The organism is Achromobacter sp. JD417 (genome assembly GCF_041879325.1).
Taxonomy (GTDB): domain Bacteria; phylum Pseudomonadota; class Gammaproteobacteria; order Burkholderiales; family Burkholderiaceae_B; genus Achromobacter; species Achromobacter mucicolens.
On sequence record NZ_CP087159.1, the window covers coordinates 1,533,268 to 1,988,254 of the forward strand.

Genomic DNA, 454,987 nt, shown 5'->3' on the forward strand with positions numbered 1-454,987 from the left:
CGGGCGATGCGCGCGAAGCGTTCTCGCTGCGCCTGGTGGACGGCCTCAATGCGGGCACCATCGCGGGCGTCGTGTTCGGCGTGGCGGCGGTGTTCCTGGCCAACCGGCTGCTGCCCGCCGACATGCCCGGGCGCCAGGTCTGGGAGGTGCGCGCCTTCTTCATCGCCTGGGGCCTGTCGCTGGTCTATGCGTTTCTCTTCCAGCGGCGCAAATGGCAGGACCTGCTGGCGGTGGCCGCCGCCGCGCTGGCCCTGGTGCCCGTGGTCAATGCGCTGACCACCCACCGGCACCTGGGCGTCTCGTTGCCGCAGGGCGATTGGGTGATGGCGGGTTTTGACCTGACGTGCCTGGCAAGCGCCCTGTTTTTTGCATGGATGGCGCAGAAGGCTGCCCGGGCCCGCAAGGCGCCCGCCAGATCCGCGGGCAAGCCGCGCGCCGCGCGTGCCCAGGCAGTCAAGTCCGCTGCCGCTGCGCCTGCCCCGAACGACCCCGCCGTTCCGGCCGCCGTGCACCGCACCGCTTTCGAACCGCGAGGTGATACGCCATGACGCTTGCCGCCTTCTGCCTGGCCTATGCCGGGTTTTCCGCTCTGTGCCTGGCCATGGACCGTCACTACGAAGATCTGTTCGACCGCGCCTTGCCGCGCCGTCATCGGTTGCCGTTGCGGCTGTTCGGCTGGACGGCGCTTGCGTTGTCGCTGTGGGCGTCCGCGGCGGTCTGGGGCTGGAGCTACGGGACGGTCGAATGGATCGGCATTCTCAGCATCGCCGGCCTGCTGCTGATCTGGTTCCTGACCTTCCGTCCGCGCGCGGCGCTGACCGCGGGCGGCCTGTGCGCGCTGGCCGCGCCCGTGCTGGCGGTCTGGTAGGCGCGGGCTGCGTTGCGGCCGGGCAGGGCCGCGCTGCGGCACGTTACACTGACGGCTTCCCCTAGCAACCGCCTTCTCGCCTCATGAATACCCGCGTCCTTACCGGCATCACCACGACTGGAACCCCCCATCTCGGCAACTACGCGGGCGCGATCCGTCCGGCGGTGCAGGCCAGCACGCAGCCCGGCGTCGACGCATTTTTCTTTCTGGCGGACTACCACGCGCTGATCAAGTGCGACGATCCGGCACGCGTGGCGCGCTCGCGCCTGGAAATCGCCGCCACCTGGCTGGCGGTCGGCCTGGACGCCGAACGCGTGACGTTCTACCGCCAGTCGGACATTCCCGAAATCCCCGAACTGAGCTGGCTGCTGACCTGCGTGACCGCCAAGGGCCTGATGAACCGGGCGCATGCGTACAAGGCGTCGGTCGACCAGAACGTGGCCAAGAACGTGGATCCGGACGACGGCATCACCATGGGGTTGTTCTCGTACCCGATCCTGATGGCGGCCGACATCGTGATGTTCAACGCCAACAAGGTGCCGGTGGGCCGGGATCAGATCCAGCATCTGGAAATGGCGCGCGACATCGCGCAGCGCTTCAACCACCTGTACGGACGCGACTATTTCTCGCTGCCGGAAGTGGTCATCGAAGAAGACGTGGCGACCCTGCCGGGCCTGGACGGCCGCAAGATGTCCAAGAGCTACAACAACACCATTCCGCTGTTCGAAGGCGGCAAGAGCGCATTGCGCGCCTCGGTGATGCGCATCGTGACCGATTCGCGCGAGCCCGGCGAACCCAAGGATGCCGAATCCTCCCACCTGTACACGCTGTACCGCGCGTTCGCCACGTCCGAGCAATCGGCGGCGTTCCGTCAGCAGCTCGAAGCGGGCATGGGCTGGGGCGACGCCAAGCAGGCGCTGTTCGAGCACCTGGAAGCGCTTCTTGCGCCGATGCGCGAAAAGTACGTCGACCTGATGGCCAATCCGGGCCGAATCGAAGACATCCTGCAAGCCGGCGCTGCCAAGGCACGCAAGCTTGCCGTGCCCTTCATGCAGGAACTGCGCGAGGCCGTGGGCCTGCGCAACCTGAGCGCAGCCGCCACGGCAGGCAAGGGCGCGCAGGGCAAGAAGGAAAAATCCAAGGGCGCGCGCTTCGTCAGCTTCCGTGACGAGGACGGCGGCTTCCGGTTCCGCCTGTTGGCGGCCGACGGCGAGGAACTGCTGTTGTCGCAGCGCTTTGCCGATCCCAAGGAAGCGGGCGCCCTGATGCGCCGGTTGCAGTCCGAACCCGCTGACAGCGTCCTGCAGGCGCAGGCAGAGGGCTATGCGGCGGTGATCGATGGCGTGACCGTCGCCACCGCGCCCGAGGGCATGCAGGGCGAGCCCGCGGCGCGCCTCGCCCGCACCCGCGAAGCGCTCTTGTCGCTGGCGCAGGAATAAACGGCAACTGAAGACGGCGCGGGCAATCCGCGCTGTCGCGCATGCAGTTCAGCTGCTTGCTCCATTAGCAGTGCAAAAAAAATCCCGGCGCATCGGGCGCCGGGATCTGGATATGGCAGCGGATTGGCAGATCAGCGCTTGAGCTTGGCGAACGCGTCGGCCATGGCGCTGTTCATCGATCCGGCCGCGCCACCCGCGTTGCGGCCGCCATCGCCCTGACGGCGGGGACGATCGCCGCCCTTGGGCGCATCGGCGCTGCGGCGGGCCGGCGCGGCGGTGTCGTTCAGGCGCATGGTAAGCGCCACGCGCTTGCGCGCGGCGTCCACTTCCAGCACCTTGACGCTGACCGTCTGGCCCACACGCACCACATCGCGCGGATCCTTCACGAACTTCTCGGCCAGCGCCGAGATATGCACCAGGCCGTCCTGGTGCACGCCGATGTCCACGAACGCGCCGAAGTTGGCCACGTTGGTCACCACGCCCTCCAGCACCATGCCGGGGTACAGATCGTTCAGCGTTTCCACGCCTTCCTTGAACTGCGCCGTCTTGAACTCCGGGCGCGGGTCGCGGCCGGGCTTTTCGAGTTCGGCAAAAATGTCCTTCACGGTGGGCAGGCCGAAGCGCTCGTCGGTGAAGTCGGACGGCGACACGCCCTTCAGGGCCTCGCGCTGGCCGATGATCTGCTTCACCTCGGTCTTGATCTTGGCGACGATGCGCTCGACGACGGGATAGGCTTCCGGGTGCACCGCCGACGCGTCCAGCGGGTTGTCGCCGTTGGGGATGCGCAGAAAGCCTGCGGCCTGTTCAAACGCCTTGTCGCCAAAGCGCGGCACCTTGCGCAGGATGTCGCGGGTGGGGAACGCGCCGTTCTCGTCGCGGAAGGCGACGATGTTCTTGGCCAGCAGCGAATTCAGGCCCGACACGCGGGCCAGCAGCGCGGCCGATGCCGTGTTCACGTCCACGCCCACCGCGTTCACGCAGTCTTCGACCACCGCGTCCAGCGAACGCGCCAGTTCGCGCTGGTTGACGTCGTGCTGGTACTGGCCGACACCGATGGCCTTGGGGTCGATCTTGACCAGTTCGGCCAGCGGGTCCTGCAGACGGCGTGCAATGGACACGGCGCCGCGCAGCGTGACGTCCAGGTCGGGGAATTCCTGCGCGGCGGTTTCCGATGCGGAATACACCGAGGCGCCTGCCTCGGAGACGACGACGCGGGTGACCTTCAGGTCGGGGAAACGCTCCATCATGTCGCCCACGAGCTTTTCGCTTTCGCGCGAAGCCGTGCCGTTGCCGATGGCGATCAGGTCCACCTTGTGGCGCGCCACCAGCGCGGCCAGCGTGTTGATCGTGCCGTCGCGATCGCGGCGCGGTTCGAACGGGTACACGGTGGTGGTGTCGACGACCTTGCCGGTCTGGTCGATGACCGCGACCTTGCAGCCCGTGCGAATGCCGGGATCCAGGCCCAGCACGGCCTTGGGACCGGCGGGGGCGGCCAGCAGCAGATCTTTCAGGTTGGCGGCGAACACGCGGATTGCCTCGGCTTCGCCGCTTTCGCGCAGGCGGCCGATCAGTTCGCTTTCGAAGGCGGTCAGGAGCTTCACGCGCCAGGTCCAGCGGCAGACTTCACCCAGCCAGCGCGCGCGCGGCGTGGCGTCCAGCGCGAAAAGACCGTTGCCCAGCTTCAGGAAGTTGGCGATGCGGGCCACGCACGGATGCGGCGTCTGCGCTTCGAGGTCGGCTTCCAGGCCGAGGCGAAGTTCAAGCACGCCTTGCTGACGGCCGCGCAGCAGCGCCAGGATGCGGTGCGAGGGCAGGGTGCGCAGCGGCTCGTTGAAGTCGAACCAGTCGCGGAAGTTGGCGCCTTCGGTTTCCTTGCCTTCGATCATCTTCGAGTACACGAGGCCGGTGGACCACAGGTGCTCGCGCATGTCGGCCAGCAGGTCGGCGTTTTCCGCGTAGCGTTCGGCCAGGATGTCGCGCGCGCCATCGAGCGCCGCCTTGGCGTCGTTGATGGAGGCTTCGGGATTCAGGTACTGCGCGGCCAGGGCTGCTGGATCGCAGGCGGGATCGGCCAGGATGGCGTCGGCCAGGGGTTCCAGGCCGGCTTCGCGGGCGATCTGGGCACGCGTGCGGCGCTTGGGCTTGTACGGCGCGTACAAGTCTTCGAGGCGCTGCTTGGTGTCGGCCGAAGAGATTTCCTGCTGCAGTTCGGCCGTCAGCTTTCCTTGCTGCGAAATGGATTCCAGGATGGCGCCGCGGCGGTCTTCGAGCTCGCGCAGGTAGCCCAGGCGGACTTCCAGGTTGCGCAGCACGGTGTCGTCCAGACCGCCGGTCGCTTCCTTGCGGTAGCGGGCGATGAAGGGCACGGTCGCGCCGTCATCCAGCAGTTCCACCGCCGCAGCGATTTGAGAGGCGCGGGCGCCCAGCTCGGTGGCGAGCTGCGCGACGATGCGGGCGTTGTCGACGCCGGCGGCGACGTTCGTGATAGTGGAAGTTTCAGACATCTCTATACGACGGCAAAAAGGGAAAACAAGGGGCGGATTGTGCCATAAGCCGTTGTTACGGAACGTGGCAGAAGGGACTGATCCGTCCCTCTGCCAACGGCGTTGCGGCAGGCCGCAAGCCGGAAAACGACGCGGCAGCGGGTATCATTTGGGGCCCTACACAAGGCTGCTGTAATGCTGGACCTGGACATATCCGAATTCTTTGACGAGGACGGGCCGCTGGCCACGGCCTTGCCCGGCTACAAGCCGCGTCCATCGCAGGTGGAACTGTCGCAGGCCATCGGCCAGGCCATCCAGGACCGCGCCACGCTGGTGGCCGAGGCCGGCACCGGCATCGGCAAGACCTGGGCGTATCTTGTACCGGCCTTCATCCAGGGCGGCAAGGTGCTCATCTCCACCGGCACACGCACCCTGCAGGATCAGCTCTTTGCGCGCGACCTGCCGCGCGTGCGCGCGGCGCTGGCCGCGCCCGTGACGGCCGCGCTGCTCAAGGGCCGCGGCAACTACGTGTGTCATTACCACCTGGAGCGCCTGCAGGGCGACGAACGCGCGCTCAAATCCCGCTCCGAAATCCAGCAGCTGCGCCAGATCCAGGTGTTCGCGGGCATCTCCAAAACGGGCGACCGCGGCGACCTGGCGCAGGTGCCCGAAGACGCCGACATCTGGCAACGCGTCACGTCCACCCGCGAAAACTGCCTGGGCCAGGAATGTCCGCGCATCCGCGACTGCTTTGTCGTCAAGGCGCGCCGCCAGGCACAAGAGGCCGACGTCGTCGTCGTCAACCACGCGCTCTTCATGGCCGACCTGATGCTGCGCGAAGAAGGCGTCACGGACCTGCTGCCCGAAGCCGACACCGTCATCTTCGACGAAGCCCATCAATTGCCCGACACCGCCACGCGCTTTCTGGGCAACAGCGTGTCCACGCACCAGCTCATGGATTTTGGCCGCGCGCTGGAAGTCGCGGGGCTGGCCTACGCGCGCGAAGCCGCCAAATGGAGCGACGTCAGCCGCCAACTGGAAACCGCCGCGCGCGAACTGCGGCTGGTCTGTGCGCCGCTGGACAAGATGCCGGGCCGCAAGGCCACGTTCGAGGCCATACCCAACCCCGAGGAATTCGACGTCGCGCTGCTGGCGCTGCGCGAGGCCGTGGACAGCGCCACCAAGGCGCTGGGCGCGGTGGCCGAAAAACACCCGGACCTGCTCGCGGCCGCGCGCATGGGGGCCGAGATCTCGGTCAAGCTCAAGCGCTGGGCAACGCCCGGCCGCAGTACCGGCGTGCACGACGAAGAGGGCTGGGGCCGCGACGACCAGGCGCCCGTGCAAAGCCCACTCGGCGACGGTCCCTCCACGCCTGCGGCCCTGCTCGAAGGCGCGGCGCTGGCCGAGCAATGGACCGGCCCGGCCGTGCGCTGGGTCGAGCACGGACTGCACCACGTGCGCCTGCATTCGGCGCCGCTGTCGGTGGCGCAGGCCTTCTCCAAATTCCGCAAGCCTGGCCAGGCCTGGATCATGACCTCGGCCACGCTGTCGGTGAACGGTGAATTCACGCACTTCACCAGCCAGCTTGGCCTGGAGTCCGCGCGCACCGGCAAGTGGGAGTCCCCGTTCGACTACCCCGAGCAGGCGCTGCTGTTCGTGCCGCGCGGCATGCCCGAACCCCAATCGCCGCAGTTCCTGGACCGCTTCGTGCAGACCCTCCTGCCGTTGCTGGAGGCCAGCCCGGGCGGCACGCTGGTGCTCTGTACGACGCTGCGCGCCGTGGACAAGGTGGCCAATCTGCTGGCCGATGCCTTTGACGATGCGGGCCATGACTGGCCGCTGCTCAAGCAGGGCGAGGGCACGCGCCGCGATCTGCTCGACCGCTTCTGCAAGCTCAAGCACCCGGTGCTGGTGGGCAGCGCCAGCTTCTGGGAAGGGATCGACCTGCCGGGCGACGTGCTGACGCTGGTGGCGATCGACAAGCTGCCGTTCGCGCCGCCCGACGATCCCGTTATCGAGGCCCGTCTGCGCGCCTGCCGCGCGCAGGGCGGCAACCCGTTTGCGGAATACCAGCTTCCGGAAGCCGCCATTTCGCTCAAGCAGGGCGCGGGCCGGCTGATCCGCACGGAATCGGATTGGGGCGTGCTGATGGTGGGTGACGCCCGGCTGGTGGAAAAGCCCTATGGCAAGCGCCTGTGGCGCGGTCTGCCGCCATTTGCGCGCACGCGCGAGCTGGAAGAGGTGCTGGCGTTCTACCGTCGCAAGCGCGGACCGGACGACGAATAGACCGGCGCAAGGAGCGCGGCTCCAGGTGGCGCCGCCCGCGCCGCGCAGGCAAAAAAAAGCCCTTCAATATTGAAGGGCTTTTCTCTTCCCATGCGAGCGGAATCAGTGGAAGGGATTCCACCAGCTCTTGTCGGCCTTCAGGCCCTTGGTGCGGAACTCGCTATTCGGGAAGTTCTTGTCGTAGACGCGCTGCGCGTCGTTCTTCAGGTCGGTCATGTTCAGTTTGTCGTACGACTGAACCATCAGGTAGAGCGCCTCTTCGGTGGCGGGGGCGCCCTCGAAGTCGGTGATGACGGTCTGCGCGCGGTTGGCGGCGGCCACGTAGGCGCCACGCTCGTAGTAATAGCGGGCGACGTGGACTTCGTTCATGGCGATGGTGTTGACCAGCCACGCCACGCGCTTTTCGGCGTCGACGCTGTATTTGCTTTCCGGGTAGCGCTTGATCAGCTCGGTAAAGGCGTCATAGGACGCGCGCAGGCCCTTGGGGTCGCGCTCGGCCGGGTCCTGGCCGGTGAGGTTGCTCATGAAGGCGCTGGCCGGCGTGAAGTTGATCAGGCCCTTCAGGTAGAGCGCGTAATCGGTGCCGGGGTGATTGGGGTACAGCTGCTGGAAGCGGTCGATGGCGGCAAGCGCCTGTTCGTTCTCGCCGTCTTTCCAGTTGACGTAGGCCAGTTCAAGCAGGGCCTGCTGCGCGTAGACGCCGAAGGGGTAGCGGCTTTCGATGGCGGTCAGGCGCTCGCGCGCTTCCTTCCAGCCGCCCGACGACATTTCGGCCTTGGCGTCCGCGTAGAGTTGTTCTGCGCTCCAGTTGGTGGTCTTGTCGTACTTGCTGTCCGCCCCGCTGCAACCAGCGATGACGATGACGGCAAAAAGCGCGATGACCACGCGCAAAACCGACCCGCTGCGGGATGCGGGGTTCGAGGGAGCTGCAGGGTGGTGAATCACGAGAATCGTATCCTTGGTGTTAGCATGGCAGGCTGATTATATGATTTGTCTCCATGTCTGATACAGCCGCCCGCGCAGATCTTGTTTCCGACGAGAGCGCCGACGAAAATCTCGACGAATCCGGCCGCCCCGAGCCGCAACTTGTAACCGTGCCGTCGGCCACGCGCGCTGACCGGCTGGACAAGGTCCTGGCGGGCCTCTTGCCCGACCATTCCCGCAATCGCCTGCAAGGCTGGATCGAATCCGGCAACGTCCTGGTCAACGGGACGCCGGGCAAGATCCGCCAGACGGTCGGCCCTGGCGACGAACTCACCATCTGGGCCCAGCCCGCGCCCGACGCGCAGGCCTTCACGCCTGAACCCGTGGAATTCGGCGTGGTGGCCGAAAGCCCCGACTGGATCGTCGTCAACAAGCCGGCGGGCCTGGTTACCCACCCGGGCGCCGGCAACTGGAGCGGCACGCTGCTCAACGGCCTGCTGCATCGTTATCCGGAACTCGCACAGGTCGCCCGTGCGGGCATCGTGCACCGGCTGGATAAGGACACCTCCGGCCTGATGGTGGTGGCCCGCAACGAAATCGCCCAGACTCACCTCGTGCGCCAGCTGCAGGCACGCACCATGGGCCGCGAATACGTGGCGCTGGCGCACGGATGGCTGGCCGCTGCGGGCAAGGTCGACCGCGCCATCGGGCGCGATCCGCGCGTGCCGGTGCGCATGAGCGTCGAGCGCCCCGTCGCGCCCAAGCCGGCCATCACCAATTACGCGCCGGCCCGCCGCGGCTCGGTCGATCCGGGCGGGCGGGTGACCGAAGTGGTGTGCCGGCTGGAAACGGGGCGCACCCACCAGATCCGCGTGCACATGGCGAGCCTGGGGCACCCCCTGCTGGCCGACACGATCTACGGCGGCAAGAACATCGCGGGGGCAGAGCGCCAGATGCTGCACGCCCGCGCGCTGCATTTCGACGACCCGGGCGGCAAGGGCGACGTCCAGTTCGCCGCGCCCGTGCCTGCCGACATGGCGCAGGTCCAGGAGAACATTGCATGGAACGCCTGATCGCAGGCCTGCCCGTCGTGACGGGACCCGACTGGCAGGGCGTGAGCTACTTTTGCACGACCCGCGCCGGCGGCGTGGGCGTGGCTCCGCACGACACCCTCAATCTGGGCCTGCGTGCCCAGGACAATCCCGAGGCCGTGGCCGAGAACCGGCGCCGGGTTTGCGCCGCAGTGTCCGCCGATCCCCTCTGGTTGCGCCAGGTTCATGGCAGCGAGGTCGTCGACGCGGACGCGCCGGACGTGCCGGCCGAGCCCGCGGTCGACGCCAGCGTCACGGCCCAGCCCGGCCGCGTGCTGGCTGTCATGGTGGCCGATTGCCTGCCGGTGGTCATTGCCGATGCCGAGGGCACGGTGCTGGGTGCGGCGCACGCCGGCTGGCGCGGCCTGGCGGGCGGGGTGCTTGAAAACACGCTGCAGGCCATGCGGGCCAAGGCGCCGCAGGCGTCCGGCTGGCGCGCCTGGGTCGGACCCGGCATCGGGCCGCAACACTTTGAAGTCGGGCAGGACGTGCTGGACGCGTTCACCGCCGACGATCCGGCGACGACGCGCTTTTTTGCGCCGCGCCCCGGCCTTGCCGGCAAATGGCTGGCCGACCTCGCCGGATTGGCCGATTTCCGGCTGCGGCGTGCCGGGGTACAAGAAGTGTCCCTCAGCGGGGAATGCACGGTGACCCGCGCGGACCGGTATTTTTCCTACCGCCGTGACGGCGTGACCGGACGCATGGCGCTGCTGGCCTGGTTGAGCCCGGTTTGACGCCGCGCAAAGGCCGGGGCCGGGCTTGCGTTTTACCGTAGTAAGCCTCCTTGTATACCCGCATTGACAGTCCTGAACCCGGAATGCAACATCAATCGCGAAGTTTCGATAACAAGGTGTCGAAGTGAATGCCAATCTCTCCGCAGGTCCCATTCCGGTGAGCGTGGCACCGGAAGTCCTGGCTGACATCCAGGCAGAGTTCTCGCGCGAATGGCAACGCCTTTGCGACGATGCCCGGCGTGGCGCGCTGGCGCCGCCGTCCGATCGCCGTTTTTCCGGCGACGCCTGGGCGGCGAATGCTTCGCACCTGCTCCTGGCGCACACGTATCTGTTGTCCGCGCGCGCCATGCAGCGCATGGTCGATGCCGCGCAGGTCAGCGAGCCGATGCGCGACCGCCTTCGATTCTCGATCATGCAATGGGTCGACGCGCTGTCGCCGGCCAATTTCCTGGCGCTCAATCCCGATGCCCAGCAGTCCATCGTCGAAAGCGCGGGCCGCGCGCTGAACGAAGGGCTGGCCAATCTGTTGGGCGACGTGCAGAAGGGCCGCATCACCCAGACCGACGAGTCGCAGTTCGAGATCGGCCGCAATGTGGCCACGACGCCCGGCGACGTGGTGTTCGAAAACAAGCTGTTCCAGCTGATCCAGTACGCGCCCTCGACCGCCACCGTGTACGACCGGCCGCTGGTCATCGTGCCGCCGAACATCAACAAGTTCTACATCCTGGACCTGCAGCCCGAGAACTCCTTCGTGCGTCACGCGGTGGGGCAGGGCTACACGGTCTTCCTGATTTCCTGGCGCAATCCGGTCGCTGCCGATACCGACGGCGTGGACCGCGCCACCTGGTCCGACTACCTGGACGACGCAGTGCTGCAGGCGCTGCGCGTGGCCAGCGACATCACCAAGCAGCCGCAGGTCAATGCGCTGGGCTTTTGCGTGGGCGGCACGATGCTGGCCTCGGCGCTGGCGCTGGCCGAAGCGCGCGGCGAGCACCCGGTGGCGTCGCTGACGCTGCTGACCTCGCTGCTCGATTTCCACGACACCGGCATCCTGAACGTGTTCGTCGACGAGGCCCACGCGCTGATGCGCGATCATCAATTGGGCAACGGCGGGCTGATGCCGGGCCGCGATCTCGCCACCACCTTCTCGTTCCTGCGGCCCAACGAACTGGTCTGGAACTACGTGGTGGGCAACTACCTCAAGGGGCAAAAGCCTCCGGCCTTCGACCTCCTGTTCTGGAATGGCGACAGCACGAACCTGCCGGGGCCTTTCTTTTCCTGGTATTTCCGCAATACCTACCTCGAGAACAATCTCAAGGTGCCGGGCCGCGCGCAGGCCGCCGGGCTGCCGCTGGACCTGACGCGCCTGCGCATGCCCGCCTATATATTCGGCTCGCGCGAGGACCACATCGTGCCTTGGGTGTCGGCCTACGCGTCCACGCAGGTGCTTCGCGGACCGCAGCGTTTCGTGTTGGGCGCGTCCGGCCACATCGCGGGCGTGGTCAATCCGCCCGCCAAGAAGCGCCGCAGCTACTGGGTGGCCGATGCGCTCGAACAGCAAAGCCAGCCGCTGCCCGGCGACCCCAACACCTGGTTTTCGCAGGCGGTGGAGCATCCCGGCAGCTGGTGGCCCGATTGGACCGGTTGGCTGGCAGGACATTCGGGCAAGCAGATCAAGGCGAGGGCAAAGGCAGGCAACGCCAAGTACCGGCCGATCGAGCCGGCGCCTGGCAGATATGTAAAGGTCCGGGCGGCCTGATACCGCGCACCGCGGTCCGGTCTCCGGCATAAAGATGTTTAATCAACGAGGCGTCCGTCGCACACAGGAGGAAGTCCAATGAGCGGAAAACTGGCTTACGTAACAGGCGGGATGGGCGGGATCGGCACCTCTATTTGCCAGCGCTTGGCCAAGGATGGCTTTCGCGTCGTGGCAGGTTGCGGCCCCAGCCGCAACTACCAGCAATGGCTGGATGAGCAGGCCGCACAGGGTTTTACGTTCTACGCGTCGGTGGGCAATGTGTCCGATTGGGACTCCACCGTAGCCGCCTTTGAAAAGGTGACGGCCGACCTCGGGCCGGTGGATGTGCTGGTCAACAACGCGGGCATCACCCGCGACGGGTTGTTCCGGAAGATGAGCGCCGACGATTGGCGCGCGGTCATCGACACCAACCTGAACAGCCTGTTCAACGTGACCAAACAGGTCATCGACGGCATGGTCGAGCGCCAGTGGGGGCGGATCATCAACATCAGCTCGGTCAACGGCCAGAAGGGGCAGTTCGGCCAGACCAACTACTCCACGGCAAAGGCCGGTATCCATGGGTTCACGATGGCGCTGGCGCAGGAAGTGGCCAGCAAGGGTGTGACCGTCAACACGATCTCGCCGGGATACATCGGCACCGACATGGTTCGCGCCATCCGGCCGGACGTGCTGGAAAAGATCGTTGCCACCATTCCGGTGCGCCGCCTTGGCACGCCGGAGGAAATCGCCTCCATGACCTCGTGGCTGGCGTCCGACGAATCCGGCTTTTCGACCGGCGCGGATTTCTCGCTGAACGGCGGCCTGCACATGGGCTGACGCGACGTGGGCCGCCCCTGGGCGGCCCGCTGGCGCTGTACGGCTTCGGGCAGAGGGCCGTACGGCATTACACTCACATTATTCGAAGCCTAAAGAGATCGCCCGATCCGGGGACAACCATGACGCAAGCACAACCCGGCGCCAGCCTGCGCCTGATTAAAAAATACCCCAACCGTCGTTTATACGACACCCGGACCAGCACCTACATCACCCTGGCAGATGTCAAGCAACTGGTCCTGGCCAACGAGGAATTCCAGGTCGTCGACGCCAAGAGCAGCGAAGACCTCACGCGCAGCATTCTCTTGCAGATCATTCTTGAAGAGGAGAGCGGCGGCATGCCCATGTTCTCTTCGAACATGCTGTCGCAGATCATCCGCTTCTATGGCCACGCCATGCAAGGCATCATGGGTTCTTACCTCGAGAAGAACATCCAGGCCTTCATGGAGATCCAGCAGCGCATGGCCGAGCAGTCCAAGGGCCTGTACGGCAGCCAGTTCGGGCCGGAAGCCTGGACGCAGTTCATGAATGTGCAGACGCCGATGCTGCAGAACATGATGAACAACTACATCGACCAGAGCAAAAATCTGTTCGTGCAGATGCAGGACCAGATGCAGGATCAGACCCGCGCCATGTTCTCGACCTTCCCGTTCACGCCGGGCAGCAACCCGGGCTCCGGCCGCAAGTAAACCCGCCGGATGCCGGGCCGGTGTGGCCCGCCGCATTGCAAAAAAGCCGCCTTGGCGAATGCCATGGCGGCTTTTTGCCAATTGACTGAACGCAATGATCCGGCACTTTTAGTTGGCCCAGGTTCAGGGTTGTGTCAGCAAAATCCACTAAATTAATGAAAACGGTTCTTGTTTGTGTTTTGAGAGCCGCTATTTTCTTTTGTGTCTCAAGGATTATGCACATGATCAAGAAAGCCTTGGCGCTGGCCATTGTCGCGTTGAGCGTGTCCGCCGCCCATGCGGCCGAATACCCCATCGGCAAGCCTGTCGAGAAGGGCGGAATGGAAATCGGCGCGGTGTACCTGCAGCCGATCGAAATGGATCCGCCCGGAATGATGCGTCCGGCCAAGGATTCCGACGTGCACCTGGAGGCCGACATCCACGCCACCGCCGGCAACAAGACGGGCTTTCCGGAAGGCGAATGGGTGCCTTACCTGGTCGTGAACTACGAGATCCAGAAGGTCGGCAGCCAGAACGTCCAGAAGGGCACGTTCATGCCGATGGTCGCCAACGACGGCCCGCACTACGGCGAAAACGTAAAACTGGAAGGCCCGGGCAAGTACAAGCTCAAGTACACGATCCTGCCGCCGACCGCGAACAAGATGAGCCACTTCGGCCGCCACGTCGACAAGGAAACCGGGGTAGCCGACTGGTTCGAGCCGTTCGACCTGGAATATGAGTTCGTGTACGCCGGCACCGGCAAGAAGGGCGGTTACTGATCGTGCGCCGCCTGCTTCGCGTACTTGCCGCAATGCTGATCGGCCTGGCCGGCGTGGCGGGCATGGCGCCCGCGCAGGCGGACGAGCTGCCCACGTTCACCTTGCGGTTCAAGCCCGACGGCACATTCGAGCCCGCCACGCTCGAGGTCCCGGCGGGCCGCTTCAAGATCGAACTCATCAATGAAAGCAATGAGCCGGTGGAATTCGAAAGCATTCCCCTGCGCAAGGAAAAAGTCCTGGGACCGGGGGTGAAATCCTTCGTGGTCATCACCATCTCGCGTCCGGGCGAGTATCCCTTTTTTGACGACTTTCACCAGAGCGTGAAAGGCACCTTGGTCGTCAAGCCCAAGGAATAACGCGGCACCAAAGCATGGAACAGGTACTTTTCATCGTCTGGCGCGAAAGCGTCGAAGCCCTGCTCGTGGTGGGCATCCTGTACACGTGGCTGCGCGCCACGCCGGAAGGCAAGCGCGGCTTGCCCTACCTGTGGGGCGGCGTCGCGGCCGGGCTGGCGCTGGCCGTCGCGCTGGCGCTGGTGCTGCTGGGCGTGTCCTCCTGGCTCAGCGATGAGGGCCAGGAATGGTTCCAGGCCATCATGTCGCTGGCGGCGTGCGCCCTAGTGGTGCAGATGGTCGTGTGGATGAAAAAGCACGGCCGCACGCTCAAAGGCGAGCTCGAAAGCGGGGCGCGCGCGTCCGTGGCGAACGACAACTGGTGGGGCCTCCTGGTGCTGGTTGCCATCGCCGTCGCCCGCGAAGGCAGCGAGACCGTCGTGTTCCTGTACGGCACGGTGTCGGCGGGCGAGGGCGGCAGCGACATGCTGATGCTGGCCGTCGCCGGCGTCGCGGGTTTCGCCGTGGCGCTGCTGACGTTCTGGCTGCTGCAACTGGGCGGCAAGCTCATCACGTGGCGCCGCTTCTTCTTCGTGACCGAAATCCTGCTCCTGCTCCTGGCCGGCTCGCTGCTGGTGGGCGGGCTGGATCACCTGATTTCCCTGGATGTCCTGCCGACCCTCGTGGACCCGGTGTGGGACAGTTCCTGGCTGCTCAGCGACAGCACGGGCGTGGGCAAGGTGCTGGCCGACTTCGCGGGTTACCGCGCACTGCCGGCGCTGACCTCGGTGCTGCTGTGGGTGGCTTACTGGATCATCGTCTGGGCGCTCCTGCGCTGGGCGGGCGGACGGCCCGCACCCGTGGCCGCCGCCCGGGGAGCATCCTGATTCCGGTTTTGTTCCGGACTGAATATTTGAAGGTTTGACCATGGCTGCTGCACTCGGGAGGGCAACCTCCCGCATCGCCGACTTCCTCCGTGACCATGCCCCGCTGTTGCGCAAGCTGCAGTGGGGCATTGTCGCGTTGTACGCGTTCCTGCTGATCGTGCCGGCGCTGCTGCCGCTGCCCGACAACGCGGCGTCGGTGTTCAACAACCTGACCGTCGTGGCGCAGTTTGCGTTCTGGGGTGTGTGGTGGCCGTTCGTGCTGATCTCCATGCCGATCCTGGGACGCGCCTGGTGCGGCTGGCTCTGTCCGGAAGGCATGCTGACCGAATGGGCCAGCGAGCGCGGCCAGGGCCGCGCCATTCCGAAATGGATGCGCTGGGGCGGCTGGCCGTTCGTGGCCTTCGCGTTGACGACCATCTATGGGCAGCTCGTCAGCGTCTACCAGTACCCGCTGGCGGTGCTGGCCGTGCTGGGCGGCTCCACGGTGGCGGCCATGATCGTCGGCTGGCGTTACGGCCGCAGCAAGCGCGTGTGGTGCAAGTACCTGTGCCCGGTCAATGGCGTGTTCAATCTTCTGGCCAAGCTGGCGCCGTGGCACTTCAAGGTCGACGAAGAAAAGTGGCGCCATCCGGTCATCCGCATCGAACCCATCAACTGTGCGCCGCTGGTGCCGCTGCGCCACATGAAGGGCGCGGGCGACTGCCACGTCTGTGGCCGCTGCAGCGGCTATCGCGGCGCCATCGCGCTGACGCCGCGTTCGCCCGAGGAAGAGATCGTTCACGTGGCCGATGGCGATCCGTGGCAAACGGCGTTGCTGTGCTTCGGCCTGATGGGCATTGCGATCGGCGCGTTCCTCTGGAGCGCCAGCCCCTGGTTCGTGACGGCCAAGCAGTGGGCCGCGACGTGGCTGGTCGAGTACGACATCCTGTGGCCGCTGATGGACAACGCGCCGTGGTTCATCCTGACCCATTACCCCGACGTGAACGACAGCTTCTCGTGGCTGGACGGCGCCGGCATCCTGCTCTTTGTCGTCGGCGCCACGGTGTGCGTGGGCGGCGCGACGTTCCTGTCGCTGTGGATTGCGGACCGCATTGCGCCCGCTGCACCCGTGCCGCAGGCGCCCCTTAATTCCCATGCTGCCCATGCACCGGTATCGCGCTGGGGGCGGGCGGGCTTGCACAAGCTGGCGCAGGCGCTGATTCCGTCGGCCGGCATTGGCGTGTTCCTGGGCCTGTCCGCCACGACGATCACGTTGCTCAAGCATGAAGGCGTGCAGGCGGCATGGGCGACGCCGGTCCGGTTCACGCTGCTGACGCTGGCGGTGCTGTGGACGCTGCGTCTCTACGCCCGCTTGCTGAACGCGCGTCCGGTTGGCATGGCGCGCAAGCTCGGCGCCGGCCTGGTGCTGGCGGCAGGTCTGGTGCCGTTCTGCATCGCGTGGGTGCTGTTCTTCGCGGTCTGGTAAGCGGGCGTGCCAGCGCTGCGATAAAGTTGGGGACCGCGCCGGCGTTGCCGGCGTCATCCCTTTCAGCTTTTCGCCATGGCCACTTACGCGTTCCGACTTCTCAACGTCTTTGCCGATTCGACATTCAGCGGCAATCAGCTCTGCGTCTTTGAAGACGCCCGCGGCATGGACGACGCCACCATGCTCAATCTCGCGGCGCAATTCAATCTGTCCGAAACCACGTTCATCCTGCCGTCCGAGCGGGCCGACGCGCGCGTGCGCGTCTTCACGCCGGGCTTTGAAATGAAGTTTGCCGGGCATCCGGCCATCGGCACTGCGCAGGTCGTGCGTGACCTGCGGCAGGCCGAAGACGCGGTGACGCTGGAGTTTCAGGCGGGCGTCGTGCCCATGACTGTCCAGGGCGATGCCTGGACCTTCACCGCGCCTTGTCCGGAAGGCGTGCGCACGGCCACGCCGGCGTTGGACCGCGCGGGCATCGCGCAACTGATGGGACTGTCGGAGGAGGACCTCGCAGCCGACCCGATCTGGGTCGACACCGGCGCGGACCAGTTGCTCGTGCCGGTTGCCGACGTGGATGCAGTGCGGCGCGCGGTCCCGGACGTGTCGCTGCTGAACCGCTGGCAGGCCAGCGCGCTGGGGCGCAAGACGATGTATCTGTTCGCCTTCGACGAAGGCAATGTCCAGGCAGGGCGGCAGGTGGTGGTGTCCCGCTATTTCTATGCCAAGCCCGGCGGCGGCATCAACGAAGACCCCGGCACCGGTTCGGCCTGCGCCAACCTGGGCGGCTGGCTGCTGCATCGCAAGGCGGCGCTGCCGGCCAGCGTGCTGGTCGAGCAGGGGGACCAGACCGGCCGTCCATGCCGCCTGCTGCTCGATGTCCCGGCAGACGGCCGCATCCTGGTCGGCGGGCGCGCCCTGGAAATCGGGCGCGGGACTGTCACGCTATAGCATTGGCGTTTTCCGGATCGCGAACGTGAAAACGGCGCCTGTGTTTGCACAGGCGCCGTTTTCAAATCCGGCGTCGAAAGTTCGATGCCTGATTACTTGCGGTTCTTGGCCGGATCAACCTTGATGTTGTTCTTGACCTGCTTCACGCCCTCGACGCCACGGGCAACCGTTGCGGCATGATCCGCTTCGGCAGCGGTACCGACCGTACCGGTCAGCGTGGCAACCCCGTTGTTGGTTTCAACAGCGATTTCCAGGGCGCTCAGCTGCTTGTCGGCCACGAAGGCGGCCTTGACCTTGGTGGTCACGGTGGCGTCGGACGCGTATTCACCCACGGACTGTTTCGGCTTGCCGTCGTCGGCGGCAAAAGCCATGGAAGTGAAGACAGCGCCCGTACCCAGTGCGGCGGCGGCGATCAGCTTGCGAATTTCCATAGTAATGCTCCTTTTTATTGGTGTTCAGCGCGTTCGAGACGCAATGACTAACTAAAAACGTTCAGGTGCTCGTTCTATTTCTTGCGGAAGGCGCCGCCCAGAATGGACAGCAGTGCCAGAACCAGAAAGACGAAGAACAGGATCTTGGCAATCCCCGCGGCGCCGGCGGCGATGCCGCCGAAACCCAGGACAGCCGCGATGATCGCGATGACGAAGAAAACTACGGCGTAATGCAACATGACAGCTTCTCCTGGTGTTTATGTAGATCAGGGATTACGGTCGAAGAAATCCCGGACTTCCTTTTGCGCCTCTTCCTTGGTCTTGCCGTAGCGCTCCTGGATCAGACCAGCCAGGCGTTCGGCATTGCCCTCGGTGCGGGTCAGCTCGTCGTCGGTGAGTTCACCCCAAGCCGCCTTGGCCTTGCCCGTCAGTTGCTTCCACTTTCCGGCGATGATGTCGTTGTTCATGGTGACCTCTCTCTGGTTACGTGCGGCGGCAGGTTCATGGCCTATGAAGCTGCCGTGACGCGGTGTGTTGGGTACTGATCAGCTAGGTTCTAAGCTACGAGTCGCCCCCTGGGGCTGTCAAACGACGCTGTGGAGAAATGTAACTGCGCCCATGTGGAAAAAGCCCCGTGTTTGAGACGAGAAATCGCGTCCCGGGAGCGATAGGGCCGAGTTACATTTGAGCAACGATTTGACCCCTTTTGAGCGCGGCTGGTAACCGATCCGCTCGAACGCCAGCAATGGCGCGGGTGGCCGGGCGGTCCGCGGGCCGGTATAGTCCACGAGGAACCGGCTGGCGGTTCGACACACCCGAAGGGAGAAAGCCCGCATGACAAAACGACTTTGCAGCGCGATCTTGCTGGCGCTGGGCGCCATGGCTGCGGTGGGATGCACCCATGTGACCGACAGGTATCAGGCTTCGGCGCCCGTGGCCGCGCCGCAGGGCTAAGGCGGTCAGGACAAAAAAAACGGGGCGCTTGAGCGCCCCGTCTTCGTCCCGCGACCCGGTCAGGGCTGCGCGATGCGCTGGGCGATGTGCGCCAGCGCTTCTTCCACCTGATCCACCAGGATCAGGCACAGATCGCCCGGGTTCAGGCGCGACAGCGCCGTGTCGATGGCCAGGAACTCGCCGTGGATCTCGTCGATGTGCGTGGTGCGGCTCGCGCCCACCAGGCCCTGCTGCAGCAAGGCCAGCACTTCGCCGTCCTCGCGGCCGCGTTGGCATTGATCCTGGTAGAGCAGCACGTCGTCGAAGGCGGCGCCCAGGATCTCGGTCTGCATGCGGATGTCTTCGTCGCGGCGGTCGCCCGCGCCGCTGATGACGACCGAGCGGCGCTTGGCCGGCATGGCGTCCACCGCGCGCACCAGCGCCTGGATGGCGTCGGGATTGTGGCCGTAGTCGGCGATCACGGTCGCGCCGCGGTAATCGAACACGTTGAAGCGTCCCGGCGCCGTCTGCGCATCGTTGACGAACGTGGCCAGCCCGCGGCGCACCACGTCCCAGCCCAGGTTCAGCGCCCATGCCGCCGCAATCGACGCCATCGCGTTCTCGACCTGGAAGGTGATCGTGCCGTTGCGGGTGAGCGGAATCTCGGCCAGCAGGAAGCGCACTTCGTCGGCGCCCTGCGCCGCGACGATGGCATCGCCATCGCGGTACACCGACCGCAGGCCTTGCGCGCGGTGCGTGGCCAGGACGGGATGATTGCGGTCTTCGGCAAAGTAGGTGATCGCGCCCGGGCAGCTCGACGCCATTTCGGCCACGATCGGATCGGCCGCGTTCAGCACCGCCATCCCGCTGGGATGCACATGCTGGACGATCACGCGCTTGACCACGGCCAGGTCCTCGACCGTGCTGATGTAGCCCAGCCCCAGGTGATCGCCCATGCCGATGTTGGTGACGATGGCGACGTTGCAGCGGTCGAACGCCAGCCCTTCGCGCAGGATGCCGCCACGCGCGGTTTCGAACACGGCGGCGTCCACGTCCGGATGCATCAGCACGCTGCGCGCGCTGCGCGGGCCGCTGCAGTCGCCGGTGTCGATGCGCAGGTTGTCCACGTACACGCCGTCGGAGTTCGTCATCCCCACGCGGTTGCCGGCCACGCCCAGCAGATGCGCGGTCAGGCGCACCGTGGTGGTCTTGCCGTTGGTGCCCGCGACGGCCACAACCGGGATGCGGCCGTCCTCGCCGTCCGCGAACATGTTGGCGATGATGGCTTCGCCCACCGCGCGGCCCTTGCCGAACGAGGGGTTCAGGTGCATGCGCAGGCCGGGCGCGGCGTTGACCTCGACCACGCCGCCGTGCTGCTCTTCGAGCGGGTAGTGCACGCTTTCGGCCACCACGTCCACGCCGCAAATGTCCAGGCCGATCATGCGGGCCGCGGACACTGCGCGCGCCGCCATTTCCGGGTGGACCTCGTCGGTCACGTCGGTGGCCGAGCCGCCCGTGCTGAGGTTGGCGTTGTTGCGCAGGAAAATCAGCGTGCCGGCGGGCGGCACGGAATCGGCGTCAAAGCCTTGTTTTTTCAGCGTCGCCAGGGCGATGTCGTCAAAGCGGATCTTGGTCAGCGACGTGGCGTGGCCATCGCCGCGCAAGGGGTCGGCGTTGACCTGATCGACCAGTTGGCGGATCGTGTGCTGGCCGTCGCCCGTGACTTGCGGAGGATCGCGGCGCGAGGCCGCCACCAGCGCGCCGCCGACCACCAGCAGGCGGAAATCGTGGCCGGGAATGTAGCGTTCGACGATGACCTCGGAACTGATTTCCTCGGCCACTTCAAAGGCCTGGACCACGCGCTCGCGGGTCTCGATGTTGACCGCGACGCCGCGGCCCTGGCTGCCGTCGCGCGGCTTGACCACGACCGGACCGCCCAGTTCCTGCGCCGCTTCCCAGGCCTCTTCGGCGCTGGTCACGGAACGGCCCATCGGCACCGGCACGCCGGCGGCGTCCAGCAGCATCTTGGTCAGGTCCTTGTCTTGCGCGATGGATTCCGAGATGGCGCTGGTCAGGTCGGTTTCCGCGGCCTGGATGCGGCGTTGCTTGCTGCCCCAGCCGAACTGCACCATGCTGCCTTGCGTCAGGCGGCGGTAAGGGATGTTGCGCGCCGTGGCGGCGTTCACGATGGAGCCGGTGCTGGGCCCCAGGCGGACGTCTTCGTCCAGTTCGCGCAGGCGCTTCAAGGCGTCGGCGATGTCGAACGGCGTGTCATCGAGCGCGGCGCGCACGAGGTCCTGGGCCAGTTCCATGGCCAGCTTGCCGACTTCTTCTTCGCTGTACTCGACCACGACCTGGAACACGCCGGGCTCGATGGTGGAGGCCGTGCGGCCGAACGTGACGGGGCAGCCGGCGTGCGCCTGCATCGTCAGCGCGACGATCTGCAGCACGTGCGCGATCGACACCGCGCCCTGATGGCCTTCGGGACGCAGCAATCCGGTCTGCGGCAGGCGCGCGCGCAGGCGCGCTTCGAACTCGGGCAGGTTATCGATGGAGCATTCGGCATCGCCGCAAGACACGATGGCCTCGATGGCGGTGTTCTTGCTCCACAGGTTGGGGCCGCGCAATGCTCGGATACGGGAGACTTCCATGGCAGGGTTTCCTGTCGTCTGGCGCGCGTCCGCCACGGGGGGCGGACGCGTGCGCAATAGTGTCAGTGTTGTTGGATCCAGCGGCGGACCAGGTCGATGGTCGGGCCGGAGAACGCCTCGTCGGACTGCAGCAGGGCGAAGTCGCCGCTTCCGATGCCATCGAGCACGCTGGCGATGGCCTTGCCGTGGTCAGGCTCTTCCTGGATGTCCTTGACGCGGCTGCCCTGCGCCAGGCCCTGGCGCAGCAGCGCGCGCGCCTCGCCCTCGGGACGCTTGCTGCGCACGGTCGTGTCGTCGTAGAGGACCACGCGGTCGAATGCGTCGCCGAGCAGCTTGCCTTGCTCGATCAGGTCCGCGTCGCGGCGGTCCGCGCCGGCCGAGTAGACCGCGGCGCGCTTGCCGGAAGGAAACTGGTCGATGGCGGCGATCAGCGGGCGCAGCGCCGACGCGTTATGCACGTCGTCCACGACGACGGTCGCGCCATTGCGCTCGAACAGCGTGAACTGCCACGGGGCATCCGCCTGATCGATGTCGAAGGTCTCGATGCCGGCGCGGATCAATTCAACGGGAATGTCCAGCGCCCAGGCCGAACCCACGGCCGCCAGCACGTTCTCGACCTGGAAGGCCACGCGGCCGCCGTGCGTCAGCGGAATGGCGGCGACGTCGGCCAGGCGTTCCTCATGGCTGCCTCGGGCCAGCACGATGCTGCCGTCGCGCACGAACACCGCGCGCCCGTCCTGGGCCAGGTGCTGCACGATGGCGGGCAGGGCGGGGTCGATGCCAAAGAAGATCACGGAACCGTCGCAGAGCTCGGCCATTTCGACCACGCGCGGATCGCGTGCATTCAGCACGGCCACGCCATCGGGCAGGACGACGTCGACCTGCGTGCGGAACACGTTGAACAGGCGCTCGGTTTCGTTGATGTCGAAGTCGCCCAGATGGTCGCCGTCATCGATGTTGGTGACGACGCCGACCTGGCAGCGGTCGTAGGCCAGGCCTTGGCCCAGGATCACGCCGCTGTCGTTCTCGATGACGGCGGCGTCCACGTTGCGGTTCATCAGAAGGCGCGTGCCCGACGCGTAGTCGGCGCGGTCGCCCTTTTGCACCAGGCGGCGGTCCAGATACAGGCCTTCGCTGCACGCCAGGCCCGTGCGCTTGCCCGACAGGTGCAAGAGGCGCGCCACCAGGCGGGCGACGACGGTCTTGCCGTTGGTGCCGGTCACGCCGACGATGGGAATGCGGCCAGCCTCGCCCTCGGGGAAGAGGTGATCGACGATGGCGCGGCCCACGGGGCGCGGCGCGCCGTCGGCGGGCTTCAGGTGCATCAGGAGACCCGGACCGGCGTTGACTTCGACAATGGCGCCGCGCTGTTCGTCCAGGGGGCGCGTAATGTCTTCGGCCACCAGGTCCACACCGGCAATGTCCAGGCCGACGATGCGTGCCGCGAGCGTCACGGTGGCCGCGACGCTGGGGTGAACGCGGTCGGTCACGTCGAATGCGACGTTGCCGCTGCGCTGCACCAGCACGCGCTGGCCCTCGGGCGGAACGCTGTCTTCGGTGAGGCCCTGGCGCGCGATTTCCAGCCGGGCGGCGGAATCCAGGCGCACAAAATTGAGCGGATGGTTCTCGGTGCGGCCGCGGCGCGGGTCGGTGTTGATCTGGCTGTCGATGAGTTCGGTGACCGTGGACTTGCCGTCGCCCGTGACCCACGCCGGTTCGCCGGCGGCAGCGGCGACCATGCGGTTGCCCACCACCAGCAGGCGGTGTTCGTTGCCCAGCACGAAGCGTTCGACGATGACGCCGCTGCCTTCGTCCACGGCGACGCGGTAGGCTGACACCACTTCCTCGCGGGTCGTCAGGTTGGTGAAGACGCCGCGGCCATGGTTGCCGTCGTAGGGCTTGACCACCACGGGCAGGCCGATGTCTTCGGCGGCGTCCCAGGCGTCTTCCTCGCTGTCGACCAGGCGCCCTTCGGGCACCGGCACGCCGCAGGTCGACAGCAATTCCTTGGTCAGGTCCTTGTCGCGCGAGATGCCCTCGGCGATGGCGCTGGTGCGATCGGTCTCGGCCGTCCAGATGCGGCGTTGCGCCGAGCCGTAGCCGAATTGGACGAGGTTGCCCTCAAAAAGGCGGATATACGGAATGTCGCGGTCGTCGGCCGCATCCACGATGCACGCGGTGCTGGGGCCGAGGCAATGGCGGTCGACCAGGCTGCGCAGCTTGGCGACGGTGGCGGACACGTCGAACGGGCGGTCCTCGATGGCGGCCATGACGAGGTCGCGCGCTTCGTTCAGCGCGGTGCGGGTGACCTGTTCCTGCCAGGCGCGAACCACCACTTTATAGACGCCGCGCTTGGAGGTTTCGCGCGCCTTGCCGAAGCCGCCGCGCAGGCCCGCCAGGTTCTGCAGTTCAAGCGTGACGTGCTCGAGAATGTGGCCGGGCCAGGTGCCTTCCTTCAGGCGGGCCAGAAATCCGCCTCGCACGCCGGGGCTGCACCGGTGCTCGATCAGGGTCGGCAACCATTCGGTCAGGCGCTCATAAAATCCGGGAATCGTGTTGGAGGGGTAGTCCTCCAGTTCGCCGATATCCACCCATGCTTCAAGGACCGGACGATACGTCCAAATGTTCGGGCCGCGCAAAGCCACGACATCGATAAATTCAATGTCTTTCTTTTTCATGTTTTAATTCGCTCGAGAAGCAGGTTGGCACGCGCGGACGCCCCTATGCAAGACCGCGATTTTATTGGGGTTGCGCCTTAAGAATAATGCCAACGAGTGGGGGATCCCAGATGTTCCTAATTAGAAAAATCGGCTGATACTATACGACGCCTTCATGGCGTGAACTCGTGGTGTTGTAAGGAAGGGACACGTTTGCCGCCCCTGGCGTCAAACCGGTTGCCGCCTAGTAGGGCAGAGTCCTGGCCCGGTATGCGTTCCAATGAAAAAACCAAACCTGCTTTCCGGCCTTGCCGACGCATTTCCTGCCCGCTGGCGGGATGAAATCCGCACCGAACTGGCGGATGACGAAACCCTTCTGGCCTGGGTCGAAATGGACCTCGATCAGCGCTTGAAGTTCCAGCCGGGACTGGTCGCCGTCACCGATAAACGGCTGATCGCCCGCCTTCCCGACGATTCCGGTTGGGAATCCTGGCCATATGGCCCCCAACTGAAGCTATCTCTCAGCGACCATGCCGGCGCCGCCGTGCTGGAACTGCATGACGACAGCGCGCGCCTTGCCGTCTGGCGGTTCACGCTGGCGTGCAATCACGCGGCGTTGCGGCTTTTGGCGCAGTTTGAAACCCAGCAGTCCATCCGTTTGTCGGGCAAACAGGCCGAAGCGCTGGAAGAGCGCACCTGCACCATCTGTAATAACGTCATTCCCGCGGGCGAGGAAGAATGTCCGACCTGCAACCAGGAACAGGCCGCGCCGTCGACCACCTGGGCGCTGCTGCGGTTGTGGCGGTTTGCGCGGCCCTATCGCGGCCCGCTGTTTGCCGGCTTTCTGCTGACATTGCTGGGCACCGCGGCCACGCTGGTGCCGCCGTACCTGACGATGCCCTTGATGGACGACGTGCTGATCCCGTTCCAGAACGGCGCACCCATCGATTACAGCCTGGTGCGCCTGTATTTGGGCGGTCTGCTGGGATCGGCGATCCTGGCGTGGGGGCTGGGCTGGGCGCGCACGTACATTCTGGCGTGGGTCAGCGAACGCATCGGGGCCGATCTGCGAACCACCACTTACGCGCACTTGCAGCAGCTTTCGCTTGAGTATTTCGGCGGAAAGCGCACCGGCGACCTGATCTCGCGCATCGGCAGCGAAACCGACCGCATCTGCGTGTTCCTGTCGCTGCACCTCTTGGACTTCGCCACCGACATCCTCATGATCGCCATGACGGCGGTCATCCTGATCAGCATCAATCCGTGGCTTGCGCTGGTCACGCTGGTGCCGCTGCCGTTCATCATCTGGATGATCCATGCCGTGCGCGACCGCCTGCGCCACGGCTTCGAAAAAGTCGACCGCATCTGGTCCGAGATCACCAACGTGCTGGCCGACACCATTCCCGGCATTCGCGTGGTCAAGGCGTTTGCGCAGGAAAAACGCGAGGTCGCGCGCTTTCGCGAAGCCAACAACCGCAACCTGGAAGTCAACGATCGCGTCAACACCACGTGGTCGCTGTTCTCGCCCACCGTCACGCTGCTGACCGAAGTCGGTTTGCTGGTGGTGTGGATCTTCGGCATCTGGCAGGTCTCGCAAAAGCAGATCACCGTGGGCGTGCTGGCCGCGTTCCTGGCGTATATCGGGCGTTTCTACATGCGCCTGGATTCCATGAGCCGCATCGTGTCGGTCACGCAAAAGGCCGCTGCCGGCGCCAAGCGCATCTTTGACATCCTGGACCATGTGTCCAGCGTGCCCGAGCCGCAAAACCCCGCCAAGCTGCCGCACATCAATGGCCGCATCGAGCTGCGCGACGTCGGTTTCCGCTATGGCAACCGCCAGGTCATCCGCGGGCTGAACCTGACTATCGCGCCGGGCGAAATGATCGGGCTGGTGGGACACAGCGGTTCCGGCAAGAGCACGCTGATCAACCTGATCTGCCGCTTCTACGACGTATCCGAAGGCGCGGTGCTGGTCGATGGCGCCGACATCCGTTCGGTACGTGTGGCCGACTACCGCCGCAATATCGGGCTGGTGCTGCAGGAGCCGTTCCTGTTCTTCGGCACCATTGCCGAGAACATCGCCTACGGCCGGCCCGACGCCACCCGTGACGAGATCGTGGCCGCGGCGCGCGCCGCGCATGCGCACGAGTTCATCCTGCGCCTGCCGCATGGCTACGACTCGCTGGTGGGCGAACGCGGTCAGGCCTTGTCGGGCGGCGAACGCCAGCGCATCTCGATCGCGCGCGCGCTGTTGATCGACCCGCGCATCCTGATCCTGGACGAAGCGACGTCGTCGGTGGACACCACGACCGAGAAAGAGATTCAGAAGGCCCTGGACAACCTGGTGCGCGGCCGCACCACGATTGCGATTGCGCACCGCCTGAGCACGCTGCGCAAGGCCGACCGCCTGGTGGTCCTGGACCGCGGCCAGATCGTGGAGCAGGGCCCGCACGAAGAACTGATGGCCCGCGAGGGCGCCTACTACCGCCTTTATCAGGCGCAGGCGCGCCAGGCGGAAGCCGACGCCCAGGCGTCGGGCAGCGAAGACATGGCCGCGGTGGCCTGACGCGGAAACGGAATAACCTCGCCATGACCTTGCCGTTCTTTCAATTGCGCCGCAACGCCTTTGGCCGCCTGGAGTTCCAGTCCGCCGACGGCGAATCGCATGAAGGCGTCCTGCCGGTGCGCGCCTTCCCGATCAGCGAGGCGGGCCGCGGCCTGTCGCTGGTGACCAGCGACGGGCACGAGCTGCTGTGGATTGAACACCTTTCCGACGTCCCCGCCGAGCCGCGCGCCCTGATCGAAGAAGAACTCGCCAGCCGCGAGTTCATGCCCGAGATCCGCAAGCTGACCAGCGTGTCCACCTACGCCACGCCCAGCGTCTGGAAGGTCGAGACCGACCGCGGCGCCACCTCGTTCACGCTGCGCGGCGAAGAAGACATCCGCCGCCTGTCCGCGCAGACGCTGCTCATCGCCGACAACCACGGCATCTTCTACCTGGTGCGCGACATCCAGTCGCTGGACAAGCACAGCCGCAAGCTGCTGGACCGGTTTCTCTGACGGTTCAGGCGGGCTTTCTAAAGTCGGTGTCAGACACCCGGGGATAGCGGCTTCAGCCTGCGCGCGTGTTTCAGGGGTGTCAGACACCTGGCAGAATATGCACATTCCAGGGGTTTCTACACCGGGCAACACTCTCAAGCGTCTGATACGGGGCAACGCTCTCAGGTGTCTGAACACGCTCATCGGTCCGCTTGTAGCGATAGCTAATCACTACAGTGGCCAAGATACAAGGTGTCTGACACCCTGCAGAGATGGACTTCAACTCGCCCGTGCGCATCATGGGTGTCTGACACCGCTGCGGCCGCGCGTTACCGGCATTACGCACCCGGCCCCTTGAACGGCGTGTGCGATTCCAGTTCCCCGAGATAATCCGTCACTGCCGCGGTTTCCTCGTCCAGGAAGTTCTGGATCGCCTCGGCAAAACCCGGGTGGGCCACCCAGTGCGCTGACCACGTTGGCGTAGGCAGCAGCCCGCGCGCCATCTTGTGTTCGCCCTGCGCGCCGCCTTCGAAGCGCGCAATGCCATGCGCGATGCAATACGCGATCGACTGCATGTAGCACGTCTCGAAATGCAGACCCGGCACGTATTCCGTCGCACCCCAGTAGCGCCCGTACAGGGCGTCGCCGCCCGCCAGATTCAGGGCGCACGCCACCGGCTCGCCGTCGCGTTCGGCCAGGATCAGCACGAAGGCGTCGGGTTGGTCGCGATGGGCACGCTCGAAGAACTCGCGGCTCAGGTAGGGCGGGTTGCCGTGGTTAAAGTAGGTGCGGCAGTAGCAGCTGTAGAAGAAATCCAGTTCTTCCATGCCAATTTCGCCGCCGCGCAGCCAGCGGAACGTGAGGCCCGCCGCCGCGACCTTCTTGCGGTCCTGGCGGATCTTCTTGCGCTTGTCGTGGCTCATGGCGGACAGGAACGCGTCGAAGTCGGCGTAGCCCGCATTGGTCCAGTGAAACTGCACGCTCTCGCGGATCATGAAGCCGGCTTCCCGCAGCGCACGCACGTCGGCGTCGATGGGAAAGAGCAGGTGCAGCGACGACACGTTGACCTCTTCGGCAAACGCGACCAGCCCGCGCACCAGCGTGGCGCGGTCTTCGTCGTTGGCCGCCAACAGCCGCGGGCCGGTGACCGGCGTGAACGGGATGGCCGACAACAGCTTCGGGTAGTAGCGCATGCCGTGCCGCTGGAAGGCGTCGGCCCACGCGTAGTCGAACACATATTCGCCGCGCGAATGCGACTTCAGGTAGAGCGGCACCGCACCGGCCAGCACATCGTCCCGCCACAACGCCATGAAATGCGGCGCCCAGCCCGTCTGGCGCGACGCGCAGCCGGTCTCGTGCAGCGCCAGCAGAAAGGCGTGGCGCAGAAAAGGCTGATCCCCGGCCAGCGCGTCCCATTGGCGGGCGTCGATGCGGGACAGATCGGTTTCCAAGGTAAGGCGCAAGGGATCCATCCGCGAATGATAAAGTCTTCGGCTACGCCTGGCGTGCAAGCCATGGCAATGACAGGGATTTGAGGCGCCCAGGCGGCGCCCGGGAACGACGGCAACATGGACAGCAGCAAGACGGCCCCCGGCGGGCAGGAGGACGATGCGCGTTGCATCCGCGCGCAGGCGCTGGCGGCGCTGGCCGCCACGGCATGGCCCGAGAAGCTGGCGCGCGTGCACGCCATTGCCGACGATGCGCGGCTCGATTGCGCACGCGTCTTTGCGCCGGTCGCGGGATTGCCCGGCCGCCCGCCGCGGCCCGAACTGGTCCCGCCGGCCCAGGTCAGCCAGCGTTCCATGGCCACGCAGGAGGGCCGCGCGGCGCTCTTGCACGCGCTGGCCCACATCGAGTTCAACGCCGTGAACCTGGCGCTGGACATCATGTGGCGTTTTGCCGGCATGCCCGAGGCCTTCTACCGCGACTGGCTGCGCGTGGCGCGCGAAGAGGCGCTGCATTTCGACCTGCTGCGCCAGCGGCTGGACGCGCTGGGATTCGCCTATGGCGACTTTCCCGCGCACAACGGCTTGTGGGACATGGCCGAGCGCACGCGGGACGACCTGCTGGCGCGCCTGGCGCTGGTGCCGCGCACGCTGGAAGCGCGCGGTCTGGACGCGTCTCCCATGATCCGGAACAAGCTGGCGGGCGCGGGCGATGCGCAAAGCGCCGCCATCGTGGACATCATCCTGCGCGACGAGATCGACCATGTCGCGATCGGCAATCACTGGTACAAGCAGCAGTGCGCGCTGGCGGGCAAGGAGCCGGTTGCCTGCTACGCGGAACTGGCGGCGCGCTATCAGGCGCCCCGCCTGCGTGGCCCCTTCAACCTGGAGGCGCGGCGCGCCGCGGGATTCGACGACGACGAGCTTGCCGCGCTGCAGGCCGGCTGATTGGAAGACGGAAAGATGAACATCACGATCGACGCCCTGCTGACGGGCGCGGTGCGGCCGCTGGGCGATTCGGGACGCGACAGCGGCATCGACAAGCAGCCGGTTGCCGAACGGCGCTGGCTGGGCCTGGAAGGGCTGGACGGGGACGAACAGGCGGACCGGCGCTTTCATGGCGGCCCGGAAAAAGCGTTGCATCACTATGCGCGCGATCACTATCCCGCGTGGCGCGAGGCGCTGGGCGAACGCGCCGTACTGCGTGCGCCCGGCGCCTTCGGCGAGAATCTTTCCACGACCGGCCTGACCGAAAGCGGCGTGTGCGTGGGCGACATCTATCGCGCGGGCACGGCGCTGATCCAGGTGTCGCAGGCGCGCCAGCCATGCTGGAAACTGGACCACCGGTTCCAGCACAAGGGCATGGCCGCGCAGGTTCAGGCCAGCGGCATGACGGGCTGGTATTACCGCGTGCTGCAGACGGGCTGGCTGTCGGCTGGCGACACCCTCACGCTTGCGCAGCGGCTGCATCCGCAATGGACGCTGGCGCGCGTGCAGGACATCCTGAACCGCCGGGTGCTCGATCCCGACGTGCTGCACGCGCTTGCCGCGTTGCCCGAACTGTCGCCCAACTGGCGTGCGCTGTTTGAAAAGCGCGCCCGTGCCGGTGAAGTCGAAGACTGGACGCGGCGCCTGCAAGGCGATACCGCGATCGCACCTCCCAAGGAATCCCAAGCATGAAATCCCTGTTGAGCGGCGCCCGCGCCGCGGTAACGACCGCCGCGCTGATCCTGCCCGCGCCTGCGGCGCTGGCCGCCGACTCCTTTGCCGCCTGCCTGTCGACACTGCGGGCGCCCGCCTTGAAGGCCGGCGTCTCGGGCGCGACGTTCGACACGCACACCGCCCAGCTCGTGCCGGACATGGCGGTGATCGATCTGCTGGACGCGCAGCCGGAATTCAAGACGCCCATCTGGGACTACATGGCCGGCCTGGTGGACGACGAGCGCGTGGCCGACGGGCAGGCCGGCATGGCGCGCTGGCAGGCCGAGCTGGACCGGGCCTCGGTGCGCTATGGCGTGGACCCGGCCACCATCGCCGCGGTGTGGGGCGTGGAAAGCAATTTCGGCCGCACGCTGGGCGGCCGGCCGTTGCTGACCTCGCTGTCCACGCTGTCCTGCTATGGCCGGCGGCAGGCGTATTTCCGCGGCGAGTTCTTTGCCACGCTGAAGATCATCCAGGACGAGCACATTGCGCCCGAGCGTCTTGTCGGATCCTGGGCGGGCGCCTTCGGCCAGACCCAGTTCATGCCGTCCACCTACCTGCGGCTGGCGGTGGACTTTGACGGCGATGGCCGCCGGGATCTGGTCGACAGCGTGCCGGATGCGCTGGGGTCGACGGCCAATTTCCTCAAGCGCGCGGGCTGGAATCCGGGACTGGTCTGGGGCTATGAGGTCAAGCTGCCGGCCGGGCTGGATACAGCCGGGGCAGGCCGCAAGAACAAGCGTCCGATGTCCGCGTGGGCCAGACAGGGCGTGACGCGCGCCGACGGGCAGGCGTTGCCGGCGGGCGACACCCCGGCCGGGCTGCTGCTGCCGGCCGGCCGCAACGGCCCGGCGTTCCTCGTCACGCGCAATTTCGACGCCTTGTACTCGTACAACGCGGCCGAAAGCTACGCGCTGGCGATCGCGCATCTGTCGGACCGCCTGCGGGGCGGCGGTCCGCTGTTGCAGGCCTGGCCAACGGACGATCCTGGCCTGTCGCGCGCCGAGCGGCGCGAACTGCAGCGCCTCTTGATCGCCCGGGGTTACGACCTGGGCGAACCCGACGGCATGATCGGCGCCCGTACGCGGCAGGCCTTGCAGGCCGCCCAGCGCGAATTGGGACTGCCGCCGGACGGGCGCGCGGGCCAGAAGGCGTTGAAGGCGCTGCGGGCATCGGCGGCCCCGGCCAAAGGGTGAACCGGATCGCGTGGCCACGAGCGCGATTTACAACTTTTGCAAAGTCGTCGCCGGCGGCAACAGCATTGACGCACACCGCGCTTTTCATGGGCCTATACTGATTTCCCGACTTTTTCAGGAGCGCGGCAATGAGCCTATTGGACACTTTGGCCTCGATGGCCGGCGGCGGTCAGCAAGGCGGATCGGCCTCGCTGCTGCCCGCGCTGATCGAACAACTGAACAAGTACCCCGGCGGCCTGACCGGGCTGATCGCCAGCTTCCAGAAGGGCGGACTGGGCGAAGTCGTGGCGTCATGGGTGGGCACGGGCCAGAACCTGCCCGTCAGCCCGAGCCAGCTCGGCGCTGTGCTGGATCCCGGCGTCGTGAACGAACTGGCCGCCAAGACGGGGCAAGACGAGAGCGCCGTGCTGGATTCCCTGTCGGCCCTGCTGCCGCAACTGGTCGATAAGGCCACGCCCGACGGCGCGGTGCAACCCGGCCAATCCTTCAACCCGGCCGATCTGCTGGGTTCGCTTTCGGGCATCTTCGGCAACCGCGGATAAGGGCAGGGCAGTCTTCTGGAACATCCGCAGCTCAAGTCCCCCCTGCGCCGGCGCCTGTTTCAGGCGCTGGCCATCGGCGCGCTAGCGCCCTTGGCGGCATGCTCGCCGCCGGTTTCCGTAAATGCCACGTTTCTGCAGCTCTGGCGCAGCCACGCAGACCTGACGCCTGACGACTGGCGGCTGCGGCTGCGCAGTTTCCGCCGGCTGGGCAGCCGCGAGATCTTCCTGCAATGGACCGGCCTGGAAGGCGGGCGGCCAGACGACTGGATGGCGCCCGGCGCGCTGCTGGACACGCTGTTCGACGAAGCCGCGCACCAGGGCCTGGGCATCCACGTCGGCCTGCCGTACGACCAGCGCTGGTGGGACGTGCTGGCCCGCGCCGACACCCCTGCGCTGGCCGCCTTCCTGGAGCAGACGCGCGAGCGCGGCGTCGCGTACATGCGCGAATCCGGCTGGAACCAGCGCCGCGCCTTCCGCGGATGGTATCTGCCGTATGAGCTGGAACAGTACAACTGGGCGTCCGACGAGCGGCAGTCGCTCTTGCTGCCGTGGCTGGACGCGCTGTCGCGCGCGGCGCTGGACACCAGCAGCAGCGTGCCCTGCATCTCCACCTATTTCAGCCGGCTGCCGGGCAACGGGTCGCTGGCGACGCTGTGGAGCCGCATTCTGGACCAAGTGGGTATCCATCCCATGATTCAGGATGGCGTGGGCGTGGCGGGGATGGACAACCTGCGCGCGCTGGCGCCGCTGCACGACATGCTGCTGGAACGCCGTGCGTCGTTCGACCTGATCCTGGAGCTCTTCGAGGAACTGCCGTCAGGCGCGACTGACGGCTCGACGTTCAAGGCGCGTTCGGCCGACTTTCCGCGGGTGTACGAGCAATGGGAAGTGGCGCGCGGCTATGGCGCCAAGCGCATCGTGGCTTTCGCGCTGGACCCGTGGGTGATCGGCGATACGCCCGAGGCGCAGGCCTTGATGCAGGCCTGGATGGACGCGCGCGTCTGACGCGCGCCGCGTCAATTGAAGCTGCGGCCGATGATTTCCAGCATGACCTCGCTCGTGCCCCCGAAGATGCGCAGCGCGCGCGCGTCGGCCCAGGCGCGGCCGATGCCGTATTCCGCCATGTAGCCATACCCGCCGTACAGCTGCAGCAGGTCGTCCAGGATGCGGCCCTGCATCTCGGTCGCATTGAGCTTGGCGATGGCCGCCGTCGTGGCGTCCAGCTCGCCTTCCATCATGCGCGCCAGGCAATCGTCCAGAAACACGCGCAGCATGACGCTCTGCGCGCGTGCGTTCGCCAGCTTGAAGCGCGTGTTCTGGTAGTCGATCACGCGGCGGCCAAACACCTTGCGCTCGCGCGTGTACTGCGCGGCCTCATCCAGCATCCCTTCCTGCGAGGCCGCCGCGCGGAGCGCAATGGCCAGGCGTTCGCGCGCCAGTTCGCGCGTCATGATCTCGAACGCCTGGTTGAGCGGACCCAGCAGGCAATCGGCCGGTACGCGCGCGTCGTTGAAGAAGAGCTCGCAGGTGTCCTGGCTGTGCTGGCCGATCTTGTGCAGCGGCCCGCCCTTCGTAAAGCCGGGCAGGTTTTCCTCTACACAGAAGAGCGACAGCCCGCGCGCGCCCAGGTCCGGATCGGTGCTGGCCAGCACGATGGCCAGGCCCGCGTTCACGCCATTGGTGATGAAGGTCTTTTGCCCATCGAGTACGAAGTGGTCGCCATCGCGCCGCGCGCGGGTGCGCACGGCCTTCAGGTCGCTGCCCGCATCGGGCTCGGTCAGCGCGATGGCGCCGATGGTCTCGCCGCGCGTCATGGCGGGCAGCCAGCGTTGCTTCTGCGCGTCGGTGCCGACGTTCATCAGGTACGGCGCGACCATGTCGGAATGGATCGAAAAGCCGATGCCCAGGAAGTTCGCACGGGCCAGTTCCTCGATCACCACGGCCGCATGACCGAAGTCGCCGCCCGCTCCATAGGGGTCCGGCAGCGCGCAGTTGAGCAACCCCTCTTCGCCAGCGCGCCGCCACAGCGCGCGCGGCGTTACGCCGGCGGCTTCCCATTCGGCATAGTGGGGTGCGATCTCGCTGGCAATGAAGCGCTTGACCTGGTCGCGAAAGAGTTCGTGGTCGTCCCGGAATACGCGGCGCATGACGGTGTCTTCCTATTTCTTGTACGGGTCCGTGCCGCTGGCTTGCCCGCGCAGCACGGGGGCTTCTGGCGTGCCGGTCAGGAACAGGCTGTAGTGGTCGCCGGGTTGCAAGGCCGGCAGCGGCATCGCCTTGGACGCGGCGGCGCCGCAGCCGGCGGCCAGCGTCGCGCTGACCGGATTGATCGCGCGCGCGGCGGACGCGCCGGGCTCGACGTCCTTGAACAGGACGGGGCCAGACGGGCTGACGGACAACTGTCCGGCCGGGCAGTCCGTCGCCAGATTGTAAAAGCGCAGCTCGGCCTTTAGCGCATCCTGCGCGCCGGCGCTATCGTCGATGACGCTGAAGGACAGCCTGCCGCCGTCGCGCCGCGGCACCAGCGTGCTGAACGTGTCGGGCGCCACCTGCAGCGTGCCGGCCAGCTTGCCGTCGATGCGCACGTCAAAGGGCTGGTTGCCCTTCACGATGGCGTAGGTGGTGGCTTGCCGGTCTGGGCCGATCTCCTGCACCGGGCCTTGGGCGACCTGCGCCTGCAGCGGATTCACGTGCGGATTGACCACCCGCACGAACGAGGACCCCGCGGGCGGCCGGGCCGCATACAGTTGCGCCAGCACGCCTTCGGCGGCGGCGCTGGCGGCGCAGGTCGCCATCGCAAGGGTGAGGGCCAGGCTAAAAGAGGTGCGAGTCATGCTTGCGGCTCCGTTTTCTTGCTAAGGCGCGTTTCAAGATACAGCCGTTCGAGCTGCTTGCGGTCTGCCTTGTCGGTGCTGGTGGTGGGAAAGCGCGGGCACGCCACCAGCTCCGAGGGAATCATGTAGGGGGGCAGACGGCGGCCCAGCGTGTGCTTCCAGTCCGCCAGTCCGGCCGGCAGCGGCTGCAATCCGGTGGAGGGGGCGTGCGGGCCGTCGCCGCTGCCCGCGGGTTCCGCAAAGCCGATCAGGCGGACAATGGCGCCGTCGGGCCGTCGCAGCGCCACCGTCGCGCCGGCGCGCACGCCAGGCAGCGCGGCGATGGCCGCGTCGATCTCCGCCAGTTCGATGCGGTAGCCGTGCAGCTTGATCTGGTCGTCGATGCGGCCGCGGAACGTGACCAGCCCTTGCGCGTCGATCTCGCCCAGGTCACCCGTGCGGTAGCCGCGCTTGCCGCCGCGCGTGAACATGCGCGTGGCGTTCAGATCAGGGCGGTTCAGGTACCCGCGCATGACGTGATCGCCCGCGATGCTGATCTCACCGTTTTCGATGAACACCTCGGCATACGGTTTGGCGCGTCCGATGGGAAACGGGTTGGGCGCCGCCGCGCGCAGCGCCGGATCGATCTCGACCCAGGTGGTCGAGCAGGTGGCCTCGGTCGGACCGTAGGAATTGACGATGCGCACCTGCGGAAAGCGCTGCCACAGTTCTTCGGCCAGGGCAGGGGTTAGCGATTCCGCCCCGAAGACGAAGACGCGCAGGTCCGGCAGGTGGGCATGATCAAAATCGGGATTGAACAATTGCTGCCGCACGAACGAGGGCGTGGAGGCCCAGACGCTGATGCGGGTGTCGGCCAGGTACTGCACGAACGCATCGCGCTCGGCGATGGTCTCGCGCGGGCACAGCACGCAGGTGCCGCCCAGCGCCAGCGCGCCGACCCAGTTGAACAGCGAGAAATCGAAGCTGAAGAGCATCTGGTCCATGAAGACCGGCGCCGCGCCCAGCGCCAGGCAGTCCGAGATCCAGCCGGCAAAGCGCGACACGCTTTCGCGGCCGATCTGCACGCCCTTCGGGTCGCCCGTGCTGCCGGACGTGAACATGATGTAAGCGAGGCCTTTCTCTTGCAGCGGTGCGGCGGGGGCCTGGGCAGCGGTAAAACGCGCCGCTTGCGCGTCGTAACGCAGGCCGGCGCGCACCAGTTCGCCGATGCGCGCGATGCGCTCGGGCGGGTTGATGACGTCGACCGGCACGAAGGGCACGCCCAGTCTCAGGCAACCCAGCATGGCCACCAGAAACGCCGTCTCCTTGTGGCCGGTAATCACCAGCGGCGTATCGGCGTGTGCGCCGGCCTGCCGAGCTGCCTGTTCCCAGGCGTCGGTGGCCGCGCGTAGCGCGCCCCAGGACGTCGGCCCGCGCGCGTCCACGACGGCGATGGCATCCGCGCCCTCCTGCGTGTCGGCGAAGTCGAAGGCATTGAAGTCGAAACGCATGGTCCGGCCCTCCGGTGGCGGCGCGTCAGGCGCGGCGGTGTTCCGCAATGAAGGCGGCCAGCGTGTGCACCGATTCCAGATGCACGTCGATCTCCGTGGGCGGGATCTTGCAGCCGAACTCGCGCTCGACCGCCAGCGCCACGTCCACCGCCGCCAGCGAATCGACCAGCCCCGACTCGATCAGCAGCGTGTCCGGATCGACCTGCGTGAGGATGATGCCTTCGACGAGTTGCGCCACTTTGGCTTCGATAGCGTTGATGTCCATGTCATGCTCCGCGACCTTGCAGGGTCAGAATTGGAAATAGAGAAACCGGGCTTCCTTGTGCAGATTGGCCAGGCAGAAAACCAGCAGCACCAGCATCACCGCCATCCATGCCAGGTTGGGGCGCCACCGCATGAAGGGCTGCGGGGCCTCGTTGGGCTTGAACAGGGCGGGCGACCACCGGCCCAGGATCTGATGCGAATTGGGTGCGAACCATGCGATGGCCAGCAGCACGACAGCATAGATGAGCTGCATGTGGTGTCCGGCGATGACGCGCCAGGCGTCGCCAAAGGCCAGGCCGGCAACGTGGGCGGACAGGTCCAGCGGCTCGACGCCGCGCGCGCCCGCCATGCCCTGCACCAGCAGCATCGCGTCGCCCACGCCGTGCGCGCGGAAAAAAGCCTGCGCGACCAGCACCGCGACGAAGGTGATGAGCACGCACAGCGCGCGCGTGGCGGCGTGCGTGTTGCGGGCGGCGGCGGGCTTGCGGCCCACGACGAAGATGCGCCAGGCGTGGTTCACGGACAGGTACATGGCGTGCAGCAAGCCGAACACCACGAACTGAAAGCCCGCGCCGTGCCACACGCCCGCCAGCGTCATCGTGAACAGGGTCGGCAGCGCGATGCTGCCCGCAAAACCGCCCAGCGTCTTGAGCCCGGCTGACCCGACCGGCAATTCGCGATTCGTGCGCCATTTGTTCACGGCCACCGCCACCGGGTAGTACAGGTACGCGGTGATGTAGCGCGTCAGCGTCATGTGCCAGCGCGCCCAGAATTCGATGATGTTGCCCGCCTTGTAGGGCGAATTGAAATTCAGCGGGAAGCGGATGCCGAACATCTTCGCCAGCCCCAGCGCCATGTCCGAATAGCCCGAGAAATCGAAATACAGCTGGAGCGCGTAGCACAGGCTCGCGCCCCACGAGCCGAAGAACTGCAGCTCGCCCGGCGCCGCAAAGCCCGCGTCGGCGTACGGGGCGATGCCATCGGCCAGCAGCACCTTCTTGGCCAGCCCGATCACGAACAGCATGGCGCCCACCGACAGGTTCTCGGCCCGGAACCGGTAATTTTCCGGCTGGGCAAACTGCGGCATCATCTCCTTGTGATGCAGGATGGGGCCGGCAATCAGGTGCGGAAAGAACGTCACGAACAGCACGTAGCTGAGCAGGCTGCGCTCTTTCACGACGCCCGCCTTGCAGTCGAGCAGATAGCCGATCTGCGTGAACGTGAAGAACGAGATGCCCAGCGGCAAGATGATGTCGTCCGCCGACGCGGCGGTCATGCCCAGGTCGTTCAGGAAGTTGAGCAGCGTCGCGAAGTACTTGTAGTGAAACAGCAGCGCCAGGTCCGCGCCCACGCCCAGCCCCACGATCAGGCCCTGCAGCCGTGGCCGCCCCGCGTAGTGCAGTATCAGCTGGCTGACGATGTAGTTGAAGGCGATGGATCCGGCCAGCAGCACGACGAACTGCGGATTCCACCAGCCGTAGAAGACGAGCGAGGTCAAACACAGCCATAGCGCCGCCAGACGCACGTTCAGCGGTCCCAGCGCGTAATACACCGCCAGCGTGACGGGCAGGAAGATCAGGAGGAACAGGTAGGAATTGAATAGCATCGTGGTTCGCTACGGGATGCGGGCCAGCAGGGCTTGTTCGTCCGCGGTCAGCGGCAGCGACAGGGCGTTTTCCGAGAACTCCCAGATGACCAGCTTCAGGCTGGCGGGCCATTGCGCGCGCTGGCCCAGCGCCATCGTCAGCGCGCCCGAAAACTGCCCGCCATCCAGGCTCATGTTCCAGACCTCGCGCGACAGGCCCATGCCCAGGCGCTCGGCGAACTGGCTGCGGCGGCCATTTGAGCTGCCCGCCAGCAGCACCTCGACCGGTGGCGGCTCGTCCAGCAGGCCACCGCTACGCACGGGTTCGATCTTCGCTTCGGACACCGCTTCCAGCGCGGGCCGCCATCCGGGCGGCGCGTTTTCAAGGCCTGCCAGCACGATCAGGTCGCCCATGCGCGGCTGCGGCGCGGACGCCGGCTCCGTCTTGAAGGCCTGCGTGCCCGGTCCGTTCAGCAGCGGCAAGGCGGCCTCGGCCACGCGCGTGGCCGAGGCCTGCGCACCCTGCGCGTTCATGTGCACGTCCGTTCGGAAAAAGCGCGGCGCGGGGGCGGCCAGCAGCGCGTCGCGCAGGTCCACGAAGGGCACGCCTTCCGCGCGCAGCGCGTCCTGCCAGGCGTCCAGCGTCCGGCGCATCGGTTGCGACACCGGCAGGCCGCAAAGCTGGCCGGCCTCGATGCGCGATTTGTCCGGCACTGCCACCACCAGCACCTGTACCTGTTTGGCGCGCAGCTCGCGCACCCAATGCCGCATCAGGCGCAGGCGATCGTCAAAGACATGGACGCCCGGGGGCGGGCGCAGTCCGTCGCGGTAGAACAGCCACTGCGGGCAGCCCATTGCGACCTGCCCGCCCAGGTCGCCGAAGAGGCGGTAGCGCAGGGCCGCGTTCCAGGTGTCGACGTCGGCCTGGCGCGGCAATGCCAGCGCCTTGTTCAGCGCGGCGCCGGCCGAGCCGTCCAGCCAGGCGGACGGCGACACGGCAACCGCGCCGATGCGCGCCTGCACCAGCCGCCAGCCGCCCCATCCCAGGCCGACGGCGAGCAGCAACGCCACCACCCACGCGGTCAGCCGGTGGCCGCTCGCCTCCGGGCCGCTCGCCTCCGGGGGGGCGGCGCGCCGCCGGCCGGCGTCCGATTTTTCCGGCGCATTCACGCGCTTACTTCCCGATCGCCGCTTTCATGCGCGCACGCCAGGTGTCGGCGCTCATGATCGAGGCGTTGTCCCACAAACCGCGCGCGTCGGGCCCTTGCGCATAGGTGGGTTCGAACATCTGCCACACCAGCACCTGCGGCTTGTTCTGCTTGAACGCGGGCGACTCCAGGTATTCCAGCAGCATGATCCAGTGGCCCACGTTGCCGGGTTTCCAGTTGACCGACACCGGACGATCCAGCGCGTTGGACAGCTTCTGCGGAAAGCCGAAGTAGGGCTGCACCATGCTGTGGCCGGTGACGTGCACCGGCGCCGGCGTGTCGTCCAGCAGACTCTGGTTGTCGGCCTGACGGCGCACGGTGAACGTCTCGCGTCCGGCCTGCTTGCGCTGATCCGGCGTCAGGAAAAGCTCGGCCAGATCGCCATAGCGGCGTTCGTTGACCACGCTGCCCAGTTGCATGCCGGTGCCCGGCTTGCCGGCCAGCGTCTTCACGTCCGTCTTGATGAGCTGCGCCAGCGCGTCGGCGGTGGCGTCCGCGGCAGCCTGCGTCCAATGCTGGTCCGTGCGGTAGAACACCTCCTGGCCGCTGCGCTTGACCCCCTGCAGCACGGCCTCGTCGTCGACGGTGGAGATGCCCGCCTGCTTGAGTTTGTCCTGGATGGTCTGGTAGCGCTTCTTCACGTCGGCGCTGAGCGTCTTGCCGTCCGGCAGCTTGTCCTGATAGAAGAGGGTCTTGTCGGGCAGCACCAGCACTTCAAGCTGGATGCCCTTGGCCGCCAGCGCGTCGCGCGTCTCGCGCACGAGCTGCGTGGACGCGTCGATGCCGCGCATGTCCACCTGCGTCAGGCTGCCCCAGCCGGGAAAGAGCCAGTTGTCCTTGCCCTGAATGACGATGGACGAGGCCTGCTGGGCCTGCGCCGCTGTGGCGCACGCCGCCAGCAGGACGGCCGATGCCAGCGCGCGCGCCGCGCCGGGCAGGGCGCGTTTCGGAAGACGGGTTGCATGGTGCATGGATGAACTCCTTGTGTTGCGGATCGGCGTGCCGTCAGTACGACAGGGTCAGGTTGATGAACAGGCCCTTGGCCCGGTCGGCCTGCCCGCCGCCGATGTTGAAGCGGTATTGCGTCGTCAGGTCCAGATAGGACATGGGCGCGGTGTAATGGCCTTCGCGGAACCAGTAGCGCAGGTTGAAGCCCGGGCCGGCGCCCATCGACCACGAAGTCGTGTCGCCCAGCAGCCGGTAGGAATCGGCGCCATCGATGTCAAAGCCCGTGACGCGGTTCTTGTTCCACAGCCAGTCCGCGCCGATGACGGCATAGGGAAAGAACACCAGCCGCTCGCTGATCGCGTCCAGCCGATAGCTGCGTCCCACGCGCAGCTCGCCAGCGCCGAACGCCTGATCGCGCTTTAGACGGCCCGACGACTTCTCGCCGTCCACGCCGGTCGCGTTGTCGCGCAGCCAGAACTTCGCGGGCATGTCCTGCCAGGAATAACCAGCCTGCACATAGCCTTCCATCGTGAACCAGTCGGGACGGTCGATGCGCAGTGTTGTGCCTTCGTACAGCCCGTAGGTCACGTAGGCCAGCCAGCCGCCGCTGCCGGCGTCCGTCTGGTAGTGCGCGGTCTGGTTGTCGCGGTTGAGCGCGCAGCGCAGCGCCGACGGGTCCGGGCTGAACGTGCCGCGGCGCGTGGCGCTGCCCAGGTTGAACTGGCGCTCCAGGCCGAACGTCAGGCCCACTTCGGTGGATGGAGTGAAGCGCATGCCCAGCGACCCGATGGTGGTGGGAATGCCCGAAATGCCTTGATTGGTGGCTCCGGCGATGTCGACCGTGCCGCCGCACGGGTCGGACACGGTCTGGCTGGCGGTCCGGCCGCCTTTGTCGTACAGCGTGTTCGACAAGCGCCCGTACAGTTCGAAGGTGCGGGTCGACGAATTCAGGAAGTCGGATGGGCGCCAGAAGATTTCGGTGGTGCTGAACACCGCGTCGCCGGGCACGGTGATGGCTGCGCCGCCCAGCCCCGACGATGCGGGCCGCGCGCCGCGGTAGCCGGCCGAAAAGTAGCCGCCCCATTCGCGCGACAGGCCGCCGATGGCGTTGCGGGTGTCGAACCGCTGCTGGGGCGTGAGGTCCAGCTTGCCCGCGTCGTTCTCGTCGATGGCGGTCTTCAGGCGATCGACCGCGCCGCGCTTGTCTCCCGTGCCGGCCAGCGCATAGCCTTCGTCCAGGATCACCGTGGGCGGCGCCTTGCCGGTCGCGCGCGCCGCCTGGAAGTCCTGCAGCGCCAGCTTGGGCTGGCGCATGCGCTGGTGCAGATAGCCGCGCTGCATCAGCAGCGCGGGATCGTCCGGCTGCGCGGCCAGCGCCTCGCTCATGCGCGTATTGGCCTCGGCCAGCTGCGCGGCGTTGCCCGCCGCCAGCGTGGTGGTCAGGAGGCGCTGGTATTCCTTGTTGGCGGGATCCTGTTCGACGGCCTTGCGCGCCTGGCCGATGGCTTCCTGGTAGTCCTCGCGGGCATAGGCGGCGTAGGCCAGCGAGGCCGGGCCGCCGCTGCCCGCCGCGTCCGACGGCAGTAGTTCGCACGAGGTGCCGTACGGCGTGTCGCGGCAGTCCTGCACGGGCGCGGGATAGTTCGCCAGCGTCAGGGTGGCGGGAACGGCAGGGCGCGCGCGGGCGCGCTTGATGCGCTGCGCCGCGGCCTCGTCGTTGCCGCCCAGCGGTTCGATCAGCGCCAGCGCGCGCGCGTTGTCGCCGGCCGCCAGCGCGGCGTCGGCCGCGATCAGGCGCACATTGCGCCGCTGTTCGTCGTCCAGCCAGTCCTGCTTGAGCGCCGCGTCGAAGTCCGCGTCGGCCGCTTGCGTCTTGCCCTGGCGCTGGCGCAGATAGCCGCGCAAGAGCAGCGCCACGGTGTTTTCGTCGTCCTGCTGCATGGCGTCCGTGGCGGCCGCCTCGGCCGCTTCAAGCTGGTTGTCCAGCATGAGGGCCGTGATGAGCAGCAGGCGGTGGCTGGCGCTGTCCGGCGCCAGCGCGACGGCCTGCCTCGCCAGGGGCACCGCATCGCCTGGACGGTTCGCGATCAGCGCCTGATAGCCTTCTTCGGCGGGCTTGACGGCCATGCGGCGCTTGAGCGTCTGCTGCCGCGCGGCCAGATCGTTCTTGTTCGGCGCGCCCAGCGCCAGGGCCTTGGCGGCCGCCGCCTCGGCATCGGCGTACTTGCCCTGCGCTTCCAGCGCGTCCAGCCACAGCATGGCCCACGCGCCCTGTTTGGGATCGATGCGAAACGCGCGCTCGGCGCCGCGCTCGGCGGCGGGATAGTCCGCGCGGTTGTAGTCGGCGTACGCGCGCGTGGCGATGGGAAAGCCGCGCTGGTAGGCGCTGCTTGGCCGGGGGGCTGAAGCGGCCGACGCACCGGCAGCGGGCGCGGCGGGGCTGGCCGCAGCCGGGCGCAGATTCGCGCGCGCCTGGCGCAGGGCGGGTGTGTCCAGGCCGCTGGCGATCGCGTCAGCCGCCGCCTTGTCGGCTTCCTGGATCTTGCCCTGCTTCTGCAGCGAATAGATCAGCAGCAGGCGCAGGCGCTCGACGTCCGGTCGCAGCACGATGGCCGATTCGGCCTGCTGCTGCGCCAGCACGTAGTTGCCGGCGTCGTAGTTCCGGTAGCCCTCGTCGGCAAACTGCCACGCGGCGCCCTCCAGCGGGGCCTCGGCCCGGGACTGCGCCTGCACGCTCACAGGCGCCGCGGCCCAGACACAGGCCAGGGCCGCGGACAGAACGAGCGATCGGGGAAAGGACGTCATGGAACTGAGGGTTTGGTCGGGGGCGCGGCCGGCGGTTCGCCTTGCCCGGCCTGTTGGAATCGGATGGCTTCGTGCAGCGTGCTTTCGTCCAGCCATCCCTGTTCGGTCAGGATCTGGCCCAGGGGTTTTTTCTCGCGCGCCTGGATCTCCAGCGCCTGCTCCAGCGTGGACTGGTCGATGGCCTGCCACGACAGCAGCAGCTCGCCCAGGCGCTGGCGCTGCTGCGCCAGCTGATCCGTGGACGGGAAATCGTGCATGGTCTTGTCCCACGCCAGCCGCTTGCCCGTGAGCAGGTGGCCGATAAACAGGCGCCAGGCCCGGGCGGCTGCCATGGCATTGATGAAATTGCCGACGATCATCCGCGGAACCGAGAGCAGGGCGTGCTCCCAGCCGTACATGCGGCCAACAAAGTAAGCGCGCTGCACCACGCGCAGCAGCAACGCCACGGCGTTGGCCCACATCAGCGTCACCAGCCAGCCGCCGGGCCGGAAGTACGACGGGTAATACACCGTCCACCACCCAAACAGGTCGGCCAGGTAGAAGACAAAGAAGTTCGCCAGCAGCACGTAGGCCAGGATGGCGATGAAGGACGTGACCAGGCCCTTGCGATCGCGAAAGAGCAGGTACTTGGTCGCCAGCGACCCCGTCCATCCCACCTGCTGCCAACCCTGCAGCCCGATCCCCAGCGTCCAGCGCGCCTTCTGCCGGTAAGCGGTGCGGAAGGTGTTCGGAAAGTATTCGCGCACGCCCAGCGGCATGCGCAGCGGCGCGATGCGTTCCTTGCCCATGCCGAACCACGATTGGCGGCGTGTCACGTACTCGACCGGGAATTTGCCGAAGATCTGGCGCATGCCGCGCTGCGCCAGGCGCGCGCCGATGTCGTAATCCTCGGTCAGCGTGTCCGTGTTGAACGGCTGGTTGTTCGTCTCGGCGGCCAATTCCACCAGCGCCCGGCGCGAAAAGCACGTGCCCACGCCCGCGGACGGCACCATTCTGGACAGGCTCTCGCGCACCACCAGGTCCTTGGTGTGCCATTCCGCGAACTCGTCCATGTAGGTGCCCGCCACCAGCTCGTACCAGTGCCGCTCCAGCGACGTCACCGGCAGCTGGATGAAATCGATGCGCGGCAGCAGGTAGTTGTAGTACTTCAGTTCCAGCGGGTGCAGCACGTCTTCGCTGTCGTGCAGGATCACGCCGGCAAACGGCGCGGGCTGCCTGGCGTCCTGCGCGAAGATCGCCTGCACGATCCAGTTCAGGCAATCGGCCTTGCAGGTCGGGCCGTCGTGCGGCACCTCCACGCGGACCAGCTGGCGATATCGGCGCCGCATCCGCTCCACTTCCTTGATCGTTCGCTCGTCGTTCTGGTAGGTGCCCGCGAAGATCATGTAGTTCTTGTATTCCAGCGTCGACACCATCGTTTCCAGCATCGACGCGATCACGTCGTACTCCAGCCAGGCCGGCACCATGATCGCCAGCGGCTGCTCTTCCTTGGCGCGCAGTTGCTCCGCGGTAAGCGGCGCGTAGCGGCGCTTGACCGTCAGCCGGCGCCGCAGCTCGCGCACCCAGTACCAGCCGTCGATGAACAGGTCATCCAGGCTGGACAGCAGGATGATGACGCCCACCACGGCGGTCACGACCTCCAGCCCGCGGTAGTAATCCGCGATCAGGTAGGGCCAGTAGAGCGAGGACATGTCGACCGGGCCTTACTTCGAATCCTTGCTCTTCCTGCGGCTGACGCGCATCGCGAAGATCAGGATCAGAAGCAGCATCAACAGGCTGATGCTGATGGCCGGCACGCTCCACGAGATATACCGCCGCCATTCGAAGAAGGCGCTTTCACCCGCTCCGGGCGGATGGCTCGCGTCCGGATTGTCGCTGTCGATCCATGCCAGCGGACCCGCCGCGCCGATGATCGCGATGTTGCCGCGATTGAGCACGAAGGGCGCGTCCGTCATGCCGGGCTGCTCGCCCAGCGTGTGCCACAGCACGCCGTCCTGGCCCCCGGCGCTGACGACTTCCGCGGTGCTCAGTTTTGCCAGGCCGGAAATGTCCAGCCACGTCGTGTCCTTGCCCGCCACCTGCAGCTGCTTGCGGTCGGTGACTTTGACGGCAGGCTTGGCGCCTTCCACCGGCAGCTCCATCGCCAGGAAGGCGCGCGCCGGTTTGACTGCCTGGCCGGCGGGCGACACCGCCAGCTCGGCGCGCGTGGCCGATACGCCGCTGGCCGCGGCGATGCCGATCACCCGCTTGATGTTGGCGGGCGCGTCGGCCAGATAGCTGTCGGGAATCAGCACCTGCGGCGATCCTGCCATCTGCGGCAACAGGCCCACGAAGGTGCCGTCCGGCTGCGACTTGCCGGGCTTCACAAAGCTGGTCGGCAGCACGTTCACGGGATAGCCCTGCGGAATCTCGTTGCAGTCCACCGACACGGACTGACGCTGAAACGTCACGCGGACCGCATTGGTCACGCCCAGCGCATAGCCCGGCACGCGCGCCGTCAGCCGCTCCGGCCGCCCATCGGCCTCCAGTTGCCTGGCGCCCAGCAGGATGCCATTCCAGAACACCGAGGCCACGGGGCGCGTGGACGACGCGCCAGGCGCTGCCGCCACGTCCATGACAAGTTCATCCGGCGCGCGGCCATCGCTTGTCACGGCAGCCAGCGGAAACGAGGTGTTCCAATCCCCGCGCGCCACCACGTCAAAGCTGGCGGACGAGCCGCCCAGCGCCGACAGGCGCACGCCGCCATCCGGAAGGGACTGCGGCGGGACGGCCGTTTGCACCTGCACCTGGCGGCTGGCCAGGATGCGGCGCCACGCGGTGTCGAAGACCCCTGCGCCTTGCGCGCCCGCATCGGCCGCAATGGCAATGACCGCCTGCCGGCCCAGGGACATCAGCCGGATCTCCTTGGACGGCAGGCCGGCGCCCGCCAGCGGCATGCGCTGCTGGCGCCACGCCTTGAAGGCGTCCGCGGCATCGGGGTCCGAGGCCAGTTGGGCCTGCAAGGCGTCCAGCGCCTCGCTGTATTTTTGCGTCAGCGCCGCGTCGGCAATCACGACATCGCCGGCCACGGCCGGCGCGCCCATCACCAGCAGGGCGCCGATTTCCGCCGGGTTGGCGAGCTTGTGGGTCTCCTTGCCCGTCACCGCGGCAAACGCCGGCACTTGCGCCAGGCCGGCAGGCGCTTGCAAGCCCCGCGTGTCCACGTCCTCGCCCACCGCCGGAAAGGCCCTGACCGCCACGCGCTTGCCGCTGCGCTCCATCGCCACACCCATGCGCCAGGCGCTGTCAAAAGCCTGCTGGTCCAGCTTTTGGCCGGCGACCATCAGCACGGGTTTGCCGGGCAACGAGCCCCATGCATCATCCAGGCTGTTGATCGCGGATGCGTCATAGCGATAGGTCAGCCGCGTCTGCGGCGAGATGGTCAGGGCGTTGCCCGTGGCACGGTTGCTTTCACAATGGCGCAGCGCGATGTCGGACTGCCAGTCCACGCCCACGCGCAGAAATCCGGACTCGCGCGTGCGCCGCTCGACGGCCAGCGTCCGGCTGGCCGACCCGTCGCCATCGGCGATGCGCTGCGCGGCTTGCGGCACGCCGTCCAGCCACAGCACCATGCTGGTCCGGCCCGGCTCACCCTTGGTGTAGTGCGCGTCGAAATCCAGCCGGGCGTCCGTGACCGGCACGCCGCGCGGCACCGGCATATAGAACTCCTGCCGCGCATCGCTGTTGGACAGGACCACGGGCTCGTTGATGCCCAGGTCCTCCAGCGTGGTGCTGCGCGTGACCATGTCGTCGCTCTGCAGCCGGCGCAACGCGTCGCCGGCCGGACTGGCCATCGCGGCCAGCGGCGCCAGCAGCCCCGCCGCGATCAAGGCGCGGCACAACGTACGGACATCGGTGGCTTGTGAGGAGAGGGGCATGAAGACTCCGGGCAGGAAGGGCATCGCGGCAAGCATCAGAAGGAGGAGGGGGCGGTAGCGTGGGGAGCGAATTCGGAGACGGCGCGGCCGCAAAGCGCATCGACGATGCGCTGGCTGGCCTTGCCGTCGCCATAAGGATTGATCCGCCGCGAGAAGGCGCCGTGCAGCGCGGGGTCATCCAGCAGGCGGTTGACCTCGGTGACGATGCGCCGCGTGTCGGTGCCCACCAGCGCCACGGTGCCGGCCTGCACCGCTTCGGGGCGCTCGGTCACGTCGCGCATCACCAGCACCGGCTTGCCCAGGTAAGGCGCTTCTTCCTGCACGCCGCCCGAGTCGGTCAGGATCAGGTGAGAGCGCTGCATGAACCAGACAAAATCCAGGTAATCCAGCGGGTCGATCAGGTGGACATTGGCAAGCCCGGAGAGTTCAGCCAACACCACGCCGCGTACCTGCGGATTCAGGTGCACCGGGTACACGATCTGCAGATCGTCTCGTTGCGCCAGTTCGGCCAGCGCCGCGCAGATGTTGCGGAACCCCTCGCCAAAACTCTCGCGCCGGTGGCCGGTCACCAGCAGCAGCCGGCGGTTCGGGTCCAGCCATGCATACCGCGTCTGCAGCATGCGGGTGAGCGCACTGCCGGCGGTCAGCTTGGCGCATGTCATCGCCAGCGCGTCGATCACCGTATTGCCGGTCACCGTAATGCTGCCCGCCAGGTTTTCGCGCAACAGGTTGCCGCGCGATTGCGCAGTCGGCGCGAACAGCAGGTCGCCGATTGCATCGACCACGCGCCGGTTCATTTCCTCTGGGAAGGGCATCGCCAGATTGCCCGTGCGCAGCCCGGCCTCCACATGACCGATGCGCACGCGCCGGTGAAAGGAGGCCAGCGCGCAAGCCGATGCCGTGCTCGTGTCGCCATGCACCAGCACACAATCCGGCTTTTCCGCCTCCAGCACCCCGTCCACCCGGCTGATCAGGCGGGCGTACAAGCCGTTCAACGTCTGGTTGGGCACCATGATGTCCAGGTCGTGCTGCGCCTTCAACTCAAACAGCGACAGCACCTGATCCAGCATCTCGCGGTGCTGGCCGGTGACGCACACCACGCTTTGAATCCGCGGCTCGTGTTGCAACGCGGTAACCAGCGGAGCCATCTTGATGGCTTCGGGACGCGTGCCGAATATCGACAGCACTTTCATAGCGAGAATCGGCCTCCCCACGCCCGCGGCATTTTCTTGCGTTCATTTTGTCTTGAAAGCATTCGTAATATGTGTCGAACTATGTCATCAGTCCGGCGGCATTGTCTGGGTGGGCGATCCCCGTTGCACGATCACGCCGCAGGCGCGGCAGACACTTCATCCAAAATTTGGGGTCGAAACCTGGGCGGTCCTTTCTGCCGGCAAGATAAAGCATGAAACAATAAAATTTCGTTATGAACGCCCGCGTCCACGGCGCCGTTTCAAGCGGACGGAGAGGTTGCGTTGCAAAAGGGGGCGGTTGCAAGGATAATCACGATTAATTCTTATTTAGATTTCCGGGCGTCCCAGGATGGTTCGAGGTTCTTCTACCGCCGTGGCCAGCGACACGCCGTCTTCCCAGATCGAATCCCTTTACTCCCACCATCACGGATGGCTGCATGGGTGGCTGCGCCGCCGCCTGGGCGATTCGTGCGATGCGGCGGACCTGGCGCACGACGCCTTCGTGCGGCTAATCCAGAAACCCCGCCGCTTCGATAGCGCGCCCGAAGCCCGCGCCTATCTGCGCGCCATGGCCAACGGCATGTGCGTCGACCTGTGGCGCCGCCGCCAGATCGAGCAGATGTGGCTGCAAGAACTGGCCGCGCGGCCCGAAGCCCTGGCGCCATCGGCCGAACATCAGGTCATCGTGATCCAGGCGCTGCTGGAAATCGACGGCATGCTGCGCAGCATGCCGGTCAAAGCCGCCAATGCGTTCGTCATGGCGGTCGCCTGCGAAATGTCGGATAAGGAAGTGGCGCTGGAGCTGGGCGTGTCCACCCGCATGGTGCGCAAGTACGTCGCCCAGGCGATGCTGCACTGCCTGATGCTGGAAGCGCGGTCCGTGGTGGCCGATGCGCTGGCGCATCCGGCGGCGTCCGTGGGAACCGGTCCGGCATGAGGCACACGGAATCAGCAAGAGGACCGGCATGAACGGCTTGCTGCCGCCGGCCGAACCCTCGCGTCAGGCGCTGGAGCAGGCCGCAGAATGGTTTGCGTTGCTGCGCTCCGGCGAGGCCACGGCCGACGAGCGCCGGGGCTGGCAGACCTGGCTCGATCGCGCGCAGGAAAACCGGACCGCGTGGCGCTACGTCGAGCGCATCAGCAGCCATTTCCAGCCCGTCCAGACCAGTCCCAGCCGGGACTCGGCCGCCAAGGGCTTCTGTGCCGCCAATAGCCGCATGGCGCGGCGCCGCCAGATGCTGCTGGGTCTGGCTGCGCTGGCCGGCACGGGCTTGTCCGGGCTGGCGGCCTGGCGTCTCACGCCTTTGCCAGGTGCGGTGCTGGCCTGGACGGCGGATTACCGCAGCCCGACCGGCGAGGTCCGCCGCATTGAGCTGGCCGACGGATCGGTGGTCTGGCTAAGCACCGGCAGCGCGTTCGACGAGGATTACAGCTCAGGCCTGCGCCGTCTGCGCCTGTTGACCGGTGAAATCTTGATACAGACCGCCGCTGACCCGGCGCGTCCATTTGTCGTCGATACACCACAGGGGCGCGTCCGTGCCCTTGGCACCCGCTTCACGGTCCGGCTGGAAGGTGACGAGACCCTGGTCGCCGTCTACAAGGGCGCCGTCCAAGCCCGCACTGCCGCTACCGGCAGCACCCGCGTCGTCCATACAGGCGAGCAGACGCGTTTCACGGATGCAATGGTCGCCGCCACGCAATCGGCCGATCCCGCTCGCGAAGCCTGGGCGCGCGGCATTCTGGTGACCAACGACACGCCGCTTTCCGACGTCGCCAGCGAATTGCAGCGCTATCGCGGCGGCGTAATACGCGTCGCGCCTGAGATCGCGCATCTGCCAGTCATCGGCAGCTATCCCGCCACCGACCCCGATCGGGCGCTGACCATGCTGGAAGCGGTTCTCCCGATCCGCGTCCAGCGCACCTTGCCGTGGTGGATCAGCATTCAGCCAAGAAGCGGCCCGCCCACCGGCCGCTGACGTGAACCCCGCGCTGCCAAGGCGCACCTTCGCACCCGTGGCGGCCAACGTTTGGCTCAACCCTGCGGCCGCCATTGCAGCGGCTCCCGCCCCCGCATTGCAAAAAACTTCTCCCGCCCGGTTCCGCTTTTGAGGTTCTCGTTCGATTCCCCTAATGAGAGCGAATTCAATCGCTCGGCTCGTCGATAAACCTCATCGGAACCTAAGTTCGTCATGCCCCGTCATTCAGTCCCCGCCGCCGTTTGGCCGCCCCTGTCGCTTCCCCGCCTTGCAGGCGGCTTTCGCCTGACCCGCCCGGCGTGCCTCGTGCAACTGGCGATTGCGGGCGGCGTGGCGGTCCTGGCCGGGTGGGCGCCCGACGCCGCCGCGCAGACCGCGATCGTTCAACCGCCTGCGCCGGCCTCCGCGCTCGCGTCGCGGCACTATGACATTCCCGCCGGCCCGCTGGGCACGGTGCTCGCGCGCTTCGCCAGTGAATCGGGCGTGCTGGTTGCCGGCGCCGGCGAGCTCGCGCAAGGCCGCCACAGCCCCGGCGTGTCGGGCGACCTGACCCCTCAGGCTGCTCTGAACGCCTTGCTGGCCGGCACCGGTCTGGCGGCTTCACCCGCGCAAGGCGGCAGCTATGTGCTGCAGCGCGCGGCGCCGGGCAGCGGCGTGGCGACGCTGGCGCCCGTCACGGTGCAGGCCGACGGCGTCGGCGCGACGGAGGGATCGCACAGTTACGCCATGACCGGACCCCTGTCCTTTGCCACGGGCCTGCCGCTCACGCAGCGCGAGACGCCGCAAACCATCAGCGTCATGACGCGCCAACGCATCGAGGACGAGGGCGTCGACAGCATCGAGGCGCTGCTGGATCGCACGGCCGGCATCTCGGTGCAAAACATCGGCACCGGCCGGTTCTCGATCCTCTCGCGAGGCTACAACATCGACAACTACCAGTTCGATGGCGTCCTGACCGCCACCGACATCGTGTCGCAGAACATCCCGCAGAGCCAGACAGACCTGGCGATCTATGACCGGGTCGAAGTCCTGCGCGGTGCAACCGGCCTGCTGACCGGCGCAGGCGATCCTTCGGGCACCGTCAACCTCATCCGCAAGAAGCCCACGCGTGAATTCCAGGGCTACGTCAGCGCGGGCGCCGGCACCTGGGGCCGCGGCCGCGGCGAGCTGGACGTGGGCGGCCCCATCAACGAGGCCGGTACGTTGCGCGGCCGCTTCGTTGCCGCGCACGAGCAAGGCAACACCCATATCGACTACTACAAGGAAAACAAGACGGTCTTCTACGGCGTGATGGAGGCCGACCTGACGCCCGACACGCAGCTCACGGCGGGGGTCGACTACCAGAACAACGATCCGCGCGGACAGTCGTCGTCCGGCCTCCCGCTCTTTTACAGCGATGGCCAGCAGACCGATTTCAAGGCATCCGACAATGCGGGTGCACGCTGGAACACCGACGAACTCAAGGTCTACAACGCCTTTCTGAATCTCGAGCACAAGTTCGCCAATGACTGGAAGCTCAAGTTCTCGGGCAACTACCTGCACGGCAAACGCGAGTTCTCGTCGGCCGACGCCAGTTGGGGTTTCGTCGAGCGCAACACGGGCGATGGCGTGCTGTTCTATGGCGGCCTGGGCAGCGCCCGCCAGCGCCAGACCGGCTTCGACGTGCAGGCAGCCGGACCATTCGAGTTGTGGGGGCGGCAGCACGAGTTCGTCGTGGGGATGAATTGGGCGCAGTTCAAGAACTATCACCAGCCAGCCGATGACGACATCGAAGGCCGTGCCGTCAACATCTACGACTGGGGCAACGACACGCCGAAGCCGAACGTGTCTGGCCAGAAGCTCATGGACTACGACGGCTGGCAGAAGCAGCAGGGCGTCTACTCCGCGCTGCGCCTGAGGCCCGCGGATGATCTGGCCGTCATCGTGGGGGCGCGTGTCAGCAACTACCGCTACAAGCTCTCGCAGATCTATACGTCGCCCGAGTGGGCGCGCAACAACAAGATCACCGAGATGAGCGAAAGCGGCGTCGTTACGCCTTACGCCGGCGTTGTCTATGACCTGAACGACCAGCATTCCGTCTACGCCAGCTACACCAGCATCTTCAAGCCACAAAGCGCCCGCGACCGCGACGGTAACGTGCTGGACCCGCGCACCGGCGACAACTACGAGATCGGCTTGAAGAGCGACTACTTCGGCGGCCGCTTGACCAGCGCCATCGCGCTCTACCAGATCCGCCAGGACAACCTGGCCGAAGTGGACGAGGGCCAGTTTGTGCCCGGCACGGTGCGAGAGCCGGCCTATCGCGCCGTCAGCGGCGCCAAGACGTCTGGCCTGGATGTCGAGCTCAACGGCGAACTGGCCCCCGGTTGGCAGGCGGCGTTGAGCTACAGCTACAGCATCACCCAGGACGGCGCGGGCGAAACCATCCGCACCATCTTCCCGCGCCACATGGCCAAACTGTGGACCACCTACCGCCTGCCCGGCGCATGGCATCGCCTGACCGTGGGCGGCGGCGTCAACTGGCAAAGCCGCATCTACTACAGCGCCACCACCTGGTCCCTGCCCGGCGTGACCCTCAAGGGCGAGCAGCCGGCCTACGCCGTCGCCAACCTGATGGCGCGCTACGACTTCAACCGCCAGGTCTCGGCCACGCTGAACCTGAACAACGTGTTCGACAAGAAATACCTGCAGGGTCTGGACTCCACGTTCTACACCGGCATCTACGCGCCCACGCGCCACGCCATGCTGACAGTGAAGTACCAGTTCTGACGCGGGGCGCCGACTCGGCCGCCGGATGGGGGCGGGCTGACGCGGGCAGCCCAATGCGAGTAAGGTACGGGGAAGGCCTTATTGCCCGGCACACCGGCCTGTGCCGCCAGCAGGAACCCGCACACCATGAAGACACATCACGCAGCGCTGCGGCTGCTCCTTGCCGGAGCAGCCCTCGCAGCCCTCGCATCCCTCGCAGCCTGCGCCGACACGCCGCAGCAACCGCGCAGCAACGTGGACTACCGCAGCCGGCCGTTGGATTCCCCGGCAGGGGCAGAATCCAACCCGTCCGGTCAGCGCCTGACCATCCAGTCCGGCGAGGGCGAACGCTTGAATCTGCCGTGGTTCATCGAGGGCGCGCAAGACTGGATCAACCGGCAGTGACGCCGCAATGCCGGCGGGCCCGCCAGGCTCAGACGAAAAAAATCCTCAAGGATCTGCATCCTTGAGGATTTTTGGTTTCAGCTGACGTTGCTGAACGGAATTTGGTGGAGCCGGGGGGAATTGAACCCCCGTCCGCAAGCCCTCCGCAACCAGTTCTACATGCGTAGTCGATTTATTTGGTTTTAACTTTGGACTTAGCCAACCGACAGGCCGGACCAAAGCGATTCACGTAATTTAAATCTGAGCCGTGTGACCCCAGCGCAGACCGATTCCTTGTGAATGTCGCTGCTGCGGTTCGAGGGTTACCCCCCTAGGAAGTTGCCTTCCTCCGCCTGACCCAAGGACAGATCAGTGCAGCGGCTCACCGCTTAAGCGGCGAGAGCGAAACGCTCGTCGTTGGCGTTTGTAGTGTTCCAGTGGTTTAACGAGCGTACTGGTGCTCGGCATGCCCTGAGTTGTTTCGCGACCCACGTCGAATCCGGATCGGCCCCAAGAACTTCCTATTGTACTGTCAAACGCAATAGCCTGCCATCGCGCAATTGCCCGCAGGAATTGGCGTGGCGGCCAGGACACGGGCGCCGGCTCAGACGGCGTTGGCGCACGCCGCCTTGGACTGCCGCCGGCCGCGCGCCGCCGCCATCATCAGCGCGGCCAGGCCCACGGAAACCGCCACGATGATGGCGGCCGCGCCGCCCAGCGCCGCCAGGCCGTAGTGGTCGATCACGTGCCCGCCCACCACGGCGCCCAGGCCGATGCCGATGTTGGCGCCCGAGATGTTCAGCGATGCGGCAAAGGCGGGCGCTTCGGGGGCGGACTTCATCAGCCGCACGTGGCAGACGATGAACAGCGCGGCCTGGGCGATGCCCCAGATTCCCAGCGCCACGGCCAGCAGGCCATGCGACTGCATGGCGGGTGCAACGAACGTCAGGCCCACGGCCATCAGCGCCGAAAAAAGGGCCGTGGCGCCCAGCGGGCTGCGGTCCACGAGGCGCCCGCCCAGCGTGTTGCCGGCCAGTCCGATCGCGCCGAACGCCATCATCGTCCAGCCGACGGTCTCTCCGTCAAAACCGCCCAGGCGCTCGAGCATGTCGGCCAGGTAGGTGTAGGCGGTGAACATCCCCGTGAACACCAGCAGCGACAGCAACACGTGACTGACCACCATGGGATCGCGCAGGATGCGCAACTGCGTGACCAGGCGCACGCTGTCGGCCCGGACGCGCGTGCTGGGAAAGGTCAGGAGCAGCAGCAGGGCCTTGGCGAATGCCACCGCGGACAGCACCCAGAATGCGGCGCGCCACCCGAAGGCGTCCGAGATCAGCACGCCGATGGGAATGCCGAACACCGTGGCGGCCACGATGCCGAAGGCCACCGTCGAGATGGCGCGTCCGGCGCGTGCCGGTCCCACCAGTTCCACGGCGGTGGCGCTGGCCAGCGACCAGAACACCGGCAGCGCCAGCGCCGGCACGAAGCGGGCGATCGCCATGATCCAGATGTTGGGCGCCACGGCCGCCAGCGCATTGGACAGCCCAAACAGCACCAGCACGCCGATGAACAGGCGCTTGCGCTCCATGTTGGCCATGAGGGCGGTGAGCAGGGGGCCGGTCGCCGCGACGGTGAAGGCGAACAGCGTCACCAGCAGGCCGGCCTGGGAAACGGTCACGTTCAGGTCGCGGGCAAGGCCGGGCAAGAGGCCCACGATCAGGAACTCGGTGGTCAGGATGGTGAAGCCGGCGGCGGAAAGAAGCAGGATGGGCAAAAGCATAGGCATTCCTTGGGCGCGAGGCCGGAAGGCGCCGCGCGTGCAGGGAGTTGAAGGCAAGGTCTAAAAGGTCTGGCGTGCGCCACGCCAGGCGGGCGGGGCACGGTGCGACGGGACGCTGAGGGCCGTCAGCACGGGGAAATCGCTGCGGCCTGCTTGGGCCGCGACGCCGGCATGCGCCGGTAGCGAAGCGATCCGAAAAAGCCGGAGCGCGGTGTACGGTTCACACTTTAGGGGAGATTGCGGGGCGGATAAAGCCCCGGCGTCCGGATAGATTGTTCGGTCAGTTGCGCTAATAAAACCGAACAGTGGCGGGCACCAGGCAGGTGCGGGCGCCGCCCCGGCGGGACGGGCAGCCGCCGGGCCGCCCGTGCGCGACGGTCAGCGCAGGTCGCGCGGCAGCAAGGGCTCGATGGCCGCCCACAATTCCGTGGGCGAATTGGCGCAGGTTTCCGCCTGCCAGGCGATGACGTTGTCTTCTTCGCCCACGTAGCCATAGGCAGCCGCCACGGCGGGCATGCCGGCCGCGTGGGCAGCCTGAATGTCACGCAAGTCGTCGCCGACGTAGACGCAGCGGTCGATCTCAAAGCCCGCTTCGCGCGCGGCGTGCTGCAGGGGCAGGGGGTGGGGCTTGGCGTGTGCGGTGGTGTCGCCGCAAACCAGCACGGCGCTGTCGCGCGTCAGGTCCAGGAATTCGACGATCGGCAAGGTCAGGTAGGTGACCTTATTGGTGACGATGCCCCACGACATGCCCCGATTGCGGATATCGGCCAGCAGTTCCTCGATGCCCGGGAACAGCTTGCTGTGCACCGTCGAGCTGGCGGCGTAGTCTTCCAGGAACTGCAAGCGGGTGGGCTCGTAGTCCGGATGACCCGGTTGCAGGTCCAGCGCCACGCGCAGCAGGCCTCGCGCGCCCTGGGATGCCACGGGGCGCAGCGCCTCGTATGCCATTGGCTCCAGGCCGCGGCGGGTGCGCTGACGGTTCGCGGCGGCTGCCAGGTCGGGGGCGGTGTCGGCCAGGGTGCCGTCGAAATCGAACAGGATCAGGGCGCTCATTTACGGGTAGCCATCAGGTAGTTGACCGAGGTGTCGGACGACAGCGAGTAGATCTGGGTGATCGGGTTGTATTCCATGCCGCGCATGCTCACCGGCTCCAGCGCGGCGCCGCGCGCCGCGGCCGACAGTTCGCTCGGCTTGATGAACTGGTCGTAGGTATGCGTGCCGCGCGGCAGAAGGCGCAGCACATATTCCGCGCCGATGATGGCGAACACGAAGGACTTGGTGTTGCGGTTCAGGGTCGAAAAGAACACCCAACCGCCCGGTTTCACCAGGGTCGAGCACGCGCGCACGATCGAGGCGGGATCCGGCACGTGTTCCAGCATTTCCATGCAGGTCACCACGTCGTACTGGCCGGGTTGCTCGGCGGCCAGTTCCTCGACGGGCACCTTGCGGTACTCAACCTTCACGCCCGATTCCAGACCGTGCAGGCGCGCGATCTTCAGGGACTTTTCGGCCAGGTCGATGCCGGTCACCTCGGCGCCGCTGCGGGCCATGGCTTCCGACAGGATGCCGCCGCCGCAGCCCACGTCCAGCACCTTGCGGCCCGCCAGGCTGCCCGCGCATTCCTGGATCCACTCCAGGCGCAGCGGATTGATGGCGTGCAGCGGCTTGAACTCGCTTTCGGGATCCCACCAGCGGCTGGCCAGGGCGCTGAACTTGTCGATTTCGGCCTGGTCGGCGTTGACGGAGGCTTGCGCGGTGTCGTGAGTTTGCGTGTTCATGGGCGGTCCGGCGTAAGGCGGCTCTATATATAGAGGGGTTCCCCCCGCGCTAGGCGAGGAGAGGGCTCGGCGCTGCACCCGTCGGGCGCGGCGCAGGCGAAAAAAAGGGCCTCGCTATGCGAGGCCCCTTTATTGTAGCTAGTCCAGCAATTACTTGCGGCTACCCACGATTTCGATCTCAACGCGACGGTTCTGGGCGCGGCCTTCCTTCGTCTTGTTGGAAGCGATCGGCTGCAGTTCGCCCTTGCCTTCCGTATAGATACGGTTGGGGTCGATGCCCAGGCTGACCAGGTAAGCCTTGACCGAAGCGGCGCGGCGCTCGGACAGCTTCTGGTTGTACTGTTCGGTACCGATCGAGTCGGTGTGGCCGACGGCGATGATCGTTTCCAGATCGATGGTGCTGGCTTGCTGAGCGACTTGCTGCAGCAGTTGGCGACCTTCGGGCTTCAGGGTCGACTTGTCGAAGTCGAAGAACGTGTCAGCATTGAACACGACCTTTGCCGCCATCGGGGCCGGCTTCGCCTTCTGCTGGGCAACCGGGACGCCGTCGCAACCGGGGATGCCGGTGGCCGGGGTCCAGAAGGCATCGCGCCAGCACAGTTCGTTCGTACCGTTCTTCCAAACGTTACCGAACGGGTTGCGCCAGTTGTCCACGGTTTGCGCGGAAGCTACACCAGAGGCCGTGACGGCGGCGAAGGCGAGCGCCAGAGCGAATTTGGAGGGTTTGTTCATGTTTCTCCTCGTTGAGCTTGAAGCTGGATAAGTGACTCGCAGCGAACCCCCGCCGCATATCAGGAAAACGGGGCCAGTATAGCAACGCCAAGAGCTGGTTCAAAGGAATAGCTACTGGGTTTCCTGCGTGCTGGAAACAATCTTAAGGCATTTGGGGGGCTTTGGCTTCCCTGGACAGGCGCATTAATGCTGGATATGACGTTTTCGGCACTCCTGCCGTTTCCCATGTTGGTTTTTGACAACAGGGCCGCGGGGCGCGGGTGGGCTTGGCCGGGCGGCGTTTCCAATCGATCCGTCGCGGTCCGCTTGCGGCGCCTTCCGACGGCCCATCCGACCGGTCCCTCAATCGAATGATAGAATTTCCTGTTTACCCGGCCCGGGTTCCTCCTTACACGATTCTGTCGTTATATATATGGATTCCTTTGCCAAGGAGACGCTTCCGGTATCGCTGGAAGAAGAGATGCGCCGCAGTTACCTCGATTACGCGATGAGCGTGATCGTCGGTCGGGCGCTACCGGATGTGCGGGACGGCTTGAAGCCCGTCCACCGGCGCGTGCTCTACGCGATGCACGAGCTGAACAACGACTGGAACCGCGCCTATAAGAAGTCCGCGCGTATCGTCGGGGACGTCATCGGTAAGTACCACCCCCACGGCGACCAGTCCGTCTACGACACCATCGTCCGCATGGCGCAGGATTTCTCCATGCGCTACATGCTGGTCGACGGCCAGGGCAACTTCGGTTCCATCGACGGCGACAACGCCGCCGCGATGCGTTACACCGAAATCCGCCTGGCCAAGATCGCGCACGAGCTCCTGGCCGACATCGACCAGGAAACCGTCGATTTCGGACCCAACTACGACGGTAGCGAACAGGAACCGCTGCTGCTGCCGTCGCGCCTGCCCAACCTGCTGGTCAACGGCAGCTCGGGCATCGCGGTGGGCATGGCCACCAATATTCCGCCGCACAACCTCCAGGAAGTGGTCGACGGCTGCCTGTATTGCCTGCGCAATCCGGCGTGCACGGTCGATGAGCTGATCGAGCTCATCCCGGCGCCGGACTTCCCCACGGGCGGCATCATCTACGGCATGTCCGGCGTGCGCGAAGGCTATCGCACGGGGCGCGGGCGCGTCATCATGCGCGCCAAGACGCACTTCGAAGACATGGAGAAGGGCAATCGCCAGGCGATCGTGATCGACGCGATTCCCTACCAGGTCAACAAGAAGACGCTGCAGGAACGCATTGCCGAGCTGGTCAACGACAAGAAGATCGAAGGCATCTCCGACATCCGCGACGAGTCGGACAAGGACGGCATGCGCCTTGTCATCGAGCTCAAGCGCGGTGAAGTGCCCGAGGTCGTGCTGAACAACCTCTACAAGAACACCCAGCTGCAGGACACCTTCGGGATGAACCTGGTGGCGCTGGTCGACGGCCAGCCCCGCCTGCTCAACCTGAAGCAGATGATCGATTACTTCCTGCAGCATCGCCGCGAAGTGGTCACGCGCCGCACGGTGTTCCAGTTGCGCAAGGCCCGCGAGCGCGGCCACGTGCTGGAAGGCCTAGCGGTGGCGCTGGCCAACATCGACGATTTCATCGCGATCATCAAGGCAGCGCCGACTCCGCCGGTCGCCCGCCAGGAACTGATGGCGAAGTCCTGGGATTCGTCGCTGGTGCGCGAAATGCTGGCGCGCGCCGACGGCGACACGCCGGGCGGGCGCGCGGCGTTCCGTCCGGACGACCTGGGCGCCGAGTTCGGTCTGCAGGGCGATGGGCTGTACCGCCTGAGCGACACCCAGGCCCAGGAAATCCTGAACATGCGCCTGCAACGCCTGACCGGGCTGGAGCAGGACAAGATCGTCGGCGAATACAAGGACATCATGTCCACCATCGCCGACCTGCTGGACATCCTGGCTCGTCCCGAGCGCATCACGACGATCATCAGCGAAGAACTGCAGGCCATCAAGGCCGAGTTCTCGACCGGCGCCAAGGATTCGCGCCGTTCGGAAATCGAACTGAACGCGACGGAACTGGATACCGAAGACCTGATCACGCCGACCGACATGGTCGTGACGCTGTCGCACGGCGGCTACATCAAGAGCCAGCCGTTGTCCGAATACCGTTCGCAAAAGCGCGGCGGACGCGGCAAGCAGGCCACGGCCATGAAGGAAAACGACTGGATCGACCAGCTCTTCATCGCCAATACGCACGACTTCCTGCTGTGCTTCTCGAACCGCGGCCGCGTCTACTGGCTGAAGGTCTGGGAAGTGCCGCAGGGCACGCGTAATTCGCGCGGCAAGCCGATCGTCAACATGTTCCCGCTGGCCGAAGGCGAGAAGATCACGGTGGTGCTGCCGGTCAAGGAATTCAGCGAAGACCACTTCGTCTTCATGGCGACCTCGCGCGGCACGGTCAAGAAGACCCCGTTGTCCGACTTCTCCAACCCGCGCAAGGCCGGCATCATCGCCGTCGACCTTGACGATGGCGACTACCTGATCGGCGCCGACCTCACGGACGGCAAGCATGACGTCATGCTGTTCTCGGATGCCGGCAAGGCCGTGCGCTTCGACGAGAACGACGTGCGTCCGATGGGCCGCAATGCCCGCGGCGTGCGCGGCATGATGCTCGAAGACACGCAGACCGTCATTGCGCTGCTGGTCGCCGGCGACGAAACGCAGACGGTGCTGACCGCCACCGAAAACGGCTACGGCAAGCGCACGCCGATCGCGGAGTACACGCGCCACGGCCGCGGCACGAAGGGCATGATCGCCATCCAGACCACCTCGCGTAACGGCAAGGTCGTGGGCGCGGTGCTGGTCACGCCCACGGATGAAATCATGCTCATCACCACTGGCGGCGTCCTGGTGCGCACCCGCGTCGCGGAAATCCGCGAAATGGGCCGCGCGACGCAGGGCGTCACGCTGATCAACGTCGACGACGGCAGCACGCTGTCCGGCGTGCGCCGTGTCGTGGAAAGCGATGCGGACGACGACGGCGAACTGGACGAAGACGGCCAGCAAGCCGGTGGCGACGAGAGCAGCGACGCAGCAGATTCGACGGAACCTACGGAGCAATAATGGCCCGCCCCTGGAACTTCTCGGCCGGCCCCTCGGTCCTGCCCGAGGTGGTGCTGCAGCAAGCCGCTGCAGAAATGTTGGACTGGCACGGCAGCGGCATGTCCGTGATGGAAATGAGCCATCGCGGCAAGCATTTCGTGCAGATCTGCGATGAAGCAGAGTCCGATCTGCGCGACCTGCTGGGCCTGCCGGCGGACTACGCCGTCATGTTCATGCAAGGCGGCGGTTCCGGGGAAAACGCTATCGTTCCCATGAATCTCATGGGACGCCGCGGCGCGCCGGCTGCGGACTTCGTCGTGACGGGCCATTGGTCCAAGCGCTCGTACAAGGAAGCCGGCCGCTACGGCAGCACGCATATCGCGGCCAGTTCCGACCACGCCACCCAGATCGACGGCCGCGAGCAGGCGCCCTTGACCTGGGTGCCGGCTGCCGACACCTGGCAGGTGCGCAAGGAGTCGGCCTACCTGCACCTGTGCAGCAACGAGACCATTGGCGGCGTCGAGTTCCTGAATTGGCCCGACACCGCCGACCTGGGCGCGCCCGACGTGCCGCTGGTCATCGACGCTTCCTCGCATTTCCTGTCGCGCCCGATGGACGTGACGCGCTGCGGCATGATGTATGCCGGCGCGCAGAAGAACGCTGGCCCGGCCGGCGTCACCATGGTCATCGCGCGCCGCGACCTGATCGGCCAGGCATTGCCGATCTGCCCGTCCGCGTTCGACTACGCCAACGTGGCCGCCGAACACTCGCGCTACAACACCCCGCCCACTTTCGCGATCTACATCGCGGGCCTGGTGTTCAAGTGGGTCAAGGCCAACGGCGGCGTGGCGGGCATGGAAGCGGCCAACAAGGCCAAGGCCGACCTGCTGTACGGTTATCTGGACAGCACCAGTTTCTACCGCAATCCCATTCACGCGCCCGTGCGTTCGCGCATGAACGTGCCGTTCGTGCTGCATGACGAGTCGCTCAACGACGCCTTCCTGAAGGGCGCCGAGGCAGCGGGCCTCACGCAGTTGAAGGGCCACAAGAGCGTGGGCGGCATGCGCGCCTCCATCTACAACGCGCTGCCGCTCGAAGGCGTGAAGGCGCTGGTCGAGTACCTGAAGGACTTCGAGCGCCGCCATGGATGAAGAGCTGCAGCGCAAGCTGCTTCCCCTGCGCAAGCGTATCGACGACCTCGATGCGCAAATCCTTGATCTCCTGTCGCAGCGCGCCCGCGCCGCGCTGGAAGTGGGCGAGGCCAAACATGCGGCGCACGCCGATGGCCCCGTGCTGCGGCCCGAGCGTGAGGCCGAAGTCATCCGCCGCCTGCAGCAGATCAATCCGGGTCCGTTTCCGAACGCCGGCGTGGCGTCGGTCTGGACCGAAATCATTTCCGCATGCCGCGGCCTTGAGCGCGGCATGACGGTCGCGTTCCTGGGCCCGCAGGGTTCGTTTTCGGAACAGGCCGCGCTGGAACACTTCGGCCATGCGGTGCAGAAGCTGCCTTGCGCCTCGTTCGACGAAGTCTTCCGGGCCGTCGAGGCCGGGCAGGCCGACGTGGGCATGGTGCCTGTCGAGAATTCGACCGAAGGCGCCGTCAACCGAAGCCTGGACCTGCTGCTGAACACCCCGCTCAAGATCCTGGGCGAGCGTTCGCTGGTGATTCGTCATTGCCTGATGTCGCAATCGGGCAGCATGGACGGCATCAAGACCATTTCCGCGCATCCGCAGGCGCTGGCCCAGTGCCAGGGCTGGCTGACGCGCAACTATCCCGATGTCGAGCGCGTGGCCGCGTCCAGCAACTCCGAAGCGGCGCGCGCTGCCGCCGGGGATCCGACCATCGCGGCGATTGCCGGCGATGTCGCGGCGCCTGCCTGGAACCTGCAGATCATTGCGGCCGGCATCCAGGACGACCCGCACAACCGCACCCGCTTTCTGGCGATCGGCAACATCGAGCCGCTCGTCAGCGGCAAGGACAAGACCAGCCTGATCCTGGCCGTGCCCAACCGCGCGGGCGCCGTCTATGAAATGCTGGCGCCCATGGCCGCCAACGGCGTGTCGATGACGCGCTTCGAGTCGCGCCCGGCGCGCACCGGCCAGTGGGAATACTATTTCTACGTCGACGTCCTGGGCCACCGGAACGACCCGAATGTCGAGCGCGCCCTGGCAGCCCTGCAGGCGCAGGTAGCCTACCTCAAAGTGCTGGGCTCGTACCCGGCGCAGTGAATCCCTGATCATGACCCACGCATCCAAGCCCCTCGTTGCCCCCGCGCACGTCAGTGCCATTGCCCCGTACCAGGCCGGCAAGCCGATTGAAGAACTGGCCCGCGAGTTCGGGCTGGATCCGGCCACCATCGTCAAGCTGGCTTCCAACGAAAACCCGCTGGGCATGCCCAAGTCGGCGCGCGCGGCCATGCTGGCCGCCGCCGAATCGCTGGCGCGCTATCCGGACCCCAACGGTTTCGACCTGAAGGCGGCGCTTGCCGAACGCTATGGCGTGCCGATGAACTGGATCACGCTGGGCAACGGTTCCAACGACATCCTGGAAATCGCCGCGCTCGCGCTGCTGGAACCGGGCACGTCGGCGGTGTACGCGCAGCACTCGTTTGCGGTCTACCGCCTGGCCACGCAGGCGCGCGGCGCGCGCCACATCGTGGTGCCCGCCGTCGACCACGGCCATGACCTGGATGCGATGTTCGAGGCGATCGCCGACGACACGCGGCTGGTGTTCATCGCCAACCCGAACAACCCGACCGGCACTTTCGTGCCGGGCGAGAAGGTCGCCGAATTCCTCGAACGCGTAGAGGCCGCCCACGGCGACCGCGTCACCGTTGTGCTGGACGAGGCCTACAACGAATACCTCGACCCCGAATTGCGCTTTGACAGCACTGCACTGGTGCGCCGCTATTCGAACCTGATCGTGTCGCGCACGTTCTCCAAGGCCTATGGCCTGGCGGGCCTGCGTGTCGGGTTCTCGGTCGCGCAGCCCGGCCTGACCGATCTGCTGAACCGCGTGCGCCAGCCGTTCAACGTCAACACGCTGGCCCAGGCCGCCGCCATCGCCGCGCTCGGCGATGCGGACTACCTGGAAGAAGCCTACGCCTCCAACAAGGCGGGCAAGGCCCAGCTCTGCGCCGCGTTCGACAAGCTCAACCTGCGTTATGTGCCCAGCTACGGCAACTTCGTGCTGGTCCACGTGGGCGACGCGCCGCGCATCAATCTTGAACTTCTCAAGCGTGGCGTCATCGTGCGTCCGGTGGCCGGCGACGGCCTGCCGGAGTGGCTGCGCGTGTCCATTGGACTGCCCCATGAAAACGCCCGGTTCATCGACGCCCTGACCGCCATCCTGACCGCATGAACGACGCGTTACCTTCTTCCGATCAGGGGGCCGCGGGCCCCCTGATTCCTGTGTTGGCAGTGGTTGGCGTCGGCTTGATCGGCGGTTCGTTCGCGGCGGCCTTGCGCCAAGCCGGGCAGGTCGGCAAGGTGCTGGGCGTGGGGCGCAACGCGCAGTCGCTGGAACGCGCCGTCGCGCTGGGCCTGATCGACGAGGCCGTGCCAGCGGAAACCGCGGCCGCCCAGGCGGATCTCATCATGCTGGCCACGCCGGTTGGCGGCCTGACCAACGTGCTGTCGCAGATGCGGCCGCACCTTGCCCCAAATACCATCCTGACCGATGGCGGCAGCACCAAAGCCGAGGTGGTCGACGCCGCGCGCGAGGCGCTGGGCGACCGCATTGGGCAGTTTGTCCCGGGCCATCCCATCGCGGGCGCCGAGCGTACCGGGCCGGAGGCGGCGGACGCCAGCCTGTATCGCGGTCGCACCGTCATCCTCACGCCCGTACCGGAAAACCAGGCAGCCGCCCTGACGCTGGTGCGCCGGGCCTGGCAGGCCTGCGGCGCGGACGTGATCGACATGGAGGCAGGCGCGCACGACCGTGTGCTCGCGTCGGTCAGCCATCTTCCGCATCTGCTTTCCGCGGTGTATATGGAACAGGTGGCCACGGCCGCCGACGCCCAGACCCGGCTTGACCTGGCGGGCAGCGGCTTTCGCGACTTCACCCGTATCGCCGCCGGATCGCCCGAGATGTGGCGCGACATCTTTCTGTCCAACCGCGACGCGATGCTGGCCGAACTGGCTGCGGTGCGCGGGGTGCTGGACCGTGCCGAGCGCGCTATTGCCGATGGCGACGGCGAGGCTTTGCTGACGTTGCTGGACACGGCGGCGCGTGCGCGCCGCGGCTGGCGCAAGGAGTAGTTCAATGGGCGCTTTGCCTTACCTCGATCTGCCGCGTGTGCGGCGCGCGCAGGGCATGATGGCCTTGCCGGGATCCAAGAGCATTTCCAACCGCGTGCTGCTGCTGTCGGCCATTGCCGAGGGCACGACCGTCATCACTGGCCTGCTGGACTCCGACGATACCCGCGTCATGCTGGCTGCGTTGCGCCAGCTGGGCGTGCAGGTGTCCGACCTGGACGCCGGCCGCGTGACGGTGCAGGGCGTGCGCCGCTTTCCGGTCGAAAGCGCCGACCTTTTCATGGGCAATGCCGGCACTGCGATTCGCCCGCTGACGGCGGCGTTGGCGCTGATGGGCGGCGACTACCGCCTGTCCGGCGTGCCGCGCATGCACGAACGCCCCATCGGCGACTTGGTCGACGCGCTGAACGCGCTGGGCGCGCGCATCGACTACCTGGGGCAGCCGGGCTATCCGCCGCTGCACATCGGCCGCGGCGACATCGCCGAGAACGCCGTGACGCGCGTGCAGGGTTCGGTGTCCAGCCAATTCCTGACCGCTTTGCTGCTGGCCGCGCCGCTGCAGGCGGCGCGCAGCGGCAAGCCGGTGACCATCGAGGTCGTCGGCGAGCTGATCTCCAAGCCCTATATCGAAATCACCCTGAACCTGATGGCGCGCTTTGGCGTGCTGGTGCAGCGGGACGGCTGGAGCCGCTTCGTGGTGGAGGCGGGCGCGGCTTACCGGAGTCCGGGCGAGATCGCCGTGGAAGGGGACGCATCGACGGCGTCGTATTTCCTGGCGCTGGGCGCCATCGGCGGCGGCCCCGTGCGGGTGACCGGCGTGGGCGCCGACAGCATCCAGGGCGACGTGGGATTCGCGAGCACCCTGGCCGACATGGGTGCCAAGGTCACCTACGGCCCGGGCTGGATCGAAGTCTCGGGTGTGCAGGTCGCTGACGGCGCGCGCCTGAAGGCTTTCGACACCGATTTCAACCTGATTCCCGACGCCGCCATGACGGCCGCTGCGCTGGCCCTGTATGCGGACGGCCCCTGCCGGCTGCGCAACATCGGCAGTTGGCGCGTCAAGGAGACGGACCGCATCCACGCCATGCAGACCGAGCTTGAAAAGCTGGGTGCACGGGTGGAATCCGGCCCCGACTGGCTGCAGGTGACGCCGCCGGCGCAGGACGCCTGGCGCGATGCGCACATCGGCACCTGGGACGACCATCGCATGGCCATGTGCTTCTCGCTTGCGGCGTTTGGCCCGGCGGCGGTCCGCATTCTCGACCCCGGTTGTGTCAGCAAGACGTTCCCGGGTTACTTTGACGTCTACGCCGGCCTGGTGTCGGCCTAGCGCAGCATGGCATCCATGACTTCGACAGCTTCAACTTCCGCCTCACCGGCCCCGGTCATCACGATCGACGGCCCCACCGCCTCCGGCAAGGGCACCGTGGCTCATCGCGTCGCCAAGGCGCTGGGCTGGGCCGTGCTGGACAGCGGCGCGCTGTACCGCCTGACCGCGCTGGCCGCCATCAACCGCGGCGTTGCCGCCGAGGACGAGCCGGCCGTGGCGCGCGTGGCCGAGACGCTGGATGTGCGTTTCGAGGGGCCCCACGTGTACCTCGAGGGCGCCGATGCGGGCCATGACATCCGCCGCGAGGAAGTGGGCAATTTCGCGTCCCGCGTGGCTGCCTTTCCCGGCGTGCGGCAGGCGCTGCTCGAGCGCCAGCGCGCCTTCCGGCTGCCGCCAGGCCTGGTCGCGGACGGCCGCGACATGGGCACCGTCGTGTTCCCGGATGCGTCCCTGAAGGTCTTCCTGGTGGCCGACGTTGTCGCCCGGGCGGAGAGGCGGCGTAAGCAGTTGATCGAAAAGGGAATTTCTGCTAATCTAGACGACCTTTTGCGGGATATGCGCGAGCGTGATGCGCGCGATACCGGGCGCGCCACCGCGCCGCTCGCTCCCGCAGCAGATGCACACGTGCTGGATTCGTCCAACCTGACAATCGCAGAAACGGTGCAGGCAATACTGGATTTTTGGCAGCAAGCCAGCCAGTGATGCGCGACGCAGCACTTAAAGCAGTTTTTTGATTAGGCCCTGCTCAAGCCAGGCGACTCCCCCACGGGCCACCCCGCAAGGGTCAGCCAGCCGGCAGGTATTTTGACTCCACTGTGGCGGGCAATCCGCTGCGGTGTGTTCTTAACGGCCATTTCGGCCCAATGGATTTCAACCCCATGTCTTCCGTTTCCACTACCGCCACCGGCGGCGAAAGCTTCGCCGACCTTTTCGCACAAAGCCTCAAGAGCCAGGACATGAAGTCCGGCGAGGTCATCAGCGCCGAAGTCGTGCGCGTCGACCACAATTTCGTCGTCGTCAACGCCGGCCTGAAGTCCGAAGCGCTGATCCCCCTGGAAGAGTTCCTGAACGACCAGGGCGAGCTCGAAGTGCAACCCGGCGATTTCGTCTCGGTGGCCATCGATTCCCTGGAAAACGGCTACGGCGACACCATCCTGTCGCGTGACCGCGCCAAGCGCCTGTCGGCCTGGCTGCAACTGGAAAAGGCCCTGGAGAACGGCGAACTGGTTACCGGCACCATCACCGGCAAGGTGAAGGGCGGTCTGACCGTCATGACCAACGGCATCCGCGCGTTCCTGCCGGGTTCGCTGGTGGATCTGCGTCCGGTCAAGGACACCACCCCGTACGAAGGCAAGACCCTCGAATTCAAGGTCATCAAGCTCGACCGCAAGCGCAACAACGTTGTGCTGTCGCGTCGCCAGGTGCTGGAAGCCAGCATGGGCGAAGAGCGTCAAAAGCTGCTCGAAACCCTGCACGAAGGTGCCGTGGTCAAGGGCGTGGTCAAGAACATCACCGACTACGGCGCGTTCGTCGACCTGGGCGGCATCGATGGCCTGCTGCACATCACCGACATGGCCTGGCGCCGTGTGCGTCACCCCTCCGAAGTCCTGCAAGTGGGTCAGGAAGTCGAAGCCAAGGTCCTCAAGTTCGACCAGGAAAAGAGCCGCGTCTCCCTGGGCGTCAAGCAGCTTGGCGAAGATCCGTGGGTGGGCCTGGCTCGCCGCTACCCGCAAGGCACCCGCCTGTTCGGCAAGGTCACGAACCTGACCGACTACGGCGCGTTCGTTGAAGTCGAAGCCGGCATCGAAGGCCTGGTCCACGTGTCCGAAATGGACTGGACCAACAAGAACGTCGACCCGCGCAAGGTTGTGACCCTGGGCGAAGAAGTCGAAGTCATGGTCCTGGAAATCGACGAAGACCGTCGCCGCATTTCGCTGGGCATGAAGCAGTGCCGCCAGAACCCGTGGGAAGAGTTCGCCACGAACTTCAAGCGTGGCGACAAGGTCCGCGGCGCCATCAAGTCGATCACCGACTTCGGCGTGTTCGTCGGCCTGCCCGGCGGCATCGACGGCCTGGTCCACCTGTCCGACCTGTCGTGGACGGAAGCTGGCGAAGAAGCCGTGCGCAACTTCAAGAAGGGCGACGAAATCGAAGCCGTGGTTCTGGGCATCGACACCGACAAGGAACGCATCTCGCTGGGCATCAAGCAGCTGGAAGGCGACCCCTTCAACAACTTCGTCGCCACGTTTGACAAGGGCGCCGTGGTTCCGGGCACCATCAAGTCGGTCGAAGCCAAGGGCGCCGTGGTTACGCTGTCCGTGGACGTCGAAGGCTACCTGCGCGCTTCCGAGATCTCCTCGGGCCGCGTCGAAGATGCCACCACCGTGCTGTCCGCCGGCGAGAACATCGAAGCCATGATCGTCAACATCGACCGCAAGACGCGTTCGATCCAGCTGTCGATCAAGGCCCGCGACAACGCCGAAACCGCCGACACGATCCAGCGCATGTCCGACGCCAGCGCTTCGTCCGGCACCACCAACCTCGGCGCGCTGCTGAAGGCCAAGCTGGACCAACAGCGCAACGACGGTTAATTCGTGACCAAGTCGGAGCTGATCGCCGCCTTGGCGGCCCGCTATCCTCAGCTGGCCGCCCGCGACACCGATTACGCGGTCAAGACCGTACTTGATGCAATGACCCAGGCGCTTGCCTCGGGTCAGCGCATCGAGATCCGCGGTTTTGGCAGTTTTTCGTTGTCGCAGCGGTCTCCCCGTATCGGTCGCAATCCCAAATCCGGCGAGCAGGTGCTGGTGCCTGGCAAACAGGTGCCGCACTTCAAGGCAGGCAAGGAATTGCGCGAACGGGTGGACCTGGTCGGCGGCAATGACGAGGACGCTCAATCCTCCGGATCGAGCGAGTCGATGCCGTCTTCCATGGCAGGTTTGCACGCCATGCATTGACGCGTCGGCCAGGCAGAGCTGCCTTCGGGCAGATCGGACCGCGAACGAAGCCCCTTGAGAAATCAAGGGGCTTTGTTTTTGTGGCGCCCGTTCACGCGTTCGTCCCTCCTTCGCATTCGCTGTCCGGGCTCCGCCTTGGGGCTTTTTTTTCTCTCGCCGTGAAGACGTCGCTTACAATTGACGGTCTCGAATCATCTGGAGCATGCGCCATGCGCTATCTCGTCTGGGCCCTGCGATTGCTCGTCTTTGTGGCGGTGTTGATGTTCGCCTTGAAGAACACCGACCCCGTCGCCGTGAAGTTCTACGCCGACTACGTCATCCAGGACGTCCCGCTGATCGTCGTCATGCTGGTCGTATTCGTGCTTGGCGCGTTGTTCGGGCTGCTGCTGACCGTTCCCGCAGCGCTGCGCCGCCGCCGCGAGGCCATCCGCCTGCGCCGCGAACTGGATCGCATCCAGGCCGCCGCCAACGGCACCACGCCCGTCGTGCCCCCCGAAGCCGTCGCTCCCATGTCGCCGCTGTGACATCGCGCCGGCTTTTTTGCACCGAATTACCGCATGAGTCCGAATAGTGGATTTTGAACCTTGGTGGTTGATTTTCGTCCCGGTGCTGTTCGCGCTGGGCTGGCTGGCCGCGCGTTTCGATATCCGGCAGATGCTTCGGGAAACGCGCAGCCTGCCTGACTCCTATTTCCGCGGGCTCAACTTCCTGCTCAACGAAGAGCCGGACCGCGCCATCGACGCGTTCGTCGAGGTCGCCAAGCTGGACCCGGAAACCACGGAGCTGCACTTTGCCCTGGGCAGCCTGTTTCGCCGCCGCGGCGAAATGGAGCGCGCCATCCGCGTGCATCAAAGCCTGCTGAACCGTTCCGACCTGCCGCAGGCCGAGCGCGAACACGCCCAGCACGAACTGGCGCAGGACTTCCTGAAGGCCGGGATGCTGGACCGGGCCGAAAGCGGTTTCGAGCAGCTCAAGGACACGCGTTATGCGTTGCCCGCGCTGCGCTCGCTGATCCGCATCTATGAATCCGAACACGATTGGCCGCGTGCGATCGAGGCCGTCAAGACCTTGCAGGGCCTGGTCGACGAGCCCGTCCCGCAAATCGTGCACTACTACTGCGAGCAGGCGCAGACCGCGTTGGCGGCCAAGCCGGCCGACGTCGAAAGCGCGCACAAGGCGCTGGACGCCGCGGACCACGCGCTGACCACCACCGAGGCCGCCTCGAGCAAGGGCGCCAAGGTGCGCACCGCCATGCTGCGCGCGCGCCTGGCGCTGATCGAGCAGGATCCCAAGCGCGAAAGGCTGTACCTGGAATCGGTCATGACCGATGCGTCCGAGTACGCCGGGCTGGTGGCCGAGCAGTTGCTGGCGAACTATCGCAACGCCAACCAGGCCGCCGCGGGCCTGGACTTCCTGCAAAAGCAGTATGGCCGCCATGCGTCCCTGGATCTGTTCAACGTGGTGTTCCGGGAACTGCGCGTGCAGCAGGGCGCGGCGACGGCATGGGCCTTCGCGCGCGGCGCGCTGCGCAGCCATCCTTCGCTGCTCGGCCTGGATCGCCTCCTGGAGGCCGAGCTGGCCAACGGCGACAGCGATGGCGACCACGGCCCGGTGCCGGGCGCGGACCTGACCCTGCTGCGCAGCCTGATCCACAAACACACGCAACGTCTCGATCGCTACGCATGCCGCAATTGCGGTTTTCAAGCGCGTCGCTTCTACTGGCAATGTCCCGGCTGCAACGCCTGGGAAACCTATGCGCCGCGCCGTCTGGAAGAACTTGAATGAACTCTTTTCCCGCCGAAGCCATTTCGCGTAGCCGCGTGCTCGTGGTTGGCGACGTCATGCTGGACCGCTACTGGTTCGGCGAAGTGGAGCGCATCTCCCCCGAAGCGCCGGTGCCGGTGGTGCGGGTCGCCCGCCGCGAAGATCGTCTGGGCGGCGCCGCCAACGTGGCGCGCAACGTGGCCGCGCTGGGCGGCCATGTCACGCTGGTCGGCGTGCTGGGTCAGGACGAGGCCGGCGACAGCGTCCGGCGCCTGTCCACCGAGGCCGGCATCCAGGGCGACCTGATCGCCGACAACGAACTGCACACCACCCTGAAGATGCGCGTCCTGGGCCGCCAGCAGCAACTCTTGCGCGTGGATTTCGAACAGCATCCCTCGCAGGCGTCGCTGGACGCCGTGGACGCGGCCCTGGCGCGCCACCTGGCCAACCACGACATCGTCGTGCTGTCGGATTACGCCAAAGGCGTGCTGACCCGCGTGGAGTCTTTGATTGCGCTGGCGCGCAGCGCAGGCATCCCGGTGCTGGTGGATCCCAAGGGCGATGACTACTCGCGCTATCGCGGCGCGACCCTGGTCACGCCCAACCGCTCGGAAATGCAGCAGGCGGTCGGCCGCTGGAATTCCGAAGCTGAATTGACCGATCGCGCGCAGCGCCTGCGCGCGGATCTGGACCTTGAAGCCCTGCTTGTGACGCGGTCCGAGCAGGGCATGACTTTGTTTTCCGATGCGGGACGCGATCACACCGATGCGCAGGCGCACGAAGTGTTCGACGTGTCCGGCGCGGGCGACACCGTGCTTGCCACGCTGGCGGTCACGCGCGCCATCGGGCTGCCGTGGGCCGAGGCCATGGGCTGGGCCAACAAGGCCGGCGGCATCGCCGTGGGCAAGCTGGGCACGTCCGTCGTCACCGCCGCGGAATTGGCAGGAGAATCCTCATGATCGTCGTTACCGGAGCCGCGGGCTTCATTGGCAGCAACCTGGTTCGCGGGCTCAACCGCCGCGGCATCGAAGACATCATTGCCGTCGATGATCTGACCGAAGGCGACAAGTTCGTCAATCTCGTCGATTGCAAGATCGCCGACTACATGGACAAGGACGACTTTCGCCGCCGCGTCGCCGACGGCAGCCTGCCCGATATCCGCGCGGTGCTGCATCAGGGCGCGTGTTCGGACACCACCGAGCGCAACGGCCGCTACATGCTGGACAACAACTACCGCGTCACGCTGGAACTCTTCGAGTTCTGCCAGACGCGCCGCGTGCCGTTCCTGTATGCGTCCTCCGCGGCCGTGTACGGCGGGTCGACGACCTACGTCGAGCATCCCGACAACGAAGGCCCGCTGAACGTCTACGGCTATTCCAAGCTGCTGTTCGACCAGGTGCTGCGCAAGCGCATGGGCAGCCTGACGGCGCAAGTCGTCGGCCTGCGGTATTTCAACGTGTATGGCCCGCACGAGCAGCACAAAGGCCGCATGGCGTCGGTGGCCTTCCACAACATGAACCAGTTCCTGGAACACGGGCACGTGAGGCTCTTCGCGGGTTGGGACGGCTACGTGGATGGCGGCCAGAGCCGCGATTTCATCTCGGTCGAAGACGTGGTCGCGGTGAACCTGCATTTCCTGGATCATCCCGAACAATCCGGCATCTTCAACTGCGGCACCGGCAAGGCGCAGCCGTTCAATGACGTGGCGGCCGCGGTGGTCAACACGCTGCGCGCCGAGCGTGGCGAGGCCGAGCTGACGCTGGCGCAGTTGGCCGAACTGGACCTGATCCGCTACATCCCGTTCCCGGACGACCTCAAGGGCCGCTACCAAAGCTACACGCAGGCCGATGTCACGCAGCTTCGCGCCGCCGGCTTCACGGCGCCCATGCGCGATGTGCAGACGGGCGTGGCCGAATACGTGCGCTACTGGCGCGCCCGCAAGTAATCCTTCCGGCAGCCGATCCGACAAGGCCACCGCCATGCGGTGGCTTTTTTTCGCCTGCGTGGTTGCCGGGCTGGATGAATTGATTCACTCGCCGGGCGCGGCGCGGGGCGGCGCCCGATGATGGGAACAAGGCGCGGCAACCGCTGCGCTCCGACCCGTCAGGAGAACCCATGAATCCCTTCGTCCATTCCACCGTTGCTCGCCATCTGCCGCTGGCGCCGTGGCGCCGCGCGCGTCCGGCCGCGGTGCCCGCTGGCCCGCGCGCGGGCCAGCGTGCGCTGCGGCAGGCGCTTGGCGCCTTGCTGCTGTCCGCCGGCCTTGGCGTGGCCGCGCCGCCCGCCCAGGCCGTGGATATCAACCAGGCCACCGCGGCCCAGCTTGAAGGCCTGCGGGGCATCGGCCCGCGCACCGCCGACATCATCGTGCGCGAACGCGAACGCGGCGGCCGTTTCGAATCGCTGGACGACCTGACCGAGCGTGTGCGGGGCATCGGACAGAAAAAGGCGCAGGCGCTTCAGGCGGCCGGCCTGACGATCGGCGCCGCGGGCGCCGCGCCGAAGTCTGGGGCGGCAGCCGCGCCCGCAGCCCGCGCGGCACCAGGAAAGGCGGCTGCGGCAAAGTCTGCCGGAGCGTCCACGGCGGGCGGCGCGCCGGTCCCGGCCCGCGCCAAGCCCTGAGCCCGGCGATCCGGCGATCCGGCGATCCGGCGGTCCGGCGATCCGGCGGTCCGGCGATCCGGCGATCCCGAGGTCCAGCGATCCGGCGATCCGTCGATCCGGTATCCCCGCATCCCGGCGATGCGGGGAGCCCCTGGCGCGTGCGCGGCTTTTGGGGCCGCGCGGCGCCGGGCGGAGTTATGATCGACCGCATGACTACTACCTACCCCACCATCGAGCAGACCGTCGGCAACACGCCCCTGGTGCGCCTGCAGCGCATTCCCGGGGCGGCGGGCGACGCGCGCGGCAATGTCATCCTGGCCAAGCTGGAAGGCAACAACCCGGCGGGATCCGTGAAGGATCGCCCGGCCTTGTCGATGATCCAGCGCGCCGAAGAGCGCGGCGACATCAAGCCGGGCGACACCCTCATCGAAGCCACCAGCGGCAATACCGGCATTGCGCTGGCCATGGCGGCCGCCATGAAGGGCTACCGCATGATCCTGATCATGCCGGACAACCTGTCCGTCGAGCGGCGTGCCGCCATGGCGGCGTATGGCGCTGAGCTCATCCTGACGCCGGCCGACAAGGGCGGCATGGAATACGCCCGCGACCTGGCCACCGAGATGCAGGCCGATGGCCGGGGGCTGGTGCTGGACCAGTTCGCCAATCCCGACAATCCGCGCGCGCACATTGAAACCACGGGCCCGGAACTCTGGAATCAGACGGAAGGACGCATCACGCACTTCGTCAGCGCCATGGGCACCACGGGCACCATCATGGGCGTGTCTACGTACCTCAAGTCGCGCAACCCCGCCGTGCAGGTGGTGGGTGCGCAGCCGGCCGAAGGATCGCAGATTCCGGGCATCCGCAAATGGCCCGAGGCCTATATGCCCAAGATCTTCGACCGCAGCCGTGTGGACGCCTACGAGTCCATCCAGCAGTCCGAAGCCGAAGCGATGGCGCGGCGGCTGGCCGCCGAGGAAGGCATTTTCGGCGGGATCTCGTCTGCCGGCGCACTGGTCGCGGCCCTGCGGGTTGCCGAGCGCGTCAACGATGCGACCATCGTGTTCATCGTGTGCGACCGCGGCGACCGCTATCTGTCCACGGGCGTCTTCAACTGACCTGCTGGCTGGCCCGCGCGGGATTGCGTGGCGTGCCGTCCAGGACAAAGCGGCAATCCCTTGAATGAAAAAACGCCCCGGCGGTTGAATCCGCCGGGGCGTTTGTCCACCCGCGCGGCAGCAGTCACCGCGCGGGCAAAATCGGCGCGCGCACGATCATCGCGTCACGCGGGCCTCGATCTCGGTGGCCAGATCGGCCACCGACGTGGCGTAAAAGTAGCTGCGGTTGTACTTGGTGAGCGCAAAGAAGTTGGGCGTCCCCACGCGATACTGTGCCGTGCCGCGCATTTCCTCGACCAGATCCACCACGCCCAGCGGCTGGCTGACCCAGCCATCGCTGGATGCGCCGGGCTGCAGGCGCGAGCCGGCGGCCTTCAGCGTGGTCCAGCTTTGCTTGGGCTCCAGGCCGCCGTCCACCAGAGCGGTCGGGTCGGCGGGCAGCACTACCGGCGCGAACACCGGCAGGCCGCGCTGCCAGCCGTGCTGTGCCAGGAAGCTGCCCACGGACATGATGGCGTCCTGGGTGTTGTTGGTCAGGTCGATATGGCCGTTGCCGTCGCCGTCCACGGCGTAATGCATCACGCTGGTCGGCATGAATTGCGGCATGCCGATGGCGCCGGCGTAAGACCCCTTGGTTTCCAGTTCCAGCTTGTCGTTCATGACGAGCGTCAGGAAGTCGGCCAGCTGGGTGCGGAACATCGTGGCGCGCTCGGGTTTGGCCGGGTCCGGGTAGTCGAAGGCCAGCGTGGCCAGCGCGTCCAGCACGCGGAAATTGCCCATGTTGCGGCCATACAGCGTTTCGACGCCGATGATGGAGGCGATGATCGGGGCCGGCACGCCAAAGCGTTGCGCCGCCTGATTCAGCAGGTCGCGGTTTTCGTTGTAGAACTCGACGCCCCAGGCAATGCGCTTGGGTTCGACGAAGCGGGAGCGATAGGTCAGCCAGCTGCGCCAGACCTTCTTGCCGGGTGGGGAGGGCGCGATGAGCCGCGCCACCGTGGCGTTGTAACGTGAGCTTTCCAGCGCCTGGACCATCGGCGCCAGCGGCAGTTGACGCTCGGCGGCCAGGTTCTCGACGAAGGTGCGGACGTCGGGCCGCAAGGCGCCGGATGGCGTCAACGTGGCGGGCGCGTCGTCCGCGAGTTCGGGGCCGAGCGTCGGCGTGCTGGGCCCGATGCGGATGGCGGGCGTCCCTGAAGCCTGAGCGGTCTGGGAAGCGGAAGGAGAGGAGGTTGCTGCGGTGGGAGTGGTGGTGGAGCACCCCGCCAGCAGGGCAGAAAGCGCGCCGAGTTGCAGTATTCGCCGACAGATGAACATAATCTTCCTTATGGAGACCATGTATCTTACCCACCCGGCATGCCGCTTGCATGAAATGGGAAGCTGGCATCCGGAAAGCCCCCAGAGGCTGGACGCCATCTCCGATCAGTTGCTCGCAAGCGGATTGATGCCTTATCTGGATGACCGGCAGGCGCCCCAGGCGTCCCGCAATGACCTCTTGCGTGTGCACACTGTCCAGTACCTGGACAGTTTGCAGAAACATACGCCGGACCAAGGGTATTACCCTATCGATCCCGATACGCTCATGAATCCGCACACCTTCGAAGCGGCGTTGCACGCGGCGGGAGCGGGGGTGGCGGCGGTCGACGCCGTGCTGGGCGGCGAGGCGCGAACGGCTTTCTGCGCCGTGCGTCCGCCCGGGCACCACGCGTGCCGGTCGCAGGCCATGGGCTTCTGCTTTTTCAACAACGTCGCCATTGCGGCGCAGCATGCCATGGACTTTCACGGCCTGACGCGCGTGGCGATCGTCGATTTCGACGTCCATCATGGCAACGGCACCGAAGATGTCTTTGCCGGGGACGATCGGGTGCTGATGTGCAGCTTCTTCCAGCATCCGTTCTTTCCCAATAGCGGCGCGGATCATCCGGCCGCCAACATGCTCAATGTGCCCGTGCCCGCCTACACGGCTGGCGCCGCGGTCAGGACCATCGTCACGGACACCTGGCTGCCGCGGCTAGAGGCCCACCGTCCGGAATTGATCCTTGTGTCCGCGGGGTTCGACGCCCATCGCGAGGACGACATGGGGCAGATGGGCCTGGTGGAGGCGGACTACGCCTGGATCACCGAGCAGCTGGTCGAGGTGGCCGATCGCCACTGTCAGGGCCGGATCGTGAGCACGCTCGAGGGCGGTTACAACTTGTCCGCCTTGGGCCGCAGCGTGGTCGCGCACATACGGGCGCTGGCGAAGCTGTAGAATCAGGAAAAAATTGTGCAATGCGATCCCGGCGCATGCCGGGTCATTATTTTCCAATTGGAGGCAGCGGGATGAAGGTGTTGGTACCTGTCAAGCGCGTCGTTGACTACAACGTCAAGGTGCGCGTCAAGTCTGATCAGACCGGCGTGGATATCGCCAACGTGAAGATGTCCATGAACCCCTTTGACGAGATCGCCGTCGAAGAAGCCACCCGCCTGAAGGAAAAGGGCGCGGTCGCTGAAGTCGTGGCGGTTTCTTGCGGCGTTGCGCAATGCCAGGAGACACTGCGTACCGCCATGGCCATCGGCGCCGATCGCGGCGTGCTGGTCCAGACCGATGCCGAACTGCAGCCGCTGGCTGTCGCCAAGCTGCTCCGCGCGCTGGTCGATAAGGAACAGCCCCAGCTCGTGATTCTGGGCAAGCAAGCCATCGACGACGACGCCAACCAGACGGGCCAGATGCTGGCCGCGCTGCTGGACTGGCCGCAAGCCACGTTCGCCAGCAAGGTCGAACTGGCCGACGGCAGGGTCACCGTGACGCGCGAAGTCGACGGCGGCCTGGAAACCCTGTCGCTCAAGCTGCCCGCCATCGTGACCACCGACCTGCGCCTGAACGAGCCGCGCTACGTCACGCTGCCGAACATCATGAAGGCCAAGAAAAAGCAGTTGGACACCGTCACGCCGCAAGACCTGGGCGTTGATCCCGCGCCCCGCCTGAAGACGCTGAAGGTCAGCGAGCCGCCCGCCCGCAAGGCCGGCATCAAGGTTGCCGATGTCGCGGCGCTGGTGGACAAACTCAAGAATGAAGCGAAGGTGGTCTGATCATGACGACGCTGGTTATTGCCGAACACGATAACGCTCAACTCAAGGGCGCAACCCTGAACGCCATCGCCGCCGCCGCCAAGATCGGAGGCGACGTGCACGTGCTGGTCGCCGGCGCCAACGCGCGCGCCGTGGCCGACCAGGCCGCCCAGGCCGCCGGCGTGGCGAAGGTCCTGCTGGCCGATGCCCCGCATCTGGCAGATGGCCTGGCCGAAAACATTGCGGCGCAGGTGCTGGCCGTGGCCTCGAGCTACAGCCATATCCTGTTCCCGGCCACGGCCTCGGGCAAGAACGTGGCGCCGCGCGTCGCCGCCAAGCTCGACGTGGCGCAGATCTCCGACATCATCGGCGTCGAATCCGCCGATACGTTCCAGCGCCCGATCTACGCCGGCAACGCCATTGCCACCGTGCAATCGGCCGACGCCGTCAAGGTCATCACCGTGCGCACGACCGGCTTTGACGCGGTTGCCGCGCAAGGCGGTTCCGCCTCGGTCGAAGACGCTGCCGCTGTCGCCGACTCGGGCCTGTCCACGTTTGTGGGCCGCGAAGTCGCCAAGAGCGATCGTCCCGAACTGGCCGGCGCCCGCGTCGTGGTGTCGGGCGGCCGCGGTCTGGGCAGCGCCGAAAACTTCAAGATCCTGGATCCGCTGGCCGACAAGCTGGGCGCCGCGCTGGGCGCTTCGCGCGCCGCGGTCGACGCCGGCTACGCGCCGAACGACTGGCAGGTTGGCCAGACCGGCAAGATCGTCGCGCCGCAACTGTACGTGGCCGTCGGCATCTCGGGCGCCATCCAGCATCTGGCCGGCATGAAGGACTCGAAGGTCATCGTCGCGATCAACAAGGACGCCGAGGCGCCGATTTTTGGCGTGGCCGATTACGGCCTGGTGGGCGACCTGTTCACGGTCGTTCCCGAACTGACCAACGCGCTGTAAACCGCAGCGCAGGCGTCAATCAGAACCGCGGGCGTGACGCCCGCGGTTTTTTTTTGCGCGGTTTGTTTTCGGTTTATCCGCGCCGCAAAATTGTCAAAAACGTTTGATTTTCGCAAAGACTCTGCTAACGTAACCGGCGCGCTACCCCCTGTTTGCGAATGTGCTTGACCTGTACAGAACGAAGGAGATTCGTGATGGAATGGTTCTTTGACACACTACGTAAGTACCCGGAGCTGGCGATTTTCCTGACCTTGGGTCTTGGCTATTGGATCGGCGCCAAGAAGATCTTCGGCTTCAATCTGGGCGCAGTAACGGGAACTCTGTTGGTGGGCGTACTGGTCGGCCAGCTCAACATATCGATTGCCCCCATTCTCAAGCAGGTGTTCTTCCTGCTTTTCCTCTTCGGTCTCGGCTACGGCGTAGGACCGCAATTCTTCCGCGGCATGAAAAGCGATGGCCTTCCTCAGGTCATCTTTGCCGTCATCATCTGTGTGCTCTGCCTGCTGGTCACTTGGGGGACCGCGGTTGCGTTCGGCTTTGACGCCGGCACCGGCGCGGGATTGCTGTCGGGCGCGCAGACCATTTCTGCGGTCATGGGCGTGGCCACCGACACGATCAACGGGCTGTCCGTCGATGCCGCCACCAAGAAGCAGTGGATCGACAGCATCCCCGTCGCGTATGCGGTCTGCTACATCTATGGCACGGTGGGCAGCGCCTGGCTGCTGGCGTCCCTGGGCCCGAAGCTGATGCGCGTGGACATCGTCAAGGAATGCCAGGAATACGAGGCCAAGATGTCCGGCGGGGCCGATTCAATGGAACTGTCGGGCTACCGCAAGTTCACGGCGCGGGCCTACCGGCTGGACAACTCGGACTACGTCGGCAAGACCGTTGGCGACCTCGAGGCGAAATTCGTCGACGCCCGCGTGTTCGTCGAACGCATCCGCCGCGGCGACCAGATCATCGATGCCGACTCGGGCACGGCGCTGCAGGCTGGTGATGTGCTGGGCGTGACCGGACGCCATGACGCGCTGGTGCTGCAGGCCTCGGGTCTCATCGGCACCGAGGTCGAGGACCGTGACGTCATCAACCTGCCCGCCGAAGTCGTCGAAGTCGTGCTGACCAACAAGAACGTGGCCGGCAAGACGATCAAGGAGCTTGCCGATAACGAGACGGTGCGCCAACTGGGCCGGGGCGTGTTCCTGCGCAAGGTCGTGCGTGGCGGCCACGAGATGCCGGTCAACTGGGGCCTGAAGCTGGACCGCGGCGACCGCCTTTTCATGCTGGGCGCCAAGCGCGACGTCGAACGGGTCGTGGGCAAGCTGGGCTACGTGGACCGCGCGACCAACCAGACCGACATGGTGTTCGTGGGTTTCGGCATTTTGCTGGGCGGGTTGTTCGGCACGCTGGTGCTGACTGTGGGCGGAATTCCGATCACGCTGTCCACTTCCGGCGGCGCGCTGATTTCAGGGCTGGTGTTCGGCTATCTGCGCTCCGTGCATCCGACGTTCGGGCGTGTGCCCGAGCCGGTGCACTGGTTCCTGACATCGGTCGGCCTTACCGCGTTCGTCGCCGTCGTGGGCATCGTGTCCGGACCGGGGTTTGTACAGGGCTTTCAGCAGTTGGGCGCCAAGCTCTTCATCGCCGGTGTCATTGCCACCAGCATTCCGATGATCCTGGGCGTGCTGATCGCCCGTCATGTCTTCAAGTTCCATCCGGCCATTGCGTTGGGGGTCTGCGCCGGTGCCCGGACCACGACCGCGGCGATCGGCCAGATCACCGAGACGGCGAAGAGCCAGGTCCCGGCGCTTGGCTACACGGTGCCTTATGCCATCGGCAATACCCTCCTGATCATCTGGGGCATTGTCATCGTCATGCTCATGGCCTAGCGGGACAGCCCCGCAAAGCCGCGGCGTGCGGGTGCTACAGAGAAGAAAAGCGCGGCAATCGTAACGGCGCCGGTCTTCACCGCGCCGGCCAACACGCACATCAGGAGTACACAAAATGGCTTCCACTGCGCCCGTCACCGTCAGCCTGGCCTCGGCCTTGAAGACCACGCGTTCCCATCAGCGCGACCTGGAACAGTTGTCTCCGTTTGAACTGAAGGACTATCTGATCACGCTGGCCAAGGATAGCCAGCAATCGGCCGCCGCCTCAATGCTGAACGCGGGCCGCGGCAATCCCAACTGGATCGCCACGGAACCGCGGGATGCGTTTTTCCTGTTGGGCCGGTTTGCCATGAAAGAGGCGCGCCGGGTGCGCGACGAAGGCATTCTGGCGGGCATGCCGGCCAAGAAGGGATGCGCCGACCGGCTGCGCAAGTTCCTCTCCAAGCACAAGGGTGAAGACGGCTACGACTTTCTGGTCGGGGTGCTGGAATACGGCGTGAAGATCAAGGGGTTTGATCCGGACGAATGGATCCATGAACTGACCGACAGCATCATCGGCGACCACTATCCCGTGCCTCCCCGGGCGTTGGTGCACATCGAGCAGATCATCCATGACTACCTCGTCAAGGAAATGTGCGATGGCCGACCGCCCAAGGGCAAGTTCGATCTCTTCCCGGTGGAAGGCGGCACGGCGGCCATGTGCTACATCTTCGATTCGCTGATGGTCAACGGTCTGCTCAAGCAGGGCGACACCATCGCGCTGTTCCTGCCCACGTTCACGCCCTACATCGAGATCGCGCACCTCGAGCGCTTCCAGTTCAAGATCGTCGGCATCAACGCCAGCAGCATGCGCGCCGACGGCACGCACGATTGGCACTATCCGCCCTCGGAAATCGCCAAGCTGGAGGATCCCAAGATCAAGCTGGCGGTCACGGTCAACCCCAGCAACCCGCCCTCCGTCGCATTCAGTCCCGTCGAGATGAAGCAGATCGTGCGCCTGATCCGCAAGAATCCCGACCTGGTGCTGGTGACCGACGACGTCTATGGCACCTTCGTGCCGAACTTCCGGTCGCTGATGGCCGAGGTGCCGCAGAACACCATCTGCGTGTACTCCTTTTCAAAGAATTTCGGCTGCACTGGCTGGCGTCTGGGCGTCATCGCCACGCACGAGAACAACACGATGGACCGGCGCATCGCCGAGCTGCCCGCAGCGTGGAAAAAACGGCTGGACAAGCGCTACAGCGCCATGACGATGGAGCCGGAGAAATTGAAGTTCATCGACCGCCTGGTTGCCGACAGCCGCGATGTTGCCCTGAACCACACGGCCGGCCTATCGTTGCCGCAGCAGGTGCAGATGGGCTTTTTCGCGCTGTCGCATCTGCTGGACCTGAAGGACGCCTACAAGCATCTGACCATGCAGATCGTGCGCAGCCGGCGCGACGCGCTGTGGCGGGGGCTGGGCATTCCGATGCCGCCGGAAGATCCGATGCGGGGCTGGTATTACGTCGAACTGGACTTCATGGTCTGGGCCAAGGTCATGTACGGAGACGCCTTCTGCAAATACATGATCGACAACTACGAACCGGTGGACTTTCTGTTCCGCCTGGCGGAGAAGTCGGGGGTCGTGCTGATGGACGGCGGCGGCTTCGGCGGCCCGCCGTGGTCGATCCGGATTTCGCTGGCCAACCTGGACGACGGGGACTACGCCAAGATCGGCAAGTACATGGTCGAATCCGCGACCGAATATGTCGAGGCGTGGAAGTCGTCTGAACTGGTGCGTTCCGGCCCCACCGCGGGCAAGGGCCAGACGGTCAAGGCATCTGCCGCCAAGAAGCGCGTCCCGGCTGGCAAGACGGCGGCCAAGAAGGCCGTGAAGAAGGCGGTGAAGAAGGCCGATACGGCTGCGAAGTCGGCAAAGAAGGCCGCCGTGAAGTAGGCGGCCGCAACGCAGGCAACAACAGGGCGGCGTGAACTCATGACGTGTTCGGTCGGGTTTTTCAATAGCGTCCCCATCGCGGTGTTGTTCGTCACGGTGGGCTTGGGATACCTGATCGGCAAGCTGAAGGTCGGGCCGATACAGCTAGGCGGGGTGTGCGGCACGCTCATCGTCGCCCTGCTGATCGGCCAGACGGGCTGCCAGATGCGCGGCGACCTGAAGGAAGTCGCGTTCGCCCTGTTCATCTTTGCCATGGGCTACTCCGGCGGCCCGCAGTTCTTCGCCAACCTCAACCGGTCCAGCCTGCGCTTTGTGGCGCTGCCGCTGATCGAGGCGGTACTGGTGTTGACGATCGTGCTGACGGCCGTGCGGCTGTTCGGGCTGGATGCTGGCACCGCCGCGGGACTGGCGGCGGGCGCGGCCACGGAATCGGCGGTCGTGGGCACCGCCGCCGAGGCGCTCAAGCACCTGGGGCTGCCGGAGGCCGAGGTGCAGCGCATGGAGGCCAACATCGCGACGGCCTACACGCTGACCTACCTGGTGGGTCTCATCAGCATCGTGTTCTTCACCAGCCAGGTGGCGCCCGCGCTGCTGCGCATCAACCTGCGCGAGGCGTCCAAGGCGCTGGAGGCCCAGCTGGGCGCCACGCCCGGCGACAACGACGAGGCCAGCCTGCCGACACTGCCGCGTCTGGTGGGACGCGCCCACGTGGTCAAGGACGTGGACGGCAAACGGGTCGCCGACGTGGAGGCCCAGTTGGGCGGACGTACGGTGGTCAGCCGCGTCCTACGCAATGGCGAGGCGGTCGATGCCACGCCCGATTATGTGCTGGCGACCGGCGACATCGTGGTGGTGCTGGGACTGCGCCGTTTTGCGCTGCGGGCCGGATCGGTGATCGGCCCGGAGATCCAGTTGCCCGAGGCACATGCGGACGACCTGCAATTGAGCGAGCTGCAAGTCATCGTCAGCAAGAAGACCGTCAATGGTCACACGGTGGGCGAGCTGGCCAAGCGCCCCAACGCCCGGCGCGCGCGGGGCGTGTTCCTGCAATCCATTACGCGGTCGGGGCACGTGCTGCCCCTGACCCCCGCGACGGTCGTGCAATACGGCGATCTGGTCACCCTGGTGGGCGCGGAGCCGGAGCTGTCCGAGGCGGGTGCGGCGCTGGGATCCGAACTGCGCCGCAGCGGCGTGACCGACCTGGTCTTTCTGGCGTTCGGCATTCTTGCCGGGCTGATGATCGGCAGCCTGGGGGCAAGGCTGTGGGGGATTCCGGTATCGCTGGGCAGCGGGGGCGGGGCGCTGGTCAGCGGCCTGGTGTGCGGCTGGATCAATGCGAAGCGGCCGTCGATCGGACACATGCCGGCCCATGCCGTGCAATTGCTCAAGGACCTGGGACTGGCGATCTTCGTGGCCTGCGTGGGCCTGTCGGCCGGGCCGGATGCGCTGTCGCTGATCCGCGAGCATGGGGCGGTGCTGCCCTTGATCGGCCTGTTGGTGTCGCTGGGGCCCGCGTGCCTGTCACTCTGGGTGGGGCACAAGCTCTTGAAGATCGAAGGGCCGCTGCTTGTGGGCGCCATTGCCGGGCAGCATGTCAGCACGCCGGCCATCAGCGCCATCCTGACGGCCAGCGGCAGTTCGGTGCCCCTTTTGGGTTACACCGTGACGTACGCCATCGCGAACGTGCTGCTGCCGGTGCTGGGCCCGATCATCGTGTCGCTGGCCTACCACCTGAGCTGAGGGTCTTCGGCCCCGGGGCGAGGCAGCGCAAAGGCTGCTGCGAATATTGCATAAGGTTATATGACTTGCGTATTTCCCCGCCTGTTGGTTTGATGGAAGAATCGTTTCACACGCGGTCACCGCCGCCCCGAAACGCGATTGCCCGCTGCGGTCCACGCCGGACCGGCGGCCGGTCCCATCAACTGAATCCCGTACAGGAGACATCATGAGTCAACTACGACTGGGCGACACCGCCCCTGATTTCGAGCAGGAATCCTCGGCTGGCAAGATCCGCTTCCACGAGTACCTGGGCAACAGCTGGGGGGTGCTTTTCTCGCATCCGGCCGATTTCACGCCCGTCTGCACGACCGAGCTGGGCTACACCGCCAAGCTGGCCGACGAGTTCGCCAAGCGCAACGTGAAGGTTCTGGCCCTGTCGGTCGATGGCGCCGATTCGCACGCCAAGTGGATCGAAGACATCAACGACACGCAATCGACGACGGTCAACTTTCCGATCATCGCCGACAAGGACCGCAAGGTCTCCGAGCTGTACGACATGATCCACCCGAATGCCAGCGCCACGGCGACCGTGCGTTCGGTGTTCGTCATCGATCCGAACAAGAAGGTCCGCCTGACCATCACGTATCCCGCCAGCACGGGCCGCAATTTCAATGAGATCCTGCGCGTCATCGATTCGCTGCAACTGACCGACAGCCACAGCGTGGCCACGCCGGTCAATTGGGAAGACGGCGACGACGTGATCATTGTTCCTTCCCTGCAGGACGAAGCGGTCATCAAGGAGAAGTTCCCCAAAGGCTACAAGGCCGTGCGTCCGTACCTGCGCATCACGCCGCAACCGAATAAGTAAATACGAAAAACAGGGGTGCGCGCTGCCGCTTCAGCGCGCCCGATAACCACCCGGACCGCCGCAATCTTCATAGAGGATTGCGGCGGTTTTTCGTTGCTGGGACGCGCGTCCTATATGCCTCTTGGCGATGAGCAATCAAAAAATGATTCGTTCCGTTCAGATCGGCCTGCCCGCAAACTTGCCTCCACATTGCAGATCACAGGGAGCAGGGCATGTCTTTCAGGAAAGCCGGTTGGTTGGCCGCCTTGGCCGCAGTCACGGTGTCGTTTGCCGCGATGCCGCCCGCGCAGGCACAGCAGAAGCAGACGCTGTTGAACGTGTCCTACGATCCGACGCGCGAACTCTATCGAGCCATCGATGACGCCTTCGTCAAGCAGTACAAGGAAAAGGCCAACGTCGATCTGACGATCCGCCAGTCGCACGGCGGTTCCGGCCGCCAGGCACGTTCGGTCATCGACGGGCTGGAAGCCGACGTGGTGACGCTGGCGCTGGCCTACGACATCGACGCCATTGCCGACCGCGGCCTGCTGCCCGAGAACTGGCAGACCCGCCTGCCGCAGAACAGCTCGCCGTACACGTCCACCATCGTGTTCCTGGTGCGCAAGGGCAACCCCAAGCAGATCAAGGACTGGGACGATCTGGTCAAGGACGGCGTGCAGGTCATCACCCCGAATCCCAAGACCTCGGGCGGCGCCCGCTGGAACTACCTGGCCGCGTGGGCCTACGCGTTGGAAAAGAACGGCGGTAGCGAGGACAAGGCGCGCGCCTTCGTCGGCGACCTGCTCAAGCATGTGCCGGTGCTGGATACCGGCGCGCGCGGCGCCACCACGACGTTCGTGGAGCGCGGCGTGGGCGACGTGCTGCTGGCCTGGGAGAACGAAGCGTTCCTGGCCCTGGAGGAACTGGGCCCGGACAAGTTCGACATCGTGGTGCCGTCGCTGTCCATCCTGGCCGAACCGCCGGTGGCCATCGTCGACAAGGTCGTCGACAAGAAGGGCACACGCGCCGCCGCGCAGGCCTATCTGGAATTCCTGTACACCCCGGCCGCCCAGGAAATCATCGCCAAGAATTACTACCGTCCGCTGGACAAGACGGTCGCCGCCAAATACGAGGCGAAGTTCCCCAAGGTCAAGCTCGTCACCATCGACGACAAGATCTTCGGCGGCTGGCGCAAGGCGCAGAAGGACCACTTCAGCGACGGCGGCACCTTCGATCAGATCTACCAGCCGCAGAAGAAATAACGGCATCACGTTCGGACGACGGCCATGACTTCAGCCTCGAACCCGGTGGCAAACGGCGCGCAAGCGCCTTTTGCCGCTCGGCGCAACAGCCCGGGGGTGCTGCCCGGATTTGGCATTTCCATGGGCTACGCGGTGCTGTATCTCAGCGTGCTCGTGCTGATACCGCTTGCCGCCTTGCCCATCAAGAGCGCCGGCCTGGGTTGGCAAGGCTTCTGGGACGCGGTCACCGCGCCGCGGGTGCTGGCCTCCTACAAGCTGACCTTCGGCGCGTCGTTCATTGCGGCGCTGGTGAACCTGGTGTTCGGCACGGTGGTTGCCTGGGTGCTGGTGCGCTACCGCTTTCCCGGCAAGAAGATCCTGGACGCGCTGGTCGACCTGCCGTTCGCGCTGCCGACGGCTGTGGCGGGCATTGCCCTGACCGCGCTGTACTCGCAGAAGGGCTGGCTGGGCGGGCCGTTGTCGGAATGGTTTGGCCTGAAGGTGGCGTTCACGCCGCTGGGCATCGTCATCGCGCTCATCTTCATCGGCGTGCCGTTCGTCGTGCGCACGGTGCAGCCGGTGCTTGAAGACTTCGAGCGCGAAATCGAAGAGGCCGCCGCCAGCCTGGGCGCGGACCGCTGGCAGACCTTCCGACGCGTGCTGCTGCCGACCATCACGCCCGCGCTGATGACGGGGTTTGCGCTGGCGTTTGCGCGCGCGGTGGGCGAGTACGGATCGGTGGTGTTCATTGCGGGCAACATGCCCATGGTGTCCGAGATCACGCCGCTGCTGATCATTTCCAAGCTGGAGCAGTTCGACTACGCCGGCGCGGCCGCCATCGCGACCGTGATGCTGGTGCTGTCGTTCGTGCTGCTGCTCGTCATCAATCTGTTGCAGGGCTGGCAGGCGCGCCGCGGCCTGGGGAGGCTGTCATGAGCGCATCGGATCGTCCCGCGCATCTGACCGAGCCGCGCTGGGTGCGCGGCGTTCTGCTGTTCATCGCGCTGGGGTTTCTGGCGCTCTTTCTGCTGGTGCCGCTGGCGGCCGTGTTTGCCGAGGCCTTCCGGAAGGGATGGGCGCTGTACCTGGACGCCATCGTCGAACCGGACGCGCTGGCGGCGATCCGTCTGACGCTGCTGGTCGCGGCAATCGCCTTGCCAGTCAATCTGGTGTTCGGCGTGGCGGCCGCCTGGGCCATCACCAAGTTTCAGTTCCGCGGCAAGCAGTTCCTCATCACGCTGATCGACCTGCCGTTCTCGGTCTCGCCCGTGGTGGCCGGTCTGGTGTTCGTGCTGCTGTTCGGCTCGCAGGGCTGGTTTGGCGAGTGGCTGCAGGCGCACGACATCAAGATCGTCTATGCGGTGCCCGGCATCATTCTCGCGACGTTGTTCGTGACGTTCCCGTTCGTGGCGCGCGAACTGATCCCGCTGATGCAGGCGCAGGGCAGCGAGGAAGAGCAGGCCGCGCTGACGCTGGGCGCGAGCGGCTGGCAGATCTTCTGGCGCGTGACGCTGCCCAACATCAAGTGGGGCCTGCTGTACGGCGCCATCCTGTGCAACGCGCGGGCGATGGGCGAGTTCGGGGCGGTGTCGGTGGTGTCCGGGCAGATCCGGGGGCTGACCAACACGATGACCCTGCATGTGGAGATTCTCTACAACGAATACCAGTATTCCGCGGCGTTCGCCGTCGCCTCGCTGCTGGCCTTGCTGGCGCTGGTGACCCTGGTGGCGAAGAACGTGGTCGAGTGGCGCAACGCGCGCCTTCTGCAGAGCGCCGACCAGCCGGTGGAGTATCCCGGCCCCGCGGTTGCCATCAACCCGGCTGCCGCCTGACGGGCCGGGCAAGGAGACATAGGCATGAGTATCGAAGTACGCAATCTATCCAAACGCTTCGGCCAGTTCCGCGCGCTGAACGATGTGTCGCTGCACATCGAGACCGGCGAGCTGGTGGCGCTGCTGGGGCCGTCGGGCTGCGGCAAGACCACGCTCTTGCGCATCATCGCCGGGCTGGAATCGGCCGATTCGGGCAGCGTGCTGTTCGCGGGCGAAGACGCCACGGCCGTGGACGTGCGCCAGCGGCAGGTCGGATTCGTGTTCCAGCACTACGCGCTGTTCAAGCACATGACGGTGTTCGAGAACGTGGCCTTCGGCCTGCGCGTCAAGCACCGCTCGCAGCGTCCGTCCGAGGATCAGATCAAGCGCAAGGTGCATGACCTGCTGAGCCTGGTGCAACTGGACTGGCTGGCCGACCGCTATCCGGCGCAGCTGTCGGGCGGGCAGCGCCAGCGCATCGCCCTGGCGCGGGCGCTGGCGGTCGAGCCGCGCGTGCTGCTGCTCGATGAGCCCTTCGGCGCGCTGGATGCCAAGGTGCGCAAGGAGCTGCGCCGCTGGCTGCGGCGGCTGCACGACGAACTGCACGTGGCCAGCGTGTTCGTCACGCACGATCAGGAAGAGGCGCTGGAAGTCTCGGACCGCGTGGTGCTGATGAACGCTGGCCGCATCGAGCAGGTGGGCACGCCGCGCGAGGTCTGGGAAAGTCCGGCCACGCCGTTCGTCTACGGATTCCTGGGCGACGTGAATCAACTGCAGGGCACCGCCACGCGCGGGGTGTGGGAAGGCGCCGGCCTGTCGCTGCCGGCCCCGGAACTGGCGCAGGCCGACGCGCAGCGCGCCACGGCCTACGTGCGGCCGCATGAGTTCGAGGTCGAGCGCTACCGCGCCGGCGCCGAGGGCATTGCCGTTCGGCTGTCTCACGCCTATCTGGCAGGCCCCAGCGCATACCTGGAACTGGCGCGCCAGGACTCGGACGCCATCATCGAGGCCGAGGTGCCCGAATCCCTTTATCAGCAACTGAATCTGCAGGATGGCGAGATCCTGCTGGCGCGTCCCCGGCGCGCCCGTATTTTCGCGGTGCAACCATGACCACAACGGAAGTTACTTCAGAACTTGAACCCGCACTGGCGGCGCGCTGGCGCGACCTGACCGGGCGGCTGGCGGACATTCGCCGGCGTTACCCGGACGCCGCGCTGGCCTCGTCGTTGGCGGCCGAGGACATGGTGCTGACGCATGCCATCTACAGCTCGGACCTGGATCTTGAGGTCTTCACGCTGGATACGGGGCGGCTGCATGCCGAGACGCTGGGCGTGCTGGATGCGGTGCGCGAACGCTACGGCCGCGAGATCACGGTGTACCGGCCCGTGCAGGCAGCGGTCGACGAACACGTCGCCGCGCATGGCGCCCATGCCTTCTACGAAAGCGTCGAGCTGCGCAAGGCCTGTTGCCAGATCCGCAAGGTCGAGCCGCTCAAGCGCGCGCTGGCCGGCCGCGGTGCCTGGATCACCGGGCAGCGGCGCGCGCAGTCCACGACGCGCGGCGAGCTGCTGCTCGAAGAGGACGACAAGACCTTCGGCCTTTACAAATTCAACCCGCTGGCCGAGTGGAGCGAGGACGACATCTGGTCCGCCATCCGCGCGCTCGGCATTCCCTACAACCCGCTGCACGACCAGGGCTACCCGTCCATCGGTTGCGAACCCTGTACGCGCGCCATCCGCCCCGGCGAGGACCTGCGGGCAGGGCGTTGGTGGTGGGAATTGTCCGACTCGAAGGAATGCGGCCTGCACGCGGGCAACCGGGTCATCACCATTGCGGCGCGCGCCGATTGAGCGCGGCCATGAATTCAAAATCGTTTTAGGGGAAAACCTATGTCTGCTGTTATTCAACGCAGCCACCTGGATTGGCTGGAATCGGAAGCGATCTTCATCCTGCGCGAAGTCGCGGCCGAATGCGAAAAGCCCGTCCTGCTTTTTTCGGGCGGCAAGGATTCCGTGGTGCTGCTGCGCCTGGCCGAAAAGGCCTTCCGGCCCGGCCGCTTCCCGTTTCCGCTGATGCACATCGACACCGCGCACAACTTCGACGAGGTGATCGCCTTTCGCGATGCCCGCGCGGCCGAGCTGGGCGAGACGCTGATCGTGCGCAGCGTCGAGGATTCGATCAAGCGCGGCAGCGTCGTGCTGCGGCGCGAGACCGACTCGCGCAATGCGGCCCAGGCGGTGACGCTGCTGGAGGCCATCGAGGAATTCGGCTTTGACGCCTGCATCGGCGGCGCGCGCCGCGACGAGGAAAAGGCGCGCGCCAAGGAACGCATCTTTTCGTTCCGCGACGAGTTCGGCCAGTGGGATCCCAAGGCCCAGCGTCCCGAGCTCTGGAGCCTGTTCAACACGCGCGTGCATCGCGGCGAAAACATGCGCGTCTTCCCGATCTCGAACTGGACCGAGCTGGACGTCTGGCAGTACATCCAGCGCGAGCAACTGGCGCTGCCGTCGATCTATTTCGCGCACGAGCGCGAGGTGGTGCGCCGCAAAGGTCTGCTGGTGCCCGTCACCCGCTTGACCCCGCCGGCCGAGGGCGAACAGGTCGAACGCCTGTCGGTCCGGTTCCGCACGGTGGGCGATATCTCGTGCACGTGCCCGGTCGCCTCCGACGCCAGCGACACCATGGCCATCATCGCCGAGACCGCCGTGACGGACATCACCGAGCGCGGTGCCACGCGCATGGACGACCAGACTTCCGAGGCCTCCATGGAGCGCCGCAAGAAGGAAGGCTATTTCTGAACGACAAGACGCGCCGGCGCATGCCGGCGTCTGGGGACCCTCATGAACGCACTGAACGATTCCTTTCTTTCCGGCGCCGACACCGGCGTGCTGCGCCTGATCACGGCGGGCTCCGTCGACGATGGCAAGTCCACGCTGATCGGCCGCCTTCTGTATGACAGCAAGGGCGTATTTGCCGACCAGCTCGATGCGATCTCGCGCGCCAAGCACAAGCGCGTCGCGGGCGACGGCATCGATTTCTCGCTGCTGACGGACGGCCTGGAAGCCGAACGCGAGCAGGGCATCACCATCGACGTGGCGTACCGCTACTTTTCGACGCCCACGCGCAAATTCATCATCGCCGATGCGCCGGGGCACGAGCAGTACACGCGCAACATGGTGACAGGCGCATCGACCGCGGATGTCGCGGTCATTCTCATCGACGCGACCCGCGCCGCCGACGGCAAGCTGCTGCCGCAGACCAAGCGGCACAGCACCATCGCGCGCCTCTTGGGCATACGCCACATCGTCGTCGCGGTGAACAAGATGGACCTGGTGAACTGGGACCGCGCCGTGTTCGAACGCATCCGCGACGCCTATGCGGACCTGGCCGGCAAGCTGGGTATCGCGCACTTCGACGCGTTGCCGTTGTCGGCGCTGAGCGGCGACAACGTCGTCACGCTGTCCGGCAAGACGCCCTGGTACGACGGGCAGCCGCTGCTCGCGCTTCTGGAGTCGCTGGATTTGTCGGGCGACGGCCGCGCGTTGCCGCTGCGCTTTCCGGTGCAGTGGGTTGCGCGTCATGGCGGCGAGCGCGCCGATGATTTCCGCGGCTACGCGGGCCGGCTCGCCAGTGGCGTGGTGCGCCCGGGAGACGCGGTGACGGTGCAGCCATCTGGCGTGACGGCGGTGGTGCAGGAAGTGCGCGCCTTTGACCGCACGCTTGATGAAGCGGTGGCGGGCGACTCCATCACGCTGGTGCTGGACCGCGATGTCGACGTGTCGCGCGGTGACGTGATCGTGCACACGGCCGCGCCGGCGCAGGTGTCGCGCGAGTTCGAAGCCGAGCTGTGCTGGCTGGACGCGCAGGCCTTGAATCCGGCGCGCAAGTATCTGCTCAAGTCGGGCACGCGACTGACGTCGGCGAAGGTGCGTGCGGTGCTGTCGCATCGGGACATCCACGAACTGCAGGAAGTCGAGAACACCGAAGGCACGCTGCGCATGAACGACATCGGACGCGTGACGCTCACCACGCGCGAGTCGCTCGCGGTCGATCGCTACGACGATGTGGCTGCAACCGGCGCGTTCATTCTGATCGACGAGGCCACGCATCAGACGGCTGCCGCCGGCATGCTGCGGTAAGCCGCAATCCGGGGCGAAATCGCTGAATTTTGCCCCGAATTTTCATGTTGTTTTTCGTCCAAACCTAATGTTGGCGCGGGTTCCCGGGCGATATCGCAAGATGAAATCGAATTGTTCAGACGATGTCTTCTTCTTGCGGTAAAGTTGGGCTGTCTTACGAAAAGGCTTTTGGTGCTTGTCAAAACCACTGTGTTTTTGTACAGTAGTTTTTATGGCACGCACCGATCATTCTTTTCCCGCCGGTTCTGGGTCCCCGGCTGCCGCCCCCGCCGCCTTGCGCGGTCGGGGTGCGGTTACTAATGTTCGGCATCGCTTTCAGCGCGATGACCGCGTCCAGGTCGACGATGGCTGGTCCGCTTCCGGTCTGCCGGCCGATTTCATCGACTCCGTCCCCGATAACGCGCCGGACGCCAGCGATGCGGTCCGCTCCCCCGTTATCCCCATCCTGCCCGACACCCGCTGCGCGCCGCCCGCACTCAAGACCACGGTCACTGCGGAAGAAGCGCGCAAGATCCTGTCGCGCAACGATTCCCCGGACATTCCCTTCGACGTCGCCGCCAATCCGTACCGCGGCTGCGAGCACGGTTGCGTGTATTGCTATGCCCGGCCCACGCATTCCTACCTGGGCTATTCGCCCGGGCTGGACTTCGAAACCCGGCTGGTGGCCAAGGCCAACGCCGTGCAGGCACTGCGCGCCGAACTGTCCCGGCCCGGCTACAAGCCGTCGCCCATCAACATCGGCTCGGCCACCGACGCCTACCAGCCCATCGAGCGCGACTGGCGCCTGACGCGGGGCATGCTCGAGCTCATGCTCGAAACCCGGCATCCGGTCACCATCGTCACCAAGAACGCGCTGGTCGCCCGCGACCTGGACCTGCTGGCCGCCCTGGCGCAGCAGAACCTCGTGGTGGTCTACATCAGCATCACCACGCTGGATGCCGGCATGGCCCGCACGCTGGAGCCCCGCGCCGCCGCGCCGTGGCGCCGCCTTGAAGCGGTGCGCAGCCTGACCGACGCCGGCGTGCCGGTGGGCGTGCTGGTGGCCCCGGTCATTCCGTTCATCAACGACGAATCCATGGAACACATCCTCCAGGAGGCCAAGGCCGCCGGCGCGCACTACGCCAGCTTCACGGTCCTGCGCCTGCCCTGGGAGGTCAAGACCCTGTTCGAAGACTGGCTCAACGCCCACTATCCGGACCGCGCGCAGCGCGTGTTGCATCGCATCGAAGACCTGCGCAACGGCCGCCGCAACGATCCCAACTTCGGGTCACGCATGCGCGGGACGGGCATCTGGGCCGACCTGCTGCGCCAACGCTTCGCGGTCGCCACGCGCAAGCTGGGGCTCAACCGCACGCGCCTGTCGCTCGATTGCAGCCGCTTCGCGCCGCCCGTGGGGCCTGGCGCGTCAGCGTCGCTTTTCGACGCTGCGTCCGCGGCTGTGGTTGCGGTTCCGCCGGGTGATGCCGGCGGCGCCGACTCCGATTTCCCATCCCCGGCTGGCGCGAAAGCGTCTTCAGGGGTCCCTTTTCCTGGTGGTTTGCCCGCGGTCGGCGGCGCGTACGGGCGCGGTGCGCGCCAGTTGCGCGCCGTGGCCGCCGGCCAATTGTCTTTGTTCGACTGACCGCAGGCTGCTGTTGCCTCGGGTGCATGCCAGGGCGAATCGCCTCGGCGCTGGAACGTTTATCCAAGGAGTTCCCATGAACACCGCTGATTTTTCCGTCCTGCAGGATGAGCTCGCCGTTTCCCTGAACCCGCTGCGCCGCGGCGCCAACCGCGCCCGCGCGTTCTGCGCCAGCCTGACGGGCATGGCCTTGCCCTGGAGCGGTTCGGCCTCTGGCCCGCGCACGCGTGCCACCCGCATGCCCGCCCGCTGGCCGTTCCCGCCGGCGCCCACGCCTGAGGAAGTGGCCATCAGTCCTGCGGCAGGCGGTCCTGCGGCAGGCGCTCCCGCGGTCGACACCCCGGCGAGCGTTTCGGCTCCGGCTCCGGCCGCCGCTCCCGTTCCCGCAGCCGTGCCGGTCGCCTCGGGCGCGCGCGATCACAGCATCGGTGACGCCAAGGCTCAGCCCGTTGCCAACCAGCTCACCATGAAAGCCATGATCACGGACGTCGTGCTGGTGTTGGCCTGGGGCGCAATGATTCCCGGCCTGATGTGGTTGGGCGTGGCGGGCGGATTCTGAATACGCTGCCACGCGGCGGTCAGCTCGATCCCAACAGGATCACGCCCGCCAGAATGGACACGCAACCGGCCAGACGGCCGACGCCCACTTTTTCACGCAGCAGGAACATGCCGGCCAGGGTGCCGAGCATCATGGACATTTCGCGGGCAGGGGCCACCAGGCTCAGCGGCGCGCCGTTGCGCAATGCATACAGCACCAGGATGTACCCCAGCGGCGACAGAAAGCCCACGGCCAGCGCCAGATGCCAATGTCCGCGCATGGATTCCCACGAATGCGTGGGGCGGCGCAGCATGTGGGGCGTCATCATCGCGGTGCGGGTTACACAGGTGAACCAGTCGAACAGCACCGGGCTGATCAGCAGCACTTTCACGCCGTACGCGTCCACCACCGTATAAGCGGCGATGAACAGGCCGATCACCACACCCCAGCGCACGCCGATCCACGCCTGCGGCTGCTTGAAGATGGCCAGCCGTCCCTGGGTGGCGATCAGCAGCACCCCGGCGACCACGCACAGCATGCCCGCAATCCCGGTGTGGGTGGCTGGCTCGCCCAATAGCAGGAAGGCGCCCGTGGTGGAAAGCAGCGGGCCGGTGCCCCGGGCAATTGGATACACCACGGACAGGTCGGCCACCTGATAGCCGCGTTGCAGGCACAGGCTGTAGCCCAGATGCAACAGGCTGGACGCCAGGATTGCCCCGACGACGGGCCAGGTCCAGTTCATGCCGTCGTGCATCAACACCCAGATCACCCAGGGCGCATACAGCACCGAGGCGCACAGGCCGTACGCGAAGACGAAGGGCGCGCCCACCATGGCCGCGCGCTTGGCAAGGAGGTTCCACGTGGCGTGGGCCATCGCCGCCAGGACGACCAATAACAGGGACGAGTACGACATGGGGGAACAGCGTCAGATGACGTGTTTGTTACAGGGAGTTGGAAGGGTACCGCAAACCATGCTCAAGCCGCACATGTTACCCGAGGCCTGGCGGAATTTTTGGTGTAGAATCATCGGTTTGCCAAATCTCATCCTCTGCTTGCGGCATAGCACTCACAATACTGAACGGCAAAAGTATTACCCCGCAAAGGCATGATGATCTAGGAGTTCACATGAACCTCATCGCTATCCTGGAACAGGAAGAAATTGCCCGTCTGACCGGCGGTCAAGCCAAGCCTGAATTTGCTCCTGGTGACACCGTCATCGTGAGCGTCAACGTTGTCGAAGGCACCCGCAAGCGCGTGCAGGCTTTCGAAGGCGTTGTGATTGCCAAGCGCAATCGCGGTCTGAACTCCGCGTTCACCGTGCGCAAGATTTCGTCGGGTGAAGCCGTGGAACGTACGTTCCAGCTGTACTCGCCGCAAATCGCCAGCATCGAAGTGAAGCGCCGCGGCGACGTGCGCCGCGCCAAGCTGTACTACCTGCGCTCGCGCTCGGGCAAGTCGGCTCGCATCAAGGAAAAGCTGGTCAGCAAGCAAGCCAACGCGGCTTGATCGCTTATCGGTACACGGCCCTGCCAGTGTCGGACGTACACGCCAACCCGCGTTTCCGTCCGGCACGGGTTTCCGGGTTAAAAAGGCACCTGCGAGGGTGCCTTTTTTCTTATTTCTGAGCCGTATGTCTGATTCCTCGTCTTCCGCGCGGCCCCGACGGCCGCTGGCGCGTCCCGGCTTCGATCCCGCGACGCAACCGTGGGTGGTGGCCAACGAATCGCTGCCGCCCGTGCCGACCCGCCTGCTCACGCCGGACTCGCTGCGAGGCACGCTGAGCCAGCCGTCCACCTGGACGCTGGAGTTATCGCGTGACAACGATCTGCGCTATCCCGGGCGAGAGGGCGCGCCGGTGCCTGCCGCCGTGCTTATTCCGCTGGTGACCCGTGACGAGGGCGTGAACATCATGCTGACGCAGCGCGCGGCGCATCTGCATGATCACGCGGGCCAGATCAGTTTTCCCGGGGGTCGCATCGAGACCAGCGACGCCACGCCCGTGGCGGCGGCGCTGCGCGAGGCGCAAGAGGAGACCGGCTTGCCGGCCAATCACGTGGAAGTCCTGGGCAGCATGCCGCCGTACCTGACGGCGACCGGCTTTTCGATCATTCCCGTCGTGTCGCTGGTGCGGCCGGGGTTCGAATTGGCGCCCGATGCGTTCGAGGTGGCCGAGGTGTTCGAGGTGCCGCTGTCGTTCCTGATGGACCCGGCCAATCACCGCCTGTACGAGGCCCGGCTGGATGATGGGCGGGTGCGCCAGTATTACGGCATGCCCTATGGCAAGCATTTCATCTGGGGCGCGACCGCGGGAATGCTGCGCAATCTTTATCACCTGCTGCGCCACGGATTCACGCCGCGCTGACGCGCCTGGGGCAGGGCTTTTCGTGACCCGCACACGCTGACGGCCCCGATTGGGGCCGTCTTCAATGGCGCGGCGCCAAGCGTCAGTAGCGTTGCTGGCCCGCCAGGTTTTCCTCAAGGATGCGTTCGTACAGCGCGTAGCGAGCAGGATCGATCCTGCCGGCCTGCAACGCCGCCATCACGCCGCAGCCGGGCTCGTGGCGGTGGGTGCAGTTGTAGAAACGGCATTCCTCGATGGGCTGCGTGAACTCCGGAAAGCCGCGGATGATGTCGTCACGGGTCAGGTGATGCAGCCCGAAAGCCTGGAAGCCCGGCGAATCGATCAGGTCGCCGCCCGGCGCCGGCAGATGGTAGAGCCGGGTGCTGGTGGTGGTGTGCTTGCCCATGTCCAGCGCGGTGGAGTGCTCGCGCGTGGCAGCGGCGGCGTCCGGCACCAGTGCGTTCAGCAGCGTGGATTTGCCCATGCCGCTTTGCCCCAGCAGCAGGTTGGTGCGGCCAGCCAGGCGCGGCGCGAGCAGGGTGTGGACCTTTTCGGGCTCGAGCGCACTCAGTTCGATGACATCCACGCCCAGCGCCGCGATGGGCGCAAGCCGCGCGCGGGCGGCCGGCAGCTCGTCGGTCAGGTCTGTCTTGTTCAGGATGATGAGCGGCGCGATGCCCGCGCTCCATGCGCCCGCCAGGGCTCGGCCCGTCAGGTCGTCCGAAAAGGTGGGCCGCACGGCCACGACGATCAACAGCTGGTCCACATTGGACGCAAACTGCTTGGACCGCATTTCGTCGGAACGATAGAGCAGGTTGCTGCGCGGCAGGATGGCGTCGATGGCGCCTTCGTCCTTGCCTTGCGGCGTGATCTTGACCCGATCACCCACCGCGGCGCCGGTCTTCTTGCCGCGCGGGAAGCATTTGCGTAGCGCGCCGTCGGCCAGTTCCACGGTGTAGTGGCGGCCATGCGCGGCGATGATGCGGCCTTCCATTGGCGCGCTCATGCGGCGGCCGCCATCAGGTGGCGGATGCGCACGGCGGCAGGCGGGTGACTGTCATAGAAGGCGGAATGCACGGGGTCGGGCGTCAGGGTGGCGGCGTTGTCGTCGTACAGCTTGACCAGCGCGGAAACCAGGCGGTCCGGCGAGCTTTGCTCGGCGGCATAGCGGTCCGCTTCGAATTCGTCGCGGCGGGAATACCAGCTGGCAAGCGGCGTCAACATGAAGGTGAATACGGGAATGACCAGGAAGAACAGCAACAGGGCCATGGCGTCGTTGCGGCCACCCAGTTGCGGCAGCACGCCCAGGCCCACGTAGAACCACGGTTGCTGGGCGACCCAGCCCAGGATGGCAAAGAACACCAGCGCGGCGGCAAAGCTGAAGACCACGCGCTTGATGATGTGACGCTTGGCGAAATGCCCCAGCTCGTGCGCCAGCACGGCTTCGATTTCGTCGGCGTTCAGGCGGGCGAGCAGCGTGTCGAAGAACACGATGCGGCGGGATTTTCCGAAGCCCGTGAAGTAGGCGTTGCCATGCGCCGAGCGGCGCGAGCCGTCCATGACGAAGAGTCCGTTCAAGGCAAAGCCGCAGCGCTGGGCCAGGCGCTGGATGCGGCCGGCCAGTTCGGGGTCGGAAAGCGGCGTGAACTTGTTGAAAAGGGGGGCAATGAACATCGGGTAGATGATCAGCAGCGCCAGGTTGAACACCGTCCAGAGCGCCCAGGCCCAGATCCACCAGTAGGCGCCTGCACTGCCCATCAGCCACAGCACTGCGGCGGCCAGCGGCAGGCCCAGCACGGCGGCGACCAGGAGGCCCTTGAGGGCATCGGCCACGAACAGCCCGGGCGTCATGCGGTTAAAGCCAAAGCGCGCTTCCAGCTTGAACTGGCGCCAGAGCGTGAAGGGCAGGCCCAGCAACCCCAGCACCAGCGCCACGGTCACCAGCAGCAGCATCTGCCGCACGAAGTCGTTGCTGGTAAGCTGGCTGACCGCAAGGTCGATGAACTGCAGCCCGCCCAACAGCGTCAGGGCGACCAGCACGAGGGCGTCATAGGTGCGTTCGAGCATGCCCAGCCTGACCCGCGCCACGGTGTAATCGGCCGCCCGTTGGTGGCTGGTCAGCCCGATGCGATGGGAGAATTCCGCAGGCACCTGGTCCCGATTGCGGGCGACGTGGCGGATCTGGCGCGACGCCAGCCACATGCGCACGGCAATATCGGTCAGCAGGAAGGCAACGAACAGCAGTGTGAACATGGGCAATGCGTTTTGCTCAAGAAGGGATGTGCGAAAATCGCGTGTTTTAAAGGCAAATTATATGGCTGCGAACGAAAACCGCCTGATCTGGCTCGACATGGAAATGACGGGGCTGGACCCCGAGAAAGAACGGATTATCGAGGTCGCCGTCGTGGTGACCGAGCCTGACCTGACGGTCGTCGCCGAAGGGCCGGTGATCGTGGTGCACCAGTCCGACAGCCTGCTCGACGCCATGGACAACTGGAACAAATCCACCCACGGCAAAAGCGGGCTCATCGACAAGGTCAAGGCCTCCACGGTGTCCGAGGCGCAGGCAGAGGATACGCTGTTGGCGTTCCTTGCGCAGCATGTGCCGGCCGGAAAATCGCCGATGTGCGGCAACACCATCGGCCAGGACCGCCGTTTCATGTTTGCGTACATGCCGCGCCTGGAACAGTTCTTCCATTACCGCAACCTGGACGTCAGCACGCTCAAGGAGCTGGCGCGCCGTTGGGCCCCCGCCGTCTACAAGGGATTCGAGAAAAAGAGCCGCCACGAAGCGCTGGCCGACATCTACGAGTCCATCGACGAACTCAAGTATTACCGCGAGCATTTCCTGAAGGTCTGAGACCGGCGGCGGGCCGCCGGGTTCCAAACGACACACGGCCTTGCCGCCGCGCTTCGCTTATGCCGTCCTACTCCGTCGCGCAGATCCGTCTTGCAGAGCAGCGCGCCCTGGCATCCGGGCGCACCCTGATGCCGCTTGCGGGCGCCGCGGCCGCCAACTTCGTTACTGCGCGGGTTCCCGCGAAGGCCTCGGTGCTTGCCCTGGCCGGTCCCGGCAATAACGGCGGGGACGCGTTGGAAGCGGCCACGCTGCTGCTGGCGCGGGGCTTCGATGTCCATGTGGTGCTGCCTTCCGGCCCCGGCAAGCTGCCCGCCGACGCTGCCCGTGCCTGGGCCGGCTGGCTGGCCGCAGGTGGACAAGCGCGCACGCACGACGACCTGCCTGATGGACCGTCCCCTGATCTGGTGATGGACGGCCTGTTCGGCATCGGTCTGAACCGTCCCCTGGATGCCAAATGGCAATCCCTGATCGATGCGGTCAATGCCTTGCAGGTGCCGGTGCTGGCGCTGGATGTGCCCAGCGGCATCGAGGCCGACAGCGGGGCGGCGCTGGGCCGCCCGATTCAGGCGCGCTGGACGCTATCTTTCATTGCGGTCAGCCGCGGGCTGTCGCTTCCCGGCGCGGGACGCGCGGCCGCCGGAGAGTGCCACGTCGATACGCTGGGCGTCGTCATGCCCGCCGACAGCGCAGACCGCTGAGCTGCCGCACGGGGGGCTGTCAGGCCGGCCGTCCGCCAAACCGGGTTTCGACCTCGGGCGACAGTGGGCGATAGCGTTCGTTGTCCTGGCCGGCCAGGGCATCCAGGTGGATCTCGGACGGATCGAATACCTTCCAGTAGAGCCGGCCGCATAGGTCGCGGGCGGCGTGGCCGGGCCAGTTGTCCGGCAGCATGGGGGCGGGAAGCTGCGGGTCGTGCAAGACGATCCGGCGCCAGCTGTGCAGCACCATGACGCGGACGGTAAAGGCGTCTGCGGGCGAGGGCGCGTCGTCCAGCAGCTTTTCCAGCGGGCCGAAATTGCGCGAGAACTGCCGGTATTGCTCGGCCACGTCGTCCAGGTTCCAGCACTGGGTGGCCAGGCTGGCGATGGGCAGCCCGCCGGCCCCGGCCAGATCGCGGGCCGACAGCACCAGGGCGCGGTCCGGAATGCCCAGCTTCTCAAGAATCTCGTGCGCGGCGCGCGCCTCGGTGTGCGGATGCGCAAACAGCCCCGGCGCGATCATGCCGAAGCCTTCCCAGGTCAATTCGCGGCGCAATTCGCCGCGTTCAGCCAGTCCGTTGCCCGTGCGGGGCAGCGCGACCAGCGTCCATTCCCCGTTCCATTCCTTGGCGCCGCCTTCGTAGATGCGTTGCGACGCGTGCGACGTATATCGCGCGCCTTGCTCGGAGATCAGGTACAGGCTGCGCCGGCCGTGCCGTTCGGATTGCAGCCAGTTCTGCGCCACCAGGCGAAAGACGCTGGTGCGCAGCAGGCGTTCGTTGATGCCCAGCGGGGCGAGCAGCTCGATCAGGCTGCCCAGCCAGATGGCGCCGCCGTGGGGCGCGAGCGCATCGCCCAGCACGCTGACGCAGAGCGATTTCGCGCGGGGCGGATCGCTTTTCAATAAGCGGGACAGGGCGCGTTCCAGGGGCGACTGAGGGTTTGCCATAAGGAGGGCCGCGGACGGCCGATATCGGGATGCTGGATATGATACATAAATCCAATGTGATACAGATTTGAGTTTGACAATGAATTTTTTGTATTAAATAATCGATCCATGACATGACGGCACTGCGCAGCGTTTGCTTTGCGTTTTCGCAAACCGTCTCAAGGAGACAACTATGTACGCTCAACTCGTCGAAACCGGCGTCAAGCAGGTCAAGACCGCGGACCAGCTTGAAGGCCTGGAACAGACGTTCCAGCGGCGCATCGACGACGGCGTCCGCATCGAGGCCAAGGACTGGATGCCCGAGGCCTACCGCAAGACCCTGGTTCGCCAGATCTCGCAGCACGCGCACTCGGAAATCGTGGGCATGCTGCCCGAAGGCAACTGGATCACCCGCGCGCCGTCCCTCAAGCGCAAGGCCATCCTTCTGGCCAAGGTGCAGGACGAAGCGGGCCACGGGCTCTACCTGTATAGCGCCGCGGAAACCCTGGGCGTGTCGCGCGACGACCTGATCGACGACCTGCACGCCGGGCGCGCCAAGTACTCCAGCATCTTCAATTACCCCACGCTGAGCTGGGCCGATATCGGCATGATCGGCTGGCTGGTCGACGGCTCGGCGATCATCAACCAGATTCCCCTGTGCCGCTGTTCGTACGGCCCGTACGCGCGGGCCATGGTGCGTGTCTGTAAGGAAGAGTCCTTCCACCAGCGCCAGGGCTATGACCTGCTCATGCAGATGTGCCTGCACGGCACGCCCGAACAGAAGGCGATGGTGCAGGACTCGCTGAACCGCTGGTGGTGGCCGGCCCTGATGATGTTCGGCCCGTCGGATGCGGATTCGCCCAACAGCGCCCAATCGATGGCCTGGAAGATCAAGCTCTTCTCGAACGACGAGCTGCGCCAGAAGATGGTGGACCAGACCGTGCCCCAGGCCGAGTACCTGGGCCTGACCGTCCCCGATCCTGACCTGAAGTGGAACGCCGAGCGCGGTCACTACGACTTCGGCGAAATCGACTGGACCGAGTTCTACGCCGTGCTCAAGGGCAACGGCCCCTGCAACCGCGAACGCCTCGCCGCGCGCGTCAAGGCGCACGAGGATGGCGCCTGGGTGCGCGACGCGCTGGTCGCCCACGCCGAAAAGCAGTCCGCCCGTAAAGCCGCTTGAGGTGGTTCCCCCCCCCCGGAGCGCTGCGCGCTTCCCCCCCAGGGGGGCGCCGCAGCGGACCGGCGGAGCCCGGATCCGCGCGGCCCCGCTGGCCCTTGCTGGCGCGTCGGGATCGGTCAAATTTCTGGCATTCGCAGTTCCCAATTTCATTTATTGCAGACCGTCGGCGCCATGCGCCCCGGCATTAGAGGAAATCCATCATGAGCAAAGACTGGCCTCTGTGGGAAGTCTTCATCCGCAGCCAGCACGGCCTGGCGCACAAGCACGTGGGCAGCCTGCATGCCCCGGATGCGGAAATGGCGATCAATCATGCCCGCGACGTGTATACGCGCCGCAACGAGGGCCTGAGCATCTGGGTGGTGCGCGCCTCCGATATTTCGGCCAGCAGCCCGGGCGACAAGGATCCGCTGTTCGAGCCGGCCAACAGCAAGGTCTACCGGCATCCGACCTTCTTCCCGATGCCTGAAGAAATCAAGCACATGTAAGGCGGGTGGGGTAGACATGGATAAAGCACTCTTTGAATACCTGCTGCGTCTGGGCGACACGTCGCTCATCCTGTCGCAGCGGCTGGGCGCCTGGACGGGCCACGGTCCGATCCTGGAAGAAGACCTGGCGCTGACCAACACGGCGCTGGACCTCCTGGGCCAGGCCCGCATGTGGCTGACGCTGGCCGGCGAGGTCGAGGGCGCGGGCCGCGACGAGGATGCGCTGGCCTATCTGCGCGACGCGCACGAATTCCGCAACGCGCTGCTGGTCGAGCGCGACAACGGCAACTACGCCGACACCATGGCGCGGCAATTCCTGTTCGACGTGTGGCATTACTTCCTGCTGCAGCGCCTGGAGACGTCCGCCGACGAGCGCGTTGCGGCCATCGCGGCCAAGTCGCTCAAGGAAGTCACCTATCACGTGCGGCGTTCCTCCGACATGGTGGTGCGTCTGGGCGACGGCACGGCCGAAAGCCACGCCAAGATGCAGGCCGCCATCGACGACGCGTGGCGTTTCACCGGCGAGCTCTTCGCCGATGACGCCATCGACCAGGACCTCGCGGCGCGCGGCATCGGCTGTGAGCTGGCCGCGCTGCGCCAGCCCTGGCTTGCGCACGTGCGCGAAGTGCTGGAAGAAGCCACCTTGACGGTGCCCGACGAGGCGGCCGCAAACCACGCGGCGCACCGCGGCGGCCGCCAGGGCAAGCACACCGAGGCGCTGGGCTACGTGCTGGCCGAAATGCAATATCTGCCCCGCGCCTACCCGGGAGCGACGTGGTGAACGCGCTCGCGCCCATTTCCGCCGACCAGGTCTACGCCTGGCTGCAGGAGGTTCCCGATCCGGAGATCCCCGTGCTGTCCGTGGTGGACCTGGGCGTGGTGCGCGACGTGTCGTGGGACGGCGACGCCTGTGTCGTCGTCATCACGCCAACCTATTCGGGCTGCCCCGCCATGCGCGAAATCACGCAGGACATCCGCCAGACGCTCGAACGCCACGGCGTGCCCGAGGTCCGGGTGGAAACGCGCCTCGCGCCCGCCTGGACGACCGACTGGATGACCGAAAAAGGCCGCGAGGCCCTCAAGGGTTACGGCATCGCGGCCCCCGCCGAACGCGCCATCGACATCTCGGGCATCAGCCGCCGCGCGGCCGCGCCGGCCATCGCCTGCCCGCGCTGCGGGTCGCGCGACACGCGCCTGGTCAGCAATTTCGGGTCCACGTCGTGCAAGGCGCTGTATCGCTGCGTCTCGTGCCGCGAGCCCTTCGATTATTTCAAGACTCACTAAAGAGTGGTTTCGAGATGAGCCAGAACCAATTCCATGCTTTGAAGGTGGCGTCCGTCGCGCGCAACACGCGCGACGCCGTGGTCGTGACCTTCGACCTGCCCGAGGCGCTGACGGAAGAATTTGCCTTCCAGCCCGGCCAGTACCTGACGCTGCGCACGCAGCTCAACGGCGAAGAACTGCGCCGTTCGTATTCGATCTGTTCGGCGCCGCGCGACAAGCTCCTGCGCGTGGCGATCAAGAAGGTCGACGAGGGCGTGTTCTCAAGCTGGGCCAATCACGAACTGCAGCCTGGCCAGACGCTCGAAGTCATGGCGCCGGCCGGCAACTTCACGGTTGACTTCTCGCCGGAGAACCAGCGCCACTACGTGGCCTTCGCGGTGGGTAGCGGCATCACGCCTGTCTTTTCGCTGGTCAAGACGGCGCTGTCGACCGAACCCAAGAGCAAGTTCACCCTGTTCTTCGGCAACCGCGCGTCGTCCGCGGTGCTGTTCCGCGAGGAAATCGAAGACCTGAAGAACCTGTACATGGACCGCTTTTCGCTGGTCTACGTCATGAGCCGCGAGACGCAGGACATCGAACTCTTTAACGGCCGCCTGGACGGGGACAAGGTCGATCAGCTCATGTCGGCCTGGATGAGCCCGGAGGATATCGATTACGCTTTTGTGTGCGGTCCCCAGACCATGACGGAGAGCGTGGTCGAACGGTTGCAGGCGCGCGGCATCCCGAAGTCGAACATCAAGTTCGAACTCTTCGGCGCGCCGAAGGGCCCGCGCGCGCTGCGCACCGGCCAGGACGCCCGCCAGGCGCCCGGCAAGGGGCAGTGCGAGGTCACCGTGGTGCAGGACGGGCATAGCCGCATGTTCGTCATCGACAAGAACAAGGACAGCGTGCTGGATTCGGCGCTGGCGCAGGGCATCGAACTGCCGTATTCGTGCAAGGGCGGGGTGTGTTCCACCTGCCGCTGCAAGGTGATTGAAGGCGAGGTGGACATGGACGCCAACTTCGCCCTTGAAGACTATGAGGTCGCGCGCGGGTTCATCCTGAGCTGCCAGAGCTTCCCGGTCAGCGACCGGCTGGTTATCGACTTCGACCAGGAAACCTGACCCGGCGCGCGCCAGGCAAGCATTCAAATCTTATTGGAGAGACAAGCGTGTCCCAGAAATTCTTCGAACGCCACCAGCCCCTGCTGGAACAATCCCTGGCAGCCGCCGCGCTGCGCGGCTACTGGAGCCCGTTTGCCGAGTCGCCCAGCCCGCGCAACTATGGCGAGACCGCCAACGACGAGGGTCGCGCCGCCTTTGAAGCCCTCAAGGGCAAGCCCTTTCCGCTGAACCTGCACGATGCCGACGGTGTCGTGGGCGGCGAAAAATCGCCCTATGGTTTCGACCTGGGCATCACCTATCCGCGCGTGCCGGCCGACAAGCTGATCGCCGCTTCCAAGCGCGCGCTGCAAGACTGGCGCCGCGCCGGTCCCCACGCCTGGGTGGGCGTGTCGCTGGAAATCCTGGCGCGCCTGAACAAGCTCAGCTTCCAGATCGCCTACGCGGTCCAGCACACCACCGGTCAGGGCTTCATGATGGCCTTCCAGGCCGGCGGCCCCCACGCGCAGGACCGCGGCTTCGAAGCCGTCACCTACGCCTGGCAGGAGATGTCGCGCATTCCGGGCGTCGCCGTCTGGGAAAAGCCGCAGGGCAAGAACGATCCCATCCGCATGGAAAAGCACTTCACGGTCGTGCCGCGCGGCGTCGCGCTGGTGATCGGCTGCTCGACCTTCCCGACGTGGAATGGCTATCCCGGGCTGTTTGCCAGCCTGGCGACGGGCAATACCGTCATCGTCAAGCCGCACCCGGGCGCGATCCTGCCGCTGGCCATCACCGTGAAGGTGGCGCGCGAAGTGCTGCAGGAAGCCGGCTTCGATCCCGATGTCGTGCAGCTTGCCGCCCATGAAGCGGGCGACGACACCGCGCAGAAGCTGGCCCTTGACCCGGCGGTCAAGATCGTCGACTTCACCGGCAGCACCGCCAACGGCGACTGGCTGGAGAACAATGCGCGCCAGGCCCAGGTCTACACCGAGAAGGCCGGCGTGAACCAGGTCATCATCGATTCGACCTCGGACCTGAAGGGCGTGGCCCGCAACCTGGCGTTCTCGCTGGCCCTGTATTCCGGCCAGATGTGCACGGCGCCGCAGAACATCTACGTGCCGCGCGACGGCATCAACACGCCCGAAGGCCGGGTCAGCTTCGACGACGTGGCCGCCGCGCTGGGCGTGGCGCTGGAAAAGGTCGGCGCCGATGCCGCCAAGGCCGTCGAACTGACGGGCGCCATCCAGAACGAAGGCATCGTCGAGCGCATCGAGAAGGCGCGCGCCTTGGGCCTGCCCGTCGTGGCCGACAGCAAGACGCTGGTCCATCCGCAGTTCGAGAACGCGCGCGTGCGCACGCCGCTGCTGCTGCGCACCGAGGCCGGCAACCCGGCGCTCAGCCAGGAGTGGTTCGGTCCCATCGCGTTTGTCGTGGCCACCGATTCCACGGCGCACAGCATCCAGCTGGCGCGTGACAGCGTCATCGAGCACGGCGCGCTGTCCCTGTCCGCCTACACCACGGACGAGCGTGTGGCCGAGCAGATCCAGGACGCCGCCGAAGTGTCGGGCGTGTCGTTGTCGCTGAACCTGACCGGCGCGGTGTTCGTCAACCAGACCGCGGCCTTCAGCGACTTCCACGGCACCGGCGCCAACCCGGCGGCCAACGCGGCGCTGTCGGACACGGCGTTCGTCTCCAACCGCTTCCGCGTGGTGCAAACCCGCCGTCACATCTAAGCCGGGCGATCGCACATGACCTACCAGGATATTCAATTCGACCTGTCCGGCGGCATCGCGCGCCTGACGCTTAACCGCCCGGACAAGCTCAACAGCTTCACGGCCAACATGCACGCGGAAGTGGCCGACGCGCTGACCCGCGTCGAAACCGAAGGCGCGCGCGTGCTGGTGCTGACGGGCGCCGGCCGCGGTTTCTGCGCCGGCCAGGACCTGAGCGAGCGCAAGCCCGCGCCCGACGGCACGCCGCCCGATCTGGGCGAGACCGTCGACAAGTTCTACGCGCCGCTGGTGCGCCGGCTGGGCGCCTTGCCCATGCCGGTCGTGGTGGGCGTGAACGGCGTGGCCGCGGGGGCGGGCGCCAATCTGGCGTTTGCGGGCGACATCGTCATCGCCAAGGCGTCGGCCAACTTCATCCAGTCGTTCTGCCGCTTGGGGCTCATTCCGGATACGGGCGGCACGTTCGCGCTGCCCCGTCTGGTGGGCCGCGCCCGCGCCATGGGCCTGGCCATGCTGGGCGACAAGCTGAGCGCCAAGCAGGCAGAAGAGTGGGGCCTGATCTGGCAATGCGTGGCCGACGAGGAATTCGACGCCGCGCTGGAGCGCCTGGCCACGCATTTCGCGGCCGCGCCCACCAAGGGCCTGGCGTTCACCAAGCGGGCGCTGCAGGCCAGCCTGGGTAATGACCTGTCCACGCAGCTGGACCTGGAACGCGACATGATGCGCGAACTGGGCCGCAGCGCCGACTATGCCGAAGGCGTGGCCGCATTCCTGGGCAAACGCGAACCGCAGTTCAAGGGGCAATGATGGGCGTTCATGTTCCCCCCGTTGAAGTGCCGGCCGATCCGCAGGAACTGGCGCAGGCCGTGGGCTCGGTGATGTATGCCGGCGACGCGGCCTCGCAAGGCCTGGACATGAAGATTGAGGAAATGGCGCCGGGCTACGCGCGGCTGACCATGCGGGTGCGCCCCGACATGCTGAACGGCCACAAGACCTGCCACGGCGGCTTCATCTTCGCCCTGGCCGACAGCGCCTTCGCGTTCTCGTGCAATTCCCGCAATGTCAGCACCGTGGCGTCGGGTTGCACGATCGACTATCTGGCGCCGGGATTCGAGGGCGACCTGCTGACCGCCGTGGCCCAGGAGCGTTCGCTCGCTGGCCGCACCGGCGTCTACGACGTCACCGTGACCAACCAGGACGGCCGCAACGTGGCCTTGTTCCGGGGACGTTCGTACCGCATCAAGGGCCAGATCGTCGGGACGCCCACGGACGCCTGACTGCATTACAGAACCAAAGAGAAGAGAGACATCATCATGCCCAACACCATGAGCAAGCCGGGACTGGATCCTATCGAGCATGCCAGCCAGGACGAGCTGCGGGCGCTGCAGCTGGACCGCTTGAAGTGGACCCTCAAGCATGCGTACGAAAACGTGCCGCACTACAAAAAGGCGTTCGACGAAGCCGGCGTGCACCCGGACGACCTGAAGCAGTTGTCCGATATTTCGAAGTTCCCGTTCACCACCAAGAAAGAGCTGCGCGAGAACTATCCGTTCGGCATGTTTGCCGTGCCGCGCGAGCGCATCTCGCGCATCCACGCGTCCAGCGGCACGACCGGCAAGCCCACCGTGGTGGGCTACACGCAGGGCGACCTGGACAACTGGGCCAACCTGGTGGCCCGTTCGATCCGCGCGGCGGGGGGCAAGCCCGGCGACACGGTTCACGTGGCCTATGGCTACGGGCTGTTCACGGGCGGCCTGGGCGCGCACTACGGAGCCGAACGCCTGGGATGCACGGTCATTCCGATGTCGGGCGGACAGACTGAAAAGCAGGTCCAGCTGATCAATGATTTCCGTCCGGACATCATCATGGTCACGCCTTCCTATTTCTGCAACATCCTGGAAGAGCAGCGCCGCCAGGGTATCGATCCGCGTCAGAGCTCGCTGCGCATCGGCATTTTCGGCGCCGAACCCTGGACGGGCCAGATGCGCGCCGACATCGAGGCCGAAGCCGGCATCGACGCCGTCGACATCTACGGCCTGTCCGAAGTGATGGGCCCGGGCGTGGCGAGCGAATGCGTCGAGACCAAGGACGGTCCGGTCGTCTGGGAAGATCATTTCTACGCCGAGATCATCAACCCGGACACGGGCGAACCGGTGGCCGACGGCGAACCGGGCGAACTGGTGTTCACGTCGCTGACCAAGGAAGCGATGCCCATCGTGCGCTACCGCACTCGCGACCTGACCCGCCTGTTGCCGCCCACGGCGCGCAGCATGCGCCGCATCGGCAAGATCACCGGCCGCAGCGACGACATGCTGATCGTGCGCGGCGTGAACATGTTCCCCACGCAGGTGGAAGAACTGGTCCTGAAGATCGCGCAGCTTGCGCCGCACTACCAGCTGGTGCTGAGCCGCACGGGCAACATGGACGAGCTGGAGATCCTGACCGAAGTGCGCGCCGAGTTCTCGGGCCTGTCCGACGCTGAACGCGCCAACTTGGGCAAGCAGTTGCAGCACGCGGTCAAGACGCACATTGGCGTCAGCGCGCGCATTCAGGTGTCGGATGCCGGACATGTGGAACGCACATTGACCGGCAAGGCGCGCCGGGTGATCGACAAGCGTCCGAAGTAAAAAAAAGCAGCCGCAAGGCTGCTTTTTTTATTGCGCCGTCACTACTGCCCCACGGTGCGCAGGATCCGCCGGTACCAGAAGTGCAGCAGGGCGGCCGACAACGCCAGGCCGAACATGGCCATCAGCCACATGCTGCCGGCGCCTTGCGGCGATCCCGGCACCAGCAGGTCTCGCAGGCCGTCGATGCCGCCCTGGCCGGGACCGAAGCCGAACCACCAGCCGCCCACCAGTCCCACGCCGGCCAGCGCGACCGTCTGCAGGATCAGCGGCACGACGGCGATCTTGTAGGCGCGCAGCAGGTACGAGTTGATGCACTGCATCGAATCGAACAGATGGAACAGCGGCAGGACGGCGAGCAACGTGGTCGCCACGGCAGCGACCGCGGCGTCGTCCGTGTACGCGGCCAGGATGAGCGGTCGGCCGATCAGCAGCACTGCGGCCGTCAGCAGCGCGCCTATCAGGCCCAGCGCCAGGCCGGCCATGCCGGTGCGGTGCGCATGCGCGTAGTTGCCCGCGCCGATGGCCTGCGCCGTCAGCGCGGCGGTCGCCACGCCCAGCGCCATCGGCATCATGTAGCAGAGCGCGGCCAGGTTCGACATGATCTGATGCCCGCCGGTCACGAAGGTGCCCTCGCGCGCCACCAGCAGCGCCATGAAGGTGAACGCCGACACCTCGACCAGGTAAGATCCGCCCATCGGGACGCCCAGACGCAGCAGTTCCTTGAGCGCCTTCCAGTCCGGCTTGCCGATGCGCAACTGGAAACGGCGGTAGTAGCGGTCGTGCGTGATCACCCACAGGCCCAGGCCCAGGCTCATCCAGGACACCACGGCCGTGGCCAGCCCCGCGCCGGCCGCGCCCATCGCGGGCAGGCCCAGCTTGCCGTAGATGAAGATCCAGTTGAACAGCGCCTTGAAGCCGATGATGGACAGGTTGATGGCCATGACGAGCTTGGGCCGCGACACCGCGGTGCCCAGCGCATAGATGGTGCGGAACACCAGCGCGGCGGGCAGCGCCAGGACCAGCGCCTGCAGGTAGGACGCGATGCGGTCGCGCACGCCGGGGGCAACATCGCCCGACATGAAGAGCCACATGTCCGGAAACAGCATCAGCACCGCGCCCACGACCGACAGGCCAAGCGCCAGCCACACGCCCTGGCCCCAGCTTTTGCCGACTTCCAGGTTGTTGCCGGCGCCGAATTGCTGCGCCAGGATCGGGATCAGGGCATGCACGACGCCCATCAGGCCGACGAAGATCGTGATGTAGATGGAAGCGGAAAGCGCCATCGCCGCCAGGTCGTCGGGGCTGGAATGCCCCGTCATGGCGGTGTCCAGCACGCCGAACGAAATGCTGGCCCACTGGCTGATGAGCACGGGCCAGGCCTGCTTGAGGATCCCGCGCAGGGTGGCGCCGAAGGTCATCGGCGCCGTCAAGGCAGGGGTCATGGCTTGGCGCCGGTGCGCAGCAGGCGGAAGGTTTCGGAACGGTCGGCGCGGCGGCCGCCTTGCCAGAGGACTTCGGCGCCTTCGCTGTAGGCAGCGGTGCCGTCGCGCAGGCTTTGGTTGGTGGTCTGTTGCAGGACCAGCGTGCAGCGCGTGTCGAACGGGAACGACAGGTTGTTGAAGATGAGGAACGAGGCGCGTTGCCCGCTGCCCAGGCTCAAGCCGCGAATGCACTCGCCGGGACGCTTGTGCTGCGCGATGGCCTCGGCCAGTTGGCCCGACACGGTGCGATAGCTGCGCGCGTAGTCCACCGCGGGTTGCCACAGCAGCACCAGCAGGATCCAGGTCACGGTCAGGCCGCCAGCCGACAGCACCGTGCCGCGCCACAGCGCCTGCGGGCGCACGCGCAGCCGCCATACGACCAGGACGATCCACCCCAGCGTGAAAAGGACGGCCAGGGCAAAGGCCACCCACGAGATCACGGGCTCATAGCCGGTGGTCTGGCGGGCGATGTTGCGGGAAATCTGCGCCGGCCAATGGAAATGCAGCGCCACCCAACCGAGCCAGGCGGTGGCCACGGTCAGCGAAAAGCACATCACGGCAAACCAGTCCAGCGTGTTCACCACGCCACGGCGCAGGGTGGGCAGCGAGAACGCGCCCAGCACCGCGCACGGCACGGCCAGCAGCACGAATTCGGAGTCGCCGGCCTCGTCCACGAAGAACAGGATGACGGTTGAGCACGCCAGCAGCATCAGGGGCACCCAGATGTGCGGGGCATGGATCCAGGCACGCCAGCGCCAGATGGCCAGCAGCGCCAGCGGCCAGGTCGGCCACAGGTACCACGGCAGGTCGCGCAGCGTGCGGGCGGCGTCGTGCAGGCCCGGGATGGCGAACGACGACAGGTTCCAGGTCTTCCAGTTGCGGATCCAGTATTCGCTGCCCTGGCTGGCAGGGATCCACCAGGCGAGGATCAGGCCGGCGGCCAGCACTGCAGCCCAGAGCAGCCAGCGCTTGCATTTCCAGAGCGGGCTGCGCGGATAGAAGGCCAGCGCCGCACCGATCATGATGGGCAGGGCGCCGACCCAGCCGCGCGTCAGAAAGCTGGCGGCCAGCGCGATGCCCAGCGTGGTGGAGCCGGTGACGGGGCGGTCCACGGTGCGGGCCAGCGAATAGAACGCCAGTGCCTGGCAGGCCATGATCGCGGGCATGACCGTCGTTTCATGCGTGCGCTGCAGGATGCCGACGGTGGCGAGCAGCAGCAGCAGGGCGGCGTCGGCCAGCATGCGGCCATAGTCGCGGGGTTCGGGTTCGCCGCCGAAGGGCAGCGCCAGCGGCTGGGCCTCGGCGCGGCGGCCAAGCAGATACGTGCCGTACCAGACGCTCGAGGCCGTGATGCCAAACCACAGCAGGTTGGGTAGGCGGCCGGCGGTGATGTCGCCGATGAACGGGCCAAACAGCCAGATGCTGATCGCGCCCACCCACGTGATCAGCGGACCTTCCTCGGCGTGGGCCAGATGCCCCACCTGCGGCAGCAGCCAGGTCAGGCCGCCTTCGCGGATCGCGGTGATCATGGTCGCCAGTCCAACGGCGTCGTCGGTTTTCCACGGGTCGCGCATGAACAGCCCGGCCACGATGTAGGCCAGGGACAGGCCCAGCAGGATGAGGCGGGGCAGTTTTGCGGTGGCGACCGACGTCAGCCGGGCCGGGGTGGAAATGGAAAGTGGGGACACGGGCGTTAATGTAACCGAGTGGTCGGAATGCGCCACCCCCTGACCGATTGTCCGGCGTCAAGGGGGGAAAAAAAAGCAGCCCGAAGGCTGCCTTTTTGCTGTGACTCCCGCAGGAGCAACAGGATCAGGAAGCGGACTTGACCGTGCCAGCAGTGCGGGCGAAGCGGGCGCGGAACTTTTCCACGCGGCCGGTTTCGACGATGCGGGTCTGGGCGCCAGTGTAGAACGGGTGCGATTCGGAGGTCACGTCGCACTTGAAGAGCGGGTACGTCTTGCCGTCGAGTTCGACGGTTTCGCGCGTCTGGACGGTGGAACGGGTGATGAACTTGTTGCCCGTTTGCAGGTCGGCGAAGACGACTTCGCGGTATTCGGGGTGAATGCCTTCTTTCATGGTGCTTTCCTAGACTCGGTCGAGTCTTTTTCAAGAGTTAGGGTCGCCAGCTACAGCTGCCTGGGTTGGGTTTGCCTACACCCAATGGCGCGACAGGCGCTAGCCACGTATCCAAAAAGTAACCCCGCATTCTAGCACGCGATATTGCCCTCGGCCAGCCGTAAGTGGTCGCCTGGGCCAGCCTGCGGCCCGGGCGCCTTGACGCGAGAGAACGTCAGAGATCCGTGCGCAGCTTCCAGATTTCCGGAAACAGCACGACTTCCAGCATGCGCCGCAGGTAATCCACCCCGGACGTGCCGCCCGTGCCGCGCTTGAAGCCGATGACCCGTTCGACCGTCGTCACGTGGCGAAAGCGCCACAGCCGGAAGGCATCTTCCAGGTCGGTCAGCTTTTCGCCCAGCTGGTACAGCGCCCAGTAGCGGTCCGTGTCGCGGTAGACCGCCAGCCACGCGGCTTCAACCGCCGCAGACGCCTGATAGGGCTGCGTCCAATCGCGCTCCAGGTAGTCCGCGGGAATGTCCAGGCCATTGCGCGCCAGCAGCCGCAGCGCCTCGTCATACAGGGACGGCGCCTCGTAGGCGCTCTGCACCTGGGCCAGCAGGTCGGCGCGGTGCGAGTGCGGCTTGAGCATTGCCGCGTTCTTGTTGCCCAACAGGAATTCGACCTGGCGGTACTGGTAGCTCTGGAATCCGCTCGACCGCGCCAGATAGGGACGCAACGCGGAGTATTCGGGCGGCGTCATGGTGGCCAGCACGTCCCAGGCGTGAACGAGCTGCTCCATGATCTTGCTGACGCGCGCCAGCATCTTGAAGGCGGGCTGCAGACGGTCCGCCGCCACGCTGGCGATCGCCGCGCGCAGCTCGTGCAGCATCAGCTTCATCCACAGTTCGCTGGTCTGGTGCTGGATGATGAACAGCATTTCGTTGTGCTCGGGCGACATCGGATGCTGGGCGCCGAGCAGTTCGTCCAGATGCAGGTAATCGCCGTAGGTCATGTCGCGCGCGAAATCGAGCTGCGCTTTTTCCTGGTGGACGATGTCTTCGGGGCGTTCGTTCTGGTTCATGCGCGGCCTCCGGGGCAGGGCGGGGCGGCGCGGCGGGCGGATGCGGGCAGGGCGCGCCAGTGGGGCGCGAAAAGCAATTCCATGGTCGATTCTCCGGGCGGGGCAGCTGCAGTCGCGCAGCCGCTCCCAGGCAGGCAAATCAGCCTACAGTTCGCGCAGGACCGCGCGGACCGGGCTGGCATCGGCCTGGACCAGCGCCAACGGCAAGGCGATCAACTCGTAATCGCCTTCCGGCACGTCGTCGAGCACCAGGTTCTCCAGTACCCGCATGTCATGCCGCAAGATCGTGTGGTGGCTGTCCAGGGTCTTGCTGGAAGCGGGGTCGATGCTGGCGGTGTCCAGACCGATCAGCATGACGCCGCGTTCGGCCAGCCATTCGATCGTCTGGGGCGCGTAGGCGGAGAAATCGTCCGTCCACCAGTCCTGCGCGGCATGCTTGGCGGTGCGCACCAGCACGCGGGGCGGCAGGTTGTGCGCCGCATGGGCAAGGTGATCGATGGTGATGAGCGCGCCGCAGTCGATCGCGTGGATGACGCGGCAGGGGCCCAGGAAGGGTTCAAGCGAGACCGCGCCGATGGCTGCGGCCCCGTTTTCGTAGTGCAGCGGGGCGTCGGCATGCGCACCGATGTGCGGCGACAGCGTGATTTCGCTGACATTGACCGGACAGCCAGGCGTGAGCGACCACTTCCATTGCTGGCGGTACGGCGTGTCGCCCGGAAACACGGGCGATGCCGTCGAGACGGGCGGGGAAATGTCCCACAGGCGTTTCATGGCAGGCAAGAAGGGTCGCGAGGGCCGAAATTAGGTTAAGCCTAAAACAATATCGGCCGGTAGTCTAACGGAATTCCGGCCCGCGTTGCGGTCAGAGGCAGCCCAGCTCGGCCATCGACAGCGCCGAGCCGCCCGCGACGATCAGGTGGTCGACGAGCCGGATGTCCACCAGCGCCAGGGCTTGCTTCAGGTGCCGGGTGAAGCTCTGGTCAGCGGCGCTTGGCGAGGCCACGCCCGATGGATGATTGTGCGCCACGATGAGGGCCGCCGCGTGGTGGCGCAAGGCTTCGCGCACGACCTCCCGGGGGTAGACCGCCGCCTGCGACAGCGTGCCCCGTGCCAGTTCGCCGGTGGCGATCAAACGCAGCTGGGCGTCCAGGTAGAGCGCGATGCAGTGCTCGACCTGGCGATGCCCGAGCGCCGCCTTGCAGTATTGCTTCACGCGGGTCGGGTGGTTCATGGCGATGTCCCTGACCAGGTCTTCTTCCAGCGCCCGGCGCGCCAGTTCCAGCAAGGCCGCCAGGGTGCAGGCCTTGGACGAGCCCAGGCCGGCGACGGCCATCAGTTCCTCGGGCGAGGTGCTTAAAAGGCCGCGCAGGCCGCCGAACCGGTCCAGCAACTGGCGGCATAGATCCACTACATTCAGCCCCGGAATGCCCGTGCGCAGGGCGACGGCAAGCAGCTCGGCGTCCTGGATGGATGCGGCCCCGTGGCGCAGCATGCGCTCTCGGGGACGGTCTTGTTTTGGCAGCCGGACGGACAATTTCATAAGAGGCTCTAAAATCAGGGTTTACTCAAATACCCATACGGTGGCAGATCGTGAGCATCGCCTCTAATGAAGTGAACGTTTTGGTCCGTCCGGATTCCTACCTGACGCTGCACTACCGCATCACGCTGGCGTCCGGCCCGGGCGCGGGCTCCATCTTCACGGACACCTTCGACGGGCGGCCCGGCACGCTGCAAATGGGCAGCGGCCAATGGGCGCCCGGCCTTGAGGCCGCATTGGTCGGCCGCGCCGAAGGCGACAAGTTCAGCGTCACCATCGAGCCCGCCGATGCCTATGGCGACCGCAACCCCGAACTCATCCAGCGCGTCACGCGCGCCATGCTGGCCGAACACGCGGGTCCGGATGCCACCTTCGAACCCGGCGACCTGGTCGAATTCACCGCGCCCAACGGGGGCCGCTACTCGGGCGTCCTGAAGGAAATCAACGACGACTCGGCCCTGTTCGATTTCAACCACCCGCTGGCGGGCATCAGCCTGAAAGTGGACGTCGCGCTGCTGGGAGTGCTTTGATGAGCCAGGCTGTCACCGCCTCCGACGCCGAAGTCCTGCTGGCGCAGCCGCGCGGCTTCTGTGCAGGCGTGGATCGCGCCATCGATATCGTCGAGCGGGCCATCGAGCTGCACGGCGCGCCCATCTATGTGCGCCACGAGATCGTTCACAACCGCTATGTCGTCGAAGACCTGCGCGTCAAGGGCGCCATCTTCATCGACGAGCTCGAGGACGCCCCGGCGGGCGCCATCGTGGTGTTTTCGGCGCATGGCGTCTCCAAGGCCGTGCGCGCCGAAGCCGAATCGCGCGGCCTGCAAGTGTTTGACGCCACCTGCCCGCTGGTCACCAAGGTCCACATCGAAGTCGCGCGCATGCGCGCGGCCGGCCGCGAGATCATCATGATCGGCCATAAGGGCCATCCCGAGGTCGAGGGCACCCTGGGGCAGGCGCAGGGCGGCATGTATCTCGTCGAAACCGTCGAAGACGTGGCCGGCCTTGAAGTCACGGACCCGGAAAACCTTGCCTTCGTCACGCAGACCACGCTGTCGGTCGACGACGCGGCCGCCGTGTCGCAGGCGCTCAAGGCGCGCTTTCCCAACATTGCCGAGCCCAAGAAGAGCGACATCTGCTATGCGACGCAGAACCGGCAGGATGCGGTCAAGGTCATGGCGCCTGAATGCGACCTGGTGCTGGTCGTGGGCAGCCCGAACAGTTCGAACTCCAACCGGCTGCGCGAAGTGGCCGAGCGCAAGGGCGTCGCGTCCTATCTGATCGACGGCGCGGATTCCATCGATCCGGCCTGGCTGGCTGGCCGCAAGCGCATTGGCGTGACCGCGGGCGCCTCGGCGCCGGAAGTGTTGGTGCAGCAGGTGATTGCGCGGGTCAAGGAACTGGGCGCCGTCTCGGTGCGCAAGATGCCGGGGCTTGAAGAAAACGTCGCGTTCCCGTTGCCCAAGGGCTTGTCGCGCAAGGCGGCCCAGACCGAATCGCTGGAATGAACAAGCGCCGCCCACGCGGGCGGCGCTACAAGAACACCGAGGAGACTTCATGCAGCTCTACAGCTACTTCCGCAGCTCGGCCGCTTATCGCGTGCGCATCGCCTTGAACCTGAAGGGCTTGCCCTACGAATATGTGCCGGTCCATCTGCTGAAGGACGGCGGCCAGCAGCTGTCGGCCGATTACCGCAAGGTGAATCCGACCGCGCTGGTTCCGGCGCTGGTCGACGGCGATGCGGTCATCGGCCAATCGCTGGCCATCATCGAATACCTGGAAGAAACCCATCCCCAGACGCCGCTGCTGCCGGCCGACGCCATCGGCCGCGCCCGGGTGCGCGATCTGGCGCTGGGCATTGCCTGCGACACGCATCCGTTGAACAACCTGCGCGTGCTGAAATACCTGAAGCACACGCTGGGCGTGGACGAAGCGGCCAAGACCGCCTGGTACAAGCACTGGGTGCATCAGGGGCTCGAAGCCCTGGAAGCCCAGTTGGCCGGCTCAAGCGCCACGGGCCAGTTCTGCCACGGCGACACGCCCACCATCGCGGACCTGTGCCTGGTGCCGCAAGTGGCGAATGCGCAGCGCTTCGAGTGTGACCTGTCGGCCATGCCCAATGTGCTGCGCATCGATGCGGCGTGCCGGGCCTTGCCGGCTTTCGAAAAGGCCGCGCCGGGCAACCAGCCCGACGCGGAGTGACACAGCGGCCGGTCAGCCGATCTGCACCGGCACGAAGATCTTGTCTTCGCCCCGCTGCACCAGCAAGGCCACGGTCTTGCCCGCCTTGGACAACTCGGCCTTCACCTGGCCGACGTTGTGCACCGGCACACCATTGAGCGACAGCAGCACGTCGCCGGGCTGAATGCCAGCCTTGGCGGCGGGGCCGGCCGAACGTTCGATCAGCAAGCCTTCCGCACCGGCCTCCTGTTGCTCCTGCGGGCTCAGGGGGCGCAGCGCCAGCCCAAGCTGGCCGCGCTGCACTTCCTGGCCGTCGGCCGACGCCTGCGTCTTGTCCTTGGGCACGCCACCCAGCGTCGCGACCATTTCCTTCTGCCCGCCATTGCGCCACACGTCCAGCTTGATCTTCTCGCCGGGGGCGGCCATGGTGATCGTGGAAGCCAGGTCGCCCGACGACACGATGGTCTTGCCGTCGATCTTGCGCACCACGTCGCCCGGCTGCAGGCCGGCCTTATCCGCCGCGCTGCCCTTTTCGACGCTGGACACCAGCGCGCCCGACGGCGAATCCAGCTTGAACGAATCGGCCAGGTCCTGGTTCACTTCCTGGACCGTCACGCCCAGGCGCGCATGCTGCACCTTGCCGTGCTCGAGGATCTGGTCCTTGATTTTGTAAGCCAGGTCGATGGGGATCGAGAACGACAGACCCTGGAAGCCGCCGGTGCGGCTGTAGATCTGCGAGTTGATGCCCACGACTTCGCCGCGGTCGTTGAACAGCGGGCCGCCCGAGTTGCCGGGGTTCACGGCCACGTCGGTCTGGATGAACGGCACCGACGTGTCGTCCGGCAGCGAGCGGCCCTTGGCGCTGACGATGCCGGCGGTGGCGGTGTTCTCCAGGCCATAGGGCGAGCCGATGGCCAGCACCCATTCGCCCACCTGCAGCTTGTTGACGTCGCCCACCTTGACCACCGGCAGGTTCTTCGCCTCGATCTTGATGACGGCAACGTCGGTCTGCGGATCGGCGCCCAGGACCTTGGCCTTGTACTCGCGGCGGTCGGTCATCTTCACGGTCACTTCCTTGGCGTCCTGGACCACGTGCGCGTTGGTCAGGATGATGCCGTCCGAGCTGACGATGAAGCCCGAGCCTTCGCCGCGCATCGGCACTTCACGGGCCGGCGCGCGGCCGCGAGAGCCGGGAATCTGGCCAAAGAACTGGGCGAACGGGTCGTCGCTCTCGTCGGCGGACACCTTGCGTGTGCCACTCACGCTGATGTTGACGACGGCCGGACCGGATTCGCGCGTGATCTGCGCGAAATTGGGCGGCACGGACGCGCTGATCGGCTGCGAAGCCGCGGTGGGGGCGTCGGCAGCCATCGAAACGCTGCCGGTCAAGGCAGTGGCACCTGCGCCGCCAATGGCGCCGGCGGCCAGCAGCGCCATGATGAGGCGCGAGGGTTTGATTTGCGTGGTCTTCATGTCGGCTCCTGCGATCATGTTGGGGACATGGCGCTATCTTCAGGCCCGACACTTAGGGGAAACTTAAGCAGGGAAATCCACGCGCGCGCGCAGGCCCTGGCCGGCAGGCGGATCTTCCAAAGTGATGGTGGCGCCGTGGCGGTCGGCGATGGTGCGCGCGATGGCCAGCCCCAGCCCGCTGCCATGCGTCGTGTTGCCTTCGGCGCGATAGAAGCGGTCGAACACGCGCTCGCGTTCGTGGACGGGGATACCCGGGCCCGCGTCGTCGATCAGCAGCGAGACCCGGTCCGGCGTGCGGTCCAGGCGGATGCCGACGCGCCCGCCGGCAGGCGAGTGCTTGATCGCGTTGTCCAGCAGATTGCGCGCAAGCAGCACCAGCGCATCGCGATTGCCGCGCACCTGCACCTGCGTCTCGCCGTCCAGCGCAATGTCGATGGATTTGGCGTTCGCCTGCGGCAGTGTCTCGGATATGGCCTGGCGCAGCACGTCGGCCATATCCACGGGCGCAAGCGGCGTCTGCGACTGCGCGCCTTCCTGGCGCGCCATCGACAGCAATTGCTCGACCAGCCGCGTGGCGCGATCGATGCCCGCGGCCAGGCGCTGCTCGGCAACCTGGCGGGCCTCGGGGTCGGTTGCGCGCTGCAGCGCCTGCATCTGCAGGCGCAATGCCGCCAATGGCGAGCGCAATTCGTGCGCCGCGTCGCCCACGAATTGCTTCTGTTGGGCAAAGGCGCCGCGCATGCGTTCGAGCAGCAGGTTCATTTCTTGCACCAGCGGGCGGATTTCATCGGGCAGGCCCCGCACGCTCACGGGCGACAGGTCTTCGGGCTGGCGCGCGGCCACTTGCGCGCGGGCGCGCTTGACCGGCCGCAGCGACCAGCTCACGACGCACCAGATGATCAGCATCAGCAGCGGCGCGGCCGCGGCGATCGGCGCGACGGTGCGCAGGGCAAGCGCGCTGGCCATGTTCTTGCGCACGCGCATGTCCTGCGCCACCTGGATCACCTGGAAGGGCGTGGCCAGCGAATACACGCGGTAGGTCTCGCCCTCGAGCCTGGCATCCGAAAACCCCAGCACGATCTGGCTGGGCAGGCGCAGGCGGGAGCGCGAATTGAAGACCCGCAGGCCGTCCGGCGTCCAGATCTGGATGATGAGATCGTCGGCAACCGGCGAACCCGCCCCACGCGCGTGCGTCGGCCCCGTGCTGAGCAAGCCGTCGCCGGTGCCCAGCGACAGCGCCGTGCGCTGCAGCAGCGAATCGAAGATGTCGTCGGCTTGCGCCAAGGTGCTGCGGTAGGCGATTGCGCCTTGCACCAGCGCGCCGACCGCGATGGCGGCCAGCAGAAAGAAAAGCAACCTGGCTCTCAGCGAGTAGCTAAGCGGAATGCTCATGTTTTGGGGATGACATAGCCGACGCCTCTGACGTTCTGGATCAGGTTCGGACCCAGTTTCTTGCGCAGGCCATGAATATAAACCTCAACGGCATTGCTGCTGATACTCTCCTTCCAGCTGTAGAGTTTTTCTTCGAGCTGGGCGCGGGAGAAGATCATGCCGGGCCGGGCGATCAGGGGTTCCAGCACCGCCCATTCGCGGGCGGTCAGCGTGACCGGCGAGCCGTCGACCATGGCGGCATGGGACTGCGGGTCGATGGTGATGCCTTCGTGTTCGAAGATGGGTTCGGCCCGGCCCGCGCTGCGGCGGATCAGTGCCCGCATGCGAGCCAGCAGTTCGTCCACGTCGTAGGGCTTGACGATGTAGTCGTCGGCGCCGGCGTCCAGTCCCGCGATACGGTCGCTGACCGCATCGCGCGCGGTGGCGATGAGCACCGGCGTGCGGTCCTTGCGCGTGCGCATGTCGCGCAGCAAGTTCAGCCCGTCGCGCTTGGGCAGGCCCAGGTCGAGCAGGACAAGGTCGTAAGGATCGGTGCGCAGCGCCGAGTCCGCCGCGCTGCCGTCCCGGACCCAATCAACGGCGTAGTGTTCCGCGCGCAGGCAGTCCAGCACGCTTTCGCCGATCATCGTGTCGTCTTCCACGAGAAGAATGCGCATGGTTTTTTCCGCTGGGGTGGTCCAAGGGGGTTGGACGCGCGGCGATTGGCCCGAGTTCCCGGCTGGGGCGGGGCGGGCAGGACGAGGATAGGGGGCGGAAATGAAAAAAGCAGCCCGAGAGGGCTGCTTTTTGGAAATCTGGTGCCGGCAATAGGAGTCGAACCTACGACCTTCGCATTACGAATGCGCTGCTCTACCAACTGAGCTATGCCGGCAAGACCATTTGCTTTTGTTTCTGGACCAAGCCGGAAAGCGCTAAGCAAAACATCTTTTTTCTTTCCTGTTCGCTGCCTTTTTTGGGGCCCGATCTGGAAAGACCGAAATCATATCAGAGTTTTTTCGCGATGGGAAACAAGGAGTGAAAAAAATCTGGAAAAACATGGCGTTTGCACGCGATGAATTTTTAGTTCATAATTTCGGTCTTGGCAGATCCCCGATAGCTCAGTCGGTAGAGCGACGGACTGTTAATCCGCAGGTCGCTGGTTCGAGCCCAGCTCGGGGAGCCAAAAGAATGTTGGGCCGCTCACGCAAGTGAGCGGCCCTTTTGGTTTTTGCGGCGTGGCGCCGTTGCGCGTCCATCAAAGGGTCGAATCGGCATGAGTGACGACAAGCGCGTGGGCGTGACCGTGGTGTCCGGCTTTCTGGGCAGCGGAAAGACGTCGCTGCTCAATCGCCTGCTGCAAGAGCCCGCCTATGCCAACGCGGTGGTCATCGTCAATGAATACGGCGATATCGGGGTCGATCATCATCTGGTCCGGCTCGCCCCGGACAATGTCGTGTTGGTCGAGGGCGGCTGCCTGTGCTGCGTCGTCAGCGGCTCGGTGGTCGACACCTTGCGCGATCTGTTCATGTCGGCGCTCGGGCGCAAGATCAAGCCGTTTCGGCACGTCGTCATCGAAACCAGCGGCCTCGCGGATCCGGCGCCCATTCTCTTCACGCTCAAGCATGACCGGTTTCTGGCCGAACGCTACGTGTACCGGGGCGCGATTGTGGTGGTGTCGGCGACGCATGGCGCCGGGCAGCTGCAGACGCAGCCCGAGGCGGCCCGGCAGCTGGCGCTCGCCGACACGGTCGTCGTCAGCAAGTCCGACCTGGCCGATCAGGCGCAAGTGCAGCAGGTCGAGCGGGCGATTGCCGCCGTCAATCCCGGCGCGCGGCGGTGCGTGCAGCGGCCGGACGAGCCGCTTGCGCTCATGCTGCGCGAGGCGCCGGATCTTTTTGCGCGGCAGGATGGCGTGATTGCCGCCAATTGGCTTGCGGCCTTTTCCACGCTCCCGGGCGCTCGGCATGCGGGCGTGGGCAGTGTGTCGATCACGTTGCAGGCGCCCGTTGGGCGGGCAGCGTTTCTGGCGGGCATCGCCCGGATCCAGGAGCGCTATGGGCAGGGCTTGCTCAGGATGAAGGGGCTGATCTGCTTCGAGGGCGAATCGACGCCCTGCGAGGTGCATGGCGTTCATGGCGAGTTGTACCCGCTGCGGGCCTTGCGCGCGTGGCCGGACGAATCGCGCGCGTCGCGGCTGGTGCTCATTGTGCGGGGCGTGGCGGAGACCGAAGTGGCCGGGGCCGTGCGCGAGGCGCTGGGTCAGCCCGCGGCCTGATCCTTTCGAAGGACCCCGTTTCATTGATCGATATTCCGTTGCGGATGCGGCGCGGAAATACGGTATAACCGGTACGGTCTGATGCCCGTGCCGAGACGAAGATGGATCGACTGAAAGCCATGCAGGTGTTCGTCGAGGTTGCCGACCGGGGCAGCCTGTCGGCGGCGGCCGTCCATCTGGACATGTCGCGGGCCATGGTGTCTCGCTACCTGGCCGAGATGGAGCAATGGGTCGGCGTGCGGCTTCTGCATCGCACCACGCGGCGTCTGAGCCTGACGCCGGCCGGCGCCGAAACGCTGCCGCGCTGCCGCCAGATGCTGGATATGGTCGGCGACCTGCATAGCGCCGTCGCCACCCCCGAAGACACGCCGCGCGGCCTGCTGCGCATCACCACGAGCATGTCCTTTGGCGCCCGTCACCTGGCGCCGGCTGTCACCGACTACGTCAAGCGGCACCCCGGCACGTCGGTCGACCTGATGCTGGTGGAGCGGGCGGTCAATCTGGTGGAAGAGCGTGTGGATCTTGCCGTGCGGATCACCAACGACCTCGATCCCAACCTGATTGCGCGCAAGCTGGCCGTGTGCCGCTCGGTGGTTTGCGCATCCCCGGAATATCTGGCGCGCGAAGGTGTGCCGGCGCGCATCGAAGATCTGTCATTGCGCAACTGCCTGACGCATTCCTATTTCGGTAAAAGCCTCTGGCGTTTCGAACGCGACGGCGAGCCGGTCGATGTGCCGGTCGGCGGCAACATCAGCGCCAATGAAGTGTCGGTGTTGTCGTCCGCGGCGGTGGAGGGGGCGGGCATCGCCATGTTGCCCACCTATTACGCGGCCGAATACATTGCGTCCGGCAAGCTGCAGGTCATCCTGCGCGAGTGCAAGCCTCAGGAACTTGGCATTTATGGCGTTTATGCGTCGCGCCGGCAAATGCCGTTGATTTTGCGCTCGATGCTGGATTATCTTGCCGAGCGGCTGGGATCGGCGCCGTGGGACAGGCCGGCAGCCTAGGCTCCGGGTGCGCCGCAGCTTGAGAGCGCAATATATGGCGGTATAATTTGCCGGCATTTGACCTTAAAAAACCTAAGAATCATTCCGGCCTGGTGGCAGGTCGGCGCAATCCGCAGCGCGGCTCGGTTTGCGCATGGGGGTGTGCCAGTGGGCGTGTCTGTCTGGCAGTGGCGCTATTGCGTCGCGCGGCTGTGGCCGATGCCTGTTGGTTCTAGTCTTTGCTATCAATAATTTCGCGGATAACGCTTGGTGCCGGTGGTTCCGGCGCGTTCCGCAGCCATATTGGCGACCGGCGTCGGCATAGCTGGCGCCCGCTTTTCCAGATTTTGCTCAGACCGGATTTTGCTCAGACGTCCGCCGCTGCTGCGCAGCAGCGGCAGGCGTTCCGCCTTATGGGCGCCGGCGCGCGGTGGTAAACAGGAACCCAGTGACAATTTCGCAAGCCAACATCGACTGTTGCGCCGCCGCTCATGCGGCGGCCCGGGTGTTTGCGCGCGAAGATGCCTGCTGTCGCGGGTTCGTCCGCAATTCGAATGCCGGTTTCTCGCGCATTCAATTTGGCCGCGCAAATGAAAAAGGCCCGGCGAATGCCGAGCCTTCATCGAATTGGTTGCGGGGGCAGGATTTGAACCTACGACCTTCGGGTTATGAGCCCGACGAGCTGCCAGACTGCTCCACCCCGCGTCTGAGAAAAGAATATTAACCTTATTTTAAACCAAGCGCAAGTTAGCCCCTTTTTGAATTTGGATGTCGATGAACGATAGCGAGGCAATACTCGTGCTGGAAACCGCGCTGCTGTGCGCGGTGCAGCCGATGCAGATTTCCGATATGCGCAAGCTGTTCGGGGATGATGAACAATTCGACAACAGTGCCGTGCGCCGGCTGCTGGAGACGTTGCAGGCCAACTGGGCCGACGGCGGGTTGGAACTTGTGCAGCTTGCCTCCGGCTGGCGTTTCCAGAGCCGCCCCAGCATGCAGCGCTATCTGGAGCGTCTAAGCCCGGAAAAGCCGCCTAAATATTCCCGCGCCGTGATGGAAACGCTGGCCATCGTGGCTTGGCGCCAACCCGTGACGCGCGGGGATATCGAAGACATCCGGGGCGTGACGGTGTCGTCGCAGATCGTCAAGGCCCTCGAAGACCGTGGCTGGATCGAGGTGATCGGCCATCGTGACGCGCCGGGACGCCCCGCGCTGTTCGGCACCACGCGTCAGTTCCTGGACGATCTGGGGCTGCGCGCGCTGGACGAGCTGCCGCCGCTGGAAACCGCGCACGCGGCCGCTGCACTCGCCGGGCTGGACCTGGGCGAAGTGCAGCAGGTGCTGGGCGAGGGGCCGGAACAGGCCGAAGGCGAGGGCGCCGCGCCAGCAGGCGAGGCGGCCCAAGAAGGTGCCACGCTTGGCGCCGATGGCGCAGGGCCAGGCTCGGATGTTGAGCCGGACCAGGCGGCGCCCGAAGGCGAAAATCTGCCCCTGGCTGGCCTCGACGAACAAAACCGCGAGAACCTCCCTGTTGCGGAATTGTCTGTTTCGGAAGACGAGGCCCCCATGGCGGCCATCGATAGCGTAGAATCCCAGCTTTCGCGCACAGAAGAAGGCGCGGATCCCGCCGACGAATCCACCGTCCGGGAGCAAGCCGAAGGCTTGTCCAATACGCCGCTCTCGTCCGATCTTCCCGACGACAGGGCTGGCAACGACATTTCCGATATGGCCGCCGATGCCTCCGAGGCCGGTGCTGCAAAGGAAAGAGTCGAGAACGCAAAACACGCGGAACCGACTGACCCGACTGACAAGACCGATGCCGAGGCCCCTGGCGACGCCAGGCGTGAGCCCGTTCATGGTCTTGGCGGGGCTGTTCAGCCCGACGCCGAAGCCGCCGACGCGGCGCCGGAAGAGGCGGACCCCGAACGGTCCGGGTCTGGACCGGATTCGGCGTCCCCAGATGATGACGAGCCTGCTCCCGGCAGGCCTACCCAAGTTTGAAATTCGGAGCTGTCCCAGTGACAACGAATACAGCAATACAGGACGACACCCCCCGTTCGGATGACGCCGTTGCCGGCGCGCCGGAATCCTCTGGCGCGCGCGAACCGGCCGCCGAAGGCGATGCCGGCGCCCGCGGCCGCGGCCGCAAACTGAGGACGCCGTTCCGCCGCCGTCGTGGCGATGCCGCCGCCGAGCAGGCCCCCGCCGCCGAAGGCCAGGCCGCCGCGCCGGCCGCGCCGGTCGAGTCCGCGGACTCCCGTGGCGGCGAGCAGGAGGCCGAACAGGCCCTGTCCTACCTGGACACGGCTGACCGCATGGAACAGCGCCTGGGCAAGTACCTGAACAGCGAAGCGGTCATGCCCAAGCTGCACAAGGTGCTGGCCGACGCCGGCATCGGCTCGCGCCGCGAAATGGAAGAACTGATCGTGGCGGGCCGCGTGTCCGTCAACGGCGAGCCGGCGCATATTGGCCAGCGCGTGGGTCCCAACGACCAGGTGCGCGTCAACGGCAAGCCCATCATGCGCGCCAACACCAAGAAGCCGCCGCGCGTGATCCTGTATCACAAGCCCGCCGGCGAGATCGTCAGCCACGACGACCCCGGCGGTCGTGCCAGCGTGTTTGCGCGTTTGCCCAAGCTGCGCACCGGCAAGTGGCTCTCGGTGGGCCGCCTGGACTTGAACACCGAAGGCCTGCTCATCTTCACGACGTCGGGCGACATGGCCAACCGGATCATGCACCCCCGTTATGGCACGGAACGCGAGTACGCCGTCCGTGTCCTGGGTGAAATGGACGAAGCGCAGCGCCAGTCGCTGGTGGACGGCATCGAACTCGAAGACGGTCTGGCCGCGTTCGGCGCGCTGGATTATCTGGGCGGCGACGGCAGCAACCGCTGGTATCGCGTCACGCTGCAAGAAGGCCGCAACCGGGAAGTGCGCCGCATGTTTGAAGCGGTTGGCGTCACGGTCAGCCGCCTGATCCGTACGCGCTTTGGCGATGTCGTGCTGCCGCGCACGCTGCGCCGTGGCCGCTGGGACGAACTGGATGCGTCTCTCGTGACCGCGCTGATGGTGCAACTGGGGCTGTTGCGTGACGACGACGATTCGTCCGGCAACCGCCGCCGCTCCAAGCAGCCGCAATCGCATGACAGCGCGCTGCCCCCGGGGTTTGGCACGCTGGACCGCAATGGCATGAATGGCGCCCGCATCGGGCGCCGCGGCAAGCTGCAGGGCGGCGGTGTGGGCAGCGCGGGTCAGGCCGCGGCGTGTCCGTCCGATCCGTTCGGCACCGGCCTGATGATTGCTGGCGGCTATGCCAACGGCCATCCGCTCTCGGGCGAGGGCGGCTTCGGCAATCGCAAGGGCAAACCGGGTTCGCGGCCCGCTGGCGCCGGCAAGCCCGGTGGCAAGGCGGGCGGTAAGTCGGGCGGCAAGGCGGGTGGACGCTCGGGCGGCAATGCCCGTGGGCCTCGCGCCGCAGCGAACGCCGGCCCGGGTAATCCGATGGCCAGCAGCCCGGCGGGCGGCAATGTCGCAGGCGTGAACCCGGCGGTTGGCGGCATGGCGGAAGCGCCGGCTGGCGCGGGCCGCAGGCCCGGCGGCAAGTCCGGTGGCAAGCCGGGCGGCGGCAAGCCGGGCGGCAACAAACCGGCAGGCGCGCGCGGCGGCAATGCGGCGCGCGGGGGCAAGCCGGCTGCCGGCGGCCGCGGCGGCAACAAGGCCGAAGGCGCACGCGCCGGCGGCAACAACAAGGGTCCCGGCGCGGGCGGCAAGCCGCGCACGCCGCGTGCGGGCGGCGCCCGCAGCGAAGGCGGTCAGCGGGGCGACGATTGGCAGCCGCGCAGTGCGTCGGCGCACGAATCCCGCTTGGGTGTCGTGGGTGGCGGCCGCGGACGCCAGGGCCGATGATCCCCGCAGGGCGGCCCGCTGAGCGCGCTGCCGCCCCGCATCCGTCCCATATAAACGTAAGCCCGTGACGAATCAGGCGATTTTCCCGTTTATCTGGTAAAATCAATGGTTTTCATGGCTTCGCGTCATGGCTTTTTGCTGGATGCACTGGTTTCTCAAGTGCGCTTTACCGCAAAAAGCACGTCGGCTGCATGTGTGCCGACCGGGCGCTCGGCTTTGTGCTGGCGTGTTGGCGTGCCCAGGGGCGCTGCTTGCAGCAGTCTCGTTGGAGCGAGCCGCTATCTGCGGACGGCGCACAGGCGCCACGGCATTGATCCCGACCCCGGCCAGACCTGGGCGGGCAGTCAGGACGGCGCAAGCCAAAAATTAGGTCGCAATATAGGGCACTGCCCAGCATTGCTCCTTACGTGCAGTAGGGAAGCGGCTGGGCTCTGTGCAATATCGGTGGGCTGGGCGTGCAGCCCATTTTTTTTGAGTATATGGCTGATTTATTCGCATTGACCGAAGAGGCTCTGGCCGGCATGGACGTCGAACTCGTCGACGTGGAACGTGCCGCCCTGGGTCTTTTGCGCGTCACGATCGATCGGGTCGGCGGTGTGCGCATCGAAGACTGCGAGCAGGTGTCCCGCCAATTGTCGCGGGTCTATGAGGTCGAGAACATCGACTACAAGCGCCTCGAGGTCGGGTCGCCGGGCGTGGATCGCCCGCTGCGCACCGAGGCCGAGTTCCGCCGGTTCGCAGGCGAGCGCATCGAAATCAAGCTGCGCGAAGCATTGGACGGCCGCAAGGTCTTCTCGGGCACGTTGACCGTGCCGGAAGACGACGCCGCTGCTTCCGACGCGGCTGCTGGCATGCACAAGACCGTGTTCGGTCTCGAATTTGAGGCAAAAAAGAACGAAGTCCAGGTGTTGAATTTCACGGTCGAAGACATCGAACGTGCAAAACTGGATCCCGTTCTGGATTTCAAGGGCAAAAAGCGATGAGTCGCGAAATTCTTCTGTTGGTCGATGCCTTGGCGCGTGAAAAGAACGTCACGCGTGACGTCGTGTTCGGCGCTCTCGAAAGTGCGCTGGCCTCGGCCATGAAAAAGCGCTTCAAGGATGATGCGGACATTCGTGTTTCCATCGATAGGGAAACGGGAGACCACGAAGGCTTCCGCCGTTGGCTGGTCGTGCCCGACGAGGCTGGCCTGCAAGAACCCGACAAGCAGGAAATGCTGTCGGATGCGGAGGAAATCGTCCCCGGCATCAAGGAAGGCGAGTACATCGAAGAGCCCCTGGAGCCCATCGAATTCGGCCGCATCGGCGCCCAGGCCGCCAAGCAGGCGATCCTGCAAAAGATCCGCGACGCCGAGCGCGAACAGGTGCTGAACGACTTCCTGGACCGTGGTGAAACCATCGTCTCCGGCACGATCAAGCGCATGGACAAGGGCGACGCCATCGTTGAAACCGGCAAGATCGAAGCGCGCCTGCCGCGCTCCGAAATGATCCCCAAGGAAAACCTGCGGGTTGCCGATCGCGTGCGCGCCTTCGTGTTGCGTGTGGACCACGCCGCGCGTGGCCAGCAGGTCATCCTGTCGCGCACGTCGCCCGAGTTCATCCGCCAGCTGTTCGAGAACGAAGTGCCCGAGATCGAGCAGGGTCTGCTCGAGATCAAGGCTGCTGCCCGCGATGCCGGCGTGCGTGCGAAGATCGCCGTCGTGGCATACGATAAGCGTATCGATCCCATCGGGACGTGCGTCGGCATGCGCGGTTCGCGCGTGACCGCCGTGCGCAACGAACTCGGCGGCGAGCAGGTCGACATCGTGCTGTGGTCGGAAGACCCCGCGCAGTTCGTCATCGGCGCGCTGGCGCCGGCCAACGTCGAATCCATCGTCGTCGATGAAGACAAGCATGCGATGGACGTCGTGGTGGACGAGGAAAACCTGCCGAAGGCCATCGGCGCCAAGGGCCAGAACGTGCGCCTGGCGTCCGAACTGACCGGCTGGCAGATCAACATCATGACGCCGGAAGAAAGCCTGAACCGCCAGGAAGTCGAGCGTTCGGGTCTGCGCACCACGTTCATGAGCAAGCTGGACGTCGACGAGGAAGTCGCTGACATCCTGATCGACGAAGGATTTACCGGTATCGAGGAAATCGCCTACGTGCCCATGCAGGAACTGCTGGAAATCGAGGCGTTTGACGAAGACACCATCAATGAGTTGCGCGCCCGTGCCCGCAATGCGCTGCTGACCGAGGCAATTGCCCAGGAAGAGCGCCTTGAGACCGCACAGGATCTGCTAGAACTCGAAGGCATGACGCCGGAACTGGCCGCCAAGCTGGCCGAGCGTCAAGTGCATACGCGTGATGATCTGGCCGAATTGGCAACGGACGAACTGGCGGAAATCGCCGGTCTGACCGAACAGGAAGCCAGCGATCTCATCATGCGTGCCCGTGCCCATTGGTTTGACGAAGAATAACCATAAGGACACGGGTCTGCGGTGGAGGATGCTGCCGCTTCGTCCACCGCAAGTTCACGTTGTTTGTAATAGCTGCCTATAGGGAAGAGAGAGCCTAATGTCGAGTAATACCGTCGCCCAGTTCGCTACCGAGCTGAAAATGCCTGCCAACGTGCTGCTGGATCAGCTGCGTTCGGCTGGCGTTGACCTCAAATCGGTTGACGATTCCGTCACCGACAGCGACAAGGCGAAATTGCTCGAATCGCTGCGTCGCGCACACGGCGCAACCGAAGGCAAGAAGATCACGCTGACGCGCCGCCAGACTTCCGAGATCCGGCAAGCCGACGCCACGGGCCGTTCGCGCACGATCCAGGTCGAAGTGCGCAAGAAGCGCGTCTTCGTCAAGCGCGACCCGTCCGAACTCGCCCTGGAGCAGGCTGCCTCGGCCCGTCCCGAAGAGGAAGCTGCCGAGCAAGCCGCTCCGCAGGTTTCCGCTCCGGCTGCGCCCGCAGTGCCCGAGGCGCCCGCCGCCGCCGAACCTCGCGAAACGGCGCCTGTAGAGGCCGAAGCTCCCGCCCAGGCCGAAGCGCCGCAGCAGGAGCCCGCCGCTGTCGAAGCCGCCGCCCCGGCCGAAGCGCCCGCGGCAACCGAATCCGTCGCGGCCGAAGCTCCCGCCCCCGTCGAGGCCCAAGCGCCCGAAGTTCAGGCCCAGCCTGAACCCGAACCGACGCCGGCGCCTGCTCCTGCCGAGCCCGTGGCCGAAGAGGCCAAGCCCGAAATCAAGACTGAAACCACCGAGCCCAAGGCTGAAGAAGCCAAGCCGGAACCTGCTGTGCTAGCCAATAAGTCCGAAACATCTTCCTCCCAGGCCGCCGCGCCTGTCGCCCAGGCGCAGCCTGCCGCGAAATCCGAATCCGTGAAGCCCGCCGCCAAGCCCGAGGCCGCCGCGCCCAAGGCAGCTTCCCGCGCCGACAATCGTCGCGCCGGGCCGCCGCTGGCCGCTTCCGCCACGACCGCTGGCCGCGACGAAGCCCGCCGCGCCGCCGAGGCCGAGGCCGCCGCGCTGCGCGAAATGCTGAACCGTCCCCGCAAGGTGCTGCGCGCGCCGGAACCGGAAGCGCCCGCTGCCGCGCCGATCTCCGGCACGCTGCACAAGCCCGCCGGCAAGCCCGGCGCCGCGCCTGCGGCCAAGAAGGACGCCAAGCCGGCCGCGCCTGGCGCCAAGAAGACCATCAAGACCGCCGAAGTGTCGTCGACCTGGTCGGACGATTCGTCGCGCAAGAAGCCCGCCGACAAGCCGGCAGCCCCGGCCAGCCGCGATGGCTGGCGTGCAGGCGGCAAGGGCGGTGGCAAATCGGGCGGCCGTGGTGGCCGCAACCAGCAGAACGACCGCCGCAACGAGCCGGCGCCGCAGGAATTCATCGCACGTGAAGTTCACGTGCCGGAAACCATCAGCGTCGCCGACCTGGCCCACAAGATGTCCGTCAAGGCCGCCGAAGTCATCAAGCAATTGATGAAGCTCGGCCAGATGGTCACCATCAACCAGGTCCTGGACCAGGAAACGGCCATGATCGTGGTCGAAGAACTTGGCCACGTCGCGATCGCCGCCAAGCTGGACGATCCGGAAGCCTTCCTGGACGAATCCGCCACCCAATCCGAAGCCGAACAGCTGCCGCGCGCGCCGGTCGTGACCGTCATGGGCCACGTCGACCACGGCAAGACCTCGCTGCTGGACTACATCCGCCGCGCCAAGGTTGCCGCGGGCGAAGCCGGCGGCATTACGCAGCACATCGGCGCCTATCACGTGCGCACCGAGCGCGGCATGGTCACCTTCCTGGACACCCCGGGCCACGAGGCGTTCACCGCCATGCGTGCCCGCGGCGCCAAGGCGACCGACATCGTGATTCTGGTGGTTGCCGCCGACGACGGCGTGATGCCCCAGACGCGTGAAGCCATCCACCATGCCAAGGCTGCTGGCGTGCCCATCGTCGTGGCCGTGACCAAGATCGACAAGCCCGCCGCCAACCCGGACCGCGTCAAGCAGGAACTGGTTGCCGAAGAGGTCGTGCCGGAAGAATACGGCGGCGACGTGCCGTTCGTGGGCGTGTCCGCCAAGACTGGCCAAGGCATCGACGATCTTCTCGAAAACGTGCTGCTGCAAGCCGAAGTGCTGGAACTGAAGGCGCCGGAAGACGCGCCCGCCAAGGGCTTGGTCATCGAGGCCCGTCTGGACAAGGGCCGCGGCCCGGTCGCGACGATCCTGGTGCAGAGCGGCACGCTCAAGCGCGGCGACGTGGTGCTGGCCGGCGCGAGCTTTGGCCGCGTGCGCGCCATGCTCGACGAAAACGGCAAGCCGATCCAGTCGGCCGGACCGTCGATCCCCGTCGAGATCCAGGGCCTGACCGAAGTGCCGGCCGCCGGCGACGAACTGATGGCGCTGTCCGACGAGCGCAAGGCGCGCGAAATCGCGCTGTTCCGCCAGGGCAAGTTCCGCGACGTCAAGCTGGCCCGCCAACAGGCCGCCAAGCTGGAATCGATGTTCGACAACCTCGGCGAAGGCACCCAGACCCTCACCCTTATCGTCAAGACCGACGTGCAGGGTTCGCAGGAAGCGCTGGTGCAATCGCTGGTCAAGCTGTCCACCGACGAAGTGCGCGTTCAGGTCGTGCACGCCGCCGTGGGCGGCATCTCGGAAACCGACATCAACCTGGCCATCGCCTCGCACGCCGTCGTCATCGGCTTCAACGTGCGCGCCGACGCCAGCGCCAAGAAGCTTGCCGAGAACAACGGCATCGACGTGCGCTACTACAACATCATCTACGACGCCGTGGATGAAGTTAAGGCCGCCATGTCGGGCATGCTGGCGCCCGAGAAGAAGGAAGAAATCATCGGCCTGGTCGAGATCCGCGAGGTGTACAGCATCTCCCGCCTCGGCAACATCGCCGGTTGTATGGTGCTCGATGGCATCGTGCGCCGCGATTCCCAGGTCCGCCTGCTGCGCAACAACGTGGTTCACTGGACGGGGCACCTCGAATCGCTGCGCCGCTTCAAGGACGACGTCAAGGAAGTCAAGTCGGGCTTCGATTGCGGCCTGACGCTGCGCGGCAACAACGACATCCAGGTGGGCGACCAGCTGGAAGTCTTTGAAATCAAGGAAATTGCGCGCACGCTGTAAAGCAGGCGCCAGGCATTGTTAATGAGCCGTCACAAGTCCAAAGCCATTCCCGGCCGCAATCTGCGGCTGGCCGACCAGATCCAGAAGGATCTGGCCGGGATCATCCAGCGCGAGATCGACACCAAACGCGCTGGATTGATCACGATTTCGGGTGTGGAACTGTCGACCGACTACGCGCATGCCAAGGTGTGGTTCACGGTTTTGGGCGCCGAGCCCGAAGCCGCCGCCACCTTGCTGAACGAGAAGGCCGGCTGGCTGCATTCGCAGCTCTACAAGCTTTTGCACATCCATACCGTCCCCACTTTGCGCTTCTTCCACGACGAGCAAGTCGCTCGTGGCATCGAGATGTCGATCCTCATCGACCGCGCAAACCGCCCCGGCCCGCACTCGGGCGTACCCGACGAGCCAGAAGACCAGTCCTGATCGGGCTGTCGTCACTGCTTCATTTTTTTCCGGATTCCGACGATGGCTAAACGACGCGGGCTTGCGCTCGACGGTGTGCTGTTGCTTGATAAACCCGTGGGTTTGTCGAGCAATCACGCCTTGCAGCGCGCCAAACGCGCCATGGATGCGGCCAAGGCCGGCCATACCGGCACGCTGGACCCCTTTGCCACCGGCTTGCTGGTGTGCTGCATGGGTCGCGCCACCAAAATTTCCGGCGCGATGCTTGACGCCGACAAGGCATATCGCGCTACGCTGCAATTTGGATCGGAAACCGATTCCGGCGACCTGACGGGCAACGTCACGGCGACCGCCGAACCCGGTTTTACCGTCGAGGAACAGGCGCTGCGCGACGCGCTGTCACGTTTCTCGGGCACCATCGAGCAGATTCCGCCGATGTACTCCGCGCTCAAGCGCGACGGCAAGCCGCTGTACGAGTACGCCCGCGCGGGCATCGAACTGGAGCGGCCGCCGCGCCAGATCACGATATACCGCATCGAGCTGTTGTCCCTCACCGGGACGCAGGCAGAGATCGATGTGGCTTGCAGTAAAGGCACATACATCCGAACACTGGCCCAGGACATCGGGCGCGTGCTGGGCTGTTTCGCCCACCTGACGGCGCTGCGGCGCACGCACGTCGGGCCCTTCTCTCTGGAACGCGCCGTTGAACTGGAAGCCTTGCAGGCCATGCCAGACCCGAAGCAGGCATTGCTTGCACTGAACGAATTGCCGGAGGGCTTGCTGCCCTCCACCCTGACCTTAAAGGACTCGCTATGACTCGCGCCTTGCGCAACGTCGCCATCATCGCCCACGTGGACCACGGTAAAACCACCCTGGTCGACCAGCTGCTGCGCCAATCCGGCACCTTCCGCGAAAACCAGGCGCTGACCGAACGGGTCATGGACTCGAACGACCTGGAAAAGGAACGCGGCATCACGATTCTGGCCAAGAACTGTGCCGTGGAATACGAAGGTACCCACATCAACATCGTCGACACCCCGGGACACGCGGACTTCGGCGGTGAAGTCGAGCGCGTGCTGTCCATGGTCGACGGCGTGCTGCTGCTGGTGGACGCGGTCGAAGGCCCGATGCCCCAGACCATTTTCGTGACCCGCAAGGCGCTGGCACTGGGCTTGAAGCCCATCGTCGTGGTCAACAAGGTTGACCGTCCGGGCGCCCGTACGGATTTCGTCATCAACGCCACGTTCGATCTGTTCGACAAGCTGGGCGCCACCGACGAGCAGCTGGACTTCCCGGTCGTGTACGCGTCGGGCCTGTCCGGCTACGCCGGCCTCACGCCGGATGTGCGCGAAGGCGACATGCGTCCGCTGTTCGAAGCCATCCTGCAGCACGTGCCGCAGCGCGAGGACGATCCCAACGGTCCGCTGCAGATGCAGATCATCTCGCTGGACTACAACAGCTACGTCGGCAAGATCGGCGTGGGCCGCATCAACCGTGGCCGTATGCGCCCCGGCATGGAAGTGGCCTACAAGTTCGGTCCCGACGGCCAGGGCGGCCGCGGCCGCATCAACCAGGTGCTGAAGTTCCATGGCCTGGAGCGCATCGTGGTGGACGAAGCCGAAGCCGGCGACATCGTGCTGATCAACGGCATTGAAGACCTGGGCATCGGTTGCACGGTGATGGATCCGGCCAACCAGGAACCGCTGCCGATGCTGCGCATCGACGAGCCGACGCTGACCATGAACTTCATGGTTAACACGTCGCCGCTGGCGGGCCGCGAAGGCAAGTTCGTGACCAGCCGCCAAGTGCGCGACCGCCTGGACCGCGAGCTGAAGTCCAACGTGGCGCTGCGTGTGCGCGACACGGGCGACGACACCGTGTTTGAAGTGTCGGGCCGTGGCGAACTGCACCTGACCATTCTGCTGGAAACGATGCGCCGCGAAGGCTACGAGCTGGCCGTGTCGCGTCCGCGCGTGGTGTTCAAGGAAATCGACGGCGTGAAGTGCGAGCCGTTCGAATCGCTGACCGTTGACGTCGAAGACGCCCACCAGGGCGGCGTCATGGAAGAGCTGGGCCGCCGCAAGGGCGATCTGCAGGACATGCAGCCGGACGGCCGTGGCCGTACGCGCCTGGAATACCTGATCCCGGCCCGCGGCCTGATCGGCTTCCAGAACGAGTTCCTGACGCTGACGCGCGGCACGGGCCTGATGAGCCACATCTTCCACGAATACGCGCCCATCAAGGAAGGCTCCATCGGCGAGCGCCGCAATGGCGTGCTGATCAGCCAGGACAACGGCGACGCCGTGGCCTACGCACTGTGGAAGCTGCAGGATCGCGGCCGCATGTTCGTCAACCCGGGCGATGCGCTGTACGAAGGCATGATCATCGGCATCCACAGCCGCGACAACGACCTGGTCGTGAACCCGATCAAGGGCAAGCAGTTGACCAACGTGCGCGCCTCGGGCACCGACGAAGCCGTGCGCCTGGTTCCGCCGATCCAGATGTCGCTGGAATACGCCGTCGAATTCATCGACGACGACGAACTGGTCGAAATCACCCCGAAGTCGATTCGTCTGCGCAAGCGCTACCTGCTCGAAAACGAGCGCAAGCGCGCCGCGCGCGAATCCGCGGTCTAAGCTTGCAGGCGGCAGCCTGCCGCCAACAAGCCCGGCCAATGAAAAGCCGCGCACCTTTGGGTGCGCGGCTTTTTGCATGTTGGGCGGGTGCCAGACATCGCAGGACGTGGCACTACCGGCTTACGAGGCGCTGTGCTGGTGCCGGTATTCCTGCGTGCGTCCGCCATAGCCGTAGGCGGCAGCGCGCGCGTCGATGACGTGCACATAGGAGCATTCGTGCAGCTCGCCCAGGATGTCCGCGAAAGCCGCGTAGATCTCCTTGATGAAGCGCGCTTTCTCGGCCTTGGTGTTGGTCTCGTCCGTCACGCTGATATCCAGATGGAATGCGTTTTTGCCCAGTTCCGACAAGGGACGCCCGCCGATGAACCAGAGGTCGTGCGCAATGTGCTGCAGCGTGATGGCGATGACGGGCAGTTTTTTTCCGAGGACGGACTGGGTCAGTGCGGCGACGGACTCGACGATGCGGTGGTCGATGGCGGCATCGGGCGTGCCGGAACGATGGATGACGATGTGGGGCATGACGGCTCTCCGGGTGGGGTAGGTACGGCGTCAGTGTAGAAAGCGCATTGACATCGGAAAAGCGGGAATTTACGATTTCATCCATCGTATTTGCCGTTGGATAGCCATGAGCGGATTTGACCTGGACCAACTGCGCACCCTGGTTGCCGTGCTGGACGCGGGCAGCCTGACGGCAGCCGCGCCCAAAGTGTTCCTGTCGCAGTCTTCGGTCAGTGAACAGATGCGCAAGCTGGAGGACAGGGCGGGCCAGCCGCTGCTGGTGCGCGGCAAGACGGGCGTGCGGGCAACGCCCGCCGGCCAGCGCCTGCTGGCGCATGCGCGCACGATCCTGGCCCTGAGCGACGAGGCCTACCGCGACCTGCGCGGCGTGGCGCTACGCGGCGAACTGCGGCTGTGCATCACGGATTACTTCCGCCCGGGCGACGTCGCGCGTCTGCTGCGCCGGCTGAACGAGCAATACCCGCAGGTGCGGCTGCACGTCACCATCATGAAGAGCGGAGCGATCGAGGCCGCTTACGAGCGCGGCGAGATCGACGTCGGCATCTCCATGGTCATCCAGGAGCGGGGCGCGGCGCGCGGCCGGGCCGATGGCGCGCTACTGCGGCGCGAACCGCTGCTGTGGATGGCAGCCGAGGGCGCGGCGCCGCCGCTGGCCGAACCGTTGCCCTTGCTGGCCCTGCCGGAGACGTGCGCCTTGCGCCAATACGTTGAGCGGCTGTTGTCACGCCGCAGCCTTCCTTATGTCGTGTCGCACGAGGCGTCCGGCGTGGCGGGATTGCAGCTGGCGGTGGCGGCGGGACTGGGCGTGGCGTGCCTGAACGAATCGGCGCTTGGCGCCGGCATGGCGCGGCTGCAGGCGCCTGGCCTGCCGGCGTTGCCGTCGGTGGAATTCCGGCTGCTAGCGGCCCGCCCCGGCGAAAGCGAGTTCGTGGAGCTGGCGCGCGAGGCCATCGTCAAGGCCATGACCTAAGTCACTGCCTTGACGATGGCCAGCCGCGCCCGCGGGGCATGCGGCCCCGGACGGGCGTGCGGGATCAGGCGGGAAGGGACGGGGCGTATTGCTCGTCGGACATCACGCGTTCGTGGAACTCGACCACCTTGCGCACGACCTTCACGGGATCGTCTTCGATGATGAAAAGATCCAGGTCATGCGCGCCGATCATGCCATTGCCGAGCACCTGATCGCCAATCCATTCGGCAAGGCCCGACCAGTACTCGCTGCCGACCAGGACGATGGGGGCCGGGGGGACCTTGCCGGTCTGGATGAGCGTCAACGCTTCGAAGAGTTCGTCCAGGGTGCCAAAGCCGCCCGGCATCGCCACGTAGGCGAAGCTGTGCATGAAGAATGCCGCCTTGCGAGGGAAAAAATACTCGAAGGACAGGCTGATGGTCTGGTATTCGTTGTTGTGCGCTTCGTGCGGCAGGCTGATGTTCAAGCCGACGCTCGTGCCTCCTGATTCGAATGCGCCTTTGTTGGCGGCTTCCATGATGCCGGGGCCGCCACCCGCGATGACGGCAAAGCCTGCTTCGGCCAAGGCCGCGGCAATCGCGATGGTGGTTTCATAGTACGGGGAATTACGGCTGACTCGTGCGCTACCAAAAATGCTGACTGCGGGCCCGATGTGTGCGAGCTTGTCTGCCGCCGTCCTTATCTCTGACATAATCAGCGGAATTTGTTTGCCGGCGGGTGTATCCATATCTGCCTTTGTAACCATGAAAAAAACCTTATTACTGGTCGACGGTTCAAGTTACTTGTACCGCGCTTTCCACGCTATGCCTGATTTGCGCAACGCGCAAGGCGAACCTACGGGCGCGATTTACGGCGTGGTCAATATGCTGCGCAAGCTTGTATCGGACTATAAGGCAGAGTATGCCGCATGTATTTTCGATGCTCGCGGCAAGACTTTCCGGGACGACCTGTATCCGGAGTACAAGTCGCACCGTCCGCCCATGCCCGAAGACTTAGCAGCACAAATCGATCCCATCCATCGCGCGGTGCGCGCGCTGGGCTGGCCGGTGCTGGCCATCGAGGGTGTCGAGGCCGACGACGTCATTGGCACGTTGGCACATCGTGCCGCGCAGCACGACGTGCACACCATCGTCTCTACGGGCGACAAGGACCTGGCGCAGCTGGTGAACAGCCACGTCACCCTCGTCAACACGATGAGCGGCGAGGTCCTGGACGAGGCCGGCGTCGTGAACAAATTCGGCGTGCCGCCCGACCGTATCGTGGATTACCTGATGCTGGTGGGTGACACGGTCGACAATGTGCCGGGCGTCACCAAGGTGGGCCCCAAGACGGCCGCCAAATGGATTACGGAATTTGGCTCCATCGACAAACTGGTCGAAGGCGCCGAGGGCATCAAGGGGGTGGCCGGCAACAACCTGCGCGAGGCCATTCCCAATTTCCCGCTGACGCGCCAGCTTCTGACGGTCAAGTGCGATTGCGATCTGACCGGGCACGTCGGCGGCGTCGATGACCTGACGCCGCGTGCGCGCGACGACGCGACGCTGACCGAACTGTACGAGCGCTACGGGTTCCGCACCTGGCTGCGGGACCTGACCGGTGACGCCGAGCGCGTGCCCGCGGGCGATGCCCGCATCGCGCACGAGGCGCCGGCCGCGCCCGAGACCACCGACTACCGCATCATTTCCGACTGGGCGGCGTTCGACGCCTGGATGGAACTGGTGCAGCAGACTGCGCTGGTTGCGCTGGATACCGAAACGACGTCGCTGGACGAAATGCAGGCCCGGCTGGTGGGCTTGTCGATGTCGGTTGCGCCTGGCGTGGCCTGCTACATCCCCGTCGCGCATCGGGGGCCGGATGGCGCGGTCCAGTTGCCCAAGGACGAGGTGCTGGCACGGCTCAAGCCGTGGCTGCAAGACCCGGCACGCGCAAAGCTGCTGCACCACGCCAAGTACGACACGCACGTTTTTGCCAACGAAGGCATCCGCCTGGCGGGCGCAGCCGAAGACACCATGCTTCAGGCCTACGTGCTGGAGTCGCATCGCGGCGTGGGCTTGAACGACCTGGCGCAGCGCTTTTTGGGCCGCAGCGGCGTGTCGTACGAGGATCTGTGCGGCAAGGGCGCCAAGCAGATCGGTTTTGACGAGGTGGCGGTCGACAAGGCCGGGCATTACGCGGCCGAGGACGCCGACTTCACGCTGCAACTGCATCAGGTGCTGCGCCCGATGGTCGCCGCCGACGCGGGGCTGGAGCGCATCTATCGCCTGGAAATGCAGGTGTCGGCGGTGCTGACCACCATCGAGCGCAACGGCGTGAAGGTCGATGCCGCGGAACTGGGCCGCCAGAGCAACAAGCTGGGGCAAGAGATGCTGCAGCTGGAGCAGAAGGCCTACGAACTGGCGGGCCAGCCGTTCAACCTGAATTCTCCCAAGCAGCTGGGCGAGATCCTGTTCGGCCGCATGCAGCTTCCGGTGGTGCGCAAGACCGCGAGCGGCGCGCCGTCCACGGACGAGGAAGTGCTGAGCAAGCTGGCGCTGGACTATCCGCTGCCGCAGGTGCTGCTGGAGTACCGCGGGCTGTCCAAGCTGAAGTCGACGTACACCGACAAGCTGCCGCGCATGATCAATCCGGCAACGGGCAGGGTGCATACGCATTATTCCCAGGCCGCCGTCATCACCGGGCGCCTTGCGTCATCCGATCCCAACCTGCAGAACATTCCGGTTCGCACCGAGGCCGGCCGGCGCGTTCGCGAGGCGTTCATTGCCGAGCAGGGCATGCTGCTGTCCGCGGACTATTCGCAGATCGAGCTGCGCATCATGGCGCACGTCTCGGACGATGCCAACCTGCAAAGCGCCTTCGCGGCGGGCGAGGACATCCACCGCGCCACCGCCTCCGAAGTGTTCGGCGTGCCGCTGGAAGGCGTGACGACCGATCAGCGCCGTGCCGCCAAGGCCATCAACTTCGGTCTCATCTACGGCATGGGCGTGTTCGGCCTGGCATCCAACCTGGGCATCACGCGCGATGCCGCGCAGGCCTACATCGACCGCTACTTTGCGCGCTATCCGGGCGTGGCGATGTACATGGAGAACACGCGGCGCCTGGCGCGCGAGCAGGGCTACGTGGAAACCGTCTTCGGACGCCGGCTGCAGTTGCCGGAAATCCGGGGGGCGTCGGGTCCGCGCCGCCAGGGCGCCGAGCGCGCGGCGATCAACGCGCCCATGCAGGGCACGGCGGCCGATCTCATCAAGATGGCGATGGTGGCGGTGCAGGACTGGCTGGACGCCGAAAACCTGAAGACGCGCATGATCATGCAGGTGCACGATGAACTGGTGCTGGAAGCGCCCGACGACGAGCTGCAAGTGGTCAAGGAAGCGCTGCCGCGTCTGATGTGCAACGTGGCGACGCTGCGCGTGCCGCTGGTGGCGGAAGTGGGCGTCGGCAAGAACTGGGAGCAGGCGCACTAGGCTTTGATGGGGCTGGGCCGTCTTCGGACGGCCCATTTCCGGTTTTTGGTTTGAAACAATATAATGTTGCGCTTCCCCCCGCCTTATTCTCCCCCTCATGTTGCTGCTCTGGGTTCTGCTCGCCACCATCACTGGCGGCCTGATTGCCGTCCTTATCGCGAGCTGGCTCGCGTACAAGGTCTTTGCCAAATACCTGCATCACATGGTGAGCCTGTCGGTGGGTGTGCTGCTGTCCGTGGCGCTGCTGCATCTGCTGCCCGAGGCATTCGAGACCGGGGTCGGCAACGCCCACGTGCTCTTCGGACTGATGCTGGCGTCGCTGATCGGCTTTTTCGTGCTGGAGAAGATTGCGCTGCTGCGCCACAGCCATCACCACGAGGGCGACGGCCACCACCATCACAAGGGCCACGACCGCCACGAGGCGGGCCGCGGCGGGATGCTGATCCTGATCGGCAGTTCGCTGCATAACTTGTGTGACGGCGTGCTGATCGCCGCGGCGTTCCTGACCGATCCGCTGCTGGGCGTGCTGACGGCCGCGTCGATCATCATCCACGAAGTGCCGCACAAGCTGGGCGACTTCGTGGTGCTGCTCAACGCCGGCCTGCGCCGCCGCCGCGCCTTTGCGCTGATTCTGTTCACCAGCTTGTGTTCAGCGGTCGGCGGCATAATAGGGTACTTCGTGCTGCAGCAGGCACAGGAGTGGACGCCGTACATCCTGGTGATTGCCGCCAGCAGCTTCCTGTACATCTCGGTGGCCGACCTGATGCCGCAGATGCACGAGCGGGTATCCCTGTCCGATGCCGTCCCGCAATTGCTGCTGGTCGGTGTGGGCGTGGCGCTGATCTACAGCGTCACGACGTTGATGCACCACGGGCACGACCATGACGCACACGCGGATCAAGGCGTGTCCCAGGCGGAGCACGGCCACCGGCACTAGCGCAGGTGGCGCGGCGGGGATGGCCGGCTTTCGTCGACCCAACCAAGGAGTTCTCCATGAGTTTTTCCACCGCCGCCGGCAATGTCGCCCCCACCGTGATCCACACGGACACGCAGGGCCTGGTCCACGGGGATTTCAAGCTTCCCGTGACGGACGGTTCGATCGACGCGTATTACGCCGCGCCCGAAGGCCAGCGTGATCTGCCGGTCGTGCTGGTGATCCAGGAAATCTTCGGCGTGCACGAACACATCAAGGACATCTGCCGCCGGGTGGCCAAGGCCGGTTACCTGGCCGTCGCCGCCAACCTCTATCAACGCCAGGGCGACGCGTCGGTCTATACCGATATCCCGAAGCTCATTTCGGAAATCGTCAGCAAGGTGCCCGACGAACAGGTGTACGCCGATCTGGACGCCAGCGTGGCGTGGGCCGCCGCCAATGGCGGTGACGCGCGCCGCGTGGCGGTGACGGGTTTTTGCTGGGGCGGCCGCCTGACCTGGATGTACGCGGCGCACAATCCGGACGTGAAGGCGGGCGTGGCGTGGTACGGCAAGCTCAGCGTGGGCCACGGTCCGCTCATCAAGCGCGTCGCGCTGGACGTGACCCACGAGCTGCACGGCCCCGTCCTGGGCCTTTACGGCGGCCGTGACGCCAGCATCCCGCTGTCGGACGTGGAAACCATGAAGACGAAACTGGCCGCCGGCAACGCCGCCGCCAAGCAGTCCGAGATCGTGGTCTACCCCGAAGCCGACCACGCGTTTCTGGCGGACTACCGGGCCAGCTACCACCCCGAGGCCGCGATGGATGGCTGGAAGCGGATGCTGGAGTGGTTCAAGCGGTATCTGTAAGGCGGGGAGGGTGAGCCACCAGGTTGGCCCACCGGATGTGCCCGATGCAAACGAAAGCCGACCCGTGGGTCGGCTTTTTCGTGCGTCAGCGTGCTTGGGACGGTGTCAGACCCCCGGCGTTGGCGGCTTACCTATTCACTATTCAATTGCCCGCCTCGCGCAGGCGGCTGGGCAGGAGCTCGCCGTGGCGGGCCAGCAAGGGGTACGCCGCCGCGCCCACCAGGTGCGAGTTGATGCCCTTCATGTCCCTCAGGATGTCCAGGTACAGCGCGCCCACTTCCGCGGCGTCGACCTGACCGGACTTGATCTTCTGCAGGTGAGTATCGGCCGCCTGGGTTTCGATCGTGCGAAAGCGCGCCTTTTCGCCGGCCAGCGAGCGCGCCTGGCGCAGGTCGTCGTTCACGAAGAGTGCGGCGGCCGTGCGTTGGTTGGCGATGAGCTGGCCCAGGGTGTCGTCCAGGCTGGCGCGTTGCTCGGGCGAGAACGTCCAGCCCTGCTTGCGCAGCTTGGCCACGTGGCTCAGCAAGCCGTGATGCGCGATATCGCCCGCGTGGCCGATGTTGCTGGTGAACGCCAGAATGTCGTCCAGCCGCTGGAGGTCCTCGCGCGTCATGTTCTCCTGGTCCAGTGTCGCCAGGTAGGTGGTGATGGCGTTTTCCAGCTTGTCCAGCGCGCCGTCCAGCTGGCGCGCCTGCACCATGCGGTGGCGGTTGTCGCGCTTGAAGCCGGCCCGCGCGTAGAGCAGCAGCGTCTGCAGCATGTCGGCCATGCGCAGCGCCTCGCGCGCGGCATTGCCCAGTGCCACGGCGGGCACGTCGTGGGCCCATTCGTCCAGGTATTGGGGGCGGGACGGGTCGTTCGGGTCGGCGCGCTTGGGCAGCCAGCGGGTCAGCAGCGCGGCGTACGGCGTCAGGATCGGCAGGAAGGCCAGGGCGATGACGGCATTGAACAGGGTGTGGAAGTTGGCGACCGCGCGGGCGGGGTCGCTCGCCAGATCGCTCATCCAGGGCTCCAGGAAAGGCAACAGTAGCAGCCCGGCCAGCACGCCCAGCACCCGCGTCAGCAGATTGCCCAGCGGCAGGCGGCGGGCGGCGGGGTCGTCGCCCGTCACGCCTTCGATCATCGGGTTGATCGCCGTGCCCAGGTTGGCGCCCAGCACCAGCGCAAACGCCACGTGCGGCGCGACCATGTTGTGGCTGGCCAGCGACATCACCAGTACCACGACGGCCACGCTGGAGTGCGCGGCCCACGTGAATGCGGCGGACAGCAAGACCGCGGCGACCGGCTGGGTCGACAGGGCGGCAAGAATCATCCCCAACATGGGGGCGGTCTGAAACGGCGCGAAGAGTTCGACGAGCTGATGCAGCGACAGCAGGAGCAGACCCAGGCCGATGAAGACCCGGCCCAGGTCGCGGGTGCGGCCGGGCGGGTAGCGCCGGAACATCCAGACGCCGGCCAGGATCAGGATCGGGGCGAGCTCGGTCAGGTCGAAAGACAGCAGCTGGACGATCAGCGTGGTGCCCACGTTGGCGCCCAGCATCGCCGCCAGCGCCGGCACCAGGCCGACCACGCCGCCCGCGGCAAAGCCGGTGATCATCAGGCCGGTGGCGGTGCTGCTTTGCAGCGCGGCCGTGATGCCCAGGCCCGCAAAAAAGGCCCGCAACCGCGTGCCCAGGGCGCGTCCCAAGGCCGCGCCCAGCGCCGCCCCGAACGCGCGCTGCACGCCGGTTTGGACCATATGCACGCCCCAAAGCAGCAGCGCAACGTAGCCAGCGAAGTCAAGCAGGGTAATGAGTCCAGACATGCAGGCGTCTTTCCGTTCTTTTTATGACAAGTAATAATTCTGTAATGATCGCATGCCGGGGCAGGCTTTGACACCCGGCGCGAAGATACAGGATACGCCGGGCGGGGCTTTGCTGCGTGCGCCCGGGCTCGCGCGTATCATTGCCTGATCGTTGGTGGATGTATTGGAGTTTGGCGTGGCCGTTTCCGTTTTCGATCTGTTCAAGATAGGCATTGGCCCGTCGAGCTCTCATACCGTGGGCCCGATGCGGGCGGCGCTGCTATTTGCGCAAGGGCTCGAGCGCGACGGCCTTGTTCCGCGCGTGGCCAGCGTGCGGGCCGAACTCTACGGATCGCTGGGCGCCACCGGCAAGGGGCACGGCACCGACAAGGGGGTGCTGCTGGGCCTGATGGGCGAGGCGCCGGATACGGTCGACCCCGCGGCCATCGCCGGCATGATTGCCTCGGTGCGCGCCAGCCGGCAGTTGCCGTTGCTGGGCAAGTACCCGCTGCCCTTCGTGGAAAAGGAACACATGATGTTCTACCGCCGCGAAGCCATGGCCGAACACCCCAACGGCATGAAATTCCACGCATTCGACGCCGACGGCCAGTCCCTGCGCGAGGCCCGCTACCTGTCGGTGGGCGGCGGGTTCGTCGTCACCGCCGGCGCCTCCAACAGCCAGGTCATCGCGGCGCACGACCAGTTGCCCTACCCGTTTCGCATGGGGCGGGAACTGCTGGCCATGTGCCAGGACAACGGTTTGACGGTGGCGCAGGTCATGATGCAGAACGAGCTGACTTGGCGCGAAACCTCGGAGGTCAATGCCGGCCTGGACCGCATCTGGCAGGTCATGCAGGACTGCGTGGCGCGCGGCTGCGGCATCAACTATCCGGAGGCGGACGGCGAGTTGCCCGGCCCGCTGCGCGTGCGCCGGCGCGCCCCCGAGCTCTACCGTAATCTCACCCAGCGGGCCGAGCGCACGTTGTCCGACCCGCTTTCCGTCATGGATTGGGTGAACCTGTACGCGATGGCCGTCAACGAAGAGAACGCGGCGGGCGGCCGGGTGGTTACTGCACCGACCAACGGCGCGGCGGGCATCATTCCGGCGGTGCTCCACTATTACGACCGCTTCGTGCCGGGCGCCAACCGCGAGGGCGTGCGCGAATTCCTGCTGACCGCGGCGGCGATCGGGCTGCTCTACAAGTACAACGCGTCGCTGTCCGGCGCGGAGGTGGGCTGCCAGGGCGAAGTCGGCGTGGCCTGTTCGATGGCGGCCGGCGGACTGGCGGCGGCGCTGGGCGGGTCGGTGGAGCAGGTGGAAAACGCGGCCGAGATCGGCATGGAGCACAACCTGGGTCTGACCTGCGATCCCGTCGGCGGACTGGTGCAGATTCCCTGTATCGAACGCAACGCCATGGCCTCGGTCAAGGCCGTGAACGCCGCCCGCATGGCGCTGCGCGGCGACGGCCAGCACTACGTGTCGCTGGATTCGGTCATCAAGACCATGCGTGAAACCGGCGCGGATATGAAAACCAAGTACAAGGAAACGGCGCGGGGCGGTTTGGCGGTGAATATCGTCGAGTGCTGAGCGATGTGATGCCGAGGTCGTTGTTGCTGCAAAGCATCTGCGGCAAGGTGTCTGACACCCAGGGGAGATGATCTCGGGCGTGTCGCAACATCTAAGCGGGTGTCAGACACCGATCCATGCATTGCAAAGCACCCGCGGCAAGGTGTCTGACACCCGGGGGAGATGATCTCGGGCTTGTCGCAACATCTCAGCGGGTGTCAGACACCGATCCATGCAACGCAAAGCACCCTCGGCAAGGTGTCTGACACCCTGGGGAGATGATCTCGGGCGTGTCGCAACATCTCAGCGGGAGTCAGACACCCATCGATGCAACGCAAAGCACCCTCGGCAAGGTGTCTGACACCCTGGGGAGATGATCTCGGGCGTGTCGCAACATCTCAGCGGGTGTCAGACACCCATCGGTGCATCGGCGTCGGATTTGAACGTAAAAAAGCCCGCCGAAGCGGGCTTTTTTGCGGCCGGTGACCGGTCAGATCACGCGGGCATTCTGCAGCGCGGCGATGCGGGCCGGGATCGGCGGGTGCGAGGCGAACATGGCCGCCAGGCCGCCCTTGCCGGTGATGCCGGACGCTTCGAAGGACTTGGGCAGTTCGCCCGGTTCCAGGCCGCCCAGGCGGGCGAGCGCGCGGATCATCGGTTCGCGGGCGCCCATCAGGTGGGCCGAGCCGGCGTCGGCGCGGTATTCGCGCTGGCGCGAGAACCAGGCCACGATGATCGAGGCCAGCACGCCGAAGATGATTTCACAGACCAGCACGGTGACGAAGTACCCGGGGCCGATGCCGCGTTCGTTCTTGAACACGACGCGGTCGATGAAGTAGCCGACCACGCGCGCCAGGAAGATGACGAAGGTGTTCACCACGCCCTGGATCAGGGTCAGGGTGACCATGTCGCCGTTGGCGATGTGCGCGACTTCGTGCGCCAGCACGGCCGCGACTTCCTCTTCGGTCATGCTTTCGAGCAGGCCCGTGGACACGGCGACCAGCGAGTCGTTCTTGAATGCGCCCGTGGCAAATGCGTTGGGGGCGCCTTCGTAGATGGCGACTTCGGGGCGGCCGATGCCGGCGCGGTCGGCCAGTTGGTGGACGGTGTCGACCAGCCAGGCCTCGCGCTGGTTGCGGGGCGAGTTGGGATCCAGCACCTGCGCGCCCGTGCTCCATTTGGCCATCGGCTTGCTCATGAGGAGCGAGATGATGGCGCCGGTGAAGCCGACCACGACCGAGAAGATCAGGAGCGCGTTGAAGTTGATCCCGTTGGCCGTGATGACACGGTCCACGCCCAGGATGCGAAGCGTGGCCGACAGCACGAGCATGACGGCCAGGTTGGTGATGACGAACAGAACAATGCGTTTCATGTTTTTTATATTCCTCTGCGAGCGGCAAATACCCGGATTTCGACATGGCGGAGCCTTGCCAGTTCCCCGACTCGCCGGCTCCTCGCCCGGTGACGGAGAGTATAGTATCGCTTTCCCTTATTCCTTCCCCCCTTTTCCCTTAGCGTAGACCCGCATGCAAGCACTTTGGATGTTGGTGGCGTCCGCCATGTTCGCCATCATGGGGTCGTTCGTGAAGCTCGGCACCGAACACGGCGCATCGCTGCCGCAGGTCGTGCTCTTTCGCGGCCTGCCCTCGGTGATCCTGCTGCTGCTCTGGGCGCGCGCCGGCCGCCAGTCCATCATTCCCACCAGCTGGAAGCTGCACATCTGGCGCAACCTGTCCGGCGTCACCTCGATGTGGCTGGGCTTTTTTGCCATCTCCCATCTGCCGCTGGCCACCGCCACCAGCCTGAACTACACGGCGCCGCTGTTCATCGCCTGCTGGATGCTGGGATGGGGCGGGGCGCAGCGCGACCCGGTGCGGATCCTGGCGGTGGTGCTGGGCTTTCTGGGCGTGATCGCCGTGCTGCGGCCAAGCATCAACGACGACCAGTGGCTTGCCGCCCTGCTTGGCATGGGGGCGGGGGCCATGTCCGCCATTGCGATGATGCAGATCCGCCAATTGGGCCGCATTGGCGAACCCGAATGGCGCACCGTGCTGTTCTTTTCGGTGGCCGTGTGCGCCTCCAGCGCCGCCGGTCTGGCGTTCGAGGGCTGGGGCTACGCGGACTGGACCGGTTACCTGTCGCTCCTGGGCGTGGGCGTCGCGGGGCTGTTCGGGCAGTTGGCCATGACCCGGGCGTTCGGCATGGGGTCGGCGCTGCTGACCGCCGCCCTGCAATACAGCACCATCATCTTCGCGGCACTGATCGGCATGGGCTTCTGGGGCGACCATCTGGACGTCGTGGCCTGGGCCGGCATGGGCCTCATCATTTTCGCGGGCCTGCTGTCGGTGTGGCGCACCATGCGCGACCCCAAGCCGGGCTGATCCCGGCGCCCGCCGCTTTTCACACAGGAGCCCCATCGCATGACGACGACCCTGATCACCGCCGCCGATCTCTCTGCCCGCCTGGACTCGCCCGACGTGCGCGTGTTCGACGTGCGCCATGACCTGACCAATCATTCGGCGGGCCGCCAGGCCTACGACGCAGGCCATATCCCCGGGGCCCGCTTCCTGGATCACGAAACCGAGCTGGCCGCCGCCCGCACGGGCAAGAACGGACGGCATCCGCTGCCCGACCGGGCACAGTTTGGCGCCCTGATGGCCGCGCATGGCGTGGCGCCCGCCACGCTGGTGGTGGCCTACGACGCCAGCGGCGGCATGTACGCGGCGCATCTGTGGTGGATGCTGCGCTGGCTGGGCCATGATCGGGTCGCCGTGCTGGATGGCGGGTGGCAGGCCTGGACGGCTGCGGGGCTGCCCGTCAGCCACGATCCGGCGCCGGCGGTGCAGCCGGGCACGCCTGTCGAACCGGGCAAGTCCCTGGCGGGCACGGTCGATGCCCAGGCGGTGCTGGCCAACATCGCCCAGCCGTCGTTCACGGTCGTCGACGCGCGCGCCGCCAACCGGTATCGCGGCGAAGTCGAACCCATGGACCCGGTGGCCGGCCATATCCCCGGCGCGCTGAACCGCCCGAACGGCGAAAACCTGCAGCCCGATGGCCGTTTCAAAACGGCTGAGCAGCTGCGCGCGGAGTTCGGCAGCCTGCTGGCCGGGCGCGACCCAGCTTCGGTCGTCCACCAGTGCGGCTCGGGCATCACGGCCTGCCACAACCTGCTGTCCATGGAGATTGCCGGCCTGACGGGCTCGCGCCTCTATCCGGGGTCGTGGAGCGAATGGTGCAGCGATCCCGCCCGGCCGGTAGCCAAGGGCGATTAAACGAACAAAAAGCCAGGGCAACGCACCCTGGCTTTTTTCATGGGCGGTGCGCGGCCGTTACCAGACGGCGGCCAGCTTGACGCGGCCGGACACACTTTCGGCGATCTCCAGGAAGTGGTCGAGCGGCGGGGTGGCCAGCCCCGGCACCTTGGCCATGTCGTCCCAGCGCCGCAGGCGGATCGCGTCCGGCGCGCCGGGCATGCTGGCGAAGTCGACCGCCTGGCCCGCGTCGAAACTGCCGCCCTGCAGCGCCAGGCTGCGGCGGGAATCGTCCGACAGCTTCGCTTCGTACTGCGGTTCCACGTAGCAGAGGTAGCGCTTGGCTTCCACGTGCAGCCGAATGGGGTCCAGCACGGCGGAACTGAACAAGCCGCGCAGGAAGGGCAGCACGAAATACTGATGCTTGTCGTCGATGCCGCGCAGCGTGGGCGTGCCCGGCCGGTCGGCGATCAGATGGCCCAGGTCATGCAGCAGGCAGGCCGTGATGAGATGGGCTTTGGCGCCGTGCTGTTCGGCCAGTGCGGCCGTTTGCAGCGCATGGCGCAGATGGCTGACGGATTCGCCGTCATAGGACCGGTGTCCGCGTTCAAGGAAAAGTTGTTCGATGTCCTGCAGGGTCAAGGCCATGGTTGTCTCCTGAGTGGCCGCAAGGGGAAGAGGCGGGACAGTGACCGCGACGGTCAGCCGGCTGCCGGCGCCATCTCCAGAAAGCGCGCGATGAGTTGCACCGGTTGGCGCTCGCGCAGGCAGTACAGGTATTCATTCATCACGATGCCGGCGTCCTGGATGTCCAGGGCCGCCAGATCGGGATGGGACGGAATTTCGCGTGACGGGATGAGGCTGATGCCCAGTTCGCACAGGATGGCCTGGCGGATCGACTCGCGGCTGCCGATCTCCAGCGTGCGGCGCACGGTGACGCCGGCCGCCCGCAGCGCGTCTTCGGTCAGCTGGCGCGTCATGGAGCCGGGCTCGCGCAGCAGCAGCGCATGCTCGGCCAGATCGGCCAGCCGCACCTGGCCGCGCCGGGCCAGCGGATGATCGCGATGCGCCACCACGCGGATCGGGTCCGCGGCGATCTTGCGGCGGTACAGGTGCTTGTCATCCATCAGAAAGGAAGACGTGGCAATCTCGATGCGGTAATCCTGCAGCGCCTGCAGCATCGACTGCGAATTGCCGATCGTGACCGTCAGGTCGATGCCGGGGTAGCGCTGGTTGTAGCGCCGCACGGTATCCATGATGTAGTAGGGGCCGGTCGCGCCAATGCGCAGGTTGCCCTCGCGCAGGTCGCTCGCGTCGCGCAGCCGGAAGTCGATCTCGGTTTCCTGCTGCACCAGCTTCTCGACCATCGGCATCAGGTTTTGCCCGGCGTCCGACAGCCGCATGCCGCGCCCCTGCCGATGAAACAGCTCGATGCCGTAGCGCGATTCAAGCTGGCGCAATTGCCCCGTCACCGTGGGCTGGCTGACGCCCAGCTGGGCGGCGGCCTTGGTGACGGTTCCGCAGCGGGCCACGGCATAGAAGGATTTGAGTTCGGCGACGAGCACGGTCGGGGGGCGAAGGTTGGACGCAATGCGCAAGACCGCCAGTACACCAAAATAATTTGATGTTTTTATTACTGCATTTGCGCGAAGTGTCATAAACGCTCAATACGCGGCTCCCATACTGCCTTCGTTCCCAGACCGGAGGCCCCATGCCCCAACGCGATACCGCCTTTCTCTCCGTGCAGAATCTCGTGAAGCGATTCGGCAGCCACACGGCGCTGGCCGACGTTTCGCTGGATATCCGCGCCGGAGAGTTGGTGTGCCTGTTGGGGCCGTCGGGGTGCGGCAAGACAACGCTGCTGCGCGCGATCGCCGGCCTGGAGCGCCAGGACAGCGGAACCATCGTGCTGTCCGGCCGTGATATTTCCCATGCCGAGCCGCAGGCGCGCGACTACGGCATCCTGTTCCAGTCCTATGCGCTGTTCCCGAACCTGACCGTGGCCCAGAACGTGGCCTATGGCCTGAGCGGCAAGCGCGCCCATCGCAACCACGTCGCCAGCCGCGTCGAGGAAATGCTGACGCTGGTCGGCCTGGCCGGCGTGGCGCAGAAGTATCCCGGCCAGATTTCGGGCGGTCAGCAGCAGCGCGTGGCGCTGGCGCGCGCGCTGGCCCCGTCGCCGTCGCTGCTGTTGCTGGACGAACCCATGTCGGCGCTGGATGCGCGGGTGCGCGAACACTTGCGAATCGAACTGCGCGCGCTGCAAAAGCGCCTGTCCATCACCACGCTGATGGTGACGCATGATCAGGAAGAGGCCATGGTGATGGCCGACCGCATCGCCGTGATGAATGGCGGGGTGATCGAGCAGTACGGCACGCCGCGCGAACTCTACCGCCAGCCGGGATCGGCCTTCATCGCCGACTTCGTGGGCGAAGCCAACTGGCTGCCGTTCGAACGCATCGATACGCATCGCGCCCGGGTGGGGCGGCAGGAGCTGGCGGTCGACGCGGCGCTGGACGCCCGCTCGGGCAAACTCTTCGTGCGGCCCGAGGCCGTGCGCGTCAGCATGGCCAAGCCCGAAGAGCCCAACGCCATGCTGGCCGACGTGCTGGACGGCGTGTTCCTGGGGCGCAGCTACCGCCTTGCCCTGCGCCTGGAAGGCGTGCCCGGCGCCACCGTGCATTCCATCGTGTCCCCCGAAACCGGAGATGCCCTCTTGGGCCCTCACGCTGCCAGCCGTTGCTGGGTGGAGCTGCCGCGCCATGCGATACGCGCCTACGCTTGATCCGGTCATGAACGATTCGCGCGCCGTGGGTCAGACCATGCCCCATTCCCCGGCTCCCGCCGCCGTCGCGCCGCTGCCCGCCTTGGGACGCCGCCCGCTGCCCGCCTGGATCGGCGCGCTGGGCCTGGCGCTGGGGCAGGGCGGTCTGGCGCTCGGCCTGCTCGTATTCCTGGCGCTGCCCCTGGCGGCGATCCTCGTCAAATCGGTGACGGACGCCGATGGCGGCTGGGCGGGCCTGTCTGTCATCGCGGGCATCATCGGCGCCGATGGTTTCCTGGCCATGGTGGGGCGCAGCCTGGCCGTGGGAATCGTGACGACGTCGCTGGTCGTGCCCTGCGCCTACGGCTTTGCCTATGGCCTCACGCGCACCCGCCTGCCGGGCAAGGGCATCCTGCGCACGATCGCGCTGTTGCCGCTGCTTGCGCCGTCGCTGCTGCCCGGCATCGCGCTGGTGTATCTGCTGGGCAATCAGGGACTGCTCAAGGGCCTGACCGGCGGCGCCACGATCTATGGCTTCTGGGGCATCGTGGTGGGCGAGGCGTTCTACACGTTTCCGCATGCGCTCATGATCCTGCTGACGGGCCTGGCGCTGGCCGACGGCCGCCTCTATGACGCGGCGCGCGCCATGGGCGCGGGCACGTGGCGCACCTTCATGACGGTCACGCTGCCCGGCACGCGTTACGCGGTGTTCTCGGCCTGCTGCGTGGTCTTCACGCTGACCGTCACCGACTTTGGCGTGCCCAAGGTGGTGGGCGGCGACTACAACGTGCTTGCCATGGAGGCCTACAAGGCGGTGGTCGGGCAGCAGAATTTCCCCAAGGGCGCGGCCATCGGCATCCTGTTGCTGCTGCCGGCGCTGCTGACCTTCGTGCTGGACCGGCGGCTGCGGGCCCGTCAGGGCGCCCAGATGAGCGGCCGCGCGCAGCCTTATACGGCCGGCGTGAACGGCCGCCGCGACGCGGCATTCCTGGCCCTGTCCGGCTTGATGGCTGCCTTTCTGCTGCTCATCATCGGTGTGGCGGTGTGGGCGTCGTTCGTGAAGATGTGGCCGTACAACCTGTCGATGTCGCTGCGTTCTTACGACTTCGACAACATGGACGGCGGCGGCTGGCTCGCCTGGCGCAACAGCCTGCAGCTCGCGTTCTTCACGGCGCTCGCGGGCACCGTGGTGGTCTTCGTGGGCGCGTGGATGATGGAGAAGGTGCCTGCGCGCGGCGCGATGGCGCGCGGCCTGCGCGGCATGGCCGGCATGCTGGCGCTGATGCCGATGGCGGTGCCGGGGCTGGTGCTGGGCCTGGGCTACATCTTCTTTTTCAATAGCCTGGCAAACCCCCTGAACGTGCTGTACGGGACGATGCCGCTGCTGGTGCTGAGCACGGTCGTGCACTTCTACACCAGCGCCCACCTGACAGCCGCCACGGCGCTCAATGCGCTTGACCCGGAGTTCGAGGCCGCCTCCGCGTCGCTGAAGGTGCCGCGCCTGACGACCTTCCTGCGCGTGACGCTGCCGATGTGCCTGCCCGCGGCGCTGGATGTTGCCCGCTACCTTTTCGTATCCGCCATGACGACGGTGTCGGCCGTGGTGTTTCTCTACAGCCCGTCGACGGTGCTGGCCGCCGTGGCCGTGCTTAACATGGACGACGCCGGATTCATCAGTCCGGCCGCCGCCATGTGCACGGTCATCATGGCCAGCTCCGCCGTCGCCGCCCTGGTCCTGCACCTGGCCAGCCGCGCCCTGGTGGCGCGCACGCAGGCCTGGCGGCGCCCGGCGACCCGTTGACCGGCCAATTTTTCAGGATGACTTCCATGACAGTTCAACCCTTGCCCGTCCGCCTCGAGGCGGTGATCTTCGACTGGGCCGGCACGCTGGTCGACTTTGGCTCCTTTGCGCCCACCAAGGTGTTCGTGGACGCGTTCGCGCAGTTCGGCATGGACGTGTCGCTGAAGGAGGCGCGCGGCCCGATGGGCATGGGCAAGTGGGACCACATCCGTACCCTGTGCGACCAGCCCGCCATCGCCGCCCAGTATCAGGCCCGCTTCGGCCGCGTGCCCAGCGACGACGACGTCACCGCCATCTACGAGCGCTTCCTGCCGATGCAGCTGGAGAAGGTGGCGCAGTATTCGGCCGCCATTCCCGGCGCGGCCGACGTGATGCGCGCCTTGCGCGGGCGCGGCCTGAAGATAGGGTCGTGCTCCGGCTATCCCGCCAGTGTGATGCGCCGCGTCGTCGAGCGCGCGGCCGCCGATAACCTGACGCCCGATTGCATCGTCGCCAGCGACGAGGTCCCGCGCGCGCGTCCGGCGCCCGCGATGGCCCTGAAGAACGTGGTCGAGCTGGGCCTGTCCGACGTGGCCGCGTGCATCAAGGTCGACGACACCGCGCCGGGCATCGAAGAAGGCCGTCGCGCCGGCATGTGGACCGTCGGCCTCTTGCTGTCGGGCAACGCCGCGGGCCTGACGCTGGACGAATACCTTGGCCTTGCCGGCCCCGCCCGTGACGCAGCACGCGCTGCCGCGTGCGCGGAGCTGGAACCCACCGGTCCGCATTACCTGATCGACACGGTGGCTGACCTGCCAGCCGTGGCCGACGACATCGAAGCCCGACTGGCGCGAGGCGAACGCCCCTGACCTAGACACCTGCCGCCCGGCGTCCCGGGCCATCCCGAAACCTTTGATTCACCGCGATCCGCAGCTGGCAGCCGCCGGCCGCGGGGACCTCGTTCATCCTGTTTTTCGCTCACGCACGGAGTTGTTCATGAATCGCTACAAGCTGCTTGCACTGGCCGCCGCCCTGACGGGCGTGATGGGCGCCGCCTCGGCCGAGACCACGCTGACCGTCTACACGGCGCTGGAAGCCGACCAGATCAAGGCCTACCAGGCCGCCTTCGAGAAGGCCAATCCCGACATCAAGATCCAGTGGGTGCGCGACTCGACCGGCATCATCGCCGCCAAGCTGCTGGCCGAGAAGAGCAACCCCAAGGCCGACGTGATCTGGGGCCTGGCCGGCACGGCGCTGGGCCTGATGGACAAGGAAGGGATGCTGCAGCCCTACGCTCCCAAGGGCCTGGACCAGATCGCCGCCAACATGCGCGACGCCAAGGCCGAACCCGCCTGGGTCGGCATGGACGGCTACGCCGCCGCCATCTGCTTCAACACGATCGAAGCCGAAAAGCAGAAGCTGCCCAAGCCCACGTCGTGGCAGGACCTGACCAAGCCGGTGTATGCCGGCAAGATCGTCATGCCCAACCCGGCCTCGTCCGGCACGGGCTTTCTGGACGTGAGCGCCTGGCTGCAGATGTTTGGCGAAGAAAAGGGCTGGGCTTACATGGACGCCCTGCACAAGAACATCGGCTCGTACACGCACTCGGGCTCCAAGCCGTGCAACATGGCTGCCGCCGGCGAATTCCCAATCGGCATCTCGTTCGACTACCGCGCGGCCAAGCTGAAGGCCGACGGGGCGCCGGTCGAAGCCGTGTTCCCTTCGGAAGGCCTGGGCTGGGAAGTGGAAGCCACCGCCATCATGAAGGGCACCAAGAACCTGGAAGCCGCCCGCAAGCTGGCTGACTTCTCGGCCAGCCGCGAGGCCAATGAGCTGTACAAGGCCAACTTCGCGGTGCTGGCGATTCCGTCGATCGCCACGGCCAACCCGAACCTGCCCGCCGACCTGACCTCGCGCATGATCAAGAACGACTTCACGTGGGCCGCCACGAATCGCGACCGCATCATTGCCGAGTGGACCCGCCGCTACGACGGCAAGTCCGAGCCCAAGAAGAAGTAAGGCGGCGTCCCGGCGATGAAGACTTACGACGTAATCGTGGTGGGCGCGGGCATGCTCGGCATCGCGCATGCCTGGGCGGCCGCCAAGCGCGGCCTGTCCGTGGCCGTCATCGAGCGCAGCCGCCAGGCCCACGGCGCCACCATCCGCAACTTCGGACAGGTCATCGTAACGGGGCAGGCGCCTGGCACGATGCTGTCGCACGCGCAGCAGTCGCGCGAGCTGTGGCTCGACCTGGCGGACAAGGCGGGCTTTCATGTGCGCGCCAACGGGGCGCTGGTGCTGGCCCGCAACGTCGACGAGGCCGACGTGCTGCAGGAGTTCGCGGACACGCGCCTGCGGCAGGAAGGGTATCGCGCGGATCTGCTTTCCGCGCGGGAGGTGGCCGGCTTTTATGGCGGCCAGCTCGCGCATCACTGCCTGGCGCTGCGCGGCCACGACGATCTGCAGATCTATTCGCGCGAGGCGCTGCCGGCCATCACGCACTACCTGCAGTCTTCGCTGGGCGTGGACTTCATCACCGGAACGCTCGCGCGCGCCGTGGAAAAGGGCGAAGTCAGCACGTCGGCGGGCGACTTCACGGGCACGCACGTGTTCGTGTGCCCGGGCCACGACTACCTGACCCTGCTGCCGGAACTGTTCGCGCCGCTGGATCTGGAGGTCACGCGCCTGCAGATGCTGCGCGCGGTGTTCGACTCGCATCCCATCGCGCTGGACCGGCCGCTGCTGACCGGGCTGTCGTGCGTGCATTACGGCGCGTTCTCGGACCTGCCCACGGCGCAGGCGCTGCGCGGCGTGATCCAGGCGCGCACGCCCATGCTGCTGGAAAACGGCATCCACCTGCTGATCAGCCCCACGCCCTACGGCGAACTGATCATCGGCGATTCGCATCGCTATGGGCAGGACGCGCTGCCGTTCAATGACGAGGCAGTCGACAACGCGATGCTGGACCTGGCGTCGCAGGCATTGGGCGCGCGGCTGCGCGTGGTGGAGCGCTGGCAGGGCGTCTACGGCGCGCACGGGCCGGCGCCGTTCTCGGTCATGCCGGTGGATCCGGCGACCACGGTGGCCGTCATGCACTCCGGCGTCGGCATGACGGTGGGGCTGGCGATCGGCGAAAGGACGGTCGCTGGTGTCATCGGACGCTGACGCACGCTGACGCGTCCAGACGAAAAAAGGGCCTCGCGAATCCGAACCGATTTCGCGAGGCCCTTTGTCTTGCAAGCCGGGCAGGGAAACTAAACCGCTTGCATGATGCGGCGGTACCACTCATGAAAGTGCTGCATGCCGTCTTCCATGGGCGACTGGTAGGGACCGGTCTCGTTCACGCCGCGCAGCATCAATGCCTTGCGGCCAGCGTCCATGCGTTCGGCGATCTCGTCGTCCTCGATGGCCGTTTCCATGTAGGCCGCACGCTGCGCCTCGACGAATTCGCGCTCGAAGGCGGCGATTTCCTCGGGGTAGTAGAACTCGACCACGTTCACCGTTTCCTGCGGGCCCTTCGGGTACAGCGTGGACAGCACCAGCACATGCGGATAGAGCTCGATCATGTGCGTCGGGAAGTACGTGACCCACACGGCGCCGAAGTCGGGGGCGTCGCCTTCGCGGAACGACAGCAGGCGGTCGTGCCACTGCTTGTAGACGTCCGAGCCCGGCTGCGCCAGCGCATTGTGCACGCCTACCTTCTGCAGGCTGTACCAGTCGTTGAACTCCCAGGTCAGGTCGTCGCAGGTGACGAAACGCCCCAGTCCGGGATGGAACGGGCCGACGTGGTAGTCCTCGAGGTAGACCTCGATGAAGGTCTTCCAGTTGTAGTTGCACTGATGCACTTCAACGTGGTCCAGCACGTAGTCGCCGAAGTCGAACTCGGGACGCGCAAACAGCGGCGCCATGTCGGCGGCCGGATCGCGCGGGCCTTCGAAGAGCAGCCCGTGGCAATCGCGCAGGCGGAACTTCTGCAGGTTCATGCAGGGCGTGGTCTCGAACTGCGGCGCGCCCAACAACTCACCCTGGTTGTTGTACGTCCAGCGATGCAGCGGGCAGACAATGTTGCCGCCCGTGGCCTTCAGGTTGCCGTGCGTGTTGCAGTTGCCGGCCACGTTGCCGGCCTGGCCGCCAAGCATCAGTGCCTGACGGTGGCGGCAGACATTTGAGATGAGTTCGACGCCGTGCTGGTTGCGAACCAGCGAGCGCCCTCCGTTTTCCTGGACCAACGTACGCCAATCCCCGATTTCGGGCACCAATTTCTGGTGGCCGACATAAAGCGAGGATTGCTTGAAAATGAGTTCTTGCTCGCGGGCAAAGAGGGCTTCGTCAAAATATGCGCTGACGGGTAGCTGGGTGCGAGCTGGCACGACATGTGCCATCCGACCGATGTCGGTCATGATTCCCTCCGCTCGGATAAAAAAGCCAGGACGGTTTGAGCCTTGCCAGGTGCTTTTGTTCAAGTCCAGGATCCCGGCGACGGTTCCGGCGGGTCTTGTTCGTGAATTCGAGCCTGGTTGAATCCGTTCTGGCGCGAAGAAAAATCGGTGTCTGGCCGATCAAGTAAGCCGTGAATTGTACCCCAAGGGCCTGTGCGACGCCCGGGGCAATCCCCCCGGCTTATCGAGGCAATCCGCGGGTGGCATTGACCCGGCGCAAAGCGCGATTAACCCTTTAATCCGTAGGTCTTTCAGACGAGGCGGCGGGTTGCCGGATGACGGCGCAGCAGCCAGCTGCTGGCGGCTGACAACGCAAACACCATCATCGTCAGCAAGGGCACCGCCCACACATCGCGGTCCCCGCCGGAAAACGCGCCCGCGCGGCGCGCGACATCCAGAAAGACCGGATGGATGAGATAGACGCCAAAGGTCAGCGGGGCCAGCGCGGCAAGCCTGGGCAGCCGCGGCGAGGACACGATCCATTGGAACGCGGCCAGCGACATGAACGGGACCGTCAGGCTGAAGTAGTCGTAGAAGTAGGTGTCCAGCACGTGGCCGTTGGACATGATCGTCACGCCCATCGCCGTCGCGGCCACGGTGGCGGCAAGCATCAGGCCCGGGCGCGGCACGCGCATCTCGCCGTCAAAGATCAGGCGGCCGGCGACGAAGTAGCCCAGATAGGGCAGGAACCACGTCAGGAAAAAACCATGCGGCGCGCCCAGCGCGCGGCGATACAGGGCGTCAAGGATCGCCACCCCCAGGATGCCCACGACCCACAACGCCCGCGCTTTCGGCGTGCTGCGCGCATACAGCAACCGCACCAGCGGCGCGAACAGGTACAGGCCGACGATCATGTACAGGTACCAAAGGTGGTAATAGGGCTCGCCCTGCGCGACCTTGCGCGGCCAGAACGAAAAGTCCACGCGTCCGTCGTCCCACCAATCCAGGCCGGTGCGCCACGCCAGGTAGAAGAGCGTCCAGAACAGCAGCGGCGCGCAGATCCGCGCCATGCGTTTGCTGTAGAAGCGCCGCGCGTCGTGCGGCTTGTCGGGATCGAGCAGCAGGGCGCCGCTCACCATCACGAAGACGGGCACGCACCAGCGCGCGGCCGAGTCATACAGGTTGGCGGCCAGCCATGCGCCGCGGCCATGCGCGGCGGGATCGCTGACGATGAGTGCGGCGCTGTGCAGCAGAACGACGGCCACCGCAGCCAGCCATCGGGCTGAGTCAAGGCGGGCGTATCGGTCTTCGGAGTGAGGCATCGGGCTCCCGGATGGTTCGGCTTCTTCTCGCCTTACCTTATCAGCGGCGCCACGCCGATTTCTGTATCCAGGGGTTAAGCCGCGCGTAAAAAACCGACAGGGCCGGGAGGGCGCTGTCGGGGGGAAGGGGCCTGCCCGCAGCTGAGCCGCGGGCAGGCCGATCGCGAGCCGGCGGTCCGCGAACGTTTTGTCACGAAACCGGCGGGTAGAGGCTTACTGCAGGACGATGTTGGCCTGCTTGATGAGCTGCGACACGATGGGCTGCTCGGTCTTGATCTGCTTGTCCAGTTCGGCGGCGGTGCCCGAACGCGGGTCGATGCCCATGTCCAGCAGGCGCTTTTTCACGGCTTCGTCCTGCAGCGTTTCGGTCAGTGCGGCCTGCAAGCGTTCGACCACGGGCGCCGGCGTGCCCTTGGGCGCAACGAAGCTGAACCAGGCGGTCATGTCGAACGACGGGTAGCCCTGTTCAGCCAGCGTGCCCAGGTTGGGCTGCGTCGCCAGGCGTTTGGGGCTGGTGATCGCGAAGACTTTGACCTTGCCGGCGTCGGCCTGCGGCATACCGGTGGCCACCATGTCGAAGAACAGGTCCACGTCGCCGCTGATCAGGGCGGGCAGGGCCTGCGTGGCGCCCTTGAACGGCACGTGCAGGATGTCGATGCCGGCGCGTTCCTTGAACAGTTCACCGGCCAGATGCGACGAGGTGCCCGGACCGAACGTGGCAAACGTCAGCTTGCCCGGATTCTGCTTGGCGTAGGCCACCACGTCCTGGGTGTTGTTGAACGGGCGCTTCGGCGTGGACAGCAGGACCAGCGGGCCGACGCCGACCATGCCGATCTTGGCGAAGCTGTCCGGGTCGTAGGGCAGTTCCTTATAGAGATAGCGGTTGGTCACCAGCGTGGAGTTCGTGGCCATCAGGATGGTGTAGCCGTCCGGCGCTTCGCGCGAGACGTAGGCGGCGCCGATGGACGTGCCCGCGCCGGCCTTGTTCTCCACGATCATCGACTGGCCCAGGTTCTTGGCCATCCGCTCGGCCAGCACGCGCGTCAGCACGTCTGTGGCGCCGCCGGCCGGGAAGGGCGAAATCACCTTGATGGGCCGCGCCGGATACGTGTCGGCCTGCGCGCCCAGCGCGGCAGCGCTGAGCATCAGGGTGGCGAGCAGTTTGAAGCTGTTGCGAATCATGTTTTCCCCTTGAAATCGCGTGGTCAGAGTGGATCGACGGGCCTGGCTTGGCTGCCTTGATACGCACGCCGGGTGCGAACATCGGGCCGCTTGCCAGGTCTCCTGGGATGCTCTAAATTCCGTTATATGGAATTTAATTTTGTCATTCGAAATAAACTATAAAAACGAAGCGTATAGAAATGCAATCATTTTCTAGCGGCAAGCGCGCCGCCCTCCCGCCGTCCAAGCCGGACCAGAAGCTTGAATTGAGCTTGCCAGCGCGCCGCAAGCGCGCCGCCGGCTCGGGAGAAGGCGCCCATTCACCCGACTTCATCACGGCGCTGGCGCGGGGCCTGGACGTGCTGCGGTGCTTCCGGCACGGCGTGGCCGCGCTGGGCAACCTGGACCTGGCGCGCCTGACGGGCCTGCCCAAGCCCACCATCAGCCGCATCACCTACACGCTCACTGAACTGGGTTACCTGCGCTACCACCCCGACACCGGCAAGTACTCGCCCGGCTATGGCGTGCTGGCGCTGGGATTCGGCCTGCTTGCGGGACTAGAGGTGCGTGAGCTTGCCAAGGCCTCGATGACCGACCTGGCGCGCGAGACCGGTGGCGCCGTGGCCCTGGGCGCCTTCGACGGCGATGCCATGACCTACGTCGAAGCCATCCACGGCTCTTCGGCGCTGTACTTGCGCTTGCCCGTGGGTTACCGCGCCACGTTGGACAGCGCCATGGGGCGCGCCTATCTCGCCAGCCTGCCCGCGGACGAGTGCGATGCCGTCCTCGCGCGTCTGGACCAGGGCGCCCCAGCCGCCGAGACCATTGCGCGGGCGCGCGCCGAACTCGCGCAAACCGGCTGCTGCTTCGCGATCGGCGAATGGCAATCCGGCATCAACGCCGCCGCCGTGCCGTTCACGTCGATCACGGGCGAGGGCGTCTTCGTCATGAGCTGCGGCGGACCGGCCGGCCTGCTCGAGGCCTCGCACCTTCGCGACCGCGTGGCCCCGGCGCTCCTGGCTGCCGTGGCAGGCCTAGCGGGGGCGCCGGCCTAGCGCGCGGGGCCCTTGCGGGCAGCGCTTGGCTATCTCGTACAATTCACGGATTAATCCACCCCCTAGTGCCCCGGAGGCCCGTTTGGCCAAACCCACTCAAGCTGATCCGCAGAACGACGATCGTCCCTTGCCCCAGGATTTCGAAACGGCGCTGGCCGAACTGGAATCGCTGGTCGCGGCCATGGAAGACGGATCGTTGCCGCTCGAGCAGTCGCTGGCTGCCTACCGGCGCGGTGTGGCGCTCACACGGGTTTGCCAGGAACGACTGGCCCAGGCTGAGCAGCAGGTCAAGGTCCTCGAAGGCGGCCTGCTCCGGCCGCTGGATCCCGCGGCGCTGGACGACGAATAAGAAGCCGATGAAGCAAATTCAACTCGCTTTTCCCGAGTGGTTGCAAGGCCGTGCGCTGCATGTCGAAGACGTGCTCGACGACCTGCTGCCGCCGGCGGACCTGGCGCCTGCCCGTTTGCACGAAGCCATGCGCTACGCCGTGCTTGGCGGCGGCAAGCGCGTGCGGGCCGCCTTGGTCTATGCCGCCGGCCAGGCCTGCCCCGTCAGTGGCAGCGTGCTGGCCATCGAGGCCTCGCTGGACCGTGCGGCGGCCGCCGTCGAACTGATCCACGCCTACTCGCTGATCCATGACGATCTGCCCTGCATGGACGACGACACGCTGCGCCGCGGCCGGCCCACCACGCATGTGCAGTTCGACGAAGCCACCGCCATGCTGGCGGGCGACGCGTTGCAGCCGCTGGCGTTCGAGCTGGTCGCCTCCATGCCGATCGCCCCGGCGCTGATCGTCCAGGCCACCCAGTCGCTGGCCCGCGCCGCCGGCAGCCGTGGCATGGCGGGCGGGCAGGCCATCGATCTGTTCAGCGTCGGCCGCGCGCTGTCGCGCGATGAACTTCAGACGATGCACGGCATGAAGACCGGCGCGATGCTGGCGTGCAGCGTGGCGTTGGGCGGCATCGTGGCAGGCGCCAGCTCGGCCTCGCGCCAGGCGCTGGATGCCTACGCGCAGGCCATGGGCCTGGCGTTCCAGGTGGTCGACGACATTCTCGACGTCACCGCGGATAGCGCCAGCCTGGGCAAGACGCCCGGCAAGGACGCCGCCGAAAACAAGCCGACCTATGTTTCCCTGCTGGGCCTTGACGCAGCGCGGGCCTTCGCCGAGGAACTGCGCATGACGGCGCTGGCTGCCCTGGCGCCGCTGGGCGACGCCGGCGGGCGCCTGGCCCAGCTTGCCGACTTCATCGTTCTTCGAGACCGCTGATCCGAGATCAGCCCGGCCTTCCTGGTAGGCCGGGCCAACGAACCCCATAAAAGCATGACGACAGATTTACTGGACCGCATTCAATCGCCGGCTGACCTCAAGCGCCTGGATCGTCGCGAACTGAAAAAGCTCGCCGACGAACTGCGTGGCTTCGTGCTGGAGTCGGTATCCAAAACGGGCGGTCACCTGTCGTCCAACCTGGGCACCGTCGAACTCACGCTGGCGCTACATCAGGTGTTCGACACGCCGCATGACCGCATCGTCTGGGACGTCGGCCATCAGTCCTATCCGCACAAGATCCTGACGGGGCGCCGGGCCGGCATGGCCAAGCTGCGCCAGCAGGGCGGCATCTCCGGTTTCCCCAAGCGCAGCGAATCCGAGTACGACGCCTTCGGCACCGCGCACTCGTCCACGTCGATCTCGGCGGCACTGGGCATGGCGGTCGCCTCGCGCAATGCGGGCGTGCAGCGCCAGCACATCGCGGTGATCGGCGACGGCGCCATGTCCGCCGGCATGGCGTTCGAGGCCATGAACAACGCGGGCGTCACGCCCGGCATCAACCTGCTGGTGATCCTGAACGACAACGACATGTCGATCTCGCCGCCGGTGGGGGCGCTGAACCGGTATCTGGCGCGCCTGATGTCCGGACGCTTTTACGCCACGGCCAAGAATGTGGGCCGGGCGGTGCTGCAGCATGTGCCCCCGGTGCTGGAGCTGGCGCGCCGCTTCGAGGAACACGCCAAGGGCATGGTCACGCCCGCCACGCTGTTCGAGGAATTCGGCTTCAACTACGTCGGCCCCATCGACGGCCACGACCTGGACGCGCTCGTTCCCACGTTGCAAAACCTGAAGGCCCTGGAGGGCCTGCAGTTCCTGCACGTCGTCACGCGCAAGGGCCAGGGCTACAAACTGGCCGAAGCCGACCCGGTGCTGTATCACGGTCCCGGCAAGTTCGATCCGGCCGTCGGCATCCTGCAGTCCAAGGCGCCGGGCAAGCGCACCTTCACGCAGGTGTTCGGCAAGTGGCTGTGCGACACGGCCCAAGAGGACGCGCGTCTGGTGGCCGTCACGCCGGCCATGCGCGAAGGCAGTGGCCTGGTCGAATTCGAACAGCGCTTTCCGCAGCGGTATTTCGACGTGGGCATCGCCGAGCAGCATGCCGTCACGTTCGCGGCCGGCGTCGCGTGCGAAGGCCAGAAGCCCGTCGTCGCCATCTACTCCACCTTCATGCAGCGCGGCTACGACCAGTTCATCCATGACGTCGCCCTGCAAAACCTGGACGTGACCTTCGCCCTGGACCGCGCCGGCATCGTGGGCGCGGACGGCGCCACGCACGCGGGCAACTACGACATCGCGTTCCTGCGCTGCGTGCCCAACATGGTGGTGGCCACACCCTCCGACGAAAACGAAACCCGTCTGCTCCTGTCCACCTGTTATCAGTACCCGGGCCCGGCGTCGGTGCGCTATCCGCGCGGCGCGGGCTGCGGCGCGGCGGAAGCCGAAGCCCTGGATACCGTTGAACTGGGCAAGGGCATCGTGCGGCGCGAAGGCAAGAAGATCGCCATCCTGGGTTTTGGCACGCTGGTGCAGGCAGCACTGGGCGCCGCCGGCAAGCTGGATGCCACCGTGGCCGACATGCGTTTCGTCAAGCCGATCGACCGCGACCTGATCCTGGATCTCGCGAGCCGCCACGACGCGCTCGTCACCGTGGAAGACGCCTGCATCATGGGCGGCGCGGGCAGTGCGGTGCTGGAAGTGCTGAGCGCGGCCGGCGTGCTGATCCCGGTGCTGCAACTGGGCCTGCCGGACGAATTCATCGACCACGGCGAACAATCGGCCCTGCTGGCCGGCCTGGGCCTGGATGCCGCCGGCATCGAGCAGTCGATCCGCACGCGTTACGCCAGCCTGCTGGCCTGAGCCGGCGTCATGCTTGCGGCCGAGGGCGCGCGCCTTCAGCCGCAAGGATGAAACACACTGTTCCGGCCCCTCGGGCATGCGGGCCACAGGGTTACCGCTCCCGATCGCCTGCGGGTGGGCGACAATTAGCCCCTTTCAAGACAACTGGGCGGGTCGCTCCACGGCGCACCGGGCCCGGACAGGTAAGCCGAAATGAATTCTCCGATCGACCCCGCCATCGTGATGCCCGACGTCCAGAGCGCCACGGACACGCGGCATATCCCGATCCAGCGCGTCGGCATCCGCGGCGTGCGTCACCCCATGCTGGTCCAAAGCGGCGACGGCGCGGCGCAAGGCACGGTCGCCAACTGGACGCTGACCGTGGCCCTGCCGCCCGAAGAAAAGGGCACGCACATGTCCCGCTTCGTGGCCCTGCTCGAAAAATACCGCAGCACGCCCATGACGCCGGCGCTGTTTCGCACCATGGCGGCCGACATGCTGCCGCTCTTGCATGCCGAGCGCGGCGACATCACGGCTTCGTTCCCGTACTTCATCAACAAGTCCGCGCCGATCTCCGGCGTGCAGAGCCTGCTTGACTACGAGGTCCAGTGGATCGCGCGCGCACAGGCCGACCGGGTCGAGTTCGAGCTCGTGGTGCAGGTGCCCGTCACCAGCCTGTGCCCGTGTTCCAAGGCCATCTCCGAGTACGGCGCGCACAACCAGCGTTCGCACGTCACGGTCTCGGCCATCCTGAACGAAGACATCTCGATGGACGTCGTGATCCGCCTGATCGAAGACGAAGGCTCCTGCGAACTGTGGGGCCTGCTCAAGCGCCCCGACGAAAAGTTCGTCACCGAGCGCGCCTACGACAACCCCAAGTTTGTCGAAGACCTGGTGCGCGACGTGGCCGCCCGCCTGAACGCCCACCCCGGCATCGCGCGCTATCGCGTCGAGGCCGAGAACTTCGAGTCCATCCACAACCACTCGGCATACGCCGTCGTCGAAGGCTGAGCGCCGATGCGCCATCCGGCGGCCAGCGACTGGCCGCTCATTGCCGGCCTGCAGCAATGGGAAGCGCGGTTGGCCAGCAACCTGGCCAGCCGGGGCCGCCTTGGCGTGGCGCTGTACGAGTTTTTCCGCTTCGGCGTGAAGCAGGCGTGGGCTTGTCTTTTTGGCGGCCTGATGTGCGCGCTGCTGCTGGGCACGCACTGGTGGTATCCCAAGGATGCCGCCCTGGCGCGCTACGACTTCCTGACGCTTGCGGCGCTGGGCATCCAGGCCGCGTTGCTTGCGCTGCGCATGGAAACCTGGAGCGAGGCCCGCGTGATCCTGATGTTCCATGTGGTCGGCACCTGCATGGAAATCTTCAAGACCGCCGCCGGCTCGTGGATCTATCCCGAGGCGAGCGTGCTGCGCATTGGCGGCGTGCCGCTCTTTACGGGCTTCATGTACGCCGCGGTGGGCAGCTATCTTGCCCGTGTGTGGCGCCTCTTCGACTTTCGCTTTCGGGCGCATCCGCCGCTGGCCGCGACGGTGGCGCTGTCGGTGCTGATCTACCTGAATTTCTTCGCGCACCATTACGTCTGGGACTTCCGGTGGGCGCTGTTCGCGATGACGGCCATGCTGTTCGCGCGCACGTGGGTGTATTTCCGCATTTGGCAGGTCTACCGGCGCATGCCGCTCCTCTTGGGCTTCGTGCTGGTGGCGCTCTTCATCTGGTTCGCCGAGAACATCGGCACCTTCGCCAATGCGTGGCGCTATCCCAACCAGTCGCACGTGTGGCAGGTGGTGTCCATCGCCAAGCTGGGCTCGTGGTTCCTGCTGATGATCATCAGCTACGTCATGGTCAGCGCCGTGAACCGGCCGCGGCCCATTGGCCAGGCCGATCTGCCCGCCGCCGACGGGCAAGCGTCTGCCGGTAACGCGTCCCTTATTTCCTGAGCTTTCATCGGCTTGCACGGGATCGCTCAATCGGTGATAATCGAGAGCTTTCTTGCTCGACCGCCCATGGTTTTTGGGTAGCGGGCTGCCCCTTGCGGCGATCGTCGATGATCCTTGATCCACCCATGATGGAAAGCGCGGGTGCAAGACGAACTGCCAGCAAGACATCCTCAAGGAGTTTTACCCATGCGTCACTACGAAGTAGTGTTTATCGTTCACCCCGACCAAAGCGAGCAAGTGCCCGCCATGGTCGAGCGTTACCAAGCACTGGTCACGGGCCAAGGCGGCTCGATCCATCGCCTGGAAGACTGGGGCCGCCGTCAACTGGCCTACCCGATCCAGAAGCTCGTCAAGGCTCACTACGTCTGCCTGAACATCGAGTGCGGCCAAGCCACGCTGGATGAGCTGGAACACTCGTTCCGCTACAACGACGCCGTGCTGCGCCACCTGGTCATCAAGACCAAGAAGGCCCAGACCACCCCGTCGATCATGATGAAGTCGGTCGAGCGCGAAGAAGCCCGCAAGGCTTCGGCGGAAGCTGCCCCGGCTCAGGCCGAGTAAGCACGCTCACGCAGAGCTCATCGCATCAAGTCCCCTCGGTACCAGGCAGGATGAACAAGCTGGAACTCAGCGCACGCGTTCTCGAATGCGAGCCTTTGCGCCACACGCCCGCCGGTCTGCCAGCACTCGAAATGCTGCTGGCGCACGAGTCGGAGGTCATCGAAGCCGGCCACCCGCGCCGTGTCGAACTGACGATCGCCGCCGTGGCACTGGGAGATCTGGCGCTGCTGTTGAAGGACACCGCGTTAGGGTCCGAATTGCTGGTGCAGGGGTTTTTGGCTCCCACCCGCAAGGACTCGGTGAAGATCAAGCTGCATCTGCAGCAGGCACGCAAGATCAAGGCAAGCGCCGGACGCGATCCGCAGGTGGCTTGAAGCGAATGAGACCCAGGGTGCGAGAGCGCCTTCTGAATACGGATAGGTTATGGGGAAGTGGGCAATGACCCAGTCCCCTCAAACATAAAGGCACATATCATGGCTTTCTTCGGAAAACGCAAAGAAAAACGCAAATTCACGCAGCAGAACCCGCTCTTCAAGCGTCGTAAGTTCTGCCGCTTCACCGCAGCCGGCGTCGAAGAGATCGACTACAAGGATCTGGACACCCTGCGCGACTTCGTGCAAGAAAACGGCAAGATCATCCCGGCTCGCCTGACCGGCACCAAGGCAATCTACCAGCGCCAGCTGGACACCGCCATCAAGCGCGCGCGCTTCCTGGCTCTGTTGCCTTACACCGACAACCACAACTAATCCGGGGCACTGAAATGCAAGTTATTCTGCTCGAAAAAGTCGTCAACCTGGGTAACCTGGGTGAAGTCGTGCGCGTGCGTGATGGCTACGCCCGCAACTTCCTGATTCCCCAGAAGAAGGCCCGTCGCGCAACCGACGCCGCCCTGAAGGAATTCGAAGCCCGCCGCGCCGAACTGGAAAAGGCCCAGGCTGAAAAGCTGGCCGCTTCCCAAGCGCTGGGCGAGCGCATGAACGGCTACCAGCTCAAGATCGTTCAGAAGGCCGGCGTCGACGGCCGTCTGTTCGGTTCGGTCACCAACGCCGACATCGCCGAAGGTCTGAAGAAGGCTTCGTTCGAAGCCGTCGAAAAGGCTCAGGTCCGTCTGCCCAATGGCCAGCTCAAGGCCATCGGCGAGTACCCGGTCCAGGTCGCCCTGCACGCCGACGTCGTGGTCGACATCACGGTGCTGGTCGAAGGCGAACTGTCCTGATCCGGCAGTCGCGGTAAAAAGAAGCCGGCCCGCGCGCCGGCTTTTTTTCTTTTCGCGGCAATGGGCCCATTTTCTGCTGCAGGGTGCGTGGCCCCACACCCTCGCTGTACGCTGTCATTCCCGAGGACCTCTTGACTCATCCGCCTGTCCACCACAACGCCCCGCCCGGATTGCGAGCCTGGCTCGACAGCGTGGATGCGTCGCGTGAACCTTCGGTGCGCGATGTGACGATAGATGGCGTGCGCTGCATCATCAAGCGGCGCCGGCCCGGCATCCTGCAGGGCGTGAGCTATGTCCTGCGCTACGTGCGCGCCTTGTTCCTCGCCGTGGGCTGCAAAGTGTTCCTGGGCGAGTTTCCGCGCCCCAGCGTGCTGCTGCGCAATGGCCTGGCCCACGAAGGGCAGCGTCTGGCGCAGTTGCTGCAAGCCGGGGCCCGTGTCCCCGAAGTCTGGTGGCGCGAGCAGAACCTGCTCGTGCTGGAGTTCGTGGGCGAAGACCTGGCCGATCTCATCCGCAACGAAGACTCCACCTCGCGCCTGTGGCTCACGCGCGCCGCCGCGGCCGACCTGGCCGCTTTCCATGTGCGCGGCATGTGGCATGGCGGGGCGCAGATCCGCAACGTGACGTTGCGCGACGGCGAGATCTGGCGCATCGACTTCGAGGAAAACATCGGCGCGACGCTGTCCCGGCCGCTTGCGCAGGCGTATGACCTGTTCCAGATGCTGGCTTCGCTGGTCTCCTTGCGTAAACTCGAAGACGACGACGCCAGGTCGCTGGGCAAGCTGGCGCTGGACGTCTACCTGGAGAGCAATCCGGATCCCGACGTGCGCAGCCGCTTGAAGCGGTTGGCGCGCGTGCTGTGCGGCATCGCCATGCCCCTGCGCCCGGTCCTCGCCCGTTTTCCCTCGCGCGATATCCAAGGGTTTTTCCGCGTCGCCGATATCCTGCAGCCGTTACTATTGAAGCCATGAACACACCCGCCGATTCCCAGCTCGAGTACCTGCGCGTCCCCCCCCATTCCATCGAGGCCGAGCAGTCGGTCCTGGGCGGACTGCTGCTGGACAACGCCGCATGGGACCGCATCGCGGACGTGCTCCTCGAAGAAGACTTCTACCGGCACGACCACCGGCTGATCTGGCACCACATCGCTCGCCTGATCGGTCTGGCGCGTCCGGCCGACGTCATCACCGTGCACGAATCCCTCGTCAGCGCGGGCAAGGCCGAAGAGTCCGGCGGGCTGGCGTACCTGAACGCGCTGGCGCACAACACGCCGTCGGCCGCCAACATCCGCCGCTACGGCGAGATCGTGCGCGAGCGCGCCATGCTGCGCAAGCTGGTGTCCATCGCCGACGAAATCTCCTCGGCCGCCATGAACCCGCAGGGCAAGGAAGCGCGCCAACTGCTGGACGAGGCCGAGTCCAAGGTGTTCAAGATCGCCCAGGAAGGCGCGCGCGGCGCCGCGGGCTTCCAGGAGATCCAGCCGCTCTTGACCCAGGTGGTCGAGCGCATCGACGAGCTCTATCACCGCGAGAGCACGTCCGACGTGACGGGCGTGCCCACGGGCTTTACCGACCTGGACAAGATGACGTCCGGCATGCAGGGCGGCGACCTCATCATCGTGGCGGGACGCCCCTCGATGGGCAAGACCTCGTTCTCCATGAACATCGGCGAACACGTCGCCATCGAAGAGGGCCTGCCCGTGGCGGTGTTCTCCATGGAAATGGGCGCGGTTCAGCTCGCCATGCGTATGCTGGGTTCCGTGGGGCTGCTGGACCAGCACCGCATGCGTACCGGCAAGCTGATCGCCGAAGACTGGCCGCGCGTCACCCACGCCGTGCAGCTCATGCAGGACGCGCAGGTCTACATCGACGAATCGCCCGCGCTCAGCCCGATGGAAGTGCGCGCCCGCGCACGCCGTCTGGCGCGCCAGTGCGGACAGCTCGGCCTCATCATCATCGACTACCTGCAGCTCATGTCGGGCAACGGCTCCGGTGAGAACCGCGCCACCGAAGTGTCGGAAATCAGCCGCTCGCTCAAGGGTCTGGCCAAGGAACTGAACTGCCCGCTGATCGCGCTGTCGCAGCTGAACCGAAGCCTGGAGCAGCGTCCCAACAAGCGTCCCGTGATGAGCGACCTGCGTGAATCGGGCGCTATCGAACAGGACGCGGACGTGATCCTGTTCATCTATCGCGACGAAGTCTACAACCCGGATTCGCCGGACAAGGGCACGGCCGAGATCATCATCGGCAAGCAGCGTAACGGTCCTATTGGCACGGTGCGTCTGACGTTCCAGGGATCCAGCACGCGCTTCCTGAACTTCTCCGGCGCGCAGCCGCGGGACATGTACTGATCCTGGCAACCGCCGCCGCCCAATAAAAAACCGCGCTGTGCGCGGTTTTTTCATTCTGGACAGCGATCAGTGCTGCGCATCCGGCCGCTTGCCGTAGCGGGCCGCCAGCACGCCGCAGACCATCAGCTGGATCTGATGGAACAGCATCAGCGGCAGCACCACCGCACCCACGGCGTGGCCGGCGAACAGCACCTGAGCCATCGGAATGCCGCTGGCCAGGCTCTTTTTCGAGCCGCAAAAGAGCAGCGTGATGCGGTCTTCGATGCTGAATCCAAAAATCCGGCCGGCCAGGGCCGACAGGCCCAGCGCCAGCGCCAGGATCACGCCGCAGCAGACGACCAGGCCAACCAGCGCGGGGATGGGGGTGCTGCTCCACAGCCCTTCGTTGATGGCTTCGGAAAATGCCGTGTAGACCACCAGCAGGATCGAGCCCTGGTCGACGAACTTGAGCATGGCCTTGCGCTTGTGGACCCAGGCGCCGATCCAGCGCCGCGCGAACTGGCCCAGCACGAACGGCAGCAGCAGTTGCAGCATGATCTTGCCGACCGCATCGAACGAGATCGGCGCGCTGCCGGCGTTGGCCACGACCGTGCCAACCAGCAGGGGCGTGAGAAAGATGCCAAGCAGGCTCGACGCCGACGCGCTGCATACGGCGGCCGGGACGTTGCCGCGCGCCATGGACGTGAACGCGATGGCCGATTGCACGGTGGCCGGCAGGCAGCACAGGAACAGGATGCCCAGATACAGCTCGGGCGTGACCAGCGGCTCGAGCACCGGCTGCAGCGCCAACCCCAGCAGCGGGAACATCAGGAACGTCGCCGAGAAGATGGTCAGGTGCAGCTTCCAGTGCGTCAGGCCCGCGATGATGGCCTCGCGGGAAAGGCGCGCCCCGTGCAGGAAGAACAGCAGGCCCACGGCCACGTTGGTGATCCAGCCGAACACGACGACGCCTTGCCCGTGCGCGGGCAGGAAACTGGCGATGATGACGGTGCAGATCAGGTAGAGGGTGAAGCGGTCAGGCAGGAGTCGAACGAGGCGGGACATGGGAAGGGAGGGAAGAACGGAAAGCGGTGGCGCAGGGCGCCGGAAACGGGGCGTATTGTAGACCCGGCGCGCGGCCGGGCCGTGGCGCGGCCGCGCGAATCGTCCGCGCGCTGAGGCAACCGGCGGCTTTTTACGCGCTCAGGGCGTCATCGCCAGCGCGAGGTCAAAGGCCGCGACCAGGGATGCATGGTCGGCCAGACCCTTGCCCGCGATGTCGAACGCGGTGCCGTGGTCAACGCTGGTGCGCACGAAGGGCAGTCCGACGGTGACGTTCACGCCATGATCCAGGCCCAGGTACTTGACCGGGATGAGGCCCTGGTCATGGTATTGCGCCACGACGATGTCGAATTCGCCGCGGCGGGCGCGCATGAAAATGGTGTCGCCCGGCCAGGGGCCGCTCGCATCGATGCCTTCGGCGCGGGCGGCAGCGATGGCCGGCTCGATGATGTCCACGTCTTCACGGCCGAACTTGCCGCCTTCGCCCGCGTGCGGATTCAGTCCGGCGACGGCGACGCGCGGCTGCGCGATTCCCATCTGGCGGCAGGCGTGGTGCGCCAGGCGCATCGCAGTCAGTTCGGATTCCGGGGTGATGCGCGCCATGACATCGGCCAGCGCGACGTGGATCGTCACCAGCAGCACGCGCAGCTCATCATTGGCCAGCATCATCGCGAAATTCTGCGTGCCGGAGCGGTCGGCCAGGATTTCGGTGTGGCCCGGAAAATCGATGCCGGCCTCGTGCATGGACTTCTTGTTCAGCGGCGCGGTGACGATGGCGCGGATGCGTCCGGCGAGCGCATCGTCGATGGCGGCGCAGACGTAATCGTAAGCCCCGCGGCCGGCCAGCGCGCTGACCCGTCCCATCGGCAGGTCCGCCGGCAGGGCGGGGCTGCACGCCACCACCTGGATGCAGCCCGCATCGGGCCGAGCCTGGCCGATGCCGGCGATCTCGACGATGTCCAGGCGGGCGCCAAGCTGCGCAGCCGCCCGGCGCAGCGCACCCGCGTCGCCATACACCACACAGGGCGCGCCCAAGCCCTGCGCGCAGGTCTTGACGACGATTTCGGGACCGATGCCGGCGGCATCGCCCATGGTGATGCCCACGGGCAGAAGAGTATTCACGATGCAGGCAGAGAGAAGGGGAATGCGGAAATGCTACACCCGAAGCCGGACGGCGCCGTGGGCATCTACTGGGCGGCGGGCTTGGGCGGGTCGATCGGCGCGCATTCGAAGGTGACCGTGGCGCGCTTGGAGCCCAGCCCGGTGGCATGGTTGGACGTCACGCTGGGCTTGACCAGCTTGCGGCCAAGCGACTGGCAGTATTCGTCCGCGCGCTCCAATGTCTTGATCTTGATCTCGACCCAGCTCAGCAGTTGCGTGCCGGAGCTGTAGGTGACGCTGTATTGGTCTTTCTCGAGGGGCTTGACCTCGCTCATGCTGGAACACGCGGTCAACAGGACGAGGAGGGCGGCAGGGGCAAGGCGAGCAAGCATGAAAAATCCAGGATTCGCGACAGGCTCCCATTACACCACCATGTTGCGCCCGCCGGAAAGACAGGCTGGGCAAAGGCCGCCGGTCAGGGCGCGGCGACCGCGCTGCGCCGGTCGACCTTGCGGCTGAGCACGATCGAGGTCTGGGTCTGCTTGACGCCGTCGATGAGCCCGATGCGGTCCAGCAGCGCGTCCAGCTGCTCATGGGTCTCGCAGCGCAGGAAGATCAGGTAATCGTAGGGGCCGCTGACGGAAGACACCTCTTCGACCTCGGGCATTTTTTCCAGCTCGCGGATCACGGCCGCCGGCGTCTTGGGCAGCACGCTGATGAAGCAGTAGGCCCGCACCGCTGCCTCTTCCAGCAGCCGGCCCAGGCGCACGCCATAGCCCGCGACGATGCGCTCGCGCTCGAGCCGTGCGATGCGCGCCACCACGGTGGTTCGCGCCAGGCCGAGCTTGCGCGCGAGGATGGCGGCCGGTTCGCGCGCATTGGCCTGCAGCAGGCTCAGCAGTTGCCGGTCGATGGCGTCGAGTCGTTCGTTCATGCGGTGGGCGATGGCGTCGGGCGGATGGCGAAGTGGCGACGGTACAGGCGCCGGCCTGCCTGCGTCAATGCGGCGGGGTTAGCCGTCGGACTCGGGCGGAATGCCGCCGTGATAGATGCGGCCGTCGAACTCGAAGCGCGTGATCGTTTTCTGGGCTGCGTCGAAGATGCGGTCGCGGCTGGCGTCGTCCAGGCCGTCGTGGTCCGCGAAGCTGAAACGGCACAGGTCGATGTCGCTGTCATAGAACGCGCTGTGCACGAAACGGCTGACATCCGCCTCATGGGCGAAATGCGCGAATTCACGCAGTTGCTCCATTTCGTGGAACGAGCCGTTGCGGCTGACCAGCAGCATGCCGAACTTGCGCTCTTCGTCCGCCATGGGTTCGGGCGGCGGCGGCGCGTCGCCAGCGTGCGGATCCTGGCAGTCGAAGTGCGCGCCGGCCTCGCGCATGGCGGCCAGCACGCGCTGCCATTCGGACTCCTGCAGCGTCAGGCGCGCCATCATGTAGAACAGCCGCTGCCGGCCCAGCGTGCGCGGCTCGGCGCCGCCGACATAACTGGGCCAGGGCGTCGATGCGTCCAGCCCGGCCAGCTCGGCCATCTTGCCATCGCTGTAGCCCAGCCTGTCCTGCAGCCGTTGCAGCGACTGGGCGCTGGGCGGGACGTAATTCTGGATCGTTTTCATGAGCGCGCTCCGGTTGTGCCGGGCGTCTGAAGGCAGCGCCGGCGGCGTGCGCCGCGGTGCCCTTGCGGCTACGCTTCATGCTAGCGCCGACCCCCGTGCTTGCCTAGCCGCGGCAGGGGGTACGCCACGTGCGCCCCCGGTCCGACGCGCGCGGGCGCCATGCTAGGATTTGCGCCAAATTTCATTGCCAGGAGGCTTACACCATGGATATCCAGGAACAGATCGCCGTCGTCGTGCACACCATCTCGCATCAGGGCGGCCGCATCGATGCGCTCAATGCCACGCTGCTGTCGGTGCTGCAATTGGTGAAGAGCTCGCCGGGGCTGCGCGAGGCCATCGAGGCGCAGCTCGAACAGAACTATTCCAGCCTGCTTGCGCGCTCGGAGAACCCGCAATACGTCGCGGGTTTCGAAAGCGTGCGCGACATGGTCGTGACTGCCTTGAAGTGATGTGCGCGGCGGCAGTTACCCACAACTTCTGTGGACAAGCCTTGGGATAGTGCGGGCATAGATGCCCAAATTCCTTTAATTACAACGGCTTGCGCGGAGCGGTCAAAAGCGGCTCCCTGGCGCATGCGCGGTGCGCAGCCGGACTGCCGCCACGACGGGCCAAGCCCGGGTAATATGCGGCCCCATGCGGAATCAGTATTCATTGGAAGGCCGGAGCCACGCCCTCGCGGCGCGCGTTTCGGAAGCGGCAAAGCTGGCGGCGTTCGACCCCGGCAAGCTTTCCCCCGAGGCGAGGGAAAGCTGGGAGCGCATGGGCCACGGCTTCAAGGCGTGGCACGACTTCGACCAGCGCCACCCGATCCTGCGCCGCCTTGCGCGGCTGCCGATCATCGGCGCCCTGTACCGCAAGGCGCGCCGCCGCCATGTGCAGCGGGCCAGCGGCAAGCTGGTCTTCTGAGCGCCGGCCGCTATCCGCGGCGGCGCGCATGAAGCCGGTAGGCCAGCCACACCAGCACGCCTAGCGCCGCCGCGACGGCCAGCTTGGTTTCCACGCCGTGCAGGCGGCCCAGCAGCGCCTCGATCGTCCGTCCGAACACGAAGCCCAGCAAACTGAAGCAGACCGCCCAGATCATGGCCGCGATGGCGTTCAACACCAGGTAGCGCAGGGCCGGCACCTTGGATATGCCGAGCGCCACGGGGCCGACCGTGCGCAAGCCATACAGAAAGCGCAGCGCCAGGATGAAACCGTTGGGATACCGGTCGATGGCCGACAGCGCCCTGTGAAACGCCGGCTTGGCGCGGATGCGCTGCACGTAGCGGTGGTCCCGGTAGCGGCGTCCCACGTAGAACAGCACCTGATCCGCCATGAACGAGCCAGCGAACGCGCAGAGCGTGACGTAGGGCAGGTGGAACAGTCCCTGGTGCGCCAGGAAACCCGCAAACACCACCACGCTTTCGCCTTCCAGGAAGGTTCCGCCCAGCACGGCCCACAGGCCGTAGTCCGCGATGAATTGATGCAGTGCCGCGTTCATCCTGTCCTTTCTTCAACGATGCGCGCGAGCGCCACCAGTGCATGTGAGACTTCCGGGGTGATGCGTTGCCCGCAACTGATACGCAGGAAGTGGTCGTAGCGGGCGCCATTCGAAAACATGGCGCCGGGCGCCACGCGTATGCCTTGCCGCAATCCGGTCTCGAAGACGTCCATGCCGGACACGCCCGCGGGCATTTCCACCCAGAGCAGCATGCCGCCTTGCGGCACGCTCAGCCGCGTGCCGCGCGGGAAGTGCGCGGCGATGGCCTCGGCGGTCAGGTCGCGCTGTGTCTTTAACTCGCGGCGCAGCCGGGTCAGGTGGCGGTCGTAGGCGCGCGAGCCCATGAACTCCGCCACTGCGATCTGGGCCAGCGGTTCGTTGGGGCGGCTTTGCGCGAACTTGAGCATGGCGATCCGGGCCTTCCAGCGGCCGCCCAACAGCCAGCCCAGCCGCATGCCCGGCGCCAGCGTCTTGTGCATCGAAGAGCAATAGATGACGTTGCCGGTGGCATCCCAGGATTTGGCGGCCGCCAGCGGCGTGTCGTCGTCGGTCAGGGCGCCGTAGGTGTCGTCCTCGATGAGCGGCACCTGTTGGCGCTCGCACAGGGCCACCAGCCGCGCCTTGTGCGCGTCGGGCATCACGCAGCCCAACGGATTCTGGAAGTTCGGCACCACGACCACGGCGCGGATGTTGCCGTGGGTCTGGAAGGCCAGGTCCAAGGCTTCGATCGACAACCCGTGCTGCGGGCTGGTGGGGATCTCGAGCGCGCGCATTCCCAGGCTTTCCAGGATCTGCAACAAGCCAAAGTAGGCGGGCGACTCCACCGCGATGGTGTCCCCGGGCCGGGCGACCGCGCGCAGCGCCAGATTCAGGGCTTCGATGCAGCCATGCGTGACGATGACGTCGTCCGGCGTCGCGTTGATGCCATTGGCCAGCGCCCGGCGGGCCAGCACCCCGCGCAGGTCGGGATGCCCTTGGGGCGGCACCGGGCTGACCAGCACCTCGGGCGATTGCCGCAGCGCCCGCGTCATTGCCTGCTTGAGCGCCTCCATGGGATACGCCTGCGGCACGGCCGCAGCCAGGGCGAAGTTGGCGCTGACAGGATGGGCCTCGCACTTGGCGATGAAGTCCGAGACGCGATCGTGGATGCCGACATACTGCGCCGCGCCGAGCGTCTGGCGGATGTCCGGCTCGGACACGGGTGGAATGCTGTTGCGCCGGGGTTTGAGGACAAAGTAGCCGGAGCGGGGGCGGGCCTCGATCAGGCCGTCGTCCTCAAGCTGGCGGCAGGCCTGCAGGGCCGTGGACAGGCTGACATGATGCGTGCGCACCAGCGTGCGGACGGATGGCATGCGCTGCGCGGGGGCAAGCACGCCGGTCTGGATGGCGCGCCGGTAGTGGTTGGCCAGGCGAAGGTACAGCGGTTGGGGTTCCATGCGCCGATCTTGCTCCCCTGCGTTGGGCCGTGGGTAGGCACAGATGAGGGCAAAGTACACCATAACAGCGACAAAATCGAGCCTCTGCATCGGTACAGAAAGCCGATTTGTGTGGCTGTTGCGCAAAGCAGGGCGCGCGTAGCCTGTCATGGTGCTTCTGGAGACCATCATGACCGCGCAATCCACCCCCGACTTGCCAGGCCAGCGCCTGGATCTTCCCGCCGGCGCCAGCCGGATGTTCGTGCTGCGCGCAGGCGCCGCCGTCGTCTGCACCGAAGGCAGCGTGCGCGTCGAGGAGGGCGCAAACGGCCTGGAAGCCGCGAACGGTCTGCATCGCGTCGTTCCGGTTCGCCTGAACGCAGGGGAGGTTCACGGCGTGACCTACGGGGGCGCGGTGCGCGTGAGCGCGCTGGGCGGCGCACAGGTGATATGCCTGGATGCCGAAGGCCGTTTGCCTTCGGTCATGCGCCGGGCAGCCGGCTTTTTTCGTCGTTTCGTGTCGAAAAACGGAAACATTCGCCTGGGTGTGCTGCACAAGATTTCAAAATGATGTATGATTCACACATCAGACGCGGGGTGGAGCAGTCTGGCAGCTCGTCGGGCTCATAACCCGAAGGTCGTAGGTTCAAATCCTGCCCCCGCAACCAGTTTCAAGCAGTACCCGGTCTTGCAAGCGGCGCGTTTCACATGCCCCGGCAAGTCCACAGCAAAAAAGCCGCGACGCCGTCGCGGCTTTTTTTCGTCTGCCGATTGCGCTGGGTCATGCCGCGCGTGCGTTCGGAGTTTCCCCGATAGCCGCGCCCGGACACGGCCGCGCACCCTGCGCTACCATGGGTCACGCGCGCTACATTGCCGCACAAAAGGAGTGTCCATGGGAACCGCAAAATACGATCATCCCGGCTACGTTGCTGATACGGGCGCTGAGGGCAAGTACCACGTGGGCATCTGGTGCCCGCACGGGTATCCCGCCCACATCCATATCGGCCGTCCGGCCGACCGCGGCGATCCCCATGCCTTGCTGAGACTGCGCATTCCCGACGGCGTCTTCCAGTCGCTGCCGGACGACCCCGAAACCCTGTGCCGCCGCGCGTTGGGGCAGGCGCTGGATGCCGGGCTGCTGCGCACGGTCGCCGTCGATGGCGAGTACCAGGAACTGCGTTTCCAGCTGGATGCCGAGCCCTGGTCCGGCCCGATGCAGGCGGCCGAGCGCGCCTGATTCCTGTCTGAATTGCCGCGGCAGTTACCCACAGGGATTGTGGAAAACCCTTGGGATAGCTGCTGCGTATATGCAATTTCTCTAGCAAAAACATGGGCTTGGCGGCGGCGGTCAAGAAGTGGCCGCCGTTGCGCTTTCCGGGCAGTCAAAGCGGGCGATCCCGCTGTCAGCCGGCGCAGCCATGAGACAATCTGCGTCCCCACGGCCCGACGTCCAAACGTCATCTTCGTCCCGGTTTTCTCCCGAATGCGTTCCGCTTTTCCCCTTCCGCGTCCTGTCACCAAGGCGACGGCGCCATGAGCCTGTCCGCCAAACGCGTTGCCATCATCGGAGGCGGCCCGGCCGGCCTGATGGCCGCCGAAAAGCTGAGCGAAGCGGGCGCGCAGGTCGACGTGTTCGACGCCATGCCCTCGGTGGGGCGCAAATTCCTGATGGCGGGACGGGGCGGCCTGAACTTGACGCACAGCGAGCCCGCCGAGCCCTTTCTTGCCCGCTACGGCGATCGCGCCCCTGTCGTGCAGCCGTGGCTGCAGAAGATGGGCGCCGTCGCGCTGCGTGAGTGGGCTCACGCGTTGGGCATCCAGACCTTCGTGGGTTCATCGGGCCGGGTGTTTCCCCAGGAGATGAAGGCCGCGCCGCTTTTGCGCGCCTGGCTCGCCCGGCTGCGCGGACAGGGCGTGCGCTTTCACATGCGGCACCGCTGGCTCGGCTGGCGCGGCGGCAAGCCCGGTGTGGACGCGTTGCGCTTCGAGACGCCCGCTGGCCAGACGCAGCATGCGGCGGATGCCGTCGTGCTGGCGCTGGGCGGCGGCAGCTGGGCCAAGCTGGGATCCGATGGCGCCTGGGTGCCGGATCTCCAGTCGCACGGTGTGCCGGTTGCGGCATTACGGCCCGCCAATTGCGGGTTCGACGTCGCATGGTCCGATCACTTCCGCAGCCGCTTTGCCGGTCAGCCCGTCAAGTCGGTGTCCATGGCCTGCGGCGGACTTCGCCGCCAGGGCGAGTTCGTCATATCGGAAACCGGGATCGAAGGCAGCCTCGTCTATGCCTTGTCGGCCCCCCTGCGGGACCGGATCGACACCGGCGGCAGCGCCGTGGCCTTGCTGGACCTTGCGCCGGACTGGCCTCACGAGAAGGTGATGGCCGCAGTGACGCATCCGCGCGGCGCGCGCTCGATGTCGAGCCACTTGCAAAGCCGCCTGGGGCTGACGGGCGTGAAGGCGGGCTTGCTCAGAGAGTGCGCCAGTGCCGACGACTTCAAGGATCCGGAGCGGCTGGGCCGGCGAATCAAGGCCTTGCCCTTGACGCTCCTGCGGCCTCGTCCGATCGACGAAGCGATCAGCACCGCGGGCGGGGTGGCATTCGACGGGTTGACCGCCGGGCTGATGCTGAAAGCGGTGCCCGGCGTTTTCTGCGTGGGGGAAATGCTGGATTGGGAAGCGCCGACAGGCGGCTACCTGTTGACGGCCTGCATGGCCAGCGGCGTGGCCGGCGCGGCGGGCGTCATCGAATTCCTGAATCCGCAATCCTGAACCGGCAGTCCTCTGCGGGCTGCCTGGCAAGCGGCGATCAGGAGCCCGTCGTGTGCGGGGCCATGCCGACTGGTGCGCGAGGCGCCAGATCGCCGACCACGTGGCCAACCACGGGCGGCCCGCCCTCGGGCTGCGAGATGATGCCGATCACGCGGGTGATGGCGCTGGCGGGAATGGTCGTGCCGTGCGCGGGATCCTGCACCAGTTGCCAGATCGTGGCGTTGCCCATGCCGGTGTCGCCTTCGGTCAGGTCCAGGTTGTCCAGGCAGTTACGCGCAAAGGAAGACCAATCGGAAGCGTTGCAGGGCAGGCCATGCGACGTGGCGAGCCGGGCCAGGGCCAGCGGCGCGTCGGCCTGGCTGGCGGCATGCTGAGCGGCGGTGCCCAGCGTCACGTCCAGGGAAAGCAAGCGGAGAAACTCAACAACGTTGTCCGTGCTCATCTTGTGGTCTCCTTCCTTTGGGGGCTGCTCTGTTCGATCGCCGGGGGCGCCAGTTTCCGGGAAGTCATCCCGGTCACTGTCCCAGCATCGACACCAGCGACTGCTTCAGACGCGGCGAAAAAATCGGCACCGTGTGCGATACGCCGCTGCGGTCGATGCCTTCCTTGAGTTGAACTGACTGCCCCTGGAATATATCCGGGGCAGCGGAAATTTCGTTGTACCGCGCCAGCAGTTCATTGACCTGGGCCTGCGCGTCTGCCAGCGTGCTGCTGTCAGCCAGCTTGCCCGCGGCATGCGCCTGCAAAATGCGATGCAGATCGTCGATGAACAGCGCCAATGCGGCCTGCCCACGGCATTGAGGCTGTTGCCAGCCCCAGCCTTGCGGACCGGCGCCAGCGGGTTGCGATGCTTGTGTCTTCGTCATGTGCGCATCCTAATCCATTGGCGGCAAATACGCGACAGCCGAGAATGCCTCGCAAATGTCACTGGCGCGTAAGGGTGGTGACGGTTTCTTGGCAGCGTTGTTACAGGTGGCGCGCTCGTGTCACGCAAAAAACGGGGCCTTTGAGGTATGCTGGGTTTCGTTTTTTCCATGCCCAGACAGGAGATGTCTTATGAAGAACAGAGTCTTTCTCGTCATGATGCTTTCGATTGCTGCGTTGACGGCCGGGTGCAACACCGTCGCCGGGGCCGGTAAGGATATCCAGCGAGGCGGGGAAAAGATCGAGGGGGCCGCGGAAAAGCGGTAGTGCGTCTGGTTCGCCGCCGTTCGAGCGGCGCAAGGCCACGCCAGAAGTGCCACGAGATTGGCATTTCCAGCGTGGCCTTTTTGCTGCCGCTGGCATAATCGCGGAAGTCCGAATAGCAATGGCGGGAAGAATCATGCGCAAGTCTGTATGGGTGGGTGTCGCGTTGGCGGCTACGTTGGCCGGATGCGCCAGCACCGGCGTCTACGAGTCGGAAACCGCAAAGAAAGAGACCTTCAGCGTCGACACCAATTACCAGGCGGCCTTCCGCCGCGCCGGCGAATACGTGCGCACCTGCCACACGCAGGTCAGCCATCCGTACGGCGTCTCTTATGCCTGGCGCCACACGCTGGGCCAGAAGGGCGCGCCGGACGAGATCCAGCTCTACAAGGTCGGTCAGCCCGCGACGGTGCTGGAATTGATTTCCGCGGAACCCGCAGGCCCTGCCAATGCCAAGGTGACCGTGACGGTCCTGGGCGAAGGCCGGTGGGACGAAGCCGAAATCGCGGCGGCGCGCAAGTCGATCCAGAGCGCGACGCCGATCTGCCGTAGCGCCAGCGGCGGCTGATACATGGATCCCCGCGCCCAGCAGATCCGTGCCAACGGCCTGTCGTTCGCGCTGCTGGCAGGCGCGTTCCGGTTCCTGGGGTGGCTGAACGGCGCGGCCGCCCTCGTCCTGGTGGGTTTTTCGCTAGGCATCGTGGGCGGGGACATTGCCGCGCCCGATCTCCAGATTCCCCTCATCCTTTTTCTGGGCGGCCTCATGCTGGCTTGCCTGGGTGTGGCGTTTGCCTACCTTGCGCAGGTCAGCCTGTTGCGGCAAGGCTACAACGGCCATCTGACGCGCGGCCATTGGCCGGCGCAGTTGCTGGCGCTACTTTGCTATGTGGCCAGCGCGCTGGCATTCTGCGGCGCCTGCTGGTTTGCGGCGGCGCAGGCAGTGACGGACGCCCCAAAGGCGGCGGCTTACGCGCAGCGTTAAATCGCGGGTAAACCCGTATGCGCAAAAATATTGGACTTGTGTAGACGTACGGAATAATATGCGCACTGCGTATATAACTCCTCTTCTTGGGGCCCGTCATGAGCATCTCCCAGCAAGCCTTTCTGCGCGACGCCATGCGCCGCCTCAACCTCACCCGCGACGTGTTCGCCACCCGCATTGGCGTCAAACGCCGCGCGCTGGACACCTGGCTGTTGCCTGAAGGCTCGCAGGAGTTCCGGGCCATGCCGGAAGTGGTGCAGCGGTTCGTCAGCGAAATCGTGCAAAACGGCGTGCTGCTCGAAAAATATACGCAAAGCGTACAAGACGGCCCCTTGCGTGACCGCATTGCCGTCGAAGGCAAGAATCAGCTCCTGTCGGTGGACCAATTCACCCGCGATTCCGTCGAAGACCTGTTCCGCGTCGCCGACATGATGCAGCCCATTGCGCGCCGCCAGAAGGTGTCCCGAGTGCTGGAAGGCGCCGTGCTGGGCAACCTGTTCTTCGAGGCCAGCACCCGCACCCGCGTGAGCTTCGGATCCGCGTTCTGCCGCCTGGGCGGGTCGGTGTGCGACACGACCGGCTTCACGTTTTCATCGATGGCCAAGGGCGAATCCATCTACGACACCAGCCGCGTCATGAGCGGCTACGTCGACGCGATGGTCATTCGCCATCCCGACCAGGGTTCGGTCGCGGAATTTGCGCGTGCGACGAACATTCCCGTGGTCAATGGCGGTGATGGCCCCGGCGAGCATCCCAGCCAGGCGCTGCTGGATCTGTACACGATCCTGACCGAGTTCTCGCGCTTGGGCAAACTGCTGGACGGCGCGCACATCGCCATGGTCGGCGACCTGAAGTATGGCCGCACCGTGCACTCGCTCATCAAGCTGATGGCGCTGTACAAGAACGTGAAGTTTTCGCTGATCTCGCCCAAGGGCCTGGAGATGCCGACCTACATCGTCGAGCAGGCCAGCCGCAACGGCAACATCATCGAGCAGAAGTCCTCGCTGGCCGAGGGCCTGGCGGGCGCCGACGTTATCTACGCGACGCGCGTGCAGAAAGAGCGTTTCGCCAACGAAGAAAACGAAGGCTATACGCCCGACTTCCAGGTCAACCGCGCCATCATCGACGCCTACTGCAGCCCCGAGACAATCGTGATGCACCCGCTGCCGCGCGACAGCCGTCCGGGCGCCAACGACCTGAGCGTGGATCTGAACCACGATCCGCGTCTGGCGATCTTCCGCCAGACCGACAACGGCATTCCCATCCGCATGGCGATCTTCGCGGTGCTGCTGGGCGTCGAAGGCCTGGTGCAGCATTCGCTGCGCGACGTGACGTGGCAACATCCGTCGCACGTCGGTCCCGACGATTCGGTCTTCCACGGCCTGGATTGAGGCCAGACGCCCGTGGCGGCGCCGCGAAAGCGGTCCCGCCACGGGGAATTCAAGCATAATCCGCGCTGGTTTTACGGGCGAGTGCCGCTATCAGGCGCGCACGCCGTTCTTGGGCGGATGATCTTATGTCTTCGAGCAGTTCCGATGTTCCTCCTGCCGCGGCCGCCGCCGATGCAGCCAGCGGCCAGGCGTGCTACCTGAGCGCCTCCAATGCGCAGGCCTGGGAAGCGGTCTATCAATCGGTCGACGCCAATACGCGCGGCCAGGTTGCGGCACTGGTGTCCGATCATGCCGCGCAACTGGTGGATGCCTTCTATTCCACCTTGCTTGCCGATGCCGAAGCCGGCCCGCGGCTCTCTCACGAAATCGTCTCGACCCGCCTGCACCGCGGCATGACGCATTGGCTGAAAGGCCTGCTCTGCGTGCGCGAGCAAGGCGATATCGACGTGCTGATGGCCACGCAGAAGAAGGTCGGCGAGGTTCACGCGCGCGTCCATATCCCGATCCATCTGGTGATGGCCGGCGCCCGCATCCTGAAGAACGAAATCGCGCAGCGCCTGCGCGCCGGCGGCCTGGAGGGTCAGGCGGCCTCGGTGGCAACGCAGTACGTGTGCAATCTGTTCGACCTGGCCATCGAACAGATGAGCCGCGCGTTCATGCGTGACATCAATCGGGGCGCCCGCAACGACGAGGCCTATCGCCTCTTTGCGTTGGGGCAGAACATCTCGACCGAACGCGAGCGGCAACGCGCCGCCTTGCTGGAATGGAGCCAGGCCGTGCTGATCGGCCTGCATTACCGCACGCCCGAGCAGGCGCTGCCGCGGCTGGCCGCCTCGGAGTTCGGACTCTGGCTGCAGCACAAGGGCGCGGTGCTGTTCGAAAGCGCGCCGGCGCTGCGGCAGATCGTCGAGGCCGTGGCGCGGCTGGATGACACGGTGCTGCCGGGGATGATGCAAAGCGCCAGTCAGGCGCCGGAATCGCTGCCCAATCAGGTGCGCGAACTGCAGGAGCTGGTGGCGCGCATCAAGCATCTGCTCAACGGCCTCTTTGACATGGTGGCCGAGATCGAAAGCGGCAGCGATCCGCTGACCAACGTGCTCAACCGGCGTTTCCTGCCGTCCGTCATCGGCCGCGAGATCTCGCTGGCGCAGCGTCAGCGGTCAAGCTTTTCGGTGCTGTTGCTGGACATCGATCACTTCAAGGCCATCAACGATGCGCACGGCCACGCGGGCGGGGACCAGATCCTGCGCCAGTTTGCCGAAGTCGTGCATCAGACCTGTCGATCCAGCGACTTCGTGTTCCGCTATGGCGGCGAGGAATTTCTTGTCGTGCTGGTGGACACGGGGCCGGGCGCTGCGCTGGCCGCCGCCGAAAAGCTCAACGCCGAGATTCGCCGGCATCGCTTCGTGATCGCCGAGGCCGGCGCGATGCATGTGACAGCCAGCATCGGCGTGGCGACCTTCGACGGCCATCCCGACTACGCCTACCTGATCGATCGCGCCGACAAGGCGCTGTACAAGGCCAAGCAGGCCGGCCGCGACCGCAGCGTCGAGGCATGAAAAAGGGCCGCTCGACAAGAGCGGCCCCTGATGTTGCTGCCGGTTAAAGGCGGCTTAGATCTTCTTTTCGCCGCCCAGCGCTTCGACCAGTTCGGCCATCATCTTGGCCAGTTCGCCGGTCATCAGCATCATGTCGGAATCGAATTTTTCGTCGTCGTTCGCGGCCACGCCTTCGTTGCCTTCCTTCAGCACGTCCAGCGGCGCCACGCGCTTGACGTCCAGGCCTTCGGTCAGGACAAACGACACGCGGTCGGCCCACGTCATGGCCAGGCGGGTGCACTGCTTGCCCGACTGGATGTGACGGCGTACGTCGTCAGCGTCGATGGAGTGCTTTACGTAGCGGATCGCGGCGCCGCTTTCACCGGACGAGCGCAGTTCGGTGTCCTGGTCGATGGTGAAGTTGGTGGGCGCTTCGTCCTCGGCCAGCCAGCCGGTCATGGCGGAGGCCGGCGATTGGGCGACGTACAGGTTTTCCAGCGGGAAGGGATCGACGCACTTGGCGAGCAGGCCGATGACTTCGTCGGCCTTGGCCGAAGCGGCCGCGTCAATGACGAGCCAGTTGTTCTTCGGGTCGATCCACACGCGCGTGTCGCGATAGACGCTGAAGGCGCGCGGCAGGAGCTCGTCCGTGACGCGCTCCTTGATTTCCTTCATCTGCTTGCGGCCAGGCTTGTAGCCTTGCTGCTCTTCGATTTCCTGGGCGCGCGCCTTGGCGACCTGGTTGATGACGGTGCCCGGCAAGAGCTTCTTTTCAGCGCGCAGGCTGAGCAGGATCTGGCCGTTCACTTCGTGGGCCAGGCCGCCGTTCTCGCGCGGGGGCACCCAGCCCAGGCTTTGCATTTCGAGGTTGTTGCCGGTCTGGTAGGCATGGCGCGCCAGCGTTTCTTCAAGCTGCTCGCCGGTCAGGGTCCAGGGCGAGGAGAGGCGGTAAATCTTGAGATTCTTGAACCACATGAGCGTCGGCCAAAAGGGTTGATTCTATACGACGCGGCGGCTTTGCCGAAGGGGGCAGGCACGCTGGCAACAGGCGACACGTTCTGTCACTGACAGGGGGCAGCCTATCCGGTAATGTCCCGCGCACCAGCGTGAGATTGGAGTGAAAAGATGAAAATCATTGGCGCGATCCTCATTGTCCTGGGCGTGGTTGCCCTGGCCTATAAGGGCTTTAGCTACAAGTCCGAAGAAACGGTTCTGCAGATCGGATCTGTGAAGGCCACGGCGGAAACCGAGAAGTCGGTGCCCATCCCGACGTGGGCAGGCATTGCCGCGATCGTGGCGGGTGTGGTCGCCATCGGCGTGGGCATGCGTCGTTGATATGAGCCGGCCGCAAGGCCGGCCGTGCAGCATGAAGAGGGCGGTCGCGCTGCGGCCGCCCTTAGTCTTTTGCGGGCCGCCGCAAAAAAAGCGGCCCGGCTCAATAAAGAGTCGGGCCGGTACGGGAGCACGCAATGCCGCGTCATAAAAGGCTCGCGGGGAACGCGGCATTGGTGTCAGATCAGCAGCCCTGCAATCGTCTGACAGGGGGATCAATCGTCAGGCAATCTTGCGCAAGGCCGTAATCTGAGCGCTCAGTCTACTGGCGCAGGTCTGACATGGTCCTGAAAGTGCAGCACAAAAAAAAAGCTCCGCGAGGAGCTTTTGAAAGGCCGGGCAGGCGCAGCAGTCCCGCCCGGCGGGGGATGGTTTGTCAGGCGTTGATGTCGTTGTCCTTGGATTCGCGCACGAAGAGCGTGCCGACCACCAGGGTCATGACGGCGATGATGATCGGATACCACAGGCCGTCGTAGATGTTGCCGGTGGCCGCGACCACGGCGAATGCGACCGGAGGCAGGAAGCCGCCGAACCAGCCGTTGCCGATGTGGTAGGGCAGGCTCATCGACGTGTAGCGGATGCGCGTCGGGAACATCTCCACCAGCATGGCGGCGATCGGACCGTAGACCATGGTCACGTACAGCACCAGGATCGTCAGCAGCACCACGACCATCACGTTGTTGGTCTGGGCCGGATCGGCCTTGGCCGGGTAGCCGTGGCTGCGGATCGAGGCGGTCAGCGTCTTGTCGAGTTCGGCGACCTTGGCCTTGAACTCGGCCGGCGCCAGCGAACGGCCGTCGAACGAGGTGAACTCTTCATTGCCGATCTTGACGCGGGCCACGGAGCCGGCCGGAGCCGCTTCGTTGCGGTAGTTCACCGAGTTGCGGGCCATGAACGACTTGATCACGTCGCAAGAGCTGGTGAACGAGGCCGTGCCCACGGGATTGAACTGGAACGAGCAGGTGCTCGGATCCGCGATCACCGTGACCGGGGCGGTGGCTTGCGCCTTTTCAAGCGCCGGGTTGGCGAAGTGGGTCAGGCCCTGGAAGATCGGGAAGTAGGTCGCCGCGGCGATCAGGCAGCCCGCCATGATGATGGGTTTGCGGCCGATCCTGTCCGACAGCGCGCCGAAGATCACGAAGAAGGGCGTGCCGATCAAGAGGGCGATGGCGATCAGGATGTTGGCGGTGTTGGCGTCGACCTTCAGCGTCTGCGTCAGGAAGAACAGCGCGTAGAACTGGCCCGTGTACCAGACCACGGCCTGGCCGGCGGTCAGGCCCAGCAGCGCCAGCAGCACGACCTTCAGGTTCTTCCATTGGCCGAACGATTCGGCGATCGGCGCCTTCGAACCCTTGCCTTCTTCCTTCATGCGCTTGAAGGTGGGGGATTCATTCAGCTGCAGCCGGATCCAGACCGAGATGCCCAGCAGCACCACCGAGATCAGGAACGGAATGCGCCAGCCCCAGGCCTTGAAGTCGTCTTCACCCATGAACGTGCGGATGCCCAGGATGACCAGCAGCGACAGGAACAGGCCCAGCGTCGCGGTGGTTTGAATCCAGGACGTGTAGAAGCCGCGGCGTCCGTGCGGGGCGTGTTCGGCGACGTAGGTCGCCGCGCCGCCGTATTCACCGCCCAGCGCCAGGCCTTGCAAGAGGCGCAGGACGATCAGGATGGCGGGAGCGGCCAGGCCGATGCTGGCGTAGCTGGGCAGGATGCCGACCAGGAACGTCGACAAGCCCATGATTACGATCGTGACCAGGAAGGTGTATTTGCGTCCGACCAGGTCGCCCAGGCGGCCGAACACCAGCGCGCCGAACGGCCGCACCGCGAAACCCGCCGCGAAGGCCAGCAGCGCGAAGATGAAGCCCGCGGTCGGGTTCACGCCGGAAAAGAAGTGTTGGGCAATGATGGCTGCGAGCGAGCCATACAGGTAAAAGTCATACCACTCGAACACCGTGCCGAGCGAAGACGCGAAGATGACCTTGCGCTCCTCCTTGGTCATCGGACGCGGATCCGCGGATGGACCGCGGCCTGCCATGGTAGTTGTGCTCATGATGTCTCCTCGTTTTTAGGCCGGCGGTTTTCCGCCGTGCTTGACCCTCCGCCGGCGCGACCGACATCGAGCTAAGCGTCACATTGGGGCGCGACGCTGACGAGGTTCTGACGGGACCCTTACTTGAATCTTAAAATTGAAACAAATAGTAAACACCACGGGGAAGGCTAGGGATAGTCCCTAGCTTTCGGCGGGCTCGGGCGGGGGCGTGTAGAGGGGAAAAGCGACGCGGATGCGGGTGCCGGGCAGGTCGGAGTGTTCGGTGGGATGGTCGCTGATCACGACGCTGGCCTGATGCTTCTGCGTGATCTCGCGCACGATGGCCAGGCCCAGGCCGCTGCCGTCCGAGGACGTGCCCAGCACGCGGTAGAAGCGGTCGAACACGCGCTCGCGTTCTTCGGGCGCAATGCCCGGTCCCGAGTCCTCGACCTCCAGGAGCCCCTCGCCGTCCGCCTGCAGCACGCGCACGGTGATATGCCCGCCGCGAGGGGTGTAGCGCAGGGCGTTGTCCACCAGATTGTTCAGCAGTTCGGCCAGCAGCAGCGGATTGCCGTTGATCTCGACAGGCGTGTCCGACCCCTCGAAACCGAGATCCGTGTTCAGCGACAACGCCAGCGGCACCCAGTGCATGGTCTGCTCGTAGGCGATGGCGTTGATGTCGGTGCGGGTCAGGCCGATGGCGCTGGGGTTTTCGGCGCGTGCCAGCAGCAGCAGCTGATTGACGAGCCGGGTCGCCCGTTCCGAGCCGGTGACCAGTTGCCGCAGGCTGGACTGCATTTCCTCGGGACTGGCGTCGCGCAGCGCCAGTTCCGCCTGCGTGCGCAGTCCCGCGAGCGGGGTCTTCAATTGATGCGCGGCGTCGGCCACGAAGCGGCGCTGCGCCTGCACGTTGGCGGACAGCCGGTCCAGCAGGTCGTTCATGGCCGCGACCAGCGGTGCGATCTCGGAGGGCGCGGCGCGCTCGTCGATGGGCGAAAGATCGTCGGGGCGGCGGGCGCGCAGGCGCTGCTGCAGCGCATTCAACGGCGCCACGCCGCGCGACAGCCCGAACCAGACGAGCAGCACGGCGATCGGCAGCACCACGAACTGCGGGATGATGACGCCCTTGATGATGTCGTTGGCCAATTGCGTGCGCTTCTCGACGGTTTCGGCCACGATGAGAAGCGCCGGCTGCGTGCCCGGCAGATGCAGGTCGACCCAGGTGAACGCCAGCCGGATGCCAAAGCCGCGCAGCGTGTCGTCCTCGTATTGGACCTCGCCGGGGCGGGGCTGTCCCACGGTGGTGGGCAGCGGCAGCGCGCGGTCGCCGCCCAGGTATTCGCCCCGGCTGCCCAGCGCCAGCCAGAACACGCTATCCGTCTCGTCGGCGCGCAGCACGTCGCGCGCGGCGTCGGTCATCTTCAGCACCGCGCGGCCGTCCTGCGCGTGGACCTGGCGCGTCAAGACGTGCAGGTTGTTGGCCAGCGCGCGGTCGTATGGCACGTTGGCGATGTTCTGCGCGACCACATAGGTGATCGCGACGCTCATGGGCCAGAGCAGGAACAGCGGCGCCAGCATCCAGTCCAGGATTTCGCCCAGCAGCGAACGTTGGGGCGGCGCAAAGCTCGGGCCCTTGGACCCGGCTTGCATGATATCCAGGGCTTCCTGGTTGAGCGGCTCTGGGGAGGGCTCAGCTTGCGAGGTACGCCGCACCCTGGTCCCGCTCAAGACAGTAGCCCAGGCCGCGCACGGTGACGATCTTCACGCCGCTGGGCTCGAGCTTTTTGCGCAGGCGATGCACGTAGACCTCGATGGCGTTGGTGCTGACCTCCTCGCCCCATTCGCACAGATGGTCGACCAGTTGGGTCTTGCTGACCATGCGTCCGCTGCGCGTCAGCAGGATTTCGAGCAGGCTGACCTCGCGGGCCGACAGGTCCAGCGTCTGGTCGTCCACGATGGCGACACGGCCGGTCTGGTCAAAGAGCAGTTTGCCGTGCTTGATCATCGTGCCGCCGCCGCCCGCGCCACGCCGCGTCAGCGCGCGCACGCGGGCTTCGAGTTCGGACAGCGCGAAGGGCTTGGCCATGTAGTCGTCCGCGCCCAGGTCCAGGCCCTTGACGCGCTGCTCGATGCTGTCGGCGGCGGTCAGGATGAGGACGGGCAGGGCGGAGTTGCGGGCACGCAGGCGGCGCAGCACTTCCAGGCCGGCCAGTTGCGGCAGCCCGAGATCGAGGATGAGCAGGTCGAAGGCCTGGGCGGCCAGCGCGGAATCGGCGGCAAGCCCGTCGCGCACGGCATCCACTGCATAGCCGTTGTGGCGCAACGAGCGGGACAGGCCATCGGCCAGGATGCTGTCGTCTTCGGCGATCAGGATACGCATGGGCTGCTGCTAGGAAGATACACGCCGGCCCGGGGGACGGAGAATGGCGAAAATACCGGGATCGCTCCGGATTCTGTCATACGGCGCCGGGCTTGCCACTCAGGGTATACGTGCAAAAAGCTGGCACACTGGGTTTTTGTACAGTACAATCCGATGCCATAATCTGATCCGTAGCTCAAGGCTCCACGTCAGGCCGTAGGACAGGCATCAAATCCGGCAAGCTCAGACCCGGCCAGCTCAGACCCGCAGTTTTTCCGACTTCCAGATACGTTACAGACAGGACTCCTCATGGACGACAAAACCACCAAGGCCGCCGCTTCGGAAAAGGCCAAGGCGCTCGCCGCAGCGCTTTCGCAGATCGAAAAGCAGTTCGGCAAGGGCTCGATCATGCGCTACGGCGACAACGAGGTCTCGCACGACATCCAGGTGGTTTCCACGGGTTCGCTCGGTCTGGATATCGCGCTGGGCGTCGGCGGCTTGCCGCGCGGCCGTGTCGTCGAAATCTACGGTCCGGAATCGTCGGGCAAGACGACCCTCACGCTGCAGGTCGTCGCCGAAATGCAAAAGCTGGGCGGCACCTGCGCCTTCGTCGACGCGGAACACGCACTGGATGTCCAATATGCGTCCAAGCTGGGCGTCAATCTGGCCGACCTGCTGATCTCGCAGCCGGACACGGGCGAGCAGGCGCTGGAAATCACCGACGCGCTGGTGCGCTCGGGTTCGGTCGACCTGATCGTCGTCGACTCGGTGGCCGCGCTGGTGCCCAAGGCCGAAATCGAAGGCGAAATGGGCGATTCGCTGCCCGGCCTGCAGGCTCGCCTGATGAGCCAGGCGCTGCGCAAGCTGACCGCCACCATCAAGAAGACCAACTGCATGGTCATCTTCATCAACCAGATCCGGATGAAGATCGGCGTCATGTTCGGCAACCCCGAAACCACCACCGGCGGCAACGCGCTCAAGTTCTACGCGTCCGTGCGCCTGGATATCCGCCGCATCGGCTCCATCAAGAAGGGCGACGAGGTCGTCGGCAACGAAACCCGCGTCAAGGTCGTCAAGAACAAGGTTGCGCCGCCTTTCAAGCAGGCCGAGTTCGACATCATGTATGGCGCCGGCATCTCGCGCGAAGGCGAAATCATCGACCTGGGCGTGGCCGCCAACGTCGTCGACAAGTCGGGCGCCTGGTACAGCTACAACGGCAACCGCATCGGCCAGGGCAAGGACAACGTGCGCGAATACCTGAAAGAGCACAAGGACATGGCCATCGAAATCGAAAACCGCGTCCGCGAAAACCAGGGCATCGTCAGCCGCGCCGCTGAATTCGTGCCCACGGCGGAAGACACCGCCGAATAATCCCGGGCATTCGGCAGGGCTCGCCGCGGTTCAGGCAAGTCCCATCGCCGGCCCGGCTGGGCTGGGAAACTGCGGCAGGCGCCAAGATGGGCCTGCCGTTTTGTTTAGCAAGCAGGAAAGCGCATGAGCTGGAAATCGACTCCCGCGTCCGCCGAGCGCCAACGCGCCAGGTTGGACGACGAATTCGAAACGGTCGCCAAGCCGCAAGGCTTGCGGCGCACGTCCGATGCGCGGGTGGCACGCGAACCCGCAGCGTCTGACGATTCGGCCGATGGCGCTGAATCTTCCGGCCTGTGGCAGCGCAGTTCCGAGCAGCGAAGTTCCAATCAGCGCGGCGCCGCGCGCGGCCGGCGTGCTGACACCGCCGCCAGCGCCGACGAGGCGTCAACGTCCGACGGCAAGCAGGCGCGCAAGGGACCGTCACTGAAGATGCGGGCAGTGGGGTATCTGTCGCGGCGCGAGCACGCGCGCGAAGAACTGGCGCGCAAGCTGGCTGCTTATGCCGAAGATGCGGCCGAGGTCGAATCGGTACTCGACGCGCTTGAAAAAGAAGGCTGGCTGTCCACCGAACGCTTTGCCCAAAGCCTGGTTCATCGGCGCGCCTCGCGGCAGGGCGCGGCGCGCATCGTGCAGGAATTGCGCCAGCATGGCGTGGACGACAACCAGGTCGCGGAACTGCGCGAACAGCTTCGCGCCACCGAATACGACCGGGCGCTTGAGGTCTGGAAAAAGCGCTTCAGCGCCAAGCCCGAAGATCGCGCGGCCTACGCAAAGCAGGCGCGTTTTCTGGCCAGCCGGGGTTTTGCGCACGACGTCATCCGGCGGATCCTCGGCGAGGGCGACGAAGACTGACGCCCGGCGGCGTGGTTTCCCACGGGCGTCTACCCAGCTGGCGCCGCTGCGGCCGTCGTTGTTCCTTACGGTTTCACTTCGGTCTTCACTTTGGTCGTCACTTTGCCGACTTGATGCCCGACAGCGTCTTGAAGCAGACGTCGCGGGTAATGGTCAGAAACTCGTCGATATACGAGGCGTCCGTGTCCTCGCTGCGCACGGTCGCATACAACGTGCGCCACACGCCTTGCGGGCCCAGGCGGCAAAGCCGCAGCCATCCCTGATTCATGTATTCCGTCAGCGCCCAGTTCGGCAGGGCCGCCACGCCCCGATTGCTGGCCACGAGCTGCGCGATGATCGGCGTGAGTTCCGCCTTGCGGACCGCGGCCGGCTCCACGTCGGCCGGGTCCAGAAAGGCGGTGAAGACATCCAGCCGCTGCTTGTCCACGGGGTAGGTGATCAGGGTCTGGTCCGCCAACTGCTCCGGCAGGATGAATTTGCTGCCCGCCAACGGGTTGGATTCGGACACAGCCAGCACCAGCTCATATTTGAATAGCGGCAGGTATTCCACCGCGTCCAGCGGCTGCGGGTCTGACGTGATGACCAGGTCCAGGTCGCCACGCACCAGCGCGGGCAGGGGGGCGAACGAGAACGCCGCGGACAGGTCCAGCGCTACATCCGGCCATTGCACGCGGAAGGCGTCCAGCGCCGGCATCAGCCATTGAAAACAGGAATGACAGTCGATCGCCAGGTGCAGCCGGCCCGTGCGCCCGGCCGCCAGCCGTTGCAGGTCGCGTTCCGTGGCGCGAATGCGCGGCAGGACCTCATCGGCCAGCGCCAGCACCCGCAGCCCTGCCGTGGTCAGCCGGGCCGGCCGTGTGCGCCGGTTCAGCAGAGGCGTGCCCAGGCGGGTTTCGAGATCCCGCAGCTGATGCGACAGCGCGGATTGCGTCAGGTGCAGGCGTTCTGCGGCTTCCTGAAGGCTGCCGCCATCCCGGATGGCGGTCAGAGTTTCGAGGTGGCGGATTTCTAGCATTGAGGGCGGCTGAGCGGGTCGGGATCCGGGGGCGGGATCCAGGCGCCGAACCCCGGCGGGTCGGCATGACTGCCTATTCTATGAGGTTTCCTCATCTTATGAATGTGTACATTGATTTTGATTCATTTTGATTTGGCCTCAGAATGATCGCCACTTGAACAAATTTTGTGGATGGCGGCTACAACATGACTACGATTCATAATTTGGGTTTCCCCCGCATCGGCGCCCAGCGTGAACTCAAGCGGGCGGTCGAGGCCTATTGGGCCGGCAAGCAGACCGCCGACGACCTGGAACACACGGGCCGTGAACTGCGCGCCCGCCACTGGCGCCTTCAGGCCGCGGCCGGCCTGAAGTTCGTGCCGGTGGGCGACTTCGCCTGGTACGACCAGATCCTGGAATGGACAACGCTGCTGGGCGCAGTGCCGGCGCGCTTCGGCCAGAAGGACAGCGAGCCGGTGTCCTTGGACACGCTCTTTCGCATGGGCCGCGGCCGCGCGCCGTCGGGCAAGCCCGCCGCCGCCTGCGAAATGACCAAGTGGTTCGATACCAACTACCACTACATCGTCCCGGAGCTGGTGCCCGGCCAGACCTTCCGCGTTGCCCGCGAAAGCCTGTTCGACCAGGTCAGGGAAGCCCAGGCGCTGGGTCTTGAGGTCAAGCCGGTCATTCCCGGCCCGCTGACCTGGCTGTTCCTGGGCAAGGGCGACGCCTTTGCCGGCGGCGCCGCCGATGCCGGGAAACTCCAGCTTCTGGCAGCGCTGCTGCCGGTCTATGAAGAGGTGCTGGCGCGGTTTGCCAAGCAGGGCGTCGAGTGGGTGCAGATCGATGAGCCCATCCTGGCGCTCGACCTGCCGCAAGCCTGGCGCGATGCCTTTGAGCAGGCGTATGCCACGTTGTCCGCCAGCGCGGTCAAAGTGCTGGTCGCCACCTACTTCGACGGTCTGAAGGACAACCTCTCGACGGCGCAGGCCCTGCCGGTGGCCGGCCTGCACGTGGACCTGGTGCGTGCTCCCGAACAATTGGCCGACGTGGTGGCGGGCCTGAACGACGGGCAGGTCTTGTCCGCCGGCATCATCAACGGCCGCAACATCTGGCGCACCGATCTCGATGCCGCCATTGCGACGTTGGCCCCGCTTGCGCGCCAGCTTGGCGACCGACTGTGGCTGGCGCCGTCGTGCTCGCTGCTGCACGTGCCCGTCGACCTGGAAAACGAAACCGAACTGGACGCCGAACTCAAGAGCTGGCTTTCCTTTGCCGCCCAGAAGCTCGACGAGCTGAGCCTGCTGGGCCGCGCGCTGAGCAGCGCCACGGACCCCACGGTGCAGCAGGGGCTGGCCAGCCAACGCGCGGCGCTGGCCGCGCGCCGCGCCTCGGTGCGCATCCACAACCCGGCCGTGGCCGAGCGCATGGCCGCAGCAAAGGGCATGTCGCGCGACCGGGCGCCGTTTGCAGGCCGCATCGCGCGCCAGCAGGAGCAGCTGGGGCTGCCCGCCTATCCCACCACCACGATCGGCTCGTTCCCGCAGACGGCCGAAATCCGCGCGCTGCGCCGCGACTGGAAGGCGGGCGCCCTGACGGATTCCGCGTACGAAGCCGCCATCCGCAAGGAGATCGAGGAAGTCATCCGCTTCCAGGAAAAGGTGGGCCTGGACGTCCTGGTGCACGGCGAGCCCGAGCGCAACGACATGGTCGAGTACTTCGGGGAGCTGCTGGCCGGCTTTGCCTTCACGAAAAACGGCTGGGTGCAGAGCTACGGTTCGCGCTGCGTGAAGCCGCCGATCATTTTCGGCGACGTGGCCCGTCCCGCGCCCATGACTGTGGGCTGGTCGTCCTACGCCCAGTCGCTGACCGACAAGCCGGTCAAGGGCATGCTGACCGGCCCGGTCACCATCTTGCAGTGGTCGTTCGTGCGCGACGACCAGCCGCGCGAAGCCACCTGCCGCCAGCTGGCGCTGGCGCTGCGCGACGAAGTGGTGGACCTGGAAGCGGCCGGCATCAACGTCATCCAGATCGATGAGCCGGCCATCCGCGAAGGCCTGCCGCTGCGCCGCGCCGATTGGCAGGCATACCTGGACTGGGCCGTGGACTGCTTCCGCCTGTCGACTGCCGGCGTGCGCGAGGAGACGCAGATCCACACGCATATGTGCTATTCGGAATTCAACGACATCATCGAATCGATTGCCGCCATGGACGCCGATGTAATTACGATCGAAACGTCGCGTTCCAATATGGAGCTGCTCAAGGCGTTCGAGGACTTCCGGTACCCGAACGACATCGGCCCCGGCGTCTACGACATCCACTCGCCCAACGTGCCTGAGGTCGGCTGGATGGTTGACCTGATGAACAAGGCCGCCGCCCGCCTGCCCAAGGAACGCCTGTGGGTCAATCCCGATTGCGGCCTGAAGACGCGCGCCTGGCCGGAAACGGAAGCCGCGCTGATCGGCATGGTCCAGGCGGCGCGCGCGCTGCGCGAGGCGGCCTGACGGCCGATGGCGTTCCCGGCGCACGCGCGCCGGGCCCCCTGCATTTCCAACCCGGCTGCGCGCCCCGCGCGCGCCGGGTTTTTGCCTGCTGCAGACGCCATTTCCAGCCCCACGCCGAGCCGCGCGGCGAAACCGGCAGGGGCCGCGTGGAAGGCGGGAAGTCACGGCGGCGCGGTCAGCGGACCGGACAGCGGGGCATCCGCCGCCCAATTAATACGATTGCTCGAATGCCGCCTGCGCTATACTTTGAAGGTTTTGTTGCCGCGCACCATACGCGCAGGCCATCTTTGCCCCGCAGGCCCCCTCGCATGCCCTTGCCACCGCCGGATTGTCCTCGCCAACCGCTGCATACGCGTTCCATACGTGTGCAGTCGTACGCGCGCGATGACGGCAACTGGGACCTGGAAGCCGAGCTGATCGACGTGAAAGCGTACGATTTTCCGAAGCGCGACGGCGAGATGTTCAAGGCCGGGCAGCCCATCCACCATATGCACCTGCGCATCACCATCGACGAGGAATTCTCGATCGTGGCGGCTCAGGCCGTCTATGACGCGGCGCCTTATGGCGAGCATTGCAAGGCCATCGAGCCGGCGTACACTGACCTGATCGGCATGAACCTGCTCAAGGGGTTCCGCCGCCAGGTCAAAGAGCGGTTCGGGCATGTGGAGGGCTGTACGCACATGACCGAACTGTCGCAGGTGCTTCCCACCGCGGCGGTCCAGACCATGGCCAACCGCCGGCGGCAGGAACCCAACCCGAACCGGCGTCCATTCCAACTGGACGGCTGCCATGCGCTCAGCACTGGCGGCCCTGTGGTGGCTGAGCATTATCCCGAGTGGTACACCGGGGGTAGCGCTGAGGCATCGGCCGAGTCGTCCTCCGATTCACCTTCTTTTTCTCATACGTCCTGACAGGTAACACATGAAAATCCACGAGTATCAAGGCAAGGAACTGCTGAAGCAATTTGGCGTCCCCGTGCCGCGCGGGATCCCCGCTCTTTCCGTCGACGAGGCCGTGGCTGCCGCTGAAAAGCTGGGTGGACCGGTTTGGGTCGTCAAGGCACAAATCCACGCGGGTGGCCGCGGCAAGGGCGGCGGCGTCAAGCTGGCCCGCTCGCTGGACGAAGTCCGCAAGCTGGCATCCGAAATCCTGGGCATGCAGCTGATCACGCATCAGACCGGCCCCGAAGGCCAGAAGGTCCGCCGCCTGTACATCGAAGACGGCGCCGACATCCAGAAGGAATACTACGTGTCGCTGGTCACCGACCGCGCCACGCAGAATGTCGCTTTCATCGCTTCCAGCGAAGGCGGCATGGACATCGAGGAAGTGGCTCACTCCACGCCCGAAAAGATCATCACCGAATACATCGACCCGCTGGTTGGCCTTTCCGCCGAGCAAGCCACCAAGATCGCCAACGCGATCGGCCTGCCCGCCGACTCGACCGCCCAGGCCGTTGACGTGTTCCAGAAGCTCTACAAGTGCTACATGGACACCGACGCCTCCCTGGTCGAAATCAACCCCCTGAACCGCGACAGCAAGGGCAACATCATCGCCCTGGACGCCAAGTTCAACTTCGACTCCAACGCCCTGTTCCGTCATCCGGAAATCGTCGCCTACCGCGACCTGGACGAAGAAGATCCCGCTGAAATCGAAGCCAGCAAGTTCGACCTCGCGTACATCCAGCTCGACGGCAACATCGGCTGCCTGGTGAACGGCGCCGGTCTGGCCATGGCCACGATGGACACCATCAAGCTGTTCGGCGGCGAGCCGGCCAACTTCCTGGACGTCGGCGGCGGCGCCACGGCCGAGAAGGTCACGGAAGCCTTCAAGATCATGCTGGCCAACAAGAGCGTCAAGGCCATCCTGGTCAACATCTTCGGCGGCATCATGCGCTGCGACGTGATCGCCGAAGGCGTCATCACCGCTTGCAAGGCCGTCAACCTGAACGTGCCGCTGGTCGTGCGCATGAAGGGCACCAACGAAGAACTCGGCAAGAAGATGCTGGCCGACTCCGGCCTGCCGATCATCAGCGCCGACACGATGGCCGAAGCTGCCACCCGCGTCGTAGCCGCCGTCAAGTAAAGCAAAAATCAAGGATTCACAATGTCGATTCTGATCAACAAGGACACCAAGGTCATCACCCAGGGCATCACGGGCAAGACGGGCCAGTTCCACACCCGCATGTGCCGTGAGTACGCCAATGGCAAGGCCGCCTTCGTGGCCGGCGTGAACCCCAAGAAGGCGGGTGAGGACTTCGAAGGCGTGCCGATCTTCGCGTCGGTCAAGGACGCCAAGGCCGACACCGGCGCCACCGTCTCGGTCATCTACGTGCCGCCCGCCGGCGCCGCTGCCGCCATCTGGGAGGCCGTCGAAGCCGAACTGGATCTGGTGATCTGCATTACCGAAGGCATCCCGGTCCGCGACATGCTCGAAGTCAAGAACCGCATGAAGGCCAAGGGCAGCAAGACGCTGCTGCTGGGCCCGAACTGCCCCGGCCTGATCACGCCGGACGAAATCAAGATCGGCATCATGCCCGGTCACATCCACCGCAAGGGCCGCATCGGCATCGTCAGCCGTTCGGGCACCCTGACGTACGAAGCCGTGGCGCAAGTCACCGAACTGGGCCTGGGCCAATCCAGCGCTGTCGGTATCGGCGGCGACCCCATCAATGGCCTGAAGCACGTGGACGTGCTCAAGCTGTTCAATGACGATCCCGACACCGACGCCGTCATCATGATCGGCGAAATCGGCGGCCCGGACGAAGTCAACGCCGCGCAGTGGGCCAAGGACAACATGAAGAAGCCGGTCGTCGGCTTCATCGCTGGCGTCACCGCCCCTCCCGGAAAGCGCATGGGCCACGCCGGCGCGCTGATCTCCGGCGGCGCCGACACGGCCGATGCCAAGCTGGAAGTCATGGAAGCCTGCGGCATCCGCACCACGCGCAACCCCTCCGAAATGGGCAAGCTGCTCAAGTCGGTGCTGTAAGTTTCAGCAACGCGCGATAAAAAGCCCGCTTCGGCGGGCTTTTTTTTGGCCGGGCTTTTTTGAGGCTTTCTTAGGGAAATCCCGCGTCCAGGAAGCGGCCGGGTGAATCATACGGAAAGCTGAACGAAACTATAATGAAAGAAATTTTGCGCGTACCAGCAAGAATGCCGTCGGGCTCGCACCAAGACGGTCAGTACGTTTTTGCGTTCAATTCATCCATTAATTTGGTTTTGTCCTAGGGGGATCACACCTAGGAAAGAGAGGCATGGAACTCAGTTCAGCGGCATTCTGGATCGCGTTGCTCCAGATCATTTGGGTCAACATTCTGCTATCGGGCGACAACGCCGTGGTTATTGCGCTGGCAGCGCGCTCGTTGCCTCCGGCACAACAGAAAAAAGCGATCGTGGTCGGTTCCGCCGCTGCGATCATCATGCGTATCGTACTGACGCTCGTCGCGGCCAAGCTGTTGTTGCTGCCGTGGCTCAAGCTGATCGGCGCGCTGCTTCTGGTCTACATCGGCGTCACCTTGCTGCTGCCCGAAGGCGAAGAAGACGGTGCCGGCAAGTCGCATGGCAACCTGTTGACCGCCATCCGCACCATCATGATCGCCGACCTGGTCATGAGCCTGGACAACGTGGTGGCCGTCGCCGCCGCTGCGATGGGCGACACGACGTTGCTGGTGCTCGGCCTGGCCATCAGTATTCCGCTGGTCATCTTTGGCAGCACGCTGCTCTTGAAGGTCATCGAACGCTTCCCGCTCATCGTCTGGGTTGGGGCGGCGCTGTTGGGTTTCATCGCAGGCGAGCTGCTGGTGGGCGACCCGGCGTTGCAAGAGCCGGTGGCACGTATCGATGCCGCATTGGGCGTTACTCAGCACAGCTTTGCACTGATGTCGGGCGCGCTGGGCGCAGTGCTGGTGCTACTGATTGGTAAAGTTTTGCTTGCGCGTCGGAAAGCTGACTGAAAGCTGAACTACAATAATATGTTTTTCTAAATAAACCTGCCGCGCGAAGGCGCGCGGCAGGGCGGCCGGGCCGGGACCGGCCATTCTTTTCATAAATGCCTTCGGGGGTTCAAAGTGCTTGAGTTTTTTCAGACGCTGAGTTGGGCAGCGGTATTTCAGATCATCCTTATCGACATCCTGCTCGGCGGCGACAACGCTGTCGTGATCGCGCTGGCGTGTCGCAACCTGGCGCCCAAGCAACGGATGCAAGGCATTTTGTGGGGCACCGCTGGGGCAATCATTCTGCGCGTCGTGCTGATCGCCTTCGCAATGCAGCTTCTGAATATCCCGTTCCTGAAGGTCGTGGGCGCGCTGCTGCTCGTCTGGATCGGCGTCAAGCTTTTGGTTCCCGAAGACGATGCGCATGGCGACATCAAGGGCGGCACATCCATCGTCGCCGCGATCAAGACCATCATCATTGCTGACTTCGTGATGAGCCTGGACAACGTGATCGCCATCGCCGGCGCCGCGCAGAACGCGCATGCCGACCATCAGCTGGGTCTGGTCATTTTTGGCCTGGTCGTCAGTGTGCCGATCATCATCTGGGGCAGCACGCTGGTGCTCAAGCTCATCGACCGCTATCCGCTGGTCGTCACCTTCGGCGCGGGCCTCTTGGGCTGGATCGCTGGCGGCATGCTGGTCACCGACGTTATTGTCGAGCGTCAATTTGGCGTTCAGCCGACTACGGTTAAAATCGCCGCTGAAATCATTGGCGCCTTGCTCGTTGTTGTCCTTGGACGGTGGCTTGCAAGCCGCAAGAACGCTTCCAAGGAATCAGCACATGAGTCTGCGTAGATCCACCGATCCCCAGCAATCCGAATCGGGCCTGAGCCTTCTTCAGGGTCTGTTCGTGCTGGCCATCCTCGGGGTAGTCGCGACGATCATCGTCTCCAACTTCGTTTGATGGCGTCACGTGTCTCTACCGCAACGTCTGGTCATTGCGACCCGCGCCAGCCGGCTTGCCCTGTGGCAAGCCGAGCATGTGCGCGATCGGCTGCGCACGCTGTACCCAGCGTGCGCAGTTGAACTTCTTACCCTGACAACCCGAGGCGATCAGATCCTCGACCGCACGCTGTCCAAGGTGGGCGGCAAGGGTCTGTTCGTCAAGGAACTCGAAAACGCGCTGCTCGACGGCCGTGCCGATCTCGCCGTCCACTCCCTCAAGGACGTGCCGGTGGATCTGCAGGCGCCGTTTGAGCTTTGCGCCGTCCTCGATCGCGCGGATCCGCGCGATGCCTTCGTGTCCAACCGATATGCCTCGCTGGCGGACCTGCCTGCGGGCGCCGTGGTCGGCACGTCCAGCCTGCGCCGCGAGTCCCAGATCCGTTCCCGGTTTCCCGCCCTGGTGGTCAAGCCCCTGCGCGGCAATCTGGATACGCGCCTCTCCAAGCTCGACAAGGGCGACTACGACGCCATCGTGCTGGCTGCCGCCGGCCTGGACCGTCTTGGCATGGGCGAGCGCATCCGCAGCCTGCTCGACCCCGCAGACAGCCTGCCGGCGGCCGGGCAGGGCGCCCTCGGCATCGAAATCCGTGACGACCGCGACGACATGCGCGCGTGGCTTGCACCGCTGGTCAGTGCAGACACGACCGCCTGCGTGCTCGCCGAGCGCGCGGTGTCGCGCAAGCTGGGCGGCTCCTGCCAGGTGCCCCTGGCCGCCTTTGCCCAGCTCGCCGGCGACACGCTGTCGCTGCGCGCGCTGGTGGCCTCGCCCGACGGCACCCGTGTCGTTCATGCCACGCACAGCGGTCCCATGGCCGAAGCCGAAGCCATCGGCGAAGCCGCCGCCTCCGAACTCCTGGAGGCGGGTGCAGAGACGATTCTTCGCGAACTGCTGCAAAACGCCGGGTCCGAGTGATGGACCCGGCGTTTGCAGCCGCCGACGGGCCGCGCATCGCCATCCTGACGCGGCCCGCAGGGCGCAACGAAGCGCTGGCCGGCCGCCTGCAGGGCGCCGGTTGGCAACCGTGCATCCTGCCCGCACTTGAAATCCACCCCCTGTCTGTCGCTGCCGAAGACCTGCCCCGGCCGTCGGCCTACGACCTCGTCGTGTTCGTCAGCGGCAATGCCGCGCGCCAATACCTGGATCAGCTCGCGCGCGCCGATGGCGCCGCGGACTGGCCTGCGGGCGTCGCGGTCGCCACGGTCGGGCCCGCCAGTGCCCAGGCGCTGCGCGAGACCGGCCGTTTTGGCGTGAATACAACAGTTCTGCATCCGGACGAATCGGCCCCCAGCCATGATTCCGAGGCGCTTTGGCGCGTGCTTGCCGCCCAGCCTCAGTTGCCCGCGCGCGTGCTGGTGGTGCGGGGCACGCAGGGGCGGGACTGGCTCGGCGATACGCTCGAGGCACATGGTGCGCACGTGACACGCCACGCGGCCTACCGCCGGCAACCGGCTGGCTGGACCGCCGAACAGCTTGCCACCCTCAGGCGATGGGCCGATGCAGGCGTCACCGCCACCTGGCTGGTCACCAGCGGAGAGGGCGTCGACGCCATTGATGGTCAGCTCAGCGCCGCGGGGCTGACCGGGTGGTGGCAGCGCTGCCGCTTCGTCGCCACGCATCCCTCGCTGGTGGGCCGCCTGCCGCAGCCTCGCATTGGCGCGTCCGAGCCGGCGATGGTAAAAATCTGCGTGCCCAACGACGAGTCGATTTTCCAGGCTTTTGTTGCTGCTTGATTCGTTGGTTCGGACTGACACCGAATACAATCGCGTCATGACAGATAAGACTCCCGCTACCGATCCGGCCGTTCATCCGGCCGCCCCGGACGCAAGCGCGTCCGCATCGGCCCCGGCCGACTCCGTCAAGGCCCGTCCGGCCAAGCGCGGCAGTGGTCCTTTGGCCACCGCGCTGATAATCGTCATCCTGTTGGCCGTGGGCCTGGGATATGCGTTGTGGAAGCAACGCACCCAGTTCGTCTCCGCGGGCCGCGAAGTGGCAACGCGCCTGGATACGCTCAGCGCCGATGTGGCGCAAGCCCGCAAGGACACCCGCGAAGCGCTTGCCCTCGCGCAGGCGCAGACCGGCCGCGTCGCCGAACTCGAAGACACGCTGCGCGAAACGCAAAGCCAATACAACGCCCTGCAACAGGCTTGGCAGAACTTCAACGACAGCGCCAGCGACGAACTGCTGGCCAATGACGTCGAACGCCTGCTGACCATCGCCAATCAGCAATTGCGCCTGGCCGGCAACGTCTCCAACGCCATCGTCGCCCTGGAAACCGCGCAATCGCGCCTGGCGCGTGCCGACCGCCCGCGGTTCTCCAGCCTGCAGCAATCCATCAATGGCGACCTGGACCGCCTGCGTGCCGTGTCCACCGTCGACATCCCCGCGCAATCGGGCCGCATCGAACGCCTGGTCGCGCTGATCGGCAAGGCGCCGCTGCTGGTGCCGGATACCGTGTCGCCGGGCGTGTCCCCGGTCGGTCAAGCCCAGCCGCCCGCGCCGGCCCCCACGATCGATCCGCAGGCCGGCCTGCCCGCCGATGCGCCCTGGTGGCAGCGCTGGCGCGCCGAAGTGGCCTCGTGGCCTGGCCGCGCGGGCTCCGCGCTGGCTCACGAACTTGGCGGTCTCATCACCATCCAGCGCGTGGACGAACCGGCCGCGCTGCTGTTGTCGCCCGAACAGGCCGATCAGGTGCGCGGCACGCTGCGCCAGCGCCTGTTGACCGCGCAGCTCGCGATGCTGATGCGCCAGCCCTCGGTCTGGAAGAGCGAACTCGACAACGTTGGCACCACGCTTTCCAAGTACTTCGATGGCCGCTCGCCTGACACCGTCGCCGCGCAGACGCTTGCGCGCGAACTGGCCCAGACCGACATCGCCGTGCGCATGCCGGATGTGGCGGACAGCCTGAACGCCGTGGCGGCCCTGCGCGCCGCCGGCTTCAAGACCAGCGACCAGGACTGAACCCATGCGTACCTGGTTCTGGACCCTGCTGCTCGCCGTCGTCGCCGTCGCCCTGGCGGTGGTCCTGCGCTCGCACGCAGGCAACGTGCTGCTTCTGGTGTGGCCGTGGCGCATCGAGATGTCGCTGACGCTTGCCGTCCTGCTCATCGTCGCCACCTTCATCATCCTGTACGTGGGCCTGCGGTTTCTGGCCTGGCTGCTCGCCATTCCCGATCGCGTCCGGGCCTGGCGCGGCAAGCGCGCGCAGGCGCGCGACCACGAATTGCTCGAACGCGGCTGGATCGGCCTGCTTGAAGGCCGCTACGCCCACGCCGAAAAAGACCTGACCAAGCTTCTGGACCAGACCAAGGTCCGCACGCGGCGCGTGCTGGCAGCCCTGTCGGCTGCACGTGCCGCGCATGGCCTGGGCGAATTCGACCGGCGCGATCGTCTGCTGGCCAACGCGCAAGAGCAGGCCGGCACCGAGCCCGGCCTCATTGAAGCCACCGCCACCGTCTCGGCCGACATGCTGCTCGATCAGGGCCGCGCTGAACGCGCACTGACCGTGCTGGGTCCGCTGGCCGATGGCGGCGCCCGTCATTTGCACACCATGCGCCTGCTGCTGCGGGCGCACACGGCCCTGAATCATCAGGAACAGGTTTTCACGCTGGCGCGCGGACTGTCGCGCCGCAATGCGCTGGGCCGCCCTGAAGCCGACGTCCTGATCGATGCCGCGGGCGCCGCGCGCTTGCGTGCCGCCGCGGCCAACGATGCCTGGCGTCCCATCTGGAAAGACCTCAAGGCCGAAGAGCGCCTGCTCCCGGAAATCGCCCTGGCGGGCGCCGCGGCATTCGAAGCCGCCGGCGAGCCCAACGAAGCGGCGCGCGTCCTGGAATCGGCCATCGCGGTCAAGTTCAATCCCGCCCTGGTGGCGGCCTACGCCCGCTGCGAAGCCGACCAGGTGTCGCGGCGCCTGGCCAAGGCCGAGACCTGGCTGCATCAACGCCCGACCGATCCCGACCTCCTGACCGCCCTGGGCATGCTGTGCCTGAATGGCCAGCTTTGGGGACAGGCCGAACGCTACCTCTTGCGCAGCCTGGCCCGCCGCAGCGATGCGCAGACGCACGCGCTGCTGGGCAGTCTGTACGATCGTCTGGACCGGCCGGTCGATGCCGTGCGCCACTGGCGCCTGGCCACGGCCGCCAGCATGGCGTTGCCGGTGCTGGCCTCGGATGCGGCGCTTCCCGCCGCGGACACCGGCTCGGATCCGTATCGCGTGGATGCCGAAGGCGGCTATGCCGTCGGCCTGTCGGACACCGACAGCGATGCGGACACCGGTGGCGATTACCCGGCCTTGCCGCCGGCTGCCGCATCGGCGTCGGACTACGTACTGGATCCGGATGCCCGCGCCAGCAAGGCGCAGCAAGACCGCGCCCTGGCGCCCGAAGACGCGCCGCTGGCCCGCGGAACGTCCGACATCGACGAGTACTTCGACAGCGCGCCCATTCCTGCTGCGGCGTTCGACGAGCCCGTGCCCACGTATTCGCCGGCCCCTGCCGCGCCGGCCCCCAAGCCTGCGCCGCCCGCGGCGCCCGTGCCCACCACCAAGCCGCCGTTCAAGGACGACGGCTCGATTTGAATATCCTTTCAGACAAACAAGGTTGAACCATGAGTCTTGATCGCGTCTCCCCTGGCAAGAAGCTGCCGGAAGACTTCAACGTCATCATCGAAATCCCCATGAACGCCGACCCGGTGAAGTACGAGGTCGACAAGGATTCCGGTGCAATCTTCGTTGACCGCTTCATGCTGACGGCCATGCACTATCCGTGCAACTACGGCTACATCCCCCAGACCCTGTCCGAAGACGGCGACCCCGCCGACGTGCTGGTCCTGACCCCGTTCCCCATCCAGATCGGCGCCGTCGTGCGCTGCCGCGCCATCGGCGTGCTGGAAATGGACGACGAGTCGGGCGGCGACGCCAAGCTGCTGGCCGTGCCGATCGAAAAGCTGTACCCCCCGTACCGCAACATCAAGTCCTACGAGGATCTGCCCGCGGAAGACATCTCCCGTATCCAGCATTTCTTCGAGCACTACAAGGATCTGGAAAAGGGCAAGTGGGTCAAGGTCAAGGGCTGGAAGGGCGTGGACGCCGCTCACGAGGAAATCGTGCGCAGCGCCGAGCGCTACACCAAGGGCTGATCGGGCTACACGCCAGCCGGCATCTTGCCGGCCGGCGCCTACCGGCGGCGCGGCCGCGACGGCCCGTGGCCTGTCGCCGCCGCGCCGTTGTCTTGCAGGCGCCCGTTCCGTGCGGCCCTCGCATTGGCCGCAGAAAGGGCTACACTCGCGAGTGCTTTTTCAAACGCCCGGCCGCCCAACAACAACAACGCCCCATCGCGGGGGCACAGGGCATGCCAAGCGCGCGCGGCGTCGGGGTAACATTTTTCCCGGATATTCCGGTCACGTATTTGTCATAGGTTGATAGCTCATGGACTACGTTTTGCCTCCCCAGCCGCCCGTCGCGGTCCCCGTTGCCGGCAGCGCCGCGCTGTTCCCCGTGCGCCGCGTCTATTGCGTCGGCCGCAATTACGCCGAACATGCCAAGGAAATGGGTTTCACGGGCCGTGAAGATCCGTTCTTCTTCTGCAAGCCCGCTGACGCGGTGCTGTTCGTGGCCGACGGCGAAACCGGCAAGATGCCTTATCCGCCCAAGACTTCCAATCTGCACTACGAGATGGAGCTGGTCGTGGTGCTGGGCAAGGGCGGCCGCGACATCCCCGTCGACCAGGCCAACGAATGCGTGTGGGGCTATGCGCTGGGTCTGGACATGACCCGCCGCGACCTGCAAGGCGAAATGAAGAAGCAGGGCCGCCCCTGGGAAATCGGCAAGGCCTTCGATCAGTCGGCGCCGCTGGGCCCCATCCACCCGCGCAGCGTGGTCGGCACGCTCGACAAGGGCGCCATCTGGCTGGACGTCAACGGCGAGCGCAAGCAATCCAGCGACATTTCGCAGATGCTGTGGAATATTCCGGAAAGCATTTCTTATCTGTCGGGCCTGTTTGAACTGCAGCCCGGCGACATCATCTTCACCGGCACGCCCGAGGGCGTGGGCGCCGTGCGCCAAGGTGACGTGATCACTGGCGGCGTCGAAGGCCTGGGCGAACTGCGCGTGCAGATCGCCTGAGCGCAGGCGCTTTCATTTTTTCATTTTGGAGTCACAGCATGCGCGGCAAGATTGTGCTGACTGCCTTTGTCGTGTTCGGCTTCGTGCTGGCCGGTTGCAATACCGTCGCCGGCATGGGCAAGGACATGTCCCGGGCAGGCAATGCCATCACCAACGCAGCCGACAAATAATCGGCGCGCGGTAGTGAAAAAAAGCCCCTTGAGCGATCAAGGGGCTTTTTGTTTGCCGTTGCTGGAACCAGCCTAGAGCACGTCGCCCGCGTAGTCGGCCAGGCGGGAGCGCTCGCCGCGTTGCAGCGTGACGTGGCCCGAGTGCGGCCAGCCCTTGAAGCGGTCGACCACAAAGGTCAGGCCCGAACTGCCTTCCGTCAGGTAGGGCGTGTCGATCTGCGCGATGTTGCCCAGGCAGATCACCTTGGTGCCGGGGCCCGCGCGGGTCACCAGCGTCTTCATCTGCTTGGGCGTCAGGTTTTGCGCCTCGTCGATGATGAGGTACTTGTTCAGGAAGGTGCGGCCACGCATGAAGTTCAGGGATTTGACCTTGATGCGCGAGCGGATGAGGTCCATGGTGGCCGCGCGGCCCCAGTCCCCGTTGCCTTCGCCTTCGCCCATGTTCAGCACGTCGAGGTTGTCTTCCAGCGCGCCCATCCAGGGCAGCATCTTTTCCTCTTCGGTGCCGGGCAGGAAACCAATGTCTTCACCGACGGGCACCGTGACGCGCGTCATGATGATCTCGGTGTAGCGCTTGGTTTCCAGCACCTGCGTGATGCCCGCCGCCAGCGCCAGCAGCGTCTTGCCCGTGCCGGCCTGGCCCAGCAGCGACACGAAATCGCATTCCGGGTTCATCAGCAGGTTCATGGCGAAATTCTGCTCGCGGTTGCGCGCCGTAATGCCCCAGACGTTGTTCTTGCCGTGGGTGTAGTCGCGCAGGGTGGCCAGCACCGCCATTTTTCCGCTGACTTCGCGCACTTGCGCGTACAGCGGCATCTGGCCTTCGAAGTAGACGAACTGATTGACGACGAACTGCGAGCACAGCGGGCCGTGGATGCGGTAGAAGGTGGTGCCGCCCTGTTGCCAGGATTCGACGTCCTTGCCGTGCTTGTTCCAGAAGTCTTCGGGCAACTGCATCACGCCCGAGTACATCAGGTCGGAGTCTTCGAGGACATGGTCGTTGAAGTAGTCTTCGGCGGCCATGCCCAGCGCGCGCGCCTTCAGGCGCATGTTGATGTCCTTGGACACCAGCACGACCTCGCGCTGCGGGTATTTTTCCTGCAGGGCGCGCACCACGCCCAGGATCTGGTTGTCGGCCTTGCCCATCGGCAAGTCCGAGGGCAGGGTGCTGTGGATGGCCGTGGTCTGGAACATCAGGCGGCCCGTGGCATCCTTGTTGCCCAGCTTGGCCAGCTCAAGGCCTTCGTCCAGTTGCGTGGCGTCCTGCACCAGCGAGTCGAGCGACCGGCTGACCTGGCGCGCGTTGCGCGCGACTTCCGACATGCCCTTTTTCTGGTGGTCCAGTTCTTCCAGCGTCATCATCGGCAGGAAGATGTCGTGCTCTTCGAAGCGGAAGAGCGAACTGGGATCATGCAGCAGCACGTTCGTGTCCAGCACGAACAGCTTGCGAGGTTCATTCTGGGCGCGCGCCTTGCCGCGCTTGGCGGGGGCGGGCGCGGCCTTGGCCTGCTGGCGCGCCGGGGCGCGAGCGGCCGGCGCTGCGGGGGGCGGCGCCTGGTGAGCGGGCGACGGCGTGTGGGCCTTGCGTGCCGGCGCCGCCAGGCCTTCAAGTTCTGGCTGTACCAGCAGTTCGTCCTCGTCTTCGGCGAGGGCTGCCTGGGTGTTGGACCGCGCAGCGGCAGTCTTGGTGGTGCGGGCCTGCGCCCGGGCGGATTCGCCCGAGGGGAAGGTCAGGATGGCTGCGGGGCGGGTAGGCAACTTCGGAAGCGGCATATGCGTCACTCTCCTGTTTGGGCCGGCTATAGCGCCTGACGGGTTTCCTGTGCGGCTAACCGATGCTTTTGGCGGCTTGCAGGACTTCCTTGGCGTGGCCCGGGACCTTCACCCCGCGCCACTCCTGCACCAGCACGCCATAGGCGTCGATCAAGAAGGTGCTGCGTTCGATGCCGCGCACCTGCTTTCCATACATGTTCTTCTGCTTGATGACGCCGAACAGATTGCAGACGGTTTCGTCGGCGTCGGAGATGAGAGGGAAAGGAAGCTCGTACTTGGCCTTGAAATTCTCGTGCGACTTCAGCGAGTCGCGCGAGATGCCGATCACGATTGCGCTGGCCGACAGGAAGTCGGCGTGCAGATCGCGGAAATCCTGGCTTTCGGTGGTGCAGCCGGGCGTGTTGTCCTTGGGGTAGAAATACAGGATCACGGCCCGCCCCTGGCATTGCTCGAGGCTGATGGGGCCGATCGTGCTTTCGGCGGTGAACAACGGGGCGGGTTTGCCTATGCTCGGCGTCATTAATTCGTGGCTCCGTGGGGAGGGATGAGGGCGACGACCACGCGCCGGCCTTCAGCCATCAGGATGTTGTAGGTGCGCGAGGCAGCGTGGGTGTCCATGGTTTCGACGCCGATGCCGATCGCCAAAAGGGGACGCAGCACGTCGGGACGCAGGAACTGTTGCTTGCCGCCGGTGCCCACCAGCAGGACTTCGGGGGCGTTGGCCGGGCGGCTGGGCGCGGCTTCCGGGGCATCCAGAAAATCCAGGGGATTGCGGGCGGGCTCGGACAATCCGGCTGCCAGGAGCAAGAGGGAGGAGGTAATGTCGGCCGTCGACTCAACAGGCCAGATGGTCACTTCGCCTTCGGGGCCGAAAGCGACCGAAGAGGAAAAACGTACCTGGTTGACCTCGATGTAGCCATCGCCGTAGGCGGTGACAGTGTTTAGAGCGGCCGTCGCAGGATCGGTATGCAGCTTCAATAAAAACTCCGGCTTTACGTGCTTGATAATAGCGCATCGGACACGCCGCATGTTGCAACGTATCCACGGGGAAAAAGGGGCATTTTTGCCCCATTTGCCGCCAAGGCGTCGTTGCGCTAGATTACAGGGTTTTGCTGCGCTGCAATCGTGAGCTGGCGCGGCTCAGAGCCCCTTTCCCCTTCGCGCGACCGCGCCCTGGTCTTTTTGCCTTTTCGCCCCTAAGGATTCCCATCATGAGGAAGTTCTCTCGCATCGAGCGTTTGCCCCCGTACGTTTTCAACATTACCGGCGAGCTCAAGATGGCGGCGCGTCGGCGTGGCGAAGACATCATCGACATGTCGATGGGCAATCCGGATGGGGCGACGCCCAAGCACATCGTCGACAAGATGGTGGAGGCGACCACGCGTCCCACCACCCACGGCTATTCGGTGTCCAAGGGCATTCCGCGCCTGCGCAAGGCGATCTGCGACTGGTACCAGCGCCGCTACGCGGTCGAGTTCGATCCTGACTCCGAGGCCATCGTCACCATCGGCTCCAAGGAAGGCCTGGCGCACCTGATGCTGGCCACGCTGGACCGCGGCGACACCGTGCTGGTGCCCAATCCCAGCTACCCGATCCACATCTATGGCGCCGTCATCGCGGGCGCCAACATCCGTTCCGTGCGCATGACGCCGGGCGTCGACTTCTTCGAGGAACTGGAACGCGCCGTGCGCGAATCCATCCCGAAACCCAAGATGATGGTGCTGGGCTTTCCCAGCAACCCGACCGCGCAGTGCGTGGACCTGTCGTTCTTCGAGCGCGTGGTGGCGCTTGCCAAGGAACACGACATTCTCGTCGTGCATGACCTGGCGTATGCCGACATCACGTTCGACGGCTATGTGGCGCCGTCCATCATGCAGGTGCCCGGCGCGCGCGACGTCGCCGTCGAGTTCTTCACGATGAGCAAGAGCTACAACATGGCCGGCTGGCGCATCGGCTACATGGTCGGCAACCGCGAGCTGGTCAACGCGCTGGCTCGCATCAAGAGCTATCACGACTACGGCACGTTCACGCCGATCCAGGTGGCGTCCATCGCCGCGCTGGACGGCCCGCAGGACTGCGTGAGCGAAATCGTGGCGCAATACCAGAGCCGCCGCGACGTGCTCGTGCGCGGCCTGCATGAAGCAGGTTGGAATGTGGAGATTCCCAAGGCGTCCATGTACATCTGGGCGCAGATCCCCGAACCCTACCGGGCGATGGGCTCTTTGGAATTTGCCAAGCGTGTCCTGTCGGATGCGAAAGTGGCCGTGTCCCCCGGGATCGGCTTCGGCGAGTATGGCGACGAATACGTGCGCTTCGCGCTTATCGAAAACGAGCAGCGCACGCGTCAAGCGGTGCGCGGCATCAAAGATATGTTCCGCAAGGACGGATTGCTGAAGTGATGGACGCCCACCCCCGCAGCGCTGCGCGCTTCCCCCTCTGAGGGGGCATGCCTGCGGACCGGCGGAGCCGGATCCGCGGCATCGCGATCGGGTGGCAACAGCTTCGTGCACAGGATTATGGAGAAGTGAAATGAATTCCCCTCAACGCCCGCCCGCAGAGGGCGGCGCGATGAAACCCATGAAGGTGGGTCTGCTTGGTCTTGGCGTGGTTGGCGGCGGCACGTGGACCGTGCTGTCCCGCAACGCCGAGGAAATCGCCCGCCGCGCTGGCCGCCGCATTGAAGTCACCCGCGCCGCCGTGCGCGACGTGGAAAAGGCGCGTGCCCGCGTGGGAGACTCCATTCTGGTCGACACCGATGTGCACGCGCTGGTGCGCGATCCCGACATCGACATCGTCGTGGAGCTGATCGGCGGCGACACGCTGGCGCGCGAGCTGGTGCTCGAAGCCATCGCCAACGGCAAGCATGTGGTCACGGCCAACAAGGCCTTGCTGGCCAAGCATGGCAACGAGATCTTCGCCGCCGCCTCCGAACGCGGCGTGATGGTGAACTTCGAGGCCGCCGTCGCGGGCGGCATCCCCATCATCAAGGCGATCCGCGAAGGCCTGACCGCCAACCGCATCCAGTGGGTGGCCGGCATCATCAACGGCACCACCAATTTCATCCTGTCCGAAATGCGCTCGCGCGGGCTGCCGTTTGCCGACGTGCTGGCGGAAGCGCAACGCCTGGGCTACGCCGAAGCCGACCCCACGTTCGACGTGGAGGGCGTGGACGCGGCGCACAAGCTGACGCTGCTGGCCTCGCTGGCATTCGGGGTGCCGGTGCAATTCGACCGCGCCCACATCGAAGGCATTTCGCAACTGGCCGCCGAAGACATCGAACACGCCGAGCGCCTGGGCTATCGCATCAAGCTGCTGGGCATCACCAAGCGCCGTCCCGACGGCATCGAACTGCGTGTGCATCCGGCGCTGGTGCCGTCCGAGCGCCTGCTGGCCAATGTCGAAGGCGCGATGAACGCGGTGCTGGTCAAGGGCGACGCCGTCGGCCCGACGCTGTACTACGGGCAGGGCGCGGGCGAAGAGCCCACCGCCTCGGCCGTCGTGGCCGACCTGGTCGACGTGACGCGCCTGCACACCGCCGATCCGGGCAACCGCGTGCCGCACCTGGCCTTCCAGCCGGATGCCATGTCGGACACCCCGATCCTGCCGATCGAACAGGTCAGCACGTCGTACTACCTGCGCCTGCGCGTGGACGATCAGCCCGGCGTGCTGGCGGACATCGCCCGCATCCTGGCCGACCGCGGCATTTCCATCGGTTCGATGATCCAGCAGCCGTCGCACATCGGCGGCGCCGACATCATCTTCCTCACGCACGAAGCCGTCGAAGGCAACGTCAATCAGGCCATCGAGCGCATCGAGTCGCTGCCGTTCGTGCGGTCCAAGGTGACGCGCCTGCGCGTGGAGAACCTGACGTGATCGGGGGCGCCCGGTGCATCGTGGAGCAATTGACATGAAATACATCTCTACGCGCGGCGGCATGGCCCCGCTCGAATTCTCCGACATCCTGCTCGAAGGCCTGGCGCCCGACGGCGGGCTGGCGGTGCCGCAGACGCTGCCGCAGGTTTCCGCGGAAACGCTGGAATCGTGGCGCGGCCTGTCGTATGCCGATCTGGCCTTCGAAGTGCTGTCGTTGTTTGCCACGGACATCCCCTCGGACGACCTGCGCCGTCTGACCCGTGCCGCCTACACGCCGCAGATCTTCAACAGCGAGGACATCGTTCCGCTGCGTCCGCTAGATGGCGGGCTGTCGCTGCTGGGCCTGTCCGAAGGTCCGACGCTGGCTTTCAAGGACATGGCCATGCAGTTCCTGGGCCAGGTCTTTGAATACGTGCTCTCCAAGCGCGGCACGACGCTGAACATCGTGGGCGCCACCTCCGGCGACACGGGCTCGGCCGCTGAATACGCGCTGCGCGGCAAGAAGGGCGTGGCGGTGTTCATGCTGTCGCCCCACGGCCGCATGAGCGCCTTCCAGCGCGCGCAGATGTACTCGCTGCAAGACGAGAATATCCACAACATCGCCGTGCGCGGGGTCTTCGACGAAGCCCAGGACATCGTCAAGGCGCTGGCCGGCGATCTGGCCTTCAAGACGAAGTACCGTCTGGGCGCCGTCAATTCGATCAACTGGGCCCGTATCGCCGCCCAGGTTGTCTACTACTTCCATGGCTGGCTGCGCGCCACCGAGCGCGCGGGACAAGAAGTGTCGTTCGCCGTGCCGTCGGGCAATTTCGGCAACATCCTGTCGGGCCACATTGCCCGCAGCATGGGTCTGCCCATCCGCCGCCTCGTGCTTGCCACGAACGAGAACAACGTGCTGGAGGAGTTCTTCCGCACGGGCGTGTACCGTCCTCGCGCGGCCGCGCAGACGTACGCCACGTCCAGCCCCTCGATGGACATATCGCGCGCGTCGAACTTCGAGCGCTTCGTGTTCGACCTGACGGGCCGCGATACCGACCGCGTGAAGGAATTGTGGACGACGATGGCGCGCGATGGCGCGTTCGACCTGTCCGACATGAAGGACCAGTTCGAGTCGCGTTATGGCTTCGTGTCGGGCGCCAGCTTGCATACGGATCGCCTGGCCACGATCCGGTCCGTCTACGACACCACCGGCGTGCTGGTCGACCCGCATACCGCCGACGGCGTGAAGGTCGCGCGCGAATTCGTCGAGCCAGGCGTTCCCATGCTCGTGCTGGAAACCGCGCTGCCGGCCAAGTTCTCCGAGACCATCGAGGAAGCGCTTGGCCGTCCGGCCACGCCGCCGGGCAACCTCGCTGACCTGGAATCGCTGCCGCAACGCGTCGAAGTCATGGACTGCAGCGAGGCCGCCGTACGCCGTTTCATCGAGACACACGCCAAGGTGTAAGCACGATTGCGGCTTGTGTACGGTTGCAACCCCTCCCAGGCAAGTCCTGCGAGGGGTTTTTCATTATTGGGGTCGGGGACGATTACGTTCTTATGCATTTTGCCGACAACCCGACACGATTTCGGGGAGCGATTCGGATAGAGTGAAATCACCTATTCAACACTCGGAGAACACAACCATGAAGCTGAAGACCATGACGTTGGCCCTGGTGATGACCGGCGTTGGTGTGCTGGCCGGATGCTCGTCGCCCTCGGTTATTCACCAACGCGACGGATCTTCGACCGTAGCGCCCGACGAGCCCGATTACGACAAGAAGTCGGGCATGTATGAGTACGAACAGAACGGCAAGAAAATGCAGATCAACAAGGACGACGTGAAGTCCATCGAAGAGGTCAAGTAACGCAACCCCTGCTTGCCTGTACCCTTGAAAAAAAGCCCCCGGCCATGACGGCCGGGGGCTTTTGCATTGGCGCGCCGAAAGCGCGGCGGGTGTCTTACTTGCCCGCGTCTTCGGCGTGATAGCGGCCCACGCGTTCGACTTCGTTTTTCGAGCCCAGGATGACGCTGACGCGCTGGTGCAGCGTGTCGGGCTGGATGTCCATGATGCGCTCGACGCCGTTGATGGCCGCGCCACCGGCCTGTTCGATCAGGAAGCTCATGGGATTGGCTTCGTACATCAGGCGCAGCTTGCCGGCCTTGCCCGGCTCGCGCGCATCCCACGGGTACATGAAGATGCCGCCGCGGGTCAGGATGCGATGCACGTCAGCCACCATCGAGGCGATCCAGCGCATGTTGAAGTCCTTGCCGAGCGGGCCGGTCGAGCCGGCCAGGCAGTCGTCGATGTAGCGCTTGACCGGGGCAGCCCAGTGGCGCTTGTTCGACATGTTGATGGCGAATTCCTTGGTGTCTTCCGGCACGCGGATGTTCTCGTGCGTGAGCACCCACGAGCCCATTTCGCGATCCAGCGTGAAACCCACGACGCCGTTGCCGATGGTCAGCACAAGCATCGTCTGCGGACCGTACACCGCGTAACCGGCCACCACCTGCTTGTTGCCCGGTTGCAGGAAGTCGGCTTCGCAGACGGGCGCGCCGGACACGTCGTGCGGCGCATGCAGCACCGAGAAGATTGTGCCGATGGAGACGTTCACGTCGATGTTCGACGAGCCATCGAGCGGATCGAACAGCAGCAGGTATTCGCCCTTGGGGTAGCGGTTCGGGATCAGATGGATGGTTTCCATCTCTTCCGACGCCATGGCCGCCAGGTGGCCGCCCCATTCATTGGCTTCCAGCAGGATCTCGTTGGACAGCACGTCGAGCTTCTTCTGGACTTCGCCCTGGACATTCTCGCTTTCCAGGCTGCCCAGAACGCCGCCCAGCGCGCCCTTGCTGACCGCGTGGCTGATGGCCTTGCAGGCGCGCGCCACGACTTCGATGAGCAGGCGCACTTCCGGCGCCAGGGCTTGGGCGGAGCGTTGCTGCTCCACTAGGTATTGAGTGAGTGTTTTACGTTTCAAAAGGATCTCCCTATGCAGCGAATTCTAAAGCCTTGGATACGATTTCCTGGACGTTGCGCGACAGGCCGTCGTGCTGGCGCACCTTTTCAAGCGCGGCCTGCATGGGGGCGCGCAGCGCCGGGACGAAGCGAGACCAGTTGTCGAGCGCACGCGCCAGCCGCGCGGCGATCTCCGGATTGAGCGCGTCCAGCGCCAGCACCTGCTCCGCCCAGAACGTGTAGCCCGAGCCGTCCGGCTGGTGCATGCCGCGGGCATTGTTGAGGCAGAACTGGAAAATCAGCGCGCGGGCGCGGTTCGGGTTGCGCAGCGTGAATGCCGGGTGCTGCATCAGCTCGCGGGCGGTCTGCACCGTGGTCGAGCGGGCGGTGGCCTGCAGCGCGAACCACTTGTCCACCACCAGCGGATTGGCGCTCCATTTGGTGTAGAAAGCGGCCAGCGCCTCTTTCGGGTAGTCGCCTTGCCCGAAGTTGATCAAGGCGGCCAGCGCGGCCATGCTGTCGGTCATGTTGCCGGTGGTGGCGTACTGCGTTTCGGCAAGGCGCTGGGCTTCGGGCTCGCCAGCGGCCATCAGGTGGCTGAGCGCCAGGTTCTTCAATGCGCGCATGCCGGCGGGAATCGGCGCGGGGCTATATTCGCCCGGCGTCTGGTTCTCGTCGAAGGCGCGGCGGAATTCGGCATGGAGCTGACGGCCGAGTTCGGCGCGAAGGAAATCGCGTGCCACGGCCAACGCAGGCGGATCGACCTGCTGCATGCGCTCGGCCAGCGTCTTTTCCGAAGGCAGCGCCAACGCGCGCGCACGGTACGCGGCGTCCAGGGCGGGATCGGTCAGCAACGCGCGCCAGGCTTCGATGAAGGCGGCATCGGCCTGCAGCGGGCGGCCCGCCTGGCTGGCGTCGGCCAATGCAAGAATCTGGCGGGTGGCCAGTTCCTGGCCGGCTTCCCAGCGTGCGAACGGATTGCCATCGTGCGCGGACAGCAGCGCCAGTTCCTCGTTGGACCAGTCGTAGTCCACAATGACCGGCGCCGAGAAGTCGCGCAGCAGCGAGGGCACGGGGCGGTCGGCGATGTCTTCGAACACCCATTGCTGGCTTTGCGTGGTCAGTTCCAGCAGGGCGGTGTCCACGACCGCGCCGTCCTGACGCAGCGGCAACGCGTTGCCTTCACGGTCCAGCAAGCCGATCGCAAACGGAATGTGGAAGGGCGCTTTCACGTAGTCGGGGCCGGCCTTCTTTTCGACGCCGACCGGCGGGCAGGCCTGGGTAAGCGTCACCGTGCAGCGGCGGGTGGCCGCGTCGTGGTCGAGCCTGACCGTGACGCGCGGCGTGCCGGCCTGCCGGTACCAGCGGCGGAACACGGACAGGTCGCGTCCCGGGTGCTGCTTGACGTAGACGGATTCCATCGCGGCGACGAAGTCGTCGCACGTGACGGCCTGGCCGTCGTGGCGGCGGAAGTATTCGTCCATGCCTTCGCGGAACCCGGCCTCGCCCAGCAGCGTGTGCTGCATGCGGATGACCTCGGCGCCTTTCTCGTACACGGTGGCCGTGTAGAAGTTGCCGATCTCCTGGTAGCTCTCGGGGCGGATCGGATGCGCCATGGGGCCGGCGTCTTCCGGGAACTGCGCGGCGCGCAACGCGACGACGTCGTCGATGCGCTTGACGGCGCGGGCGCTGGCCGCGGCGGCCGCGTCCATGTCGCGGGCCATCATGTCGGCGCTGAATTCCTGATCGCGAAAGACCGTGAGACCTTCCTTCAGGCTCAGTTGGAACCAGTCGCGGCAGGTGACGCGGTTGCCGGTCCAATTGTGGAAGTATTCATGCCCGATGACCGACTCGATGCCTTCGTAGTTGGCATCGGTGGCGGTTTCGGCGTCGGCCAGCACGTAGGCCGCATTGAAGATATTCAGGCCTTTGTTTTCCATGGCTCCCATATTGAAGTCATGGACGGCCACGATCATGAAGCGGTCCAGATCCAGTTCGAGACCAAAGCGGCTCTCGTCCCAGCGCAAGGAACGCACCAGGGAATCCAATGCCCATTCGGTTTTGGTTTCGGAACCCGGGTCGCTGTAGACCTGCAGCAGCACGTCCCGGCCGCTGACCGTCTTGACCGTGGTTTCGCGATGCGTCAGGTTGCCCGCGACCAGCGCGAACAAGTAGCAGGGCTTGGGGAACGGATCTTCCCACTCGACTTCATTGCGGCCGTCGGGCAATTGGCGCGAGGCGATCAGGTTGCCGTTGGACAGCAGCACGGGATACTCGGGCTGCGCGCGCAGCGTCACGCGGTAGCGCGACATCACGTCGGGACGATCGGCAAACCAGGTAATGCGCCGGAAGCCCTCGGCCTCGCATTGCGTGAAGAAATTGCCGCCAGACACATACAGGCCCATCAGCGTGGAATTGGCGGAAGGCTTGCAGCGGCTGACGATTTCAACGGTGGCATCGGCGGGCAGGCCGCGCAGCGTGAGCGTGTGTTCGGTCAACTGGTAGCTGGCCGCGGGCAGCGGCTCGCCATTCACGCCTACCGACACGAGTTCCAGCTCTTCTCCATCCAGGATCAGAGCGGCGTCAGCGCTGGCGTCTTGCCTGCGCTGCACGTGCATCGTGCAACGCACTTCGGTCGCGTCTGGCGCGAGATCGAAGGCGAGGGCGACTTCAGGAATTTCGTAGGGGTAGGGCTGGTAATCCTTGCGGTATACGGTAACGGGCGTGTCGGTGCGCATGGGGATTTGCAGTCCTGTATGAACAAGAAGGCTATTGTAGTGGCTGGCGGTTGAGCGGTACCTTGGGCGTACGGGCTAGCCTGAAAACTTTTGGCAAGCGCTTATGTCAAAGCTCGTTATGATGGCGCCGTCGCGCGAACAGGAGTCTCAAATGTCCAGGATGTCTTGGATTAGCAGTCTGGGCCGATGGGCCGGTATTTTTTCGGTGCTTGCAGCCATGATGCTGACAGGCTGCGCCGCGCCCACCGTCTCCGCCCGTGTGACGTCGTTTCAGCAATGGCCAACCGGTGTCGAGGGCCAGACCTACCAGTTTGTTCCTGCCGACCCATCCCAAATCAATAATCTGGAATATCAGTCATTTCAGGATATGGTGCGCGCGGGGATCGGGGCCACGGGACTGGTCGAGGCGCGCCCTGGCGTGAAGGGGCGGTTTGATGTGTCGTTCCGCTATGGCACAAGCCAGACGCAGGTGATGGTGCGCCGTCCGTACGACCCGTATTTCTACGGCGGCTACGGCGGCTTCTATGGGCCGGGCCCCTGGGGCATGGGCGCGGGATTCTGGGGGCCTGACTGGGTGGACGTGCCCATGGTCGTCCAGCGCAATTCCCTCTCGCTCTTCATTCGTGATACCCAGAACGGCGGCGCGGAAGTTTACCGCTCGACGGCGTTCATATTGAGCGAGCGTGACGATTTGATTCGCACCATGCCCTATCTGGTGCGTGCCATATTCGACAATTTCCCAGGCAATAATGGCGCTGAGCGCGAGATTCAATTCCCGGCACGTTGACGAAAGCAGGCGCCTCGCGGCGCCTGCTTAAAATAAAAAAGCGGCGCACCATCATGGTGCGCCGCTTTTTTTCTTACTGAAGAATAGGTTTTATTCCTTGATAAGAAAACTCTCGCGGGTGGCGCCGCCGGCTTCTTCAGCGGCGAGCCAGCGCGGCGCCTTGCCGCGGCCACTCCAGGTTTCTCCGGTTTGCGGATGGCGGTACTTGGGCGCGACGGCGCGCTTGTCGGCGCCGGCTGCGCGGGCGGGGCCGCCGGCCTTGCGGCGGCCACCGGTGGCGGCGCGCGCGGGCTTGCCTGCGCCGTAGGCGGCGATGATCTCGTCAGGCGTAATGTCGTACTCGCGCATCGACGTGATGATGGAGGTGATGACCGGCTTGCGGCGCTTCGTCTGAAGGACTTCCGCCTTCTTCTGGAGCTTGTTGATTTCCTTTTCGATCTTTGCTTGCAGAGCTGCGTAGGTTTCTCGGGCCATGTTTATTCCTGATTATGGAACTGCTTTAATCGCCGGCGAAGTTATGTTTAATTGTTGTGCCTCGCATAATACAGAATTTACGAGGTGGTATCTCAATTGTCGGACTAATTACTTTGTATCAAAAGCGCCACCGGCTCTCCGCTTTGCGGCTGCCCGCCATTTCCATCAGTTAGGAAGGAAAATCTTAAATTTGGGACAAACTGAAACAAGCGCTTGCTTGGTTAACGGGCGGGCGGTGCGGGCCGCCAATTGTCGGACAACCTTGTAATGACGGGCCTAGCGTGTGATTGGCCGGCATTGCATGCCCGATCATCCTGGACGAGGGTGCGTGCAATGCGCGTCAAATGCCGCAATTTTCTTCAGGCGGGAAATCGTCGCGAAAGCGGGTGCCATACATTATGGCTTTGCACCCCGCCCGCGGTGATATACCCGGGCGCCATGGTGTTCCGTCCCCGAGTTTTCATTTTGCCGTCAGGTCTTACGACAACACGAAAAGTTCCAGTCTTGCCATTCGGTCTGAGCACAATTGCTTAACTTGATACGTAATTAGGTACTTAACTTGATACCCAGTATGCCGTCTCCATCTATGTCGGCAAGATAATGCGAGACCATTTTGTCCCGCATTTGCCGCTGCGGTAAGCCGCGACTTTTGGCGTTTGCCGGGACGCCGGGCCCGTGTCGGCGGTACGATACGGTCTTGAGCGCCATGACGCGCATGCACGGCCCCGGTGCCGTTCCTGAACTGAGCCTATGAAAATCATCGATCCCGCCATTGCTTCCCTGGCCACCGCCAAATCCCTTCTGCTCGACCCCTGGGGTCTGACCGAAGCGGACATGGCGCGGGCACTGGGTGAAATCTTCACCCACAAGGTCGATTACGCCGACCTGTATTTCCAGTACACGCGCAGTGAAGGCTGGAGCCTGGAAGAAGGGATCGTGAAGACGGGCAGTTTCTCGATCAGCCAAGGCGTGGGCGTGCGCGCGGTCAGCGGTGAAAAGACCGCGTTCGCGTATTCGGATTCGCTGTCGCCCGAGGCGCTGCTGTCGTCGGCGCATGCCGTGCGCGGTATTGCCCGCCGCGGCGCAGGCAAGGTCAAGGTCGCCGCCCAGGTCGAGGCCGAGATCGGCCGCAGCCTCTATGCGGACATCGATCCCGTCGCCAGCCTCAGCGCGCCCGAAAAGGTCGCGCTGCTCGAACGCGTCGAACGCATGGCGCGGGCGCGCGATCCCCATGTGATCCAGGTCATGGCGGGTCTGGGCGCGGAATATGACGTGGTGCTGGTTGCGGGCAGCGATGGCCGTCTGGCCGCCGACGTGCGCCCGCTGGTGCGCCTGTCGCTGACCGTGATTGCCGAACGCAATGGCCGCCGCGAAATGGGTCACGCCGGAGGCGGCGGCCGCCTGGGTCTGGCTTACTTCACCGACGAGATGCTGCAGGGCTATGTCGAGCGCGCGGTGCACGAGGCGCTGGTCAACCTGGAAGCGCGTCCGGCGCCGGCCGGCGAAATGACGGTGGTCCTGGGATCGGGCTGGCCGGGCATCCTGCTGCACGAAGCCGTCGGTCACGGCCTGGAAGGCGACTTCAACCGCAAGGGGTCCAGCGTGTTTTCCGGACGCATCGGCGAGCGCGTGGCGTCCAAGGGCGTCACCGTGGTCGACGACGGCACCATTCCGGATCGCCGCGGATCGCTCAACATCGACGACGAGGGCAATGCCACCCAGCGCAATGTGCTGATCGAAGACGGCATCCTGCGCGGCTACATGCAGGACACGCTCAATGCCCGCCTGATGAAAACCGCCGCAACCGGCAACGGCCGCCGCGAGTCCTTCGCGCACCTGCCCATGCCGCGCATGACCAACACGTACATGCTGGCCGGCGACAAGCCTGCCGATGAAATCGTGGCCTCGGTCAAGCGGGGCCTGTATGCCGTCAATTTCGGCGGCGGCCAGGTCGACATCACCAATGGCAAGTTCGTGTTCTCGGCGTCCGAGGCCTACATGATCGAGGACGGCAAGGTCACCTACCCGGTCAAGGGCGCAACCCTCATCGGCAACGGTCCCGACGCCATGAACCGCGTGACCATGATCGGCAACGATCTGCAGCTGGATTCCGGCGTCGGAACCTGCGGCAAGGACGGCCAGAGCGTGCCGGTCGGGGTGGGCATGCCGACGGTCCGCATGGAAGGCCTGACGGTCGGCGGCACGGCCTGATGCGTTAAATGGGGGCGGCACTCCAAAAAAATCCGGCGTGACGCTCTCAAAAAACTGTGCTAGAGTCGTTCCCCATGAAATTCGCGTCCCCCGCCTTTTATTTTTATTTTTTTGGTTTTCTGAAGCCGCTGGCGGAGGAAGGGACGCGCTCAATCTGAAGTTTGGAAAGAATCCCCCCAAAAAAGCCGCCAGCGAATCTGGCGGCTTTTTTTATGCCGCCGTGGCGGGCAACCCAGGAGCAGTACCGTGTCGCACAACACCGATGACCTTCGTATTCGAGAAATCAAGGAACTGAATCCGCCCTCGCACGTGATGCGCGAGTTCGCCTGCACCAAGGAGGCGTCCGAGACCGTCTTCGCCGCGCGGCAAGGCATGCACCGCATCCTGCACGGCATGGACGACCGCATGATCGTCGTGATCGGTCCGTGCTCGATTCACGACACGCGTGCCGCCATCGAATACGCCAAGCGCCTGAAGCCCGTGCGCGACCGCCTGAGCGCGGACCTGGAAATCGTGATGCGCGTCTATTTCGAGAAGCCGCGCACGACGGTGGGCTGGAAGGGGCTTATCAACGATCCCGACCTCGATGGCAGCTTCGACATCAACAAGGGGGTGCGCGTGGCCCGTCAACTGCTGCTGGACATCAACAGCATGGGGCTGCCGGCGGGATGCGAATTCCTGGACATGATTACGCCGCAGTACATCGCGGATCTGGTCTCCTGGGGGGCGATCGGGGCGCGCACGACAGAGAGCCAGGTGCATCGCGAGCTGGCGTCCGGCCTGTCGTGTCCGGTGGGATTCAAGAACGGCACGGACGGCAACGTGAAGATCGCCGTCGACGCGATCAAGGCGGCCTCGCAACCGCACCATTTTCTGTCGGTGACCAAGGGCGGCCATTCGGCCATTGTGTCCACCGCCGGCAACGAGGACTGCCACGTGATCCTGCGTGGCGGCAAGACCCCGAACTACGACGCCGCCAGCGTTGACGCCGCCTGCCAGGACGTGTCCAAGGCCGGTCTCGCGCAGCGCATCATGGTCGATGCCAGCCACGCCAACAGCAGCAAGAACCCCGAGAACCAGCCGCTCGTCGTCGAGGACGTTGCGCGCCAGATGGAAGCCGGCGATGCCCGTCTGGTCGGTGTCATGGTCGAAAGCCACCTCTTGGGCGGCCGTCAGGACATGGTGCCGGGCCAGCCCCTGGTGTATGGCCAAAGCATCACCGACGGCTGCATCGACTGGGACGCCTCGGTGGCCGTGCTGGAGCGCCTGGCGCAGGCCGTGCGTGAACGCCGCCGCGTCGCGCTGACCTCCGGCAAATGAAGAGGATGCGCGCCGCGCACCCTCCGCTTGGCGGAGTGTGCGGCGCAGCACGCGGGGCGGCGTAGAATATTCGGATTATCGAACCCGGGAAACCACGAGATCATGAACGCTCCCCTGCACGCCGAATCGTTGCGCCGCGCGGTGCCGGCCGCCTGCCTGGATGCGCTGCGCGCGCACTTTGGCGACCGCCTGTCGGAATCGGCCGCCGTTCGCGAGCATCACGGCCGCGACGAATCGCCTTATCCGGCCATGCTGCCTGACGCCGTGGTGTTCGCGCAGTCCACCGAAGACGTGGCGTACGTCGCCAAGGTGTGCAACGAGCATCGCGTTCCCCTGATCCCGTACGGCGCCGGGTCTTCGCTGGAAGGCCACATTCTCGCCATCCAGGGCGGCATCAGCCTGGACCTGTCGCAGATGAACAAGGTCCTGGCCATCAACGCCGAAGACCTGACCGCGACGGTGCAGGCCGGCGTGCTGCGCAAGCAGCTCAACGAAGAAATCCGCAGTACGGGCCTGTTCTTCCCGATCGATCCGGGCGCGGACGCCAGCCTGGGCGGCATGGCCGCCACCCGCGCCTCGGGTACCAACGCCGTGCGCTACGGCACGATGCGCGAAAACGTGATGTCGCTGACCGTCGTCACCGCTGACGGCCGCATCATCCGCACAGCCGGCCGCGCCCGCAAGTCGTCGGCCGGCTACGACCTCACGCGCATTTTCGTGGGCAGCGAAGGCACGCTGGGCATCATCACGGAAGTCACGGTGCGGCTATATCCGCAACCCGAAGCCGTGTCCGCCGCGGTCTGCAATTTCCCGACGCTGGACGCCGCGGTGCAGAGCGTGATCGAAATCATCCAGATGGGCGTGCCCATCGCGCGCGTCGAGTTCATGGACGCCGCGAGCGTGCGCGCCGTCAACCTGCACAGCAAGCTGACGCTGCGCGAGACACCGCTGCTGGTGTTTGAATTCCACGGCAGTCCGGCCGGCGTGCAAGAGCAGGCCGAAACCGTGCAGGCCATCACGGCCGAACACGGCGGCATGGACTTCGAATGGGCCGAGCGTCCTGAAGACCGCAGCCGTCTCTGGACCGCGCGCCACAACGCGTACTTCGCGGGCCTGCAATTGCGTCCCGGCTGCCGCGCCAGCACCACCGACGTCTGCGTGCCGATCTCGCGCCTGGCCGATTGCGTGCGCGACACCGTCGAGGAACTGGATCGCGCAAGCTTTCCGTACACGATCGTCGGCCACGTGGGTGACGGCAACTTCCACGTGCTGATGCTGCTGGATGCCGATAGCCCGCAGGAGTGGCAGGAATCGGAAGCCATCAACCACAACCTCGTGCGCCGGGCCATCGCTGCCGACGGCACCTGCACGGGCGAACACGGCGTGGGCCTGCACAAGATGCAGTTCATGGCCGAAGAGCATGGCGACGACGCGCTCGACCTGATGCGCAGCCTCAAGCACGCCTTCGACCCGAACAACATCCTGAATCCGGGCAAGATCGTTTCCTGGTAAACGGCGAGCGGGGCGGCAGGCGCCGCCTCGCTTGGGTCCACGCTTGCTGCATTTAAGCGACAGGCGCCTGTCCGGTTTACGGTCGGTTACGTATGAATCGGCCGCAAAGCCCCGTAAATACGTCAGGTGCGGGTAAATCCCGGCCTGATTAACCGGGGCACTCGCGCTATTGTTGCGCTCATGAATTCACTGGTCGAAACTGGCCTGGCACAAGTGCAGGCGCCTTATTCGCAGCAACAGCTCATCGAGGCGTTGTCGGCCGTGCTGCCCGCGCACTGTGTGCTGTATCGCGAAGAGGACACCCGTCCTTACGAGTGCGACGGCCTATCCCTTTACCGCTCCATACCCGCGGTGGTTGCCCTGCCCGAAACCGAAGCGCAGGTGCAGGCCATCATGCGCGTGTGCAAGCGTCTGAATGCGCCGATCGTGGCGCGGGGCGCCGGAACCGGTTTGTCGGGCGGCGCCATGCCGCACAGCCGGGGCGTGCTGCTCGGGTTGTCCAAGTTCAACCGCATCAAGCATATCGACCTGGCCAGCGCGACCGCCATCGTTGAACCCGGCGTGCGCAACCTTGCCATCTCCGAAGCGGTGTCGCCCTACGGGTTGTACTACGCGCCGGATCCATCCAGCCAGATTGCCTGCTCCATCGGCGGCAACGTGGCGGAGAACTCCGGCGGCGTGCATTGCCTGAAGTACGGCCTCACGGTGCACAACGTGCTGCGCGTGCGCGTGGTCACGATAGACGGCGATGTGGTCGAACTGGGATCGCACGCGCCCGATGCGCCAGGGTTGGATCTGCTGTCGGTGTTTATCGGATCCGAGGGCATGCTGGGCGTGGTCACCGAAGTGACCGTCAAGCTCATCCCCAAGCCGGCGTGCCAGCAGGTGGTCATGGCCAGTTTTTCCAGCGTCGAGGCGGCGGGCAATGCCGTCACGCAGGTGATCGCGGCGGGCATGATTCCCGCTGGCCTGGAAATGATGGACCGCCGCGCGACGCACATGGTGGAACCGTTTGTCCGCGCGGGCTACGACATGGACGCGCAGGCCATCCTGCTATGCGAATCGGACGGCACGCCCGAAGAGGTGGCGCACGAGATCGCGCGGATGGAAGCGGTGTTCCGGCAGGCCGGCGCCACGCGCTGCCAGGTGTCGGCGTCCGAGGCCGAACGGTTGAAATTCTGGGCGGGGCGCAAGAACGCGTTTCCCGCCGCCGGGCGCGTGTCGCCCGATTACTACTGCATGGACGGCACGATTCCGCGTCGTCATCTGGCGCGCGTGCTGGGCGCCATCGAACAGATGGAAGACGAATTCGGCCTGCGATGCGCCAACGTCTTTCATGCCGGGGACGGCAATCTGCATCCGCTGATCCTGTTCGATTCGAATAAGCCGGACGAGGTGGAACGCGCCGAAAAATTCGGTGCGGCCATTCTTGAGCTGTGCGTGCAGGTGGGAGGAACCGTGACTGGAGAGCACGGTGTGGGAATGGAGAAAATAAATCAAATGTGCGTGCAATTCTCTCGCGAAGAACTCGACGCGTTTATGGCAGTCAAGCGGGCCTTCGATCCGCCGTGCCTGCTCAATCCTGAAAAGGTCATCCCCACGCTGGCTCGCTGCGCCGAATACGGCAAGATGCACGTCCATGCGGGAGAATTGCGCTTCCCCGATCTCGCCCGTTTCTAGGACGTATCCCTTATGGATTTTGTCCTGTCGGAATTGTGCGACCAGGTCATGACGGCGCGTGCCGGTCACAAACCCCTGTTCGTGATGGGCGGCGGCAGCAAGCGGTTCTACGGCAACTATCGTCCGGTCAGGCCGCAGGATGGCCATTGCCTGCTGGACATGGCGCCTTACCGCGGCATCGTCAGCTATCACCCGTCCGAACTCGTGGTGACCGTGCGCGCCGGCACGCCGCTGGCCGAACTGGAAGCCGCGCTTGCCGAGCACGGCCAGATGCTGGCCTTCGAGCCGCCGCATTTCGCGCCCACCGCGACCGTGGGCGGCTGCGTGGCCGCCGGCCTGTCGGGGCCGCGCCGCATGAGCGCCGGCGCCTTGAAGGATTTTGTGTTGGGGGCGCAACTGCTGGATTCCGAAGGGCGCATCCTGTCCTTCGGCGGCGAGGTCATGAAGAACGTGGCGGGTTATGACGTGTCGCGCCTCCTGGCCGGCTCGCACGGCATCTTTGGCGCCATCCTGGAGGTGTCGCTCAAGGTCGTGCCCAAGCCGATGGAAGAGATGACGCTGACGCTGCCCGCCACGCAGGCGCAGGCGCTGGCGAACTTTGCCTTCTGGCGCGGCAAGCCGTTGCCGATCTCCGCATCGAGCTGGACAAGCGAAAGCGGTGGGGCCGACGGCATGACGATGGTGCGTCTGTCGGGCGCGCCACCCGCGCTCGCCAGCGCCCGAGGGCTGATCGGCGGCGACCTGATGGCGCCCGAGGCTGCGGCGGCGTGGTGGCAGTCGCTGCGCGAGCAGACCCACGTGTTCTTTTCGCCCGGGCAGCCCTTGTGGCGTCTTGCCTTGCCGCCCACCACGGCAGACCTCGAACTGGGGCCGACGCTGATCGAGTGGGGCGGCGGGCAGCGATGGCTGAGCGGCCCGCACGATGCGGCCCAACTGCGCGACGTGGCGGCCCAGCATGGCGGCCATGCCACGCTGTTCCGGCCTGCGGACACAGCGCCGCCGGCCGATGGTGTGTTTCACCCGCTTGCGCCGGGCATTGGCGCGATCACCCGCCGGCTGAAGCAGGAACTTGATCCCGCCGGCCTGTTCAACCCCGGCCGCCTGGTCCTGGAGCTGTAGGACATCATGCAAACCAATCTGGCATCCTGGGCGAGCGGCACCGATCTGGGCAACGAGGCGGACGCCATCCTGCGCCGCTGCGTGCATTGCGGATTCTGCACGGCAACCTGTCCGACCTACCAGGTCCTGGGCGACGAGCTGGACAGCCCGCGCGGCCGCATCTATCTCATCAAGCAGGTCCTTGAAGGCAAGGAACCCACGCAGTCCACGCAGCAGCATCTGGACCGCTGCCTGACCTGCCGCAACTGCGAGACCACCTGCCCGTCGGGGGTCGAATACGGCCATCTGGTCGATATCGGCCGCAAGATCGTGGACGAACGCGTGGAGCGGTCATGGGGCGATAGAACCCGGCGCACCTTGCTGCGCAAGGCGATGCTGTCACCGATGTTCGCGCCCGCCATGCGGCTGGGGCAGAGCCTGCGCGGGCTGCTGCCGCAGGCGCTCCGGCGCAAGGTGCCGGAACGCCGCGACGCAGGGCCGCTGCCCCAGGTGGGGCATCATGCGCGTCAGGTGCTGATGCTGGCCGGCTGCGTGCAGCCGGCCATGATGCCCACCATCGACGCCGCCACCATCCGCGTGCTGGATGCCGCCGGCATCGGCGCGCGCATTGCGCCGGGCGCCGGCTGCTGCGGCGCGGTCAGTTTCCATCTGGATGCGCAGGACGAGGCCGTGGCGCAGATGCGCGCCAACGTCGACGCGTGGTGGCCCCTGGTGCAGGACGGCAAGATCGAAGCCATCGTGATGAACGCGTCGGGCTGCGGCGCCATGGTCAAGGAATACGCGCACCATCTGCGCCACGATGCGGCCTATGCGCAAAAGGCCGCGGACATCGTGGCGCTGGTCAAGGACGTGGCCGAGATCGTCGCGCCGCATGCAGAATTGCTACGCGCGCGGCTGCCGGCGGGCATGCGGGCGGCCTTTCATCCGCCATGCACCTTGCAGCACTGGCAGGGCTTGCGGCCGTTGTCCGAGCAATTGCTGGCCGACCTGGGCTTCGAGCTGCAGCCGTTTGCCGACAAGCACCTGTGCTGCGGGTCGGCCGGCGCGTATTCGGTATTGAATCCGGACATCGCGCTTGAGCTGCGCGACCGCAAGCTGGGCGCCATTGCGGCGGCAAGTCCCGATGTGATTTTGTCGGCCAACATCGGGTGCATCGGCCATCTGCAAAGCGGCACCGACACGCCGGTGCGGCATTGGGTCGAGGTGGTGGACGAGCAGTTGCGCCGCGCCGCGCAGGCCTAGGGCCCGCGCGGCGGCTGGCGCGCCGCCTATTCGACGGCCTTGACCATGTCCTCTAGCACCTTCTTGGCATCGCCAAAGACCATCATCGTGCGGTCCATGTAGAAGAGCTCGTTGTCCAGGCCGGCATAGCCCGAGGCCATGGAGCGCTTGTTCACGATGACCGTGCGCGCCTTGTAGGCCTCCAGGATGGGCATGCCGGCGATGGGCGACTTTGGATCGTTCTTGGCGGCGGGATTGACCACGTCGTTCGCGCCCAGCACCAGCACCACGTCGGTCTGGCCGAACTCGCTGTTGATGTCTTCCATTTCGAAGACCTGGTCGTACGGCACTTCGGCCTCGGCCAGCAGCACGTTCATGTGGCCGGGCATGCGGCCCGCAACGGGGTGGATCGCGTACTTGACGGTCACGCCGCGCTCGGTGAGCTTTTCGGCAAGTTCCTTCAGCGCGTGCTGCGCGCGCGCCACAGCCAGGCCGTAGCCCGGCACGATGGTCACGCTTTCGGCGTTGGTCATCAGGAACGCCGCATCATCCGGGCTGCCCGACTTGACGCTGCGTTGCGGCGTGTCGCCGGCGGCCGCGGCGCCGCCCGCCTGGCCGCCGAAGCCGCCCAGGATCACGTTGAAGAACGAGCGGTTCATCGCCTTGCACATGATGTAGGACAGGATGGCGCCCGACGATCCCACCAGCGATCCGGCGATGATCAGCATGGGGTTGTTCAGCGAGAAGCCGATGCCCGCCGCCGCCCAGCCGGAATAGCTGTTCAGCATCGACACCACCACGGGCATGTCCGCCCCGCCGATCGGGATGATGATCAGCACGCCCAGCACGAAGGCGATTAGCGTCATGATGATGAAGGGCGTCCATTCCTGCGTGAGCATGAACCAGACGCCGCAGCCCAGCATCGCCAGCGCCAGCGCCAGGTTCAGCATGTGCTGGCCGGCGAACACCACCGGCGCGCCTTGGAACAGCCGGAACTTGTACTTGCCGGACAGCTTGCCGAAGGCGATGACGGAGCCTGAGAACGTGATGGCGCCCACGAACGTGCCGATGAACAGTTCAAAGCGGTTGCCGGTGGGGATGGCCATGCCGGGCGGCGCGATGCCGAAGGCGTGCGGCTCGGCCACGACGGCCACCGCGATCGCCACCGCCGCCAGGCCGATCATGCTGTGCATGAAGGCGACCAGTTCGGGCATCTTGGTCATCTCGACGCGCTTGGCCATCAGCGTGCCGATGGAGCCGCCGACCAGCAGCCCCAGCACGACCCAGCCCAGCCCGATCGTGGCCGTGCCGCTGCGCGCCAGGCCCACGATGAGCGCCGCGGTGGTCACCACGGCGATCGCCATGCCGGCCATGCCGAAGGCGTTGCCCAGGCGCGAGGTGGTGGGATGGGACAGACCCTTGAGCGCCTGGATGAAGCAGACCGAGGCAATCAGGTAAAGCAGCGTGACGAGGTTCAGCGAGATCATTTCGCTTCCTCCTTGCCCGGCTTGCGGTCCTTTTTCTTGAACATCTCGAGCATGCGTCGCGTCACGAGAAATCCGCCAAAGACGTTCACGGCGGCCAGCGCCACGGCAAAGACGCCCATGCCGCGCGCCAGTCCGCCTTCGGTCAGCGCGGCAGCCAGCATCGCGCCCACGATGATGATGGCGGAAATGGCGTTGGTGACCGCCATGAGCGGCGTGTGCAGGGCGGGGGTGACGTTCCAGACGACGTGGTAGCCGACGTAGATGGCCAGCACGAAGATGATGAGGTTCATCAGGGTGGGATTGATCGCTTCCATGGTTACGTCCTCCGCGTCACATTGCCGCCTTCGCACACCAGGCAGGCCGCCACGATTTCATCGTCGCGCTGGATCGCCAGCGCGCCGTCCGCATTGATGATGAGCTTCAGGAAATCCAGGATGTTGCGCGCGTAGAGCGCCGAGGCGTCGGTGGCGACCAGGCCGGGCAGGTTGGTCAGCCCGATGATCGTGACATCGTGCTTTTCGACGATGCGGCCTTTCTCCGAAAGCGGGCAGTTGCCGCCGCGTTCGACGGCCAGATCCACCAGCACCGAGCCGGGCTTCATGGCCGCCACCGTTTCCGCCGAAACCAGCATGGGGGCGGGCCGGCCGGGAATCAGCGCCGTGGTGATCACGATGTCGGCCTGCTTGCAGCGTTCGGACACCAGCGCCGCCTGGCGGGCCATCCAGGCCGGGGGCATGGGGCGCGCGTAGCCGCCCTTGCCCTGTGCGATCTCGCGTTCTTCGTCGGTTTCGAAGGGCACGTCGATGAACTTGGCGCCCAGCGATTCGACCTGTTCGCGGGCCGCGGGGCGCACGTCCGACGCCTCGACCACGGCGCCCAGCCGCTTGGCCGTGGCGATGGCCTGAAGGCCTGCGACGCCGGTGCCCAGGATGACCGCGCGCGCGGCCTTCAGCGTGCCGGCGGCCGTCATCATCATGGGAATCAGCCGTCCGTAGTGATGGGCGGCGAGCAGCACGGCCTTGTAGCCGGCCAGGTTGGCCTGCGAGGACAGCACGTCCAGGCTTTGGGCGCGGGTGATGCGCGGCGCGGCTTCCAGCGCAAAGCCGGTCAGGCCGGCAGCGGCCAGCTGCGCCAGGCCTTCGGCGTCGAAGGGATCGAGCATGCCGATGACCACCGTGCCCGGTTTCATGTGCGGCAATTCTTCGGGGGAGGGCGCGCGAACCTTCATGACCAGATCGGCGCCCAGGGCATCCTGAGCGGAACCTAGCGTGGCGCCCGCGGCAACGTAGGCATCGTCGGGATAGCGGGCCGCGGCGCCCGCACCACGCTCCACGACGACGGTGTGCTTGCCGCCCACGTACTTCTTGACGGTCTCCGGTGTTGCTGCGACACGGGTTTCCCCGTCTCGGGTTTCTTTTGGTATCCCGATGTGCATCGACGCCTCTCCTCAGAAGGTTCGCCGTAGTTATACACGGAATGTGCGCTCTGGAGCTTGCCCCGTTTGTCCGCATCTCGCGCGGGCAAAAAAAACCCCATGGCGAACCATGGGGCAGGGGTCTTGCAACCCGAATGCGCCGGCCGGTATGAACACGTCGCTGGCCGGCGCCGGCGAACAGACGTCCGGCGTCAAGCCGTCTGCGCGCGCGTCCAGTTGATCAGCGCGCCGGTGAGGTCGCGCAGATCGGCCTTCAGGCGGCCATAGTTTTCGGTGGGGCGAAGCGACACTTCGTCCATGTAGAGCTTGCGGTTGATTTCGATCTGCAGGCTGTGGCGGCCTTCTTGCGGGCGGCCGAACGCGCGCACCAGCTCCACGCCCTTGTAGGGATCGTTCAAGGTGACGTCGTAGCCGCGCTCGCGCAGCCAGGCTGCGATGAATTCGCGGAAGGCGGGGTCGCTGGTGCTGCCGTCGCGATCGCCCAGCACGAAATCGGGGTGGACGAGGCCGGGGCGGTCGGTGGCGAATTCGCCGGCGACGCTGGGCATGGAATGGCAATTGATGTGCCAGACCTTGCCGAACTTGCGATGCGCGTTGTCCAGCACCTGGCCAAGCGCGGCGTGATAGGGCTCCCAGCAGGCGTCGATGCGGTGGCGCACTTCCTCGACCGTCAGCTTGCGGTCGTACAGCGGCGTGCCGTCATCGAGCATGCGCCAGATCAGGCCCTTGCCAAGCTTGACCTTGGGCGAAGGATTCAGGGCGTCAGGCCAAGCCTGGTCCAGCAGCAGTTCGTCGATTTCGTCGCGGGCGCGGTTGGCGTCGATGTAGGCGCGCGGGAAGGCCGCGGCAATCATCGGCACGCCCATCTCGATGGCGTCGCCCCACAGATCGTCAACCCAGGTGTCCTCGGCGGTGCGCAATGCGCCAAAGTCCACCGCGGCAGCGAAATCGGGGGGGTAGGCGGTGCCGCTGTGCGGGGAATCCAGCACGAGGGGGGCCGAAATATCCGAATCGGGGTATTGCTGCGGAAGGTCGAGGCGGTAGGACAGGGGTTGGGTAATTCGCATAGGGGGGTACTGCGTTCGTGAATCGGAGGTCCTCGCGTGCCGGCGGCGCGCGAGGACCGAAGACCGGTTAGTCGATCTTCACGTTGGCTTCTTTGGCGATGCGCTTGTTCTTGGCGATTTCAGCCGAGATCTGCGCGCCGAATTCGGCCGGGGTGTTGGCTGCGGGCGAAGCGCCCAGGGCAGCGAGGCGGCTCTTGACGTCCTCTTCGGCGCTGACCTTCTGGACAGCGGCGTTCAGCTTGGCCAGCACGGGGGCGGGCAGCTTGGCCGGGGCGACCAGGCCGAACCACGACGCGTCGTTCACGGCGGGCAGGCCGGCTTCGGCGAACGTGGGCACGTCAGGCAGGGCGGCAACGCGCTGCGGGGCGGCGACAGCCATGGCGATCAGGCGGCCGGACTGCACGTGCGGCAGGGTGGAGGGCAGGTTGTCGTACATGACGTCGACCTGGCCGGCCAGCGCGTCGTTCAGCGCGGGGCCAACGCCACGGTAAGGCACGTGCATCAGGTCGGTGCCCGACGCCATCTTGAACAGTTCGCCCATCATGTGCGAGACCGAACCGTTGCCGGCCGACGCGTACGTCAGCTTGCCCGGCTGGCTCTTGGCCAGCGTGATGAACTCGGCGATGTTCTTGGCCTGGACCTTCGGGTTGATGGTCATGATGTTCGGCACGGCGGCCAGGTTCGAGACGGGCGTGAAGTCCTTCTCGCCATCGAACGGCAGGTTCGGGTAGATGGCCGGGTTGATACCGTGCGTGCTGACGGTGGCAATGCCCAGGACATAGCCGTCCGGCGCGCTGCTGGCGACGAACGCGCTGCCGATCGAGCCGCCGGCGCCGCCGCGGTTTTCCACGACGACGGTCTGGCCCAGTTCCTTGCCGAGCTTGTCGGCGAACAGGCGGCCGACGATGTCGGTGGTGCCGCCGGGCGGGAAGGGAACGATCAGGCGGATGGGCTTGCTGGGATACGCGTCTTCAGCGTGCGCGATACCCGAGGTCAGCGGCGTGGCCAGGGTCGCGGCGGCGACACACAGGCCCAGAACTACATTACGGCGTTGCATGAATTCCCCTACTAATGAATGGAAAGCAGCTGCATGAAAGCAGTCGCAAACCCGACGATTCTTTCCTGGCGGGCGGGTTTGCGCAAACGAAAGATTCTCCGTAAGCTATGACTTTTTTTCATACCTCTTTCTCGGCAGGGCTTCGCCGCGGTTACTTTTATGTAACATCCGCCGTGCATCCTGTGCCGACGTCACGCCCGCACGGGCAAGGGAGCCCCACGACGGGTGGGGGCTGCAATGAGGCGTTTCTGTCCCTCTTTAACCGATCTTCAGGCCTTTGAAGTCGCCGCCAGACACAGCAGTTTCACGCGCGCCGCGCAGGAATTGTGCGTGACGCAGGGCGCGGTGAGTAAACAGGTGAAACATCTGGAGGAGTTCGTCGGCGTCGAACTATTCCTGCGAATCAGGCAAGGCCTGGTCTTGACCGAAGCGGGCCGCAGTTACCTGGCCAAGATCCAGGCCGGTCTCGGCCAGATCGAAGCGGCCACCGTCGAACTGATCGCGCATCAGGGGCGGGGCGGCACGCTGAACCTGACCTGCATGCCCACGTTCGGCGCGCGCTGGCTGATTCCGCGCCTGACCGCCTTCATGCGCTTGCGTCCCGACATCCACGTGGAATTCCTGCCGCACCGCCAGGGCTACGACTTCTCCACGCCGGAGCTGGACGCCGCCGTGCGCTTCGGCGAGGGCCTGTGGCCCGGCAGCGGGGCCGATTACATCGTCGGCCGCGAGATTCTTCCCGTCTGCAGTCCCCGCCTGATCCCGGGCGGGTGCACGTCGCCCGAAGCGCTCCTGGCCTATCCGCTGCTGCACCATACGTCGGCCCTGGAGGGCTGGCGCGACTGGTTCGAGCAGGCCGGCTGCGATACGCGCCGCAGCCTGGAAGGCGCGCGTTTCGACCAATACGCGTTGCTGTCGCAGGCAGCGGCCGCGGGCTTTGGCGTGGCGCTGATCCCGCGTTGCCTGATCGAGGACGAACTGCGCGACGGCAAGCTTGCCATCGCCATCCAACTGCCGATCCGGGCGCGCATGGGCTACTACCTGTGCTATCCCGAGCAAAAGGCCAATCTGCCCACGTTGCAGGCCTTCCGGGCCTGGCTGATGGAAGTGTCCCGCGCCGCCGAGCCCCAGCCGCGGGAAGACGTCGTGTCCGATCTAAAATAGCCGCATCATGAGTCAAACATCCACCAAGAAAGGCCGCGTTGTCGTCGGCATGTCGGGCGGGGTCGATTCTTCGGTCACCGCCTGGCTGCTCAAGCAGCAAGGCTACGAGGTCGTCGGCCTGTTCATGAAGAACTGGGAAGACGACGACGATTCCGAATACTGCTCCACCCGCCAGGATCTCCTGGACGCCGCCAGCGTGGCCGATCTGGTCGGCGTGGAATTCGAATTCGTCAACTTCGCCGCCGAATACAAGGACCGCGTGTTCGCGGAGTTCCTGCGCGAGTACTCCGCTGGCCGCACGCCCAATCCCGACGTGCTGTGCAATGCCGAAATCAAGTTCAAGGCATTCCTGGACCACGCCATGGCGCTGGGCGCCGAGCACATCGCGACCGGCCACTACGCGCGCGTGCGCGAAGTGCCGGCCGAGGGCGGCGGGACGCAGTTCCAGCTGCTCAAGGCGCTGGACGCTTCCAAGGACCAAAGCTACTTCCTGCATCGGCTGAATCAGGCGCAGTTGTCGCGCACGCTGTTTCCGCTGGGCGAGATTCACAAGACCGAAGTGCGCCGCATCGCGCACGAGATCGGCCTGCACAATGCCGCCAAGAAGGATTCCACCGGCATCTGCTTCATCGGCGAGCGCCCGTTCCGGGAATTCTTGAACCGCTACCTGCCGACTGAGCCGGGCCCCATCCTGACGCCCGAAGGGCAGAAAGTGGGCCGCCACGAAGGCTTGTCGTTTTACACGCTGGGCCAGCGCAAGGGGCTGGGCGTGGGCGGCGTGAAGGGCCGGCAACGCGAGGACGGCACGGCCGAAGCCTGGTACGTGGCCCGCAAGGACCTCGCGCGCAACGTGCTGTACGTCGTGCAGGGGCACGACCATCCCTGGCTGCTGTCCGGCAACCTGAAGGCGCAGGACGCGAGCTGGGTGGCGGGCTACCCGCCGGCCGCCGGCGTCTTCGGCGCCAAGACGCGTTACCGGCAGGCCGATGCGGCGTGCCGCCTGGCCGATGCGGCGCAAGAGACTTTTTCACTGGAATTTACCGACCCCCAGTGGGCGGTGACGCCCGGCCAGTCGGCCGTGCTATACGATGGCGAGGTTTGCCTGGGCGGCGGGATCATTCTTTAGGAATGCCCTGCCGCACGTAACCAAGGCCCCCGGGTGCAATATCCGTGGGGCCTTGTTCATGACAATAAAAGCGAGGAGAGGGTTGTGGATGTGACGATGGTGATCTGCCTGTTGGTCCTGGGCGGCGTGGTGGGCTTTGCGGCGGGCCTGCTTGGCATTGGCGGCGGGATGCTGCTGGTGCCGTTCCTGACGATGCTGTTCACCTGGCAGAAAATGCCGGCCGATCTGGTCGTGCATGCGGCGATCGCCACGTCCATGACGTCGATCCTCTTTACGTCCATCTCCAGCGTCCGGGCCCACCAGCAGCGAGGCACCATCAAGTGGCGCATCGTCGCCGCGATGGCGCCGGGCATCATCGTCGGCGGGCTGCTTTCCGGCGGCGCGGTGTTTGCGGCGCTGAGCACGTTGTGGCTTTCGCTGTTCTTCGCCCTGTTCGTGGGGTATTCAGGCTGGAGCATGCTGCGCAACAAGAAGCCCAAGCCCACGCGGCAGATGCCGGGCGTTGTCGGCACCAGCGCGGCCGGCGCGGGCATCGGCTTTCTGTCGGGCCTGGTCGGCGCCGGGGGCGGGTTCCTGTCGGTCCCGTTCATGGTCTGGTGCAACGTGGCCCTGCACAACGCGGTGTCGACGTCGGCGGCGCTGGGCTTTCCGATTGCGCTGGCCAACAGCGTGGGCTATGTCGTCTCGGGCCTGAACGAGGCCCAGACCTATCCGGGGATGCTCGGCTTCATCTATTGGCCGGCGCTGCTGGCGCTGGTCTGCACCAGTGTCCTGACCGCGCCGCTGGGGGCTCGCATGGCGCATCGCCTGCCGGTGCAGACGCTCAAGCGCGTGTTCGCCGCACTGCTGTTTGCGCTGGCGGCCTACATGCTGTTCAAGGCCTGGCAGACCTGGACGGTTTGATCGCGGAAATGAAAATCGGCCGCGGAAAGCGGCCGGTAAAAGCGAGCGCCCGGCCATGCCGGGCGTTTTTGTTGGGGCGTCAGGCCGTCTTGGGCACCGTGTCGATGAACGACTGGCGTTGGGACAGCTTGTCGTACAGGCGGGCCAGGTTGGGCTGGCCAGTGCGCCAGTCCAGCGAGGGGAAGCGCAGGTCCAGATACCCCAGGGCACAGCCCACGGCGATGTCCGCGAGGCTGTAGTTGATGCCCATGCAATGCGCGTTGTCGCCCAGGCTTTTGTTCATGGCGTCCAGGCTGGCGTGGATCTTGCCGTACTGGCGCTCGATCCATTCGGGGCTGCGCTGGGCTTCGGGGCGCTGGTTTTCCTTGACGATGGTCACGCACGCGTCCAGGAGGCCATCGGCGATGGCTTCCCAGCACTTGACGGCTGCGCGGTCGCGTCCGGGCTGCGGAATCAGCCGGGCGACAGGAGACAGGGTGTCCAGGTATTCGACGATGACGCGCGAGTCGAACAGGGCGCCGCCATCTTCCATGACCAGGCAAGGAACTTTGCCCAGCGGGTTGTACGTTTGGATCTGCGTGTCGGCGGACCAGACGTTTTCGAGTTCAAGCCGGTAGTCCAGCTTTTTCTCGGCCATGACGATACGCACTTTGCGCACGTAGGGACTGGTAAGCGAGCCGATCAGTTTCATGGAGTCACAAGCGGAGTCGGAAAGCGGCCGAAGTATAGCAGGCTGTATGACGGCCGGAATTGTCCGCAGGGCGGAATCTTCGTCAGTTTGCCACAATGTCGGGCCGCCCCGGATGATAAAATCGCCGGGTTTTCCCATCCGTCGTTTTTTCTCTACCAGACCATGCAAATCGCCGATCAGCTGAGCCAACTTAATGCCCTTTCGCCACTGGATGGCCGCTACGCTTCCCGGGGCGACGCGCTGCGCGGTCTGCTGTCCGAAGCCGGTTTCATGGCGCACCGCGTCGAAGTCGAGGTCGCCTGGCTGATCGCGCTGTCGGACGCCGGCCTGCCCGAGCTGCCGGCCTTCTCCGAGAGCGCCCGCGCGCGTCTGGCCCAGCTGGTCGCCAATTTCTCCGAAGCCGACGCCGGCCGTATCAAGGAGATCGAGCGCGTCACCAACCACGACGTGAAGGCCGTTGAATACTGGCTGAAGGAAAAGGTCGCCGATGACGCCGAACTGGCCCGCGCGGCCGAGTTCATCCACTTCGCGTGCACGTCCGAAGACATCAACAACACCTCGCACGCGCTGATGCTGTCGCGCGCCCGCGACCAGGTCGTGGTGCCGCGCCTGCGCGAAGTGGCCGCCAAGCTGAATGAAATGGCCATCGCCAACGCCGACCAGCCGCTGCTGTCGCGTACGCATGGCCAGCCCGCCAGCCCGACCACGCTGGGCAAGGAATTCGCCAACGTGGCCGCGCGCCTGAACCGCGCCATCGCCGCCGTCGAGGCCGTCGAGCCCCTGGCCAAGCTGAACGGCGCCACCGGCAACTACAACGCCCACCTGTCCGCCTATCCGGAAATAAACTGGCCCGAATTCAGCAAGCGCGTGCTGTCCGGGCTGGGCCTGACCCAAAACCGCCACACCATCCAGATCGAGCCGCATGACTGGATGTCCGCGCTGTTCGATGCGATCACCCGCGCCAACATCATCATCCTGGACCTGGATCGCGACATCTGGGGTTATGTGGCGCTGGGCTACTTCAAGCAGCGCCTGAAGGAAGGCGAGGTCGGTTCGTCGACCATGCCGCACAAGGTCAACCCGATCGACTTCGAAAACTCCGAAGGCAACCTGGGTCTGGCCAACGCCGTACTGCGCCATCTGGCCGACAAGCTGCCCATCTCCCGTTGGCAGCGCGACCTGACCGATTCCACCGTCCTGCGCAACCTGGGCGTGGGCCTGGGCTACTGCCTGGTGGCATGGGATGCCTGCATGCGCGGCCTGGGCAAGCTGGAAGTCAACACGGCCGCCATCGACGCCGATATCGACGCGTGCTGGGAAGTGCTGGCCGAACCGGTGCAGACCGTCATGCGCCGCTACGGTCTGCCGCAGCCCTACGAACAGCTCAAGGCCTTGACGCGCGGCAAGGGCATCACCGAAGAGGCCCTGCGAGAATTCATCCAGGGCCTGGCGCTGCCTGAAGAGCCCAAGGCCCGCCTGCTGGCGATGACCCCGCGCTCCTACATCGGTCTGGCGGCCGAGCTGGCCCGGGCGGTATAGTCGCCGTGCCGCGCGCGTCATGCGCGCGGCTTTCACGTTGTACCTACGGGAGATCGCAATGAAGAAGTTGTCCACGCTCGCAGCGCTGGCCTGTATGACGGTGGGTCCGCTGCTGGCGACGTCCGCCTCCGCGCAATTCGCCAAGCCCGAAGATGCGGTCAAGTACCGCCAGTCGGCGCTCACGCTGATCGGCTCGCACTTTGGCCGGATGGCACCGGTGGTCAAGGGCCAGGCGCCCTATGACGCCGCGCAGATTAAGGCCAACGTCGATGTGCTGAAGACGCTGTCGGCATTGCCGTGGGCAGGCTTCGGTCCGGGTACGGAAGGCGGCGACGCCCGTCCGGAAATCTGGAGCGATGCCGCGGGCTTCAAGCAGAAGCAGCAGGCGTTTCAGGACAACATCGTGAAGTTGTCGGCGGCTGCCGACGCAGGCGATCTGGACAAGCTGCGCGCCGCTTTCGGCGACGTGGGTGCCAGCTGCAAGGCCTGCCACGACGCGTACCGCAAGAAGAAGTAAGGTGCCGGGCCGGCGGTGCCGGCCCGCCGCCCACCAAGCAAAAAGCAAAATGCAAAAAGCCCCGTCAAGGGGCTTTTTTCATGGGTGCGTGATCAGGAGAAGGACATGTCGGACACGATCTCGAGCGATCGTATCCACAGCACCAGTCCCGTCACGCAGGCGCCCAGCACCAGGGCGCGCAGCCAGACCGCCAGTCCATCCTGCGCGGGCGGCGTGCCGGCCGGGACATCCTTGGCGTCGACGTTGCCGGTGATGATGGCACGCACCAGACGCTTGCGGCGCACGACCGCATACCAGGTGACGGCCAGCAGGTGCAACGCGACCAGGCCGATGATGACCCACTCGTTGAGCTTGTGCCAGGACGTCATCGCGCTGGCGGTGGCTTCCGAGACATACCCGAACAAGGGACCCTGCGTCATGATGTCGTCGGTGGTAAACAGGCCGCTGACCGCCTGAAAGCCCACGACCAGCAGCAAGGCCATGACCGACAGCGCGCCCAGCGGATTGTGGCCGGCGGGCGCGGCGGCGCCCTTCAGGTAGCGGACCACGGCGCCCGGGCCGCGCACGAAATGCGCGAAGCGGGCATAGCGCGGTCCGGCAAAGCCCCAGAGCAGGCGAAACAGGATCAGGCCCAGCGCCGTACAGCCGAAACGCACGTGCCAGTCCATGTACAGACCGCCCAACTTGACGCTGACGAACGCGCCGACGATGCAGACGACGAGGGCCCAGTGAAAGAGTCGGGTGGGGAGGTCCCAGATACGGACCGCGAGACGATTGTTCTGCATGTTGAGATCGGCGGACGGGAGTTGCCCGGACTTTATCACGCACAAAGCAAACCGCCGCACTAGTCGGGCGGCGGTTTTGAGGCAGATCAGCGAGCGTTGCGGCGCACGGGTTCGATGCGATGCACGTGCTCGTGGCGGAACCGGATGCGTTGTCCCGGCGCCTTCTGTACGGCCGATCCGCAAGGCACGACTTCAGTGGTGTAGGTCGTCGTGCCGTTGATCGGCGCATTGAAGATGACCGTGGCGCGAATCTCGGGGCCGTCGGCCGGTTGCAGATAGACGATGTCGCCGATGTGGATGGGCATGTCGTCGAGCTGCGTATGGGCCGGGCGTCGGATCAGGTCGGTGGTGGTGAAACGAGTGTTCATGTTGTGTTCTCTTTAGGTTCTAGTTATAGGAAAAGCTGCGTCTTGCCATGGTGAACGCACCGGGCGGGAAAATTGCCGCCATGAGTGTGTGTTGATGCGCTGCGTCCGCCGGATGTAATTGGACACGCGCTACATGACACTAACGCATTGCTGCTGCCGTCCTTTTGCGCATTCTCATGTTTTTTGCGCGCCGGGTCCGGCGAAGTGATGCCTTCGTCCAGTCTTGGAGGGCATCGATTCAGGCTGCGCGGCGAAAGACAAGATTGCCGGCGCGTTGACGTACGCCCGCGGGGTAGCGGGTGAAGCCATCATTTGGGTTGGGTTTGCTTCATGCCGGACCGGACTGGCGGACGGGTGAAGGCGTTCCCGATGCGGCGCTGGGGTTGCGTTTTTTGCGTTGTACTTCGCTAGGACGCCAGCGCTGTCGGGCGGATCTTGGCAGGGGGCAACAGGCGATTAGCTTGCCGGGCTGACCCTCAAGGGGCTGCTCTTTCAGATCCAACCGTCGATATTATCGACATTTGAGCGATTATGCAAGCATTTTCGAAAAGGAGGGCGCGGGACGTGCGCCCTTGCCTATCAGTGCGTTGCGGGCCGGGCCTGTCGCTGGGCCTCGATGATCAGGTCTTCCAGGCGTGGCGACATGCGCAGCGCCACCTGGGCGCCGGTCGTGCCATCGGGCTGCTGCTGGGTTTCCAGGGCGAGTTCGATACGTTCGTCGTCAAAGGCCTCCGGGGCCGCCTGGATTTCCACATAGCGCTCGAGCAAGGCATCGACCGCCTTTTGCGCATCCGCCAGCGCTTCCTCCGACAACTTGCCGCTGCCCAGGTATTGATTGACCACGCGCGCCAGGTCGTTCATGAAATGAAGCAGGGCGTTTGCGCCGCGGCAATCCGGCAGGGTGAAGCCCCAGGGCAGGGGGGAAGCGTTCTGAGTCATGTCGTCAGCCAAGGCAATGAGAGAAGGCGGCAACGGGCCGCCGAATGTTCGATTTTAGAGGATGCGTAAAGGCTGCGAGGCGGGCGCGCGGCGCGGCGCGCACTGTGTCAACTCGCTTCGATGGCAACAAATTCCGCCCCTTCTGGCCCCGTTGGCGGCGCTACCGGATAATCTGCCGGAATGGCCCGCCCCGTGCGGCCGTAATCTGCGGAATCGGAGTGCTAACAGGATGCGCATGGTTTGGGTTCGCGCGTGGGTAACAGGAATGGCGGTCGTCTCGATGTTGCTGGCGGCGTGCGTCAATAAGGAACCGCAGGAGCGCGCCGCATTCATACAGTTGCTGCAGGGGCGGATGAACAACGTGACGCTCGTGCCGATCGGCATGCTGGGCAAGCTGGAAAAGGAAGCCATTGGCGGCTACGACGACGCGTACGAGGTCATGACGGATTTCCAGGAGGCCTTGGCCAAGGCGGCGGCGCCCCTGCGCGAGGTGTTGTCGGTGGAGACGATCCTGTCCGTTGAAGAGATCGTGGCGCGCCGGGGCAGCCTGGAGGCCGCACGCAAGACGCTGGCCGGCAGTGCCGCCCAGGTCCAGGCGGCACGCGGCAAGGCAGACAAGGCGCGCGCGGATCTTGCCTTGCCCGCCGACCTGGCGCCCGTTTATGACGGCGTCTATGACGAGGCGGTGACGGCGCCGGCCGAGGAATTGATCGACACGGCATCCAGGATGGATGCGATTGCCCGCGATGCGCTGGCCATTGCGGACTTCGTGGCGGCCAATGCCGCGGACATCCAGTTCGAAGATGGGCAAACAAAGGTGACCAAGCCGACCTTGCAGCAGGAGCTGAACCAGCGGTTGCAAGCATTGAACGCGCAGTCGGGTGGGCTGGAAGCCGCGCGCGCAACGCTGCTGCAAGCTGCCAGCGCGGGCTCGGCCTCGCCCTAGCCATGCGCCAGCCCTGTCGCGATTCGAGCGGCGCCCGGCCGCGCTTTGTACAATGCGGCTCTTGCGGCGCATGCCGCGCCTTGGACTGACTATGAGCGATTCTTCAGGCGTGCATTACAGGACCTTCGTGCTCCTGCTCGTGGTGGTCACCATCGCGTTCGGCTGGCTGTTGTGGCCGTTCTATGGCGCCGTCTTCTGGGGCACCATTCTTGCCATTCTTTTCGCGCCGTTGCAGCGCCGTCTGGTGGCGCGCATTGGCGGGCGGCGCAATCTGGCCGCGCTCATCACGCTGCTGCTCGTGCTGCTGCTGGTGATTCTTCCGCTGGTCGTGATCAGCGGGTCGCTCGTGAACGAAGGGGCGAATTTCTACCAAAGCATCAAGTCCGGGCAAATCAACTTTGGCGCGTACTTCCAGCAGGCGATGGACGCACTGCCGCCGTCCGTGCACGCATTGCTGGCGCGCTTCGACCTGGCCGATATCGCCAGCCTGCAGGACAAGCTGACGGCCGGTGCAATGCAGGCCAGCCAGTTCCTGGCCACCCAGGCCTTGAACATCGGGCAGGACACGTTCCAGTTCGTGGTCAGCTTCGGCATCATGCTGTATCTGCTGTTCTTCCTGCTGCGCGACGGTCCGCTGCTGTCGGCGCGACTGCGCCGTGCCGTGCCGCTGAGCGACACGCACAAGCAGCACCTGTTCCGCAAGTTCACGACCGTGGTGCGCGCCACCGTCAAGGGCAACGTCGCCGTCGCGGCGGCGCAGGGCGCGCTGGGGGGCATCATCTTTTCCATCCTCTCGATCCAGGGTGCGCTGCTGTGGGGCGTCATCATGGCCTTCCTGTCGCTGCTGCCCGCGATCGGGGCGGGGCTGATCTGGGCGCCGGTGGCTGTGTACTTCCTGCTGACGGGTGCCGTGGTCAAGGGCGCGGTGCTCATTGCGTTCGGCGTGCTGGTCATCGGCATGGTCGACAACGTGCTGCGGCCCATTCTGGTGGGCAAGGACACGAAGATGCCGGACTACGTGATCCTGATCTCCACGTTGGGCGGCATGGCGCTGTTCGGGCTGAACGGATTCGTGATCGGTCCGCTCATCGCGGCGTTGTTCATGGCAAGCTGGGATCTGTTTTCGCCCGCGGCAGGCGACCCGGGGGGTATGCACGCCGTGAGCGCGCCGCTGCCGGGCAACCCCGTGGCCGGTTCGCCGCCGGCGGCCGGGCGCGCCGGCGCGCGTGCGCAGGCGGCGCTTGCCAGGGATCGCCAGTCGCGCGACGAATGACCTCGCCGGGCGCCCGCGTGCGCCCGGCCGGGTGTAAGGTGTAGCAGCGCTGGCCGGACCGCGGCCGGCCTTTCGTGTCAACTTCGCCAAACAGGAGCGCGCCGGATATGGAATGGAAACTGCATCGGTCGGGCTGGATCGAGGAACGCAATTTCGACATTGAGTTCGCCGAAACGCCCGAGGGGTACCACACACGCGTGCGCGTCTTCGGCTTTCCGGTCCTCGAAGACACCAAGCACGTGTTCCCCAACGAAGCGCTGGCTGAAAAAGGTGCGCTGACGCTGCTCAAGAGCCAGTTTTCAGGCACGCCCGACCTGGAAGAGAGATAGCAGGGCGATGGGCAGACCGAGGGGCAGACCGAGGGGCAGGCCGCGCCATGGCTGACGGCGAAACGGTTGCTGGCGTGCGCCGCGGCCGGGCGCGCCGCTATTCCATGCGGACGGGTCTGCTTGCCCTCGTCTTTGCCTGTATTACCCCGGCCCTCATCGTGGCGACCGTTGCCGTCTACGAAAGCTACGTCATCCAGAAAGAGCGGATCTTCCGCGATACGATCTTCCTGGCGCGCAATCTCACGGCGATCCTGGATCGCGAGCTCACCGGCGTAGAAGCCGGTTTGCAGATGCTGGCGTCTTCGCCGGATCTGGTCGAGGGCGATCTCGCCGGTTTCCATCGGCGCGCGCGCGAGTCCGTGCGCTTTCAGATCGCCGACACTTACGTGCTGACGAACAAGGAAGGCCGGCAGATCATCAACACGCAGGTGCCCTACGGCACGGCCTTGCCAACCGGCAGGGCGCCCGATGAACTGGGCCGCGTCTTCCTGACGCGCATGCCGGTGCTGACAAGCCTGTTCACCGGCGGCCTGACCAAGGACCCCACCATCGCGCTGGGCGTGCCGGTCGTGCGGGACGGAGAGGTGGTGTACAGCCTGAACGTGGGACTGTCACCCGAGCGCATCGGCAACGTCCTGGGCCGCCGCGCCCTGCCCGAGGGCTGGGTGGCCGCCGTGCTGGACGGCTCGGGAACCATCATCGCCCGCACCCGCGACACCTCCAAATTTGTGGGCCAGAAGGCGGTGCCGGCGCTGGCCCGCGCCGTGCAGCAGGAAGGCGAAGGCTCGTTGGAGACGATCACCAAGGAAGGCACGCCCGTCTATACCGCGTTCAGCCGGTCGACGCTGTCGGGCTGGACGGTCGCCGCCGGCGCACCCATGCAGTTGCTGACCACGGACCTGTACCGCTCCATCGCGTGGATTGGTCTGGGTACGTTGTTCGCGTTCGGTTTGGGGTTGTGGCTGGCGCTCAGGCTTGCAAGCCGGCTCACGTTGGCCGTGCAGGGGCTGGTCGCGCCGGCGCTCGCGCTGGGCGAAGGCCGGACCGTGGAACTGCCCGCCACGCGCATCAAGGAAGCCCAGGAGGTGGGCGCCGCCATGCTGCAGGCGTCGCGCAAGCTGGCGCGCGCCCAGCACCTGGCGCACTACGATCCGCTCACCGGCCTGTGCAATCGGGTGCTGTTCGGCGAACTGGTGCTGCGTGAGTTGGCGGTCGCCCAGCGCAGCGGCGATTCGTTCTCGATCCTGGCGATCGACCTGGACGGCTTCAAGGCGGTCAACGACATGCACGGGCACGCGGCCGGCGACACGGTCCTGAAAGAGGCGGCCGATCGCATGGCCAGCGCCATCCGGGTCTCGGACGTGGCCGCAAGGCTGGGCGGCGACGAATTCGCGGTGCTGCTGCTGGGCGCCAACCAGGAGAACGCGCGGCTGGTGGCCGAGGCCCTGGTCGAGAGCCTGTCCTTGCCTTATCCCAACGTGCGCGTCGCGGTGTCGGCAAGCATCGGCATCGCGGTGTATCCCCAATCGGGCGCCACCATGCTGCAGTTGCTCGAGAGGGCCGATGTGGCGTTGTACCGCGCCAAGGGCCTGGGCAAGCGCCGGGTGGCGCAGGACCAGTAGGTCCGCAGCCCGTCGCCATGCGCGTCACATATCCTGGCGCGGCGACAGCGCGGTCAGGACCTCGCCCGATTTCAAGCGATAGCGCCTGTCGTCCAGCGCGACGACAGGGTCGCCTTCGGACGTTCTGAGTATGTAGCGCGATGCGGCAAGCGGCATGGGGCTCGCGCCCGCTTCGTCCGCCCGCAAGAACACTTCAATGCGGTAAAGGCGTCCCGAATCCGTGCTTGCCAGCACGTCGCTCATCCTGCGTGTAGAAATGGCCATGCCGCTATTTCTCCGTTGGGTTTTCGCTAAACTTGCCGCCTTGGCGCCGGTCCGGTCTGATTGCCGGGCATGCACGGCGCGCAATCGGAAACGGTAATGCAATTGAATCCTGGCCGGAACGCGGCCACCACCCTGGGGCTGCTGGCTATCCTGCTGTGGGGCACGGTCGTCGGCCTGATCCGGGGCGTCAGTGAAAACTTCGGCCCCATTGGCGGCGCCGCGCTGATCTATACGGGAGGGTCCATCTTCCTGGTGCTGTTGCTGGGATTACCCAAGCTGCGCACGTTTCCCCGGTCGTATCTCATCGTGGGCAGCCTGCTGTTCGTGGCCTATGAGATTTGCCTGTCGCTGTCGCTGGGATTCGCGGCCGATCGTGCGCAAGCCATCGAGCTGGGCATCGTCAATTACCTGTGGCCATGCCTGACGGTGGTGTTCGCCATGCTCATCAATGGGCAGCGGGCGAGCTGGTGGGTGGCGCCGGGCATCTTGTTGTCGGTGTGCGGCATCGTCTGGGTCGTGGGCGGAACGGGCGGGCTGTCAATTGAACGCACCGCCGCGAATGTGTCGAGCAATCCTCTGAGTTATGGACTGGCCTTCAGCGGCGCCATCATCTGGGCCGTTTACTGCAACGTGACCAAGCGCTTTGCGGACGGCAAGAATGGCGTCGCGCTGTTTTTCATGCTCACGGCAGCGGTCTTGTGGATCAAGTACCTGTTCAGCGCGGAACCCGCATTGGTGTTTGCCGCGCCCGCCACGGTCGAGTTGTGCGTGGCCGCTGGCGCCATGGCAAGCGGCTATGCGCTGTGGAACGTGGGAATACTGCGGGGCAACCTGACCCTGCTGGCTACCGCGTCGTACTTCACGCCGGTCTTCTCCACCTTCTTTGCCGCGCTGTGGCTATCCACGCCGCTAACCCTGCCGTTCTGGCAGGGCGTGGCAATGGTCACCGCCGGTTCATTGTTGTGCTGGGCAGCGACGCGCGGCAGACCGGCCCGCAACGGATAGTCCGGGCCGTGTCCTGAGAGGGGGAGATTTACTCGACGAGCATCGTCAGGGCGACTGCGAACCCCAAGGGAACCAGCAGCAACGATGCAAAAGTGGAACTGACAATCGCCGCCGATATCTTCAGCAAGGGCTCGGGCCCTGCGCTTCGTATCGTTTGAACCACCAACGCGACGATACCCATAACCATCAAACAGCTCATGAAAACTGCTACGTAAGTCATGTTGTCTCCGTCCTCGCCTGATTTAGGGGATGCGGCGCCGCTGAGCGGTCTTGATGTTTGTGTCGATTGTGCGCCTGTATTGCGAGACTGCACCCTAGGGTTTTCCTTGCCGGCGGGTGGCTTTGTGGCGTATTTGCCGCGCAGTGTGCAGCATGAAAATCGTGTGCGGTCGCAGCAATTTCTGACGGCGGAACAGGCTTCGGCAACGCGGCGCGATTGCGCTACGATGGCGTGATCAAAACACCCGACAGGCCGACAGATGCCGCAAAAACTACGCCCTGGCACGCGCGCCACCTTGCAGGTCCGCCAGCTTTCGCCCGGCGAGTTTGCGTGGATCATTACCTTGCTCGATCCCGAATCCGGCAATGTGCGCAGCACCAATTACTCGGACAGGCGATATCCCAGCCAGGATGAAGCGTCGACGGCCGGCAAGGCCGCCGTGCTTGCATTTCTCGCGTATGGCACGTCCGAACGCGCGCCAGCCCCAAGCGGCGGCAAGCGCAAGGACTGACGCCGCGCGCTGTCCTTCCATGGCGCCCGGCCGTTTACCGGTCTTGGGCACGCCATTTGCTGATGCTCATGCAAGGCGCATCTTGCGCTGCTTGAGGAGAGGCAATCATGTCCCAGATCCCGCATCGAGAGCCCGGTCAACCGGACGATCTCACGCCTGACGATCCGGCGCTCCCGGGAAACCCGCCTGCGGACGATCCGCGTCCGGACCCGGGCCGTCCCACGGACAACCCCGACGTCATCGACCCCACGCCGCCCGCGCCGGATCCCCGCGCGCCCGGCACCATCGACCTGGCCTGATTGCGGCCAGCATTACTTCAATTCCGATCCCTTCATCGAAGCAAGGAGGTTTCCATGCGCTCAATCCTGTTGTGGCTGCTCGGCGTGCCCATTCCCATCATCATCCTGCTGGCTCTGTTCTGGCACTGAATGCCAGTGCGTCATTTCCGCTTTGGCACCCGCGCGTGCGCGGCTGCGTAAGTCTCTGGACAAGGATCGATCATGCAAAATACGTCTTCATTGAGCCAACCTTATGCCGATGGCGTGCCTCCACGTGAGTCCGCCATTTCGGCCGTGTCGTGGGCGGCGGTATTCGCCGGCGCGGTGATCGCCGCGGCGCTGTCGCTTGCATTGTTTGCCGGCGGCACCGGCCTCGGTTTTCTGTCCGTTTCGCCCTGGGGTGAGGAGGGCGTGTCGGCCCCCGCCATCGGCATTGGCATCATTGTCTGGATGCTGCTCACGCAGATCATTTCGTACGGCATCGGCGGCTATGTCGCCGGGCGCCTGCGGACGAAATGGGTCGACGTGCATTCCGATGAGGTCTACTTTCGCGACACCGCGCACGGCTTTCTGGTCTGGGCGCTGAGCGCCGTGGTCAGCGCCGCGCTGCTGGGTTCCGCGCTCGCGTCGATGGCTTCCGGCGTTGCCAAGGCCGGCGCTTCGGTGGCGGCCACGGCCGGCACGGCGGCAACCGCGGCGGCGACGGCCGGCGCTGCCGGTGCGAGCAGTGGCGGTGGCATGGAGCGCGCAACCGACTATCTCACCGACACCCTGATGCGCTCGGAACGTCCCGAGGCCAACACCGATCCTGAAGCGGCGCGTGCCGAAGTTGGCCGCATCGTCGCCATGAGCATCACCCGCGGCGACATGACGCCGGCCGATCGCGACTACGTCGTGAAGGTCGTGGCCGCGCAGGCCGGTGTGGAGCCCGCCGTGGCGCAGCGCCGCGTCGACGAGGCGATCCAGAACGCCAAGAAGACCGCGGAAGAAGCCAAGGTGAAGGCTAAGGAAGCTGCAGACGCAGCCCGCAAGGCTGCCGCGGCGTTCGCGTTGTGGGGCTTTGCATCGATGCTGATCGGCGCGTTCGTGGCGAGCCTGGCTGCCACCTGGGGCGGCCGCCGCCGCGATGCGGTCTATCGGGTTTAACGTGGTGCTTCGGGTGGAGATAATCCGCCCGAATGCAAAAGGGCCCGCACAGTGTGCGGGCCCTTTTAAATTTCTTGGTGGCGCATCCCTGATTCGAACAGGGGACCTGCGGATTATGATTCCGTCGCTCTAACCGGCTGAGCTAATGCGCCATCTTTTTTCGCCGTTCGGTTTGCGTTGCAAGTGCCGATCAACGAAGAACGAAATTCTAGCACGAAGTTTTTTTGGAGTGCAAGTGGGCGCAGGCCAAATTTTTTCGGCCGGTCTGGACGCCTTGTGCAGCCAGTGCTGCTGGTGCAGTCGCGCGCCGCCCTTCAAGCATCCCGCGCCAGGCGGATGCCCGAGAACTGCCAGCGCGCCTCGGGCGGAAAGAAGTTGCGGTAGCTGGGCCGGATGTGATCGCGCGGCGTCGCGCACGAGCCGCCCCGCAGCACGTACTGGTTGCACATGAACTTGCCGTTGTATTCGCCGACGGCGCCTGCGCTGGGCTGAAAGCCCGGATAGGCGTCATAGCCGCTCGAGGTCCATTCCCACGCGTCGCCGAACAATTGCACGGGACCGCCCGAGCTGTGGCGCGCCGGGGCGGGGCGCGTGTCCAGGTGACCGTTTTCAAGCATGTTCGCGCGGGCCGAATAGGTGTCTTCCGACAACTGGCGCGCGGCGTGTTCCCATTCCGCTTCGCGCGGCAGGCGCGCGCCGGCCCAGCGGGCGTAGGCGTCGGCCTCGAAGTAGCTGACGTGCGTGACCGGGGCGTGCAGCTCCAGGTCCTGCATGCCGCGCAGCGTGAAGACACGCCACGCATCGTCCGAGCTTTCCCAATACAGCGGGGCGCGCCAGCCTTGTGCGCTCACCATGTCCCACCCCATCGAGAGCCACAGTTCGGGCCGCTGATACCCGCCGTCCTGCATGAAGGCCAGGTATTCGCCCTGTGTCACGAGGCGATCGGACAGGGAGAAGGGCGTCAGCAGGACGTCGTGGGCCGGCCCTTCGTTGTCGAAGGCGAAGCCGCGTCCGTCGTGGCCGATGCGGGTGATGCCGCCATCGTACCGGGTCCAGCCCGGTGTCGTAGCGGGCGGCTGCGCGGGCTGGCCCGGCGCGACGTAAGCAGGCCTGAGCGGGTTGGCCGACAGCATGTGCTTCAGATCGGTCAGGATCAGTTCCTGATGCTGTTGCTCATGATTGAGGCCAAGCTCGAGCAGCGCGTCGAATTCGGGATCGTTGCCGCCCAGGCGCGAGATCAGCGCGTGCATCGCTTGGTCGACATGTTGCCGGTATTGCAGCACTTCCGACAGCGGCGGGCGCGACAACAGGCCGCGTTGGGGGCGCGGATGTTTTGCGCCGACGGCGTTGTAATAGGAGTTGAAAAGCATCCGGTATTGCGGATGGAAGGGCGGGCTGGACGCGTCATAGCGCGCGAGCAGGAAGGTCTCGAAGAACCAGGTGGTGTGCGCCAGATGCCATTTGACCGGACTGCAATCGGGCATGGATTGCACCTGGCAATCCTCCGGGCTCAAGGGCGCGGCCAGGGCGGCGGTGGTGGAGCGTACGGCGTCGTACCGGTCGTGCTGTCCGGCTTGTCCGCTGGCATAAGGCCCGATGGCGGGATGAGTCAGCAGGCATGCGGGGTCCATGGGGATATCTCCAGAATCGTGGGCGCCCTGCGTCAGGCGCGGGCGCTGAAAACAGAAAACCAGTCGCGGGCGTCCGACCAGTGCGCGATGTCGCGAAAGCCCGCGCGGTGAAGCAGATCGCTGAAGGCTTGCGGCGTGAATTTGTAGGAGTTCTCGGTGTGGATCCGTTCGCCGGCCTTGAACTCGCGATGGCCGCCGGGCCAGGCAACGCGCACGGCGCGCTGCGCCTCCAGGTGCATTTCGACACGCGAACGTTCGCTGTTGAAGAGCGCCACGTGGCGCCAGTCATCGACATTGAAATCGCTGCCGAGCACGGTGTTCACGTGGCGCAGCAGATTCAGGTTGAACGCCGCCGTCAGGTGCAGGGCGTCGTCATACGCCGGTTCCAGCACGCTCTTCGGTTTGACCCGATCGACGCCGACCACGAGTCCGCCGCCGGGACAGGCTTCGCGGATGCGCCGCAGCATGGCATACGCGGCATCGGGACCCAGATTGCCGATGCTGGAGCCGGGATAGAAGAACAATCGTTGCTGTGCCGGAACGCCTTCGGGCATCGCCAGTTCATGCGAGAAATCCTGGCCGACAGCCGTGATCCGCATGTCCGGATACGAAAGCTTCAGGCGCCGCACGGCTGCCTGCAGATAGTCGGCCGAGATATCGACGGGCACATAGTGGCTGGGCCGCAAGCTGGCGAACAGCCGCTCGGCCTTGACGCAATCGCCGGCGCCCAGGTCGATCATGGCCTGCACGGGGCCGACGTGGCGCGCGATATCTTTGCCGTGGCGCTGAAAGATCTCGTCTTCGCACCGCGTTGGATAGTATTCGGGCAGTTGCGTGATGGCCGTGAACAGCGACGAGCCGAGTGCGTCGTACAGGAACTTGGGATCGATGTGGGCGGCACTGTCTAGCAGCCCTTCGTGCAATTCGATCTGCTCGGCGCTGGAGTGCTGCGGCTCCTGCGCGATGAATTCGGGGGCGACGGCGGCAAGGAGTGCGGAGGGAGAAACCATGCGTTCAGTTCCTTTTTGGGGCGGTTGAAGCGCATTGCAAAGACTCATTGTGGCGGCTGAGGGGGTTTGCGTGTCAAGCGCCAGGCCTCTGAATGCAATGGACTTTTACGAAATCGAAACCGCGTTTGGCGGAATACGGGAAGGGGCTGCGAGGTCACGCGCAGGCGCCCCGACTCCGCCATCAGCAAGTTTCGGGCCGCTGAAATATCGGTTTACCGCTGGTTGCGAAAGCTCGGGCAGTTTTGGCCCGTTGGTGTGGACAATGGGACTTCCAAGAAAAAATCCAAGGAGCTAGCATGAATCGAAAGCACCAGCGCGCTGAAATGGCTTTGCATCGTGAACGCGTGAATGACAGCTTCCACGAGCTGCTCGCCGGCACGGAAGATCTGTTGCGTTCGACCGCGTCGTATACGGGCTCCGAAATCGAAGCGGCGCGCGCGCGCTTGAAGCGCCAGCTCGCCGATGCGCGTGAATCCGCTGGCGGCTGGGAAGGCGTCGCCCGCGAACGAGCCCGCCGGGCCACCGCCTACGCGGACGAATACGTGCATGAGAATGCATGGAAGTCGGTCGGCGTGGCGGCGATAGTGGGCGCCGTGCTCGGCTGCATTTTCGTGGCGGGTAATCGACGCTAGAGACGCATCATGAGCCCATTACCGGCATTGAGCCGGGGTGGGCCGCGCAATGCCCTGCAAGAACTGACGATCGACGCGCGCCGCTGGGCGCGCGCCGTCCTGTTTGCGTGCGTCGCGTCCGTGCTCGCCGCCTGCGCCAGCGTCCCCGACGCGCAGGAGCGGCACGCGCGCGCCGCGCAAGCAGGCCTGTCCGCGGATGCGGCACAGGACAGCTATCGTCGCGGGCAGGGCATTGCAGCGGACCCTCAAACCCCCAAGGATGATTTTCTTGCACGGCACCTGGCGGTGGAGCAGGCGGTCAGCGGCGCGCCGCTGGCCAAGGGCAATCGTGTGCGCCTGCTTGCCGACGGACCCAGCACGTACAAGGCGATGCTCCAATCCATCGCTCAGGCGCGCCGCTACGTGCACATGGAAACCTACATTTTCGACGACGATGCGGAGGGCAATCGCTTTGCAGACGCGCTGATCGCGGCGCGCAACCGCGGCGCCGAGGTGTCGCTGATGGTGGACGCGGTCGGCACGATCAAGACGCCCGATGACCTCTTCCAGCGCATGCGCGACGCGGGCGTGCAGGTGGCGGTCTTCAATCCCGTCAATCCGGTCAACGCGCGCGCCGGCTGGTCGCCGAATCAGCGCAACCATCGCAAGGTGCTGGTCGTCGACGGCAAGGTGGGCTATCTGGGCGGCATCAACGTCAGTAGCGTGTACGAGTCGTCTTCGTTCTCGGGCGGAAGCGGCTCCGGGTCGTCGGGATCCGGCGGCGGCTCGGGCGCCAAGGCGGGCGCGCCCGCCAAGGATGCCGACTCCGCGCCCTGGCGCGACACGCACCTGCGCATCGAAGGGCCGGCGGTGGCGCAGCTGGAACAGGTGTTGCAGGCCGGCTGGGCATCGCAGGCCAAGGAGCCCATCAAGGGCGGCGATTCGCACGTTGCGCCGGCGGTCGGCGACACCGCCGTCCGCATCCTTGCGAACCAGCCCGATCGCAGCGACGGCTACACGGTCTATCTGACGTTGATGTCGGCGTTCGAAAGCGCGCAGAAATCCATTCACATCACGATGGCGTACTTCGTGCCGGATCCGGCGTTCATCGAGGTGCTGCAATCCGCGGCGCGGCGCGGGGTGGACGTGGTGCTGGTGCTGCCGGGCTTTAGCGACTCGTCGCTGGTGTTTCATGCCGGGCGTTCGCACTACACCGATCTGCTGCGCTCGGGCGTGAAGATCTACGAACGCCGTGACGCCTTGCTGCATGCGAAGACGGCGGTGGTCGATGGCGTCTGGTCGACCGTGGGATCCAGCAACATGGATTGGCGCAGCTTTGCGCTGAACTACGAGATCAACGCCGTGGTGCTGGGACCGGAGTTCGCGGCCGAGATGGAGGCGCTGTTCCAGCGCGACGTGGCCGATGCCGTGCAGGTGACGCCCGAGGCCTGGAAGGAGCGCGGCCTGGACGACCGCTTCATGGAGTCGTTCTCGCGCATGTTCGAGCGCTGGTTGTAGCGGGTGCGCGGGTGGCTCGGATCCTGTCCGCGCCGCCCGTCAGCGCCGTTCAGGAGTTGCCGGCCGCGGCGGCCTGTGCAGCGTGCTCGCGCGCCAGGGCCGTGGTGATGTCGTGGGTGGGCTGAAACGACTGCGCCTGCGCCATCGCCCAGCCTGCACGGAAGACCTGGTGCCGGAACTCGCCGCGCAGCAGCTCGCCAGGCGCCAGCTCCGGAAACAGCGCGGACAAGAGGCGGATTTCGCTGGGCGAGATGCGTCGCGCGATATGGTGCGGGCGCAACTGGCCCGGGTGGGTCAGGCCAGCCGCGGCCAGCAGTTCGGCAAGTGCATGCAGCGTGTTCTTGTGAAAATTGGCCACGCGCTGCGCCTTGTCCGGCACCACCAGCGCGCGTTGCCGTAGCGGATCCTGCGTGGTGACGCCGGTGGGGCATTTGCCGGTGTGGCAGGCCTGGGCCTGGATGCAGCCGATGGCAAACATGAAGCCGCGCGCGGCGTTGCACCAGTCGGCGCCCATCGCCATCACGCGGGCCATGTCGAACGCAGTGATGATCTTGCCGGACGCGCCCAGCTTGATGCGGTCGCGCAGGTTCACGCCGATCAGCGTGTTGTGCACGAGCCGCAGCGCCTCGCGCAGCGGCGTACCCACGTGATCCACGAATTCCACGGGCGCCGCGCCCGTGCCGCCTTCCGCGCCGTCCACCACGATGAAGTCCGGGGTGATGCCGGTTTCAAGCATCGCCTTGACGATGGCGAACCACTCCCAGGGATGCCCCACACAGAACTTGAAGCCGACGGGCTTGCCGCCGGAGAGCTCGCGCAGGCGCGCCACGAATTTCATCAGGCCGATCGGACTGTCGAACGCGGAATGGCTGGCGGGCGAATTGCAGTCCTGCCAAGGCGCCACGCCCCGCGCCTCGGCGATTTCGATCGTCACCTTGCCCGCCGGCAGGATGCCGCCGTGGCCCGGCTTGGCGCCTTGCGACAGCTTGATCTCGATCATCTTGACCTGCGGCGTACAGGCGTTGCGCACAAACGCTTCTTCCGAAAACGCGCCGTGCTCGTCGCGGCAACCGAAATAGCCCGAGCCGATGTTCCAGACGAGGCTGCCGCCCGGCTGGCGATGGTAGCGGCTGATGCCGCCTTCGCCGGTGTCGTGCGCAAAGTCGCCTTGCCGCGCGCCTTCGTTCAGGGCCAGCACCGCGTTGGCCGACAGCGCGCCAAAGCTCATGGCCGACACGTTGAACACCGACATGGAATAGGGCTGCGTGCAGTCGGGCCCGCCCACGGTGACGCGAAAGTCCGTGTCGTTGATATGCGAGGGCGACATGGAATGGTTGATCCATTCGTAGCGGTCGCCGTAGACGTCTTCCTGCGTGCCGAATGGGCGCTTGTCGATCTCGCGCTTGGCGCGCTGGTAGACGATGGAACGCTGCGCGCGCGAAAACGGCGAGGCCTGCGTGTCGTCCTCCAGGAAGTACTGGCGGATCTCGGGGCGGATGAATTCGAACAGGAATCGCAGGTTGCCGATGACTGGATAATTGCGGCGGATGGCATGCCGCGGCTGGATCAGGTCGTACACGCCCAGCGCGCCCAGCAGCGCCAGCGGCACGGCTGCCGCAAGCCACCACAAGGACGCGGTGGCGGCCAGGGCCGCGGTGATGGCCGCGCCTGCAAGGGTCAACAGAAAGGCCGTGAATCGGCCGGCTATCCAGTTCATGTCCGTCTCCGCTTTTCGGAATGCAGCAACCATACACCAGGGCCGCTGGCTGCCGGATGAATGGCGGGCCGTGCGCGCGCGCGCCGGCGCGGGCCTTGCGCAGCCGGGGGATAGCCTGAAAGGCGCATGTTCACTGGCCTGGCGGCGGGGTAAAAAAAATGGCCTCCTGCATCAGGAGGCCATTGTTGGAACACTGTTTCTCAGCAGCTGGACGCCGGCGGCGACTTTTCGACGGCCAGGCCGAACAGCGGACGCAGGTGCACGCCCAGTGCGCTGCCGGCAAACGCGGCAGGCAGCCACAGCCAGGCATGCAGGCTGCCCGACAGAATGCCGCTGAAGTAGGCGCCGATGTTGCAGCCGAAGGCCAGGCGCGAGCCATAGCCGAGCAGCAGGCCGCCGATCACGGCGCCCGCGAGCGAGCGCGCCGGCACCTTCCAGACGGGGGCGAACTTGCCGGCCGCGCTGGCGGCAGCCAGCGCGCCGAGCATGAGGCCGATGTCCATGACGGTGGTGACATCCTGGCGCAGCGGCGCGGCCAGCGACGGCTGCTTGGCCCAGTAGGCCCAGGTGGCGACGTCGCCGCCCAGGGCATCCAGCGTCTTGGCGCCCCACAAGGCGAAGGCGGACGTAATGCCCCAGGGGCGTCCGGCCAACGCCAGCGTTGCGAAGTTCAGCACGACGAGCGCCACGCCGCCCCACACGAGGGGCCACGGACCCTGCAGCAGCGAAACGGGGCGAGCCGTGCGCGAGGCGAAGGAGATCACGTGGCCATGACGGCGCTTTTCCAGCGTGGTGGCGATCCAGGCGATCAGCGCAAAGACGGCCAGATTGACGAGGATCGCGGGCACCAGGCCCCACGTCTTGATGAGCGACGTGGGCGCCAGCGCCGGCAGGCTGGACCACCAGCCGAAGTTGGCCGTGGCGATGACCGAGCCCACGATGAAGAACAGCAGTGTCACCACCATGCGGGTGTTGCCGCCGCCCACCGCGAAGAGCGTGCCCGACGCGCATCCGCCGCCCAGCTGCATGCCGACGCCGAACAGGAACGCGCCCAGCAGGACCGAGACGCCCGGGGGCGACACGAAGCCGTTGACCGGCTGACCGAACAGCGTGCCGGCGGCCAGAAAGGGAAAGAACAGCAGCACGCCCACGGCGAGCATCAGCATCTGCGCGCGCAGGCCGGCACCGCGGCGGTCCGACACGAACACGCGCCAGGCTTGCGTGAAACCGAACGACGCGTGGTACAGCGTGACGCCAAGCAGTGCGCCGACCACCCACAGCGCGCCCTGGCGCCAACTGACGGTCTGGTTCAGGTACAGGGCGCCGGCCAGGACCAGCAGCACCGCAATCCAGAGCGGCTTGCGATTGATGTGGATGGGCGGCAGGGCCGAGGGCAGCGGCAGGGAGGAGGCGTTGGCGCTCATGAAAATCCCGAGGATCAAGTCGTAAATGCAAACGGGTGCGAAAGGCGCACCCGTGGGAATGGACGTCAGTCTAGTCCTGTCAGTAAATATCTCAAACCAAGGATTCGTGCTTTAGCAATAACTTCAAGTTATATAGAGCCACTGGTGAGTTCACGAGACGGGGTGCGCGCTGATCCACGCGACGAGCAGGCTGACCGTCACCACCGATGCCACGGTGCTGACCAGGATGGCGCGCGAGGTCACGCGGGCGTCGCGTCCATACATCTTGGCCAGCATGAACGGTCCGGTGCCGATGGGCAGCGCGCTCATCAGCACGGCCGTCCAGGCCCACAGCGGCGGCATCGAGAACACGTAGAACGCCAGCACCGCAGTCGCGGCCGGTTGCAGGAGCAGCTTGCCCAGCACCAGGCGCATCACGCCCGGTCCGGAGGCCGCGGTTTCCGTCTGCGCCAGAAAAAGGCCGATGGTCACCAGCGCGCACGGGCTGGCGGACGCGCCCAGCAAGGCCACATAGCGGTCGACGCCTTCGGGCAGACGGGCACCAGTGGCCGCCCACGCAAGGCCAAGGACCGGGGCGGCCAGCAGCGGATTGCGGATCAGGGCGCGGCCTACTTTCAGCAGCGTCGCGGGCAGGTTGGGCGTCTGCTGCCGATCGAACTCGATGAGAGCGATGGCAAATCCGAAGAGCACGCTTGCGGTGAGCAGCGTGGTGAAAGTGGCGGGCGCCAGGCTGTCGGCGCCAAGCAGCGCCAGGCACAGCGGAATGCCCATGTATCCGGCGTTGGCGTAGGACGCCGCCAGGCCTTCGATGCTGCGGTCGGTGAGCGTCTGCGCGCGGCGCCCGCGCGCCAGGAACGAAACCACGAACGTGATGGCGATGCCGCCCGCAAACGCGCCGACGAAGCCCCAGTGCGCCATCTGCGCCAGGTCCACCTGCGTCATGGCGCGGAACAGCAGCGCGGGCAAGGACAGGTACACCACGTAGCGATTCAGCGCGTCGGTCGCGTGGGTGCCCAGGATGCGCCAGCGGGCGGCCAGCCAGCCGGTCAGTATCAGCGCAAAGACCGGCAGGGCGGCGGTGACGACGGCGTTCATGGGCGAGGGCGCAAGGGCGGAAAGGCGGTCATTCTACTTGGCGTCGCTGGCCGGCTTGCGGGTCACCAGCAGGATGCCCAGCGCGGCCAGCGCCATGCCAGGCCAGGCCAGCGGGGGAATGGGTTCGCGCAGGATCAGCAGCGCAATGATCGCCGTGCAGGGCGGCACCAGGAAAAACAGCGCTGACACGCGCGAGGCCTCGCCATGGCGGATCATGGCCAGCAGCAGGGTGATGGCGACCAGGGAGTTGCCGACGACCAGATAGGCGAGCGAGCCGAGCAAGGGGCCGGTCCATTCGATGCGCATGGGTTCCAGCCAGAATGCCAACGGCGCGGACACGGCAAGGCCCACGCCATACTGGACGAAGTTGGAGGCGACGGGATGGATCTGCGTGCCGAAGCGCTTTTCGTAGAGCGTGCCGCCCGTGAGGCAGAGCAGCGCGCCCACCGCGAATCCCAGCCCCAGCGGCGCCAGCACGTCGATCGAGGCCTTGGCCACGATCACGAGCGCGGCGCCCGCCACCCCCAGCGCCAGGCCGGCCCACCGCCTGGCGTCGACGCGTTCATGCGCGAGCGCGGGCGCCAGCAGGCCGATGAGGATGGGTTGAAGCGAGGTGATGAGGGCCACGCCGCCCGCCGACATTCCCTGCTTGAGCGAGAGGTAGGTGAAGCAGAAGTAGCCGGCCTGCAGCAGCAGGCCCACCATCGCCAGGTGACCCCATGCGCTGGCCCGCGTGGGCAGCGGCGGCCGCAGCGCCAGCAGCAGCGGCGCAAGGATCAACACGACGCATGCGTAGCGCAACGCCAGGAACGTCAGCGGATCGGCATAGGCCAGGCCCACCTTGAGCACGACAAAGCCGCTGGACCACAGTACGAGAAAGAGCGCGGGTGCGGCTTTCAACCAGGCAGGGGGCGCGGCAGGCGTCATGGCGGACCAAGGGCGGCAAGGGCAAGCCGCGATCGTACCCCTTTTCGCACCTTCTTCATCCTTGCGAAAATGCGGCGTAGGATTCAGTTATTCATTTGCTGCAACGTAGGGGTAGGACATGTCGGCCAACAAAGAAGCAACGGTGCGTATTGCGCTGGGAACCTGGGATCGCTTGCGCGACGACGCTTATTCGGTGCGCCACGCGGTTTTCGTGGTCGAGCAGAACGTGCCGCCGGAAATCGAGATGGATGACGACGACGCGGTGTCGGTGCATGCCGTGGCGTATGGACCCGATGGCACGCCGATGGGCACGGGGCGCCTGTTGCCCGACGGACACATTGGCCGCATGGCGGTTCACAAGCGCGCGCGCGGAATGGGCGTGGGCGGGCAGTTGCTCGATGCGCTGATCGGGCAGGGGCACGGCGACGGCCACCGCATGCTGGTGTTGCATGCCCAGACGCACGCCGCGGGCTTTTACGAAGCGCATGGCTTCAAGGCCGAAGGCGAAGAGTTCGTCGAGGCCGGAATTCCGCACGTGGTGATGACGCGCACGTTGAAGTAGCGCGCCGCGCTGGAGGCGTGCGCCGCAGCCGATGCGCGGCGGCGCCTCGCCCTCTGCATTGTGGCGCGCACAAAGCAAAAACCCCGAACGCTTTCGCATTCGGGGTTTTTCTTTTGGCGCATCACGACAGGTACCTCGTGATGTAGTAATTGGTGCCCAGGAGAGGACTCGAACCTCCACACCTTGCGGCACACGGACCTGAACCGTGCGCGTCTACCAATTCCGCCACCTGGGCGCTGTTGCTTTACATGTTGCGTCGCTTTCGCGTCCGTTTCGTGTTCAGCAGCAGAGGAACGAGATTATGCACACTTTTTTTGAAGTGTGCAACTTCGTCTGCATTTTTTTCACTTTTTTTGTGCGGTCCGCTTTCGATATAGTGTCGGCCATGTCTCGATCCCTCTGTACGCGCTGTCTGCGCCCGCTGTCGCATTGCCTTTGCGCCCTGATCCCGTCGTTGTCCTGCCGCACCAGCGTGGTGGTCCTGCAGCATCCCAGCGAAGCGCGCCACGCGCTGAACACGGCGCGTCTGGCAGTGCTGGGAATCGCGGGCGCGCGCCGTGTCGTCGGTGAATATTTTTCCGAGGCGGATTGGGCAGCGCCGGGGTACGCGCCGCGCCTGCTGTTTCCGGGAAAGGGCGCCGACGTGCTGACGCCGGGCTATGGCCAGGACATGGACACGCCCATCCGGCTGATCGTGCCGGACGGCACGTGGGGGCATGCGCGCAAACTGCTGCACATCAACCCGGCGCTTGCCGCGCTGCCGCGCGTCATGCTGCCGCCGGGCCTGTCGACGCGCTACCGTGTGCGCCATGCCGATGTGCCGGGCGCACTGTCCACCATCGAGGCCGTGACGCACGCGCTCAATGCCATCGAGGCGCCGCGCAACTTCGACGCGCTGCTGGCGCCGTTCGAGGCGTTGATCGATGGTCAGATCGACGGCATGGGCGCGGACCTTTACGCGCGTCATCATCTGAATCGCAAGGTGCCTTGGCGCTGACCGGGGAAAGCAAAGCGCGTGGGGCAACGTAAATCCCCCGGCAAAGCAAAAGCCCCGCGGAAAGCAAAAGCCCCGGGAATCTTTCGATTTCCGGGGCTCTTAGCCTTTTGATCAAGCCAGTTTGAAACTGCCTTGATTAGAATTCCGTGGTGCCCAGGAGAGGACTCGAACCTCCACACCTTGCGGCACATGGACCTGAACCATGCGCGTCTACCAATTCCGCCACCTGGGCACTGAAAGATACTGTCAGAACTATGTGCTACGCTGCGTTCCAGTCGCGTGACTTGGATTCAAGTTCTAAACCTTGAACTAATCCATGCGTCCGAATGCAGTTGGTTTTACAATGGGTTTTTTTCAACCCGAGTTATCAGCTTTTTAATTCGGCTTCTAACTCTTCTGACCATTTCTGCTTCAGTGTTCAGCCTTGGGCGAACCACAGAAGCTGCGCATTATATACGGAAAATTTAGCTTTGGCAAAACGATCGAATAACGAATCGAATAACAACAGATCAACACCCTTGCCCGAAGCGCCGCCGGACTTCGACCCTGATGTTCCGTCCCGTGAAGCCATCCTGACAGCGCTGCGCGCCGCGGGTTCGCCGTTGTCGCCGGCTGAGCTGGCCGAACGCATGGGCGTCGAGCGCGAGGCGACGATGGTGGGCTTTGAGCGCCGCCTCGGCGCGATGGAGCGCGACGGGCAGTTGCTGCCCAATCGCAAGGGGGTGCTGCTGCTGGCGACCAAGCTCGATTTCGTGGCGGGCAAGGTGCTGGGGCATCGCGACGGCTTCGGATTCCTGCTGCGCGATGACGGCGGGCCGGATCTGTTCCTGTCGCCTCGCGAAATGCTCAAGGTGCTGCACGGCGACCGCGTGCTGGTCAAGCCGTCGGGCGAATACCGGGGCAAGCCGGAAGGCACCATCGTCGAAGTCATCGAGCGCCGCACCAACAAGCTGGTGGGCCGCTTCCTGCACGAGCACGGCCTGTCCATCGTCGTGCCCGAAGACCAGCGCATCAAGCACGACATCCTGATTCCGCCCAGCGACACCAACGGCGCCCAGCACGGGCAGGTGGTCGCGGTGGAAATCATGGCGCAGCCCACGCGCCACACGCAGCCGCTCGGCCGCGTGGCCGAGGTGCTGGGTGAGATCGACGATCCCGGCATGGAAATCGAAATTGCCGTGCGCAAGTTCGACGTGCCGGTCGACTTCACCGAAGGCGCCTTGAAGCAGGCCGCGCGCCTGCCCGACACGGTCCGCAAGTCCGACCTGAAAGACCGCGTCGACCTGCGCGACGTGCCGCTCATCACTATCGACGGCGAGGACGCGCGCGACTTCGACGACGCGGTGTACTGCGAGCCGGTCGAGCTGGGCACGGGCCAGCGCAAGCGTCCGGGCTGGCGCCTGCTGGTCGCCATTGCCGACGTCAGCCATTACGTGCGTCCGGGCGATGCGCTGGACGACGATGCGATGGAGCGCGGCACCAGCGTCTACTTCCCGCGCCGGGTCATTCCCATGTTGCCCGAGTCGCTGTCCAACGGCCTGTGCTCGCTCAACCCTGACGTCGACCGTCTGGTGCTGGTGTGCGACATGGTCATCCCGGCCAGCGGCGCCAAGGCCGGCACGGTCACGGCGTACCAGTTCTATAACGCGGTCATGCACTCGCACGCCCGCACCACCTACACCAACATCTGGGCGGCGCTGCAGCAGCCGGGCGGTCCGGCCGCGCATGCGATGCGCAGCGTGATGCCGCAGGTCCAGCACCTGTACGAGCTCTTCCAATTGCTGTCGCAAGGCCGCAAGAAGCGCGGCGCCATCGATTTCGACACGGTTGAAACCAAGATCGTCTGCAACGAGCTCGGCCGCATCGAACAGATCGTGCCGTCCGTGCGCAACGACGCGCACAAGCTGATCGAAGAGTGCATGCTGGCCGCGAACACGTGCGCGGCCGACTTCATGACGCGCAGCAAGCATCCGGGCCTGTACCGCATCCACGAGGGTCCCACGCCCGAGCGCCTGCAGTCGCTGCGCGAATTCCTGCGCACCATGGGGCTGTCGCTGGGCGGGGGCGAAATGCCCACGGCCAAGGACTACGGCGATTTCCTGGATTCCGTGCGCGGGCGTCCCGACTACCAGCTGCTGCAGACCATGTGCCTGCGCTCGATGCAGCAGGCGGTCTACAGCCCCGACAACATGGGCCACTTCGGCCTGTCCTATCCGGGCTACAGCCACTTCACCTCGCCGATCCGCCGGTATCCCGACCTGCTCACGCACCGGGTCATCAAAGCGTTGCTCGCGGGGCAGCGTTATGTGCCCAGCCTGGACGATCACGCGGTCGTCATCGGCCGCAGCCAGCGCGAACACGAGCAGGCCATCTGGGAAAAGATGGGCTTGGTGCTGTCGGCCAGCGAGCGCCGCGCCGACGAGGCGTCGCGCGATGTCGAGGCCTGGCTCAAGTGCTGGTTCGTCAAGGAGCGCGTGGGCGAAGACTTCAGCGGCACGGTCACCGGGGTGGCAAGCTTCGGCATCTTCGTCACGCTGGACACCTTGCACGTCGAGGGTCTGGTGCACGTATCGGAACTGGGCGGCGAATACTTCCAGTTCAACGACGCCCTGCACGAACTGCGCGGCGAGCGTACCGGCATGCGTTACCGCCTGACCGACAAGGTGCAGGTGCAGGTCGCGCGCGTGGACCTGGAGGCGCGCCGCATCGAGTTCCGCCTTGTGCAGGGCACGAGCTTCGACGCGCTGCGCAAGGCGTCGGCGCGCGGGCCCGACGAACCCGTGCGCCGGGTCAAGAAGGCGGCTTCGCCCAAGCCCGCCAGCCTGAAGGGCCAGACCGCCAAGGAACGGCGCGCCGCGGCCAAGAAGGCCGGCAAGCCGCCCAAGGCCACGCAGCGGGCCGCGCCCGCCAAGAAGGCCGTCCGCAAGCGCCACTGACCGGCGGCGCGGATCCTTATGGCCATGCCGTCGTTTGGCGGCGTGGCCTAAGGGGGTAACATTGCGGTTAGTGCCGGCGCTGTCCGGTGGCCCGCCCCCTCTGGGGCGGGTATTCGTTTATCTAAAGGTATTGTTTTATGGCGTCGACCCAAGTCCTGGCCGGGTTTCACGCGGTTGTCGCTCGGCTGCGGCACGCGCCCGAGTCGATCAAGGAAATCTACGTCGAGGCCTCGCGCCGCGACAAGCGCATGCAGACATTCATCGAGCAGGCCGAGCGCGCCGGCTGCCGGCTTCACCCGGTTCCGATGGAACGCCTGGACGGCCTGGCGCGCGGCACGCGTCACCAGGGCGTCGTGGCGCTGGCCGACGAGCGCCAGCTGGCGGTGGATGTCGACGAAGTGCTCGACGTGATCGAAGGGCCGCCGCTGCTGCTGATCCTTGATGGCGTGACCGATCCGCATAATCTGGGCGCTTGCCTGCGCACTGCCGACGCGGCGGGCGTGCATGCGGTGATCGCGCCGCGCGATCGGGCGGTGGGGCTGAACGCCACCGTGCAGCGTGTCGCCTGCGGCGCGGCGGACACGGTGCCGTACCTGATGGTGACGAACCTGGCGCGCACCATGCGCAGCCTGAAGGACCGGGGCGTGTGGCTCGTCGGGACGGACGATCAGGCCACCGACAGCATGCACAAGGTCGATGCGCGCCAGCCGATGGCCTGGGTCATGGGCGCGGAAGGCGAGGGCATGCGCCGCCTCACGCGCGAAACCTGCGACCAGCTCGTGAACATCCCGATGCTGGGTTCGGTGGAAAGCCTGAACGTCAGCGTCGCCAGCGCCGTCTGCCTGTACGAGACCGTGCGCCAGCGCCAATCGTGATCCGTCCCACCCTGTAGATTCCCTTCTTCAATTGCGTCAGCCCATCATGCACCAGAACGGCTTTACCACCACGATTCTCCATTCCGACCGCCATCAATCCGTCGAGCACGGAGCGGTGCACAAGCCGATGCACCCGTCGTCCGAATTCGCTTACGACGACGCGCGCGAGCTGGCTGCCGTGTTCCAGGGCAAGGCGGGCTTCACGTATGCGCGCCAGGGTACGCCGACCACGACGGCGCTGGAGGCCAAGATCAGCCAGATGGAAGGCGGCAAGGGCACGGTCAGCTTTTCAACGGGCATGGCCGCGCTGGCCGCCATTTTCACCACGCTGCTGCGCCGGGGCGATCACCTGGTGTCCAGCCAGTATGTGTTCGGCAACACCAACAGCCTGTTCGGCACGCTGCAGGAACTGGGCGTGGAGATCACCTTCGTGGACGCGACGGATTCGGCGCAGGTGCGCGCCGCCATCCAGCCCAATACGCGCATGGTCTTTACCGAGACCATCGCCAACCCGGGCACGCAGGTGGCCGACCTGGCCGTGATCGGCGAGATCTGCCGCGAGAAGGGGCTGGTCTATGTCGTGGACAACACGCTGACCTCGCCGTGGATGTTCCGGCCGGCCTCGGTCGGCGCGTCGCTGGTGATGAATTCGCTGTCCAAGTACATCGGCGGGCACGGCAATGCGCTGGGCGGCGCCGTGACCGACACCGGCCTGTATGACTGGGCCGGCAACGACAACATCTACGAAGCCTATCGCAAGGGCGCGTCCACCGGCTGGGGGCTTACGCAGATCAAGAAGAAGGGCCTGCGCGACATGGGCGGCACGCTGGCCGCCGAGCCCGCGCACCGCATCGCGGTGGGCGCCGAGACGCTGGCGCTGCGCATGGCCAAACATTGTTCCAACGCGCTGGCGCTGGCGCGTTTGCTACAAGCGCATCCGGGCGTGGCGAAGGTGCATTATCCTGGCCTGGCCAGCCACCCCCAGCATGAGCGGGCGGCGGCATTGTTCGGGTCGCGGTTCGGCGGTCTGCTGGGCGTCGAACTGGCGGATGGCGTCGATTGCTTCGACTTTCTGAATCGCCTGCGCGTGGTGCTGATGGCGACGCACCTGGGCGATACGCGCAGCCTGGCGCTGCCGGCGGCGCACACGATCTATTACGAGATGGGCGCGGAGCGCCGCAAGCAGATGGGCATCGCGGACAGCCTGATCCGCGTGTCGGTCGGCATCGAGGACGAGGCCGATTTGCTGTTTGATTTCGATCAGGCGCTCAATGGTTGCCTGAAGGGATAATTCGGCAGCCGCGGCGCCCCGGGCAGGGGCGCCAGCAACGCAATCGGGCAGGAACCCATGCTTATTCAGATCGCAGAAGTTTTTACGCCGCAAGAGGCTGCCGACATCCGCCAGCGGCTGGATGCCGCGGACTGGGTGGACGGCAAGGTGACCGCAGGACATCAGTCCGCCCAGGTCAAGCGCAACCGGCAACTATCCGAGCAGCATCCGCTGGCGCAAGAGCTCGGCACGCTGATCCTGCAGCGGCTGTCGGCAAACAACCTCTTCATGTCGGCGGCGCTGCCGCGCAAGATCTTCCCGCCGCTCTTTAACCGCTACGAAGGTGGCGAGGCGTTCGGCTATCACGTGGACAACGCCGTGCGCGGCATCGCTGGCTCGGCCGAGCGTGTGCGCACCGACCTGTCCGCGACGCTGTTCTTCTCGGACCCCGACAGCTACGACGGCGGCGAACTCGTCATCGACGACACCTATGGCCCGCGCGCCGTGAAGCTGCCGGCCGGACACATGGTGCTGTATCCGGGGACGAGCCTGCATAAAGTCAATCCCGTAACGCGCGGCGCGCGTGTCAGTTCATTTTTCTGGATGCAGAGCCTGGTGCGCGAAGACAGCCAGCGTGCGCTGCTGCTGGACATGGACGTCGCCATCCAACGCTTGAATCAAGATGTGGCAGGACATGCCTCAATAGTTCAGCTCACCGGCATTTATCACAATCTGCTGCGCCGCTGGGCCGACGTTTGATGAAGCTTAAAGTGTTTTTTTGCGGGTGTCGCGCAAACCCCAAAATGAGCGTTTTTGTTTATTGCGGAATCGGCTAAAAGCTAGTATTGACGCGGGTTGCCGTGAGGTTTTCGCTTGACAGCCGCTCTACGCCAAGGCCTAATACACGTCTGCGTCGCTGACGGTTTGCAGGCATTAAGCCAGCAAATCCTAGGCGGCGCAGCAGTTTAAAAGTTGTGCTTTGCAGCGCAAGAAAAAAGTTTATCCACTGTCTGTTCGTCGTTTGCCTGGTCTCGCGTCCATTTGTGGCATTCCTTCCTGACGGCCATGAACTGCCGCCCCGGGCAGACTCCACACCTTGTGAGGGGTACACCTGCATGAACAAAACCGAACTCATCGATCACATCGCCAGCAAGGCCGATATCTCCAAGGCTGCAGCCGGCCGTTCGCTCGACGCCCTGATCGGTGCCGTGAAGACCACGCTGAAGAAGGGCGGTACGGTCACGCTGGTCGGTTTCGGCACGTTTGCCGTGTCGGCTCGCGCCGCGCGCACCGGCCGCAACCCGCGCACTGGCGAAACCATCAAGATCAAGAAGGCCAAGGTGCCGAAGTTCCGTCCGGGCAAGGCCCTAAAGGACGCTGTCAACTGATAGGACGGCAGCCGATCGCATGGCGCACGGCGCTGCGATTTGCCCACAAGTACGCGGTCCGGTATACTCCGGCCCGCGTATTGCTTTTGAGTACCCCAAATTGGCAATGTCCCCGCGCAAATGCGCCGGGCGATTGCACCGAAATGGGTGCTTAGCTCAGTTGGTAGAGCGGCGCCTTTACACGGCGTAGGTCACAGGTTCGACCCCTGTAGCACCCACCAGAAGCCCTCGCAGTTCACATCGAACCCGCACACATCCCGCCTCCGGCGACGTGGCGGGTTTTTTGTTTTCCGGCCCTGATTGCGACGGCGCGTCTCTTCGGATTGAACCTCTGACCCGCATGGGTCTGGCCGCCCCATGGCCAACGCGCCGTCATGGGCATGCCCCGTGCTGCCCGCGTTTTCGTAAGCGTTTTATTGATGCTGCCTTGATTCCGATCAGCAGTGTTACGCTGTTCCATTCGAAATACAACGTGCGAATCATTCGCATTTAAGATACTATGACGGGCTTGTACCGGTCAGCCGGCGCCGCGGTCTTGTGCGCGTCAACTTCCTGGCAGGCCGGAAAAGTCAATGCACCCTGGCTGATTCATGCCTAGTCTTCAACCCGGTTGGAATTCTTCTTCGCGGTCTTCTTTTGGTATTCGCGCAGGCGCTGGCCTGGCGGTCGTTGCGCTTCATGCAGCGGTGATCGGCGCCATTTTCATGGCGCCGGAGAGTCGTCCTGAATTGGAGGAACCCGAGGCAATCATGGTGAGCGTGGTGGATGCGCCCGTTCCCCAGATCGCCAAAGCCGAACCTACGCCCGAAGTGCCGCAGCCGGTCACCGAGACGCCGCCCGAGCCGGAACCCGAGATCGAGCCCGAACCCGAGCCCGAACCGGAATTGAAACCGGAACCCGAGCCGGAGCCCGAACCCGAGCCGGTGGTCGAAAAGCCGCCCATGCCGGCGCCCAAGCCGCCTCCGCCCAAACCCAAGCCGAAGCCCAAGCCCAAACCTCAGCCCAAGCAGGAGGTCAAGCCCGAGCCCAAGCCCGAGACGCCGCCGCAGCAGACGCCGCCCAGCGGTGCGCCGGAAGGCACGCAGGCGCCGCAAGGCCCGACGCAGGGACCGCCACCCGATCAGCCCGTGCTGGTCTCGAGCATTGAATTCCAGGGGGCGCGTCCGATGCCCAACTATCCGATGGCATCGCGCCGCATGCGGGAAGAGGGGCGTGTCGTGGTGCTGGTGGAAATCAACACCCAGGGCCTGGTCGAGCGCGCGACCATCGACGCTTCGTCGGGGTTTCCGCGTCTGGACGAATCGGCCCTGGCAGCCGCGCGCAAAGGCCGTTTCAAGCCGTATACCCGCAATGGCGTGGCCTATCCCGCCAAAGCAAAAATTCCGTTCGATTTCGTAATGAGGAACTGAGATGTCCAACGCACTGCATAGCGCCACCCTGGTGGCGCAGGCGACCACCAGCCCGGCAGCAGCGCCGGCTGCCGCCGCCGCGCCCGCAGCCCAGCAGGCCGCCACGACGGGCGGCGAGGTCGCCCAGCAAGCTGCCGGCGCCGTTCAGCAGGCCGCTGGCGCCGTCCAGCAGTCGGCCGACGCGCTGCATAGCGCCGCCGCAGCGATTCCGCCCGCGCCGGCGCCGGTCCCCGACATGGGCTTCCTGCACTTCGTCGCGCAGAGCGACTTCGTGGGCAAGAGCCTGTTCGTCATCCTGATCCTCATGTCGCTGGTGACCTGGTATCTCATCCTGGTCAAGGCCGCCAGCAATGTCAGCATGCGCAAGCGTTCCGCCGACTTCCTGAACAAGTTCTGGAACGCCAGCTCGCTGGAACAGGTCGAGCACGAAATCAACACGCACGGCGCGCGCGATCCGTTCTCGCATCTGGCCAGCCACGCCATGCACGCGCAGGCGCACCACAACAAGTTCGGCGCAACCAAGCTGGAAGAGTCGGGCAGCAATTCGGATTTCGTCACGCGCACCATGCGCAAGGTCATCGACGAAGAAACCGCCAAGCTGGAAAACGGCCTGACCGTGCTGGCCTCGGTGGGTTCGACGGCGCCGTTCGTCGGCCTGTTCGGTACGGTGTGGGGCGTGTATCACGCCCTGGTCGGTATCGGCCTGTCCGACGGCGTGACCATCAACCGCATCGCCGGTCCGGTGGGCGAGGCCCTCATCATGACGGGCCTGGGCCTGGCAGTGGCAATTCCGGCCGTCCTGGCGTACAACACGTTCGTGCGCAACAACCGCGTGTTCCTGTCGCGCCTGGATGCCTTTGCGCATGATCTGTTTGCGTTCCTGACCACCGGCCAGCAAGTTGCGCTGTCCGACGGCAAGGTGCGCGCGCTGCGTCGCCAGAACGGCCACGCGGTCCAACGCGGGAGCGAATGATGGCCTTTGGCAGCTTTGAGGGTAAAGGGTCCGGAAGCCATGCGGTGTCCGAGATCAACATGGTGCCCCTGATCGACGTCATGCTGGTGCTGCTGGTGATCTTCATCATCACGGCGCCGCTCCTGGCGCACTCGATCAAGATCAACATGCCCCAGGTGGCCGCCGAGCAGATCGAGGAAGAGCCCAAGACCGTGGACCTGGCCATCGATGCCAGCGGCGCGCTGTTCTGGGACGAGAAGCCGGTCAATATCGACGACCTGCCCAATCGCTTCAAGTCGATCGCCGGCACCAAGCCGCAGCCCGAGATCCGCATCCGCGCCGATCAGAACACCCGCTACGAAACGCTGGCCAAGGTCATGGCCTCGGCGCGTCGTTCGGGCATGACCCGGATCGGTTTCGTCACGACGCCGCCCTCTGGCGGCGCCCCGGCGGCCGGTGCGCCGGCAGGGGCAGCGGCGCCCGCGGCGGCACCGTCCGGCCGGTGAACGAATCCGGAAAGGGGGCGCATTTCGCGCCCCTTTTTTTTTGGATCGCGCTAGAATCGCGGCATGCGAGTTCTGGTAATCGAAGACGACACCACCCTGGGCCATGCGCTCCAGGAATTCCTGGCCGACCAGGGTTATGCGGTCGACTGGCTGACCGATGGCGACCGGGTTCTGGGCGCGTTGGCAGGCCAGCCGTATGACCTGATGCTGCTCGACCTCAACCTTCCCGGCATGAGCGGCCTGGACGTGCTGCGCCAGCTGCGCCAGGACGGCAATCAGGTTCCCGTGCTCATCCTTACCGCCCGCGATGGCATCGAAGATCGCGTCGCCGGTCTGGACGCCGGGGCGGACGACTACGTCACCAAGCCTTTTGAACTGCCCGAGCTGGCCGCGCGCGTGCGCGCCTTCGGCCGCCGCCGCGCGGGCCAGGCCCAGCCGCTCATCGAAGTCGGCCCGCTGGTGTTCGACACCGTCGGCCGCGAAGTGCGCGCCAACGGCCAGCGCCTGTCGCTGTCGGTGCGCGAGCTTTCCGTCCTCGAAATGCTGATGGCCCGCGTGGGCCGCGTCGTGACCAAGCGCCAGATCGTCAATTCCCTGTCCGCCTGGGATGCGGATTTCAGCGAGAATGCGGTCGAAGTCTATGTGTACCGCTTGCGCAAGCGCCTGGAAGGCACGGGCGCCAGCATCCAGACGGTACGCGGCTTTGGCTACATGCTGGATGTGGAAGCGGCCTGACGGGCCGGCCGCGGCCGGCGACCGCCAGCCGCGCGCATTCATCCGCCTCATTAAGGGCTTCGCGCCATGACGCAGGAACGCACCCCCCAACCGTCTCCGGCTGCGCGGCCTCCCATGCTTCCCTCCCGTTCATTGGCCCGGCATCTGGTCATCCGCCTGATGCCGCCCATCCTGCTGCTCGTCCTGCTGGACCTGGCGGCCACCTGGGTCATCACCCACAAGATCGACATGTCGTTGTGGATGCTGGAAGACTTTTTCTGGCTGATGGTCGTGGGCCAGGTGGCGCTGATTGCGCTGTTCGCGTGGGTGGTGATGCAGGGCGTGCGATCCGGGCTGCGGTCGGTGAATCACCTGTCCGAAGAAATCCGGCAACGCTCCATCGACGACATGCAGCCGCTCGAGGTCGCCGGCGTGCCGGTGGAGATCGAGCCGTTGGTTACCCATACCAATGACCTGTTGCTGCGGCTGGATGCATCGCTGGCCGCGCAGCGCCGCTTCATCGGCCATGCCGCGCACCAGCTGCGCACGCCGTTGTCGGGCCTGCGGCTGGAATCCGAACTCATGCTGGCGCGTCCCTTGCCCGACGATGTCCGCGCCCGCGCCGAGCGCATCAAGGCCGTCAGCGACCGCATGATCCGGCTGGGCCAGCAGCTTCTGGTGCTGGCGCGCGCCGACCCGAATGCCCGGCCCCAGGACAGTTTCGTGCGCATCGACCTGTGCGAATGGGTGCGCGTGCATGGCGCGGAATGGTTTCCGCGCGTGCGCGAGGCGCACTACGAACTGGACCTGGCCGCGCCCGAAACGCCCATCTGGATCGACGCGGATCCCTTGCTGCTGGCCGAGCTCCTGGGCAACCTGATCGACAATGCGCTGCGCTATGGCAACCCCACGGGCCGCATCACGCTGATCGTCGGCGCCAATCCCCCCTCGCTGACCGTTGAAGACGACGGCCCCGGCATTCCGCCCGAAGAGCGCGACCGCGTGTTCGAGGCGTTCTACCGGTCGCCCACGGCCACGGCCGGCGGCTCGGGTTTGGGACTGGCCATCGTGCGTGAGATCGCGCATGCGCACGGCGCGTGGTGGAAGCTCACCAGCCGGCCCGATTTTTCCGGAACGCGGCTGTCCGTTGTGTTCCCCGGCCCCCGCAAGGGGGCGCAACTCACTCGCCAAGAACCTGCATCATGAGCCAAGGCACGGTCAGCGCTGCTTCTTTGCCCCCCGGCCACCCCGGCGGCGCGCACGCGCCGTCGTCGCGCGCCGCCCTGATCCTGGGCGCCCTGGGCGTGGTGTACGGCGATATCGGCACCAGCCCGCTGTACACCCTGCGCGCCTGCCTGACCGGCCTGAGCGTGCACACCGATCTGGAACCGGCCCACCTGCTGGGCGTGCTGTCCATCCTGTTCTGGATGCTGATGGTGGTGGTGTCCCTGAAATACGTGATGCTGGTGCTGCGCGCCGACAACCGAGGCGAGGGCGGCACGCTGGCGCTGCTGGAGCTGGCGGTGCGCGCCCGCGAGGGCAAGCTGCGCTGGATCCTGATCGTGCTGGGCATCTTCGGTGCGGCGCTGTTCTACGGCGACAGCATGATCACCCCGGCAATTTCCGTCCTGTCGGCGCTGGAAGGCATCGGCATCGTGTCGCACACGCTGGACCGCTGGGTGGTGCCGATCGCATTGGTGGTCCTTATCGCGCTGTTTGCGATCCAGTCGCGCGGCACGGCGACGATGGGCAAGCTGTTCGGCCCGGTGATGTTCGTATGGTTCGCCACACTGGCCGCGCTGGGAGGCTGGCAGATCTGGCAGACGCCCGAGATTCTGGCCGCGCTGAATCCGATATGGGGGCTGCGCTTCATCGTGGAAGCGCCGTGGGTGAGCTTCGTGCTGCTGGGCGCGGTGGTGCTGGCGCTGACCGGCGCCGAGGCGCTGTATGCCGACATGGGCCATTTTGGCCGCCCGGCGATCCGCCGCGCCTGGTTCAGCATGGTGCTGCCGGCGCTGACGCTGTGCTACTTCGGCCAGGGAGCGCTGCTGCTGCGCGATCCCACCGCGATCCGCAATCCCTTTTTCCTGATGGCCCCGGAATGGGGGCTTGCCCCGCTGGTCGCGCTGGCCACCGTCGCCACCATCGTCGCGTCGCAGGCGGTCATCTCGGGCGCCTATTCGGTGACGCGCCAGGCGGTGCAGCTGGGCTTCTGGCCGCGCATGCAGATCCTGCACACGTCCGCCATCGAAAAAGGCCAGATCTACCTGCCGCAGGTCAACGCGTTGCTGCTGTGCGCGGTGCTTGTCCTGGTGCTGTGGTTCCGCAACTCCGACAACCTGGCAGCTGCCTATGGTTTCGCGGTGACGGGCACGATGCTCACGACGTCGGTGCTGGCGTTTGCGGTGCTGCCGCGCGGCACCACGGGCGTCAAGCGCATGATGTGGTTCCTGGTGCTTGGCCTGTTGCTGCTGCTGGACGTGCTGCTGTTTTCGGCCAACGTCTTCAAGATCCACGAGGGCGGCTGGCTGCCGCTGGTGGTGGCGATCGTGGTGTTCACGCTGATGATGACGTGGCGCCGCGGCCGGCACCTGCTGTCCGACATGCAGCAGCGCGACCGCCAGCCGCTCAAGGAATTCATGGAGCAGCTTGAGCAATACCCGCCGTCGCGGGTGCCGGGCACCGCGATTTTCATGACGATGAATTCGGGCAACGTCCCGTCGGCGCTGCTGCACAACCTGAAGCACAACAAGGTGCTGCACGACCAGGTGCTGTTCCTGACGATCCTGTCGGCCGACGTGCCGTACATCGCGCCGGAAGAGCGCTTCGAGGTGAACCGGCTCAGCGCATCGAGCTGGGCCGCGACGATCAACTACGGGTTCAAGGAAGACCCGGACGTGCCGGAGGCGCTGCGCCTGATCGCAGAGGGCTACCCCGAACTGGATCTGGAACCGATGCGCACGTCGTACTTCCTGTCGCGCCAGACCGTGGTGGCGGCCAAAAAGCCGGCCTTGTCGCGCTGGCGGCGCGCGGTGTTCTCGTTCATGGCGCGCAACTCCACCCGCAGCACCAAGTTCTTCAAGATCCCGGCGAACCGGGTGGTGGAGATGGGCATGCAGGTCGAACTCTAGGCGCGCCGCGCCGCGGTCAGGCGAAAAAAAACCCTCGGTGTGAAAACCGAGGGTTTTTTATTGGACCTTGAAGCGTTACTTCTTAGAGGTCGCGTCCTTCAGTTGGGGCAGCGACGTGCCGCTGGAGGCGAGCAGGCCGGTCTTGACGTACGTGAACAGCTTTTCGCGCGTGTCGACGATGTCGAGGTTGCGCATGGTGAGCTGGCCGATGCGGTCCGCCGGCGTGAAGGGGGCGTTTTCCACCTTCTCCATGGACAGGCGCTCGGGCGCGTACGTGAGGTTGGGCGACACGGTGTTGAGCAGCGAGTAGTCGTTGCCGCGGCGCAGTTCGATGGTGACTTCGCCGGTGACGGCGCGGGCAACCCAGCGCTGGGCGGTTTCGCGCAGCATGATGGCTTGCGGATCGAACCAGCGGCCCTGGTACAGCAGGCGGCCCAGCTTGCGGCCGTTTTCGCGGTATTGCTCGATGGTGTCTTCGTTGTGGATGCCGGTGACCAGGCGCTCGTAGGCGATGAAGAGCAGGGCCAGACCCGGGGCTTCATAGATGCCGCGGCTCTTGGCCTCGATGATGCGGTTTTCGATCTGGTCGCTCATGCCCAGGCCGTGACGGCCGCCAATGCGGTTGGCTTCGAGCATCAGTTCGACGGGGTCGGCGTATTCGACACCGTTCAGGGCGACGGGCTGGCCTTCTTCGAAGCGCACCGTGACTTCCTCGGCCTTGACGGCGACGTCGTCGCGCCAGAACGCCACGCCCATGATGGGCTTGACGATGCGGATGCCGGAGTTCAGGTGCTCCAGGTCCTTGGCTTCGTGCGTGGCGCCGAGCAGGTTGGAGTCGGTGGAGTAGGCCTTTTCAGCCGACATCTTGTAGTCGAAACCGGCTTGGCGCATGTATTCGGACATTTCCGAACGGCCGCCGAGTTCGTCGATGAAGCGCTGGTCCAGCCAGGGCTTGTAGATCTTCAGTTCCGGGTTGGTGAGCAGACCGTAGCGGTAGAAGCGCTCGATGTCGTTGCCCTTGAACGTGCTGCCGTCGCCCCAGATGTTGACGTTGTCTTCCTTCATGGCGGCGACCAGCATCGTGCCGGTGACGGCGCGGCCGATGGGCGTCGTGTTGAAGTACGTGATGCCGGCGGTCGAGATGTGGAAGGCGCCCGATTGCAGGGCGGCGATGCCTTCGGCCACGAGCTGCGCGCGGCAGTCGATCAGACGGGCGTCTTCGGCGCCGTAGGCCATGGCCTTGCGGGGAATCTCGTCGTAGTCGGATTCGTCGGGCTGGCCCAGGTTGGCGGTGTAGGCGTAGGGAATGGCGCCGTTGTTGCGCATCCAGAGGAGCGCCGCGCTGGTGTCCAGGCCGCCGGAAAAGGCGATGCCGACTTTCTGGCCGGTGGGCAGGTTCGGGAGGATAGTGGTCATTGTTTGAGGTGAGACGCCAACAGGACTTTGACAGCAACGAGCCGCCAAACAAGAAAAGTAGTCCGCCATTTTAACTCTTTTGAGGGGGGCTGGCCTCGGGGGCGAACAGATCGGCAAGCCGCAGTTCGCGGATGAGCTGGCCCGTGGCGGCGGCCAGCCGGGTGGCCGGGCGATGGCGCGGGCTGGCCAGCACCAGGTTGTTGGTGATCGTGGGCGAACCGATCGCGCACAGGGACAGTTCATGCTCGGCGGCCGGGCCGCGCGCGGCCGAGCGGGGCAGGATGGCGTAGGCGTCGCCCTGCGCCGCCAGTTCTACGATGGTCTGCACGGCGTCGACCTCGGCCGCCACCTTGAGCCGCACGCCCTGCGCGCGGCAGACGCTTTCCACGAGGGTGCGGATGGCGTTGGGCAGGCTTGGCAGCACCAGGGGATAGTCGCCCAGCCGCGCGACCGGCACGTGATCGGGCAGGGGCGGCTGATGGCCCGCGGCGGCCGCCAGGACGAGATCTTCGCGAAACAGCGATTCGTACGCGAGCTGCGGGGACGGGGCCGGGTCATAGAGCAAGGCCAGGTCCACGCGGCCGGCGAGCAGCCATTCGCGTACCTGCGCGCTCAAGCCTTCGGCCACCGCGATGGAGGCATCCGGAAAGTCCTGGCGGAACGCCTGCACGAGCGGGGGCGTGAGCACGCGCGCGATGCGCGGCGGCAGGCCGATCATGACCTTGCCCGTGGGCGTTTCGCGCAGCGTCTGAAGATCTTCCTTGGCGCGTTCGGCCAGCGTCAGCAGGGCGCGGGCGTGCTCCAAAAAGCGCAGGCCGGCCTCCGTGGGTTCGGCGCCGCGGCCGTTGCGGTAGAGCAGGTGCTGGCCCAGCTCCACCTCCAGCAGCCGCACCTGGCGGCTGAGCGTGGGCTGCGCGACGTCCAGCATCTCGGCGGCGCGCGAGAAGCTGCGGCGCTCGGCCACCCGCACGAAGTATTCGATCTGCTTGAGATCCATCGGATATTAGCTTTTTCGATATCAGAAATATCAGGTATAGCATTGTTTGCCAGGCCACATTCCGCGAGGATGGCGTTTTGCAATGAGGAAGTCCCCCGTGCCCGATTGCCGTCCGCCGCTCGCCTCGCCGTCCCGTCCCCGCCACGCGCTGCCGCCGGGCGCGTGCGATGCGCATTGCCACATCTTCGGGCCGGACGACGTGTTTCCGTACGCGCAGGGCCGCTCTTACACGCCGCCGGACGCGCCGTACGCCAGCATGGCGGCGCTGCACGCCCATCTGGGCATCGAGCGGGCCGTCGTCGTGCAGGCCAATTGCCATGGGTCGGATCACCGCGCCTTGCTGGACGCGCTGGCGCGCAGCGCCGGGCGGTATCGCGGCGTGGCGTTGCTGGGCGCCGACGCCACGGCGGCCAGCGTCAACGCACTGCATGAGGGCGGCGTGCGGGCCGCGCGCTTCAATTTCGTGCCGCATCTGGGCGGCGCGCCCGATCCGGCCGTGTTCGACCATGTGGTCGCGCTGATTGCGCCGCTGGGCTGGCATCTGTGCCTGCACGTGGACGGCGCGATGCTGCCGGAATTGCTGCCGCGCCTGCTCGCGTTGCCGGTGCCGTTCGTCGTGGATCACATGGGGCGGCTGAAGGCATCGGACGGGCTCGATTCGCCGGCGATGCGGGCGCTGCTCAGCCTGGCCGACGTCGACGCGGCCTGGGTCAAGGTGTCCGGCATCGATCGCATTGCCGCCGGCCGGCGGCCGTTCGCCGAAGGCATTCCGTTCGTGCGGGCGCTCGTTCAGGCCATGCCGGACCGCACGCTGTGGGGCACGGACTGGCCGCACCCGAATGTGGCGGGCGACATGCCGGACGACGGCGAGCTGGTCGACACGTTTTTCGAGGCCTGCCCGGACGCCGGGCTGCGTCAGCGCGTGCTGGTGGACAACCCCGCGCGGCTTTACGGATTTCAGTAGCAAAGAGAACGCGGAACGAGGGCCACGATGCCCGAGCCGCAAGCACACCCCCATCAACGAGGAGACACCATGTTCAAGAAAATCATCTCGGCCGCCGTGCTGAGCCTGGCCGCCGCGGGTGCGGCTCATGCCGACGGTCCCGTGCGCCTCATCATTGCGTTCCCGCCGGGCGGTCCCGTGGACCTGGTGGGCCGCGTGCTGGCCGAGCAGCTGGGCAAGGAGCTCAAGCAGAACGTCATCGTCGAGAACAAGGCGGGGGCCAATGGCAACATCGCGGCCGCCTACGTGGCCAAGGCGCCTGCCGACGGCTCGGTGCTGTTCCTGACCAGCGTTGGCGCGGTGGCGATCAGCCCGGCGCTGTACAAGGACCTGCCGTACGATCCGGCGCGCGATTTCGCGCCGGTGTCGCGCGTGGTGAACAATGCCACGGTGTTCGTGGTGAACCCATCCAATCCGGCCACCGATGCAGCCGACTTCGTGAAGAAGTCGCAAGCCGCGTCGCAGTCGGTCGCCATCGGCTCGTCGGGCATCGGCAGCATTCCGCACCTCACGCTGGAAATGTTCGCCGATTCCAGCAAGGCCAAGGTGCTGCATGTGCCTTACAAGGGCGCGGCCCCCGTCATCAACGACGTGATGGGCAATCAGGTATCCGGGTTCTTCGGGGACGTGCCGGGCCTCATCGGCCACATCCAGGGCGGCAAGCTCAAACCCCTGGGCGTGGCGGCGCCGACCCGCCATCCGCTGCTGCCCGATGTGAAGACGCTGGCCGAGCAGGGCATTCCTGGCGTCGAGTCCAACAACTGGTACGGCCTTGTCGCGCCGGCGGGCACGCCTGCCGCTACCGTGGACAAGCTGAACCAGGCCGTGCGCGCCGCACTGGGCAACGAAACCGTGCGCGCCCGCCTGGAGAAGTTCGGCGCCGAGGCCGCGCCCACCACGCCGCAGGAATTGGGCGCGCTGATCGCCGCCGACCGCGAGAAGTGGACCGCGCTGATCCAGCGCAAGAACATCCGTCCGGAGTAAGCATGAGCGCCCGCCGAATCGAACCCGTCGTGCCGGGCACGCGCCCGGAACTGGCCGTGCTGGAGGCGCGTATCGCCGCCGCGCGCGGCCGCATTTCGCCGCTGTATCAGGTGCTGCTGAACAGTCCGGCCGTGGTCGAAGGCTGGGAAGCCATGCTGACCGCGATCCGGCAGAAGACGTCGCTGGCGCCGCGGCTGCGCGAGCTGATCATCCTGCGCGTGGCGACCTTGAACAACGCGCCGTACGAGTTCGAGGCGCATGTGCCGCACGCGCTGGCGGGCGGCATGCCGCAGGCGGTCATCGACGTGCTGCGCGGCAATCCCGCTCCGGATCAGGTACCGGGCCTGGAACCTGGCGAGGCCGAGGTGCTGACGCTGACCGACGCCATGACGCGCGATATCGAGGTGCCGGACGCGGTGTTCGCGCCGCTGCGCGCGCGCTATGACGACGCGCAACTGGTGGAACTGACCGCGACGGTGGGCGCGTACAACATGGTGTCGCGCTTCCTGGTCGCCTTGCGCGTCGGACATTGAAAGGAGAGGGCTGTGCAGGAAACGATGTTGCTGGTGTCGCTGGGCGAGCGGTTTGACGAGACGCGCATTCAGGATCTGGCCGGGCGTCTCGCGGATGGGCTGAAGGATGTGAAGATCAGCGCCTTTGCCGCGCTGGAAGCCGAAGACACCTACGTATACGTGCGCGGGGCCCGTGCATTGCCGCAGATCCAGGCCCGCCTGAATGAACTGGCGCCCGGCGCGCACGCGCGGGTGCTGCATCTGACGCTGGATTTGCCGGGCGCGTCGGCGGGACAGGAGGCGCCGTGGCATTACATCGTCGAAACCGACGTGCTGCCCGAGGCCGAGGCCGACCTGAACGCCTGGTACGACCAGGAGCACCTGCCCGGCCTGGCGTCGGTGCCCGGCACGGTGCGCGCGCAGCGCTGGGAATGCCGCGATGCGTCGCCGAGGTACTTGGCCTGCTACGACCTGCACACGCAGGAAACCTTCGGCAGCCCGCCGTGGCTGGCCGTGCGCGCGACCGACTGGAGCAGCCGCGTGCGGCCGTCCTTTCGCAACACGCGGCGCACGATGTTCAGGAAGATCCTGTAGCGCCGTCGCGCCACAAAAGAGAAGGGGCCCGGACATCGCGCGATGTCCGGGCCCCTTTTTACCTGTGGGAGGGCGTCAGTCGACCTGACCCAGCAGCAGGAATTCCATCAGCGCCTTCTGCACGTGCAGGCGGTTCTCGGCCTCGTCCCAGACCACGCTCTGCGGGCCGTCGATGACTTCGCCGGTCACTTCCTCGCCGCGATGGGCGGGCAGGCAGTGCATGAAGACGGCCTGCGGGTCGGCGGCGGCCATCATTTCGGCATCCACGCACCAGTCGGCAAACGCGGCGCGGCGCTCTTCGTTTTCGGCCTCGTAGCCCATGCTGGTCCAGACGTCGGTCGTGACCAGGTGCGCGCCCTTGCACGCCTCCATGGGATCCTTGAACTGGCGCAGCACCTTGTCGGGCGGCGTGCCGATGCGGGCGGCTTCAAGTTCGTAGCCGGCCGGCGTGGACACGTGCAGCGTGAAGCCCAGCATCTCGGCCGCCTGCAGCCACGTGTAGGCCATGTTGTTGGCGTCGCCCACCCAGGCGACCGTCTTGCCGGCGATGGGGCCGCGGTGCTCGATGTAGGTGAAGATGTCGGCCAGGATCTGGCAGGGGTGGAATTCGTTGGTCAGGCCGTTGATCACGGGCACGCGCGAATGCGACGCGAAGCGCTCGATGCGGGTCTGCTCGAACGTGCGGATCATGACGATGTCGACCATGCGCGAGATCACGCGCGCGGTGTCTTCGATGGGCTCGGAGCGACCGAGCTGCGAGTCGTTGGACGTCAGGTTGATCACCGAACCGCCCATCTGGTACATGCCGGCCTCGAACGACACGCGGGTGCGCGTGCTGGCCTTTTCGAACACCATTGCCAGCGTGCGGTCGTGCAGCGGCATGTGGGGCTCATAGCGTTTGAACTTTTCCTTGATCAGGCGCGCGCGGTCCAGCACGTAGGCGATCTCGGCGGACGAGAAGTCCTTGAACTGCAGGAAGTGCCGCAGCGGGCCGTTTTGAGTCGTGGGAGGAGTCATGTTGATGTCGCAGGTCATTGGGCCCGGCCAGGCTCGTGGCCCGGCAGGGACGTTGATTATGGTTTTTCGGCCAGGAACTGTTGGATGAGCGGAACCAGGAGGGCGACGATCTGGTCGGCCTCTTCCCGGGTCAGGATCAGCGGCGGCAGCATGCGGATGACGCGGTCGCGCGTGACGTTGATGAGCAGGCCCGCTTCCAGGGCGCGTAGCGCCAGGACGCCGCAGGGGCGGGCCAGTTCGATGCCCAGCATGAGGCCGCGGCCGCGGATGTCGGCCACGCCGGGCGTGCCGGCCAGCGCGCCGGCCAGGCGGTCTTTCAGGTATTCGCCCACGGCATGGGCGTTTTCAAGCAGGTTTTCGGATTCCAGCGCATCGAGCACCGCGAGGCCCGCGGCGCACACCAGCGGTCCGCCGCCGAACGTGGTGCCGTGGCTGCCCGGCGTGAAGACGCCCGCGGCGGGGCCTGCCGCCAGCATCGCGCCGATGGGCACGCCGCCCGCCAGCCCCTTGGCCAGCGTCATGACGTCGGGACGGATATCGGCCCATTGGTGCGCGAACCACTTGCCGGTGCGTCCGATACCGGACTGCACTTCGTCGATCATCAGCAGCCAGCCGCGCTCGGTGCACAACTGGCGCAGCGCCTGCAGGTAGGCAATGTCGGACAGGCGGATGCCGCCTTCGCCCTGCAGGACTTCCAGCAGCACCCCGGTGGTGCGGGGCTCGGCGTCGCCGGCGGCGCGCACCGCGTCCAGGTTGTTGTACGGCACCTGGATGAAGCCGCTGGGCAGGGGTTCGAAGCCCTTGCGCGCCTTGTCGCTGCCGGTGGCCGCCAGCGTGGCCAGCGTGCGGCCATGCCAGGACGAATCCATCGTGATGATGTGGGCGTGCTTGTTGCCGCGCTGGTACGCGTAGTAGCGGGCGAGCTTGATGGCCGCTTCGTTGGCTTCGGAGCCGCTGTTGTTGAACGCGACTTCCTGCATGCCGGACAGCGCCGTCAGCCGGGCGGCCAGCGCGGTCTGCTGGGGGATTTCGTAGATGTTGGAGGTATGGATGACGCGGGCGGCCTGCTCGGTGATGGCGGCGACCAGCTTGGGATGGGCATGGCCCAGGCACGAGACGCCGATGCCGGCCAGGGCATCCAGGTACTTTCGGCCGCCGGCGTCCCACAGCCAGACACCCTGGCCGTGCGTGAACGATACCGGCAGCCGGGCATAGATATTAGCCAGAGGCGAGCTCATCGCGGATCCTCCTGGGGGAATGGCATCGACAGCGTGCCCGCTTCCAAGGGGCGAATCGGGGGCGAATCGCGGTTTGAAAGAGGGCAAAGGATCAATCATATACAATTCGCGGCGCGGCACGCATGTTTGATCACGCCGAAGATCCGGCTTTCGTGAAAGGCGTCCCGCAGTGAAGAACACATGGCAACTCGCGTCAGACAATTCGTAATTCATGGCGTTACCGAAAGCGGTAGCCGCTTCCGCCCCAGCGATTGGGCGGAACGGCTCGCCGGCGTAATGGCACAGTTCCGGCCGGCCGGCTGTGCTGGTAACCACCTCACTTATTCGCCTTATGTGCTGCCCGTCGTGATCGATGGCGTGCGCGGGATCGTGGTCGACCTGCGCCTGCGCGACCTGGAGCCGCTGGCCTACAAGTTCGTGGTGGACTTCGCCCGCGACAACAACCTCAAGACGGAAGAACGCGAAATCTAGGCCCCCAGAACGAAAAAGCGCCCCAACCGGGCGCTTTTCTCATTCTGCGGCCCTGCACGCCCATCGGGCGGGCCGGGCGCTACCCGCCGCGCGGGCGCTGGCCCGCACGGCGGCAGGCATATCACTTGGCGTAGACCAGGTCGCGCAGTCCCAGCGACAGCCCGGGCCAATAGGTGATGACCATCAGGCACAGGATCACGACGCCGACGAAGGGCACCAGCGGCTTGACGATACGCTCGAGCGGCAGCTTGGCCACCGCGCAGGCCGCGAACAGGTTCACGCCGAACGGCGGCGTGATCATGCCCAGCGCCAGGTTGACCACCATGATGATGCCAAAGTGCACCGGGTCCACGCCGAACTGCAGCGCCACCGGCAGCAGCAGCGGGGCCAGCACCACGATCGATGCCGAGGTCTCGATGAACATGCCGATCACGAACAGCGCCGCGTTCACGCCCATCAGGAAGCCCAGCTTTGTGTCGAAAATCTGGGCGAGCCACGTGCCCAGCGCGTCCGGAATGCCGGCGCGGTTGAGCAGGAAGCTGAACAGGCCGGCGTTGGCGATCACGAACATGATGACCGCGGTCGACACGACCGACTTGTGCAGCGTGGCGGACAACTGGCGGAACGTGAGGCGGCGGTAGATGACCTTGCCCACGAAGACGGCGTACATCACGGCCACGACCGAAGCCTCGGTCGGCGTGAAGATGCCGCCGTAGATGCCGCCCAGGATGATGACGGGCATCAGCAGCGCCAGCCACGCGCGCTTGAACGATGGCCACAGCGGCAGGCGGCCTTCGCCGTCGCGCTTGCCCAGGTTGTTGCGCTTGGCGTAGAGCCAGACGTAGAACATCAGCGCCACCCCGATCAGGATGCCGGGCATGACGCCGGCGATGAACAGCTCGCCGGTGGATGTATCGGTGGACACGGCAAACAGGATCATCGGGATCGACGGCGGAATGATGACGCCGAGTTCCGCCGCGCTGGCCTGCAATGACGCCGCAAAGGGCGCGGGATAGCCGTGCCGGACCATGGCGGGGATCAGGATCGCACCGACCGCGAAGGTGGTGGCCACGCTGGAGCCGGCGACCGCCGCGAAGATCATGCAGGTCAGCACGCAGGTGCAGGCCAGGCCGCCCTGGATGCCGCCCACCACGCTCTTGGCGAATTCCACCATGCGCTCGGAGATGCCGCCGGCTTCCATCAGGTTGCCGGCCAGGATGAAGAAGGGGATGGCCACGAGCGGGTATTTGTCCAGCGCGGCGAACAACTGCTGCGCGACGACCAGCCAGGGCAGACCCGCGGCGCCGACGCCCGCCAGGCTGGCCAGCCCGATCGACACGGCGACCGGCACGGACAGCCCGAAGAAAATCAGCATCGAGACAATCATTAATTGGGACATGGCGATTTCTGCTGCTCAGGTTCGATAAGGGGCGGCTCAGCCTTGCGCGTCGTTGCGCACGGGCACGTCTTCTTCGTCGCCGGCGCACCAGCGGGCCAGCACGGCGATGGCCGCCAGCGTGGCGCCCACGGGGATCGCCAGGTAGATCCAGGAAATCGAGATGTCCAGGCTCGGCACGTTCTGGAAACGCACGCGGTAGGTCATGTTGCCGCCAATCCAGGCCAGAAAGCCGAGAAAACCGGCGCAGATGAAGCCGATGATGGCTTCCAGTACCCGGCGTCGCTTGCCGCCCAGCATGTTGCGCAGCAGTTCCACGCTGATCATGGCGCCGTGGCGAAAGGCCAGGGCCACGCCCAGCAGCACGGTCCAGATGAGAAGCGCGCGGGTGAGGACCTCGCTCCAGTCGGCGGGCGAATGCAGCACGAACCGGGCGATGACCTGATAGAACGCGGCCGCTGCGGCGGCGACCAAGAGGAGTTGGGCGAATGCCGAGACCAGCTTGAACAGGCCGCGGTCGAAGGCGCAGAGCAAACGCATGGTGAATTCCGTTGGCGAAAGTCGCGAAAAAAATAGGGCGGGCGCGCGGCGATAGCCGGCCCCGCCGCCAGGCGAGCGGCCCCGCCACGGGGGCCGCACCGGCTTACTTGGTGTCGCGGATCGCGTCGATCAGCTTCTTGTCGAACTTCTTGTAGTACTCGGGGTAGGCGGGCTCCACGGCCGCGGCGAAGGCGGCGCGGTCCACTTCGGTGACTTGCATGCCTTCCTTCTTCAGCTGCTCGACGCCCGTCTTCTCGATGTTGTCGACGTAGGCGCGCATGGCCTGGGCCGATTCCTTGCCGGCCTTGTCGAAGTTGGCCTTGTCGGCGGCCGACAGGCCTTCATAGACGTTGGCCGACATCAGCACCAGGGCCGGGCCGTACACGTGGCCGGTCAGCGACAGGTACTTCTGCATCTGCGACAGCTTGGCCGACGTGATCACGGACAGCGGGTTTTCCTGGCCGTCGATGGTGCCCTGCTGAAGGGCGGTGGCCACTTCGGGCCAGGCCATCGGCGTGGGCAGGATGCCGATCTGGCGGAAGGCGGTGATGTGGATGGGGTTTTCCGTGGTGCGGATCTTCAGGCCCTTGGCATCCGCCGGGGTCTTGACCGGACGCACGTTGTTGGTCAGGTGGCGAAAGCCCTGTTCGCCCCAGGCCAGCGCCACGATGCCGCGGCTGGGGAACTTGGCCAGCATGTCCTGGCCGATCTTGCTGTCGAGCACGGCACGGGCGTGCGGCAGGTCGCGCAAGAGGAAGGGAATATCGAAAACGCCGGTTTCGGGAACAAAATTGAGGGTTGCACCGGTCGAAACGATCGCGAGATCGATGGTGCCGATCTGCAGGCCCTCGATGACCTCGCGTTCGCCGCCCAGCGCGCTGTTGGCGAATTGCTGGACCTTGAACTTGCCGTTGGTAGAGGCCTCGATGGACTTGGCCATCGCGTCGGCGCCGGCGCCGTAGTGCGACGAGGTCGACAGGGCGTAGGCCATCTTCAGGGTGGTCTGTGCCGCCGAGGGCAGGGATGTGGCGGCCGCGCAGGCGGCCAGAATCGTGGCCGCAAGCCAGGATTTACGCATTGTCTTCTCCGGAATTGGTTATCTTTAGGGGCGGCTTTGCCTCCCGCCCCGGGATGATATCGGGAATCAGATCGCTTTCTTACCGTTGGCTAACATAGTTGAATGATGGATTTCCCTGATATGTCACAGGCCAAGCGCCCCGGTTTCTGGTCCACCCTGCGCCTGGGCGCCCGGATGATGATGCGCGATGCGCGTGCCGGCGAACTGCGCCTCCTGGTGCTGGCCCTGGTCGTAGCGGTGGCGGCGGTCACCAGCGTGGGCTTTCTGGCGGACCGCGTCGGACGCGCGCTGGAACGCGACGCCGGCCAGATGCTGGGCGCCGATCTGGTGCTGGACGCCGATGAGCCCGTGCCGGCCGCCTTCAAGGATCAGGCGCGCGAGCGCGGCCTCACCGTGTCCAGCACATGGCAGTTTCCTTCCATGGTGGGCGCCGGCGACGGCGCTCAGCTTGCCGCCCTGAAGGCCGTGGAACCCGGCTACCCGCTTCGCGGGGCGCTGCGGGTGGCGGATGCGCCGTTCGCGCCCGACGCGCCCACCCGCGACGTGCCGCCCGAAGGCGCGGTTTGGGTCGACGCGCAGCTGCTGGCCCTGCTGAACCTGAAGGTGGGCGACACACTCAATGTGGGCGACGCCCACCTGCGCATCGACCGCGTCATCACCTATGAGCCGGACAAGGGCATGCAGTTCGTCAACGTCGCGCCGCGCGTGCTTCTGCGCGCCAGCGACCTGCCGGCCACCGGGCTGATCGCGCCGGGCAGCCGCATCGGGTATGCCATGCTGATCGCCGGCCAGCCGGACGCCGTGGCCGGGTATTCCGCCTGGCTGAACCAGAACCTCAAGCGCGGCCAGAAGATCGCCACGCTGGAGTCGGGCCGCCCCGAAGTGCGCCGCACGCTGGACCGCGCGCAGCGGTTCCTGTCGTTGGTGGCGCTGCTGGCGGTGCTGATCTCGGCCGTGGCCGTGGCGCTGGCGGCGGGGCGCTACATGACGCGGCACCGCGACGGCATCGCGGTCATGCGCTGCCTGGGCGCAGTGCAGTCGCAGGTCGCGCGGATGCTGACGCTGGAATTCACGCTGGTTGGCCTGGTCTCGTCCGCGGCCGGCTGCCTGCTGGGCTTTGGCGTGCACCAGGTGCTGGTGATGCTGCTGGGGTCGCTGATCGACACCACGCTGCCGGCGCCGTCGGCCATTCCGGCGCTGCAGGGCCTGCTGACCGGGCTGCTGCTGCTCCTGGGCTTTGCGCTGCCCGCGCTGGCGCAGCTTCGGCACGTGCCGCCCGCCCGCGTCCTGCGGCGCGATGCGGACACGATCAGCGCCCGCAGCGCCTTCGGTTACGTGCTTGGCGCGGCGGGGTTCGCGCTGCTCATCTGGTGGTTCGCGGGCGACGCGAAGCTGGGCGGCGTGGTGGCGGGCGGCTTTCTGGGCGCCTTCGGGGTATTTGCCCTGGTGGCCTGGCTGTGCATCCTGGGGCTGGCGCGGGTGCGCCGCCTGGCGGCCGGGTTTCCCGCGCTGCGCTTTGCGCTGGCGGGCGTGGTGCGCCGCCGGGCGGCCACGATCACGCAGGTCTGCGCGCTGGCTGTCGGGTTGATGGCGCTGCTGCTGCTGACCATGACCCGCACCGATCTGATCCAGGGGTGGCAGCGCACCATGCCGCCGGACGCACCCAACCGGTTCCTGATCAACGTGCAGCCAGACCAGCGCCAGGCCGTGACCGATGCGCTGACGCGCGAAGGGCTGGGCCGCATCACGTTATCGCCGATGGTGCGTGGCCGGCTGATCGCGGTCAACGGTAAGCCGGTGGGACCGGACGACTACGAAGAACCGCGCGCCAAGCGCCTGGTGGACCGCGAATTCAACCTGTCCTATGGCGACGCGCTGCCGTCTTCCAACCGCATCGAGCAGGGCCGCTGGCTGGCGCCGGGCTCGGCCGAGGTCTCGCTGGAAGCGGGGCTGGCGCAGTCCCTGCGCATTGGCCTGGGCGACAAGATGACGTTCGACGTGGCCGGCCAGCAGGTCGAAGTGGCCGTGTCGAGCATCCGGCGGGTGGATTGGGATACGATGCGCGTCAATTTTTTCGCCATCCTGACCCCCGCCGCACTGGCCGACATGCCTCAAAGCTGGATCACGTCCTTTTACCTGCCGCCTGACAAGGCGGCGGTGCTGCCCGCGCTGGTGCGGCAGTTTCCGAACCTGACGGTGTTCGACGTGGGCGCCATCCTGCAGCAGTTGCAATCCGTGCTGAATGAAGTGGGCCGCGCGGTGCAGCTCCTGTTCCTGTTCACCCTGGCCGCCGGCGTGCTGGTGCTGTCCGCGGCGCTGACCGCGACGCGCGACGAGCGGATGCGTGAGGCGGCGGTGCTGCGCGCGCTCGGCGCCACGCGCCGTCAGCTTGCCCGTTCCCAGCGCATCGAGCTGTGGGCGGTGGGCGGGCTGGCCGGCCTTTTGGCGGCGGCTGGCGCCACGGCGATCGCTTGGGTTTTGTCAACGCAGGTGTTCGACTTCACCATTACCCTCAGCCTCTGGCCATGGCTGGCCGGGATCGGCGCAGGCATGCTGGGCGCCTGGGCGGGCGGCGCGCTTGCCCTGCGCGGCGTGCTGCGTACGCCGCCGCTTGTCACCCTTCGAGAAACCTGATGACGTCCCGCGTCCACACCATTACAGAACCCGTGGAAAACTCCCGCACCATGTTTGACCTTCTTGGCGGCGAAGCCGGCGTGCGCGCCCTCGTCGACCGTTTCTATGACCTGATGGACATGGAGCCCGACCTCAAGGAACTGCGCGCCGCCCACGGCCCCAGCCTGTACGAGGCGCGCGACAAGCTCTTCTGGTTCCTGTGCGGATACTTCGGCGGGCCGGACCACTACATCGAACGCTTTGGCCATCCCCGCCTGCGGGCGCGCCACCTGCCGTTTTCCATCGGCGAGGTCGAGCGCGACCAATGGGTGGCCTGCATCGGACGCGCGATGGAAGACGAGGGCATCGAGCCCGTCCTGATCGAGCGGCTGCTCGAATCGTTCTACGGCGTTGCCGACTGGATGCGCAATCGTGCAGGGTGACGATCGATCCGGCGCGCGGCGCACCGCCTGGGAGGGCCCGCTGGCCGGCGCCATGCTCAGCGACGCGCGGCGCCTTGCCGACGCGGGGCCGGAAGTCTTCAATCCCGCGCACTACGGCGACCGGGCGCGGCCCGTGGACGCCGGCGGTCGCCAGGCCGCGTGGTTCGTGGAGGGGCAGGGCTGGCAGGGCGTGCTGCGGCGCTACCGCCGCGGCGGCATGATCGCCCGCATCAGCCGCGACGCGTATCTGTGGAACGGCGAGTCGCGCACCCGAAGCTTCCGCGAATACCGCCTGCTGGCCGCGCTGCGCGCGCAAGGGCTGCCGGTGCCCGCCCCGCTGGCGGCGGCCTACTGGCGTCAGGGCCCGATCTACCGCGCCGCCATCGTGGTCGAGCGCATCCCCGGCGTGCGGCCCTTGGCGCAGGCGCTGACCGAACCGCTATGGCAGCCGGTCGCCGACGCCATCGTCCGCATGCACCGGGCGGGCGTCTGGCACGCCGACCTGAACGCCTTCAACATCCTCATCGGCAACGACGGCCGGGTCTGGCTCATCGACTTCGACCGCGGCACGCAGGGCGCGCTGTCCGAGCGACAGCGCCAGGCCAATCTGGACCGGCTGCGCCGGTCGCTGCGCAAGGTGGCTGGCGAGGCCGGCGACCGTTTCTGGATGCGCCTGCGCGACAGTTACTGGACGGCCTGGGGCATCGGCATCCAGCCCTGACCGCCGGCCCGCCGGCGCGCGGCCGCCACGGGGGCAATTGCGCCAATTACCCCGCAAAGTTGGGCAGGTCAGCGCTAAAAGGCTTTATCATTTCGCCTTTTGGTACTCCTGTCATAAACGGCATAGAGCAAGGGGGCTGGACATAATGGAACTGAAGGCGGGAATGCGCTGGGCGCTCGGCGCGGTGCTGGCTGCGGCAGCGACATCGGCGGCGGTGGCGCAGAACAAGGTCGTCAATGTCTACAACTGGGCCGAATATACGGCCCCGGACACGATCCCGGGTTTCGAGAAGGAAACCGGCATCAAGGTCCGCTATGACGTCTATGACAGCAACGACGCCTTGCAGGCCAAATTGCTGGCCGGCAAGTCGGGTTACGACGTCGTTGTCCCGTCCACCCATTACGCCTCGCGCCAGATCGAAGCCGGCCTGTTCCAGAAGCTGGACAAGTCCAAGATCCCCAACTGGAAGTACCTGGATCCGGAAATAATGGCGCTGGTCGCCACGGTCGATCCCGGCAACGAACACGCCATTCCGTGGGGCTACGGCACCAACGGCCTGGGCTACAACGTCACCAAGGTCAAGCAGATCATGGGCGACGACGTGGACCTGGCCAGCTGGGACATGATCTTCAAGCCCGAGAACGCCGCCAAGCTCAAGGAGTGCGGCATCTCGATGCTGGACGAAGCCGCGCAGGTCTTCCCGGCCGTGCTCAAGTACCTGGGCAAGGACCCCAACAGCACCAACGCCGCCGACTACCAGGCCGCGATGGAAGTGCTGAAGAAGATCCGCCCGTATATCCGCCAGTTCAGTTCGTCGGGCTACATCGACGAGCTGGCCGTGGGCGACCTGTGCATGGTCTACGGCTTTTCCGGCGACGTCATGATCGCCCGCAAGCGCGCGCAGGACGCCAAGAAGCCCTATGAAGTGAACTACTTCATTCCCAAGGGCGGCGCGCCGGCGTGGTTCGACCTGATGGTCATCCCCAAGGATGCGCCGCATCCCGAAGAGGCGCTGGCCTTCATCAACTACATCGAAACGCCGAAGGTCCATGCGGCCATCACCAACACCATGTTCTATCCCAACGCCAACAAAGAGGCGCGGCAGTACGTGAACAAGGATGTGGCTGAGAATCCCATGATCTACCCGCCCGCCGACGTCTCCAAGACCCTGTACGTGATCAAGGCCCTGCCCTTGAACATTTCACGTCTGCAGAACAAGTTGTGGTCCGAGCTGAAGTTGGGAAATTAGTCATCATGAACGATAGCCGTTACTCGGCGCAGCACGCGGCGGACCCGGACGAGTTCGTCCGGGTTTCCGACGTGGTAAAGATCTTTGGCGACGTGGTGGCCGTGCGCTCGGTCAACCTGTCCGTCAAACGCAATGAAATCTTCGCGCTGCTGGGCAGCTCGGGCAGCGGCAAGTCCACCTTGCTGCGCATGCTGGCAGGCTTCGAGGAAGCCACGTCGGGCCAGATCCTGCTGGACGGCGAGGACATCACCAGCGTGCCGCCGTACCGCCGGCCCGTGAACATGATGTTCCAGTCGTACGCGCTGTTCCCGCACATGACGGTCGAGGCCAACGTGGCCTTTGGCCTGAAGCAGGAAGGCGTGGACCGCGCGGAAATCCATGACCGCGTGTTCGAGGCCCTGGACCTGGTGCAGATGGCGGGCTATTCGCGCCGCAAGCCCAACCAACTCTCGGGCGGGCAGCAGCAGCGCGTGGCGCTGGCGCGCAGCCTGGTCAAGCGTCCCAAGCTGCTGCTGCTGGACGAGCCCATGTCGGCGCTGGACAAGCAGATCCGCCAGAAGACGCAGATCGAACTCGTGAAGATCCTGGAGCAGGTCGGCGTGACCTGCATCATGGTCACCCACGACCAGGAAGAAGCCATGACCATGGCGCACCGCCTGGCCGTCATGACCGAAGGCCAGATCGTCCAGTGCGGCACGCCCCAGGACGTCTACGCGTTCCCGAACTCGCGCTTTGTCGCCAGCTTCATCGGGTCGACCAACATGTTCACCGGCACCATCGTGGTCGACGAGCCCGACCATGTGGCCATCGAATGCGCCGAGCTGACCCGTCCGCTTTACGTGAACCACGGCGTGAGCGAGCCGCTGGGCATGGAAGTGCACGTGTCCATCCGCCCCGAGCGCCTCTTGGTGTCGCGCGAGCAGCCCGATGGCGACTACAACTGGGCGCACGGCATGGTCAGCCACATGGCCTGGATGGGCAGCTACGCCCTCTATCAGATCCGCCTGGATTCCGGCAAGACGGTCGAGGCCAGCGTGCCCAGCCGGCTCCTTGCCCAGATGGATGCGCCGGGCATCGACGAAGAAATCTTCGTCAGCTGGGACGCCGACAGCGCGACGGTGCTTGCGTCATGATCCGTTTTTCGCCCCGCGACTGGCTGCCGTCGGGCCGGGCACTGGCGGTGGTGCCGCCTTTCGCCTGGCTGGTGCTGTTTCTGCTGGTGCCGTTCCTGCTGGTGCTCAAGATCAGCTTTGCCGAAATGAAGTTCGGCATCCCGCCGTATACGTCGCTGGCGCAGTTTCAGGACGAGGCGATCCAGTTCAGCCTGCACCTGCGCGGCTACATCCTGCTGTTCACGGAAAACCAGTATTTCCGCACATACCTCAGCTCGGTCAAGATCGCCGGCATCACCACGCTGGTCTGCGTGCTGATCGGCTATCCCATCGCGTACTACATTGCCCGTTCGTCGGCGCGCGTGCGCAACCTGCTGCTGCTGGCGGTGATCCTGCCGTTCTGGACTTCGCTGCTGCTGCGCGTTTATGCCTGGGTGGGCATCCTGCGCAACGACGGCCTGCTCAACAACCTGCTGCAGAGCCTGGGCCTGATCTCCAGTCCGCTCGAGATCTACCGCACCGACCTGGCCGTGTACATCGGCATGGTCTACGCCTATCTGCCGTTCTTCATCCTGCCGCTGTACGCGACGCTGGTGAAGATGGACCTGCGCCTCTTGGAGGCCGCCTATGACCTGGGCGCCAAACCCTGGCAGGCGTTCTGGCAGATCACGGTCCCGATGTCGCGCCAGGGCGTGATCGCGGGCGCCATGCTCGTGTTCATCCCGGCCGTCGGCGAATACGTGATCCCGGAAATGCTGGGCGGGGCCAACACGCTGATGATCGGCCGCGTGATGTGGAATGAATTCTTCAACAACGCCGACTGGCCGATGGCGTCGGCGGTGACGTGCGTGATGGTGTTGCTGCTGCTCGTGCCGCTGGTGTACTTCCAATACAGCCAGGTCAAGCAGCAGGGGGGAGGCCGCAAATGAACGGTCCGAACAAGACGCTGCGCGCCGTGGTGCTGGGGCTGGGCTACTTCTTTCTGTACGTGCCCATCATCAGCCTGATGGTGTTTTCGTTCAACGAGTCGCCGTCCGTCACGTCGTGGACGGGGTTTTCGCTACGCTGGTATCACTCGCTGGCCAACGACGACGCGCTGTTGCGCGCCGCGTGGCTGTCGTTCCGCATTGCCGTGCTGACGGCTACCGCGGCGGTCGTCATCGGCACCTGGGCCGGCTACGTGCTGGGCCGCATGGGGCGCTTTCGCGGCTTTGCGCTCTACGTCGGCATGCTGAGCGCGCCGCTGGTGATCCCCGAGGTCGTGCTGGGCATCTCGCTGCTCCTGATGTTCGTCGAAGTGCGCGGCGCGCTGGGCTGGCCCGAGCAGAACGGCATGTTCACGATCTGGGTGGGGCACGTGACGCTGTGCATGGCGTTCGTGGCTGTCGTCATCCAGACCCGCATCCGCGACCTGGACCGCTCGCTGGAAGAGGCCGCGCTGGATCTGGGCGCCACCCCGATCACGGTGTTCTTCAAGATCACGCTGCCGCTCATCGCGCCCGCGCTGGCGTCGGCCTGGCTGCTCGCCTTCACGCTATCGCTGGACGACGTCGTCATCGCGTCGTTCCTGTCCGGCCCCGGTTCCAGCACGTTGCCCATGGAGGTCTTCTCCCGGGTGCGGCTGGGCCTGAAGCCCGAGATCAACGCGCTGGCCACCCTGTTCATCCTGGCGGTGGGCACGTGCGTGATCCTCGCCAACCGCATGCAATGGCGCAAGGAGTCCGAATCCAAATGACGCAAACCACCCTGTATGGCCTGACCAAGTGCAGCACGTGCGTGAAGGCGCGCGACTGGCTCACCGAGCACGGCGTCGACCACGCCTTCGTCGACTATCGCGACAATCCGGTGGCGGCCGCGACGCTCAAATCCTGGGCCGAGCAGGTCGGCGGCTGGGAAAAGCTGGTCAACCGCGCCTCGATGACGTGGCGCAATCTGCCCGAAGACCGCAAGACCGCGCACACCGACGCCCAGTGGACCAAGCTGATCGCCGAATACCCGGCGCTGGTGCGCCGTCCGGTGACGGTCACGCCGGATGGCGAGGTGAGTGTTGGCTTCAGTGAAAAGCGCTACGGCGAACGTTTCGCCTGAGGCCGGAGGCGGGCCCGGCCGGGCCCTGCCGGACGCCTTCTTCGACCGCGATGCGGCCCAGCTGGCGCGCGAGTTGCCCGGCAAGGTGATCCGCCACCGGGTCGGCGGCCTGTGGCTGTCGGCCCGCATCATCGAGACCGAGGCCTACTATCTGGAAGAGCGGGGCAGTCATGCCTCGCTGGGCTACACCCACAAGCGCCGCGCCCTGTTCATGGACGGCGGCACCATCTACATGTATTACGCCCGCGGGGGCGATTCGCTGAACTTCAGCGCGGGCGGCCCCGGCAACGCGGTGCTGATCAAGTCTGCCTATCCGTGGACCGACGCGCTGTCCGGCCCCGAAGCCCTGGACCGGATGCGCGAGCTCAATCCCGATGCGCAAGGACGGCCCCGGGCGCTGGGCGCGCTCTGCGCGGGGCAGACCCTGCTGTGCCGGTCGCTGGGCCTGAAAGTGCCCGAGTGGGATGCGCGCCGCTTCGATCCCGAGGCCCTGTACGTCGAAGACGTGGGCGAGTCCCCGCCGTATCTGATCTGCACCACGCGCCTGGGCATCCCCACGGGGCGCGACGAGCACCTGAGCTACCGGTTCGTGGATCCGGCCTACGCCGCCTTCTGCACGCGCAACCCGCTGCGGCGCGGCCAGCGCGCGGGACAGGACTATGTGTGGGTGGACCGGCAGGGCATCGTGCTGCCCGAGGCGCCGGCCGGCGGTTAGAGGCCGGCTTCGCGGACGCGCCGGGCAAGCGATTCGCGCAGTTCGGCGTACTTGCGCTGCAGGCGCCGGCGGTTCAGGCGCTTGCTCCAGGCATACAGCGGAATCAGCGGCAGCACGCCGAAGCCGTCGATCAGGTACAGCCCCTTCTTGCCGTCGGCGTTCTGGCCCACCGCGATGTTGCTGCTGGACATGTCATGCACCACCACGTGCGCGTCGGCCAGGTCGTCGAAGAATTCGTCCAACTGCGCCCGCAGGGCCTCGTCAAACTGACCCTTCATGGCAAGTTCGGTCAAGGTAGGCGCCATGTTGCCCGCCTCGTCCGTAATCTTTTCGACGACCAGTCCCAGCCCAAGCGAGGTCTGCGCCACACCGAAAATGCGCGCCATGGGCACCTGCCACACGCCGGAGGGGCGAGTCGTGGTGGTGACGTATTCCGAGATCTCGTTCAGGTAGACGCGGTAGGCGCTTTCGCGCTGATATTGCTTGTACCAGCGTTTGAACGGCCGCGCTTCCAGGTATATCGCCCGTGCGCGCATATCCATGACCTTGACGAGCAGGGACGGGGAATGCGGGTGCTGGAAAATGTGCCGGTCCCCGCCGGTCGCGAGCGGCGTGGCCGAATCCAGGTTCAGCGGTCCGAACACGGATTGATATGACACGGGAGGCGTGCTGGCGGGGCGGTCGGCAGAGTTCAAAGAAGCGGGGCGATTCATTCGGATGGCCGCCAGTTTAATCCGGTTGCTCCCGCGGCGTCTTCGCGCCCGCCGCGCCGGCTGGAAACGGGGGCGGAATGCGACCTACAATTCGCGCTTTGGAGAGCCCTTTCTTGAACGACATTCTGCTTTGGGTGGCCGCGGGTGGCGCGGTGCTTGCCTTCTTGGCCGCAGTGCTGGCCTGGCTGCGTCCGTCCGCTTCGGACGCCCGCCTTGAGGCCTTGCTGGAAGGCCTGGAAAGAACCGAGCGCGCGCTGCGCGCCGACATCGCCGAAGGCCAGCGCGGCCTGCGCAGCGAGTTTTCCGAATCCACGCGCGGGCTGCGTCAGGAGCTGGCGCAGTCGCATGGCGACCTGCGCGCGGGTCTGTCGCGCGATGCGCAGGCCGCCCGCGCCGAGTCCGCCGAATCGCTGGCGCGCTTTGCCGCGGGGTTCTCGGAGCAACTGCAGGGCCTCATCCAGATCAACGAGCGGCGCCTGATGGAAGTGCGCGCCACGGTCGATCAACGGCTGCAGTCGCTGCAATCGGACAACAGCGCCAAGCTCGATGAAATGCGCCGCACTGTCGACGAAAAGCTGCACGCCACCCTGGAGCAGCGCCTGGGCGAGTCCTTCAAGCTGGTGTCGGACCGCCTTGAAGCCGTGCACAAGGGGTTGGGCGAAATGCAGGCGCTGGCGGCCGGGGTCGGCGACCTCAAGCGTGTGCTGACCAACGTGAAGTCGCGCGGCACGTGGGGCGAAGTGCAACTGGCGCGCCTGATCGAAGACAACATGACGCCGGATCAGTACGCCAGCAACGTCAAGCCTGTGCCGGGCAGCGATGCCGCCGTCGAATTCGCCATCCGGCTGCCGGGGCGCGGCGATGGCGGCGATCCGGTCTGGCTGCCGATCGACGCCAAATTTCCGAAGGAAGAGTACGAGCGCCTGATGGATGCGCAGGAAGCGGCCGACGCCGAAGGCGTGAAGGCGGCCGGGGCCGCGCTGGGCCGCGCGGTCGAAGTGCAGGCGCGGCTGATTGCCGGCAAGTACATCGCGCCGCCGCACACAACCGATTTCGCCATCATGTTCCTGCCCACGGAAAGCCTGTATGCCGAGGTGCTGCGCCGCCCCGGCCTCCTGGACAAGCTGCACGACCTGCGGGTCAACGTGGCGGGGCCAAGCAATCTGGCCGCGCTGCTGAACAGCCTGCAGATGGGATTTCGCACGCTGGCTATCGAACAGCGTTCCTCCGAGGTCTGGCAGGTGCTGCGGGCCGTCAAGACAGAGTTCGGCAAGTTCGGCGAATCGCTGGCCAGCGTCAAGAAGACCCTGGACACCGCCAGCAACAAGATCGGCCAGACCGAGGTCCGCACGCGCGCCATGCTGCGCAACCTGAAGGGCGTGGAGGCTCTGCCCGAAGCCGATGCCCTGCGTCTGCTGGGTGCCGGCGCGGCGGACGCCGCCGACCCCGACGACGACACCGACGACACCCGCGCGCCGTCCGCCGGCGGCGTCTGAGGCCGGAAGACCCAAGTCCGGGGCCCCGACCGCCCCGGCGCGCGCTTGTTGCCCGCCCTCGCAGCCGATATCCTCATGCATGCGGCACTTCGCCGTCGATACCTGGAGCATCGTCAGCATGAGCATCGCCGAACGCCATGATTCCTCTTCTCTCGACGCGACGGCGCTGGGCGCCGATATCGCCCTGGGCGCCACCACGGCGCTGGCTGCCATGCAGCAGGCGGTGGACCGCGTTGCGGCCCGTAATCCGTCCATCAACGCCGCCTGCGGCGTGCAGGCCGAGGCCGGCTTGCGGCTGGCAGAGGCGATGGACGCCGAACTTGCGTCGCTGACGTCCGAACAACGCCAGGCGCTGCTGCGCGACCGGCCATTTCTGGGCGTGCCCACCCTGCTCAAGGACCTGGCCACGGCAGCCATCGGCCTGCCCAGCATGATGGGTTCCGTGCTGTACGGCAAGGTCCAATGGAACCTCGACGCCGACATCGTCAAGCGCTATCGCCGCGCCGGGCTGATTCCGTTTGGCCGCACGACCAGCGCCGAGCTTGGCCTGAGCCCCACGACGGAATCGCCGGTGTATGGCCCGGCCACGCAGAATCCCTGGAAAAAGGGTCATAGCGCGGGCGGCTCCAGCGGCGGCGCCGGGGCGGCGCTGGCCAGCGGGATGGTGCGCATCGCCCATGGCAGCGATGGCGGCGGCTCGATCCGCATTCCCGCCTCGTGCTGCGGCGTGCTGGGGCTCAAGCCCTCGCGCGGCCTCATGCCGCTGGGCCCGCTGAAAGGAGAAGGGTGGGGCGGCCTGGCCACCGAACACATGATGACGCTGTCGGTGCGCGATTGCGCGGCGGCGCTGGACATCAGCGCGGGCGCGGACGTGGGTGCGCCTTATGCGGCGCCCGTCCAGCCCGCGCAATCCTATCGTGGCGTGGTGGCCCGCGTTGCCGCCGATCCGCGCGCGGCGCCCCGCCGGCGCATCGCGTTCATCAACACCACCTACGAAGGCGGCGCGATCCATCCCGATGTTGCTGCCACGCTGGACGAGGCCGCCGCGTTCTTCGCCGCGCTGGGGCATGAACTGGTGCCCGCCGCGCCGCCCGTCGGCTCCGAGGAAGTCCTGTCGCCGATGCTGCCCCTGATCGCCAGCGCGGCCGCCAACGCCATCGACAGCTTTGTGGCTGCGCGCGGCCGCCGCCTGGCCGCCGATGAGCTGCAGCCCACCACGCTGGGCGCGCGCGAGTACGCCCGCGCCATCTCGGGCGCGCAGTACGTCGCCTGCGTCGACACCTGCCACGAAATCACCCGCCGCATCGGGCGCTTCCTGCATCGCGACGGCGCCCAGGGCTACGATCTGTTCCTCAGCCCGGTCCTGGCGCTGCCGCCCGCGCCCATCGGCCGCTACGCCATGGACAACGCCGACTATCTGGCCTACCGTCTGGGCAAGAAGGGCGTCATCGGCTATTCGCCATTCGCCCCGTTGGCCAACCTGACCGGCATGCCCGCCATTTCGATCCCCTTCGGCATGTCCGCGGACGGGCTGCCCATCGGTATCCAGGTAATGGGTCCGCTCGGCGCCGAGGCGCAATTGCTGGAGCTGGCTGCCCAGGTCGAAACGCTGCGGCCCTGGCCCTTGACGGCGCCCATGGCCCGATAGCCGCCACCGGGCGCCGCCGCCCCGCGCCGGCCGGCCAAACCAGGGAGATCGCATGTCATCGTTCGCGACGCATACCGTGTTCAACCAGGTGCCGCCCCTGGAAGACTATTCCCTGTACGACACCGATCCGGCGCTGCGGGAGGCCGTGCGGCGCGAGGGCGCCGAGGCCTGGGCGGGCGATCTAGCCGCGCACGGCGCCTGGTTGGGCCGGGCGCAGACGCTGGCCGCCGGCGCCGAGGCCAACCGCTGTCCGCCCCGCCTGGTCAGCTACGACCGGGCCGGCCATCGCGTGGACCGCGTCGAATTCCACCCCGCCTGGAACGTGCTGATGAGCGGCATCATGGCGCGCGGCCTGCATAGCCGCGCGTGGATGCAGCCCGCGCCGGGCGCGCAGGTGGCGCGCGCGGCTGCCTATCTGATGCAGGGGCAGGTCGAGGCCGGCACGCTATGTCCCACCACCATGACCTTTGCCGCCGTGCCGCTGCTGCAACGCGAGCCCGCCGGCGTGGTGGACTTTGCCGGCCAGTGGCTGCCGGCCCTGTACGCGCGGGAGTTCGATGGCAGCGACGCGCCGCTTGCCGCCAAGCGCAGCGCGCTGATCGGCATGGGCATGACCGAAAAGCAGGGCGGCTCGGACCTGCGCGCGGTCACCACGCGCGCCGCGCCGCTGGGTGCGCCCGGCCGCGGATGCGCGTATCTGCTCGTGGGGCATAAATGGTTCTTTTCGGTGCCGCAGGCCGACGCCCACCTGGTCCTGGCGCAGACCGACGAGGGGCTGAGCTGCTTTTTCGTTCCGCGCTGGATCCCGGATGGCCCGCGCAACGCGGTGCGCGTGCGGCGGTTGAAGGACAAGCTGGGCAACTGGAGCAACGCCAGCTCGGAAGTCGAATTCGAGGATGCCTGGGGCGTGATGGTCGGCGAGCCCGGCCGCGGCCTGTCAGTGCTACTGGAGATGGCGGGCACCACGCGGCTGGACTGCGTGCTGGGCAGCGCGGCGCTGCTGCGCCAGGCGCTGGCGCAGTCGGCGCACCACGCGCTGCACCGCCAGGCCTTCGGCAAGCCGCTGGTCGAACAGCCGCTGATGCGCAATGTGCTGACCGACCTGGCGCTGGAAAGCGAAGCGGCCATGGTCCTGGCGCTGCGTCTGGCGCGTGCCGTGGACGAGCGCGCCGACGCGGGCGCGCGCGCGCTGGTGCGCGTGGGCACGCCGGCCGCCAAGCTGTGGGTCTGCAAGCGCGCGGTTGCCGCCGTGGCCGAGTGCATGGAGGTCTGGGGCGGCAACGGTTACGTCGAGGAAGGCCCGATGCCGCGCCTTTACCGCGAAACGCCCGTCAATTCGATCTGGGAAGGCTCGGGCAACGTCATGGCGCTGGACGTGCTGCGGGCGCTGCAACGCGAACCCGATGCGCTGCCGGCGCTAGAGGCCGAATTGGCCCGCGCCGCAGGGCAGTACCAGGATTTCGACGCGGCGCTGGCGCGTTGGCGCGCCATGTTGGCGGATGGCGAGCACGCGCAATTCCACGCGCGCCGCATCGCCGCCGGGCTGGCGCGCCTGTGGCAGGCGGCGCTGCTCATCGAGCACGCGCCCGCCGCCGTGTCGCAGGCCTTCGTCGCCAGCCGCCTGCGGGAGACGGGCGGCATGTTCGGCGAACTGGGCGCGGGGGACGATACAGCTGGCGTGGCGGCGCCGGGCGTCGACACGCCGGCGATCCTGGCGCGCGCCTGGCCCGCCATCGCCGCATGCTAAATTTCCCGGCTCAAGCAACTTTTCCGCACTTCTACCGCCATGCTCTCCCAGCAAGAACTCAAGCAGCAAGCCGCCGACGCGGCCCTGGAATTCGTCGAACAGGTCGCCGGCCCGGACGTCATCATCGGTGTGGGCACCGGTTCCACCGCCGACCTGTTCATCGACGGCCTGGCGCGATTCAAGGGCCGCATCGGCGGAACGGTCGCCAGCTCCGAGCGCAGCGCGGCGCGCCTTGCCGGCCATGGCCTCAAAGTGCTGGACCTGAACGACGTCTCGACCATGCCCATCTACGTGGACGGCGCCGACGAGATCAACGCCGACCTGCACATGATCAAGGGCGGCGGCGGGGCGCTTACGCGCGAGAAGATCGTGGCCTCGGTCGCCGAGCGCTTCATCTGCATCGCCGATGAATCCAAGCTGGTGCAGACGCTGGGCAAGTTCCCGCTGCCGCTCGAGGTCATCCCGATGGCGCGCGAGTCCGTGGCCCGCGCGCTGACCGCGCTGGGCGGCCAGCCCCGCCTGCGCGACGGCTTTGTCACCGACAACGGCAACATCATCCTGGACGTGTCGGGCCTTACCATCTCGGACGCGCCCGCGTTCGAAGCCATCGTCAACAACCTGCCGGGCGTCGTGACCTGCGGCCTGTTTGCGTTGTCCGGCGCCGACGTGGCCCTGCTGGCCACCCAGAACGGCATCCGCCGCCTGGACCGCCGCGCCTGATTCCGGCGGCCAAGGCTGGTCCCGCCGAACCGCCTTGCGGGGGGCGGGGCCGCGATTCATAATCCTGTCACACTTGGGTCATAACCTTGCCGGTTGTGCAGGCCCATCTCGTAATTTCTCTCAACTTCGGGGCAATGCAATGAGATCAACCACGCAGGGAGCCCGGATGACGGAGCATACAAACAAGCAGTTCGACGCCGATCTGGAAAGCGTCCGTTCGCAATTCTTGCAAATGGGCGGCGTGGTGGAAGCCATGATCCAGGAGGCGATCGATGCGCTGGCCAGCGGCGACATGACGCTGGTTGAAAAGGTGCGCGAGCGGGAAAAGGAAGTCAACCGCCACGAAGTCGAGATCGACGAGAGCATCAGCCGCATCCTGGCCCGGCATCAACCCACCGCCATCGACCTGCGCATGCTGATGGCCGTGTCCAAGATGCTGACCGACATGGAACGCTCCGGCGACGAGGCCGAGAAGGTCGCGACCGTCGCCCGCCGCGTTCACGAAGGCGAACTGCGCCACATCCCCGTGATCGAACTGCGCCACATGGCCGCCAACGTGCGCAACATGCTGCACCAGGCGCTTGACGCGTTCGCCCGTCTCGACCCCATCCAGGCCGCCGCCGTCGTGCGCAGCGACAAGGAAGTCGACAAGGAATGGAAGGGCGCGCTGCGCCACCTGATCACCTACATGATCGAAGACCCGCGCACGATCTCGCGCGCCATCGACATGATCTTCATCGCGCGCGCGCTCGAACGCATTGGCGACCACGCCAAGAACATGTCCGAACGCGTGATCTACATGGTCAAGGGCGCCGACGTGCGCCACACCGGCGTGAAGAACACCGAGCGCCTGGCACGCGGCGAAGAAGAATCCGAGGACACCTCGGACCAGTAAACGGCAAGACCGGCTGCCGCTTCACAGCGGCAGCGCTGCTCCCTGGCATAGCCGGGGATCCGGCACACCCGGCTTGCCGCCGTCGATGCGGCCCGCCAGCCGGCGTCCAAAGACCGGCATGGCCGGCGCACTGACTTCCAGGTCGTACCAGCCCTCGCAACCCGCGTACTTGAGTTCGACCGCGCCGCCCGCGGGCACGTGCGCCATCGCGCGCCAGCCATCGTTCATCTGCGATTCCACCCGCACCGGCTGCGGCTCGTCGCCGTGGTTCACGAGCCGCAGGCGCAGGCCCGAGGTGACAGGCACCAGTTGCGCTTCCAGCGTGCCCGCATCGCGCGCATCGCCGCGGAACTGCCGGTGAAAGCCGTCCGGCCCCAATAGCCAGAGGTCGTACCTGCGGTCCGCGCCCAGCTTCCAGCCGTCGTCCAGGCGCGCGCCCGCTCCGACCGTGTAGCGCCGGGGCGCGCGCGCCAGCGCGAGCCGATCGTACACGTGCAACACGGCGCCCGCGCTGCCCGGATTGCGCAGCGTCAGGCGGTAGTGTTCGCCGTCGGACGCCATCTGGCCCACGGCCTCCAGCGTGTAGGGCAGGGGACAGGTGTGGCGGTTGCTGTCCGGGTGATGCGAACTCCGGTCGCCAGCGAAATCGAATGCCGTCGTCAGGTCGCCGGCCACCGAGCGCCGCCAGGCGCTGATGTTGGGTTCGGCTACGCCGAACCGCATTTCCAGGAATCGGATGACCGAGGTGTGGTCGAACACCTGCGAATTGACCCACCCGCCGCGGCTCCAGGGCGATACCACCAGCATCGGCACGCGCGGCCCCAGGCCGAAGGCGCGCCCGTGCATGCCGGCCGGATCGTCGGCCGTGGACGCGCAGGGACCCTGCCGCGCGTCGTGGTATTCGCCGTCCAGCTCCACGGTCGACAGGCCGCCCGACTCGCCATCCGGATGTCGCGCTGGCGGCGCGGGCGGGGGCATGTGGTCAAAGAAGCAATCGTTTTCGTCGTAGGTGACGAACAGCACGCAACGGCTCCAGGTGTCGGAACTGGACGTCAGGATGTCCAGCACCCGCTCGGTATAGGCGCCGCCTCGCCGGGGCGAGGAGACTTCGGGATGCTCCGAGTCGGCCGTGGGCGCAATGATCCACGAGACGGCGGGCAGCGTGCCCTGCGCTACATCGCGCGCCAGGTCGTCCAGCGTGCGGGTGGCCAGCGCGCGGTCGCGCAGCGGCGCGTCGCCGGCGCTGTCCTCGTGTTGCCGCCGGTACTGCCGGAATCCCGCGAGCGGATTGTCGTTGTAGTTGTCCGCCATGTCCTGGTAGATGCGCCAGTCCACGCCTGCGTCCTGCAAACGCTCGGGGTACGTGGTCCAGGCGTAGCCTTCGCCCGCGGGACCTAGCCGGTCAAAGGTGTTGACCAGCGCGGGTCCGCCGGCCGCGCCCAGCGGATCGTTCGTCCCGGTCCACAGGAACAGCCGGTTCGGATTGGTGCCTGCCTGGATCGAGCAGTGATAGGCATCGCACAGCGTGAAGGCGTTGGCCAGGGCGGTCTGAAACGGCACGTCGGCGCTGCGGTAGACGCCCAGCCCCAGCCGGCTCTTGGCGGACAGCCATTGGTCCATGCGGCCGTCGTTCCAGGCGCGCTGCGAATCGTCCCAGGTATGCGGCGTGATGTAGCCGACGGGCTTGTCGCTGGGAACCTCAGCCTGCAGATCGTAGGGGCGGCAGCGCGCCTGGCCATCGGTCTGCGTCATCACCGTGCCCGCGCGCGTGGGCGCGGGATGCGGATCCGCGAACCCGCGCACGCCGGGCAGCGTGCCGAAGTAATGGTCGAAGGACCGGTTTTCCTGCATCAGGATCACGACGTGGCGTACATCTTGCAGTGTGCCGGTCTTGCGGTCGGGTTCGATCTGCAAAGCACGCGCGATGACAGGGGACGGGTCGGGACTGATGGGCGGGCGCGATTCTTCTTTCATGACAGCTTTAATACGGTCGGCATTCTTTGAATCTTAAGGCCTTGGCCGGTGTGCGATTGACGCTCGGAAGACACTCGGGCAGGACGGATGCCGGCGTGCCGCAAAAACAAAGCCCCTCGCATGCGAGGGGCTTTGCCAAGCCGCGCGCCTGTGGGCGCGGCGGGGGCGGGCCGGATCAGGCCGAGGGCGGAACGTAGCCGTCGGCTTCGACGCTGCCGTCTTCGAACAGGTAGCGTTCCATTTGCTGCTGCAGGTACTTGCGCGCGCGGGCGTCGGCCAGGTTCAGGCGGTTTTCGTTCACCAGGCGGGTCTGCACGCCTTTCCAGTCTTCCCAGGCTTCCTTGGAAATGCTTTGCCAGATGCGGGTGCCGAGTTCACCGGGATAGGGCGGGTAGTCCAGTCCTTCGGCTTCACGCTTCAGTTTCACACAGTTGACGATACGGGCCATGGTTCGCTGCCGGAAAAATGAATAACGCGTCATTTTAGCGGGCTTGGCGTGCGTCGGGCGCCAAGCCCCTTCCGCTGGCGGTGCAATGGCCCCGCAGGCCGGTCTCAGAGCTTCTTGATGAAGACCAGGCTGTTGCGGGAACGGTTGTAGTTGGTCTGCTTTTCGCGAGGCAGGTCGGTGATGCCGCCCTGCACGAACCCGCGCTTGATGAACCAGTGCGAGGTACGTGTGGTCAGCACGAACAGCCGCTTGGCGCCCAGCGCGCGGGCGCGCGACTCCATGTGGCGCAGCAGGATTTCGCCTTCGCCCGAGCCTTGCCATTCCGGGTGCACGATCAGGCAGGCCATTTCGGCCATCTGCTCCTCGTGAAAGTCGTGCAGCGCCGCGCAGCCGTAGATGACGCCGTCGTGCTCCAGCACGGTGAAGTTTTCGACGTCGCGCTCGACCACGCTGCGCGGGCGCGGCACCAGCGTGCCGTCGGCTTCCAGCGGCTCGATGAGGCTGAGGATGGCGCCCACGTCGTCGATGGTGGCCGGGCGCAGGTCGTCCAGCGTGTCCTCGACGACCATGGTGCCCACGCCGTCGTGGGTGAAGATCTCGAGCAGCACGCTGCCGTCCAGTTGGAACGGCAGCAGGTGGGCGCGCGCCACGCCGCGCTTGACCGCGAGCGAGGCGTATTGCAGGAAGGAATGGGTCTCTTCGTCCAGCTCGCCGGCCGCCAGGAGGGCGTCGGCATCCACACGCGCCAGTTCGGTGTCCAGCGTGCCATCGTCGTTCAGCACGCCTTGCGAACTCGACAGGAAGATCAGCTTTTCGGCGCGCAGTCCCACGGCCACGCTGGTGGCCAGGTCTTCCATCGCCAGATTGAAGGCATCGCCCGTGGGCGAGAAACCCAGCGGCGACAGCAGCACGACCGACGAGCCTTTCTCGATGGCGAATTTCAGCGCTTCGACGTCGATCTTGCGCACCTGGCCGGTGTGCTTGTAGTCCACGCCGTCAAGCACGCCCGCCGGGCGCGCGGTCACGAAATTGCCGGAGATGACGCGGATGTGGGCGTGCGACATGGGCGTGTTGGGCAGCCCCTGGCTGAACGCGGCCTCGATGTCCAGGCGGATCTCCCCGGCGGCTTCCTTGGCGCACTCAAGCGCAGCGGCGTCGGTGGGGGACAGGCCCCGGTCGAACTGCTGCGTGTAGCCTTTCAGGCGCAGCTGCTCGTTGACCTGGGGCCTCGAGCCGTGCACCAGCACCAGCCGGATGCCCAGCGACGAGAGCAGGGACAGATCCTGGACCAGGGCGTTCAGCGCGCCGGCCTGCACCAGTTCGCCGCCAAACGCCACCACGAAGGTCTTGCCTCGGAACGCATGCACGTAGGGGGCCACGTCTCGGAACCATCGCACAAATTGCGCGGCGGCGAATTCAGGGGCTTCAAGGGCGGAGACGGTGTCTGGTTCCAGGTCGGGCATGATGTGTGTTGCTTAAGATCCTATGGGTCGCGGGACGGCGCGGGCCGAGGGGCCATGCGCAGAGCACCGCCCCGGGGGCGGCGCTAGGCGGAATTATAGGGCTCGCGCCTGCCGCGCCCACGGCGGGCGCGGCAGGTGTTGTTGCGGGCGCCCCACAGGCGGTCGCGCGTTGCGGTTCCGGCAGGCGAGCCGACCGCAAGGCGCGCGTCAATGCCGCGACAACTGGCGGTGTTCCAGCCGGCTGAGCAGGCGCACCACCGGCCAAAGCAGCGCCAGGTAGAAAAGTGCCGCCAGCACGATGGGCGACGGGTTGTAGACCAGCGACTGGGCGTCGCGGGCCACCCGAAGCAGCTCGGGCAGCGCCACGGCGCTGGCCAGCGTGGTCAGTTTGACCACTTCGAGCGTGTTGCTGATGAGGTCGGGCATGACATTGCGCGTGGCCTGCGGGATCTGGACGTGCCACATCGTTTGCCAGGCCGACAGGCCGGTGGACCGCGCCGCCTCGATCTGGCCGCGCGGCACGCTTTCCAGGCCGGCGCGAAAGACCTCGCCGTAGTAGGACGAGTTGTTCAGCATGAAGCCCACGGCCACCGCCAGCAATTTGGGCAGATCCAGCCCCAGGAACGGCGCACCGAAATAGATGAAGATCAGCAGCACCAGCGGCGGAAGGGCGCGAAAGAAGTCGATGTAGATGGCCAGCAGCACGCGCGACCAGCGCGCCTTCAGCGTGACCGACAGCACCCCGATGAGCAGTCCCGAGGCCAGCCCCACGGGAATCACCATGGCCGACAGCATCAGCGTGCGGCCCAGGCCCTGCAAGAGGTATGGCGCGACGCTGACATAGATGTTCAGGTTGAAGAAATTCTGCAGGATTTCGTCCATGCGGTTCCCCTGGGGCACGTTTGGGGCCCGTTCGGGGCTCCTTTGTTGTGCCGGGCGGGTGTGATCAGCCTCGCTTCCCGCCCGGTATGTATTCGTAAAGATGCGTTCGCGCAGTGCTTCCCGTCAGTGCTTCCTGTCAGTGCTTCCACTTGAAGCGCGTTTCGGTCCAGCGCCCCAGCACGACCACGGGCAAGAAGATCAGCAGGCACGCCACCGCGGCCAAGGTCAGCGGCGTGGCGTTGCCCGCATTGCTGCTGGCCGATTGCGCGTTGTTGAGCACTTCGCTCAAGCCCACGACAGAGCCCAGCGCGGTGCTTTTGGTGATGGCGATGACGCGGTTGGTCAGCGGCGCGACCGTCAGCCGCATGGCCTGCGGCATCACCACATACACCATGCTCTGCAGCCAGTTCAGCCCCGTCGAGCGCGCCGCCTCGGCCTGGCCTCGCGGCACCGACAGGATGCCCGCCCAGAAGATTTCCTCGGCAAAAGCGGCCAGCACCAGCGACAGCGACAGCCAGCACGCCATGAACGCCGACATCGACAGGTTGATGTACGGGAACGCGAAGAACAGCACCATGATCACCACCAGCGGCGGCAGCGCGCGCAGGATGTCGGCAAAGCAGATGATCAGGAAATTGACCGGCCGGATGCGCAGCGCGCGCACCACGGCCAGGACGAGGCCGAGCGCCACGCCTGTCGCGGCCACGGCCACGCCCAGTTGGAGCGTGACCCACATGCCGGCCAGGATGTCGGGCAGGTAGCGCCAGGCGACTTCCGCATTGAAGAACGAGAACAGCAGGGCATTCAGATCCATGGCGAACTCTTCAAACCGCGTTACGCGGCATGTTCCGCCATGCTGGCCAGGAAGGCCTGCGTGCGGGGTTGTCGGGGGGCGCCGAAGACGTCCTGCGGCGGGCCTTGTTCGACGATCACCCCGCCGTCCATGAACACGACCCGGTCGGCCGCCGCGCGGGCAAAGCCCATTTCGTGGCTGACCACCATCATCGTCATGCCGTCGCGCTTGAGTTCACGCATCACGTTCAGCACGCTGCCCACCAGCTCCGGGTCCAGCGCGCTGGTCGGCTCGTCGAACAGCACCACCTTGGGCCGCAGCGCCAGCGAACGCGCGATGCCCACACGCTGCTGCTGGCCGCCGGACAACTGGTCGGGATAGGCTTTTGCCTTGTCGGCCAGCCCCACGCGGTCCAGCGCCTCCATGCCGCGGCGGTCGGCCTCGGCACGCGCCAGCTTCTGCACCTTGCGCAGCGCCAGCGTGATGTTCGACAGCACGGACATGTGGCGGTACAGGTTGAAGTGCTGGAACACCATGCCGATGTTCTGGCGAATGCGGTTCAGCTCGGCCGCGGGGGCGGTGATTTCCTCTCCGTCGACGTGGATGCTGCCGGCAGTCGGCTCCTCCAGCCGGTTGCAGCAGCGCAACAGGCTGCTCTTGCCCGAGCCGGACGGGCCGATCATGAAGACCAGCTCGCCCTTGCCCACGTCCAGGTCGATCCCTTTCAGGACCGCGTTGTCGCCATAGGACTTGTGCAGCCCGGCGATTTTCAGGATAGGCGTTTCCATTGAAAGCTCCTCAAAGCGCGGGCAGGAGGCCGCGTGGCGGCTTCCCCCCTGTCGTTGGCGGTGCGCCGGAAAATCAGCTGCAGCGCAGCTCGACCGGCTTGGCGTCGTAGCCCGGCAGGTCCGGCACGCCCTGGCCCGGCGTCACCGTGACCGCCGCGGAGCCCGCGGCAGGCGTGAAGCCGAACCACTTTTGCGCCAGCTTGGACACCGTGCCGTCCTGCTTGAGGCACTTGAGCGCCATCGACACGCGGTCGCGGCCCGCCTGGTCGTCCAGCCGGAACGCCAGCGCCCACACCAGGCCCGTCTTGATGGTGTAGCTGGTGCGCACCGCGGGGTTCTGCTTGGCCGCCCACGCCGCCACGGTGTTGCCCGCCAGGTTGGCGTCCGCGCGGCCGGCCTGCACGGCCTGCACCGCGTCGGCGTTGGAGGCGTACACGTCATACGTGAAGCCGTACTTGGCGGCGTTGTCGCGCGCCCAGTTCTCGTAGGCCGAGCCCTTGTTGACCGCCAGCTTGCGGCCCTTCAGGTCATCCAGCCCTTTGATTTCCTTGCCGTTCTTCCCGATCACGAAGGTGTAGTCCGTGTTCAGGTAGCCCTCGGAAAACAGCAGGGCGCGGGCGCGTTCCTCGGTGGCCGTGGTGGGCGCCAGCACGAAGTCGTACTTCTTGGCGTTCAGCCCTGGAATCAGCGCCGCGTATTCGGTGCCCTCGATCTTGATCGTCGTGCCCAACTGCTTGGCGATGGCTTGGCCGAGTTCGATGTTGAAGCCGTCCAGGCCGCCGCCCAGCTTGGGCATGGCGTGCGGGGCGAACGTGGCGTCCACGCCGGTGGTCAGCGGCTGGGCGGCAACCGCGGCCAGGCTGGCGCCGGCCAGGCACAACGTGAGGCCGCAGCGGCCGGCAAAAGTCAGGGTGCGGAGAAGGCGGGTCATGGCAGGTCCTTTAGGGAAGAGGCGTCTTGCCCAGGGCGGGTCCGGTTCCCACGCGCTCGAGGATCAAGCCGTAGTGTTCCGGACGCCGGTGGGCGGCGAAGTTGAAGATGTGCTGCTTGAAGGTGTCTCCCAGCGCCAGATCGGCCTGGCAGAAAATCACCTCGTCCTCCTCCCCCTGCGCCTGCGCCACGATCTCGCCCGTGGGCGCGACGATGGCCGATCCGGCGATCAGGTGGCTGCCGTCCTCGTTGCCGGCCTTGCCTGCGGCAGCCACCCAGACCGCGTTCTGATACGCGGCCGCCTGCAGACTGAGCAGGTGGTGGAACATGCGCAAGTGGACCGGTTCGTTCCAGTGGATGTTCAATGACGGCGTGTTGTATCCCAGCGCCACGATTTCGGCGCCCTGCAGCGCGAGCACGCGCCAGGTCTCCGTCCAGCGGCGGTCGTTGCACAGGCACATGCCGATGCGCGTGCCCAGCGTTTCCCAGACGTTGAAGCCGTCGTTGCCGACTTCGAAGAACTTCTTTTCCAGGTGCTGGAAGGGCGCCTCGGGCTTGTGGTCGCTGTGGCCTGGCAGATGGATCTTGCGGTAGCGTCCGACGATGCGCGCGTTGGCGTCTACCAGGATGCTGGTGTTGTAGCGCCGGCCGTCCGAGGCGATTTCCGCATAGCCCAGATAAAACCCGATGCCCAGTTCCCGGGCGGTGTCGAACAGCACGCGGGTCTCGGGGCCGGGCATCTCCTTTTCGAAGTAGCGCGCCATCGCCTCTTCTTCGGTCATCCAGTAGCGCGGAAAGAAGGTGGTCAGCGCCAGTTCCGGAAACACCACCATGCGCGCGCCGCGTCCGTGCGCCTCGCGCATCATCTCGAGCAGGCGGGCCACCGCCTGCCGCCGGGTCTCTTCGGGTTGCACCGGACCCATCTGCGCGACCGCCAGGCCGAAGGGACGTTTGCTCATGCCGTGATCCTTTGCTCAGTGACTCAGGCGGCGCTATCGGCCGAAAAGTATTTGCGCACCAGCGCGTTGGGATTGCCGGTCAGTCGCTGACGCAGCACCGGTTCCGGCGTGCCGCGCTTGATGAAGCGGCCGCTGCCGCGCGCCACGTGCAACTGTCCGTCCTCGACGGCGATGCGGCCGCGGCTGATGACCACTTCGGGCCAGCCGCGCACCGTCCGGCCCTCGTACGGCGTGTAGCCGACGTTGTCGTGCAGCATGGATGCGGAGATCGTCACTTCGCGTTCCGGGTTCCAGATGGCGATGTCGGCGTCCGCGCCCACGGCGATCGTGCCTTTCTGCGGATACAGGCCGTAGGTGCGGGCGTGATTGGCTGCGGTCAGCGCGACGAAGCGTTCGATGGAAATGCGCCCGCCCAGCACGCCTTCGGAGAACAGCAGCGGCATGCGCACTTCCAGTCCCGGCACGCCATTGGCCACGTCCTTGAAGGTGGTGGCCTCGCCCTTGGGCAGCTTGCCGCTGGCATCGAAGCGGTAGGGCGCGTGGTCGGACGAATAGATCTGCAGCGTGCCGTCGGCCAGGCCCTGCCAGACGGCCTCTTGCGAGGCCGCATCCCGCGGGGGCGGGCTGCAGCAGAACTTGGCGCCTTCCAGCCCCGGCGCGTCAATGTCGTCGGCCGTCAGGAACAGGTATTGCGGGCAGCTTTCGGCGTGGATCGGCAGCCCCAGCGCCTGCGACGAATGCACCACGCGCACGGCTTCCAGTCCGGCCACGTGCACGATCAGGATCGGCACATCCATCATCCGGGCCAGCGTCACGGCGCGGTTCGTCGCCTCGCTTTCGGCCAGCGGCGTGTGGGCCACCGCGTGATACTTGGGCGCCGTCATGCCGCGTTCGGCCAGGCGGCGCGCCACCCAGCGGATCATGTCGTTGTTCTCGGCGTGCACCATGACCAGCGCGCCCTCGCGGTCGGCGACCTCCAGCACGTCCAGCAGCTGGTAGTCGTCCAGCTTCAGGCGGTCGTAGGTCATGAAGACCTTGAAAGACGTGATGCCGTTCTTGATGAGCGCGGGCAGGTCGTGCTTGAGCGCCTGTTCCGTGGGATCGGACAGAATCAGGTGAAAGCCATAATCGATGACGGCCTTTTCCTCGGCGCGGCGGGCGTAGTCGGCCACGACTTCAGGCAGCGCGTTGCCGCGATGCTGTGCCGCGAAGGGGATGATGGTGGTCGTGCCGCCGAACGCCGCGGACACGGTTGCGCTGTAGAAGTCGTCGGCGCACATGATGCCCATGCCCGACAGCTGCTCGACGTGGCAGTGGCTGTCGATGCCGCCGGGCAGCACCCAGCGGCCCGCGGCGTCGATGTCGCGCGCGCCCGGCGGCAGGCCCTGGCCCAGCGCGACGATCACGCCGTCGCGCACGCCGATGTCGGCATGGAAGGTGTCGGCGGCCGTGCTGATGCGGCCGTTGCGGATCGTCAGGTCGAATGCTGCGGTGTCGGTCATGGATAGGGATTTCCGGGCGAATGTGTGGTCAGAGCGTGCCGGGATAGATGCCGCCGTCCAGCACGAGGTTCTGCCCCGTCATGAAACCGGCGCGCGCGCCGCACAGGAAGGCGCAGGCGTCGCCGAACTCGGCGGGGTCGCCATAGCGGCCCGCGGGGATGCCCGCCAGCCGCGCAGCCAGCACGTCGTCCACCGTCTTGCCGCTGTCGCGCGCGCCGCGCTCGGCCGTCTGGCGCAGGCGGTCCGTCAGGAACGGGCCGGGCAGCAGGTTGTTGATCGTGACGCCGTGGCGCACGGTCTGGCGCGCCAGTCCCGCGACAAATCCGGTCAGCCCGGCGCGTGCGCCGTTGGACAGGCCCAGGATGTCGATGGGCATCTTCACGGCGGCCGACGTAATGTTCACGATGCGGCCGAAGCGGCGCGCGATCATGCCGTCCACCGTGGCGCGGATCAGCGCGATCGGCGTCAGCATGTTGGCGTCCAGCGCCGCAATCCAGTCCTCGCGCGACCATTCGCGGAAGTCTCCCGGCTTGGGCCCGCCCGCGTTGGTGACCAGGATGTCGGGCTCGGGGCAGGCCGCAAGCAGCGCCTGTCTTCCGGCCTCGGTGGTGACGTCAGCGGCCACCGTGACGACCGAGGCGCCCGTTTCGCGGCGGATGGCGTCAGCCGCGGCGTCCAGCGTGGCCGCGGTGCGCGCGGCCATCACCAGATTCACGCCTTCGCGCGCCAGCGATAGCGCGCAGGCGTAGCCCAGACCTTTGCTCGATGCGCACACCAGCGCGTGCTTTCCCTTGATGCCCAGATCCATGCGTGCGCTCCTTTTTCAGCCTTGCACGGGTTGGCGGCCGGTGGCAGCCAGCGACAATCCGACGCGCGCGACCGTGGCTTCCAGTTCGGCCGCGGTGACCGGATCGATGCGCATCCCCGGTGCGCGCAACGCATGGCTCTTGATAGCGCCGCGGCGCTGGTACACGTATTTGCGCAGCGCCAGTCCGATCTTGGGCTGGAACTCGTAGCGGATCAGCGGGCAGTAGCGGTCGAAGATCGCGGCGGCGCCGGCGTGGTCGCCGCTGGCGTAGCGTTCGTAGATGGCGACCAGGATTTCCGGAAACGCAAAACCGGTCATGGTGCCGACCGCGCCGCGCTGCAATTCCTCCAGGAAGTACACGCCGCCCAATCCGCCGAAGATCGCCATCTCCGCGTCAGGCACCAGTTCGCGGATGCGGCTGATCTTCTGGCCCACCGGCGGCTCTTCCATCTTGATCATGTGCACGCCGCCTTCGCGGCCCAGGCGCGCCACCACCTCGGGCCGGATCTCGGTGCCGAAGGAATCCGGAAAGTCGTGGATCACGACCGGGATCTTCACGGCGTCCGCCACCGCCTTGTAGTAGTCGAACAGCAGCGCATCGCTGGCGTTGTCCAGGGGGGCGGCGAACACGGCCGAGGCGCCCAGTTCCTGGGCTTCGAGGGCCTGCTCGATGGCGCCGGCAATGCCGTGGGCGCGCACGCCGACCCACACCGGCACGCGGCCATCCGTGTGCTTGACGAAGGTTTCCAGGACCAGCCTGCGCTCGGCGTTCGACAGCTTGTGCAGCTCGCCGAGAAACCCGAGGATGGCCAGGCCGGTGACGCCGGTTTCCAGCAGGAAGTCGACCAGCGTCCGGATGCTGTCGGCATCGACGCGCAGGGCATCGTCAAAGGGCGTGGGGCAAATGGTGAAGACGCCTTTGGCGTCGATGGAGGCTGCCATCTTTTCTCCGTCAGGATGCGTGAAAACCGAAATCGGGAACGACGTTTCGATGTCATCCTAAAGCGGAACTTTTAGAACTCCACTTGCTTTTTTATTGCCTTGGTATAACAGCCGGTTAAGTCAAGGTTTACCCTTGGCAGGGTTTGCCAGGGCCTGCGCCGACAGCTCGAAACCCTGCTCCTGCAGCGTGTGGCGCAGCACGTCCACGAACGCTTGCGCAAGCTGCGACAGGGGCTCGAATCGCGACTGCACCAGGCTCGCCGTGAGGATCTTGGCCTGGTCGATCGGACGCACCACGAAGTCGCCTTGCGTGCGGCTCTTGACCGAAAATTCGTCGACGATCGCGATGCCCGCGCCAGCCTGCACCAGCGAGCACGCGTTCTGCGGCGAGCTCACTTCGACAGCAAGCCGGCGGGTCTGGCCGGCCTCGTGATACATCTGCTCGACCAGCATCCCGAACGGCGTGTCGCCGCCGTAGGAAATCAGCGGGTAGGGCAGCAGGTCGCCGATCGACAGCAGCGAGCGATGGGCAAGCGGATGGTTGTAGGGGCAGATGCAGACGAGCCTGGCCTGCCCGATCGGCTGGGTCAGCAGGTTGGGGTGCTGGACCGGCAGGATCACGACGCCCAGTTCGGCGCGGTTGTCCAGCAGCATCTGCGTGAGGGGCTGCTGCGTAAGCGGCTGGAAGGTGATCTTGACGTCCGGATGCGTTTCGCGAAAGCGCGAGATCGTCAGCGGCACGAGCATGTGGCCGATGCTGGGGCTGGACACCAGGTGCAGGATGCCGCTGCGCCGCTCCGACAGTTCCGAGGCCAGCTCGCCCACGCGGCGCACGCCCGCATAGACGGTTTCCACTTCGCGAAAGAGTTGCCGGGATTCGGGCGTGGGATAGAGCCTGCCCTTGATGCGTTCGAACAGCGCGAAGCCCAGGCGCTGTTCCGTGTGCGACAGCAGCCGGCTGACCGCGGGCTGCGAAACGAACAGCAGCTTGGCTGCCCCGCTGATCGAGCCCGTGGTCATCACCGCCCGGAAGACTTCGATTTGCCGCAGATTCAGTTGCATGGCGCGCCCGCTCCGAATTGACGCGACGAGCATAACAAAGGGTTAAGGGCAGCGCACAAATTGACAATACATGCTCAGGCCGTGCGCGGCTAGACTGGCGCCGTACCTTGCCCCGGACCGCGCCCGCGCGTCGCCAACACCAGGACGGACGAATGGAACAGACCCTGTTTGTGATCAATCCCAACTCCACGCAGGCCGTGACGGACGCGTTCGACGCGGCGCTGGAACCGCTGCGCATGGCCGGTGGTCCGCGCATCCGGTGCCTGACGCTGACCGAGGGCCCGGCGGGCGTGCAGACCCAGCTGGACGTCGAAAGCGTGACCCTGCCGCTGGCCGCCCTGGTGCGCAAGCTGGATGCCGACCACGGCGCCGCCGCCGCCGGCTACGTCATTGCCTGCTTCAGCGATCCGGGCCTGCACGCTGTGCGCGAAGCCACCCGCAAGCCGGTGCTGGGCATCAGCGAATGCGGCATGCTGACCGCCCTGACGCTGGGCCAGCGCGTCGGCGTGATCGCCATCCTGCGCCAGTCGCTGCCGCGTCACGGGCGCATGTTCGGTGCAATCGGCCTGGCCGGCCGCGTGGCGGCCGAGCTGCCGCTGGATCTGGGCGTGGTGGAACTGTCCGACGAAGCCCGCACGCGCGAGCGCCTGCTGCATGTCGGCGCGCGGCTGCGCGACGAGCATCAGGCCGACGTGCTGGTGCTGGGCTGCGCGGGCATGGCCGCCTATCGGGGCTGGTTGCAGGCCGAGCTGGGCCTGCCCGTGGTCGAGCCGACCCAGGCTGCCGCGGCGATGGCGATCGGCCGCATCCGCCTGAACTGGCACGGCGCCTGAGGCCACCATGCGCAACCATGAACTGATCGAGCGGCTGTCGCATCTGGTGGGCGATGGCGGACTGGTGCTAGATGCCGACGGCCAGGCGCCCTATGTGCGCGACTGGCTGGGCAAGTGGCAGGGCAGCACGCCCGTGGTGGTGCGGCCGCGCAACGCCACGGAGGTGTCCGCGGTCATGCGGCTGTGTCACCAGACCCGCACGCCGGTGGTGCCGCAGGGCGGCAATACCGGGATGAGCGGCGGCGCCACGCCCGATGGCAGCGGCGCGCAAGTGATCCTGAGCCTGAACCGGATGAAGCGCATTCGCGAGGTGGACCCGGTCAACAACACGTTGTGCGCCGACGCCGGCGTGTTGCTGGCCGACGTGCAGGCGGCCGCGCGCGAGGTGGGCCGCTTCTTCCCGCTGAGCCTGGGCGCGGAGGGCAGCTGCACCATCGGCGGCAATTTGGCCACCAATGCCGGCGGCACCGCGGTGCTGCGCTATGGCAACACGCGCGACCTGGCGCTGGGACTGGAGGTGGTGCTGCCGGACGGCCGGGTCTGGAACGGCCTGCGCGGGCTGCGCAAGGACAACACCGGCTACGACCTGAAAAGCCTGTTCATCGGCTCGGAGGGCACGCTGGGCATCATCACCGGCGCGGTGCTCAAGCTGTATCCCGCGCCGTCGGGCCGCGTGGCGGCCTGGGTGGGGGCCGAGACGCCCGCCCAGGTCGTGGGGTTGCTGAGCCGCCTGCAGAGCGTCTGCGGCGAACGGCTGACCGCGTTCGAGATGATGTCGGCGCGCTGCCTGGACCTGGTGGTGGCGCACGTCAGCGGCGCGGCCAGCCCGCTCGCCGGCCGTCACGCGTATCACGCCTTGGTGGAGCTGTCCGACACGGAACCAGCAGGCCTGCCGGGTTTGCTGGAAGCCGCGCTGGGGGCGGCGCTGGAGGCCGGCGTCATCCAGGATTGCGTCGTCGCCATGAACGACACGCAGGTGCAGACCCTGTGGCGCCTGCGCGAGGGCATCTCGCAGGCGCAGGTGCGTGCGGGCAAGGCGGTCAAGCACGACATCGCGCTGCCGATCTCGCGCCTGGCGGCGTTTGTGGAGGAAGCGGATCTGGCGCTGGTCTCGGATTTTCCGGGGCTGCCCATCATCAACTTCGGCCACATCGGCGATGGCAACCTGCATTACAACGTGCTGCTGCCGCTGGACGTGGTGCCGGCCGAATATGCCCGGCTGACCGCCGCGCTGAACCGGCGCGTGCATGACCTGGTGGCGCAGCGCGGGGGCAGCATCAGCGCCGAGCATGGCGTGGGCCAGTTGCGGCGCGACGAGCTGCGCCGCTACAAATCCCCGGTCGAAATGGACCTGATGCTGATGATCAAGCGGGCGCTCGATCCCAACCAGCTCATGAATCCAGGCAAGCTGCTGTAGGACGCCCGAAGCGGGCTGGGCAGGGGCTGCGCGCGCGAAGTCCGCCAGAAATTTATAATGGCGGGCTAATCGGATAAATCCTACATGCCTGAATCCTCCAGCCCGCGGGCGCCGAAGCAACCGGCGCCGCGCGCCAGCGACGCGGAAAAGTCCGGGGAACAATCCCGGAAACACACCCGGGAAGCCGCCCGGACCCGGCCCGAAGGCCGCTTGGCCACGCCGCGTCCCGAACGGCCCATTCCGGCCGTCACCTATCCCGAAGACCTGCCCGTCAGCGCGCGGCGGCAGGAGATCGCGCGCGCCATCGCCGGCCATCAGGTCGTCATCGTCAGCGGCGAGACCGGCTCGGGCAAGACCACGCAGTTGCCCAAGATCTGCCTGGAACTGGGCCGCGGCCGCCAGAAGATGATCGGCCACACGCAGCCGCGCCGGCTGGCGGCGACCTCGGTGGCCAAGCGCATCGCCGAGGAGCTGAACACGCCCATGGGCGAAGTTGTCGGCTACCAGGTTCGGTTCAATGACCGCACCGGTCCCAACGCGTCCATCAAGCTGATGACGGACGGCATCCTGCTGGCCGAATCGCAGCGCGATCCGCTTCTGCGCCGCTACGACACGATCATCATCGACGAGGCGCACGAGCGCAGCCTGAACATCGATTTTCTGCTCGGGTACCTGAAGCAGCTTCTGCCGCGGCGCCCGGACCTCAAACTCATCATCACCTCGGCCACCATCGATGCCGAGCGCTTTGCCAAGCACTTTGCCGCCTCACAAGACAAGCCCGCGCCGGTCATCGAAGTCTCCGGACGCCTGTATCCCGTCGAAGTGCGCTACCGGCCCGTGCGCGAAGAGCCCGCCGCCGACGACAACGCGCCCGCGCCCAACAAGGCCGGCCGCGACCGCGAGCGCATGTCGGGCGACGAAGAGCGCGACCTGATCGATGCGATTGTCGATGCCGTCGACGAATGCGCGCGGCATGGCCCGGGCGACGTGCTGGTGTTCCTGCCCGGCGAACGCGAAATCCGCGAATCGGCCGAAGCGCTGCGCAAGCGCCATCCTGCGGGCACCGAAGTTCTACCGCTCTTTGCGCGGCTGTCGCAGGCCGAGCAGGAACAGATCTTCCGCCCGCGCGGCAACGCGCGGCGCATCGTGCTGGCCACCAACGTGGCCGAAACCTCGCTGACCGTGCCCGGCATCCGTTTCGTGGTCGATAGCGGGCTTGCCCGCATCAAGCGCTATTCGTGGCGCAACAAGGTCGAGCAACTGCGCATCGAGCCCATCAGCCGCGCCTCGGCCAACCAGCGCGCCGGCCGATGCGGCCGGGTGGGGCCGGGCGTCTGCATCCGGCTCTACGACGAGCTGGACTTCAACAACCGCGCCGCCTTCACCGATCCCGAAGTGCTGCGTTCGTCGCTGGCGTCGGTCATCCTGCGGATGAAGTCGCTCAAGCTCGACGACATCGAGCAGTTTCCATTCGTCGAGGCGCCGCCGGGGCGGGCAGTGGCCGACGGCTACCACCTGCTGCAGGAACTGGGCGCCATCGAGCTGGCGTCGGCGTCCGACGATGATGCGGACGACGGGCGCACGGGCGCGTCTTTTGTTCTGACCCGCACCGGCGATGAACTGGCCAAGCTGCCCGTGGACCCGCGCATCGGCCGGATGATCCTGGCCGCGCGCGAACACCAGTGCCTGGCCGAGATGCTGATCATCGCCTCGGCGTTGTCCGTGCAGGATCCGCGTGACCGCCCCATGCAGGAGCGCGAGGCCGCCGAGGCCGCGCACGCCAAGTTCGGCGACGACAAATCCGAGTTCGTCTCGTTCCTGAAGCTGTGGCGCTGGTATGGCGAGCAGGTGCAGCACAAGGCCTCGCAGCGCAAGCTGGTGGGCCTCTTGCGGCAGAACTTCCTGTCGCCGATCCGCCTGCGCGAATGGCACGACGTGCACACGCAGCTTGCGGCGCTGGTGGGCGAGCAGGGCTGGCGCGTCAATCAGTCCGAAGCCACGTATGAACAGCTGCACATGGCGCTCCTGTCCGGCCTGCTGGGCAACATCGGGTTCAAGAGCGACGAGGGCGGCAGCTACCTGGGCGCGCGCGATATCCGCTTCCACATCCATCCGGGCTCGCGTCTGGCCAAGAAGGCCGGCCGCTGGATCATGGCGGCCGAACTCGTCGAGACCACCCGCCTGTATGCGCGCTGCGTGGCGCGCATCGACCCTGTGTGGCTGGAGAAGGTCGGCGCGCACCTGATCCGCAAGAACTGGTCCGACCCGCGCTGGGAAAAGAAGGCCGGGCAGGTGGTGGCCAACGAGCGCGCCACGCTGTATGGCCTGGCCATCTACACCGGCCGGCGCATTCACTACGGCCGCGTGAACCCCACGCATGCGCGCGAACTCTTCATCCGCCAGGCGCTGGTGCCGGGCGAAATCGACACGCGCCTGCCGTTCGTCGCGCACAACCGCAAGCTCATCGCGGGCATCGAAAAGCTGGAACACCAGACTCGCCGGCCGGACATCCTGGTCGACGACGAACTCATCTACGCGTTTTACGACCGGCAACTGCCCGCCGACATTTCGCAGACGGCGTCGCTGGAAAAGTGGGTAAGCGGCCTGGACAAGGCGGCCGCGGCCAAGCTGATGCTGACGCGCGACGAGCTGATGCGCCACGAGGCCGCCGGCGTCACGACCGATGTCTTCCCCAAGAAGGTGGAGTGGCAGGGCGTGTCGATGGCGCTGGACTACCACTTTGAACCCGGCTCGCCGCGAGACGGCGTCACGCTGTCGGTGCCGCTTTTCGCGCTGAACCAGATCGATCCCGCGCGCTGCGAGTGGCTGGTGCCCGGGATGCTGAAGGAAAAGGTGCATCTGCTGCTCAAGTCGTTGCCGCAGAAACTGCGCCGCCATTGCGTGCCGCTGCCCGACTACGCCGCCGGCTTCTACGACCGCTGGTTCGACCGCCAGGCCGATCCGCAGCAGGGGCTGGTGGACGCGATCATCGCCGACATGTGGGATCAGGTGCAGGTGCGTCCGGCCGTGGGCGACTTCAAGCTCGAGACCTTGCCCGCGCATCTGTTCATGAACTTCCGCGTCGTGGACGAGCACGGCCGCATGCTGGCCGCCGGACGCAACCTTGCGCAACTGCGGGCCGAGTTCGGCAAGCAGGCCCAGGCCACCTTCCAGCAACTGGCGGCCAGCGACACCCAGGTCGCGCAGGCGCTGGCGCACGAAAACCTGACTTCCTGGTCGTTCGGCCCCTTGCCCGAGATCATGGAGATCAAGCGCCGGGGCCAGTCCGTCATCGGCTATCCGGCGCTGGTGGACCGCGGCGCGCATTGCGACCTGGACGTCTTTGACGATCCGGACGAGGCACGCAAGCACCATCGCGCGGGTCTGCTCAAGCTCTTCCGGCTGGGCCTGCGCGAACAGGTCAAGTTCCTGGAAAAGAACCTGACCGATCTCACCAAGATCAGCATGCTGTACATGACGCTGGGCACGCAGGAAGAACTGCGCGACCAGATCATCGACTGCGCGCTGGGGCAGGCCTGCCTGGCCGAGCCTTGGCCGGTGAACGAACAGCAGTTCGAAGCGCGCCGCGCCGAGGGCAAGGGCCGGCTGGGCCTCTTGGCCCAGGAGGTCGCCCGGCTGGCAGGTGCGGTGCTGACGGAATACGCGGCGCTGCAGCGCAAGCTGCCGCAAGCCAAGCCGCATTCGGCGGCCTACGCAGACCTGCAGCAGCAGCTTGGCGCGCTGATGCCCAAATGGTTCATCCGCGACACCCCTTACGCGCAGTTGTCGCACTTTCCGCGATACCTGAAGGCGGCGGTGGCGCGCATCGACAAGCTGCGCGCCGATCCCGCGCGGGATGCAAAGCTGGTGGCGGAAATGGCGCCGCTGGTCACGCAGTACCAGCGGGCGCGGTCGGCGCTCAAGGGCGCGCCCGATCCCCGGCTGGACGAGTTCCGCTGGCTGCTCGAGGAATTGCGCGTGGCGCTTTTTGCGCAAGAGCTGCGCACGCCGATGCCCGTGTCGGTGAAACGCCTGATGAAAAGCTGGGAGTCCCTGCAGCGCTAGGCTGGGTGTCTGACACCCTGGAGCCGGCGCCCCGCCTGCCAGGGGCCCGCCCGGGTGTCAGACACCGGTGCGCATGCGGGATTACAGCGCCAGAAACCCGACGACCACCAAAGCGATCAGCCCGTACTTCGTGGCCTTGTACGCCGTGCGGTTCCACTTCTTGAACGCCTTGCGCTTCTGGTCGATCACCCAGTGCGCGTGGGTCAGCTTGTTGATGGCGCCGGTCTGGTCGCCGCCGTCGTTGGGCGAGCTGGCCGCGGACATGACCTTGCGGCCGAACCAGCGGTTGAAGGCCTCGGCCCAGCGCCACTTCAGCGGGCGTTCGACGTCGCAGAACAGGATGATCCGGTTCTGGTCCGTCTTGTTGTAGGCCTCGTGCACGTAGGTTTCGTCGAACACCACGCTTTCGCCATCGCGCCAACTGTAGTGTTCGCCGTCCACGATGATGTGGCAGCCGTCGTCGTTGGGCGTGGCCAGGCCCAGGTGATAGCGCAGCGACCCGGCGAACGGGTCGCGGTGCGGGTTCAGTTGGCCGCCCGGGGGCAGTTCGGCAAACATGGCGGCCTTGACCTTGGGCAGGCCCTTCAGGATGGCGACAGTTTTGGGGCAAAGTTCTTCGGCCGACGGGTGGCGGGCGTCGTACCACTTCAGGTAGAAGCGCTTCCAGCCGTACTTGAAGAACGAGTTGAAGCCGATGTCGTTATGGGTGTCGGCCGCCTTGATCCGGCGAAGCTCGGCCATCTGCATGGCTTCCTCGCGGATCGTTTCCCAGTTGTCGTCCAGCACCTTCAGTTCGGCGATTTCGCTGGTGGTCAGGTAGGGGGTGGTGGGCACCCGCGACGTCAGGACCATGAACGCGTTGATCGGCGCCAGCAGCACCGAGTGGTCCAGCATCTGCCGGCCCAGCGGCAGCTTGACGCGGCCGCGGAAGTGCGCGAACAGGATGGCGGCAAGCCAGATCCCGGGTATTAACCATTTCATAGGTAGATCTCGTCGTGCAACGGGGTGGTGCGGTATGGGCGGTATTGTCCCACAAGCGGGCGACGCCAATCAGCCAGCAGGGTGCGCGGCCTGCCGGATTCTGATTCAAAGGATTGCCCTCTGGAGGTCGGCCGCTGGGTACAATTCCGCCATGTCCGAAGCCGTAACGACCCCGACCCCATTTGTTCACCTGCGCGTTCACTCCGAGTTTTCGGTCGTGGACGGCACGGTGCGTATTCCCGACCTCATCAAGCGTGTGGCCAAGCTGGGCCAGCCCGCCGTCGCCCTGACCGATCTGTCGAACCTGTTTGGACTGATCAAGTTCTACAAGGGCGCGCGCGGCGCGGGGGTCAAGCCCATTGCCGGCTGCGACGTCTGGATCTCCAACGACGAAGACCCCGCCAAGCCATTTCGCCTGCTGTTGCTGGTGCGCAACCACCAGGGCTACCTGAATCTCTGCGAACTGCTGTCCAAGGCCTTCCTGACGAACCAGGGCAAGGGGCGCGCGGAAATCCGCCGCGAATGGCTGCAAGGGCAGGCCGGTCTCATCGCCTTGTCCGGCGGACGGGCCGGCGACGTCGGGCAGGCGCTGGAGGCCGGCAATGCCGTCTCGGCGCTGGCCTTGGCCCGCCAATGGGCGCTGATGTTCCCCGGCAGCTACTACATCGAATTGCAGCGCGCCGGCATGGACGGCGACGAAGGCTACTGCCAGGCCGCCATGCGGCTGGCCGCCGAAGCCGGCCTGCCGGTGGTCGCCACCCATCCCGTGCAGTTCCTGGATGAATTCGAATTCCAGGCCCATGAGGCCCGTGTCTGCATCGCCGAAGGCGAGATCCTGGCCAACCCGCGCCGCGTGCGCCGGTTCTCCAAAGAGCAGTACCTGCTCAGCTCCGAGGAAATGGCGCGCCGGTTCGCCGACGTGCCGTCGGCGCTGGCCAATACGGTCGAAATCGCCAAGCGCTGCAACCTGAGCCTGGTGCTGGGCAAGCCGCGCCTGCCCAATTTCCCCACGCCGGACGGCGTGACGCTCGACGATTACCTGGTCCAGCTCTCCGAGCAGGGCCTGGAAAAGCGCATGGAGTTCCTGTTCCCGGACGAAGCCGAGCGCGAGTCCAAGCGCGAGCAGTATTACGAGCGGCTGCGCTGGGAGTGCAAGACCATCATCCAGATGGGCTTTCCTGGCTACTTCCTGATCGTGCAGGACTTCATCAACTGGGGTAAGAACAACGGCGTGCCGGTTGGACCGGGCCGGGGTTCCGGCGCCGGTTCGCTGGTCGCCTACGCGCTGGGCATCACCGACCTCGATCCCATCCGCTATGACCTGCTGTTCGAGCGCTTCCTGAATCCCGAGCGGGTCTCCATGCCCGACTTCGATATCGACTTCTGCCAGGACAACCGCGAACGGGTCATCGACTACGTCAAGGAAAAATACGGCCGCGCAGCCGTCAGCCAGATCGCGACCTTCGGCACGCTGGGCGCGAAGGCCGTGGTGCGCGACGCGGGCCGCGTGCTGGACATGCCCTACATGTTCTGCGATGGCCTGTCCAAGCTGATCCCGTTCAACCCGATGGATCCCTGGACGCTGGAGCGCACGCTCAAGGACGAGCCCGCCTTCAAGGACCGCTACGAGCAGGAAGAAGAAGTCCGCTCGCTGGTCGACCTGGCCAAGCCGCTTGAAGGCCTGACCCGCAACATCGGCATGCACGCGGGCGGGGTGCTGATTGCGCCCGGCAAGCTCACCGACTTCTGCCCGCTGTACTGCCAGCCGGGGCAGGAGAACAGCGCGGTCTCGCAGTTCGACAAGGACGACGTGGAGGCCGCGGGCCTGGTGAAGTTCGACTTCCTGGGGCTGCGCAACCTGACGATTCTGGACTGGGCCGTGCGCTACGTGCGCCAGTTCAACGCCGAAAAGCGCGACTTCGACGTCATGGCGCTGGCCCTGGACGATCCGGCGGCCTACAAGATCCTGTGCGATGCCAACACCACCGCGGTGTTCCAGCTTGAATCGCGCGGCATGAAAGAGCTGCTCAAGAAGCTGCGGCCCAACACGTTCGAAGACATCATCGCCATGCTGGCCCTGTATCGTCCAGGGCCGCTGGAATCGGGCATGGTGGACGACTTCGTGAACCGCAAGCACGGGCGCGCGGCCGTCGATTATTTCCACCCGGACCTGGAAGCCACCCTGAAGAGCACCTACGGGGTCATCGTCTACCAGGAACAGGTGATGCTGATCTCCCAGATCATCGGGGGCTACTCGCTGGGCGGCGCCGACCTGCTGCGCCGGGCCATGGGCAAGAAAAAGCCCGAGGAAATGGCCAAGCACCGCGAGCTCTTCGAACAGGGCGCCAAGGAAAAGGGCCACGATCCCGACCTGGCGGTCAAGCTTTTCGACCTGATGGAGAAGTTCGCCGGGTACGGCTTCAACAAGTCGCACTCGGCCGCGTACGCGCTGATCTCCTACCAGACCGCCTGGCTGAAGGCCTACCACCCGACCGAGTTCCTGGCCGCCACCATGTCCTCCGACATGGACGACACCGACAAGGTTCAGATCTTCTGCCGCGACGCCCAGGACAACGGCGTCGAGGTGCTGCCGCCCGACGTCAACCACTCGGGCTACCGGTTCGAGCCCGTCGCCGACAAGCACACCGAAAAAGGCAAGCCGCCGCGCACCATGCGTTACGGCCTGGGCGCCGTCAAGGGTACGGGGCAGGGCGCGGTCGAAGACATCCTGCGCGCGCGCAAGGAAGGCGGCCCGTTCCTGAACCTGTTCGACTTCTGCCGCCGCGTCAGCAAGCAGGCCGTCAACCGCCGCACCATCGAAGCGCTGATCAAGGCCGGCGCGTTCGACACCATCGAGCCCAACCGCGCCGCCATGCTGGCCTCGGTGCCTACCGCCATGGAAGCGGCCGAGCAGGCCGCGCGCAGCGCCAACCAGGCCTCGCTTTTTGGCGACGACAGCGGCGACGTGGTCGCCGGCGAACTGGCCAAGGTCGCGCCCTGGGATCTGCACAAGAAGCTGACCGAAGAAAAATCCGCGCTGGGCTATTACTACAGCGGCCACCTGTTCGATGCGTGGCGCGACGAAGTGCGCCGCATCGTGCCGATGCAGCTTGCGCGTGTGGAACCCCAGCGCGACCTGCAATGGATGTGCGGCGTGCTGGCCAGCGTGCGCGTCATGATGACCCGCCGCGGCAAGATGGTCTTTGCCGTGCTGGACGACGGCACGGCGCAGGTCGAGATCTCGGTGTTCAACGAACTTTACGAGAAGCACCGCAACCGGCTGCGCGAAGACCAGCTCGTCATCGTGCAGGGCAAGGTCAGCAACGACGACTACTCCGGCGGCATGCGCATCGTCGCCGAGCAGCTCTACGACCTGCAGCTGGCGCGCGAGGCGCGCGCCAAGTCCCTGCGCGTCAAGCTCAATGGCACTGCAGACGCGGCCCGCCTGCGTCAGATGCTCAATCCCTTCCGCGCCGAACCCGAGAATGGCATTCCGGGGGTGCCGGTCGATATCGTCTACACGAAGAACAATTTCCTGTGCACGGTCAGGCTCGGGGAGGAATGGCGCGTGCGCATGGCCGACACGCTGCTGGCCAACCTGAACGACTGGACCAAGCCTGATGGCGTGGAGGTCACCTACTAATGATGCCCAGCCTGCGTATTGTGCATTCGGAAGCCGCCACCAGTTTCGGCGGACAGGAAGGACGTATTTTCAAGGAAATGCACGCGATGCGTGCGCGTGGGCATCACCTCGAGGCGATCTGCCAGCCGCGCGCGCAGTTGACGGAACGGCTGCGCGATGCCGGTTTCACGGTGCATGCCGTGGACATGGCCGGGCCGGTGAACTACCTGAAGGGTGTGGCCGCGGTCCGCAAGATCCTGAAGGCCGGACGCTTTGACGTGCTCAATACCCACAGCCGGCGCGACACGGTCATCGCGGCCCTGGCCGGGCGCATGGCCGGCACGCCGCTCATCGTGCGCACCCGCCACCTGTCCAATCCGGTCGGGTCGATGTGGTCGTACACCGTCCTGCCGCACCGCGTCACGGCCGTCAGCGACCACGTGCGCAAGTACCTCATCACCCGCGGCGTCCCGCCCGAAAAGATCGCGACGGTGTATTCGCCCATCGTGCTGCCCGCGCCGGTCGAGCGCTCCACCCTGCGCGGAGAACTTGGCCTGGCCGACGACGACGTCGTGGTGGGCTGCGTGGCCGTCATGCGCGCCACCAAGGGCCACAAGGACCTGATCGACGCCATCGCGCCGCTGATGGCCACGCGCCCGAAGCTGCACCTGGTGTTCGTCGGCGCCGGATCGCCGGTCTTCGAGCAGACCCAGGCGTACGTCGCCGAGCGCGGACTGCAGGACCGCATCCATCTGATGGGCACGCGGCGCGACGTGCCCAATCTGCTGGCGGGATTCGATCTCTTTGCCTTGGCCACGCAACAGGAAGCGTCCGGCACGGTGTTTGTCGAAGCGCAGGCCAGCGGCCTGCCCGTCATCGGCACGAACGTGGGCGGCGTGTCCGAAATGTTCCGGGACGGCGTGACGGGCTTTCTGGTCCCGCCCAAGGACCCGGCCGCATTGACCGCCGCGCTCGCGCGCCTGATCGACGAGCCGGCCCTGCGCCGCGCGATGGGCGAGGCCGGCCGCAAGATGGTCTGGGAAGAGGGCGTGTTTTCGCCCGCGCGCCTGGCGGAAACCACGGAAGCCATCTACCTGCGCTGGCTGGCGGAGCGCCGCCCGGCGGACCGCCGCCCGGCGGAGCGCCGCCCATGAATGCGCCCAATGTGCCGGTGCTGATGTACCACCACGTCACGCCGGCCGGCGGCATGATTGCCGCGACGCCTGACGTCTTCGAGGCGCAGATCTCGCGCTTGGCCCGCGCCGGCTACCAGTCGCTCACCACGGCACAGTTTGCCGCCTATCTGGCCGGCGCCTCCGTACCCGAACGCGCCGTGCTGATCACGTTCGACGACGGCTACCTGAACAACTGGGTGCACGCGCATCCCGTCCTCGCCCGTCATGGCATGCGCGCGGTGTTGTTCACCATCACCGGCTGGATCGGCGACGGCCCCGTGCGGCCCCATGCGGGGCAGGGCGGCCCGCTGCCGCCCACGCCCGACCACCACGCCTGCAAGGAACTCGTGGCGTCGGGCCGCGCCGATGAGGCGATGCTGCGCTGGAGCGAGATCGAGGCCATGCAGGCGGCCGGCACCTTCGAATTCCATTCCCACACCCACACGCACACCCGCTGGGACAAGGTCTGCGGCGCGGATACGAACGCCAAGCGCGAGCACATCGCGCAGGATCTAGAGGATTCGCGTGAAACCCTGATCCGCAGGCTGGGCGGCGTGAGCGACCACCTCTGCTGGCCGCAGGGCTATTTCGATGCCGATTACGTGGCCGCCGCCGGGCAGGCCGGTTTCCGGCACTTGTACACTACCGACCCTTTCGGCCAGAACCTCCCCGGCACGGATCCCGCTCATATCTACCGCTTCGCGGTGCGCAATCAGGGCGGTTCCTGGCTGAACCGCCGGATCTGGCTGTCGCGCGACCCCTTCTGGGGCCCGCGCTATCACGCCTGGAAGGCCTGGAAAAAGCGTCTTAGGAATCGCGGATGAAGTTATCAGTCATCATCATCACCAAGAACGAAGCGGCCAACATTGCCGCCTGCCTGAAGTCCGTGTCGTTTGCCGACGAGTTCATCGTTGTGGATTCGGGCAGCACCGACGGCACCGTGGAATTGGCGCGGGCGTTGGGCGCGCGGGTAGAAGTCACCCCTGACTGGCCCGGCTTCGGTCCGCAAAAGAACCGCGCGCTGGACCTGGCGACGGGCGACTGGGTCCTGTCGATCGATGCTGACGAGCGCGTCACGCCCGAGCTGGCGCAGGAAATCCAGGACGTGCTGCGCGCGCCCAAGGCTGACGCCTACGAAATCGCGCGCCTGTCCAACTTCTGCGGCCGCGACATCCGCCATAGCGGCTGGTGGCCCGACTACGTGCTGCGGCTTTTCAAGCGCGGCACGGCGCGCTTCACCGATGCCGCCGTGCACGAACGCGTGGTGCCCGCCAATGGCCGTCCCCTGCAGTTGCGCGGCTATTTCAACCACTATCCGTACGACAACCTGGACGCGCTGATCAACAAGGTCAACCGGTATTCGTCCGACGCGGCCGCCATGATGTACGCCAAGGGCAAGCGCACGTCGGTCTTCGGTGCGCTGGGCCACGGCTTCTGGACCTTCGTGCGCATCTACCTGATCCGCCGCGGCTTCCTGGACGGCCGTCACGGGCTCGTGCTGGCCGTGACGGCGGCGGCGGGCAGCTTCTTCCGTTACTCGAAGCTGATGTTCCTGGCAGAAAACAAAAAGTGAAGATCCTCTACACGAACTTCCACGCGGGCAACGGCGGGGGGCACGTCACCTACATCATCAACCTGGCCAAGGCGCTCGCCCGCGACCACGAGATCACGGTGGCGGTGCCGGAGACCAGCCGGCTGTACCGCTACGCCAAGGCCATCCCCGGCGTGAACGTGGTGGACATGCGCTACACGACGCGCCCCTCGTCCTGGTTCACGGACCGCGCCAGGCTGCATCGCCTGATTGCCGACGGCCAGTTCGACATCATCCACGCCAACGGCTCGGCCGATCACAAGCAGGTCATGCTGGCCACGCTGGGCATGCGGCACCGGCCGCGCATCGTGTTCACCAAGCACAACGATCACCCGCTGACCAGTTTCGGGCACAAGCTGCGGGTGGCGCTGGCCACCGATCACGGCATCGCCGTCAGCGACTACATCCGCGGCATGATGGAGCAGTCCCCGTACCGCAAACGCCCCATCACGACCATCCGGCACGGCATCGATACGAATTTTTTTGCCCCGCCGCCGCCCGAAAGCCTGGACAAGCTGCGCGAACTCTTCTTTGGCCCGGACTGGCAAGGCAAGCTGCTGCTGGGCAGCGCGGGCGGCACCGATTACGACAAGGGCTGGCTGGACCTGGTCGCGGCCGCGGCCGCGCTGCCGCCGGCCGACAAGGCACGCGTCTTGCTGATGGTGGCGGGCGATCCGCCCTCCGAGGCCAAGCTGGCGCGTGTGCGCGAGCTTGGCATGATCGATCAGGTGAAGTTTCCCGGGTTGCTCGATGACGTGCGCGCGGCGCTGGCGTCCTGCCACGCGGTATTCGTGCTGTCGTACCGCGAGGCGTTGTCGTTTGCCTGCCGCGAGATCATGGCGCTGGGACTGCCGGCGCTTGTCAGTGACGCGGGCGGTCTTCCGGAAAACGTAACCGACGGCGTGGATGGCTGGATCGTGCCCGCGCGCGACATCCCGGCCATGACCGCCAAGTTGCGATTCATGCTGGACAACCCGGAGGCTGTGCGCCTGATGGGCCACAAAGCGCGCGAGACCAGTTTGCGCGACTTCAACCTGGAGCGTTTCGCGGCTGCCACAGTGGATGTATACCAACGCACGCTCGCGGGACGCTGAGTCATATAATGTCGAGCTATGTCTATTCCAATCCTTATGTATCACCAGATCGGCGAGCCCAACCCCAAGGGCACGCCGTTTCGCGGACTGACGGTACATCCCGATAGCTTCGCCCGCCAGATGCGCTGGATGCGCCGGCTTGGCTATCGCGGATTGTCCATGCGCGACGTCATGCCTTATGTCCGCGGCGAGCGCCAGGGAAAGGTCTTCGGCATCACGTTCGACGACGGTTTCCGCAATGTGCATCACAACGCGATGCCGGTACTGAGCGAACTGGGATTCACCGCCACCAACTATTTCGTGGCCCGGCAGTTCGACGGCGGCAACGTGTGGGACCTCGAAAAGGGGATCCCGTTTGCGCCGCTGATGACCGTCCAGGAAATGCGGGAATGGGCGCAGGCCGGCAACGAGGTCGGCTCGCACACGCTGGATCACGTCCACCTGCCCGAGCTGCCTGCCGAAGAAGCGCGGCGCCAGATCGTCCAGTCCAAGGACGAGCTCGAACAGGCGCTGGGCGCGCCCGTCACCGCGTTCTGTTATCCCTATGGCGACCATGGCCCCGAGCATCAGGCCATGGCGCGCGAGGCCGGTTACGAGAACGCCACGCTCACCAAGCGCGGCCTGGCGGCGGCGTCCGACGATCCCTTCGGATTGCCGCGCGTTACCGTGGCGCGCTCGACCAACATCGTCCGATTCCTCCAGAAGTGCCTCACCCGGTATGAAGACAGCCGCCGGCGCTCCTGAACGCCGGCTTCGCATCGCGCTGTTGGTTGATCGCTTCGGCAACCGTTTCGGGGGGGCCGAGGCCTATGGCGTCGAGTTGATGCGTGTCCTCGGCAAGCGCCACGACATCTCCGTGGTCGCCCGCGATTTCGACAGCGACCTGCCATTCGAATACCTGCCCGTGCGTTTTCCCGGCTGGCTGCCCAGCTGGACGCGGGTGCTGTATTTCGCCTGGCGCGCCGACCGCCTCACCCGCGGCCGCTTCGACATCGTCCATTCGCACATGAACGGCTGGGCGGGCGAAATCCAGGTCATGCACGTGACGCCGGTCCGCTACAACCGCATCACCCGGGTCACGCCGCTGCAGCGCCTGACGGCCTGGCTCAGCCCGCGGCTGGCTACCTACCTGATGCTGGAAAAGCTGCGCGTGCGCAAGACGCCCCAGCGCCGCGTGGTGGCGGTATCGGGCCTCATCATGGACCAGCTGCACCGCAGCTACGGCGAAGAACTTGCGGTCGACATCATCGCCCCGGGCGTCAAGCTGCCCGCGCCCGACCGTAACGGGGGCCGCCAGGCCACGCGCGCGCGGCTCGGCTGGGACGCGGACACGATCGGCTGTCTGCTGGTGGCGCGCAATCCGCTGCGCAAGGGCCTGCCCGCCTTGCTGGACGCGCTGGCGCTCTTGCCGCCGCGCTACCGGCTGCTGGTGGTCGGCGCCGACGAGCCCACGCGCGAGCGCGTTCGCGCCGCCGGAGACGTCGCCCGCCGCGTCACGCTGGTCGATCCCACCCCGGACGTCGCCCAGTATTTCAATGCGGCCGACATCTACACGCACCCGACCCTGAACGACAGCTACGGCATGGCGCCGCTGGAAGCCATGTCGCACGGTCTGCCGGTCATCGTCAGTTCGCCGGTCTATTGCGGCTTTGCGCAATACCTCACGGCGGGAACGGATGCGCTCATCCTGCAGGACCCGCGCGATGGCGCCCAATTGGCGCAGGCGCTGGAAAGCCTGGGTTCGGATCCGCAGCTGCGCGCGGCACTGACGTCACGCGGCCTGGAAATCGCCCGCGACCAAAGCTGGGAAACCGTGGCCTCGCGCTACGAGGCCCTGTACGAACAGGTGCTGCTGGAGCGCCATTGAAAACGGGGCGTCGAGCCCCGTTTTCAATGGCAGGGCGCGGTTGCCCTTTCCAGGTCGGCCAGCCAGCGGATGGCGTGTTCGCGGTCGGAACCGCACATCTCGTGCTGGGGCTGCAGTCCCCCGCAGAAGTCCGGGCGGGAAGGATCACCAAAGATCGCGCACCGCATGTCCGGCAGCAACTGAACACAGGGCACGCCCGCGGGCTTGCCCTGCGGCATCCCCGGAATGGGCCGCGTGATCGACGGCGCGATGCAGCAGGCGCCGCATCCCGAGCGGCACGCTGGCGCCGCGCCGGTCAGGCTCATACCCATCCGCGCAACCAGTACACAAAGAGACCCGCGTATTCCTTCACGATCGAACGGCTGGCGTCGAACGTGCGTTCGTCGGGCAGCCACAACGACAGCGACCCGTCGGCCGGCTCCACGATCTGCGGCGGCGCGGGGGCGGCAATCACTTCCACGCCCTGCTTGGAAAAGGCCGCCATGGCGCGGGGCATGTGCAAGGCGGACGTGACCAGCAGCACCTTGCCGATGCCGCGCGCCTTGAGCTGGTCTTCGGTGAGCGTGGCGTTTTCATAGGTGGTGCGGCTGGCGTTTTCCAGGATCAGGGCCGACTCCGGAACGCCCTGCTGGCGGATCGCATGCGCCATGCCGCGCGCTTCGCTGACATCGCCTTCCAGCGCGCCGCCCGACAGCAGCACCTTGGGCGCGCGGCCGGCCAGATACAGCTGGGCCGCGGCGTCCACGCGCACGATGGCCGTGTCCTTGTCATAGGGCAGGAACCAATTGGCCCGGCCGTTGGCGGTATTGCCGCCCAGCACCACGATCGCGTCGGCCGTCGGCATCTCGGCGGCGGGCTTGTGCGGATAGCGGTTTTCCAGCGCGCCGCCCGCCCACAGCGACGTCGCCGGCAACGACCAGGCCAGCGCCCAGAGCAAGCCTGCCGCGACGAGCGTGAGGCCGGTCTTGCGAAGCCGGAACAGTCCCAGCACCAGGCCAAGGACCACCAGGGTGATGCACAAATTCAAGGGAATGATCAGATTCGTGAGATAGCTGGAAAAGGTCATTTCGAGACTGTCCTGATTACTGCGTACCATCCAGCAGGCGCTCGGCCTGCTGTGTTGCTTCTTCCTGCGACGGCCAGGCCTGGTCGCTGCCCAGGCACACCGCGCGCGGCGACCACGGGCCGGTGCGTTGCGGCTGTGTCACGCCGAACAGCGTCAGCTGCCGCGCCGACGCCGCCGCCGCGACGTGCGACACGCCGGAATCGTTACAAATCACCAGCGCGGCCCGCGCGGTCAGCGCCGCAAAGGCGCCCAATCCCAGCGGAGGCAGCAACTGGGCGGTCGGCGCATTGCGGCGGGCTTCGTCGGTTTCGGCCGGAGGGGGGCACATTACCACGGTATGGCCGCGGGCCTGCAGGGCGCGCGTCAGTGTATCGAATCCCGGCCACACCTTGATCCTGCCCTTGTGCAGGCCCGTGGCGGTGGGCGCGATCAGGACGAAGGGCCGGTCTTGCAGGCCGGCCTGGGCCAGGGCCTCGCCGGCCGCGCGTTCATGCGCCGCCGTCAGCGGCAGGTCCAGCGTCGGGCCGGGCTGGGCGGGACCGCTGGGCAGGTTCCAGCGGATCAGGGCCTCGCGGGTCAGGTGATGCCAGGATTCGACGGCATGCATCGGCTGGTCGGGTTTGGCGAACGGCCATCGCAGCAGAAAGCTGCGGCCGTCGTCGCGGTACCCCGCCGACGGCACGCCGGCCAGCCGGAACACCAGCGCGCTGGACAGGGAATCCGGCAACAGCAGGCCCCGGGCGCGGCGGCCTTGCGCGCCCAGCCCGCGACGGTGGGCGCTGACCGCCGCCCGGTCCGGCCCGACCTTGCCGCGCATGGGGACGAAATCCAGTTTGTCCACGCCATCGAGCAGGTCGCGGGCCCAGGGGCGGGCGCAGAGGACGAGGGGCAGGCCGCTTGCCGCCAGGGCGCGCAGGCTGGGCAGGCTCATGCAGACATCGCCCACCCAGTTGGGCAGGCGGACATACAGGCAACTGATATCGGACATGGAAGGGCGCACGGGCGCGGATAGGGCTAAGGGGCGGGGACGGCGCGCAGACGCGCAGCCGGTACAATCCTGGGCACAATTGTATGAAAAGCGAGTGATCCCTTTGAATTCTGCCGCACGGAATGCGCCAGCGGGCTCCCAGCCCGTCAAATCCGAACTCTGGACCCGGATCTACAGCCGGGTCGGTTCCTACTGGAAGGGCTTGCTGGCGGCCGTCCTCCTGATGGCAGGCGCCGCGGCCACGCAGCCCGTGCTGGCGGTCATCATGAAGCCCCTCCTGGACGGCGGCTTCTCCGGCGCCAAGCCGTATTACGTTTGGGCACTGCCGCTGGCGGTCGTGGGCCTGATCCTGGTGCGCGGCATCTGCAACTTCTTCAGCGACTACCTGCTGGCCTGGGTGGCCAACAACGTGCTGCTGGGCATGCGGCGCGACATGTTCGAACGCCTCCTGGGCCTGCCGGACGCCGACTTCAAGCGCGGCGACACCGGGCGCCTCCTGAACCGCTTCACCATCGACGCCGGCAATGTCACCGGCTATGCCACCGACGTCATCACCGTGCTGGTGCGCGAAACCCTGGTGGTCATCGCGCTGATCTGCGTGCTGCTCTACATGTCGTGGGTGCTGACGCTGATCATCCTGGTCATGCTGCCGGTCTCGGTCCTGATCTCGCGCTTTTTCATCAAGCGCCTGCGCCGCATCAACCGCGAAACCGTCAACATGAACGCCGAGTTGACCCGTGTGGTCGGCGAAGGCATCGACGGCCAGCGCGTCATCAAGCTGTTCGACGGCTACGAGGTCGAACGCGGCCGCTTCGATTTCGTCAGCCGCCGCCTGCGCCGCTTTGCCATGCGCACGGCCACGGCCGATGCGGCGCTGACGCCCTTGACCCAGGTCTGCATCTCGATTTCCGTGGGCGCGGTCATCGCCGTGGCGCTCAGCCAGGCCAACAGCGGTTCGCTCACCGTGGGCAGCTTCGCGTCGTTCATGGCCGCGCTGGCCCAGATCTTCGACCCCATCAAGCGCCTGACCAACGTGGCCGCCCGCCTGCAAAAGATGCTGGTCTCGGCCGAAAGCGTGTTCACCCTGATCGACCAGATCCCGGAAAACGACACCGGCACCAAGGAATTGCCCGAGCCCGTGCGCGGCAAGGTCGAGTTCCGCAGCGTGTCGCATCGCTTCCCCGACGCCGACCGCGACACGGTCAATGACATTTCCTTCGTGGTCGAACCCGGTCAGACCGTCGCCCTCGTGGGCCGCTCGGGCAGCGGCAAGACCACGCTGGTCAACATGCTGCCCCGCTTCGTGCTGGCCGACAGCGGCCAGATCCTCGTGGACGACGTGCCCATCGATGAACTCACGCTGCGCAGCCTGCGCTCGCACCTGTCGCTGGTCAGCCAGGACGTCGTGCTGTTCGACGACACGATCGCCGCCAACGTCGGCTACGGCGCATTGGGCAAGTCCAGCGAGCAAAAGGTGCGCGATGCGCTGGCCGCCGCCAACCTACTCGACTTCGTCGAGGGCCTGCCGCAAGGCATCAACACGCCCGTGGGCGAGAACGCCGCCCGCCTGTCCGGCGGCCAGCGCCAGCGTCTGGCCATCGCGCGCGCGCTCATCAAGAACGCGCCCATCCTGATCCTGGACGAAGCGACTTCGGCGCTCGATAACGAATCCGAACGCCAGGTGCAGGCCTCGCTGGAACGCCTGATGAAGGGGCGCACCACGCTGGTCATCGCGCACCGCCTGTCCACCGTCCAGAACGCCGACCGCATCATCGTCCTGGACGCCGGCAAGATCGTCGAACAGGGTCCGCACGCGGAACTGCTGGCGGCCGACGGCCTGTACGCATCCCTCTACAAGATGCAGTTCCGGGAAGACTGAGCCAAACCGGTCACGTCTTTCCCCAGCAGCCGCCCCTCGGGGCGGCTTTTCATTGCCGAAGTTCCTGTTTGCCAATCCCGCGGTTTGCCGGAAAATGGCCCCAGCCTGCGCAGAGCGGGCTGGGCGGCGTCCCAGGCGCTTCGGCCCGCCATGCAACCAGGAGCGCTCCATGGCCCTGCCTTCCGAAGGCAATCAAGTCCTCAACGTCGTCGTTCTGCTTGGCGCAGCGGTGATTGCCGTCCCCTTGTTCAAGCGTCTAGGACTGGGTTCGGTCCTGGGCTATCTGGCGGCCGGCCTGGCGATAGGCCCGTTCGGCATCGGGTTTTTCACCGATCCCAAATCCATCCTGCACGTCGCGGAACTGGGCGTGGTGATGTTTCTTTTCATCATCGGGCTGGAGATGCAACCGTCGCGCCTCTGGAAGCTGCGCGGCGAAATCTTCGGGCTGGGCGTCGCGCAGGTGCTGGTTTGCGGTGCGTTGCTTACCGGCGTCGGGTTGCTTGCAGGTCTGTCAGGCGCCGCGGCCTTCATGGCGGCGATGGGTTTCGTGCTTTCATCCACGGCCATCGTGATGCAGATCCTGGCCGAGCGCGACGAGACCACCAGCGCGCAGGGCCAACGCATCGTCTCCATTCTCCTTCTCGAAGACCTGGCGATCGTCCCGCTGCTGGCGCTGGCCGCCTTGCTGGCTCCGGCAAGCAGCGGCAGCGAGGCCAATCCGTGGTGGCAGGCCGCCATTGCGCTCGGCTGCATTCTGGCGCTGCTGGCCGCGGGCCGGTGGCTGCTCAACCCACTGTTCCGTCTTCTGGCCGCGGCGCATGCCCGCGAAGTGATGACCGCGGCTGCATTGCTCGTCGTGCTGGGCGCCGCGTTGCTGATGGAACTGGGCGGCCTGTCCATGGCCATGGGCGCGTTCCTGGCCGGTGTGCTGTTGTCCGAATCCACATTCCGCCATCAGCTCGAAGCCGATATCGAGCCCTTTCGCGGCATCCTGCTCGGCCTGTTCTTCCTGGGCGTGGGCATGTCGCTGGATCTCCTGGCCGTGGCGCGGGAATGGCCGCTCATCCTGGCGGGTGTCGTCGCTTTCATGGCGGTCAAATCCGTGGGCGTCTACATCGTGGCGCGCCTGCTGCGCGCCACCCATGCCGAAGCCATCACCCGTTGCGCGTTGCTGGCGCAAGGCGGCGAGTTTGCCTTCGTGCTGTACAGCGCAGCCGCCGACAAAGGCATCTTCGACGCGCATACGGGCGCGGTGCTGACCGCAGTCGTCATCATTTCCATGGCGCTCACGCCGCTATGCGTCCTGGCCTTGCGCTGGCTCCTGCCCAAACCCAAGCCGTCCATGGATGGCGTGGACGTGGCCCGCGACCTGGACGGCTGCGCGCTGATCGTGGGTTTTGGCCGTTTCGGCCAGATCGTGACGCAGGCAATGCTGGCACGCGGGGTCAAGGTCTCGATCCTGGACACCGACACCGACGCGATCCGCGCCGCGGCAAAGTGGGGCGTGAAGGTGTATTACGGGGACGGTACGCGCGCCGACATGCTGCGTTCGGCCGGCGCCGAAAACGCCTGCGCCATCCTGGTGTGCATCGACGACCCCCGCGCCGCCACCCACATGGTGCATCTCATCAAATCCGAATTCCCGCTGGTGCGCGTCGTGGTGCGGGCCTATGACCGCATCCATTCGCTGGCGCTGGCCCGTGAAGGGGTGGATTTCCAGGTCCGCGAAACCCTGGAATCGGCGCTGGTCTTCGGCGAAGCGGCGTTGCGCGCCATCGGCGTGCCGCCCGACGAGGCCGAGGAAGTCATTCAGGACGTACGGCAACGCGACACCGAACGCTTCGAACTCGAGGTGGCAGGCGGGCTGTTCGCCGGCCGCTCGCTGCTTTACGGAAATATGACGGGCCAACCGGATGGCATTAATGACCGGCCGGACCGCGAAACCGGCGACGCGGCGCCCAGTCCATCCGCCTGACGGCTATTTTTCGGCGTGCATTTCCGGATCTTTGCATTACTTTACGCATCATTTCACGCGCAAAATCAAGCAGCTAGGGTAGATTAATCCGCAATGACGCTTCACTCAGGAAGCGCTTTTGCCAGGGGGCTGCCATGCTGCAAACGGACCGTAATTCGACTACGTCGCACGCCATCGGAATCGAGCTTGCCCGGCGTCAGGCCATGACGCTTCGTTGCGGATTCTCTGGCGTACTCACCCGCCAATTGATGGCGCAGGCCGGCGGGGCAGGGCCCGCCTGGGCCATCAACGCCCACCGCGAAACCGACAAGGCTCGCGGGGCCAAGGCCTTCCCGTTCCGCATCGCAGCCGCCGCGCTGTCCTGAAAGCCCCGCCTCGGGCGCGCCGCGCCCAGCTGCTGTCTTTCCGCGCGTGCCCGGGCATCTTCCCGGGCAAAAATTCCCGTCACTTGCGCTGATCGCCGCCCCTGACTTTGCCGTCCAGGGCGGCGATGCCTTGCGCCTGGCATCGGACATCGGCATCATCATGCACAGCTTGCAGCTGAACTACGCCACCCCGACCGCCACCGCGAAGGAGCGCCGTATTGAAATCACGCGGGATCGTGCACATTACGCTGTACGCGTTGGCCGGCATCGTCGCCATGGGTATCTGTACGGCAGCAGTCGCTCTGTTGTGGATGGACCGCCGCGTGACGTGGGACGCGGCCTACGTATCGGCCCGCAACCTGGCCAGCGTGCTCGCGGCGGACATCGGCCGCACGTTGCATGTCTACGACCTGTCGCTGCAGGGCGTGGTCGAGCGCCTGCAAGAGCCAGGCATCGCCGACCTCGAACCGGAATCCCGGCATCGCTTCCTCTTTGACCGCGCCGCCACCGCGGCGTATCTCGGCGCCATCGTCGTGCTCGACGCCCAAGGCAACATTCGGTACGACTCGCTTGCCGCCACCCCGCCTGACGTCAATTTCGCGGACCGCGACTACTTCAAGGTGCACCAGACCACGGACGACGTCGGTCTCTACGTCAGCCGGCCGTATTACAGCCGGCTGCGAAGCGCCGATGAAAGCATTGCGATCAGCCGGCGAATCTCCAACGCCGACGGCAGTTTTGCGGGCGTCGTTGCCGGCTCCCTGCGCACGGCGTACTTTCGCGATCGCTTTGCCGAGGTGTCCATCGGTCCGCACGACGCCATCACGGTCTTTCGCAACGACGGCGTCGTCCTGTTGCGCAATCCCTATTCACATGCCGACTTCGACAGCGGCATCGACATGCCGCTCGACTTCCAGCAATACCTGATTGGCCGCGAGGGCGCATTTGTCGGCGTGCTGTCGCCCGATGGCGTCAATCGTCTGTATGCGTTCGACGCCATCGAGCGCACGCCGCTGGTGATCGACGTGGCGTTGGCCGTCGACGATCTGCTCGAACCCTGGGTGCGCCGCGCCGCCCTGATCGTGCCCGTGACCTTGGCGCTCTTTGCATCGGTGATGGCGCAGATCGTCCTCTTTCGGCGCGAGATGCGCTGGCGGCAGGCGTTCGAGGCGCAATTGGCGCGTCAGGCCCAGACGGACGGACTCACCGGTATCGCCAACCGGCGCACCTTTGACGAGGTACTCGATCGGGAATGGGCGGCCGCGCGTCGCGATCGCGCGCCGCTGTCGCTGCTGTTCCTGGATGCCGACCGCTTCAAGCTTTACAACGACCGCTATGGCCACCAGGAAGGCGACGCGCTGCTCAAGATGCTGGCGCTTGCGCTTCAGAACAAGGCTCGCCGGCCTCGCGATCTGGCAGCCAGATACGGCGGCGAAGAGTTCGTGGTGCTGCTGCCCGACACGCGCCGCGAACAGGCGCTGGTCATCGCCGAAAGTATCCGGCGCGCGGTCGAGGACCTGGCCATTCCGCACGATGACAACGAAGGCGGTATCGTCACCGTCAGCGTCGGCGTGGCCACGGTCGTGCCGCTAGGCGACGACGTCTCGGCCGCGCTTGTGGAAGCCGCCGATGCGGCCGTTTACCAGGCCAAGGCCGCGGGCCGCAATTGCGTCGCGTCGGCGCCTGCCTGATTATCGATATGGCAAGAAAAACCCCGCCGCACCTTTCGGTGACGGCGGGGCGATGCGTGGCGCAGCGTGCTTGAGCGGTGCTTAACGGCCCATGATCACGGCTTGCAGGCGCGTCTGTGCCTGCTGCACATTCTTGGCCTGCGCGTTCATCTCTTGCAGCAGCTTGTTCAGCTCGGCTTGCACGGCAGGATCGGTCACCGTCACGCTGTTGCCCGAGATCTCGATCTTCGACTTGTTCGCTTCCACGTAGTCGGCGATTTTCAGGGTGACGTCGTAGGTGGCGTTGATCTGCGGCAGCACGTCGCCAAAGGTGTCGGCCGGCAGGGTGATGGTCTTTTCATAGGCCTTGTCGTACACGGCCTTCAGGTCCTCAGGCTGCTTGAGTTGGGCGTGAGCCGCGTCGGCCTTGGCGCGATGCTCCTTCAGCGCCGCATTCATGTCGTTCAGACCGGCACGCACGGACTTCAGGTCCTCGCGGCGCGTGACGATATCGTTCACCGAGCGCACCTGACCCTTCTGCAGGATCCCCGACAGCGGCTTGACCGACGCATCCATGCCGGCATTGAAGTCGGTGATGATGGCGTAGTGGGCCGCGTAGTCGCCGAAGGACTTCTTTTCTTCCTCCGTCAGCTTCGGCACACGCACGCCCGGCTTGTCCACGATGCGCGTCTGCAGGAACTGCGTGAACGCCGCGCGCTGCTCGGGCTCCTTGTCGCCGCAGGCTGCCAGCATCAGCGGCAGGGCCGCGACCAGTACCAGGAACGGACGGAATAGGGACTTCATTGCAATGACCTCCGAATGACTAAGGGAAAAGCGCCGAGGCGGTAACCGACCCGGCAAAGCGCCCGCAGCTTATCGATAACCCTTACTTGTCGCCATCCGTTTCAGAAATCATTTCAAACGAATTGTTAAGTCACAAAATCCACACATATCGAGTTGAACCCTGTTCTCGATTCGGGTATGGCCTCTCGTCCCGGCACGCGTGCTGAATGCGTACCTGGCGAAGAGCGGCCGCCAGCGCGGTTCACAGCACCAACGAAGGCATCGACGGCCGCGCAGACATATCGCCATTTCGGCCGCCCGATGGCCCCCATCCTGTCGCGCCCAAATGAAAAAAGCCGCGCTTGCAGGCGCGGCTCTTCCGTCGGTCCGATGACTAGGCATTCTTCTTATGCCGTCAAACGAGGATGATGTCGTACTTCTCCTGCGAATACGCCGCTTCCACTTCCAGCGATACGCGCTTGCCCACAAAGTCGCCCAGCATCGCCAAATGCTGGCTTTCCTCTTCCAGAAAAAGGTCCACCACTTCCTGCGAGGCAAGGATGCGAAACTCCTTGGGATTGAACTGCCGGGCCTCGCGCAGAATCTCGCGCAGGATTTCATAACAGACCGTGCGCGGTGTACGCACATTGCCGCGCGACTCGCACATGGGGCAGGGCTCGCAAAGCTGGTGCGCCAAAGAATCGCGGGTGCGCTTGCGCGTCATTTCCACCAGCCCCAACTGCGTGAATCCATTGACGGTCATGCGGGTCCGATCGCGCGACAACGCCTTCTTCAGCTCCGCGAGCACGGTGTCGCGATGTTCCTGTTCCTCCATGTCGATGAAGTCCAGGATCACGATTCCCCCCAGGTTGCGCAGGCGCAGCTGCCGCGCAATTGCCTGTGCCGCCTCAAGGTTCGTCTTGAAAATCGTGTCGTCGAAATTGCGGCCCCCCACAAACCCGCCGGTGTTGACGTCCACCGTGGTCAACGCCTCCGTCTGGTCAATGATCAGATAGCCGCCCGACTTCAGGTCCACCCGGCGCGACAGCGCGCGCGCAATCTCGTCATCCACGTTGGCGGTGTCGAACAGGGGGCGCTCGCCGCTGTAATGCTTGATGCGGTCAACCACCGACGGCGTGTACACACGCGCCCATTCCAGCATCGCGGCAGTCGTCGTGCGCGAATCCACCAGGATCGATCCGGTTTCGGGGCCGACCATGTCGCGCAATACGCGCTGGGCAAGCGTCAGGTCCTGGTGCAACAACGCGGGGGCGGGCTGGGTCCGAGCCGCCGCCTGGACACTCGTCCACAACTTGCGCAGATATTCCACGTCGGCAGTCAACTCCGCGTCGTTGGCACCCTCGGCCTGCGTGCGGACGATGAACCCGCCTTTCTCGTCCGAGGGCATCAGTGCTTGCAGACGTTCGCGCAACTGGATGCGTTCGGACTCGGAATCGATCTTCTGCGAAATGCCGATGTGCGGATCGTGCGGCAGATACACCAGCATCCGTCCGGCCATGCTGATCTGCGTCGACAGCCGCGCCCCCTTGGTGCCGAGCGGATCCTTCACGACCTGCACCATGAGGGTCTGTCCCTCAAATATCAGCTTTTCGATTGGCGTCGGCGTCAAACCCTGGCTGCGCTCAGTGCGATTCTCGCGCAGGTCCGCAATATGGATGAACGCCGCCCGCTCCAGCCCAATGTCGATGAACGCACTCTGCATGCCGGGCAGCACCCGCACGACCCGACCCAGATAGATATTGCCGACGTGGCCCCGTTGGATGCTACGTTCGACGTGCAATTCCTGAACCGACCCCTGTTCCACCAGCGCAACGCGGGTTTCAAAGGGGGTGACGTTGATCAGGATGTCTTCGCTCAGGGCGATCGCAGGGGGCATGAGGTATCTGTCTCCAATCAGATGCGGCGTACAGGCGAATAGTAAACGTACATACTAGTCCCACAAGCAGGGGCTGCCGCTATCTATACATATAGGCGCGGCCACTGACGGCCCGTGCCTCCTTCGACGGAGCAGGGCGCCGGCGCCAGCCTGACTGCCTTTCCATCAACAAATTTGCGACACTGGCATGACAGCCCAAAATTCTGTGCTATAGTCTCGCTCCTTCGCAGCTCAGACAGTTTTGAGAGGCGAAGCCAAGCAAGTGCAACAGGTGACGGGGCAACCCAATCTCATCTGCCGCAACGGCACTCAGTAATGAACGCCAAGCGGTTATTGCAAGGATCGACGCAAATCAGGCAGAAGCCAGTTGCAAGATCTGCAAAAATTGTGCTATAGTTTTGGGCTTGGCAGTTACTGAAAAATTAGGGTTTACCCTGACGTTTCAATAACTGCTAGGGCAGGACGAAAGTCCTGGCGAGACCTGAAGAGGTCGCCGCAAGTAAGTGACGCAACTGCGTAAAGCAAAAAGCGAAGCTGACTTGACAAGCGATAAAAACTTCTTCATAATCTCGTTTCTCTGCTGCGACGACGCGAAAGCGAAGTTAGCCGAAGTTGAAGGCAGAAACCAGTAGTACAGAATTTAGCAGTACCGCTCTTTAACAACTAAACAACCGATAAGTGTGGGCGCTTGATGCGAGTGCAGCGATTGGGTTTCGGCCTTATCGCAAGCACAAGAAATCAAGTGCTCACTAGAAGTGAAGTACCTTAGACGTCAAGTTTAAGAACATACCTCACTTCCTTTGAGTAGCGACGTATGACCTGGTTTGGATTTATTCAGACCAAGAATACGAAACAAATACAGAGATTAAACTGAAGAGTTTGATCCTGGCTCAGATTGAACGCTAGCGGGATGCCTTACACATGCAAGTCGAACGGCAGCACGGACTTCGGTCTGGTGGCGAGTGGCGAACGGGTGAGTAATGTATCGGAACGTGCCTAGTAGCGGGGGATAACTACGCGAAAGCGTAGCTAATACCGCATACGCCCTACGGGGGAAAGCAGGGGATCGCAAGACCTTGCACTATTAGAGCGGCCGATATCGGATTAGCTAGTTGGTGGGGTAACGGCTCACCAAGGCGACGATCCGTAGCTGGTTTGAGAGGACGACCAGCCACACTGGGACTGAGACACGGCCCAGACTCCTACGGGAGGCAGCAGTGGGGAATTTTGGACAATGGGGGAAACCCTGATCCAGCCATCCCGCGTGTGCGATGAAGGCCTTCGGGTTGTAAAGCACTTTTGGCAGGAAAGAAACGTTCCGGGTTAATACCCCGGGAAACTGACGGTACCTGCAGAATAAGCACCGGCTAACTACGTGCCAGCAGCCGCGGTAATACGTAGGGTGCAAGCGTTAATCGGAATTACTGGGCGTAAAGCGTGCGCAGGCGGTTCGGAAAGAAAGATGTGAAATCCCAGAGCTTAACTTTGGAACTGCATTTTTAACTACCGAGCTAGAGTGTGTCAGAGGGAGGTGGAATTCCGCGTGTAGCAGTGAAATGCGTAGATATGCGGAGGAACACCGATGGCGAAGGCAGCCTCCTGGGATAACACTGACGCTCATGCACGAAAGCGTGGGGAGCAAACAGGATTAGATACCCTGGTAGTCCACGCCCTAAACGATGTCAACTAGCTGTTGGGGCCTTCGGGCCTTGGTAGCGCAGCTAACGCGTGAAGTTGACCGCCTGGGGAGTACGGTCGCAAGATTAAAACTCAAAGGAATTGACGGGGACCCGCACAAGCGGTGGATGATGTGGATTAATTCGATGCAACGCGAAAAACCTTACCTACCCTTGACATGTCTGGAATGCCGAAGAGATTTGGCAGTGCTCGCAAGAGAACCGGAACACAGGTGCTGCATGGCTGTCGTCAGCTCGTGTCGTGAGATGTTGGGTTAAGTCCCGCAACGAGCGCAACCCTTGTCATTAGTTGCTACGAAAGGGCACTCTAATGAGACTGCCGGTGACAAACCGGAGGAAGGTGGGGATGACGTCAAGTCCTCATGGCCCTTATGGGTAGGGCTTCACACGTCATACAATGGTCGGGACAGAGGGTCGCCAACCCGCGAGGGGGAGCCAATCCCAGAAACCCGATCGTAGTCCGGATCGCAGTCTGCAACTCGACTGCGTGAAGTCGGAATCGCTAGTAATCGCGGATCAGCATGTCGCGGTGAATACGTTCCCGGGTCTTGTACACACCGCCCGTCACACCATGGGAGTGGGTTTTACCAGAAGTAGTTAGCCTAACCGCAAGGAGGGCGATTACCACGGTAGGATTCATGACTGGGGTGAAGTCGTAACAAGGTAGCCGTATCGGAAGGTGCGGCTGGATCACCTCCTTTCAGAGCTTACGTGCTCGTGTTAAGCGTCCACTCTTATCGGTTGTTTGATATAGCTGGGATCAGTTGTAGGCTTGGGTCGAGGGAATCTTCCCTAGGTCTTCAGCTTCCTGACTACTGATCCGAGAAGGTTTTGGGTCTGTAGCTCAGTCGGTTAGAGCACCGTCTTGATAAGGCGGGGGTCGTTGGTTCGAATCCAACCAGACCCACCAGGTATTTCGCGGCAAGCGAAATATGGGGGTGTAGCTCAGCTGGGAGAGCGCCTGCTTTGCAAGCAGGATGTCATCGGTTCGATCCCGTTCACCTCCACCATTGATTCTCATTGATCGCCGGTGGCGATGTAGAGGCCAACTCATAGTGTCGTCAGTCACGACGTTATGAGTTGGGTTTTACCCAACAGCTATATTTGTTCTTTAACAATCTGGAAGAAGCACAACGAAAATGTGTTCATCAAGTAATCGGCATTGCTGATGAAGATGGGCACGGGTTGTGATTGCATTATTTTTGTTCCAAGTTCTCAAGACTGGGGTGATAAGCCTCAGACTGCTTTGAAACTTATGAACGGCACAAACGCTAATACTCAGGTCCTATAGCCTACAGCGTTATAGGATCAAGCGACTAAGTGCATATGGTGGATGCCTTGGCGATCACAGGCGATGAAGGACGTAGTAGCCTGCGAAAAGCTGCGGGGAGCTGGCAAACAAGCTTTGATCCGCAGATATCCGAATGGGGAAACCCACTGCAGCAATGCAGTATCCCTAGCTGAATACATAGGCTAGTGGAAGCGAACCGGGTGAACTGAAACATCTCAGTAGCTCGAGGAAAAGAAATCAACCGAGATTCCGAAAGTAGTGGCGAGCGAAATCGGATGAGCCTTTACGTTTTAGCACGCAGGATAGTCGAACGGAATGGAAAGTCCGGCCGTAGCAGGTGATAGCCCTGTAGACGAAATTCTGTGTGTGGAACTAAGCGTAAGACAAGTAGGGCGGGACACGTGAAATCCTGTTTGAAGATGGGGGGACCATCCTCCAAGGCTAAATACTCGTGATCGACCGATAGTGAACCAGTACCGTGAGGGAAAGGCGAAAAGAACCCCGGAAGGGGAGTGAAATAGATCCTGAAACCGTATGCATACAAACAGTAGGAGCCTCCTTGTGGGGTGACTGCGTACCTTTTGTATAATGGGTCAGCGACTTACATTCAGTGGCAAGGTTAACCGAATAGGGAAGCCGTAGCGAAAGCGAGTCCGAATAGGGCGATTCAGTCGCTGGGTGTAGACCCGAAACCAGATGATCTATCCATGGCCAGGTTGAAGGCACGGTAACACGTGCTGGAGGACCGAACCCACTAATGTTGAAAAATTAGGGGATGAGCTGTGGATAGGGGTGAAAGGCTAAACAAATCTGGAAATAGCTGGTTCTCTCCGAAAACTATTTAGGTAGTGCCTCAAGTATTACTGCGGGGGGTAGAGCACTGTTATAGCTAGGGGGTCATGGCGACTTACCAAACTATGGCAAACTCCGAATACCCGCAAGTACAGCTTGGGAGACAGAGCACCGGGTGCTAACGTCCGGACTCAAGAGGGAAACAACCCAGACCGCCAGCTAAGGTCCCGAATTATCGCTAAGTGGGAAACGAAGTGGGAAGGCATAGACAGTCAGGAGGTTGGCTTAGAAGCAGCCATCCTTTAAAGAAAGCGTAATAGCTCACTGATCGAGTCGTCCTGCGCGGAAGATGTAACGGGGCTAAGCGATAAACCGAAGCTGCGGGTGTGCACTTTTAGTGCACGCGGTAGGAGAGCGTTCTGTAAGCCTGCGAAGGTGGCTTGTAAAGGCTGCTGGAGGTATCAGAAGTGCGAATGCTGACATGAGTAGCGATAAAGGGGGTGAAAAGCCCCCTCGCCGTAAGTCCAAGGTTTCCTGCGCAACGTTCATCGGCGCAGGGTGAGTCGGCCCCTAAGGCGAGGCAGAGATGCGTAGCTGATGGGAAGCTGGTTAATATTCCAGCACCGTCGTACAGTGCGATGGGGGGACGGATCGCGGAAAATCATCAGGGTGTTGGATGTCCCTGTTGCTGCATCGAAGATGGCGCTTAGGCAAATCCGGGCGCGTAAATCAAGGGTGTGGCACGAGCGAGCATTGCTTGCGAAGTGATCGGAAGTGGTTCCAAGAAAAGCCTCTAAGCTTCAGCTGTACGAGACCGTACCGCAAACCGACACAGGTGGACGGGATGAATATTCCAAGGCGCTTGAGAGAACTCAGGAGAAGGAACTCGGCAAATTGATACCGTAACTTCGGGAGAAGGTATACCCCGGTAGTGTGAAGCGCCTGCGCGCTTAGCATGATGGGGTCGCAGAGAATCGGTGGCTGCGACTGTTTATTAAAAACACAGCACTCTGCAAAGACGAAAGTCGACGTATAGGGTGTGACGCCTGCCCGGTGCCGGAAGGTTAAGTGATGGGGTGCAAGCTCTTGATCGAAGCCCCGGTAAACGGCGGCCGTAACTATAACGGTCCTAAGGTAGCGAAATTCCTTGTCGGGTAAGTTCCGACCTGCACGAATGGCGTAACGATGGCCACACTGTCTCCTCCTGAGACTCAGCGAAGTTGAAGTGTTTGTGATGATGCAATCTACCCGCGGCTAGACGGAAAGACCCCATGAACCTTTACTGTAGCTTTGCATTGGACTGTGAACCGGCCTGTGTAGGATAGGTGGGAGGCTTTGAAGCGTGGTCGCTAGATCACGTGGAGCCATCCTTGAAATACCACCCTGGTTTTTTTGCGGTTCTAACCTTGGTCCGTTATCCGGATCGGGGACAGTGCATGGTGGGCAGTTTGACTGGGGCGGTCTCCTCCCAAAGTGTAACGGAGGAGTTCGAAGGTACGCTAGGTACGGTCGGAAATCGTGCTGATAGTGCAATGGCATAAGCGTGCTTGACTGTGAGACTGACAAGTCGAACAGGTGCGAAAGCAGGACATAGTGATCCGGTGGTTCTGAATGGAAGGGCCATCGCTCAACGGATAAAAGGTACTCTGGGGATAACAGGCTGATACCGCCCAAGAGTTCATATCGACGGCGGTGTTTGGCACCTCGATGTCGGCTCATCTCATCCTGGGGCTGTAGCCGGTCCCAAGGGTATGGCTGTTCGCCATTTAAAGAGGTACGTGAGCTGGGTTTAAAACGTCGTGAGACAGTTTGGTCCCTATCTGCCGTGGGCGTTGGATACTTGACGGAGCCTGCTCCTAGTACGAGAGGACCGGAGTGGACGTACCTCTGGTGTACCGGTTGTCATGCCAATGGCATTGCCGGGTAGCTAAGTACGGAAGAGATAACCGCTGAAGGCATCTAAGCGGGAAACTCGTCTGAAGATTAGGTATCCCGGGGACTTGATCCCCCTGAAGGGTCGTTCGAGACCAGGACGTTGATAGGTCGGGTGTGGAAGCGCAGTAATGCGTTAAGCTAACCGATACTAATTGCCCGTGAGGCTTGATCCTATAACACTGATGGTTATTGACCTGGTGATATAGCGTTCCAAGTGTCGTTCAATACAAAATACTGGCTGCACCGTCAGCAGCCAGCCAACACAATTACACCCCACCGTGCGCCGATCATCGAGCCCCAGGCTCTGATCGCCACGCGTTGCGCTTCTTCCAAGATTGGAGCTGTTGCCTACCCCGCAACTGCTCAACCAGTTACGCCTGACGACCATAGCAAGGTGGTCCCACTCCTTCCCATCCCGAACAGGACAGTGAAACGCCTTTGCGCCGATGATAGTGGACGGACGTCTGTGAAAGTAGGTCATCGTCAGGCTTTTATTGCTCAAAACCCCGCAGGTATCCCCTGCGGGGTTTTGTCTTTGTGGCGTCGGGATTACTGTAGCGATTCCAGTATCGGGAATGCGGTATCGGGAAAGTAATTAAAAACCCCCTCGCGGCTGGCGCCGCGAGGGGGGTTTTGTTTTTGGTGTCGTAAAGGGATCTGTGCGCCGCGCGGGTCTTGAAAGTGATTGCGGTCTGGGGCTTGCGCTAGATGGCGCCGCGAGGCGCGGCCACGTATTCCTGGCGGTCGATGCCGTGGCGCTGGAGTTTGTCGTAAAACGTTTTGCGGGGAATGCCTAGGGTGTCGAGCGTGGCTTTGATGTCGCCGCGGTGTGCGGCGAGGGCATCGCGGATGATCTGTGCCTCGTAGCTTTCCATGCGTTCGGGAAGGCTGAGCGAGCCGGTGGGCGCTGGGGCCGTATCAGGTGCCGGGCCATTGAGGACGCCCAGCACGAAGCGTTCTGCGAAGTGGGCGAGTTCACGCACGTTGCCGGGCCAGTCGTGCGTCATGAGGTGCTGACGGATCGAGGCAGGCATGTCGGGGATGTCGCGATGAAAGCGGCGCGCGGCGTGGCCGAGATAGTGTGCGAAGAGCAGCGGGATGTCTTCACGGCGCTCGCGCAGCGGGGGCAGGCGGATCGTGACGACGTTCAGGCGATAGAACAGATCCTCGCGGAACTTGGCGCGGATGGCGGGACTGCCCAGGTCTTCCTTGGTGGCGGCGACCACGCGCAGGTCGAGATTGCGGACTTCGTTGCTGCCAAGCGGGGTGATCTGGCGGGATTCGAGCACGCGCAGCAGCTTGACCTGGACGGCAAGCGGCATGCTTTCGATTTCGTCGAGGAACAAGGTGCCGCCGCTGGCGTGTTCGATGCGGCCGATGCGTTTTTTTTGTGCGCCGGTGAAAGCGCCGGGCTCGTGGCCGAAGAGTTCGCTTTCGATGACGCTTTCTGGCAAGGCGCCGCAGTTGATGGCGACGAGCGCCCGATGCCTGCGGCGGCTGAGGCGGTGAAGCGCTGTGGCGACGACTTCCTTGCCAGTGCCGGTTTCGCCTTCGACGAGCACGTCGACGTCAGCGTCCGCGATATGGCGCAACGTCTGCTTGATGCGTTGCATGGCGGGCGTGGTGCCGATGAACGGCACCTCGTCGGCCTCGACGTTGAAAGCGGCTTCGCGGAGACGGCGGTTTTCGAGGACCAGCCGCCGCTTTTCGGCGGCGTGGCTGATGGCGGCGACCAGGCGGTCGGCGGGGTAGGGCTTGGACAGGAAGTCATACGCGCCTTCGCGCATGCACTGAACGGCTGTGGCGATGTCGCCATGGCCGGTGATCAGGATGACCGGGATATCGGGATCGATGTTGCGCAGCCTCTGGAAGAGTTCGAGTCCGTCCATGTCCGGCATGCGGATGTCGGTGACCACCACCCCATCGAAGTTGCGGTCCAACGCCGGCAACGCGGCGCGGGCACTGCCGTGGGCCGCCACCGAGATGCCGTGCAGCTTCAGCGTTTGTAGCGCGGCGCGGCGAAGTTCGTCGTCGTCGTCGATGAAGACGGCGTGAGGGGCCACCGGCCGCTGCATGGGGTCGTCGGTGACGATCGTGGCGGGGAGCTGGAGATCAGGGGCGCGCGTCATGTGGAGTGCTCGGTGCGGTGGGTCTGGTCCGGCGCCTTGCGCAGGGTCAGGATGAACAAGGCGCCGATGCCGGGCGCATGGGGAGACGACAAGCTGGCGTCGCCTGCGCGCGCGGCGCGCAGTTCGCCGCCGAACTCGGCGACGATGTCGCGGCTGATGACAAGGCCCAGGCCCAGGCCATCGGGTTTGGTCGTGTGAAACGGGGTGAACAGACGGGCGCGGGCCTCGTCGGAGAGTCCGGGACCGTTGTCGTGAACCTGTAGCTGAACGGATTCGCCCAGGTCTTGCAGGGCGATGACAATCCGGCCGTTTTCCGTGCCTTCGAGGGCCTCGAGCCCGTTCTGCAATAGATTGACCAGCACCTGTTCAAGCCTGACCCGGTTCGCCTGGACGCGGCAGTTGTGGTTGCGGGGCGGGCTTTGCAGCGTGACGCCCTGGCGCCGGGCACGCGGGCCGACGAGCAGGATTGCGCCTTCGAGCGCCTCCATCAGATCCGTCGGGCCGACAGTCGCACCGGCCTTGCGCGAAAAGGCGCGCAGCTCGCCGGTGATGTGGCCGATGCGATCGGTCAACGCCGCTATGGTGCCGAGGTTTTCCCGGACGGCGCCTTCGTCGTGACGACGCAGAAATTCGGTGGCGTTGTCTGCGTAGGCGCGTATGGCGGCGACGGGTTGGTTGACTTCGTGCGCGACGCCGGCGGCCACCTGGCCCAGCAATGCCAGTTTGCTGGCCTGCACGAGTTCGTCCTTCATGGTGTGAAGCTGCGTTTCGGCGCGTTGGCGCTCGTCCATTTCGCCGACTAGCTTGGCGTTCACGTCGCGCAATTGCGCGGTGCGCTCGTCGACCAATGCTGCGAGCTGTTGCTGGACGGCTGCTTGCTGCTCGGCCTGTTCCTGGTTGCGGTGGCGGCGGTAAAGCACTACGCCGATCAGCGCCGCGAGCACGCCTTGGGTGAGCAACGCCCCGAGTTGGGCATTGGCGCTGGCCTGGTTCATGGCCGCCTGGATGGGGGACAACTGGTGCAGTGTCCAGCCGGGCGATTCGGTGACCGGCAGGGTGGTGTGCAGCAACGGCGTGCCAGCGGCGGCGCGGGGCAAGGCGTCGTCGGTGCGGACGAGCTGCCCGCTGCTTGCGGCTTGCAGGCGCGGCGAGACAGGCAGCGGCTGAAACTTGGCGTCGCCAAACTGCAGGCTGGTGCGCAGCGTTTGCGCCAGCGCGGGCGGCAGCGGCGACAGGACTCTGAAACGCCAATCTGGAATATTGCCGAGCAGCACCACGCCGTGCTCGTCGGTGACGAAGATGACGGCGTTGGCCTGACGCCAGTCGGCTTCGAGATCCCGGAAGTCGACCTTCAAGACCACCACGCCCAGCATCGCGCCCTGCGCGTCGTCGACCCGACGCGACAGATACAGGCCGGCTTCGTGACTGACGGTGCCGAGCGCGAAATGTTCGGCGGCGCCGTGCGCGACCGACCCTTGAAAGTAAGGGCGGAATTCGTAGCCGATTCCGACGAAAGTGGCAGGCTCGCGCCAGTTGCTGGCGGCGATAGCCAGACCTTTCTTGTCCAGGACGTAGATGGCGGAGGCGCCGACCCCGCGGCTCAGAGATTCGAGTTTCTCGTCCAGGGCTTCGATCTGCCTGGCGCTGGCGCCTTGCAGTGCGGCGCGCAGGTCGACGTCCTGGGTCAGCACGAATGGCAGTGCGCGGAATTTGTCGAGGTTGTTGCGCAATAAGGCGGCATTGATCTGACCCGTGCTGCGCGCCTGGATGGCGGCCTCGCGAAGTGCGCCGTCACGCGCCCACTGCGTTGCTGCGTGCAGCGTGAACGTGACCACGGCGACAGCCAGCAGCGCCAGGGCCACGCGCCACGGCCAGGGCAACCTGCGCGGTCGAGCGGGCGGGGAAAGGGGGGAGGAAGAGGAGCCGGTCATGGTGTGCGGTTTTCCGCACATTTTAGCGGGTTTCTGTGCGAAGTTTCGCCGCTTTAAGTGACCGAATATTCCGGCCGAGATTTAAAAAGATATTTAAGTTCAATGGCTTATGTGCGGTTATGACGCCGATTCCCACCTGGCATGGGTATTGCATATACACCGGCAAGCCGCGCGACGCATCACCCGCGGTGAAATCGGCTGGCGGCAGGATCGCATGGCCATAAAAGAGATAACGCCCCGACGTCGCACGCGCCACGCTGCGCGGAGCAAGGGGTCCTGGTGGGGACAATCCCAATGATCGAAGTGGATCAAAGCGCGCCCGCGCGCAAGCTCAAGTTCTATCAAATCCTGTATGTGCAGGTGATTTTCGCCATCGTGGTGGGTATCTTGCTTGGCGCCTTCAAGCCGGAGCTGGGCCAGCAGATGCAGCCGCTGGGCGATGCGTTCATCAAGCTGGTGAAGATGATCATTGCGCCGGTCATCTTCCTGACCGTGGCCACGGGCATCGCGGCAATGAGCGACCTGAAGAAGGTCGGGCGCGTGGCCGGCAAGGCCATGCTGTATTTCCTGGTGTTCTCGACGCTGGCGCTGATCGTCGGCATGGTGGTCAGCCATATCGTGCAGCCCGGCGCCGGCATGCACATCGATCCGTCGACGCTCGACCAGAAAGCCGTGTCCGGTTATGTCGCGAAGGCGCATGACTCGACCATCACCGGCTTTCTGATGAACGTGATTCCCACGACCATCTTCAGCCCGTTCGTGGGTGGCGACATCCTGCAGGTGCTGTTCGTGGCGGTGCTGTTTGGCATTTCGCTGGCCATCGTGGGCGAGCGCGGCAAGCCGATCCTGAACTTCATGACGGCGTTGGCGCAGCCCATCTTCAAGATGGTGGCGATCCTGATGAAGGCCGCTCCCATCGGCGCCTTTGGCGCGATGGCGTTCACCATCGGCAAGTACGGCATCAAGTCGGTCGTGAACCTGGCGATGCTGGTGGGCACGTTCTACGCCACGTCGGTGCTGTTCGTCGTGGTCGTGCTGGGCCTGGTTGCCCGCTACAACGGCTTCTCGATCCTCAAGCTGGTCCGCTACATCCGCGAAGAACTGCTGCTGGTGCTGGGCACGAGTTCGTCGGAAGCGGCGCTGCCCACGCTGATGCAGAAGATGGAGCGCGCCGGCTGTTCTAAGTCGGTCGTCGGCCTGGTGGTGCCCACCGGCTATTCGTTCAACCTGGACGGCACCAACATCTACATGACGATGGCGGCGCTGTTCATTGCGCAGGCCTGCGATATTCCGCTGTCGCTGGGCGACCAGATCCTGCTGCTGCTGGTGGCGATGCTCAGCTCCAAGGGCGCGGCCGGCGTGACCGGTGCGGGCTTCATCACGCTGGCGGCGACGCTGTCGGTGGTGCCGTCGGTGCCGGTTGCCGGCATGGCGCTGATCCTGGGCGTGGACCGCTTCATGTCGGAATGCCGCGCCCTGACCAATCTGGTGGGTAATGCCACCGCCACTGTGGTCGTCGCGCGTTGGGAAGGCGAGCTGGACCAGGAGCAGTTGCATGCCGCGCTGGACAGCGCCGGCACGCCCGCCACGCCGCAGCCCCAGGTTGCCATTGGCGAGCCTGCGCGGCAAAGCTGATCGCCTGGGCGCGCTGTGCGGATTTCCGCCAGCGCGCCCGTGCCTGATCCGCGCGCGGCAGTGCGCAGGGTCAAAAAGAAATCCCCCGATGCCTCGCGGCACGGGGGATTTTTCTTGGGGATGCGGGCGGAGATCAGGGCACCTGGATGCCCGCCTCCCGCAACAAGTTGGCCGTTTCGAAGAGGGGCAGACCCATGACGCCGGTGTAGCTGCCCGCGATGCGCGAGACGAAGGTGCCGGCCAGGCCCTGAATGCCATAGGCGCCCGCCTTGCCGAAGGGCTCGCCGCTGTCGCAGTAACGGCCAATTTCGTCCTCTTGCAAGGCGCGCATTTGGACATGGGTGATGGAGACCGCTTCGAGCAGGCGGTCGCCGCTCCAGACCGCCACGGCGGTATGGACCTCGTGCGCGGCGCCAGACAGCGCGCGCAGGATGCGGATGGCGTCGTCGCGGTCGGCGGGCTTGCCCAGCACCTCGCCCGCCAGGATGACAGTCGTATCGGCCGCGAGCAGCGGCAGTTCGGGCAGCGCTTGCGCGCGCATCCAATCGCGGCCCCGCAAGGCCTTGTCACGGGCGGTGCGCTGTACGTAGTCGGCGGCGCGTTCGCCGGGGTGTTGCGGCTCATCCTCGCCGGGCGGGGCGGGCACGCGCAGGACTTCGTGCGCCAAGCCGATTTGCGTCAGCAACTCGCGGCGGCGCGGGCTGGCGGAGGCGAGATACAGGCGCGGGGACGAACTGGGGGAGTGGGCGGTGTCGGTCATGCTGAGCAGGCCAGGCGCCGCGGGGCGGCGGTCAGGCGCGGTGATAGGGGTGGTTGGTCATGATGGCCCAGGCGCGGTAGAGCTGTTCGGCCAGAACCACACGCACCATGGGGTGAGGCAGCGTGAGGGAAGACAGGCGCAACTGCCCGCTGGCGGACGCCTTGAGCGCGGGATCCAGCCCGTCGGGGCCGCCCACGAGAAACGCGACATCCTGCCCCCCGGCGCGCCATTGTTCCAGCTTTTGCGACAGGGCCATCGTGGTGAGGTCGCGGCCGCGTTCGTCCAACGCCAGGCGCAGCGCATTGGCGGGCAGCGCCGCCTCGATGCGCTTGGCTTCGGCCGCCATCATCTGGGCAGGCGTCTTGCCGGTGGTGCGGGGCTCGGGCTTGATTTCGCGAAGCTCCAGCGCGCAGTCGGCGGGCAGGCGTTTGGCGTAGTCGTCCCAGGCGGTCTGCACCCAGTCCGGCATCCGCGTGCCCACCGCGACGACGATCAGCTTCACGGCGCGTTCAGTCTTCGTTGTCGTCGTAACCGCTGCCGCTGTCGCTGGCGACCGGGGCGGGACGGGTCGATTCGGGAAGGAGCTTCACGCGCACCGGCTTGCCGCCCCAGATTTCTTCGAGGTTGTAGTACTGGCGGATGGCCGGCTGCATGATGTGCACGACGACATCGCCCAGGTCGACGACGACCCATTCGCCGGTGTCTTCGCCTTCGATGGTGATGCCGGTGAGCGACATGGCGCGGCCGCGATCGGCGACGCTGGACGCGAGGGCGCGCGTCTGGCGGTTGGAGGTGGCGCTTGCAATCACGACGCGATCGAACAGGCTGGTCAGATGCGTGGTGTTGAAGACCTTGATGTCTTGCGCCTTGACGTCTTCGAGGGCGTCGATGACGGCGCGTTGGAGTTTCTGTATATCCATAGCTGCAAATATAACCCGCGCAGTGGCAACGGCGGCTTGCCGGTGGCGCCGGGCGGGAAGGGGTTTATCGGTAGAGTTTGTGCGCCGCAATATACGCGGCGACGGATGGATCGAGCAGCCCGTCAGTGGATTCGCCTTGCGACAGGCGCCGGCGGATCTCGGAAGCGGATACCGGCATGGGCGGAAATGGCAGTTCCTGCAGAACGCGACCCTGTTCGCGCAGCCACTGCGCCAGTTCCGGCGGCGCACTGAGGGCTGTGCCGGGGCGGGTGGCCACGGCCAGGTCGACCAGGCTGGCGATGTCGCGCCAATTGCGCCAGGTGCAGAAGTTGGCGAGCTGATCGGCGCCCAGCAGCCACACGTAGCGCGCGTCCTGCGGCAGCGCGCGCAGCGTGTCGATGGTGTAGGTGGCGCCGCCCCGCTCGATTTCGATGGGGTTGACCGCCAGCCCCGGATGGCCGGCGATGGCCAGATCCAGCATGGCGCGGCGCTCTTCGCCGGTGGCGTTCAGCGCGGCACGCTGCCAGGGATTGGCGGCGGGAATGAGCTGCACCTGGGCCAGCCCGAGCGACTGCAAGGCGTTCTGGGCAAGCGCGATATGCGCGACGTGGACGGGGTCGAAGCTGCCGCCCAAGAGGCCGATGCGTTTCAAACCCAGTCCCGCGGTTTCAGGTAGTCGGCCAGTTCGGCCTCGGGCGTGCCGGGCTGCGGTTGCCAGTCGTAGCGCCACTGCGCGATGGGCGGCATGGACAGCAGGATCGATTCGGTGCGGCCGCCCGATTGCAGGCCAAACAGCGTGCCGCGGTCAAAGACCAGGTTGAATTCGACGTAACGGCCCCGGCGGTAGGCCTGGAAATCGCGTTCGCGCTCGGTGTAGGCGATGCCGCGGCGCTTGTCGACGATGGGCAGGTAGCTGTCCAGAAAAGCGTCGCCAACGGACCGGGTCAGCGCGAAGGACGCGTCGAACCCGGGGGCGTTCAGGTCGTCGAAAAAGACGCCGCCGATGCCGCGGGTTTCGTTGCGGTGCTTGAGGAAGAAATATTCGTCGCACCAGCGCTTGTAGCGCGGGTAGTAATCGGGGCCGTGGGGCGCCAGCGCGTCCCGGCATACCGTGTGGAAATGGCGCGCGTCTTCTTCGAACGGATAGTACGGGGTGAGGTCGATGCCGCCGCCGAACCAGAAGACGTCGGCCTCGTCGTGGCCGGGCCGCGCCGCCGCGACGAACATGCGCACGTTCATGTGTGTGGTGGGCACGTACGGATTGCGCGGATGCAGCACCATGGACACGCCCATGGCTTCCCACGAGCGGCCCGCGAGCTCCGGGCGATGCGCGCTGGCGGACGGCGGCAGCTTGGAGCCCTTGACGTGGCTGAACAGCACGCCGGCGCGCTCGAAGAGTTGGCCCCCTTCGAGCAGGCGCGACAGCCCGCCGCCGCCCTCCGGCCGCACCCATTCGTCGGCGCGGAAGGGGCCGCCTTCGGCCGTTTCCAGCGCGCCCACGATGCGGGCTTGCAGGCCGGTGAGGTAGTCCCGGACGGCGGAGACGGGCAGAGCGGTCATGGGCGGTTCCGTTTATGCGTTGGACTTGGGCTTTTGCTGCGAGGGCTTGAGCGCGCGCCAGCCGATGTCGGTGCGGTACTGGCGGCCATCGAAGTGGATGCGGTCGATGGCTTCGTAGACGCGATCGCGCGCCATCTTGACGGAGTCGCCCAGCGCGGTGACGCACAGCACGCGGCCGCCGGTGGTCTTGATGTCTTCGCCGTCGAGCTGGGTGGCGGCGTGAAAGACCATGCAGTCTTCGGCGTCGGCGGGCAGGCCGCGGATGACGTCGCCGGTGCGCGGCGTATTGGGGTAGTTGTGGGCGGCCAGCACGGCGCCCAGGGCGGTGCGGCGGTCCCAGACGATGTCGGCCTGGTCGAGCGTGCCTTCGACGGCGTGCTCGAGCGCGTCGAGCAGGTCGCTCTTGACGCGCATCATGATGGGCTGGGTTTCGGGGTCGCCCATGCGGCAGTTGAATTCCAGCGTCTTGATTTCGCGGTCGGGATCGTCGCCCGGGGCGATCATCAGGCCGGCGTACAGGAAGCCCGTGTACGGAATCCCGTCGCGCGTCATGCCCTGCACGGTCGGCAGGATGATTTCGCGCATGATGCGGTGATGCAGTTCGGGGGTGACGATGGGCGCGGGCGAGTAGGCGCCCATGCCGCCCGTGTTGGGACCGCGGTCGCCGTCCTGCAGGCGCTTGTGGTCCTGGCTGGTGGCCAGGGCGAGCACGTTGCGGCCGTCGCACATGACGATGAAGCTGGCTTCTTCGCCAACCAGGCATTCCTCGATGACGACGCGCGCGCCGGCTTCGCCCATGGAGCCGTCGCCCAGCATGGCGTCGACGGCGGCGTGCGCTTCTTCGAGGGTGGCGGCAACCACGACGCCCTTGCCGGCGGCCAGGCCGTCGGCCTTGATGACGATGGGTGCGCCTTCCTGGTCGATGTAGGCGTGGGCCTTGGCCGGGTCGGTGAAGGTTTCGTAGCGCGCGGTCGGGATCTTGTGCCGGACCATGAAGGCCTTGGCGTAATCCTTGGAGCTTTCAAGCTGCGCGGCGGCCTTGGTGGGGCCGAAGATCTTCAGGCCACGGGCGCGGAAGACGTCGACCACGCCAGCGGCCAGCGGCGCCTCGGGGCCGACGACCGTCAGGGCGATGCCCTCGCGCTGGACGAAGTCGGCCAGTTCCTCGGCATTGGTGAGCGGGATGTTCTCCATCTGCTCGGCCCGTTGCGTGCCGCCGTTGCCCGGAGCGACGTACACCTTGTGTACGCGCGGGGAGCGGGCCAGCCGCCAGGCGAGGGCATGTTCGCGGCCGCCCGAGCCAATAACCAGGAGTTTCATGTTGCGTGAGTCTGAAGAGGCGCGCAGGCGGGCGGAGCCGCCGGCGCGCCAGGAAAGGGAGATTTACTGCGCTTCGTCGAAAATGACGGTCGTATAGACTTCCTGCACGTCGTCCAGGCTTTCCAGGGCGTCGAGCAGTTTCTGCATCTTGACGGCGTCGTCGCCGGCCAGTTCGGTTTCGTTCAGGGCTTTCATGACGATGCCGTCGACTTCGGCCTTCAGGCCGGCGTCGTCGAAGGCCTTGCGCACGGCCGCGTAGTCGGACGGGGCGCAGACGACTTCGATCACGCCTTCTTCGTCGGTGGTGACGTCTTCGGCGCCGGCCTCGAGCGCGGCTTCCATGACCTTGTCTTCGGGGGTGCCGGGGGCGAACACGAATTGGCCGCAGTGCTTGAACATGAAGGCGACGGAGCCTTCCTGGCCGAGGTTGCCGCCGTTCTTGGAGAACGCGTGGCGGACTTCGGCGACGGTGCGGGTGCGATTGTCGGTCATGCAGTCGACGATGACCGCCGCGCCGCCGATGCCGTAGCCTTCGTAGCGGACTTCTTCGTAGGCCTCTCCGTCGGCGCCGCCGGCGCCGCGCTGGATGGCGCGCTGGATGTTGTCCTTGGGCATGTTGGCGTCGGTGGCCTTGTCCCAGGCCATGCGCAAACGGGGGTTGCTGTCCGGGTCGGGGCCGCCGGCGCGCGCCGCCACGGTGATTTCACGAATGATCTTGGTCCAGAGCTTTCCGCGCTTGGCGTCTTGGCGCCCTTTGCGGTGCTGAATATTGGCCCATTTGCTGTGTCCGGCCATGGCTTCCCAGGAAAATGTGTCTGCAAAGACGGCATTTTACCGTGCCGGCGGCCCTCCCGTCCGGCAAGAGGGCCGCTTGTGTCCATATAGCCACGCGCACAAGCCGCGCGGCAGGCTCTACACTTGGGCATCCCTTTGATCCCTGGTCCGGAGCCGCTCATGCCCACCCCCCTTGTCATCGCCAAGAACGCGCAGACCGAGTTGGCGCTGCTGCCGGCGCTGGCCAACCGCCACGGATGCATCACCGGCGCCACGGGCACGGGCAAGACCGTCACCCTGCAGGTCCTGGCCGAATCCTTTTCCCGGATCGGCACGCCGGTCTTCATGGCGGACGTGAAAGGCGATCTGACCGGTATTTCGCAGGCCGGCGTGCCCAGCCCCAAGCTGCAGGAACGCCTGAAGAACCTGGGCCTGGCGGAACCCGCCTGGGGCGCCAGCCCCGTCGCGCTGTGGGACGTCTTTGGCGAGCAGGGGCTGCCCGTGCGGGCGACCATCACCGACATGGGGCCGTTGCTGCTGTCGCGCATCCTGGAATTGAACGACACGCAGGAAGGCGTCCTGACCCTGGTTTTCAAGGTGGCGGACGACGAAGGGCAACTGCTGCTGGACCTGAAGGACTTGCGGGCGATGCTGCAGAACGTGGCCGACCGGGCCGGCGAGTTGAAGACCCGTTACGGCAATGTGTCCGCGGCCAGTGTCGGCGCCATCCAGCGCGGCCTGCTGGCGCTGGAATCCCAGGGCGCGGAGAAGTTCTTTGGCGAGCCGATGCTGGACGTGGCCGACCTGATGCGCGTGGACGCGCAGGGCCGGGGCATCGTCAACGTGCTGGCGGCCGACAAGCTGATGCAGGCGCCGCGCCTGTACGCCATCTTCCTCTTGTGGCTGCTGGCCGACCTCTACGAAAAGCTGCCCGAAGTGGGCGACATGGATCAGCCCAAGCTCGTCTTCTTCTTCGACGAGGCGCACCTGCTGTTCAACGACGCCCCGCAGGCGCTCCTGACGAAGATCGAGCAGGTCGTGCGCCTGGTCCGCTCCAAGGGGGTGGGCGTTTATTTCGTGACGCAGAATCCGCTGGATATCCCGGATACCGTGCTGGGGCAGTTGGGCAATCGCGTCCAGCATGCGCTGCGGGCGTTTACGCCGCGCGACCAGAAAGCCGTCAAGACCGCCGCGCAGACCATGCGCCCCAATCCGGGCCTGGATATCGAAGCCGCCATCACGGAGCTGGGCGTGGGCGAGGCGCTGGTGTCGCTGCTGGATGCCAAGGGGCGGCCCATGCCGACCGAGCGGGCGTACATCGTGCCGCCGGGCAGCCGCATCGGACCGGCCACAGACGCCGAGCGGCAGGCGCTGCGCCAGGGCAACCCCCTGGCGGCCAAGTATGAAAAGGCGGTCGACCGGGAGTCCGCCTATGAAATCCTGGCGGGCCGCGCGGCGGTTCCCGCCGAACCGGGCGGCGCCCAGGACGCGCCGGCCCGGGCGGGGCAGCCGGCCCCCAAGACAGGCGAGCCGCCTGCCTCAGACAGCGGCGGGCTGATGGACAGCCTGAAGGACGTGCTGTTCGGATCGACCGGACCGCGCGGCGGCAAGCGCGACGGCGTGGTGCAGACCATCGCCAAAAGCTCGGCCAGGTCCATCGCGCGGGAACTGACGCGCGGCATTCTGGGATCGTTGCTGGGATCGAAGGGCCGGCGCTAAGCCGCATGGACGCTGATCGTCCCATGCCGCCGTCCATTCCCGCCACCCATTTGGGGGCGGGGGTTTTGTGTTGCGCACATTTATGCCTAAGATTGCGGGCGATGTATCAATGAAAACCAAAGGAAGACACGGTGGCTAAGAAACACAAAATTGCAGTGCTCCCAGGAGACGGAATCGGCAAGGAGGTCGTGCCGGAAGGTTTGAAGGTGCTGGATGCCGTGGCGGCGCGGTTCGATATCGACTTCCAGTGGGACCATTTCGACTGGAGCTGCGACTACTACGCCAAGCACGGCAAGATGATGCCGGACGACTGGAAGGACCAGATCGGCCAGCACGAGGCCATTTTCTTCGGCTCGATCGGTTGGCCCGCCACGGTGCCCGACCACGAGGCGCTGTGGGGCTCGCTGTTCAAGTTCCGCCGTGAATTCGATCAGTACATCAATCTGCGTCCGGTGCGGCTGATGCCCGGCGTGCCCTCGCCGCTGGCCGATCGCAAGCCTGGCGAGATCGATTTCTTCATCGTGCGCGAGAACACGGAAGGCGAATATTCCAATAGCGGCGGCCGCCTGTTCGAGGGCACCGACCGCGAAGTGGTCATCCAGGAAAGCGTCTTCACGCGCATCGGCGCCGAGCGCGTGCTGAAGTTCGCATTCGAGCTGGCGCAAAAGCGCGGCAAGCACCTGACCGCCGCCACCAAGTCCAACGGCATTTCCATCTCGATGCCCTGGTGGGACGAGCGCGTTGCCGACATGGCCGGGAACTATCCCGATGTGCGCTGGGACAAATACCACATCGACATCCTGTGCGCGCACTTCGTGCAGCATCCGGACTGGTTCGATGTGGTGGTGGCTTCCAACCTGTTCGGCGATATCCTGTCCGACCTGGGGCCGGCTTGCACGGGCACCATCGGCATTGCGCCGTCGGCGAACCTGAATCCGGAACGGAAATTTCCGTCGCTCTTCGAACCGGTGCATGGCTCTGCGCCGGACATTTATGGCAAGGGCATCGCCAACCCCATCGGACAGATCTGGAGCGGGGCATTGATGCTGGATTTCTTGGGGTATCCCGACGCGTCGGCCGCCGTGGTCAAGGCAATCGAAACCGTGCTGGCCGATGGCCCGCGGACGCGGGATATGAAAGGCAACGCTTCGACAGCCGAGGTCGGTGACGCCATTGCTTCGCTGGTCCGGGGCAGTTAAGTGCAGTTGCGGGCAGACCTGTCTGGTTAGTAGATGAACGACTCGATGTTTTCTCCTCCCTCCGATCACGTGGGCGGCGGGCGGGCCGACCGGTTTGTCCGCAAGCTTTTCCGCATGCTGCGTTCGCGCACGCAGCGGCACAATCAGCACCTGTGGCCGTTCGTGCGGATCTGGCGGGACAAGGATGGCGCAATCAGTGCCTATCGTGCGTTCGGCCGTTCATTGCGCATCACTCCCTTGTCGCAGGGCTACGACCCTGCCGACAAGGTGGTGCACCTGATCCTGAGCGGCCCTTCGATCTCCGAGATCCCGTACGACCGCATGGATATCGGCGTGGCGATGGGCGTCAATGGCTCCATCGCGCTGTCGCGCAAGTTCGACCTGCAGTTCAAGTATTACTGCATCATCGACCAGAACTTCGTGCGGGACCGCATTGAGCTGGTGCGCGATATCGTCGGGCGCGACCTGACGCTGTATGTGTTTCCCGAGGTTCTGCGCTACATCATGCAGGGCATTCCACAGGAGCAAATCCGCTGCCGCATCTGCATCATCGAGCTGATCTCCCGGCGCGCCTACGAGCGCAGCGTTGCGCCAGCAGTGCTCAAGCGCATTGCCGCTGCCTCGCCTGATGTTGAACTGCTGGACGCCAAGCAGGGGCTGGGTTACAGCTTCGATGCGTCGCTGGGCGTGTTCGATGCCGATACCGTGGCCTATGCGGCGCTGCAGGTCCTGATGTCAGGCGGCGCGCGCGAGGTCTACGTGCATGGCCTGGACCTGACCGTGCAGGGCGGATTGCGTTTCTACGATGAAGGCGGCAAGCCGCAGACCAGCCGGCTGACGCGCAACTTTCCGAAGTTCATCGAGCCGTCGTTCCGCTTTGCGTCGCCGCTGTGGCGCGAGCGCGGGGTGTCCGTGTTCAATCTGTCTCCGGTCAGCGCGCTGTCGGCCGACATCATCGAACGCAAGGACTGGCAAACCCTGCTCAGGGACTGATCCGCATGGACCAAAAGGAAAAGGCGCCGCGAGGCGCCTTTTCATTGGGGCATGCCGCGCGGATCAGTGCGCGCCCGCGGCCGCCTCTGCCGCACCGCCGCCACCCGTCTTGGACGACCGCGGCCGCGCAAACCACACCAGGCCCGTCAGCAGCAGGAAGATGATCGCCGACGCATAGAACACGTCCGTCGCCGACATGGTGAAGGCCTGCGCGTTGATCATCCCGTCCACCATCGTAAGCGCCTGCTGGTGCGAGACGCCCAGGCCGTTCTGCAAGGTATTCATGGTCTGGTCGAACGCCTGTTGGCCGGGCTTGGCGATTTCGGTCAGCTGCGCGTGATGCAGGGTCGCTCGGTTTTCCCACAACGTCGTGGAGATCGACGTGCCGAACGCGCCCGCCGTCAGCCGCAGGAAGTTCGACAGGCCCGACGCAGCCGGGATGCGCCAGGGCTCGATGCTCGAGAGGGTGATCGACGTGAGCGGCACGAAGAACGCCGCCATCGCCGCACCCTGGATGATCGTTGGGATCATCAGCGTGCGCACGTCCGTCTGCGTATTGAACCCGGAGCGCATGAAGCAGACCAGCGCAAAGATCAGGAAGGCGACCGTAACGAGTTGCCGCGGATCGCGCGTGGCCAGCATCTTGCCCACGATGGGCGTCAGCAGGATCGCCAGAAGTCCCACGGGCGCGGTGACAAGGCCCGCATAGGTTGCCGTGTAGCCCATATTGCTTTGCAGCCACAGCGGCAGCAGCACGACGTTGCCGAAGAAGACGCCATAGGCCACCGCCAGCGTCAGTGCGCCGACCGTGAAGTTGCGGACCTTGAACAGGCGCAGGTCCACGACGGGGTGCGCGTCGGTGAGCTCCCAGATCAGGAAGAAGACAAAGGCGACGAAGGCGATCGCCGCCAGCGCGATGATGGTGGGGCTGGCGAACCAGTCCAGCTCCTTGCCCTTGTCCAGCATGATCTGCAGCGCGCCCACCCAGACCACGAGCAGGACGAGGCCCAGCTTGTCGATGGGCAGCTTGCGCGTGACCGATTCCCGGTTGCCGTAGATGCGCCAGCTGATCCATGCGGCCAACAGGCCCACCGGCACGTTGATGTAGAAGATCCAGGGCCAGGTGTAGTTGTCTGAAATCCAGCCGCCCAGCAGGGGGCCGGCCACCGGCGCCACCAGCGTGGTCATGGACCAGACCGCCAGCGCCATGCCCGCCTTGGACTTCGGAAAGCTGGCCAGCATCAGCGTCTGCGACAGCGGAATCATCGGCCCGGCCACGGCGCCTTGCAACACGCGGAAGGCGATCAGCGCCTCTAGCGACGGCGAGAAGCCGCACAGCCAGGAGGCCAGCACGAAGAGCAGCGTGGAGATCAGGAACAGGCGCACCTGGCCGAATCGCTGGGTGAGCCAGCCGGTAAGCGGCACCGTGATGGCGTTGGCCACCGCGAACGACGTGATCACCCAGGTGCCCTGGCTGGTGCTCACGCCCAGGTCGCCCGAGATGGTGGGGATGGAGACGTTCGCGATCGACGTGTCCAGCACGTTCATGAAGACCGCGGTCGACAGGGCGATGGACCCGATGATGCGGGTCGCGCCTTCCAGAGGCGGATGGGTGCCCGGCGGGCGGGCGGCGTCGGGGGGCGCGCCGGCGCCCGCGGGCTGGGCGGCTGTGCTCATGATGCGATGTTGGCGGCGATGATCTTCGCGATCATCGCATCGACTTCATTGTGGGCGGGTTCGAAGGCGCGGGTCGACCAGGCCGGTTCCTTGCGCGCCACTTGCGTGAGCGGGGCGCCGTCGTCCTTGCCCACGTCGACTTCCACGTCCATCGACAAGCCCACGCGAAGCGGATGCTGCTTGAGGTCTTCGGGGTCCAGCGTGATCCGCACGGGGACGCGCTGCACCACCTTGATCCAGTTGCCCGTGGCATTCTGGGCGGGAAGCAGGGCGAAGGCGCTGCCCGTGCCGGCGTCCAGGCCGGCGACGGTGCCGTGGTAGGTGACCGAGCTGCCGTACAGATCGGCCACCATCTTGACTGGCTGGCCGATGCGCATCTTGCGCAACTGGCCTTCCTTGAAGTTGGCTTCGACCCAGACCTGGTCCAGCGGCACCACGGTCATCAGCGCGGCGCCGGGGGCAACGCGCTGGCCGACCTGCGCGGTGCGGCGCGCGATCACGCCGCCCACGGGGGCGGGGAGCACGGTGCGCGATTGGGCAAGCCACGCGTTGCGCAACTCGGCGGCCGCCTGGCGCACGTCGGGGTGGTCCGCCACCGTGGTGCCTTGCGTCAGGGCCTGGTTGGTCGCCAGCTTGGCCTGCGCGGCGGCCAGCGCCGCCTTGGCTTGCGCGACGCCGGACTGGGCGGACTTGAGCGCGACCTCGGCGTGCAGGATTTCCTCGCCGCTGACGCCGCCCGACTTGGCGAGCTGCTGGCGGCGCTTCACGTCGCTTTGGGCGCGGGTCAGCTCGGCCTGGGCGCGCAGGATGTCGGCATTGCGCAGGTCGACGTCGGCCGCCAGCGCATCGTTCTGCACGTAATAGGTCTGCACCTGGCGCACGGTCTGCGCCAGCTTGGCTTGCGCCTGCTGCAGGGCGACGTCGGTGTCGGCGGGATCGAGGCGGACCAGCGGCTGGCCGGCGGTGACGGTTTCGGTATCGTCGGCTTCGATGGCGACCACGGTGCCGGGCACCTGCGGCGTGATCTGCACCAGGTTGCCGTGCACGTAGGCGTCGTCGGTGCTTTCGAAGTGCGCGCCGAACAACGCCCACCAGATGCCATAGGCGATCGCGATGACGATGAAGGCTCCGGTCGCGAGCAGCAGCAGGCGTTTACGGGCGGGATGGGTTGTGGGAGTGGCAGCGTTCATGACGTCTGAATCCGGGATCGTTCAATGAATGGAGTTCGGGGCCGGCTCGGCCGGGGCCGCGTAGCCGCCGCCCAGGGCGGTGGCCAGGTTGGCGTCGAGCTGATAGGCGCGGATGCGCAGGTCCGTGTCAAGGCGCGCCTGCGTCAGCACGCCGGTCTGGGCGATCAGCACGGAGATGTAGTTGCCCATGCCTGCCTTGTAACGGTCGACGGCGAGCGCGTAGGCGGCCTCGATGGCCTCGCGCGCCTGGCGTTGCTGGGCTTTTTCCTGATCCAGCAGGCGCAGGCCGTCCAGTGCGTCGGCGACCTGGTGCGCGGCGTCCAGCACGGTCTGGTTGTAGTCCGACACCGCCAGGTCCGCGTCGGCACGGCGGCCCGCCAGGTTGGCATTGAGTTCGCCGCCGTGGAAGATGGGCAGCGTGATCGCCGGACCGATGCCGGCCATGCGGGCGTCGGCGCCCAGCAGGTTGCCGGTGCCAATGGCCTGGAAGCCGACGAAGGCGACCAGGTTCACGTTGGGGTAGAACTCGGCCTTGGCCGCGTCGATGGTATGGCGCGCCGCCTCGGCGCGCCAGCGGGCGGCCGTGACGTCGGGGCGATGCCCCAGCAGGTCAAGCGGAACGCTGGCCGGCACGACGCCTGCCGGCGCGGTCAGCGTCACCTGAACCAGATCCTGTCCGCGCTGCGGGCCGGCGCCGGCCAGCGCGGCGACCTGATTACGCAGTTGGGCGATCGTCGTGTCGGTCTGGGTCAGTTCGACCTTGCCGGAGGCCAGCGACGATTCCGCCTGCTTGACCTCGACCTGGGTGTCCAGGCCCGCGGCGTAGCGGCCCTGCGTCAGCGACAGCACTTCGGCGCGCTGCGCAATCACCCGGTTCAGTACGTCGCGCTGCGCAAAGGCGTTCTGCAGGTTCAGGTAGGCGCGCACGGTGGCGCTGGCGAGCAGGTTGCGCGCGGCCTGCGCATCGGCGCTGGCGGCTTCCTGCTGCGACACCGCGGACTGCAGGCGTGAGCGGTTCTTGCCCCAGAAGTCCAGTTCATAGCTGAAATCCAGCGCCAGCCGGTTGTCGCTGACGACCGAGCCGCCCAGCGGCGCGGGGTAGATGTAGTCCTTGGACAGGTGCTCGCGATTGAGCGTGTAGCCTGCGTCCACCCGCGGCAGCAGCGGCGCGCGCGCGATGCCGACGGCGGCGTTGGCCTTGGCCAGGCGCGCCTGCGCGGCGCTCATCGACGGACTGTTTGCCAGCGCTTCGGTCATCAGCGCATTGAGCTGCGAATCCCCGTAGCGTTCCCACCACTGCGCGGCGGGCCATTCGGTGGCCTGCCCGGTCAGCCCGAGTTTGGCGGCGTCAAGCTCGGCGACGGGCTTTGGCGCCGGCTCCATCAGCGCGCAACCGGTGAGGGCGAGCACCAATGCGATAGATAAAAGGCGTTTCATCCTGACTGTTAGCTGAAAGTAATTGATTGATCTGTATTTGCCTAGGCAACGATTATGCCAAATAAAAACCCCGGCTCCCGCTCGGGGTGTGGCGTCAGCGCTCGGGGGCGGCGCCGGAGGCGGACCCGTTGGCGATCATCCGGCGCATGAAGTGCATGAGCTGGGTGACTTCGTCGGTGGAGAAGCCGCGCAGGTGGTGGTTCAGCGCACGGGCGATGTTGGCGGGGATGAGGCGGGCCTTGGCCTCGCCCAGTTCGGTCAGTTCGATCTTGACCACCCGGCGGTCTTCCTGGCTACGGTTACGGCGCAGGAGGCCCTTGGCTTCCAGGCGGTCCAGCGCGCGGGTCATGGCGCCGGTGTCCATGTCGTTCAGGCGGGCCAGTTCGGCGGGCGTGTCGGCGCGGCCCAGGAATACCATGGCCAGGGGGCGCCATTGCATCGCGGTGAGATCGAGGGGCGCCATCTCCTGGTCGAGCATCCGGGTCAGGGAGTGATAGACCAGCTTGATGAGGTAGCCCGCGTTCTCTTCCGCCATGCACCGCGTGTCGTTGCGGTAATGGATGGGAGCGTCGGATGGCTCGGAGGATACGGGCGAGGGCGGGGAAGGCGCGACAGTCATGCGCCGAATTTTACTGCCTAGTCAGTTATTGTCAAGGCTGTATTTTCGGGGCCGGCTCTGGCGCCGGCGCCTGCTTGCGCAGCCCCGACCACACGATGGCCGCCACGATCAGCGCGGCGCCGGCCAGCATGCGCGGTGTGGGCTGCTGGCTGAAAAGCACCCAGGCGAATGCGATGGCGTAGACGGGTTCCAGGGCGATGACCAGCCCCGCGCTGCGGGCATTCAGGCGGGTCAGGCTGGACACGAACAGGTAATGGGACAGCCCGGTGCAGAAAACGCCCAGGAGCGCCAGCCAGAACCAGTCCAGCGCGTGCACGGCGGGCAACTGGCCGACCGCGAACGGCACCATCACCAATGCGACCACCACGTTTTGCCAGCAGGCCACCTGCATCGGGTCCATGCCGGAGGCCGAGCGGCGGTTGCTCAAGGCGAGCAGGGCAAAGGTCAGGCCGGACAGAATGCCCCACGCCAGCCCGATGGTGCCTTGGTCTGCGAGATCGAACGACGGCGTGACGAGCACCAGGCCGGCGGTCACCAAGCCCAGCAGCAGCCATTCGGCCAGGCGGACGCGTTCGCGGAAGAGGAGTCCTTCGAACAGCGTGATGAACGCGGGAAAGCTGGCAAAGCCGAGCGTCGCGATGGCGATGCCGCCCACCTTCACGGAAATGAAGAAAGTGACCCAGTGCGCCGCGAGCAGCGCGCCCGCGATCACCAGCACGAACAACTGGGCCGGCGTCAGCGCGCCCAGCAGCGGTTTGCGGCGCATCCGCGCAAAGATGCCCAGCGACGCGACCGCGAATGCCGCCCGTCCCAACGTGATGACCGCGGCGCTGGCCTGGATCAGTTCGCCGAACACGCCGGTCAGGCCGAATAGCACGGCGGCAAGATGGATATAGGTGAGCGCGCGGTGTCGAGTCATGCTGCGAAAGAAGCGGATTGCATCAGAGAAGGCGTGCAATTATTTTTGCGGTGAATTTAAAATCATCGCATGAATCGTATTGCCAAGCTTACGGCGCTCCCGCTGGCGTCCAGCCGCGCTGCCGGGATCGCCATGGCGGTGCTTGGCGCGATCCTCTTTTCCGCCAAGGCCATCGTCGTCAAGTTCACCTACCGCTACGGTATCGACGCGGTCACGCTGATCGCGTTTCGCATGCTGTTCGCGATGCCGTTCTTCGCGGTGGTGGCGTGGCGCCAGTCGCGCCGCGCGGCGCGGGGCGAGATCGTGACGATGACCGCGAAGGAACGCCTGCAGGTGTGCGTGCTGGGCCTGCTGGGTTATTACCTGTCCAGCTTCCTGGACTTCCTGGGGCTGCGTTACATCACCGCCAGCCTCGAACGCCTGATCCTGTTCCTGTCTCCCTCGCTCGTCGTGCTGCTGTCGGCCCTTTGGTTCAAACGCCCGATCGAGCGCCGGCAATGGCTGGCCATGGTGCTGTCCTACGCGGGCGTGGTGCTGGTGTTCGCGCACGATCTGTCCTTCGGCGGGGGCAGCGAGGTGCTGTTAGGGTCTTTGTTCGTTTTTGGCTCGGCCGCAAGCTATTCTGTGTACCTCATCTGTTCCGGGGAACTGATCAAGCGGATTGGTCCGACGCGGCTGGTGGCCTATGCCATGCTCGTGTCGTGCGTGGCCTGCATCATCCAGTTCTTCGTCGTGCATTCGCCGTCGATGCTGATCCAGCCCGCCGCGGTCTACCGTTACTCGATCATTCACGCCACCCTGAATACGGTGGTGCCGGTGTTCATGCTGATGTGGGCGGTCTCGCTGATCGGGGCGCCTACCGCGTCGCTGCTGGGCATGGTGGGGCCGGTGTCGGTGCTGTTTCTGGCGTCGTGGTTCCTGGACGAGCCCATCACCGTGTGGCAGATGGGCGGAACCGTCCTGGTGCTGGCGGGGGTGTTTGCGTTGATGGGCGGCGGCGCCGCCCGCGCGCCCGCCGGACAGGACGGCAGGCAATCCCCCCGGTGAAGTCTGCAATTTTGGTCAATTCGCGTTATTTCCAATGAAAGGAGGCCAGCATGGCCAGCAATCTCGTCAAGGCAATTCGTATCGAGCAGCACGGTGGTCCCGAAGTCCTGAAGCTGGTCGAGGTGGAAGTGCCGCCGCCGGCCGCCAACGAAGTCACGATCGAGCAGCACGCCGCCGGCCTGAATTTCATCGATATCTATTTCCGCACGGGCTTGTATCCCCATCCGCTGCCGCATGGCCTGGGTTTTGAAGGCGCGGGCGTGGTCACCGCCGTGGGGGCCGACGTCAAGCACCTCAAGAAGGGCGACCGTGTCGCCTACGGCCAGAGCCCCATTGGCGCGTACGCCAAGGCCCGCAATGTGCCGGCCCTGCAGGTCGTCAAGGTGCCCAAGGGCATCGGCTTTGACGAAGCGGCCGCGCTGATGCTCAAGGGCCTGACGGTGCAGTACCTGTTCCGCCAGACTTACCGCCTGCAAGGTGGCGAAACCATCCTGTTCCATGCCGCAGCCGGCGGCGTCGGGCTGATTGCGTGCCAATGGGCCAAGGCCCTGGGCGTCAAGCTCATCGGCACGGTGTCCAGCCCCGAAAAGGCGGAACTGGCTCGCGAAAATGGCGCCTGGGAAACCATCGACTATTCGCGCGAAAACGTGGTCGAACGCGTGCTGGAACTGACGGGCGGCAAGAAGGTGCCGGTCGTGTATGACGGCGTGGGTAAGGACACGTGGGAAACCTCGCTGGACTGCATCGAGCCGCGCGGCCTGATGGTCAGCTTCGGCAACGCGTCCGGTCCGGTGGCAGGCGTGAACCTGGCCGTCCTGAACCAGAAGGGCAGCCTGTACGTGACGCGCCCCTCGCTGGGCATCCACGTGAACACGCTGGAGAAGCTGCAATCGGCTTCCGAAGAGCTGTTCGACCTGGTGCTGAAAAAGAAGATCAAGGTCCGCATCGACCAGCGTTACGCGCTGGAGCAGGCGGGCGAAGCGCAGACGGCGCTGGCTTCGCGCAAGACGACGGGCGCGACGGTGCTGACGCTGGACTGATTGCAGTACTGATCGCACCACAAAGCAAGGCGGCGCCCCGTGGGGCGCCGCGACAGGCCTGGAGGACGCGCGATGCGCGGACTGCCGGGCTTTTTTTTGATCAGCCGCCGATCAGAGCTTTTCCTCGTTGATGAGGTCTTCCTTGCCGTAGAACTTCACGCCGATGTGAATGCGCTCGCGGCCTTGCGAGCGGCGGTGGCGGTTGGTATCGCGCAGCGAATAGACGCAGCCGCAGTATTCCTGCTGGTAGAAGTTCTCGCGCTTGCTGATTTCGATCATGCGGGCCGAACCGCCGCCCTTGCGCCAGTTGTAGGTCCAGTAGATCAGATCGTCGTAACGCGCGGCGGCGCGTTCGCCGCAACCGTTGATCTGGTTCATGTCCTTCCAGCGCGAGATGCCGAGCGAGCTGGTGATGGTGTCAAAGCCGTGCTCGTGGGCGTAGAGGGCGGTGCGTTCGAAGCGCATGTCAAAGCACGCCGTGCAGCGCTCGCCGCGCTCCGGGGCGTCTTCCATGCCCTTGACGCGGTCGAACCAGTTGTCCATGTCGTAGTCCGCGTCGATGAATTCGATGCCGTGCTGCTCCGCGAAGCGGATGTTCTCCTGCTTGCGGATTTCGTACTCTTTGACCGGATGGATGTTCGGGTTGTAGAAGTAGATCGCGTAATCGATCCCGGAGGCCGTCATGGCCTCCATGACCTCGCCGGAACAGGGCGCGCAGCACGAATGCATCAACACCTTGCTGCGGCCGGCGGGCAGGTCGAGTTTGGGGCGGACGAGTTCAGACATGGCGGTGGGGCAAAAGCGGAAAAACCCTTATTTTACGACGAGTTGCCGTCACCCCAGCACGGTCGTCCACAGTTCCCGCACCGCGGCGCGTTCCGGCTGGAGCTGATCGGGCGCCACGCGGGCCTTTTCCACACCCTGCAGGCGCAACTGATGCTGCACGCGCCGCAGGGTGCGGTAGGCGTCGCCCGACCGCGCCGCCAGCTCGGGCGGGATCAGCCCCACTTCGGCGGCCAGGCGCAGCAGCGTGATGTTGCCCAGGTTGCGCACCAGCACCGGGTGCGTGCCCGCGTGGCACAGCACCAGGTATTGCGTCACGAACTCCACGTCGACCATGCCGCAGCGGTCGTGCTTCAAGTCGAAGCGGTCCGACGTGTTTGGATGGCCGGCATTGATCTTCTCGCGCATGGCCAGCACTTCGTCGCGCAGCGCCGCCGGGTCGCGCGGCAGCACCAGGATGTCCTCGCGGATCTTTTCAAAGCGCGCACCCACGTTGGCGTCGCCGGCCGCGAAACGCGCGCGGGTCAGCGCCTGGTGTTCCCAGGCCCAGGCGTGCTTGTGCTGGTATTCCTCGAAGGCTTCGATCGATACCGCCAGCAGCCCCGCGTCGCCGTCGGGCCGCAGACGCAGGTCGGTCTCGTACAGCCGCCCCGACGAGGTCATGGTCGACAGCCAGGACGACATGCGCCGGCCAAGCTTGGCGTAGACCTCCGCGGCGTCGTCGCGCGGGTCGTCGAACAAGAAAACCAGGTCCAGGTCGGAGGCGTAGCCCAACTCCTTGCCGCCCAGTTTGCCGTACGCAATGACGGCAAAGTGCGGCTCGGCGCCTCCGATCTTGTTCACGAGCGGCCAGGCGCGGCGGATGGTCTCGGTCAGCAGCAGGTCCGCCAGCGCCGATAACTGGTCGGCCAGCTTTTCAACGGTGAGCTCGCCTTCCAGGTCTTGCGCCAGCAGTTGGAAGCTGGCCTGGCGCTGCACGTCGCGCATCAGGTTCATCTGGCGTTCGACGTCGGGGTCGCCGTCCGGCAGGCGGCAAGCGTCCAGGTCCGCCGTCAGCTGCCGCGCGATCTGGCCGAAGTCGAGCGGTTCAAAGAGCGTGCGCCAGTCGATCAGGCTGTCGAGCAGCAATGGGTGTTGCGTCAGGTACTGCGCGGCCCAGGGGCTGGCGGCCACCATGCGCGCCACGCGCGCCAGCGTGTCCGGGTATTCGGCCAGCAGCGCCAGGTACGCGCTGCGCTGCGCGATCTTTTCTATGAGGTCAAAGAGCCGCACCGCGGCCTCGTGCGGCGCGGGCGTCTGCAGCGCGGCGCGCAGCGCGGCCGGAAGCAGGACCTCCATGCGGCGGCGGCTGCTTTCGGGCAGGCTGCGCACGCGGTGGCTGCCCGACAGCGTCTGGGCCCGGCGCAGCAGGTCGTCCGCGTCCTCGCCAAACGCCTGGCGGATCTGGTCGGTAAGCTCGCTTTCGCTGTCGGGTTCTTCCTGGCTGGACGGCGCCTCGCCCGGCGTGGGGGCAGGCGCCGCTTCTTCCTCGCCCATGCCCACCATGCGGAACACGTTGCGGAAGGTCTGCGACACGAAGTCGCGGTGCGCGGCCAGCGTGCTCTCGAATGCGTCGGGCGTCATGCCCAGCGCCTCGGCCAGGGCGGCCCGCAGGGCGGGGTCGCCGGGCAGCAGATGGGTCTGCTCGTCTTCGCGATATTGCAGCGCGTGCTCGGTGCGGCGCAGGAACCGGTAGGCCTCTTCAAGCCGGCGGGCGTCGTCCTGCGGCACCAAGCCGGCCACGCATTCGGCATGCAGCGCTTCCAGCAAGCCGCGCTTTTGCAGCGCCGGCATGCGGCCGCCGCGGATCAGCTGCGCCAGTTGCACCACGAACTCGATCTCGCGGATGCCGCCGTCGCCCAGCTTGATGTTGTTGGCGCTGTCGATGCCATTGCGCGCCGACGCGCGGCGCTGCCAGTCCTGGCGGATGCGTTCGCGCAGCGCGCGCAGCGCGGCCAGCGCATCGAAGTCAAAGTACTTGCGGTAGACGAAGGGCACGCGCAGGCTTTCCAGTTGGCGGGCCTGCGCGGCGCTGTCGCTGTCTTCGAAGGCCTGCGCCGGCATCAGGCGCGCCTTCAGCCATGCATAACGCTCCCATTCGCGCCCCTGGCCGATCAGATAGTGCTCCAGCGCGTCCAGGCTCCAGGCCAACGGGCCGGCGTCGCCGTCCGGGCGCAGGCGCAGGTCGGTGCGGAACACCTGGCCGTTGGCGTCCACCTCGGACAGCACCGGCATCATGCGGCGCGTCAGGCGCCCGTAGAACTCGTGATGGCTGATGCGGCGGGGGCCGTCGGTTTCGCCTTCCTCGCCATAGAGCATGATGAGGTCGATGTCGGACGACACGTTCAGCTCGCACCCGCCCAGCTTGCCCATGCCCACGATCAGCATTTCCTGGGGCTTGCCCGTGGCCGGGTCGCGCGGCACGCCGTGCACGGCCGCCAGTTCGGCGGCCACGCTGCGGTAGGCGGCTGCCACCGCCATGTCCGCCAGCGTGGTCATGGCGCCCACCACTTCTTCAAGCGGGGCCTGCCCGGACAGGTCGCGCACGATCAGCACGCTGAAGACGCGTTCGCGCAGCTTGCGCAGCACCATGCGGCAGACATCCACCGGCAAGGCGCCGGTCACGGCCGTGCCGGCCAGTTCGTTCTGCCATTGCGCCATCAACGCCGGTGTGACGGGTTGTTTCACCGCCTCGTCCAGCCACGCGGCCAGATCCGGGTGAGCGTCCAGGCGGCGGCGCAGATGGCCGGACCAGGCGAGGGCAGGGGCGATAAGTGATGGTTTCGACATGGTGCAAAGGGCGGCAGACGGATGGACGTGTTTCAGGTATAAGTGGGGACGATACTGCAAGACATCTCCTCCTGCCCACTGATCCGTGTCTGTTCCAAAAAAAGTGCTCCGCAGCCTGTTCTGGGCCGCGCTGACCGTCTATGGCGTTGTCGCCATCGGGTTTCTGGGCGTGCGCTACTGGGTCCTCCCGCGGGTGGATCAGTGGCGCCCTCAGATTGAAGCCTACGCCAGCCAGGCGTTGGGCGCCCGCGTAACGATCGGCGCGATCAAGGCCAACTGGCAAGGGCTCAATCCCCGGCTCGATCTCGCCGCCGTCCAGGTCTACGACGACGAGACGGATCCGGTATTGAGCCTGCCGTCCGTGTCCGCGGTCGTGGCGTGGCGCAGCATCCTGTCCCTGTCGCCCACCCTGGTGCGGCTGCGGCTCGAAAAGCCGGAACTGACGCTGCGGCGGGACACGTCAAACCATCTGTGGGTCGCTGGCCAGAATATCGACCTGAATACCAGCGACCACGCTTCCGACCTGAACCATCCTGGCCTGCGCTGGCTGGCGGCGCAGCGCGAGCTGCTGGTCAGCGACGCCACGCTGCGCTGGCAGGACGAACTGCGCCAGGCGCCCGAGCTTACGTTGGAAGGCGTCGACTTCCTAGTGCGCAACGGCAGTCTCTCGCATCGGTTCGTGCTGCAGGCATCCGCGGGGCCGGCGCTGGCCCACAAACTGGAGCTGCGCGGCGAATTCAACCGCAGCCTGTTTGCCGCCGACGCCAAGAAGCCCGCCAACTGGAGCGGCCAGATCTTTGCCCAGGTCGATGACGTGGAGCCGCTGGCCTGGGCGCCCTGGATCGACGTGCCCCGGGTAGCCGGCCGCATCGCCGCGCGCGCGTGGTGGCAGCTCGACCACGGCAAGTTCACCAAATTGACGAGCGACGTCGCCGCGCGCGGCGTGTCCTGGCGCGCGTCGCCGGACGGGCCCGCCTTTCAGGGCGGTTCGGGCCAGTTGCGCATTGCCGCGCTGCCGGGCGATTTCGTGACGATCGATGGCCTGCCGATGGCGCGCAGCCCCGGCGCGGCCGACGTGACGGTCAAGGGCGCGGTGCACCAGCTGCGCGTGACCCTGCCGGGCGTCTTCGAGACGCCGACGCTGCGGGCCGACGACCTGGAGCTCGACGCCCAGGTCAAGGGGCCAGATGCGGACAACTGGTTCGTGGATGTGGCCCAGATGCGCCTGGCCAATGAAGACATGGATGTGCGTCTGCAAGGCCAATGGCGCAAAGAGGGCAAGACCGCGGCGGGCAGCGCCGACGTGCGCGGCACGATGGTGCGCGGGTCGATGCCCGCCATCCACCGTTATCTGCCGCTCGAGGTGAACGCCGACGCCCGTGAATGGCTGGCGACCGGTTTGCCTGCCGGCCAGATGCATTCGGCGGCCATCACGCTCAAGGGGGATCTGGACGACTTCCCGTTCGGTGCGCCGGGCGCCACTGGCGAATTCGTCATCGCCGGCGCGTATTCCGGCGCGAAGGTCGACTACGCGCCGGCGGGCGAGAACCGCAAGGGCTGGCCGATGCTGGAAAACCTGTCGGGCAGTTTCCGCATCGACAAGGTGAGCCTGGCGCTGGACAGCGCGGGCGGCGCGGTGGCGCACACCGGCAAGGGGCACACCGTCACGTTGGGCGCTGTGAAGGCGGCCATTCCCAACATGGAGCATGACTCGGAACTGCGGGTCACCGGCGACACCTCGGGGCCGGTGGCGGCCTATCTGGCGCTGGCCGCGAATTCTCCGTTGGGTGAACTGCTGGACGGGGCCTTGGACGAGGCCCACGGAACCGGCGACTGGCGCATGCCGCTCGACCTGAAGGTGCCGCTGCTCAATACCGATGACACCCAGGTCCAGGGGCGTATCCGCTTCTCGGACAATTCCTTCACCTTCATGCCCGAGATCCCGCCGCTCAGCCAGATCTACGGTGACCTGGAGTTTTCAGAAAAGGGCGTGCAGACCAAGGGCATCCGGGCGCAATTCCTGGGCGGACCCGTCAACATCTACGGCACGCTGGCGCAGGGCACGGACGCGCTGCGTTTTGACGGCACCCTGTCGGGGCCCGGGCTGGCGCAGTTGAGCCGCGCCGCATCGATGTCGCGTTTCACCGGCCGCGCAGCCTACAAGGGTCGGCTGCTCTACCTGAAGGGCGGCGCCATCGACATATCGGCCGAGTCCGACCTGGTTGGCATGGCGATCGACATGCCGGCGCCCGCCGGCAAGCCGGCCAAGTCCGCGCAATTGCTGAAGCTGCAATGGTCGCCGGCGCAGGACCGCGGCGCCCGCGACCGGCGCTGGCTGACGGCCAGCCTGGGCGATAACGTCAACGCCTTGTTCGAACGGGACCCCGCCGAGGGCTCGGCCGCCTACTTTTCGCGCGGCGCGCTGGGCATCGGGCGGCCTGCCAGCCTGCCGGAGCGCGGGCTGAGCCTTAACGCCAGCCTGCCCGAACTGGACATGGACGCCTGGGATGCCGTCTCCGAGGGATTCAACGTGGCGCCCGCGAAGGGCCGGCCACCTTCCAAACCCATCCTGCCGCAGCCCGAGCGCATCAGTCTGGCTGCCGGCGCGCTGCACACCAGCGGCTACACCCTCAATGACCTGACGCTGTATGCCACGCGCCCCGCGCCGGCGCGCTGGCGCGTCGAACTGGAATCGCGGCAGGCCGCAGGCACGCTGGAATGGCGCGAGGCGCAGGGCGCCATCGCCGGGCAGATCACCGCCCGCCTGAAGCATCTGTCCATTGCGGGCGAGGGCGACTCCAACCAGGCCGACAAGGCGCTGGCCTCCGGCAACGACCTGTCCGACATTCCCGCGATCGATCTGCAGGCCAATCAATTCTTGTTGTATGGCAAGAACCTGGGGGCGCTGCAGGTGACGGGCACAAATCTGGAGCGGGGGCGGCAATGGCGGCTGGACAAGCTGTCCATCACCAATGATTCGGCGGCCTTGAACGCCACGGGCAATTGGGGGCTTGAAGGGCCGAACCGGGGGCTGACCGTCGATGCCGTGCTCAAGCTGGAAAACGTCGGCGACTTCATGAGCCGCATCGGCTTTGAGAACGTCGTGTCCAACGGCAAGGGAACGATCCAGGGCAAGGCGACCTGGCGCAACCTGCCGTGGACGCACGATATCGCCGACGTGGTGGGCGATGTGGTCGTCAGCCTGGACAACGGCCGCTTCATGCACGTGAACTCCCGCACGGCGCGCCTGTTGGAGCTGCTGTCGCTGCAGTCGCTGCAGCGGCTGGCGCGGCTGGACGTCAATCCCACGAACCTGCTGCGGGACGGGTTTCCGTTCGACACCATCCGCGGCAACGTCAAGGTGGCCGACGGCACGCTGAATACCGAAGGCTACAAGATCAACGGTCCGGTGGCCGCAATCGTCCTGGCGGGCGGCGTGAACCTCGTCAAGGAGCGCTGGGACATGAAGGCGGTGGTGATTCCCAATCTGGACGCCAGCGGCGCGGCAATGGTCACCGCGCTGGCGGTCAACCCGCTGATCGGCCTGGGCGCGTTCGTCACGCAGTGGCTCCTCAAGCAGCCGCTGGCGCGCGCGATGACGATGGAATACGCCGTCACGGGAAGCTGGGACGACCCGCGCATCGAACCCATCGACGCCTCGGGCAAGGAACCGGACAAGCAGACGCCCCGGCCGGCCAATTCCTCGCCGCGCCGGATGCCGGAGTTCATCGAGCACTGAGCAGCCGCGGGAAGCTTCCCAGGTGTCTGAAACGCCGAGACGCCGCTTCCCAGGTGTCTGACACCCACCGAGATGCCACTGCAGGCTGACGACGATCTCCGCAGGGTGTCAGACACCGTCCGAGCCGCCGCCGACGCAGGACGGGACAGCCACCCAAGAAAAAGCCGCCTCGAAGGCGGCTTTTTCGTGGGCGCGGACGGTGCGCTTACTTCTTCTTCATCATGTCGAAGAATTCGGCGTTGGTCTTGGTGGCGCGCATCTTGTCCAGGATGAATTCCATGGACTGGACTTCGTCCATGTCGTGAATGAACTTGCGCAGCACCCACACCTTCTGGAGCAGGTCGGGGGCGATCAGCAGCTCTTCGCGGCGGGTGCCCGACTTGTTCAGGTTGATGGACGGGTAGACGCGCTTTTCGGCCAGGCGGCGCTCGAGGTGGACTTCGGAGTTGCCGGTGCCCTTGAATTCTTCATAGATGACTTCATCCATGCGGCTGCCGGTTTCGATCAGCGCCGTGCCCAGGATGGTGAGCGAGCCACCTTCTTCCAGGTTGCGCGCCGCGCCGAAGAAGCGCTTCGGGCGCTGCAGGGCGTTGGCGTCCACGCCGCCGGTCAGCACCTTGCCGGAGGCCGGCACGACGGTATTGTAGGCGCGGGCCAGACGGGTGATCGAGTCCAGCAGGATCACGACGTCCTTCTTCATTTCGACCAGGCGCTTGGCCTTCTCGATGACCATTTCGGCCACTTGCACGTGACGGGTGGCGGGCTCGTCGAAGGTCGAGGCCACGACTTCACCGCGCACCGTGCGCTGCATTTCGGTCACTTCTTCCGGGCGTTCGTCGACCAGCAGGACGATCATGACCGCGTCGGGGTAGTTGGTGGTGATGGCGTGCGCAATGTGCTGCATCATCACCGTCTTGCCGGACTTGGGGCTGGCGACGATCAGGCCGCGCTGGCCCATGCCGATCGGGGCGAAGACGTCGAGGATCCGGCCAGTGAGGTTTTCCTCGCTCTTGATGTCGCGTTCCAGGCGGATGACGCGATTCGGGTGCAGCGGCGTCAGGTTCTCGAACATGATGCGATGCTTGATCGCCTCGGGCGCCACGCCGTTGACCTTGTCCACCTTCACCAGGGCAAAGTAGCGCTCGCCATCCTTGGGGGTGCGCACTTCGCCTTCGATGGAGTCGCCGGTGTGCAGATTGAAGCGGCGGATCTGCGACGGAGAAATGTAGATGTCGTCGGTGCTGGCCAGATACGAGGTTTCCGGCGAGCGCAGGAAACCGAAGCCGTCGGGCAGGACTTCAAGAACGCCGTCGCCGAAGATCTGCTCGCCTTGCTTGGCGCGCCGCTTCATGATGGCGAACATCAGTTCCTGCTTGCGCAGGCGGTTGGCGTTTTCGATTTCCAGGCCAGCGGCCATTTCGAGCAGCTGCGAGACGTGCAGCGCCTTCAGTTCGTTGAGGTGCATCGCGGTGGGTGTTGGGGGAAAAGTAAAGGAGGGCTCTGGCGGCGCGCCACGGACGGGCTCGCGCGGTACTGAATGAGCGCCGCCTATGCGGCGGCGCCCTCGGTTACAGCACGCGATTTACAACGCGCCGTCCAGGAATGCGGTGAGTTGCGACTTCGACAGCGCGCCAACCTTGGTGGCGGCAGCCTGGCCGTCTTTAAAGAGCATAAGGGTGGGAATGCCGCGGATGCCGTACTTGGTGGCCGTGCCCTGGTTTTCATCCACGTTCAGCTTGGCGATCGTCAAGCGGCCTGCGTATTCGGCGGCGACTTCTTCCAGGATGGGGGCGATCATCTTGCAGGGGCCACACCAGGCAGCCCAGTAGTCCACCAGCACCGGCTGGCCGGATTTCAACACATCGGCATCGAAGCTGGCGTCACTGACGTTCTTGATTTGGTCGCTCATGATGGTGATTCTCGGTTCGGCAGCAAAAGGCGCGTTAAGACGCGCCTTGCCGTTGTTCTTGTTTGTGGAATGGACTCAAGCATACCACTGTCAATAACAACAGGCATACCACTGTTAATAACAACAGGGTTTGCAGGATTTTGTGTAGGATGTTGCGGCGCAGCTGTCGCGATCCGGGCGGTCAAAGTCCGGAACGGCGGTTGTGACTGTCATCATCCTACCGAAATCGGACCTGGTCAGGTCGTGCGCATCCCACCCGGAGCCGCGCAGAATCTAGGCTTGTCCGTAAAATGTCGGTTTTTTTCCACAGATGTTGGGGATAACTTGGCCACTCCACGTTACAACGAGGCGTCCATCCGCGTCCTGAAGGGGCTGGAACCCGTGCGGCAGCGCCCGGGCATGTACACCCGCACCGAAAACCCCCTGCACGTCGTGCAGGAGGTCATAGATAACGCCGCAGACGAGGCCTTGGCCGGCTACGGCAAACAGATCCAGGTCACGCTGCACGCCGATGGCAGCGTGTCCGTCGAAGACGACGGCCGCGGCATTCCCGTCGGCCTGCATCCCGAAGAAAACGCGCCCGTCGTCGAACTCGTGTTCACGCGCCTGCACGCGGGCGGCAAATTCGACAAGGCCGGCGGCGGCGCGTACGCCTTCTCCGGCGGCCTGCACGGCGTCGGCGTGTCCGTCACCAATGCGCTGGCCACCCGCCTGGAAGTCGTCGTCTGGCGCGACAACGCCGTGAACCGCCTGGTGTTCAAGGGCGGCGATGTCGCCGAGCCCCTGGCGCCTTACGACCAGGGCGGCCGCAAGAAGTCCGGCACCCGCGTGCGCGTCTGGCCGGACGCCAAATATTTCGACAGCCCCAACATTCCGCTGGGCGAGCTTACCCACCTCTTGCGCAGCAAGGCCGTGCTGCTGCCGGGCGTGAAGGTCACGCTCGTCAACGAGAAAACCGGGGACACCAAGACCTGGCAGTACCAGGACGGCCTGCGCGGCTACCTGGCCGAGGCCCTGGCGGGCGCCGAGCTGATGGTGCCGTTCTTCGAAGGCGCGCAATACGCCGGCGCCGACCACGAAAACTTCGCCGAGGGCGAGGGCGCCCAATGGGTCGTGGCCTGGACTGAGGACGGCAACGCGGTACGCGAGTCCTACGTCAACCTCATTCCCACGCCGGCCGGCGGAACGCACGAGTCCGGCCTGCGCGAAGGCCTGTTCGGCGCCGTGAAGGGGTTTGCCGAACTGCACAGCCTGCTGCCCAAGGGCGTGAAGCTGCTGCCCGAAGACGTGTTTGCCCGCGCCAGCTTCGTGCTGTCGGCCAAGGTGCTCGATCCGCAATTCCAGGGCCAGATCAAGGAACGCCTGAACAGCCGCGACGCCGTGCGTCTGGTGGGCGGGTTCTCCAAGAGCGCGCTCGATCTGTGGCTGCACAGCAATGTGGAGTACGGCAAGAAGCTGGCCGAACTGGCCATCCGGCAGGCGCAGGCGCGCCAGCGTTCCGCCCAAAAGGTCGAAAAGCGCAAGAGCTCTGGCGTGGCGGTATTGCCCGGCAAACTGACTGACTGCGAGTCCAGCGACGCCACGCGCACCGAGGTGTTCCTGGTCGAGGGCGACTCGGCCGGCGGCTCGGCCAAGATGGGCCGCGACAAGGAATTCCAGGCCATCCTGCCGCTGCGCGGCAAGGTGCTCAACTCCTGGGAAGTCGACCGCGACCGCCTCTTTGCCAACAACGAGATCCACGACATTTCCGTCGCCATCGGCGTGGACCCGCACGGTCCCAACGATACGCCCGACCTGTCCGGCTTGCGCTACGGCCGCATCTGCATCCTGTCGGACGCGGACGTCGACGGCTCGCACATTCAGGTGCTGCTGCTGACGCTGTTCTACCGCCACTTTCCCAAGCTCGTCGAGGCCGGCAACGTCTACGTCGCCAAGCCGCCGCTGTTCCGTCTGGACGTGCCGGCGCAGGGCAAGCGTCCCGCCCGCAAGATCTACTGTCTTGACGAAGGCGAGCTCGAGGCCGCGCAGGACAAGCTGCGCAAGGAAGGCGTGCGCGAAGGCGCGTGGGCCGTCAGCCGGTTCAAGGGCCTGGGCGAAATGAACCCTGAGCAGTTGTGGGAAACCACCATGAATCCGGACACGCGCCGCCTGCTGCCGGTGGGCTATGGCGACCAGACGCCCGATGACACCACCCGCATGTTCGACATGCTGATGGGCAAGGGCGAGTCCTCGCAACGCCGCGCGTGGATCGAGGAAAAGGGCAACCTGGCGGAGCTCGACATCTGATGACCGCCACCGTGCCCGGGCAAGCCCGCATGGTCGTCGACCTGACCGCCGACGACTACGCGGATTTCGCCGCCTATGTGTACAAACGGCCGGAACTGCGCCGCCGCCGTTACCGGTCCCATCTGCGCTTCGGCGTCCTGATGATCGTGGCCTTGCTCGCCTACCTGATCTGGCAGACCTGGGACGGCAAGGGGCCTAACTGGGGCGCGCTGCTGCCGGTGTATTTCCAGGGCTTGGCGGTGGGCCTGGGCATCCTCGCGTTGCTGGCGCTGGCGTACGAATACGTGCTGCCCGGCCTCGTGAAGATGAACACGCGCCGCATGCTGGCCAAGCAGCCCGACACCCTTTACCTGGGGCGGCACGAGCTGGACTTCGGGCCGGACGGCGTCACGGACACCACTGCCACCGCCTCCGGGCACATGGCGTGGTCCGATGTGCGGCGCGTCGAGGAAACCCCTGAGCACCTCTACGTCATCCTGGGCACGTTGCAAGGCGTGATCATCCCCAAGCGCGGGCAGGACGCCGCCACGTTGCAGGCCGTGCGCACCCAGATGCGCGCGCATGTCGCCGACACGCAGTTTTTGGCCCCGTCCGCCTGAGGCGCATTGACGCCGTTTCGATGAAATTGTCTACCTGAATACAACATGACCGACACCAATCAACCCGGCCTGTTCGACTCCAATCCGCCCGGCGGCGACGGCGATGGCAACGCCGCCATCACGCTGGCGCGCTACGCGGAGCAGGCCTATCTGGACTACGCGGTGTCCGTGGTGCGCGGCCGCGCGCTGCCCGACGTGGGCGACGGGCAGAAGCCCGTGCAGCGCCGCATCCTTTTCGCCATGCAGGCGATGGGGCTGGGCTCCGGCGCCAAGCCCGTCAAATCGGCGCGCGTCGTGGGCGATGTGCTTGGTAAGTACCATCCGCACGGCGACCAGGCGGCGTACGACGCGATGGTCCGCATGGCGCAGGACTTTTCGCTGCGCTATCCGCTGATCGATGGCCAGGGCAACTTTGGTTCGCGCGACGGCGACAACGCCGCCGCCATGCGTTACACGGAAGCGCGCCTCACGCCGATCGCCAAGCTGCTGCTCGACGAACTGGACGAGGGCACGGTGGATTTCGTGCCCAACTACGACGGCAGCCAGCAAGAGCCGCAGATGCTGCCGGCGCGCCTGCCCGTGATGCTGCTGAACGGCGCCTCGGGCATCGCCGTGGGCATGGCCACCGAGATCCCCCCGCACAACCTGCGCGAAGTCGCGCAGGCCTGCGTGGCGCTCATCAAGCAGCCGCAGTTGCCCGACGAAGAACTGTACGCCATGATCCCCGGCCCGGACTTCGCGGGCGGCGGCCAGATCATCACCCCGGCGGCCGACATCGCGCAGATCTACAGTGTGGGCCGCGGGTCCCTGAAGGTGCGCGCGCGCTGGCAGTTCGAGGAACTGGCGCGGGGCCAGTGGCAACTGGTCGTCAACGAGCTGCCGCCGGGCACCTCGGGCCAGAAGGTGCTGGAAGAAATCGAGGAAATCACCAACCCCAAGGTCAAGACGGGCAAGAAGAGCCTGACCCCGGAGCAGACGCAGGCCAAGGCGGTCATGCTGAACCTGCTGGATGCGGTGCGCGACGAATCCGGCAAGGACGCCGCCGTTCGTCTGGTCTTCGAGCCCAAGACCTCGCGGGTCGACCGCGACGAATTCGTCAACACGCTGCTGGCGCAGACCAGCATGGAAGGCAGCGCCAGCGTCAACCTGGTGTGCATCGGCACCGACGGACGTCCGCGCCAGAAGGGCCTGCGCGACATCCTGGTCGAATGGCTGGCGTTCCGCACCAACACCGTGGTGCGCCGCACGCGCTTCCGCCTGGACAAGGTCATTGACCGCATCCACGTGCTGGAAGGGCGCATGGTCGTCTACCTGAACGTGGACGAGGTCATCCAGACGATCCGCGAATCCGACGAGCCCCGCGCCGCGTTGATGCAACGCTTCAAGCTGTCCGAACGGCAAGCCGAGGACATCCTCGAAATGCGTTTGCGCCAGCTGGCCCGCCTGGAAGGCTTCAAGATCGAGCAGGAACTGGCCGACAAGCGCAAGGAACAGGTCTCGCTGCAAGAACTTTTGGACAACCCCACAACGCTCAAGCGCCTGCTGGTCAAGGAAATCGAAGCCGACGCCAAGCAATATGGCGACGAGCGCCGCACCCTGATCGAGACAGCCGAGCGCGCCGTGCTTGAAACCAAGGTGCTGGACGAGCCTGTCACGGTGATCGTTTCGCAAAAGGGCTGGCTGCGGGCCCGTCAGGGCCACGGCCATGACGCCGCGCAATTCGGCTTCAAGCAGGGCGACGATCTGTACGGCGCCTTCGAGTGCCGCACCACCGACACGCTGATCGCGGTTGGCGACAACGGCCGGGTCTATTCCGTGCCGGTGTCCGGCCTGCCGTCGGCGCGTGGCGACGGCCAGCCGGTCACCACGATGATCGATTTGGAATCGGGCACGCGCATCGTTCACACGATCGCGGCCTCGGCCGACAGCCGCTGGCTGCTGGCAACGCGCGGCGGCTACGGGTTCGCGGCCAAGCTGTCCGACATGGTCAGCCGCCAGCGGGCCGGCAAGCAGTTCATCACCCTTGAGACGGGCGACGAATTGCTGCGTCCTGTGCCGTTGTTCGCCGGCGCCCAGCAACTGGCGCTGCTGTCGCAAAAGGGCAAGTTCCTGGTCTTCGGCCTGGACGAAGTGAAGTCGCTGTCGGGCGGCGGACGCGGCACCATCCTGATGGGGCTGGACGGCGCGGACAAGCTAGATCAGACCGTGCCGATCGGCACGTTGGGGCTGCGCGCCACCGGCATCTACCGCAACAAGATGACCGAGGACATCCTGGCGGGTGCGGACCTGGCGGTCTACGTCGGAAAGCGGGCCCGCAAGGGGCGCGCGCTGGACGTGCGGCCCAAGCAGCCGTTGCTGTCTCCGGTGCTGGGTTGAGGCCTGCCCGCCGCCTGACGCAGCAAAGGCCCGGCGGCACGCGCCTTTTGCGCCGCCGGCACGCGATCCGGGGGCTGGCATGACCGGCGGCCACGCCGTCCGGCCGCGGCTTGCCCACGTCGATGCCCTGCGCGGCTTTGCGCTCTTCGGCATCCTTGTGGTCAACATCGGCGTGTTCGCCTTTCCGTTCTATGGCGGGGGCGTGGCCGATCCGGTCTATTCGCGCCCGGTCGACGTGACGGTCCGCTGGCTGATCGCCTGGTTGTTCGAGACCAAGTTCTACCTGCTGTTTTCCTTCCTGTTCGGCTACAGCTTCACCCTGCAGATGACCGCGGCCGAGCAGGCCGATGCCGCCTTCACGCCGCGCTTTCTGCGCAGGCTGGCGGGGCTGGCTATCCTGGGCATTGCGCACGCCATCCTGTTCTACCAGGGCGACATCCTGGTGACCTATGCCTTGCTGGGCTTCGCGCTGCTGCTGTGCCGGCGCATGGATCCGGGCCGTGCGCTGCGCGTGGCGCTGTGGCTGATCGTGCTGGCGTCGGCGGTGTGGGCGATCCTGGGCGCACTGACATTCCTGGATCCGGCGCCCGCTGGATACGCCGCGCTGTACAAGGCCGAGGCGCTGGCCTCCATCGAGGCGTATCGCGGCACCATCGGCACCACGATCGCGCAGCACATCAAAGAGCTCGCGGAAACCATCTGGTTCACCGTGCTGCTCGTGCAGGGACCTTTCGTCTTTGCCATGTTCCTGGCCGGCTATGCGCTGGGGCGGCGCAATGCGCTGGCGGACCCGTGGCGCTCGCGCCGCGCGCTTGGGCTGCTCTGCGCGCTGGGCCTCTTGCCGGGACTGGCCGGCGCCGCCGCCTACGCAACCAGCGCATTGCCGCAGGCCCGCGTGATGTGGGAACTGCCGGGATTGGCCGTCGGCCTTTTCACGGCGCCGCTCTTGAGCCTGTCGTACGGTGCGGCGTTCCTGCTGGCGCTGCGCACGGGGCCGGGCGAGCGCCTGGGGGCGTGGCTGGCGCCGGCGGGACGGATGGCGCTGAGCAATTACCTGATGCAGTCGGTCGTCTGCGCATTCCTTTTCACGGCCTGGGGCTTGCGGCTGTATGCCGCCGTGCCGCCCCTGGCCGCATTCCTCGCCGCGGTGGCCATCTTTGCCGCCCAGTTGCCGCTGTCCGCATGGTGGTTGCGGCGCCACGCCTACGGACCCGTCGAATGGTTCCTGCGCGCGCTCACGATCGGTGCCTGGCCCCCCTGGCGCCGCGCGGCGGCAGGCTGACCGAACCTGCGCAAAGCGGGTCTTTCGATCCCGCTTCAACGGCCGGCGTCTAGTCGCCCGACTGCGCGATGGCGGCGTCGATGGCGCCGGTCAGCCGTTCGGTCAGTTGGTCCAGTTCGTCCTCGGAAATGATGAAGGGCGGCGCAAGCAGCACGTGATCGCCCTGGCGGCCATCGATCGTGCCGCCCATGGGATAGACCATCAGCCCCCGCGCCATGGCCTCGCGCTTGATCCGCGCATGCAGCGCCAGATCGGGATCGAAGGTCTGTTTGGTGGCGCGGTCCCGGACCAGTTCCACGCCCATGAAAAGGCCCCGGCCACGGATGTCCCCGACGTGCGGATGGTCGCCCAGCGCCGCGCGTAGCCGCTCGTCCAGGCCAGCGCCCAACACGCGCACCCGTTCCAGCAGCCCGTCGCGCCGGATCACGTCCTGCACCGCCAGCGAGGCCGCGCAGGCCAGCGCATGGCCAAGATAAGTGTGGCCGTGCTGGAAAAAGCCGCTGCCTTGCTGCATGGCCTGCACGATGTGCTGCTGCGCCATGACCGCGCCGATGGGCTGGTAGCCGCCGCCCAGGCCCTTGGCAATGGTGATGAGATCCGGCGTCACGCCTTCTTGTTCGACGGCGTACAGGGTGCCGGTCCGCCCCATGCCGCACATGACCTCGTCGGCGATTAACAGCACGCCGTGACGGTCGCAGACCTCGCGGATCCTGCGGAAATAGCCGGGCACGGCCGTCACTGCGCCGGACGTGGCGCCCACCACGGGTTCCGCCACGAATGCCATCACCGAGTCGGGGCCGAGGCGCTGGATGGCCGCTTCCAATTCGTCGCCCAGCCGTTCGCCGTACTGATCGGCGGTTTCGCCGCTGTGCTGGTCGCGATAGGCATAGCAGGGCGACACGTGTTCGACCTCGATGAGCAGTGGCGCGAACTGCGCGCGCCGCCACGCATTGCCCCCGACCGCCAGCGCGCCCAACGTGTTGCCGTGATAGCTCTGCCGCCGCGCGATGATGTGGCGGCGCTGCGGCTGGCCGATCTCGACGAAGTACTGGCGCGCCATCTTCAGCGCCGCTTCCACCGCTTCTGATCCGCCGGACACGAAGTAGGCATGCGATGTGCCTGCCGGGGCGTCGGCCACAAGCCGCGCCGCCAGCTTTTCCGCGACCTCGGTCGTAAAGAAGCTGGTGTGGGCATAGGCCAGCGTGTCCACCTGCGCGTGCAGCGCGGCCTGGACGTCGGGGTGGTTGTGCCCCAGGCACGACACTGCCGCGCCGCCGGACCCGTCAAGATACGCGCGGCCGGCGCTGTCATGGATCCAGACGCCCTGGCCGCGCACGGCGACGGCAGGCGTATGGCGAAGGGAGCGATGCAGGACGTGGGTTTGGCTCATGCTGCGAAGTTCCTGGGTCAGGTTGAGGAGGTTGCCGGCCCGAAGGCCTGGCCCGGGCGGCGCGCGGGTGCGCCATTCCAATACACGTTGTCGGCCCGCAGGCGCTGTTCCACCTCGGCCAGCCTGTCCAGCACGGCTTGGCCGCCGCGGGCCGTCAGGCGGGCGATCAGGTGTTCGGCCAGCCCCAAGAGCCCGGCCGTCGTGTGAAGGAACGAGCCCGGCCCCTGGCGCGCGGGCTGCGCGCGCACGCCGTCGCGGTCGGGCGGGGCAAACCGCAGGGTGTGGCGGGCGTCCAGCGCAAGCGGCGAGAGCGGATCGTCGGTCAGCGCCACCAGCGCCACGCCGCGCTGGGCCGCTTGGCGCGCCAGCTGGACGGTGGCCGTGGGATAGGGCGCCTGCGAGATGACGATCAGCGCGTCGCCCGCGCCCAGGTTGTCCGCCTGCTCGGCGGGCGCGCCGCCCAGCCCGTCAATCAGGACGCTGTTGCGGCGCACGAGCTGATAGGCATATCGCATCTGAAACGCGATGCCGAAAGCCGAGCGCGTTCCCAGGAAACCGACCTGACGCGCGTCCAGCAGGGTCTGCACGGCTGCGTCGAACGCTTGCGTCGAATTCAGCGCGCAGACCGAGGACAGGGCTTGTACTTGGACGTCGGTCAACGTATTAGGACCGGGTTCGGCGGAAGCGCTTGACGCGGCCTGCAGGGCGGCGGCGCGGTCGCGCATTCCCGGCTCGTCGCGTCCCGCCAGCGCGTCCTGGAACGGCCGGCGGAAATCCTCGTAACTGGCGTAGCCCACCGCACGGGCCAATCGCAACATCGTGGCGGGCGCCACGCCCAGCGCCTGCGATTGCCGGCGCATCGACCACAGCCCCACCTGCGCGGGATTGGCCACTACCCACTTCGCCGCCCGCTGCAGTTCAGGCGGCAGATGTTCCAGCTTTTCCTGTAGGGCAGCAAGCAGGGAGGAGGGCAGAGGCATGAGAGGGCAGCGTCGTTCGTTCGCGTAAAAACATATGATAAATAAAACATCTTGAACAAAACATATGTTTTTTATCCGGGTAAGACTTGGGCCGGATCCCGCGCTGAGCCGCATCCACGTTGGCTCCGCTGGGTGCCAAGTCCAGTCATAGTGCCGTCATCCTCGCCAAATCAGCGTTCATTTATTTACATCGTGCCGGCGTTTTTGTTTGACTCGAATAAATCGGGCGCATATCATTCGTGTAGAAATGATTTTGTCCGAACCCATCGCAACCCATGACTGACGCCGCGAAATCCGAAACATCTCAGCAGTACGACCTGCGCATTTTGCGAGCCCTGCGCCGCATCACGCGTTCGATCGCGCTGCATTCGCGACAGTTGTCCGCGGTCAGCCACATCACTGCCCCGCAGCTGATGTGCCTGCGCACCGTGATCGCCAATGGCCCCATGACGGCCACGGCGATCAGCCGCGAGATGCACGTCAGCCCCAGCACGGTGGTCGGCATCCTGGATCGGCTGGAAGACAAGGCGCTGATCCGCCGCGAGCGGGGCCGTGAAGACCGCCGCATCGTATTTGTCACCGCCACGGAGGCGGGACGTGAATTGGCGCAAGGCGCGCCGTCGCCGCTGCAAAAGCATCTGGCTGACGCGCTCAATGCCTTGCCGGAATTGGAACAGGCCACCATCACCCTGTCCCTGGAGCGCATCGTGACGCTCATGGAACAGGAAGGTCAGGCCGCAGTCGACACGCATGGAGACGTGTCGTCGCCCATCCTAGAAGTGCCCACGGGCGGGGCACCACCAGAATCGGGAATCGTCGCATGAAGAAAAACGAACTGGACACCCCCACACTCTCAAGTGCCGTGGCGCCGGCGGTCAGCGCGCAGACCCATACCATGCGTCTGCCCGACCGCAAAGACGGCGCCGCGATCCACCGCCTCATTTCCGAGTGCCCGCCACTCGACCTGAATTCCCTCTACGCGTACCTGCTCCTGTGCGAGCACTTTCGCGACACCTGCGTCCTGGCTGAAAGCGCCGGAGGACGTATCAACGGTTTTATTTCCGCCTATGTGGACCCGTCCCGCCCCGACGTTCTGTTCGTCTGGCAGGTTGCGGTGCACGCCCGCGCACGCGGCCAACGTCTTGGCCGCGCCATGCTCAGGGAACTCTTGCAGCGCAAGAACCTGGCGCATGTCCGCTATCTTGAAACCACGGTGGGGCCTGACAACCAGGCTTCGCGCCGCACCTTCGCCGGCCTGGCCGCCGAGGTGGGCGCCCACGTTTCCGAACAGCCGTTCTTCGACCGGCAATTGTTCGGCGGCGCGGATCACGACGACGAGATGCTCTTGAGGATAGGCCCGTTCGCCTTGCCATCCCCGTAGGGGTGGTACAGGCCTGACGGTCTTATCGGTTTACCGGGACGATTCTGCTGTCCGGGTGCGCTTGCCGCACCCGGGTGGATCAGGCCGTCCGTCAATTTATGAGATGAAAAGGGAGGATTAATCATGGACTTGAAGATCTTTGACCGTATGGAGTCTGAGGTGCGGGGCTACATCCGGTCGTTTCCCGTGATATTCAATCAGGCCCGGGGCTCGACGCTCATCGATGAGGATGGCGCCGAATACATCGACTTCTTCAGCGGCGCAGGCACGCTGAACTACGGCCACAACAATCCTGTTCTCAAGGAAAAGCTGCTGGAGTATGTGCAGGCGGACGGTGTCGTCCACGGCCTGGACATGGCCACCAGCGCGAAGAAGCGTTTCCTGGAGACGGTGGATCGCGTGCTGCTCAAGCCGCGCAACTGGCAATACACGCTGCAATTCACCGGCCCGACCGGCACCAACGCCGTCGAAGCCGCGCTGAAGATCGCGCGCCAGGTCAAGGGCCGTCCCAACGTGATCTCGTTCACGCACGGTTTTCACGGCGTGAGCGGCGGCTCGCTTGCCGCCACCGCCAACATGAAGTTCCGTGACGCGGCCGGCTACGCGCTGGGCAACACGACGTTCATGCCCTACGACGGATACTTCGGTCCGGACGTGGACACCATGGCCTACATGGAACGCATGCTGGAAGATCCGAGCAGCGGCATGGACAAGCCGGCCGCCGTCATCGTGGAAACGGTGCAGGGCGAGGGCGGCGTCAACGTGGCCACGCTGCGCTGGCTCAAGGAACTGGAAAAGCTGTGCAAGCGCCACGACATGCTGCTGATCGTGGACGACATCCAGGTCGGCTGCGGCCGTACCGGCACGTTCTTCAGCTTCGAGACCGCCGGCATCCGTCCGGACATCATCACGCTGTCCAAGTCGCTATCCGGTTTCGGCCTGCCGATGTCGCTGGTGCTGATGAAGCCCGAGCTGGATATCTGGAAGCCCGGCGCCCACAGCGGCACCTTCCGCGGCAACAACCTCGCGTTCGTCACCGCGACCCAGGCGCTTGAAACCTACTGGACCAACGCCGCGTTCACCGCTGACATCCAGCGCAAGGAACGCCTGGTGGGCGACTGGCTGGAAAACCTGGTGCACAGCTACCCCAACGCCGGCCTGTCGGCTCGCGGCCGTGGCCTGATCCAGGGTCTGGTTTCCAACGGCAATCCGGCGCTGTCCAACCGCATCGCCCAATGCGCCTTCAAGAAGGGCGTCGTGATCGAAACGTCGGGCGCGCACGATGAAGTGCTCAAGCTGCTGCCCGCGCTGACGATCGAGGAAGAGCTGCTGGCCAAGGGCCTGGATCTGATCGAGGCCAGCGTGGCAGAAGCGCTGGCCGATGAGGGGCAGTCCGCCCGCATCCTGAAATTTGGAGGAAAACGTCAATGATCGTACGTAATGTCAAAGATGTGATCGGCACCGCCGACGAAGTCCGTACCGACACCTGGGTCAGCCGCCGCGTGCTGCTGAAGAAGGATGGCATGGGATTCTCGTTCCATGAGACCACCATTTTTCCGGGCGGCCGCACGCACATTCACTACAAGAACCACCTCGAGGCCGTCTGGTGCATCGAGGGCGACGGTTCGATCGAGACCATTGCCGACGGCAAGAAGTACGACCTGGGCCCCGGCGTGGTCTACGCCCTGAACGAACACGACGAGCACTGGCTGTGCGGCGGCAAGGAGCCGCTGCGCGTCATCTGCGTCTTCAACCCGCCGCTGACCGGCCAGGAAGTGCACGACAAGGAAGGTGTCTACGCGCTACCCGATGCGGTCGCGGCCTGAACAAGGAGGTACGCATGATCTCACCCGCGCAGGATCCGTACGCCTCCCGTACGGATCGCAGTTCCGCCATCATTTCCCGCCAGGACCCCGTCGTCTATGAAGACGGCAAGTACGCCAGCGCGCTGACCACCGAGCAGGTGGGCCAGTACGACCGAGACGGTTTCCTGCTGTTGGAAGACCTGTTCTCGGAGGCCGAAGTGCGTGCACTGTCGGCCGAGGTCGAGCGCATGACGCGCGACCCGTCCATCGTGCGCCGCGAAGAGGCCATCACTGAGCGGGGCAGCAACGCCGTGCGTTCCATCTTCATGGTGCACGTGCTCAATTCCATGCTGGCCCGCCTGGTGCGGGATCCGCGCCTGGTCAACGTGGCGCGCCAGATTCTCGGTTCCGAGGTCTACATTCACCAGTCGCGCGCCAACATGAAGCCGGGCTTCAAGGGCAAGGAGTTCTACTGGCACTCCGACTTCGAGACCTGGCACGTCGAGGACGGCATGCCGTCGATGCGCGCGCTCAGCTGCTCGGTGCTGCTGACCGACAACAACGAGTGCAACGGCCCGCTGATGTTGGTGCCCGGCTCGCATCGCCAGTTCATTTCGTGCGTCGGTGAGACGCCGAATGAGCATTACAAGCAGTCCTTGAAGAAGCAGGAGTACGGGGTGCCTGATCCCGTCAGCCTGCAGCTGCTGGTGGAGCAGGGCGGCATCCGCACGATGACGGCGAAGGCCGGCTCGGTGGTGTTCTTCGACTGCAACACCATGCACGGCTCGAACAGCAACATTTCGCCGTGGCCGCGGTCCAACGTCTTCATGGTCTACAACAGCATGGAGAACACCCTGAATCCGCCCAAGTACGGGCTGACCCCGCGTCCCGAGCACATCGCGACGCGCAAGGGGTTCAAGGCGGTGACCCCGCTTGACACCTTGAAGCTGGTGGGCGGCTGAGCAACCGCCACCTGATCTGGCCCGGGCTTGTCCCGGGCTTTTTTTGTCTCTTTCGGGCGGCCCGGCGTGCCGCATTTCTTGTATTCTCTGCGGCATCCGTCACCCGTTGAGCCATCGCCGCGATGTCCGCCCGTATCCTCAGCCTGCATATCTATCCCGTCAAATCCTGCGCGGGCATCGACCTGACCGAATCGCCCATCGACCGGGCGGGGCTGGCCAATGACCGGCGCTGGATGGTGGTGGACGCGGCGGGCCAGTTCATGACGCAGCGGCAATGGCCAGCCATGGCGCTCATCCGCACGGCGCTCACCGAGCACGCGCTGCGGCTGTCGGCGCCCGGCATGGCGGACCTGGACGTTCCGCTGGACGGGTCGGGGCTGCATGGCGAGGCGCTCTCGGTTGGTGTCTGGAGCGACACCACCACCGCCCGGCGCGAAAGCGAGGCCGCCGCCCAGTGGCTATCCCAGTTTCTGCAGACCCCGTGCGGCCTGCTCAAGGTGGACGCCGCGGCCCGCCGCGACGCCAAGCCCGATTGGGTGTCACGCTGGGTTGATGCACACCCCGACCTGGCCGACGCTTTCGTCGGCGAGCACTGCTTCGGATTTGCCGACGGGTTTCCGCTGCTGATCGCCAACCAGGCGTCGCTGGACGACCTGAATAGGCGTCTGAAGGCCAAGGGGGCGGATCCGGTGCCGATGGACCGCTTCCGTCCCAACATCGTGGTCGAAGGCGAATGGGAAGCCTTCGAGGAAGACCACACCGCCATGATCACGGCGGCGGGCGTGCGCATGGCGTTCGTCAAGCCGTGCACGCGTTGCTCGATTCCCGACATCGACCAGCGCACGGCCAGGCAGTACGAGGAGCCGGGCCGCACGTTGGCGGGTTACCGCAATCTGGACATCGGGGTGGTGTTCGGCCAGAACGCCATTCTGGATGCGCCGGCGGGCGCGCGGCTGAAGGTGGGCGACGCGGTCGAGATCGAACTGGATTTCTGACGCGCCGCCCCGATGGGCCTGGGCTTTGGCTTGGGTCAGGCCTTATGCCTTGAGCGGCCTTAGCCTTATGGCGTGGACAGCTTCAGGCCAACCAGACCCAGCACGATCAACGCGACGCTGGCAATGCGCAGCCAGTTGGCCGATTCCCCGAACAGCACGATGCCTGCCACGAAGGCGCCGATCGTGCCGATCCCTACCCACACGGCGTAGGCGGTGCCCAGCGGCAGGGTTTTCATGGCCAAGGCCAACAGCCAGAAACTGGCCAGCATGCCGGCCACGGTGCCAACGGACGGCCACAGCCGGGTGAATCCGTGCGTGTATTTCAGGCCGACGGCCCAGACGATTTCGAACAGGCCGGCCAATACCAGGATGATCCAGGTCACTCACGACTCCCAAGTTACGCTGCCGGCAAGCCGCCGGCATAAATGGGGTCGTCCCCGGAAAACGCGCCAACCGTTTGACTGTGCGCAGCAACGGGCCGTCCCGTTGCGGCAAAAATTATAGAATACCGGCTTTCGACGGCAAATCCGGATGCCGGGCATCAACCATGCAACGCTTCGCGGTCCGGGCCGCGGAACCAGGAATTTTTTATGCAACGCATCATGCTGCGGGCAAAGCTGCACCGCGTCACGGTCACCGAAGCCGACCTTCACTACGAAGGGTCTTGCGGCATCGACGAAGACCTCCTCGACGCTGCCGGCATGCGCGAGTTCGAACGCATCGAACTCTACAACGTGACGAATGGCGAACGCTTCGACACCTACATCATCAAGGCTGCGCGCGGCAGCGGCGCCATCTCGCTGAACGGCGCGGCAGCGCGCCGGGCGCAGGTGGGCGACCTGCTGATCATCTGCACGTACGGCCCCATGTCCGAAGAAGATTCAGCCACGCACAAGCCCCAGGTGGTGCTGGTTGACGACGCCAACCGCGTCAAGGAAATCCGCAAGTTCCCGGCATGACGCCGGGCCGGGCGGGGCGCCTTTCCGGCATACCCGGATAGCGCTCCGTCGCCTCTGAACCGTTTCATCATGAGCTTCCAGGTCATCATTCAACCCAGCAAGCATCAATTCCCGGTCGAGCCCGGCCAGACCGTGCTCGACGCCGCATTGGCGGCGGGCATCGTCCTGCCTTACAGCTGTCGCAACGGCGCGTGCTCCACCTGCAAGGGCAAAGTGGTTTCCGGGGAGTTCGACGCCGGCCAGTACCCCGCGCAGATCCTGTCGCCCGAGGAACTGGCCGACGGCTACACGCTGTTCTGCCAGGCCCGCCCCGAGTCCGACCTCGTGGTCGAGTCCACCGAAGTCCGGCTGGCCAGCGACATCCAGATCCGCAAGCTGCCGTCGCGTGTCCAGACCATGGAGCGCGTGGCGCCGGACGTCACGGTCCTGAAGCTGCAACTGCCGGCCTCCGAGCAGTTCCGCTACTACGCCGGGCAGTACGTCGAAATCATTCTGAAGGACGGCCGCCGCCGCAGCTATTCGATGGCCGGCGCGCCGCACACCGGCAGCCCGCTGGAGCTGCACATCCGGCACATGCCGGGCGGGCTCTTCACCGATCACGTCTTCGGCGCCGGCGACACGCAGATGAAGGAACGCGAGATCCTGCGCCTGGAAGGGCCCTTCGGATCGTTCTTCCTGCGCGAAGACAGCGACAAGCCCATCGTGCTGCTGGCCAGCGGCACGGGCTTTGCGCCGGTCAAGGCGATCGTCGAACACATGATCCACAAGAACATCACCCGGCCCGTCGCGCTGTACTGGGGCGGCCGCCGTCCGCAAGACCTTTACATGGACGCGCTGGCGCAATCCTGGTCGGCCCAGCTGCCGAACTTGCGCTACGTCCCGGTGGTGTCCAACTCGCTGCAGGAAGACAACTGGACCGGCCGCACCGGCTTTGTCCACGAAGCCGTGATGCAAGACATTGCGGACCTGTCCGGGCATCAGGTCTATGCCTGCGGCACCCCGCTGATGGTCGATGCCGCGCGCCGTGAGTTCAGCGCGCAGAACGGCCTGCCACCCGAAGAGTTCTACGCGGACGCATTCACGTCCGAGGCCGATCTGGCGAAGGCCGGGTCGTAAGTAATATGTTTTTTTATTACTTAGGCGGCTGCAAAACGGCAAGGTAAACTGCTTTGGCAGCGGCCTGCCGGGGGTGCGCGGACATCGGGTCCGCGCACGCAAACGGCATGCAAGGAGCGATGCAGGCATGAAAGTAGCGGTATTGGGTAGCGGCATTATCGGCATCTCCAGCGCCTGGTGGCTCAGCCAGGCGGGTCATGACGTCGTGGTCATTGACCGCTGCACCGGTCCCGCACAGGAAACCAGCCTTGCCAATGGCGCGCAGATTTCCGTGTCCTACGCCGAACCCTGGGCCAATCCCCAGGCGCCGATGAAGCTGCTCAGGTGGATGTTCCGCGACGACGCGCCGCTGCTGTTCCGCCCGCAACTCGACTGGCGGCAATGGATGTGGGGGCTGGCTTTCCTGCGCGAATGCCTTCCCAGCCGGCTCGCTCCCAACATCCGGGCGATGGTTCGCATGGCCGAATACAGCCGCGCCACGCTGCGCGGGATGCGCGCCGAACTCGGCATCCAGTACGACCACCTCGAGCGCGGCATCCTGAATTTCTACCGCGATCCCCACGAATTCGAAAACTCGCAGCGCGCCGCCGGCCTGATGCGCGACTTCGGCGTCGAACGCCGTGTCGTGACCGCCGACGAAGTCATCGCCATCGAGCCCGCGCTGGCGCCGCATCGCGCCACCATCGTGGGCGGCGATTACACCCCCGAAGACGAAAGCGGGGACGTACACCTCTTTACCGTCGCGCTGGCTGAACACTGCGCGCGCGCGGGCGTCGAATTCCAATACAACACGCGCGCGACCCGGCTCCTGACTCAGGGCGGCGCGGTCACGGGCATCGAAATCATCCAGCCCGATGGCCGGTATGCCACGCTCTCGGCCGACACCTATGTCGTCGCCATGGGTAGCTTCAGCCCCGCGATGCTGCGTCCCCTCGGAATCCCGTGCAACGTGTATCCGGCAAAGGGCTATTCGGCTACCTTCCCGGTGCTGAATCCGGGTGCGACCCCCACCGTCAGCCTGACCGACAGCAGCCACAAGATCGTCTTCTCGCGCTTGGGCGATCGGCTGCGCATGGCGGGCACGGCGGAACTGTCCGGCTATTCCCGCAGTCTGAATACCGGCCGTTGCGAGGCCTTGACCCGCCTCGCCAAAGAACTCTTTCCCGACGCGCTCGATTTCGGGCGCGTCAGCTATTGGTCGGGCTTGCGCCCGTCCACCCCCTCGAACGTACCCATCATTGGCCGCAGCCGCATTCCGAATTTGTATATCAATACAGGACACGGTACGCTTGGCTGGACGATGGGTGTTGGCTCGGGCCGGGCATTGGCCGATCTGATCAGTGGACGGCGGCCAGAACCGGAATTCCCTTTTCTTGGTCTGTGAACCTATGAAGAAACTGCAATTGGCGGGCGTTGCCCGCGCGATGTTCGCCAGCCGGCGCGCATGGGTGTTTGGCGCCGCGATGGCGATGGCCGGCGTGGCAAATGCCGCACCCGTCGAGATCCAGGTCTGGCACACCCTGACAGACGCAAACAAGGCCGAGTTCGAAAAGCTCGCCAAGCAATACAACAAGGAACAGGACGACGTCAAAGTGACGCTGCGCGGCTTCGCCTCGCCGTCCGCCCTGGAACAAGAGGCCGTGTCCGCGGTAAAGGCCAAGAAGGGCCCGAACCTGCTGCAACTGTCCGATAACCATTCACCCGAAATCGTGGCTCAGCACAAGGCGGTGCTGCCGCTGTACGAACTGCTGGCCAAGTATCCGATCAAGGACCTGAACTGGTTCATCCCGGCCACCAGCAATTTCACGCGCGACAGCAAGGGCCGTCTGCTGGCTTTCCCCTGGATGGCCGAAGTGCCCGTGATGTTCTACAACACCGCCGCCTACAAGAAGGCCGGTCTCGATCCCAACAAGCCGGCGCGCACGTGGACCGCGTTGCAGGCTGAACTGCTGAAGCTGCGCGACGTGGCCGACATCGACTGCCCCTACGCGTCCAGCGACCAGGTCGCGGTCCACCTTGAAAACCTGGCGCCCATCAACAACCAGCAGTTCACCAGCAACAACAATGGCCTGGATGCGGTCACCAAGAAGTCCGCTGCCCCCGCCATGCAGTTCGACACGCTGTACATGCGCCACATCTCGCTGATGGTGAGCTGGAAGCGTTCGCTGCTGTTCACTGCCTATTCCGGCGACAACGCCAACGACAAGCTGTTCGCCAAGGGCGAATGCGCCGTGCTGACGGCCAATTCGGGCGCGTTTGGCCAATTCCTGGCCACCAAGTCGCTGAACTTCGGCGTCGCGCCGCTGCCCTACTACGAGCAAGTCACCAAGGAAGGCGGCAAGCCCTTCGTCAGCGGCTCGGCATTGTGGGCGCTGGAAGGCCACCCGCAAGCGCAGGAAAAAGCCACCGCGCAGTTCCTCGCGTGGCTGTCCAAGCCGGTCGTCGCAGCCGAATGGCACCAGCGCACGGGTTACCTGCCGCTGACGGAAGCCGCGTTCCGCGCTTCCGACGTGTCGTTCTACAGCAAGATCCCGGGCGCGCAGGCGGTTGTCGCCTCGATGAGCGCCAAGCCCGTCCAGAACAGCCGCGGCTTCCGCATGGCCAACTACGATCGCATCGAGCCCGTGCTGAACAAGGAGCTCACCGACGCCTTCGACGGCAAGGTGCCGCCCGTTGCCGCACTGAACAACGCTGCCGCGCAGGCCCGCACCATCGCCACGCAGCGCTGATCGCAACCGTGCGGCAAGCAAAGCCCGGTCTTCGGACCGGGCTTTTTTTGCGCCTGAATTCGTAGCTCCGTAGGTGGGGATGAATCCATCCCTACGTACATGCCAGTCTGGCGGCGCCTTCCGCGCTCGGCCACCATGCCGCTCATGCGTGTCGCTTCCGATGCGCCCTTCGTTCGCGGTGAGGCATGGTACGAATCTTTTTCCTGGCGGCCGGGCTGTCTTGCCTTGGCGCATGCTCGTGGTCGGGCCCCGGTCCGGCGGGCGGATATTCCTGGCAGTCCGGCATCCCGTCCTCTCAGGGGTTCCGCTTCGATTGGCAACTGTCCGGCGATCCCGCCGTTGCACCGCTGCAGGTCTTCGACGACGGCCGCGAGACCTGGTTGCAGTTCTTGCCGGGCCAACCGTTGCCGGCCATCTTCAGCATGGGCGACGGTGGCGAGCACCCCTTGCCGTACGTACGGCGCGACCCCTACGTCGTGGTTGCTGGCGCATGGAATGGGCTTTCCTTTCGCGGCGGCAGGTTGACCGCGCGGGCGCGGCGCGCGCATGCCGCGGCCAACCCGGCGCGCGAACCGGCATCCGCCTCCCGCCTGGCGCTGTCTACGGCGGCAGGACCCGATCCATCGCAGCGTCCGTCGCAAGATGCCAGCGCGGCCATCACGCTTTCGGCTGACACGCCCGCGCGATCGGACGGCCACGCGCTGGCCGGCCCGCAGATGCTGAATACCCAAGCCGCCGGCATCGCACCGCCGACCGCGCACGAGGCCGGGAACGCCGGCGCGCTGGTGGCCCCGCAAGCCGCCCCGTTCCGCGCGGCACCGCCCGACGCCACGCTGCGCGCCGTCCTTGCACGCTGGGCCGACTCGGCCGGCTGGACTTTCCAACCGCAGCATTGGGCGGTTGACGTCGACATTCCGCTGGCTGCCACGGCCGAATTTCCCGGTGACTTCAAGACCGCCGTGCGCGGCCTGCTTGGCGCAACCGAACTGGCGGACCGGCCCCTGCAACCTTGTTTCTACGGCAACCGTGTTCTGCGTGTGGTGCCGCTTGCGCAATCGTGCTCACGCGCGGCCACGCCCAAAGGAGCCGCGGCATGAACCTCAGCCTGTTTGTCTGCACCGCTCGTTTGCGCAAATGCAGGGCTCTCGCGTGCGTGTTGCTCTCGTGCGTCCTCGCCGGATGCTCGGTATCTGAACGGGTCACCGACATGCGACGCGCGGCCAGCGCCCAGCATGCGGATGCCGCTTCCCGACACGCGGCCTATGCCGACGGCTTGACCGATCGTCAGGCGCGCATCGCCGCACAGGAAGTCGCCACGCCCTGGCTTGCGGGCAAGCCGCAACCGCTTGCGCGCGAGGTCGTGCTGCCGCCTGCATTGCGCGAGAACGTGAAAACCACGCTCATGCTGGCTGACGACGCGGACCTGCCCACGCTGGCACAGCGTCTGACCGCCGCTACCGGCATCGCGGTGCGCGTGCGTCCGGACGCGCTGCTTGCCCAAGACCATTTCCTGCCGCGTCTGGCCGTCAGCGGCTCAGTAGCCTTGGCCGCGCCCGCGCGCATTGAAGTGCGCGCGGATCCGCAACCGCTCGCCGATCTGCTCGATGCGCTGGCCGCACGCTTCTCGGTGCACTGGCGTTACGAACACAACGCGCTCGAGTTCTACCGCACCGAAACGCGTGTCTTCGACCTGCGCGCGCTGACGTTGGCCAGCAAGGTCGACGTGCGGCTCGGCCGATCCGGCAGCGCGGAAGGCGAGGGCTTCGAAAGCACATCCAACACCACGCTCTCCGCAGGCGAGCACAACGCGCTGGCCATCCTGCGCGCAAACATCCTGCCATTCCTCACGCGATCCGGCGTGATCGCAGAGCCCGTGGAAGGCGCGGCCGCACTGGTGGTTACCGATACGCCCGACGCGCTGGACCGGGTCGCGCGCTACCTCGAGCGCGAAAACAAGGCGCTGACCCGCCGCGTCCGCCTTCTTTTCGAGGAGATCACCCTGATTGCCAGCTCCGAGGCCGCCGGCGGCCTGGACTGGAACGCGCTGTATGCGGCCGCGGGCGCAACGGCACGACTGGCCATGCCGGGCGTGCCCGTCACCGGCGCGGGCCTGCTTCAGGCCGCCTCGGCCCAAGGGCCATTCCAGGGCTCGCAGGCCATCGTCTCCGCGCTCAGCACGATGGGGGCGGTCGTGCGGCACAGCAAGATCCCGGTTCTCACCTTGAACCGCCGGCCGGTCTCGCACGCCGTGCGAACCACGTTCTCGTACATCGATCGCGTGCAGAGCACGGCAATGCCCGGCATGACGTCGACCGGCGCAAATGGGTCGCTGCCTGCGGTGTCCATCAGCCAAAAGGAAGAAACCGTCGGTTCATTCCTTACGCTGGTGCCGGACATCCAGGAAGACGGGCAGATCCTGCTTTCGATCGCGTATGACAACGCGGTCGCGCAGCCCCTGAAGACGATCACGTTTGGTGAAAGCGCCAATCAGGTTCAGGTGCAGCAGATCACCATCGATGGCAGTGGCACGGTGCAGCAGATCGAACTGCGCCCAGGGCAACCCATGATCGTGGCCGGCTTTGACCGCAAGCAGGATCAGCATGATCGCCAACGGCTGGCGCCCGGCTTGCCGCTCGTGGCCGGCGGTCTGGACAGCGCGGCCACCGAACGCCATACCACCCTCATCCTGGTGACAGCCCAGGTCGAGGAAGGGTATTGATCGTGAACCGGGCCCCTCAATTTCTGCTGATCGAATGCCCCGGTGCGGATCGCCTGCTGGCGTTCGGCCTGCGCTGGTTTGCGCTCATCGGCTCCAATGTCCCCAAGCTCGCCCGATCCCGCGGGCGCCGCCTGCGCGCCACGCACTACGTCGTGGGCGGATCGCCGGCGATGGTCGCGGGGTATGGGCGGGGGCGGCCGGGCCGGCGGGCGGCGCGGCCCTGGCGCCGCTCGCGGTCACCGGGCGCCACGCCGCCGCAATCGGCCGCGCAGTTGTTCGCCCTGCTGTATCCCGAGGGCGGCCATAGTCTGGTTCGCCTGCCGGATGGACGCCATTGGCTGGTTGCCGCACATGGCGGCGCAGTCCTGTCGCAGACGGACAGGGTGTTCGATTCGCTGGACGATGCGCAGTCGGAACAGCGCGCGCTGCTCGCGCAGCGTCCGTCGCTGACGGAACATTCGCCGGATCAGGTGTGGGCGGCATTGGCGCAGACGGTGGAGTCTGGCGCCGCGCTGACGGTGCTGCCTTCGCGTTGGGCCGAACTGCCTGCCGCGCTGCGTCTATTTCTTGCCTGCATCGGTCTTGCCGCCATCGCGCCGCCGTTGTGGAACGCGAGCGTCGCCCCGTTCGCGCGCAAACCGGCGGCCCCACCCGCGCCCGCCGCGGTTCGAGACCCGATGGCCGATGCGTACGAGGCGATGCTGCAAGGCACGACAGTCCATCCGGCCACGGACCTGACGCGCCTGCTCGCCAGCGTGGCGGCGTTGCCTGTGCAGGTGCAGGGCTGGGCGCTGCGCCGCGCCCAATGCGAGGCCGCCACGCAGCAATGGGACTGCGCGGCTGTATATGCCAGGGCTCACCCGCTTGCCACCAATCACGGGTTGCACGCGCTGCTGCCCCCCGGCTGGCAGGTGTCGTTCAAGCCGCTCGAGGAAGCCACGCTGGCCTGGCGCGTGGCGTCGGCGCCCATCCGTGTGGCCGACCTGGCGTTGCCCACGTCACTGCACGTGGACACGCGGGTGGCAGGGGGGCTGCAAGGGCTGCGTCCCGCATTCGCTTCCGTGGCGCTGTCGCCGGCCGTGCCGCTGATGCCGCGGCTGCCTGCCGCGGCGCGTGCCGTTGCGTCGCCCGGCAGCGCTGACGGATGGGGCACGCCGCTTGTTCGCAGGCGCAGCCTGGTCTTGCATGGGCCATTGCGCTCCATGGCGTTGCTGCCGGGGCCAGTGCCTGCTGCCCGCTGGTCGCGCCTTGTGGTGAATGTGCAGCCGCAACCGCGGCCCAGCCTCGTCGCGAGTTCGCTTGTCGCTGAATTGCAGGGGGATCTTTATGAACAGGAATAAGTTTTGCATCCAGCGCAGACGCGCAACCGGGCGCATGCTGGCCCGCATTGCACTGAGCGCCGCGGCGGTCTCGGCAGGCCAAGCCCGGGCCGCGGATCACGCGCAGACGCCCCAACCCTGGCCGGAGGTCGAGACTGTCCGCACCTTATTGCGGGCGGATGCCGCGGCCGCATTGGCGGACTGCCGGGTGCCGGGCCTTTGCGGAGTGGGCGAAGGCAAGAGCGCCTCGGCGCCATCCGTCGCACACGGCGCAGACGACATCCGCGTGACCGCGATATTCGGCACGGCACGCGCCTTGAACGTGGACATCGTCGTCAACGGGACTTTGCTGCGCTACCGGGCCGGCCGCGCCGATCCCGTGGCAGGCGGCGCGCTGATGGCGCCGTATCGCCTGCTGGCCGTCGACGGCGCCTGCGTGCGTTTGCAGCGCGACGGTCGCGAGCGCTCGGCGTGCCTGGACGCAGCAAGGGGCCATTGATGACCATGCACACCTTGCCCGCTTCGGCATTGCCCGCTTGCCCGCCCGAACTGCATACGCCTGAAGACGTTGCTGGCATGGAGCCGGCCTTCGTGCGCGCGCTGAGCCGCCAGTTCGATCTGGCGGCGCTGGCCGGCCGCCTCTGCCCGGTGTTGCTTGAAGGCGGCCAGGCTGCGATCTTCGCCGTCAAGGAATACACCGTTGGCGACCCGATCGATGAGGTCGAACGGATGGTGAAAGCAGCGGGTTACCGCATGGCGCGGCCCGCGCGCTACGCCGTTCCCGCGCCGCTTCTGCTGATGATCGCGCGAGGCCAGTACACGGCGTCAGGACCGGGGCGCCTGGCAAAGGCCAACCCGGCCGAACGCGCCTCGGCGCTGGCTGCGTTGTTCCTCGACATCATCCGCTGGGGCGTGGTGCAAGGCGCCAGCGACGTGCATATCAACGTGGACCAGCGGCGCGACGGCGGCGACATCCGCTACACCATCCACGGCGAGTATGTCGGCGCCGAGCGGTTCGCGGGTCTTTCCAGCGCCACGCTGCTCGAGGTCCTGGCCGTGGCGTGGATGGACGTGCGCGGCGGCAACGGCGCGGTGTTCGATCCGGCGCTCGAGCAACAGGGGCGCATTTCTCTGACCGTGGACGCCGCGCCCATCGTGTTGCGCTGGGCCTCGCTGGCCGCGGACGCGGGGCCTTCGGTGTGCCTGCGGATCCTGCGGCTGGACGCGACCGTCAACGGCGACCTGCTGGCCTTGGGTTACCTGCCCGCGCAGGCCGAAACGTTGCTGCGGGCGCGCGAGCGCGAGGGCGGCGCCATCGTGCTGGCGGGTGTGGTCGGCTCGGGCAAGTCCACCACTATCGCCGCGCTGATGCGAGGCATCTCGCCAACACGCAAGGTCATCACGCTTGAAGATCCCGTGGAATATCACATCGGCAACGCGCTTCAGAACACGTTGAGCGGCGCGCTGGCGGACGCGGCGTGGCCCACGCTGGACGCCAAGCTCAAGACCATCAAGCGCTCGGCCATGAACGACCTGTTGATCGGCGAGGTCCGCGATATCCAGACGGGCCGCGCCTTCATGGACCTCGCCAGTTCGGGGGTGAGCCTGTACGCCACCACACACGCCGGGTCGGCCGCGATGATTCCCGAGCGCCTGGCCTCCGACGCCATCGGTGTGTCGCGAGAGTTTCTGGCTTCGCCCGGCATCCTGAAACTGCTCATCTACCAGACCCTGCTGCCACGCCTGTGTCCCGGCTGCGCGCTACCGGTGGACAGCCTGTGGTCGGGCGTCCCGGCTCGGCAGGCGCAAAGTTGGGACTGGCGCGGCTGGGTGCGCGCGATGCAAGGCACCTATGACCTGGACGCGGCGTCGCTCAAGGTCAGGAACGAAGCAGGCTGCCCCGCGTGCCGGCGCGACCACATGCCGGAACTGAACGGCACGGCGGGACGCAGTGTCGCGGCCGAAATGATCGAGCCGGATCGCGTGCGCGGCTTTCTTGAGCAAGTGCGGCGGCGCGACAACCACGGCTTGAAGCAGCAGTTCCAGCCCGCAATAGGCGGCGCCTGGCGCGATGCCGCCTTGCGCGGCGCGCGGGCGCTGGATTGCGCCTTGTATCGGACGAGCCTCGGAGAAATCGATCCGCGCACGCTGTTGCGCCGCTTCGAACTGCCCGTCTTGCCGACGCTGGGTTCGGTGTCGGCCGTTTCAGTGCTGGCCGCAGCGCCTGCGCCCACCCGCGCGGCCGTGTTGAAGGGAGCCCGTCATGGCTGACGTCATAGCGCGCGCATCGCGCTGGTCTGCGTCGTCGGCCGGCCAGCATCGGCTGCGGCTGGATGCGCTGCGATTTCGCGCGCAGCGTGCGGACTATTACGAATACCTGGCCGATGTCGTCGAAGGCACGCAAGGGCGCAAGAGCCTGCGCGACATCTTCGAGGACGACGCCAGCCGCTACGGACCCGACACCGTGCGCGGGCGCCTCTGCCAGCATTGGGCCGCCGCTTATCTGGGCGCTGGCGGCGATTTGGGTGTTGCGTGGTCTGACACGCTGCCGCACGGCGAATGCCTGTTGCTCAGTTGCGTGCAGGAGGAAGGCGGCGATCTTGCCGCGGCATTGCGCGATCTGGCGCGCGCCGTCAGGTTGGCGTCCGAGGCCTGGTCGGGATTGCTGTCGGCGGCGGCCACGGGCGTGATCGCCGCCATCGTCGCTTTCGCATTGCTGTGCGCCATTCCGTTTTTCAGCGTGCCTAGGCTGCAGCAGGTTTTCCAGGCCGTGCCCGCCGAAGACTATGCGCCGCTCACGCGTGGCCTGTTCGCGCTGGCCGGCGGCTTGAAGCAATGGTTAGCGCTGTGGGTTGTCCTGATATTCGGCGCGGTCATGCTGGCGCTCTGGTCGCTCGCCAACTTCACTGGTGATATCCGCGCCGTGCTCGACCGCTGGCTGCTCTGGCGGCTGTATCGCGATTTTCAGGCGATCCGCTTTCTATCGCTGCTGGCCGTGTTGATCAGACAGCACGGCGCAGCCGACACGCGTTTGCGCCACGCGCTGTCCGTGCAGGCGCGCGACGCCTCGCCGTGGCTGCTGGCGCACCTGCAGGCCATGCTGAGCCGGATCGACGGCGGCGCCAGCGGCGCGGAAATTTTCGGCACCGGTCTGCTGGATGCCCAGACCTGGTGGTACATGGCGGACCTGATGGATGCGCTGGGCGTCGAGCCGGGTCTGGCCCGCGTGCGCCAGCGCGTGGAGGTCCGCCTGCTGGCCCGAGTGCGGCGGCAGGCGCTGGTGCTGCGCTGGTCATTGCTGATTGCCTCGTTGTCCACGGTGCTGGGCATCACGCTGTGGCACTACGCGGTGATCGACGAGCTGCGCCTGGCGTTGACCAATTTCTATGCCAGCCAGTAGTGGATCGCCGGTTGGCGGCAACTGCGCGGCTCGCCGCGCGCTTTTATCAAAGAGGATCTTCATGAAAACAGTCAGAGTGTTCCGATGCGCCCCGTGGAAGCAGCAGGGGTTTTCGTTGATGGAGGTGTCCATCGTCACGGCGATCGTCCTGCTCATCGCGATCGTCGGCATCCCGGCCATTGGCGGCTACGTCATTGAAAACAAGGTGCCGAAGGTAGGCGAAGAACTGCAGCGCTTCGTCGCCAGCATGAAAATCAACGCCCAGGGCGGCGGCGTGACGCCTTACACCGGCCTGGATACCGGTGCGTTGGCCAACGCGCTGCGCGACTCCACCGTGCTGTCGGTGCAGGGGACGGGCGCGGCGGCAAGCGTGGCCCACGGCCTGGGAGGCAGCGGCACCAGCGGCAGCGGTGTGGTCCAGGTTGAACCGGCCTCCGTTGACGGGGCGGGCATGGGGTCCGCGTTCACGCTGACGCTCACCAACGTCAGCCATGCCGCCTGCCCGGCGCTGGCGTCCGTCTTGCAGCGGGTCTCCGAAATCATTTCCATCAGCGGCAGCAGCGGCGCCAAGGTCGTCAAGGACTCGATCGCCACTCCCGCCACGCCGTACCGCGCCGCACAGGCGCAGGCGCAATGCAGCCAGGGCGACGTGAACACTTTCGTTTTCACTGCAAGATGAGCGCGCCTCGCTGCGCCCCAGGCATGCCGGCATGGCGCCCGCGGCCGCCCGCCGTCCGGCGGCGGCAGGAGGGCTTTTCGCTCATCGGCATGGCGCTGGCGCTGGCCATCACCACCGCCGTCACCATCTGGGCCTCCAACGAAGTCGTTCACCGCATCGAAGCGTCCGCGGCCCGGTCCACGGGCGTCTGGATGACGCAAATCCGCCTGGCAGTGACGCAGATGCTGTCGCGGCATGCCGAGGCCCTGTCCGAAGGCAAGCCGCCTCTGGATGGCGAAGGCCAGCCGCTGTTCGCGCAGGCCCTGCAACCCAGCCTGGCGGAATTGCGCGCCCAGGGGCTGTTGCCCGCCGACTTTCCCAATCAGTCGGCGCTGGGTTTCGGCGCGGACATCCACATCGCTCGCAGCCAGACCTGCCCGGGCGATCCCTGCCGGTTGGACGGCATCGTCTACGCCGACAGGCCCCTGCTGAAAAAAGGGTCGCAAGTGCCGGACGAAGTCGCCATGGCATCCGTCGTTGCATCCACGGACGGCTACGGCGGGGCGGTGTGGCCGCAGGCGCCAGCCCAGCTGCGCGGCGCCGCGTATGGGTTTCCCAATCCCCTGGCCGCCGGCGCGCCCACGCATGCGCCGGGCACGCTTGCCCTGTGGGCGGGCGCTGGCGCCGGGCTGCCCGACCTGAGCGGCTACGTGAAAATGCGCGACACGCGCGATCCAGACCTGCAAGGCGGGCTGACAGTCGCTGGCAGCGTGGAGACGGGCGGATACGTCAACGTGGGCGCCCGGGAAGTCCCGGGCCACGCCTGCGGGGCGCAGCCCGGCGCCCTTGCCAAATCCGCCGCCGGGCAGCTGCTTTCCTGCGAATCGGGGGTCTGGATGCAGGCCAGCGGCGGGTTTGGGGGCGCCTTCAGCGTGAATTACCCGCTAGGCTGCTTCCATTACACGGGCATCTCCACGGCCAACCCCCGCACCGGCCAATGCGCATGCCCGACGGGCTATGAGAGCGTCGTCGTGTCCTCGGGCGGGGTCTGGAAGGGAACCGAAGGCTGGACCATCGGTTACGTCTGTGTCCGGTAACCGCCGTCCAGCCCATTCCGCGCGTATTCCCGCCAACCCTCTATAATTGGCGATTCGCCCTAAATTCTGCTTCATCCACGATGAAATCCTCCGAGATTCGCCAGCAGTTCCTGCAATTCTTCAAGTCCAAGGGACACACCATTGTTCCCTCGTCGTCGCTCGTCCCGGGCAACGATCCGACCCTGCTCTTCACCAATTCGGGCATGGTCCAGTTCAAGGACGTCTTCACGGGCAAGGAATCGCGGTCGTACACGCGAGCCACCTCGTCGCAGCGCAGCGTGCGCGCCGGGGGCAAGCACAACGACCTGGAGAACGTGGGCTACACCGCCCGCCACCATACGTTCTTCGAAATGCTGGGCAATTTCAGCTTTGGCGACTACTTCAAGCGCGACGCCATCCAGTACGCCTGGGAGCTCTTGACGCAGGTCTACAAGCTGCCGGCGGAAAAGCTCTGGGTCACCGTCTACCAGGAAGACGACGAGGCCTACGACATCTGGGCCAAGGAAGTGGGCGTGCCGACCGAGCGCATCATCCGCATCGGCGACAACAAGGGCGCGCGCTATGCGTCCGACAACTTCTGGCAGATGGCGGACACCGGCCCCTGCGGTCCTTGCTCCGAAATCTTCTTTGACCACGGTCCCGAGATCTGGGGCGGCCCCCCGGGCTCCCCCGAAGAAGACGGCGATCGCTACATCGAAATCTGGAACCTGGTGTTCATGCAGTTCGAACGCGACGCCGCCGGCAACATGCCGCGCCTGCCGCGTCCCTGTGTCGACACCGGCATGGGCCTGGAACGCATCGCCGCCGTGTTGCAGGGCGTGCATTCCAACTACGAAATCGATCTCTTCCAGCACCTGATCGCCGCCGCCGCGCGCGAAACCGGCATCAAGGACCTGGAAGACAACTCGCTCAAGGTCATCGCCGACCACATCCGCGCCTGCTCGTTCCTCATCGTCGACGGCGTGATTCCCAGCAACGAAGGGCGCGGCTACGTGCTGCGCCGCATCGTGCGCCGCGCGCTGCGCCACGGCTACAAGCTGGGCCAGACCAAGCCGTTCTTCCATCGCCTGGTGCCGGATCTCGTTGCCGAAATGGGCGAGGCCTATCCGGAACTGGCAGCCGCCGCCGAGCGCGTCGCCCAGGTCCTCAAGCAGGAAGAAGAGCGCTTCGGCGAAACCCTCGAACACGGCATGCGCATCCTCGACACCGCCCTGGCCAACGTGCCCAAGGGCGGCGTGCTGGACGGCACCACGCTGTTCACGCTGTACGACACCTATGGCTTCCCCGTCGACCTCACGGCCGACATCTGCCGCGAACGTGAAGTCGAAGTCGACATGGCCGGCTTCGAGGTCGCCATGGAGCGTCAGCGCGACCAGGCCCGTGCCGCCGGCAAGTTCAAGATGGCCGAAGGCCTCAGCTACGAAGGCGCCGAAACGCGTTTCGAAGGCTACGAAAAGCTTGAGCTGGACAACGTCAAGGTCACGGCCTTGTACGTGGATGGCACCCAAGTTCAGGAAGTAAAGGCCGGCCAGAGCGCCGTCGTCGTGCTGGACGCCACCCCGTTCTATGCGGAGTCGGGCGGCCAGGTGGGCGACACCGGCCTCCTGGAAGCCGACGGCGTGCGCTTTGCCGTTGCCGACACCCTCAAGATCCAGTCCGGTGTGTTCGGCCATCACGGCACGCTGGAATCCGGCTCGCTGGCCGTCGGTGACACGCTGCTGGCTCGGGTGGATGCCATCCGCCGCGCCCGCACGGTGCGTAACCACTCGGCCACCCACCTCATGCACAAGGCCTTGCGCCAGGTGCTGGGCGCGCACGTGCAGCAGCGCGGCTCGCTGGTGGATCCCGACAAGACCCGTTTCGACTTCGCGCAGGACGCGCCGCTGACGGCCGAGCAGATTGCCCGCGTCGAAGCCATCGTCAATGCCGAAGTCCTGGCCAACCAGCCCACGGTCGCGCAGGTCATGGGCTATGACGATGCGGTCAAGGGCGGCGCCATGGCGCTGTTCGGCGAAAAGTACGGCGACACCGTGCGTGTGCTCGACATCGGCTTTTCGCGTGAACTCTGCGGCGGCACGCACGTCAGCCGCACCGGCGACATCGGTCTCTTCAAGATCGTTTCCGAAGGCGGCGTGGCCGCCGGCGTGCGCCGCATTGAAGCCATCACCGGCGACAACGCGCTGGCCTGGGTGCAGAACCAGAACGCCTTGCTGACCCAGGTTGCCGGCATGCTGCGCAGCACGCCCGCCGACCTGCCGGCGCGCATTGCGCAGGTGCAGGACCAGGTCAAGGCGCTCGAAAAGGAACTTGAGCAGTCGCGCAACAAGCTTGCGGCCAGCGCCGGCAACGACCTGGCCTCCAGCGCCGCCGTCGACGTCAAGGGCATCAAGGTGTTGGCGGCCAGCATTGGCGACGTCGATCCCAAGGCGCTGCGCGGCATGGTCGACAACCTGAAGGATCGTCTGAAGCCGGCCGTCGTGCTGCTGGCCACTGGCTCGGCCGACGGCAAGATCAGCGTGGTGGGCGGTGTCACGGCCGACCTGACCGACCGCATCAAGGCGGGCGATCTGGTGGGCTTTGTGGCCGGTCAGGTGGGCGGCAAGGGTGGTGGCCGTCCCGATATGGCCATGGGCGGCGGCACGGATATCGCCGCGCTGCCCGCGGCGATCGCCGGTGTGCAGAAGTGGGTGGACGAGCGCCTCTGATGAGCGACGTCGATTCCCGTCTCGATGCCGGCGCCGAGGCGCCGGTGTTCGACCAAGAAGTCGATGCAAGCGGCCTGACCTGTCCGTTGCCCATCCTGCGCGCCAAGAAGGCGCTTGCGCAGATGGAAAGCGGGCAGGTGGTGCGCGTGATCACCACCGACCGCAACGCGATCCGCGATTTCCAGGCATTTTCTCGCCAGACGGGCAATGCGCTGGTCGCGCAGCAGGAAGCCGACGGGCGGTGCGTGCATTTCCTGCGCCGGCGCTGACCCGCCCCGAATCTCGCTATCAACAAAGGCCCGCTCCCGCAGCGGGCCTTGTTCATCCTGGCGGCGTTGTCGGCTAGCGGTGGATGGCCGCTGCGACCGCCTGGGTGATCGTGAAGTCCACCAGGTCACCTTCCTTCAGTTGCTGGAGTTTCTCGCGCAGCGCCGGGTCCCTGACCTGGATGGTGCGGCGGCCGCCCTGAGGACCTTTCAGGATGACCAGATTCGCGCTTCGATTGATGTGCCAGATCTCGGCCGTGATCGTGGTCTGACGGCCGATGGCGCCGCCTGGCATCGCGCCCTTGGCGGTACGAGCCGCCGCGGTCTCGGTCACGACTTCCGGCGCGCCGGAGCCCGCGGGGCGCACGTCCACCGCGATCGATTCGTAATAGTCCAGCGTCAGGGTGTCGCCCGGTTTGATCTGCTTGAAATTGCGGATATCTGGTCCGGCAACGATCTCGACGGTATTGCCATCGGCGCCGCGCAAGGTGAGGGTCCGGCTTGCCTGATCCACGGCGGTCACCTGGCCGGATGCCGTCGTCAGCGCCGCACCCATCACCCGTGCGGACGCGCCCGTTGGCAGCGCAAGGGATCCCGCCAGCAATCCAGCCACAGCCAGGCGCGCGACGGGGGCGAAGACGGATTTTTGGTTCTTCATGATGTGCACACTCCAGTTCAAGGACGTCAGTGGGGGAAAGCGCAGTCAGGCGCAGGCGCAGCCGCAGCCGCTCCGATCGGGGAGGCCGGGCCCTGAGGGGGCAGGAAGGCAGGGGAAGGCTGTCGTTGCGGGGAGGCCGGCAAGGGCAGGGCGTAGAGTTTTGCGCGGGTCGACATGAATCCGATCTCTCCAATCAGATTGCTCTTCAGACGCACCAACTGCTCAAACGCATGACAACGAGACAGGCTGCAGGCATGGGCCGGCGGCGGCATGACCGGGCGGACACAGCCCTCCGGCGCAACGCCGGACGCAACCACCGCGCGGCGCGCCTGCAGATAGAGCCGCAGCAGGGCTGGGCTCATGCTTGTAGAATACCCGGATGTGGTGTTTTAGGATACAAATCGCGCCACACCGCAGATTTCGGCACTTGCATTTGCCAGCAGGCTCCTTTCAGTGCTAGAATTTCCCGTTTTTCACAACTAATTCAAGGGATTACCTATGGTGGTGATTCGCCTGGCCCGCGGTGGGTCCAAGAAGCGTCCGTTCTACAACCTGGTGGCCACCGATTCGCGTAACCGTCGCGACGGCCGCTTTATCGAACGCGTGGGTTTTTACAACCCCGTGGCTAGCGAAGGCACGGAAAACCTGCGCATTGCGCTGGATCGCGTGCAGTACTGGACCGGCACCGGCGCGCAACTGTCGCCCGCCGTCGAGCGTCTGGTCAAGGAATACTCGGCCAAGGTTTCCGCCGCGGCCTAATTGCCCGCGTCGCACATCCTTAGCTGAAATTCTTTAGCTGAATTCTGAGCGGCTAGTTTTTCCACGCTGAAAGCCCTGCGCTTGCAAGCTGACATTCCTAGCTGCTTCATCGCTATCCAAGCCGATAAAGAGCACGATAAATGCCTGATGCCGCAACCTCCAACGCGGCGCCTACGGATTTGGTCGAGCTGGGCCGCATTACTGCAGCCTACGGTGTGAAAGGCTGGGTTAAAGTGCAGCCGCATTCGGCCAACGCCGAAGTGCTGCTCTCAGCGTCTCAATGGTGGTTGACTCGCCCTGTGCCTGAATTGGCGCGGGGCGCTGTCGCGTCTGCGCCTGTCGCATTCAAGATCTTGCAAGCCCGTTCGCAGGGAGCCACCGTCGTGGCGCAACTGCAGGGCATCACGGATCGCGATCAGGCCGAAGCGCTGCGCGGACATTCCGTGCAAGCGCCGCGCGGTTCGTTCCCCGCGCCCGACGAAGACGAATACTACTGGGTCGATCTCATTGGTTGCGCGCTGTACTCCAGCGCCAGCGGCGAACCCACGCGAATCGGCGTGGTAAGCGAGGTCCTCGACAACGGCGCGCATGCCGTGTTGAAGGTCCTGCTGCAGAAGGGCGAGGGCGAGAATCCCGAACCCGTCCTGGACGCCAAGGGCCGGCCGGCCGAAATGCTTGTTCCGTTCGTACGCGCGCACATCCATGCCGTCGATCTGGCCGCGCGCCGCATCGACAGCGACTGGCCCGCGGATTTTTGATGCGTATCGACGTCGTTACGCTATTTCCCGACATGTTCGGGGTGGTGCGCGACCTCGGGGTCACCGGCCGGGCCCATGCCCAAGGCCGGTGGCAACTGCATGCCTGGAATCCGCGCGATTTCACGCATGACGTCCATCGCACCGTCGACGACCGCCCCTACGGCGGCGGTCCCGGCATGGTCATGATGGCGGGGCCGCTGGAAGCCGCCGTCAACGCCGCCCAGCAGGCGCGCGCCGGACAGGGGCTTGGTCCCGCCCCGGTGGCGTTGCTGGCCCCGGTGGGCCGGCGCTATGACCAGGCTGGCGCCGAGGCATTGGCAGCCAGCGATGGCCTCATTCTCATTTGCGGACGCTACGAAGGCGTGGACCAGCGCTTCATCGATCGCTGCGTCACGCAAGAGATTTCGCTTGGCGACTTCGTCTTGTCCGGCGGTGAGATCGCGGCGCTCGCCGTGATCGATGCCGCGGTGCGCCTTTTGCCCGGCGTGCTCAACGATGGGGATTCCGCGCTGCAGGACTCCTTCAATGACACCTTGTCCGGCCTGTTGGACAGCCCGCATTACACGCGTCCCGAAGTGTACGAAGGCGAAGCGGTGCCGGCGGCCCTGTTGAGCGGTCATCACGCCAATATCGCGCGCTGGCGGCGCGAGCGTTCATTGTCATTGACCGCGGCGCGCCGGCCTGAGCTCATCGCGGCCGCGCGCGAGAAAGGCTGGCTAAGCAAGCTTGACGAGCGATATCTGGCCGAGCTGGCCGGGACGCCGCTACCCGCCGAGCCGGGATCATCCCGGCGTCGCCGGCCGCGCAAGCCGTCCGATCCCTCTGGCGCCGCCTGACGGTCATCACGGCCCATCCGCAACGCCCACAACGCTAGGGAAGGTCCTAGATTGTGGGCGTTTTCGCTGCTCCTTAGTATTGAAAATTACATGCACATGAAATTTTCATATGAGCCGCTCAGCCGCCGTTCGTCGTGCCAGTGCAGCACCGTCGTCACCCGCCCGGGCGGACAGGCCGGAGTCGGCCGTCGATCTATGGCTGGGACAGCAACTGCGTCAGCTGCGCAAGCAGCAGGGACGGTCGCTCGCTGACGTCGCCCAGGCTTGCGGCATGTCGCTGGGCCTTCTGAGCCAGATCGAAAGAGGGCTGAGCTCGGCCTCCGTCAAAGTCCTTCATCTCCTGGCGCGCGAGTTTCGCGTGTCGGTCAATGCCCTGCTGCGCAACGCCGAGCACACGGGCGGCGAGGAAGATGGGCGCGTGGCCCGCGCGGGCACGCATCGCTACATCGACCTCAAGGAAAAGGGCATCTGCAAAGAGATGTACACGCCCGCCGCCTGCCGCAGCATGGATCTGTGCCGCGCCTCCATCGCGCCCGGTGGCTCCACCGGCAGCGAGCTCTTCGTGACCGGGCAGGGCGAGCAGATCGGCGTGGTTCTCAAGGGCGTGCTGGAGTTGTGGGTCGGCGATCGCGTCCTGCGCCTGCAGGAGGGCGACAGCTTCTGCTATGCCAGCAGCACGCCGCGCCGCTGGTGCAATCCGGGGTCCGAGACGACCGAGGTCATCTGGGCCATCTCCAACATCACTCAAGCCGCGGAGGACGACACGTCACAAGCGCCCTGAGCGCGCAGCACCCATGCGGCGGCACGCGAGGGGAGCGGGCCGCCACCGGGCGCGCCAGGCGCGGCCCGGCCTTCTTTGCCACGATGAGGATATGTCATGAAATTCAAGACCCTGGTTGTCTCTGTATTCGCAGCATTGTCCATGGCGGCGGGCGCCCAAGCCCAGACGGTATTGAAGGTGGGATCCACGCCCACCGGCAGCCCGTTCACGTTCCTCGATACCAAGACGAACAGCATCGAGGGCGTGATGGTCGACATTGTGAAGGCGGTCGGCAAGGAGGCCGGATTCTCGGTGCAGATCGAGCCGATGGCGTTTTCCGCGCTGATCGGCTCGCTGACATCCAAGCGCATCGATATCGTGTCGGCGGCAATGTTCATCACGCCTCAGCGCCAGCAGGTGGTGAGCTTTTCGGAGCCCGTCTATCGCTATGGCGAGGGCCTGATGGTGCTCAAGAGCGACAACAAGGAGTACAAGTCGTTCGCCGACATGAAGGGCATGACGGTCGGTGTGCAGGTGGGCACGGCCTTCGTCGAACCCATCCAGAAGAGCGGCGTCTTCAAGGAGGTGAAGCTCTACGACAATCCGCCCGACATGATGCGCGACGCAAACGCCGGCCGGATCCAGGGCGGGTTCATGGACTACCCCATTGCCGCGTATGTGCTGTCGCAAGGCAACTACCCCAATCTGAAGATGGCGCAGTCCTATCAGCCCACGATCATGGGCAGCCTGGGGCTGGCCACGCGCAAGGAAGATACCGAGCTGCTTGATCGCATCAACAAGGCGCTGGCCAAGCTGAAGGCCGACGGCGCCATCGACGCCATTCTGAAGAAGTGGGGCCTGGGCGGCGCGTGAGGCCGGCCGGGCTTTCGTAGCGCAAGCATTCGTTAAAAATCCCGCCGGCGCGATCAAACCCGCCGGCGGACGCCGCGCATCCGGAGCGCGGCGCGGGCAGTCTTCTGGGGGGTGGTGGACGCATGATGCAATTCATGAAGGACGCGGCAGAGTTCATGCCGATACTGCTGGAGGGCGCCAAGCTCACGATCCTGGTCACGCTGGGCTCGCTGGCGCTGTCGACGGTGCTGGGGCTGGTCTGGGCATTGATGCGGGTCTCGGGCAACAAATACCTGTCGGGCTTTAGCGCCGGCCTGGTCAATCTGCTGCGCGGCATTCCCATCATTGTGCTGCTCTTCTATATCTACTTCGTGATGCCGGACATGGGCGTGTCGCTGAGCGCGGTGCACGCGGCGATCATCGGCCTGGGCGTCGCGTATTCGGCCTATCAGGCCGAGAACTTCCGAGCCGGCATCCAGGCGATCGACCGCGGCCAGATCGAGGCGGCCATGGCCATGGGCATGGGCTGGGGGCTGACGATGCGCCGCGTCGTGCTGCCGCAGGCCGTGAAGATCGTCCTGCCGCCTTACGGCAACATCATGATCATGATGCTCAAGGACTCGTCGCAGGCATCCACCATCACCGTTGCCGAACTGGCGCTGCAAGGAAAGCTCATCGCGGTGTCGACGTTCAAGAATGCCACGGTGTTCACGCTGGTCGCGTCGATGTACCTGGTGATGTGCGTGCCGCTCATCCTGCTGGTGCGGCACCTGGAAAAACGGAGCGCAACCAAATGATCAGCCTGCAAGGCGTGAGGAAAAGCTTTGGGCCGCTTGAAGTCCTCAAGGGCATCGACGCCGAGGTCGAGCAGGGCGAGGTCGTGTGTGTCGTGGGGCCATCCGGCTCGGGCAAGTCGACCATCCTGCGCTGCATCAACGGACTGGAACGCTACAACGCCGGCCGCATCACCGTGGACGGTGAGCTGGTCGATTGCGATTCGCCTTCCATCGTGTCGATCCGCACGCAGGTCGCGATGGTGTTCCAGCGCTTCAACCTGTTTCCGCACCGCACGGCGCTGGAAAACGTCATCGAGGGCCCGATCTTCGTCAAGAAAGAGCCGCGCGCTCAGGCGGTGGAACGCGGCCGCGAGCTGCTGGCCAGCGTCGGCCTGGCGGACAAGGAAAACGCGCATCCCAACCAGCTGTCGGGCGGCCAGCAGCAACGCGTGGCGATTGCGCGCGCGCTGGCAATGAGACCGAAGGCGATCCTGTTTGACGAGCCCACCTCGGCGCTTGATCCCGAACTGGTCGGCGACGTGCTGGGCGTCATGCGCAAGCTGGCCGAGGCGGGCATGACGATGGTCGTCGTGACGCACGAAATGAGCTTTGCGCGCGAGGTCGCCGACCGCGTCATGTTCTTTGACGGCGGCGTCATGGTGGAGCAGGGCGCCGCCCGGGAAGTGCTGAATCATCCGCAGCATCCGCGCACGCAGGACTTCCTGCGGCGTCTGTTGCACCCCATTTAAGGACACCCCATGCAGCCAGCGCCGTTTCCGCTTTCCCCGTCACTATGGGCGGCCACCGCAGCGCCGCCGCCACCCACCGGCCCGCTTGACGCGTCCACGCAGGCCGACGTCGTCGTGATCGGCGGCGGCTACGCCGGCCTGTCCACTGCGTTGCATCTGGCCGAGCGTGGCGTCAAGGTCGTGCTTTTGGAGGCGCGAGAGATCGGCTTTGGCGGCTCGGGCCGCAATGGCGGGCAGGTCATTCCGGGCTTGAAATACGACCCTGACGATCTGGTTGCGATGTTCGGCCCCGAGCGCGGCGAGCGGTTGACACGGTTCGCCGGCGGGACGGCGGACGCGGTCTTCGACCTGATCGAGCGCCACGCGATGGACGTGCCGCGCGTGCGCAAGGGGTGGATCCAGGGCGCGCACACGCCCGACGCGCTGCGCATCGCGCAAGGCCGCGCGGCGCAATGGGCGCGGCTGGGCGTGGACGCGCAACCGCTGGATCGGGCGCAGGTCGCCCGGCTTATCGGCACGGACAAGTATCTGGGCGGATGGGTGGACCGGCGGGCGGGCGCGGTGCAGCCGCTGAGCTACGCGCGCGGCCTGGCGCGCGCCGCGCTGAACGCGGGCGCGACCCTGCACACCGACACGCCCGTCACGGGCTTGGCGCGCGACGGCGGCAAGTGGACGGTGTCCACGGCGCGCGGGCCATCGGTCAGCGCCGATCGCGTGGTGATGTGCACCAATGCCTATGGCGGCGGCCTGTGGCCCGGCCTCAAGCCGTCCATCATCGACGCCAACACGTTTCAGGTGGCGACCGTGCCGCTGCCCGACCGCATCCGTGCCGGGATATTTCCCGAGGGACACGTCACGTCCGACACGCGCAACCTGCTGCTGTACTTTCGTCTGGATCACCAGGGCCGCCTCTTGATGGGCGGCCGGGGCCCGTTTCGCGAGCCCAAGGGCGAGGCGGATTGGGCGCATCTGGAGCGCGTGATGGTCAAGATGTTCCCGCAGGTGGCCGGCACGCCGTTCGAGTTCCTATGGTGCGGCAGGGTGGCCGTCACGCGCGACTATCTGCCGCATCTGCATGAACCGCAGCCCGGGCTGCTGGTGGATATCGGCTGCCAGGGCCGCGGCGTCGGCTTGCAGACCTGCATGGGGGCCGCAATGGCGCAGTACGTGGTCACGGGCGATGCCAATGCGCTGCCCGTGCCGCTGTCGGCCATCAAGCCGTTTCCGCTTTATCCGCTGCGCCGCCTGTACGTCAACGCGGTGGTCAGCTGGTACCGGATGACGGACGGCGGGGTCTGAATCCCGGCTGTCCCCAAACAAAAACCCCGGAACAATGTCCGGGGTTTCTGGGGCGGCGCGAGGATCAGTTGCCGAGCTTGGCGCGCTGCTCCTGCACCTTCTGCAGGGTTTCGCCGAACTGCGCCATGCGAGCCTTTTCCTGTTCCACGACGGCGGCGGGCGCGCGCTCGACGAAGCTGGCGTTGGAGAGCTTGCCCTGGGCCTTGGCGATCTCGCCGGAGAGGCGGGCGATTTCCTTGTCCAGACGCACGCGCTCGGCGGCGACGTCGATCTCGACGTGCAGCATCAGGCGGCTGGCGCCGACGACCTGCACCGGCGCGCCCGCATCGGGCAGCACGTCCAGCACGTCAACCTGGCTCAGCTTGGCCAGCGCAGCCAGGTAGGGCGCGTTGCGGGTCAGCATGGGCGCATCGCCCTGCGCGCACAGCGGCACCTTCTGGGCGGGCGACAGGCTCATCTCGCCGCGCAGGGCGCGCACGGCCTCGACTTGCGCCTTCAGTTCGGCCACATCGGCTTCGGCGGCGGCATCCACCGCGGCCGGATTGGCCTTGGGGTAGGGCTGCACGCTGACGCTGTCGGCCACGCCTTCCTTGCGCTTGCCGGCCACGACCGACACCTTCTGCCACAGCTCTTCCGTGATGAACGGAATGATCGGATGCGCCAGGCGCAACACGCATTCCAGAACGCGGATCAGCGTGCGGCGGGTGCCAAGCTGCTGGGCCGGCGTGCCGGTCTGGATCTGCACCTTGGCCAGTTCCAGGTACCAGTCGCAGTATTCGTCCCAGACGTAGCGGTAGATTGCGTTGGCGATGTTGTCGAAACGGTAGTCGGCAAACCCGCGCGCGACGTCGGCTTCCAGCGTCTGCATCTGGCTGACGATCCAGCGGTCGACAAAGGACAGTTCGCCTTCGTCCGGCACCGACAGGTCATGGCCTTCGGTGTTCAACAGCACGAAACGTGTGGCGTTCCAGAGCTTGTTGCAGAAATTGCGGTAACCCTCGCAACGCTTCAGGTCGAAGTTGATGTTGCGGCCCAGGGTGGCGTAGGCCGCCATCGTGAAGCGCAGCGCATCGGTGCCATAAGCAGGGATGCCGTCGGGGTACTGGCGGCGCGTGGCCTTTTCGATCGCGCCTGCCTGTTTCGGATTCATCAGGCCGTAGGTGCGCTTGGCCACCAGGCCGTCCAGGTCGATGCCGTCGATCAGGTCCACCGGGTCCAGCGTGTTGCCCTTGGACTTGCTCATCTTCTGGCCGTCGGCGTCGCGGATGAGGCCGTGCACGTAAACGTGCTTGAACGGGATCTGGCCGGTCAGGTGCGTGGTCAGCATGACCATGCGCGCCACCCAGAAGAAGATGATGTCAAAGCCCGTGACCAGGACGCTGGAGGGCAGGTAGCGCTGCAGGTCCGGCGTGTTTTCCGGCCAGCCCAGCGTCGTGAAGGGCACGAGGCCCGATGAGAACCACGTGTCCAGGACGTCGGGATCGCGCGTGAGCGGGCCCGTGACGCCAGCGGCGCGCGCCTGCTCGATTGCGCCCGCTTCGTCGTGCGCCACGAACACCTGGCCGTCTTCCGAGTACCAGGCCGGAATCTGGTGACCCCACCACAGCTGGCGCGAAATGCACCAATCCTGGATGTTGTTGAGCCACTGGTTGTAGATGGTGGTCCAGTTGTCCGGATAGAACTGGATGCGCCCGTCGGCCACGACTTCCAGCGCGACCTCGGTGATGCTCTTGCCCGGGTTCAGCGTGCCTTCCGGCGCGGGCTTGCTCATGGCGACGAACCACTGGTCGGTCAGCATCGGCTCAAGCACGACGCCGGTGCGGTCGCCCTTGGGCTGCATCATCTTGTGCGGCTCGACCTTGACCAGATAGCCCTCGGCTTCCAGCTGCGCAACGACCGCCTTGCGGGCCTCGTAGCGTTCCATGCCCTGGAACTGCTTGGGACCGTTTTCGTTGATGTGCGCGTCCAGCGTGAAGATCACGATCAGCGGCAGATCGTGGCGCATCGCGCAGGCGTAGTCGTTGAAGTCATGGGCGCCCGTGATCTTCACGCAGCCCGTGCCGAATTCAGGGTCGACGAAATCGTCGGCAATGATGGGAATGTTGCGGTCGCAAAGCGGCAGCTCGACTTGCTTGCCCACCAGATGCTTGTAGCGGGGATCGTCGGGATGCACGCACAGCGCGCCGTCGGCCAGCATGGTTTCCGGGCGCGTCGTGGCGATGGTCATGCCGCGCAGGGTGACGGTCTGGCCGTCCTTGTCGACGATGGTCTGCGGACCGTCGACGAACGGGTAGAGGATGTGCCACATGTGGCCATCGGTCTCTTCGGACTGCACTTCCAGGTCGGACACGGCCGTGAGCAGCTTGGGATCCCAGTTGACCAGGCGCTTGCCGCGATAGATCAGTCCCTGTTTATGCAGCCGGACAAATGTTTCCACCACGCCGCGCGACATGCGGTCGTCCATGGTGAAGTATTCGCGCGGCCAGTCGGCCGAGGCGCCCAGGCGGCGCACCTGCCCGGTGATGGCGCTGCCGGACTTCTCCTTCCATTCCCACACCTTCTCGACGAACTTTTCGCGGCCAAGGTCGTGGCGCGAAACCTTTTGCGCGTCGAGCTGTCTTTCAACGACGATCTGCGTGGCGATGCCGGCGTGGTCGGTGCCAGGAATGAACACGGTGTCGTCGCCCGACATGCGGTGGTAGCGCACCAGGCCGTCCATGATGGTCTGGTTGAACGCGTGGCCCATGTGCAGGGTGCCGGTCACGTTGGGCGGCGGGAACTGGATGACGTAGGGCTGACTTTCCGTCCCCGTTTTCACGTGCTGGCCCGCGGCGAAGTAGCCGCGCTTGTCCCACTCGGCATACCAGCGGGATTCCAGTTCGGAGGGTTCGAAGCTCTTGGAGAGTTCCGGGGTTTCGCCGGCGATGGGCGCGGCGTTCGGGGGAGCAGCTTGAGTCATTACTAAGTTCCGGCAGACAGGGGCGCCCGGGTAGGAAGCGGGCAGCAAACCGCTCATTTTAAGATGTAATGCGGTCTTCTCGGCGTGTTAGAATACCGGGTTACTGTAAACCTTTTAGAAGTCCCTGAATTCATTGAGGATTCCTTCGGAAATGCGTGCTGAATCATTGGATTGGCGCGCAGCCGGAATCCCGCTGGCATTCCAGGATGCGTCCGACAGGTCGGCAGTGTCGAATCCTGTCTTGGTCGGTGGTTCAGGGTGGCCCGAGACACCCATTCGTTTCGGATCTCCTGCGTGCCAACGGCGCGATGGCGCTTGATGTGGCACCCAAGGGTGGCACCCCAGCGCGGCATCGGCAAGCACAGAGCCCCTCCAGGCAATTAACTAGAAACCCGTCAGAAATCAGTTTTCGGAGTCCTTTATGTCCATTCAACGCACCCTCTCGATCATCAAGCCCGACGCCGTCGCCAAGAACGTGATCGGCCAGATCGTCGCCCGTTTCGAGCAAGCCGGCCTGAAGGTCATCGCCGCCCGCCTGACCCAACTGTCGCGCGCCGACGCCGAGCGTTTCTACGCTGTGCACGCCGCCCGTCCCTTCTTCAAGGACCTGGTCGACTTCATGGTCTCGGGCCCCGTGTTCGTGCAAGTCCTGGAAGGCGAAGACGCCATCCAGAAGAACCGCGACCTGATGGGCGCCACGGACCCCAAGAAGGCTGAAGCCGGCACCATCCGCGCCGACTTCGCCGACAGCATCGACGCCAACGCCGTCCACGGCTCCGACGCGCCGGAAACGGCCGCTGTCGAAGTGGCTTTCTTCTTCCCCGAAATCAACATCCACAGCCGTTAATTTTTGGCTTAAGTTGTTGAAAGCGCTTTAGTTTTACCTGGTTATGGAATCCGTCGAACGAATCAATCTGCTGGGGCTGGACGGCTCCGCCCTGTCCGAACTGGTCGGGCAGTGGGGCGGCAAGCCGTTTCGCGCCCGCCAGCTGCAGCGCTGGATGCACCAGCGCGGCGCCGATTCGTTCGACGCCATGACCGACCTGGCCCGCGATTTCCGCAGCCAGCTTGCCACGCATTGCCGCATCGAGGCATTGCCCGTCAACATCGAGCAACGCTCGACCGACGGCACTCGCAAGTGGCTGTTCGATGTGGGGCAGGGCAACGCCATCGAAACCGTCTTCATCCCCGAAGACGACCGTGGCACGCTGTGCATCTCCAGCCAGGCTGGCTGCGTGGTGAACTGCCGTTTCTGCTCGACAGGGCACCAGGGCTTCAACCGCAACCTGAAGACCAGCGAAATCATCGGCCAGCTGTGGTGGGCCAAGCGCGTGCTAGAGGCCGACATCGGCACGGCCCGCCTTGAAAGCGCCCGCGCCACCGAAGACACCCGCGTCATCAGCAACGTCGTCATGATGGGCATGGGCGAACCCCTGCTCAATTACGACCAGGTCCTGCCCGCGCTGCGCCTGATGCTCGACGACAACGCGTACGGCCTGTCGCGCCGCCGCGTCACGGTGTCCACCTCCGGCGTCGTGCCCATGATGGACCGCCTGTCGCAAGACTGTCCCGTGGCGCTGGCCGTGTCGCTGCACGCGCCCAACGACGCGCTGCGCGACGAGCTCGTGCCGCTGAACAAGAAGTACCCGCTGAAGGAGCTGCTGGCCGCCTGCGAACGCTACCTGGCGTTTGCGCCCCGCGACTTCATCACGTTCGAATACTGCATGCTGGACGGCATCAACGACACCGACCAGCACGCCAAGGAATTGATCCACATTGCACGCCAGGTGCGCTGCAAGCTGAATCTCATCCCGTTCAACCCATTCCCCGCCTCCGGCCTGAAGCGATCGGCCTCGGCGCGGGTGAAGGTGTTTGCCCAGCGTCTGATGGACGCCGGCATCATCACCACGGTCCGCAAGACCCGGGGCGACGACATCGATGCGGCTTGCGGCCAACTGGCCGGAGAGGTGCGGGATCGCACTCGGATCACCGAGCGCAATGCCGCCCAGCGCCAGACCATACCAATTAAACAGGTGCACGCATGACGCAGGATTTCGCTTCTGCAGTTTCCGACTCGTCCGCCGGCGCGGTGGGCAGCGTGGGCGCCGCCTTGCGCGGTTTGCGCCTGGCCAAGGGCTGGTCGCTCGACGAAGTCTCCAGCCGCATCAAATTTTCCACCAAGCAGATCGAAGCCCTTGAAAACGAGCAGTGGGACAACCTGCCCACCGGCGTTTCCTTGCGCGGCCTCGTGCGCAACTATGCGCGGCTGCTTGGCGCCGATGCCCAGGCCATCGTCGACTCGCTCGATCCCTCGGCCCGCGCCACCGGCCCGGCCAAGCTCAGCCCCAGCTCGCTGCATTCCGCGCATTCCATTCCCCAATCCAGCGCCGACGACGACCGCTCGTCCACGTCGTCGTGGGGCTGGCTGATCGCCATCGTGCTGGTGCTTGCCGCTGGCGTGGCGTATGCCTTCTGGCAAGGTTGGCTGCCGCAGCAGTGGCTGCCCGCCGACTGGCTGCCGAAGCCAACCAAGTAACCCGGTTCCAACCGATGCAAGATTCTTCTCTGCCTTGCCAGGACGCGCCGCCTCCCTCGGTGGGAGCCGCAGCGCGCCGCGCCACGCGTTCCGTCGCGGTGAAGTGGGGCGATCGTGTCGTGACGGTGGGCGGAGACGCCCCGGTCGTGGTTCAGTCCATGACCAACACCGACACCGCGGACGCCATCGCCACCGCGATCCAGGTCAAGGAGCTGGCGCAGGCCGGCTCCGAGCTCGTGCGCATCACCGTGAACACGCCCGAGGCCGCCCGCGAGGTCGTCGCCATCCGCGAGCAGCTCGACCGCATGGGCGTGAACGTGCCGCTAGTGGGAGACTTCCACTACAACGGCCACAAGCTGCTGACGCAGTTCCCGGAATGCGCCCAGGCGCTGTCCAAGTACCGCATCAACCCCGGCAACATGGGGGGCGGCAAGCGCCGCGACGACAACTTCGCGCAAATGATCGAAGTTGCCTGCCGCTATGACAAGCCCGTGCGCATCGGTGTCAACTGGGGCAGCCTCGACCACGAGCTCATGGCGCGCAAGATGGACGAAAACAGCCGCCGCGCCCAGCCCTGGGAAGCGCAGGCCGTCATGCGCGACGCGCTGGTCGTGTCGGCCATCAGCAATGCCCAGCGCGCCGAGGAACTCGGCCTGCGGCGCGACGCCATCATCCTGTCGTGCAAGGTCAGCCACGTGCAGGATCTCATCGCCGTCTACCGCGATCTGTCCGCCCGCTGCGACTATCCGCTGCATCTGGGCCTGACCGAAGCCGGCATGGGCAGCAAGGGCATCGTGGCCTCGACCGCGGCGCTTGCCGTGCTGCTGCAGCAGGGCATCGGCGACACCATCCGCATTTCGCTCACCCCCGAACCGGGCGGAGAGCGCAGCCGCGAGGCCATCGTCGCGCAGGAAATCCTGCAGACCATGGGCCTGCGCGCATTCACGCCCATGGTCGTCGCCTGCCCCGGTTGCGGCCGCACCAGCAGCACGTTCTTCCAGGAACTTGCCGACAGCATCCAGTCGTTCCTGCGCCGGCAGATGCCGGTGTGGCGCACGCAGTATCCCGGCGTCGAATCGATGAACGTCGCGGTGATGGGCTGTGTGGTCAATGGGCCGGGCGAAAGCCGTCATGCCGACATCGGCATCAGCCTGCCGGGTACCGGCGAAGTGCCGGCCGCGCCGGTGTTCGTCGACGGCGAGCGCACGGTGACGCTCAAGGGCGACCATATCGCCGAAGAGTTCCAGGCCATCGTTGAAGAATACGTTGCGCGCCGGTATGGCGCGCTCGCCTCTCACTAAAGTAAGGGTGTAGCCATTGGTGCGCTTCTCGGGCGCGCCGACGGCATGATCAAGATGACTCAAGCTTTCCAGAAAGTCGCCGCCATCCGCGGCATGAATGACCTGTTGCCGGGGGCAAGCGCCCGCTGGGAGCAATTCGAGGAAATCGTGCGCGGCTGGCTGCGCGGCTATGGCTACCGCAATGTGCGTACGCCCGTGCTTGAGCATACGCGCCTGTTTGCACGCGGCATCGGCGAAGTCACCGACATCGTCGAAAAAGAGATGTACACGTTCACCGACGCGCTCAACGGCGAATCGCTCACGATGCGCCCCGAGATGACCGCCGGGATCGTGCGTGCCTCGATCGAGCACAACCTGCTCTACGATCGCCCGCAACGCGTCTACTCCATCGGTCCCGTCTTCCGTCACGAGCGCCCGCAGCGCGGCCGCTACCGCCAGTTCCACCAGATCGACGTCGAAGCGCTGGGCTTTGCCGGTCCCGACGTGGACGCGGAACTCATCGTCATGCTGGGCCGCCTCTGGAAGCTGCTGGGCCTGAAGGACGTGCGCCTTGAACTGAATTCGCTGGGCCAGCCGGCCGAGCGCGCCGCGCACCGCGCCGCCCTGATCCAGCATCTGGAAAAGCACCGCGACATCCTCGACGAAGACGGCCAGCGCCGCATGTACAGCAATCCGCTGCGCGTGCTGGACACGAAGAACCCCGCCATGCAGGAAATGGCTGACAGCGCGCCGCGCCTGTTCGACTTCCTGGGCGAAGAGTCCCGCGCGCACTTTGACGGCGTGTGCCAGCGCCTGACCGACGCCGGCATCGAATACCGCTTGAATCCCCGTCTGGTCCGCGGCCTGGACTACTACAACCTGACCGTCTTCGAATGGGTCACGGACCGCCTGGGTTCCCAGGGCACGGTCTGCGGCGGCGGCCGCTACGACGGCCTGGTCGAACTGCTGGGCGGCAAGCCGGCGCCAGCCGTGGGCTTTGCCATCGGCATGGAGCGCCTGCTCGATCTGTGGGAGCAAAGCGTCGAAATCGCCGCGCCGGCCGAGTGCGACGTGTATGTCGTGCACCAGGGCGAGGACGCGCAGCGCCTGGCCGCGCGGGTCGGCGAAGACCTGCGTGACGCGGGCCTGTCGGTCATCGTGCATGCCGGATCTGCTGGCTTCAAGTCCCAATTCAAGCGCGCGGACGCCAGCGGCGCCCGCGTTGCGGTTATCCTTGGCGCCGACGAAGTGGCGTCGCAGACCGCCAGCGTCAAGTTCCTGCGCGCAGAAGGGCAGGGCGACTCGGCGCAGCAACAGGTTCCGCTGGCGAAGCTGGCCGACGCATTGAACAACAAGGGTTAACGCATGGCATACGATCTTGAAGAACAGGAAAAACTCGACGCGATCAAGGCGTGGTGGGCCCGCTATGGCACGCTTCTGCTGACGCTGGCGACGGCAGTGCTCCTGGCCTGGGGCGGCTGGTGGGGCTGGAAGGCGTACGAATCGCACCAGGCCAACCAGGCGATGGGCTACTTCGAAGCGCTGGAAGACGCGGCCCGCCTGGGTGGCGCCGATTCCTCGGTGCGCATCAAGACCGCAGCCTCGACGCTGCGCGAAAAGTATCCCAACACCGGCTACGCCGCGCGTGGCGCCCTGGTGGCCGCGCAGGCCCTGCAGGCGCAGAAGGATGACGCCGGCGCCCGCGAACAACTCGAATGGCTGGCTGGTCAGAACAAGAACCCCTCCATGCAAGCCGTGGCGCGCCTGCGCCTGGCCGGCATGATGCTGGACCAGAAGCAGTACGACGCCGCGCTGGCGCAGCTGAACAATCCGCCGGCCGCCTTTGCCGCCTTGTTCGCTGACCGCCGCGGCGACGTGCTGGCTGCGCAAGGCAAGCGCGAGGAAGCGCGCGCGGCCTGGCAGAGCGCCATCGATGGCCTGGGTGCGGCCAATCCCTTGACCCAGGTTGTGCAACTGAAACTGGATGCCTTGAGCGGAGCGTGACTGTAATGCGTAAATTTGCACCTGGCCGTACGTGGCGCGGCGCCGTCCTCTTGGCAAGCCTGCTTGCCCTGGGCGGATGCGGCTTGTTCTCCCATGACGACGGCCGCTACGATCCGGCGCCCCTGACCGAATACAAGGCCGGCATGTCCGTGCGCCAGGTCTGGTCCACGTCCATTGGCAGCGGCTCGGGCCTGGGCTTCGCGCCCACCGTTCTGGGCGATGCCATCTATGCCGCCACGCCCGACGGCTCCGTCGGCAAGTTCGACCTGCAAAGCGGCCGCGTCATCTGGAAGGCCAAGGCCGAAGGCAAGCTGTCGGCGGGCGCCGGCAGCGACGGCACCACCACTGCGGTCGCTTCGCCCAACGGCGACGTCATCGCCTTTGACGACACCGGCAAGGTGAAGTGGAAGGTCCGCGCCACCAGCGACGTCACGATTCCGCCGGTCGTCGGCTACGGCATCGTTGTCGTGCGCAGCGGCGACTACCGCATCCAGGCTTTCGACGCGAACAGCGGCGAGCGCGTCTGGAGCGTGCAGCGTCCCGGCCCGTCGCTCGCCTTGCGCAGCGTCTCGCAAATGGTCCTGGCCGAAGGCCTCGTCATCACGGGCCTGCCCGGCGGCAAGATCATGGCCATCGCCTCCAATAGCGGCAACGTGCAATGGGAAGGCACCGTGGCCACGCCGCGCGGCGCCAGCGACCTGGAGCGTCTGACCGACGTGGTGGGCGCGCCCCGGATCGCGGGCAACCTGCTGTGCGCGGTTGCTTATCAGGGACGCATCGTCTGCTTTGACGTCACCGCTGGTGGCCGCCCGCTCTGGACCAAGGATTTCTCCAGCGTCAGTGGCCTCACGCTCGATGACCGCTTCGCTTATGCTCCCGACCAGAACAGCGTGGTCAACGCGTTTGCGCTCGATAACGGCGGCAATGTCTGGAAACAGAGCGCTCTGAAGAACCGCCAGCTCACGGCTCCGGCTATGCTTGGGGGAGCGCTGGCTGTCGGCGATCTGGATGGTTACGTGCACTTCCTGTCGCGCAGCGATGGCAGCCTGATGGCGCGCCTGTCGGTGGGCGGCGGCGCAGTCGTGTCACCGCCGCAGACGACGCCCCAAGGTGTGCTGGTCCAGACGGGCAATGGCAATCTCGTCATGATCGGCGCCAACTGAAACTTATAAAACAAAGCCTTTTACCGTGTCTTTCAAGCCTGTCGTTGCCCTGGTCGGCCGCCCCAATGTGGGGAAATCGACCCTTTTCAACCGCCTGACGCGATCGCGCGCCGCGCTGGTGGCCGATTATTCCGGCCTGACCCGCGATCGCCATTACGGCGAGGGCAGGGTGGGCGATATTCCGTTCATCGCCATCGATACCGGCGGCTTCGAGCCCGTGGCCAAGGACGGCATCCTGCTGGAAATGGCCCGGCAGACCCGCCAGGCCATCGCCGAGGCGGACGTCGTCGTGTTCCTGGTGGATGCGCGCTCTGGCATCAATGCGCACGATCACGAGATCGCGCAACTGCTGCGCAAGTCCGGCCAGCAGCGCGTGCTGCTGGCGGTGAACAAGGCCGAAGGCATGGGCCTAGGCCCCGCCATCGCCGAATTCCATGAACTCGGCCTGGGCCAGCCGTATCCCATTTCGGCGGCGCACGGCGACGGCATCGTGGATCTCATCGAGCTGGCGCTCAAGGATCTGGCCGAGCCGCCCGTCGAAGAAGAACCGGTCGAAGAAGGCGAGCACGATCACCGCATCAAGCTGGCGATCGTGGGCCGTCCTAATGTAGGCAAGTCCACGCTCATCAATACGCTCATGGGCGAAGAGCGCGTGATCGCGTTCGACATGCCGGGCACGACGCGCGACGCCATCGAAATCGATTTCGAGCGCGATGGGCGCCGTTACACGCTGATCGACACGGCCGGGCTGCGCAAGCGCGGCAAGGTGTTCGAGGCGGTCGAAAAGTTCTCCGTCATCAAGACCTTGCAGGCCATCGAGGCCAGCAACGTCGTGCTGCTCATGCTCGACGCGCAAACCGAAATCTCCGAGCAGGACGCGCACATCGCCGGGTTCGTGCTGGAAACCGGCCGAGCCGTGGTCGTGGCCGTCAACAAGTGGGACGGCCTGGACGGCGAAGAAAAGGAACGCATCGAGCGCGAGTTCAACCGCAAGCTGCGCTTCCTGTCATTCGCGCGCGTGCACACGATCTCGGCGCTGCGTGGGCAGGGCATCAAGCCCCTGCTCAAGTCCATCAATGCCGCCCATGCCGCGGCCTTTGCCAAACTGTCCACGCCCAAGCTCACGCGCGAGCTGCAGGCCGCGGTCGAGCAGCAGCCGCCTCCGCGCAAGGGCATCTTCCGTCCCAAGATGCGCTACGCGCACCAGGGCGGACAGAACCCGCCGCTGGTCGTCATTCACGGCAACGCCCTGGACGCCATTCCCGATTCGTACCGCCGCTACCTCGAAACGCGTTTCCGCAATGCATTCGACTTGGCCGGCACGCCGCTGCGTATCGAATTCAAGTCCTCGCACAACCCTTACGCGCAGGAAAGCTGATCCATGAGCCGCTTCTGGAGTCCCGTTGTCGGGACGCTCAGTCCCTATGTGCCGGGCGAGCAGCCCAAGCTTCAGAATCTGGTCAAGCTGAACACCAACGAGCACCCTTACGGGCCGTCGCCCAAGGTGCTCGATGCGATCCGCGCCGCTTGCGACGATACGCTCAAGCTCTATCCGGACCCTTCCTCGGACCGCCTGCGCGAGGCCATCGCCGCCGCGGTCGGCGCGCAACCGCAGCAGGTGTTCGTGGGCAATGGGTCGGACGAGGTCCTGGCGCATGCGTTTCTGGCCCTGCTCAAGCATGACCGTCCGCTGCGCTTTCCGGACATCACGTACAGCTTCTATCCCGTGTACTGCGGCCTGTACGGCATCGAATTCGAAACGATGCCGCTCACCGCGGACTTTTGCATCGACGTCGAAGACTACCTGCCCGCGCGCCACGGTCAGGCGGGCGCCATCATCTTCCCGAATCCCAACGCGCCCACCGGCCGGGCGCTCAGCGCCGCCGAGGTCGAACGCATCGTGGCCGGCAATCCGGACACCGTCGTTGTCGTGGACGAGGCGTATGTGGATTTCGGCGCCGAATCGGTGATCCCGCTGGTCTCGCGCTACGACAACCTGCTGGTGGTGCAGACCCTTTCGAAGTCGCGTTCGCTTGCGGGCCTGCGGGTGGGTTTTGCCGTGGGCAGCGCCGCGCTGATCGATGGGCTTGAGCGGGTAAAGAACAGTTTCAACTCCTACCCCATCGATCGTTTGGCATCCGCCGGCGCAGTAGCGGCGCTGGAAGATACGGAGTACTTTGAGCAGACCCGCAAAGCCGTGATCGACACGCGGTCCCGCATGACCGCAGGGTTGCAGGCGCTGGGTTTCGAGGTGCTTCCTTCAGCGGCGAACTTCGTGTTCGCGCGCCATCAGTCAAAGGACGCCGCGACGCTTGCCGCCGCCCTGCGCGAGCGCAGCATCATCGTGCGTCATTTCCGTCATGCGCGGATCGATCAATTCCTGCGCATCACGGTGGGTACCGAAGCCCAGTGCGATCTGCTTCTGCAAGCGCTCCAGAGCATCCTGAAGGCGTGAATTTCAGAGGCATTTCAGCTGGAAAACTCTGGTCTCATTTTTGCTTCCCGGCCAAGTAGCACGGGCCGGGAAAACCCTGTAGAGTACGTGTTTCGGCGTGCACCACCAGTACAAAAAGCGCGTCATTACTCAATAACAAACAAATGGAGCCTGGCCAATGAGCAATAAAGGGCAAACTCTGCAAGATCCGTTCCTCAACACGCTGCGCAAGGATCATGTGCCCGTGTCGATCTACCTCGTGAACGGCATCAAGCTTCAAGGGCAAATCGAATCCTTCGACCAATACGTGGTGCTGCTGCGCAATACGGTCACCCAAATGGTTTACAAGCACGCCATTTCCACCGTCGTTCCCGCGCGCGCCGTCAACTTTCAAGTGGAAGTCCCTGCTGAGTAATCTCGCTCCAGCTTTACCTTTTATTGCCCGCCAGACGGTTCTCGTCGGCGGGCATTTTCGCTTTGGCTCGAATATGGTGCATGTATGCGCGCTCTGATCATCAGCGTGGATCTCGGTGATCCGGACTTCACGGCACACGCCGAGGAATTTGCCATGCTGGCCAAGGGCGCGGGCGCCGAAATCGTCGGCACCCTGACGGCCCGCCGCGATCGTCCCGACGCCAAGTTCTTCATCGGCTCCGGCAAGGCCGACGAGGGCGTCGCGATGGCGCAGGCGCTGCTTGCCGACATCATCCTTTTCGACCAGCCGCTTTCGCCAGCCCAGCAGCGCAACCTCGAACGCGCCTTCAACCTGCGCGTGGTGGATCGCGTTGCCCTCATCCTGGACATCTTCGCGCTGCGCGCAAAGAGCCACGAAGGCAAGCTGCAGGTCGAACTGGCCCAGCTTCAGCATCTGGCCACGCGCCTGACGCGCATGTGGAGTCACCTTGAACGGCAACGCGGCGGCATCGGGATGCGCGGGCCAGGTGAATCCCAGCTTGAAATGGACCGCCGCATGATCGGCGCCAAGGTCAAGACGCTGCGCGAACGGCTCGACAAGGTCGAGCGCCAGCGCATCACCCAGCGGCGCGCCCGCGCGCGGGGCGGTGCGTTGTCGGTGTCGCTGGTGGGTTACACCAACGCCGGCAAGTCGACGCTGTTCAACGCGCTGACCCGCGCGGACGCGTACGCGGCCGACCAGTTGTTCGCCACGCTGGACACGACGACCCGCCGCATCTGGATCGAAGGCGCCGGATCGGTCGTGGTGTCGGACACCGTGGGCTTCATCCGCGACCTGCCGCATAACCTGATTGCCGCCTTCCGCGCCACGCTCGAAGAAACCGTGCACGCGGATCTGCTGCTGCATGTGGTGGACTCGGCCAGCCCGCAGCGGGATGAGCAGATTTTCGAAGTCAACAAGGTCCTCGCCGAAATAGGCGCTGCCGCGATTCCAACCATTCTGGTATACAACAAGATCGACCGGGCGGGCCTGGACCCGCGGGTGGAGCGCGATGCACATGGTACGATTGCGCGAGTATTTGTAAGCGCCACCGAGCGCGCCGGTTTGGATGCGTTGCGCGGGGCAATTGCGGAAACCGGACAGATTGTGGGAAACAATGCCGCGAATTATCAAACTCTTCAATCTGAATGACCCCGGCTGGGGTCGCGGAAACAACAATGGCTCCGAGCCGCCGCCCAAGCGGCCCCAAGGCAATGGAGACGGCCCTCCGGACCTGGACGAGGTCTGGCGCGATTTCAATAATCGCATCGGGAACCTGTTCGGGCGCAAAGGCGGGGGCGGCAACAACCGGCCCGGCAATCGTGGTGGCATGACGCCGCCATCGCCGCGGGGCACACGCATCGGCCTGGGCGTCATTGCCCTGGTTGCGGCAGGCATCTGGCTGGCCAGCGGCTTCTACATCGTGCAAGAAGGCCAGGTCGCGGTCGTGACCCAGTTCGGCAAATACAAGAGCACGTCGCAAGCCGGTTTCCAGTGGCGCCTGCCTTATCCCATTCAAAGCCATGAAATCGTCAACGTGTCGCAACTGCGCACGTTCGAAGTCGGTTTCCGTGGCGGCGCGCGCAACAAGGTCCTGCCCGAAGCGCTGATGCTCACGACGGACGAGAACATCGTCGATATGCAGTTCGTCGTCCAGTACCGCCTGCGTGCGGACGGCGCGCCCGACTATCTCTTCAAGACGCGCGACCCGGACGAATCCGTGCGCCAGGCGTCAGAAACCGCCATGCGCGAAGTCGTGGGCAAGCAGTCGATGGACTTCGTGCTGTACGAAGGCCGTACGACGGTGGCCTCGCAGGTCCAGGCGCTGATGCAGCAGATCCTCGACCGCTACAAGACGGGCGTGCAGGTCAGCACCGTCGCCATCCAGAACGTGCAGCCGCCCGAGCAGGTCCAGGCCGCGTTCGACGACGCCGTGAAGGCCGGCCAGGATCGCGAGCGCCAGATCAACGAAGGCCAGGCCTACGCCAACCAGGTCGTGCCGCTGGCCAGCGGTCAGGCTTCGCGCATGACGGAGCAGGCCGAAGGCTACAAGGCCAAGGTCGTGGGCGATGCGCAAGGTAATACCTCGCGCTTTACCAGCATCCTGGGCGAATACGAAAAGTCTCCCCAAGTCATGCGCCAGCGCATGTACCTGGAAAGCATGCAGGACATCTTCACCCGCGCCAGCAAGGTCATGGTCGACACCAAGAGCAACAACAACATGTTGTATCTGCCCTTGGACAAGATCATGCATCTCGCCGCTCAGGACGCAGGCAAGTCGAATATCGGCAGCTCCGGCTCGCCGGTGGCCAACCCGCCTGTCCAGCAGCCTTCGCGCGGTTCGGCCGCGCCGGTGCCGCAGCCTTCCGGCAGCAGCAATAGCAACACGCTGCCCCGCGACCGTATGTCGCGCTAATCCGGAGGAGTCCTGAACATGAATCGTCTTATGCCCATCCTGGTCGGCCTGCTCATCGTGCTGGCCCTCCTTTCCTCCAGCGTTTTCGTGGTTCGCGAGCGCGACTATGCCCTGGTGTTCTCGCTGGGTGAAGTCCGCCGCGTCATCAGTGAACCTGGCCTGTACTTCAAGGTTCCGCCGCCTTTCCAGAATGTCGTCACGCTCGACAAGCGCATTCTGACCATCGAAACCAACGAAGCCGAGCGCATCCAGACTTCCGAAAAGAAGAACCTGCTGATCGACTCGTACGTCAAGTGGCGCATTGCGGATCCCCGTCTGTTCTACGTGACGTTCGGCGGCAACGAGCGTGCGGCGCAAGAGCGTCTGCAAGCCCAGATCCGCGACGCCCTGAACGCATCGGTCAACGTGCGTACGGTGCGCGACGTGGTCTCGACCGAACGCGACAAGATCATGACGGAAATCCTGGACAACGTCGCCAAGCGCGCCGAGCCGCTGGGCGTGCAGATCGTTGACGTGCGTCTGCGCCGCATCGAGTTCGCGCCGGAAATTTCCGAGTCGGTGTACCGCCGCATGGAAGCCGAGCGTACTCGCGTGGCGAACGAACTGCGCTCGATCGGCGCTGCCGAAGGCGAGAAGATCCGCGCCGAGGCCGACCGCCAGCGCGAGGTCATCGTGGCCCAGGCGTACGCCAAGGCCCAGGGCATCATGGGTGAGGGCGACGCCGCCGCGGCCGCCATCTACGCCCAGGCTTATGGCAAGAATCCGGACTTCTATACGTACTACAAGAGCCTGGAAGCCTATCGCGCCTCGTTCTCCAAGCCGGGCGACGTGCTGGTGGTGGACCCCAGCTCCAGCTTCTTCCAGTTCATGAAGGATCCGGCAGGCGCCGCGCTGGCTCCGGTCACCGTGCCGGCCAAGTAACCGGCAGCAGTCGGCACGAACGAAAAAGCCCCTCGGGTACCCGAGGGGCTTTTCTTCTTCTGGCGGGATGCTCCCTTACGGGTATCGGGGACGCCGCGGGGCACTGGACATGCCCGTCCCCCGGGTGGCGCTTGCCGCTGAACCATGTACAATACCGCGTAAGCTATAAAACATTCCGCAGCGGCTGAGCGGGCTTACGCCCCTCAGCCGCTTTTCGTTTGGGCGACGCCCACGCATCACTTGGCGTTATTCAGGTAAACACATTCATGGGTAACTGGCTGCTGCCCGAAAGCCTCGCCGACGTACTTCCGGCAGAGGCCCGGCGCATCGAGGAACTGCGCCGCGAACTTCTCGATCTTTACCGTACATACGGGTTCGAGCTGGTCGCGCCGCCCCTGGTCGAGTACATCGATTCATTGCTGTCGGGCACCGGCAGCGATCTGGATCTGCGCACCTGCAAGCTGATTGACCAGCTTTCGGGCCGCACGCTGGGCGTGCGCGCGGACATGACTCCCCAGGTCACGCGCATTGACGCGCACTTGCTCAACCGCGCGGGCGTCACCCGCCTGTGCTATTGCGGCAATGTGCTGCATGCCCGTCCCTCGGACTTGCTGTCGAGCCGCGAGTTGCTGCAGATCGGCGCCGAAATCTACGGCCATGCCGGATTCGAAGCCGATCTGGAAATCATCCAGCTGGTGCTGGAAACCGTTGCCATCGCCGGCGTTCGCAATCCGCGCCTGGATCTGAATCACCCCGGTGTGCTGCGCGCGATCCTGAAGTCGGATCCGGCGGCTGCCGAGCTGGCGCAGGATGCGATCCGGCTGATGCGCGACAAGGATGTGCCCGGACTGGGCGAGCTGTCGGCGCGCGCGCCTGGTATCCGTCCGGAAACGCTGAAGGCGCTGCAATTGCTGCCCACGCTGTACGGTGGTCAGGACGTGCTGAAGATCGCCCGCCGTGACCTGCCGGCGCTGCCGGGTATCGCCGAGGCGCTCGATGCTCTTCAGGCAGTGGTCGACGCCATGCCCAACGTGTCTTTCAGTGTCGATCTGGCCGACGTCGGTGGTTACGCTTACCACTCGGGCGTCAAGTTTGCGCTGTACGCTGAAGGCTGGCACGACGCGTTGGTCAGCGGTGGCCGTTACGATGACGTCAGCCACGCGTTTGGCCGGTCGCGTCCGGCAACGGGCTTCAGTCTTGATTTACGCAAGCTGGCGGCGGGTCTGCCGCCGGCGGAAAGGGCGCGAGCGGTTCGCGCGCCCTGGGGGCAGGCCCCCGCTCTGACCGAGGCGGTTCGCCGCTTGCGCCGGTCAGGGGAAATCGTCGTTCAGGTATTGCCCGGTCACGAGCAGGATCAGGACGAATTCGTTTGCGATCGCGAGCTGGCGCTGCAGGATGGCGTCTGGACGGTCAAAACGCTGTGACTAACTCCCTCTCGGAAACGAGGGGGCCGCGGGGAGATTTCCGGATTTCCCGAGAAACTCGAAATTGATTCGTATCATGAGCAAGAACGTAGTCGTAATCGGCACCCAATGGGGTGACGAGGGCAAGGGCAAGATCGTCGACTGGCTGGCGGAATCCGTCCAGGGCGTGGTCCGCTTTCAAGGCGGTCACAATGCCGGCCATACGCTGTGGATCAACGGCAAGAAGACGATTCTTCGCCTGATCCCGTCGGGCATCATGCACCCCGGTGTCACCTGCTTCATCGGCAATGGCGTCGTGCTGTCCCCGGAAGCCCTGCTCAAGGAAATCGAAGAGCTCGAGGCCGCCGGCCTGGACGTGCGTTCGCGCCTGCAGATCTCCGAGATCTGCCCGCTGATCCTGCCGTACCACGTCGCCATCGACAAGGCGCGCGAAGCGCGCAAGGGCGAGGGCAAGATCGGCACGACGGGCCGTGGCATCGGCCCGGCCTACGAAGACAAGGTCGCCCGCCGCGCCCTGCGCGTGCAAGACCTCTTCAATCCGGCGCTCTTTGACGAAAAGCTCGCCGAAGTGCTGGATTACCACAACTTCGTGCTGACCCAGTACCTGGGCGCCGAAGCGGTCTCGGCCAACGAAGTGCGCGATCAGGCCATGGCCTTGGCGCCGGCCATCGCCCCGATGGTCAAGGACGTCTCCAGCAACCTGTACGCCATGCAGCAGGAAGGCAAGCGCCTCCTGTTCGAAGGCGCGCAAGGCGCGCTGCTGGACGTCGATCACGGCACTTATCCCTTCGTCACCAGCAGCAACTGCGTTGCGGGCGCGGCCTCGGCAGGCGCCGGCGTCGGCCCCCAGCAACTGGATTACGTGCTGGGCATCACCAAGGCGTACACCACGCGCGTTGGCTCGGGCCCGTTCCCCACGGAACTGGTCGACGAGATCGGCACCCGTCTGGCCACCATCGGCAAGGAGTTCGGTTCGGTCACGGGCCGTCCGCGCCGTTGCGGCTGGTTCGACGGCGCCGCGCTGAAGCGCTCGGTCCGCCTGAACGGCATTTCCGGCCTGTGCATCACCAAGCTGGACGTGCTGGACGGTCTGGAAACCATCCAGTTGGGCGTCGGCTACCGCGTCAACGGTGAATTCCGCGACGTGCTGCCCTACGGCGCGCACGCCGTTGCGCAAGCGCAACCGGTGCTCGAAGAGCTGCCCGGCTGGAGCGAATCCACCGTCGGCATCACCGAATACGCCAAGCTGCCCGCCGCCGCGCGCCGTTATCTGGAGCGTGTCGCCGAGGTCTGCGGCGTGCCGATCGACCTGGTGTCCACCGGTCCGGACCGCAACGAGACCATTGTTTTGCGTCATCCCCTGAAGGGCTGACATCGGGTTATTATTCCCAAGGCCGCCGCCGGTCATACCGGCGGCGGCCTTTTCGTATTTTTGTGCAGGAGATGCTTGCCTATGAGCACGCCGACCAGTGACGATAGCCACCTGTGGGTAACGTGGGACGATTACAACCGCTTGATCGAGCGCCTTACTTTGCAGGTGCACCAGTCGGGCTGGAAGTTTGACAAGATTCTTTGCCTGGCGCGCGGCGGTATGCGCGTGGGTGACGTCATGTCGCGTATTTTTGATGTGCCGCTGGGCATTCTTGCCACCAGCAGCTATCGCGAGGCGGCTGGCACCAAGCAAGGCGATATGGACATCGCTCAGTTCATCACCATCACCCGCGGCACGTTGTCCGGCCGGGTGTTGCTGGTGGACGACATGGTCGATACCGGCAAGACCTTCAATAAGGTCTTCGATCACCTGAAGAGCCAGTTCGCCGACATCACCGAATTGCGCAGCGCCGTGCTGTGGTGGAAGGGCCATTCCCTGGCAACGCCCGACTATTACGTCGAGAAGCTGCCCACCAATCCCTGGATTCACCAGCCTTTTGAAGACTACGACAGCTTGCGTCCCCATCAATTGGAAGCCTGGATCCGCAAGGGTTCCCAGAGCTGATAGCAGGCAGGAAAAGGGCGGGGCCCAGGGCGCGGACTGTCCCTGGCAGTAGTCAAACCGTCCTTGACCATGCTAGAATCGCTGGTTATCGCTAAACCGAACTTGGCTTGTTACTCTTTGGGTAGTCTTTGGGTAACGGAAACAGCCAGCTCAAACCCGGGTGAACGCATGCCCGGGTTGCGCTTTGAAGGTTCACAGTTCGCGGTACTTGCCTATTGGCGGTTTGCAGGTCTTATCGCCAGGGGCCGTCTTCGCGTACCTGGGGCCGCGCAGCGTTGCTGGAAAAGCAAGCCAGGTTTGTCATCAACTTTGTTACCCTACAAGCAGGCCAATTACTTTATGCCTATCGTTCGACTGAAGGAAAACGAACCGTTTGAAGCCGCTCTGCGCCGCTTCAAGCGCACCATCGAAAAGACCGGTTTGCTCACCGAACTGCGCTCGCGCGAGTTCTATGAGAAGCCCACCGCCGAGCGCAAGCGCAAGCATGCCGCCGCCGTGAAGCGCCACTACAAGCGCATCCGTAGCCAACAACTGCCCCCGCGCCTGTATTGATTTCTGATTCCCGAATCTATTGATTCCAGAATCATTCATCCAGGATTTGCTCGCCCGAGTCGACGTCGTCGACGTTGTCGGGCGATATGTGCAGTTGCGAAAGGGTGGGGCCAACTTGCTTGGCCTGTGCCCCTTTCATAACGAAAAAAGCCCCTCGTTCACTGTCAGCCCCACCAAGCAGTTCTATCACTGCTTCGGTTGTGGAGCGCATGGCAGCGCCATCACCTTCCTGATGGAACATACGGGCGCCAGTTTCCCCGACGCCGTGCGTACGCTCGCGGCGTCGGCGGGAATGACGGTCCCCGAAGAAAACCGCAGTCCCCGCCAGCAGCAGGAGTCCGCGCGCCGCAAGGCCGAGGAATCCCGGCACACCCAGGTGCTGGACGCTGCCCAAGCCCATTACCTGAAACTGTTGCGCGCTTCGCCCGCCGCCGTCCGCTATTTGAAGCAGCGCGGCCTGACTGGCGAGATCGCCGCGCATTTCGGCCTGGGCTGGTCAGGCACGGACCGGCACGGTCTGTCCCAGGTGTTTCCGAACTACGAGGACCCCACGTTGGTGGAGTCCGGCCTCGTCATCGAGTCCGAGGACGGGCGGCGCTACGATCGTTTTCGCGAACGGGTGATGTTTCCGATCCGCAATGCGCGGGGAAGCCTAATCGGGTTTGGCGGCCGGATCATCGGCAAAGGCGAACCCAAGTACCTGAATTCTCCTGAAACTCCCCTGTTTTCGAAGGGGCAGGAACTTTATGGGTTGTGGGAGGCACGCCAGGCCATCCGTCAGGAAGGTCAGGTGATCGTCGTCGAGGGCTACATGGACGTGGTCGGCTTGGCGCAGCAGGGCATTGCCAACGCAGTTGCCACGCTCGGCACCGCCACCACGCCGGATCACGTCAAGAAGCTCTTGCGCGCCAGCGACAAGGTCATCTTCAGCTTCGATGGCGACAAGGCCGGCCGGCGCGCCGCCTGGCGCGCGCTGCAGGCCTGTCTGCCGGTGCTTCGGGATGACATCGCGATCCGGTTCCTCTTCCTGCCGGCGGAGCACGATCCCGATTCGTATGTGCGCGAATTGGGCGCCGAAGCGTTCCGCGCATGTCTGGGCGACGCCGTGGCGCTGTCGCGCTTCTTGTTGGACGAATTGGCGTCGCGTCACAACATGACCGAGGCCGAAGGGCGCGCCAGTTGTCTGCACGAGGCCAAGCCGCTGCTGGCAACGATCCCCGAATGCGCGTTGCGCGTGCAGATCGAACGGGAAATGGCCAAGCTGGTGCAATTGACGCCCGAGGAAATGGCGCAGGTTCTGGCGCAACAGCCTGCCAAGCCATTTGCGCCGGCCGCGCGGCCCGCGTCTGGCGGTGGCGAGTCCGGCATGGCCGCGGGCGGCGAGCCGAGCCACGACGGTGGCCCGCCGGACATGGGCTACGACTACGGCAACCACGACTTCCACGACATTCCGGCCGACGAGTCCGACGATTACGGCCAGTACGCCTCGCATGGCGAAGAGTCTGGTGGCGGATCTGCGGGCTGGCAGCCAGGCGCCAAGCAGGAATGGAAGGGCAAGAGCGATTGGAAAGGCAAGAGCGACTGGAAGGGCAAGGGTGATTGGAAGGGCGGCAAGGGCAACTGGAAAGGCCGGCGCGACAACGATGTTGGCGGCTTCGAGGGGCGCCGCACCATGCCGTCGCTGGCCAAGCGGCTCTTGAGCCTGCTGCTCGCGCATCCCGAGCTGGTCGACTCCATGGGCGATCAGCAGCTTGAAGTCATCGACCATGGCCCCCATCTAGGATTGGTACGAGACCTGATCATGCTGGCGCAATCCAGCGGCGCGCGCCATGTCGGCGCCTTGCTGGAGGCTGCGGAGCCGGACTCGGACCTTGCAACCGTATTGAAGGGGCTGCGGGCGGACATCCTGGCGCAGGAAGACCTGCCCGACCCGCAGACGGAATGGGACGATGCGTTGCGGCGGATCGAGTTCGATTCGGCGAAAAATGAAATGGCCAAGCTGGCGGCTTCCGGACTGGCTTCGGAAGAGGCTCGCAAGCGATATCTTGAGCTTTCCCGCCGCATGACCGTGCTGAAAGGTGCCGGGATACGCTAAATACGCTAAAATCAAAGGTTTTCCGCTCATGCGGGGGCCTGTGAGGCCAGCGCAGGGCCGGCGCAGTTTGGCCAAGCGCGGATGCCGCCATTGCCAGCTGTGCCCGACTGTTGCATGATCGCTGGGAATTCAAGGTCGATTGGTGGCGGATTGTTCGCCAGATCGATGCAGCAAGAGCAGGAACGTGACACGAAGTCCGGCATCTGGAATCTATTCCGGAAGCCGGAATCTAATGATTTATGTACCAATTTGACGAGAGCGGCCTGAAGCTCGGGCATCCCGGTTATTGAGCCCAGGCGGCATCGCTAACCACTAAAAAAGGTTAGAAACGGGACGCGTGCGTCAAAATTGTTACATCGTTAATTAATATAGCTGAGCGGTGGATCAAAAGCAGTTCAGCGGCGGTAACTCCGCGTGGCGTGAGTGGTTTGGGTGCTGTGTATACGTAGCTGCTTGGGGCAATGGCCCGATAAGCGAGCAAAGCCTATTTATAGGCAGGCAGCCCCCCCAACGTCCGGAACCCGCCGTTGAATGAGGTCATGCACGTCGGGCGTCAGAACGGTCAAGAACCGGAGACGTCGCCAGACGGGCTCGCAAGAGCCGGTGCTGCGAACAACGCAGCCGCGTGATCTTCGCCGATCCACCAGATTTACCCGTATTCCATGCCGCCCCGGATCCGTATCCGGCGCGGCGTTATGCGGTGCAACAAGCCCGAACGGGTTGCGACGACCACGGAAGCGACTATGACCAAATCCACCGGCAAATCCTCCTCTGCAATTGATGCGGCCGAAACCAAGGCTGTGGCGGCCAAACGCGCCGTCAGCATGGCCGCGGAAAAAGCGCCCGCCAAGACGGCGGTGAAGGTCGCCAAGCCTGCCGCCAAGACGGCCGCCAAAAAGGCGGCCAAAACGGCAGTTGCCGCGGACAAGCCCGAAAAGGTGACGAAGGCCCGCGCCAAGAAAGCCGAAGACAAACTGGCCGACCTGGTCGGCAGCGCGCGTCCCGCGCCGAGCGGCCGCCGTCCGGGCCGCCCCGCCAAGAACGCCAACAACGACTCCGACGGTTTCGACGATCCGATGGACGGCGAAGGCGAAGTCCTGCCCGATCTGAAGCCGCCCAAGCGCGGCGGCAAACGCGGCAAGGCCGATCCCAAGGACCTGATCGCCCGTGGCCCCGTCACGCCGGAAGAATACGAAGCGCGCCGCAATCGCCTGAAGCAGCTGATCAAGCTGGGCAAGGACCGCGGCTACCTGACGTACGGCGAAATCAACGACCATCTGCCCGACGACCTGGTCGATGCCGAAGCCATCGACGGCATCATCAGCACGTTCAGCGACATGGGTATCGCGGTCTATGACCAGGCCCCCGACGCCGAAACCCTGCTGATGAGCGAGAACGCGCCGGTTGCGTCCAACGACGACGACGTCGAAGACGAAGCCGAAGCCGCACTCACCACCGTGGACTCCGATTTCGGCCGCACCACCGACCCGGTCCGCATGTACATGCGCGAAATGGGCTCGGTCGAGCTGCTGACCCGCGAAGGCGAAATCGAGATCGCCAAGCGTATCGAAGACGGCCTGAAGCACATGGTCATGGCCATCTCGGCCTGCCCGACCACCATCAACGAAATCCTGGCCCACATCACGCGCGTGCGTGAGGGACAGGCGCAGATCGACGAAGTCGTCGACGGCCTGGTCGATCCGGAAGACGGCGAAGAATACGCCGGCGCCGGCGTCACCGCCGATGAAGACGAAAGCGACGACGGCCCCGCCGGCGGCATGTCCAGCAAGCAGCTGGAAGACCTTCGCGTCAAGGCGCTGGCCAAGTTCGACGAAGTGGGCAAGCAGTTCGACAAGATGCGCCTGTCGTACGAGAAGGACGGCTACAAGTCGGACATCTACGTGCGGGCCCAGGAATCGATCCAGAACGAACTGATGGGCATCCGCTTCACCGCCAAGATGGTGGAAAAGCTGGCCGACACGCTGCGCAACCAGGTTGAAGAAGTGCGTCAGCTCGAGCGCGCTGTCCTGCACACGTGTGTGGACCGTGCCGGCATGCCGCGCCTGCACTTCATCAAGGTGTTCCCCGGTAACGAAACCAACCTGCAGTGGGTCGTCGACGAAGTGGCCGCCGGCCATCCGTACGCCGAAACGCTGGAGCGCCAGATTCCCGCCGTGCAGGAACTGCAGCAAAAGCTGATCGACCTGCAAACGCGCGTCGTGCTGCCGCTGAAGGACCTGAAGGACGTCAACAAGCGCATGGCCACCGGCGAAGCCAAGGCTCGCAAGGCCAAGCGCGAAATGACTGAGGCCAACCTGCGTCTGGTGATCTCGATCGCCAAGAAGTACACGAACCGTGGCCTGCAGTTCCTCGACCTCATCCAGGAAGGCAACATCGGCCTGATGAAGGCCGTGGACAAGTTCGAATACCGCCGCGGCTACAAGTTCTCGACCTACGCAACGTGGTGGATCCGTCAGGCCATCACGCGTTCCATCGCCGACCAGGCGCGCACCATCCGTATTCCGGTTCACATGATCGAAACGATCAACAAGATGAACCGCATCAGCCGCCAGATCCTGCAGGAAACCGGCGCCGAGCCGGATCCCGCGACCCTGGCGCAAAAGATGGACATGCCCGAGGACAAGATCCGCAAGATCCTGAAGATCGCCAAGGAACCGATCTCCATGGAAACGCCCATCGGTGACGACGACGATTCGCACCTGGGCGATTTCATCGAAGACACGTCCACGCTGGCGCCTTCGGATGCGGCGCTGCATGGTTCGATGCGCGACGTCGTCAAGGAAGTGCTAGACTCTCTCACCCCGCGTGAAGCCAAGGTCCTGCGCATGCGTTTCGGCATCGAAATGAGCACCGACCAGACCCTGGAAGAAGTGGGCAAGCAATTCGACGTCACGCGCGAGCGCATCCGCCAAATAGAGGCTAAAGCGCTGCGCAAGCTGCGTCACCCCAGCCGGGCCGACAAGCTGAAGAGCTTCCTGGAAGGGCAGTAAATTTCCTGGGCCTCTAGCTCATGCCTGGTTAGAGCAGCGGACTCATAATCCGTTGGTGCCGAGTTCGACTCTCGGGGGGCCTACCAAGAATGACGCGGGTTTGCATGAAGTTCATGCAGCCCGCGTTTTCTTTTGTGTGGGGGATTTTTTGCCAATCTGGCTGTGCGCCGTTTTGATGGCTTCAGTGGCCAAGTGCGCGTAGCGCTTGGTGCTGGCTGACGGGCGATGATTTTTTGTGGAACTGGGCCCACTGGTCCCGGTTCGGCGTCACGGTGGGCAACATGGAGGCCTACGTGTCCTGGACAGACGACCACCGACCCAACAACTATGACTTCGCGCAGGTTGTCGAGGCCGTGCACGCGGAGCTACCCTGGCACGAGCGGATGATCGTCATCGCCGGGTGTCACCAGAAGAACGCCATGTCCGCCACCTGGACGCGCGCGGCCCGGGGGATGCGGCGCTGGGTTGGATCACCAACACTACCGGCGTGGCGCTGACCGAACCGAATACAAGCTGTACCTAGGCCTGTTCCGCGTCCAGGTCGAAAAGAGGCTCGCGTGAAGTACGCGAAGCAAGTGATTGACCTGTTGGCCACATATCCGGGGCGACAGTTTCGTATGCAAGACTTGATCCGATACGTGGATCCTCGCGCTGAGGGCAATGACCGGCGTCGCATTCGGACGGAAGTCCAGCGGGTACCCGACCTGTAGGAAAGTGGGGGGACTCTGGACAAGCTGGAGGCGGGCGAACGAGGCTCGTTTGCGCTGTACTCGTGGACGGAGAAAGTGCGACATGCGCCAGTAGTGAAGCGCCACGCAGAGTGCAATAATTTCCCCGGGCAAATGCGCCCGTAGGAAATTGGTTTTCGGGATGACTTTGCGGTTTGCCCCGCATGCGCGTGCCGGTGATAATGGCTTTTTCCCATAACTCATCGGAAGGCAGTATGCGCAGAAAATTCGTCTCTATTGTTCCTCTCAAAGAGGACGGGCGCTCTGGATTGTGGCTTTATGCTATTGCGGATGATGGAAGTGCTTGGCGTGCTCGCCAGTTGTATGACGGAACTTTGACCGACGATGGCTGGGAAGAGGTGCAAGAGCTTCCGGAAGCCGACCAACGAAGCTATTAATAACTGGAAAATTTGCCGAGCATGAAGTAAGGCGCTGCCGCCTTCGGGCGGCTTTTTGTTTCCAGAGAGCAGGGGCCAGGGTGCGATAAAACGCCCCCGGATTCGCCAAGACTTGCGGTCCCTTGTTTGGGTTTGACCCCAACTCAGTAGTCTTACGGTCCTAGACTGGTGAGTGAGCCGGTGCAGATAACGGCTCCACTGCGTTCGACTTGAAAAGTTCAGTCCTGGCCAGGTCAGAATCGAAGCTCGCTCGTTCAAAGGGGTGGAGGTCGAGGTGCATAGCTAGTTTGATGCGATTGTGGCCAACGAGCGGCAAATTATCCAACAGCGCATAACGACGGACGTATTCGTTGAACTTTCTTCCCTCAGGTAGAAAACCGTTGAAAAAAATAGCTCGTAGTTCTGGGCCCGAAAGCCGAGCTCGTAAGATCGACACGGCATCCCACTTTTCAGCCCAACTGACATTCGGATGCGAATCTATCCACCTCAGCAAGGAATAGAGCGTTCTAACAAGTGCGCCTAGCTGAGGCTCATTCGAGGAGAATACGCGCTTCCATCGATCTGCGGCCTCGATCTTTTGCTCGGATCTAAGTCTGTCTTGCTCCGCTTTAGTGGCAGCTTGATACTGTTCTATCAACGTCTTAGTCTGAAAGTCATTGAGGGCGCAGCCTCGAATGATCGCGTCCAGCGCAACTACACCTTCCTTGCGAGGGTCATCCTCATTGCCGGCACCGTGCTGCAACTCTGCAATCAATTCTCGGTAGCTGCTCGTCCAGCCAAAGAAGGATTGGTCGAAGGCCTGCTTGGCAAGCTGCCTGCGCTGCTCCTCCAGCTCGTCCTGTTGCGAGCGTAGTGTGAGTACGAGTAACACGATTGTCACAAGGCCTGCGATGGGATTGACAATTCCTCCCAGAAAGTCGCCAAACGTGCCCCAATCCCCGGTTTCTGTAGAGAGCGACCGGCCATGAAACTTATAGATGAATAGCCCCATGGCGAACGTCGCCACCGTCGCGGGGAACGCGAGAAAGAGCAAGATCAACCGGCGAGTTTTCGCGACTTTGGCTCGCTGCCGCTGGGATGTGGGATGCATTTTTATTTGTAAGAAGCTGACACAGCGGGAATATATTCAATATGGCGCTGGCATACAAACACCGCCGCTTCGTGGATGAGTGCCTCGTCGACCTCAATGCCACGCAAGCGGCGATAAGGGCGGGGTACAGCCAAAAGCCTGCTGGGCAAACCGGCAATGAGTACCCTAAAGAAATCTGAAATCGCCAAAGCGATTCAAGCGCGCCTAGCGCACCGAGAAGACCTGAAGGAGCAGTATAGGATCAGTCGTTTGTGGAGGGCAGGCGCTGCCGAAGTTGAGGAACGGGTTCAACATAGATCTGAGTCAGCAGTTCAAGGAGGCGCGACTTATCGTCGGAATCGTGTCGAACAGCTCGGGCTGGAAGTTAGGGGTGGGCCTGGTATGCATGGCCGGCATTTCATCTAGGTACGGGCGACTCGCCTCGACGTGGCCGGGACTATCAGATTGGGTCCGTAACTAATGAGACCCGAATTCGCAGTGGGCGGCTCCCTGGAGAATCGCATGAAACATTGGATAAATTTCAGGTTCACGCCACCAGTTTCGCGCTGAAACCCGCGAAGAGCCTAACAATTGCGCCGGATTGTGATTCCAGTTGTCGTGGAGAGATGGTGTGGGGTATGCGCCACAGCAGGCGCAGACCGACGAGCCCCGCACAGTTGGCGCGAATCGTTAGCCCCAAAAAATCAATGCGTCATATCCAGGCGCAGTTTGAGCCCGTGGACTCATAATCCGTTGGTGCCGAGTTCGACTCTCGGGGGCCTACCAAAGAAATCCTGACACCAGGTACCGCAGCCGCCAGCAATGGCGGCTGTTTTCATTTCCAGGCCACGGTTGGACGTGAGGCTGCGCGGGCCGTGCCGCGGTCCCATTCCTGATTGGTAACCCCGCGTAACACTTCCTCATCCAAAAGGACTATTCCCCAATAATCCTCAAAACCGCTCGTGGCTGTGGGCGATGAGGGGAGGGTCCATCCGCCCCGTCTGATGTTTGGCATGTGCTGATACCGAAGCTCGATCGGAGGAAGTTTCATGAAAAACAACGCTCTGCCCGCCGGCGTACTGTCCCGTTCGTCGCTGCTCCCCCTCCTGGCATTTCCTTGGGTATCGGTCGCTCAGATCACAATCGAGAGTGGGCAGACGGTAACCGTTCCGGGAACTCAGGCTTCGCCTTGGAACACGAACGGCCCCCTCTTGGTTGGAAATACGGGAGCCGGTACGTTGAACGTGTTGAGTGGCGGTCTGGTGAATAGCCCGGATGCTTACCTGGGAGGTGTTTTCGGCGGTGCCGGGGTGGTGTCGGTGACCGGACCAAACGCGCGATGGGAAGTGTCCGCCAACAGCTTGAGTACGCTGAATGTTGGCTGGAGTGCAGCAGGGACACTGACGGTGGCCAGCGGTGGCGTGGTCCAGAGTCAGCGCGCCGTTCTCGGGGAATTCGACGACGGCGTAGGTGTTGTGAACATCACTGGCGCCGGATCGCAATGGATCAACAACCAGCTGCTCTACGTCGGGATGTCGGGCGAGGGACGTTTGAACATCTTGGACGGGGGCTACGTTTCGACGGGCTCGGGATCCATCGGCGTCGTTGGCGGCAAGGGAGACGTCACAGTCCGCGGGGCCAATTCCCGGTGGCTTTCCGGATCATCCATTCAGATTGGCTCGTTCGGCACTGGCAGCTTGACGATCTCGGATGGCGGGCAGGTGACTGCCCCGGGCGCGGTGATGGGGACGACAGCTTCCGGGATCGGCAAACTTGTCATCGGCAGCGATGTGGGCGCTGCGCCGGTCGCGCCTGGCACGCTGGAAACCCCGCGTGTTTCATTTGGCCCAGGCGACGGCCGCGTGATTTTCAATCACACGTCTTCCAGTTATGTTTTCGACGCGACGATCAACAACGGTGCCAACAATGCAGCAGGCTCCAATACCGGATTGGTCGGGGGCGGGCGGCTGGAGGCGATGGCGGGTCGCACCATCCTGAATGCGGACCACGGGGACTTCTCGGGCGCCGCGCAAATAGGCGGTGCGGGCATTCTGCAGGTCAATCGCGACCTGTCGGGCGCGGCGATGCAGATTCTCTCTGGCGGTACGTTGGAAGGGCGCGGACGGGTGGGCAGTGTCGTCAATGCAGGCTCCGTATCGCCCGGGGCCTCGCTGGGCACGCTGACCATCAGTGGGAACTACACGGGCAGCAGCGGTTCGCTGTTGCAGCTGGAGACGGTGCTTGGCAATGACGCGTCCCCTACCGACAAACTGGTTGTGACGGGCAATGTCGCGGGCAGTACGGCCGTCAAGGTCACCAATTTGAATGGCAGCGGGGCGCAGACGGTAAATGGCATTCGCGTCATTGAGGTCGGCGGCGCGTCGCCTGCGAGCGCGTTCAACCTTCGGGGCGATTATCGGGCCGAAAACGGTCAGCAAGCCGTGATTGCCGGCGCGTATGCGTACACGCTGCAACACGGCGGCAGCAATACGCCCACGGACGGTCACTGGTATCTCGTATCCGAATTCAAGGAACCGGAGACGGCTCCCGAACCGGAGCCAGGGCCGGGACCTGATCCAGAGCCCGAACCCGAACCCGAACCCGGGCCGGGCGCGCCGGTGGAGGAAATTCCCGGAAGTCCCGAAGAGGGGCCACGCTATCAGCCGGGCATACCGCTTTATGAGCAGTATCCCCAGGTGCTCGCTTCCCTCAATACGTTGCCGACGTTGCAGCAACGCGTCGGAAACCGGTTCTGGCGGACTGACGGTCAGCCCGCGGCCGAGGACAAATTCGGGGGGTGGGCCCGCATCCAAGGCGCCACCAGTTCGATGCGCCCGGCACAGTCGGCGACGAAGTCGAGCCGGGATATCGACCTGTGGAAGCTGCAAACGGGCATTGACGTCGTCGCAAACCGCCAGCCAGATGGTTCGATGCTGGTGGCTGGCGTCAATCTTTCTCATGGCAACGCGTCGGCCGATATCGCGTCTCCGTATGGCCGGGGCAAGATCGACACGACTGGCACGGGCGTGGGCGCCAGCCTGACCTGGTACGGCGCCAGCGGGTTCTACGTGGACGGACAATTGCAGGCCATGTGGTTCGACAGCGACATCTCGTCGCGCACGATCGGGCGCGACGAGGTGAAGGGAAACAATGGAGACGGCTTCGCCATCTCGGTGGAGACAGGCTATCGCCATGACATCGGCAAGGGCTTTTCGCTGACGCCGCAGGCGCAGTTGATTCGGTCTCGCGTCGACTTCGACAGCTTTACGGACCCATTCGGCGCCAAGGTGCGGCTTGACGATGGCGACAGTCTGATCGGACGTCTGGGCGTGTCGCTCGATTACGAACCTGAACGCTCCGTTGCGCAAGGGGCGGCCGGGCAAACGCATGTGTACGCCATCGCCAATCTGTACAACGAGTTCATGAATGGCACGAACGTCAACGTGGCGGGCGTGTCCTTTCGAAGCCGGGACGAGCGGCTGTGGGCCGAACTTGGCGTTGGCGGGACCTACCAATGGAACAAAGGGCGCTACGGCGTTTATGGAAACCTGAGCGTGGCCGGCGCCACCAACAACATGAGCGACAACCACTCCGTGGGCGGCATGATCGGCTTTCGCGTGCAGTGGTAGGGGCCAGCTTAGATCGCAACGTCGTGTTGGAACCGTGACCGGCAGGGAAACGAGCACCCGCGACCAGGAACGCACCTACTAGGAAAGCGTCTCCAAATGGAAGAGCGCCCCAGCTCAAGATGAGTCTGAGGCGCTCCTGCCCGGCTTCGCACGCGATGGGTGTCAGACAGCCCGGCAACTCCAATCTACTGCTCGGACTTCAGCCCGGCAATAGGGGAAACCCTTGCCAAAAAAGGGGTGGGAACGTCATTGGCGCAGGACCTTCGAGGCATGCACATGCGTCAAGGGGGCGTGCGCGGATTTGTCCGTCTCGGCATCCACGAATTGTCCGCCCGCCGCCCGCTGGCGACACTGGCCTCCACATTCAATGCACGGGAGAGCAGATATGTGGGGGCATCGAAAGCGCCAACTGGGACAGGGGATGACGGAGTACATCGTTGTCGTCGCGCTGGTCGCCGTGGCGGCGATCGCGGTTTATCAGTACTTCGGACAGGTCGTGCGTTCGCAGACGGCAGCCATGGCTCGCGAGCTTGCCGGCGAAGACGGCAGCACGCAATCCAAAGCGGCGCAGCAGGCGGCCCAAAAGGCGGCGGCCCAGACCAAGGCGCGGTCGCTCAAGTCATTTACCGGCAACGCCGAGATCGCGAATTGAACGCGCCGCCATCCATGTTCGACGATCACCAACGGGGCCAAGCCCTGGTCCTGGGTTTGATGGTCGCTGCCGTCGGCGTGGCGTCGCTCGTCGTCCTGTACAACGTTGGCCAGACGGTCGAAGCGCGCAGCCGCCTGACCCACGCCGCGGATGCGTCGGCCTACAGCGGTGCGCTCATGCAGGCGCGCGCGCTCAATGCCATCGCCTACGTGAATCGCAGCCAGATCGCGCATCAGGTCGCGATGGCGCATCTGGTGACGCTAGGGGCGTCAGCGCAATACCTTGATGCGTTGCAATCGCAGCGTCGGCGCGGCAATCCGCCAGCCGGCCTGATCGCGATGCTATTCGGGCCGGCTGCCGGGGCGTCCTACCAAGGGGCGCAGGCCCCTACGGACGCCGAAAGCCGTCTGGCGCGCGCGTTCGCGCAGCATGATCGCGTCGTGCATCAGGTGCTGGAAGCCGCGGCGCGAGCGATTACCGGCGATTTCATCATGTCTCGGGATCGTGTCATGCGCGAGGTGCTGGCTGCCAACTATCCCGCGTTTGGCAAGACTGGCCGGGACGATGCATCCGGGGCCTCGCCGCTGGATCTGCGTGTGTTGACGGACGGCTGGCCGGGTTTCACGGAGCGCCAAGCCGCCACACGCAAGGCCGGCCTGCGGCCGGCTATTGAAAGCGCAGTGGCCCGCTATGGTTTCCTGGACCGCCGCAACACGACGCTACGCAACCCTTGGGTGGTCAGCACCCGGTGTCCGTGGCTTCGGCACGAACTCCGGCGGCGCGGCTCGACCTGGCTTGGGCCGGATGGCCATTGGGGCGCGTTGGACACGCAGTCCTACCATGCCCTGCGCTCGAACCGCTGGATTGGCTGCTACTTCCGCGAATACGCGATGGGGTGGGGCACCGTCCAGGGCAATAAAAGCCGTGCGCCCGACGACGTGGAATTCGTCGAAGATCCGCCCGCAGACTTCTCGCAGGAAGACTTCTGGCGATGGGTGGAGCACGCCACGTCCTGGAACATCTTTGACGGAGCCAACAACCCCATGGCGAACTCCTACGCAATGGCTGGGGTGCGCCGGTGGCCCGGCGGCGGCTTGCCCGTCTACCGGGAAGTTGCGTCCAAGCGTCTTGCCGAGCCCTTGCGTTTCGCCGTGGCGGTTGGCCTGCAATCGTCCGTCGTCAAAACCACGGATGCCAGCAGCGCTGTGTCGGCGCCGATCGGTCAGTTCCGATATGCCGCACTGGGCCGAACGGGCGCCATCACCGTCAGTACGGCTGCCGAGACCTACTTTTCCCGGCCGGAGCGGCGCGCCGACGGGCGCCTGGAGCTCGCCACGCTTTTCCGGCCCTATTGGCAGGCTCGCCTTTCCGCAGTCACGCCGCAAGAGGAAGCATTGGCCAGGAGGCTGCCGTGATGCAACGCGGATCAAACGAACAAGGACAGGCGGTGGTCGAGGCGCTATTGATGTTGCCGTTTTTGACCGTGTTGCTGTGGGCGGTCTTGGATATCGGCGCGATGCAGTTTTCGGCACAGCGCACGACCCAGGTTAGTCGTCAGGCCGCCATGGCGGCGGCGTTGGGGCAGCCGGTCGCGACGCTTCGCGCGCCGGCGCGGATGGACGTGGAAGGCCGCGCCCAACGCTGGCTTGGATCTTCCATTGCGCGGGGCGGCGCATTGCAGGATGAATGGTTTGGCGCGGCAATGCGTCTGCTGTCCGTGCAAGTGCGTTCGCTGCCGCCGCCGGGCAATGTCATGTTTGGACTGCCGGTCTCGCGTCACCTCAGCGTGGCAGACGGCGCGGGCTATGCGCATGGCGACGCGGATGCGCAACGCCGTATTGGGGCATCGCCAACGGGCTGGTTGCAAGCGAGCCGCACCTCGCAGGCTGAGGCGGTAAGGATGCAGCGACCCGTCAGCCAGGCAGAGGCGCCGTGGGGGAGGCCGGCGCTGTCGCGGGATTGGCTTTCCGCGTGGGGGGATGTGCTGCCTGGTGATCGGCTTGGCGGGCGTGCGGAGGGCGGAAGATGAATCTTGTCCGAAAAGTGTGCGAAGGGCAGGGCATGCGAATCCGTCCTGCCTTGCTTGCAGTCGGCATCGGGCTGTGCGGTGCGTTGATGCTGTTGCCCGAACGCGCGGGCGCATCAGGCGGCGTGTCCAGCCTGGAGCGCCTGCGGCTTCCCGAAGGCGCCTTGCGAGAACGCATGGCGGATCGGTTGTGGCTGCACGGCATGCCCGCGCAAGTGTGGGTGTTCGATGCGCCCCAGCGCCCATCGGCCGTGGCCAGAACGCTGGCCGCGCAGCAACCTGCGTTGGCGGATCTGCACGTGCTGCCGGGGCAACTCATCCTGTCCGGCCGCGTCGGCGATGAGCGTTGGGTGGCCCAATTGGAAAACGCGGGCGCGGATCGTACTGTCGGCAGCCTCTCGGCGATTTCTGTGCGTGCGGCTCCCTCCGCGCATCTGCCGGGGTGGCTGCCAAAGGGCGCGCGCGTCAGGTCGGACGTTGCCGTGATGGAATCCGGCGTCAAGGTTTCCGACCGGATCTGGCAGTACGCATTGCCGCCTCACAAGCTGGCTGAACTGCTTGATGCCGCATTGCGGCGTACGGGATGGCGGCCGCAGGGCGACCCGGATAGTGAGGGGGCCGCGATGGCGGCGTCAGCGGCCACCGCGGGGCGAGGCGCGCCCTCCGCAGGCGCAGGCCAATGGTGGGCACGAGAACGGGAGCGGATGAAGCTTTGGCTGGTGCCTGTGGAAGGCGGCAGCGGGCTGCGAGCCCTTGGGTGGGCGCCATGAAGCCCTGGATCATTCGCGGCGCCGAGCGGTTGCGCCGTACCGGCGTGTATGGATTGGCGGTGCTGGCGGGCCTGGTCGCCGCATGGGCCGTGCGCGAGCACGTCGAGCAGCGCGTGCAGGCGCTGGAGGCCGAGGCGCAGACGCCGCTGGTCAGCCGTCTCGTGGCGGCCTATGACCTGCCGGCCGGCACATTGCTCGAAGAGGTGCATCTGGCCGTCCGCAAGATCCCGCAGCCCTGGGCGCCTGGCGCCAGCGTCGACCCGATGGAACTGGGCAGCGTGCTGGGCGCAACGCTACTTGCCGATCTGGCGCATGGGGACCCCTTGCTGAGAAGCTTCATGACTTACGATCCGCCGCAGCCTTCGCTGTCCGCGCGGCTTGAAGCGGGGCAGCGCGCGTTCACGGTCAACGCGGCAGACCTTGGCGGGCTTGCAGACATGCTCAAAGGCGGCGATGCCATCGATATCTACGTGACGTTCAATCATCGCCAACGCGAACTCACCGTCCCGGTGCTGCAGGGCATGCGAGTCCTGACCGCCATGAGCGACGACGGCGCGGGCAACATCACCCTGGCCGCGACGCCTGACCAAGCCATGCGGTTCATTGCCGCGCGGCAGGCTGGGGTGCTGACCGCAATGCTGCGTCATCGCGACGACGCCGCGTCCGTAAACCCCGTTTCACGAAGCGATCTGGCTTCCCTCTTGGGGCTGGACGCCGAACCCAAGCCCGGGCCCGGTGTCGCCATCGTTTACGGTGATCGCCTGGATGCACAGGCAGGCTTTGACGCGGAGCGGCCATGAACCGAATTCAAAGCTTGCTCGCCATCGTGCTGTGCCTGTGCAGTCTGCCTGCATGGTCCAACACCCAGACGCTGGAACTGCAAGTCGGCGAAACGCGCGTGTTGCCGCACCCCGGCGTGCGGCGAGTCGCCATCGGCAACAGTCAGGTAGCCAGCGCCGTGGCGG

407 protein-coding genes, 11 tRNA genes, 3 rRNA genes and 1 other RNA gene (2 of these 422 running past the window's edge) are annotated in these 454,987 nt (G+C 65.6%); 282 read left to right on the forward strand and 140 right to left on the reverse strand.

All coding sequences use genetic code 11. The features are described 5' to 3' along the window. From LN047_RS07025 to LN047_RS07035, 3 genes are all read left to right on the forward strand, one after another. Positions 1 to 548 carry the final stretch of a PepSY-associated TM helix domain-containing protein gene (locus LN047_RS07025; RefSeq protein ID WP_373981401.1) on the forward strand. It extends 1,141 nt beyond the left edge of the window, so only the last 548 of its 1,689 coding nucleotides appear in the window; its start codon lies beyond the left edge, outside the window; the stop codon is at positions 546 to 548. Continuing rightward, entirely contained in the window at positions 545 to 868 is a 324-nt protein-coding gene (locus LN047_RS07030; protein ID WP_056322155.1) for a DUF3325 domain-containing protein, read from the forward strand. Before LN047_RS07025 ends, LN047_RS07030 begins: the two co-directional genes overlap by 4 nt. 83 nt (positions 869 to 951) lie before the next feature. Beyond that, on the forward strand, positions 952 to 2,307 hold the full coding sequence (locus tag LN047_RS07035) for a tryptophan--tRNA ligase (protein WP_056322159.1): 1,356 nt from the start codon (positions 952 to 954) through the stop codon (positions 2,305 to 2,307). Positions 2,308 to 2,438: 131 nt separating this feature from the next. On the opposite strand, the gene tex is transcribed toward LN047_RS07035, so the two are convergent. Next, positions 2,439 to 4,811, reverse strand: a complete 2,373-nt coding sequence (gene tex, locus LN047_RS07040; protein ID WP_373981402.1) for an RNA-binding transcriptional accessory protein Tex — start codon at positions 4,809 to 4,811, stop codon at positions 2,439 to 2,441. Positions 4,812 to 4,985: 174 nt separating this feature from the next. On the opposite strand from tex, the gene LN047_RS07045 reads away from it, so the two are divergent. After that, entirely contained in the window at positions 4,986 to 7,076 is a 2,091-nt protein-coding gene (locus LN047_RS07045) for an ATP-dependent DNA helicase (protein WP_373981403.1), read from the forward strand. Between the two features lie 102 nt (positions 7,077 to 7,178). Here the strand turns inward: LN047_RS07045 and LN047_RS07050 are convergent, their stop codons facing one another. Then, on the reverse strand, positions 7,179 to 7,967 hold the full coding sequence (locus LN047_RS07050) for an outer membrane protein assembly factor BamD (RefSeq protein WP_280002436.1): 789 nt from the start codon (positions 7,965 to 7,967) through the stop codon (positions 7,179 to 7,181). Positions 7,968 to 8,074: 107 nt separating this feature from the next. Between LN047_RS07050 and LN047_RS07055 the strand changes: the two genes are divergently transcribed. From LN047_RS07055 to LN047_RS07100, 10 genes are all read left to right on the forward strand, one after another. After that, on the forward strand, positions 8,075 to 9,073 hold the full coding sequence (locus LN047_RS07055; RefSeq protein ID WP_056322167.1) for an RluA family pseudouridine synthase: 999 nt from the start codon (positions 8,075 to 8,077) through the stop codon (positions 9,071 to 9,073). Then, positions 9,061 to 9,825, forward strand: a complete 765-nt coding sequence (gene pgeF / locus LN047_RS07060) for a peptidoglycan editing factor PgeF (protein ID WP_373981404.1) — start codon at positions 9,061 to 9,063, stop codon at positions 9,823 to 9,825. The genes LN047_RS07055 and pgeF overlap by 13 nt, the downstream gene beginning before the upstream one ends. Positions 9,826 to 9,949: 124 nt before the next feature. Then, positions 9,950 to 11,584, forward strand: coding sequence for a class I poly(R)-hydroxyalkanoic acid synthase (gene phaC, locus LN047_RS07065; RefSeq protein WP_152383751.1), 1,635 nt, complete (start codon positions 9,950 to 9,952; stop codon positions 11,582 to 11,584). Between the two features lie 78 nt (positions 11,585 to 11,662). Next, on the forward strand, positions 11,663 to 12,400 hold the full coding sequence (locus LN047_RS07070) for a 3-ketoacyl-ACP reductase (protein WP_180099096.1): 738 nt from the start codon (positions 11,663 to 11,665) through the stop codon (positions 12,398 to 12,400). Positions 12,401 to 12,519: 119 nt separating this feature from the next. Next, positions 12,520 to 13,086, forward strand: coding sequence for a polyhydroxyalkanoate synthesis repressor PhaR (gene phaR, locus LN047_RS07075; protein ID WP_056322176.1), 567 nt, complete (start codon positions 12,520 to 12,522; stop codon positions 13,084 to 13,086). Positions 13,087 to 13,307: 221 nt separating this feature from the next. Continuing rightward, positions 13,308 to 13,844, forward strand: a complete 537-nt coding sequence (locus LN047_RS07080) for an iron transporter (protein WP_062838574.1) — start codon at positions 13,308 to 13,310, stop codon at positions 13,842 to 13,844. Positions 13,845 to 13,876: 32 nt separating this feature from the next. After that, positions 13,877 to 14,200 carry a cupredoxin domain-containing protein gene (locus LN047_RS07085; protein ID WP_056322182.1) on the forward strand — a complete coding sequence of 108 codons (324 nt, stop codon included), beginning with the start codon at positions 13,877 to 13,879 and terminating at the stop codon, positions 14,198 to 14,200. Between the two features lie 14 nt (positions 14,201 to 14,214). Further along, positions 14,215 to 15,063 (forward strand): FTR1 family protein, encoded by an 849-nt coding sequence (locus LN047_RS07090; RefSeq protein WP_063952734.1) that lies wholly within the window; start codon positions 14,215 to 14,217, stop codon positions 15,061 to 15,063. 40 nt (positions 15,064 to 15,103) lie between these two features. Continuing rightward, positions 15,104 to 16,528 carry a 4Fe-4S binding protein gene (locus LN047_RS07095; RefSeq protein ID WP_373981405.1) on the forward strand — a complete coding sequence of 475 codons (1,425 nt, stop codon included), beginning with the start codon at positions 15,104 to 15,106 and terminating at the stop codon, positions 16,526 to 16,528. A gap of 75 nt (positions 16,529 to 16,603) precedes the next feature. Next, complete coding sequence (locus tag LN047_RS07100) at positions 16,604 to 17,476, forward strand: PhzF family phenazine biosynthesis protein (protein ID WP_373981406.1); 873 nt, start codon at positions 16,604 to 16,606, stop codon at positions 17,474 to 17,476. 92 nt (positions 17,477 to 17,568) lie between these two features. Here the strand turns inward: LN047_RS07100 and LN047_RS07105 are convergent, their stop codons facing one another. The 5 genes from LN047_RS07105 to cphA (LN047_RS07125) all read right to left on the reverse strand — a co-directional run bounded on the left by LN047_RS07105 (position 17,569) and on the right by cphA (LN047_RS07125) (position 24,169). After that, positions 17,569 to 17,907 (reverse strand): BON domain-containing protein, encoded by a 339-nt coding sequence (locus LN047_RS07105; protein WP_056322192.1) that lies wholly within the window; start codon positions 17,905 to 17,907, stop codon positions 17,569 to 17,571. A gap of 74 nt (positions 17,908 to 17,981) precedes the next feature. Then, positions 17,982 to 18,146, reverse strand: a complete 165-nt coding sequence (locus LN047_RS07110; protein ID WP_006389411.1) for a DUF1328 domain-containing protein — start codon at positions 18,144 to 18,146, stop codon at positions 17,982 to 17,984. Positions 18,147 to 18,173: 27 nt separating this feature from the next. Next, positions 18,174 to 18,374, reverse strand: a complete 201-nt coding sequence (locus LN047_RS07115) for a CsbD family protein (RefSeq protein WP_008161759.1) — start codon at positions 18,372 to 18,374, stop codon at positions 18,174 to 18,176. Positions 18,375 to 18,920: 546 nt separating this feature from the next. Beyond that, the gene (gene cphA / locus LN047_RS07120; protein WP_373981407.1) at positions 18,921 to 21,491 is read right to left on the reverse strand and encodes a cyanophycin synthetase; all 2,571 of its coding nucleotides are present in this window, start codon (positions 21,489 to 21,491) and stop codon (positions 18,921 to 18,923) included. 62 nt (positions 21,492 to 21,553) lie between these two features. Beyond that, positions 21,554 to 24,169 (reverse strand): cyanophycin synthetase, encoded by a 2,616-nt coding sequence (gene cphA, locus LN047_RS07125; RefSeq protein ID WP_373981408.1) that lies wholly within the window; start codon positions 24,167 to 24,169, stop codon positions 21,554 to 21,556. 259 nt (positions 24,170 to 24,428) lie between these two features. On the opposite strand from cphA (LN047_RS07125), the gene LN047_RS07130 reads away from it, so the two are divergent. Together LN047_RS07130 and LN047_RS07135 are read left to right on the forward strand one after the other, a co-directional pair. Continuing rightward, the gene (locus tag LN047_RS07130) at positions 24,429 to 26,714 is read left to right on the forward strand and encodes an ABC transporter ATP-binding protein (RefSeq protein ID WP_373981409.1); all 2,286 of its coding nucleotides are present in this window, start codon (positions 24,429 to 24,431) and stop codon (positions 26,712 to 26,714) included. Between the two features lie 23 nt (positions 26,715 to 26,737). Beyond that, on the forward strand, positions 26,738 to 27,208 hold the full coding sequence (locus LN047_RS07135) for a DUF1854 domain-containing protein (protein ID WP_056322203.1): 471 nt from the start codon (positions 26,738 to 26,740) through the stop codon (positions 27,206 to 27,208). 317 nt (positions 27,209 to 27,525) lie between these two features. Here the strand turns inward: LN047_RS07135 and LN047_RS07140 are convergent, their stop codons facing one another. After that, the gene (locus LN047_RS07140) at positions 27,526 to 28,659 is read right to left on the reverse strand and encodes a GNAT family N-acetyltransferase (RefSeq protein WP_373981410.1); all 1,134 of its coding nucleotides are present in this window, start codon (positions 28,657 to 28,659) and stop codon (positions 27,526 to 27,528) included. Positions 28,660 to 28,755: 96 nt separating this feature from the next. On the opposite strand from LN047_RS07140, the gene LN047_RS07145 reads away from it, so the two are divergent. The 5 genes from LN047_RS07145 (at position 28,756) to LN047_RS07165 (ending at position 33,076) form a co-directional block, all read left to right on the forward strand. Then, positions 28,756 to 29,580 (forward strand): ferritin-like domain-containing protein, encoded by an 825-nt coding sequence (locus tag LN047_RS07145; protein ID WP_373981411.1) that lies wholly within the window; start codon positions 28,756 to 28,758, stop codon positions 29,578 to 29,580. Between the two features lie 15 nt (positions 29,581 to 29,595). Further along, positions 29,596 to 30,312 carry an MOSC domain-containing protein gene (locus LN047_RS07150; protein WP_373981412.1) on the forward strand — a complete coding sequence of 239 codons (717 nt, stop codon included), beginning with the start codon at positions 29,596 to 29,598 and terminating at the stop codon, positions 30,310 to 30,312. Beyond that, positions 30,309 to 31,529 carry a lytic murein transglycosylase gene (locus LN047_RS07155; RefSeq protein ID WP_373981413.1) on the forward strand — a complete coding sequence of 407 codons (1,221 nt, stop codon included), beginning with the start codon at positions 30,309 to 30,311 and terminating at the stop codon, positions 31,527 to 31,529. The genes LN047_RS07150 and LN047_RS07155 overlap by 4 nt, the downstream gene beginning before the upstream one ends. A 128-nt stretch (positions 31,530 to 31,657) precedes the next feature. Further along, positions 31,658 to 32,071, forward strand: coding sequence for a YidB family protein (locus LN047_RS07160; protein ID WP_056322216.1), 414 nt, complete (start codon positions 31,658 to 31,660; stop codon positions 32,069 to 32,071). 90 nt (positions 32,072 to 32,161) lie between these two features. Next, positions 32,162 to 33,076 (forward strand): DUF4434 domain-containing protein, encoded by a 915-nt coding sequence (locus LN047_RS07165; protein ID WP_373981414.1) that lies wholly within the window; start codon positions 32,162 to 32,164, stop codon positions 33,074 to 33,076. Positions 33,077 to 33,087: 11 nt separating this feature from the next. Here LN047_RS07165 and LN047_RS07170 read toward each other — a convergent pair whose 3' ends face one another. From LN047_RS07170 to wecB, 11 genes are all read right to left on the reverse strand, one after another. Next, positions 33,088 to 34,218, reverse strand: coding sequence for an acyl-CoA dehydrogenase family protein (locus tag LN047_RS07170; protein ID WP_373981415.1), 1,131 nt, complete (start codon positions 34,216 to 34,218; stop codon positions 33,088 to 33,090). 12 nt (positions 34,219 to 34,230) lie between these two features. Continuing rightward, entirely contained in the window at positions 34,231 to 34,905 is a 675-nt protein-coding gene (locus tag LN047_RS07175; protein WP_373981416.1) for an alginate O-acetyltransferase AlgF, read from the reverse strand. Then, positions 34,902 to 36,395: an AMP-binding protein gene (locus tag LN047_RS07180; RefSeq protein ID WP_373981417.1), complete on the reverse strand. Its 1,494-nt coding sequence runs from the start codon at positions 36,393 to 36,395 to the stop codon at positions 34,902 to 34,904. Before LN047_RS07180 ends, LN047_RS07175 begins: the two co-directional genes overlap by 4 nt. A 25-nt stretch (positions 36,396 to 36,420) precedes the next feature. After that, the gene (locus LN047_RS07185) at positions 36,421 to 36,660 is read right to left on the reverse strand and encodes an acyl carrier protein (RefSeq protein ID WP_062838589.1); all 240 of its coding nucleotides are present in this window, start codon (positions 36,658 to 36,660) and stop codon (positions 36,421 to 36,423) included. A 24-nt stretch (positions 36,661 to 36,684) separates the two neighbouring features. Further along, the gene (locus LN047_RS07190) at positions 36,685 to 38,265 is read right to left on the reverse strand and encodes an MBOAT family protein (RefSeq protein ID WP_373981418.1); all 1,581 of its coding nucleotides are present in this window, start codon (positions 38,263 to 38,265) and stop codon (positions 36,685 to 36,687) included. A gap of 9 nt (positions 38,266 to 38,274) precedes the next feature. After that, positions 38,275 to 39,330: a cell division protein FtsQ gene (locus LN047_RS07195; RefSeq protein WP_373982108.1), complete on the reverse strand. Its 1,056-nt coding sequence runs from the start codon at positions 39,328 to 39,330 to the stop codon at positions 38,275 to 38,277. A gap of 88 nt (positions 39,331 to 39,418) precedes the next feature. After that, positions 39,419 to 40,423: a twin-arginine translocation pathway signal gene (locus tag LN047_RS07200; protein WP_373981419.1), complete on the reverse strand. Its 1,005-nt coding sequence runs from the start codon at positions 40,421 to 40,423 to the stop codon at positions 39,419 to 39,421. A 34-nt stretch (positions 40,424 to 40,457) separates the two neighbouring features. Continuing rightward, on the reverse strand, positions 40,458 to 43,205 hold the full coding sequence (locus LN047_RS07205; RefSeq protein WP_373981420.1) for a hypothetical protein: 2,748 nt from the start codon (positions 43,203 to 43,205) through the stop codon (positions 40,458 to 40,460). After that, on the reverse strand, positions 43,202 to 44,896 hold the full coding sequence (locus LN047_RS07210; protein WP_373981421.1) for a glycosyl transferase family protein: 1,695 nt from the start codon (positions 44,894 to 44,896) through the stop codon (positions 43,202 to 43,204). Before LN047_RS07210 ends, LN047_RS07205 begins: the two co-directional genes overlap by 4 nt. A gap of 12 nt (positions 44,897 to 44,908) precedes the next feature. Continuing rightward, positions 44,909 to 47,122, reverse strand: a complete 2,214-nt coding sequence (locus LN047_RS07215; protein WP_373981422.1) for a cellulose biosynthesis cyclic di-GMP-binding regulatory protein BcsB — start codon at positions 47,120 to 47,122, stop codon at positions 44,909 to 44,911. 35 nt (positions 47,123 to 47,157) lie between these two features. Further along, positions 47,158 to 48,315: a non-hydrolyzing UDP-N-acetylglucosamine 2-epimerase gene (gene wecB, locus LN047_RS07220; protein WP_373981423.1), complete on the reverse strand. Its 1,158-nt coding sequence runs from the start codon at positions 48,313 to 48,315 to the stop codon at positions 47,158 to 47,160. Positions 48,316 to 48,664: 349 nt separating this feature from the next. On the opposite strand from wecB, the gene LN047_RS07225 reads away from it, so the two are divergent. The 4 genes from LN047_RS07225 (at position 48,665) to LN047_RS07240 (ending at position 53,444) form a co-directional block, all read left to right on the forward strand. Then, the gene (locus LN047_RS07225) at positions 48,665 to 49,252 is read left to right on the forward strand and encodes a sigma-70 family RNA polymerase sigma factor (protein ID WP_373981424.1); all 588 of its coding nucleotides are present in this window, start codon (positions 48,665 to 48,667) and stop codon (positions 49,250 to 49,252) included. Between the two features lie 28 nt (positions 49,253 to 49,280). Beyond that, complete coding sequence (locus LN047_RS07230; RefSeq protein ID WP_373981425.1) at positions 49,281 to 50,291, forward strand: FecR domain-containing protein; 1,011 nt, start codon at positions 49,281 to 49,283, stop codon at positions 50,289 to 50,291. 306 nt (positions 50,292 to 50,597) lie between these two features. Beyond that, positions 50,598 to 53,060 (forward strand): TonB-dependent siderophore receptor, encoded by a 2,463-nt coding sequence (locus LN047_RS07235; protein ID WP_373981426.1) that lies wholly within the window; start codon positions 50,598 to 50,600, stop codon positions 53,058 to 53,060. A gap of 126 nt (positions 53,061 to 53,186) precedes the next feature. After that, positions 53,187 to 53,444 carry a hypothetical protein gene (locus LN047_RS07240; RefSeq protein ID WP_373981427.1) on the forward strand — a complete coding sequence of 86 codons (258 nt, stop codon included), beginning with the start codon at positions 53,187 to 53,189 and terminating at the stop codon, positions 53,442 to 53,444. Positions 53,445 to 53,546: 102 nt separating this feature from the next. Here the strand turns inward: LN047_RS07240 and ssrA are convergent. The 5 genes from ssrA to ompA form a co-directional block, all read right to left on the reverse strand. Continuing rightward, positions 53,547 to 53,935: a transfer-messenger RNA gene (ssrA, locus tag LN047_RS07245) on the reverse strand. A 92-nt stretch (positions 53,936 to 54,027) separates the two neighbouring features. Continuing rightward, positions 54,028 to 55,206 (reverse strand): MFS transporter, encoded by a 1,179-nt coding sequence (locus LN047_RS07250; protein ID WP_373981428.1) that lies wholly within the window; start codon positions 55,204 to 55,206, stop codon positions 54,028 to 54,030. Positions 55,207 to 55,584: 378 nt separating this feature from the next. Then, complete coding sequence (locus tag LN047_RS07255) at positions 55,585 to 56,259, reverse strand: HAD-IA family hydrolase (RefSeq protein ID WP_062838600.1); 675 nt, start codon at positions 56,257 to 56,259, stop codon at positions 55,585 to 55,587. Next, positions 56,256 to 56,984, reverse strand: a complete 729-nt coding sequence (gene ubiG, locus LN047_RS07260) for a bifunctional 2-polyprenyl-6-hydroxyphenol methylase/3-demethylubiquinol 3-O-methyltransferase UbiG (protein WP_373981429.1) — start codon at positions 56,982 to 56,984, stop codon at positions 56,256 to 56,258. Before ubiG ends, LN047_RS07255 begins: the two co-directional genes overlap by 4 nt. A 150-nt stretch (positions 56,985 to 57,134) precedes the next feature. Continuing rightward, a complete protein-coding gene (ompA, locus tag LN047_RS07265) occupies positions 57,135 to 57,716 on the reverse strand; it encodes an outer membrane protein OmpA (protein WP_056322232.1) in 582 nt (193 codons plus the stop codon). Between the two features lie 412 nt (positions 57,717 to 58,128). Here ompA and gyrA point away from each other — a divergent pair, with 412 nt between their 5' ends. The 15 genes from gyrA (at position 58,129) to cysM (ending at position 74,798) form a co-directional block, all read left to right on the forward strand. Next, on the forward strand, positions 58,129 to 60,789 hold the full coding sequence (gene gyrA / locus LN047_RS07270; RefSeq protein WP_373981430.1) for a DNA gyrase subunit A: 2,661 nt from the start codon (positions 58,129 to 58,131) through the stop codon (positions 60,787 to 60,789). Further along, on the forward strand, positions 60,789 to 61,919 hold the full coding sequence (gene serC, locus LN047_RS07275) for a 3-phosphoserine/phosphohydroxythreonine transaminase (protein WP_312541039.1): 1,131 nt from the start codon (positions 60,789 to 60,791) through the stop codon (positions 61,917 to 61,919). The genes gyrA and serC overlap by 1 nt, the downstream gene beginning before the upstream one ends. Further along, a complete protein-coding gene (pheA, locus tag LN047_RS07280; RefSeq protein ID WP_056322239.1) occupies positions 61,912 to 62,997 on the forward strand; it encodes a prephenate dehydratase in 1,086 nt (361 codons plus the stop codon). The genes serC and pheA overlap by 8 nt, the downstream gene beginning before the upstream one ends. A 10-nt stretch (positions 62,998 to 63,007) precedes the next feature. After that, positions 63,008 to 64,129: a histidinol-phosphate transaminase gene (hisC, locus tag LN047_RS07285; RefSeq protein WP_062838604.1), complete on the forward strand. Its 1,122-nt coding sequence runs from the start codon at positions 63,008 to 63,010 to the stop codon at positions 64,127 to 64,129. Continuing rightward, complete coding sequence (locus LN047_RS07290; RefSeq protein ID WP_373981431.1) at positions 64,126 to 65,028, forward strand: prephenate dehydrogenase; 903 nt, start codon at positions 64,126 to 64,128, stop codon at positions 65,026 to 65,028. Before hisC (LN047_RS07285) ends, LN047_RS07290 begins: the two co-directional genes overlap by 4 nt. 4 nt (positions 65,029 to 65,032) lie before the next feature. Beyond that, on the forward strand, positions 65,033 to 66,355 hold the full coding sequence (gene aroA / locus LN047_RS07295) for a 3-phosphoshikimate 1-carboxyvinyltransferase (RefSeq protein ID WP_338618609.1): 1,323 nt from the start codon (positions 65,033 to 65,035) through the stop codon (positions 66,353 to 66,355). Between the two features lie 15 nt (positions 66,356 to 66,370). Further along, the gene (cmk, locus tag LN047_RS07300) at positions 66,371 to 67,057 is read left to right on the forward strand and encodes a (d)CMP kinase (protein ID WP_180099121.1); all 687 of its coding nucleotides are present in this window, start codon (positions 66,371 to 66,373) and stop codon (positions 67,055 to 67,057) included. 176 nt (positions 67,058 to 67,233) lie between these two features. Beyond that, complete coding sequence (rpsA, locus tag LN047_RS07305; protein ID WP_056322251.1) at positions 67,234 to 68,946, forward strand: 30S ribosomal protein S1; 1,713 nt, start codon at positions 67,234 to 67,236, stop codon at positions 68,944 to 68,946. A gap of 3 nt (positions 68,947 to 68,949) precedes the next feature. Next, complete coding sequence (locus LN047_RS07310; protein ID WP_056322254.1) at positions 68,950 to 69,312, forward strand: integration host factor subunit beta; 363 nt, start codon at positions 68,950 to 68,952, stop codon at positions 69,310 to 69,312. Positions 69,313 to 69,521: 209 nt separating this feature from the next. Beyond that, positions 69,522 to 69,836, forward strand: a complete 315-nt coding sequence (locus LN047_RS07315; protein ID WP_062838607.1) for a lipopolysaccharide assembly LapA domain-containing protein — start codon at positions 69,522 to 69,524, stop codon at positions 69,834 to 69,836. A 46-nt stretch (positions 69,837 to 69,882) separates the two neighbouring features. After that, positions 69,883 to 71,097, forward strand: a complete 1,215-nt coding sequence (gene lapB / locus LN047_RS07320) for a lipopolysaccharide assembly protein LapB (RefSeq protein ID WP_056322260.1) — start codon at positions 69,883 to 69,885, stop codon at positions 71,095 to 71,097. Next, positions 71,094 to 72,035, forward strand: a complete 942-nt coding sequence (rfaE1, locus tag LN047_RS07325; RefSeq protein WP_056322264.1) for a D-glycero-beta-D-manno-heptose-7-phosphate kinase — start codon at positions 71,094 to 71,096, stop codon at positions 72,033 to 72,035. Before lapB ends, rfaE1 begins: the two co-directional genes overlap by 4 nt. Next, positions 72,032 to 73,021 (forward strand): ADP-glyceromanno-heptose 6-epimerase, encoded by a 990-nt coding sequence (gene rfaD, locus LN047_RS07330; protein ID WP_373981432.1) that lies wholly within the window; start codon positions 72,032 to 72,034, stop codon positions 73,019 to 73,021. Before rfaE1 ends, rfaD begins: the two co-directional genes overlap by 4 nt. A 170-nt stretch (positions 73,022 to 73,191) precedes the next feature. Further along, entirely contained in the window at positions 73,192 to 73,698 is a 507-nt protein-coding gene (locus LN047_RS07335; RefSeq protein WP_373981433.1) for a ComEA family DNA-binding protein, read from the forward strand. Positions 73,699 to 73,889: 191 nt separating this feature from the next. Then, entirely contained in the window at positions 73,890 to 74,798 is a 909-nt protein-coding gene (gene cysM / locus LN047_RS07340; RefSeq protein WP_062838678.1) for a cysteine synthase CysM, read from the forward strand. Positions 74,799 to 74,954: 156 nt separating this feature from the next. Here cysM and mltB read toward each other — a convergent pair whose 3' ends face one another. Further along, entirely contained in the window at positions 74,955 to 76,115 is a 1,161-nt protein-coding gene (gene mltB, locus LN047_RS07345) for a lytic murein transglycosylase B (RefSeq protein ID WP_373981434.1), read from the reverse strand. Between the two features lie 10 nt (positions 76,116 to 76,125). On the opposite strand from mltB, the gene LN047_RS07350 reads away from it, so the two are divergent. The 16 genes from LN047_RS07350 (at position 76,126) to LN047_RS07425 (ending at position 94,561) form a co-directional block, all read left to right on the forward strand. Next, positions 76,126 to 77,049, forward strand: a complete 924-nt coding sequence (locus LN047_RS07350) for a histone deacetylase family protein (RefSeq protein WP_081100847.1) — start codon at positions 76,126 to 76,128, stop codon at positions 77,047 to 77,049. A 71-nt stretch (positions 77,050 to 77,120) separates the two neighbouring features. Further along, positions 77,121 to 77,870 carry an electron transfer flavoprotein subunit beta/FixA family protein gene (locus LN047_RS07355; protein WP_373981435.1) on the forward strand — a complete coding sequence of 250 codons (750 nt, stop codon included), beginning with the start codon at positions 77,121 to 77,123 and terminating at the stop codon, positions 77,868 to 77,870. A gap of 2 nt (positions 77,871 to 77,872) precedes the next feature. Then, positions 77,873 to 78,802 (forward strand): electron transfer flavoprotein subunit alpha/FixB family protein, encoded by a 930-nt coding sequence (locus LN047_RS07360; RefSeq protein ID WP_056322276.1) that lies wholly within the window; start codon positions 77,873 to 77,875, stop codon positions 78,800 to 78,802. Between the two features lie 194 nt (positions 78,803 to 78,996). Continuing rightward, positions 78,997 to 80,688: an aspartate-alanine antiporter gene (gene aspT, locus LN047_RS07365; RefSeq protein ID WP_373981436.1), complete on the forward strand. Its 1,692-nt coding sequence runs from the start codon at positions 78,997 to 78,999 to the stop codon at positions 80,686 to 80,688. Between the two features lie 115 nt (positions 80,689 to 80,803). After that, positions 80,804 to 82,624 carry a bifunctional aspartate transaminase/aspartate 4-decarboxylase gene (locus LN047_RS07370; RefSeq protein ID WP_056322281.1) on the forward strand — a complete coding sequence of 607 codons (1,821 nt, stop codon included), beginning with the start codon at positions 80,804 to 80,806 and terminating at the stop codon, positions 82,622 to 82,624. 39 nt (positions 82,625 to 82,663) lie between these two features. Then, positions 82,664 to 84,364 (forward strand): aspartate-alanine antiporter, encoded by a 1,701-nt coding sequence (gene aspT / locus LN047_RS07375; protein WP_373981437.1) that lies wholly within the window; start codon positions 82,664 to 82,666, stop codon positions 84,362 to 84,364. 205 nt (positions 84,365 to 84,569) lie between these two features. Next, positions 84,570 to 85,211 carry a peroxiredoxin gene (locus LN047_RS07380; protein WP_056322285.1) on the forward strand — a complete coding sequence of 214 codons (642 nt, stop codon included), beginning with the start codon at positions 84,570 to 84,572 and terminating at the stop codon, positions 85,209 to 85,211. Positions 85,212 to 85,423: 212 nt separating this feature from the next. Beyond that, a complete protein-coding gene (locus LN047_RS07385) occupies positions 85,424 to 86,452 on the forward strand; it encodes a sulfate ABC transporter substrate-binding protein (RefSeq protein ID WP_373981438.1) in 1,029 nt (342 codons plus the stop codon). A 24-nt stretch (positions 86,453 to 86,476) separates the two neighbouring features. Then, the gene (gene cysT / locus LN047_RS07390) at positions 86,477 to 87,367 is read left to right on the forward strand and encodes a sulfate ABC transporter permease subunit CysT (RefSeq protein ID WP_373981439.1); all 891 of its coding nucleotides are present in this window, start codon (positions 86,477 to 86,479) and stop codon (positions 87,365 to 87,367) included. Next, positions 87,364 to 88,263, forward strand: coding sequence for a sulfate ABC transporter permease subunit CysW (gene cysW, locus LN047_RS07395; RefSeq protein WP_373981440.1), 900 nt, complete (start codon positions 87,364 to 87,366; stop codon positions 88,261 to 88,263). Before cysT ends, cysW begins: the two co-directional genes overlap by 4 nt. Positions 88,264 to 88,287: 24 nt before the next feature. Beyond that, on the forward strand, positions 88,288 to 89,352 hold the full coding sequence (locus tag LN047_RS07400; protein ID WP_152383780.1) for a sulfate/molybdate ABC transporter ATP-binding protein: 1,065 nt from the start codon (positions 88,288 to 88,290) through the stop codon (positions 89,350 to 89,352). Next, a complete protein-coding gene (locus LN047_RS07405) occupies positions 89,349 to 90,092 on the forward strand; it encodes a phosphoadenylyl-sulfate reductase (RefSeq protein WP_373981441.1) in 744 nt (247 codons plus the stop codon). The genes LN047_RS07400 and LN047_RS07405 overlap by 4 nt, the downstream gene beginning before the upstream one ends. Before the next feature lie 39 nt (positions 90,093 to 90,131). After that, positions 90,132 to 91,040, forward strand: a complete 909-nt coding sequence (gene cysD, locus LN047_RS07410; protein WP_346526636.1) for a sulfate adenylyltransferase subunit CysD — start codon at positions 90,132 to 90,134, stop codon at positions 91,038 to 91,040. Positions 91,041 to 91,082: 42 nt separating this feature from the next. Next, positions 91,083 to 92,381: a sulfate adenylyltransferase subunit 1 gene (locus LN047_RS07415; protein ID WP_062838618.1), complete on the forward strand. Its 1,299-nt coding sequence runs from the start codon at positions 91,083 to 91,085 to the stop codon at positions 92,379 to 92,381. A 211-nt stretch (positions 92,382 to 92,592) separates the two neighbouring features. Next, positions 92,593 to 94,002 carry a PA0069 family radical SAM protein gene (locus LN047_RS07420; RefSeq protein WP_373981442.1) on the forward strand — a complete coding sequence of 470 codons (1,410 nt, stop codon included), beginning with the start codon at positions 92,593 to 92,595 and terminating at the stop codon, positions 94,000 to 94,002. A 76-nt stretch (positions 94,003 to 94,078) separates the two neighbouring features. Next, positions 94,079 to 94,561 carry a hypothetical protein gene (locus tag LN047_RS07425; protein ID WP_217617705.1) on the forward strand — a complete coding sequence of 161 codons (483 nt, stop codon included), beginning with the start codon at positions 94,079 to 94,081 and terminating at the stop codon, positions 94,559 to 94,561. A 19-nt stretch (positions 94,562 to 94,580) separates the two neighbouring features. Here LN047_RS07425 and LN047_RS07430 read toward each other — a convergent pair whose 3' ends face one another. Then, on the reverse strand, positions 94,581 to 95,453 hold the full coding sequence (locus LN047_RS07430) for a DMT family transporter (RefSeq protein ID WP_056322309.1): 873 nt from the start codon (positions 95,451 to 95,453) through the stop codon (positions 94,581 to 94,583). A gap of 212 nt (positions 95,454 to 95,665) precedes the next feature. Here LN047_RS07430 and rplS point away from each other — a divergent pair, with 212 nt between their 5' ends. Continuing rightward, the gene (gene rplS, locus LN047_RS07435) at positions 95,666 to 96,046 is read left to right on the forward strand and encodes a 50S ribosomal protein L19 (protein ID WP_056322312.1); all 381 of its coding nucleotides are present in this window, start codon (positions 95,666 to 95,668) and stop codon (positions 96,044 to 96,046) included. A gap of 124 nt (positions 96,047 to 96,170) precedes the next feature. Further along, entirely contained in the window at positions 96,171 to 96,902 is a 732-nt protein-coding gene (locus LN047_RS07440) for a CoA pyrophosphatase (RefSeq protein WP_056322314.1), read from the forward strand. A gap of 82 nt (positions 96,903 to 96,984) precedes the next feature. Here LN047_RS07440 and rsgA read toward each other — a convergent pair whose 3' ends face one another. Both rsgA and LN047_RS07450 read right to left on the reverse strand, forming a co-directional pair. Further along, entirely contained in the window at positions 96,985 to 97,887 is a 903-nt protein-coding gene (gene rsgA, locus LN047_RS07445) for a ribosome small subunit-dependent GTPase A (RefSeq protein WP_062838621.1), read from the reverse strand. Next, positions 97,884 to 99,134, reverse strand: coding sequence for a M48 family metallopeptidase (locus LN047_RS07450; protein ID WP_180099135.1), 1,251 nt, complete (start codon positions 99,132 to 99,134; stop codon positions 97,884 to 97,886). The genes rsgA and LN047_RS07450 overlap by 4 nt, the downstream gene beginning before the upstream one ends. Positions 99,135 to 99,195: 61 nt before the next feature. Between LN047_RS07450 and orn the strand changes: the two genes are divergently transcribed. Both orn and LN047_RS07460 read left to right on the forward strand, forming a co-directional pair. Continuing rightward, positions 99,196 to 99,741, forward strand: coding sequence for an oligoribonuclease (orn, locus tag LN047_RS07455; protein WP_223574733.1), 546 nt, complete (start codon positions 99,196 to 99,198; stop codon positions 99,739 to 99,741). 59 nt (positions 99,742 to 99,800) lie between these two features. Continuing rightward, positions 99,801 to 100,439 (forward strand): NAD(P)H-hydrate epimerase, encoded by a 639-nt coding sequence (locus LN047_RS07460; RefSeq protein ID WP_175235442.1) that lies wholly within the window; start codon positions 99,801 to 99,803, stop codon positions 100,437 to 100,439. Between the two features lie 19 nt (positions 100,440 to 100,458). Here LN047_RS07460 and paaX read toward each other — a convergent pair whose 3' ends face one another. Next, positions 100,459 to 101,388: a phenylacetic acid degradation operon negative regulatory protein PaaX gene (gene paaX / locus LN047_RS07465; protein ID WP_175156251.1), complete on the reverse strand. Its 930-nt coding sequence runs from the start codon at positions 101,386 to 101,388 to the stop codon at positions 100,459 to 100,461. Positions 101,389 to 101,560: 172 nt separating this feature from the next. On the opposite strand from paaX, the gene paaA reads away from it, so the two are divergent. From paaA to paaK, 9 genes are all read left to right on the forward strand, one after another. Further along, entirely contained in the window at positions 101,561 to 102,550 is a 990-nt protein-coding gene (paaA, locus tag LN047_RS07470) for a 1,2-phenylacetyl-CoA epoxidase subunit PaaA (RefSeq protein WP_062838626.1), read from the forward strand. 200 nt (positions 102,551 to 102,750) lie between these two features. After that, positions 102,751 to 103,035, forward strand: a complete 285-nt coding sequence (paaB, locus tag LN047_RS07475) for a 1,2-phenylacetyl-CoA epoxidase subunit PaaB (protein WP_006388300.1) — start codon at positions 102,751 to 102,753, stop codon at positions 103,033 to 103,035. A 16-nt stretch (positions 103,036 to 103,051) separates the two neighbouring features. Continuing rightward, the gene (paaC, locus tag LN047_RS07480; protein WP_062838627.1) at positions 103,052 to 103,816 is read left to right on the forward strand and encodes a 1,2-phenylacetyl-CoA epoxidase subunit PaaC; all 765 of its coding nucleotides are present in this window, start codon (positions 103,052 to 103,054) and stop codon (positions 103,814 to 103,816) included. Continuing rightward, positions 103,813 to 104,319, forward strand: coding sequence for a 1,2-phenylacetyl-CoA epoxidase subunit PaaD (paaD, locus tag LN047_RS07485; RefSeq protein ID WP_056322749.1), 507 nt, complete (start codon positions 103,813 to 103,815; stop codon positions 104,317 to 104,319). Before paaC ends, paaD begins: the two co-directional genes overlap by 4 nt. Positions 104,320 to 104,333: 14 nt before the next feature. Further along, positions 104,334 to 105,422, forward strand: coding sequence for a 1,2-phenylacetyl-CoA epoxidase subunit PaaE (gene paaE, locus LN047_RS07490; RefSeq protein WP_056322336.1), 1,089 nt, complete (start codon positions 104,334 to 104,336; stop codon positions 105,420 to 105,422). A 47-nt stretch (positions 105,423 to 105,469) separates the two neighbouring features. After that, the gene (gene paaN, locus LN047_RS07495; RefSeq protein ID WP_373981443.1) at positions 105,470 to 107,134 is read left to right on the forward strand and encodes a phenylacetic acid degradation protein PaaN; all 1,665 of its coding nucleotides are present in this window, start codon (positions 105,470 to 105,472) and stop codon (positions 107,132 to 107,134) included. Positions 107,135 to 107,149: 15 nt separating this feature from the next. Beyond that, positions 107,150 to 107,938 (forward strand): 2-(1,2-epoxy-1,2-dihydrophenyl)acetyl-CoA isomerase PaaG, encoded by a 789-nt coding sequence (gene paaG / locus LN047_RS07500; RefSeq protein ID WP_056322341.1) that lies wholly within the window; start codon positions 107,150 to 107,152, stop codon positions 107,936 to 107,938. After that, on the forward strand, positions 107,938 to 108,408 hold the full coding sequence (gene paaI, locus LN047_RS07505; protein ID WP_056322752.1) for a hydroxyphenylacetyl-CoA thioesterase PaaI: 471 nt from the start codon (positions 107,938 to 107,940) through the stop codon (positions 108,406 to 108,408). Before paaG ends, paaI begins: the two co-directional genes overlap by 1 nt. Before the next feature lie 36 nt (positions 108,409 to 108,444). Beyond that, on the forward strand, positions 108,445 to 109,758 hold the full coding sequence (gene paaK, locus LN047_RS07510; protein ID WP_062838629.1) for a phenylacetate--CoA ligase PaaK: 1,314 nt from the start codon (positions 108,445 to 108,447) through the stop codon (positions 109,756 to 109,758). Between the two features lie 41 nt (positions 109,759 to 109,799). On the opposite strand, the gene LN047_RS07515 is transcribed toward paaK, so the two are convergent. The 6 genes from LN047_RS07515 to radC form a co-directional block, all read right to left on the reverse strand. Further along, on the reverse strand, positions 109,800 to 111,200 hold the full coding sequence (locus LN047_RS07515) for an MATE family efflux transporter (RefSeq protein WP_152383792.1): 1,401 nt from the start codon (positions 111,198 to 111,200) through the stop codon (positions 109,800 to 109,802). Then, on the reverse strand, positions 111,197 to 112,927 hold the full coding sequence (locus LN047_RS07520) for a glycosyltransferase family 39 protein (protein ID WP_152383793.1): 1,731 nt from the start codon (positions 112,925 to 112,927) through the stop codon (positions 111,197 to 111,199). The genes LN047_RS07515 and LN047_RS07520 overlap by 4 nt, the downstream gene beginning before the upstream one ends. 124 nt (positions 112,928 to 113,051) lie before the next feature. Beyond that, the gene (locus tag LN047_RS07525; protein WP_008164119.1) at positions 113,052 to 113,318 is read right to left on the reverse strand and encodes a type B 50S ribosomal protein L31; all 267 of its coding nucleotides are present in this window, start codon (positions 113,316 to 113,318) and stop codon (positions 113,052 to 113,054) included. 214 nt (positions 113,319 to 113,532) lie between these two features. Beyond that, entirely contained in the window at positions 113,533 to 114,381 is an 849-nt protein-coding gene (gene kynA / locus LN047_RS07530) for a tryptophan 2,3-dioxygenase (RefSeq protein ID WP_062838631.1), read from the reverse strand. A 144-nt stretch (positions 114,382 to 114,525) separates the two neighbouring features. After that, positions 114,526 to 115,152: an arylformamidase gene (gene kynB / locus LN047_RS07535; RefSeq protein WP_062838632.1), complete on the reverse strand. Its 627-nt coding sequence runs from the start codon at positions 115,150 to 115,152 to the stop codon at positions 114,526 to 114,528. 91 nt (positions 115,153 to 115,243) lie between these two features. Further along, a complete protein-coding gene (gene radC / locus LN047_RS07540) occupies positions 115,244 to 115,921 on the reverse strand; it encodes a DNA repair protein RadC (RefSeq protein ID WP_056322355.1) in 678 nt (225 codons plus the stop codon). Between the two features lie 50 nt (positions 115,922 to 115,971). Between radC and LN047_RS07545 the strand changes: the two genes are divergently transcribed. The 3 genes from LN047_RS07545 to maiA are packed head-to-tail and all read left to right on the forward strand — an operon-like array spanning position 115,972 to position 118,119. After that, positions 115,972 to 116,448: a peptidylprolyl isomerase gene (locus LN047_RS07545; protein ID WP_081100848.1), complete on the forward strand. Its 477-nt coding sequence runs from the start codon at positions 115,972 to 115,974 to the stop codon at positions 116,446 to 116,448. Continuing rightward, entirely contained in the window at positions 116,448 to 117,425 is a 978-nt protein-coding gene (gene ispH, locus LN047_RS07550; protein ID WP_373981444.1) for a 4-hydroxy-3-methylbut-2-enyl diphosphate reductase, read from the forward strand. The genes LN047_RS07545 and ispH overlap by 1 nt, the downstream gene beginning before the upstream one ends. A gap of 49 nt (positions 117,426 to 117,474) precedes the next feature. Next, a complete protein-coding gene (gene maiA, locus LN047_RS07555; RefSeq protein WP_056322364.1) occupies positions 117,475 to 118,119 on the forward strand; it encodes a maleylacetoacetate isomerase in 645 nt (214 codons plus the stop codon). Between the two features lie 12 nt (positions 118,120 to 118,131). Here the strand turns inward: maiA and LN047_RS07560 are convergent, their stop codons facing one another. The 4 genes from LN047_RS07560 to LN047_RS07575 form a co-directional block, all read right to left on the reverse strand. Continuing rightward, complete coding sequence (locus LN047_RS07560) at positions 118,132 to 119,571, reverse strand: DegQ family serine endoprotease (protein ID WP_062838635.1); 1,440 nt, start codon at positions 119,569 to 119,571, stop codon at positions 118,132 to 118,134. A gap of 63 nt (positions 119,572 to 119,634) precedes the next feature. Next, entirely contained in the window at positions 119,635 to 120,963 is a 1,329-nt protein-coding gene (locus LN047_RS07565; RefSeq protein WP_373981445.1) for an ATP-binding protein, read from the reverse strand. Beyond that, the gene (locus LN047_RS07570) at positions 120,960 to 121,619 is read right to left on the reverse strand and encodes a response regulator (protein WP_373981446.1); all 660 of its coding nucleotides are present in this window, start codon (positions 121,617 to 121,619) and stop codon (positions 120,960 to 120,962) included. Before LN047_RS07570 ends, LN047_RS07565 begins: the two co-directional genes overlap by 4 nt. 139 nt (positions 121,620 to 121,758) lie before the next feature. Continuing rightward, positions 121,759 to 121,834: transfer RNA gene (locus LN047_RS07575), tRNA-Thr, on the reverse strand. 215 nt (positions 121,835 to 122,049) lie between these two features. On the opposite strand from LN047_RS07575, the gene LN047_RS07580 reads away from it, so the two are divergent. The 3 genes from LN047_RS07580 to LN047_RS07590 all read left to right on the forward strand — a co-directional run bounded on the left by LN047_RS07580 (position 122,050) and on the right by LN047_RS07590 (position 124,224). Continuing rightward, positions 122,050 to 122,125 (forward strand) — tRNA-Asn (locus LN047_RS07580). A 90-nt stretch (positions 122,126 to 122,215) separates the two neighbouring features. Next, entirely contained in the window at positions 122,216 to 123,217 is a 1,002-nt protein-coding gene (locus tag LN047_RS07585) for a GTP-binding protein (protein ID WP_373981447.1), read from the forward strand. A gap of 101 nt (positions 123,218 to 123,318) precedes the next feature. Next, positions 123,319 to 124,224 carry a LysR family transcriptional regulator gene (locus LN047_RS07590; protein WP_142050041.1) on the forward strand — a complete coding sequence of 302 codons (906 nt, stop codon included), beginning with the start codon at positions 123,319 to 123,321 and terminating at the stop codon, positions 124,222 to 124,224. Positions 124,225 to 124,448: 224 nt separating this feature from the next. On the opposite strand, the gene LN047_RS07595 is transcribed toward LN047_RS07590, so the two are convergent. Beyond that, positions 124,449 to 124,826, reverse strand: coding sequence for a hypothetical protein (locus LN047_RS07595; protein ID WP_373981448.1), 378 nt, complete (start codon positions 124,824 to 124,826; stop codon positions 124,449 to 124,451). Positions 124,827 to 124,831: 5 nt separating this feature from the next. Beyond that, positions 124,832 to 124,908: transfer RNA gene (locus LN047_RS07600), tRNA-Met, on the reverse strand. A 69-nt stretch (positions 124,909 to 124,977) separates the two neighbouring features. Here LN047_RS07600 and scpB point away from each other — a divergent pair. The 8 genes from scpB (at position 124,978) to typA (ending at position 136,758) form a co-directional block, all read left to right on the forward strand. Beyond that, the gene (gene scpB, locus LN047_RS07605) at positions 124,978 to 126,204 is read left to right on the forward strand and encodes an SMC-Scp complex subunit ScpB (RefSeq protein WP_373982109.1); all 1,227 of its coding nucleotides are present in this window, start codon (positions 124,978 to 124,980) and stop codon (positions 126,202 to 126,204) included. Positions 126,205 to 126,221: 17 nt separating this feature from the next. Further along, on the forward strand, positions 126,222 to 128,108 hold the full coding sequence (rluB, locus tag LN047_RS07610) for a 23S rRNA pseudouridine(2605) synthase RluB (protein WP_255452225.1): 1,887 nt from the start codon (positions 126,222 to 126,224) through the stop codon (positions 128,106 to 128,108). Between the two features lie 479 nt (positions 128,109 to 128,587). After that, positions 128,588 to 129,091 carry a ribosome maturation factor RimP gene (gene rimP, locus LN047_RS07615; protein WP_056322384.1) on the forward strand — a complete coding sequence of 168 codons (504 nt, stop codon included), beginning with the start codon at positions 128,588 to 128,590 and terminating at the stop codon, positions 129,089 to 129,091. After that, on the forward strand, positions 129,088 to 130,566 hold the full coding sequence (gene nusA, locus LN047_RS07620) for a transcription termination factor NusA (RefSeq protein WP_056322387.1): 1,479 nt from the start codon (positions 129,088 to 129,090) through the stop codon (positions 130,564 to 130,566). Before rimP ends, nusA begins: the two co-directional genes overlap by 4 nt. 97 nt (positions 130,567 to 130,663) lie before the next feature. Continuing rightward, entirely contained in the window at positions 130,664 to 133,720 is a 3,057-nt protein-coding gene (gene infB / locus LN047_RS07625; protein WP_373981449.1) for a translation initiation factor IF-2, read from the forward strand. 21 nt (positions 133,721 to 133,741) lie between these two features. Continuing rightward, positions 133,742 to 134,143 carry a 30S ribosome-binding factor RbfA gene (gene rbfA, locus LN047_RS07630; RefSeq protein ID WP_056322392.1) on the forward strand — a complete coding sequence of 134 codons (402 nt, stop codon included), beginning with the start codon at positions 133,742 to 133,744 and terminating at the stop codon, positions 134,141 to 134,143. 42 nt (positions 134,144 to 134,185) lie between these two features. After that, complete coding sequence (gene truB, locus LN047_RS07635; RefSeq protein WP_128827766.1) at positions 134,186 to 134,938, forward strand: tRNA pseudouridine(55) synthase TruB; 753 nt, start codon at positions 134,186 to 134,188, stop codon at positions 134,936 to 134,938. Further along, a complete protein-coding gene (gene typA, locus LN047_RS07640; RefSeq protein ID WP_056322397.1) occupies positions 134,935 to 136,758 on the forward strand; it encodes a translational GTPase TypA in 1,824 nt (607 codons plus the stop codon). The genes truB and typA overlap by 4 nt, the downstream gene beginning before the upstream one ends. Before the next feature lie 120 nt (positions 136,759 to 136,878). Here typA and LN047_RS07645 read toward each other — a convergent pair whose 3' ends face one another. Continuing rightward, positions 136,879 to 137,277, reverse strand: a complete 399-nt coding sequence (locus tag LN047_RS07645) for a 4-oxalocrotonate tautomerase (protein WP_279210575.1) — start codon at positions 137,275 to 137,277, stop codon at positions 136,879 to 136,881. Positions 137,278 to 137,383: 106 nt separating this feature from the next. Here LN047_RS07645 and LN047_RS07650 point away from each other — a divergent pair, with 106 nt between their 5' ends. Beyond that, the gene (locus LN047_RS07650) at positions 137,384 to 138,247 is read left to right on the forward strand and encodes a LysR family transcriptional regulator (protein ID WP_373981450.1); all 864 of its coding nucleotides are present in this window, start codon (positions 137,384 to 137,386) and stop codon (positions 138,245 to 138,247) included. A gap of 64 nt (positions 138,248 to 138,311) precedes the next feature. Here LN047_RS07650 and LN047_RS07655 read toward each other — a convergent pair whose 3' ends face one another. Beyond that, the gene (locus LN047_RS07655) at positions 138,312 to 138,938 is read right to left on the reverse strand and encodes a TIGR00730 family Rossman fold protein (protein ID WP_373982110.1); all 627 of its coding nucleotides are present in this window, start codon (positions 138,936 to 138,938) and stop codon (positions 138,312 to 138,314) included. Between the two features lie 52 nt (positions 138,939 to 138,990). Between LN047_RS07655 and polA the strand changes: the two genes are divergently transcribed. The 3 genes from polA (at position 138,991) to LN047_RS07670 (ending at position 143,490) form a co-directional block, all read left to right on the forward strand. After that, a complete protein-coding gene (gene polA, locus LN047_RS07660) occupies positions 138,991 to 141,708 on the forward strand; it encodes a DNA polymerase I (protein WP_373981451.1) in 2,718 nt (905 codons plus the stop codon). A gap of 97 nt (positions 141,709 to 141,805) precedes the next feature. Beyond that, positions 141,806 to 142,645 carry a ZIP family metal transporter gene (locus tag LN047_RS07665; RefSeq protein ID WP_062838647.1) on the forward strand — a complete coding sequence of 280 codons (840 nt, stop codon included), beginning with the start codon at positions 141,806 to 141,808 and terminating at the stop codon, positions 142,643 to 142,645. Positions 142,646 to 142,701: 56 nt separating this feature from the next. Next, on the forward strand, positions 142,702 to 143,490 hold the full coding sequence (locus LN047_RS07670) for a dienelactone hydrolase family protein (RefSeq protein WP_373981452.1): 789 nt from the start codon (positions 142,702 to 142,704) through the stop codon (positions 143,488 to 143,490). A gap of 142 nt (positions 143,491 to 143,632) precedes the next feature. Here the strand turns inward: LN047_RS07670 and LN047_RS07675 are convergent, their stop codons facing one another. Further along, a complete protein-coding gene (locus LN047_RS07675) occupies positions 143,633 to 145,294 on the reverse strand; it encodes a Na/Pi cotransporter family protein (RefSeq protein WP_056322414.1) in 1,662 nt (553 codons plus the stop codon). A gap of 175 nt (positions 145,295 to 145,469) precedes the next feature. Here LN047_RS07675 and LN047_RS07680 point away from each other — a divergent pair, with 175 nt between their 5' ends. Further along, the gene (locus LN047_RS07680) at positions 145,470 to 146,861 is read left to right on the forward strand and encodes an L-serine ammonia-lyase (protein WP_056322416.1); all 1,392 of its coding nucleotides are present in this window, start codon (positions 145,470 to 145,472) and stop codon (positions 146,859 to 146,861) included. 469 nt (positions 146,862 to 147,330) lie between these two features. On the opposite strand, the gene htpX is transcribed toward LN047_RS07680, so the two are convergent. Next, complete coding sequence (gene htpX / locus LN047_RS07685; protein WP_056322419.1) at positions 147,331 to 148,212, reverse strand: protease HtpX; 882 nt, start codon at positions 148,210 to 148,212, stop codon at positions 147,331 to 147,333. A gap of 154 nt (positions 148,213 to 148,366) precedes the next feature. Here htpX and LN047_RS07690 point away from each other — a divergent pair, with 154 nt between their 5' ends. Both LN047_RS07690 and LN047_RS07695 read left to right on the forward strand, forming a co-directional pair. Then, the gene (locus tag LN047_RS07690; protein ID WP_056322422.1) at positions 148,367 to 149,221 is read left to right on the forward strand and encodes a DMT family transporter; all 855 of its coding nucleotides are present in this window, start codon (positions 148,367 to 148,369) and stop codon (positions 149,219 to 149,221) included. A 39-nt stretch (positions 149,222 to 149,260) separates the two neighbouring features. After that, positions 149,261 to 150,112, forward strand: a complete 852-nt coding sequence (locus LN047_RS07695) for a sulfurtransferase (RefSeq protein ID WP_373981453.1) — start codon at positions 149,261 to 149,263, stop codon at positions 150,110 to 150,112. A 57-nt stretch (positions 150,113 to 150,169) separates the two neighbouring features. Here the strand turns inward: LN047_RS07695 and LN047_RS07700 are convergent, their stop codons facing one another. Beyond that, positions 150,170 to 150,739: a phosphonate degradation HD-domain oxygenase gene (locus tag LN047_RS07700; RefSeq protein WP_056322428.1), complete on the reverse strand. Its 570-nt coding sequence runs from the start codon at positions 150,737 to 150,739 to the stop codon at positions 150,170 to 150,172. A gap of 53 nt (positions 150,740 to 150,792) precedes the next feature. Next, a complete protein-coding gene (locus LN047_RS07705; RefSeq protein ID WP_056322757.1) occupies positions 150,793 to 151,656 on the reverse strand; it encodes a LysR family transcriptional regulator in 864 nt (287 codons plus the stop codon). 146 nt (positions 151,657 to 151,802) lie between these two features. Between LN047_RS07705 and LN047_RS07710 the strand changes: the two genes are divergently transcribed. From LN047_RS07710 to LN047_RS07730, 5 genes are all read left to right on the forward strand, one after another. Continuing rightward, positions 151,803 to 152,876 carry a putative 2-aminoethylphosphonate ABC transporter ATP-binding protein gene (locus LN047_RS07710; protein WP_253856062.1) on the forward strand — a complete coding sequence of 358 codons (1,074 nt, stop codon included), beginning with the start codon at positions 151,803 to 151,805 and terminating at the stop codon, positions 152,874 to 152,876. A gap of 37 nt (positions 152,877 to 152,913) precedes the next feature. Then, the gene (locus LN047_RS07715; protein ID WP_373982111.1) at positions 152,914 to 154,656 is read left to right on the forward strand and encodes a putative 2-aminoethylphosphonate ABC transporter permease subunit; all 1,743 of its coding nucleotides are present in this window, start codon (positions 152,914 to 152,916) and stop codon (positions 154,654 to 154,656) included. Positions 154,657 to 154,673: 17 nt separating this feature from the next. Further along, positions 154,674 to 155,504 carry a phosphonoacetaldehyde hydrolase gene (gene phnX, locus LN047_RS07720; RefSeq protein ID WP_373981454.1) on the forward strand — a complete coding sequence of 277 codons (831 nt, stop codon included), beginning with the start codon at positions 154,674 to 154,676 and terminating at the stop codon, positions 155,502 to 155,504. Positions 155,505 to 155,631: 127 nt separating this feature from the next. After that, entirely contained in the window at positions 155,632 to 156,654 is a 1,023-nt protein-coding gene (locus tag LN047_RS07725; protein ID WP_373981455.1) for a putative 2-aminoethylphosphonate ABC transporter substrate-binding protein, read from the forward strand. 15 nt (positions 156,655 to 156,669) lie between these two features. After that, a complete protein-coding gene (locus LN047_RS07730; protein WP_373981456.1) occupies positions 156,670 to 157,800 on the forward strand; it encodes a TIGR03364 family FAD-dependent oxidoreductase in 1,131 nt (376 codons plus the stop codon). Positions 157,801 to 157,889: 89 nt separating this feature from the next. Here the strand turns inward: LN047_RS07730 and LN047_RS07735 are convergent, their stop codons facing one another. From LN047_RS07735 to LN047_RS07745, 3 genes are all read right to left on the reverse strand, one after another. Then, positions 157,890 to 159,035: an aromatic ring-hydroxylating dioxygenase subunit alpha gene (locus LN047_RS07735; protein ID WP_056322441.1), complete on the reverse strand. Its 1,146-nt coding sequence runs from the start codon at positions 159,033 to 159,035 to the stop codon at positions 157,890 to 157,892. A 290-nt stretch (positions 159,036 to 159,325) separates the two neighbouring features. Then, positions 159,326 to 160,336 (reverse strand): acyltransferase, encoded by a 1,011-nt coding sequence (locus LN047_RS07740; protein ID WP_373981457.1) that lies wholly within the window; start codon positions 160,334 to 160,336, stop codon positions 159,326 to 159,328. Between the two features lie 213 nt (positions 160,337 to 160,549). Continuing rightward, positions 160,550 to 161,518 (reverse strand): tripartite tricarboxylate transporter substrate binding protein, encoded by a 969-nt coding sequence (locus tag LN047_RS07745; protein WP_056322447.1) that lies wholly within the window; start codon positions 161,516 to 161,518, stop codon positions 160,550 to 160,552. A 179-nt stretch (positions 161,519 to 161,697) separates the two neighbouring features. Between LN047_RS07745 and LN047_RS07750 the strand changes: the two genes are divergently transcribed. The 12 genes from LN047_RS07750 to LN047_RS07805 all read left to right on the forward strand — a co-directional run bounded on the left by LN047_RS07750 (position 161,698) and on the right by LN047_RS07805 (position 171,784). Further along, the gene (locus tag LN047_RS07750) at positions 161,698 to 162,552 is read left to right on the forward strand and encodes an IclR family transcriptional regulator (RefSeq protein ID WP_373981458.1); all 855 of its coding nucleotides are present in this window, start codon (positions 161,698 to 161,700) and stop codon (positions 162,550 to 162,552) included. 82 nt (positions 162,553 to 162,634) lie between these two features. Next, entirely contained in the window at positions 162,635 to 162,901 is a 267-nt protein-coding gene (locus LN047_RS07755) for an exodeoxyribonuclease VII small subunit (RefSeq protein ID WP_056322452.1), read from the forward strand. 7 nt (positions 162,902 to 162,908) lie between these two features. Next, the gene (locus LN047_RS07760) at positions 162,909 to 163,820 is read left to right on the forward strand and encodes a polyprenyl synthetase family protein (RefSeq protein WP_217617684.1); all 912 of its coding nucleotides are present in this window, start codon (positions 162,909 to 162,911) and stop codon (positions 163,818 to 163,820) included. 54 nt (positions 163,821 to 163,874) lie between these two features. After that, complete coding sequence (gene dxs, locus LN047_RS07765; protein ID WP_056322456.1) at positions 163,875 to 165,737, forward strand: 1-deoxy-D-xylulose-5-phosphate synthase; 1,863 nt, start codon at positions 163,875 to 163,877, stop codon at positions 165,735 to 165,737. Positions 165,738 to 165,929: 192 nt separating this feature from the next. Next, positions 165,930 to 166,727: a GTP cyclohydrolase FolE2 gene (gene folE2 / locus LN047_RS07770; protein WP_373981459.1), complete on the forward strand. Its 798-nt coding sequence runs from the start codon at positions 165,930 to 165,932 to the stop codon at positions 166,725 to 166,727. Between the two features lie 6 nt (positions 166,728 to 166,733). Beyond that, positions 166,734 to 167,657: a DUF817 domain-containing protein gene (locus tag LN047_RS07775; RefSeq protein WP_175156235.1), complete on the forward strand. Its 924-nt coding sequence runs from the start codon at positions 166,734 to 166,736 to the stop codon at positions 167,655 to 167,657. Positions 167,658 to 167,843: 186 nt separating this feature from the next. Beyond that, entirely contained in the window at positions 167,844 to 168,218 is a 375-nt protein-coding gene (rpsF, locus tag LN047_RS07780) for a 30S ribosomal protein S6 (protein WP_056322467.1), read from the forward strand. A 50-nt stretch (positions 168,219 to 168,268) separates the two neighbouring features. Then, a complete protein-coding gene (gene priB, locus LN047_RS07785; RefSeq protein WP_056322469.1) occupies positions 168,269 to 168,592 on the forward strand; it encodes a primosomal replication protein N in 324 nt (107 codons plus the stop codon). Between the two features lie 99 nt (positions 168,593 to 168,691). Beyond that, complete coding sequence (rpsR, locus tag LN047_RS07790) at positions 168,692 to 168,964, forward strand: 30S ribosomal protein S18 (protein ID WP_006218308.1); 273 nt, start codon at positions 168,692 to 168,694, stop codon at positions 168,962 to 168,964. A gap of 14 nt (positions 168,965 to 168,978) precedes the next feature. Beyond that, positions 168,979 to 169,434, forward strand: coding sequence for a 50S ribosomal protein L9 (gene rplI, locus LN047_RS07795; RefSeq protein WP_056322471.1), 456 nt, complete (start codon positions 168,979 to 168,981; stop codon positions 169,432 to 169,434). A gap of 131 nt (positions 169,435 to 169,565) precedes the next feature. Beyond that, positions 169,566 to 170,405, forward strand: coding sequence for an RIO1 family regulatory kinase/ATPase (locus LN047_RS07800; protein ID WP_373981460.1), 840 nt, complete (start codon positions 169,566 to 169,568; stop codon positions 170,403 to 170,405). Beyond that, the gene (locus LN047_RS07805; RefSeq protein WP_056322477.1) at positions 170,402 to 171,784 is read left to right on the forward strand and encodes a replicative DNA helicase; all 1,383 of its coding nucleotides are present in this window, start codon (positions 170,402 to 170,404) and stop codon (positions 171,782 to 171,784) included. Before LN047_RS07800 ends, LN047_RS07805 begins: the two co-directional genes overlap by 4 nt. A gap of 66 nt (positions 171,785 to 171,850) precedes the next feature. Here the strand turns inward: LN047_RS07805 and LN047_RS07810 are convergent, their stop codons facing one another. From LN047_RS07810 to LN047_RS07830, 5 genes are all read right to left on the reverse strand, one after another. Then, on the reverse strand, positions 171,851 to 172,828 hold the full coding sequence (locus tag LN047_RS07810; protein WP_152383818.1) for a bile acid:sodium symporter family protein: 978 nt from the start codon (positions 172,826 to 172,828) through the stop codon (positions 171,851 to 171,853). Between the two features lie 138 nt (positions 172,829 to 172,966). Next, a complete protein-coding gene (gene pdxA / locus LN047_RS07815) occupies positions 172,967 to 173,947 on the reverse strand; it encodes a 4-hydroxythreonine-4-phosphate dehydrogenase PdxA (RefSeq protein ID WP_373981461.1) in 981 nt (326 codons plus the stop codon). Positions 173,948 to 174,012: 65 nt separating this feature from the next. Then, complete coding sequence (locus LN047_RS07820) at positions 174,013 to 174,318, reverse strand: hypothetical protein (RefSeq protein WP_373981462.1); 306 nt, start codon at positions 174,316 to 174,318, stop codon at positions 174,013 to 174,015. 83 nt (positions 174,319 to 174,401) lie between these two features. Continuing rightward, on the reverse strand, positions 174,402 to 174,860 hold the full coding sequence (locus LN047_RS07825; RefSeq protein WP_056322485.1) for an Lrp/AsnC family transcriptional regulator: 459 nt from the start codon (positions 174,858 to 174,860) through the stop codon (positions 174,402 to 174,404). A gap of 78 nt (positions 174,861 to 174,938) precedes the next feature. After that, entirely contained in the window at positions 174,939 to 175,544 is a 606-nt protein-coding gene (locus tag LN047_RS07830) for a hypothetical protein (protein ID WP_056322487.1), read from the reverse strand. A 203-nt stretch (positions 175,545 to 175,747) separates the two neighbouring features. Between LN047_RS07830 and LN047_RS07835 the strand changes: the two genes are divergently transcribed. Next, positions 175,748 to 175,993: a hypothetical protein gene (locus tag LN047_RS07835; RefSeq protein WP_056322490.1), complete on the forward strand. Its 246-nt coding sequence runs from the start codon at positions 175,748 to 175,750 to the stop codon at positions 175,991 to 175,993. Between the two features lie 184 nt (positions 175,994 to 176,177). After that, the gene (locus LN047_RS07840; RefSeq protein ID WP_056322493.1) at positions 176,178 to 176,450 is read left to right on the forward strand and encodes a hypothetical protein; all 273 of its coding nucleotides are present in this window, start codon (positions 176,178 to 176,180) and stop codon (positions 176,448 to 176,450) included. A gap of 10 nt (positions 176,451 to 176,460) precedes the next feature. On the opposite strand, the gene LN047_RS07845 is transcribed toward LN047_RS07840, so the two are convergent. Both LN047_RS07845 and LN047_RS07850 read right to left on the reverse strand, forming a co-directional pair. Then, positions 176,461 to 177,024: a DedA family protein gene (locus LN047_RS07845; protein WP_142049974.1), complete on the reverse strand. Its 564-nt coding sequence runs from the start codon at positions 177,022 to 177,024 to the stop codon at positions 176,461 to 176,463. Then, positions 177,021 to 178,460: a PLP-dependent aminotransferase family protein gene (locus LN047_RS07850; protein WP_056322498.1), complete on the reverse strand. Its 1,440-nt coding sequence runs from the start codon at positions 178,458 to 178,460 to the stop codon at positions 177,021 to 177,023. The genes LN047_RS07845 and LN047_RS07850 overlap by 4 nt, the downstream gene beginning before the upstream one ends. Positions 178,461 to 178,629: 169 nt before the next feature. On the opposite strand from LN047_RS07850, the gene LN047_RS07855 reads away from it, so the two are divergent. The 4 genes from LN047_RS07855 (at position 178,630) to LN047_RS07870 (ending at position 181,208) form a co-directional block, all read left to right on the forward strand. After that, positions 178,630 to 179,010 (forward strand): hypothetical protein, encoded by a 381-nt coding sequence (locus LN047_RS07855; protein WP_373981463.1) that lies wholly within the window; start codon positions 178,630 to 178,632, stop codon positions 179,008 to 179,010. Positions 179,011 to 179,030: 20 nt separating this feature from the next. Beyond that, positions 179,031 to 179,107, forward strand: a tRNA-Met gene (locus LN047_RS07860). Between the two features lie 224 nt (positions 179,108 to 179,331). Further along, the gene (locus LN047_RS07865; RefSeq protein WP_056322501.1) at positions 179,332 to 179,676 is read left to right on the forward strand and encodes a hypothetical protein; all 345 of its coding nucleotides are present in this window, start codon (positions 179,332 to 179,334) and stop codon (positions 179,674 to 179,676) included. Positions 179,677 to 179,972: 296 nt separating this feature from the next. Beyond that, complete coding sequence (locus LN047_RS07870) at positions 179,973 to 181,208, forward strand: TIGR03862 family flavoprotein (protein WP_373981464.1); 1,236 nt, start codon at positions 179,973 to 179,975, stop codon at positions 181,206 to 181,208. Positions 181,209 to 181,245: 37 nt separating this feature from the next. On the opposite strand, the gene LN047_RS07875 is transcribed toward LN047_RS07870, so the two are convergent. Together LN047_RS07875 and LN047_RS07880 are read right to left on the reverse strand one after the other, a co-directional pair. Then, positions 181,246 to 181,650, reverse strand: coding sequence for a hypothetical protein (locus tag LN047_RS07875; protein WP_056322507.1), 405 nt, complete (start codon positions 181,648 to 181,650; stop codon positions 181,246 to 181,248). A 73-nt stretch (positions 181,651 to 181,723) separates the two neighbouring features. Next, complete coding sequence (locus LN047_RS07880) at positions 181,724 to 182,074, reverse strand: hypothetical protein (protein ID WP_056322508.1); 351 nt, start codon at positions 182,072 to 182,074, stop codon at positions 181,724 to 181,726. A gap of 190 nt (positions 182,075 to 182,264) precedes the next feature. On the opposite strand from LN047_RS07880, the gene LN047_RS07885 reads away from it, so the two are divergent. The 5 genes from LN047_RS07885 (at position 182,265) to LN047_RS07905 (ending at position 186,328) form a co-directional block, all read left to right on the forward strand. After that, the gene (locus tag LN047_RS07885) at positions 182,265 to 182,399 is read left to right on the forward strand and encodes an entericidin A/B family lipoprotein (RefSeq protein ID WP_056322511.1); all 135 of its coding nucleotides are present in this window, start codon (positions 182,265 to 182,267) and stop codon (positions 182,397 to 182,399) included. A gap of 133 nt (positions 182,400 to 182,532) precedes the next feature. After that, entirely contained in the window at positions 182,533 to 182,964 is a 432-nt protein-coding gene (locus LN047_RS07890; protein ID WP_056322513.1) for a BPTD_2524 family lipoprotein, read from the forward strand. Positions 182,965 to 182,967: 3 nt separating this feature from the next. Next, a complete protein-coding gene (locus LN047_RS07895; protein WP_175235419.1) occupies positions 182,968 to 183,378 on the forward strand; it encodes a hypothetical protein in 411 nt (136 codons plus the stop codon). Between the two features lie 98 nt (positions 183,379 to 183,476). Further along, complete coding sequence (locus LN047_RS07900; RefSeq protein ID WP_056322519.1) at positions 183,477 to 184,769, forward strand: aspartate carbamoyltransferase; 1,293 nt, start codon at positions 183,477 to 183,479, stop codon at positions 184,767 to 184,769. A 125-nt stretch (positions 184,770 to 184,894) separates the two neighbouring features. Next, positions 184,895 to 186,328, forward strand: a complete 1,434-nt coding sequence (locus LN047_RS07905) for a diguanylate cyclase (protein ID WP_152383827.1) — start codon at positions 184,895 to 184,897, stop codon at positions 186,326 to 186,328. Positions 186,329 to 186,382: 54 nt separating this feature from the next. Here the strand turns inward: LN047_RS07905 and LN047_RS07910 are convergent, their stop codons facing one another. Further along, on the reverse strand, positions 186,383 to 187,282 hold the full coding sequence (locus LN047_RS07910; RefSeq protein WP_062838487.1) for a recombination-associated protein RdgC: 900 nt from the start codon (positions 187,280 to 187,282) through the stop codon (positions 186,383 to 186,385). A 150-nt stretch (positions 187,283 to 187,432) separates the two neighbouring features. Between LN047_RS07910 and LN047_RS07915 the strand changes: the two genes are divergently transcribed. Further along, positions 187,433 to 187,642, forward strand: a complete 210-nt coding sequence (locus LN047_RS07915; protein WP_056322527.1) for a hypothetical protein — start codon at positions 187,433 to 187,435, stop codon at positions 187,640 to 187,642. Positions 187,643 to 188,015: 373 nt separating this feature from the next. Here LN047_RS07915 and LN047_RS07920 read toward each other — a convergent pair whose 3' ends face one another. The 3 genes from LN047_RS07920 to LN047_RS07930 form a co-directional block, all read right to left on the reverse strand. Next, a complete protein-coding gene (locus tag LN047_RS07920) occupies positions 188,016 to 189,677 on the reverse strand; it encodes an MFS transporter (RefSeq protein WP_373982112.1) in 1,662 nt (553 codons plus the stop codon). Positions 189,678 to 189,872: 195 nt separating this feature from the next. After that, a complete protein-coding gene (locus LN047_RS07925) occupies positions 189,873 to 191,249 on the reverse strand; it encodes a sensor histidine kinase (protein ID WP_108006845.1) in 1,377 nt (458 codons plus the stop codon). A gap of 112 nt (positions 191,250 to 191,361) precedes the next feature. Beyond that, positions 191,362 to 192,051 (reverse strand): response regulator transcription factor, encoded by a 690-nt coding sequence (locus LN047_RS07930; protein WP_056322537.1) that lies wholly within the window; start codon positions 192,049 to 192,051, stop codon positions 191,362 to 191,364. Between the two features lie 288 nt (positions 192,052 to 192,339). Between LN047_RS07930 and recA the strand changes: the two genes are divergently transcribed. Next, on the forward strand, positions 192,340 to 193,401 hold the full coding sequence (gene recA / locus LN047_RS07935; RefSeq protein WP_056322539.1) for a recombinase RecA: 1,062 nt from the start codon (positions 192,340 to 192,342) through the stop codon (positions 193,399 to 193,401). Between the two features lie 123 nt (positions 193,402 to 193,524). Then, complete coding sequence (gene recX / locus LN047_RS07940; RefSeq protein ID WP_175156837.1) at positions 193,525 to 194,253, forward strand: recombination regulator RecX; 729 nt, start codon at positions 193,525 to 193,527, stop codon at positions 194,251 to 194,253. 97 nt (positions 194,254 to 194,350) lie between these two features. On the opposite strand, the gene LN047_RS07945 is transcribed toward recX, so the two are convergent. Continuing rightward, positions 194,351 to 195,268, reverse strand: coding sequence for a LysR family transcriptional regulator (locus LN047_RS07945; RefSeq protein ID WP_056322542.1), 918 nt, complete (start codon positions 195,266 to 195,268; stop codon positions 194,351 to 194,353). 185 nt (positions 195,269 to 195,453) lie between these two features. Here LN047_RS07945 and metE point away from each other — a divergent pair, with 185 nt between their 5' ends. The 14 genes from metE to LN047_RS08015 all read left to right on the forward strand — a co-directional run bounded on the left by metE (position 195,454) and on the right by LN047_RS08015 (position 208,976). Next, on the forward strand, positions 195,454 to 197,751 hold the full coding sequence (metE, locus tag LN047_RS07950) for a 5-methyltetrahydropteroyltriglutamate--homocysteine S-methyltransferase (RefSeq protein ID WP_373981465.1): 2,298 nt from the start codon (positions 195,454 to 195,456) through the stop codon (positions 197,749 to 197,751). Positions 197,752 to 198,059: 308 nt separating this feature from the next. Further along, complete coding sequence (locus LN047_RS07955; RefSeq protein ID WP_056322544.1) at positions 198,060 to 198,662, forward strand: DUF2889 domain-containing protein; 603 nt, start codon at positions 198,060 to 198,062, stop codon at positions 198,660 to 198,662. Between the two features lie 10 nt (positions 198,663 to 198,672). Continuing rightward, on the forward strand, positions 198,673 to 199,833 hold the full coding sequence (sucC, locus tag LN047_RS07960; protein WP_142049935.1) for an ADP-forming succinate--CoA ligase subunit beta: 1,161 nt from the start codon (positions 198,673 to 198,675) through the stop codon (positions 199,831 to 199,833). A gap of 21 nt (positions 199,834 to 199,854) precedes the next feature. Beyond that, a complete protein-coding gene (gene sucD / locus LN047_RS07965; RefSeq protein ID WP_056322550.1) occupies positions 199,855 to 200,736 on the forward strand; it encodes a succinate--CoA ligase subunit alpha in 882 nt (293 codons plus the stop codon). 265 nt (positions 200,737 to 201,001) lie between these two features. Continuing rightward, positions 201,002 to 201,700, forward strand: coding sequence for a TerC family protein (locus LN047_RS07970; RefSeq protein ID WP_056322553.1), 699 nt, complete (start codon positions 201,002 to 201,004; stop codon positions 201,698 to 201,700). A 114-nt stretch (positions 201,701 to 201,814) separates the two neighbouring features. Further along, entirely contained in the window at positions 201,815 to 202,534 is a 720-nt protein-coding gene (locus tag LN047_RS07975) for a TerC family protein (protein WP_056322555.1), read from the forward strand. Continuing rightward, positions 202,521 to 202,643: a hypothetical protein gene (locus LN047_RS07980; RefSeq protein WP_255357201.1), complete on the forward strand. Its 123-nt coding sequence runs from the start codon at positions 202,521 to 202,523 to the stop codon at positions 202,641 to 202,643. Before LN047_RS07975 ends, LN047_RS07980 begins: the two co-directional genes overlap by 14 nt. A 9-nt stretch (positions 202,644 to 202,652) precedes the next feature. After that, complete coding sequence (gene hemC, locus LN047_RS07985) at positions 202,653 to 203,597, forward strand: hydroxymethylbilane synthase (protein ID WP_373981466.1); 945 nt, start codon at positions 202,653 to 202,655, stop codon at positions 203,595 to 203,597. Then, on the forward strand, positions 203,597 to 204,415 hold the full coding sequence (locus LN047_RS07990; protein ID WP_373981467.1) for a uroporphyrinogen-III synthase: 819 nt from the start codon (positions 203,597 to 203,599) through the stop codon (positions 204,413 to 204,415). Before hemC ends, LN047_RS07990 begins: the two co-directional genes overlap by 1 nt. A 37-nt stretch (positions 204,416 to 204,452) precedes the next feature. Continuing rightward, positions 204,453 to 205,643, forward strand: coding sequence for a uroporphyrinogen-III C-methyltransferase (locus tag LN047_RS07995; protein ID WP_062838497.1), 1,191 nt, complete (start codon positions 204,453 to 204,455; stop codon positions 205,641 to 205,643). Positions 205,644 to 205,647: 4 nt separating this feature from the next. Beyond that, positions 205,648 to 207,261, forward strand: a complete 1,614-nt coding sequence (locus LN047_RS08000; protein WP_373981468.1) for a heme biosynthesis HemY N-terminal domain-containing protein — start codon at positions 205,648 to 205,650, stop codon at positions 207,259 to 207,261. 29 nt (positions 207,262 to 207,290) lie between these two features. Next, entirely contained in the window at positions 207,291 to 207,821 is a 531-nt protein-coding gene (gene ppa / locus LN047_RS08005) for an inorganic diphosphatase (protein WP_056322566.1), read from the forward strand. Positions 207,822 to 208,110: 289 nt separating this feature from the next. Then, the gene (locus tag LN047_RS08010; RefSeq protein WP_128827800.1) at positions 208,111 to 208,806 is read left to right on the forward strand and encodes a fumarylacetoacetate hydrolase family protein; all 696 of its coding nucleotides are present in this window, start codon (positions 208,111 to 208,113) and stop codon (positions 208,804 to 208,806) included. A 38-nt stretch (positions 208,807 to 208,844) separates the two neighbouring features. After that, positions 208,845 to 208,976, forward strand: coding sequence for an entericidin A/B family lipoprotein (locus tag LN047_RS08015; protein WP_008164311.1), 132 nt, complete (start codon positions 208,845 to 208,847; stop codon positions 208,974 to 208,976). A gap of 72 nt (positions 208,977 to 209,048) precedes the next feature. Here the strand turns inward: LN047_RS08015 and LN047_RS08020 are convergent, their stop codons facing one another. The 3 genes from LN047_RS08020 to LN047_RS08030 are packed head-to-tail and all read right to left on the reverse strand — an operon-like array spanning position 209,049 to position 211,727. After that, positions 209,049 to 210,749: a PhoH family protein gene (locus LN047_RS08020; RefSeq protein ID WP_175235415.1), complete on the reverse strand. Its 1,701-nt coding sequence runs from the start codon at positions 210,747 to 210,749 to the stop codon at positions 209,049 to 209,051. 55 nt (positions 210,750 to 210,804) lie between these two features. Next, positions 210,805 to 211,269: a peroxiredoxin gene (locus tag LN047_RS08025; protein WP_062838474.1), complete on the reverse strand. Its 465-nt coding sequence runs from the start codon at positions 211,267 to 211,269 to the stop codon at positions 210,805 to 210,807. Continuing rightward, the gene (locus tag LN047_RS08030) at positions 211,269 to 211,727 is read right to left on the reverse strand and encodes an Mth938-like domain-containing protein (RefSeq protein WP_142055794.1); all 459 of its coding nucleotides are present in this window, start codon (positions 211,725 to 211,727) and stop codon (positions 211,269 to 211,271) included. Before LN047_RS08030 ends, LN047_RS08025 begins: the two co-directional genes overlap by 1 nt. Positions 211,728 to 211,960: 233 nt before the next feature. Here LN047_RS08030 and alaC point away from each other — a divergent pair, with 233 nt between their 5' ends. The 4 genes from alaC (at position 211,961) to LN047_RS08050 (ending at position 216,466) form a co-directional block, all read left to right on the forward strand. Continuing rightward, positions 211,961 to 213,148, forward strand: a complete 1,188-nt coding sequence (gene alaC, locus LN047_RS08035) for an alanine transaminase (RefSeq protein WP_056322579.1) — start codon at positions 211,961 to 211,963, stop codon at positions 213,146 to 213,148. Positions 213,149 to 213,317: 169 nt separating this feature from the next. Further along, on the forward strand, positions 213,318 to 214,622 hold the full coding sequence (locus LN047_RS08040) for a homoserine dehydrogenase (RefSeq protein ID WP_056322581.1): 1,305 nt from the start codon (positions 213,318 to 213,320) through the stop codon (positions 214,620 to 214,622). Positions 214,623 to 214,656: 34 nt separating this feature from the next. Next, positions 214,657 to 216,066: a threonine synthase gene (gene thrC / locus LN047_RS08045; protein WP_373981469.1), complete on the forward strand. Its 1,410-nt coding sequence runs from the start codon at positions 214,657 to 214,659 to the stop codon at positions 216,064 to 216,066. Between the two features lie 178 nt (positions 216,067 to 216,244). Next, positions 216,245 to 216,466, forward strand: a complete 222-nt coding sequence (locus LN047_RS08050; RefSeq protein WP_056322589.1) for a YgdI/YgdR family lipoprotein — start codon at positions 216,245 to 216,247, stop codon at positions 216,464 to 216,466. Between the two features lie 94 nt (positions 216,467 to 216,560). Here LN047_RS08050 and LN047_RS08055 read toward each other — a convergent pair whose 3' ends face one another. Beyond that, on the reverse strand, positions 216,561 to 217,580 hold the full coding sequence (locus LN047_RS08055; protein WP_056322592.1) for a class 1 fructose-bisphosphatase: 1,020 nt from the start codon (positions 217,578 to 217,580) through the stop codon (positions 216,561 to 216,563). A 10-nt stretch (positions 217,581 to 217,590) separates the two neighbouring features. Then, positions 217,591 to 220,296, reverse strand: a complete 2,706-nt coding sequence (pepN, locus tag LN047_RS08060) for an aminopeptidase N (RefSeq protein ID WP_373981470.1) — start codon at positions 220,294 to 220,296, stop codon at positions 217,591 to 217,593. A gap of 151 nt (positions 220,297 to 220,447) precedes the next feature. Between pepN and LN047_RS08065 the strand changes: the two genes are divergently transcribed. Continuing rightward, positions 220,448 to 221,083: a DUF4136 domain-containing protein gene (locus tag LN047_RS08065; protein WP_373981471.1), complete on the forward strand. Its 636-nt coding sequence runs from the start codon at positions 220,448 to 220,450 to the stop codon at positions 221,081 to 221,083. Between the two features lie 90 nt (positions 221,084 to 221,173). On the opposite strand, the gene LN047_RS08070 is transcribed toward LN047_RS08065, so the two are convergent. Next, a complete protein-coding gene (locus tag LN047_RS08070) occupies positions 221,174 to 221,557 on the reverse strand; it encodes an H-NS family nucleoid-associated regulatory protein (RefSeq protein WP_373981472.1) in 384 nt (127 codons plus the stop codon). A gap of 750 nt (positions 221,558 to 222,307) precedes the next feature. Here LN047_RS08070 and tldD point away from each other — a divergent pair. From tldD to glcF, 6 genes are all read left to right on the forward strand, one after another. Further along, positions 222,308 to 223,768, forward strand: a complete 1,461-nt coding sequence (gene tldD, locus LN047_RS08075) for a metalloprotease TldD (RefSeq protein WP_056322600.1) — start codon at positions 222,308 to 222,310, stop codon at positions 223,766 to 223,768. Between the two features lie 246 nt (positions 223,769 to 224,014). Beyond that, the gene (gene aroG / locus LN047_RS08080) at positions 224,015 to 225,088 is read left to right on the forward strand and encodes a 3-deoxy-7-phosphoheptulonate synthase AroG (protein ID WP_056322603.1); all 1,074 of its coding nucleotides are present in this window, start codon (positions 224,015 to 224,017) and stop codon (positions 225,086 to 225,088) included. 102 nt (positions 225,089 to 225,190) lie between these two features. After that, a complete protein-coding gene (locus LN047_RS08085; RefSeq protein WP_062838468.1) occupies positions 225,191 to 226,600 on the forward strand; it encodes an FAD-binding oxidoreductase in 1,410 nt (469 codons plus the stop codon). Positions 226,601 to 226,780: 180 nt separating this feature from the next. Then, on the forward strand, positions 226,781 to 228,280 hold the full coding sequence (locus LN047_RS08090) for an FAD-linked oxidase C-terminal domain-containing protein (protein WP_056322610.1): 1,500 nt from the start codon (positions 226,781 to 226,783) through the stop codon (positions 228,278 to 228,280). Between the two features lie 12 nt (positions 228,281 to 228,292). Further along, positions 228,293 to 229,399: a glycolate oxidase subunit GlcE gene (glcE, locus tag LN047_RS08095; RefSeq protein WP_373981473.1), complete on the forward strand. Its 1,107-nt coding sequence runs from the start codon at positions 228,293 to 228,295 to the stop codon at positions 229,397 to 229,399. Positions 229,400 to 229,405: 6 nt separating this feature from the next. Then, on the forward strand, positions 229,406 to 230,641 hold the full coding sequence (gene glcF / locus LN047_RS08100) for a glycolate oxidase subunit GlcF (protein WP_373981474.1): 1,236 nt from the start codon (positions 229,406 to 229,408) through the stop codon (positions 230,639 to 230,641). Between the two features lie 26 nt (positions 230,642 to 230,667). On the opposite strand, the gene LN047_RS08105 is transcribed toward glcF, so the two are convergent. From LN047_RS08105 to LN047_RS08125, 5 genes are all read right to left on the reverse strand, one after another. Further along, positions 230,668 to 232,107 carry an NAD(P)(+) transhydrogenase (Re/Si-specific) subunit beta gene (locus tag LN047_RS08105; RefSeq protein ID WP_056322618.1) on the reverse strand — a complete coding sequence of 480 codons (1,440 nt, stop codon included), beginning with the start codon at positions 232,105 to 232,107 and terminating at the stop codon, positions 230,668 to 230,670. After that, complete coding sequence (locus LN047_RS08110) at positions 232,104 to 232,421, reverse strand: NAD(P) transhydrogenase subunit alpha (RefSeq protein WP_006224972.1); 318 nt, start codon at positions 232,419 to 232,421, stop codon at positions 232,104 to 232,106. The genes LN047_RS08105 and LN047_RS08110 overlap by 4 nt, the downstream gene beginning before the upstream one ends. Before the next feature lie 2 nt (positions 232,422 to 232,423). Then, positions 232,424 to 233,542, reverse strand: a complete 1,119-nt coding sequence (locus LN047_RS08115; protein ID WP_056322621.1) for a Re/Si-specific NAD(P)(+) transhydrogenase subunit alpha — start codon at positions 233,540 to 233,542, stop codon at positions 232,424 to 232,426. Positions 233,543 to 233,733: 191 nt separating this feature from the next. Next, complete coding sequence (locus LN047_RS08120; protein ID WP_373981475.1) at positions 233,734 to 234,609, reverse strand: N-formylglutamate amidohydrolase; 876 nt, start codon at positions 234,607 to 234,609, stop codon at positions 233,734 to 233,736. Positions 234,610 to 234,676: 67 nt separating this feature from the next. After that, complete coding sequence (locus LN047_RS08125; RefSeq protein WP_142049899.1) at positions 234,677 to 235,666, reverse strand: tripartite tricarboxylate transporter substrate binding protein; 990 nt, start codon at positions 235,664 to 235,666, stop codon at positions 234,677 to 234,679. Between the two features lie 237 nt (positions 235,667 to 235,903). Between LN047_RS08125 and LN047_RS08130 the strand changes: the two genes are divergently transcribed. From LN047_RS08130 to LN047_RS08140, 3 genes are all read left to right on the forward strand, one after another. Then, a complete protein-coding gene (locus LN047_RS08130; RefSeq protein WP_373981476.1) occupies positions 235,904 to 236,830 on the forward strand; it encodes a LysR substrate-binding domain-containing protein in 927 nt (308 codons plus the stop codon). Between the two features lie 7 nt (positions 236,831 to 236,837). Further along, positions 236,838 to 237,956, forward strand: a complete 1,119-nt coding sequence (gene mnmA, locus LN047_RS08135) for a tRNA 2-thiouridine(34) synthase MnmA (protein WP_373981477.1) — start codon at positions 236,838 to 236,840, stop codon at positions 237,954 to 237,956. Between the two features lie 84 nt (positions 237,957 to 238,040). Then, positions 238,041 to 238,859 (forward strand): sulfite exporter TauE/SafE family protein, encoded by an 819-nt coding sequence (locus LN047_RS08140; protein WP_056322636.1) that lies wholly within the window; start codon positions 238,041 to 238,043, stop codon positions 238,857 to 238,859. 79 nt (positions 238,860 to 238,938) lie between these two features. Here LN047_RS08140 and LN047_RS08145 read toward each other — a convergent pair whose 3' ends face one another. Then, positions 238,939 to 239,550: a glutathione S-transferase gene (locus tag LN047_RS08145; RefSeq protein ID WP_056322638.1), complete on the reverse strand. Its 612-nt coding sequence runs from the start codon at positions 239,548 to 239,550 to the stop codon at positions 238,939 to 238,941. Positions 239,551 to 239,712: 162 nt separating this feature from the next. Here LN047_RS08145 and purB point away from each other — a divergent pair, with 162 nt between their 5' ends. Together purB and LN047_RS08155 are read left to right on the forward strand one after the other, a co-directional pair. After that, a complete protein-coding gene (gene purB, locus LN047_RS08150) occupies positions 239,713 to 241,089 on the forward strand; it encodes an adenylosuccinate lyase (RefSeq protein ID WP_373981478.1) in 1,377 nt (458 codons plus the stop codon). A gap of 58 nt (positions 241,090 to 241,147) precedes the next feature. Continuing rightward, positions 241,148 to 241,606: a cytochrome c gene (locus LN047_RS08155; protein ID WP_373981479.1), complete on the forward strand. Its 459-nt coding sequence runs from the start codon at positions 241,148 to 241,150 to the stop codon at positions 241,604 to 241,606. A 92-nt stretch (positions 241,607 to 241,698) separates the two neighbouring features. Here the strand turns inward: LN047_RS08155 and LN047_RS08160 are convergent, their stop codons facing one another. The 3 genes from LN047_RS08160 to LN047_RS08170 form a co-directional block, all read right to left on the reverse strand. Continuing rightward, the gene (locus tag LN047_RS08160; RefSeq protein ID WP_223574799.1) at positions 241,699 to 242,391 is read right to left on the reverse strand and encodes a cytochrome b/b6 domain-containing protein; all 693 of its coding nucleotides are present in this window, start codon (positions 242,389 to 242,391) and stop codon (positions 241,699 to 241,701) included. A gap of 86 nt (positions 242,392 to 242,477) precedes the next feature. Then, complete coding sequence (locus LN047_RS08165) at positions 242,478 to 242,759, reverse strand: hypothetical protein (protein WP_056320023.1); 282 nt, start codon at positions 242,757 to 242,759, stop codon at positions 242,478 to 242,480. Positions 242,760 to 243,338: 579 nt separating this feature from the next. Next, a complete protein-coding gene (locus LN047_RS08170) occupies positions 243,339 to 243,698 on the reverse strand; it encodes a hypothetical protein (protein WP_373981480.1) in 360 nt (119 codons plus the stop codon). Between the two features lie 235 nt (positions 243,699 to 243,933). Here LN047_RS08170 and LN047_RS08175 point away from each other — a divergent pair, with 235 nt between their 5' ends. The 4 genes from LN047_RS08175 to LN047_RS08190 all read left to right on the forward strand — a co-directional run bounded on the left by LN047_RS08175 (position 243,934) and on the right by LN047_RS08190 (position 247,868). After that, positions 243,934 to 244,644: a DUF3053 family protein gene (locus tag LN047_RS08175; protein WP_373981481.1), complete on the forward strand. Its 711-nt coding sequence runs from the start codon at positions 243,934 to 243,936 to the stop codon at positions 244,642 to 244,644. Positions 244,645 to 244,735: 91 nt separating this feature from the next. Next, positions 244,736 to 245,917 (forward strand): AI-2E family transporter, encoded by a 1,182-nt coding sequence (locus LN047_RS08180; RefSeq protein ID WP_373981482.1) that lies wholly within the window; start codon positions 244,736 to 244,738, stop codon positions 245,915 to 245,917. Positions 245,918 to 246,024: 107 nt separating this feature from the next. Continuing rightward, the gene (locus LN047_RS08185) at positions 246,025 to 246,246 is read left to right on the forward strand and encodes a hypothetical protein (protein ID WP_152383847.1); all 222 of its coding nucleotides are present in this window, start codon (positions 246,025 to 246,027) and stop codon (positions 246,244 to 246,246) included. A 47-nt stretch (positions 246,247 to 246,293) separates the two neighbouring features. Next, positions 246,294 to 247,868, forward strand: a complete 1,575-nt coding sequence (locus LN047_RS08190; protein ID WP_373981483.1) for a diguanylate cyclase — start codon at positions 246,294 to 246,296, stop codon at positions 247,866 to 247,868. A gap of 24 nt (positions 247,869 to 247,892) precedes the next feature. On the opposite strand, the gene LN047_RS08195 is transcribed toward LN047_RS08190, so the two are convergent. Next, positions 247,893 to 248,132, reverse strand: coding sequence for a hypothetical protein (locus LN047_RS08195; RefSeq protein WP_056320036.1), 240 nt, complete (start codon positions 248,130 to 248,132; stop codon positions 247,893 to 247,895). A gap of 96 nt (positions 248,133 to 248,228) precedes the next feature. On the opposite strand from LN047_RS08195, the gene yddG reads away from it, so the two are divergent. Then, positions 248,229 to 249,137: an aromatic amino acid DMT transporter YddG gene (gene yddG, locus LN047_RS08200; protein WP_373981484.1), complete on the forward strand. Its 909-nt coding sequence runs from the start codon at positions 248,229 to 248,231 to the stop codon at positions 249,135 to 249,137. A 28-nt stretch (positions 249,138 to 249,165) separates the two neighbouring features. Here the strand turns inward: yddG and LN047_RS08205 are convergent, their stop codons facing one another. Next, positions 249,166 to 249,357: a hypothetical protein gene (locus LN047_RS08205; RefSeq protein ID WP_062838453.1), complete on the reverse strand. Its 192-nt coding sequence runs from the start codon at positions 249,355 to 249,357 to the stop codon at positions 249,166 to 249,168. Positions 249,358 to 249,616: 259 nt separating this feature from the next. Here LN047_RS08205 and LN047_RS08210 point away from each other — a divergent pair, with 259 nt between their 5' ends. The 3 genes from LN047_RS08210 (at position 249,617) to LN047_RS08220 (ending at position 251,292) form a co-directional block, all read left to right on the forward strand. Then, positions 249,617 to 249,868, forward strand: coding sequence for a hypothetical protein (locus LN047_RS08210; RefSeq protein WP_373981485.1), 252 nt, complete (start codon positions 249,617 to 249,619; stop codon positions 249,866 to 249,868). Positions 249,869 to 249,975: 107 nt separating this feature from the next. Beyond that, positions 249,976 to 250,167 (forward strand): hypothetical protein, encoded by a 192-nt coding sequence (locus LN047_RS08215; RefSeq protein WP_056320045.1) that lies wholly within the window; start codon positions 249,976 to 249,978, stop codon positions 250,165 to 250,167. 201 nt (positions 250,168 to 250,368) lie between these two features. Next, entirely contained in the window at positions 250,369 to 251,292 is a 924-nt protein-coding gene (locus LN047_RS08220; protein ID WP_152383851.1) for a hypothetical protein, read from the forward strand. Positions 251,293 to 251,367: 75 nt separating this feature from the next. On the opposite strand, the gene LN047_RS08225 is transcribed toward LN047_RS08220, so the two are convergent. The 3 genes from LN047_RS08225 to egtD all read right to left on the reverse strand — a co-directional run bounded on the left by LN047_RS08225 (position 251,368) and on the right by egtD (position 253,933). Beyond that, positions 251,368 to 251,444, reverse strand: a tRNA-Met gene (locus LN047_RS08225). Positions 251,445 to 251,606: 162 nt separating this feature from the next. Beyond that, the gene (egtB, locus tag LN047_RS08230; RefSeq protein ID WP_373981486.1) at positions 251,607 to 252,923 is read right to left on the reverse strand and encodes an ergothioneine biosynthesis protein EgtB; all 1,317 of its coding nucleotides are present in this window, start codon (positions 252,921 to 252,923) and stop codon (positions 251,607 to 251,609) included. Positions 252,924 to 252,955: 32 nt separating this feature from the next. Continuing rightward, positions 252,956 to 253,933, reverse strand: coding sequence for an L-histidine N(alpha)-methyltransferase (egtD, locus tag LN047_RS08235; protein ID WP_373981487.1), 978 nt, complete (start codon positions 253,931 to 253,933; stop codon positions 252,956 to 252,958). Positions 253,934 to 254,229: 296 nt separating this feature from the next. Between egtD and LN047_RS08240 the strand changes: the two genes are divergently transcribed. Then, positions 254,230 to 254,565, forward strand: coding sequence for a YqjD family protein (locus LN047_RS08240; protein ID WP_056320053.1), 336 nt, complete (start codon positions 254,230 to 254,232; stop codon positions 254,563 to 254,565). Positions 254,566 to 254,574: 9 nt separating this feature from the next. Then, positions 254,575 to 256,062 carry a phosphatidylserine/phosphatidylglycerophosphate/cardiolipin synthase family protein gene (locus LN047_RS08245; RefSeq protein WP_373981488.1) on the forward strand — a complete coding sequence of 496 codons (1,488 nt, stop codon included), beginning with the start codon at positions 254,575 to 254,577 and terminating at the stop codon, positions 256,060 to 256,062. 49 nt (positions 256,063 to 256,111) lie between these two features. Here LN047_RS08245 and LN047_RS08250 read toward each other — a convergent pair whose 3' ends face one another. The 4 genes from LN047_RS08250 to LN047_RS08265 form a co-directional block, all read right to left on the reverse strand. Beyond that, positions 256,112 to 257,779, reverse strand: a complete 1,668-nt coding sequence (locus LN047_RS08250; protein WP_062838448.1) for an FMN-binding glutamate synthase family protein — start codon at positions 257,777 to 257,779, stop codon at positions 256,112 to 256,114. Between the two features lie 200 nt (positions 257,780 to 257,979). Continuing rightward, on the reverse strand, positions 257,980 to 259,203 hold the full coding sequence (locus LN047_RS08255) for a YeeE/YedE family protein (RefSeq protein ID WP_373981489.1): 1,224 nt from the start codon (positions 259,201 to 259,203) through the stop codon (positions 257,980 to 257,982). A gap of 150 nt (positions 259,204 to 259,353) precedes the next feature. Then, a complete protein-coding gene (locus LN047_RS08260; protein WP_142049863.1) occupies positions 259,354 to 260,298 on the reverse strand; it encodes an AEC family transporter in 945 nt (314 codons plus the stop codon). A 33-nt stretch (positions 260,299 to 260,331) separates the two neighbouring features. Beyond that, positions 260,332 to 261,225 carry a DMT family transporter gene (locus LN047_RS08265; RefSeq protein WP_056320063.1) on the reverse strand — a complete coding sequence of 298 codons (894 nt, stop codon included), beginning with the start codon at positions 261,223 to 261,225 and terminating at the stop codon, positions 260,332 to 260,334. A 118-nt stretch (positions 261,226 to 261,343) separates the two neighbouring features. Here LN047_RS08265 and LN047_RS08270 point away from each other — a divergent pair, with 118 nt between their 5' ends. Then, positions 261,344 to 261,787: a GNAT family N-acetyltransferase gene (locus LN047_RS08270; RefSeq protein ID WP_056320068.1), complete on the forward strand. Its 444-nt coding sequence runs from the start codon at positions 261,344 to 261,346 to the stop codon at positions 261,785 to 261,787. 150 nt (positions 261,788 to 261,937) lie between these two features. Here the strand turns inward: LN047_RS08270 and LN047_RS08275 are convergent. Next, a tRNA-Leu gene (locus LN047_RS08275) sits at positions 261,938 to 262,022 on the reverse strand. 150 nt (positions 262,023 to 262,172) lie between these two features. Between LN047_RS08275 and LN047_RS08280 the strand changes: the two genes are divergently transcribed. Then, positions 262,173 to 262,784, forward strand: coding sequence for a tRNA-uridine aminocarboxypropyltransferase (locus LN047_RS08280; RefSeq protein WP_373981490.1), 612 nt, complete (start codon positions 262,173 to 262,175; stop codon positions 262,782 to 262,784). 147 nt (positions 262,785 to 262,931) lie between these two features. Here the strand turns inward: LN047_RS08280 and LN047_RS08285 are convergent. Then, positions 262,932 to 263,016: transfer RNA gene (locus LN047_RS08285), tRNA-Leu, on the reverse strand. A gap of 238 nt (positions 263,017 to 263,254) precedes the next feature. On the opposite strand from LN047_RS08285, the gene rnr reads away from it, so the two are divergent. From rnr to LN047_RS08345, 12 genes are all read left to right on the forward strand, one after another. Further along, positions 263,255 to 265,720: a ribonuclease R gene (gene rnr, locus LN047_RS08290; RefSeq protein ID WP_373981491.1), complete on the forward strand. Its 2,466-nt coding sequence runs from the start codon at positions 263,255 to 263,257 to the stop codon at positions 265,718 to 265,720. 137 nt (positions 265,721 to 265,857) lie between these two features. Beyond that, positions 265,858 to 266,595: a 23S rRNA (guanosine(2251)-2'-O)-methyltransferase RlmB gene (gene rlmB, locus LN047_RS08295; protein ID WP_056320073.1), complete on the forward strand. Its 738-nt coding sequence runs from the start codon at positions 265,858 to 265,860 to the stop codon at positions 266,593 to 266,595. 46 nt (positions 266,596 to 266,641) lie between these two features. Then, positions 266,642 to 267,886, forward strand: coding sequence for a cystathionine gamma-synthase family protein (locus LN047_RS08300; protein WP_062838442.1), 1,245 nt, complete (start codon positions 266,642 to 266,644; stop codon positions 267,884 to 267,886). Positions 267,887 to 267,943: 57 nt separating this feature from the next. Further along, positions 267,944 to 268,624, forward strand: a complete 681-nt coding sequence (locus LN047_RS08305) for a Fe2+-dependent dioxygenase (RefSeq protein WP_062838441.1) — start codon at positions 267,944 to 267,946, stop codon at positions 268,622 to 268,624. A 356-nt stretch (positions 268,625 to 268,980) separates the two neighbouring features. Continuing rightward, positions 268,981 to 269,253, forward strand: a complete 273-nt coding sequence (locus LN047_RS08310; protein ID WP_003812968.1) for an HU family DNA-binding protein — start codon at positions 268,981 to 268,983, stop codon at positions 269,251 to 269,253. A gap of 145 nt (positions 269,254 to 269,398) precedes the next feature. Next, a tRNA-Val gene (locus LN047_RS08315) sits at positions 269,399 to 269,474 on the forward strand. A 369-nt stretch (positions 269,475 to 269,843) separates the two neighbouring features. Next, positions 269,844 to 270,662 (forward strand): energy transducer TonB, encoded by an 819-nt coding sequence (locus LN047_RS08320; RefSeq protein ID WP_062838440.1) that lies wholly within the window; start codon positions 269,844 to 269,846, stop codon positions 270,660 to 270,662. A gap of 1 nt (position 270,663) precedes the next feature. Beyond that, a complete protein-coding gene (locus LN047_RS08325; RefSeq protein ID WP_056320084.1) occupies positions 270,664 to 271,635 on the forward strand; it encodes a MotA/TolQ/ExbB proton channel family protein in 972 nt (323 codons plus the stop codon). Further along, on the forward strand, positions 271,635 to 272,120 hold the full coding sequence (locus tag LN047_RS08330; protein ID WP_056320087.1) for a biopolymer transporter ExbD: 486 nt from the start codon (positions 271,635 to 271,637) through the stop codon (positions 272,118 to 272,120). The genes LN047_RS08325 and LN047_RS08330 overlap by 1 nt, the downstream gene beginning before the upstream one ends. Positions 272,121 to 272,183: 63 nt before the next feature. Beyond that, positions 272,184 to 272,855 (forward strand): response regulator transcription factor, encoded by a 672-nt coding sequence (locus LN047_RS08335; protein WP_008164454.1) that lies wholly within the window; start codon positions 272,184 to 272,186, stop codon positions 272,853 to 272,855. Positions 272,856 to 272,969: 114 nt separating this feature from the next. After that, the gene (locus tag LN047_RS08340; RefSeq protein ID WP_063952906.1) at positions 272,970 to 274,040 is read left to right on the forward strand and encodes a HAMP domain-containing sensor histidine kinase; all 1,071 of its coding nucleotides are present in this window, start codon (positions 272,970 to 272,972) and stop codon (positions 274,038 to 274,040) included. After that, complete coding sequence (locus LN047_RS08345) at positions 274,037 to 275,965, forward strand: potassium transporter Kup (RefSeq protein ID WP_180099192.1); 1,929 nt, start codon at positions 274,037 to 274,039, stop codon at positions 275,963 to 275,965. The genes LN047_RS08340 and LN047_RS08345 overlap by 4 nt, the downstream gene beginning before the upstream one ends. A gap of 75 nt (positions 275,966 to 276,040) precedes the next feature. Here the strand turns inward: LN047_RS08345 and argG are convergent, their stop codons facing one another. Together argG and LN047_RS08355 are read right to left on the reverse strand one after the other, a co-directional pair. After that, positions 276,041 to 277,381: an argininosuccinate synthase gene (argG, locus tag LN047_RS08350; protein ID WP_373981492.1), complete on the reverse strand. Its 1,341-nt coding sequence runs from the start codon at positions 277,379 to 277,381 to the stop codon at positions 276,041 to 276,043. A gap of 70 nt (positions 277,382 to 277,451) precedes the next feature. Beyond that, positions 277,452 to 278,378 (reverse strand): LysR substrate-binding domain-containing protein, encoded by a 927-nt coding sequence (locus LN047_RS08355; protein ID WP_175156856.1) that lies wholly within the window; start codon positions 278,376 to 278,378, stop codon positions 277,452 to 277,454. Positions 278,379 to 278,475: 97 nt separating this feature from the next. On the opposite strand from LN047_RS08355, the gene LN047_RS08360 reads away from it, so the two are divergent. The 4 genes from LN047_RS08360 (at position 278,476) to LN047_RS08375 (ending at position 281,471) form a co-directional block, all read left to right on the forward strand. Then, positions 278,476 to 279,342, forward strand: a complete 867-nt coding sequence (locus tag LN047_RS08360; protein WP_373982113.1) for an amidohydrolase — start codon at positions 278,476 to 278,478, stop codon at positions 279,340 to 279,342. A gap of 69 nt (positions 279,343 to 279,411) precedes the next feature. After that, entirely contained in the window at positions 279,412 to 280,365 is a 954-nt protein-coding gene (locus LN047_RS08365) for a tripartite tricarboxylate transporter substrate binding protein (RefSeq protein ID WP_062838434.1), read from the forward strand. A gap of 2 nt (positions 280,366 to 280,367) precedes the next feature. Next, a complete protein-coding gene (locus LN047_RS08370) occupies positions 280,368 to 280,898 on the forward strand; it encodes a carboxymuconolactone decarboxylase family protein (protein WP_373981493.1) in 531 nt (176 codons plus the stop codon). Between the two features lie 12 nt (positions 280,899 to 280,910). After that, complete coding sequence (locus LN047_RS08375; protein ID WP_373981494.1) at positions 280,911 to 281,471, forward strand: hypothetical protein; 561 nt, start codon at positions 280,911 to 280,913, stop codon at positions 281,469 to 281,471. A 75-nt stretch (positions 281,472 to 281,546) separates the two neighbouring features. On the opposite strand, the gene argF is transcribed toward LN047_RS08375, so the two are convergent. Together argF and LN047_RS08385 are read right to left on the reverse strand one after the other, a co-directional pair. After that, on the reverse strand, positions 281,547 to 282,488 hold the full coding sequence (gene argF / locus LN047_RS08380; protein WP_056320238.1) for an ornithine carbamoyltransferase: 942 nt from the start codon (positions 282,486 to 282,488) through the stop codon (positions 281,547 to 281,549). A gap of 56 nt (positions 282,489 to 282,544) precedes the next feature. Further along, positions 282,545 to 283,726: an aspartate aminotransferase family protein gene (locus LN047_RS08385; RefSeq protein WP_373981495.1), complete on the reverse strand. Its 1,182-nt coding sequence runs from the start codon at positions 283,724 to 283,726 to the stop codon at positions 282,545 to 282,547. A 180-nt stretch (positions 283,727 to 283,906) separates the two neighbouring features. Between LN047_RS08385 and LN047_RS08390 the strand changes: the two genes are divergently transcribed. Further along, positions 283,907 to 284,197: a DUF3579 domain-containing protein gene (locus tag LN047_RS08390; RefSeq protein WP_013392635.1), complete on the forward strand. Its 291-nt coding sequence runs from the start codon at positions 283,907 to 283,909 to the stop codon at positions 284,195 to 284,197. 121 nt (positions 284,198 to 284,318) lie between these two features. Here LN047_RS08390 and LN047_RS08395 read toward each other — a convergent pair whose 3' ends face one another. The 3 genes from LN047_RS08395 to LN047_RS08405 all read right to left on the reverse strand — a co-directional run bounded on the left by LN047_RS08395 (position 284,319) and on the right by LN047_RS08405 (position 287,211). After that, positions 284,319 to 285,596 (reverse strand): TRAP transporter large permease, encoded by a 1,278-nt coding sequence (locus tag LN047_RS08395; protein WP_373981496.1) that lies wholly within the window; start codon positions 285,594 to 285,596, stop codon positions 284,319 to 284,321. Positions 285,597 to 285,632: 36 nt separating this feature from the next. Then, complete coding sequence (locus LN047_RS08400; protein WP_373981497.1) at positions 285,633 to 286,133, reverse strand: TRAP transporter small permease; 501 nt, start codon at positions 286,131 to 286,133, stop codon at positions 285,633 to 285,635. A 103-nt stretch (positions 286,134 to 286,236) separates the two neighbouring features. Next, positions 286,237 to 287,211, reverse strand: a complete 975-nt coding sequence (locus LN047_RS08405; RefSeq protein WP_373981498.1) for a TRAP transporter substrate-binding protein — start codon at positions 287,209 to 287,211, stop codon at positions 286,237 to 286,239. A gap of 102 nt (positions 287,212 to 287,313) precedes the next feature. Here LN047_RS08405 and LN047_RS08410 point away from each other — a divergent pair, with 102 nt between their 5' ends. The 9 genes from LN047_RS08410 (at position 287,314) to LN047_RS08450 (ending at position 296,152) form a co-directional block, all read left to right on the forward strand. Next, entirely contained in the window at positions 287,314 to 289,845 is a 2,532-nt protein-coding gene (locus tag LN047_RS08410; RefSeq protein ID WP_373981499.1) for an ABC transporter permease, read from the forward strand. Further along, positions 289,845 to 290,267 (forward strand): group II truncated hemoglobin, encoded by a 423-nt coding sequence (locus LN047_RS08415; RefSeq protein ID WP_373981500.1) that lies wholly within the window; start codon positions 289,845 to 289,847, stop codon positions 290,265 to 290,267. Before LN047_RS08410 ends, LN047_RS08415 begins: the two co-directional genes overlap by 1 nt. Further along, positions 290,257 to 290,988, forward strand: a complete 732-nt coding sequence (locus LN047_RS08420) for a 3-deoxy-D-manno-octulosonic acid kinase (protein ID WP_175211137.1) — start codon at positions 290,257 to 290,259, stop codon at positions 290,986 to 290,988. Before LN047_RS08415 ends, LN047_RS08420 begins: the two co-directional genes overlap by 11 nt. 145 nt (positions 290,989 to 291,133) lie before the next feature. Next, positions 291,134 to 292,237, forward strand: coding sequence for a polyamine ABC transporter substrate-binding protein (locus LN047_RS08425; protein WP_175156866.1), 1,104 nt, complete (start codon positions 291,134 to 291,136; stop codon positions 292,235 to 292,237). Positions 292,238 to 292,242: 5 nt separating this feature from the next. After that, positions 292,243 to 293,370 carry an ABC transporter ATP-binding protein gene (locus LN047_RS08430; protein WP_056320123.1) on the forward strand — a complete coding sequence of 376 codons (1,128 nt, stop codon included), beginning with the start codon at positions 292,243 to 292,245 and terminating at the stop codon, positions 293,368 to 293,370. Continuing rightward, on the forward strand, positions 293,367 to 294,278 hold the full coding sequence (locus LN047_RS08435; RefSeq protein ID WP_062838427.1) for an ABC transporter permease subunit: 912 nt from the start codon (positions 293,367 to 293,369) through the stop codon (positions 294,276 to 294,278). The genes LN047_RS08430 and LN047_RS08435 overlap by 4 nt, the downstream gene beginning before the upstream one ends. Further along, entirely contained in the window at positions 294,275 to 295,084 is an 810-nt protein-coding gene (locus tag LN047_RS08440; RefSeq protein WP_056320129.1) for an ABC transporter permease subunit, read from the forward strand. Before LN047_RS08435 ends, LN047_RS08440 begins: the two co-directional genes overlap by 4 nt. Next, complete coding sequence (locus LN047_RS08445) at positions 295,081 to 295,437, forward strand: Spx/MgsR family RNA polymerase-binding regulatory protein (protein WP_056320131.1); 357 nt, start codon at positions 295,081 to 295,083, stop codon at positions 295,435 to 295,437. The genes LN047_RS08440 and LN047_RS08445 overlap by 4 nt, the downstream gene beginning before the upstream one ends. Then, complete coding sequence (locus LN047_RS08450; protein ID WP_152383870.1) at positions 295,406 to 296,152, forward strand: DNA-3-methyladenine glycosylase; 747 nt, start codon at positions 295,406 to 295,408, stop codon at positions 296,150 to 296,152. Before LN047_RS08445 ends, LN047_RS08450 begins: the two co-directional genes overlap by 32 nt. Here LN047_RS08450 and LN047_RS08455 read toward each other — a convergent pair. Continuing rightward, complete coding sequence (locus LN047_RS08455) at positions 296,149 to 296,865, reverse strand: PhoP regulatory network YrbL family protein (protein ID WP_174245383.1); 717 nt, start codon at positions 296,863 to 296,865, stop codon at positions 296,149 to 296,151. The genes LN047_RS08450 and LN047_RS08455 overlap by 4 nt on opposite strands. 77 nt (positions 296,866 to 296,942) lie before the next feature. On the opposite strand from LN047_RS08455, the gene rmuC reads away from it, so the two are divergent. The 5 genes from rmuC (at position 296,943) to phoU (ending at position 303,371) form a co-directional block, all read left to right on the forward strand. Beyond that, positions 296,943 to 298,361 carry a DNA recombination protein RmuC gene (gene rmuC / locus LN047_RS08460; protein ID WP_373981501.1) on the forward strand — a complete coding sequence of 473 codons (1,419 nt, stop codon included), beginning with the start codon at positions 296,943 to 296,945 and terminating at the stop codon, positions 298,359 to 298,361. Positions 298,362 to 298,440: 79 nt separating this feature from the next. After that, positions 298,441 to 300,009, forward strand: coding sequence for an amidase (locus LN047_RS08465; protein WP_280003685.1), 1,569 nt, complete (start codon positions 298,441 to 298,443; stop codon positions 300,007 to 300,009). Positions 300,010 to 300,061: 52 nt separating this feature from the next. After that, complete coding sequence (locus LN047_RS08470) at positions 300,062 to 301,756, forward strand: isovaleryl-CoA dehydrogenase (protein WP_373981502.1); 1,695 nt, start codon at positions 300,062 to 300,064, stop codon at positions 301,754 to 301,756. 39 nt (positions 301,757 to 301,795) lie between these two features. Beyond that, positions 301,796 to 302,476: a ribose-5-phosphate isomerase RpiA gene (gene rpiA / locus LN047_RS08475; RefSeq protein ID WP_128827898.1), complete on the forward strand. Its 681-nt coding sequence runs from the start codon at positions 301,796 to 301,798 to the stop codon at positions 302,474 to 302,476. A 166-nt stretch (positions 302,477 to 302,642) separates the two neighbouring features. Continuing rightward, positions 302,643 to 303,371 carry a phosphate signaling complex protein PhoU gene (phoU, locus tag LN047_RS08480; protein WP_056320149.1) on the forward strand — a complete coding sequence of 243 codons (729 nt, stop codon included), beginning with the start codon at positions 302,643 to 302,645 and terminating at the stop codon, positions 303,369 to 303,371. A gap of 21 nt (positions 303,372 to 303,392) precedes the next feature. On the opposite strand, the gene LN047_RS08485 is transcribed toward phoU, so the two are convergent. From LN047_RS08485 to LN047_RS08540, 12 genes are all read right to left on the reverse strand, one after another. Beyond that, positions 303,393 to 305,345, reverse strand: coding sequence for a phosphocholine-specific phospholipase C (locus LN047_RS08485; RefSeq protein ID WP_373981503.1), 1,953 nt, complete (start codon positions 305,343 to 305,345; stop codon positions 303,393 to 303,395). Positions 305,346 to 305,520: 175 nt separating this feature from the next. Then, positions 305,521 to 305,793 (reverse strand): oxidative damage protection protein, encoded by a 273-nt coding sequence (locus LN047_RS08490; protein ID WP_056320154.1) that lies wholly within the window; start codon positions 305,791 to 305,793, stop codon positions 305,521 to 305,523. Between the two features lie 104 nt (positions 305,794 to 305,897). After that, the gene (argA, locus tag LN047_RS08495; RefSeq protein ID WP_056320155.1) at positions 305,898 to 307,256 is read right to left on the reverse strand and encodes an amino-acid N-acetyltransferase; all 1,359 of its coding nucleotides are present in this window, start codon (positions 307,254 to 307,256) and stop codon (positions 305,898 to 305,900) included. Between the two features lie 207 nt (positions 307,257 to 307,463). Next, positions 307,464 to 308,138: an amino acid ABC transporter permease gene (locus tag LN047_RS08500; protein ID WP_062838418.1), complete on the reverse strand. Its 675-nt coding sequence runs from the start codon at positions 308,136 to 308,138 to the stop codon at positions 307,464 to 307,466. 136 nt (positions 308,139 to 308,274) lie between these two features. After that, the gene (locus LN047_RS08505) at positions 308,275 to 308,952 is read right to left on the reverse strand and encodes an amino acid ABC transporter permease (RefSeq protein WP_062838417.1); all 678 of its coding nucleotides are present in this window, start codon (positions 308,950 to 308,952) and stop codon (positions 308,275 to 308,277) included. A gap of 20 nt (positions 308,953 to 308,972) precedes the next feature. Then, the gene (locus LN047_RS08510; RefSeq protein ID WP_056320163.1) at positions 308,973 to 309,719 is read right to left on the reverse strand and encodes an amino acid ABC transporter ATP-binding protein; all 747 of its coding nucleotides are present in this window, start codon (positions 309,717 to 309,719) and stop codon (positions 308,973 to 308,975) included. A gap of 73 nt (positions 309,720 to 309,792) precedes the next feature. Beyond that, positions 309,793 to 310,650: a transporter substrate-binding domain-containing protein gene (locus LN047_RS08515; RefSeq protein WP_175156869.1), complete on the reverse strand. Its 858-nt coding sequence runs from the start codon at positions 310,648 to 310,650 to the stop codon at positions 309,793 to 309,795. 10 nt (positions 310,651 to 310,660) lie between these two features. Continuing rightward, positions 310,661 to 311,608, reverse strand: a complete 948-nt coding sequence (locus tag LN047_RS08520; protein WP_280148621.1) for an N-carbamoyl-D-amino-acid hydrolase — start codon at positions 311,606 to 311,608, stop codon at positions 310,661 to 310,663. Between the two features lie 23 nt (positions 311,609 to 311,631). After that, positions 311,632 to 313,110, reverse strand: a complete 1,479-nt coding sequence (hydA, locus tag LN047_RS08525; RefSeq protein WP_152383877.1) for a dihydropyrimidinase — start codon at positions 313,108 to 313,110, stop codon at positions 311,632 to 311,634. 28 nt (positions 313,111 to 313,138) lie between these two features. Beyond that, positions 313,139 to 313,918 (reverse strand): SDR family oxidoreductase, encoded by a 780-nt coding sequence (locus LN047_RS08530; protein ID WP_056320173.1) that lies wholly within the window; start codon positions 313,916 to 313,918, stop codon positions 313,139 to 313,141. 15 nt (positions 313,919 to 313,933) lie between these two features. Continuing rightward, entirely contained in the window at positions 313,934 to 314,860 is a 927-nt protein-coding gene (locus LN047_RS08535; RefSeq protein ID WP_142049794.1) for a dihydrodipicolinate synthase family protein, read from the reverse strand. Positions 314,861 to 314,980: 120 nt separating this feature from the next. Then, positions 314,981 to 315,922, reverse strand: a complete 942-nt coding sequence (locus tag LN047_RS08540; RefSeq protein ID WP_373981504.1) for a LysR substrate-binding domain-containing protein — start codon at positions 315,920 to 315,922, stop codon at positions 314,981 to 314,983. A 152-nt stretch (positions 315,923 to 316,074) separates the two neighbouring features. On the opposite strand from LN047_RS08540, the gene LN047_RS08545 reads away from it, so the two are divergent. The 3 genes from LN047_RS08545 (at position 316,075) to hrpA (ending at position 322,237) form a co-directional block, all read left to right on the forward strand. After that, positions 316,075 to 316,755 carry an aspartate/glutamate racemase family protein gene (locus LN047_RS08545; RefSeq protein WP_373981505.1) on the forward strand — a complete coding sequence of 227 codons (681 nt, stop codon included), beginning with the start codon at positions 316,075 to 316,077 and terminating at the stop codon, positions 316,753 to 316,755. Between the two features lie 7 nt (positions 316,756 to 316,762). After that, on the forward strand, positions 316,763 to 318,172 hold the full coding sequence (locus LN047_RS08550; protein ID WP_373981506.1) for an FAD-binding oxidoreductase: 1,410 nt from the start codon (positions 316,763 to 316,765) through the stop codon (positions 318,170 to 318,172). Positions 318,173 to 318,256: 84 nt separating this feature from the next. After that, the gene (gene hrpA, locus LN047_RS08555; protein ID WP_373981507.1) at positions 318,257 to 322,237 is read left to right on the forward strand and encodes an ATP-dependent RNA helicase HrpA; all 3,981 of its coding nucleotides are present in this window, start codon (positions 318,257 to 318,259) and stop codon (positions 322,235 to 322,237) included. 81 nt (positions 322,238 to 322,318) lie between these two features. On the opposite strand, the gene lpxO is transcribed toward hrpA, so the two are convergent. Further along, complete coding sequence (lpxO, locus tag LN047_RS08560) at positions 322,319 to 323,218, reverse strand: lipid A hydroxylase LpxO (protein WP_373981508.1); 900 nt, start codon at positions 323,216 to 323,218, stop codon at positions 322,319 to 322,321. 151 nt (positions 323,219 to 323,369) lie between these two features. On the opposite strand from lpxO, the gene dnaE reads away from it, so the two are divergent. Genes dnaE through LN047_RS08595 form a run of 7 tightly spaced genes read left to right on the forward strand, consistent with a single transcriptional unit; the run spans position 323,370 to position 332,567 of the window. Continuing rightward, positions 323,370 to 326,861, forward strand: a complete 3,492-nt coding sequence (gene dnaE / locus LN047_RS08565; protein WP_152383880.1) for a DNA polymerase III subunit alpha — start codon at positions 323,370 to 323,372, stop codon at positions 326,859 to 326,861. Between the two features lie 2 nt (positions 326,862 to 326,863). Further along, on the forward strand, positions 326,864 to 327,994 hold the full coding sequence (locus LN047_RS08570; RefSeq protein ID WP_373982114.1) for a glycosyltransferase family 4 protein: 1,131 nt from the start codon (positions 326,864 to 326,866) through the stop codon (positions 327,992 to 327,994). Then, complete coding sequence (locus tag LN047_RS08575) at positions 327,991 to 328,839, forward strand: polysaccharide deacetylase family protein (protein ID WP_152383881.1); 849 nt, start codon at positions 327,991 to 327,993, stop codon at positions 328,837 to 328,839. Before LN047_RS08570 ends, LN047_RS08575 begins: the two co-directional genes overlap by 4 nt. After that, positions 328,836 to 329,588, forward strand: a complete 753-nt coding sequence (locus LN047_RS08580) for a glycosyltransferase family 2 protein (RefSeq protein ID WP_056320194.1) — start codon at positions 328,836 to 328,838, stop codon at positions 329,586 to 329,588. The genes LN047_RS08575 and LN047_RS08580 overlap by 4 nt, the downstream gene beginning before the upstream one ends. After that, positions 329,585 to 330,700, forward strand: a complete 1,116-nt coding sequence (locus tag LN047_RS08585; RefSeq protein WP_373981509.1) for a glycosyltransferase — start codon at positions 329,585 to 329,587, stop codon at positions 330,698 to 330,700. Before LN047_RS08580 ends, LN047_RS08585 begins: the two co-directional genes overlap by 4 nt. Positions 330,701 to 330,718: 18 nt before the next feature. Beyond that, a complete protein-coding gene (locus tag LN047_RS08590) occupies positions 330,719 to 331,444 on the forward strand; it encodes a polysaccharide deacetylase family protein (protein WP_152383883.1) in 726 nt (241 codons plus the stop codon). Then, complete coding sequence (locus tag LN047_RS08595; RefSeq protein ID WP_223574872.1) at positions 331,419 to 332,567, forward strand: glycosyltransferase family 4 protein; 1,149 nt, start codon at positions 331,419 to 331,421, stop codon at positions 332,565 to 332,567. Before LN047_RS08590 ends, LN047_RS08595 begins: the two co-directional genes overlap by 26 nt. Before the next feature lie 23 nt (positions 332,568 to 332,590). On the opposite strand, the gene LN047_RS08600 is transcribed toward LN047_RS08595, so the two are convergent. Genes LN047_RS08600 through LN047_RS08610 form a run of 3 tightly spaced genes read right to left on the reverse strand, consistent with a single transcriptional unit; the run spans position 332,591 to position 334,621 of the window. After that, the gene (locus tag LN047_RS08600) at positions 332,591 to 332,872 is read right to left on the reverse strand and encodes a YkgJ family cysteine cluster protein (RefSeq protein WP_223574874.1); all 282 of its coding nucleotides are present in this window, start codon (positions 332,870 to 332,872) and stop codon (positions 332,591 to 332,593) included. Beyond that, the gene (locus LN047_RS08605) at positions 332,869 to 333,633 is read right to left on the reverse strand and encodes a YdcF family protein (protein WP_062838404.1); all 765 of its coding nucleotides are present in this window, start codon (positions 333,631 to 333,633) and stop codon (positions 332,869 to 332,871) included. The genes LN047_RS08600 and LN047_RS08605 overlap by 4 nt, the downstream gene beginning before the upstream one ends. A gap of 16 nt (positions 333,634 to 333,649) precedes the next feature. Further along, a complete protein-coding gene (locus LN047_RS08610) occupies positions 333,650 to 334,621 on the reverse strand; it encodes a glycosyltransferase family 9 protein (RefSeq protein ID WP_056320207.1) in 972 nt (323 codons plus the stop codon). A gap of 103 nt (positions 334,622 to 334,724) precedes the next feature. Here LN047_RS08610 and msbA point away from each other — a divergent pair, with 103 nt between their 5' ends. From msbA to LN047_RS08630, 4 genes are all read left to right on the forward strand, one after another. Beyond that, entirely contained in the window at positions 334,725 to 336,500 is a 1,776-nt protein-coding gene (gene msbA, locus LN047_RS08615) for a lipid A export permease/ATP-binding protein MsbA (protein ID WP_056320209.1), read from the forward strand. A gap of 169 nt (positions 336,501 to 336,669) precedes the next feature. Continuing rightward, the gene (locus tag LN047_RS08620; RefSeq protein ID WP_152383887.1) at positions 336,670 to 338,475 is read left to right on the forward strand and encodes a monovalent cation:proton antiporter-2 (CPA2) family protein; all 1,806 of its coding nucleotides are present in this window, start codon (positions 336,670 to 336,672) and stop codon (positions 338,473 to 338,475) included. Positions 338,476 to 338,609: 134 nt separating this feature from the next. Continuing rightward, positions 338,610 to 338,840, forward strand: coding sequence for a hypothetical protein (locus LN047_RS08625; RefSeq protein WP_062838401.1), 231 nt, complete (start codon positions 338,610 to 338,612; stop codon positions 338,838 to 338,840). A 218-nt stretch (positions 338,841 to 339,058) separates the two neighbouring features. Beyond that, entirely contained in the window at positions 339,059 to 340,531 is a 1,473-nt protein-coding gene (locus LN047_RS08630) for a diguanylate cyclase (RefSeq protein ID WP_373981510.1), read from the forward strand. 81 nt (positions 340,532 to 340,612) lie between these two features. Here the strand turns inward: LN047_RS08630 and LN047_RS08635 are convergent, their stop codons facing one another. Together LN047_RS08635 and rng are read right to left on the reverse strand one after the other, a co-directional pair. Further along, complete coding sequence (locus LN047_RS08635; protein ID WP_056320219.1) at positions 340,613 to 341,314, reverse strand: DUF3053 domain-containing protein; 702 nt, start codon at positions 341,312 to 341,314, stop codon at positions 340,613 to 340,615. 394 nt (positions 341,315 to 341,708) lie between these two features. Further along, on the reverse strand, positions 341,709 to 343,172 hold the full coding sequence (rng, locus tag LN047_RS08640) for a ribonuclease G (protein WP_056320252.1): 1,464 nt from the start codon (positions 343,170 to 343,172) through the stop codon (positions 341,709 to 341,711). Positions 343,173 to 344,057: 885 nt separating this feature from the next. Here rng and LN047_RS08645 point away from each other — a divergent pair. The 5 genes from LN047_RS08645 (at position 344,058) to rrf (ending at position 349,394) form a co-directional block, all read left to right on the forward strand. Further along, positions 344,058 to 345,588, forward strand: a 16S ribosomal RNA gene (locus LN047_RS08645). Positions 345,589 to 345,720: 132 nt separating this feature from the next. Then, a tRNA-Ile gene (locus LN047_RS08650) sits at positions 345,721 to 345,797 on the forward strand. Positions 345,798 to 345,821: 24 nt separating this feature from the next. Further along, positions 345,822 to 345,897 (forward strand) — tRNA-Ala (locus LN047_RS08655). A gap of 296 nt (positions 345,898 to 346,193) precedes the next feature. After that, a 23S ribosomal RNA gene (locus tag LN047_RS08660) occupies positions 346,194 to 349,078 on the forward strand. Between the two features lie 203 nt (positions 349,079 to 349,281). Beyond that, positions 349,282 to 349,394, forward strand: a 5S ribosomal RNA gene (rrf, locus tag LN047_RS08665). The 16S, 23S and 5S rRNA genes sit together here with 2 tRNA genes alongside, the layout of an rRNA operon. A 215-nt stretch (positions 349,395 to 349,609) precedes the next feature. Here rrf and LN047_RS08670 read toward each other — a convergent pair. Next, complete coding sequence (locus LN047_RS08670; RefSeq protein ID WP_373982115.1) at positions 349,610 to 350,980, reverse strand: sigma-54-dependent transcriptional regulator; 1,371 nt, start codon at positions 350,978 to 350,980, stop codon at positions 349,610 to 349,612. Positions 350,981 to 351,030: 50 nt separating this feature from the next. Then, positions 351,031 to 352,965, reverse strand: coding sequence for an ATP-binding protein (locus LN047_RS08675; protein ID WP_373981511.1), 1,935 nt, complete (start codon positions 352,963 to 352,965; stop codon positions 351,031 to 351,033). A 294-nt stretch (positions 352,966 to 353,259) separates the two neighbouring features. On the opposite strand from LN047_RS08675, the gene LN047_RS08680 reads away from it, so the two are divergent. Next, positions 353,260 to 354,600, forward strand: a complete 1,341-nt coding sequence (locus LN047_RS08680) for a dicarboxylate/amino acid:cation symporter (protein WP_373981512.1) — start codon at positions 353,260 to 353,262, stop codon at positions 354,598 to 354,600. Positions 354,601 to 354,733: 133 nt separating this feature from the next. On the opposite strand, the gene LN047_RS08685 is transcribed toward LN047_RS08680, so the two are convergent. From LN047_RS08685 to LN047_RS08715, 7 genes are all read right to left on the reverse strand, one after another. Further along, on the reverse strand, positions 354,734 to 355,360 hold the full coding sequence (locus tag LN047_RS08685; RefSeq protein ID WP_373981513.1) for a nucleoside triphosphate pyrophosphatase: 627 nt from the start codon (positions 355,358 to 355,360) through the stop codon (positions 354,734 to 354,736). A gap of 31 nt (positions 355,361 to 355,391) precedes the next feature. Then, positions 355,392 to 355,862, reverse strand: a complete 471-nt coding sequence (gene rlmH, locus LN047_RS08690) for a 23S rRNA (pseudouridine(1915)-N(3))-methyltransferase RlmH (RefSeq protein WP_056315576.1) — start codon at positions 355,860 to 355,862, stop codon at positions 355,392 to 355,394. A gap of 7 nt (positions 355,863 to 355,869) precedes the next feature. After that, on the reverse strand, positions 355,870 to 356,280 hold the full coding sequence (gene rsfS / locus LN047_RS08695; RefSeq protein WP_062842068.1) for a ribosome silencing factor: 411 nt from the start codon (positions 356,278 to 356,280) through the stop codon (positions 355,870 to 355,872). A 64-nt stretch (positions 356,281 to 356,344) separates the two neighbouring features. After that, entirely contained in the window at positions 356,345 to 356,932 is a 588-nt protein-coding gene (gene nadD, locus LN047_RS08700; protein WP_373981514.1) for a nicotinate (nicotinamide) nucleotide adenylyltransferase, read from the reverse strand. Then, a complete protein-coding gene (gene hemF, locus LN047_RS08705) occupies positions 356,929 to 357,840 on the reverse strand; it encodes an oxygen-dependent coproporphyrinogen oxidase (protein WP_128827914.1) in 912 nt (303 codons plus the stop codon). Before hemF ends, nadD begins: the two co-directional genes overlap by 4 nt. Before the next feature lie 12 nt (positions 357,841 to 357,852). After that, the gene (gene purD, locus LN047_RS08710) at positions 357,853 to 359,160 is read right to left on the reverse strand and encodes a phosphoribosylamine--glycine ligase (protein ID WP_346540427.1); all 1,308 of its coding nucleotides are present in this window, start codon (positions 359,158 to 359,160) and stop codon (positions 357,853 to 357,855) included. A 63-nt stretch (positions 359,161 to 359,223) separates the two neighbouring features. Next, positions 359,224 to 359,955, reverse strand: coding sequence for a YebC/PmpR family DNA-binding transcriptional regulator (locus tag LN047_RS08715; RefSeq protein WP_056315585.1), 732 nt, complete (start codon positions 359,953 to 359,955; stop codon positions 359,224 to 359,226). A gap of 159 nt (positions 359,956 to 360,114) precedes the next feature. On the opposite strand from LN047_RS08715, the gene LN047_RS08720 reads away from it, so the two are divergent. The 3 genes from LN047_RS08720 (at position 360,115) to LN047_RS08730 (ending at position 363,845) form a co-directional block, all read left to right on the forward strand. Continuing rightward, complete coding sequence (locus tag LN047_RS08720) at positions 360,115 to 361,653, forward strand: helicase HerA-like C-terminal domain-containing protein (RefSeq protein ID WP_373981515.1); 1,539 nt, start codon at positions 360,115 to 360,117, stop codon at positions 361,651 to 361,653. Positions 361,654 to 361,784: 131 nt separating this feature from the next. Next, on the forward strand, positions 361,785 to 362,852 hold the full coding sequence (locus LN047_RS08725) for a tartrate dehydrogenase (RefSeq protein WP_373981516.1): 1,068 nt from the start codon (positions 361,785 to 361,787) through the stop codon (positions 362,850 to 362,852). A 33-nt stretch (positions 362,853 to 362,885) separates the two neighbouring features. Beyond that, a complete protein-coding gene (locus tag LN047_RS08730) occupies positions 362,886 to 363,845 on the forward strand; it encodes a hypothetical protein (protein ID WP_373981517.1) in 960 nt (319 codons plus the stop codon). 63 nt (positions 363,846 to 363,908) lie between these two features. On the opposite strand, the gene LN047_RS08735 is transcribed toward LN047_RS08730, so the two are convergent. The 5 genes from LN047_RS08735 to LN047_RS08755 form a co-directional block, all read right to left on the reverse strand. After that, positions 363,909 to 365,522 (reverse strand): DHA2 family efflux MFS transporter permease subunit, encoded by a 1,614-nt coding sequence (locus LN047_RS08735; RefSeq protein ID WP_373981518.1) that lies wholly within the window; start codon positions 365,520 to 365,522, stop codon positions 363,909 to 363,911. Next, positions 365,519 to 366,712, reverse strand: a complete 1,194-nt coding sequence (locus tag LN047_RS08740; protein WP_062842062.1) for an efflux RND transporter periplasmic adaptor subunit — start codon at positions 366,710 to 366,712, stop codon at positions 365,519 to 365,521. Before LN047_RS08740 ends, LN047_RS08735 begins: the two co-directional genes overlap by 4 nt. 21 nt (positions 366,713 to 366,733) lie before the next feature. Beyond that, complete coding sequence (locus tag LN047_RS08745) at positions 366,734 to 368,149, reverse strand: efflux transporter outer membrane subunit (RefSeq protein WP_056315603.1); 1,416 nt, start codon at positions 368,147 to 368,149, stop codon at positions 366,734 to 366,736. A gap of 94 nt (positions 368,150 to 368,243) precedes the next feature. Next, complete coding sequence (locus LN047_RS08750; protein WP_373981519.1) at positions 368,244 to 368,768, reverse strand: MarR family winged helix-turn-helix transcriptional regulator; 525 nt, start codon at positions 368,766 to 368,768, stop codon at positions 368,244 to 368,246. A gap of 31 nt (positions 368,769 to 368,799) precedes the next feature. Next, positions 368,800 to 369,687, reverse strand: a complete 888-nt coding sequence (locus tag LN047_RS08755) for a DMT family transporter (protein ID WP_373981520.1) — start codon at positions 369,685 to 369,687, stop codon at positions 368,800 to 368,802. 69 nt (positions 369,688 to 369,756) lie between these two features. On the opposite strand from LN047_RS08755, the gene LN047_RS08760 reads away from it, so the two are divergent. After that, positions 369,757 to 370,734, forward strand: a complete 978-nt coding sequence (locus LN047_RS08760) for a DMT family transporter (protein WP_373981521.1) — start codon at positions 369,757 to 369,759, stop codon at positions 370,732 to 370,734. A 50-nt stretch (positions 370,735 to 370,784) separates the two neighbouring features. After that, positions 370,785 to 371,774: a quinone oxidoreductase gene (locus LN047_RS08765; protein WP_056315608.1), complete on the forward strand. Its 990-nt coding sequence runs from the start codon at positions 370,785 to 370,787 to the stop codon at positions 371,772 to 371,774. Between the two features lie 111 nt (positions 371,775 to 371,885). Here LN047_RS08765 and LN047_RS08770 read toward each other — a convergent pair whose 3' ends face one another. Beyond that, a complete protein-coding gene (locus LN047_RS08770) occupies positions 371,886 to 372,560 on the reverse strand; it encodes an epoxyqueuosine reductase QueH (protein ID WP_142049734.1) in 675 nt (224 codons plus the stop codon). 48 nt (positions 372,561 to 372,608) lie between these two features. Then, positions 372,609 to 375,386 carry a bifunctional [glutamate--ammonia ligase]-adenylyl-L-tyrosine phosphorylase/[glutamate--ammonia-ligase] adenylyltransferase gene (gene glnE / locus LN047_RS08775; protein ID WP_373981522.1) on the reverse strand — a complete coding sequence of 926 codons (2,778 nt, stop codon included), beginning with the start codon at positions 375,384 to 375,386 and terminating at the stop codon, positions 372,609 to 372,611. 103 nt (positions 375,387 to 375,489) lie between these two features. Here glnE and LN047_RS08780 point away from each other — a divergent pair, with 103 nt between their 5' ends. Then, positions 375,490 to 379,125, forward strand: coding sequence for a YhdP family protein (locus LN047_RS08780; protein WP_373981523.1), 3,636 nt, complete (start codon positions 375,490 to 375,492; stop codon positions 379,123 to 379,125). 205 nt (positions 379,126 to 379,330) lie between these two features. Here LN047_RS08780 and rho read toward each other — a convergent pair whose 3' ends face one another. Next, entirely contained in the window at positions 379,331 to 380,590 is a 1,260-nt protein-coding gene (gene rho / locus LN047_RS08785) for a transcription termination factor Rho (RefSeq protein ID WP_043541410.1), read from the reverse strand. Between the two features lie 117 nt (positions 380,591 to 380,707). After that, complete coding sequence (trxA, locus tag LN047_RS08790; RefSeq protein ID WP_056315616.1) at positions 380,708 to 381,034, reverse strand: thioredoxin TrxA; 327 nt, start codon at positions 381,032 to 381,034, stop codon at positions 380,708 to 380,710. A gap of 324 nt (positions 381,035 to 381,358) precedes the next feature. On the opposite strand from trxA, the gene parE reads away from it, so the two are divergent. The 4 genes from parE (at position 381,359) to LN047_RS08810 (ending at position 387,577) form a co-directional block, all read left to right on the forward strand. Continuing rightward, positions 381,359 to 383,320, forward strand: coding sequence for a DNA topoisomerase IV subunit B (gene parE, locus LN047_RS08795; RefSeq protein ID WP_062842055.1), 1,962 nt, complete (start codon positions 381,359 to 381,361; stop codon positions 383,318 to 383,320). After that, entirely contained in the window at positions 383,320 to 383,919 is a 600-nt protein-coding gene (locus LN047_RS08800; protein WP_062842054.1) for a YcxB family protein, read from the forward strand. The genes parE and LN047_RS08800 overlap by 1 nt, the downstream gene beginning before the upstream one ends. Before the next feature lie 45 nt (positions 383,920 to 383,964). Then, complete coding sequence (gene parC / locus LN047_RS08805; protein ID WP_062842053.1) at positions 383,965 to 386,295, forward strand: DNA topoisomerase IV subunit A; 2,331 nt, start codon at positions 383,965 to 383,967, stop codon at positions 386,293 to 386,295. Between the two features lie 79 nt (positions 386,296 to 386,374). Next, positions 386,375 to 387,577, forward strand: coding sequence for a DUF418 domain-containing protein (locus tag LN047_RS08810; protein WP_373981524.1), 1,203 nt, complete (start codon positions 386,375 to 386,377; stop codon positions 387,575 to 387,577). Positions 387,578 to 387,626: 49 nt separating this feature from the next. Here the strand turns inward: LN047_RS08810 and LN047_RS08815 are convergent, their stop codons facing one another. Further along, positions 387,627 to 388,967: an aspartate aminotransferase family protein gene (locus LN047_RS08815; protein ID WP_373981525.1), complete on the reverse strand. Its 1,341-nt coding sequence runs from the start codon at positions 388,965 to 388,967 to the stop codon at positions 387,627 to 387,629. 17 nt (positions 388,968 to 388,984) lie between these two features. Then, positions 388,985 to 389,947, reverse strand: a complete 963-nt coding sequence (locus LN047_RS08820; RefSeq protein WP_373981526.1) for a MurR/RpiR family transcriptional regulator — start codon at positions 389,945 to 389,947, stop codon at positions 388,985 to 388,987. A 275-nt stretch (positions 389,948 to 390,222) separates the two neighbouring features. Here LN047_RS08820 and LN047_RS08825 point away from each other — a divergent pair, with 275 nt between their 5' ends. From LN047_RS08825 to LN047_RS08850, 6 genes are all read left to right on the forward strand, one after another. Continuing rightward, entirely contained in the window at positions 390,223 to 390,771 is a 549-nt protein-coding gene (locus tag LN047_RS08825; RefSeq protein WP_062842049.1) for a MarR family winged helix-turn-helix transcriptional regulator, read from the forward strand. Then, positions 390,768 to 391,328 carry a diaminobutyrate acetyltransferase gene (gene ectA / locus LN047_RS08830; RefSeq protein WP_056315633.1) on the forward strand — a complete coding sequence of 187 codons (561 nt, stop codon included), beginning with the start codon at positions 390,768 to 390,770 and terminating at the stop codon, positions 391,326 to 391,328. Before LN047_RS08825 ends, ectA begins: the two co-directional genes overlap by 4 nt. 123 nt (positions 391,329 to 391,451) lie before the next feature. After that, positions 391,452 to 392,759 (forward strand): diaminobutyrate--2-oxoglutarate transaminase, encoded by a 1,308-nt coding sequence (ectB, locus tag LN047_RS08835; RefSeq protein WP_128827927.1) that lies wholly within the window; start codon positions 391,452 to 391,454, stop codon positions 392,757 to 392,759. Then, positions 392,756 to 393,154, forward strand: coding sequence for an ectoine synthase (locus tag LN047_RS08840; RefSeq protein ID WP_008165124.1), 399 nt, complete (start codon positions 392,756 to 392,758; stop codon positions 393,152 to 393,154). Before ectB ends, LN047_RS08840 begins: the two co-directional genes overlap by 4 nt. Positions 393,155 to 393,168: 14 nt before the next feature. After that, positions 393,169 to 394,095 (forward strand): ectoine hydroxylase, encoded by a 927-nt coding sequence (thpD, locus tag LN047_RS08845; RefSeq protein ID WP_373981527.1) that lies wholly within the window; start codon positions 393,169 to 393,171, stop codon positions 394,093 to 394,095. A 122-nt stretch (positions 394,096 to 394,217) separates the two neighbouring features. After that, positions 394,218 to 395,090 carry an MOSC domain-containing protein gene (locus LN047_RS08850; protein ID WP_373981528.1) on the forward strand — a complete coding sequence of 291 codons (873 nt, stop codon included), beginning with the start codon at positions 394,218 to 394,220 and terminating at the stop codon, positions 395,088 to 395,090. 65 nt (positions 395,091 to 395,155) lie between these two features. Here the strand turns inward: LN047_RS08850 and sugE are convergent, their stop codons facing one another. Continuing rightward, positions 395,156 to 395,473 carry a quaternary ammonium compound efflux SMR transporter SugE gene (gene sugE / locus LN047_RS08855; RefSeq protein WP_056315644.1) on the reverse strand — a complete coding sequence of 106 codons (318 nt, stop codon included), beginning with the start codon at positions 395,471 to 395,473 and terminating at the stop codon, positions 395,156 to 395,158. A gap of 207 nt (positions 395,474 to 395,680) precedes the next feature. Here sugE and panD point away from each other — a divergent pair, with 207 nt between their 5' ends. From panD to LN047_RS08925, 14 genes are all read left to right on the forward strand, one after another. Beyond that, complete coding sequence (panD, locus tag LN047_RS08860) at positions 395,681 to 396,049, forward strand: aspartate 1-decarboxylase (protein WP_050446262.1); 369 nt, start codon at positions 395,681 to 395,683, stop codon at positions 396,047 to 396,049. 69 nt (positions 396,050 to 396,118) lie between these two features. Beyond that, entirely contained in the window at positions 396,119 to 397,165 is a 1,047-nt protein-coding gene (locus tag LN047_RS08865; RefSeq protein ID WP_056315645.1) for a CDP-6-deoxy-delta-3,4-glucoseen reductase, read from the forward strand. Between the two features lie 127 nt (positions 397,166 to 397,292). After that, a complete protein-coding gene (locus LN047_RS08870; protein WP_280148640.1) occupies positions 397,293 to 398,549 on the forward strand; it encodes a D-amino acid dehydrogenase in 1,257 nt (418 codons plus the stop codon). Between the two features lie 4 nt (positions 398,550 to 398,553). Beyond that, positions 398,554 to 399,894, forward strand: a complete 1,341-nt coding sequence (locus LN047_RS08875) for an extracellular solute-binding protein (RefSeq protein WP_152383912.1) — start codon at positions 398,554 to 398,556, stop codon at positions 399,892 to 399,894. 185 nt (positions 399,895 to 400,079) lie between these two features. Further along, positions 400,080 to 400,991 (forward strand): TcpQ domain-containing protein, encoded by a 912-nt coding sequence (locus LN047_RS08880; protein ID WP_373981529.1) that lies wholly within the window; start codon positions 400,080 to 400,082, stop codon positions 400,989 to 400,991. Next, positions 400,988 to 402,613 carry a hypothetical protein gene (locus LN047_RS08885; RefSeq protein WP_373981530.1) on the forward strand — a complete coding sequence of 542 codons (1,626 nt, stop codon included), beginning with the start codon at positions 400,988 to 400,990 and terminating at the stop codon, positions 402,611 to 402,613. Before LN047_RS08880 ends, LN047_RS08885 begins: the two co-directional genes overlap by 4 nt. 2 nt (positions 402,614 to 402,615) lie before the next feature. Then, positions 402,616 to 403,953 (forward strand): hypothetical protein, encoded by a 1,338-nt coding sequence (locus tag LN047_RS08890; protein ID WP_373981531.1) that lies wholly within the window; start codon positions 402,616 to 402,618, stop codon positions 403,951 to 403,953. A 34-nt stretch (positions 403,954 to 403,987) separates the two neighbouring features. Then, the gene (locus tag LN047_RS08895; RefSeq protein ID WP_373981532.1) at positions 403,988 to 404,431 is read left to right on the forward strand and encodes a hypothetical protein; all 444 of its coding nucleotides are present in this window, start codon (positions 403,988 to 403,990) and stop codon (positions 404,429 to 404,431) included. Beyond that, positions 404,431 to 406,203, forward strand: coding sequence for an ATPase, T2SS/T4P/T4SS family (locus LN047_RS08900; protein WP_373981533.1), 1,773 nt, complete (start codon positions 404,431 to 404,433; stop codon positions 406,201 to 406,203). The genes LN047_RS08895 and LN047_RS08900 overlap by 1 nt, the downstream gene beginning before the upstream one ends. Beyond that, the gene (locus LN047_RS08905; RefSeq protein WP_373981534.1) at positions 406,196 to 407,332 is read left to right on the forward strand and encodes a hypothetical protein; all 1,137 of its coding nucleotides are present in this window, start codon (positions 406,196 to 406,198) and stop codon (positions 407,330 to 407,332) included. The genes LN047_RS08900 and LN047_RS08905 overlap by 8 nt, the downstream gene beginning before the upstream one ends. A 61-nt stretch (positions 407,333 to 407,393) precedes the next feature. Beyond that, positions 407,394 to 408,011 carry a type 4 pilus major pilin gene (locus LN047_RS08910; protein ID WP_373981535.1) on the forward strand — a complete coding sequence of 206 codons (618 nt, stop codon included), beginning with the start codon at positions 407,394 to 407,396 and terminating at the stop codon, positions 408,009 to 408,011. Positions 408,012 to 408,034: 23 nt separating this feature from the next. Continuing rightward, positions 408,035 to 409,087, forward strand: a complete 1,053-nt coding sequence (locus LN047_RS08915; protein ID WP_373981536.1) for a prepilin — start codon at positions 408,035 to 408,037, stop codon at positions 409,085 to 409,087. Positions 409,088 to 409,167: 80 nt separating this feature from the next. Then, positions 409,168 to 411,792 carry an alanine--tRNA ligase gene (gene alaS, locus LN047_RS08920; RefSeq protein WP_056315663.1) on the forward strand — a complete coding sequence of 875 codons (2,625 nt, stop codon included), beginning with the start codon at positions 409,168 to 409,170 and terminating at the stop codon, positions 411,790 to 411,792. Then, positions 411,792 to 412,061 carry a sulfurtransferase TusA family protein gene (locus LN047_RS08925; protein ID WP_056315665.1) on the forward strand — a complete coding sequence of 90 codons (270 nt, stop codon included), beginning with the start codon at positions 411,792 to 411,794 and terminating at the stop codon, positions 412,059 to 412,061. Before alaS ends, LN047_RS08925 begins: the two co-directional genes overlap by 1 nt. A gap of 73 nt (positions 412,062 to 412,134) precedes the next feature. On the opposite strand, the gene LN047_RS08930 is transcribed toward LN047_RS08925, so the two are convergent. Continuing rightward, on the reverse strand, positions 412,135 to 412,716 hold the full coding sequence (locus LN047_RS08930) for a hypothetical protein (protein ID WP_062842037.1): 582 nt from the start codon (positions 412,714 to 412,716) through the stop codon (positions 412,135 to 412,137). A 498-nt stretch (positions 412,717 to 413,214) separates the two neighbouring features. Here LN047_RS08930 and rpsP point away from each other — a divergent pair, with 498 nt between their 5' ends. The 8 genes from rpsP (at position 413,215) to LN047_RS08970 (ending at position 419,505) form a co-directional block, all read left to right on the forward strand. Then, positions 413,215 to 413,475: a 30S ribosomal protein S16 gene (rpsP, locus tag LN047_RS08935; protein WP_008165084.1), complete on the forward strand. Its 261-nt coding sequence runs from the start codon at positions 413,215 to 413,217 to the stop codon at positions 413,473 to 413,475. Between the two features lie 140 nt (positions 413,476 to 413,615). Next, positions 413,616 to 414,233: a ribosome maturation factor RimM gene (gene rimM, locus LN047_RS08940; protein WP_217617805.1), complete on the forward strand. Its 618-nt coding sequence runs from the start codon at positions 413,616 to 413,618 to the stop codon at positions 414,231 to 414,233. Further along, positions 414,233 to 415,069, forward strand: a complete 837-nt coding sequence (gene trmD / locus LN047_RS08945; RefSeq protein ID WP_373981537.1) for a tRNA (guanosine(37)-N1)-methyltransferase TrmD — start codon at positions 414,233 to 414,235, stop codon at positions 415,067 to 415,069. Before rimM ends, trmD begins: the two co-directional genes overlap by 1 nt. Positions 415,070 to 415,178: 109 nt before the next feature. Next, positions 415,179 to 415,850, forward strand: coding sequence for a helix-turn-helix domain-containing protein (locus LN047_RS08950; protein WP_175157098.1), 672 nt, complete (start codon positions 415,179 to 415,181; stop codon positions 415,848 to 415,850). 96 nt (positions 415,851 to 415,946) lie between these two features. Beyond that, entirely contained in the window at positions 415,947 to 416,702 is a 756-nt protein-coding gene (locus LN047_RS08955; RefSeq protein WP_056315679.1) for an ABC transporter substrate-binding protein, read from the forward strand. Positions 416,703 to 416,824: 122 nt separating this feature from the next. After that, positions 416,825 to 417,478 (forward strand): amino acid ABC transporter permease, encoded by a 654-nt coding sequence (locus LN047_RS08960; protein WP_373981538.1) that lies wholly within the window; start codon positions 416,825 to 416,827, stop codon positions 417,476 to 417,478. Further along, on the forward strand, positions 417,475 to 418,206 hold the full coding sequence (locus LN047_RS08965) for an amino acid ABC transporter ATP-binding protein (protein ID WP_373981539.1): 732 nt from the start codon (positions 417,475 to 417,477) through the stop codon (positions 418,204 to 418,206). The genes LN047_RS08960 and LN047_RS08965 overlap by 4 nt, the downstream gene beginning before the upstream one ends. 9 nt (positions 418,207 to 418,215) lie before the next feature. Next, positions 418,216 to 419,505: an NAD(P)/FAD-dependent oxidoreductase gene (locus LN047_RS08970; RefSeq protein WP_373981540.1), complete on the forward strand. Its 1,290-nt coding sequence runs from the start codon at positions 418,216 to 418,218 to the stop codon at positions 419,503 to 419,505. Between the two features lie 64 nt (positions 419,506 to 419,569). Here LN047_RS08970 and LN047_RS08975 read toward each other — a convergent pair whose 3' ends face one another. Next, positions 419,570 to 422,464, reverse strand: coding sequence for a valine--tRNA ligase (locus tag LN047_RS08975; RefSeq protein WP_373981541.1), 2,895 nt, complete (start codon positions 422,462 to 422,464; stop codon positions 419,570 to 419,572). 421 nt (positions 422,465 to 422,885) lie between these two features. On the opposite strand from LN047_RS08975, the gene ndk reads away from it, so the two are divergent. From ndk to LN047_RS09085, 22 genes are all read left to right on the forward strand, one after another. After that, positions 422,886 to 423,311 (forward strand): nucleoside-diphosphate kinase, encoded by a 426-nt coding sequence (gene ndk / locus LN047_RS08980; RefSeq protein ID WP_056315689.1) that lies wholly within the window; start codon positions 422,886 to 422,888, stop codon positions 423,309 to 423,311. A 43-nt stretch (positions 423,312 to 423,354) separates the two neighbouring features. After that, the gene (rlmN, locus tag LN047_RS08985; protein WP_056315692.1) at positions 423,355 to 424,509 is read left to right on the forward strand and encodes a 23S rRNA (adenine(2503)-C(2))-methyltransferase RlmN; all 1,155 of its coding nucleotides are present in this window, start codon (positions 423,355 to 423,357) and stop codon (positions 424,507 to 424,509) included. Further along, on the forward strand, positions 424,506 to 425,000 hold the full coding sequence (locus tag LN047_RS08990; protein ID WP_152383921.1) for a RodZ family helix-turn-helix domain-containing protein: 495 nt from the start codon (positions 424,506 to 424,508) through the stop codon (positions 424,998 to 425,000). Before rlmN ends, LN047_RS08990 begins: the two co-directional genes overlap by 4 nt. A gap of 14 nt (positions 425,001 to 425,014) precedes the next feature. Beyond that, complete coding sequence (gene ispG / locus LN047_RS08995) at positions 425,015 to 426,301, forward strand: flavodoxin-dependent (E)-4-hydroxy-3-methylbut-2-enyl-diphosphate synthase (RefSeq protein ID WP_062842031.1); 1,287 nt, start codon at positions 425,015 to 425,017, stop codon at positions 426,299 to 426,301. A gap of 54 nt (positions 426,302 to 426,355) precedes the next feature. Continuing rightward, positions 426,356 to 427,642, forward strand: coding sequence for a histidine--tRNA ligase (gene hisS, locus LN047_RS09000; RefSeq protein WP_142049684.1), 1,287 nt, complete (start codon positions 426,356 to 426,358; stop codon positions 427,640 to 427,642). A gap of 3 nt (positions 427,643 to 427,645) precedes the next feature. Further along, positions 427,646 to 428,284: a tetratricopeptide repeat protein gene (locus LN047_RS09005; RefSeq protein WP_056315703.1), complete on the forward strand. Its 639-nt coding sequence runs from the start codon at positions 427,646 to 427,648 to the stop codon at positions 428,282 to 428,284. 5 nt (positions 428,285 to 428,289) lie between these two features. Then, positions 428,290 to 429,447: an outer membrane protein assembly factor BamB gene (bamB, locus tag LN047_RS09010; protein WP_373981542.1), complete on the forward strand. Its 1,158-nt coding sequence runs from the start codon at positions 428,290 to 428,292 to the stop codon at positions 429,445 to 429,447. A 25-nt stretch (positions 429,448 to 429,472) separates the two neighbouring features. Beyond that, positions 429,473 to 430,825, forward strand: a complete 1,353-nt coding sequence (gene der, locus LN047_RS09015; protein WP_062842029.1) for a ribosome biogenesis GTPase Der — start codon at positions 429,473 to 429,475, stop codon at positions 430,823 to 430,825. A 3-nt stretch (positions 430,826 to 430,828) separates the two neighbouring features. Beyond that, complete coding sequence (hisC, locus tag LN047_RS09020; protein ID WP_152383922.1) at positions 430,829 to 431,902, forward strand: histidinol-phosphate transaminase; 1,074 nt, start codon at positions 430,829 to 430,831, stop codon at positions 431,900 to 431,902. A 157-nt stretch (positions 431,903 to 432,059) separates the two neighbouring features. Next, positions 432,060 to 432,296, forward strand: coding sequence for an RNA chaperone Hfq (hfq, locus tag LN047_RS09025; RefSeq protein ID WP_006218585.1), 237 nt, complete (start codon positions 432,060 to 432,062; stop codon positions 432,294 to 432,296). An 84-nt stretch (positions 432,297 to 432,380) separates the two neighbouring features. Continuing rightward, on the forward strand, positions 432,381 to 433,487 hold the full coding sequence (gene hflX, locus LN047_RS09030) for a GTPase HflX (RefSeq protein ID WP_062842027.1): 1,107 nt from the start codon (positions 432,381 to 432,383) through the stop codon (positions 433,485 to 433,487). After that, on the forward strand, positions 433,453 to 434,751 hold the full coding sequence (hflK, locus tag LN047_RS09035; protein ID WP_056315713.1) for an FtsH protease activity modulator HflK: 1,299 nt from the start codon (positions 433,453 to 433,455) through the stop codon (positions 434,749 to 434,751). The genes hflX and hflK overlap by 35 nt, the downstream gene beginning before the upstream one ends. 18 nt (positions 434,752 to 434,769) lie before the next feature. After that, the gene (hflC, locus tag LN047_RS09040; RefSeq protein WP_056315716.1) at positions 434,770 to 435,672 is read left to right on the forward strand and encodes a protease modulator HflC; all 903 of its coding nucleotides are present in this window, start codon (positions 434,770 to 434,772) and stop codon (positions 435,670 to 435,672) included. Positions 435,673 to 435,938: 266 nt separating this feature from the next. Beyond that, positions 435,939 to 437,096, forward strand: a complete 1,158-nt coding sequence (locus tag LN047_RS09045; RefSeq protein ID WP_373982116.1) for an ATP phosphoribosyltransferase regulatory subunit — start codon at positions 435,939 to 435,941, stop codon at positions 437,094 to 437,096. A gap of 76 nt (positions 437,097 to 437,172) precedes the next feature. Further along, on the forward strand, positions 437,173 to 438,468 hold the full coding sequence (locus tag LN047_RS09050; RefSeq protein WP_056315722.1) for an adenylosuccinate synthase: 1,296 nt from the start codon (positions 437,173 to 437,175) through the stop codon (positions 438,466 to 438,468). A gap of 81 nt (positions 438,469 to 438,549) precedes the next feature. Continuing rightward, the gene (locus tag LN047_RS09055) at positions 438,550 to 439,092 is read left to right on the forward strand and encodes a phosphoribosyltransferase (RefSeq protein WP_056315724.1); all 543 of its coding nucleotides are present in this window, start codon (positions 438,550 to 438,552) and stop codon (positions 439,090 to 439,092) included. A 339-nt stretch (positions 439,093 to 439,431) separates the two neighbouring features. Next, positions 439,432 to 439,644, forward strand: coding sequence for a 30S ribosomal protein S21 (rpsU, locus tag LN047_RS09060; protein WP_006218592.1), 213 nt, complete (start codon positions 439,432 to 439,434; stop codon positions 439,642 to 439,644). Positions 439,645 to 439,663: 19 nt separating this feature from the next. Further along, the gene (gene dnaG, locus LN047_RS09065; RefSeq protein ID WP_279214099.1) at positions 439,664 to 441,739 is read left to right on the forward strand and encodes a DNA primase; all 2,076 of its coding nucleotides are present in this window, start codon (positions 439,664 to 439,666) and stop codon (positions 441,737 to 441,739) included. A 743-nt stretch (positions 441,740 to 442,482) separates the two neighbouring features. Further along, a complete protein-coding gene (gene rpoD, locus LN047_RS09070; RefSeq protein WP_056315728.1) occupies positions 442,483 to 444,750 on the forward strand; it encodes an RNA polymerase sigma factor RpoD in 2,268 nt (755 codons plus the stop codon). A gap of 7 nt (positions 444,751 to 444,757) precedes the next feature. After that, positions 444,758 to 444,836, forward strand: a tRNA-Ile gene (locus tag LN047_RS09075). A 195-nt stretch (positions 444,837 to 445,031) separates the two neighbouring features. Continuing rightward, entirely contained in the window at positions 445,032 to 445,247 is a 216-nt protein-coding gene (locus LN047_RS09080) for a hypothetical protein (protein ID WP_373981543.1), read from the forward strand. A 395-nt stretch (positions 445,248 to 445,642) separates the two neighbouring features. After that, complete coding sequence (locus LN047_RS09085; protein ID WP_373981544.1) at positions 445,643 to 445,876, forward strand: hypothetical protein; 234 nt, start codon at positions 445,643 to 445,645, stop codon at positions 445,874 to 445,876. Between the two features lie 160 nt (positions 445,877 to 446,036). Here LN047_RS09085 and LN047_RS09090 read toward each other — a convergent pair whose 3' ends face one another. After that, a complete protein-coding gene (locus LN047_RS09090; protein WP_373981545.1) occupies positions 446,037 to 446,867 on the reverse strand; it encodes a putative phage abortive infection protein in 831 nt (276 codons plus the stop codon). 140 nt (positions 446,868 to 447,007) lie between these two features. Here LN047_RS09090 and LN047_RS09095 point away from each other — a divergent pair, with 140 nt between their 5' ends. The 8 genes from LN047_RS09095 to LN047_RS09130 form a co-directional block, all read left to right on the forward strand. Further along, positions 447,008 to 447,145, forward strand: a complete 138-nt coding sequence (locus LN047_RS09095) for a terminase small subunit (RefSeq protein ID WP_373981546.1) — start codon at positions 447,008 to 447,010, stop codon at positions 447,143 to 447,145. 849 nt (positions 447,146 to 447,994) lie between these two features. After that, entirely contained in the window at positions 447,995 to 450,574 is a 2,580-nt protein-coding gene (locus LN047_RS09100; protein WP_373981547.1) for an autotransporter outer membrane beta-barrel domain-containing protein, read from the forward strand. A gap of 385 nt (positions 450,575 to 450,959) precedes the next feature. Continuing rightward, positions 450,960 to 451,226 (forward strand): hypothetical protein, encoded by a 267-nt coding sequence (locus LN047_RS09105; protein WP_056315734.1) that lies wholly within the window; start codon positions 450,960 to 450,962, stop codon positions 451,224 to 451,226. A 14-nt stretch (positions 451,227 to 451,240) separates the two neighbouring features. After that, entirely contained in the window at positions 451,241 to 452,641 is a 1,401-nt protein-coding gene (locus tag LN047_RS09110; RefSeq protein WP_373981548.1) for a pilus assembly protein TadG-related protein, read from the forward strand. Then, complete coding sequence (locus LN047_RS09115; protein WP_373982117.1) at positions 452,641 to 453,255, forward strand: TadE/TadG family type IV pilus assembly protein; 615 nt, start codon at positions 452,641 to 452,643, stop codon at positions 453,253 to 453,255. The genes LN047_RS09110 and LN047_RS09115 overlap by 1 nt, the downstream gene beginning before the upstream one ends. A gap of 32 nt (positions 453,256 to 453,287) precedes the next feature. Beyond that, positions 453,288 to 454,022 carry a hypothetical protein gene (locus tag LN047_RS09120; protein WP_373981549.1) on the forward strand — a complete coding sequence of 245 codons (735 nt, stop codon included), beginning with the start codon at positions 453,288 to 453,290 and terminating at the stop codon, positions 454,020 to 454,022. Continuing rightward, positions 454,019 to 454,822, forward strand: a complete 804-nt coding sequence (cpaB, locus tag LN047_RS09125; protein ID WP_373981550.1) for a Flp pilus assembly protein CpaB — start codon at positions 454,019 to 454,021, stop codon at positions 454,820 to 454,822. Before LN047_RS09120 ends, cpaB begins: the two co-directional genes overlap by 4 nt. After that, positions 454,819 to 454,987, forward strand: the start of a protein-coding gene (locus tag LN047_RS09130) for a type II and III secretion system protein family protein (protein ID WP_373981551.1). It continues 1,211 nt past the right edge of the window; only the first 169 of its 1,380 coding nucleotides appear in the window; it begins with the start codon at positions 454,819 to 454,821; its stop codon lies beyond the right edge, outside the window. The genes cpaB and LN047_RS09130 overlap by 4 nt, the downstream gene beginning before the upstream one ends.

Bases quoted from the DNA above. Each gene is read 5' to 3' on its own strand.
- paaX (WP_175156251.1), bottom strand. From the start codon at position 101,388: ATGGCAAACCCTCAGTCGCCCCTGGAACGCGCCCTGTCCCGCTTATTG.
- LN047_RS08155 (WP_373981479.1), top strand. From the start codon at position 241,148: ATGAAGAAGTTGTCCACGCTCGCAGCGCTGGCCTGTATGACGGTGGGT.
- LN047_RS09045 (WP_373982116.1), top strand. From the start codon at position 435,939: ATGGGTAACTGGCTGCTGCCCGAAAGCCTCGCCGACGTACTTCCGGCA.
- ectB (WP_128827927.1), top strand. From the start codon at position 391,452: ATGGACTTGAAGATCTTTGACCGTATGGAGTCTGAGGTGCGGGGCTAC.
- LN047_RS08610 (WP_056320207.1), bottom strand. From the start codon at position 334,621: ATGTCCGATATCAGTTGCCTGTATGTCCGCCTGCCCAACTGGGTGGGC.
- LN047_RS07775 (WP_175156235.1), top strand. From the start codon at position 166,734: ATGCGCCATCCGGCGGCCAGCGACTGGCCGCTCATTGCCGGCCTGCAG.
- LN047_RS08570 (WP_373982114.1), top strand. From the start codon at position 326,864: ATGCCCAGCCTGCGTATTGTGCATTCGGAAGCCGCCACCAGTTTCGGC.
- LN047_RS08485 (WP_373981503.1), bottom strand. From the start codon at position 305,345: ATGAAAGAAGAATCGCGCCCGCCCATCAGTCCCGACCCGTCCCCTGTC.
- dnaE (WP_152383880.1), top strand. From the start codon at position 323,370: ATGTCCGAAGCCGTAACGACCCCGACCCCATTTGTTCACCTGCGCGTT.
- lpxO (WP_373981508.1), bottom strand. From the start codon at position 323,218: ATGAAATGGTTAATACCCGGGATCTGGCTTGCCGCCATCCTGTTCGCG.
- LN047_RS07900 (WP_056322519.1), top strand. From the start codon at position 183,477: ATGAGCATCTCCCAGCAAGCCTTTCTGCGCGACGCCATGCGCCGCCTC.
- LN047_RS08125 (WP_142049899.1), bottom strand. From the start codon at position 235,666: ATGCAACGCCGTAATGTAGTTCTGGGCCTGTGTGTCGCCGCCGCGACC.
- rplI (WP_056322471.1), top strand. From the start codon at position 168,979: ATGCAAGTTATTCTGCTCGAAAAAGTCGTCAACCTGGGTAACCTGGGT.
- paaI (WP_056322752.1), top strand. From the start codon at position 107,938: ATGGGCGTTCATGTTCCCCCCGTTGAAGTGCCGGCCGATCCGCAGGAA.
- LN047_RS07930 (WP_056322537.1), bottom strand. From the start codon at position 192,051: ATGCGTATCCTGATCGCCGAAGACGACAGCATCCTGGCCGATGGCCTG.
- LN047_RS08435 (WP_062838427.1), top strand. From the start codon at position 293,367: ATGATCCGTTTTTCGCCCCGCGACTGGCTGCCGTCGGGCCGGGCACTG.
- alaS (WP_056315663.1), top strand. From the start codon at position 409,168: ATGAAATCCTCCGAGATTCGCCAGCAGTTCCTGCAATTCTTCAAGTCC.
- rimP (WP_056322384.1), top strand. From the start codon at position 128,588: ATGGCTGATTTATTCGCATTGACCGAAGAGGCTCTGGCCGGCATGGAC.
- trxA (WP_056315616.1), bottom strand. From the start codon at position 381,034: ATGAGCGACCAAATCAAGAACGTCAGTGACGCCAGCTTCGATGCCGAT.
- LN047_RS07830 (WP_056322487.1), bottom strand. From the start codon at position 175,544: ATGAAAACGATCCAGAATTACGTCCCGCCCAGCGCCCAGTCGCTGCAA.
- LN047_RS07100 (WP_373981406.1), top strand. From the start codon at position 16,604: ATGGCCACTTACGCGTTCCGACTTCTCAACGTCTTTGCCGATTCGACA.
- LN047_RS08415 (WP_373981500.1), top strand. From the start codon at position 289,845: ATGACGTCCCGCGTCCACACCATTACAGAACCCGTGGAAAACTCCCGC.
- LN047_RS07360 (WP_056322276.1), top strand. From the start codon at position 77,873: ATGACGACGCTGGTTATTGCCGAACACGATAACGCTCAACTCAAGGGC.
- ompA (WP_056322232.1), bottom strand. From the start codon at position 57,716: ATGAACAAACCCTCCAAATTCGCTCTGGCGCTCGCCTTCGCCGCCGTC.
- LN047_RS08000 (WP_373981468.1), top strand. From the start codon at position 205,648: ATGCGTACCTGGTTCTGGACCCTGCTGCTCGCCGTCGTCGCCGTCGCC.
- LN047_RS08280 (WP_373981490.1), top strand. From the start codon at position 262,173: ATGTCTCGATCCCTCTGTACGCGCTGTCTGCGCCCGCTGTCGCATTGC.
- LN047_RS08770 (WP_142049734.1), bottom strand. From the start codon at position 372,560: ATGTCTGAACTCGTCCGCCCCAAACTCGACCTGCCCGCCGGCCGCAGC.
- LN047_RS07155 (WP_373981413.1), top strand. From the start codon at position 30,309: ATGAAATCCCTGTTGAGCGGCGCCCGCGCCGCGGTAACGACCGCCGCG.
- rfaD (WP_373981432.1), top strand. From the start codon at position 72,032: ATGATCGTCGTTACCGGAGCCGCGGGCTTCATTGGCAGCAACCTGGTT.
- LN047_RS08400 (WP_373981497.1), bottom strand. From the start codon at position 286,133: ATGCGTTTGCTCTGCGCCTTCGACCGCGGCCTGTTCAAGCTGGTCTCG.
- LN047_RS07385 (WP_373981438.1), top strand. From the start codon at position 85,424: ATGTCTTTCAGGAAAGCCGGTTGGTTGGCCGCCTTGGCCGCAGTCACG.
- rsfS (WP_062842068.1), bottom strand. From the start codon at position 356,280: ATGGATATACAGAAACTCCAACGCGCCGTCATCGACGCCCTCGAAGAC.
- LN047_RS07135 (WP_056322203.1), top strand. From the start codon at position 26,738: ATGACCTTGCCGTTCTTTCAATTGCGCCGCAACGCCTTTGGCCGCCTG.
- LN047_RS07110 (WP_006389411.1), bottom strand. From the start codon at position 18,146: ATGTTGCATTACGCCGTAGTTTTCTTCGTCATCGCGATCATCGCGGCT.
- LN047_RS07895 (WP_175235419.1), top strand. From the start codon at position 182,968: ATGGATCCCCGCGCCCAGCAGATCCGTGCCAACGGCCTGTCGTTCGCG.
- LN047_RS07315 (WP_062838607.1), top strand. From the start codon at position 69,522: ATGCGCTATCTCGTCTGGGCCCTGCGATTGCTCGTCTTTGTGGCGGTG.
- LN047_RS08355 (WP_175156856.1), bottom strand. From the start codon at position 278,378: ATGGATCTCAAGCAGATCGAATACTTCGTGCGGGTGGCCGAGCGCCGC.
- glnE (WP_373981522.1), bottom strand. From the start codon at position 375,386: ATGTCGAAACCATCACTTATCGCCCCTGCCCTCGCCTGGTCCGGCCAT.
- LN047_RS07845 (WP_142049974.1), bottom strand. From the start codon at position 177,024: ATGAACGCGGCACTGCATCAATTCATCGCGGACTACGGCCTGTGGGCC.
- LN047_RS07370 (WP_056322281.1), top strand. From the start codon at position 80,804: ATGGCTTCCACTGCGCCCGTCACCGTCAGCCTGGCCTCGGCCTTGAAG.
- LN047_RS08515 (WP_175156869.1), bottom strand. From the start codon at position 310,650: ATGACCCGCCTTCTCCGCACCCTGACTTTTGCCGGCCGCTGCGGCCTC.
- LN047_RS08800 (WP_062842054.1), top strand. From the start codon at position 383,320: ATGACCGCCACCGTGCCCGGGCAAGCCCGCATGGTCGTCGACCTGACC.
- LN047_RS07645 (WP_279210575.1), bottom strand. From the start codon at position 137,277: ATGCCCCACATCGTCATCCATCGTTCCGGCACGCCCGATGCCGCCATC.
- LN047_RS07145 (WP_373981411.1), top strand. From the start codon at position 28,756: ATGGACAGCAGCAAGACGGCCCCCGGCGGGCAGGAGGACGATGCGCGT.
- LN047_RS07415 (WP_062838618.1), top strand. From the start codon at position 91,083: ATGAACGCACTGAACGATTCCTTTCTTTCCGGCGCCGACACCGGCGTG.
- LN047_RS08950 (WP_175157098.1), top strand. From the start codon at position 415,179: ATGAGCCGCTCAGCCGCCGTTCGTCGTGCCAGTGCAGCACCGTCGTCA.
- LN047_RS08970 (WP_373981540.1), top strand. From the start codon at position 418,216: ATGCAGCCAGCGCCGTTTCCGCTTTCCCCGTCACTATGGGCGGCCACC.
- LN047_RS08900 (WP_373981533.1), top strand. From the start codon at position 404,431: ATGACCATGCACACCTTGCCCGCTTCGGCATTGCCCGCTTGCCCGCCC.
- LN047_RS09050 (WP_056315722.1), top strand. From the start codon at position 437,173: ATGAGCAAGAACGTAGTCGTAATCGGCACCCAATGGGGTGACGAGGGC.
- LN047_RS08685 (WP_373981513.1), bottom strand. From the start codon at position 355,360: ATGACCGACACCGCCCACTCCCCCAGTTCGTCCCCGCGCCTGTATCTC.
- LN047_RS08580 (WP_056320194.1), top strand. From the start codon at position 328,836: ATGAAGTTATCAGTCATCATCATCACCAAGAACGAAGCGGCCAACATT.
- pepN (WP_373981470.1), bottom strand. From the start codon at position 220,296: ATGCGCACCGACACGCCCGTTACCGTATACCGCAAGGATTACCAGCCC.
- LN047_RS07810 (WP_152383818.1), bottom strand. From the start codon at position 172,828: ATGTCCCGCCTCGTTCGACTCCTGCCTGACCGCTTCACCCTCTACCTG.
- LN047_RS07925 (WP_108006845.1), bottom strand. From the start codon at position 191,249: ATGCTGGCGCCGCTGTTCCTGCTCTGGCCCATGAGCGTCGCGATCACC.
- LN047_RS08540 (WP_373981504.1), bottom strand. From the start codon at position 315,922: ATGCAACTGAATCTGCGGCAAATCGAAGTCTTCCGGGCGGTGATGACC.
- LN047_RS07905 (WP_152383827.1), top strand. From the start codon at position 184,895: ATGTCTTCGAGCAGTTCCGATGTTCCTCCTGCCGCGGCCGCCGCCGAT.
- LN047_RS08600 (WP_223574874.1), bottom strand. From the start codon at position 332,872: ATGAGCCTGACCGGCGCGGCGCCAGCGTGCCGCTCGGGATGCGGCGCC.
- LN047_RS08575 (WP_152383881.1), top strand. From the start codon at position 327,991: ATGAATGCGCCCAATGTGCCGGTGCTGATGTACCACCACGTCACGCCG.
- LN047_RS08405 (WP_373981498.1), bottom strand. From the start codon at position 287,211: ATGCGTAAATCCTGGCTTGCGGCCACGATTCTGGCCGCCTGCGCGGCC.
- LN047_RS07210 (WP_373981421.1), bottom strand. From the start codon at position 44,896: ATGTCCTCGCTCTACTGGCCCTACCTGATCGCGGATTACTACCGCGGG.
- LN047_RS09100 (WP_373981547.1), top strand. From the start codon at position 447,995: ATGAAAAACAACGCTCTGCCCGCCGGCGTACTGTCCCGTTCGTCGCTG.
- LN047_RS08465 (WP_280003685.1), top strand. From the start codon at position 298,441: ATGCGGCACTTCGCCGTCGATACCTGGAGCATCGTCAGCATGAGCATC.
- LN047_RS07670 (WP_373981452.1), top strand. From the start codon at position 142,702: ATGAGTTTTTCCACCGCCGCCGGCAATGTCGCCCCCACCGTGATCCAC.
- LN047_RS08105 (WP_056322618.1), bottom strand. From the start codon at position 232,107: ATGATCTCGCTGAACCTCGTCACGCTGCTTTACCTGATTGCCTCGGTC.
- LN047_RS08870 (WP_280148640.1), top strand. From the start codon at position 397,293: ATGAAAGTAGCGGTATTGGGTAGCGGCATTATCGGCATCTCCAGCGCC.
- LN047_RS07570 (WP_373981446.1), bottom strand. From the start codon at position 121,619: ATGCGCATTCTTCTCGTGGAAGACGACACGATGATCGGCGAAAGCGTG.
- LN047_RS07665 (WP_062838647.1), top strand. From the start codon at position 141,806: ATGTTGCTGCTCTGGGTTCTGCTCGCCACCATCACTGGCGGCCTGATT.
- LN047_RS07230 (WP_373981425.1), top strand. From the start codon at position 49,281: ATGAACGGCTTGCTGCCGCCGGCCGAACCCTCGCGTCAGGCGCTGGAG.
- LN047_RS09085 (WP_373981544.1), top strand. From the start codon at position 445,643: ATGCGCGTGCCGGTGATAATGGCTTTTTCCCATAACTCATCGGAAGGC.
- kynB (WP_062838632.1), bottom strand. From the start codon at position 115,152: ATGAAACGCCTGTGGGACATTTCCCCGCCCGTCTCGACGGCATCGCCC.
- argG (WP_373981492.1), bottom strand. From the start codon at position 277,381: ATGACCACTATCCTCCCGAACCTGCCCACCGGCCAGAAAGTCGGCATC.
- thrC (WP_373981469.1), top strand. From the start codon at position 214,657: ATGAAATACATCTCTACGCGCGGCGGCATGGCCCCGCTCGAATTCTCC.
- LN047_RS08425 (WP_175156866.1), top strand. From the start codon at position 291,134: ATGGAACTGAAGGCGGGAATGCGCTGGGCGCTCGGCGCGGTGCTGGCT.
- hflK (WP_056315713.1), top strand. From the start codon at position 433,453: ATGCCGCGAATTATCAAACTCTTCAATCTGAATGACCCCGGCTGGGGT.
- LN047_RS09095 (WP_373981546.1), top strand. From the start codon at position 447,008: ATGGCGCTGGCATACAAACACCGCCGCTTCGTGGATGAGTGCCTCGTC.
- LN047_RS07740 (WP_373981457.1), bottom strand. From the start codon at position 160,336: ATGCCTCACTCCGAAGACCGATACGCCCGCCTTGACTCAGCCCGATGG.
- LN047_RS07335 (WP_373981433.1), top strand. From the start codon at position 73,192: ATGAATCCCTTCGTCCATTCCACCGTTGCTCGCCATCTGCCGCTGGCG.
- LN047_RS08020 (WP_175235415.1), bottom strand. From the start codon at position 210,749: ATGCCGCTTCCGAAGTTGCCTACCCGCCCCGCAGCCATCCTGACCTTC.
- trmD (WP_373981537.1), top strand. From the start codon at position 414,233: ATGCGTATCGACGTCGTTACGCTATTTCCCGACATGTTCGGGGTGGTG.
- cysW (WP_373981440.1), top strand. From the start codon at position 87,364: ATGAGCGCATCGGATCGTCCCGCGCATCTGACCGAGCCGCGCTGGGTG.
- LN047_RS08990 (WP_152383921.1), top strand. From the start codon at position 424,506: ATGACGCAGGATTTCGCTTCTGCAGTTTCCGACTCGTCCGCCGGCGCG.
- LN047_RS07865 (WP_056322501.1), top strand. From the start codon at position 179,332: ATGGGAACCGCAAAATACGATCATCCCGGCTACGTTGCTGATACGGGC.
- LN047_RS09090 (WP_373981545.1), bottom strand. From the start codon at position 446,867: ATGGGGCTATTCATCTATAAGTTTCATGGCCGGTCGCTCTCTACAGAA.
- LN047_RS07115 (WP_008161759.1), bottom strand. From the start codon at position 18,374: ATGAACAACGACATCATCGCCGGAAAGTGGAAGCAACTGACGGGCAAG.
- LN047_RS08120 (WP_373981475.1), bottom strand. From the start codon at position 234,609: ATGCGAATTACCCAACCCCTGTCCTACCGCCTCGACCTTCCGCAGCAA.
- LN047_RS08820 (WP_373981526.1), bottom strand. From the start codon at position 389,947: ATGCCTCTGCCCTCCTCCCTGCTTGCTGCCCTACAGGAAAAGCTGGAA.
- LN047_RS08310 (WP_003812968.1), top strand. From the start codon at position 268,981: ATGAACAAAACCGAACTCATCGATCACATCGCCAGCAAGGCCGATATC.
- LN047_RS08305 (WP_062838441.1), top strand. From the start codon at position 267,944: ATGCTTATTCAGATCGCAGAAGTTTTTACGCCGCAAGAGGCTGCCGAC.
- LN047_RS08015 (WP_008164311.1), top strand. From the start codon at position 208,845: ATGCGCGGCAAGATTGTGCTGACTGCCTTTGTCGTGTTCGGCTTCGTG.
- LN047_RS09005 (WP_056315703.1), top strand. From the start codon at position 427,646: ATGGCATACGATCTTGAAGAACAGGAAAAACTCGACGCGATCAAGGCG.
- LN047_RS09110 (WP_373981548.1), top strand. From the start codon at position 451,241: ATGTTCGACGATCACCAACGGGGCCAAGCCCTGGTCCTGGGTTTGATG.
- LN047_RS07890 (WP_056322513.1), top strand. From the start codon at position 182,533: ATGCGCAAGTCTGTATGGGTGGGTGTCGCGTTGGCGGCTACGTTGGCC.
- LN047_RS07565 (WP_373981445.1), bottom strand. From the start codon at position 120,963: ATGAGCATTCCGCTTAGCTACTCGCTGAGAGCCAGGTTGCTTTTCTTT.
- rpoD (WP_056315728.1), top strand. From the start codon at position 442,483: ATGACCAAATCCACCGGCAAATCCTCCTCTGCAATTGATGCGGCCGAA.
- LN047_RS08010 (WP_128827800.1), top strand. From the start codon at position 208,111: ATGGACTACGTTTTGCCTCCCCAGCCGCCCGTCGCGGTCCCCGTTGCC.
- LN047_RS08180 (WP_373981482.1), top strand. From the start codon at position 244,736: ATGAGCGATTCTTCAGGCGTGCATTACAGGACCTTCGTGCTCCTGCTC.
- LN047_RS08370 (WP_373981493.1), top strand. From the start codon at position 280,368: ATGAGCGCCCGCCGAATCGAACCCGTCGTGCCGGGCACGCGCCCGGAA.
- paaG (WP_056322341.1), top strand. From the start codon at position 107,150: ATGACCTACCAGGATATTCAATTCGACCTGTCCGGCGGCATCGCGCGC.
- hisS (WP_142049684.1), top strand. From the start codon at position 426,356: ATGACTCAAGCTTTCCAGAAAGTCGCCGCCATCCGCGGCATGAATGAC.
- LN047_RS07085 (WP_056322182.1), top strand. From the start codon at position 13,877: ATGCTGATCGGCCTGGCCGGCGTGGCGGGCATGGCGCCCGCGCAGGCG.
- LN047_RS08620 (WP_152383887.1), top strand. From the start codon at position 336,670: ATGGCCCTGCCTTCCGAAGGCAATCAAGTCCTCAACGTCGTCGTTCTG.
- LN047_RS08040 (WP_056322581.1), top strand. From the start codon at position 213,318: ATGAAACCCATGAAGGTGGGTCTGCTTGGTCTTGGCGTGGTTGGCGGC.
- LN047_RS08050 (WP_056322589.1), top strand. From the start codon at position 216,245: ATGAAGCTGAAGACCATGACGTTGGCCCTGGTGATGACCGGCGTTGGT.
- recX (WP_175156837.1), top strand. From the start codon at position 193,525: ATGAGCTGGAAATCGACTCCCGCGTCCGCCGAGCGCCAACGCGCCAGG.
- hydA (WP_152383877.1), bottom strand. From the start codon at position 313,110: ATGACCGACACCGCAGCATTCGACCTGACGATCCGCAACGGCCGCATC.
- LN047_RS07820 (WP_373981462.1), bottom strand. From the start codon at position 174,318: ATGCTTGCTCGCCTTGCCCCTGCCGCCCTCCTCGTCCTGTTGACCGCG.
- LN047_RS07650 (WP_373981450.1), top strand. From the start codon at position 137,384: ATGAGCGGATTTGACCTGGACCAACTGCGCACCCTGGTTGCCGTGCTG.
- LN047_RS08850 (WP_373981528.1), top strand. From the start codon at position 394,218: ATGTCCGCCCGTATCCTCAGCCTGCATATCTATCCCGTCAAATCCTGC.
- LN047_RS08345 (WP_180099192.1), top strand. From the start codon at position 274,037: ATGAGCCAAGGCACGGTCAGCGCTGCTTCTTTGCCCCCCGGCCACCCC.
- serC (WP_312541039.1), top strand. From the start codon at position 60,789: ATGGCCCGCCCCTGGAACTTCTCGGCCGGCCCCTCGGTCCTGCCCGAG.
- LN047_RS07080 (WP_062838574.1), top strand. From the start codon at position 13,308: ATGATCAAGAAAGCCTTGGCGCTGGCCATTGTCGCGTTGAGCGTGTCC.
- typA (WP_056322397.1), top strand. From the start codon at position 134,935: ATGACTCGCGCCTTGCGCAACGTCGCCATCATCGCCCACGTGGACCAC.
- LN047_RS07160 (WP_056322216.1), top strand. From the start codon at position 31,658: ATGAGCCTATTGGACACTTTGGCCTCGATGGCCGGCGGCGGTCAGCAA.
- LN047_RS08590 (WP_152383883.1), top strand. From the start codon at position 330,719: ATGTCTATTCCAATCCTTATGTATCACCAGATCGGCGAGCCCAACCCC.
- htpX (WP_056322419.1), bottom strand. From the start codon at position 148,212: ATGAAACGCATTGTTCTGTTCGTCATCACCAACCTGGCCGTCATGCTC.
- LN047_RS08165 (WP_056320023.1), bottom strand. From the start codon at position 242,759: ATGAACACTCGTTTCACCACCACCGACCTGATCCGACGCCCGGCCCAT.
- LN047_RS08750 (WP_373981519.1), bottom strand. From the start codon at position 368,768: ATGACTGTCGCGCCTTCCCCGCCCTCGCCCGTATCCTCCGAGCCATCC.
- glcF (WP_373981474.1), top strand. From the start codon at position 229,406: ATGCAAACCAATCTGGCATCCTGGGCGAGCGGCACCGATCTGGGCAAC.
- LN047_RS08440 (WP_056320129.1), top strand. From the start codon at position 294,275: ATGAACGGTCCGAACAAGACGCTGCGCGCCGTGGTGCTGGGGCTGGGC.
- LN047_RS08210 (WP_373981485.1), top strand. From the start codon at position 249,617: ATGCCGCAAAAACTACGCCCTGGCACGCGCGCCACCTTGCAGGTCCGC.
- LN047_RS08205 (WP_062838453.1), bottom strand. From the start codon at position 249,357: ATGACTTACGTAGCAGTTTTCATGAGCTGTTTGATGGTTATGGGTATC.
- LN047_RS07725 (WP_373981455.1), top strand. From the start codon at position 155,632: ATGAATCGCTACAAGCTGCTTGCACTGGCCGCCGCCCTGACGGGCGTG.
- wecB (WP_373981423.1), bottom strand. From the start codon at position 48,315: ATGAAAGTGCTGTCGATATTCGGCACGCGTCCCGAAGCCATCAAGATG.
- LN047_RS09055 (WP_056315724.1), top strand. From the start codon at position 438,550: ATGAGCACGCCGACCAGTGACGATAGCCACCTGTGGGTAACGTGGGAC.
- cysT (WP_373981439.1), top strand. From the start codon at position 86,477: ATGACTTCAGCCTCGAACCCGGTGGCAAACGGCGCGCAAGCGCCTTTT.
- thpD (WP_373981527.1), top strand. From the start codon at position 393,169: ATGATCTCACCCGCGCAGGATCCGTACGCCTCCCGTACGGATCGCAGT.
- LN047_RS08520 (WP_280148621.1), bottom strand. From the start codon at position 311,608: ATGAGCAAACGTCCCTTCGGCCTGGCGGTCGCGCAGATGGGTCCGGTG.
- LN047_RS08760 (WP_373981521.1), top strand. From the start codon at position 369,757: ATGAATCGTATTGCCAAGCTTACGGCGCTCCCGCTGGCGTCCAGCCGC.
- LN047_RS07450 (WP_180099135.1), bottom strand. From the start codon at position 99,134: ATGTTCACACTGCTGTTCGTTGCCTTCCTGCTGACCGATATTGCCGTG.
- LN047_RS08745 (WP_056315603.1), bottom strand. From the start codon at position 368,149: ATGAAACGCCTTTTATCTATCGCATTGGTGCTCGCCCTCACCGGTTGC.
- LN047_RS09080 (WP_373981543.1), top strand. From the start codon at position 445,032: ATGGAGGCCTACGTGTCCTGGACAGACGACCACCGACCCAACAACTAT.
- LN047_RS07030 (WP_056322155.1), top strand. From the start codon at position 545: ATGACGCTTGCCGCCTTCTGCCTGGCCTATGCCGGGTTTTCCGCTCTG.
- LN047_RS08175 (WP_373981481.1), top strand. From the start codon at position 243,934: ATGGTTTGGGTTCGCGCGTGGGTAACAGGAATGGCGGTCGTCTCGATG.
- LN047_RS08810 (WP_373981524.1), top strand. From the start codon at position 386,375: ATGACCGGCGGCCACGCCGTCCGGCCGCGGCTTGCCCACGTCGATGCC.
- cysD (WP_346526636.1), top strand. From the start codon at position 90,132: ATGTCTGCTGTTATTCAACGCAGCCACCTGGATTGGCTGGAATCGGAA.
- LN047_RS07380 (WP_056322285.1), top strand. From the start codon at position 84,570: ATGAGTCAACTACGACTGGGCGACACCGCCCCTGATTTCGAGCAGGAA.
- LN047_RS08260 (WP_142049863.1), bottom strand. From the start codon at position 260,298: ATGAACGCCGTCGTCACCGCCGCCCTGCCGGTCTTTGCGCTGATACTG.
- LN047_RS08670 (WP_373982115.1), bottom strand. From the start codon at position 350,980: ATGCAGCGGCCGGTGGCCCCTCACGCCGTCTTCATCGACGACGACGAC.
- LN047_RS08215 (WP_056320045.1), top strand. From the start codon at position 249,976: ATGTCCCAGATCCCGCATCGAGAGCCCGGTCAACCGGACGATCTCACG.
- LN047_RS08385 (WP_373981495.1), bottom strand. From the start codon at position 283,726: ATGAGCTCGCCTCTGGCTAATATCTATGCCCGGCTGCCGGTATCGTTC.
- LN047_RS08735 (WP_373981518.1), bottom strand. From the start codon at position 365,522: ATGAGCACAGCCGCCCAGCCCGCGGGCGCCGGCGCGCCCCCCGACGCC.
- LN047_RS07525 (WP_008164119.1), bottom strand. From the start codon at position 113,318: ATGAAAGAAGGCATTCACCCCGAATACCGCGAAGTCGTCTTCGCCGAC.
- tldD (WP_056322600.1), top strand. From the start codon at position 222,308: ATGAAAATCATCGATCCCGCCATTGCTTCCCTGGCCACCGCCAAATCC.
- LN047_RS07255 (WP_062838600.1), bottom strand. From the start codon at position 56,259: ATGAGCGCCCTGATCCTGTTCGATTTCGACGGCACCCTGGCCGACACC.
- purB (WP_373981478.1), top strand. From the start codon at position 239,713: ATGCAAATCGCCGATCAGCTGAGCCAACTTAATGCCCTTTCGCCACTG.
- infB (WP_373981449.1), top strand. From the start codon at position 130,664: ATGTCGAGTAATACCGTCGCCCAGTTCGCTACCGAGCTGAAAATGCCT.
- paaK (WP_062838629.1), top strand. From the start codon at position 108,445: ATGCCCAACACCATGAGCAAGCCGGGACTGGATCCTATCGAGCATGCC.
- LN047_RS09115 (WP_373982117.1), top strand. From the start codon at position 452,641: ATGCAACGCGGATCAAACGAACAAGGACAGGCGGTGGTCGAGGCGCTA.
- LN047_RS08765 (WP_056315608.1), top strand. From the start codon at position 370,785: ATGGCCAGCAATCTCGTCAAGGCAATTCGTATCGAGCAGCACGGTGGT.
- LN047_RS07870 (WP_373981464.1), top strand. From the start codon at position 179,973: ATGAGCCTGTCCGCCAAACGCGTTGCCATCATCGGAGGCGGCCCGGCC.
- LN047_RS08195 (WP_056320036.1), bottom strand. From the start codon at position 248,132: ATGGCCATTTCTACACGCAGGATGAGCGACGTGCTGGCAAGCACGGAT.
- LN047_RS08930 (WP_062842037.1), bottom strand. From the start codon at position 412,716: ATGAAGAACCAAAAATCCGTCTTCGCCCCCGTCGCGCGCCTGGCTGTG.
- LN047_RS08455 (WP_174245383.1), bottom strand. From the start codon at position 296,865: ATGAATCGCCCCGCTTCTTTGAACTCTGCCGACCGCCCCGCCAGCACG.
- LN047_RS08325 (WP_056320084.1), top strand. From the start codon at position 270,664: ATGTCCAACGCACTGCATAGCGCCACCCTGGTGGCGCAGGCGACCACC.
- purD (WP_346540427.1), bottom strand. From the start codon at position 359,160: ATGAAACTCCTGGTTATTGGCTCGGGCGGCCGCGAACATGCCCTCGCC.
- LN047_RS07745 (WP_056322447.1), bottom strand. From the start codon at position 161,518: ATGATTCGCAACAGCTTCAAACTGCTCGCCACCCTGATGCTCAGCGCT.
- LN047_RS07290 (WP_373981431.1), top strand. From the start codon at position 64,126: ATGAACGACGCGTTACCTTCTTCCGATCAGGGGGCCGCGGGCCCCCTG.
- LN047_RS07825 (WP_056322485.1), bottom strand. From the start codon at position 174,860: ATGAACGAACGACTCGACGCCATCGACCGGCAACTGCTGAGCCTGCTG.
- priB (WP_056322469.1), top strand. From the start codon at position 168,269: ATGAACAAGCTGGAACTCAGCGCACGCGTTCTCGAATGCGAGCCTTTG.
- LN047_RS08430 (WP_056320123.1), top strand. From the start codon at position 292,243: ATGAACGATAGCCGTTACTCGGCGCAGCACGCGGCGGACCCGGACGAG.
- sucC (WP_142049935.1), top strand. From the start codon at position 198,673: ATGAAAATCCACGAGTATCAAGGCAAGGAACTGCTGAAGCAATTTGGC.
- rpiA (WP_128827898.1), top strand. From the start codon at position 301,796: ATGCTCTCCCAGCAAGAACTCAAGCAGCAAGCCGCCGACGCGGCCCTG.
- ndk (WP_056315689.1), top strand. From the start codon at position 422,886: ATGTCCATTCAACGCACCCTCTCGATCATCAAGCCCGACGCCGTCGCC.
- LN047_RS07695 (WP_373981453.1), top strand. From the start codon at position 149,261: ATGACGACGACCCTGATCACCGCCGCCGATCTCTCTGCCCGCCTGGAC.
- paaC (WP_062838627.1), top strand. From the start codon at position 103,052: ATGGATAAAGCACTCTTTGAATACCTGCTGCGTCTGGGCGACACGTCG.
- phnX (WP_373981454.1), top strand. From the start codon at position 154,674: ATGACTTCCATGACAGTTCAACCCTTGCCCGTCCGCCTCGAGGCGGTG.
- LN047_RS07225 (WP_373981424.1), top strand. From the start codon at position 48,665: ATGGTTCGAGGTTCTTCTACCGCCGTGGCCAGCGACACGCCGTCTTCC.
- LN047_RS08510 (WP_056320163.1), bottom strand. From the start codon at position 309,719: ATGGAAACGCCTATCCTGAAAATCGCCGGGCTGCACAAGTCCTATGGC.
- LN047_RS08145 (WP_056322638.1), bottom strand. From the start codon at position 239,550: ATGAAACTGATCGGCTCGCTTACCAGTCCCTACGTGCGCAAAGTGCGT.
- LN047_RS08390 (WP_013392635.1), top strand. From the start codon at position 283,907: ATGGCAACTCGCGTCAGACAATTCGTAATTCATGGCGTTACCGAAAGC.
- aspT (WP_373981436.1), top strand. From the start codon at position 78,997: ATGGAATGGTTCTTTGACACACTACGTAAGTACCCGGAGCTGGCGATT.
- LN047_RS07855 (WP_373981463.1), top strand. From the start codon at position 178,630: ATGACCGCGCAATCCACCCCCGACTTGCCAGGCCAGCGCCTGGATCTT.
- kynA (WP_062838631.1), bottom strand. From the start codon at position 114,381: ATGAACCAGAACGAACGCCCCGAAGACATCGTCCACCAGGAAAAAGCG.
- LN047_RS08885 (WP_373981530.1), top strand. From the start codon at position 400,988: ATGAACCTCAGCCTGTTTGTCTGCACCGCTCGTTTGCGCAAATGCAGG.
- LN047_RS07170 (WP_373981415.1), bottom strand. From the start codon at position 34,218: ATGCGCCGCGTATTCCGGGACGACCACGAACTCTTTCGCGACCAGGTC.
- LN047_RS07915 (WP_056322527.1), top strand. From the start codon at position 187,433: ATGAAAATCATTGGCGCGATCCTCATTGTCCTGGGCGTGGTTGCCCTG.
- LN047_RS07995 (WP_062838497.1), top strand. From the start codon at position 204,453: ATGACAGATAAGACTCCCGCTACCGATCCGGCCGTTCATCCGGCCGCC.
- LN047_RS08250 (WP_062838448.1), bottom strand. From the start codon at position 257,779: ATGAACTGGATAGCCGGCCGATTCACGGCCTTTCTGTTGACCCTTGCA.
- LN047_RS07515 (WP_152383792.1), bottom strand. From the start codon at position 111,200: ATGACCCCTGCCTTGACGGCGCCGATGACCTTCGGCGCCACCCTGCGC.
- LN047_RS08245 (WP_373981488.1), top strand. From the start codon at position 254,575: ATGAGCCCATTACCGGCATTGAGCCGGGGTGGGCCGCGCAATGCCCTG.
- sucD (WP_056322550.1), top strand. From the start codon at position 199,855: ATGTCGATTCTGATCAACAAGGACACCAAGGTCATCACCCAGGGCATC.
- LN047_RS07710 (WP_253856062.1), top strand. From the start codon at position 151,803: ATGCCCCAACGCGATACCGCCTTTCTCTCCGTGCAGAATCTCGTGAAG.
- rbfA (WP_056322392.1), top strand. From the start codon at position 133,742: ATGAGCCGTCACAAGTCCAAAGCCATTCCCGGCCGCAATCTGCGGCTG.
- LN047_RS07045 (WP_373981403.1), top strand. From the start codon at position 4,986: ATGCTGGACCTGGACATATCCGAATTCTTTGACGAGGACGGGCCGCTG.
- LN047_RS07875 (WP_056322507.1), bottom strand. From the start codon at position 181,650: ATGAGCACGGACAACGTTGTTGAGTTTCTCCGCTTGCTTTCCCTGGAC.
- LN047_RS07850 (WP_056322498.1), bottom strand. From the start codon at position 178,460: ATGGAACCCCAACCGCTGTACCTTCGCCTGGCCAACCACTACCGGCGC.
- LN047_RS08070 (WP_373981472.1), bottom strand. From the start codon at position 221,557: ATGGCCCGAGAAACCTACGCAGCTCTGCAAGCAAAGATCGAAAAGGAA.
- LN047_RS08550 (WP_373981506.1), top strand. From the start codon at position 316,763: ATGCGCAACCATGAACTGATCGAGCGGCTGTCGCATCTGGTGGGCGAT.
- LN047_RS07215 (WP_373981422.1), bottom strand. From the start codon at position 47,122: ATGCCCCTCTCCTCACAAGCCACCGATGTCCGTACGTTGTGCCGCGCC.
- LN047_RS08340 (WP_063952906.1), top strand. From the start codon at position 272,970: ATGCTTCCCTCCCGTTCATTGGCCCGGCATCTGGTCATCCGCCTGATG.
- LN047_RS08185 (WP_152383847.1), top strand. From the start codon at position 246,025: ATGGAATGGAAACTGCATCGGTCGGGCTGGATCGAGGAACGCAATTTC.
- LN047_RS07990 (WP_373981467.1), top strand. From the start codon at position 203,597: ATGGACCCGGCGTTTGCAGCCGCCGACGGGCCGCGCATCGCCATCCTG.
- LN047_RS07180 (WP_373981417.1), bottom strand. From the start codon at position 36,395: ATGCGTTTCGACTTCAATGCCTTCGACTTCGCCGACACGCAGGAGGGC.
- LN047_RS08815 (WP_373981525.1), bottom strand. From the start codon at position 388,967: ATGAGCCAAACCCACGTCCTGCATCGCTCCCTTCGCCATACGCCTGCC.
- LN047_RS08680 (WP_373981512.1), top strand. From the start codon at position 353,260: ATGATCGAAGTGGATCAAAGCGCGCCCGCGCGCAAGCTCAAGTTCTAT.
- ispH (WP_373981444.1), top strand. From the start codon at position 116,448: ATGAGCCAGGCTGTCACCGCCTCCGACGCCGAAGTCCTGCTGGCGCAG.
- LN047_RS07095 (WP_373981405.1), top strand. From the start codon at position 15,104: ATGGCTGCTGCACTCGGGAGGGCAACCTCCCGCATCGCCGACTTCCTC.
- LN047_RS07945 (WP_056322542.1), bottom strand. From the start codon at position 195,268: ATGCTAGAAATCCGCCACCTCGAAACTCTGACCGCCATCCGGGATGGC.
- LN047_RS08300 (WP_062838442.1), top strand. From the start codon at position 266,642: ATGCACCAGAACGGCTTTACCACCACGATTCTCCATTCCGACCGCCAT.
- LN047_RS08715 (WP_056315585.1), bottom strand. From the start codon at position 359,955: ATGGCCGGACACAGCAAATGGGCCAATATTCAGCACCGCAAAGGGCGC.
- LN047_RS08825 (WP_062842049.1), top strand. From the start codon at position 390,223: ATGACTGACGCCGCGAAATCCGAAACATCTCAGCAGTACGACCTGCGC.
- LN047_RS08605 (WP_062838404.1), bottom strand. From the start codon at position 333,633: ATGACCTTTTCCAGCTATCTCACGAATCTGATCATTCCCTTGAATTTG.
- LN047_RS08915 (WP_373981536.1), top strand. From the start codon at position 408,035: ATGCCGGCATGGCGCCCGCGGCCGCCCGCCGTCCGGCGGCGGCAGGAG.
- LN047_RS08065 (WP_373981471.1), top strand. From the start codon at position 220,448: ATGTCCAGGATGTCTTGGATTAGCAGTCTGGGCCGATGGGCCGGTATT.
- LN047_RS08395 (WP_373981496.1), bottom strand. From the start codon at position 285,596: ATGTCCCAATTAATGATTGTCTCGATGCTGATTTTCTTCGGGCTGTCC.
- pgeF (WP_373981404.1), top strand. From the start codon at position 9,061: ATGGAACGCCTGATCGCAGGCCTGCCCGTCGTGACGGGACCCGACTGG.
- LN047_RS07835 (WP_056322490.1), top strand. From the start codon at position 175,748: ATGGATATCCAGGAACAGATCGCCGTCGTCGTGCACACCATCTCGCAT.
- hflC (WP_056315716.1), top strand. From the start codon at position 434,770: ATGAATCGTCTTATGCCCATCCTGGTCGGCCTGCTCATCGTGCTGGCC.
- LN047_RS08910 (WP_373981535.1), top strand. From the start codon at position 407,394: ATGAAAACAGTCAGAGTGTTCCGATGCGCCCCGTGGAAGCAGCAGGGG.
- LN047_RS07355 (WP_373981435.1), top strand. From the start codon at position 77,121: ATGAAGGTGTTGGTACCTGTCAAGCGCGTCGTTGACTACAACGTCAAG.
- pheA (WP_056322239.1), top strand. From the start codon at position 61,912: ATGGATGAAGAGCTGCAGCGCAAGCTGCTTCCCCTGCGCAAGCGTATC.
- rho (WP_043541410.1), bottom strand. From the start codon at position 380,590: ATGCACCTCAACGAACTGAAGGCGCTGCACGTCTCGCAGCTGCTCGAA.
- LN047_RS07585 (WP_373981447.1), top strand. From the start codon at position 122,216: ATGAGTGACGACAAGCGCGTGGGCGTGACCGTGGTGTCCGGCTTTCTG.
- rplS (WP_056322312.1), top strand. From the start codon at position 95,666: ATGAACCTCATCGCTATCCTGGAACAGGAAGAAATTGCCCGTCTGACC.
- LN047_RS07140 (WP_373981410.1), bottom strand. From the start codon at position 28,659: ATGGATCCCTTGCGCCTTACCTTGGAAACCGATCTGTCCCGCATCGAC.
- LN047_RS08755 (WP_373981520.1), bottom strand. From the start codon at position 369,687: ATGACTCGACACCGCGCGCTCACCTATATCCATCTTGCCGCCGTGCTA.
- phaR (WP_056322176.1), top strand. From the start codon at position 12,520: ATGACGCAAGCACAACCCGGCGCCAGCCTGCGCCTGATTAAAAAATAC.
- LN047_RS07405 (WP_373981441.1), top strand. From the start codon at position 89,349: ATGACCACAACGGAAGTTACTTCAGAACTTGAACCCGCACTGGCGGCG.
- LN047_RS07920 (WP_373982112.1), bottom strand. From the start codon at position 189,677: ATGGCAGGCCGCGGTCCATCCGCGGATCCGCGTCCGATGACCAAGGAG.
- LN047_RS07955 (WP_056322544.1), top strand. From the start codon at position 198,060: ATGCCCTTGCCACCGCCGGATTGTCCTCGCCAACCGCTGCATACGCGT.
- LN047_RS07715 (WP_373982111.1), top strand. From the start codon at position 152,914: ATGCCCCATTCCCCGGCTCCCGCCGCCGTCGCGCCGCTGCCCGCCTTG.
- LN047_RS08330 (WP_056320087.1), top strand. From the start codon at position 271,635: ATGGCCTTTGGCAGCTTTGAGGGTAAAGGGTCCGGAAGCCATGCGGTG.
- LN047_RS08500 (WP_062838418.1), bottom strand. From the start codon at position 308,138: ATGGACGAAATCCTGCAGAATTTCTTCAACCTGAACATCTATGTCAGC.
- egtD (WP_373981487.1), bottom strand. From the start codon at position 253,933: ATGGTTTCTCCCTCCGCACTCCTTGCCGCCGTCGCCCCCGAATTCATC.
- LN047_RS08265 (WP_056320063.1), bottom strand. From the start codon at position 261,225: ATGACGCCTGCCGCGCCCCCTGCCTGGTTGAAAGCCGCACCCGCGCTC.
- cmk (WP_180099121.1), top strand. From the start codon at position 66,371: ATGACTTCGACAGCTTCAACTTCCGCCTCACCGGCCCCGGTCATCACG.
- rmuC (WP_373981501.1), top strand. From the start codon at position 296,943: ATGCGACCTACAATTCGCGCTTTGGAGAGCCCTTTCTTGAACGACATT.
- LN047_RS08470 (WP_373981502.1), top strand. From the start codon at position 300,062: ATGTCATCGTTCGCGACGCATACCGTGTTCAACCAGGTGCCGCCCCTG.
- LN047_RS07735 (WP_056322441.1), bottom strand. From the start codon at position 159,035: ATGACCGACATCGGTCGGATGGCACATGTCGTGCCAGCTCGCACCCAG.
- LN047_RS07970 (WP_056322553.1), top strand. From the start codon at position 201,002: ATGGAACTCAGTTCAGCGGCATTCTGGATCGCGTTGCTCCAGATCATT.
- LN047_RS07130 (WP_373981409.1), top strand. From the start codon at position 24,429: ATGAAAAAACCAAACCTGCTTTCCGGCCTTGCCGACGCATTTCCTGCC.
- LN047_RS08320 (WP_062838440.1), top strand. From the start codon at position 269,844: ATGCCTAGTCTTCAACCCGGTTGGAATTCTTCTTCGCGGTCTTCTTTT.
- LN047_RS08975 (WP_373981541.1), bottom strand. From the start codon at position 422,464: ATGACTCAAGCTGCTCCCCCGAACGCCGCGCCCATCGCCGGCGAAACC.
- LN047_RS07105 (WP_056322192.1), bottom strand. From the start codon at position 17,907: ATGGAAATTCGCAAGCTGATCGCCGCCGCCGCACTGGGTACGGGCGCT.
- LN047_RS07880 (WP_056322508.1), bottom strand. From the start codon at position 182,074: ATGACGAAGACACAAGCATCGCAACCCGCTGGCGCCGGTCCGCAAGGC.
- LN047_RS07750 (WP_373981458.1), top strand. From the start codon at position 161,698: ATGCAATCATTTTCTAGCGGCAAGCGCGCCGCCCTCCCGCCGTCCAAG.
- LN047_RS08530 (WP_056320173.1), bottom strand. From the start codon at position 313,918: ATGGATCTGGGCATCAAGGGAAAGCACGCGCTGGTGTGCGCATCGAGC.
- mnmA (WP_373981477.1), top strand. From the start codon at position 236,838: ATGAGTCAAACATCCACCAAGAAAGGCCGCGTTGTCGTCGGCATGTCG.
- ectA (WP_056315633.1), top strand. From the start codon at position 390,768: ATGAAGAAAAACGAACTGGACACCCCCACACTCTCAAGTGCCGTGGCG.
- rlmN (WP_056315692.1), top strand. From the start codon at position 423,355: ATGGAATCCGTCGAACGAATCAATCTGCTGGGGCTGGACGGCTCCGCC.
- LN047_RS08895 (WP_373981532.1), top strand. From the start codon at position 403,988: ATGCTGGCCCGCATTGCACTGAGCGCCGCGGCGGTCTCGGCAGGCCAA.
- LN047_RS07240 (WP_373981427.1), top strand. From the start codon at position 53,187: ATGAAGACACATCACGCAGCGCTGCGGCTGCTCCTTGCCGGAGCAGCC.
- LN047_RS07035 (WP_056322159.1), top strand. From the start codon at position 952: ATGAATACCCGCGTCCTTACCGGCATCACCACGACTGGAACCCCCCAT.
- LN047_RS08130 (WP_373981476.1), top strand. From the start codon at position 235,904: ATGAGGCGTTTCTGTCCCTCTTTAACCGATCTTCAGGCCTTTGAAGTC.
- LN047_RS07350 (WP_081100847.1), top strand. From the start codon at position 76,126: ATGGAGACCATGTATCTTACCCACCCGGCATGCCGCTTGCATGAAATG.
- LN047_RS07675 (WP_056322414.1), bottom strand. From the start codon at position 145,294: ATGTCTGGACTCATTACCCTGCTTGACTTCGCTGGCTACGTTGCGCTG.
- ubiG (WP_373981429.1), bottom strand. From the start codon at position 56,984: ATGAACACGCAAACTCACGACACCGCGCAAGCCTCCGTCAACGCCGAC.
- cpaB (WP_373981550.1), top strand. From the start codon at position 454,019: ATGAAGCCCTGGATCATTCGCGGCGCCGAGCGGTTGCGCCGTACCGGC.
- LN047_RS08445 (WP_056320131.1), top strand. From the start codon at position 295,081: ATGACGCAAACCACCCTGTATGGCCTGACCAAGTGCAGCACGTGCGTG.
- LN047_RS08270 (WP_056320068.1), top strand. From the start codon at position 261,344: ATGTCGGCCAACAAAGAAGCAACGGTGCGTATTGCGCTGGGAACCTGG.
- rpsA (WP_056322251.1), top strand. From the start codon at position 67,234: ATGTCTTCCGTTTCCACTACCGCCACCGGCGGCGAAAGCTTCGCCGAC.
- yddG (WP_373981484.1), top strand. From the start codon at position 248,229: ATGCAATTGAATCCTGGCCGGAACGCGGCCACCACCCTGGGGCTGCTG.
- LN047_RS07425 (WP_217617705.1), top strand. From the start codon at position 94,079: ATGAACACCGCTGATTTTTCCGTCCTGCAGGATGAGCTCGCCGTTTCC.
- LN047_RS07840 (WP_056322493.1), top strand. From the start codon at position 176,178: ATGCGGAATCAGTATTCATTGGAAGGCCGGAGCCACGCCCTCGCGGCG.
- LN047_RS08335 (WP_008164454.1), top strand. From the start codon at position 272,184: ATGCGAGTTCTGGTAATCGAAGACGACACCACCCTGGGCCATGCGCTC.
- LN047_RS08960 (WP_373981538.1), top strand. From the start codon at position 416,825: ATGATGCAATTCATGAAGGACGCGGCAGAGTTCATGCCGATACTGCTG.
- rpsU (WP_006218592.1), top strand. From the start codon at position 439,432: ATGCCTATCGTTCGACTGAAGGAAAACGAACCGTTTGAAGCCGCTCTG.
- LN047_RS08535 (WP_142049794.1), bottom strand. From the start codon at position 314,860: ATGGCAGCCTCCATCGACGCCAAAGGCGTCTTCACCATTTGCCCCACG.
- rfaE1 (WP_056322264.1), top strand. From the start codon at position 71,094: ATGAACTCTTTTCCCGCCGAAGCCATTTCGCGTAGCCGCGTGCTCGTG.
- LN047_RS08840 (WP_008165124.1), top strand. From the start codon at position 392,756: ATGATCGTACGTAATGTCAAAGATGTGATCGGCACCGCCGACGAAGTC.
- metE (WP_373981465.1), top strand. From the start codon at position 195,454: ATGACTACGATTCATAATTTGGGTTTCCCCCGCATCGGCGCCCAGCGT.
- hisC (WP_152383922.1), top strand. From the start codon at position 430,829: ATGAGCCGCTTCTGGAGTCCCGTTGTCGGGACGCTCAGTCCCTATGTG.
- rpsR (WP_006218308.1), top strand. From the start codon at position 168,692: ATGGCTTTCTTCGGAAAACGCAAAGAAAAACGCAAATTCACGCAGCAG.
- LN047_RS07200 (WP_373981419.1), bottom strand. From the start codon at position 40,423: ATGCACCATGCAACCCGTCTTCCGAAACGCGCCCTGCCCGGCGCGGCG.
- folE2 (WP_373981459.1), top strand. From the start codon at position 165,930: ATGAATTCTCCGATCGACCCCGCCATCGTGATGCCCGACGTCCAGAGC.
- LN047_RS07420 (WP_373981442.1), top strand. From the start codon at position 92,593: ATGGCACGCACCGATCATTCTTTTCCCGCCGGTTCTGGGTCCCCGGCT.
- LN047_RS08110 (WP_006224972.1), bottom strand. From the start codon at position 232,421: ATGGAAGCGATCAATCCCACCCTGATGAACCTCATCATCTTCGTGCTG.
- LN047_RS08955 (WP_056315679.1), top strand. From the start codon at position 415,947: ATGAAATTCAAGACCCTGGTTGTCTCTGTATTCGCAGCATTGTCCATG.
- LN047_RS08490 (WP_056320154.1), bottom strand. From the start codon at position 305,793: ATGGCCCGTATCGTCAACTGTGTGAAACTGAAGCGTGAAGCCGAAGGA.
- LN047_RS07690 (WP_056322422.1), top strand. From the start codon at position 148,367: ATGCAAGCACTTTGGATGTTGGTGGCGTCCGCCATGTTCGCCATCATG.
- LN047_RS07205 (WP_373981420.1), bottom strand. From the start codon at position 43,205: ATGACGTCCTTTCCCCGATCGCTCGTTCTGTCCGCGGCCCTGGCCTGT.
- LN047_RS07070 (WP_180099096.1), top strand. From the start codon at position 11,663: ATGAGCGGAAAACTGGCTTACGTAACAGGCGGGATGGGCGGGATCGGC.
- ppa (WP_056322566.1), top strand. From the start codon at position 207,291: ATGAGTCTTGATCGCGTCTCCCCTGGCAAGAAGCTGCCGGAAGACTTC.
- dxs (WP_056322456.1), top strand. From the start codon at position 163,875: ATGACGACAGATTTACTGGACCGCATTCAATCGCCGGCTGACCTCAAG.
- paaB (WP_006388300.1), top strand. From the start codon at position 102,751: ATGAGCAAAGACTGGCCTCTGTGGGAAGTCTTCATCCGCAGCCAGCAC.
- polA (WP_373981451.1), top strand. From the start codon at position 138,991: ATGAAAAAAACCTTATTACTGGTCGACGGTTCAAGTTACTTGTACCGC.
- phoU (WP_056320149.1), top strand. From the start codon at position 302,643: ATGACGGAGCATACAAACAAGCAGTTCGACGCCGATCTGGAAAGCGTC.
- rlmB (WP_056320073.1), top strand. From the start codon at position 265,858: ATGGCGTCGACCCAAGTCCTGGCCGGGTTTCACGCGGTTGTCGCTCGG.
- LN047_RS08365 (WP_062838434.1), top strand. From the start codon at position 279,412: ATGTTCAAGAAAATCATCTCGGCCGCCGTGCTGAGCCTGGCCGCCGCG.
- alaC (WP_056322579.1), top strand. From the start codon at position 211,961: ATGAGGAAGTTCTCTCGCATCGAGCGTTTGCCCCCGTACGTTTTCAAC.
- bamB (WP_373981542.1), top strand. From the start codon at position 428,290: ATGCGTAAATTTGCACCTGGCCGTACGTGGCGCGGCGCCGTCCTCTTG.
- LN047_RS07430 (WP_056322309.1), bottom strand. From the start codon at position 95,453: ATGTCGTACTCGTCCCTGTTATTGGTCGTCCTGGCGGCGATGGCCCAC.
- LN047_RS08505 (WP_062838417.1), bottom strand. From the start codon at position 308,952: ATGGATCTGAATGCCCTGCTGTTCTCGTTCTTCAATGCGGAAGTCGCC.
- paaE (WP_056322336.1), top strand. From the start codon at position 104,334: ATGAGCCAGAACCAATTCCATGCTTTGAAGGTGGCGTCCGTCGCGCGC.
- LN047_RS08740 (WP_062842062.1), bottom strand. From the start codon at position 366,712: ATGAACGCTGCCACTCCCACAACCCATCCCGCCCGTAAACGCCTGCTG.
- LN047_RS08965 (WP_373981539.1), top strand. From the start codon at position 417,475: ATGATCAGCCTGCAAGGCGTGAGGAAAAGCTTTGGGCCGCTTGAAGTC.
- parC (WP_062842053.1), top strand. From the start codon at position 383,965: ATGACCGACACCAATCAACCCGGCCTGTTCGACTCCAATCCGCCCGGC.
- hflX (WP_062842027.1), top strand. From the start codon at position 432,381: ATGCGCGCTCTGATCATCAGCGTGGATCTCGGTGATCCGGACTTCACG.
- LN047_RS07560 (WP_062838635.1), bottom strand. From the start codon at position 119,571: ATGAAGACCACGCAAATCAAACCCTCGCGCCTCATCATGGCGCTGCTG.
- recA (WP_056322539.1), top strand. From the start codon at position 192,340: ATGGACGACAAAACCACCAAGGCCGCCGCTTCGGAAAAGGCCAAGGCG.
- LN047_RS07400 (WP_152383780.1), top strand. From the start codon at position 88,288: ATGAGTATCGAAGTACGCAATCTATCCAAACGCTTCGGCCAGTTCCGC.
- LN047_RS07885 (WP_056322511.1), top strand. From the start codon at position 182,265: ATGAAGAACAGAGTCTTTCTCGTCATGATGCTTTCGATTGCTGCGTTG.
- truB (WP_128827766.1), top strand. From the start codon at position 134,186: ATGGCTAAACGACGCGGGCTTGCGCTCGACGGTGTGCTGTTGCTTGAT.
- LN047_RS08220 (WP_152383851.1), top strand. From the start codon at position 250,369: ATGCAAAATACGTCTTCATTGAGCCAACCTTATGCCGATGGCGTGCCT.
- LN047_RS08925 (WP_056315665.1), top strand. From the start codon at position 411,792: ATGAGCGACGTCGATTCCCGTCTCGATGCCGGCGCCGAGGCGCCGGTG.
- hisC (WP_062838604.1), top strand. From the start codon at position 63,008: ATGACCCACGCATCCAAGCCCCTCGTTGCCCCCGCGCACGTCAGTGCC.
- scpB (WP_373982109.1), top strand. From the start codon at position 124,978: ATGAACGATAGCGAGGCAATACTCGTGCTGGAAACCGCGCTGCTGTGC.
- paaA (WP_062838626.1), top strand. From the start codon at position 101,561: ATGTACGCTCAACTCGTCGAAACCGGCGTCAAGCAGGTCAAGACCGCG.
- LN047_RS08240 (WP_056320053.1), top strand. From the start codon at position 254,230: ATGAATCGAAAGCACCAGCGCGCTGAAATGGCTTTGCATCGTGAACGC.
- LN047_RS07055 (WP_056322167.1), top strand. From the start codon at position 8,075: ATGTCTGATACAGCCGCCCGCGCAGATCTTGTTTCCGACGAGAGCGCC.
- radC (WP_056322355.1), bottom strand. From the start codon at position 115,921: ATGAAATTGTCCGTCCGGCTGCCAAAACAAGACCGTCCCCGAGAGCGC.
- LN047_RS08545 (WP_373981505.1), top strand. From the start codon at position 316,075: ATGGAACAGACCCTGTTTGTGATCAATCCCAACTCCACGCAGGCCGTG.
- LN047_RS08625 (WP_062838401.1), top strand. From the start codon at position 338,610: ATGCTGCAAACGGACCGTAATTCGACTACGTCGCACGCCATCGGAATC.
- argF (WP_056320238.1), bottom strand. From the start codon at position 282,488: ATGACTCCTCCCACGACTCAAAACGGCCCGCTGCGGCACTTCCTGCAG.
- egtB (WP_373981486.1), bottom strand. From the start codon at position 252,923: ATGGACCCCGCATGCCTGCTGACTCATCCCGCCATCGGGCCTTATGCC.
- rsgA (WP_062838621.1), bottom strand. From the start codon at position 97,887: ATGAGCGCGCCAATGGAAGGCCGCATCATCGCCGCGCATGGCCGCCAC.
- LN047_RS08170 (WP_373981480.1), bottom strand. From the start codon at position 243,698: ATGACTCAGAACGCTTCCCCCCTGCCCTGGGGCTTCACCCTGCCGGAT.
- LN047_RS07730 (WP_373981456.1), top strand. From the start codon at position 156,670: ATGAAGACTTACGACGTAATCGTGGTGGGCGCGGGCATGCTCGGCATC.
- LN047_RS07700 (WP_056322428.1), bottom strand. From the start codon at position 150,739: ATGGCCTTGACCCTGCAGGACATCGAACAACTTTTCCTTGAACGCGGA.
- LN047_RS08090 (WP_056322610.1), top strand. From the start codon at position 226,781: ATGAATTCACTGGTCGAAACTGGCCTGGCACAAGTGCAGGCGCCTTAT.
- LN047_RS08115 (WP_056322621.1), bottom strand. From the start codon at position 233,542: ATGCACATCGGGATACCAAAAGAAACCCGAGACGGGGAAACCCGTGTC.
- LN047_RS07150 (WP_373981412.1), top strand. From the start codon at position 29,596: ATGAACATCACGATCGACGCCCTGCTGACGGGCGCGGTGCGGCCGCTG.
- LN047_RS07440 (WP_056322314.1), top strand. From the start codon at position 96,171: ATGTCTGATTCCTCGTCTTCCGCGCGGCCCCGACGGCCGCTGGCGCGT.
- LN047_RS07460 (WP_175235442.1), top strand. From the start codon at position 99,801: ATGCCGTCCTACTCCGTCGCGCAGATCCGTCTTGCAGAGCAGCGCGCC.
- LN047_RS08905 (WP_373981534.1), top strand. From the start codon at position 406,196: ATGGCTGACGTCATAGCGCGCGCATCGCGCTGGTCTGCGTCGTCGGCC.
- nusA (WP_056322387.1), top strand. From the start codon at position 129,088: ATGAGTCGCGAAATTCTTCTGTTGGTCGATGCCTTGGCGCGTGAAAAG.
- LN047_RS07980 (WP_255357201.1), top strand. From the start codon at position 202,521: ATGAGTCTGCGTAGATCCACCGATCCCCAGCAATCCGAATCGGGCCTG.
- hemF (WP_128827914.1), bottom strand. From the start codon at position 357,840: ATGACCGCTCTGCCCGTCTCCGCCGTCCGGGACTACCTCACCGGCCTG.
- LN047_RS08595 (WP_223574872.1), top strand. From the start codon at position 331,419: ATGAAGACAGCCGCCGGCGCTCCTGAACGCCGGCTTCGCATCGCGCTG.
- LN047_RS08875 (WP_152383912.1), top strand. From the start codon at position 398,554: ATGAAGAAACTGCAATTGGCGGGCGTTGCCCGCGCGATGTTCGCCAGC.
- LN047_RS07250 (WP_373981428.1), bottom strand. From the start codon at position 55,206: ATGCTTTTGCCCATCCTGCTTCTTTCCGCCGCCGGCTTCACCATCCTG.
- maiA (WP_056322364.1), top strand. From the start codon at position 117,475: ATGCAGCTCTACAGCTACTTCCGCAGCTCGGCCGCTTATCGCGTGCGC.
- mltB (WP_373981434.1), bottom strand. From the start codon at position 76,115: ATGTTCATCTGTCGGCGAATACTGCAACTCGGCGCGCTTTCTGCCCTG.
- panD (WP_050446262.1), top strand. From the start codon at position 395,681: ATGCAACGCATCATGCTGCGGGCAAAGCTGCACCGCGTCACGGTCACC.
- LN047_RS07760 (WP_217617684.1), top strand. From the start codon at position 162,909: ATGAAGCAAATTCAACTCGCTTTTCCCGAGTGGTTGCAAGGCCGTGCG.
- aroA (WP_338618609.1), top strand. From the start codon at position 65,033: ATGGGCGCTTTGCCTTACCTCGATCTGCCGCGTGTGCGGCGCGCGCAG.
- rimM (WP_217617805.1), top strand. From the start codon at position 413,616: ATGCCTGATGCCGCAACCTCCAACGCGGCGCCTACGGATTTGGTCGAG.
- LN047_RS08255 (WP_373981489.1), bottom strand. From the start codon at position 259,203: ATGAGCGCCAACGCCTCCTCCCTGCCGCTGCCCTCGGCCCTGCCGCCC.
- gyrA (WP_373981430.1), top strand. From the start codon at position 58,129: ATGGATTCCTTTGCCAAGGAGACGCTTCCGGTATCGCTGGAAGAAGAG.
- LN047_RS08675 (WP_373981511.1), bottom strand. From the start codon at position 352,965: ATGACCGGCTCCTCTTCCTCCCCCCTTTCCCCGCCCGCTCGACCGCGC.
- LN047_RS09120 (WP_373981549.1), top strand. From the start codon at position 453,288: ATGCGAATCCGTCCTGCCTTGCTTGCAGTCGGCATCGGGCTGTGCGGT.
- LN047_RS07805 (WP_056322477.1), top strand. From the start codon at position 170,402: ATGAACACACCCGCCGATTCCCAGCTCGAGTACCTGCGCGTCCCCCCC.
- LN047_RS07185 (WP_062838589.1), bottom strand. From the start codon at position 36,660: ATGGACATCAACGCTATCGAAGCCAAAGTGGCGCAACTCGTCGAAGGC.
- cphA (WP_373981408.1), bottom strand. From the start codon at position 24,169: ATGAAAAAGAAAGACATTGAATTTATCGATGTCGTGGCTTTGCGCGGC.
- LN047_RS08160 (WP_223574799.1), bottom strand. From the start codon at position 242,391: ATGCAGAACAATCGTCTCGCGGTCCGTATCTGGGACCTCCCCACCCGA.
- LN047_RS07175 (WP_373981416.1), bottom strand. From the start codon at position 34,905: ATGACTCGCACCTCTTTTAGCCTGGCCCTCACCCTTGCGATGGCGACC.
- argA (WP_056320155.1), bottom strand. From the start codon at position 307,256: ATGCCCGACCTGGAACCAGACACCGTCTCCGCCCTTGAAGCCCCTGAA.
- LN047_RS08865 (WP_056315645.1), top strand. From the start codon at position 396,119: ATGAGCTTCCAGGTCATCATTCAACCCAGCAAGCATCAATTCCCGGTC.
- aspT (WP_373981437.1), top strand. From the start codon at position 82,664: ATGACGTGTTCGGTCGGGTTTTTCAATAGCGTCCCCATCGCGGTGTTG.
- ispG (WP_062842031.1), top strand. From the start codon at position 425,015: ATGCAAGATTCTTCTCTGCCTTGCCAGGACGCGCCGCCTCCCTCGGTG.
- LN047_RS07595 (WP_373981448.1), bottom strand. From the start codon at position 124,826: ATGAAGGCTCGGCATTCGCCGGGCCTTTTTCATTTGCGCGGCCAAATT.
- LN047_RS07090 (WP_063952734.1), top strand. From the start codon at position 14,215: ATGGAACAGGTACTTTTCATCGTCTGGCGCGAAAGCGTCGAAGCCCTG.
- LN047_RS09105 (WP_056315734.1), top strand. From the start codon at position 450,960: ATGTGGGGGCATCGAAAGCGCCAACTGGGACAGGGGATGACGGAGTAC.
- tex (WP_373981402.1), bottom strand. From the start codon at position 4,811: ATGTCTGAAACTTCCACTATCACGAACGTCGCCGCCGGCGTCGACAAC.
- LN047_RS08720 (WP_373981515.1), top strand. From the start codon at position 360,115: ATGCCCACCCCCCTTGTCATCGCCAAGAACGCGCAGACCGAGTTGGCG.
- LN047_RS08085 (WP_062838468.1), top strand. From the start codon at position 225,191: ATGAACGCTCCCCTGCACGCCGAATCGTTGCGCCGCGCGGTGCCGGCC.
- LN047_RS08190 (WP_373981483.1), top strand. From the start codon at position 246,294: ATGGCTGACGGCGAAACGGTTGCTGGCGTGCGCCGCGGCCGGGCGCGC.
- LN047_RS07190 (WP_373981418.1), bottom strand. From the start codon at position 38,265: ATGCTATTCAATTCCTACCTGTTCCTCCTGATCTTCCTGCCCGTCACG.
- rpsP (WP_008165084.1), top strand. From the start codon at position 413,215: ATGGTGGTGATTCGCCTGGCCCGCGGTGGGTCCAAGAAGCGTCCGTTC.
- glcE (WP_373981473.1), top strand. From the start codon at position 228,293: ATGGATTTTGTCCTGTCGGAATTGTGCGACCAGGTCATGACGGCGCGT.
- rpsF (WP_056322467.1), top strand. From the start codon at position 167,844: ATGCGTCACTACGAAGTAGTGTTTATCGTTCACCCCGACCAAAGCGAG.
- LN047_RS08410 (WP_373981499.1), top strand. From the start codon at position 287,314: ATGATGGATTTCCCTGATATGTCACAGGCCAAGCGCCCCGGTTTCTGG.
- LN047_RS07655 (WP_373982110.1), bottom strand. From the start codon at position 138,938: ATGTCAGAGATAAGGACGGCGGCAGACAAGCTCGCACACATCGGGCCC.
- LN047_RS08025 (WP_062838474.1), bottom strand. From the start codon at position 211,269: ATGACGCCGAGCATAGGCAAACCCGCCCCGTTGTTCACCGCCGAAAGC.
- cysM (WP_062838678.1), top strand. From the start codon at position 73,890: ATGACTACTACCTACCCCACCATCGAGCAGACCGTCGGCAACACGCCC.
- hfq (WP_006218585.1), top strand. From the start codon at position 432,060: ATGAGCAATAAAGGGCAAACTCTGCAAGATCCGTTCCTCAACACGCTG.
- LN047_RS07910 (WP_062838487.1), bottom strand. From the start codon at position 187,282: ATGTGGTTCAAGAATCTCAAGATTTACCGCCTCTCCTCGCCCTGGACC.
- LN047_RS07590 (WP_142050041.1), top strand. From the start codon at position 123,319: ATGGATCGACTGAAAGCCATGCAGGTGTTCGTCGAGGTTGCCGACCGG.
- LN047_RS08635 (WP_056320219.1), bottom strand. From the start codon at position 341,314: ATGAAGTCCCTATTCCGTCCGTTCCTGGTACTGGTCGCGGCCCTGCCG.
- orn (WP_223574733.1), top strand. From the start codon at position 99,196: ATGGCTGCGAACGAAAACCGCCTGATCTGGCTCGACATGGAAATGACG.
- cphA (WP_373981407.1), bottom strand. From the start codon at position 21,491: ATGGAAGTCTCCCGTATCCGAGCATTGCGCGGCCCCAACCTGTGGAGC.
- hrpA (WP_373981507.1), top strand. From the start codon at position 318,257: ATGCCTGAATCCTCCAGCCCGCGGGCGCCGAAGCAACCGGCGCCGCGC.
- LN047_RS08730 (WP_373981517.1), top strand. From the start codon at position 362,886: ATGAACGACTCGATGTTTTCTCCTCCCTCCGATCACGTGGGCGGCGGG.
- LN047_RS08880 (WP_373981529.1), top strand. From the start codon at position 400,080: ATGGTACGAATCTTTTTCCTGGCGGCCGGGCTGTCTTGCCTTGGCGCA.